The 461,373-nt window shown below is 56.1% G+C and carries 398 protein-coding genes, 4 tRNA genes, 3 pseudogenes and 1 riboswitch (2 of these 406 running past the window's edge); of the genes and pseudogenes, 195 read left to right on the top strand and 210 right to left on the bottom strand.

Features of this window, described 5'->3' with window-relative positions; translation table 11 throughout:
• From Q1A74_RS05165 to Q1A74_RS05125, 9 genes are all read left to right on the top strand, one after another.
• A protein-coding gene (locus tag Q1A74_RS05165) for an NADH:ubiquinone reductase (Na(+)-transporting) subunit B (RefSeq protein ID WP_299593016.1) crosses the window boundary here: on the top strand, positions 1–938 show its 3' portion. It extends 274 nt beyond the left edge of the window; 938 of the gene's 1,212 nt are visible here — the last part of the coding sequence; its start codon lies off the left edge, out of view; the stop codon is at positions 936–938.
• A complete protein-coding gene (locus tag Q1A74_RS05160) occupies positions 931–1,713 on the top strand; it encodes a Na(+)-translocating NADH-quinone reductase subunit C (protein ID WP_299593013.1) in 783 nt (260 codons plus the stop codon). Before Q1A74_RS05165 ends, Q1A74_RS05160 begins: the two co-directional genes overlap by 8 nt.
• 8 nt (positions 1,714–1,721) lie before the next feature.
• Positions 1,722–2,390 (top strand): NADH:ubiquinone reductase (Na(+)-transporting) subunit D, encoded by a 669-nt coding sequence (locus Q1A74_RS05155; protein WP_299593861.1) that lies wholly within the window; start codon positions 1,722–1,724, stop codon positions 2,388–2,390.
• 3 nt (positions 2,391–2,393) lie between these two features.
• On the top strand, positions 2,394–3,002 hold the full coding sequence (gene nqrE / locus Q1A74_RS05150) for an NADH:ubiquinone reductase (Na(+)-transporting) subunit E (protein WP_299593011.1): 609 nt from the start codon (positions 2,394–2,396) through the stop codon (positions 3,000–3,002).
• 18 nt (positions 3,003–3,020) lie between these two features.
• Positions 3,021–4,247, top strand: coding sequence for an NADH:ubiquinone reductase (Na(+)-transporting) subunit F (nqrF, locus tag Q1A74_RS05145; protein ID WP_299593008.1), 1,227 nt, complete (start codon positions 3,021–3,023; stop codon positions 4,245–4,247).
• Positions 4,248–4,316: 69 nt separating this feature from the next.
• A complete protein-coding gene (locus Q1A74_RS05140; RefSeq protein WP_299593005.1) occupies positions 4,317–5,306 on the top strand; it encodes an FAD:protein FMN transferase in 990 nt (329 codons plus the stop codon).
• A gap of 2 nt (positions 5,307–5,308) precedes the next feature.
• Entirely contained in the window at positions 5,309–5,575 is a 267-nt protein-coding gene (gene nqrM / locus Q1A74_RS05135) for a (Na+)-NQR maturation NqrM (protein ID WP_299593002.1), read from the top strand.
• A gap of 45 nt (positions 5,576–5,620) precedes the next feature.
• Positions 5,621–7,018 carry a Si-specific NAD(P)(+) transhydrogenase gene (gene sthA / locus Q1A74_RS05130; RefSeq protein WP_299593000.1) on the top strand — a complete coding sequence of 466 codons (1,398 nt, stop codon included), beginning with the start codon at positions 5,621–5,623 and terminating at the stop codon, positions 7,016–7,018.
• Positions 7,015–7,482, top strand: a complete 468-nt coding sequence (locus Q1A74_RS05125) for a thioesterase family protein (protein ID WP_299592996.1) — start codon at positions 7,015–7,017, stop codon at positions 7,480–7,482. Before sthA ends, Q1A74_RS05125 begins: the two co-directional genes overlap by 4 nt.
• A gap of 33 nt (positions 7,483–7,515) precedes the next feature.
• Here the strand turns inward: Q1A74_RS05125 and Q1A74_RS05120 are convergent, their stop codons facing one another.
• A complete protein-coding gene (locus Q1A74_RS05120; RefSeq protein WP_299592993.1) occupies positions 7,516–8,202 on the bottom strand; it encodes an alternative oxidase in 687 nt (228 codons plus the stop codon).
• 185 nt (positions 8,203–8,387) lie between these two features.
• A complete protein-coding gene (locus Q1A74_RS05115; protein WP_299592990.1) occupies positions 8,388–8,702 on the bottom strand; it encodes a hypothetical protein in 315 nt (104 codons plus the stop codon).
• Positions 8,703–8,967: 265 nt separating this feature from the next.
• Here Q1A74_RS05115 and Q1A74_RS05110 point away from each other — a divergent pair, with 265 nt between their 5' ends.
• The 4 genes from Q1A74_RS05110 to Q1A74_RS05095 all read left to right on the top strand — a co-directional run bounded on the left by Q1A74_RS05110 (position 8,968) and on the right by Q1A74_RS05095 (position 13,969).
• Positions 8,968–10,554: an alpha/beta-hydrolase family protein gene (locus tag Q1A74_RS05110; protein WP_299592987.1), complete on the top strand. Its 1,587-nt coding sequence runs from the start codon at positions 8,968–8,970 to the stop codon at positions 10,552–10,554.
• A gap of 86 nt (positions 10,555–10,640) precedes the next feature.
• Positions 10,641–11,882, top strand: coding sequence for a lipoprotein-releasing ABC transporter permease subunit (locus Q1A74_RS05105; protein ID WP_299592984.1), 1,242 nt, complete (start codon positions 10,641–10,643; stop codon positions 11,880–11,882).
• 60 nt (positions 11,883–11,942) lie between these two features.
• The gene (lolD, locus tag Q1A74_RS05100; RefSeq protein ID WP_299592981.1) at positions 11,943–12,692 is read left to right on the top strand and encodes a lipoprotein-releasing ABC transporter ATP-binding protein LolD; all 750 of its coding nucleotides are present in this window, start codon (positions 11,943–11,945) and stop codon (positions 12,690–12,692) included.
• A gap of 8 nt (positions 12,693–12,700) precedes the next feature.
• Positions 12,701–13,969, top strand: a complete 1,269-nt coding sequence (locus Q1A74_RS05095; protein WP_299592977.1) for a lipoprotein-releasing ABC transporter permease subunit — start codon at positions 12,701–12,703, stop codon at positions 13,967–13,969.
• Positions 13,970–14,055: 86 nt separating this feature from the next.
• On the opposite strand, the gene Q1A74_RS05090 is transcribed toward Q1A74_RS05095, so the two are convergent.
• On the bottom strand, positions 14,056–16,734 hold the full coding sequence (locus tag Q1A74_RS05090) for a polysaccharide lyase family 7 protein (protein ID WP_299592974.1): 2,679 nt from the start codon (positions 16,732–16,734) through the stop codon (positions 14,056–14,058).
• Between the two features lie 420 nt (positions 16,735–17,154).
• A complete protein-coding gene (locus Q1A74_RS05085; protein ID WP_299592971.1) occupies positions 17,155–17,676 on the bottom strand; it encodes a DUF2062 domain-containing protein in 522 nt (173 codons plus the stop codon).
• A 495-nt stretch (positions 17,677–18,171) separates the two neighbouring features.
• On the opposite strand from Q1A74_RS05085, the gene Q1A74_RS05080 reads away from it, so the two are divergent.
• From Q1A74_RS05080 to Q1A74_RS05040, 9 genes are all read left to right on the top strand, one after another.
• Positions 18,172–18,927 carry a GntR family transcriptional regulator gene (locus Q1A74_RS05080; RefSeq protein ID WP_299592968.1) on the top strand — a complete coding sequence of 252 codons (756 nt, stop codon included), beginning with the start codon at positions 18,172–18,174 and terminating at the stop codon, positions 18,925–18,927.
• A 39-nt stretch (positions 18,928–18,966) separates the two neighbouring features.
• Entirely contained in the window at positions 18,967–19,845 is an 879-nt protein-coding gene (prpB, locus tag Q1A74_RS05075; protein ID WP_299592965.1) for a methylisocitrate lyase, read from the top strand.
• 51 nt (positions 19,846–19,896) lie between these two features.
• Positions 19,897–21,021, top strand: a complete 1,125-nt coding sequence (gene prpC / locus Q1A74_RS05070) for a 2-methylcitrate synthase (protein ID WP_299592962.1) — start codon at positions 19,897–19,899, stop codon at positions 21,019–21,021.
• A 176-nt stretch (positions 21,022–21,197) separates the two neighbouring features.
• Positions 21,198–23,798 carry a Fe/S-dependent 2-methylisocitrate dehydratase AcnD gene (acnD, locus tag Q1A74_RS05065; RefSeq protein ID WP_299592959.1) on the top strand — a complete coding sequence of 867 codons (2,601 nt, stop codon included), beginning with the start codon at positions 21,198–21,200 and terminating at the stop codon, positions 23,796–23,798.
• Positions 23,795–24,964 (top strand): 2-methylaconitate cis-trans isomerase PrpF, encoded by a 1,170-nt coding sequence (prpF, locus tag Q1A74_RS05060; RefSeq protein ID WP_299592957.1) that lies wholly within the window; start codon positions 23,795–23,797, stop codon positions 24,962–24,964. Before acnD ends, prpF begins: the two co-directional genes overlap by 4 nt.
• A 422-nt stretch (positions 24,965–25,386) precedes the next feature.
• Positions 25,387–27,282: an NERD domain-containing protein/DEAD/DEAH box helicase gene (locus Q1A74_RS05055; RefSeq protein WP_299592955.1), complete on the top strand. Its 1,896-nt coding sequence runs from the start codon at positions 25,387–25,389 to the stop codon at positions 27,280–27,282.
• 204 nt (positions 27,283–27,486) lie between these two features.
• The gene (locus tag Q1A74_RS05050; RefSeq protein ID WP_299593859.1) at positions 27,487–28,929 is read left to right on the top strand and encodes an SIR2 family protein; all 1,443 of its coding nucleotides are present in this window, start codon (positions 27,487–27,489) and stop codon (positions 28,927–28,929) included.
• Positions 28,930–28,940: 11 nt separating this feature from the next.
• Positions 28,941–29,441, top strand: coding sequence for a TIR domain-containing protein (locus Q1A74_RS05045; protein ID WP_299592953.1), 501 nt, complete (start codon positions 28,941–28,943; stop codon positions 29,439–29,441).
• Positions 29,442–29,768: 327 nt separating this feature from the next.
• Entirely contained in the window at positions 29,769–30,584 is an 816-nt protein-coding gene (locus Q1A74_RS05040) for a hypothetical protein (protein ID WP_299592951.1), read from the top strand.
• Between the two features lie 137 nt (positions 30,585–30,721).
• Here the strand turns inward: Q1A74_RS05040 and Q1A74_RS05035 are convergent.
• Positions 30,722–30,895: pseudogene (locus Q1A74_RS05035) on the bottom strand (IS3 family transposase); the annotation flags it as partial.
• A 307-nt stretch (positions 30,896–31,202) separates the two neighbouring features.
• Between Q1A74_RS05035 and Q1A74_RS05030 the strand changes: the two are divergent.
• Positions 31,203–31,880 (top strand): DUF998 domain-containing protein, encoded by a 678-nt coding sequence (locus tag Q1A74_RS05030; protein ID WP_299592949.1) that lies wholly within the window; start codon positions 31,203–31,205, stop codon positions 31,878–31,880.
• A gap of 124 nt (positions 31,881–32,004) precedes the next feature.
• Positions 32,005–33,009: a hypothetical protein gene (locus Q1A74_RS05025; protein ID WP_299592947.1), complete on the top strand. Its 1,005-nt coding sequence runs from the start codon at positions 32,005–32,007 to the stop codon at positions 33,007–33,009.
• A gap of 61 nt (positions 33,010–33,070) precedes the next feature.
• On the opposite strand, the gene Q1A74_RS05020 is transcribed toward Q1A74_RS05025, so the two are convergent.
• Positions 33,071–33,853 (bottom strand): OmpW family outer membrane protein, encoded by a 783-nt coding sequence (locus tag Q1A74_RS05020; protein WP_299592945.1) that lies wholly within the window; start codon positions 33,851–33,853, stop codon positions 33,071–33,073.
• A gap of 369 nt (positions 33,854–34,222) precedes the next feature.
• Here Q1A74_RS05020 and Q1A74_RS05015 point away from each other — a divergent pair, with 369 nt between their 5' ends.
• On the top strand, positions 34,223–36,604 hold the full coding sequence (locus tag Q1A74_RS05015) for a DNA polymerase II (RefSeq protein ID WP_299592943.1): 2,382 nt from the start codon (positions 34,223–34,225) through the stop codon (positions 36,602–36,604).
• Positions 36,605–36,641: 37 nt separating this feature from the next.
• On the opposite strand, the gene Q1A74_RS05010 is transcribed toward Q1A74_RS05015, so the two are convergent.
• From Q1A74_RS05010 to Q1A74_RS04985, 6 genes are all read right to left on the bottom strand, one after another.
• Complete coding sequence (locus tag Q1A74_RS05010) at positions 36,642–37,019, bottom strand: hypothetical protein (protein ID WP_299592941.1); 378 nt, start codon at positions 37,017–37,019, stop codon at positions 36,642–36,644.
• A gap of 196 nt (positions 37,020–37,215) precedes the next feature.
• Positions 37,216–37,764 (bottom strand): hypothetical protein, encoded by a 549-nt coding sequence (locus Q1A74_RS05005; protein ID WP_299592939.1) that lies wholly within the window; start codon positions 37,762–37,764, stop codon positions 37,216–37,218.
• A gap of 40 nt (positions 37,765–37,804) precedes the next feature.
• Entirely contained in the window at positions 37,805–38,065 is a 261-nt protein-coding gene (locus Q1A74_RS05000; RefSeq protein WP_299592937.1) for a hypothetical protein, read from the bottom strand.
• Between the two features lie 267 nt (positions 38,066–38,332).
• On the bottom strand, positions 38,333–38,797 hold the full coding sequence (locus Q1A74_RS04995; RefSeq protein WP_299592935.1) for a hypothetical protein: 465 nt from the start codon (positions 38,795–38,797) through the stop codon (positions 38,333–38,335).
• Positions 38,784–39,458 (bottom strand): response regulator transcription factor, encoded by a 675-nt coding sequence (locus tag Q1A74_RS04990; protein WP_299592933.1) that lies wholly within the window; start codon positions 39,456–39,458, stop codon positions 38,784–38,786. Before Q1A74_RS04990 ends, Q1A74_RS04995 begins: the two co-directional genes overlap by 14 nt.
• The gene (locus Q1A74_RS04985; RefSeq protein ID WP_299592931.1) at positions 39,455–40,714 is read right to left on the bottom strand and encodes a sensor histidine kinase; all 1,260 of its coding nucleotides are present in this window, start codon (positions 40,712–40,714) and stop codon (positions 39,455–39,457) included. Before Q1A74_RS04985 ends, Q1A74_RS04990 begins: the two co-directional genes overlap by 4 nt.
• 239 nt (positions 40,715–40,953) lie before the next feature.
• Between Q1A74_RS04985 and Q1A74_RS04980 the strand changes: the two genes are divergently transcribed.
• From Q1A74_RS04980 to Q1A74_RS04970, 3 genes are all read left to right on the top strand, one after another.
• Positions 40,954–41,784 carry a DUF2306 domain-containing protein gene (locus Q1A74_RS04980; protein WP_299592929.1) on the top strand — a complete coding sequence of 277 codons (831 nt, stop codon included), beginning with the start codon at positions 40,954–40,956 and terminating at the stop codon, positions 41,782–41,784.
• A gap of 37 nt (positions 41,785–41,821) precedes the next feature.
• A complete protein-coding gene (locus Q1A74_RS04975; protein WP_299592927.1) occupies positions 41,822–42,745 on the top strand; it encodes a M14 family metallocarboxypeptidase in 924 nt (307 codons plus the stop codon).
• Positions 42,746–42,950: 205 nt separating this feature from the next.
• Positions 42,951–43,826, top strand: a complete 876-nt coding sequence (locus Q1A74_RS04970) for a hypothetical protein (RefSeq protein ID WP_299592925.1) — start codon at positions 42,951–42,953, stop codon at positions 43,824–43,826.
• Here the strand turns inward: Q1A74_RS04970 and Q1A74_RS04965 are convergent.
• The 4 genes from Q1A74_RS04965 to Q1A74_RS04950 all read right to left on the bottom strand — a co-directional run bounded on the left by Q1A74_RS04965 (position 43,823) and on the right by Q1A74_RS04950 (position 46,789).
• Positions 43,823–44,182, bottom strand: coding sequence for a hypothetical protein (locus Q1A74_RS04965; protein WP_299592923.1), 360 nt, complete (start codon positions 44,180–44,182; stop codon positions 43,823–43,825). The two genes, Q1A74_RS04970 and Q1A74_RS04965, sit on opposite strands and share 4 nt — an antisense overlap.
• A gap of 2 nt (positions 44,183–44,184) precedes the next feature.
• Complete coding sequence (locus Q1A74_RS04960) at positions 44,185–44,739, bottom strand: hypothetical protein (RefSeq protein WP_299592921.1); 555 nt, start codon at positions 44,737–44,739, stop codon at positions 44,185–44,187.
• A gap of 210 nt (positions 44,740–44,949) precedes the next feature.
• A complete protein-coding gene (locus Q1A74_RS04955) occupies positions 44,950–45,399 on the bottom strand; it encodes a GNAT family N-acetyltransferase (protein WP_299592919.1) in 450 nt (149 codons plus the stop codon).
• 91 nt (positions 45,400–45,490) lie between these two features.
• A complete protein-coding gene (locus Q1A74_RS04950; protein WP_299592917.1) occupies positions 45,491–46,789 on the bottom strand; it encodes an amidohydrolase family protein in 1,299 nt (432 codons plus the stop codon).
• A gap of 336 nt (positions 46,790–47,125) precedes the next feature.
• Between Q1A74_RS04950 and Q1A74_RS04945 the strand changes: the two genes are divergently transcribed.
• The 6 genes from Q1A74_RS04945 to Q1A74_RS04920 all read left to right on the top strand — a co-directional run bounded on the left by Q1A74_RS04945 (position 47,126) and on the right by Q1A74_RS04920 (position 54,330).
• On the top strand, positions 47,126–47,863 hold the full coding sequence (locus tag Q1A74_RS04945; RefSeq protein WP_299592915.1) for a hypothetical protein: 738 nt from the start codon (positions 47,126–47,128) through the stop codon (positions 47,861–47,863).
• Positions 47,864–47,990: 127 nt separating this feature from the next.
• A complete protein-coding gene (locus tag Q1A74_RS04940) occupies positions 47,991–48,584 on the top strand; it encodes a tRNA-uridine aminocarboxypropyltransferase (protein WP_299592913.1) in 594 nt (197 codons plus the stop codon).
• A gap of 57 nt (positions 48,585–48,641) precedes the next feature.
• Entirely contained in the window at positions 48,642–50,045 is a 1,404-nt protein-coding gene (gene dbpA / locus Q1A74_RS04935; protein WP_299592911.1) for an ATP-dependent RNA helicase DbpA, read from the top strand.
• A 114-nt stretch (positions 50,046–50,159) separates the two neighbouring features.
• Positions 50,160–50,846, top strand: coding sequence for an ABC transporter ATP-binding protein (locus Q1A74_RS04930; protein ID WP_299592909.1), 687 nt, complete (start codon positions 50,160–50,162; stop codon positions 50,844–50,846).
• Complete coding sequence (locus Q1A74_RS04925) at positions 50,822–53,245, top strand: FtsX-like permease family protein (protein WP_299592907.1); 2,424 nt, start codon at positions 50,822–50,824, stop codon at positions 53,243–53,245. Before Q1A74_RS04930 ends, Q1A74_RS04925 begins: the two co-directional genes overlap by 25 nt.
• The gene (locus Q1A74_RS04920) at positions 53,242–54,330 is read left to right on the top strand and encodes a lipocalin-like domain-containing protein (protein WP_299592905.1); all 1,089 of its coding nucleotides are present in this window, start codon (positions 53,242–53,244) and stop codon (positions 54,328–54,330) included. Before Q1A74_RS04925 ends, Q1A74_RS04920 begins: the two co-directional genes overlap by 4 nt.
• 83 nt (positions 54,331–54,413) lie before the next feature.
• Here Q1A74_RS04920 and Q1A74_RS04915 read toward each other — a convergent pair whose 3' ends face one another.
• Positions 54,414–54,854 (bottom strand): hypothetical protein, encoded by a 441-nt coding sequence (locus Q1A74_RS04915; protein WP_299592903.1) that lies wholly within the window; start codon positions 54,852–54,854, stop codon positions 54,414–54,416.
• 214 nt (positions 54,855–55,068) lie between these two features.
• Between Q1A74_RS04915 and Q1A74_RS04910 the strand changes: the two genes are divergently transcribed.
• The gene (locus Q1A74_RS04910; protein ID WP_299592902.1) at positions 55,069–57,294 is read left to right on the top strand and encodes an OsmC domain/YcaO domain-containing protein; all 2,226 of its coding nucleotides are present in this window, start codon (positions 55,069–55,071) and stop codon (positions 57,292–57,294) included.
• A 179-nt stretch (positions 57,295–57,473) separates the two neighbouring features.
• Here the strand turns inward: Q1A74_RS04910 and Q1A74_RS04905 are convergent, their stop codons facing one another.
• Positions 57,474–60,425, bottom strand: coding sequence for a pitrilysin family protein (locus tag Q1A74_RS04905; RefSeq protein WP_299592900.1), 2,952 nt, complete (start codon positions 60,423–60,425; stop codon positions 57,474–57,476).
• Positions 60,426–60,619: 194 nt separating this feature from the next.
• Between Q1A74_RS04905 and Q1A74_RS04900 the strand changes: the two genes are divergently transcribed.
• From Q1A74_RS04900 to Q1A74_RS04850, 11 genes are all read left to right on the top strand, one after another.
• Complete coding sequence (locus Q1A74_RS04900; RefSeq protein ID WP_367275357.1) at positions 60,620–63,178, top strand: DNA internalization-related competence protein ComEC/Rec2; 2,559 nt, start codon at positions 60,620–60,622, stop codon at positions 63,176–63,178.
• 71 nt (positions 63,179–63,249) lie between these two features.
• Complete coding sequence (locus tag Q1A74_RS04895) at positions 63,250–63,873, top strand: MotA/TolQ/ExbB proton channel family protein (protein ID WP_299592898.1); 624 nt, start codon at positions 63,250–63,252, stop codon at positions 63,871–63,873.
• Positions 63,874–63,902: 29 nt separating this feature from the next.
• Positions 63,903–64,322 carry a biopolymer transporter ExbD gene (locus Q1A74_RS04890; protein WP_299592896.1) on the top strand — a complete coding sequence of 140 codons (420 nt, stop codon included), beginning with the start codon at positions 63,903–63,905 and terminating at the stop codon, positions 64,320–64,322.
• 114 nt (positions 64,323–64,436) lie between these two features.
• Positions 64,437–66,275 (top strand): lipid A export permease/ATP-binding protein MsbA, encoded by a 1,839-nt coding sequence (msbA, locus tag Q1A74_RS04885; protein WP_299592894.1) that lies wholly within the window; start codon positions 64,437–64,439, stop codon positions 66,273–66,275.
• A 45-nt stretch (positions 66,276–66,320) separates the two neighbouring features.
• Complete coding sequence (gene lpxK / locus Q1A74_RS04880) at positions 66,321–67,352, top strand: tetraacyldisaccharide 4'-kinase (protein WP_299592892.1); 1,032 nt, start codon at positions 66,321–66,323, stop codon at positions 67,350–67,352.
• Positions 67,349–68,122 (top strand): 3-deoxy-manno-octulosonate cytidylyltransferase, encoded by a 774-nt coding sequence (gene kdsB / locus Q1A74_RS04875; RefSeq protein ID WP_299592888.1) that lies wholly within the window; start codon positions 67,349–67,351, stop codon positions 68,120–68,122. Before lpxK ends, kdsB begins: the two co-directional genes overlap by 4 nt.
• Positions 68,123–68,140: 18 nt before the next feature.
• Positions 68,141–69,187 (top strand): UDP-N-acetylmuramate dehydrogenase, encoded by a 1,047-nt coding sequence (gene murB, locus Q1A74_RS04870; protein ID WP_299592885.1) that lies wholly within the window; start codon positions 68,141–68,143, stop codon positions 69,185–69,187.
• Between the two features lie 427 nt (positions 69,188–69,614).
• Positions 69,615–70,259 (top strand): response regulator, encoded by a 645-nt coding sequence (locus tag Q1A74_RS04865; protein ID WP_299592882.1) that lies wholly within the window; start codon positions 69,615–69,617, stop codon positions 70,257–70,259.
• A 107-nt stretch (positions 70,260–70,366) separates the two neighbouring features.
• Positions 70,367–72,181 carry an excinuclease ABC subunit UvrC gene (gene uvrC, locus Q1A74_RS04860; protein WP_299592880.1) on the top strand — a complete coding sequence of 605 codons (1,815 nt, stop codon included), beginning with the start codon at positions 70,367–70,369 and terminating at the stop codon, positions 72,179–72,181.
• A gap of 103 nt (positions 72,182–72,284) precedes the next feature.
• The gene (gene pgsA, locus Q1A74_RS04855) at positions 72,285–72,851 is read left to right on the top strand and encodes a CDP-diacylglycerol--glycerol-3-phosphate 3-phosphatidyltransferase (RefSeq protein ID WP_299592877.1); all 567 of its coding nucleotides are present in this window, start codon (positions 72,285–72,287) and stop codon (positions 72,849–72,851) included.
• Between the two features lie 138 nt (positions 72,852–72,989).
• Positions 72,990–73,577: a DUF1524 domain-containing protein gene (locus Q1A74_RS04850; protein WP_299592874.1), complete on the top strand. Its 588-nt coding sequence runs from the start codon at positions 72,990–72,992 to the stop codon at positions 73,575–73,577.
• A gap of 40 nt (positions 73,578–73,617) precedes the next feature.
• Here Q1A74_RS04850 and Q1A74_RS04845 read toward each other — a convergent pair whose 3' ends face one another.
• The 8 genes from Q1A74_RS04845 to Q1A74_RS04810 form a co-directional block, all read right to left on the bottom strand.
• Positions 73,618–74,964 (bottom strand): serine hydrolase, encoded by a 1,347-nt coding sequence (locus Q1A74_RS04845; RefSeq protein WP_299592872.1) that lies wholly within the window; start codon positions 74,962–74,964, stop codon positions 73,618–73,620.
• A gap of 61 nt (positions 74,965–75,025) precedes the next feature.
• A tRNA-Leu gene (locus tag Q1A74_RS04840) sits at positions 75,026–75,112 on the bottom strand.
• 70 nt (positions 75,113–75,182) lie between these two features.
• Positions 75,183–75,256 (bottom strand) — tRNA-Cys (locus Q1A74_RS04835).
• A gap of 451 nt (positions 75,257–75,707) precedes the next feature.
• Positions 75,708–76,988 (bottom strand): hypothetical protein, encoded by a 1,281-nt coding sequence (locus Q1A74_RS04830; protein ID WP_299592869.1) that lies wholly within the window; start codon positions 76,986–76,988, stop codon positions 75,708–75,710.
• Positions 76,989–77,124: 136 nt separating this feature from the next.
• A complete protein-coding gene (locus Q1A74_RS04825) occupies positions 77,125–78,096 on the bottom strand; it encodes an ornithine cyclodeaminase family protein (protein ID WP_299592866.1) in 972 nt (323 codons plus the stop codon).
• 33 nt (positions 78,097–78,129) lie between these two features.
• On the bottom strand, positions 78,130–79,245 hold the full coding sequence (locus Q1A74_RS04820; RefSeq protein WP_299592863.1) for a proline racemase family protein: 1,116 nt from the start codon (positions 79,243–79,245) through the stop codon (positions 78,130–78,132).
• 216 nt (positions 79,246–79,461) lie between these two features.
• Positions 79,462–79,538: transfer RNA gene (locus tag Q1A74_RS04815), tRNA-Pro, on the bottom strand.
• 142 nt (positions 79,539–79,680) lie between these two features.
• Positions 79,681–80,529: an acyl-CoA thioesterase II gene (locus tag Q1A74_RS04810; RefSeq protein WP_299592860.1), complete on the bottom strand. Its 849-nt coding sequence runs from the start codon at positions 80,527–80,529 to the stop codon at positions 79,681–79,683.
• Between the two features lie 102 nt (positions 80,530–80,631).
• Between Q1A74_RS04810 and Q1A74_RS04805 the strand changes: the two genes are divergently transcribed.
• Positions 80,632–81,504 carry a GntR family transcriptional regulator gene (locus tag Q1A74_RS04805; protein ID WP_299592857.1) on the top strand — a complete coding sequence of 291 codons (873 nt, stop codon included), beginning with the start codon at positions 80,632–80,634 and terminating at the stop codon, positions 81,502–81,504.
• 58 nt (positions 81,505–81,562) lie between these two features.
• On the opposite strand, the gene Q1A74_RS04800 is transcribed toward Q1A74_RS04805, so the two are convergent.
• From Q1A74_RS04800 to Q1A74_RS04790, 3 genes are all read right to left on the bottom strand, one after another.
• Complete coding sequence (locus Q1A74_RS04800) at positions 81,563–82,531, bottom strand: proline racemase family protein (protein ID WP_299592854.1); 969 nt, start codon at positions 82,529–82,531, stop codon at positions 81,563–81,565.
• Positions 82,532–82,595: 64 nt separating this feature from the next.
• The gene (locus Q1A74_RS04795) at positions 82,596–84,173 is read right to left on the bottom strand and encodes an aldehyde dehydrogenase (NADP(+)) (protein WP_299592852.1); all 1,578 of its coding nucleotides are present in this window, start codon (positions 84,171–84,173) and stop codon (positions 82,596–82,598) included.
• A gap of 22 nt (positions 84,174–84,195) precedes the next feature.
• Positions 84,196–85,095 carry a dihydrodipicolinate synthase family protein gene (locus Q1A74_RS04790; protein ID WP_299592850.1) on the bottom strand — a complete coding sequence of 300 codons (900 nt, stop codon included), beginning with the start codon at positions 85,093–85,095 and terminating at the stop codon, positions 84,196–84,198.
• 261 nt (positions 85,096–85,356) lie between these two features.
• Between Q1A74_RS04790 and pepQ the strand changes: the two genes are divergently transcribed.
• Together pepQ and Q1A74_RS04780 are read left to right on the top strand one after the other, a co-directional pair.
• Complete coding sequence (pepQ, locus tag Q1A74_RS04785) at positions 85,357–86,751, top strand: Xaa-Pro dipeptidase (protein WP_299592848.1); 1,395 nt, start codon at positions 85,357–85,359, stop codon at positions 86,749–86,751.
• Positions 86,752–86,779: 28 nt separating this feature from the next.
• Entirely contained in the window at positions 86,780–88,045 is a 1,266-nt protein-coding gene (locus Q1A74_RS04780; protein WP_299592846.1) for an FAD-binding oxidoreductase, read from the top strand.
• Here the strand turns inward: Q1A74_RS04780 and Q1A74_RS04775 are convergent.
• Together Q1A74_RS04775 and Q1A74_RS04770 are read right to left on the bottom strand one after the other, a co-directional pair.
• The gene (locus tag Q1A74_RS04775) at positions 88,029–89,150 is read right to left on the bottom strand and encodes a Xaa-Pro peptidase family protein (RefSeq protein WP_299592844.1); all 1,122 of its coding nucleotides are present in this window, start codon (positions 89,148–89,150) and stop codon (positions 88,029–88,031) included. The two genes, Q1A74_RS04780 and Q1A74_RS04775, sit on opposite strands and share 17 nt — an antisense overlap.
• 31 nt (positions 89,151–89,181) lie before the next feature.
• Complete coding sequence (locus tag Q1A74_RS04770; protein WP_299592842.1) at positions 89,182–90,561, bottom strand: MFS transporter; 1,380 nt, start codon at positions 90,559–90,561, stop codon at positions 89,182–89,184.
• A gap of 180 nt (positions 90,562–90,741) precedes the next feature.
• Here Q1A74_RS04770 and Q1A74_RS04765 point away from each other — a divergent pair, with 180 nt between their 5' ends.
• Positions 90,742–93,696, top strand: coding sequence for a TonB-dependent receptor (locus Q1A74_RS04765; RefSeq protein WP_299592840.1), 2,955 nt, complete (start codon positions 90,742–90,744; stop codon positions 93,694–93,696).
• A gap of 279 nt (positions 93,697–93,975) precedes the next feature.
• On the opposite strand, the gene Q1A74_RS04760 is transcribed toward Q1A74_RS04765, so the two are convergent.
• The 3 genes from Q1A74_RS04760 to Q1A74_RS04750 all read right to left on the bottom strand — a co-directional run bounded on the left by Q1A74_RS04760 (position 93,976) and on the right by Q1A74_RS04750 (position 101,543).
• Positions 93,976–96,807: a TonB-dependent siderophore receptor gene (locus Q1A74_RS04760; RefSeq protein WP_299592838.1), complete on the bottom strand. Its 2,832-nt coding sequence runs from the start codon at positions 96,805–96,807 to the stop codon at positions 93,976–93,978.
• A 198-nt stretch (positions 96,808–97,005) separates the two neighbouring features.
• On the bottom strand, positions 97,006–98,838 hold the full coding sequence (locus tag Q1A74_RS04755) for a collagenase (protein ID WP_299592836.1): 1,833 nt from the start codon (positions 98,836–98,838) through the stop codon (positions 97,006–97,008).
• Positions 98,839–98,972: 134 nt separating this feature from the next.
• Entirely contained in the window at positions 98,973–101,543 is a 2,571-nt protein-coding gene (locus tag Q1A74_RS04750; protein WP_299592834.1) for a M9 family metallopeptidase, read from the bottom strand.
• Between the two features lie 490 nt (positions 101,544–102,033).
• Here Q1A74_RS04750 and Q1A74_RS04745 point away from each other — a divergent pair, with 490 nt between their 5' ends.
• The 4 genes from Q1A74_RS04745 to Q1A74_RS04730 all read left to right on the top strand — a co-directional run bounded on the left by Q1A74_RS04745 (position 102,034) and on the right by Q1A74_RS04730 (position 108,149).
• Complete coding sequence (locus Q1A74_RS04745) at positions 102,034–102,732, top strand: TetR/AcrR family transcriptional regulator (protein WP_299592832.1); 699 nt, start codon at positions 102,034–102,036, stop codon at positions 102,730–102,732.
• A complete protein-coding gene (locus Q1A74_RS04740) occupies positions 102,725–103,279 on the top strand; it encodes a DUF1285 domain-containing protein (protein WP_299592830.1) in 555 nt (184 codons plus the stop codon). The genes Q1A74_RS04745 and Q1A74_RS04740 overlap by 8 nt, the downstream gene beginning before the upstream one ends.
• 295 nt (positions 103,280–103,574) lie before the next feature.
• Complete coding sequence (locus Q1A74_RS04735; protein WP_299592828.1) at positions 103,575–105,257, top strand: serine/threonine protein kinase; 1,683 nt, start codon at positions 103,575–103,577, stop codon at positions 105,255–105,257.
• A 174-nt stretch (positions 105,258–105,431) separates the two neighbouring features.
• On the top strand, positions 105,432–108,149 hold the full coding sequence (locus tag Q1A74_RS04730; protein WP_299592826.1) for a TonB-dependent receptor: 2,718 nt from the start codon (positions 105,432–105,434) through the stop codon (positions 108,147–108,149).
• A 173-nt stretch (positions 108,150–108,322) separates the two neighbouring features.
• On the opposite strand, the gene Q1A74_RS04725 is transcribed toward Q1A74_RS04730, so the two are convergent.
• Positions 108,323–109,960, bottom strand: a complete 1,638-nt coding sequence (locus Q1A74_RS04725; RefSeq protein WP_299592824.1) for an electron transfer flavoprotein-ubiquinone oxidoreductase — start codon at positions 109,958–109,960, stop codon at positions 108,323–108,325.
• A gap of 447 nt (positions 109,961–110,407) precedes the next feature.
• On the opposite strand from Q1A74_RS04725, the gene Q1A74_RS04720 reads away from it, so the two are divergent.
• The 16 genes from Q1A74_RS04720 to Q1A74_RS04645 all read left to right on the top strand — a co-directional run bounded on the left by Q1A74_RS04720 (position 110,408) and on the right by Q1A74_RS04645 (position 126,338).
• Positions 110,408–111,157 (top strand): electron transfer flavoprotein subunit beta/FixA family protein, encoded by a 750-nt coding sequence (locus tag Q1A74_RS04720; protein ID WP_299592822.1) that lies wholly within the window; start codon positions 110,408–110,410, stop codon positions 111,155–111,157.
• Positions 111,157–112,086 carry an FAD-binding protein gene (locus Q1A74_RS04715; protein WP_299592820.1) on the top strand — a complete coding sequence of 310 codons (930 nt, stop codon included), beginning with the start codon at positions 111,157–111,159 and terminating at the stop codon, positions 112,084–112,086. Before Q1A74_RS04720 ends, Q1A74_RS04715 begins: the two co-directional genes overlap by 1 nt.
• 218 nt (positions 112,087–112,304) lie before the next feature.
• Positions 112,305–112,988 (top strand): type II secretion system protein N, encoded by a 684-nt coding sequence (locus tag Q1A74_RS04710; RefSeq protein ID WP_299592818.1) that lies wholly within the window; start codon positions 112,305–112,307, stop codon positions 112,986–112,988.
• Between the two features lie 107 nt (positions 112,989–113,095).
• Entirely contained in the window at positions 113,096–115,051 is a 1,956-nt protein-coding gene (gspD, locus tag Q1A74_RS04705; protein WP_299592816.1) for a type II secretion system secretin GspD, read from the top strand.
• Complete coding sequence (gene gspE, locus Q1A74_RS04700) at positions 115,051–116,529, top strand: type II secretion system ATPase GspE (RefSeq protein ID WP_299593855.1); 1,479 nt, start codon at positions 115,051–115,053, stop codon at positions 116,527–116,529. The genes gspD and gspE overlap by 1 nt, the downstream gene beginning before the upstream one ends.
• 1 nt (position 116,530) lies before the next feature.
• Positions 116,531–117,748, top strand: coding sequence for a type II secretion system inner membrane protein GspF (gspF, locus tag Q1A74_RS04695; RefSeq protein ID WP_299592815.1), 1,218 nt, complete (start codon positions 116,531–116,533; stop codon positions 117,746–117,748).
• A 62-nt stretch (positions 117,749–117,810) separates the two neighbouring features.
• Positions 117,811–118,239, top strand: a complete 429-nt coding sequence (gene gspG / locus Q1A74_RS04690) for a type II secretion system major pseudopilin GspG (protein ID WP_299592813.1) — start codon at positions 117,811–117,813, stop codon at positions 118,237–118,239.
• A 20-nt stretch (positions 118,240–118,259) separates the two neighbouring features.
• Positions 118,260–118,895 carry a prepilin-type N-terminal cleavage/methylation domain-containing protein gene (locus tag Q1A74_RS04685; RefSeq protein ID WP_299592811.1) on the top strand — a complete coding sequence of 212 codons (636 nt, stop codon included), beginning with the start codon at positions 118,260–118,262 and terminating at the stop codon, positions 118,893–118,895.
• On the top strand, positions 118,885–119,316 hold the full coding sequence (gspI, locus tag Q1A74_RS04680; protein WP_299592809.1) for a type II secretion system minor pseudopilin GspI: 432 nt from the start codon (positions 118,885–118,887) through the stop codon (positions 119,314–119,316). The genes Q1A74_RS04685 and gspI overlap by 11 nt, the downstream gene beginning before the upstream one ends.
• On the top strand, positions 119,313–120,119 hold the full coding sequence (gene gspJ, locus Q1A74_RS04675; RefSeq protein WP_299592807.1) for a type II secretion system minor pseudopilin GspJ: 807 nt from the start codon (positions 119,313–119,315) through the stop codon (positions 120,117–120,119). Before gspI ends, gspJ begins: the two co-directional genes overlap by 4 nt.
• Complete coding sequence (gspK, locus tag Q1A74_RS04670) at positions 120,119–121,108, top strand: type II secretion system minor pseudopilin GspK (RefSeq protein ID WP_299592805.1); 990 nt, start codon at positions 120,119–120,121, stop codon at positions 121,106–121,108. The genes gspJ and gspK overlap by 1 nt, the downstream gene beginning before the upstream one ends.
• Before the next feature lie 12 nt (positions 121,109–121,120).
• Entirely contained in the window at positions 121,121–122,479 is a 1,359-nt protein-coding gene (gspL, locus tag Q1A74_RS04665; RefSeq protein ID WP_299592803.1) for a type II secretion system protein GspL, read from the top strand.
• A gap of 53 nt (positions 122,480–122,532) precedes the next feature.
• On the top strand, positions 122,533–123,021 hold the full coding sequence (gene gspM, locus Q1A74_RS04660) for a type II secretion system protein M (RefSeq protein ID WP_299592801.1): 489 nt from the start codon (positions 122,533–122,535) through the stop codon (positions 123,019–123,021).
• Between the two features lie 254 nt (positions 123,022–123,275).
• Positions 123,276–123,545, top strand: a complete 270-nt coding sequence (locus Q1A74_RS04655) for an acetyltransferase (protein WP_299592799.1) — start codon at positions 123,276–123,278, stop codon at positions 123,543–123,545.
• A 325-nt stretch (positions 123,546–123,870) separates the two neighbouring features.
• Positions 123,871–124,077 (top strand): DUF2788 domain-containing protein, encoded by a 207-nt coding sequence (locus tag Q1A74_RS04650; RefSeq protein ID WP_299592797.1) that lies wholly within the window; start codon positions 123,871–123,873, stop codon positions 124,075–124,077.
• Positions 124,078–124,133: 56 nt separating this feature from the next.
• Positions 124,134–126,338 carry a hybrid sensor histidine kinase/response regulator gene (locus Q1A74_RS04645; protein ID WP_299592796.1) on the top strand — a complete coding sequence of 735 codons (2,205 nt, stop codon included), beginning with the start codon at positions 124,134–124,136 and terminating at the stop codon, positions 126,336–126,338.
• An 86-nt stretch (positions 126,339–126,424) separates the two neighbouring features.
• Here the strand turns inward: Q1A74_RS04645 and Q1A74_RS04640 are convergent, their stop codons facing one another.
• Positions 126,425–129,562 carry a TonB-dependent receptor gene (locus Q1A74_RS04640; RefSeq protein WP_299592794.1) on the bottom strand — a complete coding sequence of 1,046 codons (3,138 nt, stop codon included), beginning with the start codon at positions 129,560–129,562 and terminating at the stop codon, positions 126,425–126,427.
• A gap of 275 nt (positions 129,563–129,837) precedes the next feature.
• On the opposite strand from Q1A74_RS04640, the gene Q1A74_RS04635 reads away from it, so the two are divergent.
• A complete protein-coding gene (locus Q1A74_RS04635; protein WP_299592792.1) occupies positions 129,838–130,638 on the top strand; it encodes a S1/P1 nuclease in 801 nt (266 codons plus the stop codon).
• 82 nt (positions 130,639–130,720) lie between these two features.
• Here the strand turns inward: Q1A74_RS04635 and arsH are convergent, their stop codons facing one another.
• The 7 genes from arsH to Q1A74_RS04600 form a co-directional block, all read right to left on the bottom strand.
• Entirely contained in the window at positions 130,721–131,434 is a 714-nt protein-coding gene (gene arsH, locus Q1A74_RS04630) for an arsenical resistance protein ArsH (protein ID WP_299592791.1), read from the bottom strand.
• On the bottom strand, positions 131,431–132,465 hold the full coding sequence (arsB, locus tag Q1A74_RS04625; protein WP_299592789.1) for an ACR3 family arsenite efflux transporter: 1,035 nt from the start codon (positions 132,463–132,465) through the stop codon (positions 131,431–131,433). Before arsB ends, arsH begins: the two co-directional genes overlap by 4 nt.
• Positions 132,466–132,467: 2 nt before the next feature.
• Positions 132,468–132,944: an arsenate reductase ArsC gene (locus Q1A74_RS04620; RefSeq protein WP_299592788.1), complete on the bottom strand. Its 477-nt coding sequence runs from the start codon at positions 132,942–132,944 to the stop codon at positions 132,468–132,470.
• A gap of 37 nt (positions 132,945–132,981) precedes the next feature.
• Positions 132,982–133,326, bottom strand: coding sequence for a metalloregulator ArsR/SmtB family transcription factor (locus Q1A74_RS04615; protein ID WP_299592787.1), 345 nt, complete (start codon positions 133,324–133,326; stop codon positions 132,982–132,984).
• 196 nt (positions 133,327–133,522) lie between these two features.
• Positions 133,523–134,338 (bottom strand): exodeoxyribonuclease III, encoded by an 816-nt coding sequence (gene xthA, locus Q1A74_RS04610; protein WP_299592759.1) that lies wholly within the window; start codon positions 134,336–134,338, stop codon positions 133,523–133,525.
• Between the two features lie 143 nt (positions 134,339–134,481).
• Positions 134,482–136,584, bottom strand: a complete 2,103-nt coding sequence (locus Q1A74_RS04605; RefSeq protein ID WP_299592757.1) for a carboxy terminal-processing peptidase — start codon at positions 136,582–136,584, stop codon at positions 134,482–134,484.
• A 350-nt stretch (positions 136,585–136,934) separates the two neighbouring features.
• On the bottom strand, positions 136,935–137,600 hold the full coding sequence (locus tag Q1A74_RS04600) for a TetR family transcriptional regulator (protein ID WP_299592755.1): 666 nt from the start codon (positions 137,598–137,600) through the stop codon (positions 136,935–136,937).
• 358 nt (positions 137,601–137,958) lie between these two features.
• On the opposite strand from Q1A74_RS04600, the gene Q1A74_RS04595 reads away from it, so the two are divergent.
• Together Q1A74_RS04595 and Q1A74_RS04590 are read left to right on the top strand one after the other, a co-directional pair.
• The gene (locus Q1A74_RS04595; protein ID WP_299592754.1) at positions 137,959–139,179 is read left to right on the top strand and encodes an efflux RND transporter periplasmic adaptor subunit; all 1,221 of its coding nucleotides are present in this window, start codon (positions 137,959–137,961) and stop codon (positions 139,177–139,179) included.
• A gap of 5 nt (positions 139,180–139,184) precedes the next feature.
• On the top strand, positions 139,185–142,367 hold the full coding sequence (locus tag Q1A74_RS04590; protein ID WP_299592752.1) for an efflux RND transporter permease subunit: 3,183 nt from the start codon (positions 139,185–139,187) through the stop codon (positions 142,365–142,367).
• Between the two features lie 91 nt (positions 142,368–142,458).
• On the opposite strand, the gene modC is transcribed toward Q1A74_RS04590, so the two are convergent.
• From modC to Q1A74_RS04570, 4 genes are all read right to left on the bottom strand, one after another.
• Entirely contained in the window at positions 142,459–143,607 is a 1,149-nt protein-coding gene (gene modC / locus Q1A74_RS04585; RefSeq protein WP_299592750.1) for a molybdenum ABC transporter ATP-binding protein, read from the bottom strand.
• Positions 143,597–144,289 (bottom strand): molybdate ABC transporter permease subunit, encoded by a 693-nt coding sequence (gene modB, locus Q1A74_RS04580; RefSeq protein ID WP_299592748.1) that lies wholly within the window; start codon positions 144,287–144,289, stop codon positions 143,597–143,599. Before modB ends, modC begins: the two co-directional genes overlap by 11 nt.
• A complete protein-coding gene (modA, locus tag Q1A74_RS04575) occupies positions 144,279–145,046 on the bottom strand; it encodes a molybdate ABC transporter substrate-binding protein (protein ID WP_299593853.1) in 768 nt (255 codons plus the stop codon). Before modA ends, modB begins: the two co-directional genes overlap by 11 nt.
• A gap of 113 nt (positions 145,047–145,159) precedes the next feature.
• Positions 145,160–146,032 carry a mechanosensitive ion channel family protein gene (locus Q1A74_RS04570; protein WP_299592747.1) on the bottom strand — a complete coding sequence of 291 codons (873 nt, stop codon included), beginning with the start codon at positions 146,030–146,032 and terminating at the stop codon, positions 145,160–145,162.
• A gap of 310 nt (positions 146,033–146,342) precedes the next feature.
• Between Q1A74_RS04570 and Q1A74_RS04565 the strand changes: the two genes are divergently transcribed.
• On the top strand, positions 146,343–146,864 hold the full coding sequence (locus Q1A74_RS04565) for an acyl-CoA thioesterase (RefSeq protein ID WP_299592745.1): 522 nt from the start codon (positions 146,343–146,345) through the stop codon (positions 146,862–146,864).
• Between the two features lie 10 nt (positions 146,865–146,874).
• Here the strand turns inward: Q1A74_RS04565 and Q1A74_RS04560 are convergent, their stop codons facing one another.
• From Q1A74_RS04560 to Q1A74_RS04540, 5 genes are all read right to left on the bottom strand, one after another.
• Positions 146,875–147,213 carry a hypothetical protein gene (locus Q1A74_RS04560; RefSeq protein WP_299592743.1) on the bottom strand — a complete coding sequence of 113 codons (339 nt, stop codon included), beginning with the start codon at positions 147,211–147,213 and terminating at the stop codon, positions 146,875–146,877.
• A gap of 169 nt (positions 147,214–147,382) precedes the next feature.
• The gene (locus tag Q1A74_RS04555) at positions 147,383–148,075 is read right to left on the bottom strand and encodes a haloacid dehalogenase type II (protein ID WP_299592741.1); all 693 of its coding nucleotides are present in this window, start codon (positions 148,073–148,075) and stop codon (positions 147,383–147,385) included.
• Between the two features lie 178 nt (positions 148,076–148,253).
• Entirely contained in the window at positions 148,254–148,967 is a 714-nt protein-coding gene (locus Q1A74_RS04550; RefSeq protein ID WP_299592739.1) for a cytochrome c biogenesis CcdA family protein, read from the bottom strand.
• A complete protein-coding gene (locus Q1A74_RS04545) occupies positions 148,967–149,368 on the bottom strand; it encodes a thioredoxin family protein (RefSeq protein WP_299592737.1) in 402 nt (133 codons plus the stop codon). Before Q1A74_RS04545 ends, Q1A74_RS04550 begins: the two co-directional genes overlap by 1 nt.
• Before the next feature lie 83 nt (positions 149,369–149,451).
• A complete protein-coding gene (locus Q1A74_RS04540) occupies positions 149,452–150,006 on the bottom strand; it encodes a carboxymuconolactone decarboxylase family protein (RefSeq protein ID WP_299592735.1) in 555 nt (184 codons plus the stop codon).
• Positions 150,007–150,207: 201 nt separating this feature from the next.
• Here Q1A74_RS04540 and Q1A74_RS04535 point away from each other — a divergent pair, with 201 nt between their 5' ends.
• On the top strand, positions 150,208–150,807 hold the full coding sequence (locus Q1A74_RS04535; protein ID WP_299592733.1) for a TetR/AcrR family transcriptional regulator: 600 nt from the start codon (positions 150,208–150,210) through the stop codon (positions 150,805–150,807).
• Positions 150,808–150,936: 129 nt separating this feature from the next.
• Here Q1A74_RS04535 and Q1A74_RS04530 read toward each other — a convergent pair whose 3' ends face one another.
• Entirely contained in the window at positions 150,937–151,293 is a 357-nt protein-coding gene (locus Q1A74_RS04530) for a hypothetical protein (RefSeq protein ID WP_299592731.1), read from the bottom strand.
• Between the two features lie 276 nt (positions 151,294–151,569).
• Here Q1A74_RS04530 and Q1A74_RS04525 point away from each other — a divergent pair, with 276 nt between their 5' ends.
• The 17 genes from Q1A74_RS04525 to Q1A74_RS04445 all read left to right on the top strand — a co-directional run bounded on the left by Q1A74_RS04525 (position 151,570) and on the right by Q1A74_RS04445 (position 161,140).
• Complete coding sequence (locus tag Q1A74_RS04525) at positions 151,570–151,950, top strand: hypothetical protein (protein ID WP_299592729.1); 381 nt, start codon at positions 151,570–151,572, stop codon at positions 151,948–151,950.
• On the top strand, positions 151,950–152,204 hold the full coding sequence (locus Q1A74_RS04520) for a hypothetical protein (protein WP_299592727.1): 255 nt from the start codon (positions 151,950–151,952) through the stop codon (positions 152,202–152,204). The genes Q1A74_RS04525 and Q1A74_RS04520 overlap by 1 nt, the downstream gene beginning before the upstream one ends.
• The gene (locus tag Q1A74_RS04515) at positions 152,204–154,021 is read left to right on the top strand and encodes a replication endonuclease (RefSeq protein WP_299592725.1); all 1,818 of its coding nucleotides are present in this window, start codon (positions 152,204–152,206) and stop codon (positions 154,019–154,021) included. Before Q1A74_RS04520 ends, Q1A74_RS04515 begins: the two co-directional genes overlap by 1 nt.
• Before the next feature lie 172 nt (positions 154,022–154,193).
• On the top strand, positions 154,194–154,502 hold the full coding sequence (locus Q1A74_RS04510) for a hypothetical protein (protein ID WP_299592723.1): 309 nt from the start codon (positions 154,194–154,196) through the stop codon (positions 154,500–154,502).
• On the top strand, positions 154,499–154,711 hold the full coding sequence (locus tag Q1A74_RS04505; protein WP_299592721.1) for a hypothetical protein: 213 nt from the start codon (positions 154,499–154,501) through the stop codon (positions 154,709–154,711). Before Q1A74_RS04510 ends, Q1A74_RS04505 begins: the two co-directional genes overlap by 4 nt.
• A gap of 51 nt (positions 154,712–154,762) precedes the next feature.
• Entirely contained in the window at positions 154,763–155,146 is a 384-nt protein-coding gene (locus tag Q1A74_RS04500) for a hypothetical protein (RefSeq protein WP_299592719.1), read from the top strand.
• The gene (locus Q1A74_RS04495; protein ID WP_299592717.1) at positions 155,139–155,603 is read left to right on the top strand and encodes a hypothetical protein; all 465 of its coding nucleotides are present in this window, start codon (positions 155,139–155,141) and stop codon (positions 155,601–155,603) included. Before Q1A74_RS04500 ends, Q1A74_RS04495 begins: the two co-directional genes overlap by 8 nt.
• Positions 155,593–156,261 carry a type IV secretory system conjugative DNA transfer family protein gene (locus tag Q1A74_RS04490; RefSeq protein WP_299592715.1) on the top strand — a complete coding sequence of 223 codons (669 nt, stop codon included), beginning with the start codon at positions 155,593–155,595 and terminating at the stop codon, positions 156,259–156,261. Before Q1A74_RS04495 ends, Q1A74_RS04490 begins: the two co-directional genes overlap by 11 nt.
• A gap of 347 nt (positions 156,262–156,608) precedes the next feature.
• Complete coding sequence (locus tag Q1A74_RS04485) at positions 156,609–157,472, top strand: major capsid protein P2 (RefSeq protein WP_299592713.1); 864 nt, start codon at positions 156,609–156,611, stop codon at positions 157,470–157,472.
• Between the two features lie 36 nt (positions 157,473–157,508).
• On the top strand, positions 157,509–157,811 hold the full coding sequence (locus Q1A74_RS04480; protein WP_299592711.1) for a hypothetical protein: 303 nt from the start codon (positions 157,509–157,511) through the stop codon (positions 157,809–157,811).
• Positions 157,812–157,823: 12 nt separating this feature from the next.
• Entirely contained in the window at positions 157,824–158,051 is a 228-nt protein-coding gene (locus Q1A74_RS04475) for a hypothetical protein (RefSeq protein ID WP_299592709.1), read from the top strand.
• 3 nt (positions 158,052–158,054) lie between these two features.
• The gene (locus tag Q1A74_RS04470; RefSeq protein ID WP_299592707.1) at positions 158,055–158,540 is read left to right on the top strand and encodes a hypothetical protein; all 486 of its coding nucleotides are present in this window, start codon (positions 158,055–158,057) and stop codon (positions 158,538–158,540) included.
• 2 nt (positions 158,541–158,542) lie between these two features.
• Complete coding sequence (locus Q1A74_RS04465; RefSeq protein WP_299592705.1) at positions 158,543–159,901, top strand: hypothetical protein; 1,359 nt, start codon at positions 158,543–158,545, stop codon at positions 159,899–159,901.
• Positions 159,902–160,414, top strand: coding sequence for a hypothetical protein (locus Q1A74_RS04460; RefSeq protein WP_299592703.1), 513 nt, complete (start codon positions 159,902–159,904; stop codon positions 160,412–160,414).
• Entirely contained in the window at positions 160,411–160,680 is a 270-nt protein-coding gene (locus Q1A74_RS04455) for a hypothetical protein (RefSeq protein ID WP_299592701.1), read from the top strand. The genes Q1A74_RS04460 and Q1A74_RS04455 overlap by 4 nt, the downstream gene beginning before the upstream one ends.
• Before the next feature lie 3 nt (positions 160,681–160,683).
• Positions 160,684–161,013, top strand: coding sequence for a hypothetical protein (locus Q1A74_RS04450; RefSeq protein ID WP_299592699.1), 330 nt, complete (start codon positions 160,684–160,686; stop codon positions 161,011–161,013).
• Complete coding sequence (locus tag Q1A74_RS04445; RefSeq protein WP_299592697.1) at positions 161,006–161,140, top strand: hypothetical protein; 135 nt, start codon at positions 161,006–161,008, stop codon at positions 161,138–161,140. The genes Q1A74_RS04450 and Q1A74_RS04445 overlap by 8 nt, the downstream gene beginning before the upstream one ends.
• Here Q1A74_RS04445 and Q1A74_RS04440 read toward each other — a convergent pair.
• Entirely contained in the window at positions 161,137–161,592 is a 456-nt protein-coding gene (locus Q1A74_RS04440; RefSeq protein ID WP_299592695.1) for a hypothetical protein, read from the bottom strand. The genes Q1A74_RS04445 and Q1A74_RS04440 overlap by 4 nt on opposite strands.
• Before the next feature lie 549 nt (positions 161,593–162,141).
• Between Q1A74_RS04440 and Q1A74_RS04435 the strand changes: the two genes are divergently transcribed.
• The 4 genes from Q1A74_RS04435 to Q1A74_RS04420 are packed head-to-tail and all read left to right on the top strand — an operon-like array spanning position 162,142 to position 167,445.
• On the top strand, positions 162,142–163,143 hold the full coding sequence (locus Q1A74_RS04435; protein WP_207002448.1) for a tyrosine-type recombinase/integrase: 1,002 nt from the start codon (positions 162,142–162,144) through the stop codon (positions 163,141–163,143).
• Positions 163,140–164,654, top strand: coding sequence for a site-specific integrase (locus Q1A74_RS04430; RefSeq protein WP_207002446.1), 1,515 nt, complete (start codon positions 163,140–163,142; stop codon positions 164,652–164,654). Before Q1A74_RS04435 ends, Q1A74_RS04430 begins: the two co-directional genes overlap by 4 nt.
• Entirely contained in the window at positions 164,651–166,996 is a 2,346-nt protein-coding gene (locus tag Q1A74_RS04425; protein WP_207002444.1) for a hypothetical protein, read from the top strand. Before Q1A74_RS04430 ends, Q1A74_RS04425 begins: the two co-directional genes overlap by 4 nt.
• Positions 166,993–167,445, top strand: coding sequence for a hypothetical protein (locus Q1A74_RS04420; RefSeq protein ID WP_207002442.1), 453 nt, complete (start codon positions 166,993–166,995; stop codon positions 167,443–167,445). Before Q1A74_RS04425 ends, Q1A74_RS04420 begins: the two co-directional genes overlap by 4 nt.
• 144 nt (positions 167,446–167,589) lie before the next feature.
• Here Q1A74_RS04420 and Q1A74_RS04415 read toward each other — a convergent pair whose 3' ends face one another.
• From Q1A74_RS04415 to cadR, 6 genes are all read right to left on the bottom strand, one after another.
• On the bottom strand, positions 167,590–168,834 hold the full coding sequence (locus Q1A74_RS04415; protein WP_248215547.1) for a tyrosine-type recombinase/integrase: 1,245 nt from the start codon (positions 168,832–168,834) through the stop codon (positions 167,590–167,592).
• Between the two features lie 859 nt (positions 168,835–169,693).
• On the bottom strand, positions 169,694–172,843 hold the full coding sequence (locus tag Q1A74_RS04410; RefSeq protein ID WP_248215548.1) for a CusA/CzcA family heavy metal efflux RND transporter: 3,150 nt from the start codon (positions 172,841–172,843) through the stop codon (positions 169,694–169,696).
• A gap of 12 nt (positions 172,844–172,855) precedes the next feature.
• Positions 172,856–174,121 carry an HlyD family efflux transporter periplasmic adaptor subunit gene (locus Q1A74_RS04405; RefSeq protein WP_248215550.1) on the bottom strand — a complete coding sequence of 422 codons (1,266 nt, stop codon included), beginning with the start codon at positions 174,119–174,121 and terminating at the stop codon, positions 172,856–172,858.
• Between the two features lie 17 nt (positions 174,122–174,138).
• Positions 174,139–175,437 carry a TolC family protein gene (locus Q1A74_RS04400; protein WP_248215551.1) on the bottom strand — a complete coding sequence of 433 codons (1,299 nt, stop codon included), beginning with the start codon at positions 175,435–175,437 and terminating at the stop codon, positions 174,139–174,141.
• A gap of 75 nt (positions 175,438–175,512) precedes the next feature.
• A complete protein-coding gene (locus Q1A74_RS04395) occupies positions 175,513–175,884 on the bottom strand; it encodes a hypothetical protein (RefSeq protein ID WP_207002434.1) in 372 nt (123 codons plus the stop codon).
• Positions 175,885–175,955: 71 nt separating this feature from the next.
• The gene (gene cadR, locus Q1A74_RS04390; protein WP_207002432.1) at positions 175,956–176,378 is read right to left on the bottom strand and encodes a Cd(II)/Pb(II)-responsive transcriptional regulator; all 423 of its coding nucleotides are present in this window, start codon (positions 176,376–176,378) and stop codon (positions 175,956–175,958) included.
• 73 nt (positions 176,379–176,451) lie between these two features.
• On the opposite strand from cadR, the gene Q1A74_RS04385 reads away from it, so the two are divergent.
• On the top strand, positions 176,452–178,635 hold the full coding sequence (locus Q1A74_RS04385; protein WP_207002430.1) for a heavy metal translocating P-type ATPase: 2,184 nt from the start codon (positions 176,452–176,454) through the stop codon (positions 178,633–178,635).
• Positions 178,636–178,728: 93 nt separating this feature from the next.
• Here Q1A74_RS04385 and Q1A74_RS04380 read toward each other — a convergent pair.
• Positions 178,729–179,760 (bottom strand): annotated as a pseudogene (locus Q1A74_RS04380) (IS481 family transposase).
• A gap of 274 nt (positions 179,761–180,034) precedes the next feature.
• Complete coding sequence (locus Q1A74_RS04375) at positions 180,035–180,610, bottom strand: DUF6351 family protein (protein ID WP_242523980.1); 576 nt, start codon at positions 180,608–180,610, stop codon at positions 180,035–180,037.
• A 248-nt stretch (positions 180,611–180,858) separates the two neighbouring features.
• Between Q1A74_RS04375 and Q1A74_RS04370 the strand changes: the two genes are divergently transcribed.
• Positions 180,859–181,194, top strand: coding sequence for a YnfA family protein (locus Q1A74_RS04370; protein WP_348983699.1), 336 nt, complete (start codon positions 180,859–180,861; stop codon positions 181,192–181,194).
• A gap of 179 nt (positions 181,195–181,373) precedes the next feature.
• On the opposite strand, the pseudogene Q1A74_RS04365 reads toward Q1A74_RS04370, so the two are convergent.
• A pseudogene (locus Q1A74_RS04365) lies at positions 181,374–181,802 on the bottom strand (DDE-type integrase/transposase/recombinase); the annotation flags it as partial.
• A 135-nt stretch (positions 181,803–181,937) separates the two neighbouring features.
• Here Q1A74_RS04365 and Q1A74_RS04360 point away from each other — a divergent pair.
• From Q1A74_RS04360 to Q1A74_RS04315, 10 genes are all read left to right on the top strand, one after another.
• Positions 181,938–182,084 carry a hypothetical protein gene (locus tag Q1A74_RS04360; protein ID WP_207002426.1) on the top strand — a complete coding sequence of 49 codons (147 nt, stop codon included), beginning with the start codon at positions 181,938–181,940 and terminating at the stop codon, positions 182,082–182,084.
• A 253-nt stretch (positions 182,085–182,337) separates the two neighbouring features.
• Positions 182,338–182,721 carry a hypothetical protein gene (locus tag Q1A74_RS04355; RefSeq protein ID WP_248215552.1) on the top strand — a complete coding sequence of 128 codons (384 nt, stop codon included), beginning with the start codon at positions 182,338–182,340 and terminating at the stop codon, positions 182,719–182,721.
• 182 nt (positions 182,722–182,903) lie between these two features.
• Positions 182,904–185,627: a TonB-dependent receptor gene (locus tag Q1A74_RS04350; RefSeq protein WP_248215554.1), complete on the top strand. Its 2,724-nt coding sequence runs from the start codon at positions 182,904–182,906 to the stop codon at positions 185,625–185,627.
• Positions 185,628–185,723: 96 nt separating this feature from the next.
• Positions 185,724–186,455: a hypothetical protein gene (locus tag Q1A74_RS04345; RefSeq protein WP_248215556.1), complete on the top strand. Its 732-nt coding sequence runs from the start codon at positions 185,724–185,726 to the stop codon at positions 186,453–186,455.
• Positions 186,452–188,320 (top strand): NADH:ubiquinone reductase (Na(+)-transporting) subunit F, encoded by a 1,869-nt coding sequence (gene nqrF, locus Q1A74_RS04340; RefSeq protein WP_248215562.1) that lies wholly within the window; start codon positions 186,452–186,454, stop codon positions 188,318–188,320. The genes Q1A74_RS04345 and nqrF (Q1A74_RS04340) overlap by 4 nt, the downstream gene beginning before the upstream one ends.
• A gap of 720 nt (positions 188,321–189,040) precedes the next feature.
• Complete coding sequence (locus tag Q1A74_RS04335; protein ID WP_248215564.1) at positions 189,041–189,568, top strand: DUF411 domain-containing protein; 528 nt, start codon at positions 189,041–189,043, stop codon at positions 189,566–189,568.
• 7 nt (positions 189,569–189,575) lie between these two features.
• Positions 189,576–191,567, top strand: coding sequence for a copper resistance system multicopper oxidase (locus tag Q1A74_RS04330; protein ID WP_282450047.1), 1,992 nt, complete (start codon positions 189,576–189,578; stop codon positions 191,565–191,567).
• Between the two features lie 11 nt (positions 191,568–191,578).
• On the top strand, positions 191,579–192,418 hold the full coding sequence (locus Q1A74_RS04325; RefSeq protein WP_248215566.1) for a copper resistance protein B: 840 nt from the start codon (positions 191,579–191,581) through the stop codon (positions 192,416–192,418).
• Between the two features lie 121 nt (positions 192,419–192,539).
• Positions 192,540–192,839, top strand: a complete 300-nt coding sequence (locus Q1A74_RS04320) for a hypothetical protein (protein WP_248215569.1) — start codon at positions 192,540–192,542, stop codon at positions 192,837–192,839.
• Positions 192,840–192,878: 39 nt separating this feature from the next.
• The gene (locus Q1A74_RS04315; protein ID WP_248215571.1) at positions 192,879–193,412 is read left to right on the top strand and encodes a cytochrome c; all 534 of its coding nucleotides are present in this window, start codon (positions 192,879–192,881) and stop codon (positions 193,410–193,412) included.
• Positions 193,413–193,711: 299 nt separating this feature from the next.
• On the opposite strand, the gene Q1A74_RS04310 is transcribed toward Q1A74_RS04315, so the two are convergent.
• From Q1A74_RS04310 to Q1A74_RS04295, 4 genes are all read right to left on the bottom strand, one after another.
• On the bottom strand, positions 193,712–194,071 hold the full coding sequence (locus Q1A74_RS04310) for a cupredoxin domain-containing protein (protein ID WP_248215572.1): 360 nt from the start codon (positions 194,069–194,071) through the stop codon (positions 193,712–193,714).
• Positions 194,068–196,302, bottom strand: coding sequence for a heavy metal translocating P-type ATPase (locus Q1A74_RS04305; RefSeq protein ID WP_248215574.1), 2,235 nt, complete (start codon positions 196,300–196,302; stop codon positions 194,068–194,070). The genes Q1A74_RS04310 and Q1A74_RS04305 overlap by 4 nt, the downstream gene beginning before the upstream one ends.
• A 116-nt stretch (positions 196,303–196,418) precedes the next feature.
• Positions 196,419–196,712: a hypothetical protein gene (locus Q1A74_RS04300; RefSeq protein WP_248215576.1), complete on the bottom strand. Its 294-nt coding sequence runs from the start codon at positions 196,710–196,712 to the stop codon at positions 196,419–196,421.
• A 1-nt stretch (position 196,713) separates the two neighbouring features.
• The gene (locus Q1A74_RS04295; RefSeq protein WP_248215578.1) at positions 196,714–197,709 is read right to left on the bottom strand and encodes a DNA-binding protein; all 996 of its coding nucleotides are present in this window, start codon (positions 197,707–197,709) and stop codon (positions 196,714–196,716) included.
• A 222-nt stretch (positions 197,710–197,931) separates the two neighbouring features.
• Between Q1A74_RS04295 and Q1A74_RS04290 the strand changes: the two genes are divergently transcribed.
• Positions 197,932–198,894, top strand: a complete 963-nt coding sequence (locus Q1A74_RS04290) for a site-specific integrase (RefSeq protein ID WP_207002388.1) — start codon at positions 197,932–197,934, stop codon at positions 198,892–198,894.
• An 85-nt stretch (positions 198,895–198,979) separates the two neighbouring features.
• On the opposite strand, the gene Q1A74_RS04285 is transcribed toward Q1A74_RS04290, so the two are convergent.
• The gene (locus tag Q1A74_RS04285) at positions 198,980–199,300 is read right to left on the bottom strand and encodes a helix-turn-helix transcriptional regulator (RefSeq protein ID WP_207002386.1); all 321 of its coding nucleotides are present in this window, start codon (positions 199,298–199,300) and stop codon (positions 198,980–198,982) included.
• 125 nt (positions 199,301–199,425) lie between these two features.
• On the opposite strand from Q1A74_RS04285, the gene Q1A74_RS04280 reads away from it, so the two are divergent.
• The 3 genes from Q1A74_RS04280 (at position 199,426) to Q1A74_RS04270 (ending at position 202,344) form a co-directional block, all read left to right on the top strand.
• On the top strand, positions 199,426–199,953 hold the full coding sequence (locus Q1A74_RS04280; RefSeq protein WP_207002384.1) for a hypothetical protein: 528 nt from the start codon (positions 199,426–199,428) through the stop codon (positions 199,951–199,953).
• Between the two features lie 3 nt (positions 199,954–199,956).
• Complete coding sequence (locus Q1A74_RS04275) at positions 199,957–201,402, top strand: DEAD/DEAH box helicase family protein (protein ID WP_248215580.1); 1,446 nt, start codon at positions 199,957–199,959, stop codon at positions 201,400–201,402.
• A 117-nt stretch (positions 201,403–201,519) separates the two neighbouring features.
• A complete protein-coding gene (locus tag Q1A74_RS04270) occupies positions 201,520–202,344 on the top strand; it encodes a metallophosphoesterase (RefSeq protein ID WP_207002380.1) in 825 nt (274 codons plus the stop codon).
• Positions 202,345–202,498: 154 nt separating this feature from the next.
• On the opposite strand, the gene Q1A74_RS18425 is transcribed toward Q1A74_RS04270, so the two are convergent.
• The 3 genes from Q1A74_RS18425 to Q1A74_RS04265 all read right to left on the bottom strand — a co-directional run bounded on the left by Q1A74_RS18425 (position 202,499) and on the right by Q1A74_RS04265 (position 205,263).
• The gene (locus tag Q1A74_RS18425; RefSeq protein ID WP_207002378.1) at positions 202,499–202,984 is read right to left on the bottom strand and encodes an MbcA/ParS/Xre antitoxin family protein; all 486 of its coding nucleotides are present in this window, start codon (positions 202,982–202,984) and stop codon (positions 202,499–202,501) included.
• Between the two features lie 210 nt (positions 202,985–203,194).
• Positions 203,195–203,515: a YceK/YidQ family lipoprotein gene (locus tag Q1A74_RS18420; RefSeq protein ID WP_207002376.1), complete on the bottom strand. Its 321-nt coding sequence runs from the start codon at positions 203,513–203,515 to the stop codon at positions 203,195–203,197.
• Between the two features lie 32 nt (positions 203,516–203,547).
• Positions 203,548–205,263: a hypothetical protein gene (locus Q1A74_RS04265; protein ID WP_207002374.1), complete on the bottom strand. Its 1,716-nt coding sequence runs from the start codon at positions 205,261–205,263 to the stop codon at positions 203,548–203,550.
• Between the two features lie 711 nt (positions 205,264–205,974).
• On the opposite strand from Q1A74_RS04265, the gene Q1A74_RS04260 reads away from it, so the two are divergent.
• Positions 205,975–206,256, top strand: coding sequence for an ATP-binding protein (locus Q1A74_RS04260; protein ID WP_277987244.1), 282 nt, complete (start codon positions 205,975–205,977; stop codon positions 206,254–206,256).
• Positions 206,257–207,661: 1,405 nt separating this feature from the next.
• Here Q1A74_RS04260 and Q1A74_RS04255 read toward each other — a convergent pair.
• The 5 genes from Q1A74_RS04255 to Q1A74_RS04235 all read right to left on the bottom strand — a co-directional run bounded on the left by Q1A74_RS04255 (position 207,662) and on the right by Q1A74_RS04235 (position 212,262).
• Positions 207,662–208,246, bottom strand: coding sequence for a toll/interleukin-1 receptor domain-containing protein (locus tag Q1A74_RS04255; protein WP_207002372.1), 585 nt, complete (start codon positions 208,244–208,246; stop codon positions 207,662–207,664).
• An 8-nt stretch (positions 208,247–208,254) separates the two neighbouring features.
• Positions 208,255–209,715, bottom strand: coding sequence for an SIR2 family protein (locus tag Q1A74_RS04250; RefSeq protein ID WP_207002371.1), 1,461 nt, complete (start codon positions 209,713–209,715; stop codon positions 208,255–208,257).
• Positions 209,679–210,281, bottom strand: a complete 603-nt coding sequence (locus Q1A74_RS04245) for a TIR domain-containing protein (protein WP_299592683.1) — start codon at positions 210,279–210,281, stop codon at positions 209,679–209,681. Before Q1A74_RS04245 ends, Q1A74_RS04250 begins: the two co-directional genes overlap by 37 nt.
• 281 nt (positions 210,282–210,562) lie before the next feature.
• The gene (locus Q1A74_RS04240; protein ID WP_207002367.1) at positions 210,563–211,111 is read right to left on the bottom strand and encodes a helix-turn-helix domain-containing protein; all 549 of its coding nucleotides are present in this window, start codon (positions 211,109–211,111) and stop codon (positions 210,563–210,565) included.
• A 44-nt stretch (positions 211,112–211,155) separates the two neighbouring features.
• The gene (locus Q1A74_RS04235; RefSeq protein WP_207002365.1) at positions 211,156–212,262 is read right to left on the bottom strand and encodes an ATP-binding protein; all 1,107 of its coding nucleotides are present in this window, start codon (positions 212,260–212,262) and stop codon (positions 211,156–211,158) included.
• 444 nt (positions 212,263–212,706) lie between these two features.
• Here Q1A74_RS04235 and Q1A74_RS04230 point away from each other — a divergent pair, with 444 nt between their 5' ends.
• Entirely contained in the window at positions 212,707–212,931 is a 225-nt protein-coding gene (locus Q1A74_RS04230) for a hypothetical protein (protein WP_207002363.1), read from the top strand.
• A 441-nt stretch (positions 212,932–213,372) separates the two neighbouring features.
• Here Q1A74_RS04230 and Q1A74_RS04225 read toward each other — a convergent pair whose 3' ends face one another.
• Genes Q1A74_RS04225 through Q1A74_RS04180 form a run of 10 tightly spaced genes read right to left on the bottom strand, consistent with a single transcriptional unit; the run spans position 213,373 to position 223,107 of the window.
• The gene (locus tag Q1A74_RS04225; protein ID WP_299593842.1) at positions 213,373–214,233 is read right to left on the bottom strand and encodes a cobalamin-binding protein; all 861 of its coding nucleotides are present in this window, start codon (positions 214,231–214,233) and stop codon (positions 213,373–213,375) included.
• A gap of 55 nt (positions 214,234–214,288) precedes the next feature.
• Positions 214,289–215,104, bottom strand: coding sequence for an adenosylcobinamide-GDP ribazoletransferase (cobS, locus tag Q1A74_RS04220; RefSeq protein WP_299592679.1), 816 nt, complete (start codon positions 215,102–215,104; stop codon positions 214,289–214,291).
• The gene (locus tag Q1A74_RS04215) at positions 215,088–215,693 is read right to left on the bottom strand and encodes a histidine phosphatase family protein (RefSeq protein WP_299592677.1); all 606 of its coding nucleotides are present in this window, start codon (positions 215,691–215,693) and stop codon (positions 215,088–215,090) included. Before Q1A74_RS04215 ends, cobS begins: the two co-directional genes overlap by 17 nt.
• Positions 215,683–216,723, bottom strand: a complete 1,041-nt coding sequence (gene cobT, locus Q1A74_RS04210) for a nicotinate-nucleotide--dimethylbenzimidazole phosphoribosyltransferase (RefSeq protein WP_299592675.1) — start codon at positions 216,721–216,723, stop codon at positions 215,683–215,685. The genes Q1A74_RS04215 and cobT overlap by 11 nt, the downstream gene beginning before the upstream one ends.
• Before the next feature lie 29 nt (positions 216,724–216,752).
• Positions 216,753–217,301, bottom strand: coding sequence for a bifunctional adenosylcobinamide kinase/adenosylcobinamide-phosphate guanylyltransferase (gene cobU / locus Q1A74_RS04205; protein WP_299592673.1), 549 nt, complete (start codon positions 217,299–217,301; stop codon positions 216,753–216,755).
• Positions 217,294–218,076: a heme ABC transporter ATP-binding protein gene (locus Q1A74_RS04200; RefSeq protein WP_299592671.1), complete on the bottom strand. Its 783-nt coding sequence runs from the start codon at positions 218,074–218,076 to the stop codon at positions 217,294–217,296. The genes cobU and Q1A74_RS04200 overlap by 8 nt, the downstream gene beginning before the upstream one ends.
• Complete coding sequence (locus Q1A74_RS04195) at positions 218,076–219,098, bottom strand: iron ABC transporter permease (protein WP_299592669.1); 1,023 nt, start codon at positions 219,096–219,098, stop codon at positions 218,076–218,078. Before Q1A74_RS04195 ends, Q1A74_RS04200 begins: the two co-directional genes overlap by 1 nt.
• Positions 219,095–220,579 (bottom strand): cobyric acid synthase, encoded by a 1,485-nt coding sequence (locus Q1A74_RS04190; RefSeq protein ID WP_299592666.1) that lies wholly within the window; start codon positions 220,577–220,579, stop codon positions 219,095–219,097. Before Q1A74_RS04190 ends, Q1A74_RS04195 begins: the two co-directional genes overlap by 4 nt.
• A 15-nt stretch (positions 220,580–220,594) precedes the next feature.
• Entirely contained in the window at positions 220,595–221,209 is a 615-nt protein-coding gene (gene cobO, locus Q1A74_RS04185) for a cob(I)yrinic acid a,c-diamide adenosyltransferase (protein WP_299592664.1), read from the bottom strand.
• Between the two features lie 38 nt (positions 221,210–221,247).
• Positions 221,248–223,107 carry a TonB-dependent siderophore receptor gene (locus tag Q1A74_RS04180; protein WP_299592662.1) on the bottom strand — a complete coding sequence of 620 codons (1,860 nt, stop codon included), beginning with the start codon at positions 223,105–223,107 and terminating at the stop codon, positions 221,248–221,250.
• Between the two features lie 103 nt (positions 223,108–223,210).
• Positions 223,211–223,351: riboswitch (cobalamin riboswitch) on the bottom strand.
• Positions 223,352–223,477: 126 nt separating this feature from the next.
• On the opposite strand from Q1A74_RS04180, the gene Q1A74_RS04175 reads away from it, so the two are divergent.
• Positions 223,478–223,963, top strand: coding sequence for a hypothetical protein (locus Q1A74_RS04175; protein WP_299592660.1), 486 nt, complete (start codon positions 223,478–223,480; stop codon positions 223,961–223,963).
• 65 nt (positions 223,964–224,028) lie between these two features.
• Here the strand turns inward: Q1A74_RS04175 and Q1A74_RS04170 are convergent, their stop codons facing one another.
• From Q1A74_RS04170 to Q1A74_RS04145, 6 genes are all read right to left on the bottom strand, one after another.
• Positions 224,029–224,847 (bottom strand): DUF2092 domain-containing protein, encoded by an 819-nt coding sequence (locus Q1A74_RS04170; protein ID WP_299592658.1) that lies wholly within the window; start codon positions 224,845–224,847, stop codon positions 224,029–224,031.
• A 209-nt stretch (positions 224,848–225,056) separates the two neighbouring features.
• The gene (locus Q1A74_RS04165) at positions 225,057–226,085 is read right to left on the bottom strand and encodes a hydrolase (protein WP_299592657.1); all 1,029 of its coding nucleotides are present in this window, start codon (positions 226,083–226,085) and stop codon (positions 225,057–225,059) included.
• A 123-nt stretch (positions 226,086–226,208) separates the two neighbouring features.
• Positions 226,209–226,730 carry a DUF411 domain-containing protein gene (locus tag Q1A74_RS04160; RefSeq protein WP_299592655.1) on the bottom strand — a complete coding sequence of 174 codons (522 nt, stop codon included), beginning with the start codon at positions 226,728–226,730 and terminating at the stop codon, positions 226,209–226,211.
• A complete protein-coding gene (gene egtD, locus Q1A74_RS04155; protein ID WP_299592653.1) occupies positions 226,714–227,667 on the bottom strand; it encodes an L-histidine N(alpha)-methyltransferase in 954 nt (317 codons plus the stop codon). The genes Q1A74_RS04160 and egtD overlap by 17 nt, the downstream gene beginning before the upstream one ends.
• A complete protein-coding gene (egtB, locus tag Q1A74_RS04150) occupies positions 227,664–229,049 on the bottom strand; it encodes an ergothioneine biosynthesis protein EgtB (RefSeq protein ID WP_299592651.1) in 1,386 nt (461 codons plus the stop codon). Before egtB ends, egtD begins: the two co-directional genes overlap by 4 nt.
• A 192-nt stretch (positions 229,050–229,241) precedes the next feature.
• Entirely contained in the window at positions 229,242–231,821 is a 2,580-nt protein-coding gene (locus Q1A74_RS04145; RefSeq protein ID WP_299592649.1) for a TonB-dependent receptor, read from the bottom strand.
• A gap of 333 nt (positions 231,822–232,154) precedes the next feature.
• Here Q1A74_RS04145 and Q1A74_RS04140 point away from each other — a divergent pair, with 333 nt between their 5' ends.
• Positions 232,155–234,512, top strand: coding sequence for a penicillin acylase family protein (locus tag Q1A74_RS04140; RefSeq protein ID WP_299592647.1), 2,358 nt, complete (start codon positions 232,155–232,157; stop codon positions 234,510–234,512).
• A 124-nt stretch (positions 234,513–234,636) separates the two neighbouring features.
• On the top strand, positions 234,637–235,362 hold the full coding sequence (locus tag Q1A74_RS04135) for an NAD(P)H-dependent oxidoreductase (RefSeq protein WP_299592645.1): 726 nt from the start codon (positions 234,637–234,639) through the stop codon (positions 235,360–235,362).
• 97 nt (positions 235,363–235,459) lie between these two features.
• On the opposite strand, the gene Q1A74_RS04130 is transcribed toward Q1A74_RS04135, so the two are convergent.
• The 7 genes from Q1A74_RS04130 to Q1A74_RS04100 all read right to left on the bottom strand — a co-directional run bounded on the left by Q1A74_RS04130 (position 235,460) and on the right by Q1A74_RS04100 (position 243,342).
• Positions 235,460–235,723 carry a hypothetical protein gene (locus tag Q1A74_RS04130; RefSeq protein ID WP_299592643.1) on the bottom strand — a complete coding sequence of 88 codons (264 nt, stop codon included), beginning with the start codon at positions 235,721–235,723 and terminating at the stop codon, positions 235,460–235,462.
• A gap of 98 nt (positions 235,724–235,821) precedes the next feature.
• Entirely contained in the window at positions 235,822–237,201 is a 1,380-nt protein-coding gene (gene cysG / locus Q1A74_RS04125) for a siroheme synthase CysG (protein WP_299592641.1), read from the bottom strand.
• 18 nt (positions 237,202–237,219) lie between these two features.
• Positions 237,220–238,494 carry a serine--tRNA ligase gene (gene serS / locus Q1A74_RS04120; protein WP_299592639.1) on the bottom strand — a complete coding sequence of 425 codons (1,275 nt, stop codon included), beginning with the start codon at positions 238,492–238,494 and terminating at the stop codon, positions 237,220–237,222.
• Positions 238,495–238,512: 18 nt separating this feature from the next.
• Positions 238,513–238,887, bottom strand: coding sequence for a fluoride efflux transporter CrcB (crcB, locus tag Q1A74_RS04115; protein ID WP_299592637.1), 375 nt, complete (start codon positions 238,885–238,887; stop codon positions 238,513–238,515).
• 42 nt (positions 238,888–238,929) lie between these two features.
• Positions 238,930–240,294, bottom strand: a complete 1,365-nt coding sequence (locus tag Q1A74_RS04110) for a replication-associated recombination protein A (RefSeq protein WP_299592635.1) — start codon at positions 240,292–240,294, stop codon at positions 238,930–238,932.
• Positions 240,287–240,904 (bottom strand): outer membrane lipoprotein chaperone LolA, encoded by a 618-nt coding sequence (lolA, locus tag Q1A74_RS04105; protein ID WP_299592632.1) that lies wholly within the window; start codon positions 240,902–240,904, stop codon positions 240,287–240,289. The genes Q1A74_RS04110 and lolA overlap by 8 nt, the downstream gene beginning before the upstream one ends.
• 104 nt (positions 240,905–241,008) lie before the next feature.
• A complete protein-coding gene (locus Q1A74_RS04100; protein WP_299592630.1) occupies positions 241,009–243,342 on the bottom strand; it encodes a DNA translocase FtsK in 2,334 nt (777 codons plus the stop codon).
• A 545-nt stretch (positions 243,343–243,887) separates the two neighbouring features.
• On the opposite strand from Q1A74_RS04100, the gene trxB reads away from it, so the two are divergent.
• The 4 genes from trxB to infA all read left to right on the top strand — a co-directional run bounded on the left by trxB (position 243,888) and on the right by infA (position 246,985).
• Entirely contained in the window at positions 243,888–244,829 is a 942-nt protein-coding gene (trxB, locus tag Q1A74_RS04095) for a thioredoxin-disulfide reductase (RefSeq protein WP_299592628.1), read from the top strand.
• Between the two features lie 115 nt (positions 244,830–244,944).
• Positions 244,945–245,685 (top strand): leucyl/phenylalanyl-tRNA--protein transferase, encoded by a 741-nt coding sequence (aat, locus tag Q1A74_RS04090; protein WP_299592626.1) that lies wholly within the window; start codon positions 244,945–244,947, stop codon positions 245,683–245,685.
• A gap of 174 nt (positions 245,686–245,859) precedes the next feature.
• Entirely contained in the window at positions 245,860–246,579 is a 720-nt protein-coding gene (locus tag Q1A74_RS04085) for an arginyltransferase (RefSeq protein WP_299592623.1), read from the top strand.
• Positions 246,580–246,766: 187 nt separating this feature from the next.
• Complete coding sequence (gene infA / locus Q1A74_RS04080) at positions 246,767–246,985, top strand: translation initiation factor IF-1 (protein ID WP_010130378.1); 219 nt, start codon at positions 246,767–246,769, stop codon at positions 246,983–246,985.
• Between the two features lie 133 nt (positions 246,986–247,118).
• On the opposite strand, the gene clpA is transcribed toward infA, so the two are convergent.
• Entirely contained in the window at positions 247,119–249,401 is a 2,283-nt protein-coding gene (gene clpA, locus Q1A74_RS04075) for an ATP-dependent Clp protease ATP-binding subunit ClpA (protein WP_299592614.1), read from the bottom strand.
• Between the two features lie 131 nt (positions 249,402–249,532).
• A complete protein-coding gene (gene clpS / locus Q1A74_RS04070) occupies positions 249,533–249,928 on the bottom strand; it encodes an ATP-dependent Clp protease adapter ClpS (protein WP_299592612.1) in 396 nt (131 codons plus the stop codon).
• 352 nt (positions 249,929–250,280) lie between these two features.
• Between clpS and cspD the strand changes: the two genes are divergently transcribed.
• Complete coding sequence (gene cspD / locus Q1A74_RS04065) at positions 250,281–250,574, top strand: cold shock domain-containing protein CspD (protein WP_299592610.1); 294 nt, start codon at positions 250,281–250,283, stop codon at positions 250,572–250,574.
• Between the two features lie 266 nt (positions 250,575–250,840).
• On the opposite strand, the gene icd is transcribed toward cspD, so the two are convergent.
• A complete protein-coding gene (gene icd, locus Q1A74_RS04060) occupies positions 250,841–252,091 on the bottom strand; it encodes an NADP-dependent isocitrate dehydrogenase (protein WP_299592609.1) in 1,251 nt (416 codons plus the stop codon).
• 219 nt (positions 252,092–252,310) lie between these two features.
• Between icd and Q1A74_RS04055 the strand changes: the two genes are divergently transcribed.
• From Q1A74_RS04055 to Q1A74_RS04025, 7 genes are all read left to right on the top strand, one after another.
• Complete coding sequence (locus Q1A74_RS04055) at positions 252,311–252,982, top strand: pseudouridine synthase (protein WP_299592607.1); 672 nt, start codon at positions 252,311–252,313, stop codon at positions 252,980–252,982.
• Between the two features lie 270 nt (positions 252,983–253,252).
• Positions 253,253–254,455: a tRNA 2-thiouridine(34) synthase MnmA gene (gene mnmA / locus Q1A74_RS04050; protein ID WP_299592606.1), complete on the top strand. Its 1,203-nt coding sequence runs from the start codon at positions 253,253–253,255 to the stop codon at positions 254,453–254,455.
• Positions 254,452–255,087: a high frequency lysogenization protein HflD gene (gene hflD, locus Q1A74_RS04045; protein WP_299592604.1), complete on the top strand. Its 636-nt coding sequence runs from the start codon at positions 254,452–254,454 to the stop codon at positions 255,085–255,087. The genes mnmA and hflD overlap by 4 nt, the downstream gene beginning before the upstream one ends.
• Positions 255,088–255,154: 67 nt before the next feature.
• Positions 255,155–256,528 carry an adenylosuccinate lyase gene (gene purB / locus Q1A74_RS04040; protein ID WP_299592603.1) on the top strand — a complete coding sequence of 458 codons (1,374 nt, stop codon included), beginning with the start codon at positions 255,155–255,157 and terminating at the stop codon, positions 256,526–256,528.
• Between the two features lie 52 nt (positions 256,529–256,580).
• Positions 256,581–257,816, top strand: coding sequence for a cupin domain-containing protein (locus Q1A74_RS04035; protein WP_299592601.1), 1,236 nt, complete (start codon positions 256,581–256,583; stop codon positions 257,814–257,816).
• Positions 257,817–257,830: 14 nt separating this feature from the next.
• Positions 257,831–258,292: a GNAT family N-acetyltransferase gene (locus Q1A74_RS04030; protein ID WP_299592600.1), complete on the top strand. Its 462-nt coding sequence runs from the start codon at positions 257,831–257,833 to the stop codon at positions 258,290–258,292.
• A 38-nt stretch (positions 258,293–258,330) separates the two neighbouring features.
• Positions 258,331–258,813, top strand: coding sequence for a hypothetical protein (locus Q1A74_RS04025; RefSeq protein WP_299592598.1), 483 nt, complete (start codon positions 258,331–258,333; stop codon positions 258,811–258,813).
• Positions 258,814–258,835: 22 nt separating this feature from the next.
• Here Q1A74_RS04025 and Q1A74_RS04020 read toward each other — a convergent pair whose 3' ends face one another.
• The 5 genes from Q1A74_RS04020 to Q1A74_RS04000 all read right to left on the bottom strand — a co-directional run bounded on the left by Q1A74_RS04020 (position 258,836) and on the right by Q1A74_RS04000 (position 265,897).
• A complete protein-coding gene (locus Q1A74_RS04020; protein ID WP_299592597.1) occupies positions 258,836–261,169 on the bottom strand; it encodes an FdhF/YdeP family oxidoreductase in 2,334 nt (777 codons plus the stop codon).
• A 50-nt stretch (positions 261,170–261,219) separates the two neighbouring features.
• On the bottom strand, positions 261,220–262,122 hold the full coding sequence (gene fdhD / locus Q1A74_RS04015; RefSeq protein ID WP_299592596.1) for a formate dehydrogenase accessory sulfurtransferase FdhD: 903 nt from the start codon (positions 262,120–262,122) through the stop codon (positions 261,220–261,222).
• Positions 262,123–262,443: a heavy metal-binding domain-containing protein gene (locus Q1A74_RS04010; protein ID WP_299592595.1), complete on the bottom strand. Its 321-nt coding sequence runs from the start codon at positions 262,441–262,443 to the stop codon at positions 262,123–262,125.
• Between the two features lie 145 nt (positions 262,444–262,588).
• Complete coding sequence (locus Q1A74_RS04005; protein WP_299592593.1) at positions 262,589–264,763, bottom strand: malate synthase G; 2,175 nt, start codon at positions 264,761–264,763, stop codon at positions 262,589–262,591.
• 198 nt (positions 264,764–264,961) lie between these two features.
• Positions 264,962–265,897: a LysR family transcriptional regulator gene (locus Q1A74_RS04000; RefSeq protein ID WP_299592590.1), complete on the bottom strand. Its 936-nt coding sequence runs from the start codon at positions 265,895–265,897 to the stop codon at positions 264,962–264,964.
• 218 nt (positions 265,898–266,115) lie between these two features.
• On the opposite strand from Q1A74_RS04000, the gene Q1A74_RS03995 reads away from it, so the two are divergent.
• The 3 genes from Q1A74_RS03995 to pta all read left to right on the top strand — a co-directional run bounded on the left by Q1A74_RS03995 (position 266,116) and on the right by pta (position 271,282).
• Positions 266,116–267,714 (top strand): isocitrate lyase, encoded by a 1,599-nt coding sequence (locus Q1A74_RS03995; protein WP_299592589.1) that lies wholly within the window; start codon positions 266,116–266,118, stop codon positions 267,712–267,714.
• Positions 267,715–267,862: 148 nt separating this feature from the next.
• A complete protein-coding gene (locus Q1A74_RS03990) occupies positions 267,863–269,140 on the top strand; it encodes an acetate kinase (protein WP_367275355.1) in 1,278 nt (425 codons plus the stop codon).
• 3 nt (positions 269,141–269,143) lie between these two features.
• Positions 269,144–271,282, top strand: a complete 2,139-nt coding sequence (pta, locus tag Q1A74_RS03985) for a phosphate acetyltransferase (protein WP_299592585.1) — start codon at positions 269,144–269,146, stop codon at positions 271,280–271,282.
• 9 nt (positions 271,283–271,291) lie between these two features.
• Here the strand turns inward: pta and Q1A74_RS03980 are convergent, their stop codons facing one another.
• The 6 genes from Q1A74_RS03980 to ppsA form a co-directional block, all read right to left on the bottom strand.
• Entirely contained in the window at positions 271,292–273,523 is a 2,232-nt protein-coding gene (locus Q1A74_RS03980; protein ID WP_299592583.1) for an acetyl-CoA hydrolase/transferase C-terminal domain-containing protein, read from the bottom strand.
• Between the two features lie 84 nt (positions 273,524–273,607).
• Positions 273,608–275,860 carry an acyl-CoA dehydrogenase gene (locus Q1A74_RS03975; protein WP_299592581.1) on the bottom strand — a complete coding sequence of 751 codons (2,253 nt, stop codon included), beginning with the start codon at positions 275,858–275,860 and terminating at the stop codon, positions 273,608–273,610.
• Between the two features lie 152 nt (positions 275,861–276,012).
• A complete protein-coding gene (locus Q1A74_RS03970) occupies positions 276,013–276,783 on the bottom strand; it encodes a DMT family transporter (protein WP_299592579.1) in 771 nt (256 codons plus the stop codon).
• 73 nt (positions 276,784–276,856) lie between these two features.
• Positions 276,857–277,345, bottom strand: a complete 489-nt coding sequence (rraA, locus tag Q1A74_RS03965) for a ribonuclease E activity regulator RraA (RefSeq protein ID WP_299592577.1) — start codon at positions 277,343–277,345, stop codon at positions 276,857–276,859.
• A 189-nt stretch (positions 277,346–277,534) separates the two neighbouring features.
• Positions 277,535–278,077: a L,D-transpeptidase family protein gene (locus Q1A74_RS03960; protein WP_299592575.1), complete on the bottom strand. Its 543-nt coding sequence runs from the start codon at positions 278,075–278,077 to the stop codon at positions 277,535–277,537.
• Positions 278,078–278,680: 603 nt separating this feature from the next.
• Positions 278,681–281,044: a phosphoenolpyruvate synthase gene (ppsA, locus tag Q1A74_RS03955; RefSeq protein WP_299592574.1), complete on the bottom strand. Its 2,364-nt coding sequence runs from the start codon at positions 281,042–281,044 to the stop codon at positions 278,681–278,683.
• A gap of 227 nt (positions 281,045–281,271) precedes the next feature.
• Between ppsA and Q1A74_RS03950 the strand changes: the two genes are divergently transcribed.
• The 3 genes from Q1A74_RS03950 (at position 281,272) to Q1A74_RS03940 (ending at position 284,090) form a co-directional block, all read left to right on the top strand.
• On the top strand, positions 281,272–282,135 hold the full coding sequence (locus Q1A74_RS03950) for a pyruvate, water dikinase regulatory protein (RefSeq protein WP_299592572.1): 864 nt from the start codon (positions 281,272–281,274) through the stop codon (positions 282,133–282,135).
• A gap of 150 nt (positions 282,136–282,285) precedes the next feature.
• Entirely contained in the window at positions 282,286–283,617 is a 1,332-nt protein-coding gene (gene pabB, locus Q1A74_RS03945; protein ID WP_299592570.1) for an aminodeoxychorismate synthase component I, read from the top strand.
• A gap of 194 nt (positions 283,618–283,811) precedes the next feature.
• Entirely contained in the window at positions 283,812–284,090 is a 279-nt protein-coding gene (locus tag Q1A74_RS03940) for a hypothetical protein (protein ID WP_299592569.1), read from the top strand.
• Between the two features lie 98 nt (positions 284,091–284,188).
• Here Q1A74_RS03940 and cysB read toward each other — a convergent pair whose 3' ends face one another.
• The 5 genes from cysB to Q1A74_RS03915 form a co-directional block, all read right to left on the bottom strand.
• A complete protein-coding gene (cysB, locus tag Q1A74_RS03935) occupies positions 284,189–285,163 on the bottom strand; it encodes an HTH-type transcriptional regulator CysB (RefSeq protein WP_299592567.1) in 975 nt (324 codons plus the stop codon).
• A gap of 277 nt (positions 285,164–285,440) precedes the next feature.
• Entirely contained in the window at positions 285,441–286,388 is a 948-nt protein-coding gene (locus Q1A74_RS03930; protein ID WP_299592565.1) for a 5'-nucleotidase, read from the bottom strand.
• Positions 286,389–286,403: 15 nt separating this feature from the next.
• Positions 286,404–287,084, bottom strand: coding sequence for a TetR/AcrR family transcriptional regulator (locus Q1A74_RS03925; RefSeq protein WP_299592563.1), 681 nt, complete (start codon positions 287,082–287,084; stop codon positions 286,404–286,406).
• 121 nt (positions 287,085–287,205) lie between these two features.
• The gene (locus Q1A74_RS03920) at positions 287,206–289,578 is read right to left on the bottom strand and encodes a TonB-dependent receptor (RefSeq protein WP_299592561.1); all 2,373 of its coding nucleotides are present in this window, start codon (positions 289,576–289,578) and stop codon (positions 287,206–287,208) included.
• Positions 289,579–289,701: 123 nt separating this feature from the next.
• Entirely contained in the window at positions 289,702–291,009 is a 1,308-nt protein-coding gene (locus Q1A74_RS03915; RefSeq protein WP_299592559.1) for an FAD-binding oxidoreductase, read from the bottom strand.
• Positions 291,010–291,288: 279 nt separating this feature from the next.
• Here Q1A74_RS03915 and Q1A74_RS03910 point away from each other — a divergent pair, with 279 nt between their 5' ends.
• Positions 291,289–292,623: a glutamine synthetase family protein gene (locus tag Q1A74_RS03910; RefSeq protein ID WP_299592557.1), complete on the top strand. Its 1,335-nt coding sequence runs from the start codon at positions 291,289–291,291 to the stop codon at positions 292,621–292,623.
• Positions 292,624–292,687: 64 nt separating this feature from the next.
• Here the strand turns inward: Q1A74_RS03910 and Q1A74_RS03905 are convergent, their stop codons facing one another.
• The 6 genes from Q1A74_RS03905 to Q1A74_RS03880 form a co-directional block, all read right to left on the bottom strand.
• Positions 292,688–294,346, bottom strand: coding sequence for a sodium:alanine symporter family protein (locus Q1A74_RS03905; protein ID WP_299592556.1), 1,659 nt, complete (start codon positions 294,344–294,346; stop codon positions 292,688–292,690).
• A 351-nt stretch (positions 294,347–294,697) separates the two neighbouring features.
• On the bottom strand, positions 294,698–295,726 hold the full coding sequence (locus Q1A74_RS03900) for a D-cysteine desulfhydrase family protein (RefSeq protein ID WP_299592554.1): 1,029 nt from the start codon (positions 295,724–295,726) through the stop codon (positions 294,698–294,700).
• A 128-nt stretch (positions 295,727–295,854) separates the two neighbouring features.
• Positions 295,855–296,187, bottom strand: a complete 333-nt coding sequence (yajC, locus tag Q1A74_RS03895) for a preprotein translocase subunit YajC (protein ID WP_299592552.1) — start codon at positions 296,185–296,187, stop codon at positions 295,855–295,857.
• 133 nt (positions 296,188–296,320) lie between these two features.
• A complete protein-coding gene (locus tag Q1A74_RS03890) occupies positions 296,321–296,767 on the bottom strand; it encodes a helix-turn-helix domain-containing protein (RefSeq protein WP_043316188.1) in 447 nt (148 codons plus the stop codon).
• Positions 296,768–297,159: 392 nt separating this feature from the next.
• Positions 297,160–297,636, bottom strand: coding sequence for a thioredoxin-dependent thiol peroxidase (gene bcp / locus Q1A74_RS03885; RefSeq protein ID WP_299592549.1), 477 nt, complete (start codon positions 297,634–297,636; stop codon positions 297,160–297,162).
• A gap of 110 nt (positions 297,637–297,746) precedes the next feature.
• Positions 297,747–298,283 carry a DUF2244 domain-containing protein gene (locus tag Q1A74_RS03880; protein ID WP_299592548.1) on the bottom strand — a complete coding sequence of 179 codons (537 nt, stop codon included), beginning with the start codon at positions 298,281–298,283 and terminating at the stop codon, positions 297,747–297,749.
• 345 nt (positions 298,284–298,628) lie between these two features.
• On the opposite strand from Q1A74_RS03880, the gene asnS reads away from it, so the two are divergent.
• A complete protein-coding gene (gene asnS / locus Q1A74_RS03875; RefSeq protein ID WP_299592546.1) occupies positions 298,629–300,029 on the top strand; it encodes an asparagine--tRNA ligase in 1,401 nt (466 codons plus the stop codon).
• Between the two features lie 78 nt (positions 300,030–300,107).
• Here asnS and Q1A74_RS03870 read toward each other — a convergent pair whose 3' ends face one another.
• The 15 genes from Q1A74_RS03870 to Q1A74_RS03800 form a co-directional block, all read right to left on the bottom strand.
• Positions 300,108–301,088 (bottom strand): malate dehydrogenase, encoded by a 981-nt coding sequence (locus tag Q1A74_RS03870; RefSeq protein ID WP_299592544.1) that lies wholly within the window; start codon positions 301,086–301,088, stop codon positions 300,108–300,110.
• A gap of 100 nt (positions 301,089–301,188) precedes the next feature.
• Positions 301,189–301,833 carry a dUTP diphosphatase gene (locus tag Q1A74_RS03865; RefSeq protein WP_299592542.1) on the bottom strand — a complete coding sequence of 215 codons (645 nt, stop codon included), beginning with the start codon at positions 301,831–301,833 and terminating at the stop codon, positions 301,189–301,191.
• 32 nt (positions 301,834–301,865) lie between these two features.
• Positions 301,866–302,642 (bottom strand): TatD family hydrolase, encoded by a 777-nt coding sequence (locus tag Q1A74_RS03860; protein WP_299592540.1) that lies wholly within the window; start codon positions 302,640–302,642, stop codon positions 301,866–301,868.
• A 168-nt stretch (positions 302,643–302,810) separates the two neighbouring features.
• Positions 302,811–303,164: a PilZ domain-containing protein gene (locus Q1A74_RS03855; protein WP_299592538.1), complete on the bottom strand. Its 354-nt coding sequence runs from the start codon at positions 303,162–303,164 to the stop codon at positions 302,811–302,813.
• Between the two features lie 188 nt (positions 303,165–303,352).
• Positions 303,353–304,396, bottom strand: a complete 1,044-nt coding sequence (locus tag Q1A74_RS03850; protein ID WP_299592536.1) for a DNA polymerase III subunit delta' — start codon at positions 304,394–304,396, stop codon at positions 303,353–303,355.
• A complete protein-coding gene (tmk, locus tag Q1A74_RS03845) occupies positions 304,393–305,031 on the bottom strand; it encodes a dTMP kinase (protein ID WP_299592534.1) in 639 nt (212 codons plus the stop codon). The genes Q1A74_RS03850 and tmk overlap by 4 nt, the downstream gene beginning before the upstream one ends.
• 10 nt (positions 305,032–305,041) lie before the next feature.
• Entirely contained in the window at positions 305,042–306,157 is a 1,116-nt protein-coding gene (mltG, locus tag Q1A74_RS03840) for an endolytic transglycosylase MltG (protein ID WP_299592532.1), read from the bottom strand.
• 106 nt (positions 306,158–306,263) lie between these two features.
• Positions 306,264–307,082 carry an aminotransferase class IV gene (locus tag Q1A74_RS03835; protein WP_299593840.1) on the bottom strand — a complete coding sequence of 273 codons (819 nt, stop codon included), beginning with the start codon at positions 307,080–307,082 and terminating at the stop codon, positions 306,264–306,266.
• Positions 307,083–307,220: 138 nt separating this feature from the next.
• A complete protein-coding gene (fabF, locus tag Q1A74_RS03830; protein WP_299592530.1) occupies positions 307,221–308,462 on the bottom strand; it encodes a beta-ketoacyl-ACP synthase II in 1,242 nt (413 codons plus the stop codon).
• A gap of 170 nt (positions 308,463–308,632) precedes the next feature.
• Positions 308,633–308,869 carry an acyl carrier protein gene (gene acpP / locus Q1A74_RS03825; RefSeq protein ID WP_010130751.1) on the bottom strand — a complete coding sequence of 79 codons (237 nt, stop codon included), beginning with the start codon at positions 308,867–308,869 and terminating at the stop codon, positions 308,633–308,635.
• A gap of 224 nt (positions 308,870–309,093) precedes the next feature.
• Positions 309,094–309,849 carry a 3-oxoacyl-ACP reductase FabG gene (gene fabG / locus Q1A74_RS03820; protein ID WP_299592528.1) on the bottom strand — a complete coding sequence of 252 codons (756 nt, stop codon included), beginning with the start codon at positions 309,847–309,849 and terminating at the stop codon, positions 309,094–309,096.
• Positions 309,850–309,904: 55 nt separating this feature from the next.
• Positions 309,905–310,849, bottom strand: a complete 945-nt coding sequence (gene fabD, locus Q1A74_RS03815) for an ACP S-malonyltransferase (RefSeq protein ID WP_299592525.1) — start codon at positions 310,847–310,849, stop codon at positions 309,905–309,907.
• Between the two features lie 83 nt (positions 310,850–310,932).
• On the bottom strand, positions 310,933–311,967 hold the full coding sequence (gene plsX, locus Q1A74_RS03810) for a phosphate acyltransferase PlsX (RefSeq protein WP_299592523.1): 1,035 nt from the start codon (positions 311,965–311,967) through the stop codon (positions 310,933–310,935).
• Positions 311,968–311,970: 3 nt separating this feature from the next.
• Positions 311,971–312,162: a 50S ribosomal protein L32 gene (gene rpmF, locus Q1A74_RS03805; protein WP_299592521.1), complete on the bottom strand. Its 192-nt coding sequence runs from the start codon at positions 312,160–312,162 to the stop codon at positions 311,971–311,973.
• Positions 312,163–312,241: 79 nt separating this feature from the next.
• Positions 312,242–312,727, bottom strand: coding sequence for a YceD family protein (locus Q1A74_RS03800; RefSeq protein ID WP_299592519.1), 486 nt, complete (start codon positions 312,725–312,727; stop codon positions 312,242–312,244).
• An 88-nt stretch (positions 312,728–312,815) separates the two neighbouring features.
• On the opposite strand from Q1A74_RS03800, the gene Q1A74_RS03795 reads away from it, so the two are divergent.
• Positions 312,816–313,484, top strand: coding sequence for a nucleoside triphosphate pyrophosphatase (locus tag Q1A74_RS03795; RefSeq protein WP_367275354.1), 669 nt, complete (start codon positions 312,816–312,818; stop codon positions 313,482–313,484).
• A 40-nt stretch (positions 313,485–313,524) separates the two neighbouring features.
• Here the strand turns inward: Q1A74_RS03795 and Q1A74_RS03790 are convergent, their stop codons facing one another.
• Positions 313,525–314,169 (bottom strand): HAD-IA family hydrolase, encoded by a 645-nt coding sequence (locus tag Q1A74_RS03790; RefSeq protein ID WP_299592517.1) that lies wholly within the window; start codon positions 314,167–314,169, stop codon positions 313,525–313,527.
• A 53-nt stretch (positions 314,170–314,222) separates the two neighbouring features.
• Positions 314,223–315,245: a 23S rRNA pseudouridine(955/2504/2580) synthase RluC gene (rluC, locus tag Q1A74_RS03785; RefSeq protein WP_299592515.1), complete on the bottom strand. Its 1,023-nt coding sequence runs from the start codon at positions 315,243–315,245 to the stop codon at positions 314,223–314,225.
• A 779-nt stretch (positions 315,246–316,024) separates the two neighbouring features.
• Between rluC and rne the strand changes: the two genes are divergently transcribed.
• From rne to Q1A74_RS03750, 7 genes are all read left to right on the top strand, one after another.
• Complete coding sequence (rne, locus tag Q1A74_RS03780) at positions 316,025–319,156, top strand: ribonuclease E (RefSeq protein WP_299592513.1); 3,132 nt, start codon at positions 316,025–316,027, stop codon at positions 319,154–319,156.
• A 124-nt stretch (positions 319,157–319,280) separates the two neighbouring features.
• Positions 319,281–319,368: transfer RNA gene (locus Q1A74_RS03775), tRNA-Ser, on the top strand.
• 175 nt (positions 319,369–319,543) lie between these two features.
• Positions 319,544–320,827, top strand: coding sequence for an MgtC/SapB family protein (locus tag Q1A74_RS03770; RefSeq protein ID WP_299592511.1), 1,284 nt, complete (start codon positions 319,544–319,546; stop codon positions 320,825–320,827).
• A gap of 173 nt (positions 320,828–321,000) precedes the next feature.
• On the top strand, positions 321,001–321,705 hold the full coding sequence (locus tag Q1A74_RS03765) for a TVP38/TMEM64 family protein (protein WP_299592509.1): 705 nt from the start codon (positions 321,001–321,003) through the stop codon (positions 321,703–321,705).
• Entirely contained in the window at positions 321,705–323,954 is a 2,250-nt protein-coding gene (locus tag Q1A74_RS03760; RefSeq protein ID WP_299592507.1) for a hypothetical protein, read from the top strand. Before Q1A74_RS03765 ends, Q1A74_RS03760 begins: the two co-directional genes overlap by 1 nt.
• The gene (locus Q1A74_RS03755) at positions 323,951–325,237 is read left to right on the top strand and encodes a glycosyltransferase (protein ID WP_299592505.1); all 1,287 of its coding nucleotides are present in this window, start codon (positions 323,951–323,953) and stop codon (positions 325,235–325,237) included. Before Q1A74_RS03760 ends, Q1A74_RS03755 begins: the two co-directional genes overlap by 4 nt.
• 38 nt (positions 325,238–325,275) lie before the next feature.
• On the top strand, positions 325,276–327,855 hold the full coding sequence (locus Q1A74_RS03750) for an endonuclease/exonuclease/phosphatase family protein (protein ID WP_299592503.1): 2,580 nt from the start codon (positions 325,276–325,278) through the stop codon (positions 327,853–327,855).
• A gap of 32 nt (positions 327,856–327,887) precedes the next feature.
• Here Q1A74_RS03750 and Q1A74_RS03745 read toward each other — a convergent pair whose 3' ends face one another.
• Complete coding sequence (locus Q1A74_RS03745) at positions 327,888–328,418, bottom strand: sulfur transferase domain-containing protein (RefSeq protein ID WP_299592501.1); 531 nt, start codon at positions 328,416–328,418, stop codon at positions 327,888–327,890.
• A 132-nt stretch (positions 328,419–328,550) separates the two neighbouring features.
• Between Q1A74_RS03745 and Q1A74_RS03740 the strand changes: the two genes are divergently transcribed.
• From Q1A74_RS03740 to Q1A74_RS03720, 5 genes are all read left to right on the top strand, one after another.
• Entirely contained in the window at positions 328,551–329,228 is a 678-nt protein-coding gene (locus Q1A74_RS03740; RefSeq protein WP_299592499.1) for a Bax inhibitor-1/YccA family protein, read from the top strand.
• A gap of 79 nt (positions 329,229–329,307) precedes the next feature.
• The gene (gene tusD, locus Q1A74_RS03735; RefSeq protein ID WP_299592497.1) at positions 329,308–329,700 is read left to right on the top strand and encodes a sulfurtransferase complex subunit TusD; all 393 of its coding nucleotides are present in this window, start codon (positions 329,308–329,310) and stop codon (positions 329,698–329,700) included.
• A 4-nt stretch (positions 329,701–329,704) separates the two neighbouring features.
• Complete coding sequence (tusC, locus tag Q1A74_RS03730; RefSeq protein WP_299592495.1) at positions 329,705–330,070, top strand: sulfurtransferase complex subunit TusC; 366 nt, start codon at positions 329,705–329,707, stop codon at positions 330,068–330,070.
• A 1-nt stretch (position 330,071) separates the two neighbouring features.
• Positions 330,072–330,347, top strand: coding sequence for a sulfurtransferase complex subunit TusB (gene tusB, locus Q1A74_RS03725; RefSeq protein ID WP_299592493.1), 276 nt, complete (start codon positions 330,072–330,074; stop codon positions 330,345–330,347).
• 11 nt (positions 330,348–330,358) lie between these two features.
• Positions 330,359–330,694: a TusE/DsrC/DsvC family sulfur relay protein gene (locus Q1A74_RS03720; protein ID WP_299592491.1), complete on the top strand. Its 336-nt coding sequence runs from the start codon at positions 330,359–330,361 to the stop codon at positions 330,692–330,694.
• A gap of 37 nt (positions 330,695–330,731) precedes the next feature.
• Here Q1A74_RS03720 and Q1A74_RS03715 read toward each other — a convergent pair whose 3' ends face one another.
• Positions 330,732–331,145, bottom strand: a complete 414-nt coding sequence (locus tag Q1A74_RS03715; RefSeq protein WP_299592489.1) for a secondary thiamine-phosphate synthase enzyme YjbQ — start codon at positions 331,143–331,145, stop codon at positions 330,732–330,734.
• A 69-nt stretch (positions 331,146–331,214) separates the two neighbouring features.
• Between Q1A74_RS03715 and trmA the strand changes: the two genes are divergently transcribed.
• A complete protein-coding gene (gene trmA, locus Q1A74_RS03710) occupies positions 331,215–332,303 on the top strand; it encodes a tRNA (uridine(54)-C5)-methyltransferase TrmA (RefSeq protein ID WP_299592487.1) in 1,089 nt (362 codons plus the stop codon).
• Positions 332,304–332,344: 41 nt separating this feature from the next.
• On the opposite strand, the gene Q1A74_RS03705 is transcribed toward trmA, so the two are convergent.
• The 3 genes from Q1A74_RS03705 to rmuC are packed head-to-tail and all read right to left on the bottom strand — an operon-like array spanning position 332,345 to position 335,154.
• Positions 332,345–332,809 (bottom strand): DUF2489 domain-containing protein, encoded by a 465-nt coding sequence (locus tag Q1A74_RS03705; protein WP_299592484.1) that lies wholly within the window; start codon positions 332,807–332,809, stop codon positions 332,345–332,347.
• On the bottom strand, positions 332,806–333,750 hold the full coding sequence (locus tag Q1A74_RS03700; RefSeq protein WP_299592482.1) for an AEC family transporter: 945 nt from the start codon (positions 333,748–333,750) through the stop codon (positions 332,806–332,808). The genes Q1A74_RS03705 and Q1A74_RS03700 overlap by 4 nt, the downstream gene beginning before the upstream one ends.
• Before the next feature lie 3 nt (positions 333,751–333,753).
• A complete protein-coding gene (gene rmuC / locus Q1A74_RS03695; protein ID WP_299592480.1) occupies positions 333,754–335,154 on the bottom strand; it encodes a DNA recombination protein RmuC in 1,401 nt (466 codons plus the stop codon).
• A gap of 98 nt (positions 335,155–335,252) precedes the next feature.
• On the opposite strand from rmuC, the gene murI reads away from it, so the two are divergent.
• The 6 genes from murI to Q1A74_RS03665 all read left to right on the top strand — a co-directional run bounded on the left by murI (position 335,253) and on the right by Q1A74_RS03665 (position 344,911).
• Positions 335,253–336,080: a glutamate racemase gene (gene murI / locus Q1A74_RS03690; RefSeq protein ID WP_299592479.1), complete on the top strand. Its 828-nt coding sequence runs from the start codon at positions 335,253–335,255 to the stop codon at positions 336,078–336,080.
• Between the two features lie 49 nt (positions 336,081–336,129).
• Positions 336,130–338,865: a PD-(D/E)XK nuclease family protein gene (locus tag Q1A74_RS03685; protein WP_299592477.1), complete on the top strand. Its 2,736-nt coding sequence runs from the start codon at positions 336,130–336,132 to the stop codon at positions 338,863–338,865.
• Positions 338,862–342,365 (top strand): exodeoxyribonuclease V subunit beta, encoded by a 3,504-nt coding sequence (locus Q1A74_RS03680; protein WP_299592476.1) that lies wholly within the window; start codon positions 338,862–338,864, stop codon positions 342,363–342,365. The genes Q1A74_RS03685 and Q1A74_RS03680 overlap by 4 nt, the downstream gene beginning before the upstream one ends.
• A 260-nt stretch (positions 342,366–342,625) precedes the next feature.
• Positions 342,626–343,699, top strand: a complete 1,074-nt coding sequence (locus tag Q1A74_RS03675) for a 3-deoxy-7-phosphoheptulonate synthase (protein WP_299592474.1) — start codon at positions 342,626–342,628, stop codon at positions 343,697–343,699.
• 137 nt (positions 343,700–343,836) lie between these two features.
• Positions 343,837–344,310: a DUF2269 domain-containing protein gene (locus Q1A74_RS03670; RefSeq protein WP_299592472.1), complete on the top strand. Its 474-nt coding sequence runs from the start codon at positions 343,837–343,839 to the stop codon at positions 344,308–344,310.
• A gap of 49 nt (positions 344,311–344,359) precedes the next feature.
• Entirely contained in the window at positions 344,360–344,911 is a 552-nt protein-coding gene (locus Q1A74_RS03665; RefSeq protein ID WP_299592470.1) for a YdeI/OmpD-associated family protein, read from the top strand.
• Positions 344,912–344,938: 27 nt separating this feature from the next.
• On the opposite strand, the gene Q1A74_RS03660 is transcribed toward Q1A74_RS03665, so the two are convergent.
• Positions 344,939–345,442, bottom strand: a complete 504-nt coding sequence (locus tag Q1A74_RS03660; protein WP_299592469.1) for a nuclear transport factor 2 family protein — start codon at positions 345,440–345,442, stop codon at positions 344,939–344,941.
• A 355-nt stretch (positions 345,443–345,797) separates the two neighbouring features.
• Here Q1A74_RS03660 and Q1A74_RS03655 point away from each other — a divergent pair, with 355 nt between their 5' ends.
• Positions 345,798–346,274, top strand: a complete 477-nt coding sequence (locus Q1A74_RS03655; protein WP_299592467.1) for a hypothetical protein — start codon at positions 345,798–345,800, stop codon at positions 346,272–346,274.
• 12 nt (positions 346,275–346,286) lie between these two features.
• Positions 346,287–346,877 (top strand): hypothetical protein, encoded by a 591-nt coding sequence (locus Q1A74_RS03650; RefSeq protein ID WP_299592464.1) that lies wholly within the window; start codon positions 346,287–346,289, stop codon positions 346,875–346,877.
• A 51-nt stretch (positions 346,878–346,928) separates the two neighbouring features.
• On the opposite strand, the gene Q1A74_RS03645 is transcribed toward Q1A74_RS03650, so the two are convergent.
• From Q1A74_RS03645 to Q1A74_RS03635, 3 genes are all read right to left on the bottom strand, one after another.
• A complete protein-coding gene (locus Q1A74_RS03645; RefSeq protein WP_299592463.1) occupies positions 346,929–347,870 on the bottom strand; it encodes a hypothetical protein in 942 nt (313 codons plus the stop codon).
• 97 nt (positions 347,871–347,967) lie between these two features.
• Positions 347,968–348,615, bottom strand: a complete 648-nt coding sequence (gene tmpT, locus Q1A74_RS03640) for a thiopurine S-methyltransferase (RefSeq protein WP_299592461.1) — start codon at positions 348,613–348,615, stop codon at positions 347,968–347,970.
• A gap of 128 nt (positions 348,616–348,743) precedes the next feature.
• Positions 348,744–349,661: a hypothetical protein gene (locus Q1A74_RS03635; RefSeq protein ID WP_299592459.1), complete on the bottom strand. Its 918-nt coding sequence runs from the start codon at positions 349,659–349,661 to the stop codon at positions 348,744–348,746.
• A gap of 130 nt (positions 349,662–349,791) precedes the next feature.
• On the opposite strand from Q1A74_RS03635, the gene hrpB reads away from it, so the two are divergent.
• Both hrpB and Q1A74_RS03625 read left to right on the top strand, forming a co-directional pair.
• On the top strand, positions 349,792–352,329 hold the full coding sequence (gene hrpB, locus Q1A74_RS03630; RefSeq protein ID WP_299592457.1) for an ATP-dependent helicase HrpB: 2,538 nt from the start codon (positions 349,792–349,794) through the stop codon (positions 352,327–352,329).
• A 132-nt stretch (positions 352,330–352,461) separates the two neighbouring features.
• Positions 352,462–353,466, top strand: a complete 1,005-nt coding sequence (locus tag Q1A74_RS03625) for an endo alpha-1,4 polygalactosaminidase (RefSeq protein ID WP_299592456.1) — start codon at positions 352,462–352,464, stop codon at positions 353,464–353,466.
• A gap of 95 nt (positions 353,467–353,561) precedes the next feature.
• Here Q1A74_RS03625 and nfuA read toward each other — a convergent pair whose 3' ends face one another.
• The gene (gene nfuA / locus Q1A74_RS03620; protein WP_299592455.1) at positions 353,562–354,164 is read right to left on the bottom strand and encodes a Fe-S biogenesis protein NfuA; all 603 of its coding nucleotides are present in this window, start codon (positions 354,162–354,164) and stop codon (positions 353,562–353,564) included.
• Positions 354,165–354,275: 111 nt separating this feature from the next.
• Positions 354,276–354,956, bottom strand: a complete 681-nt coding sequence (locus Q1A74_RS03615; RefSeq protein WP_299592453.1) for a type 1 glutamine amidotransferase domain-containing protein — start codon at positions 354,954–354,956, stop codon at positions 354,276–354,278.
• 304 nt (positions 354,957–355,260) lie between these two features.
• Here Q1A74_RS03615 and metH point away from each other — a divergent pair, with 304 nt between their 5' ends.
• The 4 genes from metH to Q1A74_RS03595 all read left to right on the top strand — a co-directional run bounded on the left by metH (position 355,261) and on the right by Q1A74_RS03595 (position 362,122).
• The gene (metH, locus tag Q1A74_RS03610; protein WP_299592452.1) at positions 355,261–358,968 is read left to right on the top strand and encodes a methionine synthase; all 3,708 of its coding nucleotides are present in this window, start codon (positions 355,261–355,263) and stop codon (positions 358,966–358,968) included.
• Positions 358,969–359,080: 112 nt separating this feature from the next.
• Complete coding sequence (locus Q1A74_RS03605; RefSeq protein WP_299592451.1) at positions 359,081–359,296, top strand: DUF2970 domain-containing protein; 216 nt, start codon at positions 359,081–359,083, stop codon at positions 359,294–359,296.
• 608 nt (positions 359,297–359,904) lie between these two features.
• On the top strand, positions 359,905–361,569 hold the full coding sequence (locus tag Q1A74_RS03600) for a nitrite/sulfite reductase (RefSeq protein WP_299592450.1): 1,665 nt from the start codon (positions 359,905–359,907) through the stop codon (positions 361,567–361,569).
• Positions 361,553–362,122 (top strand): DUF934 domain-containing protein, encoded by a 570-nt coding sequence (locus Q1A74_RS03595; RefSeq protein WP_299592448.1) that lies wholly within the window; start codon positions 361,553–361,555, stop codon positions 362,120–362,122. Before Q1A74_RS03600 ends, Q1A74_RS03595 begins: the two co-directional genes overlap by 17 nt.
• Positions 362,123–362,141: 19 nt before the next feature.
• Here Q1A74_RS03595 and Q1A74_RS03590 read toward each other — a convergent pair whose 3' ends face one another.
• The 5 genes from Q1A74_RS03590 to Q1A74_RS03570 all read right to left on the bottom strand — a co-directional run bounded on the left by Q1A74_RS03590 (position 362,142) and on the right by Q1A74_RS03570 (position 367,379).
• Positions 362,142–363,260 carry an ArsA family ATPase gene (locus Q1A74_RS03590; RefSeq protein ID WP_299592447.1) on the bottom strand — a complete coding sequence of 373 codons (1,119 nt, stop codon included), beginning with the start codon at positions 363,258–363,260 and terminating at the stop codon, positions 362,142–362,144.
• Positions 363,260–363,553, bottom strand: a complete 294-nt coding sequence (locus tag Q1A74_RS03585) for a cory-CC-star protein (RefSeq protein WP_299592445.1) — start codon at positions 363,551–363,553, stop codon at positions 363,260–363,262. Before Q1A74_RS03585 ends, Q1A74_RS03590 begins: the two co-directional genes overlap by 1 nt.
• 41 nt (positions 363,554–363,594) lie before the next feature.
• A complete protein-coding gene (locus tag Q1A74_RS03580) occupies positions 363,595–365,271 on the bottom strand; it encodes a carbon starvation protein A (protein ID WP_299592443.1) in 1,677 nt (558 codons plus the stop codon).
• A gap of 148 nt (positions 365,272–365,419) precedes the next feature.
• Positions 365,420–366,133, bottom strand: coding sequence for an MliC family protein (locus Q1A74_RS03575; RefSeq protein WP_299592441.1), 714 nt, complete (start codon positions 366,131–366,133; stop codon positions 365,420–365,422).
• A gap of 22 nt (positions 366,134–366,155) precedes the next feature.
• Positions 366,156–367,379 (bottom strand): CaiB/BaiF CoA-transferase family protein, encoded by a 1,224-nt coding sequence (locus Q1A74_RS03570; RefSeq protein WP_299592440.1) that lies wholly within the window; start codon positions 367,377–367,379, stop codon positions 366,156–366,158.
• Positions 367,380–367,638: 259 nt separating this feature from the next.
• Between Q1A74_RS03570 and Q1A74_RS03565 the strand changes: the two genes are divergently transcribed.
• Positions 367,639–367,992 (top strand): DUF962 domain-containing protein, encoded by a 354-nt coding sequence (locus tag Q1A74_RS03565; RefSeq protein ID WP_299592439.1) that lies wholly within the window; start codon positions 367,639–367,641, stop codon positions 367,990–367,992.
• A 40-nt stretch (positions 367,993–368,032) separates the two neighbouring features.
• Here the strand turns inward: Q1A74_RS03565 and Q1A74_RS03560 are convergent, their stop codons facing one another.
• Entirely contained in the window at positions 368,033–369,469 is a 1,437-nt protein-coding gene (locus Q1A74_RS03560) for a TyrR/PhhR family helix-turn-helix DNA-binding protein (RefSeq protein ID WP_367275351.1), read from the bottom strand.
• Between the two features lie 167 nt (positions 369,470–369,636).
• On the opposite strand from Q1A74_RS03560, the gene phhA reads away from it, so the two are divergent.
• From phhA to Q1A74_RS03540, 4 genes are all read left to right on the top strand, one after another.
• Complete coding sequence (gene phhA / locus Q1A74_RS03555) at positions 369,637–370,437, top strand: phenylalanine 4-monooxygenase (protein WP_299592436.1); 801 nt, start codon at positions 369,637–369,639, stop codon at positions 370,435–370,437.
• Positions 370,438–370,731: 294 nt separating this feature from the next.
• Positions 370,732–371,202, top strand: a complete 471-nt coding sequence (locus Q1A74_RS03550; protein ID WP_299592435.1) for an Lrp/AsnC family transcriptional regulator — start codon at positions 370,732–370,734, stop codon at positions 371,200–371,202.
• A 71-nt stretch (positions 371,203–371,273) separates the two neighbouring features.
• Positions 371,274–372,941 (top strand): aminotransferase class V-fold PLP-dependent enzyme, encoded by a 1,668-nt coding sequence (locus Q1A74_RS03545; protein WP_299592433.1) that lies wholly within the window; start codon positions 371,274–371,276, stop codon positions 372,939–372,941.
• Between the two features lie 117 nt (positions 372,942–373,058).
• On the top strand, positions 373,059–374,228 hold the full coding sequence (locus tag Q1A74_RS03540; protein WP_299592432.1) for a cation:proton antiporter: 1,170 nt from the start codon (positions 373,059–373,061) through the stop codon (positions 374,226–374,228).
• Between the two features lie 373 nt (positions 374,229–374,601).
• Here the strand turns inward: Q1A74_RS03540 and Q1A74_RS03535 are convergent, their stop codons facing one another.
• The 3 genes from Q1A74_RS03535 to Q1A74_RS03525 are packed head-to-tail and all read right to left on the bottom strand — an operon-like array spanning position 374,602 to position 380,524.
• Positions 374,602–377,766, bottom strand: a complete 3,165-nt coding sequence (locus Q1A74_RS03535; protein WP_299592430.1) for an efflux RND transporter permease subunit — start codon at positions 377,764–377,766, stop codon at positions 374,602–374,604.
• Positions 377,763–379,091, bottom strand: coding sequence for an efflux RND transporter periplasmic adaptor subunit (locus Q1A74_RS03530; RefSeq protein WP_299592428.1), 1,329 nt, complete (start codon positions 379,089–379,091; stop codon positions 377,763–377,765). The genes Q1A74_RS03535 and Q1A74_RS03530 overlap by 4 nt, the downstream gene beginning before the upstream one ends.
• Complete coding sequence (locus Q1A74_RS03525; protein ID WP_299592426.1) at positions 379,091–380,524, bottom strand: efflux transporter outer membrane subunit; 1,434 nt, start codon at positions 380,522–380,524, stop codon at positions 379,091–379,093. Before Q1A74_RS03525 ends, Q1A74_RS03530 begins: the two co-directional genes overlap by 1 nt.
• A 252-nt stretch (positions 380,525–380,776) precedes the next feature.
• Here Q1A74_RS03525 and Q1A74_RS03520 point away from each other — a divergent pair, with 252 nt between their 5' ends.
• The 4 genes from Q1A74_RS03520 to Q1A74_RS03505 all read left to right on the top strand — a co-directional run bounded on the left by Q1A74_RS03520 (position 380,777) and on the right by Q1A74_RS03505 (position 385,320).
• A complete protein-coding gene (locus Q1A74_RS03520; protein WP_299592424.1) occupies positions 380,777–381,964 on the top strand; it encodes an acyl-CoA dehydrogenase in 1,188 nt (395 codons plus the stop codon).
• A gap of 76 nt (positions 381,965–382,040) precedes the next feature.
• Entirely contained in the window at positions 382,041–382,661 is a 621-nt protein-coding gene (locus tag Q1A74_RS03515; protein ID WP_299592422.1) for a trimeric intracellular cation channel family protein, read from the top strand.
• A gap of 36 nt (positions 382,662–382,697) precedes the next feature.
• Positions 382,698–384,401: an alpha/beta fold hydrolase gene (locus Q1A74_RS03510; RefSeq protein ID WP_299592421.1), complete on the top strand. Its 1,704-nt coding sequence runs from the start codon at positions 382,698–382,700 to the stop codon at positions 384,399–384,401.
• A gap of 64 nt (positions 384,402–384,465) precedes the next feature.
• Positions 384,466–385,320, top strand: coding sequence for a sulfurtransferase (locus Q1A74_RS03505; RefSeq protein ID WP_299592419.1), 855 nt, complete (start codon positions 384,466–384,468; stop codon positions 385,318–385,320).
• Between the two features lie 34 nt (positions 385,321–385,354).
• Here Q1A74_RS03505 and msrA read toward each other — a convergent pair whose 3' ends face one another.
• Together msrA and Q1A74_RS03495 are read right to left on the bottom strand one after the other, a co-directional pair.
• A complete protein-coding gene (msrA, locus tag Q1A74_RS03500; RefSeq protein WP_299592417.1) occupies positions 385,355–385,984 on the bottom strand; it encodes a peptide-methionine (S)-S-oxide reductase MsrA in 630 nt (209 codons plus the stop codon).
• A 76-nt stretch (positions 385,985–386,060) separates the two neighbouring features.
• Positions 386,061–386,678, bottom strand: a complete 618-nt coding sequence (locus Q1A74_RS03495; protein WP_299592415.1) for a methyltransferase domain-containing protein — start codon at positions 386,676–386,678, stop codon at positions 386,061–386,063.
• A gap of 292 nt (positions 386,679–386,970) precedes the next feature.
• Here Q1A74_RS03495 and Q1A74_RS03490 point away from each other — a divergent pair, with 292 nt between their 5' ends.
• Positions 386,971–388,236, top strand: a complete 1,266-nt coding sequence (locus tag Q1A74_RS03490) for a porin (protein ID WP_299592413.1) — start codon at positions 386,971–386,973, stop codon at positions 388,234–388,236.
• Positions 388,237–388,285: 49 nt separating this feature from the next.
• Positions 388,286–388,816 carry a molecular chaperone DnaJ gene (locus tag Q1A74_RS03485; RefSeq protein WP_299593836.1) on the top strand — a complete coding sequence of 177 codons (531 nt, stop codon included), beginning with the start codon at positions 388,286–388,288 and terminating at the stop codon, positions 388,814–388,816.
• Positions 388,817–388,822: 6 nt separating this feature from the next.
• On the opposite strand, the gene Q1A74_RS03480 is transcribed toward Q1A74_RS03485, so the two are convergent.
• Positions 388,823–389,605, bottom strand: a complete 783-nt coding sequence (locus Q1A74_RS03480; RefSeq protein WP_299592411.1) for a methyltransferase domain-containing protein — start codon at positions 389,603–389,605, stop codon at positions 388,823–388,825.
• Positions 389,606–389,639: 34 nt separating this feature from the next.
• Positions 389,640–390,344, bottom strand: coding sequence for a DUF599 domain-containing protein (locus Q1A74_RS03475; protein ID WP_299593834.1), 705 nt, complete (start codon positions 390,342–390,344; stop codon positions 389,640–389,642).
• A gap of 219 nt (positions 390,345–390,563) precedes the next feature.
• Here Q1A74_RS03475 and Q1A74_RS03470 point away from each other — a divergent pair, with 219 nt between their 5' ends.
• The 4 genes from Q1A74_RS03470 to Q1A74_RS03455 all read left to right on the top strand — a co-directional run bounded on the left by Q1A74_RS03470 (position 390,564) and on the right by Q1A74_RS03455 (position 396,944).
• Entirely contained in the window at positions 390,564–393,476 is a 2,913-nt protein-coding gene (locus tag Q1A74_RS03470) for an insulinase family protein (RefSeq protein ID WP_299592410.1), read from the top strand.
• A gap of 24 nt (positions 393,477–393,500) precedes the next feature.
• Entirely contained in the window at positions 393,501–394,241 is a 741-nt protein-coding gene (cmoA, locus tag Q1A74_RS03465; RefSeq protein ID WP_299592408.1) for a carboxy-S-adenosyl-L-methionine synthase CmoA, read from the top strand.
• A 9-nt stretch (positions 394,242–394,250) separates the two neighbouring features.
• The gene (gene cmoB / locus Q1A74_RS03460; protein ID WP_299592407.1) at positions 394,251–395,228 is read left to right on the top strand and encodes a tRNA 5-methoxyuridine(34)/uridine 5-oxyacetic acid(34) synthase CmoB; all 978 of its coding nucleotides are present in this window, start codon (positions 394,251–394,253) and stop codon (positions 395,226–395,228) included.
• Positions 395,229–395,558: 330 nt separating this feature from the next.
• Positions 395,559–396,944 carry an L-serine ammonia-lyase gene (locus Q1A74_RS03455; protein WP_299592405.1) on the top strand — a complete coding sequence of 462 codons (1,386 nt, stop codon included), beginning with the start codon at positions 395,559–395,561 and terminating at the stop codon, positions 396,942–396,944.
• Between the two features lie 62 nt (positions 396,945–397,006).
• Here the strand turns inward: Q1A74_RS03455 and Q1A74_RS03450 are convergent, their stop codons facing one another.
• The 8 genes from Q1A74_RS03450 to Q1A74_RS03415 all read right to left on the bottom strand — a co-directional run bounded on the left by Q1A74_RS03450 (position 397,007) and on the right by Q1A74_RS03415 (position 403,413).
• A complete protein-coding gene (locus Q1A74_RS03450) occupies positions 397,007–397,816 on the bottom strand; it encodes a class I SAM-dependent methyltransferase (protein ID WP_299592403.1) in 810 nt (269 codons plus the stop codon).
• A gap of 32 nt (positions 397,817–397,848) precedes the next feature.
• The gene (locus tag Q1A74_RS03445; protein ID WP_299592401.1) at positions 397,849–398,217 is read right to left on the bottom strand and encodes an STAS/SEC14 domain-containing protein; all 369 of its coding nucleotides are present in this window, start codon (positions 398,215–398,217) and stop codon (positions 397,849–397,851) included.
• A 105-nt stretch (positions 398,218–398,322) separates the two neighbouring features.
• Complete coding sequence (locus Q1A74_RS03440) at positions 398,323–398,784, bottom strand: hypothetical protein (protein ID WP_299592399.1); 462 nt, start codon at positions 398,782–398,784, stop codon at positions 398,323–398,325.
• A 295-nt stretch (positions 398,785–399,079) separates the two neighbouring features.
• Complete coding sequence (locus Q1A74_RS03435; RefSeq protein ID WP_299592397.1) at positions 399,080–399,643, bottom strand: hypothetical protein; 564 nt, start codon at positions 399,641–399,643, stop codon at positions 399,080–399,082.
• A gap of 87 nt (positions 399,644–399,730) precedes the next feature.
• Positions 399,731–400,381, bottom strand: a complete 651-nt coding sequence (locus tag Q1A74_RS03430; protein WP_299592395.1) for an OmpA family protein — start codon at positions 400,379–400,381, stop codon at positions 399,731–399,733.
• Positions 400,382–401,069: 688 nt separating this feature from the next.
• Entirely contained in the window at positions 401,070–401,300 is a 231-nt protein-coding gene (locus Q1A74_RS03425; protein WP_299592393.1) for a SlyX family protein, read from the bottom strand.
• Positions 401,301–401,316: 16 nt separating this feature from the next.
• On the bottom strand, positions 401,317–402,462 hold the full coding sequence (locus tag Q1A74_RS03420) for a serine hydrolase domain-containing protein (RefSeq protein WP_299592391.1): 1,146 nt from the start codon (positions 402,460–402,462) through the stop codon (positions 401,317–401,319).
• Positions 402,463–402,579: 117 nt separating this feature from the next.
• Positions 402,580–403,413: an ion transporter gene (locus Q1A74_RS03415; RefSeq protein WP_299592389.1), complete on the bottom strand. Its 834-nt coding sequence runs from the start codon at positions 403,411–403,413 to the stop codon at positions 402,580–402,582.
• A 198-nt stretch (positions 403,414–403,611) separates the two neighbouring features.
• On the opposite strand from Q1A74_RS03415, the gene yciH reads away from it, so the two are divergent.
• Entirely contained in the window at positions 403,612–403,935 is a 324-nt protein-coding gene (yciH, locus tag Q1A74_RS03410; protein WP_299592387.1) for a stress response translation initiation inhibitor YciH, read from the top strand.
• A 44-nt stretch (positions 403,936–403,979) separates the two neighbouring features.
• Here yciH and Q1A74_RS03405 read toward each other — a convergent pair whose 3' ends face one another.
• Both Q1A74_RS03405 and Q1A74_RS03400 read right to left on the bottom strand, forming a co-directional pair.
• Entirely contained in the window at positions 403,980–406,619 is a 2,640-nt protein-coding gene (locus tag Q1A74_RS03405; protein ID WP_299592385.1) for a hypothetical protein, read from the bottom strand.
• A 225-nt stretch (positions 406,620–406,844) separates the two neighbouring features.
• Complete coding sequence (locus tag Q1A74_RS03400) at positions 406,845–408,335, bottom strand: sodium:alanine symporter family protein (protein WP_299592383.1); 1,491 nt, start codon at positions 408,333–408,335, stop codon at positions 406,845–406,847.
• 245 nt (positions 408,336–408,580) lie between these two features.
• On the opposite strand from Q1A74_RS03400, the gene Q1A74_RS03395 reads away from it, so the two are divergent.
• On the top strand, positions 408,581–410,572 hold the full coding sequence (locus Q1A74_RS03395) for a S9 family peptidase (protein ID WP_299592382.1): 1,992 nt from the start codon (positions 408,581–408,583) through the stop codon (positions 410,570–410,572).
• Complete coding sequence (gene greB, locus Q1A74_RS03390) at positions 410,572–411,084, top strand: transcription elongation factor GreB (protein WP_299592380.1); 513 nt, start codon at positions 410,572–410,574, stop codon at positions 411,082–411,084. Before Q1A74_RS03395 ends, greB begins: the two co-directional genes overlap by 1 nt.
• A gap of 30 nt (positions 411,085–411,114) precedes the next feature.
• Here greB and Q1A74_RS03385 read toward each other — a convergent pair whose 3' ends face one another.
• From Q1A74_RS03385 to Q1A74_RS03365, 5 genes are all read right to left on the bottom strand, one after another.
• The gene (locus tag Q1A74_RS03385; RefSeq protein ID WP_299592379.1) at positions 411,115–411,462 is read right to left on the bottom strand and encodes an AzlD domain-containing protein; all 348 of its coding nucleotides are present in this window, start codon (positions 411,460–411,462) and stop codon (positions 411,115–411,117) included.
• A complete protein-coding gene (locus Q1A74_RS03380; protein ID WP_299592377.1) occupies positions 411,455–412,216 on the bottom strand; it encodes an AzlC family ABC transporter permease in 762 nt (253 codons plus the stop codon). Before Q1A74_RS03380 ends, Q1A74_RS03385 begins: the two co-directional genes overlap by 8 nt.
• A 122-nt stretch (positions 412,217–412,338) precedes the next feature.
• Positions 412,339–413,496, bottom strand: coding sequence for an acyl-CoA dehydrogenase family protein (locus Q1A74_RS03375; RefSeq protein WP_299592375.1), 1,158 nt, complete (start codon positions 413,494–413,496; stop codon positions 412,339–412,341).
• 79 nt (positions 413,497–413,575) lie between these two features.
• Positions 413,576–414,517, bottom strand: a complete 942-nt coding sequence (locus Q1A74_RS03370) for a DMT family transporter (protein ID WP_299592373.1) — start codon at positions 414,515–414,517, stop codon at positions 413,576–413,578.
• Between the two features lie 60 nt (positions 414,518–414,577).
• Entirely contained in the window at positions 414,578–415,081 is a 504-nt protein-coding gene (locus Q1A74_RS03365; protein WP_299592372.1) for an Lrp/AsnC ligand binding domain-containing protein, read from the bottom strand.
• 140 nt (positions 415,082–415,221) lie between these two features.
• Here Q1A74_RS03365 and putA point away from each other — a divergent pair, with 140 nt between their 5' ends.
• Positions 415,222–418,398 carry a bifunctional proline dehydrogenase/L-glutamate gamma-semialdehyde dehydrogenase PutA gene (gene putA, locus Q1A74_RS03360; RefSeq protein ID WP_299592371.1) on the top strand — a complete coding sequence of 1,059 codons (3,177 nt, stop codon included), beginning with the start codon at positions 415,222–415,224 and terminating at the stop codon, positions 418,396–418,398.
• An 80-nt stretch (positions 418,399–418,478) separates the two neighbouring features.
• On the opposite strand, the gene Q1A74_RS03355 is transcribed toward putA, so the two are convergent.
• From Q1A74_RS03355 to Q1A74_RS03345, 3 genes are all read right to left on the bottom strand, one after another.
• Positions 418,479–420,329 carry a metallophosphoesterase family protein gene (locus Q1A74_RS03355; protein ID WP_299592369.1) on the bottom strand — a complete coding sequence of 617 codons (1,851 nt, stop codon included), beginning with the start codon at positions 420,327–420,329 and terminating at the stop codon, positions 418,479–418,481.
• A 178-nt stretch (positions 420,330–420,507) separates the two neighbouring features.
• Complete coding sequence (locus Q1A74_RS03350; protein ID WP_299592368.1) at positions 420,508–420,903, bottom strand: glycine zipper family protein; 396 nt, start codon at positions 420,901–420,903, stop codon at positions 420,508–420,510.
• Positions 420,904–420,994: 91 nt separating this feature from the next.
• Positions 420,995–424,531, bottom strand: coding sequence for an indolepyruvate ferredoxin oxidoreductase family protein (locus Q1A74_RS03345; protein ID WP_299592366.1), 3,537 nt, complete (start codon positions 424,529–424,531; stop codon positions 420,995–420,997).
• Between the two features lie 427 nt (positions 424,532–424,958).
• Here Q1A74_RS03345 and Q1A74_RS03340 point away from each other — a divergent pair, with 427 nt between their 5' ends.
• Positions 424,959–425,441 carry an Lrp/AsnC family transcriptional regulator gene (locus Q1A74_RS03340; RefSeq protein ID WP_066964901.1) on the top strand — a complete coding sequence of 161 codons (483 nt, stop codon included), beginning with the start codon at positions 424,959–424,961 and terminating at the stop codon, positions 425,439–425,441.
• A 78-nt stretch (positions 425,442–425,519) separates the two neighbouring features.
• On the opposite strand, the gene Q1A74_RS03335 is transcribed toward Q1A74_RS03340, so the two are convergent.
• The 5 genes from Q1A74_RS03335 to Q1A74_RS03315 form a co-directional block, all read right to left on the bottom strand.
• The gene (locus tag Q1A74_RS03335) at positions 425,520–427,736 is read right to left on the bottom strand and encodes a M3 family metallopeptidase (protein ID WP_299592363.1); all 2,217 of its coding nucleotides are present in this window, start codon (positions 427,734–427,736) and stop codon (positions 425,520–425,522) included.
• A gap of 304 nt (positions 427,737–428,040) precedes the next feature.
• Positions 428,041–428,721 (bottom strand): glutathione S-transferase family protein, encoded by a 681-nt coding sequence (locus Q1A74_RS03330; RefSeq protein ID WP_299592361.1) that lies wholly within the window; start codon positions 428,719–428,721, stop codon positions 428,041–428,043.
• A gap of 51 nt (positions 428,722–428,772) precedes the next feature.
• The gene (locus Q1A74_RS03325) at positions 428,773–430,134 is read right to left on the bottom strand and encodes a class II 3-deoxy-7-phosphoheptulonate synthase (RefSeq protein WP_299593832.1); all 1,362 of its coding nucleotides are present in this window, start codon (positions 430,132–430,134) and stop codon (positions 428,773–428,775) included.
• Positions 430,135–430,282: 148 nt separating this feature from the next.
• Positions 430,283–431,479 (bottom strand): amino acid aminotransferase, encoded by a 1,197-nt coding sequence (locus Q1A74_RS03320; RefSeq protein ID WP_299592360.1) that lies wholly within the window; start codon positions 431,477–431,479, stop codon positions 430,283–430,285.
• Positions 431,480–431,593: 114 nt separating this feature from the next.
• Positions 431,594–432,118, bottom strand: coding sequence for a MarR family winged helix-turn-helix transcriptional regulator (locus Q1A74_RS03315; protein ID WP_299592358.1), 525 nt, complete (start codon positions 432,116–432,118; stop codon positions 431,594–431,596).
• A 334-nt stretch (positions 432,119–432,452) separates the two neighbouring features.
• Here Q1A74_RS03315 and maiA point away from each other — a divergent pair, with 334 nt between their 5' ends.
• Positions 432,453–433,088 (top strand): maleylacetoacetate isomerase, encoded by a 636-nt coding sequence (maiA, locus tag Q1A74_RS03310; protein ID WP_299592357.1) that lies wholly within the window; start codon positions 432,453–432,455, stop codon positions 433,086–433,088.
• 20 nt (positions 433,089–433,108) lie between these two features.
• Here the strand turns inward: maiA and Q1A74_RS03305 are convergent, their stop codons facing one another.
• Positions 433,109–434,098, bottom strand: a complete 990-nt coding sequence (locus Q1A74_RS03305; RefSeq protein WP_299592355.1) for a mechanosensitive ion channel family protein — start codon at positions 434,096–434,098, stop codon at positions 433,109–433,111.
• Positions 434,091–435,011, bottom strand: a complete 921-nt coding sequence (locus Q1A74_RS03300) for a 2OG-Fe(II) oxygenase (RefSeq protein WP_299592353.1) — start codon at positions 435,009–435,011, stop codon at positions 434,091–434,093. Before Q1A74_RS03300 ends, Q1A74_RS03305 begins: the two co-directional genes overlap by 8 nt.
• A 366-nt stretch (positions 435,012–435,377) precedes the next feature.
• On the opposite strand from Q1A74_RS03300, the gene Q1A74_RS03295 reads away from it, so the two are divergent.
• A complete protein-coding gene (locus Q1A74_RS03295; protein WP_299592351.1) occupies positions 435,378–435,824 on the top strand; it encodes an LEA type 2 family protein in 447 nt (148 codons plus the stop codon).
• Between the two features lie 115 nt (positions 435,825–435,939).
• Here the strand turns inward: Q1A74_RS03295 and Q1A74_RS03290 are convergent, their stop codons facing one another.
• Genes Q1A74_RS03290 through Q1A74_RS03280 form a run of 3 tightly spaced genes read right to left on the bottom strand, consistent with a single transcriptional unit; the run spans position 435,940 to position 437,791 of the window.
• The gene (locus tag Q1A74_RS03290; RefSeq protein ID WP_299592349.1) at positions 435,940–436,305 is read right to left on the bottom strand and encodes a hypothetical protein; all 366 of its coding nucleotides are present in this window, start codon (positions 436,303–436,305) and stop codon (positions 435,940–435,942) included.
• A 40-nt stretch (positions 436,306–436,345) separates the two neighbouring features.
• Entirely contained in the window at positions 436,346–436,900 is a 555-nt protein-coding gene (locus tag Q1A74_RS03285) for a sigma-70 family RNA polymerase sigma factor (protein ID WP_299592347.1), read from the bottom strand.
• Between the two features lie 12 nt (positions 436,901–436,912).
• Entirely contained in the window at positions 436,913–437,791 is an 879-nt protein-coding gene (locus Q1A74_RS03280) for a DUF6249 domain-containing protein (protein WP_299592345.1), read from the bottom strand.
• Positions 437,792–438,087: 296 nt separating this feature from the next.
• Here Q1A74_RS03280 and Q1A74_RS03275 point away from each other — a divergent pair, with 296 nt between their 5' ends.
• Positions 438,088–438,747 (top strand): DUF924 family protein, encoded by a 660-nt coding sequence (locus Q1A74_RS03275; protein WP_299592344.1) that lies wholly within the window; start codon positions 438,088–438,090, stop codon positions 438,745–438,747.
• A gap of 165 nt (positions 438,748–438,912) precedes the next feature.
• Positions 438,913–439,212, top strand: a complete 300-nt coding sequence (locus tag Q1A74_RS03270) for a YebG family protein (RefSeq protein ID WP_299592343.1) — start codon at positions 438,913–438,915, stop codon at positions 439,210–439,212.
• Positions 439,213–439,334: 122 nt separating this feature from the next.
• On the opposite strand, the gene Q1A74_RS03265 is transcribed toward Q1A74_RS03270, so the two are convergent.
• The 3 genes from Q1A74_RS03265 to Q1A74_RS03255 are packed head-to-tail and all read right to left on the bottom strand — an operon-like array spanning position 439,335 to position 442,524.
• Positions 439,335–439,730, bottom strand: coding sequence for an MAPEG family protein (locus Q1A74_RS03265; protein WP_299592341.1), 396 nt, complete (start codon positions 439,728–439,730; stop codon positions 439,335–439,337).
• A 53-nt stretch (positions 439,731–439,783) separates the two neighbouring features.
• Positions 439,784–441,082, bottom strand: a complete 1,299-nt coding sequence (locus Q1A74_RS03260; RefSeq protein ID WP_299592339.1) for an amidohydrolase family protein — start codon at positions 441,080–441,082, stop codon at positions 439,784–439,786.
• On the bottom strand, positions 441,082–442,524 hold the full coding sequence (locus Q1A74_RS03255) for an amidohydrolase (RefSeq protein WP_299592337.1): 1,443 nt from the start codon (positions 442,522–442,524) through the stop codon (positions 441,082–441,084). The genes Q1A74_RS03260 and Q1A74_RS03255 overlap by 1 nt, the downstream gene beginning before the upstream one ends.
• A gap of 216 nt (positions 442,525–442,740) precedes the next feature.
• Between Q1A74_RS03255 and Q1A74_RS03250 the strand changes: the two genes are divergently transcribed.
• Positions 442,741–444,390, top strand: a complete 1,650-nt coding sequence (locus Q1A74_RS03250; protein WP_299592335.1) for a PAS domain-containing sensor histidine kinase — start codon at positions 442,741–442,743, stop codon at positions 444,388–444,390.
• 6 nt (positions 444,391–444,396) lie between these two features.
• On the opposite strand, the gene Q1A74_RS03245 is transcribed toward Q1A74_RS03250, so the two are convergent.
• Positions 444,397–444,708, bottom strand: a complete 312-nt coding sequence (locus tag Q1A74_RS03245) for a hypothetical protein (protein WP_299592333.1) — start codon at positions 444,706–444,708, stop codon at positions 444,397–444,399.
• Between the two features lie 160 nt (positions 444,709–444,868).
• Here Q1A74_RS03245 and Q1A74_RS03240 point away from each other — a divergent pair, with 160 nt between their 5' ends.
• Positions 444,869–445,246 (top strand): YchJ family metal-binding protein, encoded by a 378-nt coding sequence (locus Q1A74_RS03240; RefSeq protein WP_299592331.1) that lies wholly within the window; start codon positions 444,869–444,871, stop codon positions 445,244–445,246.
• Between the two features lie 211 nt (positions 445,247–445,457).
• Positions 445,458–446,831 carry a nucleotide 5'-monophosphate nucleosidase PpnN gene (gene ppnN / locus Q1A74_RS03235; RefSeq protein ID WP_299592329.1) on the top strand — a complete coding sequence of 458 codons (1,374 nt, stop codon included), beginning with the start codon at positions 445,458–445,460 and terminating at the stop codon, positions 446,829–446,831.
• Positions 446,832–446,834: 3 nt separating this feature from the next.
• Here ppnN and Q1A74_RS03230 read toward each other — a convergent pair whose 3' ends face one another.
• Genes Q1A74_RS03230 through Q1A74_RS03200 form a run of 7 tightly spaced genes read right to left on the bottom strand, consistent with a single transcriptional unit; the run spans position 446,835 to position 451,897 of the window.
• Positions 446,835–448,022, bottom strand: a complete 1,188-nt coding sequence (locus Q1A74_RS03230) for a glutathionylspermidine synthase family protein (protein ID WP_299593830.1) — start codon at positions 448,020–448,022, stop codon at positions 446,835–446,837.
• Between the two features lie 12 nt (positions 448,023–448,034).
• Positions 448,035–448,640: a DUF1190 domain-containing protein gene (locus Q1A74_RS03225; protein WP_299592327.1), complete on the bottom strand. Its 606-nt coding sequence runs from the start codon at positions 448,638–448,640 to the stop codon at positions 448,035–448,037.
• A gap of 13 nt (positions 448,641–448,653) precedes the next feature.
• Complete coding sequence (locus Q1A74_RS03220; RefSeq protein ID WP_299592325.1) at positions 448,654–449,070, bottom strand: DUF350 domain-containing protein; 417 nt, start codon at positions 449,068–449,070, stop codon at positions 448,654–448,656.
• A gap of 15 nt (positions 449,071–449,085) precedes the next feature.
• A complete protein-coding gene (locus tag Q1A74_RS03215) occupies positions 449,086–449,736 on the bottom strand; it encodes a YjfK family protein (RefSeq protein ID WP_299592324.1) in 651 nt (216 codons plus the stop codon).
• Positions 449,721–450,794, bottom strand: a complete 1,074-nt coding sequence (locus Q1A74_RS03210) for an ion channel (RefSeq protein ID WP_299592323.1) — start codon at positions 450,792–450,794, stop codon at positions 449,721–449,723. Before Q1A74_RS03210 ends, Q1A74_RS03215 begins: the two co-directional genes overlap by 16 nt.
• A 3-nt stretch (positions 450,795–450,797) precedes the next feature.
• Complete coding sequence (locus Q1A74_RS03205; RefSeq protein WP_299592321.1) at positions 450,798–451,496, bottom strand: PspA/IM30 family protein; 699 nt, start codon at positions 451,494–451,496, stop codon at positions 450,798–450,800.
• On the bottom strand, positions 451,493–451,897 hold the full coding sequence (locus Q1A74_RS03200; protein WP_299592319.1) for a DUF2170 family protein: 405 nt from the start codon (positions 451,895–451,897) through the stop codon (positions 451,493–451,495). Before Q1A74_RS03200 ends, Q1A74_RS03205 begins: the two co-directional genes overlap by 4 nt.
• A gap of 133 nt (positions 451,898–452,030) precedes the next feature.
• Between Q1A74_RS03200 and Q1A74_RS03195 the strand changes: the two genes are divergently transcribed.
• From Q1A74_RS03195 to Q1A74_RS03185, 3 genes are all read left to right on the top strand, one after another.
• Positions 452,031–452,330, top strand: coding sequence for a DUF6471 domain-containing protein (locus Q1A74_RS03195; protein ID WP_299592317.1), 300 nt, complete (start codon positions 452,031–452,033; stop codon positions 452,328–452,330).
• 712 nt (positions 452,331–453,042) lie between these two features.
• Positions 453,043–453,768, top strand: coding sequence for a pseudouridine synthase (locus tag Q1A74_RS03190; RefSeq protein ID WP_299592315.1), 726 nt, complete (start codon positions 453,043–453,045; stop codon positions 453,766–453,768).
• A gap of 50 nt (positions 453,769–453,818) precedes the next feature.
• Entirely contained in the window at positions 453,819–455,660 is a 1,842-nt protein-coding gene (locus tag Q1A74_RS03185) for a M14 family metallopeptidase (protein ID WP_299592313.1), read from the top strand.
• Here the strand turns inward: Q1A74_RS03185 and Q1A74_RS03180 are convergent.
• The 6 genes in view from Q1A74_RS03180 to Q1A74_RS03155 are tightly spaced (at most 19 nt apart) and all read right to left on the bottom strand, a layout consistent with a single transcriptional unit that may run on beyond the window.
• On the bottom strand, positions 455,646–456,764 hold the full coding sequence (locus Q1A74_RS03180; RefSeq protein WP_299592312.1) for a CaiB/BaiF CoA-transferase family protein: 1,119 nt from the start codon (positions 456,762–456,764) through the stop codon (positions 455,646–455,648). The genes Q1A74_RS03185 and Q1A74_RS03180 overlap by 15 nt on opposite strands.
• 19 nt (positions 456,765–456,783) lie before the next feature.
• Complete coding sequence (locus tag Q1A74_RS03175) at positions 456,784–458,043, bottom strand: CaiB/BaiF CoA-transferase family protein (RefSeq protein ID WP_299592310.1); 1,260 nt, start codon at positions 458,041–458,043, stop codon at positions 456,784–456,786.
• Positions 458,033–459,202 carry an acyl-CoA dehydrogenase family protein gene (locus Q1A74_RS03170; protein ID WP_299592309.1) on the bottom strand — a complete coding sequence of 390 codons (1,170 nt, stop codon included), beginning with the start codon at positions 459,200–459,202 and terminating at the stop codon, positions 458,033–458,035. The genes Q1A74_RS03175 and Q1A74_RS03170 overlap by 11 nt, the downstream gene beginning before the upstream one ends.
• Before the next feature lie 15 nt (positions 459,203–459,217).
• Positions 459,218–459,736 (bottom strand): MaoC family dehydratase, encoded by a 519-nt coding sequence (locus tag Q1A74_RS03165; protein WP_299592307.1) that lies wholly within the window; start codon positions 459,734–459,736, stop codon positions 459,218–459,220.
• A 5-nt stretch (positions 459,737–459,741) separates the two neighbouring features.
• Positions 459,742–460,578 (bottom strand): CoA ester lyase, encoded by an 837-nt coding sequence (locus Q1A74_RS03160; RefSeq protein ID WP_299592306.1) that lies wholly within the window; start codon positions 460,576–460,578, stop codon positions 459,742–459,744.
• Positions 460,578–461,373, bottom strand: the 3' portion of a protein-coding gene (locus Q1A74_RS03155; protein WP_299592305.1) for an SDR family NAD(P)-dependent oxidoreductase. The gene runs 59 nt beyond the window's last position; 796 of the gene's 855 nt are visible here — the last part of the coding sequence; its start codon lies off the right edge, out of view; its stop codon occupies positions 460,578–460,580. Before Q1A74_RS03155 ends, Q1A74_RS03160 begins: the two co-directional genes overlap by 1 nt.

Raw genomic sequence — 461,373 nt, 5'->3', positions numbered from 1 at the left:
GGTGGCGCCATGCCATCATCGGTGCTCTGTCCAGCTACGACGCCAACAGCCTGTGGGATAACTTCATCCACGGTGCCATGTACTTCCTGCCTATCTACGCGGTGACCTTCATCGTCGGTGGTATCTGGGAAGTGCTGTTCGCTGCGGTGCGTGGCCACGAAGTGAATGAAGGCTTCTTCGTCACCTCCATCCTGTTCGCTCTGACCTGTCCGCCGGATCTGCCGCTGTGGATGGTGGCCATGGGCATCAGCTTCGGTGTGGTGATCGGTAAGGAAGTGTTCGGTGGTACCGGCAAAAACTTCCTCAACCCGGCACTTACCGGCCGTGCGTTCCTGTTCTTCGCCTATCCGGCTGCCATGTCCGGCGACCTGGTGTGGACCGCGGTTGACGGTTACACCGGTGCGACCGCGCTGTCCGTCATGGCCAGCGAAGGCATTCAGAATGGCGCGGTAGGCGTGCCCTCTGGCCAGCTGACCTGGATGGATGCATTTGTCGGCAACATGCACGGTTCCATCGGTGAAACCTCCACCCTCGCCATGCTGCTTGCAGGTGTGATCCTGATCGGTATGAAAATCGCCAGCTGGCGCATTGTCGCCGGCACCCTGCTGGGCATGATGGCCACTGCGACCATGTTCAACATGATCGGCTCTGAAACCAATCAGATGTTCGGTGTGCCCTGGTACTGGCACTTGGTCGTGGGCGGTTTCGCCTTTGGCCTGATCTTCATGACTACCGACCCGGTATCCGCCGCAATGACCGACGCCGGTCGCTGGTGGTACGGCATCCTCATCGGCGTGATGTGTGTATTGATCCGCGTGGTGAACCCGGCATTCCCGGAAGGCATGATGCTGGCGATCCTGTTCGCCAACCTGTTCGCCCCGCTGTTTGACCACTTCGTTGTGCAGTCCCATATCAAACGGAGGTTGGCACGTGGCTAATAAAGATTCCGTAAAAGGTACCCTGATCGTTGCGCTGGTACTGTGTATTGTCTGCTCGGTGGTCGTTTCCACCGCTGCAGTAATGCTCAAGCCCAAGCAGGTCGCTAACGCCCAGCTGGACATGAAAAAGAATGTTCTGCTGGCCGGTGGCCTGATCGAGCCGGGTCAGACCAGCGCCAAAGCAATCGAAGAAGCCTTCGGCAATGTCACCATCAAGTATGTTGACCTGAGCACTGGCAAATTCACCGACCAAGCGCCGGCTGGTGGTAGCGGTCGCGCTGCAGCCAAGGATGCCGGTTCCAGCGAGCGTCTGCCCGCGGACCAGGACATCGCCCGAATCATTCGCCGGGAAAACACCAAAGAGGTGTACCTGGTGGAAGACAACGGTGAGCTGCAACGCATCATCCTGCCGGTTCGCGGTTCCGGTCTGTGGGGCCAGATGTACGGCTTCCTGGCACTGGAGAACGACCTGAAGACCGTAGCGGGCCTTGGCTTCTACGAGCACAAGGAAACCCCCGGACTGGGCGGTGAGGTGGACAACCCGCGCTGGAAATCACAGTGGGAAGGCAAGCAGGTCTTCGACAGTGAACGCAATGTAGATATCAGTGTGATCAAGGGCAGTGTCGATCCGAACAACGCCAATGCGGTACATCAGGTGGACGGCCTGTCCGGCGCCACCCTGACCAGCCGTGGCGTCAACAACCTGATCAACTTCTGGCTGGGCAGTGAGGGCTTCGGTCCCTTCCTGAAAAACCTGAAAGCAGGGGAGGCGTGAGCATGAGCATGAAATTGAAAGACACTCTGCTGGAGCCGATTTTCAACAATAACCCCATTGCGTTGCAGATCCTCGGTATCTGTTCCGCACTGGCGGTAACCAGCTCACTTCAGGTGACGCTGGTAATGTGTATCGCGCTGACCACAGTTGTGGCATTTTCCAACACCGCAGTATCTCTGATCCGTAACCAGATCCCGGGTAGCATCCGGATCATCGTACAGATGACCGTGATTGCCTCTCTGGTAATCCTGGTAGATCAGGTGCTGAAAGCGGTGGCCTTTGACATTTCCAAGCAGCTCTCGGTATTCGTTGGTCTGATTATTACCAACTGTATCGTGATGGGCCGCGCGGAAGCCTTCGCCATGAAGCACGGTCCCAAAGACAGCTTCTTCGACGGTGTCGGTAACGGTCTGGGTTACAGCGTGATCCTGATTGGCCTCGCGATCGTTCGCGAACTCTTCGGAGCCGGTAAGTTGATGGGTGTGGAAATTCTGCCATCCATTAACAATGGTGGCTGGTACGTGCCCAACGGCATGCTGCTGCTGCCGCCGAGCGCTTTCTTCCTGATCGGTCTGTTTATCTGGGCTATTCGCGCCTGGAAACCGGAACAGGTTGAAGAGGACGAGTTCAAGATTACGTCCAACTCTAAAGTGCCGTTGGCGCAACAGGAGGCCTGATAGATGGAACATTTTATTTCCCTGATCATTCGCGCCGTTTTCATTGAAAACATGGCGCTGGCCTTCTTCCTCGGGATGTGTACCTTCCTCGCGGTATCCAAGAAGGTCGAAGCGGCGATTGGCCTTGGTGTTGCGGTAATCGTAGTACTGACCATCACCGTTCCGGTTAACAACCTGATTTACACCTACCTGCTGAAAGACGGCGCGCTGGCCTGGGCTGGCTATCCGAACGTGGACCTGAGCTTCCTCGGCCTGCTGTCTTACATTGGCGTAATTGCTGCATTGGTACAGATCCTGGAGATGTTCCTGGATAAGTATGTACCGGCGCTCTACAACGCCCTGGGTGTGTTCCTGCCGCTGATTACCGTGAACTGCGCCATCATGGGTGCGTCGCTGTTCATGGTGGAGCGCGAATACAATTTTGGTGAAAGTGTTGCCTACGGCTTCGGCGCTGGCCTCGGCTGGGCGTTGGCGATTGCCGCCCTGGCGGGGATTCGCGAGCGCATGAAGTACAGCGATGTGCCGAACGGCCTGAAAGGTCTGGGCATCACCTTCATTACCGTTGGTCTCATGTCGCTGGGCTTCATGTCCTTCGGCGGCATCGATATCTAAGCGGGGAGGTCGAATAGAATGGAATTAACGGATATTTATTTTGGCGTAGGCATGTTCACCGTGATCGTGCTGGCGCTGGTAGCAATCATTCTGGTTGCCCGCTCGCGCCTGGTGAACACCGGTGACGTCAACATCGTGGTTAATGGTGAGAAAACCCTCACCGTACCGGCCGGCGGTAAGCTGCTGCAGACTCTGGCGGCGAACAACCTGTTCCTCGCCTCTGCCTGTGGTGGCGGTGGCTCCTGTGCTCAGTGTGTGTGCAACATTAGCGAAGGTGGCGGCGACATGCTCCCCACCGAAGCGCAGCACTTCACACCCCGTGAAGCCAAGGAAGGCAAGCGCCTTTCCTGTCAGGTTGCGGTTAAGCAGGACATGAAAATCGAAGTGCCGGAAGAGGTCTTCGGTGTGAAGCAGTGGGAGTGCGTTGTGGAGTCCAACCCCAACGTTGCCACCTTCATTAAAGAGCTGACCCTGAAGCTGCCAGAAGGCGAAAATGTCGATTTCCGCGCAGGTGGTTACGTTCAGCTGGAAGCGCCACCCCATCACGTGAAATTCTCCGATTTCGATATCGAAGAAGAGTACCGTGGCGACTGGGAAAATTTTGGCTTCTTCAAAATGGAGTCCAAAGTGACCGAGCCGGTGGTTCGCGCCTACTCCATGGCCAACTACCCGGAAGAGAAGGGCGTTGTTAAGTTCAACATCCGTATCGCCACGCCGCCGCCGCGTACCGAAGGTATTCCGCCGGGCCAGATGTCTTCCTACGTCTTTAACCTGAAGCCAGGTGACAAGATGCGCGTTTACGGTCCCTTCGGTGAGTTCTTCGCCAAGGATACCGATAACGAAATGGTCTTCATTGGTGGTGGTGCCGGTATGGCGCCGATGCGCTCGCACATCTTCGACCAGCTCAAGCGTCTGCACTCCACGCGCAAGATCAGCTTCTGGTACGGTGCGCGCTCTCTGCGTGAGATGTTCTACGAGGATGACTACAACGGCCTGCAGGATGAGTTCGACAACTTCAAGTGGCATATTGCCCTGTCGGATCCACAGCCGGAAGACAACTGGGAAGGCTACACCGGTTTCATCCACAATGTAGTTTACGAGAACTATCTGAAGGACCACCCGGCACCGGAAGATTGCGAGTACTACATGTGCGGACCGCCCATGATGAACGCGGCGGTGATCAACATGCTGAAAGACCTCGGCGTAGAGGATGACAACATCCTGCTCGACGACTTCGGTGGCTGATCGCGCATGATTGGACGTGACATTACATCCACAAAAACAGGGCCGCTCTTATCGGCCCTGTTTTTGTTTGTGCTCGTTGTACTGGCTGTACTTGCGGGGTGCGGCCAGGACAAAACCGTCTGGAAATTGACTGGCCCCACCATGGGTACCGCCTACCACATCACCCTGGTGGATGTGCCCGAGGGTGTTGAGCGGGCAGAATTGCAGACCGCTATCGATGCGGAGCTGGATGCGGTCAATCAGGAGATGTCGACCTATATTCCGGATTCCGAGCTGATGCGCTTTAACCGCGCCTCGGTGGGTGAGCCAGTGGACGTCTCGGCCCACCTGGCAGAAGTCATCGAGCGCTCCCTGGAGATCTACCGCAATAGCAGCGGTGCCTTTGATGTGACCGTGGGCCCACTGGTCAATTTGTGGGGGTTCGGCCCAGACTTGGAGCCTGAAGTGATCCCGGACGCGGCACAAATCCGTGCATTGCGCGAGCAGATTGGTTCGGACGCGCTGCGTATCGACGGTCAACAGCTCTCCCGGTCCCGTCCAGTAGAGATTGACCTGTCGGCCATTGCGAAAGGACACGGCGTGGATCGTGTGGCGGATTTACTGGTCCAACGAGGTATTGCGAACTTCCTCGTCGAGATCGGTGGTGAGTTGCGCACTGGCGGCGTAAACCCATCGGGGAAAACCTGGAGAATCGGTATCGAGCGACCTTCTGCGGGGCAGGTGGTACAACAGCCTATTCAGGTCAGCGACCGGGGAGTCGCCACCTCCGGGGACTACCGCAATTATTATGAGCGCGATGGCAAACGCTACGCCCATATCATCGACCCGCGCACTGGCGCCCCGGTGGAGCACCGCCTGGCGTCGGTCACCGTGATTGCTGGTACCTGTGCCGAAGCCGACGGCTACGCCACGGCCCTCAATGTGATGGGGGCGGAGGCAGCGTTACAATTGGCAGAAGAGCTGCAACTGGCGGTGTTTCTACTGGTAAAAACTGATTCCGGCTTTGAAGAGCGCGCCAGTAGCGCTTTCCAGCCATATCTTGAAAGTCAGGGGAGGTAACCGTGACTATTTATATTTTTGCGTTCATTATTATGCTGCTGATCGTGGCCGGCATGGCAATCGGTATGATTGTGCAGAACAAGCCGCTCAAAGGCTCCTGTGGTGGCCTGAACAACATCGGTATGAAACGCGACTGCGATATCTGCGGTGGCGATGACGACGAGTGTGAAAAGGAACAGGAGCGTCAGCGCCAGGTAGCCCTCGCGGAAGCGGCCGCTGAATCTGATCTTGCCTATGACGCAACGAGCAAGCAGAACAAGCGTTCCTGATTTAACCAATCTGATTCACCCATAAAAGCAAAAGACAGTAAATCAATGGCAGATTCCAAGTACGATCTGGTGGTAATTGGTTCTGGCCCGGCGGGGGAAGCCGCGGCCATGAGCGCAGCCAAGAAAGGGCTGCGTGCAGCGGTGATCGAGCGCAGTGCATCGGTTGGCGGCAACTGTACCCACAAAGGGACGATTCCGTCCAAAGCGTTGCGCCACTCGGTGAAACAGTTGATGCGTTACAACACCCAGAGTGTATTCCGTGCACTGGGTGAGCCGCGCCGTTTGACCTTTCCGCAAGTGATGCAGACGGTCAACAAAGTCATTTCCTACCAGGTGGAAATGCACACTAGTTTTTATGCGCGCAACCGCGTGGACCTGATCGTCGGCGATGCCCAGTTCCGCGATGCCAACAGCGTCGAGGTACAGCTGGCGGACGGTGCCAAGGAAATCATCACCGCAGAGAAATTTATCATCGCTACTGGCTCCCGCCCGTATCATCCAGCGGATGTGGATTTTGCGCACCCACGGGTGTACGACAGCGATACCATCCTGGATATGGAACACACGCCCCAGGCCATCATCATTTATGGTGCTGGCGTAATTGGCTGTGAATACGCCTCGATATTTGCCGCGCTGGGCATGAAGGTGGATCTGATCAACAGCCGGAATCACCTGCTGGAATTCCTCGACGACGAAATTTCCGATGCACTGAGCTACCACCTGCGAGATATGGGCGTCACCGTTCGCCACCGCGAGGAGTACGCGAAAGTGATCGGCACCGATCGCGGTGTCACCATGGAAATGCAATCGGGCAAGCGAATCTGGGCCGATGCATTACTTTGGTGTAACGGACGCTCTGGTAATACCGGGTCTCTGGGGCTCGATAAAATCGGTCTCGAGGCGAATCACCGCGGACAACTCGCGGTGGATGATCATTACTGCACGGCAGTGGAGAATGTGTTTGCGGTGGGTGATGTGATTGGTTGGCCGAGCCTTGCCAGTGCATCCTACGACCAGGGTAGGGCGGTTGCCGCTGCAATCGTTGGCCGCGGCCATCGCGTCATCGAAGATGCGCCCACAGGTATTTACACCCTGCCGGAAATTTCTTCGGTCGGCAAAACAGAGACCGAGCTGACGAATGCCAAGGTGCCGTACGAAGTGGGCCGTGCGTTGTTCAAGCACACGGCGCGCGCGCAGATTTCCGGCGAGCGGGTAGGCATGCTGAAAATCCTGTTCCATATCGAAACCCGTGAGATCCTCGGGATTCACTGTTTCGGTGCTGAGGCCGCAGAGATTGTGCACATCGGCCAGGCAATCATGAAACAACCAGCGCCGAACAATTCCATCGATTTCTTTGTGAATACCACATTCAACTACCCGACCATGGCGGAAGCCTATCGCAGTGCGGCACTGGATGGTCTCAACCGGATTACACGGCTGTGAGTGAGCCGTCTCCGGCAGAATTTCGCACTATGGTGGAGGGGATATTTTCGGATATCCCCTTTGTCCGTGAGATCGGTCTCCGGTTGCACGATTTCGACCTCGAACAACAGACCCTCTCTGCAAAGTTCGATTTGAACCCGAAGCTGATCGGCAACCACTTCCAGAATATTCTGCACGGAGGCGTTATCGCTACCGCGCTGGATACGGTCGGTGGGCTGACGGCGATGGTAGCTGCCTACCAGCGCATGGGCGGTGCTATTGGGTGGGATGAAAAAATCCAGCGGCTGATTCGGCTGGGAACTGTGGACATGCGGGTAGATTATCTCAAACCCGGCCGCGGCCAGCACTTTGTGTGTGATGGAAAAATTCTACGGGTGGGCAATAAATTGGTAGTCAGCCGGATGGAACTGCACAATGACCGCGACGAGTTGATTGCCACCGGTACCGCGACTTTTCTCTACTGATTCAACGGTGGGTACACTGAGAAGAGCGCCGCTTCAAAAGTGCTTTCCTTCGGATATGAGGTCAGCAAATTGATGATTGGTGTCGCGGTGCATCACTTCATCGGCACGTATGATTTCCACCACATCGCGCAGTCGCGCATCTTCTGACAATCCCCAGTAATCAATTGCTACCTGCGGGGCTGGCACATTCTCCTCATGGCCACTGTCGATACGCTCCAGATAGAGCGTATAGCTGACCACGGCTTCTTCTTCAAAGTATCCTACCAGGCGGTGCGCTGTCTTATCGGAAATCAGATACAGCAGGAAAAAGGCGTTGTAGAAAACTGCCTGCACTATCACCACAATCAGCCGTTCATACCAGGTGGGATGGATGATTTCCATGAACGTCATCAGGTGCATGCGCTCGTTTTCTGCTTCATCCAGTAGGGTGAATATCCAGCCATCGTCATCACACAAGCGGCGCAAACATTTCAGGTGCTGCAACGTGCCACCTACCATGCCGGGTACCGCGGCGACGGTCTCCAGAACAATGGCGCGGTTGCCGTAACGCTTGGCAAAAAACGTGTCGGCAATAAACCGCAGAAGGTTCACTACACCCAGCGCAATGCGGTCCGACAGATTGCGGGGCGGCAGGCGCTTGTCCAGCTGCAGGCTGCTGCCATCGAGGCATTCGTACGCCGCGCGATTGGGGGTAATTCGAGTACGCTCGGGGTTGCTCATAGTTGCCGCTTGAAAGTGTTAAGAGGTCAAGGTCGGCGGGGAGGCGGAAAGTGAACGAATAGAACGGCCTCAACCCAGCATGAGTTTAGCAGGCGACAGCGTAAGTACTCTGTCGCCCGAGGGCTGGGCCAGGTTCGATTTGGAGTGAAGCCAGGGGGCGGGAAGGGGATGTGGCTTGCTAAGACTTATCCCTGATGCTTTTTAACGGTATGCAGTACCCGGTCATATTCGAAGTAGACGAAAAAACCGGCGTATTCCCAGCGGGTAATTGCGGGTTCGCCAACCGGGCCCTGAATGTTCAGCGGCTCGCCGAGCTCAGTAGTGACCTGCTCCTGCTTTTTGCCGCGCAAATGGTCCGCTTCGGTGACATAGCCCTGGCTTCCGACCGGAACTTCCACGGTATCTGCCAAAGTGGCGCTGCTGGCTAAAAATGCACCGCCCAGCAGGCTTGCGAGTGACAGGGCGCGCAGGGAAGAAATCTTGTGGCGAGTTGAGAACATTGGGCTCTCCAGATTGATTATTCGACTTGTTCGGCATTAAAGCAGATATTGTGCCTAAACACGCGGATTTCTTCACGTTTTTCCTCATTTCAGGAGTCGGGGACCGCGTTCAGTTGTCGCCGAACAATACCCGGCGTCTGTTTTTCTGGGCTGGTCATCGCGCGGCCATAGTCCGACTATGCTAAGTAGAATTTTGGTCCGACGTCTCGAGCATCCAAGGATGGCAATCAGACAATTTTTTACCACTTCTGGCGTCCTGGTCGGGATGATTTTCTTCGCAATCTCGCTCACGCCATCCCTCATTCCTCGCGAAGGGGTAACGCAGGGGATCATCTCCGGTGTGGCACTTTCCGCCGGGTACGCAGTCGGTGTGCTAATCGTCTGGCTGTGGCGCTTCCTGGAGTTGCCAGTGGCGAGCGCGGGAACCAGCCGCGTGCTGGCCCGGATTGGCGGCCTGATCTGCCTGCTGACCGCGCTGGGTTTCCTGTGGCGGGCGACCCACTGGCAGAACTCACTGCGCGCATTGATGGGCATGGAAGATGTGCCCGGTGTCCGGCCCTTTACCATAGCGCTAGTCGCGTTGGCGCTGTTCATCGTATTCCTGTTGCTCGGCAAGCTGTTTCGCGCGCTGTTTTATTTCCTATTTGGCAAGCTCGAAAACCGCGCACCGCGGCGTATATCCGGAATACTCGGGTTGCTGGCGGTATTCTGGCTGTATTGGTCGGTGATCGATGGCGTATTGCTGACCGCCGTACTGAAGCGCATTGATGGCATCTACCAACGGCTGGACGCGAATATCGTGCCCGACTTGAAGCCGCCGCAAGCCGAGGGGAAAGCCGGCAGCCCCCAGTCACTGTTGAACTGGGACGATATGGGCCATCAGGGACGCCGCTACCTGGCGCTCGGGCCTGCGGCCAAGGATATCGCCAAATTAACCGGCAGCGCCAAAGACCCGGTCCGGGTCTACGCGGGCTTGAACGCGGCAGATTCGCCAAAAGAGCGCGCGCGGTTGGCGTTGGAAGAGCTCAAGCGGGTAGGGGGCTTTGAGCGATCCGTGCTGATCCTGATCACCCCCACCGGTACCGGCTGGGTAGATCCCGGTGCAATCAACTCTGTCGAATACCTGTTCGCTGGGGATATCGCCAGTGTTGCGGTGCAGTACTCCTATCTTCCCAGCCCTATCGCACTGATGACGGAGGACGCGTATGGGCGAGAAACCGCCGCGGCGCTGTTTCAGAGTATCTATGGGCACTGGAGTGGGTTACCCAGAGAGACCCGTCCAAAGTTGTACCTGTTCGGCCTGAGTCTCGGTGCGCTCAACTCCGATCGTTCGTTTGATTTTTTCGATATTATCGATGATCCCTTCGACGGGGCCCTGTGGACGGGCCCGCCATTTCGCAGCGATACCTGGCGAGACGTGACCGCGCACCGGGATGCGGGGTCACCGGCCTGGTTGCCGCAGTTCCGCGGCGGCGCCATGGTGCGCTTTGGTAATCACTTTGAGGGGTACGACAAGGGAAAGGTGCCCTGGGGGCACTTTCGCATCGCCTATCTTCAGCATGGCAGTGACCCCATCGTATTTTTTGAGCCCCAGGCCGCCTACCGCAAGCCCACGTGGATGCAAAAACCCAGGGCGCGAGATGTGTCACCTGATCTCCAGTGGTATCCCATCGTTACCATGCTGCAGCTGGCGATGGATATGCACGCCGGTATTGCGCCCATGGGGTACGGGCACAGTTATGCGCCTGCGGACTATGTAAATGCCTGGTATCACCTCACGGAGCCGGAGGGGTGGGACGAGGACAAGCTCAAGAAGTTGAACGAAAATCTGCTGCAGTGGAATCCGCGCTGAACGGTGTTGTCCAAATTGCAGGACGGAACCAGGTGTTATGCGTAAATACTTGGATTTCTTGGCGTTTTTCCGCTTAAATCAACTGCATGATAAAACCAGTTTCCCTCTACATTGGCCTCCGCTACGTCGCCGCCCGCCGCCGGCAGCAGTTTATTTCCTTTATCAACGGGTTCTCGCTGTTGGGTATGGCGCTCGGTGTGCTGGCGCTGATTGTGGTGACCTCGGTGATGAACGGGTTCGACCGCGAGCTGAAGACCCGCATTCTCTCCGTGGTACCCCACGGCTTCGTGGAGCAGAAGAGTGGCCTGGAAGGCTGGCCTGCCATTGCCGATACTCTTCGCCAGCAGCCTCATGTCATCGCCGCCAGTCCCTTCGTGCGTGGGTTCGCATTGCTCGGGGCGAATAATCAATCCCAGGGTGTGGAGTTTCAGGGGGTCGACCCGGTGGCGCTGCGTGAAGTTTCTGCGGTCGGCGAGCATATGCTGATGGGGAGCCTGGATACGCTGGAGCCCCGCAGTTACAACATTGTTCTCGGGCGTATTCTCGCGCGCCAGCTGGGCGTGATTCCTGGTGACAGTGTCATCCTCACCTTGCCGGAAGTGGTTATCACGCCCGCCGGTATTTTCCCCCGCACCAAACGCTTCACCGTTGCCGGCGTATTCTCCGTGGGCGCGCAGGTGGATCAGAACATGGCGCTGATGCATCTCGACGACGCGGCACGCCTGCTGCGCATGCCCGGCAAGGTGCAGGGCCTGCAGCTCAAATTTGACGATATGAACAACGCTCTCGGGCGGGTGGAAGGTTATGCAGAATCCCTTGGTGATGGTTTCACCGGAGAAGACTGGAGCCACTCACAGGGCAGCCTGTTCCAGGCAGTAAAAATGGAAAAGACGGTCGTCACACTGATGTTGATGATCATTGTGGCGGTCGCCGCATTCAATATTGTTTCTGCACTGGTGTTGATGGTTGCAGACAAGCGCTCGGATATTGCGGTACTGCGTACCCTCGGGCTTACCTCTCGCCAGATAATGGCGGTATTCGTAGTGCAGGGTAGCGCCATCGGCATTATCGGCGCGCTGGCTGGCGGGCTTTTGGGGACATTGATCGCGCTGAACCTGACGGACCTGGTTTCCTGGATTGAGCATGTGGTGGGTGCGCGTATCTTCGACCCGCAGGTATTTTTCGTCAGCTTCCTGCCCTCGGAATTTCGCCCCGGCGATGCAATCATGGTCTTGAGTGCTGCCGTCATCATGAGTCTGCTGGCGACCTTGTTCCCGGCCTGGCGTGCCGCACAGATTGAGCCCGCCGAAGCGCTCCGTTACGAATAAACCAAGATAAATTCGGCAGTCGGTTTATATCGCTCTGCCAAAAGGTAAACGAATCATAAGATGAACAGCCAAGTGGAAATTCACCCGGAAGAATCCCGCCCGCAGGCGTCCGCCGACGTGGTGCTGGCCTGCCATCAACTGTCAAAAACTTACCGCCAGGGGGCCAATCAGCTCGACGTACTGCGCGATGTTGAACTCCAGGTACCCAAGGGCGAGCGCCTGGCCATCGTTGGCGCCTCCGGTTCCGGTAAATCGACTTTGCTGAACTTGCTGGGTGGGTTGGATACACCCACTACCGGTGAAGTGTGGGTGGGTGGTAAAAACCTCGCGACACTGAATGCCAACGAGCGCGGCTGGCTGCGCAACAGCAGCCTCGGCTTCGTGTATCAGTTCCACCACCTGCTGAACGAATTTTCCGCGCTGGAAAATGTGGCCATGCCGCTGCTGATTGGCAAACGCTCGGTGTCGGAATCCCGCGCTGCCGCGCAAGAAATGCTTGAGGCTGTCGGCCTCGGCCAGCGCCTCACGCACAAGCCTGCACAGCTCTCGGGTGGCGAACGCCAGCGCGTGGCCATTGCCCGCGCTCTGGTTGCCCGGCCTGCCTGCGTGCTGATGGATGAACCAACAGGCAACCTGGATCGCGCGACCGCAAAAGAAATTCACAAGCTGATGGATCGCCTCAACCGTGAAACCGGCATCAGCTTTGTGATCGTTACCCACGACCCGGATCTGGCCGCGGCCCTCGACCGCTGCCTGCACCTGGTAGATGGTCAGCTGGTCGAAAACTGGAAGCCGGGCGACCATGTTTAAGGTGACGTATGTTTAGACCTCTACCGGCGTTTATCGGCCTGCGTTACGCAGGCGCCCAACGCAGCGACCAGGATTCCGCTGGACTGGTGTCGTTTATCTCCGGGCTATCCATGATCGGCCTGATTCTCGGCGTCGCGTTGATGATCGTGGTGATGTCCGTGATGAACGGCTTTGACCGCGAACTGCGTGAACGCATTCTCGGCATCATGCCGCACGCCACCGTGTACAACGCCAGCCCAGACATCGACTGGACACAAGTGCGCGAGCAGGTGGCTGCGGCACCGGGTGTAACGGCCGCCGCCGAGGTGTGGCAGGTAAACGGCTTGGCCCGCAACGGGTTGGAAGTCACGCCGCTTCTGGTTCAGGGTATCAATCCGGAAACCATCGTCGATGTGTCGAGCATCAATGATTTTTTGCAGCCTGATAGCTTCGCCGCGCTTACCAGCAACCCCGCTGAGCCGGGCATCATTCTCGGTCGCGGCATTGCCGATAAGCTGGAAATTAGCGTCGGTGAGCAGCTCTCTGTGATCGTTCCGCAAAGTGGTAGCTCGGAGGGTGGTGGGCGCACCGCGGCGCAGCTGGCAGGATTCCGCGTGGTGGATATTTTCCACTCAGGCACCGCGTTGGATCACTCTCTGGCGCTAGTAGATTGGACGCAGGCCCAAACCCTCGCCGGTGGCGCTGGCGGCGCCGGGGTACAGATGCGGATGGAGAACATGTTGCGCTCGTTCTCCGTGTTCCAGCAGCTGCTACAACAGCTTCCCACGGAAGGCTACTACGGCAACGACTGGACCGGGACCCACGGTAACCTGTATCAGGCGATCCAGATGTCGCGCAACCTGGTGAGCCTGCTGGTCTTCCTGATTATCGCCATTGCCGCGTTCAACGTGGTTTCCACTCTGGTGATGGTAGTGATCGATAAACACGGCGATATCGCCATCCTGCGCACCATGGGTGCCAGTACCCGCGAAATCCTGCTGACGTTTGTGAGCCAGGGCGCACTGGTCGGGCTGATCGGGGTGCTTGTGGGGGGATTACTTGGCGTGGTCGGGTCGCTGTTGGTTACCGATGCGGTGGCGGGGCTCGAGTCGCTGTTCGGTATTCAGTTTCTCAAATCCGATGTGTATCCGGTGGACTACCTGCCGTCGGAATTGGAATGGGGGGATGTGGCACTGGTAGTAGGGGCGGGGTTCTTACTCAGCCTGATTGCCACTCTGTATCCAGCCTTCCAGGCCAGTCGGGTTCAGCCTGCTGCGGCCTTGCGTCAGGACTTTTAAAATAGTCTGCCGGGCCTTGGCCCGGCATCCTGCGGTTCAACGTTCTGAATCCCGGGCCAGGCCCGGGATAACAAAGCGCAATCCGATTACTGGTGGTCAATCCAGTAGTCGTAAACCACAACTTCACCATAGTTATCTGGGTGATCGGCGTAATCGCCTTCACGGTCAGCATTACTCTGGGTGTAGTTGCCAATCTTGAAGTAGGCTTCACCGTAGTCGCGGTCCATGACGTAGTCATTGGAGCCGTCTCTCACCAGGTACTGGTCTGCGTTGCCGGACAGGAAGGCGTCAGCGAGATTGCCGTCTTCGCTGTAGTAGGCGTAGTGCCGACCATCAACCACTTCGAAGATAATTTCATGGGTGGTGCCGAGCTGGTAGCCATTCTTGATCGTGAGATCATCGCGCAATTGACCACCGTTGAAGCTCAGGAACAGATGATCGCCTTCCAGTCGCAAGACCATGGCGTCATCAATCCCTTCGTCTTTGTTTCCGTGAATCTGAGTAGCAACAAGGTGATCTTTCACCATGGGTAGGTGTGTGATCGCCTGTTTCACGTAAACAATGTGCTGGCCGTCAGTGGTCCAGTAAACATCCAGGCTGCCATCGGGCTCGCGCTCGCGCAATTCAGAGCGAATGTAGCTGGAGTTGGGCGTGGTACCGTTATCGGTCCGGATCGGAGCATAAAACACCATGCCGTCACCCGCTTCATTCACGTAGAAATACTCGTTATTGGCTTCGCCGCACAAGGTTTTATCTTCTTCACCGGTGGGGTAGGTGATCTTCCACTGGTTGCAATTGTCCATCAGGTCAGAAGGTACAGACCCAGAGCCGGAAGAGCTGCCGCCACCAGAAGAGCTGCTGCTGGAGCTTGAGCTAGAGCTGGAACCGCCGCCGGAACTGGAGCTGCTGGAGCCACTGTCACCGTCGTGAGTAACCTCGAAGTTATAGAAAGAAACCTGCGCGTAGTCTCCGCTGTCACCACCGTTGTTCTGGTTGTAAGAGCCGGCTTTAAAGTAAAACCAGTCATCGTTGAACTCTTCCGCCCAGAAAATGGTTTGACGTGCCCAGGTGCCATCAGACTTGGTTACGGTTACGGTCATCTCGCGTCCTTCCACGTTGACTTCGTAACCCCATTTTTCACCCAATTCGATACCGTGTTCAACAGGCTCAACGGTAGAGGTCAAACCGTATTCATCGGTTCCGGAATCGCCAAACAGCGGGATGAAAATTTCGGTGTCCGAATCTTCATAGGCCATGTAGACCCAGCCTTTGGTGTGGCCCGGCAGCTTGCGATAGTAAACCTTGAACGGTTCGTTATCGGAGGCGTGAATCTGGCCAACTACCACGCGGCCAACGCGCCACTCGGAACCGGAATCGTAGGTGTCAGATACATGGTCCACAGAGATCGTGGCTTTCATGTTGCCATCTACGCCTGCAGCCGCACTCTGGTCGGAGCTGGACGCAGTGGAGATCACCCAGTTGTTGCCGAGGCTGGTGGTACCTGCGCTCTCATTCAGCATTTCCCGCAGCTCAGTGCGTGAATAAGAAGAGTTTGCGGTGGAACCGCCGTTATTGGGGCACTGGAATACCATCGCACCTGTTGAGCTATCGGTATAGAACTCGTTGGCGCTGACCTGCGGTGGGTATTCTTCACTGGCATCCGGATAGGTAATTTTCCAGGTGCTCAGATCAAAGTTTTCACCGGGATCATTTGATGGGCTGATGTTCGCCATTGGCAGGGTGCCACCGGAGCCATATTCCAGGCAGCCAACAGTCACATCGCTGGAGGTGCTGGAAGTTTCACAGTTGGAAGAGCCGCCACTGCTGCTGCCACCACTACTACTACTGCTGCTACTGCCGCCACCAATCGGATCGGAGTTGCCATTGTCGGCACTCACGCTCATCTCGGTCAGTGAGTTCCAGGAGCTTTCGCTGTTACCGAAGCCCACGTAACGCACGTAGCGCGCATCGATCTCGAACAGTGAGAAGTTTTCCAGGGAAGTGGAGTTGCCGCTGCTAACACCGCCAGAAAGTACGGTTTCCCAGCTGGAGGCGTCGTCACTGGTTTCGATGTCGAAGGATGAGGTGCGGTCACTGCCGTTGTAGAAGGCGATATTTACGCTGCCAACCTGCTGGGTTTCACCCAGGTCCAGTTGCAGCCACTGGCCACTGCCGTTTGCTGACCAGCGTGTGCCAAAGTCTTCATCCAGCACGTTTTCCGGGCCGTTGCCGTCGTCACTGCTTGCTGTGGCAACCACTTCCGGTACACAGGCGCTACAGCCAGGATCGCCGCCGCCAGAGCCGGCTTCTGAAGTGGTGATGTCCACCTCGGTAATGCTGTTCCAGTCATTGGATGAATTGCCGTAACCCACGATGCGTACGTACTGTGCGTCGCTATCGGTAACGTCAATGGTTTGCTGGCTTGAGGTGCTGGAAGGCTGATCGCCGGAGAACACGGTCTGCCAGTCGTTGCCATCGTCGGAGGTTTGAATATCCACCGTAGCGGTTCGCTGGTCGCCTTTGTAGAAGGCAATGTCCAGTGCTTCTACGGAGTAGCTGGTTCCCAGGTCGTACTCAATCCATTCGCCGTCGCCCTGGGCAGACCAGCGTGTAGAAAGGCTGTTGTCGAGTGTGTTTTCTGGTGAATTGCCATCATCGCTAGAGGCAGTAACACCTACCGGATCAGCGGCAAAACTCACGACTGATTGCGATGCAATCAGTAGAGCTGCCACCAATTTTATCGGTGAGCATTTATGCATATTCATTACATAATTCCTTGCATTTTTATTTTCTCAGGGCAAAACAAACCCGGAAGCTAGCCATGAGTGGCTCGCCCCTGAAATTTGTGCCGCACTAAGATTGCATTTAAGAAACTATTACAAACTGCGGAACCACAAATGTGGTTCATGTAATAAAGATCGAGCCAGTCGTTATTGTGTTGTTCGGCCTGATCAGGAATAACAATGCGTAATAAAAAATAATTGGTCAATTGAATGTAAAAAAAATTTAAAGAATTGGTTGACCAATGCGGATTCTGCGCGAACTGTGTCAAATATTGCGGCGCCTTAGTTCACAAAGCGAAATTTTGAATATTTTTCGGGGGATGACCGGTCTACTGAATTGTTAACCGATTGGGCGACAGGTTTTGGGTGGGGCGCGAAAATTATCGCGTTCAAAGAGATGGGTTACTGGGCTTTACGTTGTTCCAGTCGAGCTTTCCAGCGTTTAACCACGTGCCAGCGCCAGATGGCCTGCATGGAAAAATACGCCACGGCGGCAAAGAAGATGCCGCAGATCAATGAGCCTGAAAAGAGTGGCAACCAGATTCTTCCCACTTCTTCCGTCAACCACTCCCACGACAACTCAATCTTGAACGGCATGTGCGGCGTTCCGAGTAGCCAGGCGCCAAACTTGTAGGTGCTGTAGAAAATGGCAGGCATGGTGACCGGGTTGCTGATCCACACCAGTGCCATCGAGAGAGGCAGGTTGCAGCGGAACCACAGCGCCAATACCGCGGCAATCAGCATCTGGCCGGGCAGGGGAAGGAAGCTGGTGAAGACGCCAACCGCAAAAGCCACTGAGACCGAGTGACGGTTGAGGTGGAACAGGTTTGGATCGTGGAGCAGGGTGCCGAGAATCTTCAGGCCGCTATTCGCGCGCACTTGTTCGGGAGTTGGCAGCCAGCGCCTGATAACACTCTTAGGCATGATTCAATTCTGCTCGATACTCTCGATTAACAACCTGGCGACAAACTGCTGGTGTAAATAGCGGGTGACACGACCCGACTGAAAACCCTGGACCCTAAAAGCCCCGACACTGCGTCCCCATTAAGAATAGAGTGAACGAGCGCGTTTATGCCCCACAGAGGGCATCGCAGTCAGTGCGGGCGCTATTATGCCCATATCACTTTTTCAAGACTACCATTCTTCCCGCTGTGGACGGCCAGTATCGGCCAGTCGCCGCGCGATTGCGCCGGAATGGGCGTGCAAACTCGCTGTCGCCGCAATCTTCCCGTGAATTCTCCGTACTCTTCATGACCGTTAAGTCAGTCACGAAAAGGTAAAGTGTTGACAGAAAATGCAATTGACGGCGTAAAAATGGTTATTTAAGCTCCATAAACTTTAAAAGTGTCGACAATATTGGTTGGTGCACAACAGAATCGCTACGATTCGAACGGGTGACGGTGCGAGAGGGGCGGAAAAGTGGAACAACAGGTCAGTAAATCGTCGACAGACAGCGCTGATGCGGATTCCGGGGCTGAAGCCGCCGTTGGCACCAGTATTGGTGCTGCCAAGAGCACGTCCGGATCTCAGAGTCTCGCAGACCGCCTGTTTCTCACCCTGCGCAGCGAGATTGTGGAAGGCCGTATCGCCGCCGGTAGCAAGATCAGCGAGCCAGAGCTGGCCCGCCGCTTTGATGCCAGCCGCGGCAGCCTGCGGGAAGCCCTGATGCGGTTGGAATCCCTCAGCCTGATTGAGCGCCGGGTCAATGTGGGCGCGCGCGTCGTCGACCTGACCGAGCGTGGCCTGCTGGAGATCTACGACGTGCGCGAAGCTCTGGAAGGCATGGCCTGCCGGCTCGCCGCCGAGAATCGCAGCGAGGAAGACCTGGTGGAACTGCGCCAGATGCTCGAGCGCCACGAGCAGCAGGAAGAGCTGCAGAAGGGTACCGCCTACTACCAGCCAGAAGGGGATTTCGACTTCCACTTCCGCATCGTGCAGGCCTCCGGCAATGACCTGCTCATCGACACCCTGTGCAACAAGCTCTATTTCCGCGTGCGCATGTACCGCTACCAGCTTGGCATGGCCAGCCCCCGCGCGCACCGCGCCTTCCGCGAACACAGCCACATCATTGAAGCCATCGAAGCAGGAGATGGCGAACTGGCCGAAATCCTGATGCGGCGCCATATCCGCGCGTCCCGCAGCAACATCGAAAACAAGCTATCCAAGCAGAATTAATACGAAATTTACGCGAAGTTAATGAAAGAAGAGGCAGTTATGAGCAGACCAGAATCCGCCGGCGCACGCTTTCGTCAGGCCCTGAAACAAAATCAGCCCCTACAGGTGGTCGGCACCATCAACGCCTACACCGCGATCATGGCCGAGCGCATCGGCCACCAGGCGATTTACCTGTCTGGCGGTGGTGTGGCCAATGCCTCCTACGGTCTCCCAGACCTGGGTATGACCAGTATGAATGACGTGCTGGAAGACGTACGCCGCATCACCGCAGCGTCCAAGTTGCCGCTGTTGGTAGACATCGACACCGGTTGGGGTGGCGCCTTCAATATCGGCCGCACGGTGAAAGAAATGATCCGCGCCGGCGCCGCGGCGGTACATATCGAAGATCAGGTCGCCCAGAAGCGCTGCGGCCACCGCCCGAACAAAGAGATCGTCTCCAAAGAGGAAATGGCCGACCGCATCAAGGCCGCCGTAGACGCCCGCGATGACGACGACTTCTTCATCATGGCGCGCACAGACGCCTTCGCCCAGGAAGGGCTGGAAGCCGCTATCGAGCGCGCCCAGGCCTGTATCGAAGCCGGCGCCGACGGCATCTTCGCCGAGGCCGTGACCGAACTCGAACACTATCGCGCCTTTAAAGACGCATTAAACGTCCCGATCCTCGCCAACATCACAGAGTTTGGTAAAACCAAGCTGTACAACAAAGCCGAGCTGGGCGAGTCCGGTGCCGACATGGTCCTCTACCCACTGTCCGCCTTCCGCGCCATGAACAAGGCTGCGGAAAACGTCTACAGCAGCATCCTCGAGCAGGGCGACCAGCAAGCGGTGGTCGACACCATGCAGACCCGCGCAGAACTGTACGACTACCTGAACTACCACGAATTCGAAGACAAGCTCGACGCGCTCTTTAACAACTAAGAGTGGAAAATAAATCGAACTGAACTCAAATCAAAAATAGGGGAATGAACGATGGCAGAGAAAAAACTGAGCGGAGCCGGCCTGCGTGGCCAGGTAGCCGGTAAAACCGCACTGTCCACCGTAGGCGTATCCGGCTCCGGCCTGACCTACTGCGGCTACGACGTAAAAGACCTGGCAGAAAACTGCGAGTTCGAAGAAGTCGCCTACCTGATCTTCAACGGCGAACTGCCCACCACCGCCCAGCTGGCGGACTACAAAGGCGTGCTGAAAACCATGCGCGGCCTGCCCGTGGCACTGCGCGAAGTGCTCGAGCGCATCCCCGCCGACGCACACCCGATGGATGTAATGCGTACCGGCTGCTCCATGCTGGGCAACCTGGAAGGCGAAGAGTCTTTCGACCAGCAACAGGACCGCGCCAACCGCCTGCTGGCTGCGTTCCCATCCATCATTTGTTACTGGTACCGCTTCAGCCACGACGGCGTGCGCATCGAAACCGAAACCGACGACGACTCCATCGGCGGCCACTTCCTGCACATGCTGCGCGATGAAAAACCGAACGACCTGCACGCGCAGGTAATGAACGTATCCCTGATCCTGTACGCAGAGCACGAGTTCAACGCCTCAACGTTCACCGCGCGCGTATGTGCCTCCACCTTGTCTGACCTGTTCAGCTGCATCACCGGCGCCATCGGCTCCCTGCGCGGCCCGCTGCACGGCGGCGCCAACGAAGCAGCCATGGAACTGATCGAGCGTTTCTCCTCTGCCGACGAAGCAGAAAAAGAACTGATGGGCATGCTCGAGCGCAAGGAAAAGATCATGGGCTTCGGCCACGCGGTCTACACCGAATCCGACCCGCGCAACGCCATCATCAAACAGTGGTCCGAAAAACTCGCCGCCGACGTGGGCGACGACGTACTGTACCCGGTATCCGTACGCTGTGAAGAAGTCATGTGGCGCGAGAAGAAGCTGTTCTGTAACGCCGACTTCTTCCACGCCTCCGCGTACCACTTCATGGGTATCCCCACCAAACTGTTTACGCCGATCTTCGTCATGTCCCGCGTAACCGGCTGGGCCGCCCACGTATTCGAACAGCGCGCCGACAACCGCATCATCCGCCCAAGCGCGGAATACACCGGCCCGGATCTGCGCAAGGTAACTCCGATTTCCGAACGTTGAGTTTGATCGGAGCTGCATAGATTGATGCGAAGGCGCTGATGACGGGTAGCCCTTTGCTGGACTGTCTGCGAGAGGGATCTCGCAGCCAAGCCCCCATGGATGGGTATACGGCGTGTCCAGCAACGGGCTACCCGCCAGCAGTGCCGCCACACAACGACCCGACTGGGTGAAAAACGATGAACACCGAATTCCGCAAAAAACTCCCCGGCACAGACCTCGATTATTTCGACACCCGCGAAGCCGTCGAAAAAATCCAGCCGGGCAGCTACGAAAAACTCCCGTACACCTCCCGCATCCTCGCGGAGAACCTCGTACGCCGCTGCGAACCCGAAGACCTCACCGCAGCCCTGAAACAAATCATCGAGCGCAAGCGCGACCTCGACTTCCCCTGGTTCCCTGCGCGCGTCGTCTGCCACGATATTCTCGGCCAGACCGCACTGGTGGACCTCGCCGGCCTGCGCGACGCCATCGCCGAAAAGGGTGGTGACCCCGCCAAAGTAAACCCGGTGGTACCCACCCAGCTGATCGTCGACCACTCCCTGGCCGTCGAACACCCCGGTTTTGAAAAAGATGCCTTCGAAAAGAACCGCGCCGTGGAAGAGCGCCGCAACGAAGACCGCTTCCACTTCATCAACTGGACCAAAACCGCGTTTGAAAACGTCGACGTCATCCCGCCCGGCAACGGCATCATGCACCAGATCAACCTGGAGAAAATGTCTCCGGTGGTGCAGCAAAAAGACGGCGTCGCCTTTCCAGATACCTGCGTCGGCACCGACAGCCACACCCCGATGGTGGATGCGCTCGGCGTAATCTCCGTGGGCGTGGGTGGTCTTGAAGCCGAAAGCGTCATGCTCGGCCGCGCCTCCTACATGCGCCTGCCCGACATCGTCGGCGTCGAATTGACCGGCAAATTGCAGCCCGGCATCACCGGCACCGACATGGTACTGGCCCTGACCGAATTCCTGCGTCGCGAGCGCGTAGTGGGCGCGTATCTCGAATTCTTCGGTGAAGGTGCCTCCAGCCTGAGCCTGGGCGACCGCGCCACCATCGCCAACATGACGCCCGAATACGGTGCCACCGCAGGCATGTTCGCCATCGACGAGCAGACCATCGACTACCTGAAACTCACCGGCCGCGACGACGAGCAGGTAGCTTTGGTTGAAAAGTTCGCGAAAGAAACCGGCCTGTGGGCAGACAGCCTGAAGAATGCCGAGTACGAGCGCGTACTCAAGTTCGACCTCTCTTCTGTAGGCCGCAACCTCGCCGGCCCATCCAACCCGCACGCACTGCTGCCGGTATCCGAATTGGGTAACCGTGGCATCGCCAAAGAGTGGGAAGAAAAAGAAGGCGAGATGCCGGACGGTGCGGTAATCATCGCTGCGATCACCAGCTGCACCAACACCAGCAACCCGCGCAACATGATTGCCGCGGGCCTGATTGCGCGCAACGCCAATAAGCTCGGCCTGACCCGCAAGCCCTGGGTGAAAACCTCCCTGGCACCGGGCTCCAAGACCGTAAAAATGTACCTGGAAGAAGCCAACCTGTTGCCGGAACTGCAGCAACAGGGCTTCGACGTGGTCGCCTTTGCCTGCACCACCTGTAACGGTATGAGCGGCGCACTGGACCCGAAGATCCAGAAAGAAGTGATCGACCGCGACCTGTACGCCACCGCCGTACTATCCGGCAACCGCAACTTCGACGGCCGTATCCACCCGTACGCCAAGCAGGCCTTCCTGGCCTCGCCGCCCTTGGTAGTGGCCTACGCCATCGCCGGCACCATCCGCTTCGATATCGAAAAAGATGTACTGGGCCACGACAAAGACGGCAACCCGGTGACCCTGAAAGATATCTGGCCGAGCGACGAAGAGATCGACGCGATCGTCAAACAGAGCGTGAAGCCCGAGCAGTTCCGCGAGGTCTACATCCCGATGTTTGACCTCAATAAAGCGGAAGCAGAGAAGGGCGAGCCGCTGTACCACTGGCGCCCGCAGAGCACCTACATCCGCCGCCCACCGTACTGGGAAGGCGCACTCGCAGGTGAGCGCGCTCTGAAAGGCATGCGCCCGCTGGCGGTGCTGGGTGACAACATCACCACCGACCACCTGTCGCCGTCCAACGCCATCCTGGCCAGCAGTGCCGCCGGTGAATACCTGGCGAAAATGGGCCTGCCGGAAGAGGACTTCAACTCTTACGCGACGCACCGCGGCGATCACCTCACCGCCCAGCGCGCCACCTTCGCCAACCCGAAACTGTTGAATGAAATGGTGCGTGAGGACAACGGTGCAGTGAAACAGGGCTCTCTTGCCCGCGTGGAGCCGGAAGGCAAGGTCACCCGCATGTGGGAAGCCATCGAAACCTACATGGACCGCAAGCAGCCGCTGATCATTATTGCCGGCGCCGACTACGGCCAGGGCTCCTCCCGCGACTGGGCCGCCAAAGGTGTGCGCCTCGCTGGTGTGGAAGCGATTGTGGCGGAAGGCTTCGAACGCATTCACCGCACCAACCTGATCGGCATGGGCGTGCTGCCGCTGGAATTCCAGCCGGGCACTACCCGCGAGACCCTGGGCATCGGCGGTACCGAAACCTTCGACGTACTCGGCGACCGCACCCCGGGCGCAACCCTGACCCTACTGATTCACCGCAAAGACGGTGAGACAGTAGAAGTACCGGTGAAATGCCGCCTGGATACCGCCGAAGAAGTCTCTATCTACGACGCCGGCGGTGTACTGCAGCGCTTCGCCAATGACTTCCTCGAAGCCGAAGGTGCCGCGCAATGACCGCTTTTGCCCCACAAATCAAAGTGCCCGCCACCTACATGCGTGGCGGCACCAGCAAGGGCGTGTTCTTCCGCCTGCAGGACCTCCCGGAATCCGCACAGGTTCCGGGCGCCGCGCGCGACAACCTGCTGCTGCGGGTGATCGGCAGCCCCGATCCCTACGGCAAGCAGACCGACGGCATGGGCGGAGCCACGTCCAGCACCAGCAAAACCGTCATCCTGTCCAAGAGCGAGCAGCCGGAGCACGACGTGGATTACCTGTTCGGTCAGGTCTCCATCGACAAGCCGTTCGTGGACTGGTCCGGCAACTGCGGCAACCTCACCGCTGCCGTCGGTGCCTTCGCCATCAACAGCGGTTTTGTGGATGCGGCGCGTGGCATCTGCACCGTGCGTATCTGGCAGGCCAACATCAAGAAAACCATCATCGCCCACGTACCCATCACCAATGGGGAAGTGCAGGAAACCGGTGATTTCGAACTGGACGGCGTTACCTTCCCGGCGGCCGAAGTGCAGATCGAATTCATGGACCCGGCGGATGGCGAAGGGGCCATGTTCCCCACCGGCAACCTGGTGGACGACCTGGAAGTGCCGGGCGTCGGTACGCTAAAGGCCACCATGATCAACGCCGGCATCCCGACCATCTTCGTCAACGCTGCGGATATCGGTTACACCGGCACCGAACTGCAGGAAGCCATCAATGGTGACGACAAGGCTCTGGCCATGTTCGAAAACATCCGCGCCCACGGCGCGGTGAAGATGGGCCTGATCGCAACGGTGGAAGAGGCAGCCGCTCGCCAGCATACCCCCAAGGTCGCGTTTGTCGCAGAACCCAAGAGTTATACGGCCTCCAGCGGCAAGCAAGTGGACGCGGGTGATATCGACCTGCTGGTGCGCGCGCTGTCCATGGGCAAACTGCACCACGCCATGATGGGCACCGCTGCGGTGGCCATCGGCACCGCCGCTGCCATCCCCGGCACCCTGGTCAATCTGGCTGCCGGGGGAGGGGAGCGCAGTGTGGTGAACTTTGGCCATCCGTCCGGCACCTTGCGGGTTGGTGCGGAAGCGGAGATTGCCAACGGTGAGTGGACTGCAACCAAGGCCATCATGAGCCGCAGTGCGCGGATTCTGATGGAAGGGTGGGTGCGGGTGCCCGGTGACCGCTTTTAGTTTGGACGCCGATATTAGCGGTCGGAATTGAATTGGCGAATTTTCAAAAGCCCAAAAAGCGAGCCTCGCGAGAAGCTCGCTTTTTTTATATGCGCTAGTCGCTGATTAACATTTAGTCGAATTGCATATTGAATCCACGATAACAGTGTTACTTAAGCGCGAATTCAGTGGACAGTACCTAACTCATTGACTTAAAACAGAATTCAAATACTATCGAACCCAGAAAAATATGACGGACATATCAGAAACATCTGCCTAAAGGTGATAAGTCCGCGGCATATGGGTAGAAGTCTCCGTCCTTTGTGGCAATCAATTGCCGGTGCTGATACGCCGCAGCACACTGTAATCGAGTTGGATATGAAAATATCAATCAAGGAAGATCGCCTGCCTGCAGCGCTAACGCACTATGCGCAGAGGGCGTTATGGCGAAATTAATCCCATCCCTCAGTTCCTGCCTTTCCAAAATGACCTCCGGCGAGAAGCGCTTTGCCCGGCGCTTGGAAGCATTGCTGGAAGTTGATTACCTCTGTTGGTTTGATATTCCCTTGGGTGGAAAGCGTCGCTACCCGGATTTCATAATTCTGCATCCCGCAAGAGGTATTCTTTTTTTAGAGGTTAAAGACTGGAAGGCATCCAGTATCAAACGTGTAAGCCATGCTGAAGTTGATCTTGAAACCTCCAGCGGTCGCAAAACGGTAAGTAACCCGATTGAGCAGGCCAGGCAGTGCAGCTATCAGGTTTTACAGGTGCTTGAGCGCGACCCCCAGTTAAAGCAGCAATTGGGAAAGTACAAGGGCAAATTGTGTTTTCCCTACGGGTATGGTGCGGTATTTTCCAATATCACGCGCAATCAAATTGATAAAGGCATACCAGAAGAATTTCGCCACAAGTTGCTGCCAGGGCATCTGTTGATCTGCCAGGATGAAATGTCCGATAGCGTTACGCCTGAGGAATTTCAGGAACGGCTATGGGGAATGTTCAACTATCAATTTGGCAATAAACTGACGCTGCCTCAGATAGATCGAATTCGCTGGCATTTATTTCCTGAGATCCGTATTGCGACGGCCCAGGATGATTTATTTGGTACAGAGGAATGCGGTGAAGATATGCCTACGGCGTCATTGGCCGAAAGCATGCCAGACATTGTAAAAATCATGGATATCCAGCAAGAGCAACTGGCCCGCAGTTTGGGGGATGGCCATCGCGTTGTTCACGGTGTAGCCGGTTCGGGCAAAACATTGATTTTGGGGTATAGATGTCTCTATCTGGCCGATGCGTTAAATAAGCCTATATTGGTACTTTGTTTCAACATTACCTTGGCTGCTCGCTTGCGTAGTTTTATCACTGAAAAGGGGATAAACGATAAAGTTCAGGTTTATCACTTTCACGATTGGTGTGGCGAGCAGCTGCGAACTTACCACGTTGATCTGATCGATATGGATGTTCCGGTTTGGGAGCGTCAAGTGTTTTCCGTAATTGATGCCGTTGAGAAGGGGCGTATCCCCAAAGGGCAGTACGGAGCCGTGCTGATCGATGAAGGGCATGATTTTGAAGCCGAGTGGTTAACATTGATTTCTCAAATGGTTGACCCCGAGACGGATTCACTTCTTCTGCTGTACGACGATGCACAGTCTATTTACAAACGAAAATCAAGTCTCGGGTTTAGCTTGTCGAGCGTGGGGATCAAGGCCCAGGGGCGGACCACGATACTTCGATTGAATTACCGTAATACACGAGAAATCCTTGCCTTCGCGTATCAATTTTCCAAGGACTACTTTTCTCAAAATCCTGATTCCGAAATCCCTCTCGTTGAGCCAGAGGCTGCGGGTAAGAGCGGTGCTGAACCCTATGTAAAGTGCGTTGAAACCCTAGTTCAGGAAGTTGAGTATGCAGTGCGCTGTCTGAAGGCCTGGAATAGCAAAGGAAAGGCATGGAAAGATATGGCCGTGCTGTACCCGGGAGGAAGTGCTGGGAAGTTTATGGCTGCTGCGTTGAAAAAAGAACGAATTCCCTGCGCGTGGCTCGCTTCCAGTGAGTTTAAAAAACGTTATGACCCAAATTCTGAAAGTGTCAGCATTATGCCGATTCCGAGTAGTAAAGGCTTGGAGTTCGATACGGTGATTATTCTCGATGCCAGTTATCAATCTGGCTACCAGGAAGATGTTGATGTTGATTTGGCTGGTGATGTGCGCCGTATGTATGTTGGTTTGACACGCGCGCAGGAACAATTGTTGGTGAGCCACCACCGAAAAAATCAGCTGAGCGAAATGCTAGTTTCTCTCGGTAACAATACGGCTGGATCAATTGTGAAACGGTAACTTGATTGGCTGCACGAGATGTTAAATGGTGGTATGTCCCAATTTTTTTGAATAAATTAGAATCTATATTGTCGACGCCAGCATAGCTGTTCGTTGTCGCCGAAAGGGAAAGATTAGAGTGTGACGGATAAGAAGAAGATCGAGAACGTGTTTAAGACGGTCTATTTGAACCCCGTTTTTTAGTTTGATGACGGAATTGCATTGATGGAATTTGATAGAGAGATTGAGATATTTATTCGGGACTACGTGAAAGACTTAAATGAAGGTACCGCTGCAATTTTTGCTGGGGCCGGTCTTTCAATTCCAGCTGGTTTTGTAAATTGGCAAGAATTGATGAGCGAAATTGCTTATGACTTAGGATTGGATGTCGAGCAGGAATCTGACTTGGTGTCATTGGCGCAGTTCCATGTAAATGAAAATCGGACACGATCCAAAGTAAGCCGCAAGATTTTAGAGGAGTTTGTTGAGGAAACCGAAGAAACTGAAAATCATCGAATCCTTGCTAGGTTGCCTATTAGCTCTATATGGACTACGAATTATGATGAGCTTATTGAAAAGGCGTTTCTAGCAGAGGGCAAAGTTTCTGATGTAAAGCACAATGTTAAACAACTATTAAATAATAGGCCCAAAAGGGATGTCGTAATTTTTAAAATGCATGGTGATGTCTCGTGCCCCCATGATGCGATAATTACAAAAGAACAGTATGAACAGTATCACCAGACTCATGAACCATTTATTAATGCCCTTACTGGCGAGCTAACCACAAAGACCTTTCTTTTTCTGGGTTTTAGCTTTACAGATCCGAATCTTGATTATGTGTTGAGCCGCCTGAATTTTAGATTTTCTGGTAATAAAAAGCAGCATTATTGTATTTCAAAGCGACCTAAACTTGGAGATGCCGACAACCCCGATCAGGCGACTTATGATTACAGTTGTAGAAAGCAGGTGTTGATAATAAATGACCTCAAAAGATATGGTATAAAAACTCTGCTAATAAATGAGTATGGCGAAATAGCGGAAATTCTATGTGAGATTGAGTCCCGGTTTAAAAAGAGAACGATTTTCATATCGGGGAGTGCAGAAGTCTATGCGCCAATTGAAAGGCTGAATGCAGTCGAGTTTATACACAAGCTATCTAGAGCATTAATTGAAAATAATTATCGAATTGTTAATGGGTTTGGCTGGGGAGTTGGTAGTTCAGTTATTAATGGCGCTCTGGAAGCTATATACGACAAACCGTTAAGGTATTCTGATTCGCAGTTAATTTTAAGGCCATTTCCTCAGTTTAAATCTGGAAATAAAGAGTTATCTGATCTTTGGGATGAATACCGGCATAAGATGATTTCCCTTTCAGGGATTTCGATATTTCTTTTTGGTAACAAAGAGGCGGATGGTGAGGTGGTTACTGCTGGTGGCGTGATTCGAGAGTTTGAAATTTCTCATTCTTTTGGAAACTTGTGTATTCCAGTTGCTTCAACGCACTATGCAGCGAAGGAGATTTTTGAAAGAATAATTCCATCGGTTGATAAGTATTTTCCTGGCCATAGTAGGGCCCGCTCATATTTGGAGAAGTTATCCGATGAAAATACATCGTTAGATTCGAAAATTCAGGATTTAGTTGAATTTATTGGTGAACTCACAAAATAAGGAGAAGGTTTATGGCGAGAAAAGCATTTTATAGTTTCCATTATTCTAATGATAACTGGCGAGCTTCTACTGTCAGAAATATTGGTTCGGTAGAGGGAAATAAGCCTGCTAGCGATAATGACTGGGAAGAAGTCACAAAGGGAGGGGATAAGGCTATCCAAAATTGGATCGATGGCCAGATGTTGGGAAAGTCATGTGTGATCGTTCTTGTTGGTGAAAAAACGGCAGGAAGGAAATGGATTAAATATGAAATTAAAAAGGCCTGGGAATCTGGAAAGGGGGTGCTAGGAATTCAGGTACACAAACTTAAAAATTCATCTGGCGAGCAGGGTAAGGAAGGGCGGAATCCGTTTGAAGATTTCACAATAAATGGAAAGAAAATGTCTTCTATTGTAAAGCTCAAAAATCCGCCGCAAATTACAAGCCAAGGCGTTTATAGTCATATAAGTGAGAATATTGCAGATTGGATTGAAGAAGCGATAGCAGTGCGTAATTCATACCAAGTTGCATAAATAATAAGTTGCTAGGGGCAAGCTTTAGCTTGCCCTGAAGGATTTCTTTAATAAAGGGGGTCAAATTATCAGAGGCACTAATGGAAATAATTATATGGCTTTCGCCAACATTGCCAGTCTGGTTTTTAGGCACGTTCCTTGAGTCAAGGTTGAAAAATGTTTAATAAATTAATCGGCTATACACCTTCGGTGCTGGGCGAACAAAGGTTTGCGTCGATTATGGAGTCGTACTTGCATGTAGACGGTTTTTTAGTTGGAATGCTCGGTTCGGAGTATGTTTGAAGTCCAACTTGATTCATGTGGTTTTGAGTAAATTAGCGGGGTTAAATGAATTTTGTGGCCGGGAAAATTTTTAAAAATTACGTCAAGCGAATATTAATATCTTTGTTTACGGCGATCTCTCTTCCAGTGGTTATTTTGTTGATGTTTAAAGCCGATGGTATAAATTATGATCCCAGGCATCTATTTTTTGTACTGACTTTTTTTGCTGGATTTTTTTTGGGTTTAATATCTTCGATTATTAGTGACCGGAAAGGGCCGATCGACAACTGGAATACGTGGTCATCACTTGCTTTTAATCAAAAGCTATCAATTTTCATACTGATTTTCACCTTGTCACCATTGATCGTGAGAGCGGCAAAGCTAACAGAATTAGAGAGGTACTTAACTCCTATCTTTTACGGGTACTGGTTGTGCGGTCTTTCTCTTTTGGTTTTCGTGATTTTGTTTAAGCTGTTGTCTCCCCAAATATATGCTTATAAGACCTTGCAGGATTTCAAATTAGAAGTTAATAGTCTTATTGGGCTTCGCGACCAAGCTAGAGAGGCGTTGAATAGCATTAATGCGAGGGAGCGTAATAATAAACTCTATGAGTCTGAAAAACCGTTCTTGAGCCAAGATAAAATTTTTTTACAAAAAATTATTGAAAACAAGAAGGTTGATATTGGTGATGCATACGCAGTTTTAAAGAAGAGGCTTGCATATCATAATAGTTTAGGTCGGTTTTTTGTGGTGGTTTTTCTTACGGCACCCTGCTGTGTGTTACCGCTGATTTTTACTTCTAATGTGCTACTAGTATTTGACCAAGGATATAATTTATTTTCAGATGGTTCATCAATATTGAAATCATTAGTAGTGAGGTAACAATGTAATAAGTCGGTGTACGCCGGCAGCTTACTATGTGTACCTTTCATGCGGTCGCTCAGCCCGCTTTTCCGGTAAAAATTTTATGCAACGTAATCTGAACCGCCCCGAGTTTCGCGGAGGCCATTTGGTTTGAGTCAAGCGGCTTGCGGAATAGCGGCCTGACTCTGTTCGTATAGTGCCTCAAACTCCACAGGCGGGATATTACCAATGGGTTCAAGGAGATGCTGCTGGTTGAGCCAGAATACCCAGTTCAGAGTTTCCCATTCCAGTGCTTACAACGTTTTCCAGGGCCCCTGCTTGTGGACCAGTTAGTAAATGGGGTCAGATCAACATTGTGACACCCATTGACACCCGCTGAGCTTTCCATCCATTAATCTAGGGCCATAGCAAACGGTAAGAGAAATCTTGATGGCCAGATTGCCGCGCGTTGGTCCTGCAGGGATTCCGCGGCATGTCATATAGCGAGGCAACAGTCGTCAGGTTTGCTAATGTTCTGAACAGGACAAAATCGCCTAAAACAGTATTCAATGAAATTCGATATTCAGGTACATGCCTAGGTATTGATGACCAACTACGCCCACCTGCTGGGAACTCCGGATAAACGAGGTTGGGTTCATGGATAGGAAACCACTAGACACAGAAATTGATCACCACACGGCAAAATTTATCGTGGGATTTATCGCGTTGTCACTGGCGGCTTTTACAGACTTGCTGACGCCTCGGGTCAGTATTAGCTCGATTAGTCTGTCATATCATTTAACGGATAATGCCCGAAACGTATTCGTTAGCTCTCTCTGCGTAATATCGGCTTTTCTCTGGTCGTATAATGGCTATTCCTTGTTTCAAGCTGTCTTAAGTAAAGTTGCAGCAGTCGCTGTCGCAGCAGTGGCATTTTTTCCATGCGATTGCTTTACCGGTCGGTTTGATGGCGGGGCAGCTAGAGAAGCCACGGTGACCGGGGTTGTCCATACGGCCTCGGCAATTTCAATGTTCATTATCCTCGCAATTTTTTGTTGGCTGTTTTACCTGAGAGCTAGAAATAAAGGTTCCAAAGAAGCGAAGGTTAGGGGGCTAATTTATAGGGTCTGCGCAGTGGCCATGGTTGGCGCTATGTCCGTGCAGTTGCTCGATATTTTGGGGGTAGACTTTAGCGGTATTACCCAGCGGCTGACTTACTATGTCGAAGCGACAGGATTGATGGCATTTGGTGTGGCATGGATGACGGCGAGTCGTATGTTGCCATTTATTACTAATGAAGATGAGCGTGTAAAAATTGAGCTTTCTGGAAGGTAGCTGATTTCATGTGGTTGTGCTCATTTCTCGGTGCTGGTTGTTTTCTGCTCAATTTCGGGTGAATTCAGCAACGATTCAGTTGCGCTGGGTTAAAAAGCAGGTGTGAATCTAAGGAAAACGCACCATGCGCCGGCTCCCATACCGATTACTCGCCGCTCTCACCATCACTTTGACGCTCGGTGGCTGTGTTACCTATCCATCTACACCTGTGGTCGTCGGGAACACCTATGTCCGTGAGGCCCCTCCGGTTTACTCCTATTCAGTGATCACCGATCCCGGCTATCGCTACTACGACGATACGCTAGGTGTTTACGTATTCTACGACCGCAGCGACGTTTTCTATCGACAGGGGCATTACTATCGTTGGCATCATGACCACTGGATCAGCGCCAGTCACTGGGGTGGCCGTTGGCATCCCGCCCCCAACTTTTATATCTCGGCAAATTTCAATGATCGCTGGCATACGCGCTTGCGCCGCCACGGCCATCGTTATGCGGGAGGGCACCACCACAAGCCGCCGCGCCGGCAGGCTTATGACGACGGTTACAAGCGGCGGGATCGGCATGACAGTAACCCATACCGGTATGATCGTCGTGAGAAAGGCAAGGATCGTCGTGAGGAGCGCGAGAATCGTGGCTGGGACGGCGCAAACGGGTTTGTTGGCGTAGCCAAGCCAAAGGGGCGGGCATTCCAGGCAGATAGTCGGAGTGGGGACCGCCGTAACGATCGCCGAAAAGACCGCGGCAGTGAACGCCGCAACCCAGGTCGTAATGTAACCAGGGACGAGAGGGTAGTTAAAGTTGAGGGCAAGCCGACCGGTATTCGGGACCCACGTATTGTTTCTGCAGTAGATCGTCCAGCGAATGATCGCCGCGCGGTGCGCGACACACTCAAACCACAAAGCCAGCGCGCCCAGCCCCAGCGCCAGTCGCAGCGCAAAGCGCCAAATGAACGACGCAATACTGCGGCGAAGCCAGCTCCGCGCCAGGAGCGCAAGCAACCAAAGAACGAGCAGCCAAAGAAAAAGGAAAAGAATTCCAAGAAGAATGCGGATAACCGCAAGCAGGTGCACATTGTCCGTGAGCCGCGTACCCGGCGGTCCAATGAGGCACGCCGTCAGATTGATTGATCCCGTCCACAAAAAAGGGCGCCGAAGCGCCCAATAGAATCTGCCGAATATCGAGCGTCAGTCAGAAAGAGAATTTGTACCCCACTGACAGATTGAACATCCAGGGATCATAGCTGTAGTCCCCGGAATAGGACTCAAAAATAGGGTCTATATCCGAGGGCGGTGGTACGTCGTCAAAAACCCGTACCCGCAGATCTGTCTCGGATCTGGCGTACATTGCGGCGACGTTGACCAGCCAGGAGCTATCGCGCCCGAAATTGAAATCCATACCCATTTGCCAGGTGTAGCCCCAGGCATACCCCATATCGAAGTCACCGCGCAGACCAAAGTCTGCCAGGTCGTCCCGCAGCTCACGTCTAAGACTGCCCTCACCGAAGTCGGTATAGCTAATGCCACCGCCTATATAGGGCTGAACCATGCAGGTCTCATCCAGGGGGTAGTATTTCAGGCTCAGGGTGCTGATGTCGGCATCAAAACTGACCACGTCGCGATAGTCGACATCGCCGAAGCCGAAGGTGAAAAAGCCGTCAGCATGACTGCTGGTATGGTTGTCGCCATCCATATAGCCAAGCTCGATGCCCCAATGCTTGTTCGCTTTCCACTCGAGGTTCCCATACCAGCCCCACTCGGAACCTGGGTCAACGTTTGAGCGGAACGCATCGAAATACTCGAAGGTCTCGTCGACAAAGCTAACCTGGTCGTCATTGGGCTCAATGTAATAGCCGCCGACCCGGACAATCATGTCCTGTGGTCCGGTCAAGCCGAGGGGGTTCGCCGAGGCGGCACTGCTTAGCGCCAAAGCCAATGGCGCCAGGATAGGCGAAAATTTCAAAATCCGTTTCATTCGAGGTAACTCCTTTTATACCCATGAATTAAAAAGTGTAATACAGCCTTTTTCGGTGTACGGAGACGCAACTGGCTTTAGGTGCCAAAAATGTACTCAGACGCGACGAATGTGTGTTGATTGCATGTTGTGGTGCGTGGGTATGCGCTGGATGTTTCGTATGGGGGTAACGCGTTTTGGTCGCCACACTCTGAGCGTCTCAGAAATTTTCTTCTGTCATATTTGATGGCAATGCATCATTGCTCTGGTAAGGGTCGCAGGGGCTTCTGGTACAGGTCTGGATGTTGCTGATATCTGTTCATTTATCCAGTAGAATGGCGTCCATCACCAACACAATTCCCAACCCAGACCTCAACCCGGTACAGCCTCTTGCCCCAAGGATTCCTCCTCACCCGCCACAGCTTTGATCAGCGCGGCAGCACCTGTATCCACTACTGGCTGGCCACGCCCGAGGGCCCGGTCAAGCTGGTTATTGAAGGTGAGCGCCCGGTCTTTATGGTCAAGGTGGCGGATCGGCCCCAGGTAACCGAGGCGCTGGCCGGCGTCCCCCACGACTGGCAGCAGCTGGGCTTCCAGACCTTTGGTCGCGCGGAAGCGGCCATGCTGTATTTCCCCACCATCGATGCTCACCGCCGGGCCCAGGGACTGCTGCAAACTCGTGGTATCGAGGTATTTGAAGCAGATTTTCGTCTCCACGACCGTTACCTGATGGAGCGCTTTGTGCGCGGTGGCCTCTACTTTGAAGGCGTGACCCGGGCCAAAGAGGGCTATACAGAGTATCGGCAGGTCCGCCTCAAGGGCGCCGAGGTGCAGCCGGATTTCAAGGTGGTGTCTCTGGACGTGGAGTGCTCAGGCCAGGGTGAGTTGTATTCCATTGGTCTATACGGCCATGGGGTAGAAGAGGTGCTGATGGTCGGTAATCCGGAGGCCGCCGACACCACTATCCACTGGGTGGATGACGAACGGGCGCTACTTCAGGCTCTGGAAGCCAGAATCCAATCTCTGGACCCGGACATCATCATCGGTTGGGCGGTGGTGGACTTTGATTTTCGGCTGCTGGTGAAACGGGCAGGGCGCCATGGCCTGCGCCTGAAGCTGGGGCGCGGTGGCAAAGACGCCCGCTGGCGAGATGGCCGCGAAGGCAACCAGGGCTTTGTGACGCTGCCGGGGCGGGTGGTGTTGGACGGCATTGACGGACTGAAGAACGCCACCTACAACTTCGAAAGCTTCAGCCTGGAATTTGTGGCCCAGACGTTGCTGGGGCGGGGCAAGGACACCGAAGACGTGGACAACCGCCTGGCGGCGATTGAACACGACTTCCGCCACAACAAACCCAAGCTCGCCGCCTACAACCTGGAAGACTGCCGCCTGGTTTGGGATATTTACCAGCACACTCGCTTGCTGGATTACCTGCGCCTGCGGGCACAGCTCACGGGCCTGGAGCTCGACCGCAGCGGCGGCTCGGTGGCGGCGTTTACCAACCTCTATTTACCCAAGCTACACCGCAGCCGCTATGTAGCGCCCAACCTGCCGGCCGATGGGGGCTTGGCCAGCCCAGGCGGCTATGTGATGGACTCTCGGCCGGGCCTGTACGACAACGTGCTGGTGTTGGATTTCAAGAGCCTGTATCCCAGCATTATCCGCACTTTCAAGATCGACCCTATTGGGTTGATTGAGGGATTGGCTGAGGCCGAGTCTGAGGCTGAGAGCGAGGACTGGGTGGGCGGAAACAGCATCCCCGGTTTTCGCGGCGCGCGCTTTTCCCGCGACAAGCATTTCCTGCCAGACATCATTACCAACCTCTGGGCGGAGCGCGACATTGCCAAGCAGGCGCAGGATGCCGCCCGCTCCCAGGCGATCAAAATTATCATGAATTCATTTTATGGGGTGCTGGGAAGCGGAGGCTGCCGTTTCTACGACACGCGCCTGGCCAGCTCCATCACCCTGCGCGGCCACGAGATCATGCAGCAGACGGCGCGCTGGATTGAGGAACTTGGTCATCAGGTCATCTACGGCGATACCGACTCGACGTTTGTCTGGCTGAGTGGCAAGCCCAGCCCGGAAGAGGCAGATACGATCGGCAATGGCCTGGCGAGTGAGATCAACACGCGCTGGCAGAACAAGCTCAAAGACGAGTTGGCATTGGCGTGCGAACTGGAGCTGGAATTCGAAACCCACTACCAGCGCTTCTTGATGCCCACTATTCGCGGCTCGGAGGCGGGCTCCAAGAAGCGCTATGCGGGCCTGGTGGTGAATGGGGATAAGGAAAAGCTCGTATTCAAGGGCCTGGAAACCGTGCGCAGCGATTGGACGGAATTGGCCAAGCAATTCCAGACAAAGCTCTACGGAATGGTGTTTAAGGGTGACGACCCGTCCGACTATATCCGCGAGACGGTGGAGAAAACCCGGGTAGGGGAGATGGATGAGCAGTTGGTCTATCGCAAGCGGCTGCGGCGCAAGCTTGAGCAGTACGTAAAGAACATACCGCCCCAGGTGCGCGCGGCCAGAATGGCCGATGAACACCGCCGCCAGCAAGGGCTCGAACCTCGCTATCAGAACAAGGGCTGGATCCGCTACGTGATCACCCTCAGTGGCCCGGAGCCGGTGGATTACCGCCAGTCACCAGTCGATTACCAGCACTATATCGACAAGCAGCTGAAGCCCGTGGCCGATGCCATCCTACCCTTCATCGATCTGGATTTTGATTCTTTAGTGGATGGGCAGCTGGGGCTGTTCGAAGTAACCGATTGAGCATTGGTATGACGAAAAAGCGGACTTGGCGGCGTTTTTATTCAGCGTTCAAGCAGATGTCACAGGCGAAGTACTGTACCGTATTGCCGCACTGTAGCTCTGCGGTGTTTCCCGCTCTCATCTCCCAAGAACAGCTTTCATCACCGACATTGGCTGTTCCGTACGAGAAGCAGGGTAGGTAGTCGTAGTTATCATGTAATTGCTTAAGCGATATTGGCTCTGCTTTCTTGAAGAATTTTTGAGTAGATTCTACCGAAACCGTGAAATCCGAACAGAACTGTATTTCGTTGTTGTCTGTTTTCGAACCGTTGACTGCGGTTATCTCAATCTCGCTTGAATCATTAGGCGGCGCGCAGCCTGCAAATAGAGTTATCCAAGTAATAACCAATAAACGATACATAGACTTGCTTACCATGTGGCGCTACTCACTCTTAGGTCATCAAGATCATTACAGTTACAGATCGATTACCGGCACTATATCGTCAAGCAGCTGAAGCCGGTGGCGGATGCCATATTTCCGTTTATCGATCTCGATTTTGATTTGTTAGTGGATGGGCAGCGAGGTCTGTTTGAGGTGAGTGATTGAGCAACGATCCGGAACGTTCCTGACTTTAATCTTTGCAAAGAAGGTTTTGATCAAATTTGCTGATCTCAACCTGATCTTTGTAGGGCTGCCCAAATAAACGCGTCGCCCAGTCTACTGCTCCACCGGGTAACTCTTCCAGAGTTTGCAAAGTGCTGAGTTCGATGTTTCTGAGCATGCCGGGTAGCGTACGCTCGACGTCGCTGAATACTTGACGGATGGTGTTATCGATTTCGTTTCCATACCCGAGTGTGTAAGACGTTGGAAGTTCAACGCCTTGTTCCGCAGCAAACAGCGAGTAATTATTTGAAAGTACGTAGCCAAATTTGCCGGCTGACCACCTTCGCCCAAAAGTGATACAGGCACCGTTGCTGTCGGCGGGCTCAAACCCTGTGTAAATGTAGAGTCCAGAAGGGGAATGGTAGGTGGCCTGAGTTTGCTGGTAGGGGCTGATTATTACTGATGGGTCGTTGATAAGTTTAAAGCCCAGATCCGCAAGAAATGACTGGGCTAATTTATGAAATCGAAACGCCTCAGGTCCCGTATTTGCGTCAGGTCTACCAGGCAATATTGTCATATTTCGCCACTCTAAACGGTCTGGGAAAACTCAGTTTAATCTAGCAGTTGCGTAAATTGATGCCAGTTAGTGCAAAATTTGGCGCGATGAGTATTTCTGCTCGGGTGCTAGAATATTCGCCAGTTTCGCTGAATTCCGCCCCGCACTGGCTGCCCGCGACGAAAATCCGCAGTCCGAATTCCAACAGGCGGTGATCGCGGTGGTAGAAAAAGTTACCCAAATCGGCCCGGCGGATGACAATAACGACATCATCCCTGCAACGGTCGTTTCGAGCGGTGTGATTGAAAACCTGTTGAGACAACTGGGCTTGTGTTCCTGCGTTATCGACGCGCGCTACAAGAATGCAACGGAAGTTTCTCGTTGCCGTCCACATACAACGCCGAACAGCGCAAGCAGTTGCAGTTTGTACGTCCATCAAATACATGGTAAACGTTGAGTAATCGGGAGGAAGGTCGTTTTCGGAATCTAGCGGCCGAAGATACCATCCTGCCCTTCATCGATCTGGATTTTGATTCTTTAGTAGATGGGCAGCTGGGGCTATTTGGCGCGACCGACTGAAAATCGATTCCTAACTACTCTTCCCATCAGTGGCTGGTTTGGTCACTACTGGCCACACCAGCCCCGCCCGTATTCCCGCCAATAAAATGACATACGAAGTTTCCATGGTAAGAAAAACTCCAATCGGATGGTCTGGCACCCCACGCACTAGCAAGTAAGCAAGATAAGCCGCGGTCAGCAGGTTGCCTATTAGCCCGATGTTCAGCGCATACCCCCGAGCCTCCCAGAGCGGTTTGCTGAACAGGATATTTAATGCCGCGGTGGCGGCGAGCATCAGGCCGGGCAGCATGAGCAGTATGCGGCGTTGCAGGGCGGTATCCGATTGCCAAATGTCTGCCCAAACTGCACCAAAATGCCCGTATGCGCCCAGGGTGAGAAAGAAGCCGAGAAGTAAACCGCATACTGCTGCGAGCTTGCACAGCGCGTTGCGTGGCGATTCTGGTGAGGTTGAATGTACTGCGCTAGAAACCGACATCGCGCTCTCCGACATTGGCCAACCCACATTCATACGCGAACACCACGGCCTGGGCGCGATCGCGCAGCCCCAGTTTTGATAGCAGGCTGGAAACGTGGGTTTTTACCGTAGCCGGGCCGATAAACAAGGCTTCGGCGATTTCGGCGTTGCTCTTGCCGGCGGCAATTGCTGTTAGTACTTCGCGCTCCCGGGAGGTGAGTCGTTCCAGTCGCTCGGCCAGGTTACGCCCGGTTCCCAGCTTCTGTGCGAATTCGCTGATCAGGCGCTTGGTGATACCCGGGGCCAGCATGGCGCCGCCATCGCCCACGGTGCGCACGGCTTCTACCAGGGATTCCGGCGGAATGTCCTTCAGTACAAAGCCGCTGGCTCCGGCCTGAAGTGCGCGGAATACGTATTCGTCGGGATCGAAGGTGGTAAGGATGATGACCCGGCTGGTGGCGCCGTTTGTTGTCAGGATTTGTGCTGTGGCTTCCAGGCCATCCATTTCCGGCATGCGAATGTCCATCAGGATTATATCGGGCTGATGTTCACGGGCTGCATTAATTGCCTCGATGCCGGTGCCGGCCTCGGCCACTACTTCAATATCGGGTTCGTTATCCAATACCAGCGCGAAGCCGCGCCGTACTAGCGCCTGGTCATCCACCACCATTACACGAATCATTGTGTTCCCCCATCTTCACTGGGCAATTCTGCATAGACTTCAAAGCCGCCGCGATCCAGTGCGCCTGCGCGTAAATATCCCCCGAGTATATCAGCGCGTTCGCGCATGCCCGTAATACCGTGTCCGCCATCGGTTTGTTCTGTCGTCGATGTTTGCCTTACGCCTTGTCCGTCATCGCGAATGCGTACGGTTACCTGACTTGGTTCTGCGTGGACACTGACATGCACACTAGCGTCGGCACCGACATGTTTGATCACGTTGGTTAATGATTCCTGGACGATGCGGTAGGCGGCGAGGGCGGTTCTGGCGGGTATGCCGCTGAGTTCACCCCGGGTTTCATATTCCACTTTGGCCAGAACTTGTTGCACCTTTTCGATCAGGGCGGGTAGGTCACCCAGATCTGGTTGTGGCGTAAGCGTTGTTTCGTTACTGACGGGGCGCAGGACGCCCAACAGGTGTCGCATTTCTGCCAGAGCCTGACGGCCCGCTGCTTCCACCGCAGCCATGGCTTCGCTGGCGGCTTCCGGGTTGTTGCGACAGATAGTTCTGGCAGCGCCGGCCTGCACGGTCATCAGGCTGACCTGGTGTGCCACCACATCATGCATTTCGCGCGCGATGCGGGTGCGTTCGGCTGCGACAGCGCGCTCGGATTCCGCATGGCGTTCGCGTTCCAGGTACTCGGCGCGCTCTTGCAGTAATCGCAGGTGTTCGCCGCGAAAGCGCAGCCGCCGGCCGGTGTGCCACAACGCCCATGCCAGCACGACGGCAACGATACCTCCGGCCGTCGGTTCAACGGGTATCCGCTCGTCCAGAACAATATACGCAAGTGTCGCCACGACCGCGATCAAGCTGATGCGGGTGTTTGCCTCGTATCTGCCAAGGCTGTAGAGCGAAAACGCCAGAGCAACGATACCTTCCGCGGGCAGGCCCAGCTCCAGTACCAGCGTTGCTCCGAGTGCCACGGCGTGCGCCTGCCACGGGAAGCTGCGACGCCACAGCAGGGCGAAGCAGCCGACGAAGGCGCATTGAAAAGCGGCGACATCCCACAGGCTCTGCAGGGCCAGCACATCGCTTGCGCTTTGGCGCGACCACATCAGCAGCGTCAGTACAAAGGCGAGGATAGCGATGAGTGGATCGGTCAGGTGTGGCCAGCGCTCAAATGGCCCGCGCCAGGGTCGCCAGACCGGGAGCTTGGGCAATTCAGTTTTGGCCTGGTGCACTTTATGCGCGGCTGTATTGGGGAGCGGTGACTTCATTGCTGCATGCTAAACCAGGTGCGTTGGGCTGTCATGAGTCTTGCGAGGGAGGCGGGCGCTGCGCCATCTCCACCTTTTGGGGGAGATCAAAATCCGGCCTACGGGCGATGTTCTGGTCTGCGAAAAGGCTGACCATGGTCGCTGGGCATATAGCGCCCAAGATCACGAGGACTGCGCAGTGAAAGCTATGGAGAGCCTCATTAGTAAAAGCCCCGCAATCAATCGCCTGGAGAAAAACAATGAACGACGCCGTACTCAGTACAACACTGCCCCGCCCATTCGATGCACGGCGGGCCGTCAATCTGGCGGTGACATCCTGGTTTGTTATCGCGGCGCTCGGCCACGCGTTGTTCCTTTTCTATATTCTTGCTGTGTTCTATCCGCCCATTGCGCAGTCTGGGCTGTCCGGCTTGCAGAGCCTGGAGCACCTGCCGGCTGGCTTTCGCGAGGGCGATACCCTCGGCAACCTTGCCGCGGTCGCGCACGTGCTCCTGGCCGCGATTGTGATTGGGGGCGGGCCATTGCAGCTGATTCCCGCCGTGCGCAAACATGCGCCTACTTTCCATCGCTGGCTGGGCCGCAGTTATTTGATGGCAGCCGTGATTGGCAGTGTGGGCGGGCTGTATATGATCTGGACACGTCACAGCCTGGGCAATCTCTGGTCGCAGGTCACCATCTCCATCGATGGTGTCTTGATTCTGGTGTTTGCATTTCAAGCCCTACGCAACGTATTGGCGGGCCGGATTGTCGCGCACCGGCGCTGGGCTATGCGCCTGTTTATGGCTGCCAGCGCGGTATGGTTTTTACGTGTGGCGCTGATGGGTTGGGCGACGTTGACGGGTGGTTGGGGAATTGATTGGGAGACTTTCACTGGCCCCTTTGTGTACGCACTGGGCGTAGGGCAGTACCTGGTGCCTCTGGCCATGCTGGAATGGTACTTCATTTGCAAGAGGCGCGAAGCAGGCCCGCTCGTGCAGGCCGCCTTTGTAAGTACTATGGTGCTCCTGACAGTTTTTATGGCTATTGGTATCTTTGCCGCTACCATGGGGATGTGGTTGCCTCGAATATGAGTTGACCGGCCCCAGAAAACAGCGGAGAACAAACGCCATGAGTCCAACACCTGCAACCTATTCTATCGGTATCCCCGGCAAGCCTTGGGGCGATGCTGAATGCAACCAGTGGTTGTCGCGGCAGTGCCGTCAGCGCAGCTACGAATCTGAGGTGTTGAGTAAAATCGAGCAATTGCATTCGCGCTTCGATGTGGAAGAGTACGGTCGCCTTGAATATGGCGATGAATGCTTTCCGCTGGTGGCGATCCGCAGCCGTGATTGGAATAACGATCTGCCGGTGATGCTGGTGACAGGCGGGGTGCATGGCTACGAAACCAGCGGCGTTCACGGCGCGCTACTGTTTGTAGATCAGCATGCTGAGGATTACGCCGGTCGCGTGAATCTTATGGTGGCCCCCTGCGTCAGCCCCTGGGCTTATGAGCGTATCCACCGCTGGAACCCCAGCGCCATCGACCCGAACCGTTCTTTCTATGACAACAGTCCTGCCGAAGAATCCGCAGCACTGATGCGCCTGGTGGCGCCGCTGGTCAATCGCGTAGTGATGCATATCGACCTGCACGAAACCACCGACACCGACGAAACCGAATTCCGCCCCGCACTGGCCGCCCGTGACGGCAAGTCGTTCACGCCGGGCGGTATTCCTGATGGCTTCTATCTCGTGGACGACAGCGAAAACCCGCAGCCGGAGTTTCAGCAATCGGTGATCGCCGCGGTAGAAAAGGTCGCGCATATAGCCCCGGCCGACGACAACAATGAAATTATCGGTTCACCGGTGGTTGCGCGCGGTGTGATTGAATATCCCCTCAAGCAACTGGGCCTCTGTGCCAGTATCACCAGCGCTCGTTATAAAACCACGACAGAAGTCTACCCGGACAGCCCACGGGCTACGCCCGAGCAGTGTAATACTGCACAGGCGGTAGCGGTGTGTGCGGCGATTGATTACGCACTAACGCATCAGTAAAAAGTCAGATTACCTGGCAGGCCTATCGAAAGGAAGCTCAGTGAGGTGATCTTCCATTTGTGAGGTGACTCTCACATTCGCGTGCCAAGCGTACTTGAAGCGTAACGATAACCTTGGTAGGGGGTGTTATGAATGCCATGTTTCATTCTTTGCATGGTAGAGTAGCCTTTGATCCGATTACTCAGGAATGTATTCGCGCAGTGCCATGGATGCTTTAATACCTCTCCTTCTTATATTTATTGCTCTCAATAGTAAGCAGCTATCAAAAGATAAGCTCTATCGAGCAAATGTATTCGCCATTGTGGGGATTCTATACTTCGTATTTTTGCAATACTTGCATTATTGGAATCGAATTTTTCATGTGGAAGGAGCTGCTCGGTATATTCCAATATTGATTGCTGTATTGATGGCTGTGGGAGCGTGCCTTTCACCTTGGGCTAGGCGTAGCCAGGTCATCAAAACTACAAACCTTTGCATACTTTTTGTGGTGCTTCTAACCTCGACATACATGTTTGATGTTTCTATTAAGGAGTGGCTTGCAGAGAAGGGCGGATTTTATAGTTCTCGACTAACGGTGCCTCTAGCTAGTGGCGCCGATGACCATAATGGATCTATTGAATTTCATTCAGTTGGCTTAGAAATGAAGGCCTTCGATGGATGGGTTAAGGCCGAGCTTCCTTCCGGTCACAAGTACTTGCTGTATGAGAAGGATCCGGGACACCGTATTGAGGTTCGCCCCAACTGTATGGGTGAAATGCAGGTAGATACTCCTACGTATGTTTCGAAGATCCTCCAATCCTATGAATCTGGTAGGCGAAATGTCAGCTCCAGTTACGAGTGTGGCGGTTCCGCCGATCTGAAAATGTGCTTGGTCAAAGCCACCTATCCATCTGAAACTCAAGGTGTTCAGCGCTGGCACTGGTTTGCCGAGCAGGGCAGTAATATGGGATTTACGGTGGATTATATACTGTCCGGGGACGATAAAGCCCTGGAGGATAAGGTTATGGAGCTAATGGTATCCACCCGAATAGTGGAAAAGCGTACAGCTCTGATGTGCCGTACGCCAGCCGCTTGGCTTTAATTCGCCCCGACTTGATCGGCGAATTCCTTGATCGCCGGGCACTCCCATTCAGTATTGCCCACACTTTTCGCTGCATCGCTGTATAGCTCGGCTCGCTGTGAAGGGGTGGCATTCTTGATGGCAGACCATGCCAGATAAGCGTCGCTCGAGGTGTTCACAACTTTGGAGAATGATTGATCAAGTAATTGTGAACGCTCTTCGGGTGTAAGGTCTGAATACCCTTCATCTTGTACTAGGTCTGTAAATTTATCGCAAAAAATTTCAAACTCGTTGGGGTAGGAGCTTGTTTCTTGGGTGTCTTTTTCCGTGCAGGCGCTTAGGAAAATCAAGGTTGCAACTAATGGTACAATTTTCATGCTCATTTTCTCTTTATTGCCTCCCAATTGAATCCACCGTTGACGCCAGTTTGGTATGGCTTTTTTGGCCGGTATACTTTTAGAAAGTCAGTTGGTTGATAGTCTGCAACCAGATTGTTATTGGCGTCGCTAATATAAACCCAGAGACCTATATTGCTTACCCAGGCGGTTCCACCTTTGCTAGCAATCGTCATTGCTGCAATTTCAGGAGCGGAAAAGCTGTACGTGCTGCACGGGACAATATACTGGGAGTACTTAGAGGGTTCTTTAGACCTAACTTTCTGAAGCTTTTGCTGGGTATCGTCATCTACAACAGCTTTAGTAAGCCCTGTAGCAATTGCGGCGGGCGCAGAAAGGAAGCCCGTGGCCCAAATTCCAACATCGACCGCGCCTGGTTTAGAACCCTCTGCTGCGTAATTAACCGCCCAGGTCGCAGGGGTTATTAGCGCTCCTGCTATTTTCTTTCCGGTTTGCTCGAGCCCAATTGATGCAATCGTGCCACTTATGGTTTGGATAGTATTCTTATGATTTTGAATGCTTGATACCTGTTCAGTCATGCCCAACTCCTTTTGGTTCCTGTGCGCGCAATTTTGATTGCTTCTTTGTTTTTTATCAAATACAAAAAATCGTGTCAGAGTGGAATTGATCGATTGGTGCGCTTTTTTGCATTTTCTGATATATCAATATTCCACAATTGGGGCGGCGGGCAATAAGTTGAGCGAATTCTGTGGGAGAATTTACCGATGATCATATATCTCGGGAAATCGCTAGGAGAGGCCTGCATAGTGCATGATCACTATATCCCGCCCCTGTTTCTGATAGGTATGAAAGCGATCGACGATAGCCGAAGGCAAGCCGGCTTCTTCCACGACGATATAGCCGAGTGATTGGTAAAACGGTATCAAGTGCTGATAGGGGAAGGTGAAGGTACTGTGGTCATAGGCTTCATTCATGTGACTCAGCAGCAGCCGAGCCACACCTTTTCCACGATGCTCTTCAGCAACGGCCACACCCGTGAGTAGCTGGCTGTCGGTGAGCTTACGCAGGGAGCCACAGGCTATGATCTGGTTGGACTCATTCCGCACCACCATACAGGGATCATGCCGGCGGGCTTTGCCGCGAAAGTTGTGGTTTCGGTAGAACTTGTTCGCCAACGGCATCTCGACATCGGAGAGCCATTGGGTGGTGAATGAATCAGTTGCGGATTGTGAGGGCATGTAATGTGTGTTTATTCGTATTGAAATGACCGCCAGCACGGTTTTGCGTGAGAGCGTGGCGAAATGGCTGAAGAGCTATTCTGCACCACATTCACTGCTCTATGTTTGATTGGTTTATATCAATGCTGTTTTTCAGGTTGTCTTTGTAGATTCTCCCATCCTTCATAATCAATACAAAGTTCTTTTCGGGGTTACCTACTAATTCGAGATTTTCTAGCGGGTTACCGTTTACCAATATCAGGTCGGCATAGGCACCTTCCTTGATGACACCCAGTGGTCCTTCTTGATAGGGGTGCCTGGGGCCGCTGAGCTCCAGTAAGCGGGCGTTTTCAGAAGTGGCGATCTTCAGCACCTCATAGGGGGAAAACCATTTTCCCAAGCGGACAAGGTACTCGCTTTGCTGGTGTGCTTTTGATGCGTCCAATAACTGATCAGAACCAAAGGCAAGGTTGACGCCCACCTTTTTTGCCAACGGATATAGATCCGCGACCGCAGCTGTGACCTGCTTGAATTTCTCGGCACTGATTGGGTCGTCCCAATTCATATCTGCCTCGAGCATTGGCTGGGGGCTTAGCCATGCTCCTTTTGATTTCATCAATTTCAATGTGTCTTCTGAGGCGAAAAATCCGTGTTCGATACACATCACTCCAGCTTCAATGGCGGTGCGTATGCCCACATCTGTCATTACGTGGGACGCGACATAGGTGTTGTAATTTGTGGCTTCTTCGACAACTGCCTTTATTTCGTCGACTGAATATTCGCTGACATCCAGAGGATCAAATAGCGATGAGACTCCACCACCGGTGGTGATCTTGATTTGGCTGGCACCGGACTTGAGGATGTCGCGCGTTCTCAGTCGTACCTCCGGGACGCCATCGGAGGTCATCGCCATCATATTGCGTTCCCAATAATTGAGGTATGACTTGTCTCGCGGTGTATCGGAAGGTACCCCGTAGTGATCTGCGTGGCCCGCCGTAGGGCTCATGAATGGACCTGAGGGAAGAATGCGGTGGCCGGGATACTCTCCAGCGTCAATGAGCTTTTTAATGGCGAAGGGGTTGCCCCCGGTGTCCCGCACTGTGGTGAAACCACGGAGAAGGGTTTCTTTTGCGCCGGTCATACTGCGAATTGCCACCTCGGCCATGTCCCCGCGATTGAGCAGCAGTATGGAGGCGGGGGTGTATGCGTATGTCACATGCCAGTGGGCGTCGATCAGCCCTGGAATAAGGGTTTTACCGGCAGCGTCGATTACATTTGCGCCTGAGGGAGCCTCGATATTGGTGCCCAGGCGTGAAATCAGGTTGCCTTCGATCAGGATGTCCGTGTTCGGCATGAGTTTTTGATTGACGCCGTCAAACACGTTGGCATTAATGATCAACGTGGTGGTCATGCTGTCCTGAGCCTGCCCGTGGAAAGTCAATGATGTAAGGAAGATTGTGGCGAAAATCAGGCGGGAAAGGCATCGCATTCTGTCGTACTCGTTACGATTTGAGTTGTTCAGGGGCGCAGCTGATGAGTGACCTCAATTGTAGACAACGGTGATGAGACGTCTGGCAACATGGGCCCTCATGCTAACGGCGTACCGCAAAGTACGCGAAAGCACTTGGTGTTCGGCACGCGACCTGACCCGGGCTGAGCAGGCGCAGGAGCAGGGCTGGAGCACGATCTGCTAGTCTTACTGAATATTCCATCGCTCGGTTTCGCGCCCACAGCAGAAGGGACGACTATGAGTATCTATGCTTCCTTCTTCGCGGTGTTAGTTGTCTCCCTGATCTCCGTAACTCTCCCGCACTGGTCCATGTTCCGCAGACAGTCACACCCGCCAATTTTAAGTGTGTCGGCTGGAATAGGCGTGTCTTATGTTTTTCTGGCGCTTCTACCGAAGCTGGCGGAAGTGCAGAAATCACTCCAAGTCGATGAAAGCACATCCTTGCTACCTGTGAACCTCCATGCCTACCTCGGGGCGCTGGCAGGGTTCGTTACTTTTCTGCTAATCGCGAATAGAGATATGGCGGAGGGGGCGAAAACTGCACACGAGCGCTTGACCGTTTCAGAGGTGCTGATTTTGTGCGTTTTCGGTATCTACTACGCGCAGGTAGGGTTTTTGTTGGGGGAGTGGCCGAGTAATTCCTGGTTTGGTTATCTGGCTTTGGTAACGGCGTTCAGTATGCATTTTGTGGGGATTAATTTTCACTTGTGGCGGCGCTACCCGCATCGCTTCCCTCAGCTGTTTCGCTGGGTGCTCAGCCTGTGCTTGTTCGTGGGCTGGTTGGGCTCTGTTGTGGCAGAGGAGCTTGCCGGCGCGGTGAAGTTCTCCACTATGTTTGTGGCAGGCGGAATCATCATCACGGCTATTCGAGAAGAGATCCCGCCGCGCGAAGACGCTTCTGTCCCGGCATTCTTGATTTCAGTCTTCGCTGCTGCCGCGTTCGTTTTATTTGCCGAGGTGGTATTGTTGCGGTGATGTGTTTGATCTGCGGTACTTTGCCGTGGAAATTGGCGGTAGGGTAGAATTGGCGGTCCGGCAAGCTTAGGATCACCAATGTTTGCGGGATCTTGTTAAGTCTCGAGACCTGGAATCCTATTCGCTCATGCCCCGTGAAACTTGCCCTTCATGCCAGCGTCCGCTCAAGGTCTGCTACTGCGGCGCGCTGGTGCATATTCCTAACCGTATTCGGGTCTTGATCCTACAGCACCCGCTGGAACAGAAGCACCCATTCAACACCGGGCGTATGGCGCACCTGTGTCTGGATAATAGTGAACTGATTGTGGCGGAGCAGCTGACGAGCAACGATCTGGTTCGCCTTTTGAAACCCCGTTCGGCGCTGCTTTACCCGTCGCTGCCTTGGCTGCCTGATGTTGAGGCGCTGGAACCCGGGACGGCCTCGGCGGGAGCCCTGGAACAGCTGGTCGTGATCGACGGAACCTGGCGGAAGGCGAAGAAGATGCTGCACCTGCACCCTCTGCTGCAGCGCCTGCCGCGGGTCAGTTTCGAGGGCGTGCTGAACTCCAATTATCAGGTACGCCACTCGTCGCTGGAAAATAGCCTGTCGACCATCGAAAGCATCGCCAGGGCTCTGGGTCAGCTTGATCCTGAGCAGGACTACCAGGCAATGCTCAAGCCGTTTGAGAGGATGGTGGCTCTTCAGTCCGGTCACGGCAGTACGCAGGGCCGGAATTCATAGGAAATCGGCCGCTACTTACCTACAATACGCCGCTATTTCTCTATCTGAGCCTCCGTTGTGACCACTTCTGATACCGACCATTCCCGCGATTTCCAATCTCTACCGCTAGAGCCGGCGCTGCTGAAAAATCTCGAAGACCTTGGCTATGAGCGCCTGACCGAGATCCAGGCGGCCGCATTGCCTGCGATCGTGGACGGCAAAGACGTGATCGGGCAGGCCAAGACGGGCTCGGGCAAGACGGTGGCGTTTGGTCTGGGGTTGCTGCAGAAGCTGAAGGTAGAGCAGTTCCGCGTGCAGTCGCTGGTGTTGTGCCCGACCCGGGAGCTGGCCGACCAGGTAGCGCGGGAGCTGCGCAAGCTGGCGCGCGCCATCCATAACATCAAGATTCTCACCTTGTGCGGCGGTATGCCGTTCGGGCCGCAAATCGGCTCCCTCAAACACGGCGCACATATTGTGGTGGGGACGCCGGGTCGAATCGAAGATCACCTGCGCAAGGGCAACCTCGACCTGAGCCGTGTCGACACGCTAGTGCTGGACGAAGCCGACCGGATGCTGGATATGGGCTTCCAGGCGGTGTTGGATCAGATCCTCGCGGAACTGCCCAAGGATCGTCAGACGCTGTTGTTTTCGGCCACCTATCCAAAAACCATCGATGCCCTTGCTGCGCGCGTGCTGCGGGATCCTGTAAAGGTCGAGGTGGCCGCTGCCCACAATAAGAGTACGATTGAGCAGAACTACTACCGGGTCGAAAACAACGAGGCGCGACCGGCGGCGCTGTATCAACTGCTGGCCAATTACGATGCTTCTTCCGCGTTGGTCTTCTGCAACACCAAGAAAGAAACCGACGAGGCCGCCCAAACACTGAAGAAGGCCGGCTTTGCCGCGCTTGCCCTGCATGGTGATATGGAACAGAAAGACCGTGATCGGACGCTGGCACTGTTTGCCAACGGCAGCGCGTCCATCCTGGTGGCGACAGACGTCGCTGCACGCGGTCTGGATATCGAAGAGTTGCCAGTGGTGGTGAATTATCACCTTTCCCGTGATCCGGAAGTGCACGTGCACCGAGTCGGCCGTACCGGCCGGGCAGGGCAGAAGGGTGTGGCGCTGTCGCTGGTGAGCAAGAAAGAAATCTACAAGCTGGAGCGGCTCGAAGAGCTGATGCAGCAGAAAGTGACCCTTCTTGAGGTGCCCGAGCTACCGCGAGGTTTTGCGCCAACCCGCCCACTGATGTCAACCCTACAGATCGATGGCGGCAAGAAGCAGAAGGTGCGTGCCGGCGATGTGGTTGGTGCCCTGACCGGTGAAGGTGGCATCGACGGCAAGCAAATCGGCAAGATCCAGTTGTTCGACTTTTCTACCTTTGTGGCGGTCGAGCGGTCGGTGGCGAAAAAGGCCCTGGGAAAGCTTTCCAACGGAAAGCTGAAGGGGCGTAAGTTCCGATCGCGTATCGTTGGCGTCTAAACGTCTAAACGTCTAAACGTCTCGACGCGAGTTTCGTTTTCTCCAGGAAATCTCCGGGTGCGATAGACTAGTTGGGAACTAGTGGTCCAGTTGCAACAGCCCACCCGGGAGCTTATGAACGACACACTAATAATGGCGGCAGACCTTGACCGTTGCTATCGCAACGGTCGAGAACGGATCAACGTGTTGAGCCGCCTCTCTCTCGAGCTTCGCCGTGGCGAAGCGGTCGCTGTGATTGGCCCGTCCGGCTCCGGCAAAAGTACCCTGCTCAATATCCTCAATGGCCTGTTATCGCCAGATAGCGGCACCCTCCACGTCCTCGGCACCCACCATTCAGCGCTCTCCGAGCGAGACTGGGCCAGGTTACGTCGCACCCGCATCGCCACGCTGTTTCAGGATGGCAATCTGATTCCTACCTTGACCATCGCGCGCAATATTGCGTTTCGAGCGGGTCTTGCTGGGTTGGAGCAACACGATGGTGGGGCTCTTCTCGAGCGCCTGGGAATATCGGATGTGGCCAACCGCTACCCGGATCAACTCTCCGGTGGCCAGCGCCAACGTGCTGCACTCGCGTGCGCTTTTGCTATGCAGCCGGCGGTGATCCTCGCCGATGAACCCACTGGAAGCCTCGACTATGCAAACGCGCAGCGCGTCGCGCCACTTTTCTTTGATGCCATTCGCGAACGTGGCGTCGGTGCTTTGATCGTCACGCACAACCCAGAGTTGGCTCAGCGCTGTGATCGTATCCTAGAGCTGCGAGAGGGAGCCTTGCGCCCATGGGACTCGGCCGCGTTTTCCTGAGCCATTATCGCCGTCATCCGGCCCAGCTATTCGGCCTGCTGCTGATTTTGATCTGCGCGGCAACGCTGTGGAGCGGCGTCCGCTCGCTTACCGGGTCTGCAGAAACCGCGGTTGCCAAGTCCCAGTCGGCGCTGGTGCCGTTGGTGAGCGTGCTTCGTCAAGATGGCGCTCCGCTTACGGTGGAAGATTTCGCGCAGTTGCGGCGAGCGGGACTCTGCGTCTCACCGCGCCTGGAAGTCCGGTTCCTGGGGCGTGATGTGCCATCGGTGACGGGTGTGGATCCATTTACGGCTGGTTGTTTGCGCCCGGAAGCGAGCTTCTCAGGCGAAGATCAGGACGAAGGATCTGATGCCGAGAGCCGATTGATCGCAATGCTGGACCGCCCATTACTCCTCGGAAGTGCGAGCGACCTCGCGCAGTGGCGACAGGCGTCTATTCCGGGTACGCAAGCGCTCGAGTTTGAGGAAGTGGATGGTATTCCTCGCGGACAATTACTCGCGGATATCTCTGTCGCCACCGAGCTGGGTGCAAGTGGCCGCAGTAGCTTACAGCTCTTGCTGCGTGCAGAGGAGGCGGGCGGGGCTGGACTGCCAGCGCTCCCCAACGGTTATCGGAGTGAACTACAGGACTACGGCGTCCAGCCAGCCCCGTTGGTGGATGGCTTTTTGCTGAGTCTCGATGCGCTGGGGGCGCTTGCGCTGCTAGTTGCTGCGTTACTGGTGCGCAGTGTCTATCGCTTTGCGCTTGAACAGCGTCGCCGGAGCCTGGAAATTCTGGTCCGGATCGGCGTTCCTACAGGCAAGCTTCGCCTGGCGCTGGTGTTGGAGATAATCGCGATCGCGGCAATCGGCGGCGCCTTGGGGGTTTGGCTGGGTGAACAACTGGCACAGTCGATGGCGGCTGGGTTTCAGGGGACGCTCAGTGGCCTCTTCAACATCGATACCTTTGCGAAAAGCGCGCCGACGACACAAACCTGGCTCGGCATGGTTTTGATTCTTGCACTGGTGGTGGGCTGGGCCTGCATGGATTTACTGATGCTCGGACGAGAATCATTGGCGGGGGATCATTCGCTTGCTGATCAGTCCGGCCGCTCACAAGCCGTTCGCTGGCACTGGCTTGGAGCGTTAGGGCTGGTGGCAGTCTCTCTCTCGATTTTGCTCGCGACTGAAAAACTTTGGGTCGTGTTCACGGCCGCAAGTGGTTGTTTGCTTGGTGTTGGATTGCTTCTACCCGAATTGCTGAACCGCCTGTTCGCATGCCTGGAACCTTTCTGTCGCCGTTCGTCGCTCGAATGGTCTGTTTCCGAAATGCGCGCCCTGTGTAACTTATTGAGTTTGCCACTCACGGCGTTGGCGTTTGCCATTGCCACTGCGATCGGTGTTCAGGCGATGGTGTCCGGATTCGAGTCCACGTTTGCGCGCTGGCTTGATCAGCGTTTACAGGGGGATCTCTATCTCGATCCAGGCGAACCGGTGAGCACGGATGACTGGAATACACGGCTGCAGACGTTGCCTGGTGTGAACGCGGTACTGCCAATGGTGCGCGGTCGCGCATTGCTGGAACAGGGGACCGACGAGGCGTTAGCCGTGGATGTACTGGCGATCGACCCCACATCGCCGCTGCTACAGGACTGGCCATTCAAGGCAGCGGTTGAGGACCTGTGGTCGGCGCTTCCAAATAGTGGAGTGCTGATAAACGAGCAATTGGCACGACGGCAGTCGCTGGTGCTCGGCGACCGCATCCGGTTCCAAATCGGCGACGCGGAACACCTGCGCTCCGTGCTGGGAATTTACGCCGATTATGGCAGGCCCGAGGGCGAGTTGATGTTGCCCCTTGCGCTGGTAGGGGATTCAACTCCCGGTCGTTACACCGCATTCGTGCTCGGGGTCAGCGATATCCAGAATGTTCCCTGGGAAGACTGGCCAACGCAGTTTCCCTGGATGGCTGCTAGCCGTCTGCGGGATCAGGTAGGTCTTAAGCAAGCCGCGAACGCGGCCTTCGCTCGTACTTTCCAAATGACGCAGTTGCTCAACGGGTTGACGCTGGCACTGGCAGGCACGGCGTTGGCACTGATGGGAATTGTTATTTTCCGTATGCGTCAGTCCAGTTACACCCTGTTGCATGTTTACGGTGTAGGACAAAAAAACCTGCGGTTACGTTTGCTCGCGCACAGCATGCTGGTAACGGGGTTACTGGGACTGCTGGCGATACCCTTGGGCGTATTCCTCGCCTGGGTATTGGTTGCGCGTGTGAATCCGGCCGCGTTTGGCTGGGCGCTACCGTTGTATTTGTATCCGGGTTTTTGGGTTCAGATTTGGCTGGCGTGTCTGGGTATCGGTGCGCTAATTGGCGTGCTCGTGGGTAACCCGGTGCGTTTGGAGACTTTGAAGAACGAATGAAAATGCACAAAGTCTCCGGTCTGTTCATTGCGCTTCTGTTCGTTGCGGTCCAGGTCATTGTCGCCTGTGGCAAAGCGCCACAAGGCACATCACCGCTCGGTGCTTTAAGTGAGCCTCCGCAAGGGTTTCGCCAGGCCGCGCCGGGGATGAAGGTTCGATTACCCCAGGATATGGGCGCACACCCCGAGTACCGGCTCGAGTGGTGGTACCTCACCGCCAATCTGCAAAGTCCCGACGGGAAACGCTTTGGTGTCCAGTGGACCTTGTTTCGCAACGGCATCCAGCCGGGGCCGTACGCAGACGATCAGCCCGGTTGGCACCGCAATGAAATCTGGCTTGCTCACGCTGCCTTGAGCCGCCCCAATGATCATCGTTTCGCCGATCGCGCTGCCCGTGGTGGCACTGGCCAGGCAGACGTCACCACTCAGCCGTTCAGCGCCTGGATCGATCACTGGAAATTGGAAAGCGTAAGTGACAATACATGGACGTTGCGCGTGGACGGGGCAAACTTCCGCTACCACCTGCAGCTAGCGCCGGTGCTGCCTGTGGTGCTGAATGGTGATCGCGGTTTTAGCGCCAAGTCCGCTGAGGGCGGAGGGTCGATGTATTTCAGTTACCCGCTAAAAATTACCGGCGGCGATATTGAGATCGATGGAGAAAAATTTAGCGTAAGCGGGCAGGGGTGGTTCGACCGGGAGTGGAGCAGCCAGTACTTGAGGTCCGATGAGGAGGGCTGGGACTGGATGGCGTTGCATCTTGAGGATGGTCGGCATTTGATGGTGTTCCGGGTGCGGGGTGAAGAAGATTTTTACTCCGCGACGCTGGTCAGCGAGGAGGGCCGTTCTCAATCCCTGAGCATGGAAGATTTTAGCCTTGAGCCGAAGGAATACCGCAGCACACGGCTCGGTGATGTACCGGTGACCTGGCAGTTGCGGGTACCCGAAGCGGCAATCGAATTACAAATCCAGTCTTGGCCGGGTGACTACTGGAATCCGGGTGCCATGCGTTACTGGGAGGGCCCTGTGACCGTAAGTGGTAGTCACAAGGGTGAGGGGTATCTGGAGATGACCGGCTATGAGCGGTAAACGGCAGGCCGTGAAACTGGGAAAAGCGCAGCGGCAATTGTGCCGCTGCTGAAGAAGTCTGGCTTGTTCAATCGCTTCTGGAATCAGAAGCGCAGGCGGACGCCCAGGGCGCCGTCTACGCCAAACCCTTCTTTATTTTCATTGTCGCTGAATGCGAAGTTGGGCACCGCCTGGATATAGGCTTGCAGGCTGGGCGCGATGCCGAAGCTCAGGCCCACTGGCAGGCGGACGCCGGCTTTGTCGTTGTCGTCGTAGTGCCCACCGTCTTCATAGAAGCCACCCGCGTCGATGTAGGCGTGCATGGTGCCCAGATCATTGCTGAAGTTCTGAATGCGCATATCGACCGCCAGCGCATCGCTGTTTACGAATATGGAGGTGCCGCGGAATTGCGCGGTCACACCGACACCCAGGTCGTAACCCAGGCCGAGTCCGAAGCCGGAGTTGCTGCTGGCCAGTGATGGCGCGCTGAATAGGGCCGCGAGTAAGGGGAGGGCGATACGGGTTCTTTTCAGATTTAGCTTCATGGGTACCTCAACGATGGAATCAGCTATGACTAGAGATGAGGTCGCGAGTATAGGCAGGCGTGCTGCCGGTGCCATGCGGCAGATCACAGTTGTGGCAAGGCTTGGGTTTTGTGCCCAACAGGCGAGACGAAGCCCGCTAAAACCGGGATAATGCCGGCGCTCTAGCAGCCTGCTAGTCCCAATCCGCTCCATTCTTCAAATTCCGGTAGTCTCCATGGAAATCAGCGTCAACTTCCTCGATAACCTGCGCCTAGAAGCCAAGTTTGATGACTTTACGGTCATCACGGATCAGCCTATTCGCTACAAAGGCGATGGCTCGGCGCCGAGTCCGTTTGATTACTTCCTGGCCTCATCGGCACTGTGTGCGGCGTATTTCGTGCGGGTCTACTGCCTGGCGCGGGATATTCCGACGGACAATATCCGGTTGTCTCAGAACAACATCGTCGACCCTGAAAACCGCTACAACCAGATCTTCAAGATCGACGTAGAGTTACCGGAGGATATTTCGGAGAAGGATCGGGCGGGTATTTTGCGCTCCATCGACCGCTGTACCGTGAAGAAGGTCATCCAGACCGGGCCGGACTTCCAGATCGAGACAGTGGAGAACCTGGCGGAAGACGCGCAGGCGCTGCTGATGGTGGAGCCCGATGGGGCGCACAAGACGATGATCGAAGGTAAGGATCTGCCGCTGGAGCAGACCATTGCCAATATGACCAAGATTCTGGCGGACCTTGGGATGAAGATCGAGATCTCATCTTGGCGTAATATCGTGCCGCACGTTTGGTCGCTGCACATCCGCGATGCCGCCTCGCCTATGTGTTTTACCAATGGTAAGGGCGCGACCAAAGAGAGCGCATTGTGCTCGGCACTCGGCGAGTTTATCGAGCGCCTGAACTGCAACTTCTTCTACAACGATCAGTACTTTGGTGAGGAGATCGCGAATGCGGACTTCGTGCACTACCCGAATGAAAAGTGGTTTGAACTTCAGGACGATGACGCGCTGCCCGAAGGCATTCTGGATGCGTATACCCTGGAGATTTTCAACCCGGAAGGTGAGCTTGGCGGCTCCAACCTGATCGACACCAATTCTGGCCGCGCTGATCGCGGTATCTGCTCACTGCCGTTTGTGCGTAAGTCAGATGGTGCGGTGGTGTATTTCCCCTCCAACCTGATTGAGAACCTTTACCTGAGTAACGGTATGAGCGCGGGCAATACTCTGCCGGAAGCGCAGGTACAGTGCCTGTCGGAAATTTTTGAGCGCGCGGTGAAGAAGCAGATTCTGGAGCAGGAGTTGGCACTGCCGGATGTGCCGCGTGCGGTACTGGAAAAGTACCCGGATATTATTGAAGGCATCGAAGAACTGGAAAAACAGGGTTTCCCGATTCTGGTAAAGGACGCTTCGCTTGGCGGCCAGTTCCCGGTGATGTGCGTCACCCTGATGAACCCGCGTACCGGTGGTGTGTTCGCATCTTTTGGTGCGCACCCGAGTTTCCATGTGGCCTTGGAGCGCAGCTTGACTGAGCTGTTACAGGGGCGCAGTTTTGAGGGGCTGAACGACGTTCCTCCACCGACGTTCAATAGTCTGGAAGTTACCGAGCCGCAGAATTTTGTCGAACACTTTATCGATTCCACCGGCGTGGTTTCCTGGCGTTTCTTCAGTGCCAAGTCTGACTATGAATTTGTGGAGTGGGATTTCACCCCGGGTAATGGGGCTAGTGAGGCTGGCACTCACGCCGATACCAATGACACGGAAGCGAGCCGCCTGTTCAACATCCTCGAGGAGATGGGTAAGGAAGTGTATGTCGCCACGTTTGACGAACTCGGCGCACCGGCGTGCCGGATTCTGGTGCCGGGCTACTCCGAGGTTTATCCGGTGGAGGATCTGATCTGGGATAACACCAACAAGTCATTGGACTACAGGGAAGACATTCTGAACCTGCACCGCCTTGATGACGAGCAGTTGGAAGACTTGGTGGAGCGTCTGGAAGAGAGCCAGATCGATAATTACGAAACCATCATCACCCTGATTGGCGTCGAGTTTGATGAAAACACGGTTTGGGGGCAGTTAACCGTTCTCGAACTAAAAATCCTGGCCTACCTGGCACTCCAGCGCCATGAAGAAGCTCTGGAGCTGGTGGAATCTTTCCTGCAATACAACGACAACACGGTGGAGCGCGGCCTCTTTTACCGCGCAGTACAGGCAGTGCTGGAAATTGCACTCGACGACGAATTAGAACTGAAAGACTTTATGTTCAACCTCGGACGTATGTATGGCGAGGATGTCATGCAAGCCGTGGTTGGCTCTGTGGAGGGCACTGTGCGTTTCCATGGGCTGAGCCAAACCAATATGCAGCTGGAAGGGTTGGACAAGCATCTCCGGCTGATCGAGAGTTATAAAAAACTACACGCAGCGCGTGCCGCGCATGCCCGGAGTAGGTAAAGCAATGTCCGGTCAGGGGGGAATATCCTATTAGCGGATTTTCTTTCTGCCCAGAGTTTGCTTTCCGTAGCGGAAAGGCGAGCGTTTACGGAAGGGGCTTCGGATAAAATTCTGCGCAATGAGAAAGGCGGCCGTAGCCGCCTTTCTTGCATCACATATTGTTGTCGATGGGTAGGAATCTAGAGGCTCGCTGCATCTGGTGCGGTTTCCGCCTCCTCTGGATCTATTTCATAGCCATCTTCATTCAGTTCCACAATCGGCATACCCAGTGCTTCGATGTCTTCACGAATGGAATCGGTGTCGCCGACTATCACAATTGCCATATTGTCCGGCTCTAGCAGGCCTGTAATGGCTTTATTGAGGGTCTTGCGATCGGTTTCCTGCAAGATGGTTCCCTGCTGTGAGCGGTAATCCAGTGGGAGGTCGTAACGCAGGATGCGGTTCAACAGCCCCAGCTTTGCCGACGGGGTCTCGTAGCTGCGTGCTTCCTGCTGGCCGATGGCGGAGCGGAGGTAGTTAAACTCGGTCTCCGTCATACCTTCCTTATCAAACGTGGCAAGCTCGGTGAGCACTTCATTGAGCGCATCGGCAGTCGCTTCCTTCTTCACTTCGGAGCTCATCATGTAGCTGCCTTCCTGCGGTTCTCCCATCAGGTAGGTGCGGGCGCCGTAGGTGTAGCCTTTGTCTTCGCGCAGGTTCAGGTTGATGCGGCTGTTGAAGTTGCCGCCCAGTGGGAAATTACCCAGGTAGGACAGGTAGTAGTCACCGAGTGCATCGTAGGGCAGGGCGTGCTGGCTGACGCGCAGGCTGGACTGGGCGGCCCCTTCCTTGTTGACCAGGTATACCGTGCGGCCTTTGATTTCTGGTTTCTGGAAGGCGATGGCCGGGCGCGCTGACTGAGACACTTTTAGTTGTGCCAGTTCATCCAGTGCCTTGACGATTTTGTCGTGGGGCAGGCTGGTGCTGACGGTGACGCCGCCAAAGTTGCCCGGGAAATGGACGCTATAGTATATCTTCACGTCTTCCAGAGTGATCTTGGCAACGGTATCCGGCAGGCCGGCGCTGGGGAAGCTGAGTGGATGCTCGGGCCCGCGCATGACAGCGCCAACGGCGCGGGTAGCGAGGCCTTGTGGGGTCTTGCGCGCTTGCTGCAGGCCTTCGATGGTCTGCTGCTTGATGCGCGCGAAGTCCTCTTCGGTAAAGGCGGGTTTCAGAATCCGCTCCATCATCAACGGAACAGCTTTATCCAGGTGTTTGGCCAGTACGTTGAGTGAAACGGTGGTGTCGTAGTCACCGGCACTGATGCTGACGGATGCGCCCAGGCGCTTGAGTTCTTCCGCGAACTCGGCGGCACTGCGTTCGGTGGTGGCCTCGGTCATCATGGAGGTCATCAGGGAGGTCAGGCCGGCTTTGCCGCGGGGCTCATCCCGTTGACCGACACCGAATACTGCTTGCACGGTAACAGTGGGTGTCTCGTCGTTCTGTACCGCCAGCAGGCGTACGCCATTTTTCAGTTTGCCGTCTTTAATGGCTGGCAGTTCTACCTGCGGGTTTACGCCCGGAGTCGGTTGTACGCTGCGATCGAAGTTGTCTTTGACCGGGCGCAGGGCCAGGGCTTCGTCGTCATCGCCGTAGCTTTCCGGAATGGTTCGTTCCCACTCAAAATTCTGTTCGGCTGCGGCCAGCTCGGATTTGCCATTGGGCACTACGCTCAGCAATACCGATGGCTTGCCCGCAATGTACTGGTCGAACACCCGCGTCACATCTTCGGTTTTGACTGAGAGGTACGCGTTGATTTCGTCGTCGATGCCTTTCGGGCTACCGGTGAAGGTTTCGAAGGCGGCGAGGGTGGAGACTTTGCCGGAGACAGATTGCAAGCCAAATACGCGGCCGGATTCATAGCCGGCTTTGAATTTTATCAGGTCGTCTTCGGTGACACCGCGCTCGGCGAACTCGGTGAGAGTGTCGCGCACTGCCTGCTCCATCTCAGCCAGGGTCTCACCCGAGGCTGGGTTCTGGATCACGATGAACCACATCTCACAGGCCAGTTCTTTGCAGGAGTGGGATACGCTTGCGGAGACGGCCCGGCCGGTTTGCACCAGGCGTTGATACAGCATGGAATCCTGGCCCTGGCCAAGGATGGCGGCGGCGGCATCCAGCGCGGGCTCATCCGGGTGGCTGTAACTCACTGTGGGGATCATCATCGCCAGCGCGGGCAAGTGGATGTTGTCTTCCAGAGTGACGTAGCGATCCGATGCCAGTTTGGCCGGTTGCTTGGGCAGGTTCTCGACTTCCGGGCCTGCAGGGATGGGCCCAAAATATTTGGTAACCCATTCCAGGGTTTTGGCTTTGTCCAGGTCACCGCCGATAGAGATCACCGCGTTGTTGGGGCCATACCAGCGCAGGAAAAAGCGCTTCAGGTCGGTGAGATCGGCGCGATTCAGGTCTTCCATCCAGCCGATTACCGGCCAGGAGTAGGGGTGTCCGTCCGGATAGGTGGCGGCGTACATGGTTTCCAGTGCGCGACCATAGGGGCGGTTGTCGACGCGCTGGCCGCGTTCGTTTTTCACCGTTTCACGCTGGACTTCAAATTTTTCTTCGGTCACCGCATCAAGGAATACACCCATGCGGTCGGCCTCCAGCCACAGCACGGTTTCCAACTGGTTTGCCGGCACGGTCTGGTAGTAATTGGTGCGGTCGGTGTTGGTGGTGCCGTTCATGCTGCCGCCGGCTTCGGTGATGATGCGGAAGTGTTCTTCGTCCCCCACATTCACCGAGCCCTGGAACATCATGTGTTCGAAGAAGTGGGCAAAACCGGAGCGGCCCGGGTCTTCGCGGTTGGAACCGACGTGATAGGTGACGTCCACATGGACCAGTGGATCTGAGTCGTCTTCATGCAGGACGACGGTCAGGCCGTTGTCCAGTTTGTATTTGCTGTATGGGATGGCGATTTCAGCGCCGTCACCATCGAACGTTTCAATAAGGGTAACGCCTGCCGGTAGCGCCGCGTCTTGTGCGGCTTGTTCGTTGGATGGTTCAGCGGGCGATGGTTTGGCCGATTCCTCCGGCCCCTTGCTGCAGGCTGCGAGCAGTGCAGCAGCGCAGATCAGTGCGATTTTTATGCGATGCATGGTGATCGAAACTCTTATTGTGGACGAGCTATTGATGCTAGCACACTCGCAGAGGCTGGTCGGGGAATCCAAATCTTGCTGCCGGTGCGCAGAATCTGTGGCGGTAATGGTGATATTCTCAGCCGGCGCCGGGGCGGTGGTGGAAAGGATTCGCCCGCGGGTAAACGGATAATTGCGGCAAGGAAGCTCTGGCAATGCGTTGGTGGATTGGGTGCTGCGCACAAACTTCGATGGTGTCTGTTCTGCTTTGGGCATTGGCGGTGGGGATCGGCCAGGTGGCGTTTTGGCCGGGGTTACCTGGAAGCGTAGAAGTTGCCGGATGGCTGTTGTTGTCTGCGCTGGCTGCGGGTGTATTGCTACTGGTCGCCAGACCGTCAGAGCGGCGACTCGGCAACCTGCCTGTGCGACTCCTTCTTTTAATCTTTCTGTGTTTTCTATTCGGCACCTGCTGGGCACTACTGTCCAATCACAAGGCTTTGGCGCAGCGCCTGCCCGAATCACTTCATGGCACGGATCACCGGATTACCCTGACTGTCACTTCGCTCCCGCAATTAGCGACGGCGGTTTCTTCATTTTCCTCTTATCCAAGGCAGTTATCGGGGTTTCAGGACGCCCGTTTTGAAGCCGAGATCCGCTCCGGAATTCCGGAAATGATCGGTGCACGACTGCGTTTGAGCTGGTATCGGCTGGATGCGGCAACGGCAAAAAAGTTGCGTGCCGGCAGTCAATGGGAAATGACGGTACGCGTGAAGCAGCCCCGGGGAAGCGTCAATCCACATACCTATGATTTTGAGGGCTGGCTACTGCAGCGGGGGATCTCGGCAACCGGCTATGTCCGGGACAAGGACGTACCACCCAGGTTTATTGCGCCCGGAGAGGGACTGGCGCGAATTCGGGAGCAATTGCGGGAAAAGATCGCCGGTGGCGGTTCACAGGGTGAACCACTCAAACGTGAGGCATTGATTCGTGCGCTGCTGCTGGGCGATCGCGGTGGCGTTGATCGCGATACCCAGGCGCTTTTGCGTCGCACCGGTACAGCACACCTCCTGGCCATTTCCGGATTGCATGTGGGAATGGTTGCTGGCTTTTTTCTGCTTGTCGGCGGGCTGATGGGCCGCGGGGTTGGATTGATGCGCGGTGGTAGCCCTGTGTTGTACGCCGGTGTGGCAGCGTTTTTGGGTGCGCTTGGTTACACCCTTGTCAGTGGTGCTCCACTTTCGGCGCAGCGGGCATTGATCATGACCGGGGTTGGGATTGTGGCTCTACTCAGTCGCCGCCGGATCAATGGCAGTCTCGGGTTTGCCCTGGCGCTCGCGCTGGTTCTGCTGTTGCAACCGTTGGCGGTGTTGAATGCGGGGTTCTGGCTTTCGTTTATAGCGGTCGGCGCTTTGCTACTCCGGTTTCACGGGCGTGTTGCCGCTGAGGATTCCGCTATAACGCAAGAGCCCACCCCGGCACTGGCAGCGAAAATCCGCATAGGTATTCGCACAGCGGTCCAGAGCCAGTGGGCGATTTTGCTCGCACTACTGTTGCCGTCGGTGATGATTTTCGCCGGCGTGAGCGTCAGCGGATTTCTCTTGAATTTGATTGCGATCCCATGGGTGGGGTTGGTGATATTGCCTCTGATACTACTCGGTGCACTTGTACCCGCGCCGGTCAGTAGCCTTCTGCTGGTTGTAGCGGATGCAAATCTTGGCTGGCTGCTGAATCTGTTGGCGGTTGTCGACACCCATCTTCCCGGTTGGCAGGCAGTACCGGCGCCATCCCTGTTGATGATAGGTATCGTCGCGGTTTGCGGCGTTGTGCTGCTCCTGCCCCGCGGCATCCCCGGGCGCGCGCTCGCCTGGTGTCTGGTGCCGGCATTGTTGAGCGCGGCATTGCCCTGGCAGCGCACGCAGGAGCCGGCATTCGCACTCACTGTACTGGATGTAGGGCAGGGGCTTTCTGTGGTCGCGGCTACAGAAACCCATTCGATGGTGTTCGACACCGGTGCGAGCAGTGGCAGCGGCTGGAATGCCGGTGCCAGTATTGTTGCCCCCTATCTGCTTGCCACATCAGGCAGCAAGCTCGACCTTCTGGCAGTAAGTCATGGGGATCTCGATCATTCTGGTGGAACCGAAGGGGTGCTGGCGCAGTTGCACGTTGCTGGCATGGCTGTGCCGGGCCGGTTGGCACAGCGCCTGGCGGGCGAGGAATCTATGTTGCAGTCCACCCGCTGTATCGCCGGAAGTCGTATCGATATGGGCGAGATGGCCATCGAATGGCTGTGGCCGCGGTCGCAGGCGGTCAGCGGCGAGGAGAACGACCACAGTTGCGTCGCGCTCGTTACCTGGCGCGATGTGCGTGTGCTGCTGACCGGTGATATCTCCCGCAACGTGGAGCGTCAGCTTGCAGCAGAAAACGTCGACTTTGAACCTGTTGATTTGTTGGTGGCGCCGCATCACGGCTCGCGCACCTCGTCCTCAGCGGCGTTGATTGGCTGGGCGAGTCCGGCGCGGGTGGTGTTCAGTGCTGGCTATCGCCATCACTTCGGGCACCCGCACCAGCAGGTGGTGGCCCGCTACCAGGCCGCCGGTGCAGTTGCATTCAGCACCGCGGAGAGTGGGGCAATTCGCTTCTTTTGGGATGCTGGCGCGCAGGCATCAGCCCCAGACATCGCCGAAGCGCGTGCTGGTGGGCGCTTTTGGTATGCCAGTCACAGCAATAAAAAAGATAACAATCAGACACTTAGCCAGCCCGGCGAGCTGTGGTAGAGTCTCTGGCTGAGCTTGGATTAGCTTGAATACGTCATAAAAACCCATCCGCAGTCTGGGGCAAATAAAAAGTGTTAGAGATTATCAAGTCCGGCGGCTGGCTGATGCTGCCAATCGTGATCTGTTCCGTAGCTGTCATCGCCATCTTCATTGAGCGTCTGTGGACCCTCAATGAGCGCAAAATCGCGCCGCGCGCCTTGCTCGGTGAGGTCTGGGGCAGCCTCAAGAGCAACCAGCTGACCACCGACAAAATCAAGGAACTGCGCGATTCCAGCCAGCTGGGGCGTATTTTTGCCGCTGGCCTCGCCAACTCCAAGCATGGCCGGGAGGTCATGAAAGACAGCATTGAAGAGGCCGCGAGCCAGGTTGTGCACGAGCTTGAGCGGTTCCTGAATGTGCTGGGTACCATCGCCGCCGTCGCTCCGCTGATCGGCCTGTTGGGCACCGTGGTAGGCATGATCCAGGTATTCACTGCCATCATGCTTGAGGGTACTGGCAACGCTGGTGTACTCGCGGGCGGTATCTCCCAGGCACTGATTACCACGGCCGCTGGCCTGAGTGTGGCGATTCCGGCGCTGATGGCGCATCGTTACTTTCAGCGCCGGGTGGACTCCATCGTGGTGACCATGGAGCAGGAGGCTGTCAAACTGGTGGATGCCCTGCACAGTGATCGCCGTATCGAAGCCGCGGCCTAAGCGCTCAGCCGACTATTCAGGAGCGCTCAATGCAATTTCGCCGCCAGAATACCGAGCAGGATGGGGTCAACCTTACGCCACTGATTGATGTGGTGTTCCTGCTACTGATCTTTTTCATGGTGTCTACCACCTTCACCAAAGAGAGCCATCTCAAGCTGAATCTGCCCGAGGCCGCAGGCCCGCAGGCAGATAGCCCGCCGTCGACGATCGAGGTGCTGATCAATGCGGATGGCTCTTACTCCGTGGATGGCAAGGCGCTGATCAACAAGAAGCTCGTCACCCTCAAATCTGCACTGTCGGAAGTGTCCGGCGGCGAGTACAATCGCCCGCTGATCCTTACCGCAGATGCCACCGCAGAACATCAGGCGGTGGTTCGTGCCATGGATGCCGCGGGGCAGCTGGGGTTTGTTCATCTCAGTATCACCACCCGGCAGCCGGACGAACAGTAATCTATATAGTGTTAAACCGCCGGGCGTGGTCGTTGCCGCGCCTGCGTTGTATTTGGAGTGGTGCTGATGCCGCTTCCCACTGCATTGCGCGGATAGCACGCTGCCAAGATATTTATGGATAAATCCCCCCAGCCGGTGCTGAAGCCCCGGCACGGTGCCAAAACCTACCGTCGCCTTCTTTCTTACGCTGTACCCCAGTGGCCGGTGTTTGTGGTCGCCGTATTCGGTTTCCTGCTGTTTTCCAGCATGGAAGTAGCGCTCATTGCCGTTACTGAACTGCTGCTGGATGCGGTGGGTGCGGGAATAGAGCAGGGCAAGGGTTTTCTGTCTCAATACGTGGCCCGCTTTTTCCCCGATGGCATCATGCCGCAGGCAACCGCGCGCTGGCTGGTACCGGCGGCGATGCTGGTGATCATCATTCTGCGAGCCATCGGCAACTTCGTTGGCAGTTACGGCCTGGCTTATGTGGCCCGTGCGGTGATTCACCGGTTGCGCTCGGAGCTGTTCGAGCATATCGGCCATCTGCCCAGCAGCTACTTTGACCGCTATACCGGCGCCTTCCTGATTTCCAAGGTGGCCTATAACGTAGAGCAGGTGACCAACTCCATCACCAAGGCGCTGCGGACTTTGATCCGTTCATCGTTTACCGCCATCGGTCTGCTTACTTACCTGTTACTGGTGAACTGGAAACTGACCCTCACGTTCTTCATTTTTGTTCCCATCATCGCCGGGATTGTCGGCATCGTCGGCCGCCGTTTCCGCAAGCTCAGCCACCGTATCCAGAACACCATGGGCGATGTGACCCACGTGACCCAGGAGGCAATCAACGGTTACGAAGTGGTGCGAATGTACGGCGGGCGTAAATACGAAAACACGCGTTTCCAGGCCGCGAGCAATGCCAACCGGCAGCAGTTTATGAAGCTGGTGGTGGCGGATAACGCGAGTGTTTCGGTGATTCAGACTCTGGTGGGCCTGGCCACCGCAATACTGGTGTGGCTGGCGCTGGCGCCTGGCATGGTCGAATCCATGACGGCGGGCGTGTTTGCCTCCTACATCGGTGCGGCGGCGTCACTGGCGAAGCCGATCCGCAACCTGTCCGAGGTGTACGCCGAAATCCAGAAAGGGATTGCGGCCGCGGAAAGTATTTTTGAAGTGTTCGATGTACCGAAAGAGCCGGTGGGTGGCAAGCTGGTGTTGCCCAGCCCGGTAACCGGTGCGGTGACGTTTGAGCACCTGGGCTTTCGCTACAACGACGACGGCCCGGACGTATTGAGAGATATCGACTTCAAGGTTGAGGCGGGCCAGACCGTGGCACTGGTGGGTGCCTCTGGTTCCGGTAAAAGTACCCTGGTCAGCCTGCTTTCGCGATTTTACGAGCCCACTGCCGGGCGCATTCTGCTGGACGGGGTGGATATCACCCAGGTGCCGGTTACCGACTTGCGCGAGCAGATCAGCCTGGTCTCTCAGAATATCGTGCTGTTCAACGATACGGTTTACCGCAACATTGCGTATGGTGAGTTAGAAGGTAAGCCCGAAGCCGATGTACAGCGGGCCGTGGATCTGGCCCACGCGCGCCACTTTATTGAAGAGCTGCCGCAGGGGCTGAATACCGTGCTCGGTGACAACGCTCAGATCTTGTCCGGCGGCCAGCGGCAGCGCCTTGCCATCGCCCGGGCATTGCTGAAAGATTCTCCGGTTCTGATTTTGGACGAGGCCACCTCTGCGCTGGACAACGAATCCGAGCGGCACATCCAGGCAGCGCTGACCGAGGTTATGAAGAATCGCACCACCTTTGTGATTGCGCACCGTCTCAGTACTATCGAGAACGCCGACTGTATTCTGGTAATGGATCAGGGGCGTATTGTAGAGAGTGGCTCTCACAGCGAGTTATTGGCCCAGGGCGGTCGCTACGCACTGTTGTTACAGCAGCAGTCCGGTGGAACCTTGAGCTGAAACTAACGAGAATATCTGACAACAGGGATAGGAGCGCATCGCGCAATGTCGCTTGAAGACTGGTTAAACAAACGCTGGTACCCCGCCGCAGACGAAGGCAGCGATACGGGTATACCGCTGCCGCTGCTGGCACCGTTGGAGCTGGCGTTCCGACAGGGTAGCCGCCTGCGTAAACTCCGCAATCAGCCCGAACCACTCTCGGTACCCGTCATTGTGGTGGGCAATATCACCGTGGGCGGCGCCGGCAAGACGCCACTGGTGGCGGAGCTGGGCCGCTGGCTGCAGGAGCGTGGGCACAATCCGGGCATCATCAGCCGCGGCTACGGCGGTCGTGCAAAGCACTATCCCTACAATGTCACCGCGCAATCTCACCCGCTGGAATCCGGCGACGAACCCCTGATGCTGCACCTGATGACGGGCCTACCGGTCATGGTGTCGCCCAAGCGTGCCGAGGCTGCCGAAGCGCTGATTGCCGAACACGGCTGTGACGTCATCATCTCCGATGACGGGCTTCAGCATTACGGCCTCTGGCGGAGCATGGAAATCTGCGTGGTCGATGGCCAGCGCGGGCTGGGCAATGAACATTTACTGCCCCGCGGGCCACTGCGCGAGTCACCGGAGCGGCTGGATAGCGTCGACATGGTTGTGGTGAACGGGCACCCGAGCCCGCTGGTGGAGTCCCAGTGCGGCGAAAAAGCAGATTTTGTTATGGAATTGGTGCCCTCCCTCTGGCACCAGTTCAACCTGGATCAGACCTCCACTTTGAAGCTGGAGTCCGGCCCGGAAATTGGCCCCTGCCACGGGGTTGCAGCCATCGGTAATCCACCGCGTTTTTTCAATGCACTCCGACATCTGGGCTACACCGTGATGGAAATGGCCTTTCCCGACCACCACCAGTTCAGTCAGCAGGAGCTCCAGCTCGACGGCGAGACACCGGTGATCATGACGATGAAGGATGCCGTCAAGTGTCGCGACTTCTGGCAGAGCCACTGGTGGGCCATGGAGGCGCGGGCGCAACTGCCAGACCTGTTCTACCAGCGCATTCACCAACATCTTGAGAGCTTTCAGACGGCATGACCGATATCCCCAGTTCCGAATTCGATGTCATTATTCCGGCCCGCTACGCATCCAGCCGCCTGCCGGGTAAACCCCTGGCGGATATTGCGGGCAAGCCGATGGTGCAGCGGGTATTTGAACGCGCCAGCGAAAGTGCCGCGCAACGAGTGATTGTGGCGACGGATGACATGCGCGTCGCCGAAGTCGTACAGGGCTTTGGCGGTGAAGTGTGCATGACGAGCCCGGACCATGCCTCCGGCACCGATCGCTTGCAGGAAGTGGCTGTGAACCTCGGTGTGGCTGAGGACCGTATTCTGGTCAATGTGCAGGGGGATGAACCGCTGATCCCGCCGGCCGTCATCAACCAGGTGGCGCAGAATCTGGCCGCGAACAGTGCCGCGGGCGTCGCCACGCTGGCGGAGCCTATTGGGTCTGCCGAGGACTTCCTCAACCCGAACATCGTCAAGTTGGTCGCTGAGAGCTCGGGCCTGGCCCGCTACTTTTCCCGCGCCCCCATACCCTGGCCAAGAGATGCCTTCGCGCTGGATCAGCAGTCGCTACCGCAAGGGCTGAATCCGCGGCGCCATATTGGCATCTATGCTTACCGGGCAGGGCTGTTGAATCTGTTTGTCAGCTGGCCCATGGCGCCGATCGAGCAATTCGAGGCTCTTGAGCAGCTTCGTTTCCTATACAACGGGCATTCGATTCATGTAGCCGATGCCTGTGAAGATGTCCCTGGCGGCGTGGATACCCCGCAGGACCTCGAGCGGATGCGTGCATTTTTCGCATAAATTTATTTAGATTCTCACATGATTCAGCCCGATGTAGACCTGCAGCCATACAACACGATGACGATCGCCGCGCGGGCAAAATACTTCTGTACGGCAAGCTCGCTGGACGAAGTGCGTGAGGCACTTCTGTTCGCGCGGGAGCACAAGTTGCCCATCCTTCCGCTGGGCGGTGGTAGCAATATCGTGCTCACCGACGATTTTCCGGGGTTGGCGTTACATCTGGGCATGCGCGGACTGGAGTTTGAAACTCTGGCCGCCGGCGCCGGGAGCGACAAAAGCACCGATAGCGGTGTCAGAATTCGCGCGGCAGCGGGTGAGAACTGGCATCAGTTGGTGATGCGCAGCGTGGAGCTGGGCTACGGTGGATTGGAAAACCTCGCACTGATTCCTGGCAATATTGGTGCTGCGCCGATCCAGAATATCGGTGCTTATGGGGTGGAGCTGAAAGACTCATTCGAGCAGTTGACCGCGCTGGAGATCGAAAGCGGGGAGCTGGTGACCTTTACCGCGGAGCAATGCCAGTTCGGATACCGCGACAGTATTTTCAAGGGGCCGGCCAAGGACCGCTTCTTGATTTGCGAGGTGGTGCTGCGATTGTCGAGCATCTGGCAGCCCCATGTTTCCTACCCTGCGCTCCAACAGCACTTTTCCGAGCACGGGCAGTCTCCGGATGCACTGACACCGGCGATTGTTGCCGACGCGGTGATTGATATCCGCAATAGCAAGCTGCCCAACCCGGTGGAAATTCCCAATACCGGAAGTTTCTTTAAAAATCCCGTAGTGGACGAGCAGTTGTACACATCCCTCAAGGCGGCGCATCCGGAACTGGTTGCCTTTGAGGCGGTGGATGGCTGGAAGCTGGCTGCCGGCTGGTTGATCGATCAGGCCGGTTGGCGGGGTTTTCGCAAAAATGGGGTAGGGGTGCACGACCGCCAGGCTCTGGTGCTGGTCAACCCCGGGCACCGCTGTGGCAGTGAGGTGGTTAACCTGGCGCGAGAAATCGCCAGTGATGTACAGCACAAGTTTGGTGTGACGCTGGAACCCGAGCCCCGCTTTTACCCCTGATTGTGTATTTCTGGGGGCGACTAGGCCTTAGCCCTTTGGGACTAATTTCCTAATCTTGTCATCAAAATACAACGAAACCAATTTTGGGTAACCCGTCTGGAATTCGTAGATTGGCAGCAATGTTTCCCTCCTGTTTGGCGGTTATTGGTTTCTCGCATTTTGGGCTGGAATGAATCACCTGTTAATGATCATTTCCCGCTATTTTGGCCTGTCATAGCGGTAAAGTTACTGTCATTTATCTTTTGCTACTTGGTACAAACTTGCTTTGCACCAAGACGTTTGTCTGGTATGTTCAATTAGGGCTCTGTGGATGGATCTTTGCGGGAATAACCCGTTGAGCGATAACAAAAAACACGGTTTTGCGCAGGGGAGGTTTAATAGGAAATTCTTGCTCAAGACCGATTGAAAATCCGTGGTTGGGGCTAATTTGATAAAAGTCTTAGTGGTAGACGATCACGACCTCGTGCGAATGGGAATTTCGCGCATGTTGGGTGACGTCGACGATATCCAGGTGGTGGGCGAAGCCAAAAGCGGCGAAGACGCCATTGCCTTTGTTCGGGAAACAGCGGTCGATGTCATTCTTATGGACGTCAGAATGCCCGGCATGGGTGGTCTTGAGGCCACCCGCAAGCTCATTCCGCGGTTTCCGCAGGCAAAGGTGATCGCGGTCAGTGCGCTTGACGATGACCTTTTCCCAAGCCGCTTGATCCAGGCCGGTGCATCGGGTTATGTGACCAAAGGTGCAGACCTGGAGGAAATGGTACGGGCGATCCGTTCGGTGGTGGCAGGCGAGACCTACATCAGTAGCTCGATGGCCACCAAGCTGGCACTGCGCAGTGTCAGTGGCGGTTCATCACCGTTTGAAGACCTCTCCGAGCGCGAACTGCAGACAGCGGTTATGATCGTAAACGGAAATAAGGTCTCCGAGATCGCTGAGACGCTCTCGGTCAGTCCGAAAACAGTGAATACCTACCGGTACCGAATTTTTGAAAAGCTGGGCTTGCACTCGGATGTGGAGCTCACACTACTGGCGGTCAAGCACAACGTGCTGGACCCGGAGGAGGCGGTCTGACCCTATTGCGTTAAATGGGAGTGGCCAACACAAGCTTCACCACCAATCTAGATATAGAAACAGGGGCCTTCACGGCCCCTGTTTTGTTGCTGGCATAAGTAAAGGCAATGTTCGACAGCAAACGCTTTCTCACCACGGCCACCCGCAAGCCCGGTGTTTACCAGATGTTCGATGCCCAGGGTAAGGTGTTGTATGTGGGTAAAGCCAAGAACCTGCGCAACCGGCTGGGCAGTTATTTTCGCGCGAGCGGGCTGACCGCCAAGACTATGGCGTTGGTCGAGAAAATCGCCGACATCGAAGTGACTGTCACACGCAGTGAGACGGAAGCCCTGGTGCTTGAGCAGAGCCTGATCAAATCCCAGCGTCCGCCCTACAACGTCATGCTGAAAGACGACAAGGGCTACCCGTACATCTTCCTTTCTAGTAAAGATACCTTCCCGCGTATTGCACTCCACCGGGGTGCCAAGCGAAAGAAAGGGGAGTATTTCGGGCCCTTTCCCAACGCCTCATCGGTAAGAGACAGCCTCAACTTTCTGCAGAAAACCTTCCGGATTCGCTCCTGCGAAGACAGTGTCTTTGCCAACCGCTCGCGCCCGTGCCTGCAATACCAGATTGAGCGCTGTACGGCGCCCTGTGTAGACTTTATCCGGCCCGAGGATTACCAGGCGGATGTCCGCCATGCCCAGATGTTTCTTGCGGGCAAAAGTGACAGCATCCTTCGCGAATTAGCAGAGGAGATGGACAAGGCATCGGTAGCGCTCGAGTTTGAAAGAGCCGCACGGCTGCGGGACCAGATTGTCGCACTGCGCAGGCTCCAGTCGGATCAGGTTGCCGAGAGCGGCGGTGCGGATGTGGACGTGCTCGGCGTCGCGACGTCCGGCGGAATCTGTTGCGTGCATGTTCTGTTTATTCGGCAGGGGCGCATCCTTGGGAGCCGCAGTTATTACCCCAGTGAGAAACTCGGCCTGGATGATGCTGCGCTGTTGTCTGCGTTTATCCCTCAGTTCTATCTCGGTACTAATCGAGAGCTTCCTCGCCAGATACTGGTGTCGGAGCCACTGGAAGATCTGGAAGTATTACAGCAGGCACTGACAGAGCAGGCCGGGAAAGACATTCAGGTGGTGCATCGGTTGCGAGGCAATCGAGCGACCTGGGTCGAAATGGCCCAACAGGCGGCAGCCCAGAACCTGCAAAGCCGTACTGCCTCACAGCAAAAGCTTCAGGACCGTTTTGAAAACCTGCAAACGGTACTGCGCCTCGGTGAATTACCCGAGCGTTTGGAATGTTTTGATATCAGCCATTCCAGCGGTGAGGCAACAGTGGCCTCTTGCGTGGTGTTTGATACCGGTGGACCGGTCAAGTCCGACTACCGCCGTTTCAATATCGAAGGCATCACTGCCGGGGACGACTACGCGGCAATGGGGCAGGCCCTAAAGCGCCGCTATACTCGCCTATCGAATGGCGAGGGGCGTTTTCCGAATATCTTGTTGATCGATGGTGGCAAAGGCCAGGTTACCCAAGCGGTTGATACGCTCAATGAGCTGGGTGTGACCGGGGTGCAGATTATCGGGGTCGCAAAGGGCACCACCCGCAAAGCCGGTTTCGAGACACTGCATATCGTTGCCGAAGGGCGCGAGCTGGTGCTGGAATCGGATTCGCCCGCACTGCACCTGATACAACAGGTGCGGGATGAAGCCCACCGGTTTGCCATCACCGGTCACCGCCAGCGTCGCGACAAGAAGCGGCGGGAATCGCCCCTTGAGGGAATTCCGGGCGTGGGGCCGGCGAGGCGAAGGGCGCTGTTACATCACTTCGGTGGGCTTCAGGAAATTCTGCGGGCGTCGGTGAATGAACTGGCCAGCGTAGAAGGTGTGAGCCGCAAGCTCGCACAAGATATATACTCGACCCTGCATAACGAGTAGGGTGAGCGTGCTTAATTGCCCGACGGGCGTTTATTTTTTCACCCCAGATTGCTAAGTTACGCACTGCCGACGATGTGTGTTCAGCGACAGTAGAAGGACCAGCATGACTCTCGCCAATCAATTGACCCTGCTGCGCGTGGCGCTGATCCCGGTGTTAGTGCTTGTGTTCTTCCTTCCCTATAAGTGGAGTTATATCGCCTCCGCTCTTATCTTCTCCATCGCCGCCGCTACCGACTGGCTCGATGGTTACATTGCCCGCAAGCTGGATCAAAGTACGCCGTTTGGTGCTTTCCTCGATCCTGTCGCCGACAAATTGATGGTGGCGACGGCGCTTGTGCTGCTTGTCGACCTGCACAACCATATGTTTTTCACCATCGCAGCGGCCGTGATCATTGGCCGTGAGATCGCCGTATCGGCGCTGCGGGAGTGGATGGCGGAGCTGGGATTGCGCAGCAGTGTTGCGGTCAGCTATATCGGTAAAATCAAAACGACCGCCCAGATGGCCGCCATTATCGTGCTGCTGGCATTTGATGTGCGCGAGTTTCCAGTCATGGAAACCATCGGCTATATCCTGCTGTATGTGGCGGCCGCACTCACACTCTGGACTATGGTGGTCTACCTCCGTGCCGCCTGGCCCGCGCTGACAGCGGATGAGCCGGGTAAAGAGTGAATTCATAAGGTCATTTCACCGCTTTTCGATCTCTGCTCTAAAGACCGGTTCGCATTTCCTGGCTAGGGTGATTTTCGCGCCGGCGACAATTGTGTACGATCGTTCCATTGAAGTCATAACACGACAATGGAGTGACCTGTGCAGCAGTCTGGTCCCGTTGCGCTTTGCGCGTTTTCTCATCTGCGTTGCAGAGCCCTGTCCGCAATTCTTCTCGCATTTCTCTCTACTGCCTGCTTTGGGCAGGATTACGACCGGCACGAATGGCTACCGCGGTGGTCCGATGCGGATCGTGACTGCCAGAATACCCGCCACGAACTATTGATTCGTTTCTCGCTTGCACCGGTTACGTTTAAAAATAGCAAGAACTGCCAGGTTGCCTTTGGCTTGTGGATGGACCCGTATACCGGGAGCTTCTTTGAGAAAGCGTCGGACCTGGACGTAGAGCATATAGTCCCGCTGAAATGGGCTCACGATCATGGCGCTGCAGGCTGGAGCCGCGAGAAAAAGCGGATGTTTGCTGAAGACCCGGACAACTTGTGGCTCGTCGACGATGGGCGCAACCAGAGCAAAGGTCATCGCGGTCCCGACCAGTGGATGCCACCTTATGGCCCAGTGCGGCAGGTCTATCTGCGCCGCTTTATGGCAATCGCAGAGAAATACGGGCTGCAGGCCAGCGACGTTGAGTTGCAGATTTTTCTCGCCATGAAGGAGACGCATCGCGGCTAGTATCGGGCGGGTCGCGGATTGCTTGTAGGTTGGCGGAAGGTCAGCGCGGCAGGCGATCCAGAATCTCTCTGAAACGGCTTTCAACGGGGTAAGGAGCGGATGACCAGCCCAGCCGCACAATGACGGCATTGTGCGACGGTGCGACCATAAGTTTCTGCTCTCGGTTGCCGAGCATAAAGAAACAATCTGCGGGCAGTGCGGGGTAGGGCGAAGCCAGTTCTCCACCGTAATTCAGCCACAGCTGATAGCCGTAGCGAGGGTCATTGTTGCTATTGTTTGGGCGCACCGCGCGGGCGAGCCAGGCTGTATCGAGAAATGGTGCTGAAGCGCTTCCAGTTGAGGCGCCACTTCCTGTTAAGTACAAAGCCCCCAGGCGCGCCCAATCGATTGCGGTGGCGTATCCGTAAGAGCTCCCTACAAACACCCCATCGCCATCGGTTTCCATCATGACCTCCGGCAATCCCAGTGGCTGCAGAAACTCCTGTCGCCAGAAATTCAGCGCTGCCTCGGTACCGCCAAGTTGCTCGTGCATCCATCGGGCCAGCAGGTTTGTGCTGCCAGATGAATAGGAAAAGTGTGTGCCGGGTTTTTGTTTTAGCGAGCGTTGCAATGCATACCGCGAAGCGGGCAGCATTCCGAACAGCATGCGGGTTGCGTCAGATCCCGGCCGGTAGGTTTCATCAAATTTAAGCCCGTCACACATCTGCAACAGATTTTGCAGGGTGATTTCACTGCGCCCATCGCCTGCCCACTCGGGAAATAGGCTGCATGTCGAAGAGTCCGCTAATCCGAGGGTTTCCATGCGCCCATACAGCATCGCCAGCAGGCTTTTGCTCATCGACCATCCGAGTAATCGGGTACGCTCGGAAATGCCCTCGCCATAGACTGCGCCCAGAAGTGCATCGCCTTGCAGTACTACCAGCGCGCGTGTATCCAGACCCGATTCAAAGTCCTGTTCGATTTGGCTCAGCAATAGCGCCTGTATGCTGGGGAGAAGCGAGTATCGGTTCATCGGGCGCGAGCGCATGTTCGTGCCGTTCAGAGCACTCCGGTGAAGAGTCGTCTTGTGCGTGCTGTGCAGGCTACCGCCGAGCAGAGGGTGGTATTGAGCATGAACCGTCACGAGGTTGACCAGAGTTGCAGAAGTCTGATTTTCGTTCTGATGAATGGTGACTAGTTTGAATAATGGGGAGTAATTGCCGAGGTCTTTTCGAATACGCTGCGCAGAAAAGCCGCAAATGTGATGTGCAGAACAGGCAAGCTTTGCGCTCATCGCGAGCAATACTTGTATGGCCTGTGAACATTTCAAATAGATGACGGGTGCACTGATCAACAGGGCCGCAAGGACAATTAAAAATAGGGGGGTGATTGATGTTTGTTCAGGCATTATTTCGGCGGCGTACGCTGGAAACGAAGAGTGCCTGAGAAGCTTAGATGGGAAAGGAAGGTGGTGCCCAGAGCCGGACTTGAACCGGCACGTCCCAAAGGACGGGAGATTTTAAGTCTCCTGTGTCTACCAATTCCACCATCCGGGCAGATAGGGCGATCGACGGGTGTGGAGGGGCCCGTCGACTGGACCAGTCTGAGGCTCAGACTGGAAGAAAATGGAGGCTAGGGTCGGAATCGAACCGGCGTACACGGAGTTGCAGTCCGCTGCATGACCACTCTGCCACCTAGCCATAGGTGTCGCTGTGAAGCGATGAAAACGCGGCGGATTCTAGCGGAAACAGGCCAAAAATCCTAGCATTTTCTGATACTTACGCGCCACTGGGCGTGTAAGAGGGCGCTATTCTATGGGTTGGCGGAGATTAGTCAAGGGGAAGTGTTGCGGAAGCTGCGACTGGTTAGGATTTGATCGATAAGCCAGTCAAATCGCCCTTAATAACTTAAGGCGATGCAACAGGCTTTTCTATTGCCAATTGTTCTAAAGTTTTTTTTGTTCAAACTGGAAATCCGCCGGGTGTGGCTAATACTGAGAGTAGCTGGCTAGCACACATCTCCCCCACGTCGTGTTTAGTAGTGCCGGCCGGGCACCGTCCTCCATACGGGTGCCCAGTGTGTTGTAAGGATGAAATCCTCCAAGTTTCACTCCTAATGGTCTTGGCCCTGACGCTCTCCCCCCCCCCGTCGTCAGGGCTTTTTTTTGCCTGTAAGAAATGTCCGTTCCAGCTGTGGAACAGGTGCACCGGCTGCGTCTTCCACCAATGTGCGAAACTTCTCCAAAGTCACCTCGCCACGCTCCGCGGCCAGCGCGGTCACAACATTGTCCAGGCTGCGCTCGCCATTACTCGACTGCTGAATGGCAAGATCAACCTCACTCAGTACCACAGTCGCGCGCGCCGTAATCGGGCCGGAGGAACGTTTTACCAGGAGGTTGGGGGATTCTTCGCCCCATTCGGCCAGGTCTTCCAGTGCTTCGTTGTAGCGACGTTCGCTGATACCGCCAGTGCGTCGCAGAGTCTGCAGTGAGTAGTATTCGGCGATCCCCTCCACGATCCAGTCGCTTTCTTTGTCTCCGTGAATACCTGTGCCCACATGAATAAGCTCGTGGAGCATACTGCTGGTGCGGTTGCCCGAAATCAGTGGTCGGTCAGCGTGCATAAACAGCGAGCGTGTGCCGGAGAGCCCGCCGCGCCACATAGGGTCACCGGCCATCACAATCAGCAGTTTCTTGGGAAACTCAGGGAAAACCTTTTTCAGTTCGGGAAGCGTCCAGCCGAGAAACGCGAGGGTGTCCTGACGACGAAGGCCTTTGTCGAGGGGGCCGGCAATCACGGTGTCGGTCCCATCGATCACATCCTGGCGGCTGCCGATACGTCCGGCGATCATCCAGCCTTTGGGGCGGATGAAGCTGCGGCCCGGGTCGATCAGGTGAAAAATTCCCGCTTCGGATTTGTTGTAGGGCGCGAGCACATTCCAGTCGTCCGGGGCGTCAACCTCCAGCGTGGCCCTTGATTGGAGGGACTTGGGTGCGCGGGCGGAAATTGGAGGAATCAGTTTGTCACTTCTGAGAATTGTCCATTTGTCGGTCATCAAGGAGTCGAATCTCCCCGATGTTTTTTTCTCGTCGATTTTGAACTGGTAGGCGACTTCTGCGGAACCCGGTTCCGGTTTCCAGGTGGCCTCCGTACCTTCGACCGTCACATTCTCCCCATTGACCTCGCTATGGCGCTCCGGATTCAGGTGCAGCGTCAGCTGGCTGGGAAGTGCTTCTCCGACGAGGCGTATGCGTACTTGTGCCTGGTCGTCGCCGGGCTTGAGTTGCACCTTGTATTGAACGTCATAGTAGGTGTCTTCGCTCGCGGCCAGGGCAAAGGGGCTCAGGAGATAGATTAAGGCGGTGAGTACACCCGATAGGATCCCTCTTTGGGCGGGCAGGCTGAAGTAGCAAGTTTTCCAAAAATAGTGCATGGATACTTAGTGGCTCTGTCTGGTTGTCTAGGGATGTGGGTTGGACAACGGGATAGTGAAACAGTGCCAGAGAGTATCCGTCAAGGCGCCGCGGGTCGAACCCGCGCGCTACCTTTTACTTACTGCAGGTGTGCCGTCACATCGCGCTCGGTGCCACCGCCGAAGGCTGTACCTCTGCAAGCTGGTTGTAAACAAGGCTGGCGGCGACCAGATCCTCGAGTGCGTGGCCAACCGATTTGAAGCCGGTGATCGGGCTTCGTGTTGCTGGTGCAGAGGACTGGCACAGTGAGGGCAGGTGACCCATGATCGACTGCTCAGTAATGACCCCGGTTTCCAGTGGAATGCTGAGATCTCCCGTTTCGGAGAGCGCATGAGGCATAACGTCGACGTACAGAGCTACTCGCTTGATCAGCACATCATCGGCTTCCCGCATATCCGGCCGGAAAGCTCCCACCAGGTCGATATGCTGGCCCGTTCGCAGCCATTTTCCATACAGTAGAGGCGACTTGCTCAGTGTTGCGCAGCTGACAATATCTGCGTTGGCCATGCCCTGCTGGATGTCGCTGCAAATTGCCGCGTCGCACGGCAGGTCTGCAACGGCATCCAAAACCCGTTGTGCCTTTTCCTGAGAGCGCCCCCAAACGACGACCTTTTTAATTGGCCGAACACTGGTGTGCGCACGTATGAGCTCCGGCGCCAGGGTGCCGGTACCCACCATCAGCAGCACACTGGCATCCGTTGGTGCAAGGTAGTCTGCAGCCAGTGCGGACGCGGCTGCTGTGCGCATCGCGGTGATACTGGCTGCATCCATTACCGCGCGCGGTGTGCCGGTTGCAGCGTCAAAGATGGTGTAGTGCCCCTGGATCGACGGCTGCTCGCGGTTTTCTGGCGCAACCACTACGGTCTTCACGCCCAGGTATCCGTTTGCCTGCCATGCTGGCATCAACAGCAGGGTATTTTCATTGTGATGATCACGGGAGTAGCGAAAGTGATGGTGGTGCCGCTGGGGAACTTCGATCTGTTGGCTGCGGAATGCGTCTCGCAATGCGTTGATTAACTGAGGGTATTGTAGGGTCGCGCGTATGGTTTCGGCGGTGATGAATTCCATGGTCTGATCTTTTGCTTCGGGAATAGGGAATGACTAACCCAGTAAAAATCCATTTTGGAGTGGATCGTTTGGGTCGAGAAAAAATCGATGTTGGCCGGTGATATACGCTGTGCCAGAGATTTCGGGTATGACCGCAGACATCCCTGCATACTCTGTTACTTGGGCCACTCTGCCTTCAAAACGGCTCCCGGTAATACTCTCGGCCACCAGCGTTTGCGCATCGTCAAGTAAACCCTGTTCCCGGTGCAGTGCGATCCGGCCGGATACGCCGGAGCCTGTCGGCGACCGGTCGAGTTCACCGTCGGCAAATATGCAGACATTGCGACTCGTAATTGCAGCGCTTGTTGAGTCTTGTGCGTCGCGCGCGTGATGGAGTGCGCGCATGTCCATAAAAATGGTGCCGTAAAGAAATCCAAGGTCGGGTTCAACAGGGTGCACTATCGATGGGCCATTTTTTTGTACGGCCTGTTTGATGGCTCGGCCCGCGCGAATGAGCGCTTCGTAGTTTTTCGCTTCCAGAGAGAAGGGCAGCTGTGCTGCGTCGACATAGGCGTAAAAGGCTCCGCCGTAGGCAATATCGTAATGAATCCTGCCGAATTCCTCCGTCACTACGGATTGCCCGCGTGTAAATACAAACGAGGGGACGCAATAAAATCGGGTTGAAATTACCTGGCCCTGATTGTCCATTTGCGCAAACGCGTGAATCCGGCCACAGGGTGCGTCGATATTGACCGGAATTTCCGCACCGGCAGCGCCGCCTTTAACCCAGCCCAGCTCAACGGCCAACTTGGCGAGTGCAATCACGGCGTGACCGCACATCGTGCTGAAACCTTCGTTGTGGATGAACAGTGCTCCGAAATCCGCCCCCTCATCGTTCCCGGGAACGATGATGGCGCCGTACATATCGCGATGGCCACGAGGCTCCCACATCAATGCGCGACGCACTTCATCGCAATGCGCCATCGCAAATCGGCGCTTGGCTAAAACACCATTGCCTTTCAGGTGCGGGAATCCGGCCAGAATGACGCGCAACGGTTCCCCACCGGTGTGCATGTCGATCGTGTCAATACATGGCCAGCCGTCGATTCCTTTTGCGTGCAGCTGAGTATTCAGTGTTGTCGGATGTGGCGGGAAGATTTCGGTAGTCATCGGATTATTCGCTGAGCGCTAAATTTTATTTTGCCGACAATAACAATAAATGCTTTTGAGCGCAATAACACCCGGGCGAGTATTGGCCTACTGGGAGGCGAAAGGTGGTTGAGTTCTGGGTAGTAGGGCAGGAGTCCCCACAGCAAACACAATAGGACGCCGTCGAGCGGAAATTTATCCGTAGGTGATCAGGGGGGAATAGGGAGAGAAATGAAATGGTCGGTGAGAGAGGATTCGAACCTCCGACCCCTTCGTCCCGAACGAAGTGCGCTACCAGGCTGCGCTACTCACCGACTTGTACAGCGTTGATTCTCTTGCAGAATCTGCTGTGGCTTCGTTGTGAAGCGGGCGGCATTATAACAGCCGTTCCGCTTCTGTAAACCACTGATTTTGTTAAATTTAGCACTTGGTGCATCCGGCGCCCAAGTGCTTTGGTCAGCTCTTGATCTGGCGGATCAGGCCTTCCTGAGTGGTAGAGGCGACGAGGCGCCCATCTCGGGAAAATATCTGACCGCGGCAGTAGCCACGCGCGCCGCTGGCGGATGGGCTATCGGTCACGTAGAGCAGCCAGTCGTCCGCGCGGAACGGGCGGTGGAACCACATGGCGTGATCCAGGCTGGCGGGCATCAGGTTCGGGTCGAACAGGCTGATGGGGTGAGGTTGCAGTGCGGTGCCGAGCAGGGCCATGTCCGATGCGTAGCACAGCGCGCTGCGGTGTTCGATCGGATTATCCGAGAGTTCACTGTCCACCTTGAACCAGAACATGCAGCGGGGTTCGCGTACGGCGTTGTCGAAATAGCTCATCGGGTCGATTGGTCGAAAATCCACCATGTAGCGACGCTGATTTTGCGCCGCGCCCTGCATACCGGCTTCTTCGGCGAGCTGCTGGGTATTTTTGAGGTCTTCTGGCTGTACGATCCCTTCTGTTGGCATGTCTTCCTGGTGGTCGAACCCGGGCTCTTCAATCTGGAACGAGGCAGACATATTGAAGATGGCTTTGCCGTTCTGGCGGGCGACGATGCGACGGGTAGTGAAGCTGCCGCCGTCACGGATCGGGTCCACGTCATAGATGACCGGCTTTTCACTGCTTCCCGGGCGCAGGAAATAGGCGTGAAGCGAGTGGGGAAGGCGATCTTCGACGGTGCGCGCGGCCGCCATAAGTGCCTGCCCAAGGACCTGTCCGCCAAAGAGTACTTTGCGGTAGTTCTCGACATGCTCCCGGCTACGGAACAAATTCGTGTCCAGTTGCTCTACATCGAGGAGCTTGCTCAACTTTTCCAACATGGGCGATACTGCCTGTCTTGTGTAAAATTTTTACCTGAATTGTGCGTCGCCTGGGCCTATTGGCTGCCGGGCGGACCGAAAATAATAGCAAGCGCTGGCCAAATGACCATTACTGAATTTATCAAATCCGATGTGAAAGCCGTCCTACAGGCCGAGGGACGCTTACCCTATAAGCTGACTTTGGGCGCTATGTCCGCGCATTACAAGGTGAGCCTGACGCCGGTTCGCCATGCAGTGGATGAGCTGGTGGACGAAGGGGTGATTCACCGCAAAGACAATGGGCGCCTGGAGGCCAGGCCCGAGGTTCTGAAAGGGGTGAAGCTTGAAGCCCCGAAAGAGGATGCCACAGAGAAAAAACTGTACAACATCATCCGCCAGGATGTGATAGCGCGCAGTTTGAAGCAGGATACCGAGTATCTGCGCGAACACGCCACTGCAGAGCAGTATGGTGCAGGCCGGACAGTGGTGCGGCAGATCTTTTCTCGCCTGGCGGGTGCGGGCCTGATTGAGCATGTGCCGCGCTGTGGCTGGCGGGTGCACCCGTTCAGCGAGCAGGATATGCACGATTACCTGGATATTCGTGAAATGCTCGAACTCAAGGCGCTGGATCTGGCCCGTGGCCATTTTACTGATCACGAGTTGGAACAGTTACTTAAGGCGAATAAGCCCGCGCGGGGCAGTGCAAAGTCGGAACTGGATTTCGATCTGCACGATTACTGGATTGAGCGTTGCGGCAACCGGTACATCTCGGAATTTTTTACGCGCTACAGCCCATTCTACAACGCGCTGTTCAATTACGCGGTCATCGATGAGAAGGTGAAGCGCGAAATGGCGCGGGAGCATTGTGACATTGTGGAGTGCCTGTTAGCGAAAGACTGGAAGGGCGCGCGTAAAGCGCTGAGCCTGCATATTCGGGATCAGCGTGAAGCCGTTACACGGATGATCGAGTTTATTAACGAGAAGAAATACTCGTAGCACTTTGAGAGAGTGGCCAAACAAAAAAAAGGCTTGCCAGTCGGCAAGCCTTTTTTCGTTAGAACCCGTGGGCGAAGGGGTCTTCCGGGTCGAAAATGATATTGGATTCCGCGCTGATATAGGCGCTTCCGGTGATGGTAGGAATGACCTCTCCCCGCGCCGCCCCCATGCCGGACACAGGCTCGACAGAACCTTCGAAAACACTGCCGATAATACTTTCCTGCCGCCACTTTTGCCCCGGTTTGATCACGCCATCACCGTACAGGCACGCAAGTTTTGCGCTTGTCCCGGTGCCGCACGGCGAACGATCGTAGGCTTTGCCCGGGCAGAGCACAAAGTTCCTGCTGTCCGCCAAGGAAGTGTCCGAAGGTCGGGCGAAGAGCTCTATATGGTCGATCTCTTCGCCATTCTCTCCACAAATTCCTTGTTCGCGGAGCGCCTGGCGAACGCGCCAGCAAAAGTCAGTGAGATGGTCGGTATTGTCTGCACTGACGTGTTGCCCGTGATCGGATATCAGGAAAAACCAGTTCCCGCCCCAGGCAATGTCTCCACTGAAACCGCCAATGCCGTCCACATAGACCGGTACCCCTTTGCGATAGCGGTAGCTGGGCACATTTTCAACGCTCACGCGATGGTTGTTGTGCAGCACAAAAGTGACTTCACCTACCGGTGTTTCCAGGCGGTGGGTACCCGGCGTGATGGCACCGGTTCTGGCAAGGGTTGCTGCAAGGCCAATGGTGCCGTGACCGCACATACCCAGGTAGCCGACGTTATTGAAAAAGATAACCCCGGCGGCATTGTCGGGGTTCTGTGGTGCGCAGAGTAGCGCGCCGACCATCACGTCTGAGCCGCGGGGTTCGCGAATCAGCGCGGTGCGCAGGTGATCGAACTTCTCGCGAAATACCGCCAGCCGCTCGGCCATGCTGCCAGCGCCCAAATCGGGCCCACCATCGACGACCACCCGGGTAGGCTCGCCGCCAGTGTGGGAATCCACCACTTGTATTGTTTGATCCTCAGTGCCGTCCACGAATGCTCTCCAGATTGTTCTTATAGTTTACGGTCAATGACCGGCTGTGCCCGGCGCACTTCCGTCAGTTCACGGGGTTTTTGGTCCAGTTACCGTCTACCAGTCGCCAGGCCTTCAGCGGGTTTTCGTCCTGTAGCAGCGGGGGCAATCGGTGTGCACGGACGTTGTCGTAGCAATCGAGCTTACTAAAGCGAATCAGTGATGCCGGCACGCCCACTGCGGTAAACCCCGGGTGACCGGAAGCGGGAAATGGTCCACCGTGATTCATGGCCGGTGAGACCGCTACGCCGGTTGGCATCTTGTCATTCAGCAGACGACCGACCTTGTCGCGCAAGATGGGGGCCAGACTGTCGTACGCTTCATCATCTACGTCTGTGCTGGAGGAGTAAATACATCCGGTGAGATTACCTTCCAGTTGCCGCAGGAGCTCAGCAGTCTGTTGCGTACTTTCACTGACCACGATCAGTGCGGCGTTGCCGAAGGCCTCGGTCTGGAAGGCGGTTGGGTCTTTTAGAAATCCGCTACCGGACACGCAAAGCAGGGTGTTGGGCAGGCAGAAGCGGCCTTCATCGGGGGCGCGATTGTTGGTGACCAGGGTTGCCCCGGCCTCGCGAAGCTGGGTGATCGCGTTTTGCAGGCCTTGCTCGGTGCCTGCACTTAACAGGGTGCCGGGGTTTGCGCCGTCGAACAGCTCCCCACTGCGGGCGATAAACAGTTCCCCATCGTCGTTGGCGGGCACAATCACCAGCCCGGGGTTAGTGCAGAACTGGCCGCTACCCATCAGACAGCTGCTGGCGAACTCTTCTGCGAGTGCTGCACCGCGCTCGGCCAGGGCGCCGGGCAGCATCACCACCGGGTTAATACTGGAGAGTTCGGCGTAAAACGGTGTGCCTACCTGGTCCGCGGCCTGCTTCAGAGCGAGGCCGGCAGGGCGGGAGCCGGTAAAGGCGCCGGCGCTGAGGCGCGCATCACGCACCAGCTTATAGCCATCTTCACGGCTGATGGCGTAGAGCATCTGCACCGTTGCGCCCGGCAGGCCGGCCTGATCCAGGGATAGCAGCGCGAGGCTCGCCAGTTTCTGGCAGGTGCCGGGGTGGGCGGTATGCGCCTTGGCGATGACCGGATTCCCTGCGGCGATTGCAGCGGCAAAATCCCCGCCGGCAAGGCCGTTAAAAGCCAGGGGGAAATTGTTCGGGCCAAAAATGACCACCGGCCCAATGGGCCCACGCACACTGCGAATATTGGCGGCGGTATCCAGGGTAGCCTGGGCCCAGGAACCTTCGCGAGCTGCCTTGGCAGCGGCGCGCAGCTGGCCTGTGGTGCGCGGGAGCTCAACGTCCAGCAGCCGCGGTGTGAGCGGCAAGCCTGTCTCTTCGTGAGCCAGCGCGCAGAGTTCATCGGCGCTGGCTTCAATGGCGTCGGCATAGTATTCGAGAAAGCGGGCGCGATCTTCTGCGGATGCGGTTCTCAGAGTAGTTGCGGCGTTGGTTGCCGCATCCAGTGCGGCCTCACAGTCGCGCCAGCTGGACTTCGGGTAGGTGCGGTCGATGGCTTCGGTGGTAGACGGGTTTCTTGGCTGAAAGCGGCCGGATTCGGCCGCTTGTCGCCACTCGCCCGCAATCAATACGGGGGCTGTGTTCATGGCGAATTCTCCACTCATGGCGCTACTTGATGACCGGGCGGGTGGCAATGGCGGTGTGAATGATATTCAGCACCGATTCGCGTTCTGCACCGGTCAGTGACAGGCGCGGGTTGCGGCAAAGCTCTGTGCCAAAGCCACATTCCTGCACGGCCAGTTTGATGTATTGCACCAGCTTGGGTTTGGTATCCAGGTGTAGCAGAGGGGTGTACCAGCGGTAGACCTTGCGCGCTTCTTCGTAGTTGCCGCTGGTGGCCAGGTCCCACATCAGGCGGTTTTCCTGTGGGAAAGCGTTGACCAGGCCGGAGATCCAGCCGTGGGCGCCAAGCGCGATACTTTCCAGGGCGAGGTCGTCCACACCACAGAACAGGACAAAATCGTCGCTGACCAGGTTGGCGATATCTGTCAGGCGGCGGGGATCATCGGAGGCTTCTTTTACCGCGACGATATTGCTTACCTGTGCGAGCTCGGCAACCGCTTCTGCGGAAACGTCTACGCCGTAGCAGGCGGGATTGTTGTAGACCATCACCGGCAGGTCGGTCGCTGCTGCGACACCGCGAATATGGGTGACGATCTCATCCGCATCGGCTTTATAGGACATCGGCGGCAGTACCATCAGGCCATCTACACCGGCTTGTTTTGCAGCGCGGGCAAAGTTGCCCGCCTGGGTGGTGGTGTATTCCGATACACCGGTGAGCACTGGTACTCGTCCGTTCACATGTTTGACTGTCGCCGACAGCACTTCAATTTTCTCTTCCTGGCTGAGCGAGCAGTTTTCCCCCACGGTACCAAGCATGACGAGGCCATTGATACCGGCATCAAGCATGGCATCGAGATGCTTGAGCGTGGCCGGGATATTCAGACTTTCATCGGCGTTGAACTGCGTGGTTGCTGCGGGGAATACGCCGCTCCAGTTGATTTGCATGTGACTTCCTCATCATGGTCGTGGTTTGTTGTGAATGGCACAAAGGCCGATCAGGCCTCGATTCAAGCTCTTTCCGGGAAAGTTGTGAAAAAGCCCTTTGCGCTTAGTTGTTATTGTGTACAATAAATAAAGTTTTCAAAGGCTGTCAACCGAAATTTCGTTATTTGCTGGCGCAGAGACGAAATGCCGGGAATGGCTGAAGACACATAACAACCAATTTTCTGAAGCAATTCTTGCGAACCATTCTGGGGGAGAGCACCGATGTCATTAGCCAACCTGTATCAACGACATATTGAGGAAATCGTTCGGCGTCATACGCGGGCGATGGAATTTCATGGCTATAACCGGGTGGTAATCTACTCTGGTGCGCCCAAACTGCCGTTCCTGGACGACAACCACTACACCTTCAAAGTGAACCCCCATTTCAAACACTGGGTTCCACTACTGGAGCATCCGCAGTGCGCCATCGATTTTCGCCTCGGGGAAAAGGCCCGTTTGATCTATTTCCAGCCAGAAGACTACTGGCACAAGCCTCCAGCGGATCCAAAGGGTTATTGGACGGAAACATTTGATATCCAACTGGCCACATCGTTTGACGATGTCATCAGTGCGCTCGCCGGTGACACTGATCGTTGTGCATTGATTGCCGAAGATGCCACTTGTCTCCCGGAGTTACCCAAGTCTCAGGTGAATCCCAGCGTTCTGATTGACGAGCTGCATTACCACCGCGCCTACAAGACCGAGTATGAAGGGGAGTGCCTGCGCCGGGCGAACCGCCGCAGTGCTGCGGGACACCTGGCAGCGGGCGAAGTGTTTATGGTTGGCGGCACCGAGCTGGACATACATCACGCCTATCTAACGGGGGCAGGGGTGTTGGAAGCGGAGCTGCCTTACGGAAATATTGTCGCGGTCAACTCCCATAGCTCTGTACTGCACTATCACGGCGCGGAACGGGAAAAAATGACCCCCTCCGAGATACACTCTCTGGTGATCGATGCGGGCGCGGATTATCTGGGCTATGCCAGTGATATTACGCGCAGCTATGCTTTCCGGTCCGGAGAGTATGCGCAGCTTCTGGAAGCGCTGGACCAGGTGCAACAGACATTGGTGGCCGAGGTGTCTATTGGCCAGAACTTTGCCGACTTACACTGGCGAGCCCATTATTTAATCGCATGTATTCTGAGGGACTTTGATTTTGTGATGATGTCGCCGAAGGATATGGTCAGCGAAGGTATTACCGGTGTCTTTTTCCCCTGTGGCCTCGGGCACTTTATTGGCCTGCAGGTACACGATGTGGGCGGCTACCTGATGGCACCCAGAGAGCGCCCACGCCTTCGCGACCCGCGGGCACCCTATTTGCGAATGGCGAGAAACATTGAAGCGGGGCAGGCATTGACCATTGAACCCGGCATCTACTTTATGGATATGCTACTGGGCGAGTTGTCGAGAAGTAAGCACAGCTACAAGGTCAACTGGGAGAAAATCGACGCCTTTAAAAAGTACGGCGGTGTACGTGTGGAAGACTGCCTGCTGGTGCATGAGGACCGTGTTGAAAACCAATCCAGAGATGCCTTTGCGGCAATTGCCCGGGAAACTGGTGTAAAGGCGCTCAAAGTGGGCGCCTCTCCAGTAAAAACTCTGGATGCCGTCGATTAAGCTCCGTTGAATGGTCAGAATGCATACTATGTCTGAAAAACAATACAACAATGGAATTCGCCCCGTAGTCGTTGTCGGAGCCGGCATTGTCGGTGTTGCGATTGCCGAGCAATTGCAACACCGGGGGCACAAGGTCACATTGATCGACCGGGAACCTCCCGGGCGCGGCTGCTCCTACGGAAATGCCGGGCACTTTGCTACGGATGTGGTACTGCCACTCGCGAATATGAAAACCCTGTTGTCGGTTCCCCGCCTGCTGATGGATCCGCTGGGCCCCCTGTCTATTCAATGGGGGTATTTTCATAAAATTTTGCCGTGGCTGATGCGCTTTGCGATGGCGGCTGCACCGGGGAATGTTGCACGCTCCTGCCAACACCTACGTGCCCTCAACGGCCGCTCCATAGAAAGCTATGACCGGTTGCTGGGGCGCACTGGTTTGACAGATCTGATGACCAAGCGCGGGGCGCTCACGGTATACGAGCGTCCAGACTCTGAACAACGCAATCAGACGACCGTTGAACTACTCCGAAGTTTCGGGGTTGAGATTGAGGCTTTATCCGCGGCTCAAATTCGAGAGATGGAGCCCGCTCTTGGCAGTGGCGTGGCCGGCGGCTTGTTTTTCCCGCGGACTGCACACACCAGCAATCCATTCCGGCTGGTAACGGCGCTGGCCGATGTTTTTGTGCAGAATGGTGGAGAGATTTTACGAGAGGAAGTCGTGGGCTTGCGGCGCACCGCGGATTCCACGGAGATACGCCTGAGCGGTGGCGCTAGCATCGCCGCCGAACAGATTGTCATTGCCACCGGCGCCTGGTCAAAAACTCTTGCAGAACAACTTGGCTATAAGGTCCCGCTGGATACCGAGCGCGGTTATCACCTGATGTTGCCGGAGGCCGGGTGTAACCTGTCCAGGCCCTTGGTTTCCTTCGAGCGCTCGTTTGTGATGACGCCGATGGAGGAGGGATTGCGTTTGGCAGGTACGGTAGAGTTGGGTGGATTGGAGGCGGCTCCCAATTACGCCCGCGCAGATATTCTGTTTGAACACGCGCAGTCATTGTTGCCGGGTATTCATAATAAAGATGCCCAACGCTGGATGGGATTCCGTCCATCCATTCCGGATTCACTGCCAGTACTCGGCACCGCGCCGGATAACCCGCGAGTCAGCTTTGCCTTTGGTCACCAGCACCTGGGGCTGACGCAGGCGGCAATTACCGCTGAGCTGATCGCGGACCAGATGGAAGGAAAGGCCCCGGAAATCGACCTTTCCCCATTTTCCATCAAGCGCTTTCGGTAGCGCTTTGCAGCGGGATTTCAATAAGGTCTCGGGTGAAGTTGGTCAGCAATTCAATTCCCTCGGCTTTCACCAGAATATCGTCTTCGATACGCACGCCTCCCCAGCCCGGAATATAGATTCCGGGTTCTACGGTCATCACAAAACCGGGCTCAATGATCGAGTCGTCGCTGGCGGTGAAGTAGGGCTTTTCGTGGGTCTCAAGCCCGATTGCATGGCCCAGGCCGTCGCCGGCAAAACGCGCATAGGGACTCTGAGCAAGAAAGTCTGCCACCATGTTTGCCGGTTCGCAGCACGGCAGACCCGCAGCTACGCTGTTGAGTCCTAATTGCTGAGCCTCCTGAACCAACGCATATACTTCGCGCTGCTGTTCGCTGGCCTTGCCGAGAACCACTGTACGGGTCATATCTGAGCGGTAGCCTTCTATCACCGCGCCAAAGTCGATGGTGATCATGTCACCTTTGCGCAATACCCGATCCGAGGGCATGCCGTGGGGGCGGGAGCTGCGCGGGCCCGAAGCAAAAATTGTCGGGAAGGCGACACCTTCCGATCCCCGCGCGCTCAGTGCCTGCTCCAGTATCACCGCCGCTTCACGTTCACTCATACCCGGGCGCAAATTGCTCAATAACTGCTCCAGTGATGCGTCGGCTACCTGGCCAGCCTTGCGCATGTGTTGCAGCTCAGTAACGTCTTTTACCCGACGCAGCATTTCCACAACCCCGCTGAGCGGTTTGAAGCACTCCGGATCCAACCGTAAATCCACCGCGATGGACTGCCATTGACTGTAGCTGATGTGGTCCCGCTCAAAGCCCAGGCGGCTGACTTCGGCCCCGCGGGACAAGCGTCGAATGGTTTGCCCCAGGCTTTCCCTGCTGCGGTCGCGCACGATGACCTCTAGCCCGTTGCCGATGCATTGCTCCTCGGCCTGCTCACCAAAACGGTAATCGGTAATCACGTAGGCGTTGTCTCGCGCAACCAGCAGGCTGGCAACCCCTTGCTCGTCGCTGGCAAAGCCGGACAGATAGCGGATGTTGGGCATACTGGTTACCAGCAGGCCGTCGATACCAAGTCCAAAGAAGGTTTTCTGAAGATTTTGTAACCGGGTCATATCCTACCTTTCTAATTTATTACGTATTTATCTAACTCGCGTGCTGTGAACGCTTGTGGCGTGGAATATTCAGCAGTCGCCGGTGGTACCAGAGCAGAGCGCTGGCGCAGCAGATTGAGAGTGCGGCGAAGCCGCCCCACATCCAATCTGGCCGCCCGAGGGTTTTTGCCAGGTATCCATAGCCCCACCCAGAAAGTAGACCAGCGACAAGGAAACCCACAGCCATGGAAAGAAAGTAGTACCCCATAAACAGCGCAGCCTGGGTGGACGGCATGGACTCGGCAACGTACTCCTGGCTTTTCGGGGAGGTGAGCATTTCTCCCACGGAGAATGCGATTACCGCCAACACAATACCGATGCCGCCCACCGCCGGGCCGAAACCCATCCACAGAAAGCTCGCGGCCATGACACAGGTGCCGGCAACCAAAACGTGCAGGGACGCAAAACGTTTGCTCAGTTGGCTGATGCCAATCTGTAAGATCAGAATGCTGCCGAAGTTAAACGCGGTAATGAATTCCGGGCTGATTTGACCTGAGCTACCTTCGCTGATGGTGCTGGCGATAGACGGACTGAATAGTGCGACCTTGGCCAGCAATGGTGCGGTGTCTACGAAGTCCCGAATGTAGAGAGGCAGAGTCAAAAACAGCTGGTTATAGCAGGCCCAGAACCCGGACATGATCAGCAGGTACAGCACAAACTGGCGGTTCTTCAGTACCCGTGCAATGTCTTTCAATACGCTTTGTTGTGTTGCGGTTTCCGTAGCCGATGATCCGTTTACAGTGGGGGAGGGCTCTCGATAAAACAGCAGTAGCAGGAAGTTGACCGCAATCCAGCAGGCGGCGACGGAGAAGACCCAATCCCAGCTGACATCCTTCACAATGCCGGCCACTACCGGGCCCACAAAGCCGCCCACATTGATCATGGTGTAGAAAATGCCGAATCCCAAAGCGCGGTTCTGGTTATTGGTGGACCGGCTGACCGTCGCCAATACCAGGGGTTTGAAGACGGCTGCGCCCACGGCAACAAACAACAGAATCGCGAAAAATGACCAGAAACCGGATACCTGGCCGAGCAGATAGTAGCCGGGCGTCATGATCGCGAAGGCGATGAAAAACATGCGTTTGTAGCCGTAGCGATCCCCCAGAGCACCGGTAAATACCGGCAGCAGGTACAGCAGAAAAGGGATCACGCCCTGAATGGTGCCACGTTGCGTATCGCTAAACCCCAGCCCGCCTTGCATCACACTGTTGGTCATATAAAGGGAGGACAGGGTAAAGAAGCCGTACCAGGCCAGCCGCTCAAAGATTTCCATCACGTTGGCGACATAGAAACTTGATGGGAAATAGCTTCCGCTTTCCGATTGCTTCCCTATGGCTACTGATTCATTTAGCTCCGTTGAAACCTGCGTCATGACTTCCTCTTTATTGTTTTCGGCCAATCTGTGTGCTGTGGCAATTTGTTGTTATTGTACACACAATATGTTTTAGTTGATATTGCGTGCAAAGATATTTGGTGCGCACCTAAAAATAAGTAACGAAGCAATAGATAACGAAACTATTGATATACAAATAGGAAAGAGGGTTAAGAGACCATGGAGATCAAAAAGAAGCTGCTGGCCTTGGCTATCAGCGCTACCCTGGCGAGTACCAGTGTTCTCGCCGCAGACACATCGGGCGGCTCACTCAAAGGTCAGGTCGTCAGTGCCAGCGGGCAGGCGCTTGCCGGGGCTGAGATTACCGTTACCCATATGGGTAAAGGCGTCACACGCACCGTGACCACAAACGCGAAAGGGGAGTACAACCTGCGCAATTTGCCGGTTGGCGAATACACTCTGAGCTTCGAGAAAGACGGCTATGACAGCGTCACTGCGCCGGATGTACTGGTGCAGGTGGGGCAGGCTGTCGTATTCGACGGTACTCTCGCGGCGCCTGGTGATGCGTCTGGAGGGGTACTGGAGATTGTTGAGGTCACGGGCACCATGCGTCGCCCGGTGGATACCGGCTCCTCCACCGCCGGTGTGGTGATTACTCAGGAAAAGCTGCAAATGCTACCGGTAAATACCGGTTTCGAAGCAATGGCGCAGTTGGCGCCCGGCGTAGTACAACCGGGCGGCCCGAGTTTTAACGGTGCATCCAGTTTCGGCGGCGCGTCGGCGGCAGAAAATGGGTACTACCTGAACGGCCTGAATGTATCAAACATCAAGACCGGGCTCGGATCCATCGCGTTGCCATGGGAAGCCATCAGTCAGACACAGGTAAAAACCGGCGCGTTAGATCCCGAATATGGCGGTGCCTTGGGTGGTATCGTCAATGCGGTGTCTCACTCTGGTGACAACGACTTCAACTTTGGTACCCAGGTTCGATTTGATCCAAATTCGACACACGCGCAACATAAATCGGTGCGTCGAGTCAGCGGTGACTACGAAATAAACACTGAGCAAAGTGGCGAGTCGTTCACAGAAACACAATTCTGGGCGAGTGGCCCGATTGTGCCCGACAAGGCATTTTTCTACGCCTTGTACGCGCCACGTACGACCAAAGATCAGTGGGTATTTGATAAAACTTATTACGACCGGGAGCGAGAAGAAGACCGCTGGCTCGTACGCCTTGATTGGTACATTAACGAGAATCACAGTGTCGATCTGACTGCGATCAACAACGAAGAAGACGGTAGACGGAATAATTTCGGCTACGATCCGGAATCGAACAGTATTAACGACTTCAAGGGTGTGACAGCCACACGTGAGGGCGGTAGCGTATACGGCTTTCACTACAACGGTCAGCTAACTGATGCAATGATGGTGGACGTTGTTGCCGGGCGTACCCAGGAGTCAATCTTTAATGCCGCAGTGAGCGACTTGCCGTCGGTACAGGACTGCCGCGCTAGCTGTACAAATATTAGCAGTCACAGTGATTCGACTGTAGGTGAGGAGGATTACACCCGCGATCAATTGCGTCTGGATTTAAGCTATGAGCTTTTGAATCATTCGTTGAAGGCTGGCATCGACTACAACAGTGTTGATGTCTACTTCTTCTCGACACCAAATGGCTATGACGACAACCTGGGTTGGTGGCGTCAGGAAGTTACAGCAGAAAGAGACGGGTCGGACTTGGCGCCGGGAATGGATGTCATTGAGCGCCGTGTGCGCACACGCTTGACGAATTCGGATGTAACTGCAAAGGCGTTCTATCTGCAGGATTCCTGGTCGGTGACAGATAGCCTGACCTTGAATTTGGGCGGCCGCTACGAGCAATTTGAAAATACGGCGAGCGATGGCAACCTGTTTGTCGACGCTGCTGGCTTCTCGCCGCGGCTGCAGGCTATCTACGATGTGAATGGGGACGGTAACACCAAGGTCTTTGCTACTTTCGGCCGTTATTATCAGCCTGTTTCTACGAACATGAATATCACCCAGGGTTCGGCTTCCCGTGAATATTTCGAGTATTACGCGCTGGACGAGGTGGATGGCGACGGTCGCGCAGTGTTACTCGATGATGGTTCCCCCAGTCGTGGTGAACAGTTGAGTGGCTACATTCGTCAAAACGGCATTGTGGACGCCAATCTGGTCGCCAGTGCTAATCTGGAAGGCATGTATGCGGATGAGTTTACCGCTGGGTTCGAGTCTCTGGTATTCGACAGTATGGTCGTTGGCGTACGAGGTGTATACCGCGATCTGAAACGCTCCATTGAAGATACTGACGTCGGGCCCGTTCTCGCGAACCGACTTGCTGAAATGGGCATCGAAAACAAGACGGACCAATCGAGCTTTTACGTGCTGATGAATCCTGGTGAAGACATGGAAATCAGCTATGACTTCAACAAAGATGGTCAAGTAGACAACGTTAAGCTTACCGCCGATGACTTGGCGCTGCCAGATCCGAGCCGGCGTTACGTGGCATTGGAGACCAGCCTGCGAGGTCAGGTTTCTGATCGCATGTTCCTGGATGCTTCCTATACCTGGTCACACAGCTATGGCAATACCGAAGGTCTGGTACGTACCGACAATGATCAGGCCGATCCGGGCTGGACTACGTCCTATGATTACGCGGACTTGATGGATCACGGCTACGGCGACCTGCCCAATGATCACCGCCATGCTCTCAAGCTGAACGGATTTTATGATATCTCGGATAACTTGACTTTGGGTTTGGTCACCTCGGTTGTTTCGGGGCGGCCAAAAAGTTATTTCAGTGTGCATCCTGAGGGCGTAGATAGTTGCGCCGAAGGTAGCCCGTGGAGTGATTGTATTAGCCGTTACTACGGTGAGGCTTCCTTTTATGATGAGAATGGAAACCCAGCCAATCGAGGTAGCAAGGGGAATCTTCCGTGGGTAAAACAACTTGATCTGTCTCTTACCTACACCCAGCCACTCTTCGATGGTGACCTGATGGTAAAAGGTACGGTGTATAACCTCTTGAATGATGACGCGGCACTGGATGTTGAAGAGTCGCGCACATACAACGGTCAGCTGAACCCTGATTACGGTATTGCACAATCGCGAGTTGAGGCGCGCTACTTCAGCCTGGTAGCTCGCTACGACTTCTAACCCTTGTATTATTACCAATAACGCAAGTAACAGAATCCCGGCTACAAGCCGGGATTTTTTTTGTCTGTGATTTGTTAACCGCGATTCACTGACCGTGGTCTTTGCACCAGTACGTATCCACTCTCAAGTTTTAGCCAAAAAAAAGCGCCGCAGAGCGGCGCCGTAAGCAGAGAGGTGCGACAAATTCCTCTTGGTTCCATCAATGCCCCCGGTTAGGGGGATGGTCCTGTGAGTGCAGGATGCACGGTACAACAAATTGTCTCGATGTTTTTTTAAGGATCAGAAGGTCAAGCTGACACCCGCGTAAAGATAGCGGCCCAGCAGTGAGTAGTTCGCTGACCCGTAAGAGGTATAGGGGTGATCGGTCCAGCTTTCATCGGTGAGGTTGTTGACCCCGAAATAGCCCTCGGTCGTATCGTTAAACCGGTATCCCGTCCAGAGGTTGTAGTAGAGAGAATCTGGCGTTTCCGGGCGAGAGAAGCGCTCCGGGTTGCCATCCAGCTCGATGGGCCCGCCGGCGGTGTATCTAGTGGTCAACATTACCGTCAAATCATTCAGGCTATAGGTAGTACCGAGGTTGGCCTTCCAGTCCGGAGCTCCATAATCACCTGCGTAATCTGTGGTTTCTTCTTTCCCGGTAATCAGGTTCAGTGCGGTGTACGAGTGCTCTAACTGATGTGTTCCAACCAGATTCAGCCGAAGCTCCCCCGGAAGGCCCAGCGCACCAAGACCGAACTGGTAATCTGCCTCAATATCCAGGCCACGACGGCGAGCACCATCGGCGTTTACGAAAGTGTCTTGTACAGAAAGCACATCGCCGTTGCCTGCACGTTCAACCAACGTACAGAAATCGTTGTCAATACTTTCCATATCCACGCAGTATCGCAAGTTTGCGTTGGCTCCAAAGCGTACGATCATGTCGCTCATGTCGATATCGAAATAGTCGACGGAGATGTTCAGTCCTTCGATAAAACTCGGAGTAAACACGATGCCAGCGGTAAACGTGGTGGCCTCCTCTTCGGTGAGCTGGTCGTTACCTTCAGCGATGACTTTGCCACGCAATCCTTTCAGATTGGAGTCCCAACCTTCTTCAATACCCAGTGCCTGACAATTCGCTTTACGGCGACCATCATCCGGGCCGCCTTCAATTTCCAGGGAATCACAGGGATCGGTAAGGCTTGCGTAACCGATGCTGGTTCCGAGGAACATTTCACCCAGTTGAGGCGCTCGCACGGCTTTGGAGTAGACCGTACGGAACCGGACGCTGTCATTGATTGCCCAGTTCAGGCCAGTTTTCCAGCTGCTGAAGTTGGCGGTCTCGGTGGAGTATTCGGCACCGCGCAATGCGGCTTCCAGTTCAAGGCTCTGTATCCCGGGAAGGTCTGCCAGCAGGGGGACCAACAGCTCGCCGTAGGCTTCCCGCACGTTGCGACTTTTCTCGTCAATGGGCGTCTGCATGGAGGTGAGCAGACCGGACCGCCACAATCCTGAGGGTTGGTAATCAAGGCTTTCGTAGCGAGCTTCAGCGCCGGCACTGAACATCACGTCGCCGGCGGGCAGGGGGAAGAGGTCACCGCTGAGGTTGGTGGAAAATGCATACTGATTGACGTCGGTGGTGGTGGTGTGTTCCGCCATGATGTAATCGAGTACGTCTTGCGATGCTGGCTCAAAGGGAGAAAACTCTGGGCAGTTTCCAGCGTCAACACAGGGGCCGATCAGACTGAAAGTGGCGCGGTCAATACGGTCTAGCCGCAGTGCGTTGCTACTTACCAGCTCCGCTACGGTGTAACCGCCGGTCAGGTAGCTGTCCCATTTCCAGCCGTTATCCAGATCGCCTTCGAGGGTGAGGCTGGCAGAAAGATATTCCCGCTCGTTGGTGTGGGCGCGGGGGCCGGCTTCGTCAAAGGTATAGGGCACGGCGAGCCAGGCGCTGTCGTGGTCATTCAATACCTGTTGCACGCTGTCCGGTACCGCGATGTCATTCACCTGTCCATCGACCACTTCGTACCAGTTGGAGGAAATGAAGTTCGGGTCGATCTCGTCATAGGCTTCCGTCTTTGAGTACATCACGTCGCCGCTGATGCGGGTGCTGTCGGTGAGGTCGTAATGCGCGCGGGAGTACGCGTTGACGCGTTCATAGGGGCCGCGAGCCATGTTGTACGCGTTGGGATCGAACCCGGATCCATCGATAGTCATCCAGCTGTCGGCAATGGCGGAACTCGGTGTGCGCAGCTCGGCACCGCCACCTTCGAGCTGGTACCAGCTGGTGTCATCGGCGGCGGTCCAGATACCAAAGGTATTACCGACGATATTGAAGTCCGCGTAGGTGACGCCTTCAGCAACGATTCTGTCCGGGATACCGTCATCCGGGCCGGTGTTATCCGGGTTGGTCATAAAGCGCATGCGACCCGCGGAATTTTCCCGGTCGCGAAAGTAGAGCGGCTTTTCGTTGAAGTAGTCGATGGATGCGGCAAAGTTACCGCGGCCATCGGCGAAGTTTTCACCCAGTGTGAGTGTGACCGCTTTGTTGGCGCCCCCGCCGGCTTCGGAATCACCTATCTGGCTACGTATGGAAATGCCTTCGAAGTCATCTTTCAGAATAAAGTTGACCACGCCGGCTACGGCGTCTGCACCGTAAACTGCCGAGGCACCGCCGGTTTGCACTTCCATTCGCTGTACCAGCTCGCTGGGGATCATGCCAATTTCCGACACCATGGTGTTGGCATCGGTGGTGATCTGTACAGGACGTTTGCCATTCACCAGTGCCAGGGTGCGCTCAACACCCAGGCTGCGCAGGTTCAGCACATTAAGACCGGAGTTGCCGAAGGAGTAGCTACCGGAAGTTGCGTCAAAGCCTTCGCCGAATTGCGGCATAGTGGATAACACTTCGTTCAGGTTCAGCTCGCCACTCATTTTGATCGATTCGGAGTCAATCACTGAGGTGGGGGCGGGGGTGTCGAAGGTGGAGCGCTGGATTCTGGAGCCGGTTACAACGACTTCTTCCAAGCTCGCATCACCGACATTGGACTCTTCAGATTGTGCGTAGATCAGGCCGCTGTGACTCGCGCTGGCGGCAATGGCGATTGCCAGAAGCTTTTGGTGTGTTTGCATCATATATTCCCGGTTATTTTTATGGTTACCGCTTATGTTATTTGGTACGCAATGGCAATTTAAGCTTAAGCAATATTTACTTTGTGCGCAATAGTGTTTTTTGGCGAGGTTGAGAGTTGGCGTAAGAACTGAGCTGAGGGGGGAGTACCCCGGCAGCACCATGGCTCCGGGGGGATTTGAGGCAGGCTGCCGTAGACGCTACAGGTGATGGTTGTGTTGTGCCGTCAGCGGCAAGTCGGCTGGCTGCAGGTAGTCGCGGTACAGGTAGCGGTAAAGTGTACGGGGGATCTTTTCATTTTTGGGCGTATCGCTTTCCGCGGGGGCGACGGTGCCAAGCCAGCTGGCAAAGTCGTTTTGCCAGCGGTTGGCAAACTCGTCGAGTTGATCGCGGTATCCCTGGAAGTCGTCTTTGCGCAAATGCGCGGCCAGAGTGGCAAGACTGTCGGAATCCTGTTGATACAGAAAATTAATTGCCAGATAGCTCCAGGAGTACACTCTTTCTGTGCCATCGTCGTAGGTGGTTGCGAAAATCTGATTCAGCGTGGGGTATTCCGAGGGGCGAATTTTCTTCAGGTCCCGTACTGCGCTGTCGTAGTGGTCACCCTGTGCAATGTAATTCGCAAGACCTTCAGACCACCACACCATATGGCTGGGGAAATGGCCAAAGCCACCCTGCTTATTGAAGCGGCCATCCAGGTAGTGTACGTATTCGTGCTCCAGGTTCCAGATGCTGAAATCGGGATTGATCCAGAACGCTTCGAAGGCGATAAAACGGGCCTGGTTGCCGGCTTTTCCGGGGTCCCCCTCAAGAAACATGCCGCCATTGTTGGTATTGATGTCAAACAGCAGGGCCGCATACTCGTTGTACTGGCTGTAATTATCGAACACGACGACTTCCAGCTGGTCGTTGTGATCCTGCTCCACTGGTTTGTTTTGACTTTGCAATTTCTTATGGAAATCATCTTCCTGGGCGAGCAATGTTTCACAGGCGGCAGTCAGCGCCGGTTTACTGATACTGTTGGCCCGGATCAGCAGGGCATCTGAGCAACTGTGTTCGATGGGGAGCGCGGTCTCTTCGGTTGGGTAGTGGCAGCGGCCGGCGAATTCTTCTTTGCAGGCACTTTTGCCGCGAAATGAAGTGACCAGGTAGGGACGCGTATAGAGTTTGCGCTGATCCTCCGCCGCCAGGAAGGGAAGGTCTTTCGACAGTAACCGCCAGACCGTCTCATCCAGCTCTGAGGATTTACCTTCCTCATTGTGGAGTACCCGAAGGTTGCCGATCGCCCATAGTGCGTGTTGTAAGCGCCATAACCCTGGATCTGCATTACTTGGCGCTACCTGGGCAGTGCGAATCAGCACATCAGTGGATGGGGTGTTCGCGAAGAGGGCATCTTTAATGAGCGATTGGCTGCGCGCCTCGTAGGCGAGGAACCCGACGGCCCGGTACGCTTCCCAGAGGGTATAGCGTGCCTGCTCAGTGAGTTCGCTCGTTGCAGTGGCGGGGGCGTACCGATTGAGAATGCCATATGCAGAATCGAGATGCGGTGTGAGCCGGGCTGCGAGTGGTGCCCGGTTGTAGTAGCGGTAGAGGGTGACCGCAAAGTGTTCCTGCAAGCGAGCGCTCTGGTCATTTTGCTGAATGAACAGCGGGTGTTGGCGCAATTGAGTCAGTACTTTATCCAGCGCAAACCACTGCAGATCATCAATGGGTTCCAATGGGCCAAAGTAGCTGTATGCGCGCAGATAGTAGAGAAGGGCGTCGAGATCGTTAAAATCTGCGTTCGCATCGATTGTGAGTCGATCCAGTTCGGTCAGTGCAGAAAAAAACTGTTGGGGATGATGTAGTTGGCCTGTAGACCACAGGTCATTTTCCGCAGCCTTCAGTTGGGTGAGGAGTGTGTCGGCTGGTTTTTTTGTACAGCCGATGGCGAGTGCCAGTATGGTTGCTGCGAATGCGATGAATTGAAGGGGTTGGCGAAGGGGTTGGCGAAGGGGTTGGCGAAGGGGTTGGCGAAGGGGTCGGTTCAGCATGTGCGGCTCTCCTTTTTGTTATTGTGCGCACAATAACAAATGAGGTGGGACGCGGGTAGTGCAAGTTGAACTTTTAACTGAGGAAAACCGGAATGACCCCGGCCGCATTGGCCGGGGTGTTAGTCCTTCAATAATCAGTTGGCAGTAAGTTCAATACCGGCCCCGGTAAAGCCTTCGCTGGTCAATACTGAGATGTAGTACCAACCACTGTTCGGCGCAGTTACGGTGACAGATTCGTTATTACCACCGTTGGTGGAGCGCTGATCGTAGTCACTGCCGGTTGCCCAGGTTGCACCATTGACATAGAGATCGGCGTTTCCTTCGCCACCAAACAGTTTCACAGTCAGGGAGTTGGTGGCCTCGGGTATGTAGGTGTAGTAATAGTTGATGCTATTACCGTCGGTGATACAGGTGCTGGTGTTCAGCTCCAGGCTACCGTAGCCCACTGGCGTTCCGCTGCAACTCGGTGCACTGGCTTGCTCAAAACTTGCCAGCAGGCTGACACCCGAGAATGCCTGGTAGGCCTTGAGGCGAATATGCCAGCGACCTTCCTGGGGCGCTTCGACATCACACACTTCCACGTTCCCGCCGATGTAGGGTCGACAATCGTATTCCGTGTCCGTGGATTCACTACCATGACGCAGGTACAGATCGGCATCGCCGGTACCACCACTGATGGCAATGCTCAGATTCTCAGCATTGGCCGGAACATCAATGTAGTAGAGAACATCTTCACCCTGAGTAGATACGCTGATACCAGATATTTCCTGATTGTTGGAAATTTCAGTGGGCGTATCGCCGCCGTTATCACCACCATCGTCACCGCCGTCATCACCGCCACCGTCTTCGGTAGAGCTTTCAACCTGTTGTAACCAGGTCTGCCATTCGGCGTCGTAGGTGGTACCGATATTGTTGAGATAGCTCAGGTAGCCGTCATAGTTGCCGGCGCGCAGGTAAGTGAGCATCTGAACAACTTCGCTGTGGTGCTTCTCGAACATAAAGCGCACGGCGAGGTAGCCCCAGCGATAAACACGATCCTGTCCACTGTTATAGGTGTTGGCGAAAATTTCACTCAGGTTGAACTCGCCACTACGGCCAATATCCACGGCAGTATCGTTGTAGTTCTTCTTGGAAACGTACTCGGCCAGACCTTCAATCCACCAGACCGTTTTGTGGCTACCAACTCGCGCATCGCCAAAACCACCGTAGAGGTTGTAGCGTCCATCCAGGTAGTGCACATATTCGTGGGTAAGGTTCCATACTTCAAAGTCCGGGCGCAGCCAGTCAGCTTCGTGGGCAATAAAGCGTGCCTGGTTGCCTTCGACGGCGGGGCTGCCTTCCAGGTACATACCACCATTATTGGTATCGATGCCATAAAAGAGTGAGGCGTAGGTGCTGTACTCGCTCCAATCGTCAAACACCACCACTTCCAGTGCGGTATTGAGATCATCCGCTACCGGGTTGTAGTTGGTGTCGAGCAGATCGTGGAAATAGGTTTCCTGGTCTGCCAGCTGATCGCAGGAATCGGCAAACTGCACCGTGTTCATATCTTGGGCCAGGATTTCCAGGCTGCTGCTACAGGTATGGCGGTTGGCCAGAATCTGTTGCTGCAGGTCTTCTTCAAATCCACAGATACCGAAATCCGCGCAATTGCCGTAGTAGTCCGCGTTTCCAGCGGCAGCAATCCACACCGATTGTCCCGTGCCCATCATGCTGTAGTGGTCAAGCACCTGTTGGGTTTCAGCTACGACAGTATTATAGGCGGGGCTGGTAGTGTGCTGTAAGAAACGGGTGAGTTCGCGGGCTGCGTTTTCCTGCATAAACAATGCATCGGAATCCAGCATCCAGTCGGCTCGGGCGAAGCTACCCAGTGATTGCATCAACGCGGTATCACTGCCGGCTGCGTTGATGAAGTCAGTGGAATAGTGGCCGCGGAACAACACGGTAAAAATGCCATTGACGGAGGCGCGCAGGCTAGTGATTGCCGCAGCCTGCGGATTCCAGCGCTGCAGCCATTCTTTGACTACAGGCAGGTAACGCGCGTTTTCTTCGGCACTGTCGATCAGAACGATGGCGTCGATGGTGGCGCTGCCATTGCTGCTGGACAGAGAGTAGAAATCCGGGTTAGCCACGAATGCATCCAGGGCGCCTACTACGGCAGACTGCACATTCGAAGAAAAGCTCACGCTTTCTGGATAGTAGTACTCGATGTAATAACCGGTACGCAGGAAGTAGAACAGCTTGTTGATACTGGCATTGCCATCGGCGGCGTTGTAGTCCGCTGCCATTTGCTGAGCCGCATTGGCCACTGTAATCATCTTCTGGTTGCTAAAACTGGCAAAGCTCGTGGCGTTACCGTCGTACAGATCGTTGATGCAGCTACTTTCTGACTGAAGGATATAGTCCACCAGTGCCTGACCGTTGTTTTGGGCATAGCCGTCTGCGTCGCAGGTATTCAGCGGTTCCACAGCGAGGGTGGAAAACGCCTGAAGTTGCATTGGGACAACTTGCGGGGTTTGCTGAGTCTGCTCATTAGGGTTGTATCGGGGTTCCACCGGCGCATGGATGGTCGCATCCAGGGCGGTGCTGGTGAGTGGCGTCGCTGGGGATGGGGCGGCATGTACCTGCATTGCCGCTCCGAGTAATGTTGCTGCGAGTCCGGTCAATAGACCGTGGACCGTTAGCGAGTTTTGATTATTTTTCATGTTCTCTCTTTCTTATATTGGGTGTTGTTTCAGCACGGCAGCTGTGAAAGTGACCAGCTGCGGTACATGGGTCGTCACTTAGGTAGTGGCATCGCATCTCCTGTATTTATGTTGCATGCAAAAACATACCATTGAGCTCGAAGTATTTTTAGTTTTGGTGCACAGTTTTTGCGACTTATGGCGGAAAAAGCTTCATCGATTGGCTGAAACGGAAAGCGCTGGCGCAGGCTGAACAAAAAAAGAACAGATAGCCTGACGCTTAAGCGCTAAATTTAAGGGGGAGAGAAAGAGGGCTAGGAGGGGTTCTGGTGGGGCGTTTTGTGCCGAAAGGCGGAAAATGTACTACTGGCGCGCTATTTTTCCATCAAATAGGCGCAAACTCCCCTGTTGAATTTGGGAAATCCTTTTCCAATTCGGGGGAATTGCCTATCATTCATGAATGAATAGTCAATTTCAGTCTCCAAATTCACGGACAGCTAAGGTCGGAAGTATGGATAAGGCAAAAGAGAAGGTTCAGAGATTCCGCGCGCGGGAACAGCGTATCCTGGATGCGGCGCTGGAGCTGTTGCTAGAGCACGGTGAAGAGAAGGTCACTGTGGAACAGATCGCCGAGCGAGTGGATATCGGTAAGGGCACCATCTATAAGCACTTCATCTCCAAAACCGAGATCTATATGCGCTTGCTGATGGACTATGAGAAGTCCCTTACAGAGCGCCTTAAGAGTGCGGTTGCTACGGCAGAGCAGGGCGACATTACCGCACCAGCGCGGGCCTACTTCGAGTGCCGTATGGCGGATCCTGCGCGTGATCGGCTGTTCCAGCGTCTTGAGGAAAAGATCATTGCCCTGAACCTGGCGCCAGAAATGATTGCAGAGCTGCACGCGCTGCGGAACTCCAACGCGTCTGCGCTGAACCGCGTATTTGAGCGCCGGATGGAGCAGGGGGTCCTGAAGAAGGTGCCCGCCTACTATTATTACTCCACCTACTGGGCCCTGGTGCAGGGCGCTGTGGAGCTCTACCACTCCAAATCGTTCTCGGATGTCATCGAAGATCGCGAAGGTCTGATGGAGTTCATCATGGATGTGGGTGTACATATCGGTGATATGTCCGGGCGCCGCTCCGCTGGTTCTTCTTCCGTCAGTCAGCAGCCTCAGTCTCCCTCTTCAACACCGGGTAGCAGCTTTGGCTGAGCCACTGTTCAAACAGCTCGAGAAGCTGCAGGACGAATTCCGCGGCCACCCGCCGGTGGCCAAGTGGAATCCGGATCTGTGTGGGGATATGGACCTTGTGATTCAGGCCGACGGTCACTGGATCCACGAGGGCACAGAGATTAAGCGCCAGCCGCTGGTGGACCTGTTTGCCAGTATCCTCAAGCGCGAAGGGCGCCACTATTACCTGGTCACACCAGTAGAGAAGTGGCGTATTCGCGTCGAAGATGTTCCATTTTTGATCACTCAGGCGGCCCGCGAAGGTGAGCAGATCCTGTTCACCACCAATACCGGCGATGTAGTTACCCTCAACAAGGCGCACCCGCTGCACCTCAAACCCTTCGGTGATCCTCCCCAGCCAGTTCCCTACATTGTTGTTCGCGATGGCCTCGAAGGCCGTATGTCCCGCGATGTCTATTATCAGTTGATCGACTGGGCAGAACCTCGTCCCCCGCAAGAACCTCCAGCGCGCCTGTGCCAGATGTGGCTGAAAAGCAATGGGGAAGAATTTTTACTCGGCGAATACTGACCACCCGCTATCCCACATTTCTTCTGTTTTTAGTTTCCGCAGCCGCTACTTCGCTCAAAAATTAGACTTTCGGGATGTTGCTGAAATATATCTGACATATTTCAGACGCATCCATGAAACAAAATCGTCACACTGAAATATTTTTGCACTAATTCTCCGTTTTTTTTCTTCGCGTCTTTCATTCGTAACATTTCCGCAACACTCCGTTCCTACACTCCCCCTCGTCCAAATTGCTTTGGCCCATAAAAATTTTTAATTCACGGATTAATTCACTTCATCCTTGTTAGGGGGATCCATGAAACTTGTAACCAAGAAGCTGCTGCTCGCGGCTGCTATCACTGGTCTGCTGGCTGGCTGTGACAGCGGCGGTATCAACATTGCACCGGTTAATGAAGACAACTCTGTAGATAACTCTACTGGTGGCGGCGACGGCGGTAACAATGACAACAACCCTTGTGCTTCCTATGAGAAAGCCGGTTCTGTCAAGCAAGGTGAATTCGATGGTACCAACTGTACCTACAGCGCCGCATTCGTAGACTCCGGTAACCCGCTTACCGTTGACCTGGTAATCCCGGCACTGGATAGCGATGGCGCTCATATTTTTGAAGGCAGCCTGTTCGTCGGCAATAACTATGACGACGACGCCACCATGGCCGCTGCCAATATCGCTGAAGGCGGTGACGGCGCAAAACTGACTGTTCAAGCGGGTGCAACTGTTGCTTTCCCTAACAGCACCAAATTTATGGTTATCAACCGCGGCTCTCAGCTGAATGCGGTTGGTACAGCTCAGGACCCTATCACTTTCACCTCCCTTTCTGACGTAGAAGGCACTGTCGGCCCTGAAGACGTGCAGCAGTGGGGCGGCATGGTCATTAACGGCTTCGGTATCACCAACAAGTGTGCCTACGACGCAGAACTGGCGACTTCTGAGTGTCACGTGCTGGCCGAAGGTGCTGCCGGTAAAGACCAGTCAAACTACGGTGGTGACAACAACGGCGACAATTCCGGCCACATGGAATACGTTCGTGTTAAGCACACCGGTGCAGAAGTTGCCAACGGTGACGAGCTGAACGGTATTACTTTCAGTAGTGTTGGTTCCGGCACTATCGTTAAAAATTTGCAGGTTTACTCAACTTACGATGACGGCATCGAAATGTTCGGTGGTGCGGTAAGTTTCGAAAATTACCTGGCCATGTACGTTCGCGATGACTCTATTGACATCGACGAAGGCTGGGCTGGCTCCATCACCAACGCCCTGGTTATCCAGAGTGAAACCGATGGTAACCACTGTATCGAGTCTGACGGCATCGGTTCTTACGATGGCGACAACGACTACTCCGCGCTGATCGCTGCGGGCATTAATAGCCGCCCGAAAATCGACGGCCTGACCTGTATCGTTTCTGCGCAGTCTGAAGGTACTCACGATCCGGGTGCTGGCTGGCGCTTCCGTGAAGGCATCTTCCCGATGATTACCAACTCCATCGTAGTCGGCTCGTTCGCTGCTGACGAAAACGGTGTTGAAGGTAGCAACTACTGCCTGCGTGTAGAGAGTGACGAGACCATCGCAGCGCTTGAGAGCGGTGAAGCGAAAATCGACGGCAACATCTTTGCTTGTGCTGACAAGACCAAAGGTGGCCCGATCGGTACAGACGAGCTGGAAGCGTGGGCCGTTGCCAACAACAACGTGTTTGCCACCGTTGCCGGCGATGCCGCTCTAAACCCGACCGCCTCCGCGGACACTGGCCTGCAAATTCTTGAGGGTCCGTTGTCTGTGTTCTCCATCGACACTGCGAGCATGATGGTAAATGACGCAGCTGTTGGTATCAGCCCGGTAGTTGGCGCAACCGACGACTCGGACGATGCTACTGCTCGTGCCTACTTCGGTGCTCTGAGTGCCGGCGGCTCTGACTGGACTGTTGGCTGGACGTACGGCCTGCACGAAGGCAGCCGCGCTCAGGCTCTGTGGTTTGAGCAGTAAGAGCTGGAACTGGTTGGGGTGATAACCCCGACCATGAAGGGCGCCGCCTTCACTGACTGGAGACGGCGCCCTCTTTGATTCTGGGCCGGCTGGACTGAACGATCCAAGCCGGCGACGTCAGGCAGCAAATGTCTGACCCGTAGATAAATACAGGAACGATAAGAGGCCTGGGAAATGGTAAAGAACGAAATTTTTCAACGAGCGCCGCTGGTATTGGCTATCGCCACGGCCTCATTCATTGCTCCTAATGCATTTGCACAAGAAGAAACGGATGCGGTTGTTGTACCGCAACCACAGATTGAAGAAGTCATGGTTCAGGGCCGCCTGAGAGACTCGGCAGAATTGCTGGTCAGTGAGCGCCTGGAAGAAGAAGTGGTAACCGATATCCTCGGTTCCGAAATGATTGGCCGGGTAGGGGACTCAACCGTTGCTGCAGCGCTGCGCAGGGTGTCGGGTCTGACGCTGGTCAACGATAAATTTGTATACGTACGCGGTCTCGGTGAACGTTACTCCAGCACCACTCTGAATGGCGCGACAGTACCTTCACCCGATCTGACCCGTAGCGTGATCCCGCTGGATATTTTTCCCACTTCCGTAGTGGATTCTTTGGCGGTTCAAAAGTCTTACTCCGCGGATCAGGCTGCGACTTTCGGCGGCGGTAACGTCGATATTCGCACCAAGGGTATTCCGGATGGATTAACCTTCTCCCTCGAACTCGGAAGCGGGATGAATTCTGAGACCGATGGTGACGTGCTGACCTACAGCGGTGGTGACGACGACAACTTCGGCACTGACGATGGCACGCGTGCGCTACCGGCAGAATTGCAACAGGCCTTGACGCGCTTCAAAGGTCGTCTTGGTGTTCAGGACATCCGCAACGTGCTGGAGCAGGAAGGCAACGAATATGCCTCTGCTTCCGATGCGATTGCCGCGGCCCAGGATATCAACCGTCAACTTGCAATGAACCTGAATCGCGATATCGCGATCGAGGAAGATTCCAGCAGCCCGGATATGGATGTAAAAGCCAGCGTCGGCAACCGCTTTTACCTCAATGATGATTGGGAAGTGGGTTTCCTTGCCGGTGGTTCTTACAAGAACCAATGGCGCGAAGAGGAAACTCTCAAGCGCAGCTACGGTTTCCCTGATGAGCGTACAGATACCGAGCAGACTTCTACCTATTCAGTAGACATTACCGGTAACCTGAATGTTGGTATCCGGTTCGCAGATGAGCAGGAAGTCACGCTGACTAGCCTGTATTTGCGCAATACCGATGACGATACCTCAGTACGCGATTTCTTTAACGAAAACCGGCAAGTTTCCGACGGCCGTGGTTTCCGTGAGTACACTCTGAAGTACGAAGAGCGCGACATGGTGGTTAACCAGGTTAAGGGGCATCACCTGGTAGGCCCAGCCACCAAGGCCCTGGTGCCGGGTGGCCTGTTGAACTGGGCTCCGGAAGAGCTGGCGGTTGACTGGTTCTATTCTGATTCCACCGCAGAAACGGATATCCCGAACGAAGTTAATATCAATGCGGACACCCAGACTAACTCTGTTGGTGAAGCAGTCTCTTCCTCGGTGAGCACTGGCGTAAACAGTGCTGGGTTCCGCTTTACCGAGCTTGAAGATCAGGTCATCAACTACGGTTGGAGCACCACTCTTCCGCTTGAGTTCTCTACCTCAACGCTGGAACTGAGCGGCGGTTACGCTCGAACGGAAAAAGGTCGGAGCTACAAGCAGACTGAATTCCGCCTCGGCTCTCTCGGTGGCGATTCGAATGCACTTGGTGGCAGCCTGGACGAAGTGTTCGGCGACGAAAACATCAACGACCCCGACAACAACTTTGTTTTCGATCGCGCCGGCACCAACAACCAGAGCTACATTGCTGGCACCTTAACCGATGCCGCGTTTGGTAAAGCGGACTGGACCTGGAATGAAACCTGGCGCTTGTCTGCAGGCGCACGCTGGGAGGAATACAACCAGGTAGCTTTGGACTGGAACCCCTACGGCTATTCCCTGGATGATCCGCAGATCACCAATGACCCGGAAGAGCTGCAGGAAGCGACGTTTGCTGAAGACGCGGTATACCCATCGGTCTCTCTGACTTACATGGGTGCGTTCTGGGCTGATACTTTCCAGTTGCGCTTTGGCGCCAGTCAAACTGCAGTACGTCCCGATCTGCGTGAAATCACCGACGCGATCTACATCGACCCGATTACGGATGAGCAGATTCAGGGCAACCCGAATGCGCGTCCGTCAGAGATTACCAATATCGACCTTCGAGGTGAATGGTACTTCGATAATGGCGACAACCTGACGATTTCCGCGTTCTACAAAGATATCGTGGATCCGATCGAGTTTTTCGAATTCGCCTCCAGTGATACCAACATTGCTCGTGAAATTGTCAATGCAGAATCTGGTGAAATCACCGGTATTGAGATTGAAGGCCTGAAAAGCCTCGGTTTCATGGGTGATTTCATGGACAGTTTCTTCCTGCAGGGCAACCTGACCGTTCAGGAAACTGAGCTGGTTGCCGGTACTGAGGCAGATGCACCGACGAGCCTGGTTCGCGAAATGACAGGGGCGTCTGAATATGTTGTGAACATGCTGCTTGGCTTCGACTCACCAGATGGCGGCCACAGCGCTACCCTTGGTTACAACATGTTTGGCGATCGTCTGTACCTGGCGGGCCGCAACGGTGCCCCTGATGCGTACGAGCAGCCATTTCACTCACTGGACCTGACGTACTCCTGGTACCCCACGGAGGAGATCACGATCAAAGCCAAGATGCAGAATCTGCTGGACGAAGCGATTGAAATCGAACGTGCGGACGTGATCGTTTTCGAGCAAAAGCCCGGCCAGTCCTTTGCTCTGAGCGCGCAATACCAGTTCTAAGGTTCAGTTGTAAAAACAAACCAAAGCAACCTGGAAGTTGTAGCAGTAATAAGCCAAAAGGGATTGCTTGATCGACCGGACACTGGGAACAGTGTCCGGTTTTTTCGTTTCAGGAATTGCAGGCATAAAAAAGGGCACTGCGGAAGTGCCCTTTAAAACGGATCGATGCCCGATTACATATTCGGGTAGTTGGGGCCGCCGCCACCTTCCGGAGTTACCCAGACGATGTTCTGCGTCGGGTCCTTGATATCGCAGGTCTTACAGTGCACGCAGTTCTGTGCGTTGATCTGGAATCGCTTGTTGCCCGCTTCCTCGATTACTTCGTAAACACCGGCGGGGCAGTAGCGCTGTGCGGGCTCGTCGTAGATTGGCAGGTTGTGGTTCAGCGGGATGTCGCTGTCTTTCAGTGTCAGGTGACAGGGCTGATCTTCTTCGTGGTTGGTGTTGGAAATGAACACCGAAGACAGTTTGTCGAAGCTCAGTACGCCGTCCGGTTTCGGGTAAGCGATTTTTTTGCAGTCTGCCGCCGGCTTCATCTGCGCGTGGTCTGCTTTGCTGTCGCTCAGGGTCCAGGGCAATTTGCCCTGGAAGATGTTGATATCGATAAACGCGTAAGCGGAGCCGAGGATATTGCCCCATTTGTGTTGAGCGGGGCCGAAGTTGCGCTGTTTGTGTAGTTCTTTCCAGGCCCAGCTGTTTTTGTAGCGGTCGCTGTAGTCGGTCAGGTCTTCACTGCTGCGCTCGGCTTTGAGGGCTTCAGCCACGGATTCTGCCGCCAGCATGCCGGATTTCATCGCGGTGTGGTTGCCCTTGATCTTGGCAAAGTTCAGGGTGCCGGCATCGTCGCCGATCAGCAGGCCACCCGGGAAGGTCATCTTCGGCTGGGATTGCAGGCCACCTTTTACAATAGCGCGGGCACCGTAGGCCACGCGTTGGCCGCCTTCCAAGTATTGCTTGATCACCGGGTGGTGCTTGTAGCGCTGGAACTCGTCAAAGGGGCTGACGTGCGGGTTGCTATAGGAGAGGTCGGTGATCAAGCCTACTACTACTTGATCGTCTTCCAGATGGTACAGGAAGCCGCCGCCCGCGGAACCGGACTCATCCAGCGGCCAGCCGGCGGTATGTACTACCAGGCCTTGCTTGTGTTTGGCGCTGTCGACTTTCCAGATTTCTTTGATGCCGATGCCGTAGTGCTGCGGATCGCGGTCTGCATCCAGGCTGAATTTGGCAATCAGTTGTTTGCCCAGGTGGCCGCGGCAACCTTCGGCGAACAGGGTGTATTTGGCGTGCAGCTCCATGCCCTGCATGTAGCTGTCTTTGTGGTCTCCATTGAGGCCGACGCCCATATCACCAGTGGCGATGCCCTTGACGGAGCCATCTTCGTTGTACAGGACTTCAGCAGCAGCGAATCCGGGGAAGATCTCTACACCCAGTGCTTCGGCTTGTTCGGCCAGCCAGCGACACAGGTTGCCCAGGCTGATAATGAAGTTGCCTTCGTTATGCATGGTGCTTGGCACTAGCATATTGGGGACTTTGAGAGCATTTTCGGGGCCGCGCAGCACATAGATGTCATCGCCATCCACGGCGGTTTGCAGCGGGGCGCCGCGCTCTTTCCAGTCCGGGAAGAGCTCGTTGAGTGCCGTGGGCTCGAAGACTGCACCGGAGAGAATATGCGCGCCCACTTCGGAGCCTTTCTCTACCACGCACACGGAAATGTCTTCGTTGATCTGGCGCAGCTTGATGGCCGCGGCAAGTCCCGCAGGGCCTGCACCCACGATGACTACGTCGTATTCCATTGACTCGCGTTCCACAGGTCTCTCCTCAGAAGTTCATTATTCAGCCGCCAAATTATGGCAGGCGGTTTATAAGTCGGCCGATTATATAGGGCAACAAACTACCCTACCAATTGCAGGACTTTTCAATTCCGGTGGCAAAAACAGGGGAAAACCCGGAATTCCGGTCTGCCGAATACGGCGTAATTATGGCCTGAAATTGATTTTATGAATGATGGTTCAGCCTAGTATTCAACTATTGATTTTGGCTTGTGAAAGCGCCAACATACACGCCGCTCAAACAACTGTTTGAACTTGTGGCGGGCGTGCAATTGCCTGATTTCACTCGCCCGACTCATCTGAGCCGGGTGTGGCAGCGCCGCCGCAGTACTCGGCCGGGAGCCTGCCCGAGTTACCCATGTTGCACCGGAGCCAGTCTGGCCACGGCGCTGCAACTTCCAAGTAGACTACTGAGACGGGATTTTCATGAAAGTTCTTGTAGCTGTGAAACGCGTTGTCGATTACAACGTGAAGGTTCGCCCAAAGGCGGACGGTTCAGATGTGGACACTGCCAATGTAAAGATGTCCATCAACCCCTTCTGTGAAATCGCCGTAGAAGAAGCGGTACGCCTGAAAGAAAAGGGTGTGGTCAGCGAGATCGTCGTTGTGTCCATGGGCCCTAAACAGTGCCAGGAACAGATTCGCACCGCACTGGCGCTGGGCGCCGACCGCGGTATTCAGGTCGAGACCGATGCCGAGCTTCAGCCGCTGGCAGTGGCCAAGTGCCTGAAAGCCATCGTGGAAAAGGAAGAGCCGCAGTTGGTTATCCTGGGCAAGCAGTCCATCGATGGCGACAACAATCAGACTGGCCAGATGCTGGCCGCACTGACCGGCATGGGGCAGGGCACCTTTGCCTCTGAGGTGAACGTCGAAGAGGGCTCCGTCAAGGTGACCCGTGAAATCGACGGCGGTCTGCAGACCGTTGAGCTCCAGCTGCCAGCAGTGGTTACCACTGACCTCCGCTTGAATGAGCCGCGTTACGCCTCCCTGCCCAATATCATGAAGGCCAAGAAAAAGCCTCTGGATGTGACCAACCCGGAAGAACTGGGTGTGGATATCGCCCCGCGCACCAAAACCCTGAAAGTGGAGCCGCCGGCCGAGCGCCAGGCTGGTATCAAAGTGGCAGATGTTGCGGAACTGGTCGAGAAACTGAAAAACGAGGCGAAAGTAATCTGATGAGCATTCTTGTAATTGCAGAGCACGATAACGCCGAACTGAAAGGCGCAACCCTCAATACCATCGCCGCGGCCAAGGCCATCGGTGGCGATATCGACGTGCTGGTAGCGGGCAGCGGCTGTGACGCCGTTGGTGAAGCAGCCGCGAAAGTGGAAGGTGTCAGCAAAGTGCTGGTCGCCAATAATGCCGCTTACGAGCATCAGTTGGCCGAAAATGTAGCCAAGCTGGTAGGCGATCTGGGCAAGAACTACAGTCATATCCTGGCTCCGGCAACCACCACCGGCAAAAACATGCTGCCGCGCGCCGCGGCGCTGCTTGATGTGCAGCCGATTTCCGACATTCTTGCGGTTGAGAGCCCGGACACCTTTAAGCGTCCGATCTACGCGGGCAACGTGATCGCTACCGTGCAGAGCTCCGACGCAATCAAAGTGGCCTCGGTGCGTACTACCGCATTTGACCCTGTTGCTGCGGAAGGTGGCAGTGCGGCGGTAGAGTCTGTCGATATTGTCGACGACGCCGCCGTTTCCAAGTTTGTGGGCGAGGAGCTGGCAGAGTCTGATCGCCCGGAACTGACCGCAGCTCGCGTGGTTATTTCTGGTGGCCGCGGCATGCAGAACGGCGAAAACTTCGAATTGCTGAATAAAGTAGCCGACAAGCTGGGCGCCGCGGTAGGTGCTTCCCGCGCCGCAGTGGACGCGGGCTTTGTCCCGAACGATATGCAGGTTGGCCAGACGGGTAAAATTGTTGCGCCTGACCTCTACATTGCGGTGGGTATCTCCGGTGCCATCCAGCACTTGGCAGGTATGAAAGACTCCAAGGTGATTGTGGCGATCAATAAGGATGAAGAGGCGCCAATCTTCTCCGTTGCAGATTACGGCCTGGTGGCGGATCTGTTCGATGCAGTACCTGAGTTGGAAACAAAACTGTAACCTTCAGGTAATAGACTGACATCATGAAAGAGGCGGCGCGAGCCGCCTTTTTTATGGGCGGAAGTAATTGGTACGCCTTATGGCGCTTTGCGTTGTGATTGGTTATTTATTAGTCTGTTCCGCTGGCAACATTGCCTTTCTCGGTGCAAGCCCCGAGAATAGGCGCCCCAATATGTAGAACGAAGCTGGCTGTGATACAGCCGAGACGGGATTTCATCATGTCTTTGGTAAAGCGCACGATATCATCTGCTCTGCAGAATTCAGCCACATCCGGCGGTACCGCTGCTCGTCGCAGCCTTGTAGCTACCGCAGCAGTCGTGGGTAGCTGGCTCGCGGTCAATGTCATGGCATACGGCCATCTGGTGGTACCTGAAGAGTCCGATGGCGGATTGCTGGCGGAGCGCAGCACGCGCAGTACCGCGGGTGCCAACCAGGCTGCATCTCTGCCTTCTACCGCCTTTTTCGGTGTGGCACCTCTCAAAACAGAAGCCGAGCCTGAGCTGGATCTCGCGAATATCCCCATCACACAGTTAAATCTGGTACTGTCTGGCGTCCTCAGCAGCAGCATGAGCGACCACGCCAGTGCGCTGGTGGCGGAGCGGGGCAAGCCTGCGGAGCGTATTTTTGTCGGTCAGAAACTACCTGGCGGCGCTGAGGTCTATTCCGTCGAGGTCGATCATATTATCCTTCGTCGAAACGGCCAGATGGAAAAACTGACCTATCCAGACGCAGATGGACGTCCCACTGTTCCCAAACAGTACGCGAACTATGCGCGCCAGGCGGCAAAGGTAATCAGCGCCAACTCGTCGTCTGACCGGGCAGACAAACAAGAGTCGATCCGCGAGCGCCTGGAGCAGCTGCGAGAAATGGCCCGCCAGCGTCAGGGGGGCAACCAACGCTGAGTCGAGCGTTCGATCGCTCTCATGCGGGAGATTGCGCACCTGGGGGTAGGGTGCACTTTTAAGACCAACTGTTTATTGATTACATAAGAATTAGAGCCAATTTCATAATGATGAGCGTGTTTCACCGACGGCTGGTAGCAGCCGCCCTGGGTTTTTTGTTGTCGTTTTCGGTGCTGGCTCAGTCTTCCCCGGAGAGGGTTACACTTTCTCTGGATAATGCCGATATCCGCGATCTGATCAATTGGGCTGCGGACTTCACCGGCAAAAACATCATTGTTCACCCGAACGTCAAAGGTAAGGTCACGGTGGTTGCCGGTGACCCAATGAGTCATCAGCAGGCGTTTGATGTCTTCATGTCGGTACTGCAGGTCAATGGGTTCAGCCTGGTTGAACAGGGCGACGCCTGGAAAGTGGTGCCGGACGCACTGGCCAAGCAGCAGGCCATCCCCGTCATCGACGAGCAGACCCGGGCACCCGGCGAGGCGCTGGTGGTACGCACGGTGAAGGTGGAGAATATTTCCGCCGCGCAACTGATCGCCATGCTGCGCCCCCTGATCCCACAGACCGGCCACCTGGCCGCCTATGCGGACACCAACACTCTGATCGTTGCGGACCGCTCCGCTAACATCGACCAGATAGTGCGGCTGATCAAGCAGCTGGACCGGGCGGGCGCCATCGATATCGAGCTGGTACCCCTCGAATTCGCCTCGGCCAAAGAGGTCAAGCAGGTGATTAACGAGCTGCTGCAGGGCGGTGGCAAGCAGGCGGGCAACGACGTGCAGCCCCTGCGCATCGCAGTGGACGAGCGCTCCAATAGTATTCTCCTCACCGGTGATCCGGTTACCCGCCAACAACTCCGAAAAGTCATCGAACGCCTCGACCAGCCCCTGGACGGTGAGGGCAACACGGCTGTTGTGTACGTGCAGTACGCCAGCGCGGTGGACCTGAAGCCGGTACTCGAGGGGATGAGTGGCAGCATTCAAAAAACCGAAAAAGATCAGCAGGTCGCCGATGTTGAGGTGAGCATCCAGGTCAACGAAGAGTTGAACGCACTGATTCTTACTGCGCCGCCGTCTCTGCTGGAGACAATGAAAGGCGTGATCGCCAAACTGGACGTGCGCCGTGCGCAGGTACTGATTGAGGCGATCATTGTTGAAGTGACCGAGGGCACTGGAAACGAGCTGGGTGTTAAGTGGATCGCGGGCAATGACGACGATGTGTTCGCAGGCTTCCAGAACGATTTCGCGGAAACCCCGATCATTGACGACGACGGCAATGTGCTCTCGGAAGTGAATCCGTTTTCCCTGAATCCGGCCAATCTGGCGCGCGCCGGGCTCAACCTGGGCTTCCTGAGCGGCACCGATGTGCGACTGGCGCTAAACGCCATGTCCAGTGAGAACAATGCCAACATCCTGTCCACGCCCACCATCATGGCACTGGATAACGAAGAAGCCGAGATTCTCGTCGGCCAGAACGTACCGTTTATTACCGGTGAGCAGCTGCTATCCGGCAGCAACAACGATCCCTTCACGACCATCCAGCGACAGGACGTGGGCACCACGCTCAAGGTCACTCCGCGGGTAAACAACAACAATTCCGTCACCCTGGAAATTGAGCAGAAAGTGGAGAATGTGCTGCCGGTCTCAAGCTCGGCAGCATCGGACATCGTTACCAGCAAGCGTGAGATCCGCACCAAAGTGCTGATCGACGATGGTGCCATCCTGGTACTGGGTGGCCTGATTGAAGACAAAGTGACTGAGATCAATAACAAGGTCCCGCTGCTGGGTGATATCCCGGGGCTAGGTCGCCTGTTCCGCAACTCCGAAAAGGCCGTCGACAAAACCAACCTGATGGTTTTCCTGCGGCCCAAAATCCTGAGTTCGCAGATTGCCGGCTACGAAGAGACCCGCCGGCGCTATCGCGATATCCAGGAAAAGCAGCTGCACCTGCGCGATAACACCAGCCGCATCTGGGACTGGCAGCGGGGCGAAACCCTGCCAGACCTGTTGCCGCCACCGGTCGATCCTGAGGCATTGCCGATGGAGCCCGAGGACGTCAAGTGATGACGGATCTCGCGCTAAAACGCTTGCCTTACGCGTTCGCCAAGCGCCATCAGGTGCTGCTGGCGGAAGTGGATGGTACGCCGGTGTGCCAGTATGTGGCGCCCCTCAACCCCAGCGTACTTGCTGAAGTGCAGCGGCTCTGCGAAACCCCCCTCGGTGTTGCCGCGGTGGATGTAGAGGCATTTCAGGAAACTCTGCAGCGTTTGTATGAGAATCGCGAAGGCGGCAACCTCTCGGATGTGGAGGGGTTGGGTGATGACCTGGACCTCGCCGCGGTGGCCGACTCACTGCCGGAAACCGAAGACCTCCTTGAGCAGGAAGACGATGCGCCCATCGTCCGCCTGATCAACGCCATTTTTGCCGAGTCCCTTAAACAGGGTGCCTCGGATATCCATATCGAAACGTTCGAAAAACGCCTCGTGGTGCGCTTCCGCGTAGATGGTGTGCTGCGCGAAGTGCTGCAGCCTCGTCGCGCATTGGCGCCGCTGCTGGTTTCTCGTATAAAGGTAATGGCGAAACTGGACATCGCGGAAAAGCGTGTGCCTCAGGATGGTCGCATCTCTCTCCTGATGGGCGGCCGCGAGGTGGATGTGCGTGTTTCCACCATGCCATCGTCCGCCGGCGAGCGAGTGGTGATGCGTCTGTTGGACAAGCAGGCGGGCAAAATGGATATGCGCCAACTGGGCATGGCAGAGTCGGATCTGAAGGTGATGACCGAACTGTTGGGGCGCCCACACGGTATTCTGCTGGTGACCGGGCCCACCGGCTCCGGTAAAACCACGACGCTGTACGCCGGCCTCGCCAGCATCAATAACCGCGAGAAGAACATTCTTACCGTCGAAGATCCGGTGGAATACAACCTCGAAGGTGTCGGCCAGACCCAGGTCAACACCAAGGCGGATATGACCTTTGCCCGCGGCCTGCGTGCCATCCTGCGTCAAGACCCGGATGTGGTGATGGTGGGGGAGATCCGCGACCTGGAAACCATGCAGATCGCCATTCAGGCGAGTCTGACCGGTCACCTTGTGCTTTCCACCCTTCACACCAATACCGCCCTCGGCGCAGTTACCCGTCTCGTGGACATGGGGATCGAGCCATTCCTGCTGTCCTCAAGTGTGATTGGCGTACTCGCCCAGCGCCTTGTGCGGGTGCTCTGTCCGGAGTGCCGCCAGCCTCATGAAACCGACAGTTTCGAAAGCAGAATGCTGGGGCTGGAAGAGGGGACTACTGCGACGATTTACCGCCCGGGCGGCTGTGAAAAGTGTAACCACAGCGGCTATCTCGGTCGGATCGGTATCTATGAGCTGGTGCCGGTCAATGAAAAACTGCGCCAGCTGATCCACGACCGCGCGTCGGAAAACGCGCTGGTTCAGGAGGCCCGCACACTGGGCCCCAGTATTCGCGACGATGGTGTAGCCAAGGTACTCGCCGGACGAACTTCGCTGGAAGAAGTGCTTCGGGTAACCCAGGAGTCCTGACATGGGTGCATTCGAGTACACAGCGCTCAACAGTGGTGGTCGTAAAAACCGCGGCACGCTCGAGGCCGACAGTGCCAAAGCGGCGCGTCAGCAGCTGCGCGCCAAAGGGTTGATTCCCATCGAAGTCACCGCTGCCTCTGAGTCCAGTAGCGCTGGCAGTGCGAGTATCCTTTCCGGCAGCCCGGGCCTCAGCGTCAAGGCACTGGCGCTGCTAACCCGGCAAATTGCCACGCTCCTGCGCGCCGGTATTCCCCTGGAAGAAACCCTCGGCGCCATCGCCAACCAGTCCCGCAACCAGAAAGTACGCCGTATCGTACTCGCCGTGCGAGCGAAGGTGATGGAGGGGCACAGTTTTGCCCAGGCACTGGCCGGATTCCCAAGAGCCTTCCCCAAGCTTTATCGTGCAACGGTGGAGGCAGGGGAGCACTCCGGCCACCTGGACGATGTACTGGAGCGGCTGGCGGACTACACCGAAAACCAGCAGGTATTCCGGCAGAAGGTGCAGCTGGCACTGATCTATCCGCTGGTGCTGGTAGTCATCTGTGTACTCGTGGTTACCGGCTTGATGGTCTATGTGGTGCCCGATGTGATCGAAGTGTTCACCGGCACCGGCCAGCAACTGCCGTTGGCTACCCGGATCCTCGTGTCCATCAGCGATTTCATTTCCGCCTGGGGCTGGCTGATACCACCGGCAATCATTGCCCTGGTCATCGGCTGGACGCTGCTGCTGCGCCGCCCCGGGTTTCGCTACCGCTTCCATCACCGCCTGCTGGATATGCCAGCGATCGGGTGGCTGGTGCGCGGCGGCCAAAGTGCGCGCTATGTGGGTACTCTGGCAATTCTTACCGGCAGTAGCGTTCCTCTGGTGCAGGCAATGGGCATCGCCAGTGGCGTAATGAGCAACGATTTTCTGAAAGAACGGCTACAGATTGCGCAGAAGTTCGTGCGCGAAGGCGGTAGTCTGCGCCGGGCGCTGGAAGATGTGGAATACTTCCCGCCGATGATGACCTATATGGTTGCCAGTGGTGAGTCCTCCGGTACGCTGGACCAGATGCTGGTGCGTGCGGCGGAAAACCAGGAGCGGGACCTGCAGGGTGCCGTAACGGCGTTTGTGAGCCTGTTTGAGCCGATCATGCTGCTGGTAATGGCGGGCATCGTACTGTTCATCGTGATGGCGATCATGATGCCGATCATGAATATGAATCAGCTGGTTGTGTGATTGCACTGGTTGTTGACCGATCACGGGCCGGCTGCCCGAAATTTTGTTCTGCGAGGTGAGAAATGAAAAATCTGCGCAATAACCGGGGTTTTACCCTGATTGAGATCATGGTGGTTATCGTGATCCTTGGTGTTCTTGGTGCACTGGTTGTACCGAATATCATGGGCCGTACCGGTGAGGCACGTATGAAGGCGGCGACCGTGGACCTGCGGGCGATATCCACCGCGCTGGATATGTACCGGATGGACAACTTCGTCTACCCGAGCTCGGATCAGGGCCTCGAGGCACTGGTAACCAAGCCCTCCGGCTTCCCGGAAGCCAAGAACTGGAATGAGCCCTACCTGAAAAAATCGCCGAAAGATCCCTGGGGCAACGAATACCAGTACATCAGCCCGGGCAGTTCCGGTCCGTACGACCTGTTTAGTCTGGGTGCCGACGGCAAGCCCGGTGGCGAAGGTGAGGCGGCCGACCTGTTCGCTTCCGAGCTCTGAGGCTGACCAGAGCCAATTCCATGCGCGTCGCAGCCTGCCGCCAACGGGGATTTACCCTGATCGAACTGCTGGTGGTGATTGTCATCATCGCCTCGCTGGCAGGTATGGCGACGCTGTCTCTGAATAATACCGACAGCCGCAAATGGACCGGTGAGGTGCAGCGCCTCGCCAACCTCCTGCAGCTGGTGTCGGACCGTGCACTGATCGACAAAGCTCACTACGGGGTCGTATTTGAAGAGCACGCTTATCAAGTGGTGCGCTACGATTCCAGCACCATGAAGTGGCAGGAGATGGACTTTTCAGGAAATCCCGCTGCGTCCAACGCCCGCCGTTTTACCGCCCACGAACTCCCACCCACTATGCGTCTGGAGATTCTCGCCCAGACCGAACTGCCCGGTGCCGATAGCAAGTCGACCAGTTTTGGTGGTACGCGCCGAAGTGATTCCGGTACCGACACCAAAGACAACCGTTCGACTAACGGCAAAAAAGATGAAGAAGAGATTCTTCCGCAGTTTGCGGCGCTTTCCAGTGGCGAGGTATTACCGGTGGAAATCGGTTTCTTTCTGATGAAAAACGGCGACATTGGGCGCGCGGCGATCATCTCTTACAGCAGTCTCTACGGCATGCAACTGGAGTGGCAGAGCGATGAGTATTAAACCTCGCACGCGCCGCTCAACAAGCTACCGCCAGCGCGGTTTTACCCTGGTAGAGGTGCTAGTTGCCCTGGTGATTTTCGGGGTGATCGCTGCCAGTGTACTGAAAACCCTGCAGGACAGCGTGCGGCAACAAGCAGCTCTGGAAGAGCGCCTGACCGCAAATTGGGTTGCCCAACAGGCGCTCGCGGAGATCCGTCTGCGTACCGACTGGCCTCCACTGGGCAAAAAGACCGAAAAAGTACTGCTCGCTGAGCGGGAATGGCAGGTAACTGCCGAAGTGAAGACCACCAATGAGCCAAAGATGCGCCAGATCATCGTGCAGGTGGGGCGGCCTGAGGCAGAATCCCCCATCCTCACCATCGACTCCTGGGTAGCCCAGTCCATCGGTGCCAGTATCAACAGTGACGGAGGGCGCTCATGAAGTGCCGGCCCGTGCTCGCCCGAGGCTTTACCCTGATTGAGATCATGGTGGTATTGGTGATCGTTTCGATCATCGGCATCGGCTCCTACTCTCTCCTGGAAATCTTCTTCTCCACCGACCGGGTGCTCAATGCCCGCGCCGATGAAATGCGCCGTCTTTCCATGGCCATGTACCGCATGGACGATGATCTGCGCCAGCTCACCGTGCGGCCGGTAAAAAATGCGTATAGCGGCTACGAGCCTGCATTTCAGGGCGTGACCAACGAATTCGAGTTTACTCGCCTGGGGGCGGCCAACCTGACCGGCGAGCCTCGTGGCAATGTACAGCGGCTGCACTACGGCATCGGTTACGCCGAAGAGGATTCCGAAAGCCGATTTGAGCGTGAGCTGGACGACGATACCGCACTGCTGATACGCAGCCGGTGGCGCATTCTCGACCGCGGGCCAGACTCCGAGCCTATTGCCGAGCCGATTCTGGATGGCGTAGTAGAGCTGAATATGCGCTACTACGACCGCGACACCAAAGCCTGGCTTGCCCAGTGGCCCCCGGCCTCATCGGCATCTGCTCCCGGTGCAGTTGATCTGCGCTTGCCGCAGGCCATCGAAGTCACCTTGCTCACCCGCGGCGGCGGGGAAATGCGGCGGGTGTTCTCGCTGCCCGACTACACCGTGGTTTCTGCGACCGGCGGCTCAGGGAGCGGTGGCAGCAGCAGTGGTGGTGATGATGACGACGAGCGCGACTCCGGCAGCAGCTCCAGTAGCGGTGGTGATGACCGCGATGATAACCGGGGCGAAGACCAATGATGGCTAGCCACCCGGCTCGCCAGCGGGGCGTTGCGCTGATTACCGTGTTACTGGTGATGGTGATCGCCGTTGCGGCCGTCACTCACGCAGTGACGCGCAATCGCCTCGCGATATCCCGTACCAGCGCGATTCTCGCCAACACGCAGCTGGCGGAGTTTGTGCACGGCGCTGAGGCGTGGGCCATCATCGCGCTGGAAAAGGATTTTGAAGAAGACCGGACGGCGACAGCGGCCAGCGATAACCTGCAGGAGCCCTGGGCGCAAAAACTGGTGGAGTTCAATCCGGACAACGGAAAAATACGCATTCAGATCAAGGACTTACAGTCCTGTTTTAATGTAAATAATTTAACGCAGAGTCGAGCGGGCGGTAGCGGCGACTCGGCCAGTGCCGAGACCTCGGACAGCAAGCTACTGCAGCGCCTGGTACGAAACCTGGGTGGTCGGGCAGAAACCGCCATGGCGATTGAAGACTGGGTGGACCCCGGCGATATACCGCTCACGTCCGGTACCGAAGACAATGGTTACCTCGGGCAAGAAATTGCGTATCGCACGCCGGATACGTTCATTACCGATATATCCGAGTTAAGCGCGGGGCAGGGTATTGAACCGGAAGAGTGGAGCGCCATCGCACCGGAGCTCTGTGCGCTGCCGGAATCAGGAACAAAAATAAACGTAAACACGGCCTCAGAAGCGGTGCTCTCTGCGATGTTTCCGTCTGCCAACGTCCCGGGGCTGATCAGCCAGCGGGAAAGTGGTACGCCTTTTACTCAGATGGCAGACCTGTCCGGGTTTGGCATTACCGGCGGGGCAGAATTGGACTTCAACACCGCGTATTATGTGGCGCATATTGCCGTGCAACTTGGCCTGGAAAATCGCCAGTACTGGGAGTCGATACTCAAGCTCGACACCACTACCGGCGAAGTCAAAGTCATTCAGCGTCAGCGGCGCGAGTTTTCCGGGCAGTTTTTGCAGGAATTACTGGGGGATTAATTGAGTCAGGAAGTGAAATTATTAAGGCTGCGAGAGCCTGTAGCCGGATCGCACAGCGGCGATCAGGTACAGGCAGCGGGCAGTGTGCTATTGCAATGCTGGCGCGAAGGCGCCTGGCAGGCAGTAGCAACGGATACCGCATTCCAGCGCGCCTTTATCGCAAATGCCTCAGAAGCCGGCTATGCCATTCCAGAAGCAGAAAGCGCGAATGGTGAAATCGCCACGGAAGCCGAGGGCGTGATCAGCGCGCTGGCATTCGAACCGGAAGATCGTGCAGTGATTCTGGTGCCCGGCAGCTGGGTGTGGAATGGCCTCGAAAATGTGCCCCGCGCAGCCCGTCGTCAGAGCACCGCCGTGGGCTACATGGTGGAAGAGCAGCTCGCGGAAGATGTGGAAGATCTGCACTTTGTGTGTGAACCGGTTGCCGGTGATCTGTGCAGTGTCATGGCGGTTTCCAGCAATAAGCTCGCCGCTCTCAAGGGGCAGATAGAGCGCCTTGGCTGGCCGGTTATCGGTGCGATTCCCGAGTATCGGGTACTCGCCAATACCGGTGCGAACAGTTCTGCCGTGTGGTTTGACGACGATCGCGCACATTTCTGGATGGCCACAGGCAAGGGCCTTTCTGTGGCGCGCCCCCTTGCCGGTGTAATTGCGGAAAGCCTGATGATACCGGTAGACACAGAGGAGGGGGCTGAGGTGGCCGGCGCACAGGTCGGTGCCGAAGATCCATCCGCGCTGCGCGTTCTCGGTGATGTGACAGAGCTCGAACTCGCCACCTTCGAGCAGCTGGCAACCGTTGAACGTATCAGCGACGCGCCGCCTGAAGCATCGTTCAGTGCCAGTGTGGGCGCCAGCGTCCCCGGCAATCTGCTCACAGGCGATTTCCAGATCACCCTCGCGTCCGATGGTGGCCCATGGTGGAAAAAGCCCGCCATCGCCGTAGCGGCCTGCTTCGCTCTGCAGTTGGCGTTTTTTGTGGGTGCCGGCGTCTACTACAAGATTCAGGCAGACCGGGCGGATGATGCCGCCCGGACACTGTTCAGCGAAATTTTCCCCGGAGACAGCCCCGGCGCGGATCTGCGCCGGCAGATCATGGGTTATCTCAATCAGTCCTCGGGAGGTGGCGGTGAGTTCGCCGGCCAACTGCAACAACTGAGCAAGGTTTGGGCCACTGGCAATTCCGGTGATCTGAAGTTGCAGTCCCTGCGCTTTGACGGCAACCGTGGGGAGCTGGTGTTGCAGCTGCGCGCAGCCAATCTCGGCCAGCTGGACTCGGTGGTCGGAAAGCTCGGTAGTGGCCAGTTCAAGGCCGAGCTGTTGGCGGCCAACGAGTTGGATGACGGCGTTTCCGGCCGTATCCGCCTGCGATGAGTACTGCCAGATACCAGCCCCCAGCGGAAATAATCAGAACAACATCGAATACTATGAAGCAGACGATTGAACAGTGGCGCCAGAAGTGGACAGCTCTTCCCGCCAATGACCAGCGAGCGCTGGGTATGTTGATCCTTTTTCTGGGGGCCCTCTTTATTGTTTTCGGGCTATTCAAACCCGCGCAGTCCTTTTTTGACAGTGCGCGTACTGACGCAGAGAACGCCCGACAATTGGTGGACTGGATTGAGAAGCAGCGCCCGCAACTGGAGCGCATTCAGCGCAACAGTGGTGGCCAGTCTCAGGCCCAGGGAACCCTCCTGCAACGTGTGACAGCGGCAGCCAACAACCACAAAGTCACCATCAAACGATTCGAACCGGAGGGCAGTGGCCGCATCCGGTTGTGGATCGACGAGGCGCGCTATCAGGATCTGCAACCCTGGTTGAATACCCTGTTGCAGCAGCGTTTTATCATTCGTTCAGTCAGCGTCGATGCGCTGGCGGAAGAGGGGATGGTGTCAGCGCGGCTTACGCTGGAGCGGTAACAGTAGCGCCGGGCAGCACGGCAAAACACTTCAGCCAAAACTGGCCGAAAAATGCACTTATGTTCCACTTCCTGAGTGGTTTTGGCCGATTTGGATCCAACACCATCGCTAATTTCGAATGGTTTTAAAGTCGAAGCTCATTTATTCCCGTTGTTTGTGAGAGGACATAGGCGATTTCGACAGCAAATTCAGTCATGTTTGGCGCGAATTTCTCCCTATACTCAAAGGTATTGAGAAGAAACAGGGGCCAGACCATGCTGCTTCGCGATGCCGAAAGTAACCACCTGATTGATGTCGCCGACATCGTCACTCTTGCAAATCCGTACGAATTGACCGTTGTTGGCAGATACCTTTGGGGTGAAGAAATTCAGGATCCCGAGGTGTTCGACAAAGCAGAATTACAGTTTCTGTCCGGCGAGGCTTTGCCGCGATGCTGGCACGATAGCCGGTACCGTGACCGAGAGGTACGGCGTATCAAATGCGGTACGCGCGTCGACGACAGCGACTACTACCAGGGCGCCTGATCAGATATTCACCTCAGGGCGCAGCCTGCTGCGCATGCCGCTGTGCGGTGTGCGCTCTCTATCTGTCCCGTCGCCGGTGTCCTGCTGCTGAGACTTCCTGGGCTGTCATCAGTAGTGCTCTGCGCCGCCCCTAATCCGGCATCAGGGCTCCCGATGGGTCCACGTCGGCCTCTAATTCGTGGTTTCGTACCAATACCTCCTATACAATACGCGCCAATTTTTCACCGGTTCACCCCGGGGCAATGTGTTCAGCGCAAAGCAGGCACACAGCTCCCAATTCGGGTGGCTGGTACGTGGGTAAATGCTGTAGCGGAAGACTTTTGTCATGAGTTTTGAGTTGTTTGAAGAGTATTCCCTGGTTCTTGGTATCGGCGGCCTGATTCTTTTCATGATGTTTATTGTGTGGAACCTGGCCAAAGAATCGAAAGCTGGTCGCTTCGGTACTTTCATCCTGTTTATTGCCCTTGGGCTAGGCTTGCTTGGCTTTGTGTTTAAAACTGTGCTGGTTGAAGTCATGGGATTGGGCCAGTAGCGCCGCAACAGCTCCTCAGCCGTTTCGGACACAGGGAGCGTTCGCCGGAATTATTTATGCCGTTATTTGATCACCCCGAGCTCAAGGTCCAGAAGGATCGCCGGGTCTGCCGCAACACTGATACCCGTATTGCCAAGTATTCACGCCGGGGGATGCTGTTCAGTCTGGTGGCATTTGCCGTCGCGGTGGCGATCGGTGAACTCCGCACTATGTCGCCCAAGCTGGTGCTGGTGCTGGCGATCGTGCTGGTACTGTTGACGCTGATTCGTGGCTACTACGTTTTCCGTTTTGAGAATCTGTATGCCACCGGGCCGAAGCGTTGGCGTCATCGCTATTTCCTCGCGTCCACACTCGGTGCGGTCTGGTGGGGCATCATTCTACTCAGTCATGTGTTCCTGCTTGGCTTTTCCCCGGCGACTCAGTTCCTGTGGATCTATACGGTAGTTTTTTGCGCCAGCGTAGCTTCTGTTTTTTCCCCATACCACCGATTCCTTACCTGGTTTCTCGCCGGCTCGCTGGTACCTGCCGCACTGCAGGGGTTTCTCACGTCGGATATTCTCGGCGCCATTTACGGCGCACTGACCCTCGCGTTCGTCTGGCTGATGGCCCATCAGGCGCGCCGCGAGTCGGAGAACTACTGGGACCGGGTTGCCGCCATGCAGGCACTGCAACAAAAGGCCAGCAACCTGGCCGCAGCGCGCAAGCATTCAGATGCGGCAGTGGAAGTGACGAACGAATTTCTCGCCAATGTGGGGCAGGAGTTCCGCAGCCAACTGACGGATACCCTGGGTGCGCTGGCGCTACTCGAAGGTGACAGGCTTTCCGATCGGCAGCGGGACTGGGTACGGCTGGCCAAGAATGCCAGCAACCAGCAGCTGAAGCTGGTGGACAACGTGGGCATGTTCACCCGCGTAGCGCGCAAGGATATTCACTTGCGGCGCGCGCCGTTCAACCTTGTTCGTACCATGGAGAAGGCGTTCAAATTTGCCGCAAAGGCAGCTCAGCGACAGCGCCTTGAGTTCAATTTCCAGATCAGTGAAGACCTGCCGGTGATGGTCACCGGCGACAACCGCAAAACCGCCCAGTTGATTCGCAACCTGGTGGATGCGGCAACCGTCATTGCACAGAGTGGCGAACTGTGGGGCGAGGCGAGCTTTGAGCAGCTCAGCACCGACGAGGGCCAGTTGACGCTCAAACTGGTGGACAGCGGCGATGGGGAGATTCTTCCCGATGAATCCGAACTGTTTGGTGCCTTCTCCCGTATGGATACCACTCAGGTGACCACCGGGCTGGGCCTGAATATCGCCAAAGGTCTGGCGGAAGCCATGGGCGGCTATCTGCAGCTCCATTCCACCGAAGACGGCAACCGCTACCAGGTAGTGATTAAGTTCGCGATCGAGCCCAATCAACGCATTTACCTGCAACCGGACCGCCGGCTTGAGAATACCGAGGCTTTACTGCTGCATCAGAAAGGACTTTTTGTCAGCGGGATTGCCCAGATACTGCAGTCCTTCGGTATGGAAGTTACCACTAAAAACTGGGACGACGGCAGCACCGAGCCGATGGACCACCTGTTGCAGGCAATGGAGCGCGGCCAGCTGGTTGTGCTGGCACCCGCTATGGGCGATGGCCAGATGTTGAGTGGTGTCACCCAGGTGATCACCTCATCCGGCGATGCTCCGAAAAAATTTCCACTGCTGTGCATGGGCGGATATGGGCACAAGCTCGAATTCGCGCCGCTGGCGGCGGTGGAACCCGAGGCTCAGTACCTGGCCCGCCCGGTGACACGGAAAGAATTTCACGATGCGGTAGTAATCCGCCTGTTTGGTGGTATGAAAAAAAGCAGCCGCCGCGTGGTGTGCACCAACGCTGAGGTCAACCGCAAACGGAAGCTGTTATTGATCGAGGAATCCCGCCAACACCTGGGGGTAACGGAAGAAATGCTGCAGGCTCTGGGGTACCAGGTGGAGGTTGTTGCCGCAGTAGAGGACGCACTGTCGCGTCTGCCGGATAACAATTACGATCTGTTGCTAGTGGATTGCCAGCAGAACACCACCCACAGTGCGGAGATCATTGAGCAATTGCGGCACTGGGAAAGCGAGTATGCACCGGACGACCGGCTGCCGATTGTGGCATTGACCAGTACAACAGAAGAGCAGTTTGAAGGGCGTTGCCTGGCGGCGGGGATGGACGATTACCTCACCAAGCCATTGAGTAAAGACAGCCTCGCGGAAACACTGGAGCGCTGGCTGGGCGAGTAGGGAACGGAAAATACTCGAATAAAACCAGAAAAGGCCTGTCTTACGACAGGCCTTTTGCGTTTCCGGGTTGATCTCAGAACAGTAGATTAGAACTGATATTTGAGGCCCAGCTTAACTCGCCAGGTGGATTCATCAGCCTGGAAGCGATCATAGTTCTTGGTATTCAAACCGGCATAAGGCTCATCGTAGACGTATTGCCCTTCGTCATTCACATCGTACTGAAACAGATACCGTTGCGGGTACTGGCTATCGTACACCTTGCCCCAGTCGTCATTCAGCAGGTTGGCGAAGTTGTCGACGGTGAAGTACACCAGGCCGCGGTGCTCTGGCATAAAGCCCGGCAGCTCCTGAGTGATTGCCAGGTCCATGGTAGTGACCCAGGGCATGTTCGCCGAGTACTTATCGACAAACCCACCTGCGGCGCCGGCAACACCGGCCTGACGGGCAATATCCATGATTTCCGTATAGCTCAGGCCGTTTTCGAAATCCACGTTGGGATCGTCGGCACCGGACGGGATATAGGCAAGATAAACATCGGAGTCGTCGAAGTTGGACTGATCACCCAGACCGGCGTCGCGGAACGATTCGTAAGTCCAGGAGAAAGGACGGCCGGAGCGACGCTCTACAAATAGATTGAAATTGGTCTCATAGCCCTGCACAAATTCTGTGCGGTAACCGAAGTTCAGTACCAGGCGGTGCTCAACCTCGTAGTAGGCAGTGCCTTCGAGAGGCTGGTTGCGGTTTTCCACCACCTCGTACTGGTAGTTGGATTCCGCGGTGGAGCTGGTGCCCGGGTTGACCTCGGTGATGTCCTGATGGGTGTAAGACAGGTTGAGAGAAACTCCGTTATCAAACGCCTTTTCCAGCGCCGTACTCCAGATGATACTGCGGCCACCGTTATCGACATTGGTCAGCTCTAGATCGTAATTGTCTTCAAACTCGGTGCCGGCGTACACATTGTCCCAGATGATGCGGTCGCCGATACGTTCACCGCTGTCTACACGGGACAGGTCGCGCCAGTACACGCTGTTTTCCCGGTCAACATAAGTGAGCTCGGTGCTCAGGAATACGTCATTCGCAAAGCCGGGCACGTCAAACACATAATCTGCACCCACCTGGTAGCGCCAATCTGACGGCAGTTCAAAGTTCGGGTCGATACTGTTGGTACTGCCGGCACCCGGCGCCAGGCTGTCCATGGCCACCTGTGGCACACCGGTGAAGTTGACGTCCGCCGTATCGATGTCCGTCAGGTAAACGGAATCTTTGGTGGAGCCGTCGTTGGTGTAGGCGTTGGATACCCATACCAGCGGCATACCACCGCTGAAACGGCCAACGCCGCCGCGCAACGTGAGATCGTCACGCAGGTTCCAGGTGATGCCAATGCGGGGCAGCAGGATGTCGAGACCATCGAGGTTTTCGGTATTGGAGTAACCGTAGGTCTCCTCGAAGTTGCTGTTGGCATTGGGCGCGCTGTCTACCGCGAGTGACTCGTAGCGCAGGCCTGCGACCAGTTCGAGGCCTGCAACAGGCTCCAGGGTCGCGTCGCCGTAAAAGGCGTAGGTGCGGCCGTTTACGTCGTAGGCGATATCCTGGATATCGTTGGTATAGGCGTTGCTGTACTGCAGGTTGCTGGCAGCGCGATTTTCAAAATCGTCGATACTGTCAAAAGCCCAGGTGCCAGAAGCGTGGCGGCCGTACAGGTTGTAGTTCCAGGTGTCCTCGATTTCGGTGCCAAAGCGGTACTGTACGTCCTGGGCGTTATAGGTTCCGTGGAAGCCGAAATTCCACACTTCATTGGCCAGTACGTTCGCATGGCGGTTCTGGTCTGCGCCAGCAACGATAAAGCCATCTTCGGTTCGGATGTTGACCTCACCCCAGTTGCTGTTGGTCAGCGACGCCTGCTCGTAATCCTTGTACGAAAGGTTTACCTCAGTGCTGAACACGTCGCTCCAGTCGGAGAACACATGGCTGCTGAAGTAGGTGACGTCCTGGGCCATGGTCCAGAGGTTGGATGAGAGGTTAAGTTCCTCACTGCCGTCAGTAAAATTGCGCGCGGAGCGGGTTTCCTGGTTGCTGTAGGAAAAATCGGCGCGGTGATTGTCGCTGATATTCCAGTCCAGCTTGACCAGTATTTTTTCATCGCTGTCGGGTTCTGGCGCCGAGCCAACGGAGTCCTGCAGGCCATAAACGTCCTGAAGAACACTCAATACGCGATCGCGCTCTTGGGTGGTGACGTTGTGGTTGCTCAGGGAGTCCAGATCGTAGTTGAACGCGATTTCTTCTTCCCATTTTTCATAGGAAGAGAAGAAGAACAGCTTGTCCTGAATCAGTGCGCCGCTGAACGTGGCACCGTAGCTTTCTTCCTCGTTCTCAATGTCGAACTCGTCGACGGTGCCGCCTGTGGGAAGGCGATCGTCTTTTGCGGTACCGGCCCAGGGCACGGATTCGCCGAAAACACTGCCGCTGAACTCGTTGGTGCCTGACTTGGTCACCACATTCACATTACCACCGGTGAATTTACCCATACGCGCATCAAAGGGCGCATAACTGATGGAAATCTGCTCTACGGCATCCAGTGAAATTGGTGGCCGGTTTGAGGGGTAGCCATTGCCCTGCAGGCCAAAGGTATCGTTAATGCCAACGCCGTCAATGGTAAGCGAATTGTACTTGGGGTTGGTGCCGGCAATGCTGAGTTCATTGCCATCGGGGCTGACAATCGCCAGCGGGTTCGCGCGCAGAACATCTTTCAGGTCGCGATTGAACGTCGCCACACTGGCGATCTGGTCTTCGCCGAAAACACTGCTGGAGCCGCGATTTTCGTAGGCAATCACTTCACCGGTGACCACCACTTCTTCGACATCATTAACCTGTAGATTGTCGGAATCGAGATCGATGGGAAGATTGGTGGGGTTACCAAGGCTCAGGTAAACACCTTCGATGGTTTCTTCGCCGGCGGCGGATTGTACGCGAATGGTGTAGGGGCCACCGACACGAAGGCCGGAAACATTGAATCGACCACTGCCATTGCTCTGAATAACACTGCGGCTGTTAGAAGGCTGATGCACGATGGTAACGGTGGCATCCTGCACCGGCGCGCCCGCATCACTGGTAACGATACCGCGAATGGAAGAGGTGGTCTGCTGGGCGAGTGCAGCAGGCGCTACACCCAGCGCAGAGATGACCGCGGCAGACAGTAGTGCCCGCGGGAATTGGAAGCCTTTCATGAAACTCTCCTTATCGGGCCCGGTTGCGCTGTTTGCCAGCATCTATCCCTGGGCCGTCAATAGTTATGTATCTCTTAAATACGGTCCATCGCCGGATTTCCGGCGCGCCCATTGTTGTCGAGAGATCTTGCAGTGGAGTTAAGGAGATATTTCCGATTTGTCGCAAACAGGTGACAGGCAGGCTGCCAAATACCGACGTCGTAAAATTGTCACAGTCCGCACGTATTGTCGTGCCGCTGAACCTTGCGCTAGATGACCAAATTTTGGGGTGGGCTGTGAACCGAGCAATTTATCGAATTACCTTTATCTTCAGTTGTATTGTTTCCTCAGCATTCTCTGGACAGGTAGTTGCCTGGGGCGCAGACGCACACCGGGCAAGCGGTGAGATCGCCTGGCAATTGCTGGAAGTACCGGTGCAAACTGAAGTGAAAAGGCTGTTGAAGCTGAAAGGCGAAACGACACTGGCTGAAGCGGGGACCTGGGCCGACCGGATGCGCAGCAATGATGCCTATGATTGGGTCGGACCACTGCACTACATCAATTTACCAGTAGCCTGGGATAGTTATGACAAATCCCGGGATTGCCCGGAGCACGGTTGTATCCTCGATGCGATCAAGGTCAATCGCGCGAAACTCACCGACAAGTCGTTAAGCGATATAGAGCGTGCCGAGGCGTTATTGTTTCTGGTGCATTTTGTGGAAGATATTCATCAGCCCATGCACACCGGGTTGCGCGAAGACCGGGGTGGAAACGATGTAATGGTTGAATTTTTTGGTGAGGCCACCAATCTTCACGCGCTATGGGATACGCATTTGCCACGGCGCTTTATCAACGATTGGAAAGCGTTTGCCACAGAGGAAGTCGATCGACTGGATCGCCGTGAAGTGTTGCGAACTGCTGCGGGCGAGCCGGAACTCTGGCTGCAGGAATCTCACCGTCTCGCACATATGAACGCCTATACGGATACCAGTGTGCTGGGCGAGGCCTACTATGACAAGAACCGGGAAGTGATAGCGTTACGTCTTCGTCAGGGGGGTATCCGCCTGGCCGCGGTCTTGAACGAAGCGCTGAGGTAGGTGAGAAGATCAGGGGAGAAAAGTAGGGCGAGGTGATCAAGAGTAGCAGCAAAACGCTGCCACTCTTGCGGTCCAGACGGATCTACATTGAACGCTGATCAATGCGTTTGCGAAATTCTTCGCTTGTTTCCTTCCGCTCGGAATAACGGTCGGTAAAGTAATCCCGCTTGTCTTTCAGCAGAAAAGTAAACTTCATCAACTCTTCCATTACGTCCACAATCCGATTGTAGTACGACGAAGGTTTCATGCGATCATCGTCACCGAATTCCAGCCAGGCCTTGGCCACAGACGATTGATTGGGAATGGTGACCATGCGCATCCAGCGTCCGAGAATACGCATCTGATTTACTGCGTTGAAGGACTGAGAGCCACCGCACACCTGCATCACTGCCAGCGTCTTGCCCTGGGTGGGCCTTACGCCTTCCAGCGCCAGCGGGATCCAGTCGATCTGCGCTTTCATGATGCCGGTCATGGCGCCATGGCGCTCCGGTGATGACCACACCATGCCATCGCTCCAGGTGGCCAGGTCCCGCAGTTCCTTCACTTTCGGGTGATCCGCATCCACATCATCAGGTAGTGGTAGCCCGGACGGATTGAAAATCTTCGTTTCCGCACCGAGCGCCTGCAGAATCCGCTGCGCTTCTTCAGCCGCCAGGCGGCTGAAGGAGCGCTCGCGCAGCGACCCGTACAGCAACAGGATTTTCGGCGGTGTGTCGCTGATGGGTGCCACTAGTTGATCGTGATCGGTGCTGTGAAAACACTCGGCATCGAGGTTGGGCATATCGTCGATATTCATGAATTTACCTCTTCTTCTCCAAACCAGTGACGTGTGCGATTGGCAATGGCCACCAGCGACAACATGACCGGCACTTCCACCAGCACACCGACGACCGTTGCGAGCGCTGCACCGGAGTGCAAACCGAACAACGAAATGGCAACGGCGACCGCCAGTTCAAAGAAATTTGAGGTTGCGATCATGCACGCAGGTGCAGCGATATTATGCGGAAGCTTCATGCCGCGGGCGGCGGCGTAACTGATGGCGAAAATACCGTAAGTCTGGATCAGTAGCGGTATCGCAATCAGTACGATAGCCAGTGGGTTTTCGACGATTGTCTGCGCTTGAAAACCAAACAGTAGCACCACCGTCGCCAACAGGCCGGCGATGGAAAGTGGCTTGATCTTGGCCAGGAAATTGTTCAGCCGGGTATGGTCATTGGCCGAATCCAGTGCACGCCGGGTGAGAACTCCCGCGATCAGTGGCAACAGTACGTACAGGACGACTGAATAAAGCAGCGTATCCCACGGCACGGTGATATCACTGACACCCAGCAACAGGGCAGCAATGGGGGCAAACGCGAAGATCATGATCACGTCGTTTACCGAGACCTGCACCAGCGTATAGTTTGCATCCCCGCGGGTAAGTTGGCTCCAGACGAATACCATTGCGGTACACGGGGCCACACCCAACAGGATCATGCCAGCGATATATTCCTGCGCCGTCTGCGGGTCCACCAGATCGGCAAAAATCACCCGGAAGAACAGCCAGCCCAGAGCGGCCATGGTAAACGGTTTGATCAGCCAGTTGATCACCAGCGTCAGTATCAACCCCTTGGGTTTGTCACCCACATGACGGATCGAGGAAAAGTCTACCTGCACCATCATCGGGTAGATCATCAACCAGATGAAAATTGCTACCGGCAGGTTTACATGGGCGACTTCCATGGCGGCGATCGACTGAAAAAATTCCGGTGCCAGATTGCCAAGAAAAAGCCCTGCCAAGATACACAAGCCGACCCAGAGCGAGAGATAGCGCTCAAAATTCCCCATGATCAGCCTTCCTCTGTCGCGAGTTGGGTCAGTGCCTCCAGTAGCGCATTGCCGTATTTGCGATCGACATCAGCTGCCAGCATACGCTCTACCCGCGTCTTAATCGCGCCGATGGTCTGGCGGAAAGCCTCAGCTTTTTGCTCGTCGCTACCATCCAGCTTGGATGGATCAGAAAGCCCCCAATGCACTTTGAGCGTATCACCGAGCCATATCGGGCAGGCTTCGCCGGCGGCACTGTCGCACACGGTTACCACCACATCCGGCACCCAACCATCGAGATTGTCCCAGGATTTACTGGAAAGCCCTTCGGTGGATATACCTTGCTCCTCCAGGTACTTGAGGGAAAGCGGGTGCACTTCGCCCACCGGCTGACTGCCGGCACTGCGCGCCTCAAGACGGCCCTGACCAAACTGATTGGTAATCGCCTCGCTCAGAATGCTACGACAGCGGTTGTGGGTGCAGATATACAAAAGCTTCATGGTTTTCTTTTCCTGGCTCGGATGTAAAACAAATTGTTTAGCAACACTGCCTATCGCGCACGGGGCGCGATTGCATACGGGCAAGTGCTTCGGTGTTTTCGGTGATGAATGCGGGGTTTTGAGTAAGGGTCATTCCCAGAACCTGACTGGCCCAATCGGGCAGGCTGGGGTTCAGGCTGTAAAACACCCATTGGCCCTGGCGGCGGTCACTCAACAGCTCACACTGACGCAACTGGGCAAGGTGTCGTGAAATCTTTGGCTGGCTCTGCTTGAGCGCTTCCATCAGCTCACATACGCAGAGCTCGCCCTCGCGTGCAATCAGCAAGAGGCTGCGCAGGCGGGTGTCATCAGCAAGACATTTGTAGAAAGCGACAGGGTTCACGGTGGATCTCCGATTGATCTGCGGCAAAGTATATTCAACATTCCGTATATATGGAATATCGAATATATGGTTTTTCAGATATGCAGCCGGGACTTTACAGGATAGCGTGTGGTGCGGGGGCTGGAAGCAGCGGCAGAAGAAGCCCAAGAAGCGCGCTGGCGCTCCGCTTCTTGGGATATAAGTTGGGACTGCGGGGTCAGATGTCGAACTCAGCCCAGACGGGTGCGTGATCCGAGGGGCGCTCCATAGCGCGGATATCGTAATCAATACCGGTGGCTACGCACTTGTCCGCAAGGCACCCGGAGGCGAGGATCAGGTCAATACGCAGCCCGCGGCGGGGCTCGCGATCGAAGCCCCGGCTGCGGTAGTCAAACCAGCTGAACAGATCGTTGGTCTCAGGATTCTGAGCGCGAAAGGTATCGGTCAGTCCCCAATTATAAATTTTCTCCAGCCACTCACGCTCCTCCGGCAGGAAGCTGCATTTACCGTCCCGCAACCAGCGCTTGCGGTTTGACTCACCAATGCCAATATCCAGGTCTGAGGCGGAAATATTCATGTCGCCAATCACCAGCACTGGCGCTTTGTTGTCGCACTCCTTGTTCAGGTAGGCATCCAGATCGGCATAATATTTTTGCTTGGCGGGAAACTTGACCGGGTGTTCGCGGTTTTCCCCCTGGGGGAAATAGCCATTCAGGACGGTGAGTGGCTGGTCAGCGCCAATATCAAACTGACCCGCGACCAGGCGGCGCTGCGCGTCTTCGGCGTCAGTAGGGAAGCCGTACTGCTTTTTGATGAACGGATAGCGGGAGAGTAGGGCGACGCCGTAGTGTGTCTTCTGACCGAAGTAAATGACCTCATAGCCGAGATCGCGAATCACATCGATCGGGAAGTCTTCGTCGGTAACTTTGGTTTCCTGCAGACCGATAATATCGGGCGAATGACTCTCTACCAGCGCCTCCATCTGATGCAGGCGCGCGCGGATGCTGTTTACGTTAAAGGATACGACTTTCATTTTCTCTCCCCGGAAATCGTAAAAAACCGAAGCCCGCTATTCGTGAGAATACCGGGCCTCGGGTTTAAGTGTTTATGCAAATTGTTTCGGGCCAATCATGTCGCTGGCCTCTTTAGTTCGCCGCAGGTGCTCAGCGCAGGGGCTCAATCGAAATTGGCAACCTGCGGTGAGCTAGCGTGCTTTTTTAGGCCGATAAAGTCCGCCATGATGTAGCCCGCTTCGTTCAATACAGGGTCGTCTTCGAGCGTGATTTCTACCGGGCCACCGACAGGTTCCACATCTTCCGACTCGCTCTTCTCATAGGCTTCAAAGCTCTCATACGGCTCAAGGCCTTTTGCTTCGCGACGCTGATTTTCCAGTGCGAGCATTTCCTGATTCATCTGCTCGCGTTCCTGAATACGGGTTTCCTCATTCAGGGAGACCGACTTGCGGTTAGCCCGTTCGGTCTGATGATCGAACTGCGCGCGCAGGTAAATGAAGTCCGGGTCGACTTCGGTGCGCTTGTTATGTTTGCGCACCAGGTCCGGCACCATTTCTTTCAGGTTGAAATATTTTGCGTGACGCACTGCGTGGATGCGATCCCAGGGCAGGGCGGTGTCGTAAGCGCTTTCACCCACACTTTCGCTATCGATCAGCTGCGGCATGTCGATATCTGGAGAGACACCAGCGTGCTGAGTGCTGTCACCGGATACGCGGTAGAACTTGGACTGGGTGATTTTCAGCTGGCCTTCTTTCAGCGGTGCCATGGTTTGCACGGTGCCTTTACCGAAAGACTGATTGCCAACCACCAGGCCGCGGTTGTAGTCCTGAATCGCGCCGGCAAAAATCTCCGAGGCGGAAGCAGACAGGCGATTGATCAACACCACCAGCGGACCGCGGTACATGGCGCGAGAGCGCGAACGGTTGTGGCGAGAGATCTGCTCATTGGCGTGGCGGATCTGCACCACCGGGCCCTGGTCGATAAACAGGTCGGTGAGCATGGTGGCTTCCTGCAGGGAACCACCGCCGTTGTTGCGCAGGTCCAGAACGATACCGTCTACGCCTTCTTTCTGCAGTTCATCCAGCAGACGAGCTACGTCGCGGGTAGTACTTTTGTAATTGGGGTCGCGGCGACGGTACGCCTCAAAGTCGATATAGAAGGTGGGCAGGTTGATGACGCCCACTTTGTAATTCTGGTCGCCGTCGGAAAACTCGAAGATGGCTTTCTTGGCTGCCTGGTCTTCCAGCTTCACCTTGCTGCGCTTGATGGTGATGGTACGGTGCGAGCCGTCGCCACCGGTAGGGATGGTTTCCAGGCGCACGAAAGTGCCGGCGGAGCCGCGGATCAGATCGACCACGTCGTCCAGGCGCCAGCCGACCACGTCTACCAGCTCACCCTCTTTATCCTGACCCACAGCCACGATCTTGTCGTTGGGCTTGATCTTGCCGGTGCGGTCCGCTGGGCCACCGGCCACCAGGCGGGCAACCTTGGTGTACTCGTCTTCCATCTGCAACACGGCGCCAATGCCCTCCAGGGAGAGGGACATGCTCATGTTGAAGTTCTCCAGCGAACGTGGAGACAGGTAATTACTGTGGGGGTCATACAGGCGGGTGAGCGAGTTCATGTAGAGCTCGAACACATCGTCCGAATTCTGCTGGCCGAGACGTTTGAGTTGGCCCTTGTAGCGGCGCTTCAGCAGGTCGGCGATTTCCTCGTCGCTTTTCTCGGTCAGGCGCAGGTTCAGTACGCTGGACTTCAGGCGCTTGCGCCAGAGGTCATCTGCAGCACTGATGGATTGCGGCCATTCGCTCTTTTCGCGATCCAGCTCCAGAGACTCGTCTTTGGCGAAGTCGAACTTCGGCAGACCGTTTTCGAGCTGGGACAGGATGTTGTTCAACCGGTCCGACACCCGCAGGCGGTAGCGGTTGTAGATCTCAAACCCGCGGTCCACGTTGCCAGCCTTGAGGTCGTCGTCCAGCTTGCTGCGCCACTGGCGGAACTCGCTGATGTCGGACGAGAGGAAGTAACTCTTGGTGGGGTCGAGGCTGTCGATGTATTCATCCCACAACCCGGTGGACATTTCGTCGCCCACCTTCATTTTGTTGTAGTGCAGCATCTCGAGCTTGCTGACGATCTCGCGGGCAGTGCCACCGTGGTCTTCTTGTGGTTCTAGCTCTTCATTGTCTGCCAGGGAAACTGGCGCAACAAGAATCAGGAAGGAAAAGGAAAGGCCGGAAATCAGAGCGGCTATTCGATTGCTAAGCATAAGGAGTCTCTTTATACGTCCTACATCAAGGCGTCCCACTGGCTTGGTGATCCGGACGTGGTACTCCGGAGCAGTGGCGACTTATAGCTTAGGACAAGTATAAAGGCTGAAAGCTCCGAAAGGCATGAATTGCTTCTTGTACAAGGCGAAAGGTGTCAGGTTTGCAGGAAATTAAAGAATGATTTTTCTGCCAGAAGGCAAATACCGCTGAGATCTTGCTCAAAAATCAATCGCGCAGGAATGCGAATTTTCCAACGACGCTAGATTCCCGGCTGATTTTCGACCAATTGAGTGCCAATTGCGTTTAATTGAGGCCAAACAATATCTGGCCCGCGGCAGAATTGAACGGCTCACACAGAGAGCGAGGTGGGCTCGGTAGTGGCGGGCGTTTTGCGTAGAAAACGCGAGGTCTGCAGCATCTCCAGGTTCGCAGCAACGTGGCGGGCGCCTACGTCGGCAATATCAAACGCTTCCGGGTTCATTACCCACTGTTGCAGCAGGCCAATAATCCCCGCATGCACCACTGGCACTGCAACCTCTACGTCCAGATCTGAAGGCAGTTGACCCACGGCCACCGCATTTTCAAGCAGGCTGCGCAGGCGCAGGTTTGCCTCGGCATGCCCCTGGGCACAGCGTTCGTTGATCTCACCATTTTCCGGTACCCACTCACAGCGCCGCAAAATGATGGTGAAAATCCTGCGCCACTGCTCATTGGCCATGACTTCCCGATACATGAACAGCCAGCGGGACGAAAGTTCACCCAGTGGGTCTTCACAGGCCTCAAGCGGGGCCTGGCAAAGGGATTCATCGGGTAGCTGAATGCGGTCGGCCAGGGCGCCAAACAGGTCCGCTTTATTCTGGAAGTGGCCGTACACCGCGCCCCGGGTTACACCGGCCAGTTCGGCGATTTCAGTTAGGGAAGGGCGGGAGACACCGCGACGGTCAAACACGTCGATGGCGGCATCGAGTATGCGTTCGCGTGTTTCCAGTGCGTCTTCTTTTCTGCGTTTGGCCATGAAAGTGGGTCTCGGAATCTCTAACGTTCGCGCTTGACTGGCCCCTGAATCTGTGGACCAACAAACCTGTGATGCCGGTCAGTTTAGTTCATATACATTCATGAATAAATAGTTGATATTCATTCATGCATGTATTTAAATTGCGCTCATTAGGCCAGATTAGTCATGTAAGTCTGGCGCGATCGTCTTTTTTTGACCGGGTTTTCAGTCAGTCGGTCACTTTTCAACCGGCCTGTTTGCCGGTCATTCTGTCAGGCATCGGCACACCGGTTTTCGGGTGCGATGCCTTTCGTTTATGGATTCAACTATCAATGGTGCCGCTTGCAGGCACCGGTATGGACGCAATACCGAGGTTTTCATGTTGCACAAGAAGAAGTCGTTGATCTCCGGCAGCCTGCTGTTGGCCATTGCACTATTGTCAGCCTGTGGCGAGAAGCAGCAGGCCATGCAGGGGCCCACGCCTCAGGTCACCGTCGTCACCCTCTCCAGCGAGGCAGTCACGCTAACCCGCCAGCTGCCCGGCCGTACCAGCCCCTACAAAGTGGCCGAGGTGCGCCCGCAGGTAGACGGCCTGGTAAAGGAGCAGCTGTTCAGGGAAGGGGGCATGGTGGAGGCCGGTGCGGCGCTGTATCAGCTGGACGATGCCCGCTACCAGGCAGACTTCGACAGTGCAAAAGCCTCACTGGAACGCGCTCAGGCCACTCTGAATGTGTCGAAACTGAACGCCGACCGCACGAAAGATCTGGTAAAGACCGGAGCAGTGAGCAAGCAGGACAACGACACCGCAATTGCTTCACTGCGACAAGCAAAGGCGGATGTGGCCGCGGCCAAGGCTGCCGTAGCCCGCAGCAAGGTGATGCTGGAGTTTGCCCGGATCAGCGCGCCGATCAGCGGTCGTATCGGCATTTCCGCCGTAACCCAGGGAGCCCTGGTGACCGCGAATCAGTCCACAGCGCTTGCGACCGTGCAGCAGCTGGATCCGATTTATGTGGATCTGACCCAGTCGGTCAGCGAACTGCTGAATCTTCGCCAGTCCATGGCAGCGGGCAACCTGCAGAGCACAGACAACCTGCCGGTGACCATCCTTCTGGAAGATGGCACGCGCTACCCCCACGCTGGAAAACTCGAATTCTCTGAGGTAAGTGTGGATCCCACGACGGGCAGCGTGAGACTGCGCGTGGTGGTACCCAACCCCGACCATCTGCTGTTGCCGGGTATGTATGTGCGGGCGTCTGTCGGCAGCGGTCAGCGTGAAAACGCGGTGCTGGTACCGCAACAGGGCATCTCTCGCGACCCGAAAGGCAACACCACCGCGATGGTACTTGGGGAGGGCAATACCGTCGAAGCGCGCCCGGTCAAAGTCTCCCAGACCGTGGGAAGCGCCTGGCTTGTGGAAAGTGGCCTCAAGGCCGGCGATCGCGTGATCGTCGAAGGGCTACAGAAGATTCGCCCGGGTGCGGTGGTGAATCCTGGCGAGGCGGCTCCACCCGCACCGGTGGACCTGCCAGCGCCATCCAGCGCGACTGAATCCGCAGACAACACACAGAAGCAAGCGCAGAACGACGCCAGCAAGGGGTAACAGCAATGGCAGGTTTCTTTATCGATCGCCCGATCTTTGCCTGGGTGATGGCCATCGTCGTGATGCTGTTTGGCGGCCTCGCGATTACCAAATTGCCGGTAGAGCGCTACCCGGATATTGCACCGCCGGTGGTTTCCATCTCAGCGAGCTACCCCGGCGCGTCGGCCAAAGTCATCGAAGACACGGTCACCCAGGTGATCGAGCAGAACATGAAAGGGCTCGACGGCCTGATTTATATGTCGGCCACCAGTGAATCCATCGGTACCGTAGGGATTACCCTGACGTTCGAAAACGGCACCGACCCGGATATTGCCCAGGTGCAGGTGCAGAACAAGCTGCAGCTGGCCATGCCGCTGTTGCCGGAAGAAGTACAGCGCCAGGGCATTACCGTGGGTAAGGGGCGCTCGGGCTTCCTGCTGGTCGCGGGCTTTGTGTCTACTGACGGGAGCATGGAGAAGGCAGATATTGCCGACTTCGTTGTGTCCAATGTGGTCGACCCACTCAGCCGGGTACCCGGTGTGGGCAGCATTCAGGTGTTCGGATCCAAATATGCCATGCGTATCTGGCTGGACCCCAATAAGCTCGATGCCTACAAACTGACGCCCACGGACATCATGACCGCGGTGCGCAACCAGAATCAGCAGGTCGCCATCGGCAGCCTCGGCGGCACACCTGCCATTGCAGGGCAGCAGCTGACCGCCAGTATCACTGCGCAAAGCCGTATGCAGACGCCGGAAGAGTTTCGCAATGTTGTGGTACGGGCCAATACCGACGGCTCCATCCTCACTCTTGGCGATGTCGCCCGCGTGGAACTGGGGGCGGAGAGCTACGGCAACATCACCCGCTACAATCGGGCGCCGGCCACCGGTGTCGCGGTTTCTCTCGCCACCGGTGCCAACGCGCTGGATACCGCAGATGCGGTAAAAGCAAAACTCGACGAGCTGAGCCCGTATTTCCCTGCGGGCCTCAAAACCGTGATTCCATTCGATACCACACCCTTCGTGAAGGTATCGATCGAAGGTGTGATACACACCCTGGTCGAAGCGGTGGTACTGGTGTTCCTGGTAATGCTTCTGTTCCTGCAGAACATCCGCGCCACTATCATTCCCACGATTGCGGTACCGGTCGTATTGCTGGGCACCTTCGGTGTACTCGCTTTGCTCGGTTTCTCTGTCAACATGCTCACCATGTTTGCCATGGTGCTCGCCATCGGTCTGCTGGTGGACGATGCCATCGTGGTGGTCGAGAACGTCGAGCGTGTGATGCACGAGGAAAACCTTTCGCCCGTCGAAGCCACCAAAAAGTCCATGAAACAGATCACCGGCGCACTGGTCGGTATCGGGGTCGTGCTGTCGGCGGTGTTTGTCCCGATGGCATTTATGGAGGGCTCCACCGGCGTTATCTACCGGCAGTTCTCCGCCACGATCGTTGCGGCCATGACCTTCTCGGTACTGGTGGCAATTGTGCTGACACCGGCGCTCTGCGCCACCATGCTGAAACCGGGATCACACGGCTCCCAGAAAGGATTCTTCGGCTGGTTTAACCGCAAGTTTGATCGCGGTGCCGCCTCCTATCAGCGTGGCGTGCGTGGCATTCTCGCCCGCAGTGGCCGCTTTATGCTGATCTTTGCCCTATTAAGTGCCGTCATGGTGTTCCTGTTTGTGCGCTCTCCGAGCTCCTTCCTGCCCGAAGAAGACCAGGGCGTACTCTTCTCGCTGGTGCAGACCCCGGTTGGCGCTACCCAGGAGCGCACCATGGAATCGGTGCACAAGCTGGAAGATCACTTCCTCAACAATGAAGAGGAACTGGTGGAGTCTGTGTTCTCGGTGCAGGGCTTCAGCTTTGCCGGCAGTGGCCAGAACAATGCCATGGCGTTTATCAAGCTGAAGGACTGGGACGAACGCGAAGAGGATTCTGAGCAGGCACAGTCTGTGGCCATGCGCGGCATGGGCGCCCTGAGCCAGATCAAGGATGCCATTGCTTACGCATTTTCCCCGCCGGCACTACCGGAACTCGGCACCTCGGCCGGTTTCGCCATGTACCTGAAGGACAATGCCAACCAGGGGCATGAGGCATTGATCACCGCCCGCAACCAGTTATTGGGAATGGCTGCACAGAGTTCTCTGCTGACCGGTGTGCGCCCCAATGGCCAGGAAGATACGCCGCAGTTCAAGTTGAATGTGAACAATGCCAAGGCATCTGCGTTGGGTGTTTCCATCGGCGAGATAAACAGTACCCTCGGGGTTGCCTGGGGTGGTCAGTATATCGACGACTTTATCGACCGCGGCCGCATCAAGCGTGTGTATATGCAGGCGGATGCGCCTTATCGGATGAACCCGGAAGACTTCCGCCTGTGGTCCGTGCGCAACAATAATGGCGAGATGGTGCCGGTATCGTCCTTCGCCACCTTTGACTGGGAATACGGGTCACCGCGCCTCGAACGCTATAACGGTGTCCCCGCGTTGCAGATTCAGGGGCAGGGTGCGCCCGGCGTCAGCTCCGGTGAAGCCATGGCGGAAATGGAGCGTCTGGTCAGCCAGTTGCCCGAAGGTTTTGGCCTGGAGTGGACCGCACTTTCCTATCAGGAGCAGCAGGCCGGTTCGCAGACGACATTGCTGTACGCGCTGTCGGTCCTGATTGTGTTCCTGTGCCTGGCGGCTCTGTATGAAAGCTGGACGGTGCCTACTGCGGTACTGATGGTGGCACCGCTGGGTATTCTCGGCGCCGTGATCGCGAGTAACCTGCGCGGCTTCGACCGGGATATCTATTTCCAGGTGGCCATGCTCACCACGGTGGGACTGACCAGTAAGAATGCGATTCTGATTGTGGAGTTCGCCAAGCAGAACCTGGAAGCGGGAATGGAGCTGATAGAAGCCACCATGCACGCGGTCCGCGACCGCCTGCGCCCAATCATCATGACCTCGCTGGCGTTTGGCCTCGGCGTGTTGCCGCTGGCGCTAGCGACCGGCGCCGGTTCTGGTGCGCAGCAGGCCATCGGTACCGGGGTTCTTGGCGGGATGATCGTTGGGACACTGCTGGGTATTTTCTTTATTCCACTGTTCTTTGTGGTGGTACAGAAACTGTTCGGCCGTCAAAAGGCCGCCGCTGCGGACCGTCAATTTACCGATTCACTGGCGCTAGAAAAGAGCGCGGTAACGGAGCGCGAGCGATCAACGGATCCCGCGTAATCCGCTAACCATCTGTAAACCTTGGCCGGGCCTCGCGAAAGCAGCCCGGCCTTTTTTTGCCCAGCGGTTTTACCGGGCAAAGAAATGTTGATTATCGAACAATGGCGACAGATTTTATCTGGGCCCAGAGTTCGCTGCCGGCCACCAGCGACAGCTGGTGCAAAGAGCGGCGGGTGATACGTGCAATCAGGCGGGTGGAACCCGATGTATTTTCATTGCCCTCGTCAGAAAGCGGCTTAAGCCGCACCAGCACCATGGCGGGGTCCCGATCCGGGCTGATTTCCTGCACTCGTACCGGCAACCGGTTGAGGATACTCGATGCGGTATCTTCACTGCGGGTCAGGCTGATATCCCGGGCGAGCACCCGCAAGCGGATTGACTCGCCAATAGGCTCACCACCGTCCCGCAACCACAGAGCACCACCCTCAAACCCGGCGCGCAGCAGCTTCCACTGATCATCTCGCTCTGCGATTTTCGCTTCCAGCAATACCCCTAGATCGTCCCCCAGCTGTGCGGGAAAGTCTTCCCTGGAGAGAAGGGCCGCGGCTTTACCTTCGCCAATGACTTTTCCTTCCTCCATCAACAACAGGTAATCCGCCAACCGCGCAATCTCATCAACGGAGTGGCTGACGTACAAAATTGGGATATCGAATGCCCGGTGCATTTTTTCCAGGTAGGGGAGAATCTCCCGTTTGCGCATCTGGTCGAGCGAGGCGAGTGGTTCATCCATCAACAGGAGTCTGGGTTTAATCAGCAGGGCCCGTGCGATCGCGACGCGCTGCTGCTCACCACCGGACAGCGACTCGGGCCCCCGACTGAGAAGATCGCCGATTCCCATCAGCTCAATGATTTTTTGAAAATCGGAATCGGAGACGGCTTCGCCCGCGCGTTTGCGTGCAAATTCCAGGTTTTTTCCTGCGCTGAGATGCGCAAACAGGCTCGGCTGCTGAAATACAAACCCCAGTGGACGCCGGTGTACCGGGATAAACACGCGTTTACTGCTGCACTGCCAGGTTTCGCCATTCACCGACAGGCTCGCATTTTTACAAGACTGCAGTCCGGCGATACAGCGAAGCAAGGTGGTTTTTCCTGAGCCCGATGGCCCGAAAATACCGGTAACACCCGTCCCGGGCAGGTCCAGTTTTGCATCGAGGGTGAAGGCCCCCTGCTGGTCGCCATTGCTGCGGGGGAGATGAAAATGCCCCTGGATACCGGGAGTGGGATCGCGGTTATGATCCATAGCGTAACCCCACGGCCGATTTGCGCTGCTGCAACAGATACAGCAGCAGTAACACCGCAAACGAAAATACGATCATCGCCGCCGACAGCCAGTGCGCCTGGGTATATTCCAGCGCTTCCACATGGTCGTAGATCTGCACGGAAACCACCCGGGTTTCTCCGGGAATGTTGCCGCCAATCATCAGTACCACTCCAAATTCGCCTACCGTATGGGCAAAGCCGAGTACCGCCGCCGTCAACAGGCCAGGCTTTGCCAGTGGCAGGGTAACGTGCCAGAAGGAATCCCATGGGCCCGAGCGCAGAGTCGCCGCGACTTCACCGGGGCGCGGCCCCTGAGCCTCAATAGCATTCTGAATCGGTTGAACCACAAACGGGAGCGAGTAGAGCAGGGAGGCGACGACCAGACCCCAGAAGGTAAATGGCAGGGTGCCCAGCCCAAGTGCCTCGGTAAATTTTCCCATTGGGCCACTGGGCCCCATGAAAATCAGCAGATAAAAGCCCAGCACTGTTGGCGGAAGCACCAGTGGCAGCGCCACCAGCGCACTGACTGGCCCCTTGAAGATAGAGCGGGTTCTGGCCAGCCACAGGGCCAGTGGCGTGCCCAGAACTAACAGAAGAAGGGTCACGGTTGTGGCGAGGCGCAACGTCAGCCAGATGGCGCCAAGGTCCGTATCACTCAGCATCGGTGTCTCCGCCCTCGGTCGCTTTCAAGGGCCCGCTCGATGCGCCCGTGTTATACCCGTACCGGCGGATGGTGGCTTGGGCTGCGGGACTCTTGACGAATAACCAGAACGCCAACAGCGCCGGATTCTCACGTCCGCGCTTCAAAATCACCGCATCCTGGCGTATCGGACCGTAAAAACTATCCGGCACCAACCACGCGGAGCCCTCTGTGATTTTTCCATCCCGCATCACTTGCGACAGCGCAATCAACCCAAGGTCGGCATTGCCACTGGCGACAAACTGATACGTCTGGGAAATATTCTCACCCTGCACCCACTGCGAACGGGTACTCTGCGCAAGCTTCAGGTGTTGCAGCACCTCTATCGCTGCGGCGCCATAGGGGGCGAGCTTCGGGTTGGCCAGGGCAAGTTTGTGAAACTGGCCGGATTTCAGCACCAAGCCCTGATCATCAACAAAGCCATCGCGGCGGGACCAGAGCACCAGTTTTCCTTCCGCATAAGTACGCAAGCTGGTCTTCTCTGCCAATCCCTGAGCAATCAAGCGGGCCGGTTTTTCGGCATCGGCTGAGAAAAACGCATCAAAGGGCGCGCCGTGGTTAATCTGTGCGAAGAACTTTCCCGACGAGCCAAAAGCCACCTTCACACGGTGCGCACTCTGCGCCTCGAATTGGTTGACCATGGCCTGCATGGGCGCAGTGAAATTCGAAGCCACTGCGATAGTGGTCTCATCGCCCCGGGCAGAGAGCGTAGTCAGCATGGCGAAGGTACCCAGCAGCAACGCCAAAGGCGTCAAACTTAATAGTTCAGTTTGACGCCGAATAAAGCCGTGGCAACAACGAAATCCTATACGCATCGGTAACTCAATTTCCCCTAGATCGCCACAGGCGCATGCTCCGTGGGCTGGTCGTCGGCCTTACCGTACCAGAATCGGTAAAAATCCTCGGTCACCTTCTGCTCGATATCCGTTGCTTCCTCACGCGGGCAGAACAAGGTAATCGTCAATACATTGTGCCCAAGTTCGCTGGTGCTGAACTTGATTTTGGGCTCTGTGCCGGCGAGATCTACCCCCATACGGCTCTCAATCAACTTGCAGTAGCGCTCAGCCACTTCCTTGAAGGACTCGCAGTGCTCCAGCACCCGCTCGGTGATATAGGGCTTGATGGCAAACGGATTCTCTCCCTTATTCTCGCGCACGATGGTAAAAGAGTGTTCGATATACCGGCGCATGAAGTTGAAGTTCTTTACCGGCTGGGTAAAAAACGCGTTGTTGGGAACATACAGGGTGGTGCCGGTATAGCCATTGCCGAGACCATGGGGGTCAATCTCAAGCAGGGTAGTACTGAGCCAGTTGTTGTCGATCACCTCACCAAACTGGTCGCCAATCTTCACCCAGTCACCGATAGTGAAGGAGCGCATGCTGGCCTGATAGAGCCCGCCCACCAGGCAGGCAACCACATCCCGCAGAGCAATTACGATGGCGACGGAGAACGCGGCGATAGACAGGGCAAAATTCCGCAGTTCAGACACCCAGATGGCAAACAGCCCGATGACCATCAGCAGATTGGTAAAGTTGTGCACCGTGTGAACCCGGCGGCGGATATCCTGCCTGGGCCAACTGGACCGCCGAAAAAGCAATACCAGCACTGAACGGGCCAGTAGCGCCACGGTCACCAGCACCAGGCTCCAGGCCAGCTTGTGTTGAAGGAATTGGCTGAGTGCCTGGCTGAAGAATTCGCTGTTCATCGGAAGCTCGGTAATGCTGTTCAGGAAGAGGCGACAGGGAGGAGGCTGCGTACTCGCGTACAAACGCGCCGATAAACCCTGATTGATTATGGCGCGTGGTATCCAATCCAGGCCGAATATCGCGGCAGTCTATCCGACAGGTCGAAATGGCCGCAACCCGCGATTGGCGGCGAGCGCCGTCTTTCAAGCGCCAAGGGCGAGGCTGGGAAAAGTGTGGCAAACTGCGTCACACGAGCGCCTGGGACTAAGATCATCAGGAATCAGGAGCGGCTGTAGGCAAGAGAGCCTGAAACATAGAAGGAAGGTAGTAATGGAAGAACTCCGCGAACACCAGCTCAGCATGAGCGTGCTGATGACCCCCGATATGGCCAATTTCACGGGTAAGGTACACGGCGGAGAGCTGCTGTCCTACCTGGACAAGGTCGCCTATGCCTGCGCCAGCCGCTACGCGGGCCGTTATGTGGTTACGCTATCCGTCGACCGGGTGATGTTCCGGCAGGCGATCAATGTGGGGGAGCTTGTCACCTTTCTTGCCTCGATCAACTATACCGGCAACACGTCGCTCGAAGTGGGGATCAAAGTCATCACCGAGGATTTCCATAAGCGGGTAGTGCGTCATACCAACAGCTGCTACTTCACCATGGTGGCACTGGACGACGACGGGAAGCCTGCAAAAGTACCGCCCTTCAAGCCGAACACTCTGGTGGAAAAGCAGCGCTTCGAAGCGGCTATGCTGCGACGCAAACTGCTCCATGACCAGGAAGCTGCCCATGAGGCCATCAAGGAAAAAGTGCGCGGGTTTCAGTTTGAGAGCTCTGCCGAAGGGGAGTAACTAGTCTCGGTCAGTTCACCGCAAATCGCGCCTCAGACCCGGTCTCCACTGCCATCAGCTCAAGAAAGTACGCCATGTACTGGTGCATGGCGCCTGCTGCCGCCGGATCCTTCTCCAGAAGGGAGGATAATGGCGGGTGGAAGGTGAGCAGATGCGCCATGGCCAGATGGGAATCTGCAGAGGGTGCGCTAAGCGCATCGGCCAGAACGGAAGCAATCTGTTTCGCTGCCAACGGCGGAGAGCCATTTCCCGTGAGTATTCGCGCCAGCTGGGCACAGAAGCGCTCGCGGTGCGGCACTCCTGGCGCAAAAAGTTCGATGGCGAAATATATTTGCTGCCCTATGGACATGATGTTCCCCCCAATTGAAACGAGCGGCGCATCCTAGCGGTACCGGTAGCAGGAACCCATAGGTACACACGCCACAGCCATGATTCTGATGACAATATTTGTAACCGGGCGGTCATAAGAGTTTAACCGCGCCGGCGCTGTACGAATCAGGGGGGGATTAAAGGCGCGCTTACTGGCTCCGAAGAATATCGGCCAACTGCCCAATATCATCGACGATATAGTCCGGGCGCTGTGCCAAGGGATAGAGCGCCTTACCCGGGCGCGCTACAAACGCCGCCTGTAGTCCGGCCTCTTTCGCACCGGCGATATCCCAACCGTGTGCCGCTACCATGAGTGCTTCTTCGGGCTTGATATTCAGCTGTTTCAGCACCCATTCATAAGCACGCAAATCCGGCTTGTAGATTTTGATGTCTTCAATGCTGTAGCGCGATTCAAAAAAGTCTGTCAGCCCGGCATTCTCAAACTGGGTTTTGACACCGTGATTGGAGGAGTTGGTCAAGCTGACGATTTTGAAGCCCTGCTTTTTGAGATCCTGCATGGCTGGAACTACATCCGGGTGCGGTGGCAGACTCAAAAGCGGCGTAACGATGGCCTCCTTGGCCTCTTCGCCGGTCAGTTCAATTCCATTATTTTTGGCCACCATCATTAGGGAGGCCACACCGATTTTTCCAAAGTCCTGATACTCGCCGGTGACAGTCGTTACCAGGGAATTGTGGAGCATGGTGGTAAACCACAGCGGTAGCAGCTCGTTTCTATCATTCAGCGCTTTGCCCACGGAAGCCCTCATGGACTCCAGGTCCAGGAGTGTTTCGTTTACATCAAAGATGAGCACCTTGGGCTTAGGCAGCATATTCTTTTTCATTCCTGTCGATGATTCCTCCTGCGCCACACTGGCATTTGCCACAAAGAACATAGCGAAAAACAAGAAAGCTTTTGCTTTATTAGCAAGCTTCAACAACATCATGGTAAGAAATCCGATTGTTGAGATAGTGATTGATGAGATAAAAATCGCGAGACTCCGCGAGGACTCACAACAGGAGTCACAATGTAAGTACCCAGTCTGGCAGTATTCCGACCGCAAACGCCTCGAGCACCTTATCCAACCCGGTGAGTACCATCACGCCCAATACAAGCAGTAACCCGCCGAGAATCTGTTTCCCGCGGTTCCCGCTGGACATGATGCCGCCACGCCAGCGATCCAGTAACCGGCCAGAAAAATAGGCGGCTACCAGCAACGCGCCCGCAGTGCCGACTCCGAAGGTGAACATGACCGCAAAGGCCATTGGCACTTGCTGTCCTACCGATGCCAGTGCGATCGCGGCTCCCAGCGTAGGGCCTACGCTGGGTAGCCAGACCAGGCCAAGCAAAGCGCCGACAATAAACTGTCCCGGCGCGCTGGCTCCAAATGTCGTACCACCACCGTCCACATTTCCGGAGACTCGGGACAACTGCGCACTAACCCAGCTACCGAACGACGGAATCAATAACATCAGCGCAACCAGAATAAGCAAGATTGCGGCGACAGTACGAAACGCCACTGGGTCCAGTCCAAGGCTGATGAGCGCCATAGTGAGCACAGTGCCCGCGAGCGCGAAGGCGCAGGCCAGCCCCAGTGCCATAAACAGTGGCCCGGAGCGCCCGCCAGTATTGGCGGACGTCATAACTACCGGCACCAGTGGCCATACGCAGGGAGATAAGATCCCTACAATCCCTGCGAGAAACGCCAGCGGAATGGCGGCGAGTTCTAGCCCCATCAGGACTCACTCTCGGCTTTGGCAAAGGCCATATCCAGCTGCTTACCGATTACGTCCAGTCGCGTCTCCGCAACACTGAACCAGACCTGCTCTTCACCCGCAAAGAGCACTAGCGTGGACTGCCGCGGTGCCTTGAAGTGGCGCACCCACTCTTTGTCTTTGTCGAAATCAACAATCAGGACATGGAAGTCTTTGTCAGGGTTTTCTGCACGATACTTCTTGATCACTTCCTGTTGCTTCGCACAGGTAGGGCACCATTCAGCAAACACATCCACCAGCACGACAGCACCGGACTCTTTGAGTGCGTTAAATCGCTGTTCACTGAAAGGTTCTTTGTTTTCCGCGACGGCGCCAGCTACCAAGCCGAGTGAGAGCAATAGCGCAGTTATTAGATTTTTCATGAAATTCCCCAAATTACAGTGAATACAAAAGTAGGGGGCTCTACGGGAGCCCCTCAATCATTGCCTGAGAATGAAGTGATTTTCTATTTGGATTTTTTCCAGTCAAAAGCCTGGAACGGCTTGTCAACTGGCGTTTCCGCGAGGTGGTTGGTGTAATTGCTCATTACTTTCTGCGCAACACCGAGAACCACTTCCAGTACGTTTCTCTGGGTGTAGCCAGCATCGATGAATTTCTGTACGTCGGCGTCGCTGATATCACCGCGGGAACGTACAACCTTCAGGGTGAAATCCCGCAGCGCTTCAAGCTTTTCCGAGGGTAGGGGAGTCTCGTTGCGCAACGCCTCACTGATCTCATCACTGACTTCCATCTGCTTGGCAATCGCAGTATGCGCCGGAACGCAGTAGTGGCAACCGTGCTCGACGTTGATTGCTTGCCACACTACGGTCTTTTCGTCCGCATCGAAACTGGAGTCAAGGAACAGCTGGTGAAGCCGCTGGTAGCCTTCGAGTAGTCCCGGGGCTTCTGCCATTACCGCATGCAGGTTCGGGATCATGCCGAATGCCTGGATTGAGTTTTCCAGCAACTCAGCACTCTTTTCCGGGGCGGATTTCTTGTCATGTAGCGTAAAGTCGGTCATCTGTAGGTACCTCCTGATTGAAATATCCAGTATGGGGGACATTAGTCACTAATATTGAGTAATTGTTCAAATTGGGGCGCACCGTTCCGCGCGACCTGAAAAATCCACACTAGCTGTATTTGAACGATCACTCAAGTTAAAATTGAGTTGTCACTCAAAAATTTATGACTGAGTGTTCGTAGAACAGCAATTGAGGCAACCATGGCACGCACTCCCATACATAACCGTCAGGACGCATTGGAAAACGCCATGGCGTTGTTCTGGCGCAAAGGCTTTCACGCCACATCCCTGAAGGACCTTGAGCACGCACTGGATATGCGCCCGGGCAGTATCTACGCGACGTTCGGCAGTAAGGATGCGTTGTTCCAGGAGGCGTTGGAACGCTATGCGGAGCGTGGCCAGGCTGAAGTGAGCCGCATATTTGCCGCCCACGCATCGCCAATGGCCGGGTTGACCGCATATATTCGTGGGCTCGGTGAAATCCGGGACAAGGGACTGCCTTGCCCATCGTGCATGCTGGTCAAGAGCCTGATGGAACTGGGCGACCGGGAGCAGAATGCTCGCCAGCGTGTGGAGGCACTGCTGGCGGGAATGGAGGGGCTGTTCGTCGAACAGCTCCGCGCCGCTCAAGCCGCTGGCGAACTGGCAAAGACAGAAGACGTTACGTTGCTGGGCAGGCGGCTGCAGTCGGAGGTTATGGGGCTACGGACGTTTGCGCAGCGAAATGTGTCCAGCGAACAAATCAGCCATATGGCACATGCAATGGCAGAAACCTGGCAGTCGTTGCAGCGTAGTCATTGAGCCGAAACTATGAGCGATCCTGAGCGCGGAGTCAGAGCTGTTGTGCTGCGACACATGTACATCATAGTTCGCATAATATAGAATTGTTAAAACGAAAAGCGCCGCAACAATCCCTGCAAAATCAAGGGCTTACGGCATTATCTGAAACGGCATTCTGTCACTTTCAGCGACCGCTGCCCGGTTTCTGCCGGCCTCGGGCTTTTCTGCCCTCTCTTCTTCCTTGATGGCGTCCTCCGCCGCTTCCGCTAAATACCGGCCTGATGGCTCCGCCAGGGCGCGTTCTGCGGCCAGTGAGAGCAATACCAATTTCTCAGGAATCCCCAGTAATTCAGCGGCAATTTGTCCGGCGCGGTCGTTCATAACCGAGCCTCTTTTCTTCCACAGTCGAACAGCGGTGGGGCTGACTTCTAGCTGTTGCGCCAGCTTGTAATCAGACCATCCGGTGATCTTTACCAGCTGCTCATAGAGCATGATTGTTTTGTACACGGGAGAAATTCCATTTATATCGTTTTGTTCTAAATTTGAGCACGATTTAGCCAATTATCCCAAAATCTAGCCAAATATGCTGTTTTCTATAGGGGACAGCCACTTCCATACGAACAGCCTGTTCGCTATCTTCGTCCCCAGCTCAACGGCTGCCGCCTCGCTACTTCCCTGTTGCTTGACGAGGAATCCCCGGCAGTCGTTGAGCGCCTGAACATAAACGGCTGTACCTGAACTGCAGCCGAACAAGCGCATACAGACCATTACACCGGGGGCACCATGCCGCAGCTGCAGGAAGCGAAGTCACATAAGACCGCTGGGGAAATCATAGACGAGTCTGTGAATCTCCATCTTGAACTGCTGACCGAGCGCGGTATTCGTAACGTCGATGTGGTGGAGCGGAAACAGGCCATCAAAGGCAAAGACCAGATCCGCAAAAAGCATCCCTGTCCCGGCTGTTCTGGCGAGGGGCTTCTAGAAACACTCACCTTTTACGCACCGCTGGGCGCAACGCCCGGGTCTTTCAAGCGCTCAGATGGCAGCGAAGTCGCGAGCCAGTGTGTGTTGCCGTGCTTTGTGTGCGAGGGCACCGGAATTGATTTTCAGGCTTTCGGTATCGCCAGCAAAGAGCGTGCCGCCGTTTTGAAGATGGTGAAGTGATGGGACTTGTGACTGCTGCTGAGGAGGTAACCCGGACGTATCAGCCGGAAAATTCCTGCAATGTAGAGATTAACGGCTTTGCCGGTTGCCATTGGGAAGGTGATCAGGTGGACGCGGTTAAGTGCTTTCTGAATATGTTGTCCGGCGGTGATGTGCGCCGCCTGACCGCTGGCGAGGAACAGGCCAGGGCCTGTTTTATGGCGTTGTCCGACTTGCTGGCCGCGATCAAAGAAGGCGAGCACGGGGCCACCTGATGACCGCTGCAGCTGTCCAGTTAATCGAGCAGCAGTACCGCCAGGAATGTTTCGACCGGTGGAAGCTGCGCAAGGAGGCCGAGCGCCAGCAGCGGGTGGAAGATATTCGCCAGGCTGCCGGACCGGCGCCTATCAAAAACCGGATTCTTGCCCGGTATCACTACGTTGTTCTCTGTAAGGCACTTGAGCGCGAATACGCCGAACGCGAAAAGCGGGACGGTGAGTGGCAGGCGCTCTACTGGCTGGAAGCCTTCGAGGAAAACTACCTCCGTCTCAATATTCCAATGATCAATGTTGGCAGCCATGACAAGGCGCTCAAGGACGCTGCCGGATCCATGGCGCGCAAGTGTGAGCGCGCATTGCTGGCTGACATTGCCAGGCATCGCGAAGGCCGCACCGGGGCGGACGCTTGCCGCTACGCACTCGAGCAGGTGGAAATCATCTGCAGGGGTGCGGGTGTGAATATGCCGAACATTGCCGACTGCAACCGCGATGACAAGCACAAGGTCGCGGCGGTCGTTATGCGCCTTTGCGATGCTAAGTGGTGGCGCGGGCAGATCCGCAAGGCGCAGGCGCGCCAGCTGGAAACCGCAGCGCGTCGGCTGGGCCTGACCTGCAAACGCACCGGGGGCTATGCCTCCGGGCTTACCGTTATGCGTCGACGCCAGCAAAAGCGGCGGAACCGCACCCTGCTGGAAAACCTGATTGCCGAGAACGGCGAGGGCCAGACTTACACGCTGGCGGAATTGTCGGATCTGGGTATTTCAAACCCGGTAAATCGCCGTAATGAGCTGATGGCCAGAATGCGCGGCTGTATGGAGTGGGCGCAGGACTACGGCGACAACCTGCAGGCGGTATTTCTTACCGGTACCTGTCCCTCACGTTTCCATGCGTACAACCGAGGCGGGAAGCGCTACAAGAACTGGGACGGCTCTACACCTATAGATGCGCAAAAGTGGCTCAACAAGCGTTGGCAGCTGCTGCGCGCCTATTACGAAAAGCGCGGTATTCGGTTTTATGGTCTGCGCATTGTCGAGCCCCATCACGACGGCTGCCCGCACTGGCACATGGTGCTGTGGTTTGATCGTCGGCAGCTGAAATTGGCCATGGTGCTGTTTCAGGAAGTGTGGCGGGGCATCGTGCGTCCGCGTTGGGTGGCAGGCAAAGACGGTAAGCGCCGGATCAAGGCGAAAACCGGCCTTTGTAATCTCAACTGCGCTGGCGGTGAACCGGGCGCGGATAAGCGCCGCACCAAAATCGTGTACATGAAAAAGGATGACGGGGGCGCTGTTGGCTATGTGGCCAAATACGTATCAAAGAATATCGACGGTATGGCGACGGTTACCAAGAGCGGCGAGGAAATACAGCAGGAGTGGAGTCTGGGTTCTGTACGCACAGCTGAGCGCATCGAGGCGTGGGCGTCCACTTGGGGGATACGGCAGTTTCAAGCAGTCGGACAGCCTTCCGTTACTGTTTGGCGGGAACTGCGCCGGGTGGATGCGAAACACACGACCTTTCAGGGTGAAAAATTCGAGGAAGCCAGGGCGGCTGCCGATGCCGGGAGCTGGTGCGAATTCATGCGGGCGATGGGTGGGCCGATGCGCCCCCGCGCTGAAGCGGAGCTTTCCCCTGTCTACCGCGAAGCGGAAAAGCCGAACGGCTACGGCGAGATCGTAAAGGTATTGGAGGGTATCGGTGGTGGTGTGCAGGGTGTCGAGCCTACGCGGTTGCGTGAGTGGAACATCTATGCGCTACCGAAGGTAAGCGCAGCAGCAAGGCCGCAGGCCGCGCAGGGGCCACCGCAGGTGGCCGCCTAAAGCTTGGACTTGTGTCAATAACTGTAACGGGGGGTATTTTTGAAAAAGGTTTATCGAAGTGCGGCGCAGGCGAAGAAGCGCCGCCGCAACAAGCGAAAGCACGAGGCGAGTATTACTCGCGGAATGTTGAAGCTGGAAAACTGGTTTGGTTTCCAAATTGTGGGGTGACTCTATGGATTGGGTTTTGTGGGGTGTTTTGTTTCTGTTCTGGGTGCTGGGCGTTGCCGTATCGGTGAGCGTGTCAAAAAGCTGGAAGAAACGCTTTAGGGCCGTGCAGCGGCAGTTGGGAAAGGCAGCGGATCAGAAGATCGAGATGGGCTGGAAGGTATCCGATCTTGAAATTGAGAATCACGAGTTGCGTGAAAAAATCGACAGGATCATAGCCAGGCGGGTGCGTGTTTTCGATCCGCAGGGCCGTGAGGTTAATTGCAAAGTTCCGGCAGTGAATCAGCCGGATAAAGATATCGAGGTGAGACTTTGAGTAATCAGGATCAAAAACCGGGTGATCAGCTTCGCCAGTTGGCGGCGGGGCTGGATCGAATCGAAATCCCCGCGGCGGTGAGAATGCTGCTGCCGGGTGGGCTGGACCTGCAGGGCGCCCGCGTAGTTCTTGAGCAGGCGGCTCAGCAGCTGGACCGCCTGGACGAGATAGAGGGCCGTGTGGCGGCGCTCGAGAAAAACCGGGCCTAAAGCGCCCGCAAATATTCCATAAGTTAGGCTCGCCGGGAGGCGCCCGTTTCTATGGCTAAATCAGCACATATCGGCATGATCACCTGTCCACTTTGCGGCAGTGACCAGGCCACCGTTCACCAACAGCGCTCTGGTTCAAAAAAGGGGGCGCTCTACTACCGGTGTTATTCAGAAATCGGCGGCCTGTCGATGCGCTGCGGCACCATTCAATGTCTCGGGCCAACCGGGCAAGAATTCGTAAAGGCCAGCATGCGGCCTATAGGTCAACCGGAACCCGATCCGGCACCTATAGGCCAGCCGGACCCCGCGCCAGCGGCACCGGACGCGCCTATAGATCCGCCTGAATCCGATCCCGCACCTAAAGCACCACCGACGCCAGCGAGAGCGGGTGGCGGGCTTCTGGGCTTTCTGATGGGGGACGATGACGATGAGTGATCAGCAGCAACCCCAGATGGACGCCGAGCAAGCCCGGCAGTTTTCCCATATCCCGGCAGCCGGTGGGGTGCCTGGTGCAACCGGTGGCACCTATACGCCGGAAGGGGAGCCGGTGCCGGAACCGGCGATCACCGGGCAGCAGCTGGTGGGTGCGCTATTGGCGCTGGTGTTCGGCATGCTGGCGGATCGTCGCGGGGAACACTGGCGGCTGACCGAAACCGAAACTGAGCAGCTGGCAAAAACCGGGGGCGCGCTGGCGGATCACTACATGCCGCAGGGCAACGGGCCGGGCGCGGCGTTTGCGCTGTGTATGGGCGTGGCACTGCTGCCGCGCATGATGGTGGAGCGGGCCGCGATTGCCGAGCGCAAAGAGAAAGAGCGGCAGCAGGCGGCAGCCGAGCAAGCTGCCCACGAAACTGCACCGGGCGAAGGGGAGGGTGCGCACCATGGCGATTAACCAGAACCCGGCCTATCAGGCGCGCCATATGTTTCTCTGCGGTACCACCGGCAGCGGCAAGTCCAGCTTTCTACGCCGGCTGGATCTGCTGGAGCAATTCAAGCGGGTGTTGATCTGGGACCCGGACCGCGACCATCAGGCGGTGCACTGCACCAGCCAGGCACAATTCAAGTCCACGGTAATGCGCAGCATTGCCAGCGGAAAACCGTTCCGCGTCGCCTATGAGGCCACCAACGCAACCCCGGAAGAATTTGAATTCTTCTGCGGGATCGTCTGGGCCGCGCTCGATGGCAAAGAGCCGACCGCAATCATCATTGAAGAACTGGCGGACGTGACCGACAGCGGTAAGGGCAGGGGGTACTGGGGGCAGCTCACGCGCAAGTCCCGTAAGTACGGCGGGGTGATCTTTGCGATCAGCCAGCGCCCGCAGGAAATCGACAAGTCGATCCTGAATATGGCGGCCTACAGGTGGTGCGGAGTGGTCGAGACCGAAGCGGACCGCAAATATATGTCCGGGGTGCTGTCGGTGAAGCCGGAAGACTTGGCAGCCATGCCCGCCAATAGCTCAACCCTTTGTCACTACTACCTGAAAAAGCCGGGGCCGATGGCCGCGCAGTTCGGAAAATTCAATCCCCAAAGGGGGAGAATCAGTCTTTAACGGGAGCTTGGGCCAGCTATTTTTGGCCTATAGGTCGGCGGCGTGAAAACCGCGTCCGCCGGTCTAGTTTTTTTTCAAGCTCCGTGATTTGTTGGGGGTATGGATAAGTTACTTCAACAGGTGATCGTTGCTGTTGTGGCCTCTCTGGTGGCCAGCTGGATCACTAACAACCTGCAACAAAGGGGAACAGAAAATGTTCACTAAAAGCCGTCTGATCACCGTGGGCCTGACTCTGCTGGCCATCGTAGCGATCAACAAATTTGTACCGGCTACCAAAAACCCGCTGAAATAATTCCGCGGCTTTTTCGTAATCTGTAAACACTGGACAAGTCGGGAGACTCTCCGAAATGAATCAAAGAGCACTACACCGCCGTTGGCTGCCAATGCCCGGCAACGAGGGCGGATCACCGGGCACTACCGCGCTGTGGAAACTGCCGGTCGGCAACCGTTTTCACAGTCTGAGCCTCGCCTATACCGGCGTCACTCTCGCTGAGATGACCGAGATCCGTATCAAGCTGAACGGCCTGGTAATTCAGCGTTTCAGCGGCACCGAGCGCGATCTGTTGAATCAATTCCTCGGCCTGAAAGCGGCTGGCGGCATCCTGCGTATTCCGTTCGACCGTATCGGCCTCAAAAACCGGGATCAGGAAGAACTGACCGCGATCAACACCAATGTTGCCGACGCTCAGGGCAACAAGATTTCCGCCTTCACTGTAGAGGTGGACGTGGATGCCGGTGCAACCGCGCCTGCCTTCGAGCTGGATGCCGAGCAGTCAGACTCAATTGAGTTAAACCTGGATGGCAGCAAAGCGGGTCCCGGTCTGATTCCGTATCTGATCAAGGGCAACCGCTCCCCGTCCGGTTCCGGTGAATTCGAGATTGGCGACTTCAACTACGGTCGTTCCGACTCTCTGAGCCTGAACCGCATCACCTTCCTGCCGTCCGCCAACAACATCGAGCAAGTCGAAGTAATGGCGAATAACGAGCGCATATTCAAGCGAAAAGCCGCGATCAATACCCGGATTCAGGAAGACGGCGATGCGGGCCGCGTACCGCAGTCCGGCGCCTGGGTGATCGATACCACCGAGAACGGCTACGGTGCGGCAACTATCCCGCTGGTCGGTCTGTCGGATTTCCGCTACCGCCTGTGGGTCGATGGTGCAATGACCATCACTGCGCTGCAGGAATACAACGGCGTACTGCCGCGCTAATCAGCGCGGCCTCGCCAAACCGCACGAGGGGGCCTTATGTCCTTCTGGGATAATCTCGGAAACGTCGTCTCAAAAGGAATTGACGTTTACGAGCAAAAAGAACTGGCAAAGCTGGGTGTGGCACCTGCAGTCCAGCAGCCAAACAACGGTATGACCGGCGGTGTCGGTGGTGTGCCGGATCAATCGGCGGTGGGTAATGCGCAAAGCATTGGACCGACCACCAATGGCCAGGACACCGGGCGCGTGACTATCTTCGGCGTCACGATGGATACCGGCGTTCTGCAGGTAACCGCGCTGATACTGGGGTTGCTGTGGTTTACCGGCAAGCTCAAGCCATAAGGGGGCCGTTAGATGAATCCGGCCTCTCTGCTTTCTACGGGTGGCGGCGGCTTTTCAGGCTCCTCTGGGGTTACTGATCAGTCGTCGACCACCAGCAACAGTGCCACCGGTACCAAAAACATTGGGGTTTCTGCGAACCCTAATGCCACCGGGCGCGCTGTCGAGAAAATCTTTACCAATCCGCTGTTTATTCTGGGCGCCGTCGCACTGGTGTTCCTGTTTTTGAAAAAAAGGCGGTGATCTATGGGCTTTTTTGACAGTAAGAAAACCACCAAAAATCTGACTACGGTCAACGACTACACCACCACCAATACCGACAACCGCTATGCGGAACTGGATCTGGCGGAGGGGGCGGTAGGGGTTACCGGTGATGTGGCCGGCAACCTGTCGATTACCGCAACCGATATGGGAGCCATTGCCGCAGGGCAAGAATTATCTATGGCGGCGCTCGACTACGGGGCCGACTCGTTAGAGTTGGGCTATGGACTCGCCGGGCAGACCATTGATTTTTCACAGGATGCGCTCGCCGCAACGGTAGGGCAGCTGAGTGAAAACCAGCAGGATTTCTACCAGATGACGACGCAAGCGCTGGATTCCAGCCTGGGCGCGTTCAATGCCGCCAATACCAGCGAGGCGGGGCAGACCAGTCAACAGATGATGAAATACTTTGCAATCGTGGCGGCACTCTGGCTGCTGTCACCAGTGCTGCAGAAAATGATTAAGGGCTAAAAATGTCGCAATCTTCCCACGGTGAAGCGCCCGTATACCTCGGGCCCAAAGCAGGTAAACCGGTGCAAAAGCCGGGGGATTTTATTTTTCTGCGCGAGGCCGCGTTCCCGGTTCGGGTCATCGTAAACGGTGATCCGGTCACCATGGAAGCCGGCGAAAAGCGCCGATTTGACCGCAGTCTGGGCAACCCGAATATACCCGCCTTCGATACCTTCGAGATCGAAAACACTGCTAATTTTGCGCAGCGCGTCGTGTTCGTGGTCGGCACCGGTGACTATGAAAAAATCATTGTTTCCGGGGAAATGAGTGTTTCTGCGTTTGTGAAAACGGCGACCATGGGCGAGGCGTTATCGTTACCCATGAAGCTGGAAAGGGAAGTGGGTATAGAGTCGCTAGCGGAACAGACTTTTACCACCGGAACCGTAGTTTGGGATGGCGGCGACAACGATATCCCCGGTGAGGGTGCGTGTGTGTGGTGGGATGGTAAATTCCATACCTTTGATGAGGATGGGATGCGGAGAGCCTTTAGCCCGACTTCCGCGGCGGGCGTGTACGACTCAGAAACTACGTGGTTTGAGCCGTCTGGCGATTTGCTGGGCGGTACCATTACCCCGGATGGTTGGGTATATATGCGGGGGCTGAACAATCTATACCGGATGCATATTTCGGAATCACAGCCGACGGAAATTGCGGTGCCCGGTGACAACTTTCTGGGTTGGCAGGGCGGTATTAGTGGTGGTATGCACTACTATCAGGGTCGCATTTATACGCTGAACCGTTTTGAAGATATTACAAGTTGCGACCTTGAGGGCGGGGACTGGAGAGTTGAGACGAACGCGTCGGTTAGTGGTGAGCTGACCGGTTTTGGTGATTTGCTTTGGAACGGCGCTAATCAGGTATTTAAAATTTCCCCGAGCGGTGTGGTTGAGCGTCGCGCCGACCTTGACCGGATTGTTGTGACACAGGGCGTATTTTCCGGGGATGGCCTTTATCAGGCAAAAATACAGAGTGGGTATGGATACCGGGTGTGCGAGGCGTCAACTGTTACCACTTATGGGCAATTGTATGTGCAGCCGGTGGGCGAGGCGGCGCGGCGTAAAGTGATCACGCTGTTTGAAAAGCCCTTGACCTATCCCTACGCCGGAGAAACGGCGGTGGTGCGTGATTGGATCGAGGATATTTTGGGCGGTGCTGGGTATCTCGATTTTTTAACGAAATACCGATACGACGCCGGGCCGTATGAAAAAGAAATCGGCGCGGGCACGGAAAGTTTTGCGTTGCGGGGATTGTCTGTCGATCCTTTCCCGGTGCTGGATGGCGCAACGGTTTCGATTGAATTGCTGCCGGAGTTCTTTGGTTAAGTGAAAACGCTCGCCTACACCGTCGCCGCGCTGGCCGGTCTGGCTGTATTGGGAATAGGGGGCCGCACCGTGACGCGACCAACACTGCAGTATTTCAAGCCGTCAGAGTTCGGCATCTGGTATCCGCTCATGGCGGCGGATCTGCTGACCAGACTGGATCTGTTCCGCGAGCGCTGGGGCGCACCGGTAATTATTTCCCCGGCGCAGGGCGGTATTGGCCGGCACGGCGGGGAAGGGGATACCAGTCAACACAACATCGACCGATGGGGCGAAGTCCGTGCGATCGACATTTTCCCCACGGTCGGCGGCAACTACATCACCACCACTGATCAACTAAAGCGCGCAGCGCACATTGCCCGTGAAGTCGGATTTACCGGCGTAGGTGTCTATACCGATACCAAGCCCGGCCACATGGTGCACGTTGACGTGCGCCCGGACCGAAACAGCGGTGATCCCGCGACCTGGTCTCGTGTGGCCGGCAACTACTACGCGCTGGGGGCCGCCTTCGTATGAAGTTCAAAATGGATGGCCTCATGATGTTGGTACTGCTGGTGCTGGCCGGTGCTTTCATCCTCTGGCGCAACCGCAATGCCTTCAACCCGCTCAGTGAAGACAATCTTGCGCACCAGGGCGCTGAGGCGCTGGTGGGTGAGGACCGGCTCGATAATTTCTTCAATCACTGGTTTGCCGGGTCGGAACTCGCCATCGAGTGGTTTACACCGTTTGGCGACGGCGACACGACCTACGCGGAATCCGTGTGGTTCGGGACGGGGGAGTAGGCTATGGGTATGCTCACCGCCATCGTTCCTGCATTGGTCAACCTGATCAGCGGTTTTATGGAAAACCGTCAGAAGATCGGCGAGGCAAAGACCGCGGCGAAAATCGAATTGCAGAAGGCCGGCGCTACCGGCTGGACCGGGCGCCTGATCGTGATTTTCTGGTTTTATCCGGCTGTCGCCTGTTACGTGCCGTGGCTGCGTGAAGATGCCGCCATGGGCTTTAAATTGTTTGCGGCCGCACCGGAATGGTATCTGGCCATTGTCGGCGCCATCACCGTGACGCTACTGGGTATTGATAAGGTTCAAGGAATAAGGAGTCTGAGCCGTGGGTGAACTGTTACAAATTCTGCAAGCGGGCGGCGATATCGGAACCCTGATGCTCGTTGCCTTCATGGTCGATTTTCGCCGCCGCGTGATCAGTCTGGAAGAATGGCGCAAAGCCACCGCGGCAGCGGTTTAGCAGCCGTATTCCCGGTGTCGGGTTGGCGCCGGGCGCACCAGATCCGGTAACCCGTTTTCCATCTGCTGTTCTACCGCCTGCAGTTTTTCCAGTGCTTCCCGGTCGCGCTTGCGCAATTGCTGGCGCGGGCTTTCTTCGATTTCCTTCACCCGCTGGCCGAGCCGCGCCAGATCCCGTAGCAGCAGCTGCAGGCAGTCGATGTGCCAGGCGTACTGCTGAACCTGCCCATACGCCAGCGTATATTCCGTATCGGTCACCAGGCGCTCACCGTGAAAACGGATACCGGGCCAGCTCTCCGGCACAATGCGGCCATTGCAGTGCAGATCCCAAAGCATGCGCTCCGGGTCCGGCATACAGGCGGGGTTCTGCAGGTACCGGCGCGCAGTGCGCTCACTGACGCCCATAAAGTTCGCCATTTCCATCACATCGCGAATTGTTGGTTTCTTATACATTTTTCGAGTCCTTAATCTGATATTGGAATCAGTACGGCGCCGGACTGAACCCCCAAAGTGCCCGAAAATGTGACGGGCGTCACAGTTTGTAAGTGTCTGTAATCAAAAAAAGTCACTTTTTTTTAGATTGTTTAGGCATATAGGACGCCGGGGCTACACACCGGGCCTTGACAGTTAAATCATCCCGCCTTGACTTCGCATAATATAGATTATGTTAAGTGAATGCCGTTTTAGAAGTGTTGCATTCTAATTGTTCAGCACCTGAATATCTCCTAGTAGATATATAATCTAACACTTGCCAACGCCTGGTCTTGGTCTCTAGCATCACCGCCTATGGCATGCATTAAACTTCGAACGTCCTATATTCCTAAGTCGACCAAAGGTTGGCTACTGGTCGATGAGCTAGGCCTACCTAGATTCTGGGCAACTGTGTGGGCTGATGTCTTGAAAGCTCAAATAGGTTCCACAACGCGAGGCCATTATCTTTATGCCGTGGAAAAGTTCTATCAGGTAACTGATCGACTCTACGGATCAGGAGCTCTGGATCGAATGCTCTCTGAACTAGATATGCCCGCGCTCGAATCGGCGCTGAGTAGTTTTCTAGCTAGCCTCAGAAATGACGGACACCTACGTGAGATCAATAACAACCGTACATGGGATTCAGCGAAATCATTCGTACGCGATATTATGCGCCACCTCAGTGCTTCATCTGCGAACGATTATGAAAAAATCCATAGCCGGTTAATAAGACTTGATCGCTTGTATTCCTTGGTGACACCTACGCGACCAAAACCCCCAGCTCCTATTCGAGCATTACCTGTAGCGGTAGTAGAGGAAGTCTATGAAATTTTCTCCCCGACATCCTCACGGAACCCATTTCGAAATGAAGCGCTGAAGTGGCGGAATTTCCTGATTTTTCTCCTGATGCTGCACCTTGGCCTGCGACGTGGTGAGATTGCTATTCTGCCAGCGGACGCTATCAAGTCTGATTTTGATGTCGACACTGGAGGCGAAAAATACTGGTTGAACATTGCCGAAAACCCCTATGATGATGAGGATAGTCGCTTCAATGCCCCTAGCCTGAAGACCGCCCACTCCCGGCGCCAGTTACCACTTAGTGAGGAAATCGTTTTAGTTTCGGACATTTTTCTGGCCAACTACCGCCGTGGTACAACACATGGTTATTTGTTTGGCTCACAACAAGATAAACCACTCTCCCTTCGATCAATTCACCGTGTATTTGAAGTGGTTACTAAAAACTTGTCACCTTCAGCGAAGAATGCATTGGCAGCACGAAGTTTGTCAGGCGTTTGCGCACACGACCTTCGACATACGTGCGCAGTAAACCGATTAGGTCGATATATTTTACTTGGCGACGATCTTGATGTCGCAATCGAAAAGCTTCGGGTGTTTTTTGGATGGTCACCCGCTTCATCAATGCCACGACATTACGCTCGAGCATATTTTGAGTCGAATTCTGCAGATATGTGGGACGAAAACTACGACCGTCTGCTTGCGACTCTCAGATCGATTTCAGGGAAAGAGCTGTGATCCATTCGACATCAGAATTTACTGATAAAATTGCAGTCATTGCGACTGAATTGGGACGGTTGCCCAGTTCATTTCGATATTACGATGATTTTTATGAACAATTCCATTCGATCCAAGGCCCCGAGTATTCTGATCGCTGGGAAATTCAGTTTGATGGCGAGAAAGTTCGCCTTGAATTCAAAGATCTTACTTATGATCTGAAGTCCATATTTAAGCACGTTGCAGTAGATGTTTTTTCGAGATTAGACCCTTCTGGGGCAACATCCGTATGCAATGGGGTTTTGAAAAATTCCGAACATTTCCTTAAGGCGTTAATATTACGTCCGGAAGAATTTCGTGATCTTTGGATTAATGAGGTGCAACCATCTCAGACGTGGGGTTACGCGCTCAGCCTTCGAACAATGATTCATTCGCTTTGCAATTTGTCCGCCGGATTCTGGCGGCCAGAAATGCGGCCTTATGTCACACAATTAAAATCACCCGCCCGCGACATCTATAAAAACGTGCGATCGGGCGAGTGTTTTCTGCCCCTGGATCATCAGTCATTGCTGATAGATTATTTAGATGAGCTTACTGACTCCGTCGGAACGGCGCCAGCGAGTCAAAAAACTAGGCAGCTTCGAGACGCTTGTATATTGATCATTGCTCATCAATATGGGTGTAGGCCGGGGCAAATCGCGCGCATTAAGACAACTGATGTCCGCTTATATGAAAATGGCACGGTACATTTGTCAATACCTCTACTCAAACAAAGGGGCAGTGAGGCACAACGTAGGGTAACCCGGCGAGTGAAATACGAATGGTGCCCAATTTTTATCGAGTACACTGCTCGGCGCCTTCAAAACAAAGCTGGGAGCACTAAGTCGACAGACAAATATTTCGATCTCCCTCCGAAGAGACTGTCGGTAACACTAAGAGATCTTGCTGAAAAAATTACCGGTACACGCTGGAGTCCTACTGATTTACGGCACACTTCAGCACAGCGCTTGGCGGACGCCGGAATATCTCACATTGCGCTATCTGAGTTCATGGGGCACGCTACCACACTGTCAGCCAACGTCTACTTTGATACCTCGCCAACACAAGCAGAGCGAGTTAATCAGGCTCTTGCTATATCTAGTGTCTATTCCGCTGTTGCAGAAGTAGCTAGAACTCGAACTATTGATAAAAATAGCCTCCTGCGCCGCCCTCCAGACGAGCAAATAGGTGGGATCCCTCATGGTGTCCCTATTTCTGGTATCGGGAGTTGCTCTATTGGACAGTCAATGTGCTCGAAAAACCCTGTTATGAGTTGTTATACATGCAGGAAATTCCTGCCATTATCGGACGCGACCGTGCATGAGTCGGTAGTAGATAGTTTGCGGCCGGTTGTCAAAGAGTTCGCTAACTCGTCTCGCTTCAATGAAGAAAGCCCTGCCTATACCCAATTAAGACGGATGTTTGAGGCGGCATTGCAAATTGCGCAAGAGATAAGATCAAGTAACATTACGATTCTTGGTAACCTGGAATGAACAATTTCTATCGAAAATTCGTTAATAAAGGAAAGTCTCTAGCAAAATCTAAAGATCTTCGCTGGGATTTATCATTCGATCTTGAGGGGAGAGTACCGAAATCCGAGCGATGGGATTTGGCCGATATTTGCGGGTTAGCAACGCCACCTTACTTCTGGCTTTCGACATTAGGGAATGATGCAAAGGCTTTAAAAATCTTTAATTTCCTTTGCGGGGTGGGGGGTGAATCATCAATTTCACCAGGACCGATGTCAGACCATTGGCGCGATTTTTACCAAGCTGCCTTGCTTAACGAGCTCCTCATCAAGCGGAACAAACCAAACCATGCACTAGTAAATATCGGAAGATCGTTAAGAATAATAGCTACCTGCGCTGGGAGCGAAGCACCCTGGGAACTTACTCCTAAAACGGTACAAAGTGCATATAACGTCGCGCTTTTACTTGGGTCGTCGGGTAAAGTCGCCGCTAATATCATCATGGTTATTCGAACGTTGATTGATAGTTTACACATTTCTAACCGATCGCCTTTAGAGAAGTTTTGTACTGCATACGAAGGCCAAGAAGACTCCGCTATTAATGTTTCAGAACTAAAGCAAGGTAACAATAATTACAGAAACACCAGCAAGGTTAGATTCGAACTTTCTGAACGAAAAGGCTCAGCTAAACTTCCAGAAGAGAAAGCATTTTGGGAGTTGGTTCGTATTGTTTTTACTGAAAAACCCAATACGTTTGTGGATTCGATTCGGTTTTTGCAAATAAAACTTGCCATCATCAGTGGATTTCGGGTTGGCGAGAATGTATTGCTTCCTGTTGACTGGTGTCGTTGGGTCGAACATTTAACGGGGGATCGTGAAGTCCTGGCCGAAAAAGGAGGTATTGCTCGCTCTCTATACATTAGGCATTTTGCGGAGAAACAAGCTGTCGATGTAAATGTGATGGGAGTAACTCTTTTCGAAAGTATTCAAAATGTGCCTCTTATATTCGAAGACGTAGTACTAGAAACTTTGAGTGAAGCGGAAAGACTCACTAAACCCCTACGAGAAAAATTGCGATTGCAGGTTGCAACTGGACGGCTACTGCCAGAGCTCCTACCTGACGCACTGGCTCCCGCATGGGATATATATAGCCGATTATCCGGTGCCCTCTCGATATCCAACTCATCACTACCCCAGAACTTAGTCAGCAAATACAAAGAAACATTTGACCCGTCTTACCTAGATAAAATACGCGAGTATCAGATCCGTGAAATTTCTATAAGCGGTGTATCTAAAAATTGCGCGAAATACTTTAATCGCCTCCCAGTTACGATCCGGAGGGAAAGCGGTGAGCCGTTCACTGGGAATATCGACTGGAAGAACGCGTTTATTCATGTGAGTGATGCCGAATCTCTAATAAGATCCAGTATGCCTACGAAACTACCTGAAACGAAAAGTTTTTTAATAAATGAAGGTGGCCGGCTGAGCCCTGAAGCACTAATGTTTTTGATGCCTATTCGTGCCATTGTCGAAGAGCGATCTGGAGGGATACTGGACGTGAATAGGTATTTTTCTGTCGGGCGCGCCTCTACCGCAGACCTGCATTTGCAACTAGGAGCACAAGCGAACAACATTTTTTCCCGCTATGGCCATTCCGACGAAGATCGATCTCTCAGGCTGAACACGCATTCACTCCGTCACCTCCAAAATGCGGAGCTCTTCCGACTCGGCGTGGCTGACACAATTATTACCAAGCGATTTAATCGGCGAAGCGTCGCCCAAAGCTACATATATGATCATCGTAGCTTGGCGGAAGATCTTGCGCACATCGACCTACCTAAAGGCGCCGACTCTATGGCTCCTAGAGCTCAAGAAACCCTACAGATGATTATGGCAAAAAGAATTCGCGGCCCGATCGTAGATGAGTTTCTCAAGATTCAGGAAGAAATGGGAGATGACGAGGCTTTTAAGTATCTCTCTGCCGAGGCCGACGGCCTACATGCAACCCCTTTTGGATTTTGTGTAAATAGCTTTACCATTGACCCTTGCCCCAAGCATCTTGAATGCTACGATTGCCGCCATCTGACCCGTTCGGGCATACCAGAAGAACAACAGCGGCTAGAAAAATTGAAGCAGCGTATGGTTGACGTAGTAAATGTCATTGAGGCCAAACCAATAGCCCACAGAAATATTGGGTGGCAAAACCAGTTAAAGCACGCCCAGTCCCGACTGGAAAGCCTTGAGAAAATTATTGAAACAGCTCCGCTGGAGCATCCTTTCCCAGACGGCAAAGACCTATACAGCGCCGTAGAGAATAAGTACGGTACCAGCGTAATTGATGCTCCCAAGACCAGGAGGCCTGAGTGAAGATTCAGAAGATTCAAGCGCTTGAAGCGATCCTCCAACGCATGCTTAACGACAACATTCGAATTACCGCCCGCTCGGTAGCTCGAGATAAAGACAGTCCTTTCAAACACGCTAGCGATATTACCCGTCAGCCCGATCGTAAGGCAGTATTCGATCGATACTGCGCACGCCAAGCTGAACTTAAGGCACTTATTGAAAAAACCGACAAGCAGTCTCGTTCTAACCTACAGGCGCGAGTGGCTCATTTAACACAAGAAATTGAGGCACTAAAATCAGAGCGTGACTTACTCATTGCATCCCATAAAGCCATGCTTCTTGCAGTTGGTGAAATAGGAGGTTTGGCAGCATGGCGTAAGTTCTTCCCAGCATGGGAAAATACCAGGCTTCAACTAGCAGAAATGCAAGCACTGCCGGGGGTGGAGAATGGCAACCACGATTCCCTGGAATAAATCACAATAAGCCAATTTGTTGCTGTTTTTGTATGCTGGAGATCCAGCGGAATACGCTTATCTTTTTCCGCTGATCTATCAAACAAATTGAAATATAAAGAAATTAAATTTCAGTTCTTGAAGTGGCAAGTACAGGGATCAGCATCACTTCACGCCGCGTTGCTTCCCGCTTTTAGCCCGAACTTTGCTTTCTGTGTGGACATAAACAGTATCGGTTGTGGCCATACTGGAGTGCCCTAAATCCTCAGATAAGTCCTTTAAGGCGCGGCCGCGCTCAATTTCCATACTCGCTCCTGTATGTCTCAGCCAGTGTGTAGATGCTTCTTTTAACTTATGCGCGCTATCGTCACCCTCAGCCTGACGCATTTCGTTATAGGCACGGTCGAAAACTTGTTGAACGACCCGAGTAAGCTGACGGGATGTCATGCCGCCTTGCCCTCGAATTTTCTCTACGAGAGGGTGATTCTCTCTTGAAGCCGGCAACGGACTTAGACCTCTATAAGCGCGGTAGCGTTTAAGGAATGGAATAAAGCTGTCGGGGACCGTTGTGTCTCGCAATTTTCGGCCTTTACCGAAGATTTTTAGCCACCAGTTTCCATCCGAATCTTGCCAAAAGTGGCTCATGATAGGTGTCCACTGAGGACGTTCAGAAAGTTCTGAAATTCGCAGAAACAAGGTCTTCAGCGCACAAATAATAAACAGACTTCGTTCATAGATAGGGTCTTCGTCGGCCATGGCCAGTGCTACATCAAACACATATTGCCACTGGACTTCGGTAAGCCTGCGAGCTTCTTTTACTTGGGCATCTTTAATGAAATGGCGACAATCTGGCTTAGCAATTTGTGCAGGATTGCCATATAGATGTTCCTCGTTCATTAAATACTTATAGAAAGCAATAATCCCAGTGAAGATGGAAGCTAAGGTCTCCTGCGAGGGTTTGTATTTCTTCTTATCTGGTTTGGAATCTGAGGACTCGCTGTTTTTGGGCAGCTTGAGCTTGAATGGAGCCCAGGACGGATTCTGTACGTACCGGCCATTGTTAAACAGAAACTTTTCGTGGTTTGCCAGGCAGATCCAAGATACTGGTGGCTGCCAGCAAAAATCCGCGTACTCGAGGATATCGGCCTTGCGTAATCGTTCCATGGGTGTGCCTTTGAATAGGAATACCCATAACAGAAAGCGCTCGGTTTCATTGCGAAAGCGTGTAAAGGTGTGCTCGGACTTATTTCGGCCCGTATAACTCAGGAACTCTTGACCCCAGCGCCAATGAGACATCCACCAGGATTCGCCGGATTCGAGGAATTCGTTGAGATCTGGATAGTCGCGAAAGTCGAAGTTCTTGAGGTCGCTATAGGCTGAGTACAAAGCGACGGGTTTTGGAGTTGCCATGAGTAAAGCCTGAAGACGAAGTCCGGGTTTTTAGTTGGTTACCCATTCTACTGGCCTTAGCATGCTATGTCGAATACGAAAGCGTATATGAAATTTGCAGGGGTAGCGGGTATTCCCTCGTTACACGAACGCCCTGAGACAAATTTCGGGCAGGAACTTCAGGATGTCGTTGTCCGATAGAGAGTTATTAGAAAGGTTGTTGGTTGTATCCTGACCACCGCCGGCACCCATCAGGTATGTAAACGATGCTGCTCCTAAGAAGGAAGAATTAGCGGCATCTATCACGGGACTTTGCAGGAGACTTGGGGGCGTAACACAGTTGAGCGATGTCGCGAGCACGATGCCACTCATTTTCGATTCAATTAGGTATCAAAGCTGACTTCCTACCGCGCGAATTTGCAGGACGGGTTTCGAGGTGGATGGTAGCGCTTGCCGATATGGTCCAGCTCTTTCCAGATTGTTGGCTCACTCTCAGCACAATCATTCACCTCTGTTTTCTTCGCTCTATGAATTTAAGGCCATATTGCATTGCAAGTGAACCGCACAATCAACGACATAAGCAGTATCCGATAAATCCCGCGCAAGTGTTCTTGAGCCGCAAACTTCTGACTCAGGAAATTGGCAGGTACAATTTCGAGCTCAATTACGAGATTGGTCGATGCGAGTAGGAATGCCAGTGGATGATACCAAACCAGCCCGTTAGTCAATGAGATCCCGAGTGTAGCGAGCGATGTAAATGAACGGGAGTTTGAGATTGAAATAAAACTAAAAAGAAAGAAGGCCAGCCCAGTATTATTTGCGCTAGACCCTCATATATTTTAAAGCATGCGCAGTAAAAAGCTTCCTCCGCTACACAATGTCAAACAATATCGGGGTTTATTTCTTCGGTACGCGCTGTTAGAGGTCGGTCCTCGCCATGCACTATTCGATAGAGCAAAGGCAACACGAGTAACGTTAGAAGCGTAGAAGAGATAATTCCACCAATTACTACGGTCGCCAACGGGCGTTGAACTTCCGCACCAGTACCTGTATTCAGCGCCATTGGTACAAACCCCAAACTGGCGACCAATGCAGTCATGAGCACGGGTCGTAACCGTATCATGGCACCGTCAATGATCGATGACACAAGGTCACCCCGCTCCCGCCATAGCTCACGAATAAACGACAGCATCACTAAGCCATTAAGCACGGCCACACCGGAAAGAGCGATGAAACCTACCCCGGCCGAAATCGAAAGTGGCATATCTCGTAACCAAAGCGCCAGTACACCACCGGTCAATGCCAACGGCACGCCCGTGAAGATAATGAGCGCATCCCGCAAAGAGCCGAAGGCTGTCACCAGCAATCCTAGAATAATTAGCAGGGTCACCGGAACTACGATCGATAGGCGGCGGCTGGCGGATTCCAGTTGCTCAAAAGTTCCACCGTATTTCAGCCAGTATCCAGCGGGCAACTGGACTTCATTGCTCACCCGTTGCTTTACCTCTGTGACAAAAGATCCTAAGTCGCGATCTCGCACATTCGCAGTCACCACCACCCGGCGCTTGCCGTTCTCACGGCTAATCTGATTGGGAGCTGGCGCCATTGCCAGATCGGCGACCTCCATGAGCGGCACAAAGCCGCCCGCTGGAAGTGGCACTGGCAGCTCACCGAGGCGATCCAGATCGCGTCGTATATGTTCTGGCAAGCGCACCACCAACTGAAAGCGTCGGTCGCCCTCGTAAATTAAACCCGCGTTTTCGCCACCGACCGCAGTAGCGACCAGATCCTGCAATGTCTGCAGATCGAGTCCGTAACGAGCAAGCTGGATTCGCTTGGGCATGACCGACATTACTGGCAGCCCCTCAACTTGTTCTACCCGAGCGTCGGCAGCGCCTTCTATGCCCTGCAATACGTTCAGTATTTCATTCGCGGATACCACCAGCTGATCCAGGTCGTCGCCAAACACTTTAATACCCAGATCTGCACGCACTCCGGAAATCAGCTCGTTGAAGCGCATCTCAATAGGTTGCGTAAACTCGTAGTTATTGCCTGGAAGCTCGCTCAATGCAGCTTCGATTTCCTCGATAAGTTCATCGCGGGGCTTGTCGGGATTGGGCCACTCATCACGCGGTTTCAGAATCACAAAATTGTCAGCTACATTGGGCGGCATAGGATCGGTAGCCACCTCTGGGGTACCGGTTTTGGCAAACACTTTGTCTACCTGCGGAAAGGCTTTAATGCGCTGCTCCAGGGATTCCTGCATTTCCAATGACTGCTCAAGGCTGGTGCCAGGAATTCGCATTGCATGAAGGGCAATATCACCTTCGTTAAGCTGTGGAATAAATTCTGACCCCAGCGTGGTGGCCAGCCAGGCACAGACGATAACCAGCCCCGCGGCTGCGGACAGTACCAGCCAACGCACACGCATTGCGGTCAGCAGTAGTGGTCGATATAGAGATTTAGCCGCTACAATCAGTGGATTTTCTTTTTCACTGATCTTGCCACTCAGGAAGACTGCTACCGCTGCCGGAACCACGGTCAGTGCCAACACAAGTGCCGCCAGCAATGCCATTACCACCGTGGCCGCCATCGGGTGGAACATTTTTCCTTCCACACCGGTAAGTGAAAATAGCGGGATATAGACCACAGTAATGATCAGCACGCCAAACAGGCTGGGGCGTATGACCTCGTTAGTCGCATGGAATACAAGCTCCAAGCGCTCCTGGAGGGGCAGGATGGCGCCATTGCGACGCTGTGCCTCCGATAGTCGGCGAATAGCGTTTTCAACAATAATTACTGCGCCGTCGACAATCAGGCCAAAGTCCAACGCTCCCAGGCTCATTAAATTCGCGGATACGCCCGTTTTCACCATACCAGCAATTGTGGCTAGCATAGAGAGTGGAATCACCGCGGCTGTAATGAATGCGGCGCGTAGGTTTCCCAGCAAAAGGAACAATACAGCGATGACCAGTAAAGCGCCTTCTACCAGGTTCTTTTGCACTGTGCGTATGGCTTTGTCCACCAGGGTCGTGCGATCGTAAACGGCCTCCAGGCGTACACCTTCGGGAAGTGAGGGTTTGATTCTCTCTATGGCTGCTGCCACGTCCTGAGCAACAGCTCGAGAATTCTCACCAACGAGCATCATTGCCGTACCAAGTACGGTTTCCTTGCCATCTCGTGTAGCGGCGCCTGTCCGAAGTTCCTTCCCAATGGCGACTTCGGCAATATCGGAAATTTTGACCGGTACCCCATCTCGGTTAGCCACCACAACATTCTCGATATCAGCGATATCCTGAAGCTGGCCCGGAGAGCGCACCAGCAGGCGACGGCCATTCGTCTCGACGAATCCTGCACCACGGTTATCGTTGTTGCGCCTCAACGCCTCGATGACATCATCCATGGTCAAACCAAAGGCGAGTATCTTGCGAGGGTTTGGCATCACGTGGTACTGCTTGTCGTAGCCACCGATCGTGTTAATCTCAATGACACCCGGTACAAGCGCGAGCTGTGGCTTAATGATCCAGTCTTGTATTTCTCTCAAGGCTGTTGCATCCAGGGGGCTCCCATCCTCCTGTGTTGCACCAGGTAATGCCTCTACCGTGTACATAAAAATTTCGCCGAGCCCGGTGGCAATGGGTCCCATTTCCGGTTCCATTCCGGGCGGAAGCGCTCCCTTGATCGAGCCGAGTCGTGCATCAATCAAATTGCGGGCAAAATAGATGTCTGTGCCCTCTTCGAAAACCACCGTCACCTGCGACAGTCCGTAGCGGGAAAGTGAGCGCGTATAAGACAAATTAGGTAGGCCTGCTAAAGCGGTCTCAACCGGATATGTAATACGTTGTTCCGCCTCAAGTGGCGAGTAACCGGGTGCCTCCGTATTGATTTGCACCTGGACATTGGTGATATCTGGCACTGCATCAATCGGTAATGTTTGGTAACTCCAGACTCCGGCGCCAATAAGTAGCAGCACCAGGGAGAGCATTAGATAACGTCGCTCAATTGAGAAACGCAGTATTGCTTCAATCATGAATGATTTCCTTCAGTGAGCGTGGGCCGCGCCAGATTTTTCGATGTCGGCTTTGATCAGGTAGCTATTGGCAGTGACGTAGCGCTGCCCTACCTCCAATCCACTCAACACCTCAGTTACACGCCCATCTGAGCGCCCCAGCTCTACCGGTCGGGCTTCGTAGCTATCGCCAACCTTCACAAAGACAACCATGCCATCCCCCAGAGGCTGCAGAGCGCGACTCTCCACAAGCAGCGGCACCCTTACATGATCAACAAGCACCTGACCTTCTAGCATCAAATCAGGTGGCCAGCTGATTTTTCGGTTGTCGATAGGCGTCCTAACCAGAACGAACGGCTGACCCGGAGTGCCCGGGACCAGATTCGCTACCTGCGTGTCCACGACTTGACCGTCGGCTTGCAAGGTGACCTTTTGGCCGCGGGCAACCTGACCACGCTGCGAAGGAAACAGCCGTAGCTCCGCCCACAACTGATCATAATTGGCAATTGTGAACAGCTCTCGCTCCCCACTGTATTCACCACTGCTAGCCTGCTTGTCGATGACCAACCCATCGATGGGTGACGTTATCGGGTAGACTTGAAGACTATCATTGGACTCTACTTCAGCCAGCTTCTGCCCCTTGCGTACCCGATCGCCGATCTCCGCCGAAACTGTTTTGATTGGCCCCGGAAACCGTGCGCGGACGTGACTCAAGCTGCCGTGCGCCAGTGCAGTTTTTCCGTACAGGGTGAGCGATTGGCTAATTTCCCCTGGACCGGTAGCTGCCGTTTTTATGCCTACTTTGGCGGCCATCTCGGAGGCAATCTCCACCCGCCCCTCGTACGATTCATAGTGCCACTCAGCACGTTCAGCATTCCGCGCCAGCAAAACCTTTACATCGAACGAGTGCGGTTCCTCCACTGCGCCTTTGCCAAGCCAGAAGCCATCTGCTGGTGCAAAATTGAAACGATCTACCTTGCCACCCAGCCGCGTTAACTCGACAGCCAGTCGCGCATCGCCTGCTTTCGTGAGTGCCTTTCCACGTTCACTAATCCAGGCTCGGAGTTCTGCTGTCCCGCCGCGCTCAGATATCAGTAACTCCACTTCGAGGTCGCCCTCCTCTAGCAGGCGCCCCCCGTTTGGCCCCCTTTCTTCCTCATGCTCGCCGTGCTCTTCTCCGTGTTCTTCTTCAGCGGAGGCGACGACCAAAGTGGGCACCACGAGAGCGGCCGTACACGCCAGTAGCGCAGCCAATGGCACTGCTGCGAATATGCTTCGCAATTTATTTCTGTATTTCATGGGTGTTCAAATCTTTTTCATTTGGTTGGCTCAGCGCCCGCAGACAATAGCGGTGCGGCGGTCATTTGTTCTATTTCAGCGCCAAAGCGCAGCGCAGCGCTAGCTGCTTCAATTTCAGCCTGACGGGCTCCTATCAACTCCTCACGCGCGGACGCCCACTCCAAGTAGGAGTAACGGCCACGACGGTAAGCACGCTCCACTTCTGCCAGGGCATCGCGCAAAGTTGGGATAACCTCACCCCTCAGCGTCTCTACTGTCGTCAATGCCTGTTCACGCCCGCTGACCGCACGAAACAGCCGGCTCTTCAGCCGCAGTAGCGCAGCTTCTCGCTCTACCGCAACGCGCTCTCGTTCTGCGATAGCCGTCGTGATAGCGCCGGCGTTCCGGCGCGCAGGAAATAGAGGTAACTCAAACCCGGCGACCAATGTGGTCTCACCGATTTCACGGGAGTGCCGAATGCCAGCAGACCAACCAACATCCAGGCTTGATTGCGCCTCGGCTAAACGCAGCTCTGCATCTTGCAGCCGCTCCTCGGAAGCGAAACGGGCGATGGCTGGATTTTGTTGGGCGCGGCTGAAGAGCACCGCAAAGCTATCAGATGCCGGAAAACGGTAGAGCTCATTGGAGTCCAGGCGGAAGGAAGTAGCATCGCCACCCCACAAAGAGGCCAGCGCCAATTTATGGTATTTAACCAGCCGTTCTTCCGAATCAATCGCTAGGCGAGCACGGGAAACCGCGGCCCGGGCTCTTAGACTCTCGGCTTTTGGCGATGCTGCAGCTTTTACACGACGATCGACGGTTTCAAGGGTGTCGTCAGCAAGTGCTGCCGACTCCCGAGCCAATGCCAGCCGCTGTTGTGCTGCCAATACCTCGACATAGCGACGGATTACGCTCCCCAACAGATCGAGCGCTGTAGCCTGCTCCTCGGCCAGTAACAGATCCTGCTGGGCATACACCGCACCGACTCGCGCTGAACTCTTGCCGCCCAATTCGATGACAGATGAAAGTGATACCGTGAGCTCCGCGTTATCAGCACCGCCTTCGCCAGCAAAGTTTTCAAGTTCAGCCCCAAGGCCTACAGGTGGCCGTAGAGCTGCAGTTGCTACCTTACCGGCAAGTGCTTGTTCACGAAGGCGGTAAATCGCCAACTCTGGGTTTTGAGAAAGCGTGCGGTCAATCGCTTCCGCCAAGGTGATCTGGGGTAATTGCTCAGCCCCCTGGGCCTGCGCAAGTGGCGTCCACAAAAACGGCAGCAATGATAAAATCACAGCAAGCCGAAAGTACGCACGAACGACATGCGTAAAAATAAACAACATAGGGTATTCCCAAGTTATGTCATGAAAAGTACGCGCCCGCCAAACTACAAGGCGTGCGCGGATTCAGGGCGTAACTCAGGCTTTGGGAGGGCGAAAAAGTGAGGAAAAATAACCAGAGGGGAAAGAAGGGTTAATTGTTTCACGCAAAGCGATGCTGCGAACAACGACAAAGCGCGATACTTGACCAAGAAGACCTAACACACCAACACCATGGCAATGACAGCAGTGGTGACAAAAGTCCGGTCCACCTGGATGTGAACCAGATCCCAACTCAACGTCTACGTTTTGTCGTTTGGGAGTAAACGTCACTTCCTCTTGAGCGTCCAGGTGATGAGGCGGTACGTGCGTAGCAATATCCTGCAACGCTTCATGGCTATCATAGAACGCTACTGCGGTCTGGAAGACCAGCAGTGCGATCAGTAGAAAGCAGACACGAGCGTAGTTCATTGCAGAAAATCTGTGGTTATCTTGTGGTTAGCGACAATTTAACAACATGTAAGGATAAATTCCAATTTCGATTATCCCGCCTCCGTTGAATGACAGGGACACCCGGTCAATCCATGCAGAATTTTACAGGACTCTATGGACCGCTCTCCTGAGCATCGGTTCCGCAGGTTCCGAAGCTGTTGCCGCAGTTGCTGTAGCGCATCCATTCGAGATTCCACACAGTCGATGTGCTCGTCAATCAACTGGTTAATCCCGGCACAGCTTTTGCTGGGCATCTCGCGAAACTGAAGTAACTCGCGAATATTTTCCAGCGACATATCGAGGGACCGGCAATGACGGATGAAGCTCAGCTGCTCCACTTGGGAATCACTATATAGCCGAAAATTCCCCTCAGAGCGTGCTGGCGCGGGTAACAACCCCATCTGCTCGTAGTAACGCACAGTCTCTACCTTACACCCCGCCAGCCTCGCCGCCTCTCCGATCTTATAACTCATGACTACCCTCTTGACTCTATAGTGGCTATAGGGATTCTAATCCCAGTAGTACCCATTGGCTATCGAGACGCACATGAATAGGCCCGAATCAGACAATTGTTGTAGCGGCACAAAATCAACCGAAGAGCTGACTCAGAAGTCCTACTCTAGGCCGGACAAAGACGTTGAGACGACAAACCTGTCGATTACCAAAATGGACTGCCCGACCGAGGAGGCTCTGATCCGTAGCAAGCTGTCTGGCATGGAGGGAATCTACCACCTCGACTTCAATCTGGTTCAGCGTACGCTACAAGTGCACCATGCCAAGGGAATGCAAGGTGAGCTACTTGCGGTGCTGGGGACATTGGACCTGGATGCACGGTTAGCGAATGCCGTCGACAGGGATACCGCGCCACCACCTGCAACCGCCAACTGGTGGGTGCTCGGGGTTGCTGCTGCTGCCGCTCTGGCCTCAGAAGTGGTTTATTGGCAGCAAGGAGGCAACAACTGGCTCGTGATGCTGCTAGCCCTCACGGCCATTGCAGGTGGAGGCCTGAAAACCTACAAGAAAGGTTGGATAGCGCTCAAGAATCGCAACCTGAACATGAATGCACTGATGTCCATTGCAGTGACCGGTGCCCTCTTGATTGGCCATTGGCCAGAGGCCGCGATGGTGATGGTGCTCTTCACCCTAGCGGAACTGATCGAAGCCAAATCCCTGGATCGGGCGCGCAACGCGATCCGTGAACTATTGGCCCTGGCTCCGGAAACAGCAACCGTGCAAATGGACGACGGACGCTGGGAGGAAATAAGCGCAAAACAGGTTGATATCGGCAGCCGCGTGCGTGTGCGACCAGGCGAGCGAATCGCCCTCGACGGCGAAGTCATTGAAGGCCTATCCGCTGTAAATCAGGCCCCAATCACCGGCGAAAGCTTACCAGTGGACAAGGCCCCAGGTGATTCGTTGTTTGCCGGCAGTATCAATGAGTCCAGTGGGCTTGAATATCGGGTCACGGCTGCGGCCGATAACTCTACACTTGCGCGGATAATTCACGCAGTAGAAGCCGCTCAAGGTAGCCGAGCGCCGACCCAGCGTTTCGTAGACTCATTTGCGCGCTGGTATACACCATTAGTTTTCGTGGTCGCTCTGGCAACAGCAGTGCTGCCACCCCTGCTATTCGGTGGCGCCTGGCTAGAGTGGGTCTACCGAGCCTTGGTATTACTGGTTATCGCCTGCCCATGCGCACTGGTGATTGCCACGCCGGTTACCATCGTCAGCGGACTCGCGGCTGCGGCCCGGCACGGCATCCTGATCAAGGGTGGCGTTTACCTCGAGGATGGTCGACGCCTGCGCTGGTTGGCACTGGATAAAACAGGCACCATCACTCGCGGCAAGCCCGCACAAACCGACTTCGAACCTTGGGCCAACAATGACGTCAATACAGTACGCTCACTCGCGGCTAGCCTGGCCGCGCGCTCCGATCACCCAGTATCCATGGCGGTAGCCCAAGCGGCACAAGACGACAGCATCGCACTGCGTCAAGTAAAAGCGTTTTCAGCATTAGCGGGTCGCGGCGTCAAGGGCGAAATCGATGGCGAGGATTTACACCTCGGGAACCATCGACTTGTAGAAGAGCTAGGGGTGTGCTCGAGGGAATTGGAGCAACGCCTAAACAACCTGGAGTCCCAAGGTAAAACGGTCATCATGCTGGTGGGTAAAGCCGGTGTCCTGGCACTATTCGCCGTGGCTGACACAGTTAAAGACACCAGTCGCGAAGCGATAGCAGAGCTGCATGATTTGGGCGTAAAAACCCTGATGTTGACTGGTGACAACCCACATACGGCGAGGGCCATTGCCAAACAGGTGGGCATTGACCGTGCTGAGGGCAATTTGTTGCCAGAGGACAAGCTCCGAGAAATTGAAGTTCTGACCGAGCAAAACCATACCGGCATGGTCGGCGATGGAATTAACGATGCACCGGCACTCGCTCGTGCCGACATCGGCTTTGCGATGGGTGTTGCGGGCACAGATACCGCAATAGAAACAGCCGACGTCGCACTAATGGATGACAACCTAAGCAAGATCGCCACCTTTATTCGGTTGTCTCGTAGTACTTCGCGTATTCTACGACAGAACATCGTAATGGCATTGGGGATCAAAGCCGTATTCTTGGCGCTCGCATTTGCCGGACTGGCGTCCATGTGGATGGCCGTTTTTGCCGACATGGGGACCAGCCTGTTGGTAGTATTTAACGGGTTGAGGTTAATGCACCGATAAAGGGTGCAGTACTGATATATGCGTTTATCTGTAGTAGTTCAGACTTGATCTCACACTTATCGGTTTTCCAGAAGGTGCTCTGTCAGGTCAAGTTCAGTTTACGAACTTTTCCATCCAGATCTTTTTGCCATCCTCGAGCGTTTGCATCGGTGTTTGGCCGCAGCTCATCTTGCCTTGGTGCGTGCGCTCATTATTATAATACGCCAACCATTCGTCCAGATCTTCCTGTAGTACCTCGACTGACCCGTATATCCTGTGCCGCAACGATGGCTAGTAGAATTCTTGCAGAATCGTTTTGTGGAAACGCTCGCAAGTGCCGTTGGCCTGTGGATGGCGGCTTCGTTTTCGTATGCTCGATTTCATTCACGCTCAAGTACAATTAGTAATCGTGCTGCTCCAGCTTACCGCAGTGCTCGGTACCACGATCGGTCAGGGTGCGTAGTACAGGCAGCTTTTGAGCTGCATTGAACGGCAGCACCCGATCATTCAACAGGTCCGTAGCCGTGATTGGCGTCTTGGTCGTGTACAGCTTGCAGTGCGCCACCTTTGCGTAGGTGTCCACGTAGGTCTGCTGATATACACGGCCAACACCCTTGAATGTCCCGACGTAGAAGGTGTCTTGCGATCCCAGGTAGCCCGGATGCTGGGTTTCGATCTCTCCGCAGGATTTGTCATCAGTACGTTAGCGTTCTAGCGCCTGCATCAGGGACTCCGTTAGGATCAGACCCTCCTCGCCAACTTTGGCTTCCAGCGCTTTCAAGCGAAGTTTGAAGTTGGCCAAGTCGCGTCTTAGCCAGATACTGCGAACCCCGCTCGGTGAGAAAATACACCGCGTTTGCGCAGCTCATTGGACGCCCGCACCAGGCCATGAGCGGGTTCCGCAACGGCATATGCCAGCACCGCTTTCTCGATAGCGGAATCAACACGATTCTTGTGATTTGGTACCCATCAGTTATTCTCCAGCAGTGCATCAACTCCACCAATGGAAACTGCCTCTTTGTACCGGTAGAAAGTGTCTCGAGACACACCGAGCATCTTACAGACTTTGGAGATGTTACCAAGCTCTGCCGCCAGATTAAGCAGCCCGGTCTTGTGTTTAATGATGCGATCGTTAGTATGGATCATGGGGTTTATCCTTGGTTTTGACTTCGGGTTTACGCACCTTCATCAAAACCGGTAAACCCCTTCTTTTCAAGGAGGTGTGTCAGATTTGGTCTGAACGAAACCAAATCAGAGACTTCGCACAGTAACAGTCAGTCTGTGAAAAAATGTAAATGAGATTTCTACACTATTACGCCTTTAGTGTTCCCGTAACAGCGTCTATTGAGCAAGCAGCGATGTGCCAATCGATAGCCAGCAGCCCAGCTTTGATCCCCTAAAAGCGTATAAATATATAACGCTATGGTTCTTCGTTACTCTCATTTTCAGCGGCAATTTCACGGGAATCGCGGTAATCAGGCTCTATTAGTCTCCCCGCGATAGTGACAGGGACATGCTTGTCGACCAAAATCTCCTTTGGGCGCCCTACATCGGGTGCCGTATAGTCACAAATACCGCTTGGGAACACTCTCTTCATCACCCTCAGGCGTTCAAGTACATCTGTAGTTAACTGGCCATATAGCCCTTCATTTAACGCAGTATCGATCGACTGCAGCGTGCATTTAAAAATACTGTCTGACAGCGGTGCGCCTGCGACTTGTCGTGAATTGCTATAAACAGGATATTTCTTTCTACACTCGCCAGTGGGTTGACTACCGGAAGCACGGTTCCATACGTCCATACCTGATGCGATGACAACTCCGTCTTTGTCAAAACACATATCACTAGCGTCACTAGGACGATTCTTCACAACTCCATTTTCCGGGCGTTTTTTTATACTCAGGATCCAGCGATCAATCACATCTAGCGCTTCAGCAATGGGGGAGTAGTTCCTAAACAACCCCGCGACTGACAGGCTGCACTCTGAACGAACCATTAGACACGGGTTTACAAGGGACACTGCATTAAACCGCTGAAAAAGTGGAGCAAGCAAACTCGAGGAGTGATGGAAGTTCAGGATCATCATAAAGGTGCTAGCAAAAAGTTCTCCGACACCCCATTTCCCACCGTTGGGATGGGAGCACATTAATTAGACCTAAGACGACATATGTCATCATAATAGATACTCCCGGCAGACGACGCGGCCAACCTTTTTTTTGAGGTCAATCAACAGTGGAGCTATCGATCTTGATTCTGAAAACAACGGGAATTTACGTAGTAACAGCCCTCGCAGAGATCGTCGGCTGCTTTCTGCCCTACCTTTGGCTGCGGAAAGGCGGGTCAGTGTGGCTGCTGATTCCGGCAGCGATGAGTCTGGCAATCTTCGTTTGGTTGCTCACATTACACCCGGTCGCGAGTGGTCGCGTCTACGCAGCCTATGGTGGCATCTATGTGGCTACTGCGCTGGTCTGGCTTCGAGTCGTAGATGGAGTAAAGCTGTCCGCCTTCGACTGGATAGGCGCCGGCGTTGCATTGCTCGGCATGTCAATCATAGTTTTGGGTTGGCAAAGCAAAGGATAGTGGACCACTGCCAGCCTCCTCAACTGAGTGCGACATCGCCCACCTATAGACCTTCCTGGACTTATCACCCGATTGACGCCCCGCAGGGAAGTCACGTTGTGCTTCTGCAGCTGCTTCGAAATGGACCAGACTAGTTCGGGCTTCGGCGATGGACTGCCTGCCTGTAGTGGTCAACTCTTTTACGCCACTGAACTCTGAGCATTCCAATATTTTTCTTCCACCATATTCGGCGGCATACCATCGTTTTTCTGGTGGGGTCGTATCTGGCTGTAATGGCCAATGATGTTACTTGTGATTCTCTGTTTAGCCGCAGGGAAGGACTTGTAGCCGGTTTCCGGCACCCACTCTGTATTGAGACTCAGGAAGAAGCGCTCAGTCGGTGCGTTGTCCTAGCAGTTTCCGCGGCGGCTCAGACTATGTGTCATTCTGTTGCGCCACAGCAGCTGTCGGAATGCGAGGCTTGTGTACTGGCATCCCTGGTCCGAGGGAAACACGATACCTTCAGGTTGTCCTCGTGATTCATAGGCCATCGTTAGCGCCCAACCAACTGGCTTACGTGCAAAGAGATCTATTACTACCGCCAGATACGCCCATCGAGCGCCGATCCAGCTCGCTGGCATTGGTGGGAATGCGGGCAGCTCGCCGAGATCGAGCTCAGACAGCTTCTGCACCTTGCCCTGCCCCGCGGCACTGGTATCTCCTAAGGGCAGGGCCGGATCAACCTGGAGGGCTACCACCTGTAAATGGGTGTCTCTTTCGACGAAACCCTGGCCGACGGGGACGCCCCCGGGCTTCTCTACTACGCCATGCACCCGCTACCGGATACCACGCAACTGCATGTGGCGCTTATCGAAAAGGGTAATGCGGACATCCACCGCGGCATTGATTGAGATCAGTGCTGCGAGCAGGTGGCCCGTTCAGAGGCTCCAAATAGCCAAGCCCAACCAAAAATTAACTATTCCTTAGGAAGAACGTCCTCGAAAGCCGGGTAATTTGGGCGAGCCATATTAGATGTGTCGTCATTTTCATTTAACCACTCCCCCTCCCGGCCCCTCACTTCGGTGCGGACAACTTGTACATACAAGTGATTCCACTTAATCTCGAAGGCAATCAGATGAAATAACACATAAGTCTCTGACGCCCATGTCCTTTGACCTGACCCGCATACTGCTGCTGTTATTGACGCTGACCTTGAACGGTCAGGCGTTTGCGGCGCCCTGCGGATCCCGGGAGGCGGGAAGCGGAGAGCACAATCTGACCACTGCATCGGCCCGGATTGAACAGTGCGCCGAGGGCGCTCACCAACATCACTGTCACCAGGGAGGTGACACAGAGGCCGCGGAGTCTTCACCGGCAAATAACTGTGAGCAGGCCTGCAGCTGTTGCCCCGGCCACTGCGCCAGTGCCATTCCCGCGGCGGAATACACAGAGCCTGCCCGCCCCGTCATCACCAGCATCACGCTTTACAACATTTCCCACAGCACCCCGCTGCCCGAAACCACACTGCGCCCACCGATTCTTCTCTGACACGGGATCAGTGCGCCCGGAATAAATGCCCGGGTCATACGCATGAGCGCCCAACTGTCGCGCCTCGAATACTCCCGTTTGTCGACACGATCTACATCAGCCTCCGCGACGCTTTACGCCAAATAGCGCATCGCTACAGCGGACGCGACGATAACGAAAGTCTCCCAGAGAAGGACAACAACATGAATTCAACAAGCTTCAGACTGACCAGAACCCCGCTGTTCATCGCCCTTGCCACTGTGGCCGCGGGTTATACCCACATGGCGTCGGCCCAACAGGCCGGGGAAACAACACAGACGCAAATTGAAGAAGTGAATGTCACCGGTACCCGGATAAAGCGCAAAGATATCGAGGGCGTAGGACCAGTAACGGTACTCAACGAAGCGAGTATCGAAGCCACCGGCATTAGCTCGCTGGAAAACCTGCTGCAGTCCCTGCCTGCGGCAGCCGGCTTCGGCGGCAACCAGACCAGCGCCTACTGGACATCCAACGGCTGGGGCACGCCGCAGATCAACCTGCGTGGCCTGGGCATCAATCGCACCCTGGTCATGGTCAACGGCCGCCGGGTGGTCAACGGCGGTACCGGCGCCAACAGCAGCGTCGACCTGTCCATGATCCCGATGTCCCTCATCTCCAGCGTCGAAGTCCTGAAAGACGGTGCTTCCGCTACCTACGGCGCCGACGCCGTTGCCGGTGTCATCAATCTGATCACCAAAAAGGAGTTCGACGGCCTAGAAATCGAGGGCAAGTACGGCCAGACCGCCCTCGGTGATGGCGAGGAAACCGTGCTCGACCTGACCTGGGGCGTGTCCGGCGATCGCGGCAACCTGATGGTCAATATGAGTTACCAGAACAATGAGGCCTCCCCGCTGGTCGACCGCGTGCCCTGCCCGCTGGACAGTAACAGCGAGTGCAGCGGCAGTTCCTCCACCATCGGCGGCCGCACTACCCTGCCCGCGGGCGCGGTACTGGCCGATGGCACCGTGCTGACCGAGCCTACCCGGGTCAACTTCAATCAGGACCCCAATGGCGACGGCGATTTTTACGAGCCCTACGACGGGCAGAAGCACGGCTTCAACTACAACCCTTACTTCAATGCGGTGCAGCCGATCGAGCGCTTCAGCTTTACCACTCTGGGCAACTTTGAAATCTCGGAGTCCGCGACCCTGTTTACCGAGTTGATGTACACCAATCGGCAGTCCATGCAGCCAGCCTCTCCGGCAAGCCTGAGCAGCCTTGCCTACAGCGCCGACCACCCCACCAACCCCACCGGTAGTGACTTTGTACTCGAGAGCCGTCGCCTGCTAGAAAACGGCCCGCGCAACTTTTACCAGGAGGTGGATACTTGGCGCATGGTCACCGGTATCGAGGGCGACCTCAACGACAACTGGGGCTATGACGTAGCCTTGAATTGGGGTCGCAATACCGCCACAGATGCCATCGGCAACAACATCAACATGCAGCGTGTGGGCGAGACCCTCGATCCCAGTATGTGCGGCATGAACGGAATTCCCTGCGGCGACTACCTGGGCTACGGTAATGTGACCAGTGACGTACTCGACTACATCGTGTTCAACCAGGAGGGCACCGGCGGCAACGAGCAGAAAAGCGTGAGCGCCAACATCAACGGCTCCCTATTCGAACTCCCCGCGGGCAGGGTAGGTATGGCCGCCGGTGTCGAGTGGCGTGAAGACCGCGGTTGGCGCCAGCCAGACTCCCTGGTGCAGGCGGGCTATGCGCTGGGCAACCAGGAGGATCCGATTTCCGGCTCCACCGAAGCACGGGAGATTTACGCCGAAGTACTGGTACCGGTTTTGGCTAATCTGCCACTGGTGCAGTCCCTGGAACTCGACCTGGCCCTGCGCTACTCGGACTACGACCTGTTCGAGGGGGAGGACACCTACAAGGCGGGCCTCAACTGGCAGGTCAACGACATGCTGAAAGTGCGCGGCACCATGACCACCGCCTTCCGTGTGCCCAATGTACCGGAGCTTTTCGGCGGCGTATCCGAGGGCAACCTCACCACCACTGACCCCTGTTCCGGCTACGCCTCCCTGGATCCGTCCAGCAACCGCTACCAAAACTGTCAGGCAGCCGGGGTACCGCTGAACTACACGCAGCTCGGCACTACCATTCTCACCGACCGCGGTGGCAACCCGGACCTGACACCCGAGAGTGCCGAGTCGTTTACCCTCGGTGTAGTCCTGCAGCCACTGGACGGCCTGTCACTGACCGTCGATTACTTCGATATCGAAATCGACGACGCCATCCGCGAGGTATCCGGTTCCACCAAGCTGGCCATGTGTTACGACTCCGCCAACCTGAACCATGCCTTCTGTGCACCGGACCAGCACACCCGCAACCCGGTCAACGGTGATGTGAACTACCTGTCCACTCAGAAGTTCAACACCGGCAACGAAGTGATGCAGGGTATCGACTTCGGCGCCCTGTACGACTTCGACATGTTTGGCCTGTCGCACACGGCTGACTTCAAGGCGTCCTATCTGAAGGAGTACGAAACCACCGCGTTCGATGGCGACGAACCCTTCGTACTCGACGGCTTTATCGGCAGCGGCAACGGCGGCTATCCGCACTGGCGTGCCAATGCGTCACTGACCACCCGCGGTAATCAGTGGAGCAGCACCTACTCGGTACGCATGATCGGTGAGGGGGATGACTTCAACGCGGACAGCGGTATCGGCTCCAGCATGCCCAACATCTTCTACCACAACGTGCAGTTCAGCTACGACATGAACGACGCGCTGCGAATGAGCATGGGTATCGACAATCTGTTCGACCAGGAAGCACCGCGGGTAGCCAGCTGGACCGACGGCAACACCGACACCATGACCTACGATCTGGCCGGCATGCGCAGCTACCTGCGTATGACCTACCGGTTCGACTGAGTCACCTGAGACATTCACAGCGGCGGGAGGTACACTCCCGCCAGCTGTGCATTTTCTCACCAGCTGTATCTGAGAAAACACCCGAGAATAAAAGCAATGCAAACGGCATCCCTTTCCAGAAAAGTCCACAAGTGGCTGTTTCTGTTTGTCGGCGTCCAGGCCCTGTTGTGGACCCTGAGCGGCGTCTACATGGTGGTGATGGACCTGGACTTTATCCACGGCGATCACTTGGTCAAGAACCTGCGCGAGCCGCTGCCAACGGAACAGGGCACACTGGCGCCCACCCAGGCGTTACTAGCGCGCTATAGCTGGGTGAAATCCATCCAGCTCAAGGCGTTGCAGGGTAACCCTTACTATGTGGTAAATACCGGCGAGGGCGCACACCTGATCGACGCCCGCAGCGGCCGCCAAGTGTCCCCCATCGACGGCGACCGCGCGCGCACGTTAGCGGAGCACTATTACGCCGGCAGCCTGCCTGCGGTCTCCGTCGAACTGATCACCGAAAACCCGCCCACCGAGCTGCAATCCCGCGCTCTGCCCCTGTGGCGGGTCAACTTTGACGACCGCTATGGCACCAGTTTCTATGTTGACCCGGATACTGGAGCGCTGGTCACCCGCCGCCACAATTACTGGCGCGCGTTCGATTTCTTCTGGATGCTGCACATCATGGATTACGAGGAGCGGGCCGATATCCACAACCCGCTGCTGCTGATCGTCACCCTCGTGAGCCTGACCGGTGTACTGGCCGGCCTGATCCTGCTGTTCTACAGCTTTGCGCGCAGGGAAAAAAGGTCCGACAACGCGGCCGCAGCGGGAGGTGCACAATGAATTTCATCAAGATCGCACACAAATGGCTGAGCCTGGTCATTGGCGTTCAGCTGGCACTGTGGCTGGCCAGCGGCCTCGCCTTCGCACTGCTCGACTCCAGTGTGGTCAGCGGCCGCCATCTGGCCGAGCGCCACGAGGCAGCGCCCCTTTCCCAGAGAGAGCCTCTGCGCGCCCACGCAGAAATCGCCGGCCTGTATCACGACGCCGGTAGTGCCGTAGTCGATATTCGCCTGCAGCCGGGCTTTGACCGTCCGGTATACCGGGTACAGACCACTGCAGGCATTGAATTGCGCGATGCCCGCAGCGGCAACCCGCTAGTGATTGACGCGGCGATGGCGGCCACCATTGCAGCGCACGACTACGCCGGTGACGACAACCTGATCGGTGCCCCGCAGCGTCTGTCGCAGCCGAACATGGAGTCCCGCCGTCACGATGGGCCCGTATGGCGTGTCGATATCGCGGACGAAGGCAATACCAGCCTGTATATCTCGGCGGCGGACGGCCGCGTACTCGAGCGCCGCAACGACACCTGGCGGCTGTTCGATATTTTCTGGATGCTGCACATCATGGATTACACCGAACGCCAGGATTTCAACAATCCGTTCGTTGTGATCTTCGGTATCGGCGCCCTGCTGCTGTCCATTTCCGGCTGTGTGATGTTGTTCTCCAGCTTCTCCCGCCACGACTTCAACCTGCTGGCGAAACTGCGCGGCAGCAAAGTGGCAGTAACCCTGCTCGATCAGGCGGCCACCCCTGTGCAGGAGCTGGCATTGCCGAGCGGCGTCAACCTGTTCGACGGTCTCGCCGCCAGTGGCGTGCAGCTGCCTTCCAACTGTGGCGGCGGTGGCAGCTGCGGCCTGTGCCAGGTGCAGCTCGACGCCGACGCGCCGATCACCAGCGGGGAGAAAGCCCTGCTGTCCGCGGCGCAATTGGCCGCTGGCCAGCGCCTCGCCTGCCAACAAAGGGCCGTCGCTGCCACGCGCCTGATACTGGATGACGCTGTGTTGCAGGCCGGAGCCTTCACCGCCGAGGTCCAGGAGACCCGCTTCCTGACGCCTTTCATCAAGGAGATCCGCCTGACGCTGCAAGATCAACGCCCCTTCGGTTTCCGCGCCGGAGGCTTTGTGCAGGTGGAGATTCCGCCGCACCAGTTGCGCCTCGCCGACATGCCACTCGACACACAGTACAGCGACGACTGGCAGCCCTGGCTCGGCGCCGCCGGCAGCAGTCACGCATCACCTCTGCGCCGTTCCTATTCCATGGCCAATGCACCGCAGGAAAGCACCGATGCGAGTGGCAATGATTCCGTTCTGCTCAATGTGCGGATACAGCCCCCGCCCGCGGGACTGGAAACCCTGCCCGCAGGTGCCGGCTCCAGCTACATGTTCAATCTCCAGCCGGGCGATCAGGTGCAGTTGAGTGGCCCATTTGGCAGCTTCCATGTACAGGACAGCGAGCGCGAAATCATCCTGATCGGCGGCGGTGCGGGTATGGCGCCGCTGCGCTCGATGATTGTCGACCAGTTACGCAATCACGGCACCCAGCGGCCAATGCGATTCTGGTATGGGGCGCGCAATCTGCGCGAGGTGTTTTACGCAGAACTGTTCGATGAACTGGCACAGCAGCACGACAACTTCCAGTGGCAGCTGGGCCTGTCGGACCCGCGTCCGCAAGATACGTGGGATGGTGCGACAGGCTTTATCAGCGATATCGCCGCGGACAGTTACCTGCGCCAGTATGCGGACGTCGGCAATTGCGAATTTTATCTGTGCGGGCCACCCGCCATGCTGCGCGCAAGCATCGCCATGCTGAAGCAACTCGGCGTGCGTGAAGAGCAGATCGCGTTTGATGATTTCGGCAATTAACAGGATAAACGGCGCGCACCGGAAACCTTTCGGTGCGCGCCGTTGTCGACTTGCCATAGAGCCAAACACCGTCTAACCTTCTGGCTCCAACAAACACACGGCTGACATGCAAAGACTTATCGCACGGATCATGGCAACGCTCATGTTGCTGTCTGTCTTCGGACAGGCGGCCGCACAGTCGTGCGCGGAAATGTCTGCACCATCAATGGCCAAAGCCGCGTTCATAAATACCGGTGTCGATGGCGAAGCGGCTCACCATGTACCAGTGGATAATCCGCAAGTATCCGCTCATTGCGGAGACATGCACACTGCTCCGTCAGTCAGTAGCGCCGATCACTGTGCAGAATCCTCCAAAGCTGGTGTGAACACCACTGGCGAACCTTGCAATACCAGCTGTACTTGTTGTCCCAGCCACTGCACCACTGTGTTGCCGCCAGTGGAAACGGTTAGTATCTCCATTCCTCGAACCGCTCTGCATGTGACTTACCGGGATCTCGCCTCATCTGCCGAACCCGAGTCGCTTATCAAACCGCCCCAGCCTGCCTGACCCGCGGATCCCCGCACGCCGTTTGGCGCACTTCTCTTCATTACACACTGTCGTAATAACAGGGCTCCACGCTTTGTTATCTCATGTGTTTTGCTGTTGTACCCAATCTCATAGCCGAAACTGGAGTACAACATCGCCGCGTAAACGCGACGAAAAAAAGGTGGACATAATTCATGAAACAGAACTTCTTTCTTCGAAGCCTCGCAATTTCTGCGCTGCTTATACTGACCGCTTGTGCCAAAGCCGATCACGATTTAGGCAAAAACAGTGCCGATGCAGCCTCCACGGCCATCGCCCCTATCGCGTCAACATTAGTTACCTATAAAAGCGCCACTTGCGGTTGCTGCAAATTGTGGGTGGAACATGCCGCCGCCAACGCCTTCGAAGTCGACGCGCAGAATGTTTCGGACCTGAATGCCGTCAAGGACAAGTACCAAATTGCCGCGGAGTTCCAATCCTGCCACACCAGTGTGTCGTCGAGCGGCTATGTTTTCGAAGGGCATATCCCGGCAAAGCTGATTAGGCAGTTCCTGCAAAACCCGCCCGCTGGTTCCCGTGGCTTGGCGGTACCCGCCATGCCACTCGGCAGCCCCGGAATGGAAGTGGGCGACCGCTTCACTCCCTACCAGGTGCTCCAACTCAATAAAGATGGCAGCACCGCGGTATACGCGAATATCGATCATTTTGAACAAAAACACTGAGGTACTCATGAACAGAAACCGAGAACCCCAGATTACGCTGCCGGCCCTGTCCCGGCGTCGCTTTGTCACTGGCGTTGCCGCCGGCGCGGCGCTGATGGGCATGCCCGCGGGCGCCAACAGTGCTGCAACCCGAGCCAATCCGGTGCCACAAACGTTGCGCGGCAACCAGTTTAATCTGCACGTAAATTATCAGCCGGTGAATTTCACTGGCCGCGAACGCACCGCGGTCGCAATCAATGGCTCGGTGCCCGGCCCCATATTGCGCTGGAAAGAGGGAGAAACCGTCACCCTCAATGTAACGAACCATCTAGCCCACGACACCTCGATCCACTGGCATGGCATCATCCTGCCCACAGGTATGGATGGTGTGCCCGGGCTCAGCTTCAACGGCATCCGCCCGGGTGAAACCTTTACCTATCAGTTTGACGTTAATCAGAGCGGCACCTACTGGTACCACAGCCACTCGGACTTCCAGGAACAGCAGGGGCATTACGCATCCATAGTCATCGACCCGGCAGAGCCCGACCCGGTCGCCTGCGATCGCGATTACGTGGTGATGCTCTCCGACTGGAGCGACGAGTCGCCACACGACATTTACGCCAAGCTCAAAAAAGAGGGGCACTACTACAATCGCCGACGCCGTACCGCCGGCGATCTGTGGGATGAAATCCGTCAGAAAGGGGTCGCCCAGACCTGGCAAGACCGCAAGATGTGGAACGAGATGCGTATGTCCGATCGCGACATCTCCGACGTCACCGGTTACACCTACACCTACCTGATGAACGGCCAGACCCCGGATGGAAACTGGATGGCGCAGTTCAAACGCGGGGAGAAGGTGCGCCTGCGCTTTATCAATGGTTCCGCCATGTCGATTTTCGATATCCGGATTCCGGGTCTGAAAATGACGGTGGTGGCGAGCGACGGCCAGAACATCGAGCCGGTTACCGTGGATGAGTTCCGTATCGGCGTAGCGGAAACCTACGATGTCGTGGTTGAGCCGGTAGACGACCGCGCCTATACCCTCTTCGCCCAGACTATTGACCGCAGTGGTTTTGCCCGCGGCACCCTGACTCCGCACCCGGAGCTTCGCGCCGAAGTTCCTGCGATGGATTACGCCCCGGTTCTCACCCACCGCGATATGGGCATGGATCATTCCGGCCACAATATGAGCGGCATGGGCGGCATGGACCACAGCGGTCACGACATGGGTAACATGAGCGGCACGGACCACAGCAGCCACGACATGGGCAGCATGGATGGCATGGACCACAGAGACCACGACATGGGTGGCATGGACCACAGTGGCCACGATATGGGCAGCATGAGCGGCATGGATCACTCCCAGCACGCCGGCATGCAATCCGGTAACGCCGGGCAGTACAGCCTGAACGGTGGACGCCCCGAGCTCGGCGGCATGCAGGGCGTCTGGTTTACCGATGGCCTGGGCCGCGCCGGACACGGTAGCAACAGCCCCATCGTGCACCTGCCCAGCGAATACCGCTACGGCGTGGATATGCGCTCAGAGATGCCCGGCAACGGACTGAATGATCCAGGTATCGGACTGCGCGATCACGACACCCGTTACGGTCGCCGAGTACTTACCTATGCGGATATCCGCAACCTTACCCCCACTATCGACAGGCGCGAGCCCACCCGTGAACTTCAACTGCATCTCACCGGCAATATGCACCGCTACATGTGGTCGATGGACGGAATCAAGTTCAACGATGCCGAGCCCCTGATGCTGAAATACGGCGAGCGTATTCGCATCACCCTGGTGAACGACACCATGATGACGCACCCCATTCACCTGCACGGCATGTGGAGTGAACTGGAAACCGGCGACAGCGAGTACATCCCGCGCAAGCACACAATCATTGTGCAACCGGGCTCCAAAATCAGTTATCTGGTGACTGCCGATGCCTACGGCCGCTGGGCCTACCACTGCCACCTGCTGTACCACATGCCCGGCATGTTCCGCGAAGTAAGAGTGGTATGAGGACAATGCAAATGAACAGAAAAACCCTACTGGCATTAACCCTGGCGGCGCCACTGGCGCACGCCGCGGAAGAATCGCACACACAGCACACCCATTCGATGCAGGACGATGAACACGCGGCCCATCAGCACATGGGGCACGGCTATCCGGCACCGCAAGAGGCCAGCGCAGCCGCTGCACCAAACCTCCGTCACGCCCCCAACGAACCCGATCACGTGATGGACCACGAGGTGCTACTGACCAAGGTCACCATCGACCAGCTGGAGGCACGCGAGGACGATGGCAGCGCGCTGGAAGGCAGCGTGTGGTTCGGCGGCGACAAGCACAAGGCATGGTTCAAGACGGAAGTCGAACGGGCGGAAGGCGAAACGGAAAAAGCCGAATTGCAGGCACTGTACAGCCGCGCCATTGCCCCCTACTGGGATATCCAGATGGGCGTGCGCCACGACTTCGAACTGGAAAGCGACAGTCGCAACTGGGGCGTCCTTGCCCTGAACGGGCTCGCGCCCTACTTCTTCGAGGTCGACACATCGCTGTTTGTCGGCGAAGACGGGGAGACCGCCCTACGTGTGGAGGCCGAGTACGAGCTCCTATTCACTCAGCAGTGGATTTTAAGTCCGGAAATTGAAGTGAATTTCTTCGGCCAGAACACACCTGAAACCCATACTGGGTCCGGACTTTCCGACGTTGAAGCCGGCCTACGCTTACGCTACGAATTCACTCCACAGTTTGCGCCTTATATTGGTGTCAATTACGAGAAGAAATTCGGTAACACCGCGGACTTCGCCCGCGATGACGGCGAAGCCACTAGTGAAACAACCTGGGTAATCGGGTTGCACGCATGGTTCTAGTCGGGTAATCGGGACTTGCAATTTATCGCACTATAAAGAGCCGCGGACCGCCCGCTTATAATTGCCAAACTCAAGTTTGGATAATGGAACGCGGCCCATTTAGAAAACCTTGGAGATATTCATGAAAACTTTCAACAAACTACTATGCGCGCTCTCCCTAATCGCCGCGAGCACCGCTCAGGCCCACGACCCTAGTATGCACAAGGAAAATGTAGAAAAAGCCAACTGTGCGTCGATGAAAGACATGGACCACTCGACAATGGATGCCAATGATCCTGTTGTCATGCAGGCGATGATGAAAAGGTGCGCGGGGCAGATGAAGCAAAAGGAGCACACTGACCATAAAGAGAGTCACGGGGAGCATGCCGAACACAACGAAGGCCACACTCGCGGTACCGCCCAGGAACAGCAGGAGAAATAGGGAATGGGGGCTGCAGCCCCTGTTTTCTGGAGAAATATTTTGAAAGCAATAAAATCACTGTTGTTCATTGCCTTGATTGCCACTGGTGGACTAATCGCGTTCGTCTACTCAGGAACCTACCCCATGGGAGCCGACGAACCACACACTAGAGTGACCCACTGGCTGCTGGAGACTCTGCGCGAGAAGTCCATCGCCCGCGCGTCACGGAACGTGCAGCTCCCGGAGCTCAAGGACCCGGAACTGCTGCTTTCAGGCGGCGCCGACTACAACGACATGTGTGCGGGCTGCCACCTGAAGCCGGGAGTAACAGAAAGCGATTTCAGTCTCGGCCTCTACCCGGCACCGCCTGACCTTACCAAGCCGGGAAGCGGCGATCCACAACAACACGTGCGCCAACAATTCTGGATCATCAAGCACGGCATCAAGGCCTCCGGTATGCCCGCCTGGGGCCCCACGCACGACGACGGGCGCATCTGGGCTATGGTGGCATTTTTGCAGAAGCTGCCTGACTTGACGCCACAGCAATACCAGATCATTACTGCACGCGATGAAGAAGATTCAGGTCATCACTGACAGGAAAAATTGAACTGCAAGAACAGTTCAAATCCATTCACACATCAGGATTCTGTATCCTGCTCAGCGCTGTGCGCCCGCCATGGCACACAGCGCTGAGCCGCTCGCGGATTTAGATCCGACACTGTTTTCCTGACTGGAAACCATGGGACTCACTCGCATGGGCGACGACGGGAAGATCGTGCATGTGCACTGGTCCAGTAAATAAGAAGAAGGTTTTTTTCGCGGTCGTGGACCGCTGCTGCAAAAGCTGTAGGAGCAGCCCATGACCTAGACCTTCGCCTACACCAGAATACCCTCTATGCCACCACCAAAGTCCCGCGGTACATCTGCATCTGACAGGTAAAGGGGTATTCCCCCGCTTCCATCGCCGGCAGTTTTACCTCGGTCTCCTCGCCAACCGCTAGCTGCGCGTTTACATCCAGATCTGCGAACACCACATATTCGGCACAGGGGCTAGGATCCTCTCGAAGGAAGTGCAACGTAGTTTCCTCATGGACGGGTACTTGAATTCGCTCCGGCTCATAGACCCCATCCTTGACCATAATCACGGATGCGGCGGGAGCCACGGCCGCCGGCGCCGCCCTTTTACTCAACCAGAACCACCAGACGATGCCAACGATCAGTGCCAAACCCAGCAGATTGATCAACAAATTCATGCGTTTACCTCCGAAGGTTTGAATAGGCGCAGCCGGTTAGCATTGCTGACCACGGTCACTGACGAGAGCGCCATGGCCGCACCAGCGATTACCGGGCTCAGCAGGCTTCCAGTGATCGGATACAAAAGTCCAGCGGCGATAGGAATACCTAGGATGTTATAGATAAAGGCACCAAACAGGTTCTGTTTAATGTTGCGTAACGTCGCTCGCGAAAGCTCGATCGCGTCAGCCACGCCGTGCAGCGATGAACGCATCAGTGTAACGTCGGCGGTCTCGATGGCTACGTCGGTGCCCGCACCAATCGCAAAGCCGACTTCCGCACGCGCCAGCGCCGGAGCATCGTTGATGCCATCACCGGCCATACCTACGTGCCCGCCCTTCGCCTGCAGATCGGCGACAATGTTCTCTTTGTCCTCTGGCAGCAGTTCCGCATGCACGCAGTCTATGCCCAACTGCGTCGCCACCGCATCTGCTGTGGCTCCGTTATCACCGGTGAGCATCTGGATTTCAAGGCCGAGGTTTTTCAAGCGCTGAATGGCGGATCTTGCGTCTGAGCGTAGCGGATCCGCCACCGCGATCAGGCCGGCAGCCCTGCCGTCGATCGCCGCATACATGGCGGTGCGTCCCTTGCCAGCCAGTGCTTCGACGGCCGCCTGCCAATGGTCGACATCAACATTTTCGCGCAGCATCAGTTTGCGGTTACCGAGCAGCAGCTTGTGACCATCCACCTCTCCGCGCACGCCGTGCGCAATAATGGCCTCAAAGTGCTGCACCGTGCTCAGGCGTATACCCCGCTCTTGCGCCGCATCCACTATGGCCTCCGCTAGCGGGTGTTCCGAGGCCTGCTCCAAACTAGCCACGAGGCGCAGCAACTCGTCTTTGTCGCCTTCAGTTTCGAGGTCGGTAACTTTGGGGGCGCCCTCGGTCAGTGTGCCGGTCTTGTCTACCACCAGCGTGGTCAGTTTACTCGCCTGCTGCAGAGCCTTCCCGTTACGTACCAGCACGCCGTGTTCTGCACCCTTACCAACGCCGACCATTACCGACATGGGTGTGGCCAACCCCAGTGCGCAAGGGCAAGCGATAATCAACACTGAGGTGGCCACCACAAGCATATGCGCGACCTTGGGCTCCGGCCCCCAGTTAAACCAGACCAGTGCCGCCAGCACGGCGATCACCATCACTACCGGCACGAAGACCGCGGAAATCCTGTCCGCCAGCCGGGCTATCGGGACGCGTGAGTTCTGCGCGTTCTTCACCATCTCAATGATCTGTGCCAGTCGGGTCTCGGAGCCGACTTTTTCCGCAGTGAACAGCAGGCTGCCATTCTTGTTTAGGGTGCCGGCGGAGAGGAAATCGCCCTGTGCCTTCTTCACCGGTACCGGTTCACCAGTGAGCATGGACTCGTCCACCAGGCTGCTGCCCTCAAGCACTGTGCCGTCCACCGGAATCTTCTCCCCAGGGCGCACCCGCAACCGGTCGCCCAGCTGTACCTCATCCACCGGCACATCCACCTCTTCATCGTTGCGCAGCACTCGCGCACTGACTTCTTGAAGTTGCAGTAGTTTTTCAACTGCCGCGCTGGTGCGGCCTCGGGCTCGCACCTCCAGTGCCTGACCCAGGTTGATCAGTCCGATGATCATGGCACTGGCTTCGAAATACACGTGGCGTGCCATCTCCGGCAGCAGCTGCGGCGCCACTACCACTAGCATGGAAAACAGCCAGGCTGTGCCGGTGCCCAGTGCGATCAACGTGTCCATACTTGCATTGTGGTGGCGAAAAGCCTTCCAAGCACCGGTGAAGAAGTGACCGCCGCAATATATGAGCACCGCAAGAGTGGCAAACCCCACAAGTCCCCAGGCAATCTGTTGCGCCGGCGCATGCACTGACATCTCGCCGGTGATCAGCCCCCAGGCCATTAGCGGCAGTCCTAGGGCCAGAGCCAGCCCTGCGCGCCACAGTAAGTCTCGGTAATGTTTTTGGTCCGCCTCGCGTTGCTGCTCGCGCAGCTCACGATCACTGACAGTCGCCAGCTCAGCGCCGTAGCCGGCTTGCTCGATCGCCAACACACAGGCATCCTCATCAACGTGGCCCCATACTGAGGTAGTTTTCTCGGCCAGGTTGACCCTCGCCTGTATCACACCTGGCACTTGGTTCAACGCCGTTTCAATCTTGTTCACGCAGCTGGCACAGGAGGCGCCGTGCAGGGAAAACACCTTTTTGCTCTCAACCATCTTCCTATCCTAAGTCGTGGTCAGTGAAGGGCACTCCAGGAGCTTGCCGTAAGGAGAAGGCAAGCCCAAACACTAATTACTTGGCATACTATAATCCAGCGCACGAATTGACTTCGCTAGTCTCGTATATTAAGTGTCAATCGGATTCTGAAAATTTTCTGCTTCCTGGCGTGGTGTTGCTGCACTGGGATGATGTGCCGGCTGAAATCGGTTTCCCGGTCCATCTCCATCAAGAGTTGCTCGATGTGGATGATGAGCATGCTCGCATCAATGACCTTTTGAAGGTTGATCACGGCTTCTGGAAATTTTCCTTTGTCCCGCTTCAGTTTCAGCTTGTGCCCGGAAAGCAAGGAAACAAGACACTTTTCGACCTCCAGAGGACTTCGCGTCGCGTCCGCCAGCTTCTCCACATCAGCTGTGAGCGTCGGCTTTAGCCTCTGCGATCGCTTTGAAGTGGCCCAAACTGATCCGGGCCTCGGCAAGAGAAATATCCAATGCTGTTTGTTTTTGCATATTTTCTTTCAGCTCCAACTGTGTTCGATTCAGCTGTTTCTTAAGCACATCGCACTCATGTGTTTTGAGTGTCAGCTGAGCGTTGACTTGGTTCAGCTGTTCTTGCATTGAAGTAAACCGCTGTTCTGACAGCCGCAGAGAATCCTCCTGGCCACCTGCCTGTTTGCGCGCTGCGGCCAGCTCAGTGGCCAGGCGAGCATTGTCCTTGTTAAGCTGTGTCAATTCTCCCTGTTTCACGATGATCGTTTGATTGAGCTGACGCTGCTCCGCCTGAAGTTGCTGTACCTGCTGTTCGTGGTGGCGGATATCTTGATCTCGCTGTTCTTTGCTGGCCTGGCGGTAGTGTTCGAGAGCATCTCGCGCGTGCTGATGGTTGTCCTCCAGTGACTTCAGATGGGCGCCCTTATCTGCGAGGCGCACCTTAAGATCCTCAACCTGCTGTTGCAGTCGTTCCGACCTAAGACACTCAGATTGGAGTTCAGACGTCTTTTCGTCAAACGATACACGTGTGTCTGCAAGTCGTTGCTCAAGCACTTCGGCCTTTTCATTGCTGGTTTTCAGCGCGGCCTGCAGGCTTTCATTCTCACGCCTCCAGTGTATCTCCCGGTCTTGGTGCCGCTTTTCGGCATCAGAAACCAACTCCCTGGCTTCCTCTCGCAATTGATGGGCTAGGCGAGCCACCATTTCCTGAAGTGTTTTGCTGAGCAGGTGCCCATCATCTAACCGGGCTCCTTCAGCCTCTTCAATCTCCTTGAGGTAGCGGTGGATGGTGGTCTTGGACCCGGTATTACCGAGTTCTATACGTATCGCATCCAGCGAAGGATTCTCACCCCGAGCCAGCACGGTATCGCGAGCCTGCTGAACAAGGACCTTATTGATTCCTGCGCGAGCCATTTGCCTACTCCTATTATTTCGTACTGTGGTATGTACTATGTATATACATACTAAAATGATGATTAATGGCTGGCAATTATTTATCACATCTAAAAATAGATAATAATGAATTATCCATTGTTAGCTGCCATATTTGTCATAAACTAACCTCAGCCGGTACGAAACCCTCTTTCACTCCAACATCCACCTGGCAACTCAACCCAGGGCGCGGACAAGAATCGCATGAGCAACATCGACCAATATATTCACGCGGCTACCCGTGAAAACACGCGACGCAGCTACCAGGCAGCAGTTCAACACTTTGAAGTCAGCTGGGGCGGATTCCTGCCAGCAACAGCAGATAGTGTCGCTCGGTATCTGGCAGATCACGCTGAAACACTGGCCATCAATACGCTGAAGTTACGCCTTTCAGGCCTGGCCCAATGGCATCGAGATCAAGGCTTTCCAGATCCAACCAAGGCACCGATAGTAAAAAAAGTACTCAAGGGTATTAGGGAGCTACACCCGACCAGAGAAAAGCGTGCACGCCCGATACAGTTAGAGGAGCTGACTACTATTGCCGGCCAGCTAGAGTTGGCGCTATCCATTGCAGTGGAAAAAGGTGACAGAAAGGCCTCCATCGTGCACGCTCGCAACCGCGCCCTGCTTCTGCTGGGGTTCTGGCGTGGATTCCGCAGCGATGAGATTTGTCGGCTACGGGTGGAGTTGGTGACAGTTAGACCAGGAGAAGGAATGACGATCTATCTCCCGAGAAGCAAAGGTGACAGACAAAGCCTCGGTCGTGAACTCAAGGTGCCGGCGTTGAGCCACCTATGCCCGGTGTCGGCTTACGAAGAATGGATAAAGAATGCAGATATCGCCGAGGGGCCCGTATTTCGAGCCATTAACCGCTGGGGACACCTTTCTGAAACTGAACTTGCCTCAAACAGCATATCCCCCCTACTTCGACACATGATTGAGCAAGCGGGATTGCACCACAAGAATGTCAGCAGCCACTCGTTGCGCCGTGGATTTGCAAATTGGGCAAATGCTAATGGCTGGGATACGAAAACGTTGATGGAATATGTGGGGTGGAAGGATGTTCAATCGGCAATGCGGTATGTCGATGCTGCGGATCCGTTCTCACAACAGCGCATCGAACAAAACATCTCGACGAGAAAGCCTATTCACAATCTGCCAGAATAAATGAAGCAACCCGGTTCCGATCAAATAGCTACATTTTGAACAATTAAGGCTAGCTGGATCCCCTTCCCTCGCCGGGCCGAAGAGATCACTCTACGTGGCTTGGTGATGCATTTAACTGCCTAAGAAGCTCTAGTTGCCGCTTTTTAGAAAGCTTATCGATTTTACAAATCAGCTCCGCCAAGACATCCGACTCACAGAAAAAGTACGCTACGGGCACACCCAGCTCTTTGCCGATTCTTTTGAGCATTTGGTAATCAGGGCTATGACGCCCCTTTTCATAATGCGTCATGCGACTACTGGCCGAGCCAGGCTCAATACCCAAGCGGATGCCCAGCTCCTTCTGGCTGATGCCTTTCGCGGTGCGCGCTTGGAGCAGACGCAACGGGATGGGAGAAGAGTTGGGCAAAATATAAGCATCTTCGAGTTCTCAGGGACTTAGATTGTCTAAGTATATGGGCATCCGGTATACTTAGGAATCCTAAGCGCCACCTCCAAGCTGTATATTTATGTTCTACTCGATTGCGCTCCCCCATGACTCCATCGAAAATTAAGCCGGAACTACTCGACTTGCTGGTTTCGGGAAAGTTTGACAGTTTCACTTGTCCTGCGCTTACTCAGGCCTACTTTGCGTCTCCTCGCTGCACCAGCCCCACCAAGCGCGCGGCAAGCCAGATTGTTGCCCGGGCGGTCAAAGCCCTGGAAGGCGATCAGTTAATTGTGGGCACCTCCTCAACATCCGGCAGAGCTAAGCAGTATCAACTTACTGAAGATTTCTATCGAATCTTCTCTGTGGCGCGCGTTGCTCCTTTATCGACACAAGAGCCCAACGCCCCAAATGAAAGCTTTCTCGCGATACTTGAGGGAAAGTTACATGAATACAAAATCGAGCTTTTGGAGGCGATCGGGGAAGTCGAAGAGTATGAAGAGCTAAGTAAAACAGCGCCGGAGAAAAGGAGCCAAATCCAAGTGCTCTACGATCGTGCGCGTGATCAATTTTCTAGAACGCAGGGACGAGTCAAGGCTATCGAGGCCGTACTCGCTGAAGTAAAGCGATCTTAATCAATGCAATTACGAAAATGGCAGTCCGAGTGCATATCACAAGCGCTTGAGTATTACAGTACGGGAAAAACACATTTCATGTGTCTAGCAACTCCTGGTGCAGGGAAAACAGTAATGGCATCCACCCTAGCCAATCAATTATTTGACTCAAATCTAATAGACTTAGTAATTTGCTTTTCTCCTTCTGTTGTAGTGGCTGAGGATTTTAGATATGAGTTGGAGCAAATTACCGGCAATCGCATTGACGGATTGCTTGGGTCTTCCGGATCTTCGCTGACATACCAGTCATTGCGTAATCTCGGAGAGCGATTTTGGGCCCTTTTTGAGCAATACAGAGTCTTCGTAATCTTTGATGAGATCCATCATTGCGCGGGCAACAGTATTGAGTACTCAAACGCCTGGGGTGAAAAAATTATCACCCATATACAAGGACGCGCATCTTATACATTGGCACTCACCGGAACGCCCTGGCGATCAGACCTACTACCCGTAGTCCTGGCAAACTATTGCGATGAAAATCATATGGTTCACTGTGATTACCAATACGGCCTCAATGAAGCGATATTAGATAGTGTGTGCCGAACGCCAGTTATGATTGCTATTGACAACAATCAAGTTCAGTTTCAGCGCGACGATGATAGTAAACTGTATCGATCTTTCAGAAGTTTGCTTACCGAATCTGACTGCACCTATCAGGAGCTATTGGAAAGCCGAGACCTAATTCTCTACTGCTTGAATCAAGCCAATCAGAAATTGGATTCATTACGGACGAAAAAGCCTAATTCTGGTGGATTAATAGTCGCCACATCAATTGCCCATGCCGAGAAGATACATGCAATTCTTGCTGGTGAATTAGGTGAACATGCCGATATCGTAACGCACAAAAATGAAAATTCCATATCTACGATCCACAACTTCAAGAAATCAGATAGGAAATGGATCATATCGGTTGGCATGATCAGTGAAGGAACGAATATCCCCCGCCTTCAGGTATGCTGTCATTTAACCCGAGTAAAAACCGAACTGTACTTCCGCCAAATCCTTGGCAGAATTCTGCGTTCCGGTGGCGGCCCTAATGAAATTGGGTATATGTATTTTCCCGCAGAACCAACGCTAATGGATTACGCAGAAAGAATTGAAAGTGACATCCCAAATACCGCCACTATAAAATCATTTCTTTCAAAAAATCATGACCAAGTAAGTTCAGTCGAGATTCTGCCCAGATCAAATGTAAATAGTCAGAAATCGGGAACTATCAGCTTTTCCCCTCAAGAGCCGGAGGTTGTCTACTCGACGGTAAGAGTTAACGACAAAAGGCAAGATTTGGAACTGCCGATTGACGCCACATACCAAGATTCAGACTTATCAAGAAACTACTTGAGATCAATAAACATATCTGGAAATTTCATTCGCAAACGGTTATCGCCACAGTTGGCCAAAAGCTATTGATAACCTCAACTACGACATATCAATGCGGTAAACTGTCATTATTCGTCTCAGTGTCGCTCGTTTGAGAGGTATCGAAAGCGGAAACTCTCAGCCTTCAATCAACCGCGCGAATTTCTCATGAGTCTATTTCTCAAAATTGACAGGAATCTTACGGGTCGGGACTTTGTCGTCGGCGATGTGCACGGCCACTTGCAGCAACTGCTTACGCAATTGCAGGAGGTCACCTTCGACACATCTCTTGACCGCCTGTTCTTTCTTGGGGATCTGGTCGACCGAGGTCCGGATAGCGAAGCCCTCCTCGCAATGATTGATCAACAAACCTTTTTCAGTGTTGCTGGCAATCATGAAGCGATGATGATCGCCGGGTTCGAGAACCCCGAGACCGCTGCCAGGCATCGCGCTAACGGCGGTGAATGGTTCTACATGCTGCCGCGGGCTCAGAGGCAGCACTTAGTGAGCCAGGTCAGACGCTGGCCTTGGGCCATTGAGCTGGATACCGGCCGCCAGTGTATCGGGCTAGTCCACGCCAATGTTATCGGCGGTAGCTGGCCACGGACTCAGCTCGCCTTAACCGCTATCGAAGAGGCCTGGTCAGCAGACATATCACTCGAAAACGACGAGCGAATGGCTAGCGCTGCGGAGCAGTTCTTGTGGGATCGTTCCCTAGCGAGCCAGCTGTATAGGCATCTGCTCGGCCTGGGCAATGCAAAGCGTACTTTGGCCGAATACAAACGATTATTCCTGGAGCACCTGGACACAATTGACCATGCCCAACCGGAAGCGCTTGCCCCATTTCAGATCAGCGGCATCGATGCACTCTACCTTGGCCACAATTTCGTACCCAGGCCAGTCTCCGTGGGCAACTGCTACTTTTTGGACACCTATCGTGGCGAGGGAGGCGAGCAGTTGGCTTTGATATGCGTTAGTGAGTTTTCAAGGTAGCCATCCGGTACACCTGCGGTCCCAACCTAATTCCGCCGTGTAATTTAGGTATCCACCTATCAACAAGTGGACAACAAATATGAGCGGAATTATTACCGGTAAGACACCGGTGCACCCCGCTATACCCACAATGAGCCCGAAAGTTGGCTTGCCATTAAGACGTATTTTCAATTTGGGGCACATAACAGCTACGCGAAATAGGAGTATCTGATGTGCAATCAGGTGCTTCTGTTGGTAGCCCACTACAATGCCCTACCTGCCTGTGTCGATAGGGTCGGACTTGGTGGAGACCTAGCATGCCGCGCTGTTCAACAACCTCCACCGGAGAATGGTTACGGAAGGCCCTGTTCGGTGTGGACATCCAACAGTACGCTAGATCCTGATTTCTTGGAAAAAGTATCCGTAGGCTTTTGTGTGTTCGGAGAAGAATCCGCACCCGGTCTAGCGTATCGGTGTCATCCGCCAAGGGCTCTCCCTGACGGAGCCCTTCCGGGATCACAGGCCTATCCAGGAGAAGGCCAAGCAGGGTGTATTGCTGAGACTTAGGCAACTCCCAGTGGGTGAAAAGAGCGATGATTTGAGTGCTGAGTTGAGATCGCAGTTCGGCATCCAGCCGGCGGCACACCCCATCCTGACTCATGATTTTCCCGTATACCCGAGCTGGTGATCAAGCCAGTATACAAGCCGAACCACAGAATGAAGCAATCCACACTTTGTCCAAGATTCGTTCAAACCCCTTCTTCTCAAGGAGATGTGTCAGATCTGGTCTGAACTAATCCAATTCACGGTTTTATTCAGAATTTCCCTAACTACTAACCCGATAACCTCACGGGTTATCGGGCTGCAAAATCTACTTACCTTTCATTGCGCACTCACTATCTGTTCTGTGGTCTAAATATGCAGAATATGGAAGTATAACAGTATCTGCTATGGCGCTGAGTGGTAAATCAACCAGAGCAAACGGTATAATTATTTTACGAAAATTTGAGTGTGAAGCAGCGGCTGTACATATATGCATGCTATCCAGTTTTACACCTCCGAAAACATAGCTTAATTCTTTTTTACAAGGATTCGGGGTGTTATCAAATCCAGTCCTAACTATTGTTCCACAACCAACTACGTTGAACCCAATAAATGCGACCAGAAAAGTCTTCAATAAATAAGATTTCACTTATACAGCCCCTTAACACTAAAAACCTAATGTCATGGGCACTGAATATTGGGATCTGAACTACACCCACCACCGCCACCACAACACTGAGGGACCAAAACAAGACTTTCATCAGACTTGATGTAACCCCGATCGGCAGCCTCAGCTCTTCCGAAAACAACCATGCGATGAGGCATAGCAGATGATATCGAACTACCTACTCCGTTAGAAATAGCCTCTTTTAATTTCCTAGAATCGCTAAATTTCTCATTCAAAATTTGCACGCTCTCAACAGCTCCGTTTTCATCTATTTCAGAGCGAAACCAAATGGACTCACTTTTCTTAAGCAAACCAGGTGGAAATTTCTCCTCAAATCTAATTGTCGGAAGCCGCCCCATCATTGAAGGGTCGTGTGCTCCATCAGCAGCCTCTATTATTAGCACCTCTCTCTCAGCGCCCGTCATTTCGAACTCAAGAGAGCCATATATTGAGTCGAGCTTATCTGAAAACTGTTCAGTAGATGCTCCCTTTAAAGCTAACTTACCCATCCCGGTTTTTTCCAAGATGCCCCACTCTTCAACAAATGTCGGTTTGCCAGGATTGATTTTTGATCTATAAAGATCAAAATTGAGTTCGCTAATTTGAATACCATTCGTTCCATCCCCCAACAATAGCGTTGTAGTGGAAGCAAGAGATCCTCCACAAACTGGAGGCTCGGGATTCAAACAGTCATGACAGTTGGAAAACGACAAAAAATCGTCTGCGGCTTCTCGCCACTCATCGCTGCAAAGATTTCCCACTGCGCTTAAACAATGCCCGTGCACATCACAGCACATATCGTGATCAGCGCAATCTTGGGAGTAAACCCCAGTACCATCAGTCCCGCCACATCCCGGACCACACCGACCAACACAGTCATTTTGTGTCGTACATCCAATTAGGTGCGTATAACTTCTCAAGCCATGCGAAGGACATGCGTCATGTGAAGTAGTTCTATAAGCCCATCCACATGTAAAATATGTCACATTGTCATTATCTGAGAGGTTGTAGCATGGAGGGGGAGGCGGTGGACAGCTAGCACTCGGCGCTAAAGCTGAATCTGGATTTTCACAAGGCGCACTCGGATATATTATTTCATCAATTACTTCACTTTTAGCATAATCATTACTAGCATCATCTTTAGCTTCTCCGTTACCCGTTGATGCGCTCGCATCAATTTGAATCTTTCCTGATATTTCGCTGATCGGTTCCCCTACGGGTGTACCTGACAGCCATCCTGTAGCTTTATATATCAACTGCTTTTGCAAGTTTCGGCTTTTCGCCCAACCTTCAGAGTCTAACTTATAGGACAGGGACTGAAATGCCACCTTTTCTACGGATGTCAGTGATGTACCATAACCATTTATGGAGAAGTCGTTCGTACTAACCCCGTAACTAAAGTCAACAACCAGAGATCCAACTTTGAAACTTAGATCAATAATATCGCCATCTTTCGATTCGCTGACTATTTGTATGTTAATTCCATCTAGATGATAGATTGAACGTAGTCTCTTTTTAGATTTTGTTACTGTTAGCTTTCCTCGTTCACTTAGCTGAGTTAGGTCTTCTCTAGTAATTTTCTTCTTTGACTTACCGATAGCTTCTTTCGTAATTGAATGAACTGATTTCGAATCTGAATCAGGAATACTTTCTTGTGAAATAGCGAAAAATGAAAATGAACTTAAAAGAATAACATATGCTATTAGACGTAAACTACGCAGTATAACCATATTGACATCCCTGTTTTATGACGTTCAGCGGTACTATATATAAAAGAAGCCAGCATCAGTGCAGTTATGCGCGCCAATTTATGGCAATTTAGACATTATGTGACGCAGAAGTGAGTTTGATAAAGCAACTTTTCTTCTGTAAATACCCGGTCAGCTGATCGCCGGTTTTCACATCGTTAAATACTTCTTAGTTAAAGCGAAGGTGAGTATTGATGGGCAAATATTGACTGTTCTCGATCAAACCTGAAGACTTTCTGGTTCCACTAGACGTCGACAGAGGGCATTGCGCAGTCCTACCATATAAACACAATATAGTCATCTCATATTTTTGATGATATCAACTCCACGACCTGGAAACCGGGGAATAGATCGCCCACCATACCCTCTGCCGGGAAAAGGGCCGCATCATCAAGAACAACAATCACTACCGCGACCTAGCCCAGCGCATCGCCGACCAGAAAGCCGCCATCGGCGGATTGCTACCAACAGGCTAGGCCTCGGACCCCTGCGAGCCGCTCAAAGCGCCTCGCCGCGGATCTACAAAGACCAATTGACAGGCGCCCATGACCCGCTGAAGGCCCACGCACCGGACGCCCGGGATCGCCGTAGGTGTTGTTGTAACACCCGCAGCTCACCGCGAGACAGCCAGCTGACACCAGTGGCTGAGTACCTAGGTCCAATTTAACCGACCCAGCGGCCAGGAGGTGACCCATGAGCCAGCTTGATCTCACCACCGCGCAGTACCGGTCCCTGCAGAATCTGCTCGCCGAAGCGGAAAGCCAGGAGCTGTCCTACCTAGTCTTTGCTCAGCGTCTGGCCGAGAAACCACTGGAAAGCTTCGACTACCGTCGCCAAACCAGCATGACCAAGCGCCAGGCGAATGCACTGCTGGACTTCGGCTTTATTGACCAGCGGGAGAATCTCGTGTTCATTGGATCGCCCGGCGCGGGCAAGACCCACTTGGCCATTGGCAGCGGCCAGAAAGCGGTCTAGGCCGACTACAAAGTCCTGTTCCGCACCGCGCTAGCGTTGATCGAAGACCTGGAACTGGCGGAGATGAAGGGCGAGCTCAAAAAGCGGCTTACCCAACTGGGTAAATAAGACGTACTCATCATTGATGAACAGCGATGACACGCCAGGCCCGCTGCAACCTGCTCCAGTTGATCAACAAGCTGTACGAGTACCGCTCAATCATCCTGAGACCACCAACAAAGACTTCACTGCCTGGGGAGGATTCTTACACGACTACAACGTGGCGGTGCCCATCAGCAACCCGGTCATCCACCACTAACATATCTTCATGCTGGGAGGAGAGAGCTGTCGACTGAAGCAGAAAACTACCGGTTCTACCGCACTGGGTGCGGTCAATGTCATTGGCCGAAGGTGGTTCAAAATGAGTAGCCATTGACACTGGTATACCATGAAGGCCAATGTGGTCAGGTAAAGGCTTGCGGCGGGACACTTAAGGAGCCGGTGAGCGATATCGGCAAGCGCTCGTTACATGTTATGAAGCGCTTTCCAGGATCAAACGCCCTCAACTACCCCATCCCCCAGCTCTCAACCTCAAATCGTACCATCGCCAATTCTAACGAAACCTGCACCCGGAAAGATGGAGCGCCATGAGCACCTAGGTCGGCTCCACTTATCTCTAGCAGTTTCTGTGGGAAGTGACCAGAAATATTGGTACAGGCTACATAGGATTGCGCCAGCGCCGATTGCGTGTCGTCCAGCTCTCGGACGATACTTTTTCCAGCAGGCTTATTACTGGTAAAGATCGCAGTATTTGTATTTGACTAGTCACACTCTCGCTCCCGTGGACCATCCAAATGCCCAATTCTGGTCAAACCCCATAGAAGAATAGCTAATAAAATCCATGGATTAGGGATCAAGAGACGAGCGATTTACCCGAAATCAGTCCATCACCCATTTAAGTGTCATGCGTCAACCATGCACCTAGACTAGTCCATATAAATCAACGAAGTATTGAGCTTTACGCGATTTTTCTTTCGATATCGTTAAAGAACTATCAATTGAAGTACCAACTCACTGCTGGCGCAATCCGCTCACTAGCCACAACGACCGAATAGTGATTTGGGCGCAGTGGGCAAGTGTACTTCGAAATTTTTTGTCCGATAGGGGGCAGTATTCAGTCCTTGCTGACAGCTCGAGCACGCTATAGATAGCCTTGAAAAAGTGAAAAATGAGTCGATTTCGACCAGTCAACCGAAGAATTAAGTGTAATAGTATTTTTGTGAATCCGATGCCACGTCGAATTCCGAAGTATTGCGTCAAGGATTACCTAAAGGCCGAGATTTAAAAGCTTGTAAACTGAACCTGAACTGACAGAAAGCTTTCTGAAACACCGCCACCCGGTAGAGAAAGTCTGAAATACAACAAATTATCTATAGCTGTTCCAAGAAGTATTTCCTTTTCGAAACGAATCGAGAGTTAACCATGCACCCGGCTTTCTAACAAAGGTTTCAGGTTGGCCATTGGAATATTGGCCTTTATCAACAGTTGGGTATAGCCCTAGGTACTCTTGCCCTCTAAAAGATGAAGAGGCATAGTCTAAAACAGGTAATACTGCAACTGAGCCGCCACTAAACCCATCAAAGTAGCCCAGCTCCCAAGGCATCCATTTTGATCCTGAAGCGTTGTCCGTAGCGAGAAAAATCAAAGACTTCGACTGCTTCATTCTAGCGCGCAAAAGTTCAGCGGTCTCAGCAGATACGCTCTCCCGATTGGCCTGAGGATCGTCTTGCCAGTCAACGTATACTTTGATTCCTTTACGCGTGAGAATTTCCTTTACGCCCAAAACTAATTCAGCATCTTTTGAGGAGTGAGATAGAAAGACATCAAAGCTATCGTAGGAAGTCGCAGATCTTATCTCTGACTCCAAAATAGCTTTGGCATTGATTTTGTAACTATTATTTACCTTCGCGCGGGCAGCTTGCCGTACTTCGTCTTTTGTGAAGAATGCCATTAAAGGACCTATAAATTATTCAATATACTCTCAAGAGTTTTCAAATGATCTTTATCTAACCTTGTCTTGTCCCCTAAGGACAACAGGTAAGGTTTAATATTTTTAAGGTTTTTCGGAAAAATATTTTCGAAATTAGACACAACTTCACGCCACAACTCCTCGGAAATGCTTCCCGTGAAACCTAGCGGAAGGGGCAAAACACCTTTCGCCAAAGAGATGTCAAACTCTTCCCTCATGCCAGCTGAACTAGCCAAACCATTTTCAATGGCTTTGTTCCCAAAGATAAATATCGCCACTCCAGAGTAATCCAACATATCTTCTCTGTATCGCCGCCATATTTTTTTAGCGTCGTCTGACTGTGGGAAAGGACGAATTTGCAGTTGATCAGTCAACTTTCCTCTTTGGTTTCTGTATATTTCTCGTAATGCACCTTCTACAATCGCGCTACCGACGCCCAGGCCGAGACCGTTAACTATACGAAAACCTTTTTGCACTACCAATGCTGAAATATCCGCACATAAATTCATCGCATCAGCGTCGCTCCATGGTGAATAGTCGTCTGCTGCACCACTAATGAAAATAGTTTTTCGCTTATGAACACATTCAATTTTCTTGAGTATTTCTGTAACTTGATCATATGAGTCTATCAAAACAGTCTGGATGTTATATCGGTGCTTAAGATCATTAACAAAATGGTTCTGTTTTATCTGTCGATACTCGAAATCACCGGGGCTATCTGACTCTTGTTGCTGCTCTTTTCTAAGTATGCAGTAATGAGTTCTCTGACATATACCTACCTCTGACCGTATCCGACCTAAGACATGATCTAAATTTGGATCACTAAAACTGAAGCCTAGAAATAAGAATGTTTTAGAAACCAACTCACCAGCTAAAGCAGTGACAAACGGCCCCCTCTTTTGCATGTAAGTTTGATAGTCATCTTTAGCTATAACTGCATCGTTAGGGTACTGGGCATCGCCATGCATTTTATATACGACCGCATCACGATTACGAATTGTTCGTGGAAGATCAGCCTTCGCGTGCTTAACATCTGGGATCTTTCCGGCCTCGCTCAAAGCCCTTTCGATTAGACAGTCATAATTTGTTGTCCAGTATGTCGCTATTGGTAATCTAGCTAAAATACGGTGGTTCTCTGTTACAGAATTTTCATTCAAAAAATGATCGATTATCGCCCGATTCAACCCATCTCGATTCGCGCCTCTATCATTTAGATGGTATTGGGCTAGCGATACTAAATCAGTCTCTTTATCGACATCCAAATTCAATTCTTCAGCTATTTCTCGCAGTAAATCAGACCAGTTTACGAACCCAGCACCAACTGACAGCCCTGCTCCCGCAAAAATAGCTGCATTATTTTCGTCAATCTCACGAGAAAATTTCTTAATGAAGTTCTCAATAGAAACCAATGACATCACCCCAATAAATTTTTTAGATTTTCCCAATTCCAACGATACAACCTTCCGGCATTGGGAACTGGCGTGTACGCCCCATTTTTATAGCCAATAACCTGAACTATAGGGATACGCTCCTCCCTGGCCATCGATACCTCAGCCAAGACACCTGGGGCTCTATAAGTTTTTGGGCCGACCATAACAAGTACGATATCGGATCGTTTGATTGCTGACCGTGCCTTATCTTTCCAGGACCGCTCAGGAGCAGCTTCTTTCAAACTATGATCAATTACATTAAATGGTGAATCAGGGTTTCTCGCTTGCTGGATGATGAAATCTTTCAAGGCTCGGTCTTCATCAAAGTCGAAACTCACAAATACTCTTCTTTTCGTAAACATTACTGTTTCTCCGATGATATTTTTTCCCAACAAGTAGGATGCACCACCAACGAGCGCCGCCCCCAATCCTGGAGCAATTAGTTGGCCCAATAGAGCGCCGGTGCCGAAGCTGGCTGCTTTCTCCCATGTTCCTTGTGACAGATGATGCTTGCAGTATTTGTGGCCACCGGAACATAGGATTGAACAGCGTGCCCCATCTCGTCTCACTCCAGCACACATCGCCATTGTTACTTCTCTTTCCGGACACCCTTAAACGGTGCCTTGTCAGAGGTCTTAACATCCATAAAACGCCCGGTACTAGCGTCCCGTTTTACCCAGTGACCACTAGTAGTCCGAGTTTGAGAGCGATCGCGTACGGCACCATTGCGACGACCATCACCTTTGGGGGGATTTGTAGCCATTTTGAATCTCCTTAAATAAAGCAGTTTAACCTGAGAGCATTAAAAATGGGTATCCCGTACCCATGCGATAGACTCTATACCCAACATCCCCTTAAATCAACCTGTTTAACCAGAAAATTGAGGTCCAGCATAAAGAAACTCAATCCCACCGGTTGGTGAAGAGACCTCACGCCTCATGATAAGCCCTTGATTTGTAAGGTTTTTTAGCCTGGTACTTGCATTCTGCACTGAGATTCCTAGAGCTTTAGCAACATTCGCGGTACTTGCTCCTTCTTGGCTCAATACAAAGTTCAACAGCTCTCTAGTGGATGTTTTTGCATCTGGCCCTATGACCCGAGTTTCTTTATCCGATATCAGTACCAAAGACTGTTGCTTGGCAATAGCCGCATAGTCCCAGTTATCAATGAGATCCAAGGAGCTGACGTGAGTAATGTAAAACCACTTTTCGCCACGAAGCTGCTTTGATAATGCGATAACGCTCTCTCGCGGAAAGGAAGAGTCCGTTGCCACAATACCCTCCAGAGATATTTCAAACGACTTGCTTAGAGGATTCATATCTACAACACATTGCAGCCGCTTAAACACTTCTCGGCCTAATATATTGCCGAATGGATGGTCATTATTATCTGTAAGTTCGAGCAGTTTAACTAACATACGGTTCTGCTTAACAGGATTAATTTAAGGAGAACATACTAATCTTAGTCTAGGTAAAAATCAAAGCAAACTTGAGTTCCATCGATCCGACATAGTCCTTTTTTCTGAGAAATGTCGACTAGCTCCCCATCTCTATATTTAATTTTCAACTCGAACTCTGGCTGTCGCACAACTACGATCGCATTGTACTTGGCGGCATGGCTTTGCGTCCGCTTAAGACCCAATCCTCTGGCCGCTTCATCAGGATGGGAGCCGAACTGACTTAGGCCCCCTTGTGTCAATGCCCGTGAAACCAAGTAAATATCCGCGTCAACGCTTGACAGTTCAAGCTCCTTGAAAAGGTTTGGATAGTGCATTTGCAAATTGCGCTTTAGCGTCAAGGCTATGCTAAGTCCGCTATCAGAAATCACTGTTTGGATATGACGTCGCTTACCCTTATATAGCTGCAGTGCGACAAAGCCAGGCGTGGGAGTCTCACTATGCTCCTGTACATTGCCAATCAACTCCGAAAAGATAGTAAAGGCAGATTGGTAATAGTTTTCACCTGCGTGAAAGGCAAAGCGTTTGGTGAGATTTTTAGGTAAGGAATAGTCAAATTTTTCCAAATTGATTGAAGCAATTTCAACCAAACTTTCACTGTTACCTCGATACTGTTTCGCTTTAGAACCGGCAGGTCTCGCTGGCAATACTGCAACATCGGAATTCAAGTGATCGAAGAATCCCAGTCGATCAAGGTAGTTCTTTGTACTTTGACAATTTGTAAAGTCCAGTTCGATAGACTTACCTAGATAGGCGGCTTGGTTTGCCAGAGCAATTACTCTGGCCCCAGCAATTAAAAGTATTTTACAATTTTTAGGGAATCGTATTACACACCTATCCTCTTCCGAGGATAGCAAACATCCAGCTATCTTCAGGCTATTCTCAAAGTCATGCTCACTAACCCAATTCGACTTTCCAGTCAAGTCAAAAATATGGCATTCATCAGGTACATACCATTTCCACCCCTTCTGTATTAGCCCGTCAGAATTTGCGTAGAGAATTTTATTTAATGCAGACTTATCTTCGACTCCAAGAATCTTCGAAATTTGTCTTCCAGTAAGCCCCGGAGACTTACGAAGGATGTTTTTTATTTTTTCCTTATCAAGCATCACTCAATAAAATCCTTAGATTCGTGGTGTAGTAAATTAGAATCAAAATCGGCATTAAATTATGACTGCTATTTATCCAAAGAACATATGAGTTCGAATCAAATTGCAATCTTTTCAGGAGGGGCATATCGAAAGAAATCAGAGGAACATTTTCTCTTCCGCAAAGCGAACTATCCAGAAAAAATAACATGCCCCCGGCTAACATTTACCCCAATCGAGCCTGTTCAAATATCACTATTTCGCTATTCTTCAGGAGGCAGTTGCGCCAACAAATTAATAGCATGCAAATACTTCCATAAAACCACACAATGCTTTAATAACTGTGCGCTCAGAACGTATTGGGTAGTGCACCATCCATTCTGTAAATTCGCCTGCACAATGATTTAGGAGCAGGCCACCGTTAGACTGATTGTCGACAAACAAAGTAAAACCCTAAAGGAAATAACCGTGACTTGCGACAATGAGAATACCGCAATTACCGCTATGGCTGAAATCCTGTCCGAGCAGGGATTTGATGACCTAGGGTCAGCGTTCGAAGTGCTGCATAGCGAGCTGATGCTGATAGAGTACCTGGGTGCCGCCGCCTACAAGCGCTCAGGGGGGCATAGAGGCCACGCCAACGGATTCAAGCCCAGGTGCATGCCTACCCGAGTGGGAGATCTGGAGTTGTAAGTGCCGTAGACTCGTGATAGCCAGTTCTACCCTTCTGTCTTAGCGACGGTGATGCGCTGTGAGCGGGCGTTGCGATTGGCATTGGCTGAAGCCTACAGCCATGCTTAAACATCCGAGCCGAACTTGTTCATAGAAATCAATAAGTTAGCGAGTTGTTACGCAACATTTCTCTCAACTTCGTCAAATAGCCAAATTTGCAACAGACATTGGAATTCTTAGTGCAACATACGAGCAGTTAATAAAGACTGTTTCTAAGCGGGATAAGCACAGGATATTTGAGCTTTAGCTGCGAAGTTAGAATGCAACACTTTTCGAAACGGCATACATTGTTAAATTGAATATGGTGTTAATCAAGTAACGACCGGATAACGCCCTGCACCCCGAAGCGCCAGTAGAGAAACGAAAGTTTGATAAGTACCCCTAATCCCCACACTGCCCCCATCATGGATTCCTTACCGTCTGAAGTTGGCGGCAAATCAGTTCCATTCCCTGAATGATACGGAAGGTGTGACGCTGGATAATGTCCGGTGGCACATGGTAGAGGTTTCCGTTTTTTACCGCATTCAGGCCTGGGTAAACTTTCCAGTCGTTCAGCCACTCCGGGCGGGTTTCACCCATGCCGCTGGCGATGATTGCGTCGGGGTTTCTCTCGAGCACCGATTCAATGCTGATTTTTGGTGCCAGCACTACCGCATCAGCGAACGCATTGTGGCCACCACAGGTTTCGATGACGTCGCTGATCAGGTGCTCGCCATTCAGAGTTTGTAGCGGATCATTCCAGACTTGGTAGAAAACACTGACCGGTGCCAGGTGTTGATGATTCTTTTTCAGCGCTGCGAGCCGGTCGAGCCAGGCGCTAGCGGTGCGATCGGCAGCCTCGGCGGTACCAGTGAGGACACCAAACATCCGGACGTTCCGAGCGATATCTTCCAGCGACCGTGACTCGGTAACGAACACGGTAAACCCGAGACTTTCGAGCTTGTGGATCATTTCGTCGCCGTTACCAGAGCCCCAGGCGACGACAAGATCCGGTGCGAGTGCCAACAGAGATTCGTAGCTGACGGATTTGTAGTTGCCTATCTCCGGCAGTGCCTTGGCCTGCTCAGGGTAATCGCTGTAGCTCACAGCGCCGACAAGCGTGCCCCCTGCCCCCGCGCTATAAAAATTTTCCACAATATGGGGCGCGAGAGCGACGACCCGCGATGCGGGGACAGCAAGCTCGATCCAATTACCACGGGCATCCTGTATTTTTATGGGCGAATCAGCAAAGCAAAGCCCCGCCCACAGGATGCCGCAGACCATGCTCAGTATTGTGGTAGCAATTCTATACAGCATCTCACTTACTCAATGTTGTCTGTCAGTTCGCGGCAAGCGCCACCCATACGATGAGTACAGCCAGCTCCGTAATTTCCACCAGTGCACCCAGGCAGTCCCCGGTGTAACCACCGATATTTTTCTGCCACAAGTGGCGCCAGAAAAAAATTAACGCCGGTAAAGCAATGGCGAGCCCAATGGCCACGTCGATTGGGACAAGCGCAACACAGCAGGCCGCAACGAGAACAACCACCGGCAACAAGCCATCGTTGCGATTGGAATTTGACGGCGGAACCATACCTTCCATACGTGCATAATTGGTAATGCTCATCAGAAACAGCGCAGCGGTCCGCGCCAGTACTGGTGCGAGAACGAGGGGCAGAAACACCCAGGTCGCAGACGTCTGTGCCAGTGTTGAGGCGATAACGGCGGCAATGGCAGAGAATTTGATTAGCAGGAATACACTGAGTGCGACGGCCGCTACAGACCCGCAATGGGGATCGTGCATCACGGTAAGAATGCGGTTGCGGCGTTCTTCCGGATTTTCGCATTTGTGTCCGGCGAAGTAGGCATCGGTGCAATCGGCGAGGCCGTCCAGGTGTAGAGCACCGGTCATCAGAATCCAGAAACCCAGTAAGATTGCGGATTGCAGTTGCCCACCCAAGGGGGCGAGCAGAAAGGCCGCGACCGATAACAGTATCCCGATGACGGCCCCGACCAGGGGGTAAAAATAGACCGATTTCTTTGCGGTTTCCTTGTCCACTTTATGTAGCAGGCTCGCAACGGGTAAGCGGGTCAGGAATACCAGCGCGTAGAGGAATGGTTGAGAAAATCCGGATAAATTACGCACGGTAAACATAGGCGCTCTGTTCAGGGTGTGAAACTGTCATTGTTCGTGACCGGTGGTCGTAGGTCATTGAGGCGGTAAAGCCGTAGCCAACCTGCAGGGAAATCATATCTCCCGGATGCCAATTGTTCGCAATGGTCAGGAGTAATTTAATGACGCCCCCGTGGGTGACCAGTAATAGCGTTTCACCCACGTAGGTAGTTGCCAGTGCATCAAGTGCCCTCAGCACTCTGGACCGAAACTCTGTGTAAGGCTCCCCACCAGGTGGAGAATACGCTTCCGGGTTTTGACTCCACGCCTCACACAAGGCGCGCTGTTCCGTCCAGGCTGTGTTTACAGGCAGCCCTTCCCAATCACCAAAGCCGATTTCACGGATGCCCGCTACACTCGTCACCGGCAACCCTGTCTGCGCACCCAGTGACCGGGCGAACCGATCGCAGCGTTGCAGCGGTGAGGTGATAATTCGGTCCCAGCATCCATTCAGTGCATTCAGCCCATCGGACATCTGCTGCCAGCCCAACTCGGTCAGCGGCACATCGATGTGACCGCGGAAAATGCTGCCACCCTCACAGGCGCCGTGACGAAGTAAATCAATCCTCAACCGGTATCCCCGCTTCGCTGAAGGTGAACATCTGGTTGTGTACGTTGAGCGCCTGTTTGACGATATCTACCGCGAGCACCGCACCGGTGCCCTCCCCCAGGCGCATGTTCAGATTGAGCAGGGGCGTTTCACCCAGGCAGTCGAGGGCCAGTTTGTGTCCGGATTCATCGGACAGGTGGGCGTACAGCAACCAGGGCTTAATCGATGGATTGATGGCACCGCCGATGGCGGCTGCGGCAGTCGCCATAAAGCCATCCACCAGTACTGGAACACCCCGCTGTGCACTTGCAATAAAGGCGCCGGTCAATGCCGCAATTTCAAAGCCGCCAAGAATACGCAGTATTGCCAGCGGCGAATCCAGCGCGCTTTGGTGCAGTGCCAGGGCGGATTCAATCAATTCAATCTTATGCGTGAGCGCCGCATCGTCAATGCCAGTGCCCCGGCCGGTAATATCGGCAACTTTCAGGTCGAACAGCGCGGCGAACATGGCTGCCGCGGAAGCTGTGTTGCCAATACCCATATCGCCGCCGATAAAACAGTCGCAATCGACGGATTGGCGCTGACCGGCAGTCAATGCACGGGCCAACTGCTCGCGCGTCATGGCGCTTTCCTGCGAAAAATCGGCCGTCGACGGCGCAATGACTTCGTCGATCAGGTCCGGATGCTCGGCAGGTACAACGCAGCCGAGATTGATCGCGGCAAAATCTGCATTGTGTGTGCGGCTAAGTGCGTTGATGGCCGCCCCACCCTCGCAAAACATTCTCAGCATCACAGAGGTCACCGCCTGAGGAAAACGCGAGGTGCCGCGAGTGGCAATACCGTGATCGGCACCGAATACGCACACAGACAGCCGTTCAAGCTTGGGCTTGGGATTGCCCTGGAAACCGGCGAAATCCACAGCAATCGTCTCCAGCCGACCGAGTGCGCCTTCCGGCTTGATCAGCTGTTTCTGGCGTGCAGCGGCTGCGGCCCTGGCCGCTTCATCCGGTGCTGGCGCAGCCTCATAAAGCCAGGTTAATTCTTCAGTCATAACCGTTGCGTCCAAGTCTCACACTCAAATTATTTTACGGAGAGCGGCAGGCCGGCGATGGCCAGGGTCACGCTATCAGCGCGCTCCGCGAGTGCCTGATGGAGCCACCCTGCCGCATCAACAAACTCCCGCGACAACTGCCCCAGCGGTACGATGCCAGAACCCACTTCATTGCTGACAAAAATCCAGGGCGCGCCACCGACTTGGTGATCAATACGGTGGAGCAACGCGGAACGTTCCCGCTCCCATACGCCCTGCTGCAGGCAGTTGCTTAGCCACAGGGTCAGGCAGTCCACCAGTACACAGTGCGATGCTGGTACAGTGCCAAGGGCGTCTGCCAGTACGATCGGCTCTTCGAGGGTCTGCCAGCGCTCGTCCCGGTCGGCCCGATGGTGGCTGATACGGGATGCCATTTCTTCATCTTCTGCAGTGGCCGTAGCCAGGTAAATCAGACCGCTATCCATGCTGGATGTTTTCGCGGTTTGCAGCCACTGCTCGGCTCGCTGCTGTGCCAACCGGCTCTTTCCGCTGCGCGCACCACCGAGAATCAGGTGCAGCGCTCGCTTGCAATTACTCATCGGCGAGCACCAGAGGCTTACCCGTTACCGGATGCGGGACTACGGTGACGCCGTAGCCGTAGAGTTCCTGCATATTCTCCGCCGTCAACACTGTTTCTGCGTCCCCGTACGCCATACTGCGCCCCCGCTTCAACGCAAGAATGCGATCACTGTAACCACTGGCCAGTGCCAGGTCGTGCACGGTCATTATCACTGCGACACCACCTTTGGCGAAGGCGCGCACAGCTTTCATCATTTCATACTGGTGGGCAATGTCGAGGCTGGTGGCTGGTTCATCCAGTAGCAGCAGGCGATCCCCAACCTCTTCAGCAGACCATATCTGGGCCATCACCCGCGCCAGTTGCAGTCGCTGCTGCTCACCGCCAGACAGTGTCGGATAGAGGCGCTCCGCGAGATGGGTTACATCCAGTGCAGACATGGCTTCCAGGCAGATCTCCCTGTCCCGGACAATACCGGTAGCGTGTGGGTTACGACTCAAAGCCACCAGTTCCAGCCCGGTAAACGCAAACGTAAGCGGATTGTGTTGCGGTAGGACCGCCAGCTGGCTGGCGCGATCGCGGGAAGACAGGCTTTCGATGTGAGCATTTTTGAACAGCACTTCCCCTTCTGCCAAGCGAGATTCCCCGCACAGTGCCCGCAGTAGAGTGGATTTGCCCGCTCCATTTGGGCCGATCACACACACCAGTTCACCGGCATTGATATCCAGAGAAATATTCTGCACCAGCGTACGCTGATCCGTGCGTACGGTAACCTGTTGAGCATGCAGCAAGGTCATCAGAGAGCCCCTCTGCTGTTGCGCAGCAACGACACGAAAAATGGCACACCGATCAGTGCCGTGATCAAGCCCACCGGGATTTCCACAGGTGCGATAACCGTGCGTGCCAGCGTATCGGAAATAAGCAACAGAGTGGCACCGGCAATGGCCGACAGGGGTAGCAGCTGGCGATGGTCCGGCCCCACCCATAACCGCACCATGTGAGGCACCACCAAACCCACGAACGCGATGCTGCCCGCAACAGCTACTGAGGTACCGACTCCGGCTGCGGCAAGGACGATCAACAGAGTTTTCACCCGCTCTACATCCACCCCGAGGTGTCGCGCCTGGGATTCTCCTAACAACAGAACATTGAGAGCCGAGCCAAAGCGCGACATGCTGGCGAGCAGCCCGCACAGCACCGCAAGCATCAAAAATGCGCGCGGGTAACTTGCGGCATCCAGCCCACCCATACGCCAAAGGCTGATGCGGCGCAGCATTTCATTATCCGCAAAATACTCCATCAATCCCGTCAGGCTGGCGGAAAACGCCGTTACCGCAATACCCATTAGCAGCATGGTGGCCACAGAGGTTCCGTTAATACCTTTTGCGACTTGATAAACCAGTGCCACAGCAATCAGACCACCGCCAAATGCAGCGATGGATACGACCGGCAGACTACCAAACGCAGCGGCCACCTGAGCACCGAGCAATATCGCCAGAGAGGCCCCAAAAGAAGCGCCCGCGGTAACACCGATCAGCGACGGGTCAGCCAGTGGATTGCGGAACAGCCCTTGCAGCATGGCGCCACAGATTGCGAGTACCGCGCCGACTGAGGCTGCGAGTAAGGCACGCGGCAAACGAATGGCTTGCACTATGTCTGCAGCAAGCCCCGCCTTCCCAAACCCCGTCAGTGCGCTCAATACCTGAGCAGGCGACAGTGATACCGCACCGATGGCAATGGCGGCAACAAAGCTTGTCGCCAGCAACGCGGGAAGTGTCCACCAGGCGAAGCTGAGTGCCCGGCTGCGCGCAAGGGTCATGGCTTGCCCTCAAACTGTTCAAGCCACGCGCGGGACATATGGTCTTCAACGGTCTGGGCCAGCCGATCCAATTGTTGCTGGCGGTGTACATTCAAATCGAGTGCGGTACTGTCGGATAGACCACCCCATGCGAGAAGTGCTTTTTGCGCTGCCTGCCCGTCGAAAAGGCCGTGCACATAGGTCGCGAAAATCTGTCCATCGGCACTGACTGCGCCATCGGGTCGCAGATTTCCGGACTTGTCCCGCAGGTAGACGGCGGGCCGATTCATCGCTGGTCCCTCACTGATACCGCAGTGGATTTCATAGCCTTTTAGCGGCGTATCCAGTTCGAGCGGTTTGAGGTTTTCTCCGCAGAGTAATCCTGTGACATTCTTCAGGGATTTTTCGGGCTGAAGCGTGGTCGTGTAATCCAGGAAACCAAGGCCCTGTTCACTCCCCGGTTCACCTTCGATTCCCTCGGGATCGTGCACTGCCTTCCCCAGCATCTGCAGACCGCCACAAATTCCCGTGAGTTTTCCGCCATAACGTAGGTGTCGCTCCAGCTGAGTCGGCCAATGATTTTCTTTCAGGTAGGCCAGGTCGGCGCGGACATTTTTACTGCCGGGAAGAATAATCCAGTCACAGGCGGGAACAGGCTCGCGGACGCTGACAAACTGCAGATCCACCTCTGGATGCAACCGCAAAGCGTCGAAATCCGTGTGATTACTGATCCGGGGCAACACGGGCACAACAATGATGAGCTTGCTGCCGCTGCCCACTTGCTGGGTACTGATCGCGTCTTCCGCATCGAGGTACAGATCGTGCAGATACGGCAAGACGCCAAGCACCGGCTTGCCCGTGTACTCTTCTAACCAGTCGAGACCTGATTGCAGCAGCGCCAGATCGCCGCGAAAACGGTTGATTACAAACCCGACGACACGCGCACGCTCGGACTCGGAAAGTAATTCCAGCGTACCCACAAGATGTGCGAATACACCGCCACGGTCGATATCGGCAATGAGGATCACCGGGCAATCCACCGCTTCGGCGAAGCCCATATTGGCAATATCGTTTTCGCGTAAATTGATTTCAGCCGGGCTGCCGGCACCTTCCACCAATACCAGGTCGTATTGTTTGTGTAACCGCTCGAAGGAATCCAGTACCGCGGCTTGTGCCGTGGCCTTGTAGCGGTGGTAGTCCAGGGCCTGCATGTCGCCCAGCACTTTGCCCTGGATAATGACCTGGGCACCGGTGTCTGAAGCGGGTTTCAGGAGTACCGGGTTCATATCGGTATGGGGTATAACACAGCAGGCCTGTGCCTGCAGTGCCTGCGCCCGCCCTATTTCACCGCCATCTTCGGTAACGGCACTGTTGAGTGCCATGTTTTGTGGTTTGAACGGTGCCACCGAGACGCCACGACGGGCGAAGTAACGACCGAGTGCGGCGACTAATGTACTTTTTCCAGCATCCGAGGTGGTGCCCTGGACCATCAATACAGACATGATCGTTGCAACCCGCTAGTAATCCACGCCTTGTCGCGCCTTGATGCCGGCTTTGAATGCGTGCTTGACGTCTTTTACTTCAGACACGGTATCCATCAACTCCTGTAGTGCGCTGCCGCCCCCGCGGCCGGTGACCACAACACTCTGCTCCGACGGGCGCTGGGCCAGTGCGTCCAGCACGGTTTGCTCGTCGAGATACTTGTAAGCGAGCATGTAGGTCAGCTCGTCGAGCACCACCAGATCGTAGCTGGGGTCGCCGAGCATTTTTACTGCCTCCGCCCAGGTTTTTTCCGCTTCCGCTATATCGCCGGTGCGATCCTGGGTGTTCCAGGTGAAGCCAGTACCCATCTGGTACAGGGTGACTTGTGGGCACTGGTTTTTGATGTAGAGCTCTTCTCCGGAGAGTTGTGCGCCCTTGATAAACTGCACCACGCCCACTTTCTGATCGTATCCCAGTGCACGTATGACCATGCCGAAAGCCGAACTGGACTTTCCCTTGCCATTGCCAGTCAGCAGAACCGCGACACCGCGCTCGGTGTCGGCCGCGGCGATGTGGGCATCGACCTTGGCCTTTTGTTTTTGCATGGCTTGTTTGTGCCGTGCATTTTTTTTCTGCTGATCTTCCGACATGGTCACCTCGTGAAATTTCGCTGGGGGTTAACCCGGGTTTAGAAGCTGAATTCTACACCGGCGTAGCCGGCGGCACCCGCGGTGTTAAAGCCGGCAACTTCCACATAGTCTTCGTCGGTGAGATTTTCACCGCGGAAGTAGATAGTGGTCGCGTTGTTCAGTTGATAGCGCAAGCTGGCGTCCAGCACCTGGTAATCGTCCATGCTGGAGCCATCAATATCGACGCCATCGGCACTGGAACGCAGATTCATGGCCACACTCAGCAGGCTCGTGGGCTGATAGGTAATGCCGATATTGGCCAGCTGCTTGGGGCGGCGCGGGCGCGGGGTGTCATCGGCGGTTTCCGTATCGGTGTAGGTATAGTTGGCCGCGAGTAGCAGAGATTCGGTGATCTGCGCATCGGCGATCAGCTCAACACCGCGGGACTGGCTTTCGCCACCGCTCTGCCGGTAGGTGTAGTCTGTGAGGTTAAAGCCGATTTCGTTTTCGATGATTTGATCGAAGAGCACGAATTCCAGATGCAGTGTATTTTCCCCGAAGTATTCGACACCCAGGTCCAGCCCGCGGCTGGTTTCCGGCGTGAGCGCAGCCAGATCGGGGTTGTTTTGCGCGCGGTTGTAGTCAATCTCAAACAGGCTCGGCGCGCGGAAGCCGGTGCCGTAGCTGGCTTTCAGTTTTAACGCACCGCTGGCTACCTGATCGATCACGTAGGCGCTACTGGCGCGGGCGCTGTTGTTGCTACCGAATTCGGAGTTGTCGTCGTGGCGCAGGCCAAGGGTGAAGTAAAACTGCTCGGCCACACTTCCCTGATACTCGGAATAGGCGGCCCACTGGTCGCGGCTCAAATCCAGCACCGCATCTTCGCGGCGTTCCAGACCATAAATAACCGCTTGGTTGCCGGTCAGATCCACGGAGCCATTCAGATTTATTTTCTGGATATCGCCTTCAGTGTGGTACGAGAGGGCACCGGCGGCATGGTTGGTGCGGCTCAGGTCTGCACGGGAATACGACAGTTCCTGCTGCCCGTTTTCACCGTTGTGCGCGAGGCTGACCCGGGTGTTTTGTTGGCTGAAGTCGTTGCTGCACACGTCCTGAGTGACCGGCCAGCCGCAGCGATCAAACTCTCCGGTTGCATCCACATCCCGCACCACCGCTTCCAGGCGCCACTGTTCAGACAGGTTCCAGCCCGCACGGCCGTGCAGGGTCTGGTTGTTGTATCCGTCGTCGTCCTGCAGCTCCTCGTCGTTCACGCTGGTATTGAAGCCCGCAGTGTGGGCCTTGGCCGCAGATACAAAGTAATCCAGTGTGTTGTTACTACCGCCGGCACTGGCGCTATAGCGTCGGGAATCGAAGCTGCCCGCTTCGGTGGCCAGTTCAAACTGGTGACCGGTGCCTTCCCGGCGTGTGGAAATATCCAGAACACCGCCCGCGTCGGCTCCGTAAAGCATGCCCTGAGGGCCGCGCAGCAGTTCTACCCGGGCCAGGTCGGTACTCAGAATATGCTGAATATGGGCGCCGCCCTGGGTGCTTGTTGGGTCGGAAATGTCGACGCCGTCAATGCGCACCAGGGTGCGGAAGCCGTCTTCACCACGTACGCGCAAGGTGGTGGTTTTGCCCATACCGCCGGAGTTGGTCACGGACACGGACGGGACACTGCGCAGGACATCCGCGAGTGAGGCGAGCCCGCGGGCCTTGATGTCTGTTTCGTCGAGCACGGTCACGGAGGTGGCGACACGGCGCAGCGGCTCACTCTGCCGGGCGCTGACGACGATAATGGTTTCCAGCGCCGGAATGGCACTGTCGGTCACAATTTGGGAACTGGTGATATCGGTAGAATCGGCAAACGCCGGCGCGCTGATCGCCGATGCAACGGCCCAGCTCAATATGGTCTTGTTCAAGTTTCAACCCCTAAGGACAAAAGCACATGGGATCGAGGGAGGAATAGCAATGCGGTGCGCACGCGCGCGGGAGGTCGTATTGCAGGATGGTAGCCCTCCGCTCCATCATGATTCGATCAGAGGCCGGTATCGGGCTTACCGCTCACTTGATTGAAAGTGGAGCAGATCACCGTTGCGGGGGCAGCGCCGGACTTCCGGACTTCCCGTTTAACCTTCTCAGAGCAGCTCCAACAGGAGTTGAGCAGAAGGCACCTCGTATCGCGGGGGCGAAATTAGGGGAATGGTACTGGAAAGTCAATCTTTGCCTGGAACCGGCGTCCCAGGCAAAGATTGCGGTAGGTCATAGCAATAGGTATTAGTAGGACGGTGTTTGCACTTAGCGGGGTGGCGCTACGACCTCGTACACCACCTGAGAGCCCGAATAGCTCGGTCGATACCAGGTGCTTCCGCACTGTTCGTAGGTAATGCCGTTGACGGAAATGGCGGTGCAGGAGGCGGGCAAGGTATACACCCAGGCGCCAACGGCCGCGGCGGTTGCCGCACCAGCCCAATACCCGGGCCAATAGGCGTCGTGATGGTGGTGGTGATCATCGTGATGATGGTGGCTGCCACCTCCGTCATGACCTCCTCCGCCGTGGTGACCACCACCACCGTGATGTCCGCCACCTCCGTGATGGCCTCCGCCGCCGTGATGGCCACCGCCGCCGTGGTTCGGGTGTGGCCTTGGGCCTGGACGCGGTCCTGGTCCTGGGCGGAATCCGCCGTGGAAGTGCGGGCCGACATTCATATGGCCACCGCCAAAATGCCCTCCACCACCGTGAAATCCTGGCCGCGCGTCTGCGTCGGGCGCAAGTAAAAATACACCCAGCAGTATCGCGCTACACGCCAGCCCGGTATATGCCATCTGCTTGAATTTTGGCTTCATTGGGTGGCCTCCGGTGTAGGTTGAACCTTATTGAAGGAAATCGGCTTGAGATCACTGGAGAGTCTTGGGGCAAACATGGCGCTGTTGACCGCATCGGCCTTGTGCCACTGAATATTCGCCACGAATTTGGGCTTTTCAGGCAGGTGGTAATTGGTGGTCGTGAGCTTTAGCGGCAAGCGCTGTTCACCCTTGGTGATCCAGATTTCCCACTCCAGCTCTTTACCCCGCAGCGCCCAGTGTTCAACCGGCTGGCCATCGAGGGTGGTTTCCTCTACCAGGCGAGCACTTTCGAGTTCAACTTTCGGTGCCTTGGAGGTACCCCATTCCAACAGGTCGACCAGGGGAACTTCCAGACCGTATTTTTGTGCTGCGGTGATCAGGGTTTTGCGGGTGGGGTCAGTGGCGGGCAGCTGGCCGTAGTAGCCCTCCTTCTTCGCGATCACCGTGAACTGGTTGCCATCGTGAAAGAACTGGCGCTCCATGGTGTCGGTTTTCAGGTCGACATACAGGTGGTTGGGGCGCTCAAAGCGCACTTGTGCGGTCCCTTTAACCGGCACGTTCTTGCCTTTCTCGGCAACCACATCTGTGACCATAGTGACGTCGTAGGCGAGTTTGTTCTGGCTCGCCAGGGTCTTGCCCATGGCATCCAGTGCGTTGTATGCCGCCTGGATGACCGCCTTCTGAGTCTGTGGCGAGGCTTCGCTTTGCTGTGTGTTTCGATCGATGGCGGCCTGTACGGAAACCGCCGCTGTGGCCCCTAAACCCATTGCAACCGCCGCACTCAGTGCCAATGCGGCAAAGCGGGATCGGCGCATTGACGAACTCGCGCCCCGGTTAGCAACATGGTGTTTCATAGGCGACTCCTATCCCGGATGGCTCCGGTTTGGCGAGATTCAAAAACAACTCACCATGTAGAATAGCGCGCCCTGAAGATTTCGCTGTCTGTCGCACGGATTTTTTCGGCGCCAAACTAACGTCACGCTCAAAAAATTTACTCTATTGCGATTTGGAATATCGGCTGGGATTAAGCTTCGGAAAATTGTGCTTTCAGGAATGCGGGTATGGCCTCTTCCAGCCAGTAGCGCGGCTTCCACAGGCTACCGCGAACAAAACCCACATGCCCTCCCCGCTTGCTGATGCCCAGGGTAACCGCAGAACTCACGTCGGACGCGGCTGGAATCGCCTTGGGCGAGACGAAGGGATCATCGGCAGCGTGAATCAGGTAGGTTGGACACGCAATATTGATCAAGTGTGGGCGACTCGATGCGCGGGTGTAGTAGTCGTCGACACCGCGAAACCCGTGCAGTGGCGCAGTAAAGTGGTCATCAAAGTGCCGAAAATTACTGAATGCCCGCGGGCTGTTCAACGGCGGCATCTGTTGAGCGAGCGCTGGATCTTTCGCTTTACGATTGAGGGTTTCCTTGAGGCTATCCAGCAAGTGTTTCTGGTAAATCTTGGAAAAGCCGCTGTTCATCTGCTGGCTCGACAGGTGCAGATCCAGTGGTGCGGATACGGAAACGGCGGCGCTCAGAGGGCTGCTCTCTCCATCTTCACCCAACCACTTCAACAACACGTTGCCGCCGAGGGAGTAGCCCACCGCCATCAGCGGTGTGTTCGGGTAATGATCTTTCAATTGACTCGCGACCCAGCGCGGATCGTCGCTATCACCGCTGTGGTAGGCCCGCGGCAATAGATTCGGGATACCACCGCAACCGCGGAAGTGCATCACCGCCACCTGGAAACCTGCGCTCAGTAGTGCCGGCATCAGCCCCTGTATATAGGGGGATTCTACTGAGCCCTCCAGGCCGTGCAGCACCAGCACGATGGGCCGCTTTGGATCATCTTCCAGCCGTACGGGCGTATGTAACGCAATGCGGTCCCCATCCGGCGTATCCAGCCACTGAACCTGGGTGCGCACCCAGGGTTTGGGGCGATGAAACACCGGGAATATAGTTTGCAGATGGCAGTTCGCCAGCCCTATGCCGGGCTTGAATGCTTGCGTCGGGGTTGGGGATTGGGCCGGGTTGAGAGCTGTGGGTGAGGAAGTATTCAAAATGCGAGGCGCCCTGCCATTCAATATCGAAAGGGCTGCAAGGGTATCCCCTGCCGGGCAGTGAATCCAGCCCGGCGGCGACTCGCATTTCTCATTGCTGGCTGACTTAGTTGGCTGGCTTCGTTAGCTGGCTTCGGGCGCGGTGACTTTTTCGTAAAAGCGGTATTCGCCGTTGGATTGAATGGCATACACCACATAGGGCTCAAAATTCTTACCGCGATACATGCCCGGGCTACCCTGGGGCATTCCCGGTACCGCCAGGCCGACACTGCCTTTGGGCGGGTTGGCCAGAAACTGGCGGATCAGGCGCGCGGGCACGTGGCCTTCAAAGACATACTGATTATTCCACACTCCCGTATGGCAGCCCTGCATACTCGGCGGTACCTTCCACTGCTGTTTGACACTCGCGGTATCCAATGCGTTCTCACTGGCCACTGAAAACGCATTGCTTTCCAGATGCTTGATCCAGTCATTGCAGCACAGGCAGAACGGCGACTTGTACACCGTAATCTGGGCTGCGGAATCGGCTTCGGAAGTGCCCTGCTCCGAGCTGCCCGTGGTGCTACAGCCGGCAAGAACCGATAGAAAAAATACAGGAACAAGAAGTGTTTTCAGAGAGGCAAAAAAATCAAACGGCTTCGGCATAGTAAATCGCATAGTGTTGTTGATGATCGGTCCAGAATTGGCGGGGCTCAAATCCGGTTACCCGCAATAACTCTTCGAGTGAGCCCGGTGTGTATTTATGGCTGTTTTCGGTGTGAATGGTTTCGCCTTCCTCAAACTCGAATTTCCGGCCGCACACTTCCACCGTCTGCGGCTCCAGGCTCACCAAGTGCATTTCAACGCGCTGGCGCAACTGGTGATAGAACGCCCGGTGCGCAAATGCGTCGAGGTTGAAAGACCCACCCAGTTCGCGATTGATCCGGTGTAACAGGTTTTTGTTGAACGCCTCGGTGACATGATTGCTATCGTGGTAGGCGCGCTCGAGAATGACCGAGTCCTTCACCAGGTCTGCGCCCAGCAACAAGCCATCGCCGGGGCCCAGTTGCTGTGAGAATAATTCCAGAAGCGCGCGCGCCTGTTCCGGGTTGAAATTGCCGATCGTAGATCCGGGGAAAAATACCACCTTGCGGCCGGTGACTGCGGGAAGATCCTGCCACACCGCGGCACGGGTGAAATCGCCGATCGCCGGTATCACGTGCAGATTCGGCTGACACGCCTGAATGCGCTGGCGGGCCTTAAGCAATATCTCCGGGGAAATATCCAGCGGGAAATACCCCGCAGGTGCCAGCATACACTGCAAAAGTGGTTCCGCTTTTTCACAATTTCCTGCGCCCGGTTCAATCAGCGTCACACCCTCGCCGAGTGTTTTTGCGATATTGTCCAGCTGCTGGGTGAAAATTTCCGCTTCAGTACGGGTCAGATAATAGTCATCCAGTCCGCAGATATCTTCGAACAACCGAGAACCGGTCTCGTCATATAAGTACTTGCAGGGTAGTGTTTTCTGCTCCGCCGACAGCCCGGCCAGAACATCTCGCTCAAATGCCTGAGCCACGACAATCTCCTTTGCCGCCATATTCATAGGTCGTCTCCTGCGAGGCGAATTCCGGTAAATTGCCACGCCTGGTGCGGGTAGAAAAAATTTCGATAACTGATGCGAATATGATTGCGTGGTGTGACGCAGGAACCGCCGCGCAACACCATCTGGTTGCACATAAACTTGCCGTTGTACTCGCCGACCGCGTCTGGGCTTGCGCGGAAACCCGGGTACGGCTGATAGGCGCTGGCCGTCCATTGCCAGAGATTTCCGAGAAATTGCGCATCGGAGGTAGCGGCATCTGGGAAAAGCGCGTCAATCTCGGCAACCGCTCGGAATTGGCCGGACTCCAGCATGTTGGCGGTCTGCTGTGCGTTTTTGCGGCAGTGCAGCCAAGCCGCGATTTCCCACTCAAATTCCGTAGGCAGCCGGTATCCGGCCCAACTGGCAAAGGCGTCGGCCTCGTAAAAACTGATGTGGGATACCGGCGCATCCAGATCGAGTGGCTGCATACCCGCAAGGGTGAACTCCTGCCACTGGCCGCCCTCCTCCCGCCAGTACTGCGGTGCAGCATGCCCACAGCGGGTGATATGTGCCCAGCCATCGGACAGCCACAGGCGCGGCTGTCGATAGCCACCGTCCTGCAAGAATTCCAGGTACTCTCTGTTGGTAACCAGCCGCGAGGCGATTTTGAATGGGGTTTGGTAGCGCTGATGCGCGGGCCCTTCGTTATCGAAGGCAAATACCTGACCATCGCTGCCGACGGTGTAGTTGTCTTCGGGTATTTTCAGCCAGCGCAACTCGGCAGCCCCCTCGTCTTCCGGCGCTGATGGTTCCTGCTCTTTATAGGCGGGGTACAGAGGGTTGATCGACAGTGCGTGCTTGATGTCGGTGAGCAGCAATTCCTGATGTTGCTGTTCGTGGTTGATGCCCAGCACCAACAGGTTGGCAAGATCGCTAGTAACCTCGTCTTCCGTCAGCCAGCGCTCGATTTCGCCATTGATGTGATGGCGATAGGCGAGCACCTGATCTAGCCGTGGCCGCGACAGCAGTCCGCGCTGGAGCCGTGAAAACGGTGTGCCCAGAGCATTGTAATAGGAATTGAACAGGTGTTGATAGGTGGGCTCGAAAAGGTCGTAGCCGGGACTGTGCGGCTCGAGAATAAAGGTTTCAAAGAACCAACTGGTATGGGCCAGGTGCCATTTGCCGGGGCTGGCGTCTGGCATGGATTGGACCTGCAGGTCCTCTGGCGAGAGTGGCTCGATGAGTGTTTCGGTCTGCCCGCGCACCTGCTGGAACTCTGTTAACAGCGCAACGCGCTCATCCAGGCTTAACTCGCGGCTTTCTTCATCACTCCAGTAGAGCGTTGAGGGGCTTTTGGTCTCCGTTGTGAATACAGCGGAATCCAACTCTGAGGTCAGGTTCATTCCTCGTCCCGAGAACTGCATTAGGTGCCTTTGATCATACAACCATTCGGAGGGAATCCTATGTCAGGGGATGTTTTGGCGCAGTAATCGGCGCCAGATATTCTTATGCTCCCCTGGCCCATAAAAAAAGGGCCGGCAATGCCGACCCTCTTCCGTTGGCGCGAAGCGCCTGTGTGAGACTTATCTGTTGGCTTAGAAGCGCACAGTGAAGTCAGCACCGTACATGCGTGGCATAAAGCGCCATGCGGGGCTCGCACCGATCGCAGCACCAGTACCGCCGTAACCGCCAGCAATTTCTTCGTCGGTTACGTTCTGCACCCACAGGGCGGCAGAGTAACGGTCAGAAGCGCTGTTCCAGCCGGCACGCAGGTTCATCAGCTGGTAGTCCGGGATCACACGAGCCGGGTCACTGATGGAGCCAACGCGCTCGTCGGTCCAGTTGTAGTCACCGCGCAGAGCAACGTCGCCACCATTGGCCAGATCCCACGTGTACTCGGCCATGATGTTGAACTTGCCTTCCGGGGTGCCAACGCGCGGTTGGCCAACACGGGAGTGCTCTTCTTCCGTTTCACCGATGGCTTCGATGATCTGGTAGCGAGTGTACTCGGTGTCCAGGAAGGAGTAGTTACCGGCAATAAACAGGCTGTCAGTTGCGGCCCACTGTACTTCCACTTCCGCACCGCGACCTTCTGCATCTGCGTTACGCAGGTAGTAGTTCGGAATCGGCGCACCGACCAGATCCAGCTGCTGCAGGTTGTCGTAGTTATAGGCAAATACAGAGGCGTTCAGACGCACCGCATTGTCGAACAGGCTGCTCTTCATACCAATTTCAAGGTTGGTAACGCTTTCCTGATCGAAAGACGGGTCAATACCCGGTGCGGCACTGAAGCTGTTGAAGCCGCCGGCCTTGAAGCCATCAGCCAGTGACACGAACGTCATCACGTCATCATTCCAGCGGTAATCCAGAACAATACGGCCTGACAGGTCGCTCCAGGAATCACTGAGCTTCTGATTCAGGTTCTGGACGCCGTTGTTATTAAACGCCATGCCGAACGGAATCTCGGCGATCTGACCAGAAGGCAGAGTGATGGATGCGCCAAGCGGCGTACCGTCTGGAGCCATCAACGCTACGTCACCACCAATAAACGCGATTGGCAGAGTATTCTGATAGTCGCTGACGATGGAGAAATCTTTTTCATCGGCCGTGTATCGTGCACCGACGGTCAGATCCATTTTGTCGGTCAGGCTCCAGGTCACGTCACCGTAGATCGCAGCAGAACGATAATCACCAGTATTCAGTACGGATTCGTTCCATGCGGTGTCAGCCATTACCCAGGGAGCGATACCGGCCATCAACTGACCAATCATCTGATCACGATTTAACATGCTCGCATTGACAGTACCTGGGGCGCCCAGCGCTTGAAGCAAAGCATCCGCCTGACCGGATTGAACCATCAGGTCGTAAATGAAGGTGGAAACAGCGGCGCCTTCAAGGCCCCCTGCAATCATAGCCTGACGCTGTTGATAGGCCATGTCTTCAATTTCAGTGGTAGTCAGGTCAAGACCCAATGCGTCTACCTGCGCTTTCACACCTTCGTACACGGCGAAAGATTCCAGCGAGCCCGCAGTGAAGTAAGCATCGGTGGTGTGCTCCAGCTCTTCGCGAGAATAGGAGGCACCAAGTGTCCACTTCAGGGTGTCGGTCATACCGTTCAGGCGGAATTCCTGCGAGAACTGGGTCTGATCGTCGAAGTTGGCAGAGCCGAACATGTAGTCCGGGTTGGCGGTGCCGTCTTCATCCTGCTGCAGGTGCGCTTCAAAACCGCGGTACGCGGTGATGGAGGTAAAGCTGAACTTGTCGAAATCGTGCACGATGGATACCGAAGTACCCCAGGAATCGCGATCTTCAATCGTCGGGGTATCCAGTGCGTAGTCACCAAATACATCGGTACCACCGGCTTCGGCCTGCAGTGAAGGGACAATGGAAGTACGCAGTGCACTGCCCTGATCCATGATGCCGTATTCAGCACGCCACAGAACTTCGGTGTCGGGAGATGGTTCCCACAGCAGGGACGCACGGTAAGTCTGAGTATCGACGTTACCTACCTCGAAGCCATTTGCCAGATTGTCGGCAAAGGAGTCACGACGGTTGGTCGATGCAGTAAAGCGACCGTACAGGGTATCGCTCAGCTGGCGGTTCAACAGCAAGTCGGTGGACTGACGACCGTAATTACCTGCAGTCAGGTTCAGCTCGGTGGTGTCATCTGCCTGCGGCTTCTTGGAGATGATATGAATGGCGCCGCCGGTGGCGTTACGACCAAACAGTGTGCCCTGCGGGCCTTTCAGCACCTCGACACGTTCAATGTCCGCCAGCGGAATCTCGGCGCCCGCGCCGCGGCCGGTGTATACGCCATCGACGTACACGGCTACTGCCGGGTCGGAACCAACGGTGAAATCACCGGTTTCAATACCACGCACGCTGTAAGTCGGCTGCAGCGGGGTATCGTTGTTCATTTCGACGCCCGGGGTAAATTTACCCAGGTCGGTCAGATTCTTTACACCCATCGCTTTCATACTGTCACCAGTGAAAGCGGAAATGGCAATTGGAACGTCCTGCAGGTTTTCCGCACGTTTCTGTGCGGTAACCACGACTTCCTCAATTTCGGCAGCTTGGGCAGCACCACTTAGAGCGGTGGTTACCGCGATGGCTGCGGACAGAGTGGACAGTGTGAAGGGCCGGTTTTTACCGGTCTGATCGGCGTTGTACATCATCGCGTCCTCGCGTTTTAGTTATATGAAAAGCGTGATGGAAAATAGTCGTTATTGATAGTCAACTTGGGCCATATTACGGGTAGCGCTGTCCCAATAAAAGCTTGTTGTGACCTTTTTCTTGTGACCAGTCAGTTCTCATGCTTTGTGATACGTACTTATGCGCCAATATGGCATTATATTCAACCTTAAACCTACATTTGTGACCAGACAAAGTCCTCGGGTAACCACTTTATGTGATCACACGGCTGATAGACTGGGAATGTGTATTTCCTGTCCAACATGGTCAGCAGGTCCCAAAATAACAATTCTGTTTCTTTATCAGAGAGCACCCCGATGATGATCAGCACTCCCTGGGCAAAGCGCACACTGCGCGGATTGATTGCCCTCCTTGTCCTTTTATTACTGGTAGCGCTTACCGTGTGGATCTGGCTGCGCCAGAGCCTGCCACTGCTCGACGGTGAACTGGTATCCGGGCAGCTGGAAAAACCCGTAACCATTGAGCGGGATGCACAGGGCGTCGCATTCATTACCGCCGAAACGCGCACGGATTCCGCTTTTGCACTGGGCTTCCTACACGCTCAGGAGCGCTTCTTCCAGATGGATTTGCTACGGCGCAACTCAGCGGGAGAGCTGGCGGAACTGGTTGGTGGCGCGGCACTGGAGCACGACCAGGGGGTCCGTCTACACCAATTCCGCGCCCGTGCAGAGCGAAATATCGCCGCTATGCCAGAGAACCATAAACAGGTGATGCAACGCTACGCCGACGGTGTGAACTATGGGCTGTCACAGCTCGGGGCCAACCCGTGGGAATACGCCCTGCTCCGCCAAGAGCCCCGCGCCTGGGTACCCGCGGATAGCCTGCTGGCAATTTTCAGCATGTACCTGACCCTGCAGAGCCGCACCGGTGATTTCGAGTTGCGTGACAACGCTCTGGCGGAACTGCTGCCAGGTGACCTCTACCAGTTCTTCGTACCGAAAGGCGGCGTCTGGGACGCCCCACTGATTGGCGACGCACGTGATCCCATCGGCCTGCCGCAAACCCACATTGCCGCGCTGGTGGATGACAGCGAGCCCATGGCCTACGGGAAAATGGAAAGCGAAGACATGATCTTCGGCAGCAACAATTGGGTGGTAGGCGGTGCGCTTACCGAGCACGGTGCGGCGATCGTGGCGGACGACATGCACCTGGCGATCACGGTCCCCAATATCTGGTTCCGTGCCGGTTGGAATGTGCCGGGCACCGATTTTCAAATGCGCGGAGCGACGCTGCCGGGCGGGCCGATTATCGTCGCCGGAAGCAACAGCAAAGTGGCCTGGGGTTTCACCAACACCACCGCCGACTGGGGCGACCTGATCCTGCTGGAAGTGTCGGAGAATGGCGAGCAGTACCGCACTCCGGAAGGCTGGAAAGACTTCGAAATCGCGCGTGAAGAGATCGCGATCAGCGGCAAACCCACCGCTGAACTTGAAGTGCGCAAAACCATATGGGGTCCTGTGGTCGGCGAAGATCACAACGGCGCGCCCCTCGCCTACCGCTGGGTCGCCCACGATCTGCGCGGTGCCAACCTGAACATCATCCAACTGGAAACCGCAGAAAGCACCCGCGCAGCCATGGACCTGGCCCCGCAGTTCGGGATGCCACACCAGAACTTTGTGCTCGGCGACAGCGAAGGCAATATCGGCTGGACAGTAGCGGGCCCTATTCCCCGCCGTGTCGGTCTCAACGGCAATCGCTCAGTTAGCTGGGCAGACGGCACCGCATACTGGGATGGTTACCTGCCACTGGGCGAACACCCCAGTGTTTACAACCCGCCGTCTCACCGGATCTGGACGGCGAACTCCCGCACAATGGATGGAGAGTTCCTGCGTGTGATGGGCGACGGCGGCTATGCACTCGGCGCGCGCCAGCAGCAGATCCGGGACGACCTGTTCGCACGGGAACACTTTACCGAACAGGACCTACTGGACATCCAGCTGGACGATCGCGCCGTATTCCTGGAGCGCTGGCAGGCGCACCTCGCGCAATTACTGAAAGGCGTCGATGGCTATGACGCCGTACTGGAGCAGGTTAAAAACTGGGGTGGGCGCGCCAGTGCCGATTCCGTGGGTTACCGCATCGTGCGCAATTTCCGCCTGCGTTTTATCGACCTGTCTACGGCGCCGGTTCTGACCTACATGCAGCGGCATGCCCCCAACTTCGAGTTCGGGCGCGTCAATCGCCAGGTGGAATACCCGGCGTGGGAAATGCTCTCAAACGAGCCTGGCCACCTATTGAACCCGGACTTTGCGTCCTGGAACGCACTGAAACTCGCCGCGTTGGATGAAGTGCTGAAGGAAATGGCAGAAGACGGCTTGCCGCTCGAGAAGCAGACCTGGGGTGTGCAGAATGCGGCAAAAATCCAGCACCCACTGGGGCGTGCCGTATCTGCAGTCAACTGGTTCACCGCCATGCCGGCAGACCCGCTCCCTGGCGACTCCCACATGCCCCGCTTCCAGTCCGCGACCAACGGTGCATCAGAGCGACTGGTTATCGCACCAGGACACGAAGAGCTTGGCATCTTTCATATGGCCACCGGCCAGAGCGCGCACCCGCTGTCACCCTTCTTTGGCAATGGCCACCGGGACTGGGTCGAAGGCAGCCCGTCACCACTCATGAAGCAGGCGACGCGCTACACGCTGGTATTGCAGTAAACACTGATTAAGCCAGATATGAAAAAAGACGCTCTTAGGAGCGTCTTTTTGTATGTGCGAAAGATGATTCAAGTGGTTTGCCGCACTGCGACAACCCGCCTTCCCGCCTGCTCTCGGGTAACCTGTGCCCACCATCTATCTAATTCTTCGACAGGTTTATGTATTTTTTTATAATTTTTTTCCTAATTCATCGGTGCTCCAATACCGCCATCGGGCAACTAACCCTCTATTTGGAGATACCAAGATGACCACAGGGAATAAAAACCTTCTCAAGATTCAGACCAGCCTCTTCCAGAATGACGGGCAATCCTCTCAGCTAATCAACCAATTTGCAGAGACCTGGCTTGCCGCCAATTCTGACGGGGAAGTCGTGTCGCGCGATTTGGCGACCAGTCCTATTCCCCACCTGGATTTGACCCGCTTCCAGGCATTGAATAGCGACCCAGCGCAACGCACCGAGCAGCAGCAAGCCATCGTGGACTTTTCCGATGTCCTGATCGACGAAATCCGTGACGCGGACACGCTCGTTTTTGGTATTCCGATGTATAACTTCAGCGTGCCCTCAAACTTGCACGCCTACTTTGATCATATCGCCCGCGCAGGTGTTACGTTCCAATACACAGAAAATGGCCCCCAGGGCCTGCTCACTGGTAAGCGCGCCTTTGTGGTGATTACCCGTGGAGGCTTCTACGGCGAGGATCACGCCCAGACCAATTTCATCCGCCAGTTCCTGGGTTTCATTGGCATTCAGGATGTGGAATTCGTACATGCAGAAGGCTTGGCGGTGAGTGGCGAGACCAGAAACAACGCGCTGAGTGCGGCGCAACAACGTCTTGCGCAGCTCGCTTGATGCAGACACGCACCTGGCCGCAAAGCTTAGGGTAACGAGAAGTCGCCCTTTTTATTTTGGGTTGAGCGAGCCGCCAACACGAAAAGGAAGCATAAGCTCAGGCGGTTTCATCGAGAATGGCAAAAGAAAGAAAGGAGGTAAGCAACCCTAACCCCAGGATAAAAGGCAGCAGCGGAAAGCAGATCATCAGCAGCGAAGAGCCGATCCAGAGGTTTCTTACCCAGTTGCGTTTGACGCGGTACTTGTTGGTATAGCGCCGCAGATGGCTGTCGTTTTCATCGGGCAATACAATTTCGCTTTCCCGGGGCAGAAAACTGCGCACCAGGAGAGTGCAATAAAACCGAAGCAACATCCACAACATAAAACCACCACTGGCAAACATCCCTTTCAGTATAGATAGGGGTTTGCCAATGCATGGTGGAGTGGATGCCTAAGCGCCGGGACTGGTTTGAACGGCGCTTATTGGTACCAGCCGAGACTTTCGCGCAGCGTCACGACACCACCGATAATCGTCAGCGCCGGTGCCTCGACTTTGTGCGTTTCTGCCAGTTCCGGCAATGTGCCGATGGTGCCAACAATCACCCGCTGATCCCGGGTAGTGCCCTTCTCGACCAGCGCCGCCGGCGTGTCTGCATCCATTCCGTTCGCAATCAGCTTCTCAGAAATGGTGGGAAGGCCTGTCAGGCCCATGTAGAACACCAGTGTCTGATTCTTGGTGATCAGCTCATCCCAGGGCAACACCAGATCGCCCTGCTTCAGGTGACCGGTAATAAAGCGGACAGACTGGGCGTGATCCCGGTGGGTCAGCGGAATGCCGGAATAGGCTGAACAACCGATGGCCGCGGTAATGCCCGGTACCACCTGAAAGGGCACGCCCGCCTCTGCCAGCTTGTCGATCTCCTCTCCGCCACGGCCGAATACGAACGGATCGCCGCCCTTCAGGCGCAGTACCTTCTTGCCCTCTTTCGCCAGATCCACCAGCAGCTGGTTGATATCGTCCTGAGGTACCGAGTGGAACTGCTTCATTTTGCCCACGTAGATGCGCTCGGCATCCCGGCGCACCAGCTCCAGCACTTCGGTGGATACCAGGCGATCGTAAAGTACCACGTCTGCCTGTTGCATCAGGCGCAGGGCACGGAACGTCAGCAGGTCCGGATCACCGGGACCGCCACCGACCAAATAGACTTCACCGCTCGGCGCCGGTTTTTCTTCCCAGCGCTGCAGCTCTTCGAGAATCGCCTGCTCAGCTTCGGCCTTGTGGCCGCGCTCAATCTGGCCCACTACCGGGCCATTGAATACCCAGTGCCAGAAATCCTTGCGCTGGGCTTCTGGTAACGCGGCTTTCACCTTGTCGCGCATACGCCCGGCCAGCTCGGCAATAAGTCCGAGACCCGGAGAAAGCAGGGTTTCGATCTGCGCGCGCAACATACGCGTGAGAACGGGGGCAGAACCGCCACTGGAAATGCCGATGGCTACGGGGCCGCGTTCGACAATGGAGGGAAAGGTAAAGGTGCAGTGCTCCGGCGAGTCGACCACATTCACCGGCAGACGGCGCGCGCGAGCATCGGCGGATACCTGCGCATTCACATCGCCATCGGCGGTGGCCGCAACCACCATTTCGGCGTTGTCGAGCAACTCCTTGCGGTAAGTGCCGACAATGTATTCACCACCGCTGGCCATGACCAGCTGGCGCAACTCATCGGTAATATCCGGAGCCACCACCAGCAGGCGGGCCTCCGCTTTGTTGAGTAGCCGCGCTTTGCGCGTGGCGATGGAGCCGCCCCCTACGATGAGACAGGGGCGGTGTTTCAAATCAAACGCGAGAGGCAGGTAACGCAAGGTCTTATTCCATACTGCTTAGCCGATCTTGGTTGCGCCCCGCATATAAGAGCGCAGTACTTCCGGCACCTCAATACTACCATCGGCCTGTTGGTAGTTTTCCAGTACCGCGATCAGCGTCCGGCCCACTGCCAGCCCGGATCCATTCAGGGTGTGCAGCAGTTCTGGTTTGCCCGTTTCCGGGTTGCGCCAGCGGGCTTTCATACGCCGGGCCTGGAAGTCGCCCATCAGGGAGCAGGAGGAAATCTCCCGGTACTTGTCCTGAGACGGAATCCAAACTTCCAGGTCATAGGTTTTGGTTGCACCAAACCCCATATCGCCACCACACAGCACTACTTTGCGGTATGGCAGATTCAGTTTTTGCAGAACATTTTCTGCATGACTGGTGAGCTGTTCGAGTGCGTCCATGGACTGATCAGGGCGAGAGAAGCAAACCAGTTCCACTTTTTCGAACTGGTGCTGCCTGATCATGCCGCGGGTGTCGCGCCCGTGGGAGCCGGCTTCGGAGCGAAAGCAGTTGGTGTGACTGACATACTTGCGTGGCAACTGATCGGCATCAACGATCTCATCGCGGTACAGGTTGGTCAGCGGTACTTCTGCGGTGGGGATGAGGTAGAAACTACGCTCGTCCTCCAGTTTGAACAGATCTTCCGCAAACTTGGGTAGTTGGGAGGTTCCGTACAGGGAATCGCTATTTACTATCACCGGCACATTGGCTTCTGTATAGCCGTGCTCTTCTACATGAAGATCTAGCATGAACTGTGCCAAAGCGCGGTGCAATTTCGCTACTTCACCGGTCATGACCGCGAAGCGGGAACCGGTGATCTTGCTGGCCACCTCAAAATCGAGGCCGCCAAGTGAGCCACCCAGGTCCACATGGTCGCGCACTTCGAAGTCGAATGTGCGCGGCTCACCCCATTTGGCAACCTCCACGTTATCGTCTTCGTCTTTACCTTCCGGTACCGAGGCGTCCGGCAGGTTGGGGATCGCCAGCAGGATATCGTCCAGCTGTTGCTGCAGCTCGCCGAGCGCGTGTTTGGCTTCGGCCAGCTGCCCACCCAGGGACTCCACTTCCTGCAACAGCGGCGCAATATCTTCACCGGCGGCTTTGGCGCGGCCGATGTTCTTGGATTTTGTATTGCGCTCGTTCTGCAGGGTCTCGGTGCGCACCTGCAGTTCTTTGCGCTGTTCTTCCAGTTGTTCCAGCTTGGCCGTGTCCAGCTGCACGCCGCGCTTGGTGAGCGCCGCTGCAACGTCGTCGAGTTGGTTACGAATCAGTCTTGGATCGAGCATGGTGTATTGATTACCGCGTTACAGATATTTCATTCCCAGGGAAATGGCCGCTGCGGTTGCGGCCACGCACACCAGGATGCTGGCCACCACATAGGCCAGCGCCGTTAAAGGCTGGCCATTGTGCCACAACAGCACGGTTTCCAGCGAGAAGGTAGAGAAGGTGGTGAGGGCCCCAAACAACCCGGTCATGATCATCAGTCGCCATTCGTGGCCAAGCAACCCGCGCTCCACGATAACCACATAAGCGAAGCCAATCAGCAGGGAACCGACCACGTTGACAATGAAAGTGCCGAGAGGAATCCGGCCTTCAAACACCGGGTACGCCCAGACACCGACAAGATGCCTGAGAATGGCGCCGATGGCGCCGCCAACTGCGATTGCTATCCATTGCATGGGAACTCCCGGAAGTGATCTGAATATCAGCTGCGGGGGATTCTAGCGTTTTTCAGGCGCTACGTGTGATTCAGCCCCGTAGCGCTGTTGATCACTGGCCTCGTTGAGTGCCCGCAAGCGCTGCAGTTTTTCGTCGATCTTCAGTTCCAGCCCGCGGCTTACCGGGTGGTAATAGCGGCGGCTGGCAATGGCTTCGGGGAAGTAGTTCTCACCAGCGGCAAAGCCATCCCGCTCATCGTGGGCGTAGCGGTAATCGGCACCGTGCGCCATTTCTTTCGCCAGTTTGGTGGGGGCATTGCGTAAATGCACCGGCACCTCGTAACTTGGTTCGCGGCGGATATCCGCCAGCACCCGCTTGTAGGCACTGTAAACCGCATTACTCTTCGCCGCGACGGCGAGATACGCCACCGCCTGGGCTATGGCCAGCTCTCCTTCCGGGCTCCCCAGGCGCTCCTGTACGTCCCAGGCGTTCAGCGCAATTTCCAGCGCGCGGGGGTCCGCATTTCCGATGTCTTCACTGGCCATGCGCACCACACGGCGAGCGACATACAGCGGATCGCAACCGCCGTCGATCATCCGCGCAAACCAGTAGAGTGCCGCGTCCGGGTCTGAGCCGCGCACGGATTTGTGCAGTGCAGAAATCTGATCGTAAAAGTAGTCGCCACCCTTGTCGAAACGCCGCACATCGGCGGTCAGCACTTCGGCGAGCACGGCTTCGTCGATGAGCTGCCTGCCGCCCTCTTCCCGCGACAGATCACAGGCAATTTCCAGCAGATTGAGCGCGCTGCGGGCATCGCCGTCGGCGCTCAGGGTGATCTTGGCGAGGACTGCGTCGGTCATCTCAATGTTGCGTGCCCTGAGCTCTTCATCCTCCGCAAGTGCGCGCCGCAACAGGCCGCTCAACTCTTCCTGGCTGAGATTCCGCAGCAGGTAAACACGGCAGCGAGATAACAGAGCATTATTCAGCTCGAAGGACGGATTTTCGGTCGTGGCCCCCACAAACGTGACAGTGCCCTCCTCCACGTACGGCAGAAAGGCGTCTTGCTGGGCTTTGTTGAAGCGGTGCACCTCGTCCACAAACAGGATGGTGCCGCGACCAAACTGGGCCGCGTGCTGCTCTGCCTCGGCCACGGCCTGGCGGATCTCCTTGACCCCGGCAAGCACAGCGGAAAGTGTCGAAAAGCGCACATCACACTCTTCTGCCAGCAGCCGGGCGAACGTGGTTTTACCCACGCCAGGCGGCCCCCAGAGCACCATGGAGTGCAATTGCCCGCGCTCCACCGCCTCGCGCAGGGGTTTACCCGGGCCCAATAAATGCGTCTGGCCCACATAGTGGGCCAGAGTTTGCGGCCGCATACGGGCGGCCAGAGGTTGATGCCTGGGGGGCGACTGAAACAGATCACTCATCGCGAATAACGTCGGTACCCTTGGGTGGCTTGAAGTTGAACATATGGGAAGACAATTTGGGGTTGGCTTGTAGACCATTGAACTGGATGTCGGTGGTCTGGCCCATGCCATCACGCACCGTCATGGCTGCGGGCAGACCGCTCTTGTCAAAGCGGATCACCATGGATTTGAACGGCGCCGAGGCGCGTTTGGAGGTCAGGTAGTAAGCCCCTTTTTTGCTTTCAACGCTGAAAGACCCGCGGATATCTTCCACCTTGCCGCCAAGCAGCAACGCCGGGGTCTCTTTCATTCGGTTGTCCACCGGGCGGATGGTGACCTGCTCCAGATCGGGGTCGTATAACCACAGCTTTTTGTTATTGGTTACCAGCAGCTGCGGAAAGGGTTCGCCGGTTTTCCAGCGCAATTTTCCAGGGCGCTGCACGGAAAAGTTGCCGCTGCTCTTCTGCAGGGTTTTACCTTTCTGGTCCTTGAGGGTCTGGCGGAAGTTGCCGGAGATGGAGCCCAGCGGCTGCAACAGCCGGCTTAACTCTTCACTGGCGTCTGCCTGAACGCTGGCCGCACCGGTGCTGAATCCCAGTGCGAGAAGAAGAATACTCAGTGTGCGCTTCATATGTGCCTTCCAGTTTGCGATTCCGGGGTATGTCCTTAAAGCCTAGTCGGCGCCAAGTGAACCCGGCCTGAACCGGGGGCAATTTCCCCTGTGAGCCTGATCGGTCAAGCGGGGGGAGGTGCAAGCACTTCCCGGTTGCCGTTGGGCTGCTGGGGTGACACCACGCCGGCGGCCTCCATAGCCTCGATCATGCGGGCCGCGCGATTGTAGCCGATGCGCAGCTGTCGCTGCACAGATGAAATGGATGCCTTGCGGGACTTGGTCACAAATGCCACTGCCTCGTCATAGAGGGCATCCGTTTCCGGATCGTCCTCGCCGCCTTCCGTGGTCATTCCCGGTACTGGAATACTGTTGTTGGAATCGTCAACGATGCCGTCGATGAAATCCGGCTCACCCCGCCGTGCCCAGTCTGCCACAACCTGGTGCACCTCATGGTCATCCACAAAGGCCCCGTGCACCCTTATGGGCACCGCCGTACCCGGCGGCAGGTATAGCATATCGCCGTGTCCGAGGAGTTGCTCCGCACCCCCCTGATCCAAAATGGTGCGCGAATCAACTTTCGATGAAACCTGGAAGGCCATTCGCGTAGGCACGTTGGCCTTGATCAGCCCGGTAATCACATCCACCGACGGACGCTGGGTCGCCAGCAACAGGTGAATACCCGCAGCCCGTGCTTTCTGTGCGATGCGCGCAATCAGCTGCTCCACCTTCTTGCCGACAATCATCATCATGTCGGCAAATTCATCAATCACCACCACAATAGCGGGCAATGGCTTCAGATGCGGCCGGGTCTGCTCCGCCTCGGGCACGCTGGACATGGGGTCCGGCTGCCAGGTCGGGTCTTCCAGCGGTTCGCCGGCGGCAATGGCCTCTTTCACCTTGCGATTGAAGCCCGCCAGGTTGCGCACACCCATGGCCGCCATCAGCTTGTAGCGGCGCTCCATCTCACCCACACACCAACGCAAGCCATTGGCCGCGTCATTCATATCGGTAATCACCGGCGTGAGCAGGTGTGGAATACCCTCGTAGACCGAGAGCTCGAGCATTTTCGGGTCCACCAGAATCAGGCGGACCTCATCCGGCGTAGATTTATACAGCAGGCTCAACAGCATCACATTGATGCCCACAGACTTACCAGAGCCGGTTGTACCCGCCACCAGCAAGTGCGGCATCTTGGCCAGGTCTGCCACGACCGGCTGTCCCGCAATGTCGTGCCCCAATGCCAGGGTCAGCGCGGAACTGGACTTGTCATACACCTCGGCACCGAGCACCTCAGTGAGCCGCACCATCTGGCGGTTTTCGTTGGGAATCTCGATCCCCACCACGGATTTACCCGGGATCACTTCCACCACCCGCACACTGATTACCGCAAGGGAACGGGCCAGGTCTTTCGCCAGGTTGGTGATGCGACTTACTTTTACGCCGGGGGCCGGCTGGATTTCAAAGCGGGTAACCACCGGGCCGGGCAATACCGAAACCACTTCCGCCACCACGCCAAAATCTTTTAGCTTCAGCTCCAGCAGGCGAGACAGCGCTTCCAGTGCCTCACGGCTGAAACCGGCTTTTTTGTTGGTATCTGCCGCATCCAATAAGGACAGCGGCGGCAAAGTGCCGGTAACCGGGCCTTTGAACAGCTCGCCCTGCTTTTCCTTGACCGCGCGCGGGCTCGGCTTGGGCGGCGGCGCTGTCGGCGCTATCTGCGGCGGCTGGCGCTTGGCGGTGCGCTGTTTTTCCTCCTCAACGGCCGCTTTGCGTACCACGACAGCCTCACGGGCAAAACGCTGCTCTTCGCGATTCTTTCGCGCCCGCGCCATGCGGCTGCCAATCCAGCTGAATATGAAGAGCACACTGCGGCCGATATCTTCAAACAGCTTCAGCCAAGACATGCCCGTAAACACAGTCACTCCCATCGCGAATAGGGCCAACAGCAGAATCGTGGCGCCAACATAACCGAGCCCTTTTTCAATAAATAAGGATGCCGAGTAACCGATAATTCCGCCGTTCGCCCCTTCCGTGACCTCAGGTAAAGTGCCGGCTCGGTCGAAACAAAGGGTAGCTATAGCGGCACCGGAGACCAGCAACAGCAACAGGCCGCCAACCCGCAGCGCAAACAGCGGCCCGTGAAAGCGCGCATTCCGGTCGCGCAGAATGCGGAAGGCACGCCAGCCGATCAGAACGGGAAACAGGTATGCCATCCAGCCAAGCAGGGACAGTGATACGTCGGCGAGCCAGGCGCCGGTTGGCCCGATTGCGTTCTCAACCGCTCCGCCACTACCGGTATGGGACCAACCGGGATCGGCCGGGCTGTAACTCAGCAGACTGATACCCACCAGCAAGGCACCGGCCAGCAGTGTGATCAAGGCGCCCTCGCGGACAATCCTCGCGATCAGAGAATCTGGAATGGCTGCCGGAGATTCGGTTTCACTTTCAGCCTTCAATGGCTTACCTCAGTAACGGAGTTCTTGTTAGAGATGCCTTATTTAGAAGTTACGGCATTGTCAGGGCTTCTGTGTACTACAGCCGACGGCTAAATGCTACCTGAGGCACACCCTAGAAATCACTTTAACAATTAACTTTACGTTTAATATCAGCATGTTACAGGAACTACCTCACATCCATTGTAGATATGTGGCGGCAAACCGCCTGTCGAATCGAGGCCACCTGGGCGCGCCGACTTGAAACGCCGCCCGGGGTACCCCCTACCATTTGAGCAACCTATAAAACCCCACAATGAGATAAATAAATCCAAACTATTTGGTCGACTCTCCCCCTTCTCCTATCATTGCCGCAATTTTGACGCTGGGTATCGCCCATAGAGATCGCGCCGCACCCCAACACCCCGCCCTTGAACAATGGCGGAGGGAAGGCGATGATCCGCGCAGACAGAGCCGGCTGCGCCCAGCATCCGATGTCGCAAATAAGCGACAGAAGCACACGATTCCAACATCATCAATTTCAACATCGAAGTACTGTGAGTCCTGCCATGAGTAACCATCACCGCCTGATCATTCTCGGCTCCGGCCCCGCCGGCTATACCGCAGCCATCTACGCCGCGCGCGCCAACCTCAATCCTGTTGTCATTACCGGCATGCAACAGGGTGGCCAGCTGACCACCACCACTGAAGTGGAAAACTGGCCGGGCGGCGTACACGACCTGCAGGGCCCCGATCTGATGGTACAGATGCAACAACACGCAGAGCGCTTTGATACCAACATCATCTTCGACCACATCCACGAAGTTGACGTGAAGCAGCGTCCGTTCACCCTGAAAGGAAACGAGACCTACACCTGCGACGCACTGATCATCGCCACCGGCGCCTCTGCTCAGTACCTGGGCCTACCCTCTGAAGAGGCGTTCCAGGGCCGTGGCGTCAGCGCTTGCGCAACCTGCGACGGATTCTTCTATCGCGACCAGAAGGTCGTGGTGGTGGGCGGCGGCAACACCGCGGTCGAGGAAGCACTGTATCTCTCCAATATCGCCAGCGAAGTCACCCTGGTGCACCGTCGCGACGAACTGCGCTCTGAAAAAATTCTGCAGGACCGCCTGCTGGAGAAAGCAGAAAATGGCAACATCAACCTGTGCTGGCACCACACCCTCGACGAGGTGCTGGGTGACGACAACGGCGTAACCGGTGTTCGCCTGAAAAACGTCCAGGATGGCTCCACCAAGGAAGTGGACGTGTCCGGCGTGTTTATCGCCATTGGTCACAAGCCGAACACCGACATTTTTGAAGGACAGCTGGAAATGAACGGTGGCTATATCATCGTGGAAAGCGGCCTGCACGGAAATGCGACCCAGACTTCCGTCCCCGGCGTTTTCGCCGCAGGCGACGTGTCCGATCACATCTACCGTCAGGCAGTGACCTCCGCAGGTACCGGCTGCATGGCCGCCCTGGACGCCGAGCGCTACCTCGACGCCCAGTGAGGACAGCAAGGATTCATACAATCCTGTGAAAAACTGAGAAAGGCGGCTGAACAGCCGCCTTTCTTGGATCAGAATTGGCCAATATCGAACTGAGCAGCGTGGAGAAGCGACGAGATTGAGCAGCAGCACCAACGAAATCCTGTCGCTACTGGACCCCGACATCATCGCCTTTCCGGATACCAGCTGCGCGCTGGAGGACCCCGATGGCTTGCTGGCGGTGGGGGGCGATCTCACGCCGGAGTGGCTGCTGGCCGCCTACTCCCGCGGTATCTTCCCCTGGTTTTCGGACGACCAGCCAATCCTGTGGTGGTCCCCCTCCCCGCGCTGCATCGTCCGCCCCGCATCCACCCGTTTCAGCCGCAGCCTGAAAAAAGTTATCCGCCGGGGCCACTATCAGGTTACCTTCAACCAGGCCTTCGAGCAGGTTCTGGATGGCTGCGCCGCACCCCGCGCACAGGAATCAGGCACCTGGATTACTGAGGATATGCGCGAAGCCTACCTCGCCATGCACCAGTTGGGACACGCACATTCCGTAGAAGCCTGGCTCGACGGGGAGCTGGTAGGTGGCCTATACGGGCTGGCCATCGGACAGGTGTTCTTTGGCGAGTCCATGTTCCACCGCGCTACCGATGCCTCCAAAGTGGCGTTTGCCCACCTGGTACGCCAGTTGGCGGAATGGGGTTGCGAGCTGATCGACTGCCAGGTAAGCAACCCACACCTCGCCAGCCTCGGCGCTGTCGAAGTCCCAAGGGAAGAGTTCGAGCGATTACTGGCTGACGGCATCTCGGAAAACCGGGCAATAAACAGCTTCCCCTCCCCCTGGCCATCCGCACCCACGGGTTTGTGTTTTCCGTGACCGCAACTTACCCTCCGTTATTGGCGGATGGTTGTTTCGATACTCTGAGAGTTTCACGCGGGGAGTTTCACGCGGAGAGTTTCACGCGGAGAGTTTCACGCGCCTTAAGCCGCCAGTAGTCACCATCTACCGGACAAAAATGACCAGCGCGACAAGCCGGAGCACGCGAGCGGTATGAGCCAGTATTCCCAGTTGAACGCCGTACGCCTGTTGGCGACGCTACCTCACCCCTGTGGTTATCTGGAGGATCAGGAGGCCACCACCGTCTTTGTCGACCCGCAGACAGAAGTGGATCAACGGCTGTACAGTCGACTGTCTGAGCTCGGCTTCCGCCGCAGTGGTAATTACCTGTACCGCCCCCAGTGCACGCACTGCCAGGCCTGTATTCCGGCGCGTATTCCTGTGGAGCTATTCGTTCCGAACCGCAACCAGCGCCGCTGCTGGCGCCGCAACCGGGATCTGGATGTATTCCACGAGCGCAACATCGACACCGATGAGCATTACGCACTGTACGCACGCTATATCGAGCAGCGGCATCGCGACGGGGAAATGTACCCACCCAGCCGGGAGCAATTCCGGAACTTCCTGAACAACGCCTGGGGCAGCACGCGCTATCTCGAGTTCCGCGCCCGCGGGCGCCTGGTAGGCACGGCGGTAACCGATGTGTTGACGGGTGGTGTATCTGCGATCTATACGTTTTTCGACCCCGATGAGGAAAAGCGCAGTCTCGGCAGTTACTCCATCCTGTATCAGATTGAATGGGCGCGCCGCCTGGGACTACCCAGTCTGTACCTCGGATACTGGATCGCGCAGTGTCAGAAAATGGCTTATAAAAACCAGTTCCAGCCACTGGAAATCCTCCAGGACGGCCGTTGGATTCTAAAATCCGAATAGCGCCGCGCGAGGCCCGCAACCAGCAATTTCTGAAAACCCTCCCCGAAGCCCGCTTTCACTTGGCCTCCCGGCACTTTTCGTGCAAAATGCACGCCCGTCGTACCGCCGGGCCCCCGATTCTGACAAATGAAGGGCCACATAACCGTGGCGGAAAAGCTAGTACACATTAATCAAAGGTTGCTGCCGCATGGCAAAAGACGATTACATTGAAATGGAAGGTGAGGTGATCGACACCCTGCCCAACACCACATTCCGCGTGAAATTGGAAAATGGACATGTGGTAATCGCACACATTTCCGGCAAAATGCGCAAAAACTATATCCGCATTCTCACCGGTGACAAGGTCAAGGTCGAACTGACCCCATACGACCTGTCCAAGGGCCGCATTACTTACCGCGCCCGCTAAGTGCACCCGCCGACGGTCAGTCGGCACCGGCGTCTGGGCTGAGTTTCACTCCGTGTCCTCCCACCCAATAAAGACGCATGAAAAAAGCCACCTCCAGGGTGGCTTTTTCATTTTGTGAGCGGAAGCTTTTCGTTCAGTGAACGGGCAAGGCAGTGCGAATCTTGAGCTGATCGTCCTCCACCGTGACCTCAACCTTGCCCCCCTCTTCCGACAACTCACCGAACAGCACGGCTTCGGCCAGAGGCTTGCGCAGTTTTTCACGGATCAGGCGCGCCATCGGACGTGCGCCCATCTTCTCATCGTAACCTTTCACCGCCAGCCACTCACGAGCCTCGTCATCGACCTCCAGAGTCACACGGGATTCATCCAGCTGCGCCTGCAGCTCCACAACAAACTTGTCCACCACGGTTTTGACTACTTCCATATCGAGTGCACCAAACTGAATGATGCTGTCGAGGCGGTTGCGGAATTCGGGAGTAAACATCTTTTTGATCTCCTCCATTCCATCGGTACTGTGGTCCTGATTTGCAAAGCCGATAGATCGGCGACTCATCAATTCTGCACCAGCATTGGTGGTCATGATCAGGATTACATTGCGGAAGTCAGCCTTGCGCCCGTTGTTATCAGTCAGGGTGCCGTGATCCATCACCTGCAGCAGCAAATTGAAGACTTCCGGGTGCGCCTTCTCGATCTCATCCAGCAATACCACGCTGTGGGGGTGCTTGGTAACCGAGTCGGTCAACAGACCGCCCTGATCGAAGCCTACATAGCCCGGAGGTGCACCGATCAGGCGGGACACCGTGTGACGCTCCATGTACTCGGACATATCAAAGCGAATCAGCTCGATGCCCATGACCTGCGCCAGCTGGCGACAGAGTTCGGTTTTACCTACCCCGGTGGGGCCGGCAAACAGGAAGGAACCAATGGGCTTTTCTTCCGCGCCGAGACCCGCGCGGGCCAGCTTGATCGAGGTGCTCAGCGCACCGATCGCGTCGTCCTGCCCGAACACCACCATTTTGAGGTTGTCATCGAGCTTGGCCAGCGCCTGCTTGTCGGAAGCGGAAACACTTTTTGCAGGAATGCGGGCCATTTTGGCCACGACATTTTCAATCTCGGTCACCGAAATGGTGTCGGTACGCTGGTCCGCAGGGAGCAGCGCCTGGTATGCCCCGGCCTCATCGATCACGTCGATGGCCTTGTCCGGCAGGAAGCGTTCAGTGATATGGCGGTTGGCTAGATTTGCGGCAGCTTCCAGCGCGGCATCGGTAAAGCGCACCTTGTGGTGGTCTTCAAAGCAGGTTTTGAGGCCCTGAAGAATCTGCACCGTTTCTTCCACCGAAGGCTCGTGCACATCAATCTTCTGGAAGCGGCGAGACAGAGCGCGGTCTTTTTCGAAGATGCCACGGTATTCGTTGAAGGTGGTGGAGCCAATGCAGCGCAATTGGCCACTGGACAGCAACGGCTTCAGCAGGTTGGAAGCGTCCATCACGCCACCGGATGCCGCACCGGCACCAATGATGGTGTGAATTTCATCGATAAACAGCACCGCGTGCTCGCGCTTTTTCAGTTCCGCCAATAGCGCTTTGAAGCGTTTCTCAAAGTCGCCGCGGTACTTGGTGCCCGCCAGCAATGAGCCCAGATCCAGGGAGTAGATGGTGCTGTCTTTCAGCGGCTCCGGCACTTCGCTGTCCACGATGCGTCGGGCGAGACCTTCGGCGATTGCGGTTTTACCCACACCGGACTCCCCCACCAGCAGGGGATTATTCTTGCGGCGGCGGGCCAACACCTGGGTTACCCGCTCCACTTCAGGCGCACGGCCTACCAGCGGATCAATCCGTCCAAGAATGGCTTCCTGGTTCAGGTTGGTGGCATAACTTTCCAGCGGATCGGAACCACCTGGCTCGGTGGTGGCACCCAGATCCTCATCCACCTGCTCCGGGGAGGGATCTGGATTACTGTGCGTGTTATTGCCACCGGAGCTCACCCGGGAGATGCCGTGCGTGATGTAATTCACCACATCGATCCGCGCAACACTCTGCTGCTTCAGGTAGTAAACGGCCTGACTTTCCTGCTCACAGAAAATAGCCACCAGCACATTGGCGCCAGTCACCTCTTTCTTGCCGGACGACTGTACATGAAAAACCGCGCGCTGCAGTACGCGCTGGAACCCGAGGGTCGGCTGGGTTTCCCGCTCACTGTCGTTTTCCGGAATCAGGGGGGTAGTGGAATCTACGAATTCGAGCAGCTCCCGGCGCAGCGCACTGAGGTCGGCACCGCAGGCATGCAGAACATCTGCCGCGGATTCATTGTCCAGCAGTGCCAGCAACAGGTGTTCCACGGTCATGAATTCGTGACGTTTCGCCCGTGCACCTTTAAACGCTAGATTGAGCGTTACCTCTAAATCCTTGCTGAGCATTTGAACCTCAAACCTTACTGGCCAATGTCATCCGGGTTGTAGTGAAAAACACCCGGTATTCCTGATTTTTTGCCGGATAACCGGCCGGAAAAGTCACACCTGAACCTTTACAGGCGCCGGAATTGCTAACCTCAACCCTCCTCGCCGTTTTCGTCATCTTCATCCGCTTCAATTTCGCAAAGCAGCGGGTGCTCGTTGTCCCGCGCAAACTGATTTACCTGCGCAGCCTTTGTTTCCGCTATATCTCGAGTATAGACACCACAGATGGCTTTTCCCTTGGTGTGTACCTGCAGCATCAATTGAGTGGCGCGCTCTCGATTGACGTAAAAGAAAAGCTCCAGTGCCTCGACAACGAACTCCATCGGCGTGTAGTCGTCGTTGAGCATCAACACCTTGTACATCGGGGGCCGCTTCAGTCGTGGTTTTGCCTCCGCAAGAGCGGTATCCCCTTCAGCGCCGTGAAACTGCAAGTCATCGTCGTCATTGCCTTCGTTGGAGTGTAGTTTAATGATTTGTGATTTTCCCATAGCGCTAATCAATCAGAGTTCAGGAATCAGTTCACAGTGCTGACGTTCTCGCGGTCATTCACCGGCGTTAGACGAGTACGAATCGCCGCTGTCAGTCACTGCTGCCAGTTGAGTAAGAGGCCATTGTAACCCCAAATAGCGGCCAGCACAGTCAACGGGAGCGCACTCCCTTGACAAGGGGCAGCGTCTTGGCTACAAGAGGTATTAACCGCGCCAAGCGGTGATGAGGCAATCGCCAATGATCGTACAAATGATGTTGTGCGAACTAAGGAAGCGCATGAAGCGCGATAACAATAATTACTACATTTTTAGGCGGCCAGCAGTCGCCCCGGCAATTTAGAGGGATTTCGCCATGCCTACCGGTACCGTTAAGTGGTTCAATAACGCCAAGGGATATGGGTTCATTCTTGCTGATGAGGGTGGAGAAGACCTGTTTGCACATTACTCGGCTATTCAAATGGAAGGGTATCGCACCCTGAAAGCCGGTCAGCAGGTCAATTTCGACATCATTCAAGGCGACAAGGGCTACCACGCAGCGAATATCAGCGCCGCTACCGCAGACAGCACCAGCGTGCCGGCTCCTGCTGCCCAGGCAAGCCAGGCAGCCCCCGTGCGGGAAAAAGAGACCGAAGAAGCGCTCGACTGAGCCTGGCTCCAGGCCACCCTGCCAGGGGTGGCCTTTCGGCTTCGACTAAACGCTAGACCGCACTTTGTAGCGGCCGCGACAAAACTCCGGCTTACGGCCGGTAAGCTCTGCACGCCCCTCCACTGGCACAAGCGTGCCACCCCAGCACCCTCCTCCACCCATTCGTCCCGCGCCCCGCGAGCGGTTTCCCGGTATCTCAGACAAAAAAAAGCCCCGCATCACAGAGATGCGGGGCTTTTTATTTCGCTAAGGATCAAGCCAGCGGATTACGCCATGTGCTTGATGATTTCCTCACCGAACTCGGAGCAGGACTTCAGCGCAGCATCGTCCATCAGACGTTCGAAGTCGTAGGTTACGGTCTTCGCTTCGATCGCGCCTTCCATACCCTTAACAACCAGGTCAGCCGCTTCGTTCCAGCCCAGGTGACGCAGCATCATTTCAGCAGACAGGATCAGAGAACCTGGGTTCACTTTGTCCTGGCCTGCGTACTTCGGTGCGGTACCGTGGGTTGCTTCGAACAGGGCCACTTCGTCAGACAGGTTCGCACCAGGGGCGATACCGATACCACCAACCTGTGCCGCCAGGGCGTCAGAGAGATAGTCACCGTTCAGGTTCAGAGTGGCGATCACGTCGTACTCGGCCGGACGCAGCAGGATCTGCTGCAGCATTGCATCGGCGATTACGTCTTTAACCACGATTTCCTTGCCGGTGTTCGGGTTCTTGAAGCTGCACCAGGGGCCACCGTCAATCGGCTGAGCACCAAACTCTTCGCGGGCCAGCTCGTAGCCCCAGTCTGCGAAGGCGCCTTCGGTGAACTTCATGATGTTGCCTTTGTGCACCAGGGTCAGGGAGTCGCGGTCCTGATCGATGGTGTACTGCAGGGCTTTGCGCACCAGACGCTTGGTGCCCTCTTCGGAAACCGGCTTAACACCGATACCCACTTCTTGCGGGAAGCGGATTTTCTTAACACCCATCTCTTCCTGCAGGAACTTAACCACTTTTTTGGCTTCGTCGGTGCCGGCTTTCCACTCAATACCTGCGTAGATATCTTCAGAGTTTTCACGGAAGATCACCATGTCTACCTTGTTCGGCTCTTTTACCGGAGAAGGTACACCGCTGAACCAACGCACCGGGCGCTGACATACATACAGATCCAGCTCCTGACGCAGGGCAACGTTCAGGGAGCGGAAACCGCCGCCTACCGGTGTGGTCAGCGGGCCTTTGATGCTGACAACGTATTCTTTGATGGCTTCCAGGGTTTCAGCCGGGAACCAGTCGCCGCTGTAGGTCTCAGCCGCTTTTTCGCCACAGAAAATTTCCATCCAGGCGATAGACTTCTCATCGCTGTACGCCTTGCTGACTGCGGCGTCGATCACTTTACGCATTACCGGGGTGATATCCACGCCGATGCCGTCACCTTCGATGAACGGAATGATCGGGGTGCTCGGTACGTTCAGAGAACCATCTGCATTGACTGTGACTTTTTCGCCGTTGCCCGGCACTTGGATATGACCCATTAAGTTGACTCCCGTAACTCTTTGACTAAACGTCCGGCTTTATCGGGGAAAAATCGGCATAATGCGCCGAAAGTTCCGATACCGGTCAAGGTTGCCGCCCGTTGTCTGCGCCGTTGCATACGCGGAGCTGGCTAAAAATCGGCGGGATTATATCAGCATCCGGCCAATTTTGTAGTTTCATTACAACCAAACCACGAGCACTTTGCCCCAGCGCATGTCATGAGCCAACTGATTCTGTTCAACAAACCTTACGGTGTCCTCTGTCAATTTACCGACAACGAGGGCCGCCCCACACTGGCCGACTACATCAAGAAACCCGGTGTCTACGCGGCCGGCCGCCTCGACTTCGACTCCGAGGGGCTGCTGCTGCTTACCGATGACGGCCAGCTACAACACCAGATTGCGCACCCCACCCACAAGCTACCCAAGGTGTACTGGGCGCAGGTGGAGGGCGATGTAAGCGAAGACGCGCTGGTGCAGCTACGCCGGGGCGTGCAACTGAAAGACGGGCGCACAGCCCCGGCCCGGGCACGCCTGCTCGAGGAGCCAGCGCTGTGGCCCCGGGTGCCCCCCATTCGCGAGCGCAAGTCCATTCCCACCAGCTGGATCGAACTCACCATCACTGAGGGCCGCAATCGACAGGTCAGGAGAATGACCGCAGCGGTTGGCCACCCTACCTTGAGACTCGTAAGACACGCCATTGGCAACTGGACACTCGACGGCATTGCCTCCGGGGAGCATTGCAGCGAGGATGTATACCTTCCAAAACCTGCCGCCACGAAACGGACATCCGACACCAATCGAAACAACAGCAACAAGCGCACTGGTCGAAAGCCACCCCCCGGCACCCCCCGAAACCGAAAACCCGGGGCCGGAACCCGAAAGCGCTGACCCGCAGGTCCCATTCCTGGATGGTACTCTCAACACCTGCCAGTGCGCCTTCACCACGGCAACTAACCTTAAATAGGTACCTGGCACCTCTGTGGCCGGCACTTCGGCCAGCTCAGCCTCCGGCCGGAAATAGAGCCAAAAGTGCCTGAATTGGTCAGCAACCCCAATCGCGGGTAAAATGCGCCACCATTTTCCCGCCTCCGGGCGGTTCTGCGGCCTGTTTGGGGTTGAAAACCCGCTCACGCCCCTCACTGTAACAACCGGTATTTCATGTCAGCTTCGGAATTGCCCGTGTCCTCCGCATCCAACGATCCGAGCCGCAATGCGGCCGCCCCAAAGCGCGTCGTCGTCGGCATGTCCGGCGGCGTGGACTCGTCTGTGGCCGCCCATCTGCTGATCCAGCAGGGGTATCAGGTCGAAGGCCTGTTTATGAAGAACTGGGACGAAGACGACGGCACCGAGTACTGTACGGCCAAGCAGGATCTCGCCGATGCGGAGTCCGTGTGTAAGCGCCTCGGGATCAAGTTGCATACGGCGAATTTCGCGGCGGAATACTGGGACAATGTGTTCGAGTACTTTCTCGCCGAGTACAAGGCGGGCCGCACACCCAACCCGGATATTTTGTGCAACCGCGAAATCAAATTTAAAGTCTTCCTTGAATACGCGGCAATGCTCGGTGCGGACACCATCGCCACCGGCCACTACGCGCGTCGCTGGGACGAAGACGGCCGCACCTATTTGATGAAAGGGCTCGACGGGAACAAGGACCAGAGCTATTTCCTGCATGCGGTTGGCGAAGCCGAATTTTCACGCTCGCTCTTCCCTCTGGGTGAGCTGGAAAAACCGGAAGTGCGCCGTATCGCCGAGGAAAACGGCTTTATCACCCACAGCAAGAAAGACAGCACCGGTATCTGCTTTATCGGCGAGCGCCGTTTTAAAGATTTCCTCGAGCAGTATCTGCCAGCCCAACCCGGCGAGATGCAAACGCCAGATGGCGAGGTGATGGGCCAGCATGCTGGACTGATGTATCACACCATCGGCCAGCGCCAGGGCCTGGGTATTGGCGGGGTAAAAGGCGCCGGTGACCAACCCTGGTATGTGGTAGGCAAAGACCTGGAACACAATGTGCTGCTGGTGGCGCAGGGCAAACACCACCCGCTTCTGTATTCTACTGGTCTAACCGCAACCCAGGCGCACTGGATCAACGGTAAGCCGCCAGCGCAGACATTCCGCGCAGCAGCGAAAACCCGCTACCGCCAGGCAGACCAGAATTGTGAAATTGTGGTCGAAGACAACGGTCAACTGACCATTGCTTTTGACCAGCCGCAGCGCGCGGTCACTCCGGGGCAATCCGTGGTGATTTATCAGGGCGATATCTGCCTGGGTGGCGCAATCATTGATGTGGCCACCGGTGTTGGTGAAGTAGATCCGGATACTCTTGAAAAGAAACAGGCTGCAGGGAGCAACTCTTGAGCAATTGGCGAGATCAGGCACTGGCACTAGCCGGGGTTTTCCAGGCTGCCATTCTGGTAGAGCGGCTGGCCAAAACCGGTACCGCCCCTAGCGAGCAGATGGAAACTGCGGTTTACAGCCTGTTTCAGCAGAACCCGGAAACTACGGAAGACGTATACGGCGGCGTAGAAAAACTGCTGCCTGGTCTGCGCGGTGCGCGGCAGCTGCTCGCCACTCGCAGCCACCCGGAATACACCGACTGCCTGCGTTATGTGCTGTCCATTCTTTATTTGCAACGGCAACTGGCAAAGAAGCCCGACCTGCTTTCTATCATCGGCAGTCGCCTGGAAAAGGCCCAGTTGCAATCAGAACACTTTGGTGTCGGCCATGAGAATGTTTACGCCAATCTGGCAAGTATTTACAGCGACACCCTGAGCACCTTCCGCTTCCGGATCCAGGTGCTGGGCGATTTCAATTTCCTGCAACAACAGCGCATCGCCAACCAGATCCGTACCATGCTGTTTGCCGGCGTACGCTCGGCCATGCTGTGGCGCCAACTGGGTGGGCGCCGCCTGCACTTGCTATTTCAACGCAAGAAACTGATTGCCGCGATGGACGCGCTGATCGCCAAATACGAATCACTGGAACACTGATTGATTTCTTTTTTCTGCCGCACACCAAGCTGGAACAGCGGCCGAATCTCAAACTCGGAGAGACACCATGACCGTCGAGCTATCCGCACTGACTGCGGTTTCCCCTATTGATGGACGCTACGAAAGCAAAACCGCAGGCCTGCGCGACATTTTCAGCGAATACGGCCTGATCCGCGCCCGCGTAGAAGTGGAAGTCCGCTGGCTACAACAGCTCGCCCGCCACGAAAAAATTGGCGAAGTGCAGCCGTTCACCGGCAACAGCAATCAGGTGCTCGACGACATCGTGGCGCAATTTTCAGTAGAAGATGCGGAGCGCATCAAAGAGATCGAGCGCACGACCAACCACGACGTAAAAGCCGTGGAGTACTTCCTGAAGGAAAAAGTGAAAGGTGACGAGCAGCTGGAAGCAGTAAGCGAATTCATTCACTTTGCCTGCACCTCCGAGGACATCAACAACCTGTCTCACGCACTGATGTTGCGCGCGGGCCGCGATCAGGTGCTGCTGCCGGCGATGAACCAGATCGTGAATGAGATCGCCACCCAGGCCAAGGCCTTCGCCGACGTGCCGATGCTGTCGCGCACCCATGGCCAGACCGCCAGCCCTACCACCGTAGGTAAAGAGCTGGCCAACGTGGTCGCGCGCCTGCGCCGCCAGGTAAAGCAGATTCACGAAGTAGAGCTGCTGGGTAAAATTAATGGCGCTGTGGGCAACTACAACGCGCACCTGTCTGCTTACCCGGATGTGGACTGGGAGAAGAACGCCGAGGAGTTTGTCACCTCCCTGGGCCTGTCCTGGAACCCCTACACCACCCAGATCGAACCACACGACTATATTGCTGAGCTGTTCGATGCCATCGCGCGCTTCAACACCATCCTGATCGACTTCGATCGCGATATCTGGGGTTACATCTCCCTCGGCTACTTCAAGCAGAAAGTGGTCGCTGGCGAAGTGGGCTCCTCCACCATGCCGCACAAAGTGAACCCGATCGACTTCGAAAACTCCGAGGGTAACCTGGGTATCGCCAACGCGGTATTCCAGCACCTGGCGGCCAAACTGCCGGTCTCCCGCTGGCAGCGCGACCTCACAGACTCCACTGTACTGCGCAACATGGGCGTGGGCGCGGGCTACTCGGTGATTGCCTACGCGGCCACCCAGAAAGGTCTGGGCAAACTCGAAATCAACCGCGCGCGCCTGGAAGAAGACCTGAACAATGCCTGGGAAGTACTCGCAGAGCCGATTCAAACGGTCATGCGCCGTTACAACATCGAAGAGCCGTACGAAAAGCTGAAGGCCCTCACCCGTGGCCAGGGCATCACCAAGGAGACGCTGTCCGTATTTATTGACGGCCTGGAAATGCCGGAAGACGCCAAGAAATCCCTGCGTGAAATGACCCCGGCCAGCTACATCGGTAACGCCGTGGCCCAGGCCAACAAAATCTGAGCCGGCGCAGTTACGCCCTGAAGTCAGACACTACAAACCGGGAGTTTTCGCCATGAGCGAGTCGGGCCAGCACCATCCAGTTGAACCACTGACCCACCTTGGCGATATCCCGGTGGAAACCTTTCTGCGGGAGTACTGGCAAAAAAAGCCGCTGCTGATCCGCAATGTGTTTCCCGGCTTTGAAACGCCCATCACCGGTGAAGAACTTGCCGGGATGGCGCTGGAAGAGCAGATAGAGTCCCGCCTGATCGAAGAACACGGTATCGACGGGCCATGGCAACTTCGCTCCGGCCCGTTCACTGAGCAAGACTTTTTCTCCCTTCCGAAAACCCACTGGACACTGCTGGTACAGGCAGTGGATCAGTGGATCCCAGAAGTGACCGCACTCAAGAATCACTTTCGCTTTCTTCCTGACTGGCGCCTCGATGACATCATGATCAGCTACGCCGCCGATCAGGGCAGCGTTGGGCCCCATTACGATTTTTACGATGTCTTCCTGCTGCAGGCGGAAGGTAAACGGCGCTGGCACCTGGGCCCCAAGGCCGATGCCAGCAGCCCGCGGGTTGAGGGTACTCCGCTCAACATCCTCAGCCAGTTTGAAGCGGAAACCAGCTGGCTGCTGGAGCCGGGAGACATGCTTTATCTGCCCCCGCAATACAGCCACTGGGGGATTGCCGAAGGCGGCTGCACCACCATTTCCGTGGGATTCCGGGCACCGTCTGCCAGCACCATGCTGGAAGACCTGGCCGCAGAACTCGGCGCCGGCCTACCGGATCACTATCGCTATTCCGACCCCGACCTCACCCTCCCCGACAATCCATCGGAAATCGATGCGCAGACCGTCGCTCGCGTTCAGCGCCACCTGGCGGAATGGCTCCAGCAACCACAGAACATCGCTCAGTGGTTTGGCGCCATCATGACCGAGACCAAATATCCGGAAACCGTGGCGCTGGACGCCGGTGCCGCCGAGGACTGGCGTGAGCAGCTGGCCGCGGATGGCTGCCTGATCCTGAACCCCGGCTCCCGCAGTGCCTTTGCGCGAGAACCTGCCAGCCTCTTTGTGGATGGAGAATCCTTTCCGGCGCCACTGCTGTTTGCCGAAGGCTTCTGCAACAGCCGAACATTGACGCAGACCGACGTGGACGCCTACCCTGAACTTGCCGCCAGCAACGGGTTAATCGATGTACTGGTTTCACAGGGCAGTCTCATTTACCCTGAGACGCTGGAAGATTACCAAGAAGACGATAACGAAGAAGAATACGATCAGGGCGACGATCCCGAAGATTAGTAGGAGAAGAGTTGATGAGTCTGTTTGTACGCCTTGCCGACTGGCAGACCGATCGAGATGCCATCCGCAAAGTTCGGCAGAAAGTCTTTGTAGATGAGCAACAGGTTCCACCGGAACTGGAGTGGGATGAACTTGAAGAAAGTGCGCAACACTTTCTGATCTACCACCACAATAAGCCCATTGGCACTGGCCGTTTGACGGGCGGCGGCAAAATCGGGCGCATGGCAATTCTGAAAGACGCCCGCGGCCTGGGCGCCGGCCTGGAGCTACTGAAACGAATCTGCAAATTCGCGCGGGTTTCCGGCCAAAAAAACGTCTACCTCAACGCCCAGGTACAAGCAGTCCCCTTTTATGAGAAAGCGGGTTTTACCGTGTCCGGTGAAGAGTTTATGGAAGCCGGGATACCCCACCGGCGAATGGACCTGACCCTGAGCGACAAAGAACCCTGCGAAAATACTGACGACTGGAATCGCTAGTTCCGGTCCTGTGTTTTAAAGTCATGAGTTTCCCGTCGATGGATTCTGAGCCCACATCCCTCTCTGATATCGAAAGCTTCCGCGATGCCCTGCACACGCTGGCTGGTACCAGTCGCAGGCATTTGCGCATCTACTCTCAGGGTCTGGCGCGCCCACTCTACAGCGATCCCGAAACGGTTCAGCACCTGTCGGATTTCGCCCGCAGTAGCCGCTACGCTCTGATACAGATTCTGATCACCGACAATGAACACTTGTTGCGTCGGCCACACCAGCTGCTACCGCTCATCCAGCGACTGGGCAGCCGAATCGAATTGCGTAAGGTACAAGCCTCCACCGAGCCCACGGACTGGGAATTTGCCCTGGGCGACGCCACACAGGTGATCTTGCGTACCGACAAGGAGAAGTGGCAGGGACACTACCATCCCGATAACCCTGTACGCGTCAGGCAATTACAGGACGTCTTCGAGCAAGCCTGGCTGCACGCCCGCCCCGATCCCGAGTTAAAGCGATTCGTGCTTTAGCCTGGAGCCTCCCCTTTTCCTGCTAAATAATGCGCTCGGGTGCTGAGCTCGGCTCCAGGCGAATGGCGATATATTTTGACGTTGGTGTAAAACTGCCGACGCCATAACTTTCCAGCGGCACCAGTGGATTGGCTTCGGGATAGTAGGCCGCCGCCTGGCCTTTCGGGACATCAAAAGCGATCAAGGTAAAACCGGAAACGCGTCGCTCAACGCTGTCACTCCACAGGGCGACGATATCCACCTTCTGTCGATCGGCAAACCCGAGGCGACGAATATCGTCACTGTGTGCAAACAGCACATGACGCTCGCCCTTCACTCCGCGATAGCGGTCGTTTAACCCGTAAATGGTTGTGTTGTACTGATCGTGAGAACGCAAAGTCTGCAACACCATGTCCGCACCGCGCGCGCCCTTTTTACCGATTTTCTTCAGCACTTCAGCAGGCAATGGTGCCGGTAAGGTGTGGCTGATGAAATTGGCCTTGCCGTTGGCAGTATTCCACCGGCGCAGGCCTGCGGGGTTCTGCAGATAAAACCCACCTGGCGCTTTGAGCTTTTCTTCAAAATTTTCGAACCCGGGGAGCACGTCCGAAATCAGGGCACGGATCCGGCGGTAGTCTTCGATAAGATCAGCCCAGGAAACTGGCGTACTACCCAGTGTCGCCTGGGCAATACCGGCAACGATGGCGGGTTCCGAGCGCATTTCTTTTGAAAGTGGCTGCAGCTGGCCGAATGATGCGTGCACCATGCTGAAGGAATCTTCCACGGTGACCGCTTGCGGACCGGCGTGCTGGCAATCAATATCCGAACGGCCCAGGCACGGAAGAATCAGCGCTCGCTTGCCCGTCACCAGATGACTGCGGTTGAGCTTGGTGCTGATCTGTACAGTAAGATCGCAGTTGCGCAGCGCTTCATGTGTGCGTCGGCTATCCGGTGTTGCCTGAGCAAAGTTGCCGCCCAGGCCGATAAACACTTTAATTTTGCCTTCGCGCATGGCCTCGATGGCTTTCACCACGTTGTAACCAGGCTCCCGAGGCACAGAAAATTCAAAACGGGCTTCGAGTGCGTCAAGCAACTGCGCCGGCGGATTATCATCAATCCCCATGGTGCGATCGCCCTGTACATTGCTGTGCCCACGCACCGGGCACAAACCCGCTCCAGGGCGCCCTATCTGACCGCGCAGCAACTGCAAATTGGCAATTTCCTGAATCGTCGCTACCGAATGGCGATGCTGGGTAATGCCCATGGCCCAGCAGATGATGGTAGCTTCACTGCGGCAGTAAATATGCGCAGCGCGCTCTATTTCGTCCTTTTCCAGGCCGCTGAATACCTGGATCTCGTCCCAGCTGGTGTCGTCCACTTGAGTGCGATAGCCATCAAAGCCGGCACAATGTTCACGGATAAACGCCAGGTCCAGTGGGCCATCGTCACCGGCATGCTCTGCTTCCCGCTGCCACTGAAACAGGAATTTGGCGATGCCACGAATGGCCGCCATATCGCCACCCAGTGCGGGGCGCAGATAGGCGGTGCTCAACGGCGTATCCCCACCAGTGAGCATCTGCACTGGATCCTGCGGGGCCTGGAATCGTTCCAGGCCGCGTTCTCGTAACGGGTTCAACACCACCACCTGCGCGCCGCGCGCTACCGCGTCACTCAGCGGTTCCAGCATGCGCGGATGGTTGGTGCCCGGGTTCTGCCCGATGACGAAAATGGCTTCCGCCTTGTCAAAATCCTCGTAGGTCACCGTGCCCTTGCCGGTACCGATACTCTGTTTCAGGGCGACGCCACTGGCCTCGTGGCACATGTTGGAGCAGTCCGGGAGATTGTTCGTGCCGAAGGCGCGGGCAAACAGCTGGTACAGGAACGCCGCCTCATTGCTTGCACGGCCGGAAGTGTAGAAGGCCGCCTGATCGGGAGTGTCGAGCGCTTTCAGCTCGCTCGCGACCAAGGCAAACGCCTCATCCCAGGAAATCGGCTGGTAGTGTTTCTGCTTGCCATCGTAAAACATCGGCTCGGTCAGCCGGCCCTGATATTCCAGCCAGTAATCGTCCTGCGCCATCAGATCTTCAATACTGTGACGGACAAAAAAATCGCGATCCACACCTCGCCCGGACGCTTCCCAGTTCACTGCTTTGGCGCCATTTTCGCAGAAGCGGATACGCCCTTCTTTTGGCGCCTCGCCCCAGGCACACCCGGGACAATCAAAGCCGCCGTTCTGGTTGGTTTGCAACATGGCGCGCAGGTTTTTAAATGGCTGACGGCTCTCCAACCACGCATGTGCAACACTGCGCAAGGCACCCCACCCTGCCGCGGGGCGCTGATAAGGGCGAAAGCGGAAACGATCGACCGGCGTTTTCATGGAATGTCCCGTTTTTAAGCTGATCAACTTCTGTTTATAAAGGGGGCTATTTAACAAAGTTTCTTTTTGATCACAGCCCCGCTGTACAAGCGAGGCCCGCCCTGTGCGGGTTGGTGCAGCAGGTTGAGGCTATATTGCCGCGCCCAGCGTACGGCGATATCGGAGGGGGACGCGAGGCTGACTAGAGTGCCAATGCCCGCCCGCAGGCACTTCTGGATCAATTCGAGGCTACAACGGCTAGTGATCGCGACAAATCCACCGCCCATATCCAACCCTTCACGCAAGCTGGCACCAATCAGTTTATCCAGCGCATTGTGGCGACCAATATCCTCTCGGCAGATGCGGGTTCGCCCTGCCTCATCAACGTAGATGGCACCATGCATTGCACCACTGGACTGGCGGTGCTGCTGAGCGCCCTGAAAACGTTGCCGCAGTTGGGAGAGATGGGCGGCAGGCGGTAAAGCACAGAAGTCAGTGCACCCTGATGATGGTTGGGTGGGAACCGCGAGCGCCTGAGCCAATGCCTCAACACCGCACAATCCACAACCACTGGTACCGGCCGAGGCCCTTCGGGATACCCGCAGTGTCGTCAGCGCCCGCTGATTAAGGGTGATATGCAAAAGCACACGGTCTTGCGCCGGCTCCACTTCCAGATCCACAATCTGCGAGCGCTGGCGAATTACTCCGGAAGATAAACTGAACCCGTACGCAAAGTCTTCCAGTGCCTCCGGGCTCGCCATCATTACCCCGTGATTGATGCCGTTGTAACAAAAGGCAACCGCCACCTCCTGAGCCAGCGTCTGATGAGCGAGGGAGTCGCGCGCTGAGCTATCGCGCCCGGATGCTTCCGGATCGCTAAATTCACCGAGCTCAAAATATCTGCTTTCACCGGCTTCGGTACTGCCTGCGACGCTGCCCTCGAGGCTATCGGGCAATTCAGTTGTCACGATCATTTAGCGGATTCTAACTGCGGTGCCGCTGACACTGACCATCATCATGGCGCCCTTGTCACCGACCACTTCGTAGTCGATATCGATGCCGACAATCGCATTGCCACCGAGCGCACGCGTCTGCGCTTCGATCTCGCCAAAGGCGATTTTGCGCGCCTTACCCATCTCCCGCTCATAGGATCCGGAGCGGCCGCCGATGACATCGGTGATGGAGCCAAACAGATCTTTGAAAATATTCGCGCCGAGGATCGCTTCGCCAACGACGACACCGAGGTATTCCTGAATCGGCCGGCCTTCTACGGACGGCGTTGTTGTTTTTAGCATTGACACCCTGCACACCTCATATTGGTAAAAAACACTTTGTGTAGAAAATACTGCCAGAGACTGCCTGATACCTTTCAGCTTACACAAATAAAAAGCCCCGCGCGCGGCGGGGCTTTTTATTTTCGAACAACAAGTTCAGATGGCTTCAACCTTGGCTGGCCTTGAACTCGCGGCGGCGGCGGTGCAGTACCGGCTCGGTATAACCATTGGGCTGAGCGCAGCCTTCAAACACCAACTCGCAGGCGGCCTGAAAAGCGATGCTTTGATCGAAATTCGGGGCCATGTCGCGGTAAGACGGATCGCCGGCATTCTGGCGGTCAACCACGGCGGCCATACGCTGCATGGTTTCTTCCACCTGAGCACGGGTACAGACGCCCTGCTTCAACCAGTTGGCGATATGCTGAGAGGAAATTCGCAGCGTTGCGCGATCTTCCATCAGGCCCACGTCGTTGATATCCGGAACCTTGGAGCAACCAACCCCCTGATCAACCCAGCGCACCACGTACCCGAGGATACCCTGGGCATTGTTGTCCAGCTCACGCTGGATTTCATCGGCGGTCCAATTGGGATTTTCCGCGACCGGTACCGTTAGGATGTCGTCGAGACTGGCAGGTTTGCGACTGGCAAGCTCGTCCTGGATCGCCGGCACATCCACCTTGTGGTAGTGCAGCGCATGCAGGGTTGCCGCGGTTGGGGACGGAACCCAGGCGGTGTTGGCGCCGGCCATGGGGTGGCCAATTTTTGCCTCCATCATGGCTGCCATCTGATCGGGGATCGGCCACATGCCTTTGCCGATCTGGGCGCGGCCTTTCAAGCCGGTGGCCAGCCCGGTATCCACGTTCCAGTCTTCATAGGCGGCAATCCACTTCGACTGTTTCATTTCGCCCTTGCGGATCATCGGCCCGGCAAGCATGGAGGTGTGAATCTCATCACCGGTGCGATCGAGGAAGCCGGTATTGATAAACACCACGCGCTCTTTTGCCGCTGCAATGCACGCCTTGAGATTCACTGTGGTGCGGCGCTCCTCATCCATAATGCCCATTTTCACGGTGTTGCGGGCAAGTCCCAGCGCGTCTTCGATACGGTCAAACAGTGTATTGGCGAAGGCCACCTCTTCCGGACCGTGCATTTTCGGTTTCACGATGTACACGCTACCGCTGCGGGAGTTGCGCAGCGGACCGTTGCCGCGCAGATCGTGGATCGCAATCAGGCTGGTGATCATGCCGTCTAGAATACCTTCGGGCACTTCATTACCGTCTTTATCCAGTACCGCATCGTTCGTCATCAGGTGACCCACGTTGCGCACGAACATCAGGCTGCGGCCGGGCAAAGCTACCTTGCCACCTTCCGCGCCGCTGTATTCGCGATCGGAATTGAGTGTTCGCAGGATTTCCTGGCCGCCCTTGCTGACTTTCTCCTGCAGGTCGCCTTTCATCAAGCCGAGCCAGTTGCGGTAAACCACCACTTTGTCTTCTGCATCCACAGCGGCAACCGAGTCTTCACAATCCATGATTGTGGTCAATGCAGACTCCACCAGAATATCTTTCACACCGGCCTTGTCGGTTTTACCGATAGGGCTTTCGCGATCAATCTGAATTTCAAAATGCAGGCCGTTGTGCGCGAGCAGTATCGCCTCCGGTGCATCCTGTGCACCGCGATACCCGATAAACTGACGACTGTTCTTGAGCACGGCGACTTTACCGCCTTTCAACTCGGCTTCCAGCAGAGAACCATTGATGCGGTACTCCCGCACGTCCGTATGGCTGGCTGAATTGAGTGGCGCCGCCTGATCAAGGAAGTCGCGACCGTAGGCAATCACCTTTTCGCCGCGCACTGGGTTGTACTGCCCGGTTTTCTCCGCACCGCCGTCTTCTCCGATCACGTCGGTACCGTAGAGGGCGTCGTACAGGCTACCCCAGCGGGCATTGGCGGCATTCAGTGCATAGCGGGCATTCATCACCGGCACCACCAACTGAGGGCCAGCCATGGTGGCGATCTCTGCATCCACATTCTCGGTTTTTGCGGTGCAGTCTGCCGGCTCATCCACCAGGTAGCCGATTTCATGCAAAAAGGATTTGTAAGCCTCCAGGTCTTTAAAGCCGTCGGGATTTTCCTGATACCACTGATCCATACGGGCCTGGATAGTGTCGCGCTTTTTCAACAAGGTGCGATTTACCGGGGCCAGGTCATTGACGATTTTTTCAAACTCCGCCCAGAAAACGTCGGCATCAACGCCGGTGCCGGGGATCACTTCTTGCGCAATCAATGCATGGAGCTCTTTGGCAATCTGCAGACCGCCAATACGGACTCTTTCCGTCATGTCTGACCTCTTGGAACTGGTAGTTGGTTCTAATGAGTAATACGGGTGCCTACTATCGATACATAGTTGGGCAACAGGTATTCGTGGTGACTAATCAGTTGTAAGTGTGCGGCATTCTAAACAGCCGAACGCCCATATCGCTAATTTATAGCCACTATCTTCACTATTCTCGAAATGAATTTCATCGATTGGGTGAGGCTATAACTGACGCCCCACATCCAGAATCAGTCGACGCATCCACCGGTGCGGCGCACTCTGCTGCAACAGGGGACTCCAGGCCATCTTCAGCTCCAGCGGCGGAATTCGCAGCGGCGGCTCCCGCAGAGCCACACGGGGATTGCTGGTGGCAAGCTGAGCCAGGCGCGTAGGTACAGTGACGATCAGGTCACTCTGCTCGGCCAGTAGCATCGCCACCTGGTAGTGGCGGGTAAACACGGAAATATCCCGTTTCTGCCCGACACGGCCGATCGCCTCGTCTACCCAGCCCAGACGCTGAACGTCCTCCGGGTTCACCCCAACCCCAACGCCCATGCCGGTTTTGCTTACCCAGATATGCTGTGCGCTGAGATAACTGTCCAGATTGTAGTCCTGCAGGATGGGATTATCCGTGCGCATAACGCAGGAAAAGGTGTCACTCCATATGGTGGCCTGATGAAAGCTCTGGGGCATGGAATCAAAACGATTGATCACCATGTCTACCTTCCCCTGCTCCACGTCCACAAAGCTCACGTCGCTGGGTGTCATGATGTCTAGACTGATACCAGGAGCACTGACGCGCAGTTGCTTCAGCAGTGGCGGAATCAGCGTGGATTCCGCGTAGTCACTGGCCATGATACGGAAGGTACGGCGCGCGTCGGACGGGGCAAAATCCCTGTTCGGCTGGATCACCTGATCAATGGCCGCCAGCGCCTCGCGCACCATCGGTTGCAACTCCATGGCGCGCTCGGTGGGCATCATGCCTTCCCGGGTACGCACGAGCAGCGGGTCGCCAAACAACTCGCGCAGTCGCTTCAGGCCATTACTCATGGCCGGCTGGGACAGTCCCAGCTGGTTGGCGGCACGGGTCACATTGCGCTCGCGCAGCAGCACGTCGAGGTAGACCAGCAGGTTCAGATCGGCTCTTTCCAGATTCATGGGGGGCTCTCGGCCGGCAGAGTTCAGCCGGTTCTGGTTAGTGACTCAAGTGAATGACAGTGCAGGATTTCCTGGCGGTCATGGCTAACATTCATTATTTGGATAGCGGGAATCATGACAATAAATTAGCCAAATTATGCCAGCACTCCTAGGATACGCACAACCTAACCGCAGTCACCTTTTCGAAGAAATTCGAGGAAATTTGAGGAAACACCGCCATGTCCACATACTCTCAAGAGATCGAAACTGCAGCGAAGCTCCGCGATAGCAACGGCAGCGCCTGGGATGCCATCAACCCGGAATCTGTGGCTCGCATGCGCCTGCAGAACAAGTTCAAACACGGCCTGGACATCGCCAAGTACACCGCAGACATCATGCGCAAGGACATGGCGGCCTACGATAACGACACATCCAAATACACCCAGTCCCTGGGCTGCTGGCACGGGTTTATTGGCCAGCAGAAGATGATTTCCATCAAGAAGCACTTCGAAGGCAAGACCGACCGCCGCTACCTGTACCTGTCTGGCTGGATGGTTGCCGCTCTGCGCAGCGAGTTCGGCCCCCTGCCCGACCAATCCATGCACGAGAAAACCTCTGTTGCGGCGTTGATTGAAGAGCTGTACACCTTCCTGCGTCAGGCGGATGCCCGCGAGCTGGGCGGTCTGTTCCGTGAGCTGGATGCGGCCCGCGAAGCCGGTGATGAAGTGGCGGCGAAGGCGATCCAGAACAAGATCGACAACCATGTCACGCACGTTGTACCGATCATTGCCGATATCGATGCGGGCTTCGGTAACGCGGAAGCCACTTACCTGCTGGCGAAGAAAATGATCGAAGCAGGCGCCTGCTGTATCCAGATTGAAAACCAGGTGTCCGACGAGAAACAGTGCGGCCACCAGGACGGCAAAGTGACCGTTCCCCACGAAGACTTCCTCGCGAAGATCCGCGCTGTGCGTTACGCCTTCCTTGAACTGGGCGTCGACAATGGTGTGATCGTTGCGCGTACCGACTCCCTGGGTGCCGGCCTGACGAAGCAGATCGCGGTAACCAAAGAGCCGGGTGACCTGGGTGACCAGTACAACGCTTTCCTGGACTGCGAAGAAGTGGCGCCGGGCGATCTGAAGAACGGCGATGTAATCATCAACCGCGAAGGGAAACTGCTGCGTCCCAAGCGCCTGGCTTCCAACCTGTTCCAGTTCAAGAAAGGCACCGGTGAAGCGCGCTGTATTCTGGATAGCGTAACTTCACTGCAAAACGGCGCGGACCTGATCTGGATTGAAACCGAGAAACCACACGTACGTCAGATCGGCGCGATGATGGATGAAATCCGCAAGCAGGTGCCGGATGCGAAACTGGTATACAACAACAGTCCGTCCTTCAACTGGACCCTGAACTTCCGCCAGCAAGTGTTCGACGCCTGGAAGGAAGAAGGCAAAGACGTGTCCGCTTACGAGCGCGACAACCTGATGAGTGCCGAGTACGACGATACTGAGCTGTCCAAACTGGCCGATGACAAGATCCGTACCTTCCAGGCCGACGCCGCCCGGGAAGCTGGAATCTTCCACCACCTCATCACTCTGCCCACCTACCACACTGCGGCCCTGTCTACGGACAACCTGGCCAAAGAGTACTTCGGTGAGAAAGGCATGCTGGGTTACGTTGAGGGTGTCCAGCGCAAGGAAATCCGTCAGGGTATCGCCTGTGTGAAACACCAGAACATGGCCGGTTCCGACATGGGCGACGACCACAAGGAATACTTCGCCGGTGAAGCTGCGCTGAAAGCCGCTGGTAAAGACAACACCATGAACCAGTTTGGCTGATATGACTTACGAGTGTCCCTGAGAAATCGCTTCACTCACTTTTGGGCCGCATTTTGCGGCCCTTTTTTATGCTCGCCTTTCCTGAACCTCCCCCGATTTTCCCAGCTGACCAGCGATCCGCAGCATGGCGTATTTTTGAACTAGGCTTATGGCAAGCCCGCAACAAATCAGCGTGTCCATGTCCTATTCCCGGTCTTCCTCCAACCAAGTCCTCGTCCTCAACTGCGGGAGCTCATCGCTCAAATTTGCGGTAATGAATCCCCGAGATGGCTCGGTTTCCGTGAGCGGTATTGGCGAGGCGCTCGGCCAGGGTGAACCGGTAGTCAGCTGGAAAATCGATGGCGACCGGCAGTCAACGTCGCTACCGAAAGACACGCGACATACCGAGGTCATCCGGTTTCTCGTAGACGAAATTCTCGCCGGACATCCGGACCTCGGTGACCAATTGATCGCCATTGGGCACCGGGTAGTACACGGCGGTGAAAAGTTTTCCCACTCGGTGCTGATCGACGACGCGGTAATCAAAGCGATTCAGGAGTGTGTCGCGCTTGCGCCATTGCACAACCCGGCACACCTTGCCGGTATCGAGGCAGCGAAAGATGCATTTCCCAAACTTCCCCAGGTGGCGGTCTTCGACACCGCGTTTCATCAGTCTATGCCCCGCCACGCATTCATCTACGCACTGCCGTATGCACTCTACCGTGACAACGGCATCCGGCGTTACGGCATGCACGGCACCAGCCACCGATTTGTCACCGAGCGCGCGGCGGAGTTACTGAACCTGTCGGTGAACGAGGTGAGCATCATCTCCGCGCATCTGGGCAACGGCGCTTCGATAACCGCGGTGCGCAACGGCCGCAGTGTGGATACCAGTATGGGTTTGACCCCACTGGAGGGCCTGGTGATGGGCACGCGCAGCGGCGATGTAGACCCGGGGCTGCTCATGCACCTGGGGTCCCGCATGGACTACTGCCTGAAAGAGATCAACGATCTGCTAAACAAGAAAAGTGGTCTGCTGGGCATTTCCGAGCTGAGTAACGATTGCCGCACGCTGGAGAAGGCCGCCGAAGATGGCCATGACGGGGCCCAGCTTGCACTGGAGATATTCTGCTACCGGCTGGCCAAGTACATCGGCTCCTATCACGCGGTATTGCCACAAGTCGATGCTCTGGTATTTACCGGCGGCATAGGTGAAAACTCATCACTGATCCGTGAAAAAGTGATGAATCAGTTGCGCGGTATCGGCTACGCCGTAGATGGCGAGAAAAATGCACGCGCACGATTTGGCGAAGAAGGGCCTATCTCTGCAGACCACTCGGCAGTGACTCTGGTGATCCCCACCAATGAAGAGTGGGTCATCGCCCGCGATGCCGCGGAACTTGTTTCTCCACACATCCCAGATTCCGGCCCGAGTTCGAGGGAGTAATCCATGTCTCGCACCATCATGCTCGTGCCGATCAGTGCAGGGGTCGGCATCACTTCAGTCAGCCTCGGCACATTGCGCGCACTGGAGCGCAACGGAGTGAGTGTCAGTTTTTACAAGCCCATTGCGGAAGCCGTTAAACACGAGAAAAATCGTGATCGCAGCAACGAGATATTGCGTCGCGCCTCCAGCATGAAAGTGCCTGAATCCCTCTCCATGCACCACGCGGAGTCCCTGATCGGACGCGGCGACCTGTCCGAGTTACTCGAAGAGATTCTCGCGCGGTTTCAGGAAGTGGCCAACAAATCTGATGTTGCGATTATCGAAGGCCTGGTTCCCAATGCAGAAAACCAATTCGCCAGCCAGCTCAACCTGCAGATGGCAAAAACACTGGATGCGGAAATCGTGCTGGTGGTCTGCCCAGACCTGGACTCCACGCAGCAACTGAAAGACCGCCTCGAAGTGGCCATGTCGACCTTCGGCGGCGCACAATCCGGGCGCGTGGTGGGCTGCATCGTCAACAAGGTAGGGGCACCATCACAAGTGCCAGACGCGCCAGGTGCCGATATTACCGGTGTATTCGAAGGCCCGGATATACGGCGCGGCAACCTGGAAATTCTCTCCCTATTTGGAAAAAGTCCCCTGCCGATCATCGGCTGTATTCCCTGGAACGCGGAGTTGGTGGCACCGCGGGCGAAAGATTTGGCAGATCACTTTCAGGCGGAAATCATCAACTATGGCGAGCTGGACTCCCGTCGCCTGCAAAGCGTCACCTTCTGCTCCCGTTCATTGGGCAATATGATCTATCGATTCGTGCCAGGCGCCATGCTGGTGACTTCCGGGGATCGACCGGACGTGATTGTAGCCGCCTGCCTCGCGGCCATGAACGGGGTGAAAATTGGCTGTCTGGTGCTCACCGGTGGCTACAACATCCAGCCCCTGGTGCGGGAACTCTGTGCGCCGGCCATGGAAACCGGATTACCCGTGGTACTGGTCAATACCAACACCTGGCAGACCGCATTGCAGTTGCAGACGTTCAATACGGAAACGCCTACTGACGACGTGGAGCGGATCGAGAAAGTTCAGGATTTTATCGCCGGTCATCTGGACAACCAATGGGTGGAATCTCTCGGCAGTGAGTCCGACCGGCCGAAACGCCTTTCCCCACCAGCCTTCCGCTTTCACCTTACTGAGCTTGCGCGCCGCGCCAACAAACGAATCGTGCTGCCGGAAGGTGATGAACCCCGCACGGTAAAAGCCGCCCTCTCCTGCGCAGAGCGCGGCATTGCAAGGCCGGTACTGCTCGGCGACCCGAAAGAAATCCACCGGGTGGCGGAGCAGCAAGGGCTCTCGCTCAGCGATAAGGTGGAAATCATCGACCCGAAATCCGCACGCAACAAGTATGTGGAGCCGATGGTCAAACTGCGCAAGAACAAGGGGCTCACGGAAATTGTGGCCAAAGAGCAACTGCAAGACAACGTGGTACTGGGAACCATGATGCTCGCAGAAGACGAAGTGGATGGGCTGGTTTCCGGCGCCGTGCACACCACCGCCAATACCATCCGCCCTGCCCTGCAACTGATCAAGACCGCCCCCAATGCCAGTCTCGTTTCATCGGTATTCTTTATGCTGTTGCCAGACCAGGTGCTCGTTTACGGGGATTGTGCCATCAACCCCGACCCCAATGCAGAAGAGCTGGCCGATATTGCGATCCAGTCCGCCGACTCGGCAGAGGCCTTCGGCATCGAGCCCCGCGTTGCCATGATCAGCTACTCCACGGGCAGCTCTGGCACCGGTTCGGATGTGGACAAGGTGCGCGAAGCGACAAAAATTGCGCAGGAGAAAAGACCGGACTTGGTCATCGATGGCCCGCTACAGTACGACGCCGCCATTATGGAAAACGTGGCCAAGAAAAAAGCGCCGAACAGTCCAGTTGCCGGCCGTGCCACGGTGTTTATTTTTCCGGATCTGAATACCGGCAACACCACCTATAAAGCGGTGCAGCGCAGTGCCGACTTGATCAGCATCGGGCCGATGTTGCAGGGGATGCGCAAGCCGGTAAACGATCTTTCCCGCGGCGCGCTCGTGGATGACATCATCTATACGATTGCGCTAACGGCGATCCAGTCGAGCCAGTTAAAATAGCGTATCGCATTAATCGGCTGGAAAGTTTGAGCGCAGCCCCAGAGCGTCAGAAACTTCGCCGAGCGGCCTGCGTTTATCCAGAAACCGGACCAGCGCACCGGCCACCACGTAGGCTTCCAGACGGTGTTCGAACGTATCGCTATAACCAAACGCCATGCGGTCGAGACAGGCGTGGACCTCTTTGTACTCCGCATCGCTGCTTTTACAGGCCACCAGCCCTTTGCGCAGAATGGGCCACATGTCCCAAATCTTGCGCCCCTCCTCCTTCACCGCCTTCAATCCGATGGCCAGTTGCGCTTCTTCATACGTCAGGTCCGTACCCAGCGGGTAATAAGGCAGCAGCTGCAAGCGATGCCCCTGACAAAAGACGGCCTCAATACGCTCCGGTGTATTGTTGCTGAAGGCCTCGGGAATCTCGTAGTCGGCTTCGACCTTCCCTGCCGACTTGGCCTGTTCCAGCAACTCCTTCTGAAAGCGGGAATCGGCGATACACAAGGTGGCGACAATCACGTCGCGATCGGTTTTTCCCCGTAAATCTGCGATCCCGTACTCAGTGACCACCATATCCCGCAGATGGCGGGGAATGGTGCAGTGAGGGTATTCCCACACAATATTGCTGCGAATACGCCCACCGGAAAGCCGCGTACTGGGCAGCGCAATCACCGAGCGCCCACCGGGAAGCTCGTGCGCCTGAGCAACAAAATTGTACTGACCGCCCACACCGCTGACCACGCGCCCATCCTCCAGGCCGTCAGAAATTACCGCGCCATTCAGAGTGACCATCATCGCCGAATTTACAAACCGCGCATGCTGACGCTGTTCGATCTTCAGCGCGCGGCCCTTCTGTAATTCGTTGATATAATCGATCGCGGTCATATTGATCCCGGCCATCTCAGACTCGGGCATTTCCCGCAATGCTTTGTACATGGCTGTGGAGCCCAGGTAAAAACCGCCGTGTAGCCAGGTGCCTCCGGGGAGCTTTTTCCCCTCGCAGCTGCCGAGCAACTTCTTGCGGCCAGCACTGCTGTGCAGGTCGCACTCTTCCATTTCACCGTGTTCATCCAGGAAACGGTGGCCACGCCAGCTGTAACTGGGGTCGACGATGCCAGCGCGCTGAAGAAAATCGGTGTCCGCTTCGGTCAACGGGCATTGGATACGCCCCGCTTCGCGCAGTGCCACAAGCAGTTCTTGCGTCGCGATGTTGGCGACCTGCTCCTCGTTGATTAAGTGCTGCAACGTAGCATCGTCGTACACTTCGCGGGTCATCACCCCCGAGCGCCGCAGGTGCAGGAAACCTTCTGGCACCATTTCACTGGCACCGTAAATTCCTCTTTCGAAAACACCTAACTCCAATGGCTGACGGCACAGCGCCTGTTCCCCGTCTTCATTCAATGACTGGAGAATATCCCGGTAATCCGCGTTGTTTCCCTGGCGCAGATTCAGCACATGACAGATGGCATCCCCCAGGGCACCGATGCCAATCTGCAAGGTACCGCCATCTTTGATGATCCCGGCAATATGAAAGGCGAGCGCGTAATCAGTGAGCCTTACCGGCGGATTGGGCGCGGGGAAGATTTCCCGTGCAAACGGCTCTCCCTCCAGCAGAAAATCAAACAGATCCATGGGGACACGCGCATCGCCACCCATAAACGGCAGCAGTGGATTCACCTCACCGACCATCACGATATGCCGGTAGTCCCGCTCTTGCGCTAGCCGAAGCAGCGGCAGAGTAAGATCCGGATTGGAACTGAGGCTGAAATCCCCACTCCCGTCGGTAGCCGGCGATACCATCTGTGCCACTACATTGACGCCTCTGTCCAGCAGGTCTCGCGGTACATGGGTGTAATTTGCACTGACATAGCTTTGCTGCGCCGAAGGCGTCGACAGAAAACTGCCGGGCTGCATAAAGAACTCGCAGATCTCGACATTTTTGGGCAGCAGGCCTTTGCGGCGCGCCTGGTTGTACGCCAGATCCTGATAATCGCTGTACAGACGGTCGAGCAGTGGCTGCACAAAGCGACGCTGCAACTCGCTACCGCCGGATGGGCGCTCCAGCGTCAGCGCGGTGTAAATGGTGAGGGAAATTTCCGGATCCTGCTCCGCACGCGCATAGATGGCATTGGCAAACTGGTTCGCCTTACCAATACCCAACGGCAAGCCGAGAACAATGCGCTTGCCAACTTTGTCGAGCACAGCTTCCACACACTGCTCTACTGCGCCGAATGTTCCCGGTTGTGCCATTTGCGCCCTACTCCGCCTGCTCAACTGTTACGCGGCTTTCCGCTAGTGCTCTGCAAAGGTACCACTAAATTCGCCGTTTTCCGGTTACTGAAGCGTATCTTCAGACCCCCGCTCTGGCGACGCATTGGACAGGGAGTCATAGTGATCCACCTGTATCGCCTTGTTGACGGCTTCCGACGTCTTCCGCACCTGCCCGGCCTCGTCCTCCGAAATCAGGCCTTTCTCCAGCGCCGCGTCGATGGCCTTGTCGTTGAGTTCCCGCACGCCACCTTTTTTCATTTTGTCACGGATGGCTCCAGTCTCGTGGGCACTCAGGAAGGCCTGCTCGACGATATCAATACCGTCGCCGCTGTTCCCCAGAAATACCCCATGCGTCAGTCGATCCCGAGTTTCAGACGGCAACATGATCAGGTCGGCGCAGGCGCGAGCCTGGCGGTCTGAAGCCGCGCGAATACTGTGGCCCCAAGGCATGGTCAGGAAATGCATCAACTGGCCGACGATCCGCATTGGGAAATTGTGGAACACTTCAATCAGGCTTACTTCGACATTATGAAAGCCCGAGCGCATGGCGAACTCCAGCAGGGGGCGGTCGGATTCCGGGCTGCCGTCGTCCTTGAAACGTTTGAGCGTTGCACTCATCAGAAAGAGCTCACTCAATACATCGCCAAGGCGTGCAGAGATCATTTCTTTGCGCTTCAACTCTCCCCCCAGAGACATCAGGGAAATTTCCGTTACCAGAGTCAGCACCGCCGAGTATCGGTTCATCTGACGGTAGTATTTCGCCGCGTCGCCCACACCGCGCGGGCTACTGGCAAAGAGGCCTCCGGTCCAGCCGTGGAATACTGCACGGCAGAATGTCTTGATCTGGAACAGGAAGTGCTTCGGCAACAGCGCGTCGAGTTCTTCAACCCCTGCCTTCTCATCAGGATTGGTGGCCGCCTCCATTTCCTGCAGCAGGTATGGATGACAGCGGATGGCGCCCTGCCCAAAGATCATCAGGCTGCGGGTCAGGATGTTCGCGCCTTCCACGGTGATCGCCACCGGCACAGCGCGATACACATTGCCCAGATAGTTGAGCGGGCCATCCATAATCGCCTTGCCCGCATGAATATCCATGGCATCGTTGATCGACTGGCGCAGGCCGTTGGTGGCGTGCGCTTTCATGATCGCGGAGACCACCGCCGGTTTGCGCCCCTGGTCCAGGGCGCGGGTGGTGGCCTTGTGCGCGCTGTCCAGCACATAGGCAATGGCGGCAATTTCAGCCAGCCGGCGCTGTACGCCTTCGAACTTGCCAATGGGGATGCCGAACTGTTCGCGGATATGCGCATAGGCACCGGTGGTACGCGCGGCCAGTTTTGCGCCGCCGGTAGACAACGACGGTAGAGAAATACCGCGACCGGCCGCAAGGGCACTCATCAACATGTGCCAACCGTGGCCAATATTTTCCTGGCCACCGATGATCCAGTCCATGGGGATGAATACGTCCTCCCCCCAATTGGGACCATTCATAAAGGCCTGCATGGCCGGCAGGTGGCGTTGGCCGATGGTGACCCCGGGCGTGTCCGTCGGCACCAGCGCCACGGTGATACCCAGCTCTTCCTCTTCGCCGAGGATATGCTCCGGGTCGTACAGTTTGAACGCGAGACCGAGCACCGTAGCCACCGGTCCCAGAGTGATATAGCGCTTGTGCCAGTTGACCCGCATGCCAAGCGTCTTCTCGCCCTTGTAGTCCTGGTAACAGACAATGCCGTTATCCACCATTGCCGCGGCATCAGAGCCAGCCTCGGGGCTGGTGAGACCAAAACAAGGTATGTCGCGCCCGTCGGCCAGCCTTGGCAGGTAGTGGTTTTTCTGATCATCCGTACCGTGGGCCATCAACAACTCACCCGGGCCGAGGGAGTTCGGCACCATCACGGTAACGCCGACACTGGTACTGCGGGTGGAAATCTTGGTGACGATCTGCGCGTGGGCCGTGGGAGAAAAGCCGAGGCCGCCAAACTCTTCCGGAATAATGATGCCGAAGAAGCGGTTTTTCTTGAGAAACTCCCAGATCTCCGGCGATACATCGTGATCTTCGTAGGAGATCTTCCAGTCATCGACCATCTGACAAAGTTCTTCAACAGGGCCGTCAATAAATGCCTGCTCGGCCTCAGTGAGCTCTGGCGCACCCATACTCAGCAACTGATCCCAATCCGGCTTACCGGAGAGTAGTTGCGCGTCCCACCAGACCTCGCCGGCCTCCATGGCGGCCCGTTCAGTATCCGAAATCGGTGGGAGGACCTTCTTGATCCATTTCAACAGCGGCGCGGTGATCCACTTCTGGCGCAAGCTACTCATTACTTATCCTTGTTTGATATCCGGGTTGTTCGATATTGGCTGCAATTCGCGCCGACGCTCAAAAAAAGTGCGGCACAGAAACTGACAACTAAAAAGAGAAGTTTGCCAGCAACTATAGGCAATCTATGGACAATGGAAACGGGCTTTTGTACTCAAGCGAATGCCAGAGTGCCAACGCCGCAGAAAATTATCAATGCGGCAATGACCCGCCGGGACGAAAAACGCTCGTTGAGTAGAACAACGGAAATGACTGAGGCAAACAGGATACTCACCTCTCGCGTCGCGGCAACCGCTGCTACCGGCATCATGGACGTGGCCCACAGGGCAATGCCGAAGCCACCCGTAGCCAGCACTCCGGAAAGTGAACTGCGGAAGAAATTTGCGCGCGCAAACGCGATACCTTTTAGCGGCCGGGTCAGGAGTACCGCGAGTATAACCCCGCCACCAGACAGAATTTCAAGCCATGCCACATAGCTAAGCGGGTTGGCCACGCTGCGCACGCCGGCGGCGCCGATGATTGTGTACCCGGTAATCGCAATTCCTGTGCCCAGGGAGTAGAGAATCCCCCACCCGCTCACACGCAGCTCCTTCATGATCAGTGCAAAAATCCCGCAGGTAACCAGCAGTATCCCCGTGATCTGCAGCGGTGCGAGGGTTTCATCCAGAAACAGAAGTGCTGCGGTCGCTACCATCAGTGGCGTAACCCCACGGGCAAGGGGATAGGCCGTGCCATAGTCCAGCGCTTTGTATGAGCGTGAGAGCAGGAAGAAGTAGAGGTATTGGAAGAAAGCGCCACCGGCCAGGTAAGGCAGCGCCCCATGGCCGGGCAGCGGAATCTGTGTGGCAAGTGCCGCACCCACCAGCAGGCCAACGCTGCGGATCATCGCCAGCTGCAGGAAACCTTCATTACTGTGTTTGACCACCGCATTCCATACGGCGTGCGCAAGCGCAGATAGCAGGACCAGCGCGAAGAGAACAGATTCCGTTATTTCCAATTTACATAAGCGATCGGGGAGAAACTATCACACCGTTATTATCGGCGTACAAATACTCTCCAGGTTTAAAGGTGACGCCGCCGAAAGTCACCGCAATATTGCGTTCCCCAATGCCCTTTTTGTCGGTTTTCATGGGATGGCTTCCCAGCGCCTGTACTCCTAACTCTAGTCCAGAAATCACATCCACATCGCGAATGCACCCGTACATGAGGATCCCCTGCCACCCGTTCTCCACCGCTTTTTCCGCCAACATATCCCCCAGGCAGGCTCTGCGCATGGAACCACCGGCATCCACCACCAGTACCTTCCCGGCGCCAGGTTCCGCCACAAGTTCACGCACCAGTGAATTGTCTTCAAAACATTTGATGGTGACAATTTCTCCACCGAACTGCTCGCGTCCACCGTAGTTCACGAACATGGGCTCAACAACCTGCACCAGCTCGGGGTAATCGTCACATAAATCGGGGGTACAAACGTTTTTCACGTTCATGGCTTCTCCTGCTTCGGCTGAAAGTAAATATTCTGAAAGAACTAATATTCTGGCAGGAAAGAATCTTAGCTGGCTAATTTTCTGACTACAGCCGCCCCATAAAAATACCGGGTATTACCCATATGGATAGTACCCGGTAAATGGCTTGCCCCTATGCAAACTGCGGACAAGCGGGCTTGCCAAACTCAATCAATGGGTAACTGTCACCGGCATTCCTACACGAGAATACTGGAAAAACTTACGGGCCATATGCGGCGGCATACGCACACAACCGTGAGACGCCGGGTAGCGTGGAACATGACCGGACGCATGCAGGCCAACACCACCGTTAAAACGGATATAGTGATTCATTTTTGCGCCGCGATAATAGGTACCTGCCGGGCGACGGTGTTTACGCGTATCGACATCGGCCTTCACCACGCGGCCTGTATTCCGGTCTACAAAGCTGCCGTAAATACTGGAGCGGTGATTTGGACGTTTTGCCAGCACGCGGAATTTGCCCGGGCTGGTGCGAAATCCCTGTTTACCCGAGGAAACCAGAGACACGCCTACAAGGCGCCCACCCTTGTAAAAATAGGCTTTCTGCTCTGACAGGTCGATGCGAATAGAGGGCGAACCGGAGGAACTCATCGCGGCCTGGTCATCAAACCAGTTACCACCGGAATGCGCATCGGCAAGGGATGGCCACAGGCTGCCGACCAGGGTGCCCACCAGCAGCATCCATACCGCCATCAGGTTTCTGGTCCAATGGCGAGGGTTTTCCGTTGCAGCATATACATTGGCTTCGCAAGCGTGCGATGTTGTGATCAACGTACAAGCTGCCCGCCATCGCTGGCTGTTGTCACAGAAAGAATGGGCAGTAGGAAGTTCGTGCGTAGATGGCAGACGTCTTTGCATGGCGGCACCTCAATCAGGCTTCAATCGAAGATCCGTTTTGTTGAAACCGCATTTTCAGAAACTCATAGGGAAGCTTTTGAGAACACGGCTTTCCGAAACGTTTTCGGAAGCGTCCCCGCAACCGATCCAAATACGGGGAGCTTGTTCGATTCTATTGCCGGGGCACCGGGCGCTTAGATTGATTTAGCTGCCGAAACCCCACCGTTATGGAAATTGGCAATCGCCTTAACGTGGGGCCAAAGTGGTCACAAGAGTGTGGCCACCAAGCCGCCAGTAACAGCATCGCGTTGTTTGCGCGGTTGATAGAATGTTGTTTCTGCTACAGACACAAAAAAAGCGACCAAAATGGTCGCTTTTTTCGGAGTCAAGCCGCAGCAGGACAAAAATAGTCTGGGACTCGTGAACCGGCGTCACCCGGCAGGCTTCAGGTGCGGCTTGTCACACCTTCTGGTTAGCCAGATACAACCAGGTATCCACTGCGGTGTCGGGGTTCAGGGAAACACTGTCGATCCCCTCTTCCATCAGCCACTGGGCAAAGTCCTTATGATCGGACGGTCCTTGGCCACAGATACCCACGTATTTGCCGGCTTTTTTACAGGCCTGGATGGCGCGGGACAGCAGCATTTTCACCGCCGGATCTCGCTCATCAAACAGCTCTGCCACCAGGCCGGAATCCCGATCCAGCCCCAGGGTTAGCTGGGTCAGATCGTTGGAGCCGATCGAGAAGCCATCGAAATACTGCAGGAAATCCTCCGCCAGCAGTGCGTTAGACGGCAGCTCACACATCATGATGATCTTGAGACCATTCTCCCCGCGTTTGAGGCCGTTTTGCTCAAGCAACTCGACCACCTGACGCGCCTCATCCGGTGTGCGCACAAACGGCACCATGATCTCTACGTTGGTCAGCCCCATTTCATCGCGGACTTTTTTCAACGCTTTGCATTCCAGCGCGAAACACTGGCGGAAGTCCTTGGAGCGATAGCGCGCGGCGCCTCGGAAGCCGAGCATCGGGTTTTCTTCACTGGGCTCGTACATCTGGCCACCCACCAAATGCGCGTACTCATTGGATTTGAAATCTGACAGGCGCACGATAGTGCGGTTGGGCGCGAATGCGGCGGCCAGCGTAGCAATCCCCTCCACCAGTTTCTCTACAATGAATTCTTCCGGTGAAGCGTAACCGCCGATGCGATTGCGAATATTCTTCTGCAAGTCCATCGGCAGGCTGTCGAGCTCCAACAGCGCCTTCGGGTGAATACCAATCATTCGATTGAGAATAAATTCCAGCCGCGCCAGGCCAACGCCCTGGTTCGGCAGATTACTGAAGGCGAAGGCACGGTCCGGATTGCCGACATTGAGCATGATCTTGAAGGGCAACTCCGGCATATCCTGCACTTCCGTCAGCGAGCGCTCGAAGTCCAATTCACCCGACATCACGAAGCCCATATCACCTTCCGCACAGGTCACCGTAACCGGAGTACCGGTAGTGAGCTTTTCAGTGGCGTCGCCACAGCCGACTACCGCCGGAATACCCAGCTCACGCGCGATGATCGCCGCGTGACAAGTGCGGCCGCCGCGGTTAGTCACAATGGCGCTGGCCTTCTTCAATACCGGTTCCCAGTCCGGGTCGGTCATATCGGTGACCAGAACTTCGCCGTCCTGCATCTTGGCCATATCTTCCACGCTATCGAGCACCCGTACCTTGCCGGCACCGATGCGCTGACCGATGGCACGGCCCTCACACAGAACATCACTGCGCTCCTGCAGCTTGTAGCGCTCGATACTGGCTCCGCTGTCGCGCGAGCGGACGGTTTCCGGGCGAGCCTGGACGATAAACAATTTGCCAGTGTCGCCGTCTTTGGCCCATTCAATATCCATCGGACGCTGGTAGTGCGCCTCGATCTTGCGCGCCTGATTGGCAAGCTCGGTCAGCTCTTCGTCGCTCAGGGCAAAACGCAGGCGGTCCTGTTCGGGTACCTGGATCGTTTTGACGGAGCGGCCGCATTCGCCCCCCTGGTCGTACACCATTTTGATGGCTTTGCTGCCGCGGTTGCGGCGTAAAATTGCCGGGCGGCCGGCTTCCAGTGCGGGCTTGTAGAGATAAAATTCATCCGGATTTACGGCACCCTGCACCACGGTTTCACCAAGCCCATAGGCCGCGGTAACAAAAACCACGTCGCGGAAGCCGCTCTCGGTGTCCAGGGTGAACATGACCCCGGAGGCGCCGGTTTCACTGCGTACCATGTGCTGGATACCGGCAGAGAGGGCCACACCCACATCGGCATATCCGGTGTGGACCCGGTAGGCAATGGCGCGGTCGTTGTAGAGGGAAGCAAACACCTCTTTCACCGCCTGCAGCACCGTGTCGATTCCGCGGATATTCAGGAACGTTTCCTGTTGACCGGCGAAAGACGCATCCGGCAGGTCCTCGGCGGTGGCCGATGAACGCACTGCCACGGCAGTCTCACCACCACCCAGCGCTTCGTAGCCCTTGCGGATCTCCGCTTCAAGGCCGGACGGGAATGGTGTGTCCAGCAGCCACTGGCGAATCTCTTCTCCGGCCGCGGCCAGCGCCGTCACGTCCTCGACGTCGAGCCCTTGCAGCCGCTCAGCGATGCGGGTATCCAGTTGCGTACCGGCAAGGAATTCGCGAAATGCTTCCGCGGTGGTGGCAAAACCACCTGGGACACTGACACCAGCGCCAGACAGGGAAGAAATCATCTCCCCCAGTGACGCATTTTTGCCGCCGACTTTGTCGACGTCGGCCATACCCAGCTTCGCGAACTCGAGAGTGTAAGTGGTCAATGGATTGCCCTCTGCAACTGCCTATCTGGCGGCAGATTATAAGGAAGGGTTTTGTAAATAATACCCCGCAAAATTCGGGAAAAATGGCCTATTTATGTTGTAATTTTTCTACAAAACTACAAATTGCGAATAAGGGCCATTGCTGCCACTAACCTGTTGTATGAGACCACCGTTCCGGAAACAAGGCGGTTTGCGATACCATGCAGTCGCAAACAAGAGTAAAGCCAATGAATGACCAGCAACACAGCAATGCGCCCGGCCCATCCAGCGTCAAAAAACGCACGGCGTTTTTTATTTCCGATGGCACGGGCCTCACTGTAGAGGGGATTGGCCACAGTCTGTTGGCGCAGTTTCGCGATCAGCCGGTGGAACAGGTCACCGTGCCCTACGTGGACTCGGATGCACGGGTGAATCAGGTACTGCAGCGCATTGAGCGCGCCGCCGAAGAATCTGGCCTGCAGCCAATCATCATCACCAGTATCGTATCCGATCAGATCCGCAAGCAGTTGCACCAGAGCTCCGCACTGATGCTGGATGTGTTTGAAAGTTATCTGGCACCACTGGCGACCCTGTTTGGTACCGACCCGGTGCGAACTGTGGGCATCTCTCACGGTATCGCCGACAATCGGCGATACACCGCGCGCATTGACGCCGTACATTTTGCCATGGACAACGACGACGGACGGCGCACACGCGAATTCGAAAGCGCCGACATCATTCTGGTTGGCGTGTCCCGCTCAGGCAAAACCCCCACCTGCCTGTATCTGGCGCTGCAGTTCGGGTTGCGCGCGGCTAACTACCCCATTACCGAAGAGGATATGGATTCCACCGCGCTGCCCAAGATACTGCGGCCTTTCCAACACAAGCTGTTCGGCCTCACCATCGACCCACGCCGCCTGGTGAGCATCCGTCAGGAGCGGCGTGCCAACAGCCGCTACGCTTCTCCGGAGCAATGTGAATTTGAAGTGCGCCAGGTAGAACAGATGCTGCGCCGCGCGCAGATCCCCTTTCTCGACGCTACTGAACTTTCCGTTGAGGAACTCGCCACCCGTTTGATGTCCCAGGCCGGAATCGAGCGCAGAATCAGCTAGATTTTCTATAGCAACCGGTTTTGGAGTAAAGTAGCGCCGCCTAAGAGATGGCGGTGCCAGGAAACCTCTCGGGTCCGTCGATTGCGAGCAGCCCAAGTGGGCTGAAGTGGAGCCAGTGCGGAGATCCCGCACGGAAGTTTGGTTGATGTTTTGCAAATAGTTTCTCTGCCTTATTCCCGCAATGCCGGTGCCGCCTTTGCTGCACTGGCCGACCTGCCCTGCCCGGTCTGGCTGGATTCCGGCCAGCCTGTCGCCCGCGGCGGGCGCTTTGACATCCTGAGCGCAGACCCGGTTTGTAACCTCGCGCTCACAGCTGCGGAACAGGCACCCTTCGAAGCCCTGGACGACCTACTGTGTGAACTGGCCCCCCAGGAAGTAGACCAGCAGCTGCCATTTTGTGGCGGCGCGATTGGTTATGCCGGGTACGAACTCGGCGCAACCGCCAACTTCCTCCCCGCCGATACCCGGGACACACCACTGCCCGCCGGACACTTTGGTCTCTATACCTGGGCATTGATCATTGATCACCAGTTGCAGGCCGCGCACCTTGTTTTCCATCCGGCCTGCACCGAAGTGCAGAAACGCGATCTGACCGCACGCTTCCGCGCACTGAAATGGGAAAGTGCGCCGCAAACGGAAGCCTTTAAACTGTCAGGCGGGTTCCGCCACGAATTTGGTGCCGACGAGTACCAGGTTCAGATCCAGCGAATTCTCGACTACATTCGCGCCGGCGACATTTATCAGGCAAATTTCACCCAGCGGTTTCAGGCACAGTACAGCGGTACACCGCTCACTGCCTACCTGGCCCTGCGTGAAGTGGCCGCAGGTCCTTTCTCTGCCTTTTTGTCCATGCCCCAGGGAGACATTCTCAGCCTGTCCCCAGAGCGGTTTATTCTCGCCGATGGCAACTTCCTGCAGACAGAACCGATCAAGGGCACCGCACCGCGCAGCGAGGATGCGACGCGGGACAGCGAGCTGGCGAACGCACTGGCCGCGAGCCGTAAGGACCGCGCCGAAAACCTGATGATCGTGGATCTGTTGCGCAACGACTTTGGCAAAATCTGCGAGCGCGGCAGTGTGCGTGTGCCCAACCTGTTTGAACTACAGAGCTTTGCCAATGTGCATCATCTGGTGAGCACCATCACCGGCCAGATACCGGATGACCTGGAGTTCGCGCAGGTGCTGGAAGCCACATTCCCCGGCGGCTCTATTACCGGTGCCCCCAAACGCCGGGCCATGCAGATTATCCGCGAGCTGGAGCGCAGCCCGCGCGGTGTCTATTGCGGAAGCATTGGGTATATCAGCAGTTGCGGGCGCGCCGATTCCAACATCGCGATCCGCACACTCACCGCGAGCAATGGAAACATCCACTGCGCCGCGGGCGGCGGCATAGTCGCGGACTCAGACCCTGCCGCAGAGCACCGGGAATGCCTCGACAAGGTGCGGGTATTGATGGAAACCCTGGAAGCGCGCTTTTCCTGACCTGTATTTTCTAGCCCGTACGGCCCGACAGCTTCCGCAGATCCATGCTCTTCCTGCATCCGGAAATCGGGTTATAAATCTATTGCGCAACGGTATTTCCCCCGCCTCCCGCACTCTGCTAGATTTCGCGCCACTCAGAATTTCAGCACCCTGCCGCCAATTGCAGCAGGCGCGGATAACAAGGCAGTCTTCTTATGCGAATTACCCTGGTCAAGAAAGTCCTTGCCGATGGCTCCCTGTGTGCCAAGTGCAACGATGTAGAACAGAAACTGAAGGAAAATGATCAGGAAAAATTTCTCGACGAAACTCTGATCGCCGACGAACGGGACCCGGAAAGCGCCGGCATGCAATTGGCGCAGCAGCTGAATGTCCAGCGCGCACCGTTTTTTGTGGTTGAGGAAGAAGGGAAAGCCCCGGAGGTTTATACGGTGTACTTCAAGTTTGTGAAAGAAGTGCTGAACAAAGCGGGCTGAGCAGCCCGGAGTTTTAGCGCCAAATCCCACACTTTAGATACAAGAAACCCGGCTTCAGGCCGGGTTTCTTCGTTGATAGGCGGGAATATTCAACAGTGTCAGTACACCGGCAGCTCGATGTGGGAAAAGAGCTCGTCCACCTCTGCGCGCGAAGACGCTTGAGCGGCCTGCTCGACCAGTTCACGGGTCAGGTGTGGCGCAAACTGCTGAATAAATTCGTACATAAAACCGCGCAGGAATATTCCTTTGCGGAAGCCAATTTTCGTCACGCTGCTTTCAAACAACTCGCTGGCATCGAGCGCCACGAGATCACTGTCTTCGTCTTCCACCGCCGCCATATCCGCAACGATACCGATGCCCAACCCAAGGCGGACATAGGTCTTGATCACGTCTGCATCCGCCGCGGTAAACACCACTTTCGGCGAAAGCCCTTTTTCGAGGAACGCCTCGTCGAGTTTGGAGCGGCCGGTAAAGCCAAACACGTAAGTAACGATGGGGAACTTCGCCACATCTTCGAGGGTAAGCTTGGAGAGTTGCGCCAGCTCATGCCCCTTGGGCACCAGGATACAGCGGTTCCAGCGGTATACCGGCATCATCACCAGATCGCTGAACAACTCCAGCGCCTCGGTGGCGATAGCAAAATCGGCCGTGCCGTCCGCAGCCATCTCTGAGATCTGCATCGGCGTCCCCTGGTGCATATGCAGGGACACTTCCGGATAGCGGGCAATAAAGCCCTTGATAACGGTGGGCAGCGCGTAGCGAGCCTGTGTATGAGTGGTGGCAATGGCGAGGCTGCCGCGCTTGTCGTTGCTAAACTCCTGCGCGACCTGCTTGATGTTTTCCACCTTGCGCATGATTTCGCCGGCGGTCTTGAGGATCGCCTCCCCGGCGGGTGTCACCCGGGTGAGGTGTTTGCCACTGCGGGCAAAAATCTCGACACCCAGCTCATCTTCCAGCAATCGTATCTGTTTGCTGATTCCGGGCTGCGAAGTAAACAGACTCTGTGCCGTGGCAGAAACATTGAGGTCGTGATGAGCAACCTCCCAGATATATCGCAACTGCTGCAGCTTCATAGCCTCTCCCTGTCGATAGCTGGCACTGATAGCAATGATCGCCCTGATGGACTGCGGGCCCCAACAGTAAAACGCTCATTTTTACGCCAGCGATTGGTTATAAAAACTTAGCGACTTTATGCGGGAAAAGCATAGCAGCGAAAACACTGGCGAGCCAACTTCTGGCTATAACCGTGCCTTAAAAACGATAAATGGGTTACTAAAAGTGACTTTATGGAGAGGTTGATACGCCAGTGACCACACTTTGGCGGAATTTTATTTCTTAGAAAATGCGGCGCTATTCTTCGAGGTTGGCGATACCGTGAGGCACATGCCCCGTCGCCACGTGCTCCCCTGCTGAGGCGCAGTGATTGGGTTGGTCGTCAAAGAATACGTCCGCCCCAAACGCACGTAAAAACTCACCTTTAGGCAGGCCGCCGAGGAAGATGGACTCATCAATACGGATATTCCAGGCGCGCAGGGTACGAATCACCCGCTCGTGGGCAGGTGCCGAGCGGGCGGTGACCAGCGCCGTACGGATGGGGCAGTCATCCGCATGAAACTCTGCCTGCAAATGCTGCAGCGCTTCGAGAAACCCCTTGAAAGGCCCCCCTTGCAGCGGCTGCCTGGCAGACGCCCGCTCCGCAGTGGTGAATGCGGCCAAGCCTTCCCGCTTGAATATCTGCTCGGCCTCATCGGAGAAAATCACCGCATCACCGTCAAACGCGAAGCGCAGTACTTCGTCACCCCGCTGGCGTGCGCCACCGGGTATCAGGGTTGCCGCAGCAATGCCCTGCTCCAGCGCTCTTCGCACATCGCCGCCGTCAGTGGACAGGAACAGATGGCAACCAAAGGGGGCGATATAACGGTAAGGACTGCCGCCGTTGCAGAAGGCCGCGCGGCTGATACTGAGGCCGTAGTGTTCGATAGAGTTGAACACCCGCAATCCGGTATCTGCGCTGTTGCGCGATAGCAAAATCACCTCCACCCGCGGTGCACCGCCCAGCCGCTCATTGATCTGCAGGAATTTTTCTACCAGGGAAAACGCCTCACCTTTGGGCAGCACATCGTTCTCGCGCGCCACCTGATATGCCGAAAATGCTTCCACGCCCTGCTCTTCATAAACCTGATGGCTCTCGCGGAGATCAAACAGGGCACGCGACGAAATCGCGATGATGAGCTTATTCACCGCGGGTGATTGGGGGCTATCGGCTTGGGGACTGCCGGTTTGGCGAGTATTCGTCATGACGCGTGTTCCTCCTCAGGGTGCCTCTACATCATCCAGGCCAGAGGGCTTTTCGTCATTGCGGTGAGGTTCCAGCAATACCAACAGCATATTGAGCAGGTCTTCGCGGGTGCGCTCGGCACGTATCCCCTGCTGATTCACAACCACCAGCAACATGGCGTGGCAGGTTTCCAGGGTCGCCCGTGCGAGACGATTGGTTTCGTTGGGTGGGCAGGTAAATCCGAGCCTGTGGAACATATCGATCAGATGACTGATCACCAGCTCATCGTGGCGCTCATCGAGCTCATGTAATTCGGGGATCCCCCACATTGCCTGCACCAGGGGCAACAAGCCCCGCTGCTCGCGATAGACCGAGACCCAGCGCTGCAGCAGGTCGTCGAGGAAGTCTTTGAGGCTGAGCTTTTCGAGATCACTCGCCGCCAGCTCATCCAGGCGCTCGGTGAGACTAGCCAGCCACTGCTCACCCATGGCGTAGAGGATCGCGTGCTTGTTGGGGAAATAGTGATAAACAGAGCCAACAGAAACACCGAGTTCCTTGGCAATCAGAATGGTTGTGAGGTCATTCAGACCCACCTGTTCCAGCAGGCGGCCGGTAGTATCCAGTATCTGGCGTGCCCGCTCCCGGGCCCGGGCCTGAACGGGCTCCCGGCGTGGCGACAACTGGTTTTTACGGCGATTCTGTTCTGCAGTCGACACTTCTCAATCCTTTTTACATAAGTGTCTTTTGTAACATAAATGGCCAGCACGCTCACCAACAAAAAGGCCGGCTTTAAAAGCCGGCCCATTTGCTCATCCTGTGAGATGAAAGGGGAACGGATCAGAACCGATAATCCAGATTCACACCAGCAACACGGCCCCGCGACGGGTCAGTCTGGGTTGCCGGGAGATTGTAATCCGCTGCGGCATAGCCCCAGTGGTAGTACTCCTCCCCGGTGAGGTTCTCCACGTAGACACCGGCGGTCCAGTTTTCTGCGGGCGAGGTGATCGAAGCCCGCAGATTGACGACGCCACGGCTATCAAGCTTCACTTCCTCAGTGTTGTCGAGATCCGCGAACTGCTCACCGGTGAAAGTGTATTCACCGGACAGCGCCAGCGAGCCAAAGCCGATATCCGTGTTGTATGTCAGTACCGTCGCGGATGAAAACTCCGGAGAAAACGCCATCTGGTTGCCATCACAAGCCTCGCAGAGCTCTTCCGGCGCGCCAGTAAATGCGGTATCCAGCCAGGCGAGGCCCATATACACATCGAGATTGTCGGTGATCAGCCAGCGCGCATCCACTTCGAGGCCCTGGCCTTCACTTTCACCGACATTGCGGGTCACTGCGGCGGCGCCGATAAAGAAGGCCTGCTGGAGATCTTCGTAGGTGTACTGGAATGCCGCCGCGTTTACATGCAGGCGGTTGTCCAGCAAGCGCGCCTTCAGGCCCAGCTCATAGGACAGCACCTGCTCTTCATCAAACTGATTGGGCTCGCCGGTCGTGCTGTCGACGGTCCACTCGTAGTCTTCGAGCCAGGTATCTTCATCTTCCGCAAAAGCCGGATCAGTCACCCGGTAGGTGAGATAGTCAAACCCGCCGGACTTGTAGCCGGTCGCCACACTGGCGTACGCGGTAATGGACTCAGAGAAATCGTGATTGAGCGTGGCGCGGCCAGAAACGTTGCTCCAGGTCTGATCACCAGTGATCGGGCCATCAGTAAACATCGCCTGGTAGTTCCAGCCACCGGTCCAGGTGTCTGGCCAAGGGGAATCAACAGTGTACTGCTTGCGGTCTTCGGTATAGCGCACACCGAAGCCCAAGCTCGTGGCCTCGGTCAGGTCAAAAGTGGTGTTGGCGAATACGCCCCAGCCGGTGTAATCGCCACTGGTGAACGATTCTTCCACGGAAAAGCCATCGCCGATCTTCACGCCACCGGGAATTGCCATGCCCGCCGTAGGTGCATACTCCCACGGGTCCCCACCGGTCCAGAAGGCATCATCCATTTCTTCCGGATAGGCCAGCGCAAGCTCAGCGCAGGTCATGGAAGAGTCCACATCCAGCTCATAATCAACTTCCATGGCACCGGCACAGATGTAATCTTCTGCATCGACACCGGCGAAATAAGCATCCAGCTCTTCCTGGTAATAGCTGGCGCCGAGCACCCAGTTAAACGGACCGGCGTTATCCGAGGTCAGGCGGAATTCCTGACTGAGAAAATTACCGGTCTGATCGCGGACGAAGGTATCGATCGGCATGGCCGTGCCATCGAAGTCTTCTACGTAGGTGTAGTCGTGGGTTTTGTAGCCGGTGATGGAACTGAATGTAACGCTGGAGAACTGACGCTCTACGGTGAGAACCGCATCGCCAATCTGAGATTGATCGGTGCCCTGATGGTCGTTGTACACCTCGTCATAGCCCGCATCGGTGTCCAATGCACGGTAGATGGTCCCATCATTGACGCGGTCTTCGTACTGCGCCAGGAGGGTCACTGTGGTGTCCTCGAAGCCATCGTATACCGCAGTAATGCGCATGGCATCGGTTTCGCTGGCACCCAGGTTGCGGCCGCCGGCAAGGTTCTTCACGTGCCCGTCTTCTTCCTGGTGAATACCGGCTATGCGTACAGCGAAATCTTCGCTCACCGGCATATCGACCGCACCTTCGAAGTCGAGACGGCCGTACTGGCCTGCATTTACCGAGATGTCGCCAGCAAAGACTTCACCAGGTTTACGGGTCGTCATGGAGATGGCGCCGGAGGCCGTATTGCGGCCAAATAGCGTACCCTGAGGCCCCTTTACAATTTCCACACGGTCCAGGTCAAACATGCTCGGTGTGGCACCGGTGCGACTCTGGTATACACCGTCGAGAAAAATCCCCAGGGCCGGGTCACTACCCGAACCAAAGCTGTTGTTGTTTACACCGCGGACTGACACTGAGTCAAAGTAGGAATCCGTGGTCTCGCCGGAGATTCCCGGTGTCAGCGCAAACAGATCTTTGAAGTCGGACAGGTTGGAATTCTTGATGGTGTCGCCACTGAAGGCACTCACGGACATGGGCACGTCTTTCAGAGATTCCGCACGCATCTGCGCGGTGACGGTCACCTCCTCAATTTCCGGTGCGGCAATCGAACCACCGCTGACAGTCAATACAGCGGCGCCAATAGTTAAGGCCAGCAGGTTCTTTCTGGCCATCAACGGCTGGTTGGATAGCGTCATCTTTACTCCCAGTAGGTTATTTTTATCGGGAATCTGCCCATTCATTACCACTCAGGACGGACCCAGTAACTGAAGCGACCGATTTGTTATCCCACAAACCGAATCATTATTCAACTTTCATTTTTACCGGCCCAGCTTATCCATCAAGCTGTAATAAAGCATTCCTGCTACCAATCCGGGCCAACGCAACAATGTTCCCCCCGGGAAATTGCGTGTTGGAATGCGCGACAATATATCAAACCGTTCCTCAGTGCCGGCAACTACTTCCGATAGAATTTTTCCGGCGAATGTGGCAGTGGGAACACCGTGCCCGGAATATCCCTGGCTGTAGTACACATTGGGCTCGAGGCGGCCGATACTCGGCATTCTGTTCAGGGTGATCGCCAGGGTTCCACCCCACCCGTAATCGATGCGGGTATCGGCCAGCTGCGGATAGACTTGCAGCATGTATTTGCGCACAAAAGCGCGAATATCCTGAGGGAAGCGTGAGGTGTAATTCTCACCACCACCAAAAACCAGCCGGTTGTCGCCGGAGAGTTTCCAATAGTTGATCACAAACAGCGTGTCTTGAAGCGCGTAATCGTTCGCTATCAATTCCCGTGCCAGCTCTTCCGGAAGCGGCTCTGTGGCCAGCACGAAATTATTGATGGGCATGATCCGACCGGCCATGCGCGGCTCGAGATTACCCAGATAACCGTTACACGCGAGCACCACATTGCGCGCACGCACTTGCCCTTTTGCCGTGTTTACTACACAGGGGCTACCGCCGCGATAACTGGTTACCCGACTGTATTCATAAAATTCGACCCCAGCTCTAGCCGCTGCAGCGGCGAGGCCCAGCGCATAGTTGAGTGGGTGCAGATGTAGGGAGCCGTCATCGATCTGCCCCCCGTGGAATCGATCCGAGCCAACCAGCGAACGCACTTCGGTTTTATCCGCGTAACGCATCTGGTCATAGCCGTAGCGCTCGTTAAGCACCTCTACCTCTTCCCTGAGCCACGCATCGTGACTGGGCTTGGCAGCCAGATGCATGACGCCCCGCTTCAGATCACATTCGATATTGTGCTTACGGATGAGCTCCTCTACGAGATGAACGGCTTCTAGCCCCATACCCCACAGGGTTTTTGCGGTGTCCAGGCCGAGCATCTTCTCCAGATCCTCCTGCCCTTTGCGCTGGCCCACACCCACATGGCCACCATTGCGGCCGGACGCACCCCAGCCAATACGCTCGGCTTCCAGTACCACCACCTTGAAACCGCGCTCCGCCAGATGCAGCGCCGATGACAAACCGGTGTAGCCCGCCCCAATAATGCACACATCCGCTTCAACCTCACCCTCAAGCGCACCATAAAATGGCGCCTCATTCGCGCTCGCAGCGTAATAAGAATCGGTATGGCCAAGCAGCTTGGTGACTGTTCCGCTGACAGGCATGGACATTCTCCAGAAAAAACAGGTAATTAGCGGTATAGACCCAGTAGGATCAACACTCCGGGAGCGATACGCAATAGGCCGCACCCACAAAAACCGAAGCATTATTCAATATTTCTTGAATGATAATTCGGTTTTTTGCCATAATCAAAGCCCGCGGGACGAAAAACGCTAAATACACGCCGCCCCGCGCGCCCCTGCCCCACTATTTGGGTTGCATGGGCGGGATATATACTAATGAACCCCAATCGGGGAAAAGGCCTTTCATCAACAAGGTGTACCATGGATAAGATTACCCAGTGGCTCGCAGAACACTCTATTTCCGAGGTCGAGTGCCTGGTACCGGACATGTCCGGAAATGCGCGGGGCAAATTTACCCCGACCGATAAATTCCTGACCGAAGACAGCCGCCTGCCGGAAAGTATTCTGGTGCAGACCGTCACCGGCGATTATGTGGACGAGCACAACGAACTGGTAGACCCCGCCGATACCGACATGCTGTTGGTACCGGACCCGGATTCCATCCGCCTCAACCCCTGGGCCAACGAGCCCACTGCGCAGATCATCCACGACTGCTACACCCGGGACGGCAAACCCCACCCCATCAGTACCCGTAATATTCTCAAGTTTGTACTCGACAAATATGCGGAACAGGGGTGGCAGCCAGTGGTAGCACCGGAGGTCGAGTTTTACCTGGTGAAACGCAACCTGGACCCGGACGAAAAACTCTCGGCACCAGTTGGGCGCTCCGGCCGTACGGAAAAAACCCGACAGTCCTACAGTATTGACGCGGCCAATGAGTACGAGCCGATCATTGAAGACATGTACGACTTCTGTGAAGCCCAGGGGCTGGATGTCGATACTCTGATCCACGAATCCGGCACCGCGCAAATGGAGATCAACTTTCTCCACGGCGACCCTCTGAAACTCGCCGACCAGGTTTTCACCTTCAAGCGCACCGTGCGGGAAACGGCCCTGCGTCACGGCATCTACGCCACGTTTATGGCCAAGCCCATGGAAGACGAACCGGGTAGTGCCTTACACCTGCACCAGAGCATCATTGATGCAAAGACAGGAAAAAACATCTTCGTCGACGACGACGGCACCGAAAACGAACTGTTCATGCACTTTATCGGCGGCATGCAGAAGTTCACCCCGGGCTTTATCACTTTCTTTGCCCCCAACGTGAACTCGTACCGACGCTTCACCCCGGAAATGGCAGCGCCCACCAGCCTGCACTGGGGTTACGACAACCGCACCACCGGACTGCGAGTGCCCGATAGTTCACCGCAGGCCAAGCGACTGGAAAACCGCTTCCCTGGTGCGGACTGCAACCCCTACCTGGCCATTGCCACCTCTCTGGCCTGTGGCTATCTCGGTATGATGAACAAGGTCAAACCAAGCAAGCCGTACACCGGCGACTGCTCTTCTGAACCAATCACCCTGCCTCGCACACAAGAGCACGCCCTGAGCCTGCTCAGCGAGTGTCCGGAAGCAGTGGAAATGTTTGGCGATACATTTGTACGCGCCTGGGCGGCCATCAAACGGGATGAGTATGAGGAGTTCAACCGGGTAATCAGTTCCTGGGAGCGGGAATACCTGCTGCTAAACGTTTAGCTAGCGCTTTTCAGCCAATAAAAAACCCGGCAATTTTGCCGGGTTTTTTATTTCTACGTTACCGCTATTTGTGCTCGGGGTCTTTCCAGTAATCCTTCACCGTATCTTTCATTTCCCGTGCAAGTATGGAAATGCCGAACAGGTTTGGCAGGGTCATCAAGACAATCGCTACCGCAGACAGGTTCCAGATGATGGTGGTGTCTTCGATGGCGGCCCAGAAAAATGCCACCACGTACACAAGCCGATAGGGCATAACCGCCTTGGGCCCGAACAGGTAGATCATCGATCTGTCCCCGTAGTAGGACCACGCGATTGCTGTCGAGAAGGCAAACAACAGGATCCCCAGCGTTACGATATAACTGCCGTACTCACCAAAGAAGCCCTTCTGGAATGCGCGATTGGTCAGCGCCACAGAGTGCAATAACGAATTGCCCCACACATCCACGTTCGGATTGACCAGACGCCCATCGTTTACATTCAGTACGCCGGAGAAGTTGTCATCCGCAACCCGGAACTCCACTCCCTCCGCCACAGAGCGAGAGTTGATCACGGTGAACTCGCCCTTGTTCAGCGGCTGACCATCGGCAACAACAATAGTACCGGTATAGGTCCGTACATCGCTGTCGAGACCACTGAGAAACCCGAACAGTTGCTTGACGTGGGCCTCGTCTTTATCGGTATAGGCACCTGCCAGCACACGCATGTCGGCGCGTTCAAACCGGTTCATATGTTTTTCCGTCCACACGCCGGACGACAAAATGACAAGTCCGGTGAGCGTACAGATGATCAGGGTATCGATAAACGGTTCCAGCAGGGAAACCATGCCCTCAGAGACAGGCTCGTCGGCACGGGCCGCGGCGTGAGCAATCGGCGCAGAGCCCTGCCCCGCTTCGTTGGAAAACAGCCCCCGGTTCACACCGCGGTTAAACGCATACGCGAAGCTGGCACCAAGGAAGCCACCCATGGCGGCACTGCCATTGAACGCACCGGTAAAGACAGCGGCAAACGAAGGGATGATGTTCTGGTAGTTGTAGATGATGACCGCCAGTGCACCGATGATGTAGAGCACAGCCATCACCGGAACAATCGTGGAAGTCACCTTGGCGATGCGGGTAATACCGCCGATGATCACAAGGCCCAGCAGAATTGCCAGCACACCGCCGGTCAACATTTTATCCAGGCCAAAGGTATCGTGCATCGCCTGGGCAATATTGTTGACCTGGGGAAGACTGCCAGTACCGAAAGAGCTGATCACGGTAGCGATGGCAAAGACGACCGCCAGCCACTTCATGTTCAGGCGGCGCTCCATGTAGAACATGGGACCACCGGCATAAAAGCCGTCAGCGGCTTTGATGCGGTATTTATGGGAGAGGGTTACTTCGACAAACTTGGTTGTCATACCGAGGAAAGCCGTGACCCACATCCAGAACAGTGCGGCCGGGCCACCGAGGAAAATAGCGAGGCCTACCCCGCCGATATTACCGGTGCCAACGGTACCGGAAAGTGCCGTGGCCAGCGCCTGGAAGTGGGAGGTATCACCGGGATCACTGGGCTTGTCGTATTTACCGCGGACGATTTTGATCGCGTGACCAAAATAGCGTATTTGCGGGAACCCGAGGTAGATGGTGAAGAAAAAGCCAACCCCCAGTAGAACCCAGGGAAACCAACCCGCTGAACCAAGCATCCCGTCCAGGGACAACAACAACTGATTGAATGATTCCAAACCAACCCCCACTGCCTATTATTTTTGATTAATTTACCAACAGAATGGCGAAGCCTCAGCAACACACCAAGAGCATGAACCCAACCCTGTAGTTTCGAGCGATCACAACGCGTGAAATACCCCGAACAACATACAATAAAGCAAGTGGGCGCCACCGGATGCGGGGCAGATTAGCAGCTTCATTCCAGTGAGAACAGTAATCCGCCAATTATCAGCAGCATAGTCCTTATTTCTGCCACGCTTTAAACAATTCACTAATTATTTTGCCAAAACAGGCAATTCTGTCGCAAAACGTAACTTCTTTTGGCCACTTGCCGGCGCGGCAGGAAACTATTTGCCAGCGCGCCCGAATCAACCAGTCGACCAGCTACTCTCAAAGCCGGTGCGCTGCGGAAATATCCCGAACTGCCCGCCTGTATGAATAAACACCAGATTTTCACAGCCGGTGTATTGCCCTCGCTGGATATCCTGCAACATTCCGTGGAAGGCTTTACCTGTATACACCGGGTCTAGCAATATTCCTTCCAGCTGCGCTGCCAGCGCGATGGTCTGGTAGATTTCCTCCGTGGCAATGCCATAACCCGGCCCGATATAGTCGTCGATTACATGGATTCTGCGTTTGTCCAATTCAAATGCCTGACGGTAACGGCGTGCCCAATCGTTCACATCTGCGCTTACCTTGCCCACGAAATAGTCGGCACTATCGCAAACCGCATAGCCTGTCACCTGGGTGTCAGCTTCCAACAACTGGCAACCGAGCGTCAGCCCTGCCTGGGTACCACCACTACCACTGGCGCAAACAAGTTGGTCAGGTTGAAAACCTGCGTTCGCACAATCTTGCAGAAGCTCTTCGGTTCCGAGTATATAGCCCCAGATCCCCAGGCTATCACTGCCACCGGTGGGGATGCACAGCGCGCGATCGCCCTGCTGCATATAAAACTCAGACCACTGCTCAAACAATTGGGGCAACGTATCCAGATACTCGCGAAGCGGATAGAGAGAGACCTTTGCACCGGCCAGATAATCCACCAACAGGTTCCCATCGGGCACATCAGTACTATTTCCACGCCCGCGTCGCAGGATCAGGTGTGACTGGAGACCTGCTTTGGCGGCGGCCAATGCCGTCGCCCGGCAGTGGTTGGATTGCTCTCCGCCACAAGTAATCAGGGTATTACAACCCCGGGCACGCGCTTCCGCGATGATGAACTCCAGCTTACGCAGCTTGTTGCCAGACATGGCACTCTCAGTCAGGTCATCCCGCTTGATCCAGATTTTCGGCCCACCGTAGGGTAATGAAAACTGCTCGCTGATTTTTGGCAACGGCTCCAATGGCGTAGGAAGGTTGGCAAGCCGTTCGCGCGCTGGATATTGAATCTTCACACTTTTTCCCTATTCACCCATTCGGTGATCAAACGAATTTTGACCACAAAAAAACCCGGCAATTGCCGGGTTTCTTTTCTGGTTGCACTGGCCGATTTGAAGAAACTGGCACAAGCGCGCAACCCGGATCAGATGTTCTTGATGGTGCCCTTGGGCAGTACCGCGTGAACGGCAACCTTCTGGAACTTCAGCTTCATATTGTCAGCCACTTCCAAGATCAGGTAGTCGTCGTCTACTTTTTCTACACGGCCCAGCATACCGCTGGTCATTACCACCTCATCACCCTTCTTCAAACCGCCAACCAATGACTGGTGCTCTTTCTGGCGCTTGCGTTGCGGACGAATAATAAACAGCCACATAAACACAAAAAGGCCACCGAACATCAACAGGGTGATCAGCGGGTTACCCTGAGGAGCCGGAGCCGCCTCTTGCGCCATTGCAGCAGGAATAAAGAAATCCATGGTCTAAACCTCGATAAAGTCAGTCAAAATTCTGGGGCCAACTCTAACGGCTTTGACAAAATGAGGCAATCCAGAGCACCGGTGTTTACCGGAACTCTGGATTACGTGATGCGAGGGGTTTTGTAGCGACTTCTTAGAAACGTTGCCGAACTTGACGGCGATACCCCGTTGGGGACATGCCGGTCCAGCGCTTGAACGCACTGGTAAAGCTGGTTCTGTCAGAGAAGTCGAGAATACGGGAAATGCCATCCACGCTCAGCGCAGTATCCTTCAGGAAGTGTACTGCGTGACGGAAACGTACATGGTCACGAAGAGAGGCGAAACTCAGGTTATGTTCCTGCAGACGGCGCTGCAGGGTCCTGGTAGACATACTGAGGTCAGATGCTACCGGGCGAATGGCCAGAGATGCCTTTCCAATCCGTTGTTCAAGCACGTCGATGACTCGAGCGGCGATACCGAAGCTGGTTGCCTCCGGTGGCGCCAGCAACTGATCAAGAATGTTCGGATCACCGGACAGTCTTGCCTGTTGCAGGGGTTTGTCTTCTGAGAGCGAAGCTTGGTCTGGCTGAATATGGTTCATTGAGCTGCTCCTTGATGGGTTCCTTGAGCCGCGGTTATTGTTCTACGCCCGCTTCCTGCGAGTCCCTTAATACCACTGCCAACAATTATTGCGCATGTCTGCTATTGCTGGCTACTACCTGGGTGCGGGGGCGCACCTGAAAACAGGCATCGAAGCCTACCCAGAGTGATTGATTTTTGTACTACTTCCTCGCACCACACCCAATCGCTCTGGGCCAGACGGTTGAGCGGCGCTCCTTTACACAAGCCAGTATAGACCATATGGGGATAATGCAAGGGACGACAGTCATTTTTTTTTAATCAACGCACAAAAAGAACCGACCGCCAGAGATCAGGTCACGTCCGAAGGGACTTTCCTGTCACGTTGTACGTCTACCCTCTTCCACAGCTGTTTCAGTCTAGATTCTCATCCAGCCATTTCAGCAGATCATCGTGATGGGTTTTGGTTTTGAACTTGTCCATGATGTGCAGCAGCCGCCCCTCTTTATCGATGATGAAGGTGGTGCGGATCAGCCCCATAAATTCACGCCCCATAAACTTCTTCATCCCCCAACAGCCATATTTGTCTGCAATCTTGTGATCTTCATCGGCCAGCAGATCGAAGTTGAGTTCATGCTTGTCCATAAACTTGTGCAGCTTGGCTTCCGGGTCCGGGCTCAGACCGAATACCACCGTGTCGCGTTTTTCCAGCTCTTTGGCGCTATCTCGAATGCCACAGGCCTGTGTGGTGCAGCCAGGCGTGAGGGCTTTAGGGTAGAAATACAACACCACATTTTTTTTGCCCCGAAAATCCTTGAGGGCCACCTTTTCGCCATTCTGGTTTTTCAGTGTGAATACCGGTGCGAGGTTGCCGATCTTTGGGTGTGCCATGGTCTTCTCTCCCCTGCTGAATAAAACAAATAGCTGTAAAAAAGCCCGCTTCTGAGGAAGCGGGCCGGAGGGATTATATCCAATAGATCCTCACCTGCGGTAAGGGCGCATCAAAAGTCCTGCAGCTGGTAACTCTGCTCCTTGCGCGCGCACAGGCCGCAGCTGCCAAGTTTTTCCACCAGCGCGGCCTTTTCCGCATCGGTGAGGAACTCCCCTATTTCCAGGCAGCCCTCGGGACCGGCGAACGTTACCGAGGACGGCTCAGTGGGTGTTGGGCCCATCCGCACCAGTACCGCGAGGCTATTTCGATCAAATTCTGTGTGGTACACCGGGCGTTTAAGGCTGCCTCGGCTGGTATCGAGCACTACGCGCTCATCGCTGATCTGGATCACTTCCCGGCGAGTGCCTTCCATATAGACATAGCCGAACAGCACACCCAGCAGCAGCACTTCGAGCCCGGCAAACGGAATCACCATCCAGGCACCCGCTAACGCGAACGCCACGCTGATACCGAGGGATACCGCGACCAGGGAAATGAACACCCAGAGATTGCCCGCCATGGACATGGACTGATTGGGCGCGAGGAGGATACAGGCCCGGCGCCCACGCGCGCCGCCAACTTCTTTGACCATGAGTACATCATCCATCACTGTGATAATTTCAGTGTAGGACAGCGATTTTTGGAACCAAGGGTCACGATTCTCCGCCCTATCCCCTGAGCGCCGCACCCTCGCTGACGCGGAATAATCTACACTCAACAACGAATGGCGTACCGGCCAGTCACTGCGGCCACTCACCGGCGCGCCACCTGGCCGCAACCCAGGGGCTGGATTTTCCCGCTATCAGGGGGCAAGATGCCGGCGCTAATTGCCGTGCGCGACCACAAGCCGCGTTTACGACCTGCATATAGATAGATAGCCGCGTAAGTACCCGGGCACGAATTGCCCCCGGGGAAGGCCACACCAGCACACGCGAACAACAAGAGCACCATCATGCACGCTGAATCCATTGATACTCTTTTAAAATCCAGCCAGCGCGAAGGCGAAACCGTCCGCGTTCAGGGCTGGATCCGCACCCGCCGGGACTCCAAAGCGGGCCTGTCGTTCCTCGCTGTACACGACGGCAGCTGCTTCGACCCGATCCAGGTTGTAGTGGAATCCTCCATCAACAATTACCAGTCTGAAGTCCTGCGACTGACCACTGGCTGCGCGGTGGATATCGAGGGCTCCATCAAGCCTTCCGAGGGTAAAGGGCAATCCATTGAGCTCCTCGCTACCAGCGTCACCGTGGTGGGCTGGGTGGAAGACCCGGACACCTACCCCATGTCGCCCAAGCGACACAGCATGGAACACCTGCGTGAACACGCGCATCTGCGACCGCGCACCAATGTAAACGGCGCCGTTGCACGGGTACGCAACTGTATCGCCCAGGCCGTGCACCGCTTCTTCCACGAGCGCGGCTTCAACTACATTCATACGCCGATCATCACCGCGTCCGACTGCGAGGGTGCCGGTGAAATGTTCCGTGTCAGCACCCTGGATCAGACCAACCTGCCCCTGACCGACAAGGGCGACGTGGACTACGCCGAGGATTTTTTCGGTGAAGAGACCTTCCTCACCGTCTCTGGCCAGCTGAATGTCGAGAGCTACTGCCTGGCATTGTCCAAGGTGTACACCTTCGGCCCTACTTTCCGGGCGGAAAACTCCAATACCACTCGCCACCTGGCGGAATTCTGGATGGTCGAGCCGGAGATCGCTTTTGCCGACCTGGCCGACTGTGCCAACCTCGCGGAAGAAATGCTGAAATACGTGTTCCGTGCAGTACTGGAAGAGCGCCCGGACGATATGGCGTTCTTTGCCCAGCGCATCGACAAGGACGCCATCAGCCGACTGGAAAACATCATCGATAATGACTTCGCACGCATCAATTACTGCGAGGCCATCGAGATTCTGGAGAAGTGCAAAGAGAAGTTCGAATTCCCGGTCTCCTGGGGCATCGACCTGGCGTCAGAACACGAACGCTACCTGGCCGAGAAGCACTTCAAGAAGCCGGTGATCGTGCTCAACTATCCGAAGGACATCAAAGCCTTCTATATGCGCATGAACGACGACGGCAAGACGGTAGCGGCGATGGATGTACTCGCCCCGGGTATCGGAGAGATTATCGGTGGTTCCCAGCGCGAGGAGCGCCTCGACAAGCTGGACGCGCGTATGGATGAGATGGATGTTCCTAAAGAGCACCTGGACTGGTACCGGGATCTGCGCCGCTACGGCACCGTACCTCATGGCGGTTTCGGGCTCGGCTTCGATCGTATTGTGTCCTACGTGACCGGCATGGGTAACATCCGCGATGTCATTCCCTTCCCGCGCACACCGCGCAATGTGAAATTCTGAGTTTTCTCAGCACAAACAAAAAAACCCGCACAATGTGCGGGTTTTTTTGTAGCTGTTTACCTTAAGAAAAGTAAAAGCTTACGGCAGCAGGTGCGCAACGGCGTCGCGCTCTTCCGCCAGTTCGGTCTCGGTCGCAGTCATCTTCTCGCGGGAGAAATCATTGATGTCTACGCCCTGTACGATTTCCCAGTCGCCATTCTTACAAACAACCGGGAACGAGTAGATCAGGCCTTCCTGGATGCCGTAGGAACCATCGCTGTACACGCCCATGCTGGTCCAGTCGCCTTCGGCAGAACCCAGCGCCCAGTCGTGCATGTGGTCGATAGCGGCATTGGCTGCAGAGGCAGCGGAGGAAGCGCCACGGGCTTTGATGATCGCTGCACCACGCTGCTGAACAGTCGGGATGAAGTCGCTCTCGTACCACTCCTGATCCACTTTACCCATGGCATCTTCACCCTTCACCTTGGCCTGGTACAGGTCAGGGTACTGAGTAGCAGAGTGGTTGCCCCAGATGGTCATGTGGGTGATGTCGTTGACGGTGGAGTCGGTCTTGTTCGCCAGCTGGGTCAACGCACGGTTGTGGTCCAGACGGGTCATGGCGGTGAAGTTGCGCGGATCCAGGTCCGGCGCATTGCGCTGGGCAATCAGTGCATTGGTGTTGGCCGGGTTGCCCACAACCAGTACTTTCACATTGCGCGCGGCAACGTCGTTCAGGGCCTTACCCTGCGCAGAGAAGATCGCGGCGTTGGCTTCCAGCAGATCTTTACGCTCCATACCCGGGCCACGCGGGCGCGCGCCGACCAGCAGTGCATATTCCGCGTCTTTGAAGGCAACGGTCGCGTCGTCGGACTGTACGATGCCAGCCAGCAGCGGGAAGGCACAGTCTTCCAGCTCCATAGCGACGCCTTTCAGCGCTTCCAGTGCAGGAGTGATTTCCAGCAGCTGAAGAATAACTGGTTGATCCTTACCAAGCATTTCGCCAGAAGCGATGCGAAACAGCAGCGAGTAGCTGATCTGGCCGGCGGCGCCGGTAACTGCAACACGAACAGGTGCTTTCACGATGTATCTCCGTTGTTTTCAGGCGCCCGCATTATAGGGCCTTGCCAATTAATTTCATTATCCTTTGGTCTGTAACTTGAGAGAAAACAGACCAAATCTGTCAGGCCAAATCCTTCTGAGAGCCCGGATAACGATTTTTTAGTGCTTCGTAGAGCAGGTTGCTGAAATTTTCTGCTGCAGCATCTAAAGATTGAACAATCTCCGCCAGGTGCTCATTATCTTCCCGCCCCTGCCAGGTTTTCTGGTAGCTGCCATCTTTGTAACCGTGATCCTGACGGAACCGGTTGAGAACGTTTTTGCCCACGTAGCGGCGGTAAAGCTCGTCAAAGCCCATTTCGCAATCGGCCAACAGTTGAGCAAAGCCCGGCAGGTCAAACTGTTTAGTGGCGAGGGTATTCAGGGTAAAAGCTTCCAGATTCTCGCGAAAATCGCCCATGTCCGGCCGAGCGCCCTCCAGCTGCGCCTGCATTTTGCTGGCAACCGCTTCCGGTGATCCTTGCTGCAGCTCCAGGCTCAAACCAAAATGCCAGATATCCACCAGCTCGAGCTTTACCTGCTCCATTTCCGGCTGCTGCTTTTTCCACCACTTCCAACCGTAATGGTCCAGTAATTCGGCACTTTCTACCCAGATTGCCCGGTACCAGGCGAAATTCTGCTCGCGCCAATTGTCATTGACGACGGTATTGATGGCGTCTTGCAGGGCCAACATGGTCTGCAATTGTTGTTGAGACGCTGCTTGTGACATAGGTGCTTCCTAATCAGTCCTTCAGGCCGCGATCAAGCAGCGCGAGGGAATAGTCGATAAAAATTCTCGGTGGTGATCGCAGCAAGTTCCTCATAGGAAATTCCGCGCAACTCGGCAATAAACTCAGCCACCTCACGCACGTAGGCAGGAATATTGGGCTTGCCGCGATACGGAACCGGTGCGAGATATGGGGAATCGGTTTCCACCAGCAACCGGTCCAGGGGAACCTGCCGGGCAACATCGCGCAGTTCTTCGGCGTTTTTAAACGTCACAATGCCAGACAGGGAAATGTAGTAATTCAGGTCCAGCGCCGCTTTGGCCATATCCCAGGATTCGGTAAAACAGTGCAGAACCCCGGCGTGCTCGCGGCTACCGTGCTCACGAATCAGATTGATCGTATCTTCGCGGGCGTCGCGGGTGTGTACGATTACCGGCAATTCCACCTGGGCGGCCGCCTGTAAGTGGGCGATAAAGCTCTGCTGCTGCACCTCTTTGGTTTCGGTACTGTAGTAGTAATCCAGCCCGGTCTCGCCCAGGGCAACGACATTGGGGCGGGTGGAAAGTGCTTTCAGCTTTTCAACCTCCGCCAACCCGGACTCCACATCCAGCGGGTGCACGCCCACAGAGCACACCACATCGTCGTAACGCCCGGCAATGCTGACCACAGCATCCACGTTCTCCAGGCTGATCCCGACGCACAGGAACTTGCCGACACCGCGGCTGCGTGCCAGCTCGAGCACCGCGTTCAGGTCTCCGTCGAATTTATCCAGTTTGAGTCTGTCGAGATGACAATGGGAATCTACCAGCATGATGCTCTTCTGTTGATGGACGGTCTTTTGATCATGGCCCCAGGGGTATTGCCACTGGAGCCAGGGAAATGACGCGGGAATTATACAGATTGAAGGCCCGATACGCGCGGTTTGGCATCGGGCCTGACGAGGCGAGTTCGCCCTGAATCGAATACTGAAGGAGGAAGGCTACAAAGTGTGGGTCGGACGGCTGGATTCTAGAGAGCCCGCCAGCAGGGTTTCAATTTTGCCCTGCGCCATATTCTCTTTGTCACTGAACTGGATACCAATACCCGGCGTGCGGTTGCCCTGGGCTCCGCTGGGGGTAATCCATACTACCTTACCGGCCACCGGCAGCTTTTCCGGTTCGTCCATCAGGCTCAAAAGCAGGAAAACTTCATCACCCAGGCTGTAGGTTTTATCCGTATTGATGAACAGGCCACCATTTTTGACGAATGGCATATAGGCCGCATAGAGCACGGACTTGTCCTGAATTTTCAGCGACAGGATACCGTTGCGGGCACCGCCCCCCATTCCTTTCATACTTAACCCCGTTTAGGAAACAACCGGTTTTTTTCTGGTTCAGTGTTGTCGTTTTTTTGTGCACTACGGACGAAGGCTCGTAGGTACCCCTGCCTTTGTGCCAGCTTGGTAACTTACCCGCCAACGGGCACCCTGTCCACTGCGGCACACCGAATCCACCGGAGCGCCGGCTGGCGAGCCGGGGGATTCTAACGGAACAGTGCTGACCAGCGGATCAACAGTTCTTCCATCAACAAGCGCTTGTTCGGGTTGCTGTTGCCCGAGAGCAGACCACGGGCCTTCAAGAGCTGGTCATAGAACGCGAACAACGGGCGCTGACTCTCAGGGCCGGATCCGGGCAGCCGCTGCAACAGCGCCATCACCGGAGCGTCAACCGCCTGATCGGTGGTGCGCGCCTTCAGCATCTGCCCCAACCAGCTCTGCCAGAACTGCAGTAGCAGATTGAGGTCAGCGCCCTCTCCCGGCGATTCCCAACGCCCGGCCAGGGTTACCGGGTTTTCATCTCCTCGCGTAAGCGCGGTGATATCGGCCAGAAACTGATCGCGGATTTCCCGGGCTTCCGGCTCCATCAGCGTCACAGCCAACAGCGGCGCACCACCCGCAAGTGTCAGGGCGCCACTGGCCAGCTCACCCTCCACGCCGCTATCGCTCAGCCAGCGCAGCGCAGACTGATGCGGCGGCACCGGAAAAGCAATGGTCTGGCAGCGGCTGCGAATAGTGGGTAGCAAGCCGGAAGGGTTGTCTGTAATCAGGAGAAAGATCACCGAGCCGGATGGCTCTTCAAGATTTTTCAGCAACGCGTTCGCCGCGTTGATATTCATCGACTCCGCTGGCGCCAGCCACACGACACGAGCCCCTTCGCGCGCGCTGGTGCGGCCGACAAATTCACCCAGCTCACGAATCTGCTCTACTTTCAGCGGGCCCTGCACTTTCTCGGGCACCACCCGGACATAGTCCGGATGAGAGCCGGCAATACGCAATTGGCAACCGCGACACTCTCCGCAAGCAAGCCCGTGCCGAGGTTGGTCACACAGTAATAATGCGGCAAATGCATCGGCAAAACGCCGCTTTCCCAGCCCGGGCTGGCCGCTGACCAGCAGCGCGTGCGGGCAGCGCCCTGCCGTCCACTGAGCACCCAGACGCTGCCACTGGGCCGCCTGCCAGGGCAGTGGCGACGGAATGGCCGGCTGCACCACAGGTGGCGCTTCCGATTTGCCTGCAGCCTTGCTCATTGGCCACCTGCGATGGTTTCAAGCTCACGCGCCAGCTGCGCCTGTACGTCTACCAATGGGTGGGATGCATCAATCACCGCATAGCGGTCCGGTGCCGCTTCCGCCCGCTCCCGGTACGCTGCGCGCACCTTGCTGAAAAACGCCAACTGCTCACTTTCGAAGCGGTCGGCCTCACCTGTGGATGCAGCCCGCTGCAGGCCGACGGCCGGGTCAAGGTCAAGCAACAAAACTCGATCGGGTCGCAACGCGCCCTGCACCGTCTGCTCCAGCTCGGCGATCAATGCGCGGTCGAGCTCACGACCACCACCCTGGTAGGCATAGGTCGCGTCAGTAAAGCGGTCGCAGACCACCCATTTTCCGGCGGCCAGTGCAGGCTTGATGACCTGGCTCAGGTGCTGTGCCCGAGCGGCAAATACCATCAGCAGTTCCGCAGTGGGGTCTACCGGTTCGTCGCGTTTTTCCAGCAACAGCGTGCGCAACTGTTCCGCCAACGGCGTGCCACCGGGCTCCCGAGTCTGGATAAATTCGATACCACGGCGTTCAAGCCACTGCGTGATAAAACGAAGGTTGGTCGATTTCCCGACACCCTCTCCCCCCTCGAGGGTAATGAACTTGCCTGAAGATTGATGTGACATGAATTCGTGGCTAATCGCTTTGTGTGTTATTTGCCGGACTGGACCGGTAATCGGATCGACGCTTCAACTGATATTCGCGCACAGCGCGGTTGTGCTCATTGAGCGTCGATGAAAAATGGTGGGAGCCGTCGCCCTTGGCGACAAAATACAAGCTGTTCCCATCTTTCGGGTGCAGCGCCGCATGAATGGCTTCGCGCCCCGGCAGGGCAATCGGCGTAGGTGGCATACCGCCAATCACGTAGGTGTTGTATGGCGTGGCATTGCGCAGATCCGCGCGGCGCAGATTGCCGTCGTAGTTGTCGCCTAGCCCGTAAATTACCGTGGGGTCTGTCTGCAGGCGCATGCCACGGCCAAGACGTCGCACAAATACTCCGGCAATTTCATCGCGCTCCCAGGGCACACCGGTTTCCTTCTCGACGATGGACGCCATGATCAGCGCTTCATAAGCGTCTTTATACGGCAGGTTTTCGTCGCGTTTTTCCCACTCCTGGGCGAGTATGCGGTCCATACGATCGTGTGCCTGGCGCAACAGATCCAGATCTGACGCGCCGGAGCGATATACATAGGTATCTGGGAAAATCCGCCCCTCGGGATTGCCCTCAATACCCAATGCTTTCGCAGCAGTTTCAATCGAGTCCCCTGCCGGAGTTTGACGGATTTTTTTCGAGTTTCGAATCTGGGACAGTGCCTGCTTGAAAGTCCAGCCCTCCACCAGAGTTACCCGATAACGGGTGACATCGCCGCGATTGAGTCGCCCCACCAGGTCCATCGCATTACTACCCGCGGGAATCATGTACTCCCCGGGATGAATACTGCTCTGATCTTTGAACCGCGCGTACAGTCGCACCCAACGCGGCGAACGCACTACGCCTTCGGACTCGAGGCGGGCAAGAATTCGAGAAAGGTTACTACCGGTTTCAACATCCATACGCAGCCCGTCAACAGGCAACGCTAGTGGCTGAACCAGTGCATTTTGCGCAGACCAGAATGCAAAACCACCGACAATCAAACCCACAACAAACAACAACAGAATACTACGCACCCATTTGCCCATTCGGCTGGTGCCACTGGCTGCCTTACGCTTTGTCGTTGTTTTATCGCCGGAATTGCCGTTGTTTTTCGCCACGTTTCGTACAACCAGTTATTACTACTATAGGGGTTAAAAAGTTGGGGCTAGAATTGGAGGTTAAATACAGAAGACAATGAAAATGGTCCGAAGCAAACGGCCGCGGTTACCACAATGCCTCGGCGACCAATGCCTGAAGGTGGTTTGTGGCCGCGCCGCAGCTCAGTTCACGTGCACTCCCCCCCCCTGACTCTCCCTGGAAATCGTCGAGCGCCAGCTGCACAACCGGCACGACACCGCGCACCGCATTACAGACCACCACTTCTTCCGCCTGTTCAATATCGCGGATCGAAAGCGCATCTTCGCTGATTTCCACCTGACTCGCCAGCCAGTTCAGCATCACGCCGCGCACCCCGCATTCCCGCAAGCTGGGGGTCCGCCAATGACCACAGTTCCAGACCAGCAGATTACTGCGCAGCCCTTCCACGACCAACCCATTCTCGTCCAGAATCAGCCCTTCGTGAAACAGTTCGGGGCGGAGCAGCTCGGAATAGCGCTCCAGCTCCGCTTCTGCACGGCGATAAACCCCGCGATGCAACAACTTACACCCCGGCGTAGACTGATACGCCAAACCATGTCTCGATTCCGAAGATTGCCCGGCTATCCGGGGAGGAAATGGGGAAGATGAGGCTGCCGGAGTAATCGGCGTCCTACACCGAGCAAGGGCAACGCCCTGCTCCCAGGCCGAGCCAGCCTCTAGTGGCACGGCCGCAAAATCCCACACTAACGCGCCATTCCGGGCTCCGTAACGAAGTCGGACTCTTGCGCCTTGAGGCCAGGTAGCGGTGTGGCGGGCAATATCTGAAGCAGCCTCCGCAATCCGTGCGAGGGTTGCCGAGTCGGGATGGGCAGAACGGGTAAGACGGGCCAGGTGTCCGGAAAGCAGCGAAATCCTGCCACCCTGGGCACGCATAGTTTCCAGCACACCAAACGAATATTCGTCGTCAGCCGGCAAAGCTGTTTGCCGGCCCGTGGCAGACAGAAACGTAGACTTGGGAAGTGTCACAGGAAGACGCCGGTGCTGGCCGAAATAAAACCCTTCCCAGCCAGCACCCTCACAGAATTAAACCCGCTGGAAAATCAACGAGCCGTTGGTTCCACCAAACCCGAACGAGTTGGACAGCACCGCATCGATCTTTATTTCCTGGGCCGTATGCGGCACCAGGTTTACGCCGGAACAATTCTCATCCACGTTGTCGAGGTTCACCGTCGGTGGAGCCACTTGGTCACGGATGGCCAACACGGAGAATATGGCCTCGATAGCACCGGCAGCCCCCAGGAGGTGTCCGGTCATGGATTTGGTGGAGCTCACGGCGACCTGATCCAGGTTGGAACCAAAAATGGAACGCACTGCCGCGATTTCCGCCTTGTCACCCAGTGGTGTGGAAGTGCCGTGTGCATTGATGTACTGCACCGCAGAAGCTTCAAGGCCAGCGTCTTTCAGCGCATTCTCCATAGACAGTGCCGCACCGGCGCCGTCTTCGGGAGGCGAAGTCATGTGATGAGCGTCGCCACTCATGCCGAAGCCACTCAGCTCCGCGTAGATTTTCGCACCGCGAGCCTTGGCGTGCTCGTATTCTTCAAGCACCAGGACACCAGCACCCTCACCCAGTACAAAGCCATCGCGATCTTTATCCCACGGGCGGCTGGCCGCCTGCGGGTCGTCGTTGCGAGTAGACAGGGCGCGGGCCGCGCAGAAGCCGCCCAGACCTACCGGTGTGGTCACCATCTCGGCACCACCACACACCATCACATCGGCATCACCGTACTGAATCGTGCGCAGTCCCAGACCGATGGCATGAGTGCCCGTAGTACAGGCAGTGGTAGTGGAAAGGTTGGGACCTTTCATGCCGTATTTAATGGACAGGTTGCCGGAAACCATATTGATGATGGCGCCCGGAACGAAAAATGGCGAAACCCGACGCGGGCCTTTTTCCGCGATCAGCATCGCGTTATTTTCAATGGCAGCAATACCGCCCATGCCGGAGCCAATGCAGGCACCAATACGCGGAGCGTTTACGTCGGTCACTTCCAGGCCGCTGTCTTCTACAGCCTGAATGCCGGCGCTGAGGCCGTACTGTAAAAACATGTCCATCTTGCGCGCTTCTTTTTGCGCAACATGAGGCTCGGGGTCAAAGTCTTTTACCGTCGCGGCAAAGCGTGTGCTAAACGCCGATACATCAAATGACTCGATAGGAACGACACCGCTTTTTCCTGCCAACAAGGCAGGCCAGGTATCTTCCAGGGTATTTCCCAGCGGGCTGACAGTGCCCATTCCGGTAATTACAACTCTTCTACGCGTCACTTGCGCCTCCCCCGAAATCAATCAAACACGCCGGTAACTCTTTAACGTCTGCCGGTCGTTTTTTCACAAGGTTCAAATAGACGGAGAGCCGCGCTATGCAACATAGAACGGCTCTCGCAGTACAACAGTACCGGGTAACATTACCCGTTACTTAAGCTATCCAGCAGGACTCAACCGAGGTTCTGGTTGATGTAATCGATGGCCAGCTGAACAGTAGTGATCTTTTCTGCTTCTTCGTCAGGGATCTCGGTTTCGAATTCCTCTTCCAAAGCCATTACCAGCTCAACTGTGTCGAGGGAGTCAGCGCCCAGATCTTCAACAAAGGATGCTTCAGGCTTTACATCTTCTTCCTTCACGCCCAGTTGTTCAGCAACGATCTTTTTTACGCGCTCTTCAATGCTGCTCATGATTCAATTTAACTCCTAGTGGATAAAAATCTGTTTTGGTCACTGTTTAAAGTTTACCCACAACATGTGGTGATTCAGTAACCGGCTAACACAGCTTACGGTTATTGCGAGGCGGCATTGTACCCTGATTTTTTCGGGTTGTAATGCACCGCCTCCCCGCAACCAATGAATGATAAAAATTAACTTACCAATCAATCACTTACGGCGATTTTCTCGAAGGAAAATCAGCCCATATACATGCCGCCATTCACGTGAATGGTCTCTCCGGTCACATAACCGCCGGCATCGCTGGCCAAAAATGCGACGACGGATGCAATCTCTTCCGGAGCACCCAGACGGCCGAGAGGAATCTTGCCCAGCAGCGCTTCACGTTGCGCGTCTGGCAGCACCTTGGTCATATCGGTATCAATAAAACCTGGGGCCACAGTGTTCACGGTAATAGCGCGAGAACCAACTTCAGCCGCCAGCGCACGGGCAAAACCGCCAACACCGGCCTTGGTGGCCGCGTAATTGCTTTGACCCGCATTACCCATGCTACCCACGACAGAGCTGATATTGATGATGCGGCCCCAGCGGGCTTTGGTCATATCGCGCAAGCAGCTTTTGCTAACGCGATAAACAGCCGTGAGGTTGGTGTTCAACACATCTTCCCACTCGTCATCCTTCATGCGCATAAGAAGGTTGTCTTTGGTAATGCCCGCGTTATTCACCAAAATGGTGGGAGCGCCAAATTCAGCCTTAACAGACTCCAGTACCGCTGCGATGCTTTCCAGGTTTGTCACGTCCAGTTCTTTGCCGGAGCCTTTGACGCCCTTTTCCGCGAAGCGTGCAGAAATTTTTTCCGCACCGCCGGCGCTGGTGGCAGTACCAATGACGATAGCACCCTGAGCGCCCAGCAGGTCGGCAATAGCCGCACCAATGCCACGACTCGCGCCAGTGACCAGTGCCACCTTGCCTTCAAGTGAAGTTGAAACTGTCATAATTTCTCCCGATTCCCAAACCTTGCGCGCAGCGCAATGTAGAGGGCTTCGTCTGTTATTGTGCGGTGGATTGTACGGCTTCTGACATCTGCGCCGTTGTTTCAATATTGCGAGCAGTGAGACTGCGATCGATGCGCTTGGCGAGCCCCGCAAGCACTTTGCCCGGACCACACTCAACCAACTGTTCAGTGCCCGCCGCTGCCATCGCCTGAACGCATGCCGTCCAGCGCACCGGGCTGTAAATCTGCTCTACCATCAGAGACTTGATCGCTGCAGGATCGGATTCCGGCTTGGCATGCACATTATGGATAACAGGGGTTTCCGGCGCGTGAAACTCTGTCGCCTCAATGTGCGGCGCTAGTTTTTCTGCCGCGGGGCGCATCAGCTCAGTATGGAAGGGTGCACTGACCGGCAGTGGCAGTGCACGCTTGGCACCTGCCGCCTTACAGGCCTCCATAGCCCGCTCAACGGCAGCGGCACTGCCTGCAATCACCACCTGGCCCGGCGAGTTGTAATTGACTGCGGTAACCACTCCGCCCTGGGCCGCGTCGGCACACGCTGCTTCTACCGCGTCATCATCGAGACCAATTATTGCGGCCATGGCGCCCTCGCCCGCCGGAACGGCTTCCTGCATCAGGCGACCGCGCTCACGCACCAGGCGCACAGCGTCTTCAAACTGGAGTACGCCCGCGCAGACCAGTGCGGACCATTCACCCAGACTATGACCAGCCATACGTGCTGGTGTTACACCGCCCTGGGCCTGCCAGGCGCGATACAGCGCGACACTGGCGGTCAGCAGTAGAGGCTGGGTTCTTTCGGTGAGGTTGATATCTTCCTGTGCGCCGTTCTGGCAGAGATCCCACAGATCGTAGCCAAGAACAGAGGAAGCCTGTGAAAAGGTTGCGCTGATTTCCGGGAAGGCCTCGGCAGCTTCCGCCAGCATACCAATCTGCTGGGAGCCCTGGCCGGGAAATACAAACGCCAAAACTGGGTTGGTCATGGAACATCCTTTAACCAAGTGGGTGAAGCCTTAAATGGTAGGGCTGGCTGGACGTTTTAGACCGCTAAATACTCAGGGCCGCACTAGTCGGACCCTGTCTGCTGCTGCGCCTGCAGTGCCATCGCCCTGCCAAGCTGGTGTGCCAGATCGGACTCAGCACACTCCTTTGCGGTCAGCATCGCGCGGTAAAACGCTTCGCTACTGGCACCGCCATGACTCTTAATGACGTTACCTTCCAGCCCCAAAAAGCTGGCGCCATTATAGCGACCGGGTTCTAGCTGTGCGCGCCATTTTCGCAACAGATTTATGGCTAATTGGCCAAAAAAACGCTTAATCGGCGCTTTTTTATCGATCGTAAACGTCTTTTGACCTATTAGTCGAATCACACCCTCAGCGGATTTCATCGCCACATTGCCCATCAGACCATTACAGACCACAACATCAACGATACCGGTAAAAATATCGTGCCCTTCCACAAACCCCACGTAATGAATCGAGGGGTCCGCCTGCAGCAATTTGCCGGCACGACGAATCTCTTCGGTACCCTTGTGCTCCTCGGCACCAATATTCAACAGCGCTACCGCGAGATCTTCCTTACCCGAAAATACGCGCTGCGCCTCCCGCCCCAGGTGGGCAAACAACACCAGATCTTCTGCGCTGCAGTCAACGTTCGCCCCCAGGTCCAGCAGAAAGCAGGAGCCGTCCGCGGTCGGTAGTGATTTCCCCAGCGCGGGTCGGCGCACTCCCTCCACAGTTCCCAGGATGCTGCGCCCCAGGGCCAGTAATGCACCGGTATTGCCAGAGGTCACCATGGCTGCGCAATCACCACTTTCCACCGCTTGCAGCGCACGTGCCATGGAGGATTCGCGTTTGTGCCGCAGCGCCTGCACAGGATTGCAGCCCTGGGTAATCACCTGGACACAGTCAACCACTTCAAGGCGCTCACGCACCGAAGGCGGCTGCTTGATCAGAAGGGATTGCAGTTGGGAGCGAGGGCCGAACAATTTCAGTTCTGCCTGGGGATAGCGGATAAGGAATCTTGCGCAGGCCGGAACGACAGAGCGGGGACCTAAGTCCCCGCCCATCGCATCCACGGCCAATCGTAATTGGCTGGACAAAGCTTACTCTTCTTCGGAAGAGCTGCCGATGTCGATCACTTTGCGACCGCGATAGAAACCGTCTTTGGTCACGTGGTGACGGTGGTGCTTCTCACCGGTGGTCGGATCAACGGACAGAGTCGGTCCGCTCAGAGCGTCGTGAGAGCGACGCATGCCGCGACGGGAACGGGTTTTTTTGCTCTTCTGAACAGCCATTTGGTGCTCCTATACATAACTAACAGTTAACACCGGAACCGGGGCGCCTACCGGCGAGCCCTAACCCTTCAAACAACTCTCAAGACTTGCTTGACGAACCCTTCAACTGTTCCAGTACTTTAAAGGGGTTTTCCTGTTGCTCTTCCGCTTCCGGCTGTTCACTACCACTTTGGAATGCCTCCCTGGGGACACACTCCTGATCGTGGAAAGCCACCATCGGCAGGTTGAGCAAAATTTCATCTTCCAATGCCTGATACAGATCCAGCTCATCGCCATCCTGTATCACCGGGTCGAGAGATCTGGGCAATGACTTGCCCTGCTCTTCCGACCACACAAAGCCCCACGCAAGCTCCGCTTCAATCTGCTCGCTCACCGGCTGCAGGCAGCGCTGACATAACAGCTCGACCTCCAGCTGAAGATGCCCGGTAGCCACTTGGTGACGCTGCAGATCTCTGGCAAAAGCCAATGTTACTGCAATGTCACCTACAACTGACTCGGTAGACGCTACCAACCGGGGAAGCTCTTCCCGCGGAACGGTACCATCCAACTGCTGTTCACGCTGCACTAATTTTCGTGCATCAATGCGTCGCGGAAGCGCAGATTTCTGGGGGGGTATCGACATAAGCGCGCAATTCTATGGACTCGTCAGAGCCTTGTCAAAACAATTCAACCGCCGCATGATCAGCAAGCCAAACCCAGCCGGAACAACCTCTCAAACCAGCAAGCCAATGCCCATGCGTCGACTGATTCTAGCCTCGAGCTCACCCTACCGCCGCTCCCTTCTCGAGAAATTGCGATTACCCTTCGAGTCCGCAAGCCCCCATATAAATGAAGAAGCATTACCGGGCGAATCCGCGCCTGCACTGGCCACCAGGCTCGCCACAGAAAAAGCCCGCGCCCTGAGCGGCCAATTTCCCGACGCCATCATTATCGGATCCGATCAGGTGGCCGAATGCCGAGGGAAAAAACTCGGGAAGCCAGGCACCAGAGAAAATGCAGTAGAGCAGCTTTTGTTTTGCGCCGGACAGACAGTCACGTTCCATACCGGCCTGTGCGTGATGGACAGCAACACTGACACACACACCACCATTTGCGACCCATTCCAGGTCCATTTCAGAAAATTGACGCAGGCAGAGGCCGAGCAGTACGTAGAACTGGACAACCCCCTGGATTGTGCCGGCTCCTTTAAAGCCGAAGGATTGGGAATCGCTTTATTCGAAAAAATGGAAGGGAATGACCCAAATACTCTGGTCGGACTCCCACTGATTCGACTGATTGACACCCTCAAGCCTTATGGCGTCGACGCACTGGCTAGGGGATAAGCCGAACAAAGCATACAAATTCGGCGCAAAAGGCGCCGAATCACGCCACCAGCGGCGGCCACTCCAGCAGCTCAGTGAAGTGATCAATGATCCGATGGGGGCGACAACCGTCCAGTCGCTCACGGCTATGCACGCCGTAACTCACACCAACCGACGCCATATTGATTGCGGACGCCATTTTGAGGTCATACTCGGTATCCCCCACCATAACCGCATCCGCCACATCCACATCGGTTTCCGCCAAAATCTCGCGCAGCATTTTCGGGTCCGGCTTGGAGGCAGTTTCGTCTGCGCAGCGGCTGACCGGGAAAAGGTGGCCGATGCCGTGATCCTCAAACTCGCGATTAAGCCCGCGACGACTCTTGCCGGTCGCCACCGCCAACTGATGACCGGCCCCGAGCAGCTGATCCAGCGTAACCAGCACACCGTCAAATAGCGGCAGCGGCTCAGCACGTGCGGCGACCCACTCTTCTGAGTAGAAGCCTCTCAATCGGGCCCGCTGCTCACTGTGGGATTCCGGGAAAAGCGCGGCAATCGCCTCGGGCAGGCCAAGGCCGATGATGTTGCCGATGGCCGCAGGCTCAAGCACAGGTAACCCGACCCGATCAGACGCACGCTGCATACAGGAAACGATGCGCGCCTCAGAATTACACACGGTGCCGTCCCAATCGAGTATCACCAGCATCGCCAACCTTCCCCTACCGTCAAACCCAATGGATCACCAGACACACAGGCAGCTCACCCCTTTCGCAGCGCACCCAAAACCAATTCAAGCTCTGATGGCAATGGTGCCTTCACGTCGACGCGAGCCCCATCTGGCAACGTGCAACGCACGCCTGCAGAATGAAGAAACAGGCGCTTGAGGCCCAGCGCGCGAAACGCGCCGTTAATTTCATCCGTCGCATACTTGACGTCACCCGCCAGCGGACAGCCAACGAATTGCGCATGCACTCGAATCTGATGGGTGCGACCGGTCACCGGCTCTGCCGCCAACAACGTTGCACCCTTGAAGCGCTCCTCCACCTGAAAGCGCGTGGTGGATGGCTTACCCTCCCCATCCACAGTCACCATCCGCTCACCGCTTTTCAGTGTATTTTTGCGCAACGGCGCCTCCACAAGTTTCTGACCTCGCGGCCACTTTCCTGCCGCCAGCGCAAGGTAGGACTTGCCAAGCTTACCTGCGCGCAACTCGGACTGAACGTGCAGAAGCACCGAGCGCTTGCGCGCCACCAGGATAGCGCCACTGGTGTCGCGGTCCAGCCGGTGTACCAGCTCCATAAATGGGCTATGCGGGTACATCTGGCGCAACGCCTCAATCAAACCAAGGCGAACCCCACTGCCGCCATGCACAGCCAGGCCCGCAGGCTTGTTCACCACCAGAAGGCCACCCTTGTCATACAGTATGGCCGCCTCGAGTGTTCGGCGCAGGGACTCCCCGGCCACTGCCGGCGCGGACACTTCGGCCACCCGGATCGGCGGCACCCGCACCTGATCACCCCCTTTTAAGCGGTACTCGGCCTTCACCCGTCCTTTATTTACCCGCACTTCGCCCTTGCGCAAGATCCGGTAAATTCTGGAGCGCGGCACCCCTTTGAGTCGAGCCTGTAGAAAGTTGTCGATCCGCTGACCGGCCAACTCCTCAGGCACCGTAAGAAATTGCACGCCATCCCCCAGTTTGCCCGGCGCATCAGTGGCGCCTTCGCTGCGGGAATCGACGGATTTGGGGGTATTTTTGGGGGGGTTACTTCGCATGGGGCGCATGATAGCCCCAAGCTCCCGCCATTTGAAGCACCGCGATTGCCGCTCCTGATACACCGTGGTATATTCGGCCGGCCTGAATTGGGGCTGGTTTTCGGCGGTGCACGGTTTTTCTGCTATACAAAAACTCAGGTGCCGCTCTTGAGAAAATACCGCTAATCGGGCCGGTGCGCGGAAAACCGCGTTATCAACAAAACTCCGTCGGCGAGACTCTTCAAGAGCGCGTCGCAAGATGGTGCCCAGGGATCCTGGCCTTAGAAGCCCCTCCCGAAGCTCTCGCCGACACGACCCCGTAACCGCGGGAATTTTTGCGAAGGTAAGACGGGCTGACGCCCGCAGCGCTTGGAACAGACTCTATTCGTCACATCTCGCTCCGCGAATTTGCGCCAGCGACCGAACTGGCCCCCGGCCCCTGCAAGTGATGCAAAATGGCACGCTCGCACCGCCGGCAACAACTAGACAGTCCAAAGGGCCCAGCCACGAGCCGGCCCCGGAGCCTAGAAAAGATGTGACCCATGCCGCCCCACACCGGGCAGCAGTCAGGACCCGCCCGGGATCTATACGGAGCCGGCCTGACAGGAAGCGGATACCCAATTGAGAACCGGTATCCAGAGTTAACAATGTATGCATACCGCAGGTGCTCCACTAGCGCCCCTGCAGAGAGTGCATACAACACGGCGATAGTTGCCAGGGCATGCCCTCCTCTACCCCGTGGCCACACCAAAGCCTGCGAGCTTCAGCGGTGTTTTTACCTTCGCACAACGCAAGGAAAAAATAGACGCATGAAGAGAATGCTGATCAACGCAACCCAGCCAGAAGAGCTGCGAGTTGCACTGGTCGACGGCCAATGGCTGTACGACCTGGATATTGAAAATCGCACCCGCGAACAGAAAAAAGCCAATATCTACAAAGGTAAAATCACCCGCGTAGAACCCTCCCTGGAAGCCGCCTTTGTCGATTACGGTGCTGAGCGCCACGGCTTTCTGCCGCTGAAAGAAATCTCCCGAGAATACTTCCTCAAACAGCCGAAAGACATCGACGGCCGCATCAAGATCAAGGATGTGGTTAAAGAAGGCATGGAAGTGATCGTCCAGGTCGATAAAGAAGAGCGCGGCAACAAGGGCGCTGCACTCACCACCTTTATCAGCCTCGCTGGCCGCTACCTGGTGCTGATGCCAAACAACCCACGTGCCGGCGGTATCTCCCGCCGCATTGAGGGCGACGAGCGCAGCGACCTGCGCGACGCCCTGTCCAGCGTGGAAGTTCCCTCCGGTATGGGCATCATTGTGCGCACTGCCGGTGTGGGCCGCAGCGGCGAAGAGCTGCAATGGGACCTCACCTATCTGCTGCAACTGTGGGATGCCATCAAGCAGGAAGCCGACGACTCCAAAGCACCTCACTTCCTGTTTCAGGAAAGTAACGTCATCATCCGCGCAATTCGTGACTACATGCGCGACGATATCGGCGAAGTCATCGTCGACGAGAACGGTGCCTACCAGCTGGCCGCCGAGTTCGCCCGCCAGGTAATGCCGAACTATGCCAACAAAGTAAAGTTCTACGACGACAATATTCCGCTGTTCAATCGCTACCAGATTGAGAGCCAGATCGAGACCGCATTCGAGCGTGAAGTGAAGCTGCCCTCCGGCGGCTCCATCGTAATCGACGTTACCGAGGCTCTGGTCTCCATCGACATCAACTCCTCTCGCGCCACCAAAGGCGGCGACATCGAGGAAACCGCCCGCACTATCAACCTGGAAGCCGCCGACGAAATTGCTCGCCAGCTGCGCCTGCGCGACATGGGTGGACTGGTAGTCATCGACTTCATCGACATGCAGAGCAAGTCCAGCCAGCGCGAAGTTGAAAAGCGTATGGAAAAGGCCCTCGGCATGGACCGCGCCCGGGTACAGGTCGGGCGCATCTCCCGCTTCGGCCTGCTGGAAATGTCTCGCCAGCGCCTGCGTCCGTCCCTCGGCGAAACCACCTTCCGTGTCTGCCCCCGCTGTAGCGGCCAAGGCACCATTCGCGGTACCAAGTCCCTCGCCCTCTCCATCCTGCGACTGGTAGAAGAAGAAGCGAAGAAAGAGCGCAGCGCAGAAATCCGCGCGATCACCCCGGTGAACGTGGCAACTTATCTGCTGAACGAAAAGCGCAAAGCCATTTCCAATATCGAATCCCGCAACAACACTCGTGTTGTCGTGGTGCCGAATGAGGACCTCGAAACCCCGCACTTCGAAGTACTGCGCCTGCGCGACGACGAGACCACCGTCGAAACCTCCTACAAGATTTCCGGCACTATCGAAGAAGCGGCGGAAAAGGACAAAGACGAAGAGCCGCTGCGCGCGCCGGCCCAGCCTGCGGTGCAGCAGATCGCACACACCGCACCGGCTCCCACGCCAGTCGCCAAGCCCAAAGCCAAAGCCAAGGCAAAAGAGGAGTCCAAGCCTGGGCTGCTCAGCCGCCTTGTCGGCGCAATCTCCGCACTGTTCAGCAGTGAGGAAGAAGAAAAGTCCGATAAGAAACACAAAAAGTCGGACGGCCGTGGCAAAAACTACCAGCAACGCAACCGTAATCAGCGCGGTGGCCGCGGACGCGGTCGAGGAAATCGCGGCGGACGTCGCGACGACCAGCGCAGTGATGACCGCAGGGACGACACCCGCTCCAAACGCGGCGACAAGCGCCGTGACGACAGCGATAACAACGATCGCCGCAGTGACAACCGCGACAATCGCGACTCCAATCGTGAGAGCGCGCGTGACAGCAATCGTGACAACAGTCGCGACGGACAGCGCGAAGGCCAACGCCGCAGCCGCAGACGCCGTGGCGGAGATCGCAACGACCGTCGTAACGAGCCGCAAACCACCAACGCCGAGGTCGAAAACACCAACGTGGAGAGTGCAGCGGAAGCGAGCGGCTCCAGCGATGACCAGCAACGTCCGGCGCGCCGCCCAAGTAACGTGCGCGGTCGCCCACAGCCCCGTCGCCGCGGTCGCCGTGGTGGAGACAGACGGGACGAAAATGCGGCAGAAAATGCGCAGCAGGAGTCCACTCAATCTCCCGCTAGCAGTGACAGCGACGTTACCGCCAAGTCTGAGCAATCCTCCGAGCCCCAGCAGCGCAAGCCGCGGGCGAAGCGCGAGCGCGACGACAAGCCGGCTGGCAAGCCCGAAGCTCAAACCCAAGAGCAAGCAGCGGTAAAGCAGACTGACAAGCCGGAAAGCGAGCCCCAAGCAAAACAGCCCTGGGCGGACGCACAGGTACGCCCAGAAACGCAGACGGAAGATGCTCCTGCCAAGGCGGAACAGAAAGCCGAACCCAGCGTCGAGCCTGCGAAAGCCAGCAAGCCCAAAGCCGCTGAGCAGACTGCAGAGCAAGCCGCAAAAGACGCACCGCGGGAAGAGCCCAAGCCCGAGGCCGCTGCCAATGTGGTTGAAGCACCTACAGCGGACGTGAAAACTGAGGAATCGGCAGAAACCCAGAAGACCCACGCGGAAGGTGACTTCCTCGCGGAGAATCAGGAAGAAGCCGCAGCCAATCTGGCCGCTGACGCTGAGCCATCAACTGATGCCGCAGCCGAAACAAGCACCAGCACTGCAGTCCCCCAGCAAGCCGCAAGCGAACAAGCGTCTGAAGCACAAGCCGAGACCAGCCAACCTGTATCGGCAGCGCCAGAGCAGGCAGCTAAAACCGGCTCCCCCGGCCGCGCCAGCAACGACCCACGTATCAACCCGAAACCTCTGGTTGATTTCCAGGTCGTCACTGCCCGCCCGGAAGTTGGCGAACTGCGACCGCTCGACACCGCCCAACCGGCCAACATTGAGCACAGCCCGCGCGCACTCCAGCGCCCGGCCAACGACCCGCGCACAAAACGCAGTGCCAGCACGGAAAACAGCTCCGGCTCCGCCGAAGCAGGCTGACAACGCGTATCAGAACCCAGTGGGTTAGCTGTTTAAAATTGCAGCTAACCCATTGAAGTTCCTAAAAAAATATCCCGAGTACTTGTACCCGCAAAACACCTCGGTATAATGCGCTGCACAATTTGGTGGGATGGCTGAGTGGTCGAAAGCGGCGGTCTTGAAAACCGTTGACTGTAACAGGTCCTAGGGTTCGAATCCCTATCCCACCGCCATATCATGAGTAGAATCTGAGGCTTTAAAAGTCTTTCACTTCTACCCAACAAAAAAGCCCAACAACCGCTGAGGTAGTTGGGCTTTTTTGTATCTGGCACTTCAGTGACACAGGAAGGCCATAGAGCTCATTCCCCTCCTCTAAACTGATGTGATGCTTCAAAACTCACATCAGCCATGAATTCCCCCAGAGAGTCCACCACTACCACCGCACCACTACTCGACGCAGAAAGCATTGCCGCCTTCGCCATTGCCCTCGGCCTGGGTTTGCTGATCGGCCTCCAGCGCGAGCGCACAACCGATCGCCTTGGTGGTATTCGCACATTTCCACTGATTGCGCTATTTGGCGCTCTGACGGCGCAGCTGAGTCTCAGCCCGGGCATGGAATGGCTGATGTTGACCGGCCTGCTGGCGATGATTGCTTTGATACTGCTCGGCAATCTGGACCGACTGCGGGGTGACGAAGATACAGCAGGCATTACCACGGAAGTCAGTGCTCTACTGGTTTACCTGCTTGGAGCCTTTCTTGTATTGGGCGATAAAACGGTGGCAGTTACGGTCGGCGGCACTATCGCCGTTTTGCTGCATTTCAAACCAGGTATGCACGCGTTCGTAGAAAAACTCTCCGAGAAAGATCTCCGGTCGATCATGCAGTTTGCGGTGCTCTCCCTGATTATCTTGCCTGTACTACCCAATCGCACCTTCGGCCCCTACGACGTACTGAACCCGTTTTCCATCTGGCTGCTTGTCGTATTGATTGTGGGAATCGGGCTCGGTGGATATGCCGCGTACAAGATAGCCGGTGCGAAAGCCGGAACTCTTTTGAGCGGGCTGATTGGCGGGCTTATTTCGTCAACGGCCACCACCGTAACCTATGCACGTATGGCGCGTACGCAACAAAAAGCCGCCGGTCTTGCGGCGCTGGTGATATTGATCGCCTCCACCAGCATGTTTATCCGAATGTTCGTGGAAATTACGGTAGTGGCACCGCGCAAGCTGAGCGCGTTTCTACCGCCACTGGTACTGTTGTTTGCGGTGAACCTGGTGGTGTGTGGCCTTGCCTACCTGCGTGTTCAGCAGCGGGAAGATGCCATGCCGGAGCCCGGAAACCCGGCAGAATTGAAGCCGGCGCTAATTTTTGGCGCACTTTACGCGCTGGTTGTACTGGCCATCGCGGCTGCCAAGGAATACCTCGGCGATCAGGGGATTTACGTGGTGGCATTGATTTCAGGCTTTACCGATGTGGACGCCATTACGTTATCCACCGCCAACCTCGCTGCGTCTGGCTCGATGGAGGTGCATACCGCCTGGCGCGCCATGGTGATCGCAAGTCTCGCAAACCTGGCCTTCAAGGCGGGAGCGGCGGGTTTTCTCGGCGGTCTACCGCTATTCCGGTGGGTGTTGGCACTGTTTGCCATCCCGTTTACCGCCGGGTTGGCGGTGCTCTGGTTTTGGCCTTAGGAATTTTTTCAATATGTGCGGATCCTCCCTATTTCGGCAGGAAATAATCCACAAATGATGTAGACACGCCCGTCACCGGGTTGGCTAGTCTATAAAGAGTACAAATTTATCGACTCCAGTCGGCATTGTGTAATCCGGCCACCAAGAGCTCGGGCCCAGCGGAATAATATGGCGTGAAGTTTTCACCTATCTGGTTGATTGTCATCAGTACGGCCACCGTGGGCATCGTGCTGGCAATCCTGCATTACTTTGATCTGGATGATCGGCTCATCGAGCTCATGCAGTGGATGGACACACTGGGTTGGCAGGCGGGCGTATGGTTTGCCCTGGTCATCGCTCTGGCGATCATTTTCCTGTTTCCCGGTGTGGTATTCACCATGGGCGCGGGGTTCGTATTCGGTGTAGTAAAAGGCACGGTGTATGTGGTACTGGGTACCGTGCTCGGGGCAGCAGTTGCCTTCCTGATTTCACGCTACCTGCTCGGCAAGCGCGCTTCTGACTGGCTGCTGTCAAAAATCAAACCGGCGAACCTAGGGGAGATTTTGCGCGATGAGGGTTGGCGCATGGTGATGCTGACGCGCATGGTCCCGCTGTTCCCATTCAAACTTTCGAATTATTTCTTCGGGCTGACGCCGCTGCGCTTCCGGGACTTCTGTATCGGGAACTTCTTGGGCGTCATCCCCATCACAGTCAACAACGTGTATGTGGGCTCCATTGCAGCGGATCTGGCCAGTATCGGTACCGAACGCAGTGCCCGCACACCCACGGAGTGGACCCTGTACGGTCTGGGCTTTTGTCTCGCGATCATCGCGATCGTCTGCCTGACCCGTATGGCGCGCCGTGCACTCAATCAGAAAATCGACCAAGGAGAGCGCTGATGCCCTGGATGAAATGGCTTCCCTGGCGGTTCTTCGTACGCAAGTTCGCCACCTCCCACGGATTTCTCGATCCGCTCACGTTGATGGCGCGAATGCAGCGTTTTGCGGAACCTTCCGAAGTCAGTGAGCCCATCGAATTGTTACGTGCAGGCGCAATTTTTCACGCACGGGCACTGATCAACAGCAAGGTGATCCAGCACAACCTGGACTGGGTGTGGCCCTATTGGATTGAACGACAATTCGACCCGGCAGATGTCTCTTTCATTCCGCGGGCATTTTCCATCACCCACTGTAACCTGAGCCATCGCAACTGGACCGCAGTCGGTGTCCCGGATAGCGAAGAGATGCCGATTGTCGACCCCCGCGGCCTGTTGATCCCACACTACGATGGCTGGTCCATCGACAGCTGGATCATCGGAGACGACGGCAGCGCACTCTACCCATCCCAGCGGGACGATGTCGACCAGCAGCTCGCAATGGACAACACCACCGGTGTCGCCATCGACACCACGTCCTCCACGGAATCCATGCAACTGAATTGCCGGGTCTGGGCGGAGTTAAGTGAGCGCAACAATAATTGCCATATGCGGGTGCGCGCACAACATCACAGTGGCGGCTGGCTCGTGGTTTCCCTGCGCCCTTACAATCCGGAAGGCGTTGCCTTTGTCCACAAGGTAGTTCTCGGTGAGGATCGCAACCAGTGGCTGGTCGATGGGCGCGACAAGGTATTGTTTGATCGCCCCGTCGATCGTCACCACGCCTCCGATTACAAGCGCGGCGATATTTCCCTGTACCTGCGCGATGAATCAAACGAGGTCCATTCCGAGTGCGAGGTGGGCATGGCCACGGCCGCCGCGCTGTTCCGCATCGAACCTGGTGAAACCCTCGATACACAGATCACAATCCCTCAGCACTGTAAACTCAACACACGAAATGCGCGCACCAGCTGGAAAGAAAATCTGCAGCAACACTGCGCCATGAGCGTACCCGACACGGAAATGCAGTTCCTTTACGATGCCGCTGTGCGCTCGCTGATACTGCATTCCCCCCACGACGTCTACCCGGGCCCCTATACCTACAAACGATTCTGGTTCCGCGACGCCGCCTTTATGATCCAGTCGCTATTGCACGCCGGGTTACTGGACCGTGCAGAACGCGCCCTCGAGCGCTTCCCGTCACGCCAGAAACGCAACGGTTATTTCCACTCCCAGGACGGCGAGTGGGACTCCAATGGTGAAGCACTGTGGATCATTGATCAGTACTGCCGGATCACCGGCAACAAACTCAAACCCGAATGGCTGGACCCCGTATTGCGCGGCGCCCAGTGGATACACAACAAGCGCCAACCGAAAGACGGCAGCCTCACAGGCGGACTGTTGCCCGCGGGATTCAGTGCAGAACACCTGGGACCAAACGATTGTTACTTCTGGGATGATTTCTGGGGTATTTCCGGGCAGCTATCGTCCGTTGCCATCTGTCGTCGTGAGGGGCAAACCCAGGATGCGGATACCTTTCAGCGACAGGCGGATGATTTCATGCTCACGGTGGATCAGGCGCTGGAAAAGTGCGCCGAACGCCTCAAGCGTCCGGCCATGCCGGCCTCCCCCAAACGCAGGCTGGATGCCGGTGCCATCGGCTCGATAGCCGCGGGCTACCCGCTGAAGCTATACCCAGAAGATGATCCGCGACTGCTCGATCTGGTGGAATTTCTGATGGAGAACTGCTTCGTTTCCGGTGGCTTTTTCCAGGACATGATCCACTCGGGTATCAACGCCTATCTCACCATTCATGTCGCTCAGGTGTTACTGCGTGCGGGCGATCCCCGCTGCATCGACCTGATGCGCAATGTCGCCAAACTCGCCTCCCCCACCGGTCAGTGGCCGGAAGCCATTCACCCGCACTCCTTCGGCGGCTGCATGGGCGATGGCCAGCACGCGTGGGCAGCGGCAGAGTGGGTCACCATGCAGCGCAATTGCTTTGTGAGGGAAGAGGACGACACCCTGATCCTTGCCTCGGGGTTGCCACCGGAGTGGTTGAGCGACAGCACGGCTCAAGAGCCAATTCGCTTTGGCCCGGCCCCCACGCATTTTGGAACTATTTCTCTGGAAATCACCCCTGGAGACAAGCCACGTGTTTCCTGGTCAGGGAAGTGGCACGATAAGGCGCCGCACATCGAGGTTCGGGCGTTTGGCTATCAGCCCGCCGTCCCAGACCGCTGGGTTAAAACGTTGGAGTTACAGCGTAAGTGAATATCGTCATGCTGACCAACACCTACCTGCCCCATGTGGGCGGTGTAGCGCGCTCGGTAGATGCATTCTGTCGGGAGTACCGCAAGCGCGGACACCAGGTGCTTGTGGTCGCGCCGGAATTCTCAGAAAAAATCGAAAATGAAAAAGATGTGGTGCGTATTCACGCAATACAGAATTTTAACGGCAGCGACTTTTCCGTAGCCCTGCCTCTGTCTGGCGAACTCACCGAGCAGCTGGATTTTTTCGAGCCTGACCTGGTGCACTCACACCACCCATTTTTGCTGGGTATGACAGCCCTGCGAATTGCGCGCAGCCGCGAACTGCCGCTGGTGTTTACCCACCACACCCTGTATGAGCGCTACACCCATTACGTTCCGGCCGACTCGGAAGCACTAAAACGGTTCGTGATTGAGCTCGCCACGCGCTACAGCAACCTGGCAAGCATGGTATTTGCCCCCAGCGAAAGCGTCGCCGACCTGCTGCGCGAGCGCGGAGTGAAATCCCCCATTGAGGCAGTACCCACCGGTGTAAAACTCGAGGACTATCAAAACGGTAATGGGCACGCCGCACGGGCACAGTTCGGCATTCCGGAAAAGGCCTTTGTCGTCGGCCATCTCGGGCGACTGGCCGAAGAAAAAAACCTCGGCTTCCTGTCTGAGGCCGTACTCGAACTGATGAAACGCAACAGCGATGTGCACTTCATGGTCGTAGGCGCCGGCCCCATGCAAAGTGAGATCCAGAACCTTTTCAGCACACATGGCATGAGCGATCGCCTCCACTTGACCGGCACCCTGCAGGGAGAAGCGCAGCGTGATGCGTACACCGCCATGAATGTATTCGGCTTCTCCTCTACCAGCGAAACCCAGGGCATGGTGCTCACGGAAGCCATGGCCGCCGGTGTTCCTGTAGTCGCATTGGATGCAAGCGGCTGCAGGGAAGTAGTAGATGACCGGATCAATGGCCGTCTGCTCCTGAAACATTGCCCACGGGAGCTGGTCGCGGCCTTGCAATGGGTGTACGACCTCCCCGAGACCGAGTACGTAAAACTCTCCGACGCAGCCCTGTCCACGGCCGAGAGATTTTCCATGGAGAACTGCGCCTCAGTCGCAATCCGCCACTACGAATCCCTGGTACACCAGCACTGGCCCCTAGATGACTCCCTTTACGCCCAATGGATGCGCCTGCGCAATATGATCGGTGCCCAGTGGGAAATCCTCGAAGGAGTCACCGGTGCCGCCACCGCCGCTCTGGACCCGGACCACTCCGGTAAAAGCGACACCTGAACACGATCTAGCACTGAAACAGAAATGGATTCTGCCTCATGATGACCCGTATCGAGAGCACGCTGCGCCGCTGGCGCCGCCGCATCAGCCGCAGTGAATGGCTGGCGCGGATGCTCAAGTTACAGATCAACGAGCGGGAACCGGATGCACCGGCGCTGGTGCTGATCCAGATCGATGGCCTCGCCCGCCCGCAGCTCGACAAAGCCCTGGCGGAAGGCAAGATGCCCTTCCTGAAAAAACTGATCGAACGCGAACACTACCACCTCGACCATATGTATTCCGGCGTCCCTGCAACCACGCCAGCGGTGCAGGCAGAAATTTTTTACGGGGTAAAAGCCGCGGTTCCCGCGTTCGGATTTATGTCGACGGACTCCCAGGAAATGCTGCGGATGTATGAATCCAATGCGGCGAATAAAGTCGAGAAAAGGCTGACCGATGCTGGACACGAGCCGCTACTGAAACAGGGTAGCTGCTACGTCAGCGTATTCCGCGCCGGTGCGGAAAATGACGAAGCGCACTTCTGCCCCGCATCTCAGGGGTGGGGTCCGTCTCTCAAGGAAGCGGGACCGCTAGCACTGCTTTTGATGCTGCTGGCCAACCTGTGGAGCCTGATTCGCACCTTGGGCCTATTGCTATTGGAATTGATCCTGTCTGTGGCGGACTTCTTTCGCGGACTGATCAGCGGCCAGGATTTCGTTCGCGAATTGATGTTCATTCCAACCCGCATCGCCATCACCATTTTGATGCGTGAACTCTCCACCGTCGGGGTGAAAATCGATATTGCCCGCGGCCTCCCGGTTATCTACATCAACCTGCTGGGTTATGACGAACAATCTCACCGGCGGGGGCCCAGCTCCAAATTCGCCCACTGGACACTCAAGGGAATCGACGACGCCGTTGCGAGAATTTGGCGCGCCGCGCACCGTTCATCCCGACGGCATTACGATGTGTGGATCTACTCAGACCACGGTCAGGAAGACAGCACACCCTACGAAACTCTACACGGGCGCAGCTTCGCCGCCGCTGTCAGTAGCGCCCTCTCCGAGCTGCCACAAAATCCACAGGGCTACCGCTCCAGTGGCGATCACGGGGTGCAATTACAGCGGATACGATTGTTCGGTGGCCAGTGGGTGCAAAAACTCTTCCCCATCAAAGACCCGGAAGATCGGCTGGAAGGCGAGGCGCCCATGGCGCTGTCTGCCATGGGACCCCTTGCACTGCTCTACAACATTCATTGCAAGAACTCTCCCCCGGAAGAAATCGCCCGCCTGATCGTCGAAAAAACCCAGGCACCCATGGTGCTCTATGAAGATAACAGCGTGACCGAGCCTGGGCCCGATGGCGAGCCGCTCACAAAAGTCCGTGGCTGGTGGTGTCACGGCTCGTTCTCTCTGCCGGAGGACGGCCATAAAATCATGGGGGATGATCACCCCTTCGTGGATGAAGCGGTCGAAGACCTGGCTAACCTGTGCCGGCACCCGGATGCGGGGGATTTTGTGGTAAGCGGTTGGTGCGCAGGGCACGAAAGTATTACTTTCGCCATTGAATGCGGCAGCCATGGCGGTGCAGGTCCAAACGAGACTCACGCCTTCGCACTCATGCCAGGGGATATCCATTTTCCAGAGAATGGCAGAAAGCACTGGCGGCCACGGGATATTCGCAATGCGGCCCTGGCCTTCCTCAAAGCGCAACCGGCACAACAATTGAAGTCCCCACCGGCGGTGACGGTTGCGCCTGAGCGCCAAGCTCCCTCCCAGAAGGCCCAGACCAGTGGAACCGCCAGCACAACCGTACCTGCCGAGCCAAAGCAAGCCCCACAATTTAACGGCCGATCGAACGGCAAACATCACGGCGCCAGAAACCTGCGGGTGATGACCTACAACGTGCATATCTGTAAAGGCATGGATGGAAAGATTTCACCGGAGCGGATTGCCCGCGTCATCGCGCGCTATTCGCCCGATGTGGTGGCACTACAAGAAGTGGATGTACGGCGCAAACGTACCGGCGGAATTGACCAGGCACACGAAATTTCGCGATTGCTGTCCATGGACTGCCATTTCCAACCCGCCATGCACCTGGAAGACGAGCGTTATGGAGATGCCATTATGTCGCCCCATCCGCTACGGCTAATTCGCAAAGATATTTTGCCCGGCCCATCAGAACGTTCATTTCACCACGGTCGCGCAGAGCCGCGTGGCGCCCTGTGGATGGAGGTGGACTTTCACGGTACGCGAGTACAGATATTCAATACCCATCTGGGGCTCACCAAAGGAGAGCGCCAGAGGCAGGTGGATGCGCTGATGGGAGATGGATGGATGGGCAATGCGGACTGCCCGCGGCCGCGCATTCTGGTAGGGGACTTCAACGCCCTGCCCGGCTCCACGGAAATCAAACGCCTGACGACGGTACTGGACGACACCCAGCTGAAGCTACCTGGACGCAAACCCAAGGGGACTTTTTTCAGCCGACTGCCCAAGGCGCGGATCGACTACGTGTTTGTCGACCGGGAACTCGCAGTGAATGATGTCCATGTGCCCCGTAGCGAACTGACGCGCCTGGCATCGGATCATCTGCCGTTGATCGTTGACATCGAGATTCCGCTGGCGGACAAACACTGAGTGGTCACGCCTGAGCACTCAACACCATGCAGTCATTGAAAGAGCGCGCGCACCTGCTCTTCCCGGGACGGGCGCATACCCGCGGTACGCCCTTCCTCAATGGCAATCTCCAGCGGGATGCCGTTGCGTACCCGGTATATGGCCCAGCCAGCGCCTACTCGGTTGCCACTGGCACAATGCAGCAGTACCGGGGCCGCACTATCGTCCTCAAGCAGTTCCGCCAGGCGGGTAATCTGCGCCTCAGTCGGCGCCCCCTTGGCGATCGGCAGGTTCACATAAGCCATCCCCGCCGCCTCTACCGCCGCGCGCTCCTCAGCCGTACCCTCGGCTGGCGTGCGCAGGTCAATAATGGTTCTAAACCCCTTCTGCTTGAGGGAGTCCACCGCACCAAGATCTATACTGCCTCCAGTGGCAAGATTCGGGCGCAAGCGATTGTAATTCACCACTTCTGCCCCCATCTTGTCTCCAAAGGGCACCTGTGCCGGCGTTTCCGCGTGGACAAGCGGAACGGCTGTGGCAAAGGCCAATAGATACAGTGCGAGCAGGGTTTTCGGCAATTTCATTTTCTGTACTCCCGTTTGCGCGCTATTTTGCCCCAATTATCATAAGATCGTCGAACCCCGTGCCTACTTGAAGGTCCAAAGCGGTGGTTATATGATCCCGAGAGATTTCATATTCACTTCCAGGAGACGCTGATGCGCCAAGAAGTCTATACACAGTCCGGAGCGCTGGATCGCTCAGAATCCACCAAGGTACTGCGCAATACCTATGCGCTGCTGGCAATGACTGTTCTGTTCAGTGCAGTCACCGCCGGTGTGGCCATGGCCATCGGCATGGGCCGCGGCATGGGCATCATCTGCTCCATCGCCGCCATCGTCCTTGTATGGTTCGTACTGCCGCGTACCGCCAATTCCGCCGCCGGTATCGGTGTGGTTTTCGCATTCACCGGCCTGCTGGGCGCCTCTCTGGGCCCGATGCTGAGCTACTATGTGGCCGCCGGTAGCGGTCAGATTGTGATGCAGGCGCTGGGTACCACGGCTCTGATCTTCTTTGCACTGTCCGCCTACGTGCTGACGACCCGCAAAGATTTCAGCTTTATGGGTGGTTTCCTGTTCGTCGGCCTGATCGCGGTACTGGTATGTGCACTGGGCCTCATGATCGCCAGCTTCTTCGGCGTACACCTGCCCCTGGCCAGCGTGGCACTGAGCGGCGTGATTGCCCTGCTGTTCTCGGGCTTCATCCTTTACGATACCAGCCGCATCGTGAACGGTGGTGAGACCAACTACATCATGGCAACCACCTCTCTGTACCTGAACATCCTGAACCTGTTCACCAGCCTGCTGCACATCTTCGGCTTCGCATCCGACGACTGATCAGTACGCTGAGCAAGTTCACACAGTGCCCCGCTCCGCGGGGCATTTTTTTGGCTGCCGAATAAGTACCGGACCACCCATGCAATTCACCCTCGTCGTCTACGGCGCGCCCCACTCCTCCGAGGGTGCAGCAACAGCGCTGCGATTTGCCCGCGCACTGCTGCAATCCGGACACGCGATTTACCGGGTGTTTTTTTATAGTGATGGCGTCCACAACGGCAGTGCGCTGGCGGCCCCTCCACAAGATGAGCAGGACCTGCTATCCCAGTGGCAGGCGCTTGAGCGCAACCACAAACTGGACCTCACCATCTGCATTGCCGCCGCCCAGCGCCGGGGCGTCCTGAGCCCCAGTGAAGCATCGCGGCTGGAGAAGACCTCTGGCAACCTCGCCGACGGGTTTGAGCTGGCCGGGCTGGGGCAGCTTGCCGAAGCCTCTGCGGTCAGTGACCGCGTTGTGACCTTTGGAGGTTGAGCCGATGCCACAAAGCAAATCCATCCTCGCCCTCTGCCGCCACGCGCCCTACGGCAATACACTCGCTCGCGAGGGGCTGGAAGCGGTGCTCGCCTGTGCGGCCATGGATCAGACACCAGAAGTGCTGCTTATCAATGACGGCGTATTCCAGCTTCTGCAGCAGAATCCCGAGCAGATCGGCGAAAAAAACCTTCACAGAAACCTGCAGGCGCTGCCCATGTTCGGCGTTGAGATACTCTATGTGTGTCGGAAAAGCGTTGAACAGCGCGGGCTATGCCCTGATGACCTGTGTGTTCCCGGCGCGGAGATCACGCTGCTGGATGACACTGGCACTTTTATCGGCAAGTTCGACCAGGTACTGAGCTTTTAACATGACCCTCCATATCGTCAATCAGTCCCCCTATTCCGGCTGCGCGCTCAGCGACTGCCTGGATGCAATCGCCGAGGGTGACGCCCTGATATTGATCGAAGACGGCGTCTATGCCGCTGCTGGTCAGCACGGGCTTCCCGAAAAGCAGACCTTTTGCCTTACAGCCGATGCCAATGCGCGCGGCGTTTCCATCGCGAACTCGGTTGAGGGTATCGATGAAGCGCGCTGGGTAGCCCTGTGTACCCAGCACAACCCGATCGTCAGCTGGTTCAAGTAGCGGGTAGATGGATGAGTAATCTGGTAATTGACGGGCAGGAAATCCTGCTGGATAAGGAAGGCTTCCTGCGCAATCTGGACGACTGGAGCCCTAAAATCGCGGAAGCGCTGGCGGCCCAGGAAGATATCACGCTGACTGACGACCACTGGGATGTGATCCGCTTGCTACAAAGGTTTTACCGGGAGTTCGAACTCTCCCCCGCGATGCGACCACTGGTGAAGTATGTAGGGCAACACCTGGGACCGGAAAAAGGCCGCAGCATCTTTCTGATGCAATTGTTTCCACCGAGCCCGGCCAAGATCGGCAGCAAGATCGCCGGGCTACCCAAACCAACCAACTGCCTCTAATCCTGCTCCTGCTCGAACCTCCTGCAGGAAAAGCGCACTAATTCCCCAAATGCGCAATCACCCGGCGCTTGCCCGCGTGATACCGGTGCTCCCACAGGTACACGCCCTGCCAGGTCCCGAGCGCCAACCGCCCCCCGATCACCGGAATACTCAGGCTGCTTGCGGTCAACGCAGCCTTGATATGTGCGGGCATATCATCTGGCCCTTCCAGCGTATGTGTATAAAGCGGGTCGTTTTCCGGCACCAGCCGGTTCAACCAGTTTTCCAGATCCACCCGCGCAGAGGGATCCGCATTCTCCTGAATCAGCAGGCTCGCGGAGGTGTGCTGGATAAACAGCGTGCAAAGCCCGTCCCCGCCGTAACTCTGACCGGCCAGCCAGTGCGCCACCTCGTCGGTAAACTCGTGCAACCCTTGCCCACGCACTACAATTTCCAGCTGTCCTACGGCCATTGTCCTACTCCTGTATCACTTCGCGTATAATCCGCGCCCGATTCAATTCACCAGATACGGCTCTCATTCATGGCTCTTCACCGCGTAAACACCGACGATTACCAGCAGCAACTGGACCAGAAGGTAAACCGTCTGTGCGAGGCATTCGCCCCGTTCACCAACCTTGCGCCCGAAGTATTCCCCTCACCGCCCAGCCACTACCGCCTACGGGCGGAGTTCAAGATGTGGCAGGACGGCGGCCGCGTGGACTACGCCATGTACAAACAGGGCGAGTATAAAAAGCCATTTGTGATTGACGAGTTTACTGTGGGATCCCGCCGGATCAACGACTTGATGCCCCCGCTGCTGGACGCCATCAACCAGAACGAAACCCTGCGCAAGCGCCTGTTCAGTACCGAGTTTCTCACCACACTGAGTGACGACGCCCTGATCACGCTGATCTATCACAAGCCCCTGGGTGATGAGTGGGAAGCAGAAGCGCGGGCGCTGCAAGAGCAGCTGGGTGTTCCGATTCTCGGCCGGTCTCGCAAGCAGAAATTGGTATTGGAGCGGGATTATGTGATTGAACAGATGGATATCGACGGCCGCACTTACCAATACAAACAGGTCGAGGGTAGCTTTACCCAGCCCAACGGTGAGATTTGTCGCTCGATGATCCACTGGGCCCGCGGTTGCTGTGAGGAAGCCCCAGGTGACCTGCTAGAGCTTTACTGCGGCAACGGAAATTTCACCATTCCACTGGCGGAGAAGTTCCGCAAGGTGCTGGCTACGGAAATCTCCAAAGTCTCGGTAAATTCGGCCCAGGAAAATATCGCGGCGAATGGCGTGGAGAACCTGGATATCGTGCGCCTTTCCAGTGAGGAATTCACCCAGGCCATCGACAAGATCCGCCCCTTCCGCAGGCTGAAGGATTTTGATCTGGACAGTTATGATTTTTCAACGGTATTGGTAGACCCGCCACGTGCCGGACTGGATGCAGATACCTGCGCGATGATCGCGCGCTTTCCACGGATTTTGTACATTTCCTGCAACCCGCAGACACAGTTAGAAAATCTGCACGAACTAACCAAAACCCACAAGGTTGAGCGGTTTGCAATCTTTGACCAGTTCCCCTACACGGATCACACCGAATCCGGTGTTCTGCTCGTGAAAAAATAAATGGTGACCATTGCACGACGGGGACGCGGCCACAAAACCAATTAAAAATTCCGCCCCAAAATTCGCTTGGCCGCGTCCAGCACAAAGTCCCGATATTCCGACTCCACTCGCACCATCTCCTGCTCAAATGCAAAACGCTCTTTAGGCGAGAGCTTCTTCCAGTCTTTCAGAATCGGGATATGACCGGTCTTCTCAGCCACCTGGTAAAAGGCCACAAACTCCTCTTTTACCGGCGCACCCACTTGCAATGCGTCCAGCAGTACACGAATACGAATCGACGCTTCCGTCAAGCCAACGCCATCGTCCAGCAGGGTTTTGGCCAGAATCTGGATACTATTGTTCACCCGTCCCCGCTGTGCTTCCGCCGCGGCCTCCAGCTCCAAGAGCTGCTGTACCTGACGCTTACGCGCAGCGCGCAACTCCAGGCAGTAATACGTGGCAATGGCAGAAAGGACTAAAATGATCAGCCCTGCGATTACCAGGATCCACATGGGAACTTCAGTCATGGGAAATACACCTTCAACAGCGCGAGCCCGAGGCTCGCAGTAACAATGGAAAACAGCGTACTGAGTGCAACGATATTGGCCGCGAGCTGACTGTTGCCGCCGAGCGCACGCGCCATGATAAACGACGCCGAAGCCGTGGGCGTCGCCGCCAGCAGAAACAGAATCGCCAGCGCCTGATCATTCAACCCAAACAGCAGCCCTATTCCTACCAGTACCATCGGTACAATGAGTAACTTGAACCCACTGGCCGCAAAAGCACCGAAAGAACTGCGACGCAGCATACTGAGATCCAGGCTTGCGCCAATGCACAGTAGCGCCAGCGGCAATGTAACTGAAGCCAAGTAGTCGCCGGTCTGCACAATCATCTGCGGCAGTTTCAGCCCCACGGCTTTCGCAACCAATGCCAACACAATGGCGACAATCAACGGGTTGCGCAGAATATCCTTACCAAGCTTGCGCCAGCTGAATGTTGCCTTCTGGCTATACACCGCAAACAGTGCCACCGCCGCAATATTATAAAAAATGGTAATCACCGCCATCAGCAATGCCGCCTGCGCCAACCCGGAAGGACCGTAAGCATTGGCTGCCCAGGCGAGGCCGATAATCCCCAGGTTACCGCGGAAGGCACCCTGTATAAACGCGCTGCGATCGCCATATTCCAGTGGCCGCGCCACCAGCCAGGCCAACGGAACCGTCAGTACCGTGCCAATCAATCCCGTCGACAAGAGCGGCCATTCATCCCCGAGGCTCGCATCAGAACTGAAAATATTAAAAAACAGCAACGCCGGCAGCGTAACCAGAAACACCAGCTTTGATGCGTCGTCGACAAAAGATTCACTGAGGAGATTTACCCGCGCCAACCCGTAGCCCACCAGTAAGGTGAGAAAAATCGGTGCGGTAACTGACAGCGCAAAAGCAACGGTCTCGTAGATGGCGTCCAAGCGTTATTCCACTTCGTTCTCGGTGGCGACTTCTTGACTACTGTCTTGCGGCGCCGGCAATTTGTGGCTGTCTTCCGCTTTCTCACGCAAGTCTGCCGCAATCTGTTTACGGGTCTTGGCGCCGAGCTTGCGCAGGCTATCGATACGCTTCACGGCATTGCCGCGGCCCGTAGCGAGGCGTTTGTAGGTTTCCTGGAAGGCTTCGTCGGCCTGGCGAATACGACTGCCCAGGTTATCCAGGGATTCCAGTACCAGGGCAAACTGGTCATGCAATTTGCCGGCTTCGTCGGCAATCTTTTCCGCATTCTTATTCTGCTTCTCATAGCGCCATATATTCTCAACCGTGCGCAGCGTTGCCATCAGGCTGGTGGGACTCACCAGTACAATCTGACGTTCGTAGGCAAAACGGAACATTTCCGGGTCTGCCTGCATGGCGAGCATATACGCTGCTTCGATCGGTACAAAGATGAAGACGAAATCCAGGGTGCGTACCCCTTCCAACTGCTCGTAGGCCTTCTTGTTCAGGCCAGTAATATGCGCGCGCAGGGAGTTGACATGCTGTTTAAGGGCCTGGGTACGCTCCTCCTCGGTTTCCGCAGACGCGTAGCGCTCGTAGTCCACCAGAGAAACCTTGGAATCAATAATCAGGTCTTTGTCTTCCGGCAGGCGCACGATTACATCAGGCTGGCGCCGGCGGCCCTCGGCAGAGCTGTCTTTGAGGGAGACCTGGGTCTCGTACTCGCGCCCCTTCTGCAGGCCGGACTCCTCCAACAAGCGCTCCAGAACCACCTCGCCCCAATTGCCCTGAATCTTGCGGTCGCCCTTGAGAGCGGAGGTGAGGTTCAGGGCTTCGTCACTGATCCGTTGGGTCTGCTCTCGCAGCGCCTTGATCTGGCCCAGCAGGCTATTGCGTTCGGCGTTCTCACGGTCGTAGACATGCTCTACCCGCTTGCGGAAATCCCCCAGCTGGCGCTCCAGCGGATCCAGGCTCTTGCGCAGGCTGTCTTCGCTGCGACGCTGGAAGGCTTGTTGCTTCTCTTCGAAGATGCGATTGGCGAGGTTTTCAAACTGCTCCGCCATACTCGCGCGTGTCTGCTCCAGCTGCTGCTTCTGCTCGGCGAGGGCGGCCTCACTCTTCTCCACCAGCACCTGATAGCGTGCCAGCTGCTGGGATTTGTTCCCCAGTTCGTCACGCAGTTGCTGCACATCCAGATCCAGCCTGGTCTCGCGCTCCAGGGCGCTGGCCAGCTGCGCGGCCCCCACCTGTTCCCGCCCCTGCAGTTCACGCAGCTGACTGACCAGCCGCGCCCGCCCCACCCAGACAGCCATTGCCAGGAGGGCTAACGTGACCACACCGGCAACAATGGTTTGCTCCAGGGATATTTGCAGGGGGAACCAGGTCATAAAAATCACTTAAACTTATTTGAAGCCGCCGGCTCGGGTATCCTTACCGGCGCCAATCAGATGCGAGAGACAGGCAGTTGCGGGAGACAGGATTTTAGATGCCAGACACAAGCGGCCATTTTAACAGGGCCCCCAGTGCATTGATATTCGATTCCGGGGTCGGGGCGATCAGCATTGCGCGGGAAGTCCGCCGCCAGATCCCCGGGTTGACCCTGCACTTTGGTGTGGATAACGGCTTCTATCCCTACGGGACCAAGGCGGAAGAAGATCTGCGACCGCGTATCGTTCAGATCGCCCAAACCATGATGGCGCGTAGCCAGGCCGACATCCTGGTGGTCGGTTGTAACACCGCCAGCACGCTGGCGCTGCCAGAGCTTCGAGACACCCTGGAGTGCCCGGTTGTGGGCGTGGTCCCAGCCATCAAGCCTGCCGCCGAGGAAACCCGCAGCGGTATCATCGCCCTGATCGCCACCGAGGGCACGGTCAACCGCCGGTATACCCGCGACCTGATTGCACAATTCGCCAATGGTCACCGGGTAATCAATGTGCCGGCACCGGAATTGGTGCGGCTGGCAGAAGCCAAACTGCGTGGAGAAACGATCAACGCTGATGACCTGGCGCCGGTGCTACACCGGATATTTAATACCGCCGGGGGCGACAAAGTAGATATCGCGGTACTCGCCTGCACCCACTTCCCGCTGCTGCGCGACGAGTTGGATAGATTTGCCCCCAGGCGTATTCGCTGGCTGGATTCAGGCCCGGCCATTGCCCGGCGGGTACGCTGGTGGCTCGACGAGCTACAACTGGTGCTGCCCACATCACCGGCGGCCAGCAAGTTGCTTATCAGCGCTGAAGACCCGGACAGCCACATAACCCGTGCCTTCGGCGAATTTTCACCGGTCAACATCCAGGCAGAACACAACTAAAACACCACAACACTGCACGACAATAAATTCAATCAGGCCCGCCATACTTATGCTGCAACCGGCATTTCCCGTACTGGAAATTTTTTCGCACCTGCCCGACAACGGGCTGCTGCTGACTCCCAACAATCGACTGCGCAACCGCTGCCAGCAGGTATATGCCGGCAACCAGCCCAGCAACACCTGCTGGGCTCCCCCGCCGGTGGAATCCCTGCAGAGCTGGCTCGACAAGCAGTGGTTCCAATTGCAGCAGCAGGGTTGGCAACCGGCATTCAAGCAGGTGCTCAACCGCGAACAGCGCCAACTGCTGTGGCAGAAAGCACTGGACGAATCCCTCGAGCGCGCGCTGCTGAACACCACCCAGCTGTGCCGCGATGCGGACAGTGCCCTGTCGCAGTTGTTGCAGTGGCAGCTAGTGGAGGATCTCGACCAGCTCGACGCCGCCATAGAACCACTGCTGGAGCAGTTCGCCCTGTCCCTGAGCCTCGATGCATTCCCGCTGTTCGCCATGATCCGCGCGTTCGCCGCACAGCTGCAGCCACACAACGCCATTACTCAGGACCAGCGCGACCAATTAATACTGCGCGCCTTTACCGACGGTGTAATTCCCAGGCTCCCACAGATCGACACCGCTGGTTTCGCGCAGATCTCGCCCCTACATCAGTCGATCATCGACCGAGCGGCGGCGCAGATCGTCAACCATGCGGGCACAGTGTGTTCCGCGCGTATCGCTGCCGCGCCCTGTCAGAACCTGGAGCAGGAGCTGGTGCAAGCGGCGCGCTGGGCGGCGGGTAAACTGCAGCAAAATCCACGCAGCAGTGTCGGCATCGTGGTCAACAACCTGGGCCAGTGCCGCGCCCTGGTCGAATCCGTGTTTGCGCGTATTCTGGAACCGCAGTTTCTCGATCCGCACCAGGCCCGCTACACACTGCCGTTCAACTTCTCCGCCGGTACCCCACTGGCACAAACACCGATCGGCAGTACCGCGCTGCAACTGCTGGACCTGCTCACGGACGACTGGGACTACTCTCAGCTGCGCAACCTGCTGTTCACCCCACTGTGGGGTACAGATGGTGAATTGCGGTTGCGCACCGCCTTGTTCCGGCGCCTGCAAAAAATGGAATTGCGTCGGGTAGACGGTGCTACCCTGCGCTACTGGGCCGAGCGCACCGCCGAAGAATTACAAATCGCCGACCCGGACCTTTCAAACCCGCAACTACCCGGGCAACTGGAAAAACTGGGCGATTGGCAACGGCGCTGGCAAAAAGCACCGGCAGAAATCTGGGCCGCACGCTTTTCGCAAGTATTGGATACATTGAGCTGGCCAGGCAGCCGCAACCCGGATAGCCAGGAATACCAGCAGCTGATGCACTGGGAGAGCGCCCTGGAAGATTTCGCCAGCCTCTCCGGTTTTTCTGGCACGCTCACACTGACACAGGCACTCCAGCAGCTGCGTCAGATCGCCAGCCGCACCCCCTTCCAGGCGGAAACCCGCGATGGCCCACTGCAAATCCTCGGCGTGCTGGAGGCTGGCGGCCTCGCCTTTGATCACCTGCGCCTGGTGGGCTTTGGTCAGCAGCAGTGGCCCACGGCCCCCTCCCCCAACCCACTGCTGCCCATTCAATGGCAAAAGCACTGGAAAATGCCTCGCGCCAGCGCGGAACGGGAGCTGGAACTGGCCCGCGAACTCACCAGAGACCTGCTCAATGCCAGCACAGACATCGCCATCAGCTACGCCTCGGAAGAAGACGGTGTACACCAGGGCCTGAGCACCTTGTTTGGCGAACTGGAAAGCACCGCACCGCTGGACACCGATGCACTGACAACACACTTCCAGGAGCTCGCGGTCGTCACCGCACTGGAAAAAACACCGGACGGCAAACTGCCAGCACTATTGCCCGCCGAGTGCGAACGCGTGCGCGGCGGTGCCTCGGTGCTCAAAGCCCAAGCACTGTGCCCACTGAATGCCCAGTTGCGCTATCGCCTCGGCGCACAGAGGTTTATGGAACCCTCTATTGGCCTCAGCCCGGCCGAGCGCGGCAATGTTGTGCATCAGGTATTGGCGGAATTCTGGCAGGCCTGCGGTAATAGTGAAAAACTGAAAGCGCTTGAAGAACAGGAGCGCACACACCAGGTCCAGTCTGCCATCGAAAGCGCACTGCGCGGCGCGCGCAAAAAGCACGGTCATCTACCCACTGGTTTCTGGGACATGGAGCACCAGCGGCTGCAGCGGCTGATAGAGCAGTGGCTGGACCTGGAATCGAATCGTCCAGCGTTCAACGTGGAAAAAATCGAATGGGAGCAGCAGGTTTCCATTGGCGATCTGCAATTCAATCTACGTCTCGACCGCCTCGATACGCTGAACATGATCGACGGCACGGCGCAGCAGACCATGGTGATCGACTACAAAACTGGCCAACCCAGTATCAACGACTGGCTGCAAGACCGGATACGTGAACCACAGCTCCCCCTCTACGCCCTATTCCAGCAAAGCGCCCACGCCATTGCCTTTGGTCAGGTGCGCACCAGCGACTGTAAATGGAAAGGTTGCGGCGATCTGGAGCAACCCATCAATGGCATCAAAGCGGTAGCCGACACCCAGAAGGACTCCCCTTTCGGCACCTGGGAAGATCTGGTTCAACACTGGCAACAGGGCCTCGAGTTGCTCACCGGCGAGTACCGGAACGGCATCGCCACCCTGCGATTCGACCGCAAGCAAGACAACACCAATCAAAATGAACTCTGGCCCCTCAACCGCTGGCCAGAACGGGAGCAGGCCGCCCAATGAGCCACGACGCAATTGCAGATTCAACGATGCCGCCTGGCAACCAGCCCATCGACGCAAAGGCCCGCGGCCGCGCACTGGATATTACCCAGAGTTTTGCCGTATCCGCGCCCGCAGGCTCCGGAAAAACCGGCCTGTTAACCCAGCGGGTACTGAAACTACTCGCCGCCTGTCAGCAGCCGGAAGAAGTACTGGCGATCACCTTTACCCGCAAGGCCGCAGGCGAGATGCGCGAGCGTCTTATTGAGGCGCTGCAACATGCCCGCAACAGTGAGCGCCCGGATAACCCCCACGAAGCGATCACCTGGGAGCTCGCTCGCGCCCTGCTCGCGCGCGATGAGGAACTGAACTGGCAACTGCTGCAGATGCCCCAGCGCCTCAGAATTCAGACCATTGACGGCCTCTGCCGCAGCCTCGCCAGCCAGCTGCCTATTGAAAGCGGCCTGGGCGCTCCCGGGGAGCCTCTCGAGCAAACCCAAATCGCATTTGAAGCTGCCGTGGTCAATCTGCTCAAACGCCTCGACGGCGAAACTCCGGACACCGCACTGCAACAGCTCCTGCTGCACCTGGACAACGATCTGGGCCAACTCAATAAACTGCTGCAAATACTGCTGGAAAAACGCGACCAGTGGCTGGGGCCACTACTGAATGTGGGTCACCAGGACACGCAGGACTATTTCCATTTCGCCATTGACGAAATGGTAAGCGAACGGCTGGAACAACTGGCCAGGCGTTTGAGCCTGTACCAGGGTGAACTACTGGAGCTCGCAGATTTTGCGGGTAATTATTTACGCGATAACAACAGCGGGCACCCGCTAGCGGCCTGCGCAGGTATCGAAGAATTGCCCGGCGCAGACGCCAATGCCCTGCCAGAATGGCTGGCCCTGATCAACCTTGTGGTCACCGACAAAAACGGACTGCGCAAGCGGGTGGACAAACGCCACGGATTTCCGACTGAAAAAGAAGCCCCTGGAGCCGACAGCTACAAAAGCAGGCTCTATGCACTGTCGGCAGAAATCAGTGACAACGCGGAACTCGTTGAATCCTTTGACGAGGCGCGCGCCCTGCCCACCGGTCTGCAGCAGGGGCAATGGGAACTGCTGCAATCCCTGGCACAGGTATTGCCGAGGCTGGTTGCGGAGCTGAAGCTCGTATTCCAGCAGCTGGGCGCAACCGACTACACCGAGGTTGCCCAGGCCGCGCTAATTGCACTCGGTACCAGCGATGCCCCCACTGATCTCGCCCTGAAACTCGATCTCCAGACTCGCCACATTCTGGTCGACGAATTTCAGGACACCTCGCAGATGCAACTGCAGCTACTGGAAAAACTCACTGCCGGCTGGGAGCACGGCGACGGCCGCACTCTGTTTATCGTGGGTGACGGCATGCAATCCTGCTATGGATTCCGCAACGCGAACGTGGGCATTTTCCTCGCCGCCCGCGACCGGGGAATTGGAGAGGTGACGCTGGAGCCGCTGGATCTGCAGGTAAACTTCCGCTCGGAAGGCGCGGTGGTGGACTGGGTGAACGAAACCTTTGCGAGCGCTTTTCCCGCTCAGGACAACATCAGTCGCGGCGCGGTGAAATATTTGCCATCCCACGGTTTCAAGGGCAACAAATGGCCTGCACCAGCGGTCAGCTTTTACGGCTGTGTCAACGACGACAGCCGCGATCTGGAAGCTGAACAAGCGGTAGCACTGGTAGAAAAACTGCGTACCCAGGACCCGGATGGCAGGGTCGCAATTCTCGTGCGCAAGAAAAAACATCTCGGTCGAATTCTGCCGGCACTCAGCGCCGCCGGGATTCCGTTTCAGGCACCGGACCTGGCACCGCTCGCCAGTAAAATGGTGGTGCTCGATCTGCTCAGCCTCACCCGTGCCTTACTCGACCCCAGCGATCGCATCGCCTGGCTTTCGATTCTACGCGCACCTTGGTGCGGACTGCAGCTGCCGGACCTGTACACTCTGGCCAATTGGGGCAATGGCACCCCGGGCGATCCCGCATACAAGGGACCTATGGATACCAGCGCGCGTCCGCTTCTGCAGGCCCTACAGGATAGTGTCGGCGGCTCCGGAGAAATCCCACTACTCAGCGAAGACGCCAAGCAGCGCCTGCAACGATTCGCAACCCCACTCCTTCGCGCCTGGCAAGAACGGGGGCGTAAACCGCTACGGTTATGGATTGAGGGGCTGTGGCTGGCCCTTGGTGGCCCCGCCACTGTGGCCCACAAAAATGATCTGGAAAATGTGCAGGACTTTTTCCAATTACTGGAAAAGTTCGATACCGGCAGCGCCATCACCGATTGGACCCAGTTCCACAATGCACTGGAAAAACTCTTCGCCCGCCCCGGCGATGATGCCAGTGTACAGGTAATGACCATCCACAAATCCAAAGGGCTGGAGTTCGAGCACGTTCTGATCCCGGGGCTGGATCAGGGTGGCAAGCCTGGCAGCGATCAGCTGTTGCGCTGGGCGGAATGGCTGAACAGCACTGGTGATAGCCGCTTCATGCTCGCTCCGAAAAGCGCCCGCGGGGACCGTGATCCGCTGTTCGACTATTTGCGACACGACAACAACGAGCGCGAGCGCCTTGAAGGTACACGGCTGCTGTACGTAGGCTGTACCCGCGCCATTCGCTCTCTGCACCTTCTCGCCTGCGTACAGCGGGATGAAAAGAATGGCACTCTGAAAGCACCCGGTTCCGCCGCCCTGCTCGCCGGTATCTGGAAGACCATCACGACTAACGAAGACTCTGGCTGGTGCTTGTGGCCGGAAGCGCCAGAGCACGAAACAACGGCAGACAGGTTCGCTGATGATTACGATTACCTGCTGCGGCTACCGAGTAACTGGCAGCCCCCCAAACTGCCCGAAGAACAGTATCTGGCCGAGTACCGCACACCGGATTATCGCGCCATCGAAATGGATGAAGCCAAAGAGCCCAACCTGCCGGAAATGGGCCAGGTGGCCCAGCGTTGGTTCCGGCACGCCGGCACTGTCGCCCATGAAACGCTGGCAACGCTCAGCGAAAACAGTCGTTGGGTCGAGCAAAGCCCGGAGACCCTTGCCGAAACCTTGCGACCGCTCTGGCGGCTACGATTGAACCAGCTGGGGATTCACGGCAGCAAACTGCCGGAGGCCGTGGAAAAAGTCGAACAGGCAATCCTGCGCACCCTCAACTGTGAGCACGGACGCTGGATCCTCAACGGCGACCACCAGGAAGCCGCGTCAGAGCTGGAACTGCACAGTGGCGGCCGTCAATTGCGCCGGTCCATCATCGACCGGACGCTCGTGGACCGGGAGGGTCAGCGCTGGATCATCGATTACAAAACCGCCGAGCCCGGCGCAGACGAGGACAGAGAACTGTTTTTCGCCGATCAGATTGAGCGCTACCGAAAACAGCTGGATGGCTACCGCAAGCTGTTTTACCAGAAAGGTGAATCCAAGATTCGCTGCGCCCTGTACTTCCCGCTGCTGCAAGCACTTGTGGAGCTTCCGCCGGAGTAATTCATAGCAGAACACTCTGGCGAAACGCGGGGTCATCCTAATTTTTGCCCCGCGCGCCCCAGGCGAGAACAATTTCATCCCAACTAAGGCATCATATTCCGGACAGGTCTTCTGAAAAGCTCCCATATCCGTGACGCGTAAAACTGTTTCAAATGAAACCCTAGCCCTCTCTTGCGCCACTGGTTAGCATAACTGCCCCGCAGAGTACTGATTGTGGGCACGGACGCGATTAAATTATTGAATTAAGTAGTGACTTAACCATGACCACGCAGCAGTTCGACGACCTGAATGTCGTCTCTCAGGACATCCTGATTACCCCGGAAGCGCTGAAAACGGAACTGCCCGTCAGCGAGGCTGCCGAAGCTTCAGTAGCCGCCGGCCGCACCGCAGTGCGCAATATTCTGGACCGCAAAGACCACCGCCTGATGGTTGTGATCGGCCCCTGTTCCGTCCACGACGTGGACGCGGCCATCGACTATGCCAAGCGCCTCAAAACGCTCGCGGACCAGGTTTCTGACAGCCTGCTGATCGTCATGCGCGTGTATTTTGAAAAGCCACGTACCACCGTGGGCTGGAAAGGTCTGATCAACGATCCGCACCTGGACGACTCCTTCAAGATTGAAGACGGCCTGCATATCGGTCGTAAGCTCCTGCTGGATATCGCCGAGCTGGGCCTGCCCACCTCGACCGAAGCCCTGGATCCGATCTCGCCCCAGTACCTGCAGGACCTGATTTCCTGGTCCGCCATTGGTGCACGCACCACCGAATCCCAGACTCACCGGGAAATGGCCAGCGGCCTCTCTTCCGCCGTGGGCTTCAAGAACGGCACCGACGGCAGCCTGGAAGTGGCCATCAACGCCCTCCAGTCCACCGCCAATCCACACCGCTTCCTGGGTATCAACAAGGAAGGCCAGGTAGCGATCATCCACACCGCGGGTAACAAATACGGCCATGTGGTACTGCGCGGTGGCAACGATAAGCCCAACTACGATTCCGTCAGCGTTGCCGTGTGTGAGAAAGAACTGGAAGACGCCGGCCTGGTGCCCAACATCATGGTCGACTGCAGCCACGCCAATTCCAACAAGAACCACGAGCTGCAGCCTCTGGTAGTGGACAACGTCACCCACCAGATTCTGGATGGCAACAAGTCTATTATCGGCATTATGGTCGAAAGCAACCTGAAAGCTGGCAACCAGAAGATCAACAAAGATCGCAGCCAGATGGAATACGGGGTTTCGGTGACGGATAAATGTATCGACTGGGATACTACCGAGAAACTGCTACTGGGAATGGCAGAACAGTTGCGTGGACCACTGAAGGCACGCAAAGGGTAAACTTCTACCCAATTTGCACCCAACCTGAAAGGACCGGCACAGCCGGTCCTTTTTTGTATCTACGCTGACAAACTGTTTAACTTGGTTTTCAAGGAACAACTGCAGTCAACGTGAACCAGAAAGCACGCGAGTGACAATTGGAAGACTATTTTCTATTAAAAATGGTGCATATTCTGTCCGCCGTTATAGTAACGGGAACCGGTGCAGGTATTGCCTTCTTCATGTTTATGGCGAGCCGCTCATCCAATATCGCCGCTCTCGCCGTAACAACTCGGCATGTGGTACTGGCCGACTGGTTATTTACTGCACCCGCCGTAGTTGTCCAATTCGTATCCGGCGTACTCCTGATGGACAGGCTCGGTTACTCCTTCTCATCCACCTGGTTTCACTTCGTAATCACGCTCTTTCTTTTCATAGGGGTATGCTGGATACCAGTTGTTGCTATTCAATACAAACTCAAAGCGCTCGCTGACGCATCCCTGGACTCCGGTGAACTGAACCCGGGTTTCACGAAATGGATGCGATATTGGACCGGACTGGGTATTCTAGCTTTTGGAGCAATATTAACCATTTTCTGGTTAATGGTATTCAAACCGTTTCCTGTAATTTAGATGTTTTGTATTTTCCCTAAAATCAATTTATCGCTAGACCGCAGATAAGATGTCTACCGCAAACACAGATTCACAGTTCAACGCACGAATTCTGCGCCCCAAGCAACCGGGCAATGGCACACACTGGGCTTTCGTCGTCTTGCCAAAAGAAGCCAGCGCCAAATTACCAAGGCGCGGTCGCACGACCGTAGATGGGACAATAAACGGCAAACCTTTTACGATTCAGCTTGAGCCCGACGGGCAGAAAAGTCATTGGCTGAAAATTGATGAGGTGTTGCTCAGGGCTTCCGGGGCCAGCTACGGCGACCTTGTGAACTTCCACATCAGGGCCGCCGCCGAAGAGCCCGATCCTGAGGTCCCGGCAGATCTGGCAGAGGCATTAGTGGCTTCGCCAGAGGCTATGGCCACCTGGGATACGACCACTAATCTATCCCGCGTAGACTGGATTCACTGGATAACATCTGCCAAGCAGCAAAAAACGCGAGGCAAACGCATCAACGATGCCTGTGACATGCTCGCAGCGGGCAAAAAGAAAGTGTGCTGTTTCGACACCTCCGGGTTTTACAGCAAAGCGTTCAAGGCGCCCGAGGCGTTTGACTAGCTCACGCCTCCCTCCCCCTGATTCGGATTACTGATGTTCCTTAATCAATTTAGTGACCTGCTTTGCCAGGTCATTGGGGACAGGAAAATGCAGGTTATACTGAGCGATTCGCCATTTCCCGCCCTCTTTAACGAGCACACCGCTGCCACGGCACTCTCCATACGCCTCATTATCCAGAAGCTCATCAAACCAGGCCACATCATTGTGTACCACAATTGAGCGGTCTCTCGGCACATAGGTCCAGCCCCTACCCTCGCTGAAATACGGTTTCACATACTCCTTAAAAGTATCCACGCTCCAACGCTCGTCTGCGTCGGTTCCCAAAAAAACACCGTCTCTACTGAATAGACTAAAGTAGGCATCAAAGTCCGCATTCGCAGCAGCTTGGTGAAACTTATCCAGCTGCTTAGAAATAGCCGCGTCTTCCGTTGCTGTATTGGCGCCCATATCAGCTAGCGCTGAACCAGCCGGCAGAATAAGCGCCACAACCAGTATCCACGATTTAACCCACAGCGCACCTCGATAAGCCATACCATTACTCCATTTTTTCTATTGTCGGGCTGTCGCCCGATTGAGTGGTCAAAATTGCGGAACGTGCTATACCCATTAGATTCGTCAAAAGCCAGCTATGCAAGAAAAGCAGAAACTTAGGTACATCCAGGTCGCCCTTCTCACGCCTGGCGCCACATTCATCTGTACGACCTGCGCGATGATAATGCGAATATCGTATTGGTGCAGTGATATTTGATGGCGCGCAAAGAAAATTGATTACTATAAACATCAACTGACATTTATTATGCGCAATCATATTCGACCAAGAGCCTACCGATCTTTAGGCACATTCCTATTGGTATATATACTGCCTGTCTGCAGCAGCAGTAGTGAAGTGCCATTCTTTATCGACACCGCGGATTTGATACAAAAATCAGCGAAAGAAATATATAGAAAAAATGTAGATCTTGAACCCGGAGATCTCGTCAGCACACTGGACCCGGTTTGGATCAGTTGTAAAGCCGGCAGGCAAAGGACGTTTACGGTTCCCAGCGAGACCCAATGTCCGGCCCAACAAAAAATTCAGACGCCTTGTATCGCGAAAGTTAACTTCCCTATTCGCACAACCATTTCAACCGACGTAACCGTTCTCAGCGACGGACAGTGCGAAATTAATTTTAGCTACGACTTTACTAGTTCCGAACAATGGGAAAATGGATATATTCAGGCGAGCCTCAACAAAGGATCGGGAAGCGGCAGTGTTCGGGGCGACTGTGCGAAAATAAAAGCCTACGTAGAAATCGAGGAAGCCGTACAAATACACGAATCCGCGCTAAACCGGCAAATATCAACTCCTAATATATATGAATGAGTGGTACACAGAATGATGATCAAGATGAAGACTTGTAGCGTCGCTGTCGCTCTCGTTTTGTGTCAATTCGTCTCAACACAAAGTGTTGCAACCCCTGATAACCAACATTCGGCCCCGAGTTTTATTATCGATATGGCAGCGCTGATAGAAAAAGGGGCAGCCAAAGCCATTCGAGACCATAGTGGACTGGGCATGGACGACCTTCTGCTAGAGCACGGCACAGTACGGTTCTGGTGCTCCGCAAAAGCGAACTGGAGGTTTGTCGATGTATATTCTCTGGAAGTTCCAGACCAGTCCGGGCCGTCGGCGTTATGCGAGGCGAAAATTCAACTGATCATCAAAGACACCCTTAATCACGAAGTAAAACCCGCTGCGGGCGCTCCAGGCTATTGTTATGACACAATAGATTTCGAATCTATCGATGTGACGATATATGGCAACGGCTTTATGGAGTCATCAAGAGGAAAGGCGCACAGCGGGGGCACAAATTCATGTAATGACCAGCGTGAAATTTCAGGAATTCCGGAGGCGATCGCGAAGTACACAAGTAAGCCGGCAGCGGAAAATGAAGCGGATACCGGACTTGATGGGCTAGCCCCTTAAACTCCCAAGTGACTGCACCGCCCGGCAATGGGGAAACCATTGCCCAATGGATCAATCCGTGTCTATACGCAGCCCCAAACGTTTCCAGTTCCTTTCCTCGATAGCGCGGTCCAATTCCTTCGCGCGCCGACGCATATCGTCAACCTGATACTCATAGAATTGATCGAAAACCTGACGTTCGAAAACTTCAAGGTCGCAGTGCACGGAGTTCCTGCAATGTAAATATTCCCACGCGAGGCTGTCATCGGCTCTCAGGTAATACCCAGCGTCATCGACAGAAGCATCATATTGTGTCGATTCCACAAACCTGCGAAAAAAAGAAAAAGCGACTTGGCGGATAACACGCTCCTGAATCCAGTCCCCGCTCGCGGCTGAAATGCCGGCCTGAAGCTGACGGTAAAGTGCATCGCTATATTCAGCTTCCAGACTCACCAAGGAAGTCGCGATCTCCGCTACCGGGAGGTTATCGGCAGCCTCCTCCAGCCAGAATGCCCATAGCGAATCCAGGTCGAACCCCTCTAACAGGTCGTATAGCCCACCACACTGTTCAAGATTTCCTCTGTAATCAGCCAGCAATTCATCGGACATATCTCCCCGAGCCTCCAGCCTTGCGAGAGACTCTTTCGACTGGATAGAGGAATGACGACAACGCTCTAGAATCTCCGTGAGTATTAGCTGGGCTCTGGAATCTCCAGCTTCCGCACGACCGAGGAACTTTCGGTAAGCAATATGTGGCGGCTCAGTGAGGACAATCACGGCTTCGCTATTGTTTTGGCCATCACCACTACGAGCTTGATGTAGATCGGGCCGAGGCTCTTTTCCCTGAATGCGCGGAGCCTGTGAATGGATCGGCTGCTCTTTCTGATCGGTCGTCGCGAGCGGCGCCGGGTTGGCGTTTCCCTTCTTGAAGACAAAGTACAGCCCAAAACAAAGTGGAACTGCAGCGAGCAGCAATAAAGCAACGCCTCTGGCTGAAACCCATTTCCGCTTCATGGAACCCCTAAACTTTAATAGCGTGCGTTAATACCACTACCTCTGCCATCAACCCCTTCCATCGATGCAAATTACGCAGTGAAGCTCAAAGCGCCGCTCAAGCGCTCTTCGCTGGCTGTAACAGCCATACCTGCTCTTCTGCCGGACATTTCCCTTTCAATCCACCCTCGACGGCGACAGAATCCAGCAGGTTTAACACATATTGCGTGCCGTATAGCGTTGCCACTTCGTCGGGGCCTACCCGAAATGGCGGCCCGGGCAGCAAGTTCTGGTCGTAGTCAAAACTAATAAGTAATTGCGGAGCGGTCTTGGCAATAGTGGTCAAGTGGCCCGCATATCGAGCGCGCATATTTTCGGGCAGTGCCACCAGTGCGGCGCGGTCGTATATTGCGTCGATGGCACCTAACATCTCAGCGGTGAGGTGAAAAACATCACCGACAAAAATATCGAGTCCGTCGCTGCTATAGCGCCGCAGTGTATTCAACTGTTCAATCTCTGGCTCAAGTTCCAGCTGCGCAAACAACTGAATCACTGCCTCCTCGCTCAGTTCGGCCCCGCAAACACGGAAGCCCTGAGTCAGCAGCCAGCCGATATCCAACGTCTTTCCGCACAGTGGCAGAAATACGCGACTACCCGGTGCCAGCCCCAACTTCTGAAAATGCGTGACCAGCAGCGGGTGGGCATCGCTATTGTGAAACCCGATTTCATTTTTTTGCCACTTTTCAAGCCAGAATTCTTTGTCCATTGCGCTGTCAGCTCCGATTACAACACTGCAAAAACTTCTTCATCTTCCCGTTTGGCCACCTTTTGCTGGCCTTCATTCAGGCCGAGCTTCCAGTAGCTGGCAATATACCGGGACTTTGCGTCCACTTATCAACCTCCACCGGAAACAATCGAGTGGTTAGCTAGCACGCCTTCAGCAAGTGCCACAGACCAGATCCGCGGGGGTAGCCTTCGATCGACCGAGGTGGGCCGACTGGGATCGGTTGTTACCACAAGAGCCTCTTCGCGCCACTCCACCCCTACGATGGTGCCGGCCCTCAGTGAAAAGCGTACCAGATCGACACCATCCGGAAAGCTCGTGGTATAAGCCCGCAGTATGGAATATCGCGGCGCGCTGCTGAAGCCGCCGGAACCATAGCTGACGTCGTCGGCATAAATGGCCACCAGAACACCATCAAAGCCTTCGGGTGCAAACGTCTTTGGGGGCCTGTGGTGGGTGAAATACAGGTTTTTCACGAGCAGTATGTGTCGACTGTCCTTGTGGGAAACTTGCCAAAGCTGGTTTTTTCCATATGGCCGCTCAATGGGATTGGCCGCAATCAGGAACCAATCTTCGTTGACACCGCCGATATAGTTGAACCCGGAAAATGGACCATCGGAAAAGTCGGCCACTAGGGGCCCAAGCTCATCGTCATTGCGGGCAAAGATTTTACGATCGAAAAAAACCTTGCTGTCGACCCCAGGGGATTGCGCAAGGGCCTGGACTCCGCGGCCAGCGTCGCTGTCAAATATCCCGCCGGCTTTTTCCAGTTTCCCTTCCGACGTTAGCAACTCAATTTCTGCCGCGGGAACATCGCCAGCAGTATGGCTATGCTGCCATTCCAGTGGTGGCAGCTGATGGGGAACTTCAGATACATGCACACCAGGGCGCAGTATAAGAAGTGTCTTATCGGTAAGGACTGTCAACTCGGCAAACTGCGGAGCGAAGATCATCCGGATAAACACAAACGCAAAAAATACGAAAACGACCGCACAACTTATGCCGAATCCGATTCCGATCCACTTCACAACCTCCATAGACTTCCCTCTCTATTGGCCACACATCCCAATTGAATGTGGAATATACCAATCCAAATACCGCTGAAACAAAGCCAAAGCCACCCTTCCCAGGCCACAGGTTACCGCTATAATCGGCGCCATGTCTGATTTACCTATTCAGGAAGTACTACCAACACTGCTGGACACATTGGCCGCCCACAGCAATGTGGTTCTGCAGGCCCCTCCAGGTGCCGGTAAAACGACCGCGGTGCCGCTTGCCCTGCTGGATAGCCTGTGGCTCCAGCACCGTAAAATCATCATGTTGGAACCACGCCGCCTGGCTGCCCGTTCCGCGGCAGCGCGCATGGCAGAGTTACTCGGCGAACCCGTCGGCAAGACCGTGGGTTACCAGATCCGGGCGGAGCGGAAGTCCAGCCGGGACACCCGAATTCTTGTCGTCACCGAAGGTATTCTGACCCGCCTGTTGCAGTCTGACCCGGAACTCGCCGATACAGCTCTAGTGATCTTCGACGAATTCCACGAGCGCAATCTTCAAGCGGACCTGGCACTGGCTCTATGCCTGCAATCCCAGGAAGTACTGCGGGACGACCTGAAACTGCTGGTAATGTCCGCCACACTGGACGCCGATGCCGTAGCCGGGTTGCTCGGCAACGCACCCGTCATCACCAGCGAGGGCCGGGCCTATCCGGTCGAGATTGAATACCTCCCCCACCGTGAAGTCCCTGAGGATGCACGCCAGCTGCCGGTGCTGATGAGTCGCAAGATTCAAGAACTGGTTTCACGAGAAGAAGGCAGCCTGCTCGCCTTTCTACCCGGGGTGCGGGAAATCCTCACGGTGGAAAGCAACCTGCGCGACGCATTTTCCGGTCGCTCGGATATAGTCGTTACACCACTCTACGGCAATCTGAACAAACAGCAGCAGGATGCCGCTATCGCCCCCTGCCCCGACGGCAGACGCAAGATCGTGCTTGCCACCAATGTGGCCGAGACATCCATCACTATTGAAGGTATTCGGCTGGTAGTCGACTCGGGCCTGATGCGCGAATCCCGCTTCGACCCCAATACCGGTATGAACCGGCTGGTAACCACGCAGATCTCGCAAGCATCCGCAACCCAACGAACCGGCCGCGCTGGGCGCCTCAGCGCGGGTTACAGCTTGCGCTTGTGGAGTGAATCCACCCAGCGGGGAATGACAAAGAAAAACGCACCGGAGATCCTGCTGAGTGACCTCGCTCCCGTCATGCTGGACCTCGCACAATGGGGTATTACCGACGTTGCGGAGCTGCACTGGCTCGACCTACCCCCTCCCGGCCCTGTCGCCCAGGCGCGAACACTGCTGCAGGAACTGGGCGCGCTGGATGACGATCTGCGCATCACCACGCACGGTGAAGTGATGCTCAGCCTGGGAGCCCACCCTCGACTTACACACATGATGCTGTGCGGCAATAGATTGGGTCTGGCGGAGCAAGCCTGCCTGCTCGCAGCACTACTTTCCGAACGGGATATTTTCCGCGGTGAGCAGCGCTGGGACCGGGATATTCATAAGCGTATGGAGGTGTTGGACAGGACGCGTAAAAACAATAGCGCCGATCAGGGTCCTGTACATCGTATTCGGCAGCAAGCGAAGACCTGGCAAGCACAGCTTCCCCGGAACGCACGCTCACACCACCAAGTGCCGGACCGGCTCGACACCACCGGAATTCTGCTCGCCTACGCCTACCCGGACCGCATCGCAAAAAATCGCCACGACCGCGAGCGACGCTTTCTGCTATCCAACGGCCGCGGTGCGCAGTTTTCCCACGACGACGCACTGGCCCAGGAAGACTACCTGGTGGTCGCCGACCTCGATGGTCACGGACGCGACGCCCGCATTCAACTGGCCGCGCGCATTTCCAGTAACGCCCTGCACGAATATTTCGACGATCGGATCGTCCGCGAGACCGCTGTGCGCTGGGACGACAATGCAGGGCGTGCTGTGGCCAGTGAGCAAATCCGCCTGGAAAAACTTGTTCTCAATGAAAAACCAGCGAAGAAAATTTCTCCGGAACTACTAAGCCGAGCGCTACTGGATGCCATCCAACAGAAAGGATTGCACATTCTCCCCTGGAGCAGCGAATCAGAAAGCCTGGTTGACCGGGTACGCTTCTTGTACGAACAGATAGACGCGAATCCCGATCTAGCGGGACAGCTATCGCTGCCAGACTGGAGCCAACGGTCCTTGCTGGACACTATGGAGAGTTGGCTGCTACCGCACCTGCATGGACTAAACAAGCTCGACCAGCTCAAGCAGCTGGACCTCAAAAGCATACTGTTGGCGGAACTGGAATGGCGAACACAGCAACAACTGGATACGCTGGCCCCGTCACATATACAGGTGCCAAGCGGCTCCCGTATTGCCATTAATTACAGCGAGTCTCCCCCTGTACTTCCGGTCCGCCTGCAGGAAATGTTCGGACTCGAGCAAACTCCCGCAATACTGAATGGTCGCTACCCGCTCATGATTCACCTGCTCTCACCGGCCAGACGCCCAGTGCAAGTCACCCGAGACCTGGCAAGCTTCTGGGAAAACACCTACCACGAAGTGAAAAAGGAACTGCGCATCAAGTACCAAAAGCATTTCTGGCCAGACGACCCGGCAACAGCCCAGGCAACCAGCAAGACCAAGAAACGGATGTAGCGCAAAAATTTAGAGCAAGCTCGAAAGGTGCACTTTCCGCTGACTCCCCGTACAATCGCTTGACAGGAAAACAAACGGGGCAGCCCGTCATTGTTACAATGTTCAGCCACGCCTTTAGCCGAGTCTCTTCCCGTGAAATGGACCTTCTGCGCCAAATTTCTGCTTCCCACCCTGATTGCAGCAACCCTCACCGCCTGCAATCTTGAAGACGTGCCCAACCTGTACCCTGAGCAGGGCCACACCGACCACCCTCAGGAAATGAGGGATTTTGTCGGCAGTATCCAAGGCTATGCGCGCGGGCTGAAAACCGGTTTTATAGTGATTGGGCATGGCGCCCTGCCACTGTTGAGTACAAACGAGCTCACCAGTGGCGACCCAGACAGCGTATATATCCGCAGCCTGGACGGCGTTGCACAAGATGCCGTTTTTTACGGCCACGCGGGAATAGACCAACCGACATCGGATAGCCGCCGCAATAGCCTGCAGAGCTTTCTGGATATGGCGCGGAACACGAGCGGCACCACAATAATGGTGACGGACTTCGCGATATCCGAGCAAAAAATTGATAACGCATACCAGCTGAGTAACGATGCCGGCTATTTGGGATTTGTCGCCGACCATACGGAGCTCGACAACATTCCGATCTACCCCACCCAACCCTACAACATCAATCGCCGCGACATTTTTGACTTGGACGATGCCAGCAACTTTCTGGTATTGACGGATACCCGACTGCATTCAACGCGCCAGCAACTGGTCGATGAGCTCGTCAATACCGACTACGACGTGATTGTGTTGGATTTCTTTTTCAATGGTGAAGAGTTCACCGCGAATCAGATTCGTCAACTGCAACGAAAAAGTAACGGAAGAGCGCGAAAAGTACTCGCCACTGTCAATATTGGCCACGCTGAAAATAACCGCTACTACTGGGAAAACCACTGGGTCTCCAACCCGCCAGACTGGCTGAATGAACAGATCCCCGGCAACAATGGCCTGTACTACGTCAATTACTGGAATCCCGCCTGGCAAGATATTATTTCAGGGGACGAAGACTCCTATATCTACAAAATCGCCAATGCAGGCTTTGACGGCGCCTATCTGCAAGGGCTCGATGCGTACGAGCATTTTCAGGACTGAGCAGCGCTCGCCCCACCCCCTTACCGATACAAATTTTATCGAGCGCATAAAAAACGCGGCAATTGCCGCGTTTTTTGTTTCGGAAAGGATTCGGCTCAGTAGTAAGCCTGAGACTTGTCGGTATGGTCGGTAATGTCTTTCACACCGGCCAGTTCTGGAACCTTTTCTTTCAGGGTTTTCTCAACACCTTCTTTCAGGGTCATGTCTACCATGCCGCAACCCTGGCAGCCGCCGCCGAACTTCAGAATCGCATAGTGGTCCTCGGTGACTTCCACCAGGCTGACCTGACCACCGTGGGAGGCGAGCCCCGGGTTTACATCGCTGTACAGAACGTAATTGATACGGTCTTCAATGGGGCTGTCATCGGTGACCTTGGGCATACGCGAGTTAGGCGCACGGATGGTCAGCTGGCCGCCCATCTTGTCTGATGAGTAATCCACCCGGGCTTCATCCAGATACGGAATACTGCGGCCCTCAAAGTAAGCCTTGAACCCGTTCAGCTGCATTTCCAGGTCACCCTCGTTCTCTTCGCCGGGGCGGCTGTAGGCAATACAGGTCTCGGCGCTGGGCGTACCCGGATTGGATACGAACATGCGGATAGCGATGCCCTCGCAGTCCTGCTTTTCCAGCAGGTCGCGGAGATACTCCTGAGCGGAGTCGGTGATGGTTACGTTCAATTCTGACGGTTGTTCTGACATATACCTTCTCAATAAACCGGGTTTGAGCAACCGGGCTACAAATAACCGAACCCGAATACCCGAGCGCTAGTGTCGGGTATTTTACGCGCAACCGCGACCAAGTAAAACCGGTTATGAGGCAAGCGCACCCAGCAATGCCCTGGCAGTCGCCTCTGAGGAGCCGGGATTCTGGCCGGTAATCAGCAGCCCGTCAGTACAAATGTGGCTCTGCCAGTCACTCCCTTTGGAGTACTCACCACCACGTTCCTTGAGCATATCCTCCACCAGAAACGGCACCACGTCGGTCAGGCCTACGCCCTCTTCCTCACTGTTGCTGAACCCTGTGACCTTGCGTCCCTTCACCAGCGGCTCACCGCTTTCATCCACAGTGTGACGGAACACCGCGGGCGCGTGGCAGACCGCACCCACTGGTTTGTTGGCCCGATAGAACCCGTGAATGATGGCAATGGAGCGCTGATCCTCCGCCAGATCCCAAAGCGGGCCATGACCGCCCGGGTAGAAGAGTGCATCGAACCACTCGGTATCCACGTCATCCAGGGTTTTGGTGTTGGCGAGCGCCTCCTGAGCCAGCGGATCGCTGCGGAAGCGTCGGGTAGCCGCTGTCTGTGCGTCGTCTGAATCGCTCTTGGGATCCAATGGCGGCTGACCGCCCTTCGGTGACGCGAGGGTCACTTCTGCCCCGGCATCCACAAAGACATAGTAAGGCGCGGCAAACTCCTCCAGCCAGAAGCCGGTTTTATTGCCTGTATCACCCAGCTCATCGTGGGATGTCAGTACCATCAGAATCTTCATCGAACCTCCCGCGCACTCTGTTTCACAACGCCTGTTTCACAACGCCATAACTCTAGAGTCCTTGATGGCGATCGGTTAGCCGGATTTCCACCTCATGCTACTGCCAGCGCTAGAACCATTGGTTACAAGCATATGCGCACACGATCTTCCGGGCGGCCTTCTCCACTACGCGGGAGGCCTGTCGTGGCGCCGGTTTGTGCTAAGATTGCCGCCCTTTTTTGAACACCCGGTGCATTTAGTACTCGCTAGTAGTACTCGCTAGTGCCCAGCCAACCGGGAACCAATCGGCAACAAGGAAATGACCATGTCGGAGAATCGGTCTCAGCAGTCCCGTGACCAACGCCTACAGCAGCTTCAGAGCGCCCTCGAAGCACGCATCGTGATCCTGGATGGCGGCATGGGCACCATGATTCAGCAGGAAAAGCTGGGTGAAGCGGATTACCGCGGTACGCGCTTTGCGGACTATCCCTCCGACCTCAAGGGCAACAACGACCTGCTGGTTCTGACCCAGCCGGACCTGATCGAGCGCCTGCACCGGGAGTACCTGGAAGCCGGTGCCGATATCATCGAAACCAATACGTTCAACGCCACCCGCCTGTCCCAGTCTGACTACGACATGGAAGATTTGGTGCCAGAGCTGAACCTGGTGGCCGCACAGGTGGCCCGCCGTGCCGCCGACGCCCTCTCCACCCCGGAGAAGCCCCGCTTTGTGGCCGGGGTGCTGGGCCCGACCTCCCGTACCGCCAGCATCTCTCCGGACGTGAACGACCCAGGCGCGCGCAATGTGACCTTTGACGCGCTGGTGGAAAACTACATCGAATCCACCAATGCGTTGATCGACGGCGGCTCGGACCTGATCCTGATTGAGACCATTTTCGACACCCTGAACGCCAAGGCCGCCATTTATGCGCTGAAGAAGGTGTTCCAGCAGCGCGGCTTCGAGCTGCCAATCATGATTTCCGGCACCATCACTGATGCGTCCGGCCGCACCCTTTCCGGCCAGACCACCGAGGCCTTCTACTACTCGATCGCCCACGCCAATCCGCTGTCTGTGGGTCTCAACTGCGCCCTGGGTGCCACCGAACTGCGCCCGTACGTCGAGGCCCTGTCCGGTGTCTGTGCTTCCAACGTCTCCGCCCACCCCAATGCGGGCCTGCCGAACGAGTTCGGCGAATACGATGAGACCCCGGAACAGACCGCGGCGATTGTGGCGGAATTTGCCCAGAGCGGCTTCCTGAATATCCTCGGCGGCTGCTGTGGCACCACACCGGAACACATTCGTGCCATTGCCGACGCGGTTGCCGATATAGCCCCGCGCAAGCCACTTAAATTGAAACCGGCCCTGCGCCTGTCCGGCCTGGAACCGTACGTTGTCGATGAGAACGCGCTCTTCGTGAATGTGGGTGAGCGCTGTAACGTCACCGGATCGGCGCGCTTCAAGCGTCTGATTATGGAAGAGGATTACGATACCGCTCTGCAGGTCGCCGCCGCCCAGGTCGAAGACGGTGCCCAGGTGATCGACTTCAACATGGACGAGGCGATGCTGGATTCCGTCGCCGCCATGCGCCGCTTCCTCAACTTGTGCGCCACCGAGCCGGACATTTCCAAAGTGCCGTTTATGGTGGACTCCTCCAAGTGGGAAGTGATCGAGGCCGGGCTGCAGTGCATCCAGGGCAAACCCATTGTTAACTCCATCAGCCTCAAGGAAGGCGAAGAAGACTTTATTGACAAGGCGCGCTCCTGCCTGATGTACGGCGCTGCCGTTGTTGTGATGGCCTTCGACGAACAGGGCCAGGCGGACACCTTCGAGCGCAAGACCGAGATCTGTAAGCGCAGCTACGACATCCTGGTCGACAAGGTGGGCTTCAATCCTTCCGATATCATTTTCGACCCAAATATCTTTGCCGTAGCCACCGGAATTGAAGAGCACAACAACTACGCGGTGGACTTTATCCAGGCCACCCAGTGGATCCGCGAGAACCTCCCGGGCGCGAGCGTCTCCGGTGGTGTGTCCAACGTTTCCTTCTCCTTCCGCGGCAACAACCCGGTGCGCGAGGCGATCCACTCCGTATTCCTGTACTACGCCATCAAGGCGGGACTGAACATGGGGATCGTCAATGCTGGCCAGCTGGCGGTCTACGACGATTTGCCGGAAGAACTGCGACAAAAGGTTGAGGACGTGATCCTCAACCGCAACGACGATGCCACCGAGGCGCTGCTGGATATCGCGGAGAAATACCGCGGCGACGGCTCCACCGCCGAACGCAAGGAAGATCTGGCCTGGCGCGAGCTCCCGGTTAAGGAGCGCCTGGCGCACTCGCTGGTGAAGGGCATCAACAACTTCATCGTTGAAGACACGGAAGAGTGTCGCCAGCAGGCCACCCGCCCCCTGGACGTGATCGAAGGCCCGCTGATGGACGGTATGAATATCGTCGGCGACCTGTTTGGCGAAGGTAAAATGTTCCTGCCGCAGGTGGTGAAGTCTGCGCGGGTAATGAAGCAGGCAGTAGCCTACCTGCAGCCATATATCGAGGCGGAAAAAACCGTCGACAGCAAACCCAATGGCCGCATTCTGATGGCGACGGTAAAAGGCGATGTACACGATATCGGCAAAAATATTGTCGGCGTAGTACTGGCCTGTAACAACTTCGAGGTGATCGACCTGGGTGTGATGGTGGCTGCAGAAACCATCCTGCAAACCGCCAAAGAAAAGAACTGTGACATCATCGGCCTCTCGGGCCTGATCACCCCGTCACTGGATGAAATGGTGCACGTTGCCGCAGAAATGGAACGCCAGGGTTTCGATATCCCACTACTGATCGGCGGCGCCACCACCTCCAAGGCGCACACCGCAGTAAAAATCGACCCACAGTTCAACCGCAACCAGACCGTGTATGTTGCAGATGCCTCCCGCGCAGTGGGTGTGGCAAGCAAACTACTCTCTGACGAATTGCGCCCAGCGTTTGTAAAAGATATTCAGGAAGAATACGAGAAGGTGCGGCACCGCACCGCCAACCGCAAACGCAACGACCCGCGCCTCAGTTACGAAAAAGCATTGAAAGCAGGCCCGCAGTTTGACTGGGCAAACTTCGAGCCGAAAGCGCCGAACAACCCCGGGCTGACGGTGCTGGACGACTTCCCCCTGGAAAAACTCGTCGACACCATCGACTGGACACCCTTCTTCATTTCCTGGGATCTCGCCGGTAAATACCCAGCGATCCTGAACGACAATGTAGTGGGCGAAGCCGCAACGGACTTGTTCAAAAACGCCCAGACCATGCTCGCGGATATCATCGACAACAAACGCCTTACCGCCCGCGCGGTATTCGGCCTGTGGCCGGCGAATTCAGATGGCGATGACATCATCGTGTACACCGATGAGAGCCGTACCGAAGAGCTGGCACGACTGCATCAAATGCGTCAGCAGGTACAGAAGCGCGGCGGCGACGGCTTGTGCCGTTCGCTGGCAGACTTTATCGCCCCGGTCGATTCCGGTGTCGCCGATCATATCGGCGGCTTTGCGGTAACCACCGGCATCGGTGCCGACGAGCTGGCAGCCGAGTACGAAGCCAAGCACGACGACTACAGCGCGATCATGGTCAAGGCACTGGCGGATCGCCTTGCCGAATCCTTCGCCGAGCACCTGCACCGGGAAGTACGTAAAAATTACTGGGGCTATCAAGCTGACGAAACCCTCAGCAATGAAGAACTAATCAAGGAAGGCTACACCGGCATCCGCCCTGCCCCGGGCTACCCGGCCTGCCCGGACCACACCGAGAAAGCCACCCTGTTCAAATTACTCGATGCAGAAAAGAGTGCGGGTATCGAACTTACCTCTAGCTTCGCCATGATGCCCGCCGCGGCGGTCAGCGGCTGGTACTTCGCCCATCCGGAATCCAAGTATTTCAATGTGGGCAAAATCAGCCGGGATCAGTTGGTAAGCCTGGCGGCGCGTAAAGGAATGACGGAGCAGGAAATGGAGCGCTGGTTGCGGCCGAATCTCGAAGATTGATTGAGGCCCACGTTTTACCGGTAGGGGCCAGCCTTGCAGACGAAAGGAGAATCGGGTTCACTGAACCTTATTGTTCGCCCGCAGGGCAGGCTCCTACAAGGGGAATCCAGCAATGAAAGAGAACGACAAGCAACAGCAGCCCTCTTTCGGCCAGGTGGTACTCAGTACCCTGGCCGCCGCTATCGGCGTTCAGTCCAACAAAAACCGGGAACGGGATTTCAAAGGCGGCAGCATCAAAGCCTATGTGGCCGCAGGACTGATCTTCACTGCCCTATTTGTGATCACACTGGTTCTGATAGTGAAGACCGTTTTGAGCAATATGGACTAGCCCCTGGAACCGACATCAATTCGGCGTACCCAGGTCACCACTGGAAAGCATAGCGAGCGAGTACCCTGGGGTGGCCGTCGGGGCGCAGCAGCGGGAGCGTACATCAGTACGTGAGGATTTGACCGGGCTCGCGCCCCAATACCACCGGACGCCGCCAGGCGCCCGCGCAGTAGTTTTTCTAGCCTTGGGATGCTACCCAGAATATACAGGTAGCAACAAAGATGGCTACCAGAGCCACCGCCGCGATGGCATCTACTACGTTATCGCTATCGTCGGATACAACTACTACTTCTCTTACCGCTTGATCGTTCATCGGAATACTCCGTCACTCAAGAAATCATTATTGTTTTTAAAGGTAGCAGCACCGCGCAAAAACGCGGTTTCTCAAGTAGATCAAATCCCCGCAGGGGGCGCAACCGTGCGGTGACTGGCGGTTTCCAAACAGGCGCCCCGCTTATAACCGCCGGTTACTAAGGTAGCGAAAAAAATTGTTATTTTTTGTATAAGGCGGCTGGTATGTTATGCGCCACTCAGGGTCACAGGTAGGGTCCAGAATACCCTTCGGGCACTGGGTGAAGGCGTAAAAAAAGCAATGGAATCAAGCTCTTATGTATCGATACGACGAACAGGACCACAAACTGGTTCGGGAACGGGTGGCCCAGTTTCGGGGTCAGACCGAACGCTATCTCGCCGGTGAGCTGAAAGAAGAAGAATTTTTGCCCCTGCGCCTACAGAACGGCCTGTACGTGCAGCGGCTGGCCCCGATGCTGCGCATCGCGGTGCCCTATGGCCTGATGAACAGCGCACAGTTGCGCCGCCTGGCCCACATCACCCGCAAATACGACAAGGGTTATGCCCACTTCACCACACGTCAGAACGTCCAGCTGAACTGGCCGAACCTGGAAGATGTGCCCGACATTCTCGCCGAACTGGCCGAAGTAGAGATGCACGCTGTCCAGACGAGCGGCAACTGTATTCGCAACACCACGACCGACCAGTTCGCCGGCGTTGCTCGGGATGAGCTGATTGACCCGCGCCCCTACTGCGAACTGATCCGCCAGTGGTCCACCTTCCATCCGGAATTCGCCTTCCTGCCACGCAAGTTCAAGATTGCCGTCTGTGGTGCGGATGAAGACCGCGCAGCCATTCGCGCCCACGATATCGGTGTGCAGATCGTCAAAAATGATCAGGGAGAAACTGGCTTCCAGGTACTGGTCGGTGGCGGTCTCGGCCGCACCCCGATTCTCGGTGTCGCCATCCGCGATTTCCTTCCGGAAACCCACCTGCTCTCCTATCTGGAAGCGATTGTTCGCGTGTACAACCAGCTGGGCCGCCGTGACAACAAGTTCAAGGCGCGCATCAAGATCCTGGTAAAAGCGATGGGCCCGGAAGCGTTTGCCGAGCGTGTGGAAGCGGAATGGGAAAAGATCAAAGACGGTGCTGATCAATTAACACCGGAGGCTATCGAGTGGGCCAAGCGCTTTTTCCCGGAGCCGGAATACAAATCCATCAGCAATGGCCACGGTGAAGCAGTACTGCGCGACCAGGCCGGCGCCGACAAAGCGTTTACCCGCTGGCTGGAACGCAACACCTTCCCGCACCGGGTGAACGGCTATCAGGCGGTCACCCTGAGCACCAAGCCCACCGGCATTCCACCCGGCGACGTCACCGACCGCCAACTGGAAGCGATTGCCGATCTCGCCGACAAATACAGTTTCGGCGAAGTGCGCGTTACCCATGAGCAGAACGTAGTTCTCGCGGACGTCGAACAGGAAAAGCTGTTTGAGCTTTGGCAGGAGGCACGCAAAAACGGTTTTGCGACGCCAAACATTGGCACCCTGACGGACATGATCTGCTGCCCGGGTGGCGACTACTGCTCACTGGCCAACGCCAAATCCATTCCGGTAGCGGAGGCCATCCAGCGCAAGTTCGACGACCTGGATTTCCTCTACGACCTGGGCGACCTGGACCTGAACATCTCCGGCTGCATGAACGCTTGTGGCCACCACCATATTGGCCACATCGGTATTCTCGGCGTGGACAAAAAAGGCGAAGAGTTTTACCAGGTTCAACTCGGTGGCAGCTCCAACGAGAAAGCGAGCCTGGGTAAAGTACTCGGCCCGAGCTTCTCCCGCGACGAAATGCCAGCAACCATCGGCAAGATTCTCGACGTATTTGTAGAGAACCGTCAGCCGGAAGAGTTCTTTATCGACACCTACAACCGTATCGGGCTGCAGCCATTCAAGGAGCGTGTATATGCCAAAGCCAGCTAAGCCCTCTGTGAAAAAGCCAGTAGGTGAACAACCGGAAAACCCGGCAAAACTGATTCTGAACGGTGCAGTTGCCGACAACGAGTGGAACCTGCTGCCCCTGGGTGGTGAAGAGGAGATCAGCTCAGAGAACCTCTCACCGGGTAAGGTCATTCTGCCACTCAGCCTGTGGCTGGAACTGCGCGAGCAACTGCAGGATCGAAAGGACGAAATTGGGGTCTGGCTGGACAGTGATGAAACCGCAGATCTGGTCGGTGACTACGCGGCCGAGCTGCCTCTGATTGCTGCCCACTTCCCGCTGTTTACCGATGGCCGTGCATTTACCGTAGGCCGTCTGCTGCGTGAACGTTACGGTTATACCGGCGAAGTACGCGCAGTTGGCAATTTTATCCGCGACCAGCTGACCTACCTGACGCGCTGCGGATTCAATGCCTTTGCCTACCAGGGCGACCAGCCGCTGGAAGGCCTGCTGGAATCCACCGGTGACTTCACTGACAGCTACCAGGCTGCGGTGGATCAGCCACTGCCAATTTTCCGTCGTCGCGCGCTGGCCTGATAACGCCGGAAAAATACACTTACTGCCCGGTAGCTTCGCTGTCGGGCAGTTTTTGTTTCTGGCGCTCCGAGCGGGCCGCCTCTTCCAGCACACCGGCCAACCACAACAGCCCGTCCCTGCCCTGTAGCTTGTTCCCCGTCATCGGCAATCTTACTTGCGGTAGCATCTGCAGATGCTCCGACACCTGCGAGAGTACGGATTCCTGCTGCTCGTACGCGCCGCGCAAGAAATCAATCTGCGCCGCTTCTGCGGGCAGCAATCGATTCAGCAGCAACCCAAGCACCGACATACCGCTTTCTTCAAGCGCTGCTATGGCACGCCGGGTTTCCTGCAGCGGCAGGTTTTCCGGCGTCATCACAAATACAAAACCAGACATCGCTGGATTCTTCAGCACCGCTGCCGCTTCACTGAAACGCTTCTGCCGCTCCAGCAATGGCGCCAGAGCTGGAGGCGTTTGCTGCGCTTCATCAGCACTGGCAAGTGGGTTATTGATATCCGCCCCACTCTTCAAATGTGACAGCACGTCGCGAAAGCGACCGCTGCGTTTTTTCTGAGAAATCAGGCCGCTGGCCCAGGTAGACATCAAACCGGGGAGAGACAACAAACGAAGGGTATGCCCGGTCGGTGCCGTGTCGAAAATGATCAGATCATAGTTGTCGCGCTGCTGGATCAGCCGGGTCATTACATCCAACAATGCCGCCTCTTCTGCACCCGGTGAGTGACGGGTCAGGTGCAGCTGCTTTTCCAGTGCGCCACGCATGCCAAGCGCCACCTGCGGCAGCATCTGCTTACGCACTGATTCCAGGTAGTCATCCAGCGCGGCTTGTGGGTTCAGCTCCTGGATCTGCAGCGGTGCTTTCCATCGTGTTCTCCATTGCGGTCTCCATTGCGCTTTCCCTGACGGCTTCCCCCAGTCAACGGACGCCTGACCTGCGGGCCTACCTTGTGAAAAACGGCATTCAAACAGATCGGAAAGGTTGTGCGCAGGATCGGTGGAGACCAGCAGGGTTTTCAGCCCGCGATCTGCTGCCAGTACTGCGAGGCTGGCGGCGAGGGTGCTTTTACCGACGCCGCCCTTGCCGCCGACCATCAGCAGCCGACGCTTGAACAGCTTGTCGATGTCGAGAGCAAGCGCCATCAGCAGCACCGCATCTCATCGAGAGGAGAGCGCTCCATCCCCATTCGCTGGTGCCATTGATGAAAACGCTCCAGCATCAACGGCTGTAACTCCAGAGTGTAGACACTGACCGGGTTGGGAATACCGAGGGACTCGGCGTATACCAGCAGCATAAACAGATCTTCCTCGTCCCGCTCAGCTCTCGCAAGGGCACTGCGATAGGGGCCGTTGTAATAAGCCTCGAGCTGCTCACCGATTCGCCGAAAAACCAGCTTCAGGTTTTTTGGTACTCGGGGTTTTTCAGGTGGTTCCATCCTCTCATCCTCACCACGCTGTGGATTGAATATCAGAGAAGCTACCGCTCTTCCCCAGCCGGTTGCGCTTCGGTCTTGCGGAATGCACCCACACATTCCAGCGTAACCAGGATAGCGGCAACCAGCACTACAAGATCCAGGCTCAACAGGAACCAATCTTTTTTCTGGTAAAACTCGTTCAGCTGAATCAGTAATGCCGCCAGTGTCATTAACAACAGAAACACCAGCGGGATCAATGTAATCCATACTGGCCGCTTGAGCCGCACCAGTATTACCGTTATCACCAGCAGGGTAAGCCCGGCGAGCAATTGATTGGTCGTGCCGAACAGTGGCCAGATCAACAGGCCACCACTCCCATCAATACCGCCCGCGCCAAACGCGAGCAACACGCAACAGCCCACCGCCATCAGCGTCGCTGGCAGGGGTTTACCGAGCCAGCGTATACCATAAATCTCACCAAACTCCTGGAATATGTAGCGCTGCAAACGCAAGCCGGTGTCCATCGTGGTACCCGCAAACAAGGCCGCCATCACCGTCAAAATAGTGCCGGCTATGGCGGTATCAATACCCACGCCCGCATTCAGGATGGCGGCACCACCATCAACAAATGCCTGCACGCCGCCCTGCCCGAACGCACTGTAAACTGCCTGCCAGTCTCCCAGTGACGCAAACCCCGCGCAGGCCGCAATTATTGCAGCCAGTGCCAGAGCACCCTCTCCCACTGCGCCGAAATATCCCACAAATCGGGCATCGGTTTCTCGGTTCAATTGTTTGGAGGTGGTGCCCGATGCGACCAATCCGTGGAACCCCGAAATTGCCCCACAGGCAATGGTTACGAACAACAGTGGAATCAGCGGTGGTGTGCCGGCCGGCACCTGGTGGTTGATCATCGGCGCCACCACCTCGGGGTTGCCAATCAACACTGCCGAATAGAGCAGGATCAACCCTACAAACAGCTGCAGCCCGTTAATGTAATCCCGCGGCTGCAACAGTACCCACACCGGCAACAGGGAAGCAACCGCGGCATAGGCGAACAGGATCAGAATCCAAGCGGCATTGGCCGGCAGCCCGGCGACAGACTCAGGCAGGGAAACAGGTACGGAGGGACCGATATAGATCAGCGCATAGAGTGCAACGACACCGAACAGTGAGACCAACCCCAGATTGAACTTGAAGCGATAAATCAACTGACCGATCACCAGTGCCACCGCAATGGCGCCCCAGATGGGCACAACCGATCCCGGGTTTTTAATCAGCAGACCGGCAATCACCACACCGAAAACGGCGTTGACCATCAACAGCACGAGGAAAATTACGATCATGAAAATGCTGCGGGCGCGCTTGCCCACAACATGTCCGGTCAGGGAACCAACGGAAAGCGCGCGATTGCGCACGCTGGCCCAGATAGCACCGCTGTCGTGAACACCGGCAAAAAAAATCGTCCCGAATACCACCCATAAAAAAGCAGGTAGCCAGCCCCAGATGACTGCGATGGCCGGGCCGACAATAGGTGCGGCACCGGCAACAGACGTAAAGTGGTGCCCCCAGAGTACAAACTTATTGGTGGGCACATAGTCCACACCATCTTCAAACTCATGGGCAGGAGTGACGAAATCCGGATCAAAGCGATAGATACGCTCAGCGATATACCGCGAGTAGAAAAAATACCCGGCGGCCATGCCTCCGAGCCCCAGCAACATCAGCAGTATCGCACTCATGCAGCCCTTCCCTGTTGTGCATTGTGTTGCGTATTTTTATCAGACGCGTGCGCGCCGTCCCACAGATACTAGCGCAGTCGCCTTATCCGTCACCGCATATTGCGCGTAATTCCTTTTAATTGGCGCAGGGTTTGCCTGCGGGGCCTTTTTAACTACGCACTTTGCACTGCATTTCCGGGCGGCCCTGGCCCCAGGTGATTTTGGCTTCGCCTTGATGCTCCCAGATAACTACGCCAGGTCCACTGTAACGTGCACCACTGCCACTGGGCTCAATGTACAGAAGTTCTTCTTCGTCTTTATGACGGGCCACAGCGGTTGCGGGGTCTGTTTCGTAATAAGTGGCTGTCACTTCGCTGCCATCGCACAAATAGGTGACGGGCCCCTTTCCCGAGACCAGCCCATACCGAGCCTGCAGTGCCGCAATGCCGAGCTTGTAACTGTCTGCCGTGCAGCCGCGTTTGTCCGCCGCTTTCCAGCAGTCGTTACGCCCTTTTATCCAGCCGCGCTGCCGCGCTTTGAAATATTTATCCTGCTGCGCTTTTTCGGTCTGGCTCGCGGCCTTGAATACCTCGGCCATTTTCCGGTCCAGGACTGCAAGATCACCATCGGTGCAGATCAATTCCTCAATGGAACTGTTCAGTTTCTGGCTGCAATCGTAGGAGGGTGTGGTATCGGTGTTGGTATCGGTGTTGGTACCGGTGTTGGAAGTGGTAGTGGTATCAAGACTGGTCTCGGAAGGCATCGACGCTTCGTCCGCAGTATCAGGGCTGGATAGTTCTTCGGTTCTGTCGTCGCTTTCGGAACATCCCGCCACAGTAAACAACAGCATAAACAGAATTACTTTTACGCTCGAAACGGTCATCGCTTATCTCCCGGTTTTCTATTTACACCACGCCATCGCGCTTCAGTGCCGCAATCTCGTCGCCGTCTAGGGACAGAAGCGTTTCCAGCACTTCCTCTGTGTGCTCCCCCAGAGTGGGTGGTGCCTGGCCATAGTCCAGTGCAGACGCGGAAAACCCCACGGGATTGCGTACGGTTTTCACTTTGCCCGCCACCGGGTGGGTCTGCTCCAGCACCATTCCGCGCGCCTGCACCTGCGGATCGGCGAACACCTGCTCGAGATTGTTGATCGGACCGCAGGGCACATGCGCTGCACTCAACTTCTCCAGCCACCAGCCGGCGGGCTGCATCTGTGTAGCCCGCTCGATAACTGGCACCAGTTCCTCGCGCGCCTGTACCCGGGCGCTATTGGTCGAGTAAGCCGGGTTGGCGGCGATTTGTTGCAGGCCGGCAATCTCGCAAAATTTTATAAATTGCGCATCGTTGCCCACCGCCAACATAAAGTAGCCGTCGCTGGCGGGAACTGCCTGGTAAGGCACGATATTCGGGTGCGCAGTGCCCTGGCGTTCCGGACTTTTTCCGGAAGTGAGATAGTTCTGCGCCTGATTGGCTAACCAGGCTACCTGGGTGTCCAGCAGTGCCAGGTCGATCTGCTGCCCTTCCCCTGTCCTGTCCCGGTGAATCACCGCTGCCAAAACACCGGACACGGCATACATGCCGGTCATCAGGTCCGCTACCGCAACACCTACTTTCTGGGGCCCGGCACCCGGCTGACCTTCAGGTACACCGGTAAGACTCATCAGGCCACCCATTCCCTGGATCATGGCGTCGTAGCCCGCACGCTTTGCGTAAGGGCCTGTCTGCCCAAAGCCGGTAATCGAGCAGTAAATGATCTTGGGGTTCAGCGCCCTGATGGAACGATAATCGAGCCCGTACTTTTCCAGGCCACCCACCTTGTAGTTCTCCAGCAGGATGTCGCACTGCGTGGCCAGTTGCTGTATCAGCGCCTGGCCGCGTGGCTGGGTGATATCCACCGTGATCGATTTTTTGCCCCGGTTGGCGCTCAGGTAATAGGCCGCATCAGCGGTGTCCTGGCCATCCGCATCTCGCAGGTAGGGAGGGCCCCACTGGCGGGTGTCATCACCCTTGCCCGGCCGCTCCACCTTGATCACCTCGGCACCAAAATCCGCCAGTACCTGGCTGGCCCAGGGACCCGCGAGGATACGGCTGAGGTCGAGAACTTTGAGATGCGCGAGCGGGCCGGCCATGATTTAACTCCGTGTGCTTTTACCCCGCGTAACGAGTACGCAGCAATATGAAACGTGATCACAATTTTCAGTGTGCGCACATTACCAGATTTAGAACTGATTGGTCTAAATCCAGACCGGACGTACACTTCGGAAGTGATGGCTGTCCTGAGTAAACCGTCCTGAGTAAACCAGTGTAGGCCCGCGAGACCCCATAGAATGGGGTGGGATTCCAAAGCACGATCACTGCGATACCAATAACACGAGAGAGATCAGCGAAATGACGGAAACAACCATCGACAAGAAGGCCGAGTCTGGCGCCCCAGAGGCAACCCCGCGATTCAGCTCATTTAAAGAGTTCTACCCGTTTTACCTCAACGAGCACAGCAACCTGACCTGCCGCCGACTGCACTTTGTGGGCACCGCCCTGGTGATCGGCCTGCTTATCGGCGCACTGGTTTCGCAAAACTGGACACTGCTCGCGGCAGTGCCGGTTGCCGGCTACGGGTTTGCCTGGGTCGGACATTTCTTTTTCGAACACAACCGGCCCGCCACCTTCAAGAACCCCTTTTATTCCCTGTGGGGAGACTTTGTGATGTTCAAAGACATTCTGCTGGGCAAGATCGAACGCTAGTGGTCCATGCGGAAAGTTGTGTAACTGTTCGCATGGACCACTAGGTCTCCGCGCCGGGCTTCGACAAACCGTATTTGCGCAACTTATTGGCGACGGCGGTATGAGAAATACCCAACCGCCGCGCCAGATCTCGCGTGGAGTGCCCGCTGTACTCTTCGGCATCGAGAGTTTCCGCGAGGATTGCCCGCTCCACCTTTTCCATCTGCTCTCTCAACGTCAATCCGCGACCCCAGTCGTGCCAGGGCAATGTGTCGTCCGCTGCGATCAATGGCAAATCCTCAGCCTCTACCGACCGCCCTCCACGGGTCTGGGCACAACTTACTGCCGCCAGTAAACAGTCCGTCAACCCAGACAGGTTGGTCGGCCAATCGCGCTGGGCCAGAGCCTGAACAGCGCCCGCACCAAATTTGAGGTTGCTTGCCTCAAGGATCTTTTCCGCGAACCCCGCGAGTGACGGACGCATGGTTCGCAGTGGGGGCAGCTGAATACGCTGGGTTTCCAGCAATTGGCGCAGGGGTGGAATCAGGGCAGTGAGGGTGTGCGAAGCAAGAATCAGGCGCGCGGGCAGGCGCCCCTCCTGGGCCAGCGACACCATCGCCTGCTGAACCGATTCTGTCACGCCATTGGCGTCGTCCAGCAGCACAACGGTATCACTGGATAGCTGCGCGATTTCCGCCAGGAGTTGGTGGGAAAGCTCTTCCCCCCGGTATTCCCGAACCCGCCCCTGCTCCGCCAGCGGGCTCAGATAATAGGCCGCACGTAGAAACGTAGTCTTCCCCGTACCGCGTTCACCACAGATCAACAACGGCTCGTGCAGCGGCGCCATCTGCTGCAAGCGCAGGCAGGCCTCCCGGCGCCTGTCCAGGTCCCACAAGACTTTTGGCGCAGGCGCCTCGAACCGCTCTGCACTCTCCCGCCGCTCTAGAGTGAGTACTGCACCCGCGAGTGAGGCCACCGCACCGGGCCCTTCCGCGAGCGCGATTGGGGACCAGTCCACGGTAAATTCCTGCCCGCGCACAGTAACCGGGAACCCATAGCGCGGCGCCGTGATGCCGCGCAGCAACTCGGCCAGCTGCAACCGCGGCAAAAATCGCTGCAGAGACATACCGGCGACCTGGCTATGACTGATACCGAATGCCTTCGCCGCCGCCTGGTTCGCGGCCACGATACGTCCCTCCCGATCCACCGACAGCACCGGGTAATTCACATGCCGCAGCAGCGTATCCAGCTCAAAGTGACGGCGCTCAGAAGGGATCAGCTCGATGCGACGCACATGGCGTACACCGCGCACCCTGTGCAATGACCTCTCAATGGACTGGTACTGGGCAACGAGCAAATCTGGCGCCGACAGATAGACCTTGTCTCCACTGTCACCACCGATCTCACCCGAGCGCACATTGACACGATAATCAGCGAATATTGACATTATTTCGTGCAATATCCCCACACGATCGGTACAGGTAATTTCGATTCTCATAGCCAGACTGTAAACTTTTCTTTACAAAAAGTGTAGCCAGACCACCCCACCCCCTCCTTTTTTCGCGCCCTCGCCCCTGCCATAGAGCCCGCAAGCTGTCTAAGAATGGAGAGCAAATAACAACAGACGTGGCGGCGAAAGACCGCTCGCACATTCAGGAGATCACCATGAGCAGTGGTAAGAAACCCAGTAAGTACGTTGCCCGGGAGCCGGATGCCAACGGGTTCATTGAGTACACGGCACAGGAGCACGATACCTGGCGGCAGCTGATCGAGCGCCAGCTGGAAGTCGTCCCCGGCCGCGCCTGCAACGAATACCTGCACGGCCTGGAACTGCTCGACCTACCCCGCGACCGTATCCCGCAACTGGCAGAAGTCAGTGAGGTACTGCACCGGGAAACAGGCTGGGAATGCGCCCGCGTGCCCGCCCTGATCGGTTTCGAGACTTTTTTCCGCCTGCTCTCCGAGCGCAAATTCCCCGTCGCCACCTTTATCCGTACCCAGGAAGAGTTCGATTACCTGCAAGAGCCGGACATCTTCCACGAGATCTTCGGCCACTGCGCCATGCTCACCAACCCGGCATTTGCGAACTTCACGCAAAAATACGGCGAACTAGGCCTCAACGCCTCACCCAAAGAACGCGCATACCTCGCCCGCCTGTACTGGTTCACCGTGGAATTCGGCCTGATGCACACCAAAGACGGCCTGCGCATTTATGGCGGCGGCATTCTGTCATCGCCCAAAGAGACCCTCTACGCACTCAGCGATGCGCCCATGCGCGCGCCCTTTGAGGCGGTAGACGCGCTGCGCACCCCGTACCGCATCGATATCGTCCAGCCGATTTACTACGTACTCGACGATCTGGAAACCCTCCAGCAGCTCACCGAAATCGACCTGATGGCCCGTGTGCGCGAGGCCATGGCCGCGGGGCTGTACGAGCCCCTGTTTCCACCCAAGGAAGCCGCATAGGCTTCAGCACATTTTTCCAACATCCCCCTGTTGTTTGGCCGGGCATTGCCCGGCTTTTTTGTTTCCGCCCGCCAGCCAAATCGCCCGCAGAGAAAAATACCACTACTGATCCCCCGGAACTGAGATTATCGTTATCGGCAAGACAAGGGGCACGGTAAAGGATTCTTCTGCAGGCAACTGACGTCGGATCTCGCTGAGCCCACCAAAATTACTGGGGTATTTTGTTGCTACGGACAGCTACCTGAGCATCACAAATGGAACCGATCCCCGCGTTTTCGGGAGATATGAAGCACTATGTCCTCACTCGACGCGATTGATCGACAACTTCTTGCCATCCTTCAATCTGATGTTAGTCTCTCCATCGAAGAGCTGGCCGAGCGCGTGGGTCTTACCAAGACCCCCTGCTGGCGCCGGATTCAGAAACTGGAGAAAAGCGGCATCATCCGCCGCAAGGTGGCCCTGCTGGACGCAGAAGTACTCGGCCTGCCGGTATCGGTTTTTGCCCAGGTAAAAACCGACCAGCACAGCGCGGAATGGGCAGACTCCTTTTCCGTGGCGATGGCAGACTTACCAGAAGTGGTGGACTGCTACCGTATGGCCGGCGACTACGATTACATATTGAGGATCGTGGTCAGCGATGTGGCTTCCTATGATCGCTTTTATAAAAAGCTGATCGCACACGCAGGGATTTCCGACGTGGCCTCCAATTTCGCCATGGAGCAGATTAAAAGCACCACGCAACTGCCCATACCGCCGGGAGAGTAACCCCCAGCTCAATTACTGTTATTACCAACGCCCGCGGGTGATCCTCGCGGGCGCAGTACATTGAGGTCGCCATGCAAAGCCGTGCACAACCCACATCAGTCCCACCCGTCACTGATACAAACACCGAATTGCTGCTGCAGCGTATCCGCGACAGTGTCATCGGCGAACGCATGCCAATGGAGACCCCATTCGGACAGCGCCCACTGATTTACGCCGACTACACCGCATCCGGGCGCGCGCTCACGTTTATCGAAGACACCATACGCAATCGCGTATTGCCCTGGTATGCCAACACCCATACGGAAACTTCCGCTACCGGGCGGCAGACCACCGCCTTCCGCGAGCAGGCCCGTACCGCCGTGCGCAAGTCCGTAAACGCCGGCGATGACCACGCCATCATTTTCTGCGGTGCCGGTGCCACCGCCGCCGTTAACCGCCTGGTCGACTGCCTTGGGCTGAGAGCCGACTGCTACGCACGGCTCGGCGGCACCCCCGGAGACATCCCGGAAGAAAAACGCCCGGTGGTGTTTATCGGCCCTTACGAGCATCACTCCAACGATCTGCCCTGGCGAGAATCCATCGCCGAAGTAGTCACCATTCCACAAAACGATACCGGGGGCGTAGACCTTCAGGCCCTGCAGGCGGCGCTCGACAAGTACGCCGCACGCCCCTTGAAAATTGGCAGTTTTTCCGCGGCCTCCAACGTCACCGGCATCCGCACCGACGTGGAAGCGGTGACCCGACTACTGCATCAAAACAATGCCCTGTCCTTCTGGGACTATGCTGCAGCGGCGCCTTATGTCGCTATCGACGTACAGGGCACAGACAGCCTTTCCGGAAAAGACGCTCTGTTTATTTCCCCACACAAATTCGTCGGCGGCCCCGGCACCCCAGGCATCCTGATCGTACGTCGCGATCTGCTACCGGAAGGTCAGCCAGCAGTTACCGGAGGCGGCACAGTTTCCTGGGTAGGCCCCGGGCGCCACACCTATCTGCCCGCAGGGGAGCGCCGCGAAGAAGCCGGCACACCCGCTATCGTTGAATCCGTGCGCGCCGGCATGGCATTTGCTTTAAAAGACCAGGTGGGTGCCGACACCATCGAAGCCCGAGAAGCTGCGTGGATCGCCCGCGCCTTCGCCCGCTGGGCCGGCAACGACAATATCGAGATTCTCGGCGGCACCGAAGCAGAGCGAGTCAGTATCGTGTCCCTCCACCTGCTGCAGGATGGCAAGCCACTGCATCACGGTTTTGTGGTGGCCCTACTGAATGATCTGTTCGGTATCCAGGTCCGCGGCGGCTGCTCCTGCGCCGGCCCCTACGGCCACCATCTGCTGCACCTCACCGATGAGCAAAGCACCGCCATTGAAAAACTCGTCAGCGAAGGGGAAAGCATTCTCAAACCTGGCTGGGTACGCCTGAATTTCAATTACTTCCTCGACGAGGAAACCGTCGACTACCTGATCGGCGCTATCCAACTGATTGCCGAGTACGGCCACCGGATGCTGCCGTATTACCAGTACGATGCGGGCCATGGTGTATGGCGCTATCAGGGCGAAGAAGCAGAGGCACCACTGACACTGGGACTCGAACCGCCTGACGACACGCCGGCTACACTGGGAATACCGCTGCAGACGTATATCGACAAGGCAAAACCGATTCTGCAAAACCCACCGGGGAAAGTGTGCGAGCAGCCGGTCCTTTCGAAAGAGGGAGAGGATTTGCGCTGGTTCCAACTTTAGTCGGGTAAGGAGGTGGCGGATACGCAGTCTATCCGCCACCGCAGGCATTGAAAAAAACCGCACTCCACCCCGATAATGACAACAATCCAACCGCCCAGTCTGCTACAAGGATGCGCAGTGCCTGAGACCTCCCTGTTCCAGTCGTTTTTCCTGATCTTCACTGGCGCCGCTATTGTCGCGTCGCTCGCACTGTGGGGCCGGCAACCGCTGCTGGTTGCGTACATTGCCCTGGGCTGCCTGCTCGGCCCATCGGGCCTCGCCGTCATCGACAACGTCAATCTGATGGCGGAGATGTCCAACATTGGCATCATCTTCCTGCTGTTCCTGCTGGGCCTGGACATGCAACCCAAGGCACTCATCGCGGTACTGCGCAAAGCCACCTTCGTCGGCCTGATCAGCTGTGGCATATTCCTGGGGCTTGGCTACGGCATCGGCCACCTGTTCGGCTTTACCGACACCGAAAGCTGGGTCATCGGTATGGCCATGATGTTTTCCAGTACCATCATCGGTATCAAACTCTTGCCCACCACTGTGCTGCACCACAAACACCTGGGCGAAATGATGGTGGGCCTACTCCTGTTTCAGGATTTCGTCGCCATCACCTGCCTGATGATCCTCTTGAGTGGCAGTACCGGCTCCGTCGATTTTGCCCAGCTCGGCCTCTCCTTCGCCGCCCTGCCCCTGCTGATCGCCTTTGCGTGGGCGGCAGTACGTTACGTTCTGCAGCCACTGCTCAGTAGATTCGACCGCTTCCACGAATATGTATTTCTACTGGCGCTCGGCTGGTGTATGGGGCTCGCAGAGCTCGCCGAAGTGGTCGGCCTGTCGCGGGAAATCGGTGCCTTCATTGCCGGTATCACTCTCGCTACCAGCCCGATAGCCCAATACATCGCCATCAGCCTGAAACCACTGCGGGACTTTTTCCTGATCCTGTTCTTCTTCAGCCTGGGAGCCCAGTTCCACCTGGATATGGTGCCAGAAATTGCCCTCCCGGCACTGATCGCCGCCGCCGCCGTACTGATTATCAAGCCGGTAGTATTCCGCTACCTGCTGGGGCAACAGAGCGAACGAAAAATACTCGCGTGGGATCTCGGCTTTCGACTGGGGCAGATCAGCGAATTCTCATTATTGATTGCCTTCCTTGCTGCCGCCCAAGGGCTAATCGGCAGCAAAGCATCGCACCTGATTCAGGCAACAGCGATTCTGACCTTCCTGGTTTCTTCGTATATCGTGGTATTGAACTTCCCCAATCCGATTGCGATCAAGGATCATTTGCGGCGGGATTAGCGTAGAGAAATGCGGAATTCAGGCGCCTAACGCCTGTCCGATGGGCAACATTGTGGCGAAGCCGCCCTCAATGCCGCCCAGCTGTAGGCGATCACTGCGCACATATTCCACATGCACCGAATAGTTTCACGGCAGTACTGCCAGCACTCTCAGCACAAGATGCTCTTTACGATTCATGGCAAAAGAAAATTGGCCTGATGGAATTATTATTCTCCAATATGCGCCCCTCCGCACTTCACACTGAAGTACATTAAAATACTTCCTCCAATTGGCCATGTGACGGCAGGCCATTAGCAAGCAAAAAACCAAACAATCGCCCGACCGAAATTCCAGAGCAATTTCGGTCGGGCTTTAGCAAAAGTTGTGCCTGCAGCTAGGCACTCACCCTCCCGAGTGCCCGGCTTTTCACCATCCCAAACAACGCTGGGATATCCCGCGAAAACATCAGGTAAAGGCAAGGCACTAGCAGCAGTGAAATGGTGGTGGCGGCAAGAATCCCATAACCCAGTGAAATGGCCATGGGAATCATAAATTTCGCCTGCACGGAGGTCTCAAAGATCATCGGCATCAGGCCACAGAATGTCGTTACAGTGGTCAGGATGATGGGCCTGAAGCGTCGCGCGGCAGCGGCTTTGATGGCGTCGGTAATGTGCATACCCTTTGCGCGCAAGCGGTTGCCGTATTCGATCATTACCAGGGTATCGTTGATCACTACCCCCGCCAGCGCGACCATGCCCAGCAAACTGACCATACTGAGCCCATAGCCCATGATTAGGTGCCCGAGGATCGCGCCGATCACGCCGAACGGAATCGCCACCATGACGGTGAGTGGCTGGATATAACTTTTCAGGGGAATGGCCAGTAAAAAGTACAGCACAGCCAGAGTGAGACTGAAGGTCAGGCTCAGAGATGAAAGCCCCTCTCGCTCATCGGCCTGTCGCCCTTCGTAGGAAAGTGTCAGCCCCGGATATTGGGCGCGCAGTTGTGGCATTACGGTCTGGTTAAGTTCGTTGATCACCAGTGCTGCCTGATCTGCCGGTTCCACTTGCGCGGTTACGGTCATTACCCTTCTGCCTTCGCGCCGGTTGATGGTGGAGTAAGCGCGGCCCTGATCAATCTCCACCAGATCGGGAAGCGGCAGCCAGAGGCCATTGCCGGCGCGGATCATGATGTTGTTTACATCATCCAGTGTCACGCGCTGGTCTTCAGGTAAACGCACCATGACCTTGATCTGATCCCTGCCCCGCTGCTGGCGGAATGCTTCCGCGCCGTACAGGGAGGCGCGCAGTTGGCGGCCGATATCTTCCGCACTCAATCCCAGACTTTTTGCGGTGTCCGTCAGTGTCAGGTCGAGCTGGCGTTTTCCCTGGGAAACACCGGTATCAATATCGCCTACCGCGGGAAATCCTCGCAGTGCATCAGAGAGTTGTACCGCCGCCTGTTCAAGCAGATCCGTGTCAGCATGTCGTAGCTCGACCGTGAGCGCCGGCCCGGAACCTGGCCCACCGCGATCGCTGGCGAAACTGGAACTGAGCGCACCCGGTACCGGGCCCACTTCGCGACGCCAGCGGCGCACAAAGTCGCCGGTGGACATCTCGCGTTGATCGCCCGGGGTCAGGTACACATCGACCTGCACAGAATCGTCGCGAATTAGTCCACGCATGCCGATAAAGAACCCTTCGCGACCGGTTTCTTCGAGAATGCTATCCGCTGCACCCATGATCTGTTTGCGCGCTCGGTCCAGCTGGGCTTCGGCGGTACCCGGTGGGAAGGTGACCTGTACCCGGCCGGAATCCCGCTCTACCTTGGGCATCAGGGTAAAGCCCATACGACCACTGGCCGCATAGCCACTCATCACAATGAGGATCGCCACAGAAATGGAGATGGTGATATAGCGGTGGCGGACGCACAGGTCCAACAGCGGTTTGAAGCGGTGCTCGACAAAGCGATCGAGGCTGCGCGCGAGCATTTTCTGGCGAGCAGCAAAGCGGCGTGCGGTACGGCTTTTATAACCGCGTTTGGAATGGGCCAGGTGCGCGGGAAGAATAAATAGGGCTTCCACCCAGGAGATAATGAAGACTGCCCCCACTACAAACGGAATCAACCCGAAGATCTTACCCATAAATCCAGGCAGCTCGGTCAGTGGCAGGAAGGCGACGATATTGGTGAGGATGGCAAAGGTGAGCGGCACTGCAACCTGCTTGGCACCGGCTACCGCCGCGTCGAAGTTACTGTAGCCCTGCTGCCGCCATTCATGAATGTTTTCGCCGGCAATAATTGCATCGTCCACCACAATCCCGAGGGCGATGATGAACGCGAACATACTCACCATATTGATGGAAATATCCATCGCCGGCAGGAACAGGAGTGCACCGAGGAAGCTGATGGGAATGCCGAGGGTCACCCAGAAAGCCAAGCGCAATTCGAGAAATGCGCCCAGTACAATAAATACCAGCAATAGGCCGATAAAACCATTTTTTAACAGCAGTGACAGGCGCTCTTTAAAAATTTCCGAATCGTCGTCGCGCACGCTGACGTGGATACCCGGTGGTAATACTGGCCGCAAATCGGCAAGCACCTCGTGGGTAGCATCACTGACACTCATCGGCGTCTGGTCGCCGATACGGAAGACATCGATACCCGCGGCTGGCTCGCCGTTGAACAACATATTCCGCGGTTCATCCACCAGCGCGTCACGGATACTGGCAATGTCCCGCAGGCGTACAGTACCGCCACCCTCCGTGCGGGCAATGGCGATTTCGCCAAACTGCCGCGCCCAGTCCTTGCGCTCGGTAACCCGAACCAGGATTTCCCCGGCTTCGGATTTGACGCCACCGGCGGGGACGTCGACCGCATCATTGCGCACCAGCTGGGCGATATCGGGCAACGACAGGTTGTAGCGGCGCAGATCATCGCGATCTACCTCGATGGCCACCTCGTAATCCTTTACGCCGTAAGCCTCCACCTGGGTAATATCCGGGTGCGCTTCGAGCTTGTCGTACACCTGCATGACAAACTCGCGCAGGGTGCGCTCATCCACATTACCGTGCACGACCAGATCGAGCACATCGCGCTTGCGCTCCGCCAGGCTGACCTGGGGGCGTTCAATATCCGATGGGAAGGTGCTAACGCGATCGATCGCCGCCTGTACATCCTGAAACACTTTGTTGGCGTTGGCATCTTCATCGAGTTCCAGTGTCAGGCTGGCACTGCCCTCGCCCGCGCGGCCGCGCAACTCTTTGACACCTTCCAGGCCCGTGACCGCCTGCTCAGCAGGCACTAGCACACCCCGTTCCACCTCTTCCGGGCTCGCCCCCGGGTAGGAGATGCTCACGGTGACCATATCCAGACTGAATTCCGGAAACACTTCTTTCTTGATGGTGAGAGAGAACACTAACCCACCAATCAGAAAAACCAACATCAGCAAATTGGCGGTGACATGGTTGTGAGTCATCCACGCGATGGCGCCGCGGCTGGTATCTACGGGCGGGCGTTTTTGAGGTGTGCCCGGAGTTTGATCGGAGTTTTGTTCACTCATCCGCGTTCACCATCAGTGCCCTGTTCACGGGATTTTTTAGATGGGCCGGGTAATTCAGGCGGCTCGGACTTCCGTCCTGCGCGCTCCGGCTTCGAACCTTTTTCGCTGCTCGCGCCGGGCTGCCGACGCTTCAGTTCCGGGTTCAGCCCGCGGCGCGCTTTTGCTTCGCCCGCTGAGCCTGCGGTTCGCACCGGCATATTTTCAGTCACGCTGGTCAACCGGGTGATCACCAGAGTTTCTCCACCGCGCAGCCCGCCGTCCAGCACCGCAAATTCATCGTCCAGGTGAGAAACCGTCACCGGTTGGATATGGAGCTTTCCGTCACGCACTATCCAAACCTGGTTGCCATCCTGTAACGCCGTTAACGGAATACGGACCTGCTGGCCATCGGCGCGACCGGTGATTTCCACCCGTGCGAGATCGTTCAGTAGTAGTTGAGGCCGCGATGGATTTTCAATGCCCAGTGGATCGTCCAGCTCCACCAGCACACGGGCCAGCCTGCCCTGCTCTTCTAATACGGGTATCACGCGCACGAAGGTGCCTTCTCGGTATTTGCCCTGCGGCCACTGACTACCGCGAATACGCACTTTGGCGTTGGGCGTATTGAGCCGGGGAAGCTGGCTTGCGGGGACTTCCACTTCAATCTGGAAGCGGTCGGCGCCGGCCAGGGTGTACATCACCGTACCGGGGGCAACCCGATCACCGATATCTACGGTGCGGGAGACCAGCAACGCATTAAACGGGGCGGAAAGCGCCGTGAGGCGAAGGTCGCGCTGGGCCAGTTTTACCTGGGCTTCCGCCGCGTCCATACGCGCTCGGGCGGCGGCCAATTGCGGCTCACGCAGTACCAGCGACTGATCGGCGTCGGGTAGTGAATCACTGAGCAAATCATATTCTTCCTGGGCGATCAGGCGCTGCCCCTGCTCCTGCTGCAGTTCAGCGCGGCGCTCGGCAAGGGTGCTGCGGGCCGTCTGCAGCGCCAGCTCAAACGGTTCGCGCTCGATGCGCAATAGCGCCTCGCCTTTTTGCAGGGTGGAGCCCGGGCCAAGGTCGTAATTCAACCATTCTACCCGCCCATCCACCTGCGGCTGCAATTCCACCAGTTCCCGGGCGGTGACTTTGCCGAGCGCTTTGATGGTCAGCGGAAATTGCCCGTACTCTGCCGTGGCCACTTCCACCGTCAGTGGCGGTGTGGCGCGTTCGGTCCGCTGCATGGTGGGTTTTTCCCGCAGCAGCCATTGAGAGATCAGCACCGCGAATACGATCAACAGAATCGGGATCGCGATACCCCAATTGATTTTCCCCAGTATCGGATGTTTGGACATTATTGATTCTCCACCCGGTAAACTTCCAACTCCAGCGCCGGCGGTTGCGGCAAGTCCTGCTCAGGCAGGCCTCCCGATAAAGCGCGGTAGAGCGTTACCCGGTTTTCCAGTAGTTCGCGGTGTGCCGTCAGCAGTTGCCGCTCGAGGGATTGTTGGTTATCAGTTGCGGAAAGCACATTCAGAAAGTCTACGGACCCCTGCCCGTAAGCACGGCGCTGACGCAGTGTGATCTGGTCTGCCAGTTGCGCACGGGTTTCCAGAAACGAAAGGCGCTCGCGAATGGCCTGTTCATTGATCAGCGCCTGCTCCACCTCAGATAACGCCTGCATCACGGCATTGCGAAACGCCGCCCAGCGCTCCTGCTCGACCGCCTCCTGCTGACGCTCGGCGGCCGCAAGGTTGCCGCCATCAAATATGACGCCGTCCAGCGCCGCGCTAAAATTCAGTAACCAGTCTTCGGCGATGTCGGACAAGGCGCGCCCGCCGCCACTGAAGAGCAAACCGAGTGTAAGAGCCGGAAGACGATCCGCCCATGCCTGATCCGCCAGATAGTGCCCCTGCAACAACGCCCGCTGGGCCTGGCGCACATCGGGCCGACGGAGCAGCAGCTCGGAGGGAACACCGGTAGCGGGCAACGCGGGTAGCGGCGGCAAGCCATCCAGCGCGTCTACAAACGCGGGCAGCTGGTCTCGATTCACACCCAGCAGCGCCGCAAGCTGCACCTGCAAAACCTGAATGTCTGCGCGGCTCTGCGCCAGCTCCTGTTGCGACTGCTCCACCAGCTGGCGCTGCTGAAAGACATCCGCCGCAGCACTGACGCCGCCACCGAAACGCAGCTCCAGCACCTTCAGGGTTTTCTGGTTAATTTCCAGCTGCTCATCCAGCAACTGCTGCTGACCCCAGGCTTCCTGGAGTTGCAACCAGACATTGGTCACCTCAGCAGCCAGCGTCAGTGCCGTCACCTGAAAACTGTCTTCCTGTGCCAGGCGCCCCGCTTCGGCCGCCCGCGCGCCGCTGCGCACACGCCCCCACAGGTCTACCTCATAACCAGCGGCGAGCCTGCCACTCCAGCTGTTCCCTTCGTTCTCCGCGCCGGAAAAATCGAAATCGTTGCTGGCGCCCCGCCGCTGCTCAGTGTTTTCGAGCCCCCCGGTGAGGCGGGGCCAGAAACCGCTGCGCGCCTGGGCTGCAGCAGCATCCGCCTGCTGCAAGCGCCAGTAAGTGGCCTGCAGGTCGGGGTTTGACGCCAGGGCGAGCTGCACCAGCTGATCGAGTTCGGAATCACCAAAGCTCTGCCACCAGCGTGTGGCCGGGGTATCGGTGCCTGATGCATTGAATTGCGCAGGCAGCCCGAGGGCCTGCTGGGGAATTTCCGTGGGGAGCGGCTGGGTGCTACATGCGGATAGGAGCAGCGAGCACCCAATACCGATCACAACGGAACTTCGTGCGGTTCTTCGAGTGGTACTTATTGTCAGGGGAAAGCCCATAAAACAAATCTGATCGAATGTAATTTATTTTCATTATCGAAATTTCTATCACAGCGGCCAAGGTGATTTACTTATGTTTACCTGCCCCGAGCGAACTCCACAGACATCGCCATCAAAAAATGTGATCACATTAGTGAACTCGCCGGCCTTGTCCGCTATCATGACCACAAGATCCACCTAATTCGCACGGACCAAACCATGAGCAAAAACCAGCCTTTGGCGCACTGGGACGACATCCTCCTGCTGGACCGCCAGCTAAGCGACGAAGAGCGGATGATCCGCGACACCGCCCGGGAATACTGCCAGTCCAAACTGATGCCGCGGGTACTTGAAGCCAACCGCCATGAGATATTCCACCGGGAAATCATGGAGGAAATGGGCCAACTGGGCCTGCTGGGCTCCACCATCGAAGGCTATGACTGCGCGGGCCTCAACTACGTCTCCTACGGCCTGGTGGCCCGCGAGGTGGAGCGCGTGGACTCGGGCTACCGCTCCGCCATGAGCGTGCAATCCAGCCTGGTAATGCACCCCATCTATGCCTACGGCAGCGAAGCGCAGAAGCAGAAATACCTGCCCAAGCTCGCCAGCGGCGAATGGGTCGGCTGCTTCGGCCTGACCGAGCCAGATGCCGGCTCCGACCCCGGCGGTATGAAAACCCGGGCCAAGAAAGTCGACGGTGGCTACCGCCTCAGCGGTGCAAAAATGTGGATTACCAACAGCCCCATCGCCGATGTGTTCGTGGTGTGGGGTAAAGATGACGAAGGCGACATCCGCGGCTTCGTACTGGAAAAGGGTATGGAAGGCCTCAGCGCCCCCAAAATCGAAGGCAAGTTCTCCCTGCGTGCGTCCATTACTGGCGAAATCGTAATGGACAACGTGTTTGTCCCGGAAGAAAACCGCTTCCCGGACATCAAAGGACTGCGCGGCCCCTTCGGTTGCCTGAACCGCGCCCGCTACGGCATTTCCTGGGGTGCGATGGGTGCCGCAGAGTACTGCTGGCACGCCGCCCGCCAATACGGCCTGGACCGTAAACAGTTCAACAAGCCCCTGGCGCAAACCCAACTGTTCCAGAAAAAGCTCGCCGACATGCAGACCGAAATCACCCTCGGCCTGCAGGGTTCACTGCGTGTTGGTCGTCTGATGGACGAACAGAAAAGCCACTTCGACCCCACCATGATCTCGCTGGTCAAGCGCAACAACTGCGGCAAGGCCCTGGATATCGCACGGGTTGCGCGGGATATGCATGGCGGCAACGGCATTGCCGACGAATTCCACGTAATCCGCCATGTGATGAACCTGGAAGCGGTCAACACCTACGAAGGCACCCACGACGTTCACGCGCTGATCATGGGGCGGGCGCAGACCGGGTTGCAGGCCTTTTTCTAAGCCTTCAGTTGTGCCGGAGCCCCACGGGGCTCCATAATTCCCGGCTCTGCGCAATCACGGTGGCAAACGGGAATCCATGGAACAACTTCTGCACTGGTGCGACCTGATCGGCATCGTGGTTTTTGCCTTTACCGGCGTGCTCGCTGCTGGCCACAAACAGATGGATCTGTTTGGTGCCGTAGTACTGGCCTGCGTCACCGCCACCGGCGGCGGCACCCTGCGGGATATGATCCTCAATGTCCCCGTCTTCTGGATATCCGAAAGCTACTACCTCTGGATTGCCGTCCTCACCGGCGTCATCAGTTTCTATCTTATTCGCTACCTGCAGGTACCCATGCGCCTGCTGATGATCGCCGACGCCGCTGGTCTGGCCGTGTTTGTCGTCATTGGTACCCAGAAAGTCCTCGACCTCGGGCACACACCCGCCATCGCCATCGTCATGGGTGTCATGACCGGCACCTTTGGCGGTCTGATACGTGACATCCTGTGCGGTGACATTCCCCTACTCCTGCGCCGCGAGATTTATGCCACGGCGGCCTTGAGCGGCGGCGCCACACTGGTGATACTGGACGACATTCAAGCGCTACCCGGTGAAGCCGTGGTAGCCGTCGCGGTACTGGTGACCCTCGGGATACGGCTTGCAGCCCTGCGCTGGAACCTCTCTGCGCCCATTGCGCGCATCCGCCCCGAACAGTAACACCAGCGGCCAGGATTCAACTGCAGACACACAACTATGCCACCACGTATTTTTGATCTTCACACCGGCGTCTGGCGCCTGTTCCTGATAATTGTGATCGCACTGATCGCCGCTGGATGCACCCGGGAAGATACGCCGCAAGCGCCCTCTCCCCATCGCCTGATCGCCAAACCCTGCTGGTTTGATTCCGAGCCCGACTGGCCCACCACCCAGTGCTATATGATGGAAGTGCCGGAAAACCACGACAAACCGGCGGGGCGGAAAATCCAGTTCCCGGTGGTACGCTTTTTTGCCGAGATCAACGACCCGGACAAAGAACCCCTCCTCCACCTGGGTGCGGGTGGCCCCGGGGCCAGCATGGGGCTTGAACCGGAAAATGCCAGCGAATGGCTATGGGCCAATTACGCCGGCATGACCGTGGAAGACGGCCGCGACCTGATCATTATCGACCCCCGCGGCACCGGCATGGCCAGCCCCAAACTCGCCTGCGACGAATTCATCAAAGACGCGAACCTCGCATTTACCCGCAACCTCAGTACCGATGAAGAGTCCCGTGTATTCACCTACAGCATCGAGCGCTGCTATAGCCGTCTGAGCGAAACGGCCGATTTGGCCTACTACAACAGCGCCACCGTGGCCCGGGATGTGGAAGCGCTACGCCAGGCGTTAGGTGTTCCCCAGCTCAACCTGTACGGGGTGTCCTACGCCAGCCGTTACGCACTGACCATCGCACGGGACTTCCCACAGTCCGTGCGCGCAATGGTGCTGAACAGCGCCGTATTCCCGGACATCATCTACACCCAGCAGCTGCCGGAAGACGTCATCGACGCTTATCAGCGGGGGCTGGATTACTGCAGTGACGACAAGACCTGCAACAAGCAGTACCCGGACCTGAAGCGACGCCTGGAAAGCCTGGTGGATCAACTCGACGAGAGCCCACTCACCGTCGAGACCAGTAATGTCCACCCGGGCAAGCAGTACCCTTTTGTGCTCACCGGCCAGCGCCTGCTGCGGGTACTGTTTCAGGCCCTGTACAACGAGCACTTCTACAATGAATTCCCCGCGATTATCGAAGAGCTGGAATCACAGCAGGCGGGACTGCTGAAACCCTCCATCGCCAGCTTTATGGGGCTGGTACTGGACCCGAACTTTGGCGACGCCGCGGGCATCAGCCATTTCTGCTATGAAGAAGCCCCTTTTGTCGATTTTGACCAGGCACGGCACTCCGCGGCCAACAGCGGCATCCTCGGGGGCTCCGTGCGCTCGGATATCGACATGATGCAGGTGCAGTGCCGTATCTGGGCCATCCCCTCCGCCTCGCTGTTGGAATCCCGCGCGATCAAAACACAGGTTCCCACCCTCGTCATGCACGGTGCGCTGGACCCGGTACTCTCCGCCAAAGACGCCGACAAGGCGCGCAAGAAACTCCCGAACCACCAATGGGTACTCTTCCCGAAACTGGCCCACGACGTCATCTCTGCCAGCGATTGCGCCGAGCAGGCCGCCGCAAGTTTCCTCGACGCCCCGGAACAACCAGTCACTGACATGGCCGCCAGCTGCCGCAAAGAGGAACTGGCGCGCATGGCAGAGCTCGAGAAAAAGATCGCAGAACTGGAGGCACAGCGGGAAAACGAGACTCCCGCCGACGCGCCAGATGAAGCGGTGCGGGGAGCAGCGGAAGATGAGTCGCAGCGCAACCGCAAAGTCCCGGCGGGCAACCGCTATTCAGAATCGCACTGACGCTGGACAAATTCGTTCACGGGGCTTAATTTGGAGCCCATAACGACTATAAAACGCAGTAGCTATGACTTATCAGGGTGTGATTGAAGTTACCGAGCTGGCCGAGCTTCTTGATCGACAAAATCAGGGAAGTGGTCAACTGGTCATTCTCGACTGCCGCTACGACCTGGCCGATACCACGGCCGGCGAGCAGGCATACCTCAAAGCGCATATTCCCGGCGCCCGCTACGCCAGCCTGCACCGGGATCTCTCGGCGCCATGCGACCGCTACGGTGGCCGCCATCCTTTCCCTTCCGCCAAGCAGTTTTCAGAGTGCGCTCGTACCGCCGGGATCTCCGCGGATACCCAGGTCGTGGTTTACGATGACCAGCGTTTTGCCTTTGCGGCCCGCGCCTGGTGGCTGCTGCGGCATTTCGGGCACACCGACGTCGCCATTCTGAACGGCGGGTTCAAGGCCTGGAAAAACGCCGGACTCAAGCTATCTGAGGGTGAGGAACAGGCGGTAGCGACCGGAAGCTTCACGGCCTCTGGCATCGCGGATGAACTCTTACACTACGACGATCTGTACCCGCGCCTGGACAACCCGCCCTGGCAGCTGGTGGACGCCCGGGAAACCAAACGTTTTCTGGGAAATGAAGAGCCCATCGACCCTATTGCGGGACATATCCCCGGGGCCGTCAACAAGCCCTGGCAGGCCATCACGGATGATGAGGGGTATCTCCAGCCGGTGGCGGCCCTGCGTGAAAATTGGCAGAGCATCCCGGCGGACGACGACATTGTGTGTTACTGCGGGTCCGGCGTTACCGCCTGTGTGAATCTATTCTCCCTGCACCTGATCGGCCGCGAGGCACGGCTATACCCGGGCAGCTGGAGTGACTGGTGCGCGCATATACTCCATCCGCGCACCGAATCGGCCTGAACCCGCTACCCGCCCCCAGTAGGGGGGCATCGGATCAGCGCAACAGACAGGCGCCGGTTCCCGCCAGGCCACAGTAACCACCCGGGTTCTTGGCCAGATACTGCTGATGATCTTCTTCGGCGTAGAAAAAGGTCGGCGCCGGTTCAATTTCCGTGGTGATGGCCCCAAACCCTTTCTCTTCCAGCGCTTTCTGAAAGTCACCCTCAGATGCCTGGGCTTGTGCGAGCTGCTTCTCGCCAAACGTGTAGATACAGGAGCGATACTGGGTACCCAGGTCGTTGCCCTGGCGCATCCCCTGAGTCGGGTCGTGCTCTTCCCAAAAGCGGCGCAACAACTCTTCGTAGCGGACTTTTTCCGGATCAAACACCACCAGCACAACTTCCGCGTGCCCGGTTCCACCACTGCACACTTCCCGATAGTTGGGGTTGAGGGTATGCCCGCCGGCATAGCCTACCGCCGTCACGTACACACCTTCGATCTCCCAAAAGAGCTGCTCGGCACCCCAGAAGCAGCCCATGCCGAATATCACCTGCTCCATCCCCTCGGGAAATGGCGCGACCATGGAATGGCCAGACACAAAGTGTTTGCCGCTGATCGGCATCGCATCCGGGCGACCGGGCAGCGCCTCTTCAGCGCTCGGTATCTGGGTCTTTTCAAAGTGCATCAGGTTTACCTCTGGATTTGGCTGGGGATTTAGCTCGGGGATTTGGCGGTAAGAAACAAGCGCCACAGCGGACGGACTACTCGCCCGCAAGCATAATACAACCGCGGGCCGCCATCGGGCGCTGAGTCTGCCACTCGAAATACTGCGCGTCGAGCTTTTCCTCGGCGCGCTCCGCCAGCTCCCGAAATGGCGGCCGACCGGGGTCTACAAGCATTATTCGCCCCACACCGGCGCGCATCGCGCGGCGGGTCAGGTTATACAGCGGCCCTTGCAGCTTGTCCCAGAAACAGATATCGGTGCCAATCACCGCATCGAACTCCGTCAGTGCAACCTCTGTCACCTTTTCGTAACGGCACTTCCAGGTGGTGATGCTTACATTGTTCAGTTCTGCATGGTATTCCGCAAAAGGAAAAACACTGGGGTCTGCATCCAGTGAGGTCACTTTCGCGCCGAATTCCTTCGCACAGAAGATCCCCCCCAGCCCCCAGCCGCAACCGAGATCCAGGACCCGCGCGCCTTTTTTCAGCGGGTGTTTTTTCAGGTAATCCATGGTCAGGCAGGAGCTCTTCCAGAATTTGTTGCCGTGCAGGCTTGCATCACCGGCTTCGCGCCGCAGCCGGCGCATATCCGGGTGCGCATTTTTGCGCACGGTCAATCCAAACATCTGACGGCTGAGAGAATGACTTTCTACCAAAGTGTTCCCCTAATGGTTTCTGAGAATTGGTATTCACAACGCTGTAACGAACTGGGAAAAGCATGGCGCCCCGTACGTAAATTTCAACCCGCCTTTAAATCCAATTGGAAAAAGCAGGTTGCGGCAGCTTCCACAAAATTAATGCAGTGGCTGCCATTTCTGCGAAGTGTACCCATTCTGCCGAACCTCTTCAGGCATCTGGTCTACTTTTGCAAAAGAGCCGCTGCCGGCTTCGGCAACCGCTTGCGACATTTCCGCCCAGTTGAACCGATCTTGTAGGCGAGAGTACAGCATGAAAAAAAATATCCGCACGGCACTCTTGGCAGCCTCCACTATCACTGCGATATCCACTGCGAACGCGGTACCCATATACCAGTCCAACCAGGTCACCCTGTATATGGAGGGCTACTTCACCGCGCACATGGTGAATACTTTTGGCGACACCACGATGCAGGACGGTGCATCCCGTATCCGCTTTGGGCTCAATGTGCCTGCCTATGACGAGTGGGACACCGGGTTCAATCTCGAATGGGGTGTACGAGCTATCAACGCCGCGCAGGATCTGGTGATCCAGGGCGACCAGCAGGCGTCTCCCGGCGAAGAGCGGCAGTCGCTTTTCCTCCGCCAAGGCCACGCCTTCGCAAAACACCCCAAATGGGGAGAGTTCTCTGCCGGCAAGCAATGGGGCGTGTATTACGAAGTCACCTATATAACCGACTGGTACAACGTATCCGGCGGCCTCGCCAGTGGCACATACGGACTGAACAGCGATGGAGGTGCTGCAGGCACCGGCCGTGCTGACAGCGCCCTCGCATGGCGCAAAGCCTGGAAGTTCAACGCCGGCGAATTCAAGATCGGGTTGCAGTACGCGGCCCACGTCGCCGACCTTGAAATCAGTATCGACGATTTCGCTGGCCCCAATACGATAATGGAGTGCCCACCAGGTGACTGTGAGTACGGTATCAGCGAGGGCATTGCCGCTGTCTACCGGGCAGACATCGGGGATGGTCTGTTTCTCGGTGCAGCGTATAACCGGGTGAAGCTGGACATCGCCACCCAGAATGGTCTGGTCTTCGACACCAGCAATGGCGAGCGCCGGCTGATTCGCGACGACATCGCATTCAATTCCAGCAGCAACGACTGGGCCACGGCGGTGGGCATCTATTACGGACAGGAGGCGTTTGCCAAGGGTTTTTACGGGGCCGCCGTATTCCAGCGCTCTCAGAACAACCAGCTGGCACCAGCCGGCTCTGTCGTGGGCATCACCAACTTTTTCGACGCCAAAGGCTCCGAGTCTTTTCTCAGCTACACCTGGGGACGCGACAACTGCTATTCGTTTTACGGCGGACACAACCTGCTGGTATCTGACGACCCCGAGTTTGATGCGGCACTGGTCGAAGCCGACAAGTACCGGCTCGAACAGTACTACCTGGGATTCCAGTACCGGTGGAACGAACGTGTGCGTATTTACTTTGAAAATGCCTTCGACGGCAGCAATGTCGTAGCAGCGCCCGAGTTCGACAGTTTCAACGCCATCGGCATTCGGATCGACATCTGATACGCTTGCGGCTCAATATTTCACCCGGGAGCAGCACACCTTGGGCCGCATGATTTTACTGATTGCCGTAGGCATTTTTGTCTGGCTGGCGATTCAACAATTCAAATACACCCCGCCAGAACGTCGGCGCAAGCTTATCCTCCAGTACGTGCTGATTGCCCTTGCACTGGCCGCCGTACTTTTAGCCATTACCGGACGTCTGCACTGGGTGGGCGCGGCAGTGGCTGTGGTACTCCCCGTCCTCAATCGCCTGTGGAGAACCTTTGGCCGACACCTGCCGTGGATCACGCCACTGATCGCCAAACATGCGCGAGCGAAAGCCGAAAAAGAGCAGGCCAAACAGTCTGGAAAAACGAGCCAGGGCGAGGAACGTACAGCCCAGCGCCCCAGTGAACCACAACTCACCGTGGCCGAGGCACGCAAGATATTGAGTGTTTCCGCCAGCGCCACCAAAGGTGAGATCATCGGCGCCCATCGCAAACTGATCCAGAAATTCCACCCGGACCGCGGTGGCAACGATTATCTCGCCTCTCGTATCAATGCCGCCAAGGCGCTGCTGCTGAAGCAGCTGGAGCAGTAAATCCCTTCAGGCTCGCCGGCACAACAGATGGACATAGCGAGCCAGCTGGCGGTAGGGATCGATCCGTGAGTACGCCAGCTCCTTTTCCACTATCGCCTCCGGCGGCAACTTGTCGCGCATTTCCGGCGTCATGAAATCGTGGAAACAACGAATGCCACTGTGCGCCACCAGCGACAGACCCGCTTGCTCTACCCACCCCATTACATCTTCTGGCAGCAGAGGGTTTTGCGGCGTCAGGCTACCGGGATGTCCACCCCAGTTCCCACTCTCGTGGTTGCGATCCAGCTGGCGCAGGCTGCCGCGCTGCAGCAGACGGAACTCCAGCGCGCGGCGATTGTAGAAGGTAAGGGAAAGATAACCGCCGGGCACAAGGCACTCGGCCAGGTGTACCAGCGCCTGCTGGGGGTGTTCCAACCACTCCAGTACAGCGTGGCATAGCAGCAGATCTGCGGCGGAAGTGCGGGCGTCAGCACTCAGTGCCTGGAGTGGTAATTGAAGGGTTTGCACCCTGCTTTCAAGTCCGCGCGCTACCGCCTGCTCCTGAGCAAGCTGCAACATCCCGGCGGAAATATCCGTAATCCATAACTCGTGCCCGGCAGCCGCCAGGTTCAGAGCAAACTGCCCCTGCCCGCCGCCGGCATCCACCACGGTAAGACTCGACGACTGTGCCGCCCCAAGAACCGGGGCAAGGTCCCGGTTCAATATCGCCAGGCGGATATCGCCCTTCAGCCCGCCATAAATCCTTTTCCGGAAGCGCTCGGCAAGATCGTCGAAATTGCGGTCAGCCACGCTGCGCACACCAGGCAGATGAAATTTTGTGCACTTACTTGTCTCGCACCTGATCCAGAGAGCGCCCCTCGGCGGCCAGGATGACTTGTAGGGTGCGCGAGCGGAACTCGCGCATATACAGCACCCAGATCACGGCCAGATAGCCAAATACGAAGAGTACCGGGTGCACAAACCACCCCATCACTGCCATAGAGAAGTAGAAAGACCGCAAGCCATAGTTGTAACTGTGGCCAGCCTGATCGATTACCTTGGCGGCACTGATGGCGTAACGCCGACGCTCTTCCGGGGTCACCTCTTCTTCATCCACCGCCGGCGCTGCACCCAGCAGCACGTTGGCAAAGGAGTACTGGCGCAGGGACCAGGTGAAATTAAAGAAGGCGAAGATATAGATCACAATCAGCACCATGACCTTGATCTCAAACTGCTCGACGGTGGTGGTCTCGGCGAACGGCAGGCTGCTCAACACCTCTACTGCGGCACTGTTGGCAGAAAGTGCTGTCACCAGACCTGCCAGGATCAGAATACTGGTGGAGGCGAAGAAGCCGATCACACGCTCGAGATTGCTGAGAATGGCGGCATCGGGCATACGCATATCCCGCTCCAGCATGCGCAGCATCCACTCCACCCGGTACCACTGCATGGACGACGCCAGGCACCAGGCTGTTTTTGCCTTCTTGCGAGCGAATACTGTATAGCCAGCCCATGTCAGGCAGAACCCGGCCAGGCTCACGAAATCCATCCAGTTCAACGCGCGTCCCCCTATCAACTACATTTATGGCGTCAAAGAATAAGGCCAGAGTTTCGCACCGGTGTCGCAGGTGTCAACAACGGTGTGGCGGAACCAACTGTCAACCCTGTCATTTACACCGCCCGGAGCGCTAAAATGGCCGCCGATTTTGCCGGGGCCGAACCCTACACAAGCCCCCGGCAACAGAAACCTACCCATTGGAGCTGTCTTTTGAGCAACGTACACCCCGCATTCGAACCTGTTACCAGTGCCGAAATCGAATCCCTCGGCGTTCGCGTGGAAGAGTACCGCCACCGCGCCACCGGCGCCCAGCACCTGCACATTGCCGCAGACAACCCGGAAAACGTATTTCTGGTGGCCCTGCGCACCGTGCCCGAAGACTCCACCGGCGTCGCCCATATCCTGGAGCACACTGCCCTCTGCGGCAGTGACAAATACCCGGTGCGCGACCCCTTCTTCATGATGATACGGCGTTCGCTGAATACCTTCATGAACGCCTTCACCAGCTCCGACTGGACGGCTTACCCCTTCGCCAGCCAGAACCGCAAAGACTTCGACAACCTGCTGGATGTGTATCTGGACGCGGTATTCTTTGCCAAGCTGGACCCGCTGGACTTCGCTCAGGAAGGCCACCGCCTGGAATTCGCCGAAACCGAAAACCCGGACAGCGAGCTGGTTTACAAGGGCGTTGTGTTCAATGAAATGAAAGGCGCCATGAGCTCGGTGACCTCCCAATTGTGGCAGAAATTGAGTAAATATCTGTTCCCGACCACTACCTACCATTTCAATTCCGGCGGTGAGCCGGCAGATATTCCGGATCTCACCTACGAACAGCTGGTGAACTTCTACCGCAGCCACTACCACCCGAGCAACGCCATTTTCATGACCTTTGGCGACATCGAGGCGGCGGAGCATCAGGCGGTATTTGAAGAGAAAGCCCTGCACAAATTCGACCAGCAGCACAAAACCATCGAAGTCGGCCGCGAAAAACTCTATGTCGCCCCGGTCCGGGTCGAAGAACAATACCCACTGCCGGGCGAAGAAAACCTGGACGAAAAAACCCATATCGTTCTCGGCTGGCTTCTCGGGGATGTCACCGACCTGGAACAGGCGCTCACCGCCCACCTGCTGGCCGGTGTATTGCTGGATAACAGCGCGTCCCCCCTGATGCATCTACTGGAAACCACCGAGTTGGGGCAATCCCCCTCGCCGCTGTGTGGCCTCGACGATTCCCAGCGCGAGCTGGTTTTCGTGTGCGGCATTGAAGGCAGCGAACGGGCCCGCGCCGACGAACTGGAACAACAGGTTCTGAAAGTCATTCAGGATGTAGCGGAAAATGGCGTTCCCCACGAACAGGTTGCTGCAGCACTGCACCAGCTGGAACTACAGCAGCGCGAAATTGGTGGCGATGGCTTCCCCTATGGCCTGCAACTGATCCTCACCGCCCTGACCGGCGCCACCCACCGCGGCGACGCCATCGGCCTGCTCAATATTGATGCGGCCCTGGAAAAGCTGCGCGCGCAGATCGAAGATCCCAAATTTATTGCCAACGCCGCGCGCCAACTGTTGCTGGAAAACCAACACCGGGTGCGTCTGGTACTGTCGCCAGATAACGACCTGGCAAACCGCGAGGAACAGGCAGAAAAGTCGCGCCTGGCAGAAATCAAAGCCGCGCTCACCGAGGGCGAGAAAGAACAGATCATCCAGACTGCGCAGGCATTGGCCGAGCGCCAGGTACGCAAGGATGACGAATCCATACTGCCCAAAGTCGGCGTGGAGGATATCCCCCCCGAGCTGCCCAAGGTGGATGGCGAAGAAGTAGAACTCAACGGTGCCAAGGTAACCCGCTATGGCGCCGGCACCAATGGCCTGGTTTACCAGCAACTGGTCACCACCCTGCCCGACTTCACCGAGGAAGAGCGCATCCTGGTGCCCTATTACTGCCAGTCGCTCAGCGAGCTGGGTCTCGGCGACAAGAATTATCTGGAAGTGCAACAGTGGCAGGCTGCCGTCGCCGGTTCCCTGCACGGCTTTACCAGCCACCGTACCAAACTGGACGACCTGGACAGCCAGACCGGCCACTTCATTCTTTCCGGTAAGGCGCTGGCTGCAAACCAGGCCGCGCTGACCGAATTGATGCAGGCCACCATGGAAAATGTGCGCTTTGATGAGCTGCCCCGTCTCAAGGAGCTCCTGCTGCAGACCCTGGCGCGCCGCGAGCAGTCAGTGGTGGGTAGCGGTCACGCGCTGGCGATGGCTGCGGCCAGTTCCGGCTTTAATCGCGCCGCCGCGGAAGGCCATGAGTCCGGCGGTCTGCTCGGACTGCGCCAGCTCAAGGCGCTGGTAAAAACCCTCGACAGCGAAGCAGGCCTGGAAGCGCTGGCCGGTCAATTCAGCGCCATTCACCAGAAAATTCTCAACGCAAAACGCCAGTTCCTGGTGGTTGGGGAAGAAGAGCGCTTGTCCGATTTCACTGCCGCGTTGAGTCCGCTGGCCAAAGACGCACCGCAATTTGCGGAAAAACCGGAAACGCCTTTTAGCCCGCGTAAAATCCAGGAAGTGTGGATCGCAAACAGCCAGGTGAATTTCTGCTCCAAAGCCTACCCCACGGTGTCCATGTCACATCCGGATGCGCCGGCACTCGCGGTACTGGGGGGCTTCCTGCGCAACGGCTACCTGCACCGCACTATTCGCGAACAGGGCGGTGCATACGGCGGTGGCGCCAGCCACGACGTCAATATCGGCGCCTTCCGCTTTTATTCCTACCGCGACCCGCGCATGGCGGAAACCCTCAAAGACTTCGATGCATCCATTGACTGGCTGCTGAACGAATCCCACGAGGACGCCCAAGTAGAAGAAGCAGTACTTGGCGTTGTGGGCGGTATGGACAAACCGGGCTCCCCCGCTGGTGAAGCGAAAAAGGCGTTCCATTCCAACCTGTACGGACGCACCCACGCGATACGACAGGAATTCCGCCGCAAGGTCACCGACGTCACCTTGGAAGATTTGCAGAGAGTTGGCATGACGTACCTGAAGCCAGAGAACGCCAGTACGGCAGTGGTTACCGGCAGCCAGGGACGCGACGCCGGCCTGGCGCTGGATCTGCACGAAGAAAAATTGTAACCCCACGATGGTGAGTAAAACCCAGTGAACAAGAAAGACGATATTTTTTCCAGCCCTCTGGGTGAAGTGGCCGGCTTCAGCTTTGACCAGTCGGTTGTGGAAGTCTTTCCAGATATGATCCAGCGCTCGGTGCCGGGCTACACCACTATTGTGGCCATGATCGGCACCCTGGCGGAGCGCTACGCCCAGGCCGGCAGTCGCTGTTACGATCTGGGCAGTTCCCTGTGTGCCGCCACGCTGGCGATGCGTCACCGGATACCGGCAGCAGATTGCGAAATCATCGCCGTAGACAACTCCCAGGCAATGATTGAGCGCGCGCGTACTGTTCTGGCGGCCGACAGCGGCCAGATCCCGGTGCAGCTGGTGTGTGATGACCTGGAAAACGTCGCTATCGAAAACGCCTCCGTGGTGGTGTTGAATTTCACCCTGCAGTTTATTCCCACCGAAAAACGGGAAGCGATACTGCAGAAAATCTACGATGGCCTGCGGCCTGGCGGTGTGCTCATTCTTTCGGAAAAGGTCGCCTTCTCCGATCACGATCACCAGGAACTGATGATCGATCTGCACCACTCATTCAAGGCTGCGAATGGCTACAGTGCTCTGGAAATTGCCCAGAAGCGCAGCGCACTGGAAAACGTGCTGGTACCAGAAACGCTGTTCGACCACCGCACACGCCTGAAAAACGTCGGCTTTCACAGTGTCGATGTCTGGTTCCAGTGCTTCAACTTCGCCTCACTGATTGCCATTAAACAGCGAGACGAGTGACCGGAACCGATGATCGACTACACCCCGCTCTATGCTGGCCTGCAGCATATTCCCGAATTGCGCACCTGGCTTGCCACCCTGCCACAACAGATTGCCGACGGGCTCAGCCCGGCACGCTGGGGCGACCTGCCCGATTGGGAGTCAGTGCTGAAGTCTCTGCCAGATATCACCCCATCCTCCATCGAGATAGGAAGTGAAGTGCGCATCGGCAGTGCCGATGACATCACCCCGGATCAGACCGCACAACTGGAAAGCCAGTTGCAGAATCTCCACCCCTGGCGCAAAGGCCCGTGGACGGTATTTGATACGTTTATCGACACGGAATGGCGCTCCGACTGGAAGTGGGACCGTGTTGCGCCACACCTGGACGACCTCAGCAACCGGCTGGTACTGGATGTGGGCTGCGGTAGCGGCTACCACTGCTGGCGGCAGTACGGCGCCGGCGCACGCCGGGTAATTGGCATCGACCCATCGGCAAAATTTGTTGCCCAGTTTTACGCTCTGAAAAAATACCTCGGCCTCGACAAGCCGGTAGACGTTCTCCCGCTAGGTATCGAAGCGCTGCCGGAAAGCCTGCGCGCCTTCGATACCACCCTCTCCATGGGTGTGCTGTACCACCGCCGCTCGCCGCTGGACCACCTGCGCGAGCTCCGGGAAACGCTGCGCCCAGGCGGCCAGCTGTTACTGGAAACCCTGGTGATCGATGGCAAGCTGGGAGAATGCCTGGTGCCGGAAGGCCGTTATGCAAAGATGCGCAACGTGTGGTTTTTCCCCAGCACCGCAACACTGGAGAGCTGGTTGCGCAAAGTCGGTTTTACCGATGTAAAAACCGTCGATCTGGATCGCACCACCCTGGAAGAGCAACGCAGCACCGACTGGATGCGTTTCGAGTCCCTGGCAGACTTTCTCGACCCCGCAGACCACAGCAAAACCATCGAGGGCCACCCCGCCCCTTTGCGCGCCACCCTCACCGCAACAGCGCCCTGAACCGGGGGGCACTCGGTACCCTTTAGTTAGTAGTACCCCCTCAGCCCCCCGAATCACCTCCGCGACCAACTTTTCGATCTGGTTCGCAAAATTCCCTGCGCCAACAGGCTTCAAGCTAGTCGTTTGTTGCACAGCGAAAGGGAATCACCAAATAAAATCTCGATTTCCACCCCCTATATTGCGCTCAAAATCGCCTTCGGCGAACGTGTACGCCGCCGCTTGCCCACCGCCTTTTCCGGTGGGCGCTCCAGCGGGATAACTACACTTATAACGATGACCGGTGGCGCTTTATCTGCCACCGGCGCAATGGCGAGAAACCCCAGGAAACCCATGAGCATCAGTGTTTTCGAACTGTTCAAAATCGGCGTCGGCCCGTCCAGCTCCCATACCGTGGGGCCCATGGTGGCAGCGCGCCAGTTTGTCTGCGACCTGGAACAACAGGGAGCGCTGAACAAGACCGAGCGAGTTGAAGTACATCTATACGGCTCACTGGCACTGACCGGAATCGGCCACGGTACCGACATGGCCGTACTGATGGGGCTTGAGGGTGAAGCGCCCGATACCATCGATGTAGACGCCATCGAAGGCCGGCTTGCCGGCATCGAGAAGCACCAGCAGCTGATTCTCAATGGCGTGCGCGCCATTCATTTCGAGCGCGAGCGCGACCTGCTGTTCCACAAGGAAGAATTCCTCCCCCAGCACTCCAACGGCATGACCTGCAAAGCGTTTGCCGAAGGAGAGTGCGTATTTGAACGCAGCTATTTCTCCATTGGCGGCGGCTTTGTACTGTCGGAAGAAGACTTCCAAAACCGCGAACAGATCGCCACCCTGCTCCCGTACGATTTCAGCTCCGCGGAAGAATTGATGTCACTGTGCGACAAGCATGGCTGGACCATTGCCGAGCTGGCGATGGAAAATGAAAAGGCCTTCCGCAGCGAACAGGAAGTCCGTGACCAGCTGTGGAAGATCTGGGAAGTGATGGACGCGTCCATTCAGCGCGGCTGCCATCAAAGTGGCGTATTACCGGGCGGCCTCGGTGTACGACGCCGGGCCGAAGAGCACTACCGGGAATTGTCCAAACAAACCGATGAAGAGCGCTGCAAAGGCCTGTCGATTCTCGACTGGGTCAGCCTGTTTGCGCTGGCGGTCAACGAAGAAAATGCTGCGCGCGGACGGATTGTCACGGCGCCCACCAATGGCGCCGCCGGGGTAATCCCGGCCACCATCGCCTATTACGTGGAGTTTGTGCACGACCCCGAAGAGCACGGCGACCTCAAGAATCAGGTGGTGGAATTCATGCTCACCGCTGGCGCCATCGGTATGCTGTTCAAAAAGAATGCCTCGATTTCTGCTGCGGAAGTGGGCTGCCAGGGCGAGATTGGCGTTGCCTGCTCGATGGCCTCTGCGGGGCTCGCAGCCGTACAGGGCGGCACCAATCAGCAGATCGAAAATGCCGCAGAGATCGGCATGGAACACAATCTTGGCCTTACCTGCGACCCTATTGGCGGCCTGGTACAGGTGCCCTGTATCGAGCGCAATACCATGGGCGCGGTGAAAGCCATCAATGCCGCGCGCCTCGCCCTGCGCGGCACCGGCGCGCATATCGTCCCCCTGGACAGCGTGATCGAAACCATGCGCCAGACGGGGATTGACATGCAGAGTAAATACAAGGAAACGTCACTGGGTGGATTGGCAGTGAATGCTGTGAATTGCTGATCAGCGCGAGCCCGGTGCTTTTAACCTGACACCCTCAGCCCGGTACTCTCGGCCCGGTACTCTCAACCCGGTACACCGTGCCGGGTATACACATCAAAGCGACCGGATTTTCCCTCAAAGCGCAGGCTTGGCTTCTCCTCGTCCAAGTCGGGCGCCAGCCGTGGGCGCTTGACCACGGTGCGGTAGTAACAGGCCGCCAGCGCAGGTGCCAGCAAGCTGTCGGCGTCTTCATCGCTACCGACAACCTGATGAAACGCCACCATCTCTTTTTTCACCTTGGCGCTCTTGTCCCGGCTCGGGAACATCGGATCCAGATAGATCACCGGGATCGACTCCGCACTCTGCTCCGCCAGCCAACCGGCCGCACTCGTCACCCTCGGTTCCAGCTGCAGGCGTGCGGCGATAGAAGCCAGCTCAGGATCAGCGTGCGCGGCCTCGTACAGTCGCCTGACACCGTCTTCCAGTAACGCGTAAACTACCGGGTTCCTTTCCAGCATACGCACCTCACAGCCGAGCGACGCCAGCACGAAGGCGTCTCGCCCCAGCCCCGCTGTTGCATCAAGCACCAGCGGGTAAAAACCGCTGCGCACACCAACCGCCTTGGCAATCTGCTGCCCCTTACCACCGCCGAACTTGCGCCGGTGCGCCACAGCGCCCGCCACAAAATCCACTTCCACCGGCCCCGGTGCCTTGCGCCCAGTGGCACAGAGCTGAAGACGCGCGCCGTACTTGAGAACGAAAGGCAGGTCGTCGATCCACTTTTCGTCAGACACACCCAAACAGGGCAAGCCCAGCTGCTGTGCCAGAGCGTCGGCCGGAGGCAGAAATTCAGGTGCTGCAGCAGTAACTGCCAGCTGCATGGTGGAAGGCATGGAGAGAAAATCCGTCGCTGAAAGCGGGGAATTTAACCGGGATGGCTCAACCATTCCAGTGCCAACGCTTCGTCACTGGAGGCAAAGGGGCGGACTTCCGCGGCGACGAAGTGATTCAGCAGCTGCGGCATAAACCCCAATAGGGTGTTATCCGACAAAACCGCGATGCGATGCAGGTGCCGGTGCTGATTGCGGGTAAACACACAATTGGGGACCTGTGCGGCAAAATTCTGCCAACCCAGGTAGTGGCGAGCGTCGATCAACAAGCCCTGCAGGTAACCGTGCTGGCAGATTACCGGGTCCACCTGCGCGGCTAACGCGCGAAACTCCGCGGGCCTGAGGTCCGCCACCGGGCGGATCTCAAGAATATCGTGGTCGTGATGCCAACAGTGCTCGATCATGGCCTGACACAAATTCGTAACTACATATAAAGAGCGTAGAAAAGAAAAAGGCCGCGAACCAGTCGCAGCCTTTTTCCGGGCGATTGTCAGTTGATCAATCAACCATTACTGAGGCTCGTCTTTCGACTTGTCTTTGTCGCCACGCAGTTTGTCCATGGCATCGTCCGCGGCGTCTTTGGTGGCATCGCCGGCATCTTTCAGGGCGTCACCAGCATCGTCTGCCGCGTCTTTGAGCACGTCACCGGTGTCCTCAGCGGCATCTTTCACCGCGTCGCCAGCGTCACGGGCAGCCTCTTTAGTATCGTCCAGCAGGCCGCTATCGGAAGACTGCGGGTCTTCCGTGGTGGGAGCGACGTCATCGCTCTCCTGGGGCATGGTGGGGTCTGAGTCCATATCCGGTGGCGTGGATGAATCCGGCATGGTGGAATCACCACCCGGTGTGGTGCTTTCGGAGGCGGGTTTTTCCATATTGTCGTAGGCATCTCCGACATGGTCGTCGGATTTCTGCGCCATGAAATAACCGATGATCAACAGCAGAATAATCAGTGGCAGTAGTAGTTTCTTCATATACCCAATGACCCCTGGTCAGCGTTAGAGAAGTTCAGAACGATGAGAACAACCGATTCGATTGCGCCGGGATAGCCTGATAATCCGCTATCCGGTTCAACCGGCAATGTGCCCTGTCGTTACCGGTTGGCGCCACAGCCCACTTCACAAAAAATCACTTCAGAGAAGAAGTCGACGCCAATACTGATAAGAATAATCTTCAATCGGCACACTTCAAGGAACAATGTTCCAGTATTCAAGTCTTTATGATTATAAAAAAATCGGGACATATTCAGCGGGCATCTAAGCGAACGCATTACCCGTGATAGTAGCGCTCCAGTTGCGCCAGTAGCCCGGTGGCGTCGGCCTCTTCAACCGCCGCTTCACAGCCCGAGAGCTGTAGCCGCCCCTGGGGATCGGTCTGTGCGAAAATCACGTACTGCCCGCCACGCTGCAGCTTTCGGTCACAGTCGCCCAATGCTAGGTGGAAGGCGACCAGCTTGCTGGGCACCCCCTTCCACACCTCCTGTGTCACCCCGGAATAGACATAACCGAGGATGGCCACCATTCCAGGTTCGGAAAGTGCGCGATCAACCATACGGTGTACACCGGTAATCTTTACCCGGGCTACCAGCTCCGCATTGTGGATACGCTCGTATACCGCCGCGTCCACCTTGTCGTTGGGAGTCGGCTCAGACGGAGAATTGATACGTGTGGAGGGAGCAATTTGCTCGCGCGCCATCGCGGCGGCAGGTTCTGTAGTGGCTTGCGCTGCGAACGAAAGCGCGCCGGGAAACAGGTGAAGAGCCAGCAGCAGGAAACTGTGCAACGCGAACCTGGCAGGATCCAGGCCCGGACCATGAAAAGACATCCCTGCCATAACCATCCTCGCCTCACTCGCGTTGAGATTTTGCGGCCACTAACTCTACGGCCACTAAAAAGGGCGCCGAAGCGCCCTCTTATCTTGCTACTGGAGCGGAAGTAATTCCAGCTCTACGCGACGGTTGGCCTGGCGACCGGCGTCGGAGTCATTGCCGGCAATCGGGTAACGCTCACCGTAACCCACTGCCTGTACACGACCGGCGGCAACACCGCGGGTAGTGAAGAAGCCAGCGACAGACTCGGCACGACGCTCACTCAGGTTCTGGTTAGTGACGTCGGAACCAGTGCTATCGGTGTGGCCGCTCACGCGAATCGCGGTTTTGTCGAACTCGTTCAACACCAGAACAACAGAGTCCAGGGTGTCGTAAAAGTCGTTGCGAATTTCATAGCGATTGGTGGCGAAGGTGATGTTGCCCGGCATGATCAGGCGAATATTGTCGCCCTCACGCTGAACCCGTACACCACTGCCTTCAAGGCGCTGGCGCAAGGCCATTTCCTGACGATCCATGTAGTAGCCCACGCCGCCACCGATGGCTGCGCCACCCAGTGCGCCGGTGATGGCACCCTTCTTGCGATCGCTCTTGCTGGCGGTGGCCGCACCAATAATGGCACCGGCAACAGCGCCAGCACCGGCACCTTTAGCCGCATTACTGGTTTTACTTTCCTGGGTGTAAGGATCCAGAGTGGTACAACCAACCAGTGAGCCAAGGGCAAGAATTGCTACCCATTTTTTCATTGAAGCTTCTCCTAATGCTTTTACGAATGCTTGTGCTAACAAGGGAAAATCGGCGATTGCGTGCAGTATCGCTTTCAGTAGCTGACTGGAAGCTGAACCGTACGCGCCATGGCGAGGAAGACTATGCGTAAAGTCCCTACAGGTCTACCGCCGATTTCCCAAATTTGACGCCGTTTACATTCTCCGCCTGTTTTCTATTCAGTGAATCCGACTTCTGCAAAAAATCGCCAGCCACTGCTGGCATTTGCCCGTTCTAACCCATTTTTGCGAGAGGGCTTTCGGAAACGATTCGAAAATCCTTTGCCGGGATAATCCTGAAGCCAAACCGAAATCCTCTCGCCAATGACGGTGTGCCTGGGTGTAATTCACTCTTCCACAATATCTGTGGATAACTTTGTGCATGAATCCCTATAAGTACACGCCAAGCCGCGCAAACCCTTGCCCCCAGCGATTTGCGCACTTTTTGGCCCGCTATTTTTTTGCCTTTAAAATCAAAAACTTACAAAACATTTTGACTTTTACGTACCAGTTAGTAACCCACAGCACGATATACACACCGACCGCCCCGGCATGTGGAAAAAAACTTGTCAAGAGTTGAGGGGCAGTGAAAAAACGAAAATCTGGAAATTTCCAGTAACTGGAGTAGAAATACGCGCAGGGCTGACAGTGTATGCGGTGGATATGACAATCAATAGTGCGGGGGCTTCTCGTCACCGGGCTTATCGCCCTTTTGTACTTCAAACGACAGGTCCTGGTATTTTTCTGTCATTTCTTTGACCCGCCCTACCAAGGCGCGAATCTGTGCATCCTGGGCCGTAATCACATCGTTCAATTGTCCCAGGGTGTCTTCCTGAAAAGACAACCGGGTTTCCAGTTCGTCCACCCGCGCTGCCAATTGCTGTTGATCTTCATTACTCATCGATTTTCTCCACCGCTCACAACAGGCTGTACAGGCAATTTTTCAGACCAACCGCGCGCTGATCCATAAACAGGCTCTGCCCCATACGGGACGTTACATAACCGAACCCTACTTCGGCCTCCGGGTCGGCAAAGCCAACGCTACCGCCGGCGCCCGGGTGGCCAAACCCGGCTTTACTGCCAAAGTGCAGATCTTCCGCCGGCGACGATTTCAGAAAACCGCAAGCAAAAGCCACCTCAGCCTGCAAAATCACATCCTGCCCACGGCTCTGCTCAGTAGTGGCTTCACGCAATAACGCCTCCGGCAACAGCTGTGGGTCATCGCTGGCCAGGTCACCGTATACTGCGGCGAGATCACGTGCACTGAAGTGACCGTTGGCGGCAGGAATCAGCGCGTTGCGCCACTGGTCACCATTGGTTCCCATCATCAGAGAAACCGGGTTAGTAAAGGCGGTGGCAACCGGCCCCTGCCGGTCTTCCTTGATGGAGCGGCCGATGGCGTTATCGCGCAATTCTGGCAGCGGTTTTTTCAGAGGACCGACATCGGCGATTTCTGTGGAGCGGTGCCCCACTGCGCCGAAGCCGCCGTCCAACCCGAGCGGATCCGCAATGCCATTGCGATACAGGGACATCAGCGGTTGGCCGCTGGCCTTTTCGATCAGCCCACCCAGGGTCCAGCCGTGGAGGAAAGGCGCGTAGCCCTGCTGCGAACCCGGCTCCCACCAAGGCTCGGTACCGGCAACCTGCTCCAATGCGCGCGCCCAATCATAAATCAGATCGTCTGCCACCCGCTCGCGGAAGGCGATAACGCCGGCACGGTGGCATAACAGCTGGCGACCCGTGATGGCCGCCTTGCCTGCCTCGGCAAATTCAGGCCAGTAATGGGCCACCGGCAGATCCAGATCCAGCTTGCCCGCTGCCACCTGCTGAAGCGCGATCAGCGCAAGAACACCCTTGGAAGAAGAGAACACATTGGCGAGGGTGTCTTCCTCGAATGCGCGCTCCCCGTGGCGATCGGCGTTGCCCGCCCACAGGGAGGCGACTTCCTCACCCTGGTGGATCGCACAGAAAGACGCCCCCACATCGCCGTGATCGCGAAAATTGGTGGCAAATGCATCGTAGAGGGCTTCAAAGCCCGGGGCGCAATATCCCTGAATATCCATTGGGGTCAGCTACCGGTCAGTGTGAACGTTGTGCGAGACAGTCTCCGCCGCTGGCGGAGGGTCGAATGGGGCGCAAGGATAGCCGATAAGCCGCGGGGATGTTAAGACGAAGGCCGATCAATCTTCGGTAACCGGCTCAAAATCTTCCAGCTTGTAGCCGCAGTGTTTGCAGAACTCAGAATCCGCATCGTGCCCTGCCCGCCCACAATTATGGCAACGGGCCAGCTGCTTTTCACGGCCCAGCTCATGGGCCAGCTCGGCGGTGACGATCCCGGTGGGCACAGCGATAATGGAATAGCCGATCAGCATGGTCATGGAAGCAATCGCCTGCCCAAGGGGGGTGTGCGGCGTGATATCGCCGTACCCCACGGTGGTGATGGTGACAATGGTCCAGTAGATGCTTTTGGGGATGCTGGTGAACCCGTGTTTGGGCCCCTCAACGATAAACATGATGCTGCCAAAGATGATGCAGATCACCAGCACGCTGGCGTAGAACACCAGAATACGCCGACGCGCTTGCCACAGAGAGCGGACCAGCAGATTGGCGTCACTGAGGTAGCGCACCAGCTTGAGGATGCGGAAGATCCGCAATACCCGCAGCAGGCGAATGACCATCAGGTAGGTGGCCCCGGTAAAGATGAGCGCCAGGTAACTGGGCAGTATCGCCAGCAGATCCACTACCCCATAAAAACTGAAGATGTAGGAGCGGCGATCTTTCGCACAGTACACGCGAGTCAGATATTCCACAGTGAACAAAGCGGTAAAAAACCATTCCAACGTGTAGAAGATATCCCCGTAGCGCACCCACCAGTTCTCTACCGATGCCAGCAAAACCAGCGCGACACTGAGCAGAATGGTCCAGATAAGGACTACATCGAAATATTTGCCCGCTGGCGTATCCGTGCCAAAAATTACTTCATTCAGCCACTTGCGGGCACCTGTCAGGGCCATTCAGTCCATTCCTTGCTGTAATAGAGCTATCGAAGCTCGTCGGGAGAAAACACCGTTATTCTAGCCGACAACCGGGAGTTTCCTTCAACCCCGGCGCTACTTCCGGCAACCCCGTCAGTCGCGGCCTTTATCATGGCCGTCGCCATCGGCTATCCTTGCGCCGCAAGTTCAACCCGGTAATCAACACAAAGTATCAGCATGAGCGACAAAAACAGACTCGTCTATTCCACCGACCGCGGCCGCGTAAAAGACACCCCCGCCGCAGAGACGCGCCATCAGGGCGACGGTATTGTCCGCATTCAGCGGGAAACCAAAGGGCGCAAAGGCAAAGGCGTGACTTGCGTGAGGGGTGTGGATGGTACCGATGGGGAGCTGAAGTTGCTGTTGGCAGAACTTAAAAAGCGCTGCGGCTGTGGCGGCGCCCTGAAGGATGGCGTTATCGAAATCCAGGGCGACAAACGAGAAGAAATCAAAGCGGTGCTCGAAGCGAAAAGCTACAAGGTAAAACTGGCCGGAGGCTGACCCCCGGCCGTGGATGCCGAGGGGTATAGAGCCCCAAAGTGGATTTATACCGTTCCGACAAGGCGCAACGGCTTCACCTTCCGCCGCGCCTCTTCCGCCAGGCACAGCCCCAGCAAACGGGCCAGATGGTTCTGGTAACCCTCAAATACAACCGCACTGGCATTTTTACACCGCAACTCCAGCCCCTGCAGCGCGCCCACTAGATCGCCACTTCGACTCGAAGGCGGGATTTCCCCAGCGCCTGCGCCACAGGCTTCCAGCTTTTCGAGAAGCGCCTGTGGCAATAGGCCGGGCTGCTTTACTGCCAACTGGTATACCTGACGAATCTGCTGAACCGCCAGCTGCGCATACTTTTGCACCAGAGCCACAGGCACATCGGCAGACGGGATTCGCTCAATCATCTCACTCACCAGATCCCCGCAGCCATTCAGGCTGCCCACGGATTCGCGCAAGCCCTCAAATCCCTTTAACTGTTCCAGTGTGCCACTGGCAGCACCGCGATCAGCGCTAGGCATGGTCGCCATGGCACCTTTCACTCGCTGGAAAAACATCTTGTGTAACTGCTGGCGCTGCTGCATACACTCCTGGACGCGCGCACGATTATCCTTGCGCGATGCTTCCGCCGCGGATGGCGTGGTGCCACTAAGGTCGTAACTGCGTGGATCGACCCGGACATTGGCACGGACCAAAGCGGCTCCCAACTGGATGCGTGCACCGCGCAGCTGCAACTGTGCCAGGCGCTGCTCCTGCTCCTGCAGCTCGATCAGCCGGGTGCGCAGCCAGTCGATGGTTTCCTGCAAACCCAGCCCCGCCAGTTCTGCATTCTCCGGCCCGCGCAGGGACAGGAAGTCCCGCGGAATGGCCCGATTGAAATACTCAGACAGTACACGCTGTGCCGCCTCCACTTCCTTGCTTGCGGTCAGAAGTTGTTGGTTTTCCACTGCGCGACAGGTTTCGTCGGCGCCCTGCCGGCTGACGCTGACACACAGCTCGTCAAAATCGGCGAACAGTTTCTGAACCGAGAAGTCCTGTCTCTGCAATAGCGCAGGAATTTGCCTATCTTCGACTTCGGCAATCCGTTCGTGGCCAGCGGGTTCAGTCTGGCTCCAACAATCGGTATCTTCCCCCATCGACAGTTCGATACTGTTGCGGGTGACTTCGTCCAGATTCTGGTAAAGCCAGAGCACCGCCCGCGGGAAATCCCTCAGGCAGCGGCCAGTCAGCTGCGCTTCGCGATTGATCTCGCCGCACACCAGACCCGCATGCACCAGGTGATTCCAGCGTTCAGAAAAGGAAGCGAATACGTCGCTACCGATCATTTGCGCTGCCACGGCATCGGCCCGCTTTTCCAGCCGCCGAGCCAGCGCGCCACTGGTGGCGCGATGCAGACCTTGCAGCCGCTCGATCACAGGAACCAATACCAGGCCACATGCCGCGAGTACTTTATGAAACGGTTTCAGCAGTGCCGCAGGCTCCCCGGCAGTATTCAACAGGGTTTTCTCACTCTCCAAGGCATCCTGCATGGCCTGCAGTTTCTGCGCAGTCACCAGCGAGCAGTACATGGCGATGCGCACCAATGGGCCCTGATGGTAGGACATGGCACGAGCCGCCAGGGCCAATACCTCTCCGCCGTTCAGCCCGGCAATGGCACCCAACCCCAGGGAAAGCGTGAGCTGCCCTGCTGCCGATTTCTCGACGACAACTTCGGCTCCCGATGTCACCTCAACCAGAGTACCGCGGGCCTGCTTGGCCGCGGTCAGGTTTTTCGGACCTGCAAGTTTGCCGGCGATGCTCAACCCGGTTTTGGCTTCGAGCACTTCCAGCAGCAGAAACAAACCCGGCGCATCCTGCTTACGCAAACGGATACGGCCCGCATCATCGAAAGACGACAGGTTTCCGGCAGATATATACGGGAAAAAAAACACACAGCCGATCAGTGCGATCAACAGCAACTTTGCGGCTGCGCCAGCCACAACCCCGGCACCAAACGTCCCCGCCAAAATCGCGGCAGGCACCGACCAGAGTGCGCCACCGAGCGCAATCAGAATGAGAACCAAGGCACCGGCAAAGAGTACAGGCACAAGCGCCGCACTAGCCAGCGCCGGAAGTAGCCCCAGGGGTTGCGCATCCGACTCGAGCCGGTGCGTTTCACCCTGACAAAACAGCGCCTCCAGTTGCTTACGGGCCGACGATTCGGCTTGGTCACGAGCGGAGGGTTCCTTCGGTGGGATCTTCTCTGGCGGGCGCTTCTTAAGGGCTGCTACACCATTACCATTTGCCTGTGGGTTCGGTGCCAGGTTCGATGCTAGGTTCACCTCTACGTTGGCCTGGCGATCAACAGGTGTTCGAACTTTCTCTTCCCGCACATTGGCCGGTTGAGCGGAAGGCGCGCGGACTTTGCGCTTTTGGGCAAATTGCATGCGCGCCAGAATTGCGCGGTTATCGAATTTGCCCGCGGGATGCACTTCGATTTTCAGGCCGATCTGATGTAATTGCGTGCGGTATTGAACGACCTGCCCTGACGACAGCTCATCTTTGATCACCCAGCCTTTCACGAACAGTTTGCGCGCCTGCTGTGTTGGAATGGAAAAGGCGCTGGACATTTGCGCCAGAACCTCTGCCGGGTTCTTGGACCGTAATACTTTACCCGCAGAAACAATCTGAAACTTTTGCTGCACTGACATGTTTGGCCCCCAAAGCTCCCTTTTAACCTCCCCTACTCTGACGGCCATTCATTGCCGTGCGACGAGAGAGTAAAAGATTCCGGAGCACCTGATTGCGCACTGGTTCTCAGGGAATCTGCTAGCTGCGAGGGCTTTTCGGGTTTACCACGGGCTTCACAGTGGCTGAGGGAACGGTGTCTCACTCCCTCTGCTCAATTTGTCCTATTCCACGACTATCGGTCATTTTTACTCGCCGGGTGTTTGCGGGCCACCACCCCATACATCTGTTTCTATACCCCGAATATCGTGGTTGCGAGCATCAAACACCGGCTCGTCGACTCCTCGAGCCCGCTGGGCCTCGTAGTCTGCGAACACTTTAAACGCTACCCCCGAGAGCAAGACAATCGCCAGCAGGTTTGCCGAGGCCATAAAGCCCATAGACATATCCGCCATATTCCACAGCAGCCTGAAATTATCCGAACTACCACTGGCCGCGACCCAAGCACCAAACAGAATGAATACGATGTAGAGAATGCGATAGCAGCTAATCGACAACCGCGTATGCCAGAGATAAAAAATATTGGTTTCCGCGTAATAGTAATTGGCGATGATGGAAGTGAACGCAAAGAAGATCAGTGCCACCGCGATAAAACTGCTGCCCCAGCTACCCAGCTCGCTCGCCAGAGCCGACTGGGTAAGCGTGACCCCTTCCACTGCCCCCCCCAGATCCACTCCACTCAACAATATGATGGCTGCAGTTGCGCTACAGATCATCATGGTATCCAGGAACACCGATGCCATCTGTACATAACCTTGGACTACCGGGTGTTTCACGTCCGCTGCTGCGCCCACGTTCGGAGAGGAGCCCATACCCGCTTCGTTGGAAAACAGTCCACGTTTGATCCCGTTCGCCACTACCGCCCCAAACGCCCCGGCGCCCGCTTCCTGCATACCGAAAGCGCTGCCGAAAATCAGTCCGAATACTTCCGGAATACGCCCCAGATTGACGAGGATGACCACAAACGCGATGGCGAGATAACACAGCGCCATAATCGGCACCACGATGCCGGCAAATTTACCGATGGACTTTATCCCACCGAAAACAATGCTCCCCGCGAGCACCGCAATCAGCACTCCCACCAGCAGCGGATTGATGCCCCAGGCCGCATGAATGGCTTCGGACATCGCATTCGCCTGCACCGCATTGAAGAAAAAGCCGAAACAGATGATGAGAAAAATAGAGAACAGTATCGACAGCCATTTCCAGCGCCGCCCCAACCCCTTATCAATGTAGTACGCGGGACCGCCGCGGAAGGTTCCGGCCGTCTCACCCTGCTCTTTAAAAACCTGTGCCAGAGTGTTCTCGATCAGGCTGGTGGCCATCCCCACCATCGCCACCACCCACATCCAGAATATTGCGCCCGGGCCACCGGCCGTGATGGCAACCGCCACGCCGGCGATATTACCGGTACCCACACGGGCCGCCGCACTGGTGGCAAATGCCTGAAACGAGGATACGGAATCATCGTGCTCTTTGCGGAAACTGCGCGCCAACACCCGCAGCATATGGCCGAAGGCGCGGAACTGGACAAAACGGGTACGCACGGTGAAGTAGAGCCCGGCGGGCAAAAGTGCGGCAATCAGAATCCCCAGCCACCAGATACCACCGAGGCCACCCCAGGTAAGGCTGTTGCCCCATCCCACCAGGGAACCCAAGCCTTCCAACAACCCTTCCATATTGTCTCTCCACCGCAACTCGCAACCGCGACTCTCAAGCGTATTGATCCGCCGCGATCAGCCGGTTCCGGAGCACCTTGCCACTGACCAAACCCGCTGGCGCCAAATGGCGCAGCTACCATAAAGACTAGCAGCCGATGAGAACCCCGTTACGCTCTACCAAAGAACCTGAGGAAATTTGCCGCACTGGATTGCCGGCGTACAATACCTCGCCAGAGAGTTATCCCGCGATAGGAGAAATCAGCTTGTCCGCCACCAACCCATTTCGCAACGCCGCAGCGCAACAGGCCCCCTACGGAAGCTGGCCATCGGCCATCAGTGCCGACCTACTCACCGCGGGCAACGTACGCCTGAGCGAGGCGCGCCAGTTTGATGGCAAGGCCTACTGGCTCGAGTCCCGCCCCGCAGAGAAAGGCCGCTCGGTACTTGTGGAGTGCGACCTGAAGGATGCAGAGTCGATGAAACGCGACGTACTCCCGGCACCTCTCAGTGTGCGCTCCAAAGCCCATGAGTACGGCGGCGGTGTGTACGCGATCGACAACGGCGCAGTCTATTTTGTCCTCGCTGCCGACCAGCGACTTTATCGCATGCCACTGGGCGGCGATATTCCCGAGCCCATTACACCAGAGGGCCCCTACCACTACGCAGATTTGCAGATCGACCCGCTGCGTAACCGTTTGATCTGTGTTCAGGAAGATGAGAGCGACGCAACCCGCGAAGCCACTGCCCGCCTGATTGCCATCGACCTGACCAGCACCGAGAGTGAATACCGGATCACCGTGTTGGCAGAAGGCGCCGATTTCTATTCCAATCCAACACTCAGCCCCGACGGACTGCAGCTCTGCTATCTGCAATGGCACCACCCGGATATGCCTTGGGACGCGACCGAACTGATGCTCGCAGAACTGGATGAAAACGGCCGTATCGCCAAAGCCCGTCAGATTGCCGGCGGGGGTAATGAATCCATTTTCCAACCACAGTGGTCGCCATCCGGACAGTTGTTTTATGTTTCCGACCGCACCAATTGGTGGAACATCTACCGCGCCGGTAGCGACACGCCGCTGTGGCAAGAAGCGGCCGAGTTTGCCACGCCGCAGTGGGTTTTCGGCATGTCCACTTACGGCTTTATCAACGATGACACAATCTTCTGTACCTTTACTCAGGGCGGGGCCTGGCAGCTGGCGCTGCTCGACCTGGGCACTGGGAAACCCAAAATACTCGAGCGCACAGGCTGTGATTTCGAGAGTATCAGCTGCACTGAGGACCGCGCTCTGTTTCTCGCCAGTGGACCGGCAGAATTCCCGAGTGTTTCCATGTATGACGCCAAACAGGATACGTTTTCCACCGTTGCCAGCAGTAGTGCCGCTCCGGTGGATACTCATTGGTTTTCCCACGCTAAACCCATCTCGTTTAAAAAGGATGGGCGCGAAGTGCACGGCTTTTACTATCCACCGCACAACCCTGATTTTCAGGGAGCGCCTGACGAAAAGCCGCCACTGATTGTTTTCGGGCACGGCGGTCCCACCGGTGCTACCTCCGCCGGCCTGAACCTCAAAGTGCAATACTGGACCAGCCGTGGCTTCGCCATTCTTGATGTCAATTATTCCGGCAGCACCGGATACGGACGGGAATACCGGGACCGACTGAAAGACAGCTGGGGAGTGCTCGACGTGGAAGATGTATGCGCGGGAGCCGAACATCTGGTGGCACAAGGCCTCGCCGATCCGGATCGACTGCTGATCAAAGGTGGAAGTGCCGGCGGCTACACCGTGCTTGCCGCGCTCACCTTTCACGACACATTCTCCGCAGGTGCCAGCCACTACGGTATTGGCGACCTCACCACCCTCGTCCAGGACACCCATAAATTCGAGTCTCGATATCTCGACAAGCTGGTCGGCCCCTGGCCGCAAGCGGAGTCAATTTATAAAGAGCGATCCCCCATCAATCACATCGAACAGCTCAATTGCCCGGTGATTTTTTTCCAGGGCATGGAAGACAAGGTAGTTCCACCCAATCAGGCGGAAACCATGGTGAAGGCGCTGCAACAACGCGGCGTGCCGGTGTCATACATTACCTTTGAAGACGAAGGCCACGGCTTCCGCGCTGCCAGCAGCATAAAAATGGCACTGGATGGCGAACTGGAATTTTACAGCCGTATATTTGGTTTTTCCCTTTCCGAGCCGGGCCCCGGTATCTCCATCGCCAACCTGAGCGACAACATGGAAAGTAACCGCTGATGGGCCGCTGGCGACCACCGCGTCCACGAGGTTCACGCTATATCACCCCTGAGGGCGCCGCGCGTATGCGCGCTGAAGTGAAGCACCTGTGGGAAGTGGAGCGCCCGCGAGTCACACAAGCAGTCAGTGACGCGGCAAAACTTGGCGACCGCAGTGAGAACGCAGATTACATTTACGGCAAAAAGCGGTTGCGGGAAATCGACAGTCGTGTGCGCTTTCTGACCAAACGCCTGGAAGAAATCACCGTGGTAGACCGCACCCCCGATGACCGCGAGAAAGTATTTTTCGGCGCCTGGGTGACACTGGAAGATGAGAACGGTAAAGAAGTGAAATACCGTATCGTCGGTCCGGATGAATTCAACGTAAAGGAAGGGTTGATTTCGATGGACTCGCCGGTGGCACGCGCACTGATCGGCAAACGGCTGGACGATGAAATTGAAATCCAGCAGATGGAAGAGTGGGTAACCTACTACATCGTCCAGATCAACTACCCCACTCCCAGCACGGATTAAGCGGAAAACGGTGGCATAGCCACCGTATTCTCAGAGCACGGTATTCGCCAACAGTATGACGCCGCCGTACACAGCCACGCCGGCGAACACCGGCCAACCCAATGAATTTGTGCGCTTCCACACCAGATAAGTACTCAGCACACCAATCCCTGTCGCCCACCAGGCAGCAGTACTCACAGCCGACGGCACCAGCGACACACCAAACATGGCCGCAATCATCAAAGGCCCGAGCACGGTCAGCCAGGTTGGCATGGCGTCCAACGAATTGCTGCCCTGCTTGCGGACCAGGTGGCGCTGCATCCATAGCAGCGGCAGTGCGCGTATCAACAAGGTTCCGATAGTCGTTGCCAACAGGGCAATCCACAGCTTGCTATCCATTCTGCGACTCCCCTTCCCGTTTCATGTTTTCACGAGACACCTTTCTACCAGACAGGATACCCAATCCGTAATACACCAATGCACCACAGGCCGCCGCAATCGGGATGGCCGCGTTCTTCATTCCAGACACCGCAAGCAGCAACGCCACAACGATCGTAGCGCCGAGGGTAATCGCCCACAGCCGGTTCGCAAAACGCGGTGCCAACAACACCAGAAACAGCGCAGGCAACGCAAATGGCATCACCTCCCCGAGCAGAGGCCAGCGTTGCGTCAGCTCCTTGCCGGCAATAGCCCCAACCGCAGTGCCACCAATCCAGCTAAACCAGGCCACTACAGAAGCACCGATATACCAACCCATACGGTCTTCCGCCCTGAGTTGTGGCAGACGTACATGGGACAGCGCAAAAATCTGATCGGTGAGCCCGTGCATCAGCCACGGCCACCAACGGCTCTGGGATAACCAGGGGGCAATATTGGGTCCGTACACTACATGGCGTGCATTGATCAGCAGTGTCATCAGTACCACGAACCACAAGGGTGCGCCGGCCGCAACCATAGCCACAAACAGAAACTGGGATGCACCGGCGTACACCAGGGTTGATATCAACACTGCCTCCCAGCCGCTGAAGCCAGATTGCACGGCGATAAGACCAAAAGAGATCGCCACCGGGACATAACCTCCCAACAACGGGATCGCCTCGCGCATACCCAGCAGCCAGGGACGGTTCGCAGTTGGGGCAGTATCTAAACTCAAAAATCAGATCCTTTTACTTCAGTAGGACAACACAAACGGCGACGGGCAAAAACACAAAGCCCCAGAAACCGAGACCGGCTTCTGAGGCTTTTTCGACGGTGACGCCTGGTGGGCAATACGTATTAACGCACGCCCTCCAGAAGATGCCGGGCAATGATCAAGCGCTGAATTTCACTGGTGCCCTCATAAATAGTGGTAATCCGCACATCGCGCGCCATGCGTTCCAGCGGAAACTCTCGTGTATACCCCACACCACCGTGCATCTGCAGCGCTACAAAGCAGGCTTCATTGGCTTTTTCCGATGCGTAGAGTTTTGCCATGGAAGCGGCGGGGCCAAATGGCAGCCCGGCATCTTTCTGCCAGGCTGCCTGCAGTAGCAACAGACGCGCCGCTTCCATCTCCGTGTATTTATCCGCAAGTTGCCACTGCAACCCCTGGAACTGGGCCAGCGGCTTGCCAAACTGTTCGCGCTCCTGCAGATAGCTGCGCGCGCAGTCCAAAGCCTCAAAACCAATGCCTAATGCCAGCGAACCAATGCCGATACGCCCGCCCGCCAGTTCGCCGGCGGCAATACGGAATCCGCGGTTTTCTTCACCCAGCATATTGCTGGCAGGCACACGACAATCCACAAAAGAAACTTCGTTAGTCACCGAGGCCTTCTGGCCCATTTTCTCTTCCGCCTTGCCGATCACCAATCCCGGAGTGCCTGCTTCCACCAGAAAGCAGGTAATCCCTTTGCCTTTCGGTGCAGAGGAATCCGTCACTGCCCACACCACGAATACACCGGCAAACTCGGCACTACTGATAAACAGCTTGCTGCCGTTCAAGACGTAGTCGTCCCCATCTTTAAGCGCACGAGTGCGCATGGCTGCAGCGTCGGACCCCGAGCTTGGTTCCGTCAGGCAGAAGGAGCCCGCCGCGTATTCGCCGCTGCAAATTTTGGGCAGAAAGTAGCTCTTTTGCGCATCTGTCCCCATGGCCTGGATCACTTCCGCCACCATATTGGTAACCGACGTTGTGGTGGCAGTGGATGCACAACCGCGCGCGATTTCCGCGATGGCGAGACTGAATGCAATGGTGCCGGCGCCGGTGCCACCAAAATCGGGGTCAATGTTGATCCCCATAAAGCCAAGCTCCGCGAGCTCCTTGAGCTTTTGCAAAAAAAGCGGGCGGTTGCCCGTCTTGTCCAGCTCAGCGGCGATGGGCTTCAGTTCGCTCTCGGCAAACTGGCGCGCGGCCTCCTGGATCATCTGTTGCTCGTCACTCAGCTCAAAATTCATGGTGCTCTCACCTCGCTCAACGTATCCGCGCAGACCTTTTGGGTCTTTTGCGCGCTATTGGTTATTGGTTTTATACAGGTTATCGGGATCTCCGAAACAGAAGCCGCTTCAGCGCCCCCTGCTGTATCGCCACGCCCAGCAGGATCAGCGCGAGACCGGCAATGGTGGCGATTTCTATCTTCTCGCCCACCAACAATGCAATCAGTAGCAGGGAAAGCGGCGGCGACAAATAAATGAAATTACTGATCCGAGCCGTATTATCACAGCTCATCATCGCTGCCTGCCAAAGGAGAAAAGCAATCCCCATCTCGAACAGGCCAACATAGAGGGCCCCCAGCCAGCCCGCGAGTGGCGGCCACTGCCATGGCTCGCCCCAGCCCTGCCAGAGTATGGCGCCCGCAAGCCAGGGCAGCCCGCAACAGAACGTCAAAAACAGATTGACCGCCGCGTTACCACCTATGCGGGTATTCAGCAGCCAGTAACAGGACCAGATAACGGTACTGAGTAGTGCCAGCACCACGCCCCAGGGCGCATCAAATTGCAGGCTAAAGGGATTCCCACCGGTGGCAATCACCAGCACCCCGCTGTAACAGACCACCCCTGCAAGAAGGTCCTGACGGCGCAACTTTTGCTTGAGTAGAGGCACTGACAACAGCGCCAACAAAACACCCCAGGTGTAATTCAACGGTTGCGCCTGCTGTGCGGGCAGCAGTTCGTAAGCGTGAAACAACGTAAGGTAATAAAGAAAAGGATTGCAGAAACCGAGCGCGATATACCAGCGAAAATTTCGCTTCCAGCTCGCGCCGATCTCCGCGGTACGCCCCTGCCAACAGATGGCACCGAACATAAACAGTGCAGACACCACCGAGGCGATACTCACCAGCTGAAGTGGCGTCAGGTACTGCAGAGACAGCTTGAACGCACTGGCTACCGTCGACCAGCACAGCACCGCCGCCAGCGCCAAAATGGTCGCACGGCGATTTGCGGCGCTAACGGCAGCGTGGGAGTCCGTCCGATCCACTAGACTCGACCCTCAGCGATCATTTGGCACAGCATTCAGATACCACAGTCGATTGCGCGATTAACGCTTGCTGGATTTCGGTTCCGGGTCCGGTACGGCAACAGAAGTATCGGTCTTCACTTCCTGCATCACCACATAGGTATGGGTTTCACGCACACCCGGAACGGATGCCAGCTTCTCGCCAAGGAATCGACGGTAACCGAGCATATCCTTAATACGGATTTTCACCAGGTAATCGAAACCACCGGCCACCATATGACACTCCTGAACCTCTTCGAGCCCGGAAACATGGCTGTTGAACGCTTCCAGTGTCTCTGTGGCGGTGTCCGACAGGGATACCTGGATGTACACCACAAGGCCCGCGTCTACTTTAAGCGGATCCAGCAGTGCCACATATTCCTGAATAAACCCTTCTCGCTCGAGACGCTTCACACGCTCGAGACAGGGGGTGGGGCTCAGGTTGACCCGGCGGGCCAGCTCAACGTTAGGCAGACGGCCAGCGCGCTGCAGAATGCGCAGAATCTGGCGATCAATGCGGTCCAGATCTTCCAACTTCCGAGACATAACAAAACACCCTACTGGTTAATTACCAAATACGCCCTATATTTAACCACACTCCTTTCCAATATGGCGATTAATTCTGGGACATTTACCACATAATCCGGTTTTTTATCCTGCACACTTATTTTAGTCTGGGAGTACACATGTCTACACAGTTCGCCGGCCAATCGAATAGAGAGTTACAAAACGCCCGCCAGAAGGCCCGAGAATACCTGCACGCCGACGAAAATCAGTGCGTGAGCGAGCTGCTCGCCGCCCCCCGCCCGGGCGAAGCCCTGCGGGAGAAGATCCTTGCGACTGCCAGCCAGCTGGTAGTCAAATCCCGGGAACAGCGCAGCCATCGCGGCACATTAGACGCCTTTTTGCAGCAATTCGGCCTTTCCAATAAGGAAGGCGTGGCCCTGATGTGCCTGGCAGAGTCCCTACTGCGGGTGCCCGATGCCGATACCGCAGACAAACTGATCGCGGAAAAGGTCCATTCCGGCAACTGGTCCAGCCACCGCGGCCAGTCTGACTCCCTGTTCGTGAATGCCTCCACCTGGGGCCTGATGCTCACCGGCAATATTGTCGAGCTGGATCCGGACATCACCGAAAAGCCCTCCAACTGGATGAAACGACTGGTCAGCCGCATGGGCGAGCCCATGGTCCGCACCTCCATGATGCAGGCGATGAAAATCATGGGCGGCCAGTACGTACTCGGCCGCAATATCAAAGAAGCGCTGAAACGCGGCCCCGCAGAAAACAAGCCGGGCACCCGCTTCTCCTTCGATATGCTCGGCGAAGGCGCGCGCACCATGGCCGACGCCCAGCGCTACTACGATGCCTACATGATGGCCATCGAAGCGATCGGTGCCGACAACACCAAGAGAGACGTGGTGGAAGCCAATGGTATTTCCATCAAGCTCTCCGCCCTGCACCCGCGCTACAGCGAATTGCAGCGCGACCGCGTGATGAATGAACTCCTGCCCAAGGTGCAGGAACTCTGCCTGGCCGCAGCAAAATACGATATGGGGCTCAATATCGACGCTGAGGAAGCCGAGCGCCTGGATATATCGCTGGACGTGTTCGAAGCACTCGCCCGCGACCCCCAGCTAAAAGACTGGCAGGGGCTCGGTTTTGTTTTGCAGGCCTACCAGAAACGCTCCCCACACGTGGCTGACTGGCTGATCGCCCTGGGCCGCGACACCGGGCGCAAATTGATGGTGCGCCTGGTAAAAGGCGCTTACTGGGATACCGAAATCAAGCACGCCCAACAAATGGGCCTCACTGACTATCCGGTGTACACCCGCAAGTGCCACACGGACCTCTCCTACCAGGTGTGCGCGAAGAAACTGCTGGACGGCCGCGATGCCATCTACCCGCAATTCGCCACCCACAACGCCTACACCGTAGGCCTGGTGTTGGAACTCGCCGGCGACGGTAACGACGCTGATGGACGCAGTAACTATGAATTCCAACGGCTCCACGGCATGGGCCACCTGCTTTACGATCAGATTGAAGCCGTACACGGCAAGCGCGTGCCGGTTCGGGTTTACGCCCCTGTCGGCGCGCACAAAGACCTCCTCCCCTACCTGGTTCGCCGCCTGCTGGAGAACGGGGCCAACAGCTCCTTCGTCAACCGGTTTATGGATGAGAAAACCCCGGTAAATGAACTGGTTCAGGACACACTGAAGCAGAGCGAGTCCTGCAACCCCTACCGCCACCCGGAAATTCCGGTGCCGGCCGATATCTACATTGGCCACGAAGCTCTACCGCGCAAAAATTCCCACGGCATCGAGCTGACCGACACCATCGCCGTCGAACCGATGAAAAAAGCCGTGAGCGCCAGTGCAGACGCATCCTGGGCAGGCGGACCGATTGTTGCGGGCGTCGCCAGCAAGGGCGAGCAGACGGTGGTGAACCCGGCCAACGGTGAGCCAATCGGGCACACCGCCGATACCGACCCGGCTGAAATAGACAAAGCATTTTCTACCGCTGCAGAACACCAGCGCGCCTGGAACCGGATCGGCGGTGATGCCCGCGCGAAAATTCTCGACAAGGTGGCGGATCTCTACGAAGAACATATCAACGAACTGGTTGCCATCATTTGCCGAGAAGCCGGCCGCACGCTAAATGACGGCATTTCAGAAGTCCGCGAAGCCGTAGACTTCTGCCGCTACTACGCCAACGGCGCGCGCAAACATTTTAGTGAGCCGACCATACTCCCCGGCCCCACCGGCGAAACCAATGAGCTGAGTTTGTGCGGCCGCGGCGTATTTGTCTGCATCAGTCCGTGGAACTTCCCCTTGGCCATATTTACCGGGCAGGTGGTTGCCGCGCTGGCAGCGGGTAACGGTGTTCTGGCAAAACCCGCGGAGCAGACCCCGTGCATTGCCCACCGCGCTGTACAGCTGATGCATGAAGCGGGGATACCGCAACAGATTCTGCACCTGATAACCGGCACCGGCGCGGCCGTAGGTAAACCACTACTGGACGATCCGCGGGTGGCCGGCGTGGCCTTCACCGGCTCTACCGAGACCGCCAAACACATCAACATGCAGCTGGCGGCAAAAGACGGCCCCATCGTGCCGCTAATCGCGGAAACTGGTGGCCAAAACGTGATGATCGTGGACTCTACCGCACTACCCGAGCAAGTGGTGGACGACGTAATCCAATCCGCCTTCCTCAGCGCGGGCCAGCGCTGCTCGGCACTGCGCATTCTATGCGTACAGGATGTGATTGCTGATAACCTGCTCAACATGCTGAAAGGCGCCTGCGATGAGCTGACCCTCGGCGACCCGTCAAAACTGGAAACCGACATCGGCCCGGTGATCGACGAAAAAGCGCTCGGCCTACTGCAGAAGCACCAGGAGCGCATGCAGAAAGAAGCCAAACCGCTGTTCGCTTTCGACGAAAGCAAACAGCCAATAACCGGCACCTTCTTCGGCCCGCAGGTTGTAGAAATCGAAGATTTCAATCTGCTGAAGCGCGAAGTGTTCGGTCCGTTCCTGCACGTGGTTCGTTTCAAGGCCGACGAGCTGGAGGATGTGATCCGCCGCATCAATGCCACCGGCTACGGTCTCACCTTCGGCCTGCACTCCCGTATCGAAGGCCGCGCCAGTGCCATCTTCAAGCGCGTGGATGTGGGCAACTGCTATGTAAACCGCGACATGGTCGGTGCGGTGGTCGGGGTTAACCCGTTCGGTGGCATGGGGCTTTCCGGTACCGGCCCCAAGGCCGGCGGCCCCCATTACCTGTTCCGTTTTGCCAACGAAAAGACCAAGACGGTCAATATCGTAGCCACTGGCGGGAATACCCAGCTATTCACATTAGCTCAATAACCCCCATTCGCCAGACACAAAAAAGCCCGGAAATTCCGGGCTTTTTTGTGTCAACCGAAACAGTTTACAGCACTCGAAACTCAGCGTTGTGCCTGCACACCAAGCGCCGGTTTCTGCAATGAAAACTGATCCACGGTATTTCCCCGATCATCGATTGCGCGATACTTGAGGGAGCCCGCCATCGGGTCCACATCGATTACCTGGTAAGTGCGCGTATTCACCGCACCAAAGGCGGCAAACTCCGGCAATTCCTGCTCATACATCTTGGTACCGGAGACCGCCACCAGATAAATAGTACCCTGCTCTCCGCCCACTACCGGCTCGTTGGCACGCATCGGCACCGTGCGCATATAGGCGTGATCGTGCCCCTGGAAGGCAATATCGACATTGTGCTTGTCGAAAACTGGACCCCAGGCATCACGGATCAATTTGTTGTTTCGCCCTTCACGCGACGCGTAGAACGGGTGGTGATAGATCACCACTTTCCAGCGTGCATCACTTTCACCCAGAACCCGGTCCAACCAGTCCACCTGTAGTTCTGGCTCCACCAGGTGGTAGTTGGAGTCCATCACTACCACCAGTAAATCCTGATAGGTAACGTGATAGGTGCGCCCGAGATCCAGTTTTTTACTGCCATTGTCGGGCAACGCAAACTGCTTCAGGTACAGCGTCGGGTGCCCACCGTGGCTGTCGTGATTGCCCAGCGCCGGCACCAGCATAGAGCGGTCAAATACAGAGCTGCCCTCGTGAAAAAACTGATCCCAATTATCCTGTTCCTGACCGTGATCAATCAGGTCGCCAGCAATCATGTAAAAACGCGCGTGGGGAAAATCGAAATCAGCTTGTCGAATCAGCTGGCCCCAGCGATCCAGGCCGTTCTGCGGGTCTCCAAGATAGACGAACGAAAAGGGTTCAGTCGGTGATTCCGCGGCGGTGCGGAACCCTCGTGGATCCGTCCAGGTTTTGCCGTTATCGACACTCACTGCATACAGATAATCCGTGGAAGGTTTCAGCTTCTGCAGTGCTACCCGGTGCAAATGTACAACCGGATCATTCACCACCTGGCGGCTGCGCAATACGCTGAACTGCGCTGTCTTGTGTTCAACGCCCTTGCTTCCACGCGTAAAAAACTGCGCTTTCGGGGCAACCCACAGCAGACTCTCGTCCACACTGCCATCCGTGCGCCACTGCACCGTCGCCGTAGTGGCAGGGCTCCCCTGCCAGGTCAGCTGCAAGTGATCCGGGCGCGAGGAAGACGGATAGCGGGTTTCACGAAAATATCCCACAAAGCGGGACACCAGTTCCCAGCTCTCGAAGCTGCGCAATACCGGCAGCCCCACCAGTGCTTTCGGCAGAGTGTTGAAATAGTCGTTATCGTCAATAAACGGCATACCGCCAACCTTGGCAAGCTGCACATCCGCCCCCGGGATCAGCGGCGTTATCTCGACCGATTGCTTGCCCTGTGCTGGAGCCGCAAACACCAGGTAAGGCTTGAGTTCGCCCGACAAACTAGGGACACCCAGTTGCACTTCACCAGCCGGAACCTGCTTGGACCAGACGTGGTATGGGTCTTCTTCATCGACAATAAAATCGAGATTTTCACGGCGCATGAAATCCTGATCTTCAAGCCAGAAGGGAGTCTCACCATAGGAGGAGTCAAAAGCCACATAAATGACCGCAGCGCGATCCAACTTGAAACGTGAAAATGCAGATCCGAGGTAGGTTCGCTCATCCGCGGTGAAAAATGCCGCAGCTGACTTTGGGGTCAATCCTATACGTTCCGCCGGCGTAAGCTCTGCAGACATCCGATCAATAATGTCGGACACCCTGTTTTCAAGTTCGGAGTGGACCCCCTCACGTGGATCGGCCAGTGCCCCTGCACTGCTACAGATCACCAGAAAAGTAAGAATCAGGTTGGTAAATAGACGCATGGAACCCCCGTTAATTTTGCGGAGATTCTAACGGGATATTTCTTCGGGGGGCGTCAGGGAGATGAAATTTTTATGACCATTTGATGACAGGCGATAGCGCGGCGCCAGCAAAAAAGCCGGGCTAAAAGCCCGGCGAACATCCTGTGGTTTGCCGAATACTTTGCTAATGCAACACGCGCTAGTTCAAGACTCGATAGCCGCGTCCGCGCAGGCAATTGCGCGCGATATAGTTTTCTTCTGCATGGGCACTGCCCACACCGGTCACACCGCCAATAACGGCACCGGCCGCAGCGGCACCGGCTGCGGCACTACTGGTATCGCCGATGATCGCACCCAGGGCACCGCCAAGCAGGGCACCGCCGGCAGCCCGGGTTACGCCTCGCCGCCCGGCATCATTGCGTGCCGCCATGGACATACTTTTACAATCCGCCAGGTCGAGCTGATATTGCCGCATGTTGACACCCTGGGTATCGATCACAATATTTCCTGCGCCATATACCTGCTCTTGCTGGTAGGCACACCCAACCAGGGTTGCTGCGCTCAGGCCCACAGCGGCCAGTATCCTGTATCTCATTGGCGCTCCTCACCACATTTGTCGCCTATGTCTACTTAGGTTTAGACGATGGTGGAGATTCACGCCATGGCGGTTTGTTATAAGTAACGAGCTACTTAGAGGCAATTACGCCATCCGCCGCCCCGTCACGCCCGCTCTCTCCATCATTCTTTCTGTGTTGGAAGCGCGCACGCAACGTGTTCCAGCGTGCAACAATTGCATCGAATTTTGCCGCGCGAACATGGCCATAACCGCGGACTTGCTGAGGTAAAGCCAGCATTTCCGTGGCCAGATCGATATTGCCAGCGCCAAGCGCCGCGGCCACATCAAGCACGGCTTCACGCACCTCGCGCGCCCAACTGCGCTCCTGGCGCCGCTCTGCGGTGTATCCAAACACATCCAGCGGCGTGCCCCGGAGCATCTTGCCTTTTGCCAGAATCGGTAGCGCCTTTGCGAGCCAGGGGCCCAACGCGATCTTGCGAATCCGCCCACTGGAATCCGGGCGCGCCAGCAACGGCGGTGCCATCAGGAATTTCAGTTTGTAGTCCCCGCTGAATGTTTCACGCAGCTGACGCTGGAAGGCCTCACCGCTGTACAAACGGGCCACTTCATATTCATCCTTGTAAGCCATCGCTTTAAACAAGCTTGTCGCCGCAGCGCGAGCAAGAGCGTCACCCGCGGCAAACTTGCGTTCTGCTACCTTCAGCTTTTCAATCGCCGCGGTAAAACGGCGAGCATAGGCTGGGCTCTGGTATTCAGTGAGTTCTTTCGCCAAACGCGCAACCAGTTGCTCGGTGGTGTCCTGAGGCTCGACCAACTTGACCACTTGCGCAGGACTCAACAGCTGGTCAATTGCCTGCGGGTTTTCCACCAGCAAGCGACCAGCGCGGAACGCACGCAAGTTGTTCTCTACAGCCACGCCATTCAGCTCCACCGCCCGCTCGATCGCGCTCTGGGAGACGGGCAACAAGCCCTGCTGACAGGCGTAACCCATCATCATCAGATTGGCGGCCACGGTGTCCCCAAACAGCGCCTCCGCATAGCGGCTTGCGTCGAACGCAAAATATTCTCCGGCGACAGACTCGATACTCTTTGTGGTCTCATCGGCGGGAAATGCCAGCTCGTTATCGCGCACGAATGCCGCCACCGGCACTTCCGCGGTATTCACTAAGGCTTTCATTTCGCCGGCAGCGAACTTGGTGCGCTGTGCCGCAGCGGTGACCATATCGCAACCCAGCAGCAGATCGGCCGCACCATCGCGAATGCGTGCGGTAGTAATGTCTTCCGGTGTATTACCCACCTTGACGTGGGCCACCACCGCACCGTTCTTCTGCGACAAGCCCGTAAAATACAAAGTGGTACTGCCCTTCTCTTCCAGGTGCGCGGCCATTCCCAGCAAGGCTGCAACAGTCAGTACACCGCTGCCGCCGATACCCGCTACCAAAATACTCAGTGGCTGATCCAATTTTGGCTTGGGTGCATCGGTCAAGCTGCGGCTTGCTTCGTCAATGGATTCCGCAAGAGATTTGAGTGCCGGCTTTTTCAGTTCGCCGCCTTCGACGCTGACAAAGCTCGGGCAGAAACCGTCGGCACAACGCATGTCTTTGTTACAGCTTGACTGGTTTACCTGCCGCTTGCGGCCAAATTCAGTTTCCAGAGGTTCTACGGCAATACAACTGGATTGCACACTGCAATCACCACAGCCTTCACAAACGCGGTGGTTGATCAGCAGACGACGGGCAGGGTCTTCCATCTGCCCTTTCTTCCGGCGGCGGCGTTTTTCCGCAGCGCACACCTGCTCATAAATAATTGCCGTTACACCCGCAGTATCACGCAGCTTGCGCTGCACTGTATCCAGGTCGTCGCGATGGAAAATCCGAACCTCTGTGGGCAACAGATTACGCTTGGGTTGCCAGAAATCCGGGCTGTCACTAACCAGGCACACCTGCCCCACCCCTTCCGCCAGCAATTGCCGGGACAGAGTGGGAACGGTGACCTCGCCATCGGCTGGCTGGCCACCAGTCATGGCGACCGCGTCGTTCAGCAGGATCTTGTAGGTGATATTGATCTTGCTTGCTACGGCCTGACGGATAGCCAGCAAGCCAGAGTGGTTGTAAGTACCATCGCCCATATTCTGGAAGATATGCTTGTCGCTGGAGAAGCGATGCAGGCCAACCCAGTGCGCCCCCTCACCGCCCATATGGGAATAGGTATCGGTGCGCAGCCCTTTGCCAAGCGCCATGATATGACAACCGATGCCGGCGCTACCGGTACTGCCTTCCGGTAATTTGGTGGAACTGTTGTGAGGGCAGCCGGCACAAAAAATTGGCTCCCGCGCGAGCAGGCCGCGGGCCTTTTGCAGAACGCCGCTCCCCAGTTTCTCGGCTAAAGGGACCAGGCGTGCAGCCAGCTCGGTATCGGCGAGCCAGCGCGCGATGGACTTGGCCACCTGGTCCGGCCCAAATCCCCAGATCGCCGGCAACAGATCGTTGCCGTCCAAATCTTTTTTGCCCACCACTTTCGGACGCTCACTGTCAGCCCAGCTGTAGAAGAGATTTTTCATCTGGTCTTCCACCAGCGGCCGCTTCTCTTCCACCACCAGAATACGTTCCATACCGCGGGCAAATTCACTCATGCCACGCGGTTCCAGCGGCCAGGTCATCGCTACCTTTTGAATCGAGATGCCCGCCTCCAGTAAATCCCGCTCGGTGAGTTCCAGAAGTTTCAGAGCTTCCAGCAGATCACCGTGCGCTTTGCCAACGGTGACGATACCGAAACGCTTCTGAGGCGCTGCGACAATGGTCTTGTCCAGTTTGTTCGCGTAAGCAAACGCCTTGGCCGCCGGCAGCCGCTCTTCCAGCATGCGGCGCTCGTATTCCATACGCTCGGCCGGCCAGTTGAGATGCGGGTCGTAGTTCAGACCGTGGGCCGGGATCGGGAAGGCCTCCGGCACCACGAAATTCGGCAGCGGGGGCACTACAATGGAGGCTCCGGATTCCACAGTTTCGGTGATGGTCTTGAAGCCCACCCACAAACCGGAAAATCGCGACAGGGCAATACCGGCGAGGCCCAGGGTCAGGTACTCATCGATGGTCGCAGGAAACAGCAGCGGCATCATCACCGACTCGAAGATCTGATCGGTGTTATGGGAGAACATAGAAGATTCGGCAGTGTGGTCATCACCGCACAGGGCGAGTACCCCGCCGAGCCTGGAGGTACCCTGGATGTTTGCCTGGCGGAATACATCCGCACTGCGATCTACACCGTGGCCTTTGCCATACCAGATGGAGAAAACCCCATCGCGGGTAGCCTGCTGGCGGTAATGATCGAGCAGTTGAGTGCCCCAGATATTGGTTGCTCCGAGGTCTTCATTGATTCCCGGCTCGAAGTGGATATCCCGCTCGGCCAGCAACTTCTTGTGCCGCCAAAGGGCCTGGTCGTAGCCACCGAGAGGCGAGCCGCGATAACCGGAGATAAAGCCGGCCGTGTTCAGACCGGCCTGCATATCCAGCTGCTTTTGCATCAGAGGCAACCGCACCAGCGCATCAATGCCGGTTAGGAAGACACGCCCGGCATCTCGGGTAAAGGCGGCCTTGAGGGAATACTCCCGGTCAAAGCCCAATTCCTGATCAGTTTCGACCATCGCCATAAATCGGGACCTTCTCGCTTTGTCTGATGGGCACCTGACCCCGGCGGACGATGCCCAGCCAGTCGGTTCCACTGTTATTCTGTTGTTGCCGGTAAACTATCACCGCCAAGTCGAGCAGGTCATACCAAATTCACCACGGAAAGCCTATTGGGCAGAAAGAATCCACCACTTCCACACCAATTTCTGCAATAATTAAGAACTGAAAGCCACTTGTTGAGAATATTTATCAAGTATCATCCGGGTGGCTGAACGGCGGAGTCGCCCACGCAAGTGTTTGTGAACCAGTGCCATCAACTGGTCACATCGAGTATTCTTGGCCGTGGGCTACATTGGCTATTTAGGAAAGGCGGATTGCGAGTTTCGCCCGCTGAAATTGCCAGCGTATTTGCCAGACTGAACCACAGAATCAGGAACACCGGGTAACCCTATGGCCTATCTGCTCGACGCCATCGACAAGCATATTCTGGAGATCCTTCAGGAAGACGCGACCATCCCCAACATCGAGCTGGCGGAAAAAGTCCACCTGTCGCCCTCCCCCTGCTCCCGCCGAGTCAAGAACCTGCACGAGCAGGGGTTTATCAAACGCGCAGTGACGCTGCTGGAGCCAGACAAGGTCGGCCTACCGGTGAGCGTGTTTATTCAAGTGACGCTCAACCATCAGGTCAAAAAAGAGTTGCAGCACTTCGAATCCACAATCGGTCAGTGGCCGGAAGTGATGGAATGCTATCTGATGACGGGAGATTTCGATTATCTGCTGCGGGTAGTGGTCCCGAACCTGCACGCATACCAGGAATTTCTGGACAAGAAATTGACTGAGCTACCGGGCATCGACCACATCAAGAGCAGCTTCTCATTGAAGCAGGTGCGTTACCGCACGGAACTGCCGCTGGATCAGTTGCTCGAAAAATAGTTTTGTAAAAACTGAACACAAAAAAAGGCCGCAATGCTCTCACATCGCGGCCTTTTTTCTTAACGGCATCTAGCGGAATTATTCGCCCGCGGACGCGGTCTCTTCCTCACCGGGGAGAGGGAAACCACGATCGCGCATCAGCGGCTCGATACCCGCATCGCGGCCACGGAACAGACGGTAGGCTTCCGCCGGATCCATCGCATTGCGCGGTGCAAACAGGTATTTCACCAGCTTGCCGGCAACTTCCTTATCGTAGAAACCGCCTTCCGCTTCGGCGAACGCCTCAGATGCGTCCGAAGTCAGCACGTCGGCCCACATGTAACCGTAGTAACCGGCAGAGTAACCTTCCCCAGAGAAGATATGGCCGAAGTGCGGGGTGCGGTGACGCATTACCAGCTCAGACGGCATACCCAGCTCATTCAACGTCTCGCGTTCAAATTTGTCCGGATCGATACCTTTCGGGTCGGTGGTATGCAGCTTCATATCCACCAGTGCAGACGCCAGATACTCGGTGGTGGCAAAGCCCTGATTGAAGTTGGAAGCCTTTTTGATCTTGGCCACCAGATCAGCCGGAATCGGCTCACCAGTTTTGTGGTGCACCAGGTAATTGTCGATGATCGGATCAGTGCTCAACCAGCGCTCCAGCAGCTGCGACTGGAACTCGGTGTAGTCACGCACACCACCGTTCAAGGTCGGGTAGCTTACGTTCGACGCCAGGAAGTGCAGCGCGTGACCAAACTCGTGGAAGAAGGTTTCCGCATCGTCCCAGCCAACCAGTACCGGCTCGCCGGGCGCACCCTTGATAAAATTGGAGTTGTTGGAAGCCAGTACGGTTTCCTTGCCATCAAAGGTGGTGTGGTCGCGGTACATGCTGGCCCAGGCACCGGAGCGCTTACCGGTACGGGCGAACGGATCCAGATACCACAGACCGATGTGCTCGCCAGTGGTTTTATCGGTTACTTCCCAGACTTTTACGTCTTCGTGGAATACCGGCACACTGCCCTCTTCTACCGGGCTGAAGCTGAAATTGAACAGCTCGCCGGCAACGTAGAACATACCCTCGCGCAGCTTGTCCAGCTGCAGGTACTGTTTCACTTCATCGGAGTTCAGGTCGTACTTGGCCGCACGCACTTTTTCCGCGTAGAAGCGGTAATCCCACGGCTCGATCTTGATACCGGCTTTCTCCGCATCCGCAACCGCCTGCATATCCGCGACTTCTTCGTGCACACGGGCAACCGCTGCCGGCCACACCGCTTCCATCAGCTCGATGGCGTTCTGCGGATTTTTCGCCATGCGGTTCTGCAGGCGCCACTCGGCGTAGTTGTCGAATCCAAGCAGGGCTACACGCTCGTCGCGCAACTGCAGGATCTCCGCAATAATCGCGTTGTTGTCGTGCTCACCGCCGTTGTCACCGCGGCTGTAGTAGTTGGTCCACACCCTTTCACGCAGAGCGCGGTCTGCTGAATAGGTCAGGAACGGATCCATGGAAGAACGGGTGTTCTTGATCGCGTACTTGCCCTTCTGGCCCTTTTCCTCAGCCATTGAAGCCGCGGCTTTCACAAAGGATTCCGGCAACCCGGCCAGCTGATCTTTGGTCAGGAAAATATCGTAACCTTCCTCATCCGCCAGCACGTTGTTGGCGAACTTGGTGTGCAGCTCCGCCAGACGGGTATTGATTTCCGCATAGCGTTTCTTGTCTTCACCAGACAGAGTGGCACCATTGGTGGCGAACTCGTCGTACACCAGCTCAACCACACGCTTTTGTTCCGCTGTAAGGTCAGAATCGTTACGAGACTCGTACACCGCCTTTACGCGCTGAAACAGCTTGTCATTCTGGATGATTTTGGAACTGAACGCAGAAAGCTTCGGCGCCATCTCCCCCTGCACCGCGCGGAACTCCGGAGAAGACATATTGCCGCTCCAGATGCCCCAGTAGGTGAATACCTGGCTCAACGCCTTGCCGCTACGCTCCATCTCTTCAATGGTGTTAGCAAAGGTCGGCGCTTCCGGGTTGTTGGCGATCTTGTCGATTTCCGCCAGGTTCTGAGCCATGCCGTATTCAAGGGCCGGCTTCAGGTCTTCGACCTTCATTTTGTCGAATGCAGGCACGCCGCCATAGGAGCCCTTCCACTTTGCCAGCAGCGGGTTGCTTTTTGCCACATCGGAGACAACGTCTGCAGCGGCAATAGTCTGCTCCGCAGGTTTGCCCACCTGGGCCTGCTCAGTTTCTTTGCTACAACCGGCTACTGTGGCCAGCGCGGCAGCGATGGACATCGCGATCAGTGTTTGACGCATCGGCTTGATCCTCTCTTAGACATGGATTTTTAAAATTGTTAGCTTCCTCGAGTGTACCCCAGCGCTGGTAGATATCGCTACGAGGTGACCGCAAGGCCAAACATTTCCACGGAAAATCACCATTATGGCAGGATATTCCCCCGCCGCTGATCAACCTTTCGGAGTATTTGGGTGTTTGGCGGTTTCACTATCAATCAGATAACGACTTATTAAGTGTATAGTTTTTATCTTGGTATTTTATACGGCCGGATTTACAACTCATCCAAGGCGAGCCACCTCAGATAGCGACGTGATGGAACGGGCTTTACCCTCGACGGTCTTCAACGATGGTCCCCACCGCAAGCAGTTCCTCATCGTGGCCGACTTCGCGCCAGGGCTCATTGATCCCGTCCTCCACCCAGCGCTGCATACCGGGCAGTGCCAGAATGCGCTCACAATATTCCATTGCTTCGGCACTGAGGGAAAGCTGATAGCCCTTCAGGCGCAGTACCACCGGGGCAAAGAATGCATCTAATGCGGTGAATGCGTTCCCGGCCAGGTATGGGCCACCGAAACGAGACAGCCCCTGCATCCAGAGTTCATCGATGCGATCGAGGTCTTTCTGCAGGGCTTCGTCAATGCGGTGGAGGGATACAGTTACGCCGCAGTTCATACTGCACTGGTTGCGCAGTGCGAAAAAGCCGGCGTGCATTTCCGAGGCGGCGCAGCGGGCCCAGGCTCTGGCCTGTTTGTCTTGTGGCCAGATGCGGGAGTGGGATTCATAGAGGTATTCGGTAATAGCGAGGGATTCCCATACGGTGGTGTCGCCGTCGACCAGGCACGGCACCAATCCGGTTGGGGAGAATTTACGGAATTTGTTCCAGCTGCCACCTTCATCAAAGGGCACCAGCTGCTCCTCAAAGGGAATATCCAGTTCGGTTGCCAGCAGCCAGGGGCGCAGAGACCAGGATGAATAGTTTTTGTTGCCAATAAACAGTTGATACATCCCAATCTCCCTATCCGTTAGGTTTTATGAGCTTTAAGTTATTCGAAGCTGTTAGCTGCTGCCATTACGGCCGTCGCGCAGCATTTCAGAAATGCAGAATGCGAGCTCCAGCACCTGGTCCGCATTCAGTCGCGGATCGCACTGGGTGCGGTAGCAGCTGGCGAGATCCGCATCGGAAATCTTCCAGGCACCGCCGGTGCACTCGGTGACGTGCTGCCCGGTCATTTCCAGGTGGATACCGCCCGGGTGTGTGCCCTCGGCGCGGTGTACCGCAAAGAAATCGCGAATTTCCCGCAGAATATTGTCGAAGTTGCGGGTTTTGAAACCACTGGACGCTTTCTCGGTATTGCCGTGCATAGGGTCGGTACTCCACACCACGGAGCGCCCTTCCCTTTCCACGGCGCGTACCAGTGCTGGCAGTTTGTCGCCCAGGACGTCCGCCCCCATACGGGTGATCAGTGTGAGGCGGCCCGGCTCATTGTTCGGGTTCAGACTGTCGATCAGGCGAATGAGTTCGTCAGTGGCCATGCCGGGCCCGACTTTGACACCGATGGGATTCCACACACCGGACAGGAATTCGATATGCGCCGCGTCCAGCTGGCGTGTGCGCTCGCCGATCCAAAGCATGTGTGCGGAGCAGTCGTACCATTTTCCAGTAAGGCTGTCGGTACGGGTCAGCGCCTGCTCGTAATTCAGCAGCAGCGCCTCGTGGGAGGTGTAGAGTGTTGTTTCGCGAATGGCCGGTGTGTTCGAAGAGTTCACGCCGCACACCGCCATAAATTCCAGCGCATCCTGCAAACGTTCCGCCAGTTGCGCGTAGCGATCGCGCTGGGGATTGTTTTCCAGGAAACTGAGGTTCCAGGCGTGCACCTGGTGCAAGTCGGCGAGCCCGCCCTGAGCGAAAGCGCGCAGCAGATTCAGCGTGGCGGCGGACTGGTTATAGGCAGTGAGCATACGCTTGGGATCGGGCGCGCGCGCGTCGGCAGTGAAGTCGATCCCATTGATGATGTCGCCGCGATAACTTGGCAGCTCGATACCACCCACTGTTTCCATATCCGCAGAGCGCGGCTTGGCATATTGACCGGCCATACGCGCCACTTTGACAACCGGCAGGTTGCCGGCAAAGGTAAGCACCACAGCCATCTGCAGCAACACTTTGAACGTGTCGCGAATACGGTTTGCATTGAAGTCGGTAAACGACTCCGCACAATCGCCACCCTGCAGTAAAAACGCCTTGCCCTGCGCCACCTCCGCCAACTGGCGACGTAGCTCGCGGGCCTCTTCTGCAAAAACCAGCGGCGGATAACCGGCGAGCTGTTGCTCGACAGATTCCACTTCCGCTGAAGGCGGGTACTTGGGTTGTTGGTGCGCCTGCAGTTTGCGCCAGCTGGCGGGATCCCAGGGTTTTGACAAAGATTCAGACACGGGGGCTTCTACCTCAACTTCCATATTCAGCTCGACATCAATTTTCATCGGCATACGCCGCCCATCCGGCGGCGCATGCTCTGGGGAGAGTTATTTATGGCGGCCCCAGAGCCGCCCCGCAAAAAAACGACGCTGATCAGGCGTCCAGCACTTCCGCAACCGATTTGCAGAAGTACGCCATATTACTCTGGCTCAGGCCGGCAATACTGATACGGCTGGAATCTACCATATAAATGGAATAATCCTGTTGCAGTTTCTGAACCTGCTCCGGCGTAATCCCCAGAAATGAGAACATGCCCTTCTGCTTTTCGATAAACCCGAAATCACCGGCAGCACCGGCGTCCCGCAGGCTTTCCACCACACCGCTGCGCAGGCTGTTGATACGCTCGCGCATTTCGGTGAGCTCCGCTTCCCAGTTTGCGCGCAGGCCCGCGTCGCTAAGGATCGACTCGACAATAGCACCGCCGTGATTCGGCGGCATGGAGTAGTTGCCACGCACCACATTCAGCAGCTGGCTCTGGCCGCGATCGGCAGCTGTTACATCGCTGTAGATGACCATGGCAAGGCCAACACGCTCGCGATACAGGCCGAAATTTTTCGAACAGGACGCGGCTACCAGCATCTCGGGAACGGATTCCGCCATCAGGCGCAGGCCGTAGGCGTCTGCGTCCAGGCTGTCGCCAAAGCCCTGGTAGGCCATATCGATAAACGGGGTAAAGCCCTGCTTCTGCGCCATTTCTGCCAGCACTTTCCACTGCTCACGGGTGAGGTCTGCACCGCAGGGGTTATGACAGCAGGCGTGGAGCAGGACCAGGTCGCCCTCGCCTACGTTCTTCAGGGTGTCCACCATGGCCTCGAACTGCAGGCTGCTGGTGGCGCGGTCGTAATACGGGTAGCTCTTGATCTCAAGGCCGGCATTACCCAGCAGGGGTACATGGTTAGCCCAGGTGGGGTCGCTCACCCAGATGGTAGCGCCGGTTTTCGCACGGTCAGAGAATTCCGCCAGCACACGCAGAGCGCCGCAGCCGCCCGGGGTCTGCGCAGAGCGCACTCGGTTGCCCACCAGTGCCGGGTGGTCAGCGCCCAGTACCAGCTCCTGCATGGCGCTGTTGAACCCGGGCGTGCCCGCTGGGCCGATGTAGGCTTTGGTTTCTTCACTGCGCAGCAGGCGGGTTTCCGCTTCTTTTACCGCCTGTAGAACCGGGGTGTGCCCCGCTTCGTCTTTATACACCCCCACCCCCAGGTCGATTTTGTTGGGGTTATCGTCGGCGCGATAGGTCGCGAGAAGGCCCAGAATGGGGTCTGCGGGCAGGCTCTTCAGGTGGTCAAACATGGTAACTCCTGGTAATTCGCGCCGGTGCATCCGCAAGGAAACACCGGCCTTTGAACGGTCAAAGTACGGTCGATTCAGAAAAGATGGGAATAAGAATGGCAGATGATCGGGAGATCAGTCGATCAAGCCGCGATTGGCCCAGTCCTGCGCGCGCGCCATCAGCTTTTCGATAATGCTATCCAGCTGGTTGCGCTCATCGGCAGACAGAGAGCCCATCAGGTCGTTCTCATACTGCTGCGCCAGCGGCACGATGCGCTCGTACACATCGCGGCCGAGATCGGACAGATTGAGCACCTGGCGACGACGGTCGGCGAGGTCTTCGCTGCGGGTGATGTAGTCGTTTTTGATCAGAATGGACACGGCGCGACTGATGGCAACCTTATCCATGGCCGTCTGTTCGACCAGGTCCGCGGCGGAAAGATTGGGGAAGCGCCCGAGGATCGCCATCACGCGCCAGGCGGGAATAGTGAGGTCAAAGCGCGCGCTGTAGGCGTCGGCAATGGCGTTGCTGACCCGGTTAGACAGCACCGACAGGCGATACGGCAGGAATTTCTCCAGGCGCAGATCGTCCGGACGCACCGCATCAATCGGGTCGGAAAAATCAGTGGTGTCGATCTTGGTGTTATCGGTTGTGGTCATTGCGGTTCGCTCACCTGCTCTTCACTCCCCTACCCCGTATTCAGGCGGTAGGGTACGGGTTGTACCAGTTTCCAAATGTAACTAAAATTGGTTTCAAATGTAACCACTGCCGCAGGAATTTTTTGGCTGCTTGATGGTTCCTAAGCCGCCATCGGTGAAAGTGCTTTGGAGCGTACTCGAAAGTACCTGGGAACTCGCTGGAAAGCACCCCAAACGTCCCTTGAACGCACCGCCCACCGGGCTCGCCTGCCAAAGAAGCCTTATCTTGGAGGCAGACGAATTTGGCCGCGCATTATACGGCGTTTCCCCCCATTTTTGACAGGATTCAGAGAATATGGAACTCAACGGCTATTTCCGATCGTCCGCCAGCTACCGAGTGCGGATCGCCCTTAACCTGAAGGGTTTGGCGTACGACTATCACCCCGTGAACCTACTCCAAGGGGAGCAGAAAGAACCCAAGTACCGCAACCTCAACCCGCAGGGCCTGGTGCCGGCCCTGATCGACGCCGGCCATGTATTCACCCAGTCCCTGGCGATTCTGGAATGGCTGGACGAACAGCACCCCCAGCCCGCCCTTCTACCCAAAGACAGCCTGGCCCGCGCCAAGGTGCGCGCGCTCGCCTACAACGTAGCCTGTGATATCCAACCGGTGCAGAACCTTCGCGTACTCAAATACATCCAGTCTGAGCTGGGCGCCAGCGATGAGCAGAAGGTGGAATGGATTCGCCACTGGATTGACGGCGGCTTCACAGCGCTGGAGACCCAGCTGGATGGACAGGGCGGGACCTTTGCGGGGGGCGATACCCCGGGCCTGTTCGAATGCTGCCTGATTCCGCAGATCTACAGCGCGGAGCGTTTCGGCATGAATCTGAACAAGTACCCCCGTATTGCCAGGATTGCAGAAGCCTGTGCGGCCCTACCCGCGTTTGAAAAGGCACGACCGGAAAACCAGTCGGACAGCACCCTCTGACGCACCCTGAGTCACCTCCTCTACGGCTCGCCCTGCGGTGCCTCGGCTCCCCTGCCGGCAAGTGATAGAGGCTCTTTGAACGTGAGCGTGCGATAGGGGAAAGGAATTTCGATGCCGGCCTCGTCCAGCGCCCGCTTCACCGCGGTCACCACCTCGCCGCGGGACCGACGCTCCTCCAGCGGCGTAGAACCGGACCACCAGGTAACCTCGATGTCGATACTGCTGTCGCCAAATGCCTGCGGGAATATCTGTATCGGTTCATCGTCCCGCACGGTTTCGCACTCGCCGACGGCCGCGGTGATCACGTCCACCGCGGTCGCGACATCCTCACCGTAAGCGACGCCGGCGATAATGGTGATCCGCCGCTTGTTGCGATCGGTGAGAATTTCACAGGGGTTCTTGAACAGAAACAGGTTGGGCACAATTACCAGTTCCCCCGTGGTGCGCCGAATGGCGGTGTTGCGCACCTCTACCGCCTCGACTCTACCCTCTACATTTTCACACTTGATGACATCGCCGGCTTCAAACGGAAACCGCCAAAGGATGAGGATACCGGCAAAGAAGTTCTCAAAGATATCCTTGAACGCCAGCCCCACGGCCACGGACAACAGGCCAAGCCCGCCCAGCGCCTTGGCCGGTGTAAGGCCGGGAAACAGCACCATGGCGGTGAACAACATTCCAATCACCCAGATAAAAATGCGCGTCAGGCGAACCATCAGGTCCTGAAGTGACGGCCGGTGGGTGGTTTTCCTGGCGAAACGGCGGGTAAATTTTCCCGCAATGGTGGCAATCACCCAGGTGAGCACCAGCATTAAAACACTGGCGATAAAAAACGGGATATGCCCGAGAAACCCCTCCCAGATACTCGCAAGGGAGGCCATGACGGTTTCGAGCACACTGGAGAAGGATGAGGGCGTGACTTTCGCGAGCTCCAGGGCATCCGCCAGCTCTTTCGCCTTATCCGCGCCCTCCTGACCGGCCGGATTGGTTTGCAATAGCCAACTAGGCATGGCCGGTATCGCGCTCGTACAGTCTCAGCCACTTGGTGGCGATCCATTTCTCCCCGGAGATCACAGGGCTACCACCATGCAGGGTCAAGCGGTCTAGCTCCCCGTCCGCGTTGGCGTACGAAAAAAACAGGCCACACCCTTTTTTCGGAAGCACATCCAGGGACACTTTCGGAAACACCGTGGAGCCACCAGCCTCGACGTCATTCAGATACATGATCAGAGTGCCTACCCGCTGCCCCCCGCGCGCCAGAATCTCTTTGCTACCGGGCTTTTCCGGATTAAAAAAATCAAAGTGCGGGCGATATTCGGCACCGCTCTGGTAGTGCAGTATCTGCATCGGTTCTCCGCGGCTCTCAGGCGCCCCGAGCAAACGCGCAATGCGGGCTTCGATACCGGCGATCAGCGGGTTGGCACCCCGATCGAAATAGGTGCCGAAACTGGTCCGCTCTTCGCCGATATCAAAAGAGCCGCTCGCTGAATTCACCAGACGTGAAGGCTGGAGGTGGGGGCGAGACATCTCAATCAACCCATCGCATTCATTCTCCGACAGGAGATTGCCGAACAAAACAATGTTGGGCTGCTTCATCGCCAGCAGGATTTCCACCTGCCGATCCCCGAGGTCATACACGTTCTTTTCCGGCTCAAACAGACGAAAGCGGCTGCTGGCATCTGTTGTTTCTGAGGGCTTGGCAGCAGGACGTGGTTCTGGCGTTGCATTCAATTCAGGCTTGAGCGCCGCTGCGCCATTGGGGTTAACCGTGTGGGTGGCGATACACTGCTCCACGGCACGAGCGATGGATGGCTGATACCCGGCTTTCAAAAGCGCATCCATCACCTTCGACTGGCACTGGCCGCGCGTAACCGCGTCCTGTATCCACTGTTTCAAGTCCGGCTGAAGCTCTGCAAACTCCACAAGACCTCCTCTGTCCTCACTCTGACACTTCTTGCCACGGCCCGACGCCATCTCACAACTGAGAGGCTAGTTAGCGCACTGAGTATAGTTGTCCTCCGGTGGCGTCATGGCCGGGTGCACATTCGCGACAAGGGGTCGCAGATCCGGGGGTTGAACCCGCTGCCGCCACCGCGGTCTACCGATTTACCGGACTCGGGAATGCGATATCGCGACCAATCGATAGCGCCAGAAAACGATTCCATTAAACTTAGCCGGGTCCGATTGGCTCCAAACTTCAAACCACACGTAAACAGCCCAATCCGCATACCGTTTTACAGGGGAACCCGCTTGATTCACTCACTTCGTCATTACCTACTCTGCGCCTTCATGATTCCACTGTTGGCCCTCGGCGGATGCGCCACCTTATCGCCGGGTTTCGAAAAGCCAGAGGTCCAGGTGACGGCCCTGGAGCCGCTACCCAATAATCACAGCGGTGATCTGCGCTTTCGCATTCACCTGCGCGTATTCAACCCCAACAGCAATGAACTGGCCCTCTCCGGCCTCTACTACACACTCAAGCTGGCCGGGCACAAGGTGGTAACAGGAACATCCAATACCCTGCCGGTAATACCCGCATACGGGCAGGAGGCCATCACGGTGGACGCTTCAGCAAACCTGATGGGATCGTTTATGGCCGCCGCTCAGCTGATCCAGTTACAGGGCGATACGGTGCCCTACGAACTGGAGGCAAAGCTGGGGCTGAGGACGTCTCTCCTGCCGGCGATTCGGGTGACCCGGCGCGGGGAGATCAAACTGGGGCAATACCAGCGCTGATTTCAGGCCACGGGTCTGCCAGAGAAATGAACGAACGATTGGGAGGGGGAGAAACAGGAGGGCCGGCAGCAACGCCGGCCCGGATAGGTTGGAACAGAAAAAGAGCCGCTGAGAACTACCGGCGTGCCGCCAGGATTCCCCCGGTCATGGCCACCATCGAGCTCAGAACACCCAGGCCAACCAGGCTGTACAGGCTGATGCTCTGTTCCGCCATTGAGGTCAGCACCTCTGCCAGCGGGAACTGCCAGCAGACGATCGCCGAGGCAGCAACTACCGCCGCGTACTGATAGCGCGTCGCCCGGCGCTCGGAGCGTTTGGCCGGCGCCGGCGGCAGATCTGCCATCACCCGTTCGCAGAAGCCATCGTTGTCCAGGTGGGGCTCGCTGAACTGCAGCTGCTGCGACAACCATGTGTCGAAATCTGGTGCGTCACCGCCGGCCATACCTGGCTCACCGTGCACAACACCGTCTTTGATAACCATACCTGAGATACCTGTTGTATCACCTGTGGAATTTCGAGAATCAGCCACTGGCTACCTCCTCTCGCCAGGGCTGCAGTAGCGACTGCAATTTGGCCCTTGCGCGATTTACGTGGGATTTTACCGTGCCCAGCGGCAACTTCATAATCGTAGCCGCTTCCTCGTGAGAAAAGCCGCGCTGCATACACAGATGCACCGCTTGCCTCTGGGCGTCACTCAATTCCCCCATTGCCGAATTCAGGTCTCTCGCCATACCCAGTTGCTGTGCTTCTTCGACACTCTCCTGAGCTTGCGCGCGGTCGACGGCCTCCTGATCCACGTCAGGTGCATTCTTGCGCTTGTGACTCATGACCAGGTTGTAGGCGATGCGGTACAGCCAGGTGCTGAAACGCGCATCCCCACGAAACGCCGGCAGCGCCTTGTAGGCCTTGATAAAGGCCTCCTGCGCCATGTCGTCCGCAAGACCCTGATCGCCATTGCACAGCTGACGGAGCGAAAAACGCAGCTGTGACTGATAGCGACGAACCAGCTGGGCGTATGCCCGCTGGTCCCCGTCTTCGACGACGCGCCTGATCAGATCCTCATCATTGAGGTCCATGGGTGGGTGTCCTTAACCGGCTTGCTGGTGATCGAGTTTCCAGTTCACGTATCGGGCCACGCCGATAAACAATGGGATCAAGCCGAGGCTACCCACCCCGATACCGGCCGAGGCCGTCAGCCAGATAAAGATGGCCGCGCCAACCGCCATGAGCGTGAAACCGCGGTCTTTGGTATTGCCAGCGCTCTCGCCTTCCAGCGCATCGAGCAGCTCCGGCGGGATATCCCGGCCTTCAGAGACCATGCGGTTAATGTTCTCCATCACCAACTGCTTCTTGCGGTAGCTATTGCGGGTTACCAGCCACACAATCAGGATTGGTGTGCCGAATACCGAAATGATCGCGATGATGCCAATCAACCACTCCATATTCCGGGGGCGGTACTGCTCAATATGGTGATCCCGGTGCCCATTGTGCTCGGCTCGGGCCTGGGCCCGATCAACTTCCGCTCGGATGCGCTCGGCGCGCTCCATATCCGCCTTGATACCGATATTGATATTGCGTGGCACCGACTCCAGAGCCTCGTCGACCACCAGGCCTTTCTCGTCCAGCACACCCTTCTCGACCAGCTTTTCGTAGATGCGCCGGGTCATGGCGCCGCCGAACTCTTCGCCCAGGTCGATCTCCACATTGGCGCTTTCGCCATGTTCATCACGGGTGTGGATCCGCAGGCTGCCGTCTTCCTGTCGCAGGATTCGCACCTGCTTGGTGACCTCTTTCGCCTTTGGCGCCGCCGGGGCGACCACCGGCGCCGGGGGCTCAGGCGGTTGCGGCGCGACCGCATCCCCGTCCTGGGCCAGCAACGTACCGCATACGCCCATTGCCATAGTGGCTGCGATCGCCAGAGCCCAGCCGGGCAGTCGCTGACGCATGGTTGATTGATTCGCTCTCATTGGTGTTATCTCGCTCTTACTAATCTGACCGGCTAATAGGCCCGTTTATGAGCCCGAGGCTACGAAGCCTCAAATTGTACCTTTTTTGACCACCCTGTATCAGGGGGCCAATCCGGGTTACCGTCTCTGAATCCGCCAGGAAACAGTGCTACTGTGCTGTTGTTGTCACACGGCCGGGGTTTACCCTTCCCCTGATGGACGCAGCTGCCGCCCATTTTGGATGCAAATGAGTCAAAAATAATCAGCAGAGCACTGTCCAAGTACCCGCCGCCATTTATCAACCAACCGGGATATCCATGACCGCAGACACACCTCCCGTCACACCTACCCCCGGGGCAACCCCCAGCCCTGCAGACGTCCTCCATTTCTGGTTCGGCAGTGACGCATTGACTGCCGAGCCTGCTGCCCATCAGCGCGCGCGCTGGTTCTTACGCAGTGACGAATTCGACGCAGAGATCCGCAACCGGTTCGGGAGCGCCATCAACTCAGCCCAGACAAGAGAGCTGGCACACTGGGAAGAAACCATTGAAGGCCGGCTGGCGCTGATATTGCTTTGTGACCAGTTCACTCGCAACATTTTTCGCGGCACCGCCAGAGCCTTTGACGGCGACCCCCTGGCGCTGGAGATCAGCCAGGCCATGGTGCGCAACAACCAACAGTGCCAGCTGGGCCTTCACCAGCGCGCCTTTGTCGGTATGCCACTGGAACATTCTGAGCTGGTAGAGGTTCAGGCCCAGTCAGTGGCGTATTTTGACCACTTGCGCAACAGCTACCCCGCGGACAGCCCGGATATGAGTGCAGACAGCGCCAAGGCCGCAGCGGACTACTACCGCTTTGCGGTGGCCCACCAGAAGGTCATCGAGGAATTTGGACGCTACCCACACCGAAATACAGCACTAGAAAGAAAAAATACGCCACAAGAGCAGGAATGGCTGGATAATGGCGGTGGGTTCTAGGGAATACCCTGTTCAGCGCGGTTGACACTGGACACCCATACAGATACTGTACATCCATACACATCAACAACACACGCTTATTGCCCGGCGTCAGCCCGGAACCACTGTCCAAGACAACCGGAACCACTGTCCGAGACAAATAGTGTAAAAAAACAGGAGGCCCTTATGGCGGTAGTAGCAGTTTGGAAATGCGATAGAGACGGAGCCATGTTCGACAACAAGAAAGATGCCGAAGAACACGACAAAATGCTGGAACTCGCAGCCAACATTACCGCGCTGATCGAGCGCAATGTTGAAGGCGTTTCCGAAGAAGCCTGTGAAGAAATCGGCCTGATGCTCGCCAAGCGTCGGGACGTGCTGGCCAAAGCCTGTAAAGGTAAGCCGGAAGCACTGCTTGAGGCAGAGCAGTCCGACAGCGAGCAGGCAGACGACGAAAACGTCACCCCGCTGGCGGCCAATCAATAAGCAGTGAAGTACTGGCCTTTCCGCGCTACCGGACTCCCCCACCCGGCAGTATGGAAGGCCAGCCCCCCAGTTTCCATCCCTGTACTATGCCCGGTTTACCGGGCTTTTTTTGTTCCCTGAGCTCAACTGGTCAGTGCGGCAGCGATATCGATCACGGCAAGAATGAGGATCACCAGCCAGGTCAGAGAGGTGCCGATAAAGCGACCGGGATGATACCCCCCTTTTCCGGCAACCAAACCGATAGCGTGCAGGAGTCGCCCTAGTAGCAGCACACCACCCAGGCAGTGCAGCCACAGGTGGGATAAACCGTTGATTTCTGCAATCAGCATCAGGATCAATGCCAGCGGAATATATTCAACCGCATTCGCGTGGGCGCGAACCGCAACGGCACCCTCTTTATCTCCACCAGTGCCGATCCCTACCTTCTTGCCGCGACGAAATGCGACCACCTTGAATGCCAAGGCGATCACCAGCAGTGCACACAGACCTGCATAAAGCGCGGTTATCTCAATACTCACCATCTCAGTTCAAACTCCTTTATTTAGTTTTTCAGGCAGTTCAGCTTTTACGATCATTTTTTATTGCCAGTTTTATAGCCATGTCCGGTACCGGCCTCGGGATGCAGGTAGCGGTCACGCAGGCGTGTTGAACGATTTTCCAGAGACTGCGGCTTCCCGTCTATTAACACTAGCTCGGCAAAGCTGGTGACTTCGAACGGGTCGCCACTCCACAGCACCAGGTCCGCCACGCTGCCGGGTGCCAGCGCGCCCCCTTCAAGCCCAAACACCTGGGCGACGTTGGCGGTTATCGCCCGTACGCCCTCCTCAAACGGCAGGCCGTAAGCCACTGCGTTCCCCGCGCCCTGGCGCGACAAATAGCTATTGTGGGAGCCCGCGTAGCCGGGGCCACCGATAACGACCGTGACTCCGGCTTTTTGCAGCAAGGCGGCGTTGTCCAGCCGCGCGCCCAGTTTTTCAAATGCGCTCGGAGAGTTACCCATCGCGTCAATGACAACCGGCACCCGTGCCGCAGCCAGCTGCTCCGCAACCATCCAGCCTTCAGCGGCGCCCTCTACAATCAGATTCAGGTCAAACTGGTTCGCCAACGCCAGCAGCTGGAGCATGTCACTGGCCCTGTTTGCACTGACCAGCAGCGGTTGCTCACCGGTCAATAGCGGCTGCAGAGCCTCCAGATCGGCGACGGAGAAATCGAGGTCGCGCCACTCGCCTCGGCGGATTGCATCCCGGTTATCGGCATACTCTTTCGCCTGACTTAGGGCGCTTTCGATTTGCTCGTAAGCGCGCGCGCGGCTGCCACCGGCCAATTCGGCTCCGTATTCACCGAAATAGATTTTCTGCACCAGCGCCCGGTCAGTAACACTGTCGAAATCCCCGGTCAGTTTTACCGCAAAGCCCTGCCCCGCAAATATTTTTTGCTGGCTACTCGGAACCACCACGGCACGGGTAATACCACCGGCGCGATTGAACGGGATCAGCGTGGAATGCGGGTTAAACGCCACTACCGGATTGAAACCGGCCCCAATAGAGGTGTCTTCAATAGCACTGTCGTTGGTCGCGGCAGCGGCGCCAATTTCTGTCAACCCCAGCTCGCTATCCGGGGCAATGATACCGGGTGTAACCACCTTGCCGCGGCCATCAATGACCAGGTCGGCCGTCAAGCTGCCAAGGTCCTCAGCGATCTGAGCCACCTGTCCATCTTTCACCAGGATATCGGCCATCTCCAAAGTGCCCTGGTCACTAAGAGTGACAATCCTGGCGTCTTTGATGAGAAGTGTTTCTGCCAGCGCCAGCGGGGCGGCGACCATCAGAGAAACCAGCGCGCCCATTTTTACCAGTTGATTCGCTTTCATTAACGCTCTCCTCCTTCTGGCAACCGCACGCCTTCCGCACCCAGTATCCCCAGCTCAAAATCACTGTGCGGCTGTCGTTCAGGGTTGTGACGGTCGTACATCAGGTTACCGTCGATAAATACTTTCTCCGCTTTCGAGTACACGCTGAACGGATCACCGGACCACACCACCACATCAGCCATCTTGCCCTTTTCCAGGCTGCCGGTAACATCGGCAATACCCAGCGCTTTGGCCGGGTTCATCGTCATCCACACCGCTGCGTGGCGTGGCTCGATATGAAAACCGGCGCGCTGCCCGGCGGCCATAGCCTTGGCGGTTTCCTCATTGAGGTGCTGGATACCGATGGCAGAATCCGAGTGAATCATCGCGCAGGCCTTGGCCTGGTCGACGATGGCGATATTGGCTTCGGTCATGTCAAACGCTTCGTGTTTGAAGCCCCACCAGTCCGCCCACATAGCCGCACAGACGTTGTTCTCCGCCAACAGATCTGCCACTTTGTAGGCCTCTACCGCGTGGTGGAAGGTGGAAACCTGAAAACCGAATTCTTTAGCCACATCCATCATGATGGCCATCTCCTCACCGCGGTAGCAGTGATTGTGCACCAGGATATCGCCGTTCAGAACACCGGCCAGGGTCTCCATTTTCAGGTCCCGGTCGGGTTCCTCCCCACCATTCTCGTGGTACTTATCCCACTTGTCGCGATAGGAAGAAGCGTCGATCCAGGCCTGACGATAGCCGGCCACATTTCCCATACGTGTGGACGGCAGACTGCCCTTGCCGCCGTAAACACGCTTCGGGTTTTCACCACAGGCCATTTTCAGGCCGTAAGGTGCGCCGGGGAATTTCATGTCCTGCACACTGCGGCCCGGCACATTTTTCAGGGTGACACCGCGCCCACCAAACAGATTGGCGGAGCCCGGAAGGATCTGCAGGGTGGTCACTCCACCGGCCAGTGCCAGCGAAAACTGCGGATCCTGGGTCCACACAGAGTGCTCCGCCCACACCTGTGCGGTATTGGGAGCGGTCATCTCGTTGCCATCCTGGGAAGACTCTATCGAGGGCGCAGGGTAATTCCCCAGGTGGGAGTGCACATCGATGATCCCGGGAGTGACCCACTTACCGGCCCCCTCGACCACCATTCCCTTCTTCGGTGCCTTCAGGCCCTCGCCAATCGCCGCTATCTTGCCCCCCTCCAACAATACATCGGTATTGTTCAGCTGTTCGCCAGTGCCTGTGAGTAGCGTGGCTCCGCGAATCAGCACCGGGCTGGCCTCATCCGCCTTATAGGTTGACGGGAATGCATCCAGGCGCGCGAAATCTGCCCCGTCTGTTTTCTTCTGTTTGTCACCACCACATGCGCTGAGTATGGTCACCACAGCCACAACACAGGCCCCCAGTAACCAGCGCTGCCCTACCTTTGTTGATCCTAGAGTTGGCCGCATTACCCCTCCTACCTGAATTGCTGTTATTAGAAAACTTTGCCCATGCTAGCAGCAATTCAGGAATCCGCCAGCACTCCGCCCACCAAGCCCGCAATAGGGTTTCCCCGAAACAAACAGAGCGAAGCCCCGGATAATTGACCACGCCAACCAACTGGCTAGACAATTGAGATGGGCCGTGTTGCAATCGGGTTTACCCCTGATTTCCAGGATGGACGGATGGATAAACTAAAAAAGGCGGGCGTATCGGAGCCTGAGACAGCTTCGCCCACCGGACAAGCCGAATCGCAAGATTCACGAACGGTTTACGAGGCCCTCCGCAAAAGTGAAGAGCGTTACCGGGAGCTTGTAGAGCATGCCAACTCCATAATCCTGCGCTGGGACAAGCGAGGGTTCGTTACCTTTTTTAACGAATATGCGCAGAACTTCTTTGGCTACTCAGAACAGGAAATTATCGGCAAGCATGTGGTGGGGACCATCGTCCCGGAAAATGAAAGCACCGGCCGCGACCTCCGTCCACTGATGGACCACATCTGCAACCATCCCGAAGAACACCGCTACAACGTCAACGAAAACGTCACCAAAGATGGCACCCGTGTGTGGGTCGCCTGGACCAACAAGATACTGACCGATGACGATGGTGAAGCCATCGGTGTGCTCAGTATCGGCAGCGACATTACCAAGCAGCGCCTTCTGGAAGAAGAGCTTCGCCAGGCACAAAAAATGCAGGCTATCGGCGAACTTGCCGGGGGGATTGCACACGACTTTAATAATATGGTGCACGGTATTGCCGGCTTTGCCGAGGTTATTCATCAGATGACCTGTGACGCCCGGATTTCTCTATACGCCAGCCAGATACTCACCACCGCACACCACGCCGCGGAGCTCACCAAACAATTACTGACGTTTGCCCGCAAGGGCTCCTACCAGCTACACGACTGCAATACGCACGATATCGTGCGGGACGTATGCGCCATGCTCGAGCGCACCATCGACCGCCGGATCGTCATCCACCAGCAGCTGGATGCTGAGCGCCCCCATATCAAAGGTGACTCGGCCCAGCTGAAAAGCGCTTTGCTCAACCTGGGGATCAATGCCAAAGACGCTATGCCTGCCGGTGGCACGCTGATGTTCACTACATGCAATATCACCATCGAAGAGTCGCTCGCCATCTCGGATTTCCAACTCGAGCCAGGGCAGTATCTGCGTATCAATGTCAGTGACAATGGTATGGGCATGAGTGACGAAGTACGCCAGCGTATTTTCGAGCCTTTTTTTACCACCAAAGCCAGTGGCCGTGGTGCCGGTCTCGGATTGGCGGCAGTGTATGGCACCACCCATATGCACAAAGGTGCCATTCAGTGTCGGTCGGAATCCGGTAAAGGCAGTTGTTTTGACCTGTATCTACCCATCATCAACGACTGCAGTAAACACCTGAAAGACCGGGGGCCAACCGCTGTTATAGAGCGATCCATTCGCATGATGGTGGTAGACGATGAAGCGATCGTCCGCAGTTATTCTAAAACCCTGTTCGAAATGCATGGCCACCAGGTGGATACGTTTGCCACCGCGGCGGACGCCATCGCGTTTTATCGGCAACATTGCGCGGATATCGATCTGGTACTGCTGGATATGATCATGCCGCAGATGGATGGGCAGCAGTTGTTCGCGGAACTGAAGCGTATCAACCCCAGTATCAAAGCCATGCTCGCCACTGGCTACAGTGTCGAAAGCAAGGTACAGGAAATTGTGGCCGACGGTATTCTCGCCTGCCTGAAGAAACCTTTTACGTACGATCAGTTACAGAAAAAAATCGCCGACATGGAAATGGAAGGCCATTTACAACCTCTGGAACCAGTAATCCAGTAGCCGTATTCAGTAATGTAGAATTTTGATGATGCGCTCCCCGTTATCGCACTCACCGACCACTTCCGGCTCGGATATTTTTGAGCCCAGCTGAATGATTTTGTTGTTGGGGTAAGACACGAAACAGGCAAAGTTGAAGTTCACCGCCCAATTGCAGCGAATCAGCCCGTCGTCCTCTTCGTAAAAACGCTCCTGACAGAAAGCCAGATTCGGGCTCTGCCCGCCACCCAATTGCGGTTGGCCTGGATCCTCCGTCTGTGCAACGGCGACCGCCGTCATCACACAAAGCACGCTCCCCAGATACAAACTACAGCGATTCATTACCACACCTGAAAAGTGCCACTACTCCATTGAGACTAGCAGCCCCGGCGCGCCTTTCCTCATTAATTTCCAGCAGGATTTTGACCAGCCAGTTCCCCTGCGCACTGGTATCATACGGATTCGCCCCCAACGCCCCGAAGTATGGAGCCCGTCACTCGCTATGTCCGCCCCCTGCTACTGCTGTTCCAACAAACCATTTTCGCAATGTTGCGAGATTTTTCTGACCGGAAAGGCCTACCCGAACACCGCCGAAGCACTGATGCGCAGCCGCTACAGCGCGTTTGTAACCGGCAATCTTACTTATCTTCGCAAGACCTGGCACCCGGACACCTGCCCGAAACTCAACGGCGATGACCTGCAGACCCGCTGGTCCAGGCTGGACGTGATACAAAGCAAGCGGGGGCTGAAGAAGTCCATCGTCGAGTTCAAAGCGTGGTTTGACGACGACGGCGAGGAGCGCGCACTGCACGAGATCTCCCTGTTCAAATTACATAAAAAACGCTGGGTTTATGTAGAGCCGTTACCAGCATGGCCTTGAGGCTGCCTGGTGAATGAGCCTGTAAATACACGCCCCTCCCTGAGCTACCCCGGCAAAGGTCGAATTTTGGCGCCAGCTTCATCTGCTTTGCGCGCATATTCCCGCCAATGGCGTAATGTAAAAGGAGAGCAATCAATAATTCTGGATTACCTATAAAAGCTGTTCGGCGCGGATTGCACACTTGACGCCGGCAGCGTTGCTTGAGGATTGCATGTCTACAAATCTCGTCGACGCACAAGTTTCCCCAACTGGGCAGTTTGATATCCTGTCCAAATACGAAATCCATAAACTCACCCGCCACAGCCATGGTCCCCATTACCAGATTTTCCGCAACTGCTCCCTGGCAGTGCTCAACTGCGGAAATTACATGGACGACGGAAAGGAACTACTGGAAAAGTATTCTGATTTCGACATCTCCGTGGTTCCCACGGAGCGCAGTGTCAAACTGGAAGTAAAAAATGCCCCGGCTTCGGCATTTGTTGACGGCAAGATGATCCAGGGGATTGCCGAGCACCTGTTTGCGGTGCTGCGCGACATCATTTACGTCAACAGCGAAATTACTGGTGACCCGCGCTACGACCTGGTGTCCGCACAGGGAGTCACCGATGCGGTATTTCACATCCTGCGCAACGCCGGCACCTTCGACCGCGACCGCACGCCCAGACTGGTGGTGTGCTGGGGCGGCCATTCGATTTCACAGGAAGAGTACGATTACACCAAGCGCGTAGGCTACGAGGTTGCGCTGCGGCATCTGGATATCTGTACCGGCTGTGGTCCCGGTGCCATGAAAGGCCCGATGAAAGGTGCCACCATCGGCCATGCCAAACAACGGGACAAGTTTGGGCAGTATCTCGGGATAACCGAGCCGGGGATCATCGCCGCCGAAGCACCCAACCCCATCGTCAATGAACTGGTCATCATGCCGGATATCGAAAAGCGCCTGGAGGCGTTTGTCCGCACTGGCCACGGCATCATCGTATTCCCCGGCGGTGCGGGCACAGCCGAAGAAATACTCTATCTGCTCGGTATACTCCTGCACGACGACAACCGGGATCAACCTTTCCCTGTCATTTTTACCGGCCCTTCCAGCGCTGCCGATTACTTTATCCGAATCGACCAATTCATCACGTCCACACTGGGAGAGGCCGCCCGATCCCGCTACCAGATTATTGTGGATGACCCGCAGGAAGTGGCTCGGCAGATGGCGGTAGGTATCCAGAAAGTTCGGCAACACCGCAAGGAAACCGGCGATGCCTATTACTACAACTGGCAACTGAAAGTATCTACCGAATTCCAGAGACCTTTTGTGCCCACCCACGAAAACATGCGCAACCTAGCCCTGCATAACAATCAAAAGCCCTACCTGCTCGCCGCGAACCTGCGCCGTGCATTTTCCGGAATTGTATCGGGCAACGTAAAAGATGAGGGAATTCGCAACGTAGAAAAGAACGGTCCCTACGAAATCAATGGGGACCCGGAGCTGATGCGCAGTATGGATACCCTGCTGGAATCCTTTGCTAAACAGCAGAGAATGAAACTCCCGGGGAAGGAGTATGTTCCCTGCTATCGAATCGTCAAGGAATAGCCATCAGATAATCACATGGGGCAGATAGCGGCTGGAATCCAGGGTGATCAAACCGCTGTCTTCCCGAAGAGAGATACCCGCAGCCTCGTCATCGATCAGCCAGCTGCCGATCAGTGTGTAGTTTTCGCCAAACTTGGGCAGCGGGTACATGGCCTGGTAGATATACCCTTCCTCCCCGTAAGGGCCATCGGAAAGCAGCTGAGCTTCCGGCTGCGACATACCCTCGCTTTTGACAGACGAGCCCTGCACCAGTGAAATATTGGCGCCCTCGCGCGAAAAAATCGGCTTTTTAACCAGAGTTTCGTGCGCAGCGGCTTTATCCAGTTCATCCTCAAAAAACGCCGGCAGCAAATTGGGGTGATCGGGGAACAATCGCCACAGCATGGGCAACAGCGCTTTGTTAGACAAAATGGATTTCCACGGCGGCTCCAGCCAGCGGATATTATTGCCCCCGAGAAACGCCCCAAACTCCTCCCGGAACATGAACTCCCACGGATACAATTTAAACATCCAGGTGATTACCTGATCCTGCAGATCAGTAAATTGCCCGGCGGCATCGCGGCCGATATCTTCGATGAACACAAAGTGTTGGTCGAGCCCCGCTTCCCGGGCACAGTCCTGCAGATACTGCACTGTACCGCGATCCTCGTCGGTTCCCTTACAGCAGGCAAAGTGCAGTGCACGGCCGGGGGTAAGAAACTGAAGGTCTCGGAACCGATTGACGAGCTTTTCCTGCAGGCTATTGAACTGATCTGCCTGACGCGGCAGCGCGCCGCTATCGACGTTGTCCTGCAGCCACAGCCACTGCCAGAACCCGGTTTCAAACAGGCTGGTGGGCGTATCGGCATTGTTTTCGTAGAGTTTCGCCGGCCCCTGGCCGGTATAGGCAAAATCCAGGCGGGAATACAGGCTGGGGTCGCCATTTTCCCAGGAGTTGCGCACAAAGTCCCAGTGGCGCTCGGGGATGCAGAAGCGGCGCATCAACGCGTCGTCTGCCAGTACCCGGCGCACCACTTCCAGGCACATCTGGTGAATTTCTTCGGTGGGGTCTTCCAGGTCCTGCTCTACCTGTTTCAGAGAGAACTGGTAGTAGGCGCTCTCATCCCAGTAGGGTTCCCCGTACATGGTGTGAAAGCCGAATCCGAACTCCCGCGCCCGCTCTTTCCAGTGCGAGCGCGGTTTGATGGGCATACGCAGCAAGAATCAGCCCCCCCAGCCCCCGGAACGCCCGCCACCCCAGCTGGATTTGGCGGAAGCAACCGAGCCAAATCCACCGCGGGAAACGGTCTTGGTGACGGTGGGTTTCGGCTTGGTGGCTGAGCTGGGTACAGTGTAATTCACCTTTCCAGAGCGCCCGATCACGCTGCCGTCAGAAGTCATCAGGCGATCGTAGTGGCCTGAATAGGGATTGGTGTAGCGATACACCGGATTGTAGTAATAGCGGCGGTCCCGGCCACCATCCAACATCTGTCCAACCATAAAGCCGGTCATCAATGGCAACCAGAAGCTGCCAGATTGCCGGCAGTTGCCAAACTCTGTTTCGCACAGATGGCGTGAGTCGTACTTGGGCCCGGTGCGATCGGCTTCTTTCAATGCCTGTTGGTAAGCAGCCTCGCACTGCTCCTGATCCAACTCGGTCTGGTCGACACAGTCCTGCACCGACGCAACTACCTTCACTTCTTCTTTGGAGCTACAGCCCATCAGGGCAGCAACAATACCCAGCGCCAACGGGCGCAACACAAAATTCCGCCCGGTCTGCTTGCGCAGATTATCCAGGTTGATTGCCTTCGAACGCTTGATCGTTTTCATGACCGAACCCCGCTTAATAGGACATACAGGCGGCGTTCAGAACACCAACAGAAATGGTGGTGGCGGCCAGCATGACACCTGCGCTGATCTCACCGTCTTCAATACGGGAAACAATGCGCGGCATAAACAGGAAGCGGATAATAGCAAATGCCAGCAGCTGTGCGATCAACGCAATCACCGCCCAGGTACCGAAGTCTACCAACGATACAGAGTTGCTCGCCGCGCCACCCAGTGCGATGGCAAAACCCAAAATTGCACCACCAAAACCAATAGCCGCCGCGGTGTTTTTGTCTTCACGGATCAGTTTCCATTCGTCCTGCGGGGTCACCAGTGCATACAGGTATTTGAATGCAATCAGCAACACCAGCGAAATGCCAAAATAGGCCGAAAAACGCAGGATACCCGTCAGTAAATCATAAGACTGGTCCATCGAACCTTCTCCTTGTTATCCGTGAATTGTAATTTGTGATGGGGTGAGAGAGATGCCGGTACTTAATACCAGGCAGCGGCTGAGGTAACCCCCAGCCTCAAGTTTCTCTTCCGCGGATAGGAAGAGCGACTCTGTGCGCTCGTCAGTCAGCGGACGTTCGAACAGCATGGTGAATTGATCTGTGCCGGAATGCTCACCATCTTCGTCATAGGTTGTCTCTGTCATATGCACGGGATTGTGATAATCGCCAGTGGCGGTCCATACGCGCTGATAGGTGCGGCCATCCAGCGCATAGGTGCCGGCACCAATTTCCCGACCCAGCAGGCTTTCCCAGGCGGCGTCGGTGGAGACATCTCGGGTGTCGTAGAAGTGAAACAGCTTCACATCCACCACATGCTCGTCGCGTTGGCCACCCTCGGCCACCACCTGTAACCAGGCATCGTCGTCGGTATAGAAGCGATACACCCAGGTGCCGTCCAGATCGACCACCCCGGCGGCCTTGATGATCTGTGTGGGCTCAAAAGATTCGATCGTCAGCTCATCCAGAATAAAACGGATTGCCAGCGGGTCTATCTCAAAGCTCGCGCCCAGGCGCAGGCCCATGATCTCAGGCGTCTGCGGCTTGGCTTCGGGCTTTTTAAACTTATCGATCAATTTGCCAAACATTCGTCTCGGTCTTCCCTGTCGGACACTTTTACTGCAAAACACTGGCTTTCCGGCAAGCGCTTTTCGGCGATGTAATAAACAGTATCGCCAGCGGTGACATGCTCGTTCAAAGCGGGGTTAATAGCAATCTTCTGCTCGCCGGTACGGCGCACGCCGAGCAGTGTGGCAGACAGCCCATGTTTGAAATGATCAAACAAGGCACCTACCGGAATCGCCTTGTCACCACGGTACACCACACTGTACTGGGTCATACCGTAGGTGCTGTCCAGCAACTGACGGTGCAAGCGCGCGGAGCCAGGATCCAGAGAGGACTTTGCCAGCAGCTCTACCGCAACCGACGGGATGCATTCAATATTCGGGCAGTGTGCGCGCAGTAACTCACCCACATTTTCATCCTGAAAATACGCGGTCTTGTGGCTGCTAGGGCTGATCTTGTCGCAAAACAGCGCGGTGGTAAGCGTCACATCATCCAGCGGATTATCAATGATGATTCGGGCCGCCTTATCCAGGCTCGTGCGCAACATACTTTCCCGGTGGGAAAAGGAATCCACTTTGACGAAATCGATACGCTGGGGCAGCGGATTCTCGATATCTGCCTCAACACACAACACCACCTGTGCGGCGTCGCCGTTGGTTTTTGACAACAGCAGCTCGATCAGACGCAGTGTACGCGTACCGTTCCAACCGATAATTACCGTATGGTTTTCATGGTTCATAGTGCGCAACCCCTTCTTGCCCCGCTGTATAAATTCACTAATGCCAAAGCCCACCCGGGTAATGATCATGGCGAACAGGCTAAGCCCCAGCGGAATCACCCAAAGACTTACCACCCATTTACCCAGCGGTGTGGTGGGAGAAAAATCACCATAACCGACGGTAGAACCAGTAACCACAAGCCAGTAGAAAAAGTTCTCTGACGAAACCAGATCAGACTCACCGGCTATCGACAGCAGCAAATAACTACCGAAGACATAGACCACCGTAGTCACAAGAATCGTGGTTATGCTTGCCCCAATAAAAAGCGACGCCAGAAGGCGTCGCACTTTATAAATCAACATGGATCAAGCCTGGGTACGCTTCTTGGCCAGAAGTTGTGCCAGTTTATCGCTACCGCTGACTTCGCCACCGGGCGCAATACCCGCTGATTTCAGCTTGGCATCCAGGCTGGAGCCGCTTTCTTCGGTAGCCAGCTCTTCCGCCGCTTCCAGTTCCGCCGCACGCTGCTGCTGTTTCGCCTTGATGCGCTCCATACTGTCCAGCGCGGTTTTCACTTTGCTGTTGGCACCCATGTGACGACTGGACACAGCGACCTGTGCTTTCTGCACCGATTCGGTTGCCTTGATCTGATCGATCTGCTGCTCCATGCGGCGAACATTGGCCTTCGCCTTGGAGATATTGCTCTTCAGGGTAACTTCAGAACTTTTGAAGCCTTGCAGAATACTCTGCTCAGTTTCCAGCTGGGATTCCAGTTCCGCTACACGCTCGGCACACTCAATGGCCAACGCGTCGTCACCCTTCTCGCTCGCGGCAATGGCGTGATTGGAGTAGTTATCTACATCCGCCTGCAGTGCCTTGGCCTTGTTCTCGGCCAGCTTGCGCTTGGCCATGATTTTGGTCAGGTTTTCGTCACACGCCTTCAATTCGTTTTTTGCGTCCCGCAGCTCCTGATCGAGGATACGCAGCGACTGGCTATCGGCAACGGCTTCGGTACCTTCATTCACGGCGCCGCGCAGTGCGGTCCAGATTTTTCTCAGGCTCATGCTACACCCTCCAGTTCAAAATGCGCTGAATACAGATCCAGAAAATCACCCACATTGCCAAACAGAGTTTCAACCTCCTCGATCACCACCTCGTCTTTGCTCGACACAGACAGCGCACCGAACGCAACGTAGTAATCATTGCCAGCAATATTTTTGATGGCGATGGTGGTCAGCGGTACCAGCTGGTGTGATTGCAGAATCAACCGGTTCAGTGCCGCCTCGTCGTCTACCTGGCTGACGGGAAACAGGATGCTCTCCACCACAATCTGCCGCTCGCCTACATAAATAAAGGCATCAACCCCTTCATCGTTGGAGACGCTCAGACAATCGCCCTCCGCCTCGACCACCCAGTCGGGATGATTTTCGGCCAGTTGGCGCAGATTTTCGTTGTTCCAGGTCATTTCAACTCCCTTGCACATGTGGAATATGAGTCACAAATATAACAGTAAATTTTTTGGGGTCAACGGGGTTTAGGCACTTTTGTTGCAAATAACCCACATACGGATATTATGCGTAACAAATAGAGGGAGCCCCATGGACCAAAAGCAGAGCCTCGAAAACCACCGCGCCTTAAACCCCTACAAGCAGGCCATCGCCCGCTATGTACGTGCCGCCATGGCCCTGAAGGGCGTGCGCTACAACGATCTTGCCAGCGCCCTGGCCGATAAAGGCATCGCAGTCACCCCAGAGAACCTGCGCAGCAAGGTCAGCAAATGCATGTTCTCCGCCGATCTGCTGGTGGCCATCCTCGACGTCCTCGACGCCGACGAAAAGGCGTTGCCGGATATTCTCAGGCAAACACGGGAATTGCAAAGCGAAGATGCGGGTAATTGAAGAGGTTTCCGGTTAGTTGGAACAAACGCGCAAACTGGGGCGGTCAAAAATTGAGCAAAGCCTCGAAACCGGGCCTGATGAATTCGAAAATAGTTCGCCGAGCGATATCAACAGCCGCGAGAGCCGCCCCACTCCCGCGCTGCCTTTCTGGTTTGTTGTTTGCTGTCAAAGCGATCCGCGGACTTCGCCCGCACATGAGCGCCCCCTTTGCGTAACAGCGGGTTTTGCGCAACCGGATTGCCCGGAGTGCGCCTTTCCTTTGCAGAAATCTGAATGACGATTTTCCGCTGCGATTTTTTCTTCAATAACGTCTCCTCGTAAATAGATCGGCTCGAGTGCCTTGGTCAGGTGAACCTGGCCACAGAACCTCGTCAGGCCGATCAATCTCAAAAAAAAGCCCCGGCAAATGCCAGGGCTTTAGATAGATCTGGCTTGAAAGGCAATATCACCTTTCAAGCGCGAGCACATGAAAGGCCGTTCAAACAGAACGTAGAGGGTTAATCCGCAATTTCATTTCATGGCTCCTGTGTCGTCTGCGATGGGGTATCGCCAGTTGACGCGCAGCATATTACTTAAAACTCCGGTGTCAATATGCTTCTAAAAAAATAACCGCAGCCTGCCACACTGTGTGGGGAGGACGCCCAACAGTGCGTTTCCCAACCGCCGCAGACGCACTTTATACTGCTCATTGAATTGAACCCGGCAGCCCCAGATGAACCCCGAACTGCTCTTTGAAGACGACCACCTGATTGCCGCCTACAAGCCAGAAGGCTGGCTGGTGCACCGCTCGGACATCGACAAGCACGAGGGTCGTATCCTACTGCAATATCTCAGGGACCTGGTTGGCACACACCTGTTTCCAGTTCACCGGCTCGACAAGCCGACATCCGGTGTCATCGTATTCGGCAAAAGCGGCGATGCAGCGGCAAAGCTGCAGGTTCGGCTTGAGAGCGATACGTCGATCAAACAGTATTTGGCGATATGCCGGGGCTACTGCCCGCAGCATGGGGTGATCGACCATCCCCTGCCCCCGGTTGCCGATTTCAAACACCAGCGTAAGCGACCAAAAAGTGACCTGCCTCGTCAGGACGCCATCACGCACTTTCGGCGGCTCGGCACCATCGAACTCCCCTATTCCGTAGACCGCTACCCCAGTAGCCGCTACTCGCTCGTAGAGGTAGAGCTGAAAACCGGCCGTCGTCATCAGATTCGGCGCCACTTCAAGCATCTGTCGCACCCACTGATCGGCTGCCCAAAATACGGCAAGTCCACCCACAACCGTTTCTTCGCAGAACAGCTGCAATGTGCAAGACTCTTGCTACATGCCTATCGCCTCTCTTTACCACACCCGGAAACCGGCGAGCACCTCGAGATTGTCGCGCCGCCGAGAGGCTGCTTTATGTCATTGATCGAACAGTTTGGCTGGCAACTGCCCTAGCTATCCCGCCCAGCCTCACACTCTAATTACGCCTTACTGGAGTCCACTTAATGCCCCTCAAACGCACTCACTCTTTTTACGGCACAAACCGCTGGTTGCGCAGCCTGACGGCGGGACTACTTCTTGCAGCTGGCGCCAGTCAGGCGTACACCCGCGATCTCCCTGCACCGCTCCCCAAGTTACTGCCCTGGCAAGGCGCTTCGGAAAGCCTCATCCAGCAAAAAGGCGATTGGGTAACCCCGGCAGAAGCCAGCAACTTCAAAACCACTCCAGACTACGAAGCCACCAGAGCCTTTGCGAACAAACTCGCCACTGCCAGTGATGACATTCAAGTGGACGATATCGGCACGGCCACCAGTGGCCGCAAGATTCAGTTGATTACTCTGAGTGAAGGGGGCAGCGATCCGCGTACCAACAAGAAACCCACCCTGCTCGCCCAGGCCGGTATCCACTCCGGTGAAATCGACGGCAAAGACGCCAGTTTTATGTTGTTGCGGGACTATATCGGCGGCGACAAGGAACTGAAGGACCTCGTCAGCAAGGTGAATTTGCTGATCATCCCCATTCTGAATGTCGATGGCCACGAACGTGCCGGCCCCTATACCCGCATGAACCAGCGCGGCCCGCAAAACGCGGGTTGGCGCACTAACGGCAATAACCTCAACTTGAACCGCGACTACGCCAAACTGGATACACCAGAACTGCGTGCGGTGATGGACGTGATCAACGACTACCAGCCAGAACTCTACCTGGACATCCACGTTACCGATGGCGAGGACTACCAATACGACATCACTTACGGCTACAACGGCTCCTTCGCCAGTGATTCACCGGAGATTGCCCGCTGGCTGGAACAGACCTTCCAACAGGGCGTTGACGGCGCTCTGGCAAAAGCCGGACACATCCCCGGCCCACTGGTTTTCGGGGTCAATAGCGGCGAATTCTCCGATGGCATCAGCCACTGGACCGCCAGCCCGCGCTATTCCAACGGGCTCGGTGACCTGCGCCACACACCCACCGTGCTGGTGGAAAACCACTCCCTGAAACCCTACCGCCAGCGGGTGCTGGGTACTTATGTGCTGATCAAAGCCAGCCTCGCCACGCTGGCAGAACATGCCGAACCGCTGCGAACCGCTATCGCCGAAGATCGGCAGCAGCGCCCCGAAACCCAGGTTCTGGCCTGGAAAGCCAACACAGCGCCCGATCTCAACGTCTACGGGGAAAAGCCATTCAAAGGCATGGCGTATGAAAAGAATGAAAACCCGATCAGCGGAAATGAACAGGTGGTGTGGCTGGGTAAAGCAAAAGACTACCTGGGACTGCCAGTATTCAAGGACGATGTGAAAGCCGTGGAAGTGCGTGTACCCAAAGCCTTCTACCTCCCCGGCCACGAACAACTGGTGATCGACCGTCTGAAGGCCCACGGGGTCGCGATTTCCGAACCGGAAAGTGACGCACTGCCACTAACGCAATTCACCATTGAAGCGCACGAATTCGGTAAGGTGCCCTTTGAAGGTCACTTCCGTGTGGACGCTAAATTCTCTGAACAAAACATCAATATCCCGCTCAGCGGATATGTAAAAGTTTCAACCGATCAACCGCTCGGCAAACTCGCCACCGCCCTGCTCGACCCGCGCGGGCCGGACTCCTTTTTCCAGTGGGGGTTCTTCAATCAGAGTTTTCAGCGCACCGAATACGCAGAACCCTACGCATTAGTACCCCTCGCGGAGCAGATGCTGGCGCAGGACCCGAAACTTAAAAAAGAATTTGAAAAACGTCTGCAAGATGAGAAATTTGCGTCAGACCCGGCAGCGCGCTTGCGCTTCTTTTACCAGCGCAGCGATTACTATGACCAGGCGTACTTAAAGTACCCGGTACTACTCCACTATTAACGGGGAATCAGCATATTCCTGATTATGCTCGCCGGGCCTGGGCAACTTAGTGTTCAGAACGGCGGGCTCGTTGTGAAACTGAATAGGGTTGCCCAGGTGCCGATTGCCCACGGCATCCTCGAACACCATACCCCGCTGTTGGAGATGCTCTTCCTCCAGCGCCTGATCCAGTTTGCGCACCGGTGACCAGCACACATCAATACCATCTAAAATGCTCTGCCACTCACTCAGATCCTTTTGCAGAAACCGCGAGCGCAGGAACTCGATTGCGTCCTGCTGGGAGCCCGGCGGCTGTTTGCATACGGCCAGCCATTCCGGTTCACCCAGGAGGTTGAACAGGTTCTCGGCAAACTTGATTTCGCTGCCGCCCAATGTCAGGAATTGCTGGTCCCGGGTCTCGTAGATCTGATACATGGCGTTGCCGCCCCAGGAGCGCTCCTGCTTGACGTCCGGCGAGCGACCCTCGGCAAACACCGGCCCCAGCGCGTTGGGTAACCAGGCCACCAGGCTGTCCTGCATGGAGATATCCAGGTAGTCACCCTGACCGGTTTTTTCCCGGCGCAACAGTGCCATCAACACACCGGACAGGCCCATCAGTGACGCCGCCATATCCGCAACCGGCATCGCCGGCATTGCGGGTTTGCCATCCGCGCCTTCATTCAGAAATACCGTCCCCGAGTCGGCCTGAATACTCAGATCGTGGGCGGGCTTCAGCCTTTTGGGGCCGGTCTGGCCGTAGGCGGAGATGGAGCAGTACACCAGCCGTGGATTGCGCTGTGCGAGAGTGGCGTAATCCAGCCCCAGACGCGCCATAGCACCGGGGCGAAAACCTTCAACGAACACATCGGCGTCGTCCACCAGACGCAGCAGCAGTTCCTTGTCCGCAGGCTCCTTGAGATTGAGACAGAGACTTTTTTTACCGCGGTGGGTATTGCGGAACCACACGGAAAAGCCGTTTTTCTTGAGGCCAATTTCCCGCGTCGGCTCACCGGCCGGCGGCTCCACCTTAATGACTTCGGCACCGTGGTCGGCCATCAACTGGGTGAGGTGTGGGCCGGGAAGAAACAGTGACAGGTCGAGGACACGAATACCGTCGAGTTTCACGAGTACTCCTTAAAAAGTTCTAAACCACCTGGGTCTCTTTCAGCCGCGCGCGCGCTTGCGCGTCATAGCCGAGCGTCGACAGCAGCATATCGGTGTCGGCGCCAAGCGCTGCACACCCGCGCCCCTGCGGACGCTCACCAGAAAGCTTCACAGGGCTTGCGACCACGCGAAAATCCGCCTTGGCCGCGTGGGGCAGTGATTGAATCATCCCGATCTGCGCCAGCCAGGGACTGTCCATCGCCTGCGCAAAATTATTGACCGGTGCAATGGGTAGCTTGCCTTTAAACAGGGTCAGCCAATGTTCCGTCGGCGCCTGACTCAGAGCGTCGTCCAGCAGCGCGCTCAACGCGGGCCGGTTTGCCAGCCGCTCGGCGGGGCCGGTAAAGCGCGTATCATCCAGCCATTCGGGATGCCCCACACCCTCTGCGAGGGCACACCAGAATTTTTCCGTCATCGCCATCACAAACACCCAGCCATCCCCGGTGCGGAACATCTGGCAGGGAGTGGCGGATGGGTGCCCGGATCTCGCGACACGGGAAACTTCGTGATTGCTGTTCAGGTACCAGGTGGCAGGATAGGTCAACTGGGTCATGGCCACATCGAACAGGGAAACATCTACATCCCGGCCGATACCGCCACGCAACACGCCTACTAGCGCGCCGAGCGCACCCATTGCGAGGGTTACCCCGCTCATAAAATCCACCATCGACAGACCAAACCGCGTGGGTGGATTGTCCGGCTCACCGGTAAGTGCCATATACCCGGCTTCCGCCTGCATCAGATAATCGTAGCCGGGCCAGTCGGCGCGGTCGTTATCCCGGCCGTAGGCAGACAGATGGCCACAAACGATCTTCGGATTGATCCGCCCCAGCGCGTCGTAATCCAGACCCAGTTTTGCTGGCTGGTCCCCGCGCAGGTTGTTCACCACGATATCCGCGGTCGCCACCAGCTTTTCAAAAACCTCACGGCCCTCTGGCTTTTTAAGATCCAGGGTGAGGCTTTTCTTGTTGCGGTTAAACGTCTGGAAAAATTCGCTGTCGTTGTCGCCCAGAAAAAATGGACCACTCTTGCGCGCAATGTCGCCGCCGGTGTGGGGATTTTCGATCTTGATGACCTCCGCCCCCATATCGGCCAACTGCATGGAGCCGAATGGGCCGGCGCCATACTGCTCCACCGCGATCACACGCAGTCCTGCCAGTGGCAATGGATTGCTCTCCATACCCTGCTCCTCTTTTTCCGCCTGCTCCACCGGCTCCACCTGCTCCACCCTAGCCTGCATCGCGCTCGGCCAGTTGCTTGGCGATAATAATGCGCTGCAGTTCGTTGGTGCCCTCACCCACGCACATCAGCATGGCGTCGCGGTAGTAGCGCTCGATTTCATATTCGGTAGAAAAGCCATAACCGCCGAAAATACGCATGGCTTCCTGGGCACAGAACACACCGGTTTCGCTGGCAAAGTATTTGGCCATGCCCGCTTCCAGATCGCAGCGCTGGCCGGTGTCGTACATGCGTGCGGCCTGATCCACCAGCAGCTTGGCCGCCTCCACTTTCGCCGCCATCTCACCCAGCTTCAGCTGAATCGCCTGGTGCTTGATGATCGGCTTGCCGAAGGTCTCACGCTCCTGGGCGTAGCGCAGTGCGAGCTTGAGTGCACCCTGCGCAATGCCGGCGCCGCGGGCGGCGACATTGATGCGGCCGAGCTCCAGGCCACCCACCGCCATCTGGAATCCACGACCTTCCTCACCACCGATCAGGTCATTGGCGGAGACGCGGAAATCCGTGAACACCACTTCACAGGTATCGATCGCCCGGTAACAGGTTTTCTTGATCTTGTTGATCTCAACCCCGGGCAACAAATTGCCCTCATCATCCTTGGTGCGTATGGCAAACATCGACATGCCGCGATGGCGGGGTTCGGCGTGGGGATCGGTCTTCACCAGCAGCGCCAGGCAATTGCCATTCAGTGCATTGGTGATCCACATCTTGCTGCCGTTGATTACGTAATCGTCCCCATCGCGACGGGCCACACATCCGATTGACTGCAGGTCGGTGCCCGCATTGGGCTCGGTGAGCGCAATACCGCCACGCAGTTCACCCATCGCCATGGACGGGAGAAAACGCTGCTTTTGCTCTTCTGTGCCAAAACGCTCTATCGCCGCCGCCATGATCAGATGCGAATTGAAAATACCGCCGGGCGCCATCCAGGCCGCGGAAATTTTCTGCACGATGCGCGCGTAAACAGAGGCGGAAAGCCCCAGGCCATCGTAGTCGGTGCCGATGGTGGCACCGAACAGGCCCAGCTCTTTCATGGTCTCCACGAGTTCGTGGGGATATTCATCCGCGAGATCTTTTTCCCGCGCGATGGGGGCAACTTCGTTTGCCACGAAGCGATCAATTGTATCGAGGATCGCGACCTCGTCTTCTGCCGTCCAGCTCATCGCTACCTCCGCAAATCAGTAATTAACCTTGTCTTCCATTTCGGAACCACGCTTCCACACCAGTACTTTGCGCATGAAGGAGCACACTTCGATCCCATCCTGATTGAAGCCGCGCGTGCGCACGGTAACGATGCCCTGATTCGGGCGGGACTTGGATTCGCGCGATGCCAGCACTTCGGATTCCGCATACAGGGTGTCGCCCACAAACAGCGGTGCGGTCATCTTGATGTCATCCCAACCCAGATTGGCAATGGCCTTCTGGCTGATGTCGGTAACGCTCATGCCGACCATCAGGGCGACGGTAAAGGGACTGCACACAATCGGTTTTCCGAACTCGGTACCCTTGGCGTACTCCTTGTCGAAGTGCGCTGGGTGGGTGTTCATGGTCAGCAGGGTGAACCAGGTGTTATCAGTCTCGGTGATGGTGCGACCGGGGCGGTGCTCGTAGATATCGCCTACGGTGAAGTCTTCGAAAAAACGCCCGAAGGTTTCGCGATAACGGTTTTCACCGACTTTTTTTACTTCTCCAGCCATGCTCTTTATTCCACTGTTTCAGGTTGTGCAAGCGCCAGCAAACGGCAGGCGCTGTCTACGATGGGTTGATCGACCATGCGACCATCTACGGTTACCGCGCCACCAGAGGCCTTATTGAAGGCATCTACGATACGTCGCGCTTTCTCGATTTCTTCTTCCGATGGCGACAACCCTGCGTGTATCGCCGCCACCTGGTTTGGGTGAATGGCCGCTTTGGCCACATAGCCAAGCGCACGCACTCGGCGGGTTTCCGCTACCAGCCCCTCGCTATTGCGGATATCCAGATACGGGACATCGATACAGGGCAAGCGGTGCGCAGCGGCCACCAGCGCCAGCTGTGAGCGCGCAAACAGTAGCGGCTCCCAGGCAAACTCGGCACCGATCTCCGCGGCGTAGTCGCCACCGCCAAACATCACCGCCGCAAGCGTGGGCGACGCACAAATGGCATCTGCACTCAGCAGACCGCGCGCGCTTTCAATCAGCGCGATCCAGCGCGCACCGCCAGAGCCCAGTGTCGAAGAGACGTAGGTTAACTGCTGTGCAGACTCGGTTTTCGCCAGCATAAAAAACGCCGGTCTGGGGGCGTCGTGTAGCGCCTGCAAATCGAGCTTGCAGTGCTCGCTATTTGCCGCGGAGATCCGCACGACCAATCGCGCCCTATCCTCCTCGGCACAGGCGGAAAGAAATTTGTGAACGGCCTGTCTGGCAGTCGCCTTGTCCGCCAGCGGCACGGCGTCTTCCAGGTCGATACACACCAGGTCCGCGGTACTGGCCAGCGCCTTGCTGAACCGCTCCGGGCGGTGGCCCGGCACAAACAACAGGCTCCGCGCGCACCACACCATTAGTGGTACTCCTCACCACCGGAGACATTCATGGATTCGCCGGTGATATAGCTGGCTTCATCAGAGCACAGGAAGGCGCAGGCCTTGGCAACATCTTCCTGCAGGCCCGGGCGACCAAGCGGAATACGCGCGCGCATATCTTCCATATATTTGTCGTGGCCCTTGCCAGTCACTTCGGAGAAGTGCGCGTTCTGCCAGGCACCGAGACCGGTGGTGATATGGTTCGGACAAATGGTGTTCACGGTGATCTTTTCCGGCCCGAGCTCCATAGCGGCAGAACGGGTCAGGCCCACCAGACCGTGCTTCGATGCGGTGTATGCAGACGCGTGCGGGAAACCGGACTTGGAGGCCTGGCTGCCGATATTGATAATGCGGCCGCCGCGACCCTGGGCAATCATCGCGCGTGCGGCGTATTTGATCCCCAGGAAGGCTCCGCGGAGGTTGACGCCCAGCACGGTGTCCCATTTGTCGTCATCCATTTCAACGATCGGCTGCATCAGGTAGCCGACGCCGGCATTGTTGACCCAGATATCCAGCGCCCCGTATTGACCTCGTGCAAACTCTGCAGCGGCTTCCACTTCTGCCGGCTCCAGTACATTGCAAGCAAAGGTGGCGACATCGCCACCGGCCGCGCGGATATCCGCGGCGATCTGCTCAAGCTCTTCACTGGTACCAATGGCATCTGCGGGCAGGTTACTGCCGGCGGCGGCGCCGATATCGGTCAGCACCACTTTCACACCTTCGGCCGCCAGGCGACGGGCCATCATTTCCCCGAGGCCCTGCTTGCGCCCGGCA

This window comes from uncultured Microbulbifer sp., from assembly GCF_947504145.1.
Lineage (GTDB): Bacteria > Pseudomonadota > Gammaproteobacteria > Pseudomonadales > Cellvibrionaceae > Microbulbifer.
The sequence above is the reverse complement of the archived record's forward strand: the minus strand, read 5'-3'. Positions and strand labels throughout refer to the sequence as shown.

What these genes read in the sequence shown, in the direction of transcription:
- bcp (WP_299592549.1), bottom strand. Translation starts at nt 297,636, where the DNA reads ATGGCACACCCAAAGATCGGCAACCTCGCACCGGTATTCACACTGAAA.
- Q1A74_RS03260 (WP_299592339.1), bottom strand. Translation starts at nt 441,082, where the DNA reads ATGAAAGCGAATCAACTGGTAAAAATGGGCGCGCTGGTTTCTCTGATG.
- Q1A74_RS04515 (WP_299592725.1), top strand. Translation starts at nt 152,204, where the DNA reads ATGACCGCTGCAGCTGTCCAGTTAATCGAGCAGCAGTACCGCCAGGAA.
- pepQ (WP_299592848.1), top strand. Translation starts at nt 85,357, where the DNA reads ATGTCATTAGCCAACCTGTATCAACGACATATTGAGGAAATCGTTCGG.
- Q1A74_RS04915 (WP_299592903.1), bottom strand. Translation starts at nt 54,854, where the DNA reads ATGAAGCTAAATCTGAAAAGAACCCGTATCGCCCTCCCCTTACTCGCG.
- Q1A74_RS04005 (WP_299592593.1), bottom strand. Translation starts at nt 264,763, where the DNA reads ATGACGGAAAGAGTCCGTATTGGCGGTCTGCAGATTGCCAAAGAGCTC.
- xthA (WP_299592759.1), bottom strand. Translation starts at nt 134,338, where the DNA reads ATGAAAGTCGTATCCTTTAACGTAAACAGCATCCGCGCGCGCCTGCAT.
- Q1A74_RS04920 (WP_299592905.1), top strand. Translation starts at nt 53,242, where the DNA reads ATGAAAATGCACAAAGTCTCCGGTCTGTTCATTGCGCTTCTGTTCGTT.
- Q1A74_RS03290 (WP_299592349.1), bottom strand. Translation starts at nt 436,305, where the DNA reads ATGGTTATCAAAGACGGTGTTGTGCACGGTGAGCCAGGTATGGCCGGC.
- rraA (WP_299592577.1), bottom strand. Translation starts at nt 277,345, where the DNA reads ATGAACGTGAAAAACGTTTGTACCCCCGATTTATGTGACGATTACCCC.
- asnS (WP_299592546.1), top strand. Translation starts at nt 298,629, where the DNA reads ATGCACGCTGAATCCATTGATACTCTTTTAAAATCCAGCCAGCGCGAA.
- crcB (WP_299592637.1), bottom strand. Translation starts at nt 238,887, where the DNA reads ATGCAATGGATAGCAATCGCAGTTGGCGGCGCCATCGGCGCCATTCTC.
- cobT (WP_299592675.1), bottom strand. Translation starts at nt 216,723, where the DNA reads ATGACTGAAGAATTAACCTGGCTTTATGAGGCTGCGCCAGCACCGGAT.
- Q1A74_RS04605 (WP_299592757.1), bottom strand. Translation starts at nt 136,584, where the DNA reads ATGCTTAGCAATCGAATAGCCGCTCTGATTTCCGGCCTTTCCTTTTCC.
- Q1A74_RS03995 (WP_299592589.1), top strand. Translation starts at nt 266,116, where the DNA reads ATGTCCACATACTCTCAAGAGATCGAAACTGCAGCGAAGCTCCGCGAT.
- Q1A74_RS03435 (WP_299592397.1), bottom strand. Translation starts at nt 399,643, where the DNA reads ATGGCAGGGATGTCTTTTCATGGTCCGGGCCTGGATCCTGCCAGGTTC.
- Q1A74_RS04280 (WP_207002384.1), top strand. Translation starts at nt 199,426, where the DNA reads ATGACTCCATCGAAAATTAAGCCGGAACTACTCGACTTGCTGGTTTCG.
- Q1A74_RS04320 (WP_248215569.1), top strand. Translation starts at nt 192,540, where the DNA reads ATGAAAACTTTCAACAAACTACTATGCGCGCTCTCCCTAATCGCCGCG.
- Q1A74_RS03960 (WP_299592575.1), bottom strand. Translation starts at nt 278,077, where the DNA reads ATGGCGGTATGGATGCTGCTGGTGGGCACCCTGGTCGGCAGCCTGTGG.
- Q1A74_RS04435 (WP_207002448.1), top strand. Translation starts at nt 162,142, where the DNA reads ATGCTCTCTGAACTAGATATGCCCGCGCTCGAATCGGCGCTGAGTAGT.
- Q1A74_RS03850 (WP_299592536.1), bottom strand. Translation starts at nt 304,396, where the DNA reads ATGAGCAAGGCTGCAGGCAAATCGGAAGCGCCACCTGTGGTGCAGCCG.
- Q1A74_RS03940 (WP_299592569.1), top strand. Translation starts at nt 283,812, where the DNA reads ATGCGAATTACCCTGGTCAAGAAAGTCCTTGCCGATGGCTCCCTGTGT.
- Q1A74_RS04245 (WP_299592683.1), bottom strand. Translation starts at nt 210,281, where the DNA reads ATGGCGATGTGTGCTGGAGTGAGACGAGATGGGGCACGCTGTTCAATC.
- Q1A74_RS03175 (WP_299592310.1), bottom strand. Translation starts at nt 458,043, where the DNA reads ATGCAGGCTAGGGTGGAGCAGGTGGAGCCGGTGGAGCAGGCGGAAAAA.
- Q1A74_RS05010 (WP_299592941.1), bottom strand. Translation starts at nt 37,019, where the DNA reads ATGGTAAGCAAGTCTATGTATCGTTTATTGGTTATTACTTGGATAACT.
- Q1A74_RS03250 (WP_299592335.1), top strand. Translation starts at nt 442,741, where the DNA reads ATGGATAAACTAAAAAAGGCGGGCGTATCGGAGCCTGAGACAGCTTCG.
- Q1A74_RS04960 (WP_299592921.1), bottom strand. Translation starts at nt 44,739, where the DNA reads ATGACTGAACAGGTATCAAGCATTCAAAATCATAAGAATACTATCCAA.
- Q1A74_RS03595 (WP_299592448.1), top strand. Translation starts at nt 361,553, where the DNA reads ATGCCAAAGCCAGCTAAGCCCTCTGTGAAAAAGCCAGTAGGTGAACAA.
- uvrC (WP_299592880.1), top strand. Translation starts at nt 70,367, where the DNA reads ATGTTCGACAGCAAACGCTTTCTCACCACGGCCACCCGCAAGCCCGGT.
- Q1A74_RS04255 (WP_207002372.1), bottom strand. Translation starts at nt 208,246, where the DNA reads ATGGCATTCTTCACAAAAGACGAAGTACGGCAAGCTGCCCGCGCGAAG.
- Q1A74_RS03550 (WP_299592435.1), top strand. Translation starts at nt 370,732, where the DNA reads ATGTCCTCACTCGACGCGATTGATCGACAACTTCTTGCCATCCTTCAA.
- Q1A74_RS04260 (WP_277987244.1), top strand. Translation starts at nt 205,975, where the DNA reads ATGAGCCAGCTTGATCTCACCACCGCGCAGTACCGGTCCCTGCAGAAT.
- Q1A74_RS04735 (WP_299592828.1), top strand. Translation starts at nt 103,575, where the DNA reads ATGAAACTTGTAACCAAGAAGCTGCTGCTCGCGGCTGCTATCACTGGT.
- Q1A74_RS04975 (WP_299592927.1), top strand. Translation starts at nt 41,822, where the DNA reads ATGAGTCCAACACCTGCAACCTATTCTATCGGTATCCCCGGCAAGCCT.
- Q1A74_RS03190 (WP_299592315.1), top strand. Translation starts at nt 453,043, where the DNA reads ATGAACCCCGAACTGCTCTTTGAAGACGACCACCTGATTGCCGCCTAC.
- nqrE (WP_299593011.1), top strand. Translation starts at nt 2,394, where the DNA reads ATGGAACATTTTATTTCCCTGATCATTCGCGCCGTTTTCATTGAAAAC.
- Q1A74_RS03590 (WP_299592447.1), bottom strand. Translation starts at nt 363,260, where the DNA reads ATGGCGCTTGCTCTCGACATCGACAAGCTGTTCAAGCGTCGGCTGCTG.
- Q1A74_RS03445 (WP_299592401.1), bottom strand. Translation starts at nt 398,217, where the DNA reads ATGATCGAGCACTGTTGGCATCACGACCACGATATTCTTGAGATCCGC.
- Q1A74_RS03160 (WP_299592306.1), bottom strand. Translation starts at nt 460,578, where the DNA reads ATGGTGTGGTGCGCGCGGAGCCTGTTGTTTGTGCCGGGCCACCGCCCG.
- Q1A74_RS03565 (WP_299592439.1), top strand. Translation starts at nt 367,639, where the DNA reads ATGACGGAAACAACCATCGACAAGAAGGCCGAGTCTGGCGCCCCAGAG.
- Q1A74_RS05030 (WP_299592949.1), top strand. Translation starts at nt 31,203, where the DNA reads ATGGATAGGAAACCACTAGACACAGAAATTGATCACCACACGGCAAAA.
- Q1A74_RS04510 (WP_299592723.1), top strand. Translation starts at nt 154,194, where the DNA reads ATGGATTGGGTTTTGTGGGGTGTTTTGTTTCTGTTCTGGGTGCTGGGC.
- Q1A74_RS04305 (WP_248215574.1), bottom strand. Translation starts at nt 196,302, where the DNA reads ATGGTTGAGAGCAAAAAGGTGTTTTCCCTGCACGGCGCCTCCTGTGCC.
- Q1A74_RS03530 (WP_299592428.1), bottom strand. Translation starts at nt 379,091, where the DNA reads ATGTCCAAACATCCGATACTGGGGAAAATCAATTGGGGTATCGCGATC.
- Q1A74_RS03295 (WP_299592351.1), top strand. Translation starts at nt 435,378, where the DNA reads ATGATTCCACTGTTGGCCCTCGGCGGATGCGCCACCTTATCGCCGGGT.
- Q1A74_RS04475 (WP_299592709.1), top strand. Translation starts at nt 157,824, where the DNA reads ATGAATCCGGCCTCTCTGCTTTCTACGGGTGGCGGCGGCTTTTCAGGC.
- Q1A74_RS04930 (WP_299592909.1), top strand. Translation starts at nt 50,160, where the DNA reads ATGAACGACACACTAATAATGGCGGCAGACCTTGACCGTTGCTATCGC.
- Q1A74_RS04925 (WP_299592907.1), top strand. Translation starts at nt 50,822, where the DNA reads ATGGGACTCGGCCGCGTTTTCCTGAGCCATTATCGCCGTCATCCGGCC.
- Q1A74_RS04085 (WP_299592623.1), top strand. Translation starts at nt 245,860, where the DNA reads ATGAGCCAGTATTCCCAGTTGAACGCCGTACGCCTGTTGGCGACGCTA.
- tmpT (WP_299592461.1), bottom strand. Translation starts at nt 348,615, where the DNA reads ATGGACAAAGAATTCTGGCTTGAAAAGTGGCAAAAAAATGAAATCGGG.
- Q1A74_RS03240 (WP_299592331.1), top strand. Translation starts at nt 444,869, where the DNA reads ATGTCCGCCCCCTGCTACTGCTGTTCCAACAAACCATTTTCGCAATGT.
- Q1A74_RS04110 (WP_299592635.1), bottom strand. Translation starts at nt 240,294, where the DNA reads ATGAGTGATCTGTTTCAGTCGCCCCCCAGGCATCAACCTCTGGCCGCC.
- cspD (WP_299592610.1), top strand. Translation starts at nt 250,281, where the DNA reads ATGCCTACCGGTACCGTTAAGTGGTTCAATAACGCCAAGGGATATGGG.
- Q1A74_RS03305 (WP_299592355.1), bottom strand. Translation starts at nt 434,098, where the DNA reads ATGCCTAGTTGGCTATTGCAAACCAATCCGGCCGGTCAGGAGGGCGCG.
- purB (WP_299592603.1), top strand. Translation starts at nt 255,155, where the DNA reads ATGACCGTCGAGCTATCCGCACTGACTGCGGTTTCCCCTATTGATGGA.
- arsB (WP_299592789.1), bottom strand. Translation starts at nt 132,465, where the DNA reads ATGGGGAATTTTGAGCGCTATCTCTCGCTCTGGGTCGGCTTGTGTATC.
- Q1A74_RS04525 (WP_299592729.1), top strand. Translation starts at nt 151,570, where the DNA reads ATGCCGCAGCTGCAGGAAGCGAAGTCACATAAGACCGCTGGGGAAATC.
- Q1A74_RS04225 (WP_299593842.1), bottom strand. Translation starts at nt 214,233, where the DNA reads ATGGTCTGCGGCATCCTGTGGGCGGGGCTTTGCTTTGCTGATTCGCCC.
- serS (WP_299592639.1), bottom strand. Translation starts at nt 238,494, where the DNA reads ATGCTCGATCCAAGACTGATTCGTAACCAACTCGACGACGTTGCAGCG.
- cobU (WP_299592673.1), bottom strand. Translation starts at nt 217,301, where the DNA reads ATGAGTAATTGCAAGCGAGCGCTGCACCTGATTCTCGGTGGTGCGCGC.
- gspJ (WP_299592807.1), top strand. Translation starts at nt 119,313, where the DNA reads ATGAAGTGCCGGCCCGTGCTCGCCCGAGGCTTTACCCTGATTGAGATC.
- Q1A74_RS03910 (WP_299592557.1), top strand. Translation starts at nt 291,289, where the DNA reads ATGGATAAGATTACCCAGTGGCTCGCAGAACACTCTATTTCCGAGGTC.
- Q1A74_RS03515 (WP_299592422.1), top strand. Translation starts at nt 382,041, where the DNA reads ATGGAACAACTTCTGCACTGGTGCGACCTGATCGGCATCGTGGTTTTT.
- Q1A74_RS04465 (WP_299592705.1), top strand. Translation starts at nt 158,543, where the DNA reads ATGTCGCAATCTTCCCACGGTGAAGCGCCCGTATACCTCGGGCCCAAA.
- Q1A74_RS04450 (WP_299592699.1), top strand. Translation starts at nt 160,684, where the DNA reads ATGGGTATGCTCACCGCCATCGTTCCTGCATTGGTCAACCTGATCAGC.
- Q1A74_RS03245 (WP_299592333.1), bottom strand. Translation starts at nt 444,708, where the DNA reads ATGAATCGCTGTAGTTTGTATCTGGGGAGCGTGCTTTGTGTGATGACG.
- Q1A74_RS03580 (WP_299592443.1), bottom strand. Translation starts at nt 365,271, where the DNA reads ATGAGTGCGATACTGCTGATGTTGCTGGGGCTCGGAGGCATGGCCGCC.
- Q1A74_RS04540 (WP_299592735.1), bottom strand. Translation starts at nt 150,006, where the DNA reads ATGACCGACTTTACGCTACATGACAAGAAATCCGCCCCGGAAAAGAGT.
- Q1A74_RS03400 (WP_299592383.1), bottom strand. Translation starts at nt 408,335, where the DNA reads ATGGAAGGGTTGTTGGAAGGCTTGGGTTCCCTGGTGGGATGGGGCAAC.
- Q1A74_RS03230 (WP_299593830.1), bottom strand. Translation starts at nt 448,022, where the DNA reads ATGCCCATCAAACCGCGCTCGCACTGGAAAGAGCGGGCGCGGGAGTTC.
- Q1A74_RS04520 (WP_299592727.1), top strand. Translation starts at nt 151,950, where the DNA reads ATGGGACTTGTGACTGCTGCTGAGGAGGTAACCCGGACGTATCAGCCG.
- Q1A74_RS04910 (WP_299592902.1), top strand. Translation starts at nt 55,069, where the DNA reads ATGGAAATCAGCGTCAACTTCCTCGATAACCTGCGCCTAGAAGCCAAG.
- Q1A74_RS03920 (WP_299592561.1), bottom strand. Translation starts at nt 289,578, where the DNA reads ATGACGCTATCCAACCAGCCGTTGATGGCCAGAAAGAACCTGCTGGCC.
- Q1A74_RS04500 (WP_299592719.1), top strand. Translation starts at nt 154,763, where the DNA reads ATGGCTAAATCAGCACATATCGGCATGATCACCTGTCCACTTTGCGGC.
- gspD (WP_299592816.1), top strand. Translation starts at nt 113,096, where the DNA reads ATGATGAGCGTGTTTCACCGACGGCTGGTAGCAGCCGCCCTGGGTTTT.
- Q1A74_RS03745 (WP_299592501.1), bottom strand. Translation starts at nt 328,418, where the DNA reads ATGAAATTGCCGAAAACCCTGCTCGCACTGTATCTATTGGCCTTTGCC.
- Q1A74_RS04825 (WP_299592866.1), bottom strand. Translation starts at nt 78,096, where the DNA reads ATGGAATTCATCACCGCCGAAACCATACGCGCGACCCTACAATACCCT.
- nfuA (WP_299592455.1), bottom strand. Translation starts at nt 354,164, where the DNA reads ATGTCAGAACAACCGTCAGAATTGAACGTAACCATCACCGACTCCGCT.
- Q1A74_RS05110 (WP_299592987.1), top strand. Translation starts at nt 8,968, where the DNA reads ATGATTTTCTTCGCAATCTCGCTCACGCCATCCCTCATTCCTCGCGAA.
- Q1A74_RS03650 (WP_299592464.1), top strand. Translation starts at nt 346,287, where the DNA reads ATGATGATCAAGATGAAGACTTGTAGCGTCGCTGTCGCTCTCGTTTTG.
- Q1A74_RS04490 (WP_299592715.1), top strand. Translation starts at nt 155,593, where the DNA reads ATGGCGATTAACCAGAACCCGGCCTATCAGGCGCGCCATATGTTTCTC.
- Q1A74_RS03350 (WP_299592368.1), bottom strand. Translation starts at nt 420,903, where the DNA reads ATGAGATACAGGATACTGGCCGCTGTGGGCCTGAGCGCAGCAACCCTG.
- nqrF (WP_248215562.1), top strand. Translation starts at nt 186,452, where the DNA reads ATGAATTTCATCAAGATCGCACACAAATGGCTGAGCCTGGTCATTGGC.
- rmuC (WP_299592480.1), bottom strand. Translation starts at nt 335,154, where the DNA reads ATGACCTGGTTCCCCCTGCAAATATCCCTGGAGCAAACCATTGTTGCC.
- Q1A74_RS04405 (WP_248215550.1), bottom strand. Translation starts at nt 174,121, where the DNA reads ATGAAATACAGAAATAAATTGCGAAGCATATTCGCAGCAGTGCCATTG.
- Q1A74_RS04645 (WP_299592796.1), top strand. Translation starts at nt 124,134, where the DNA reads ATGCCGTTATTTGATCACCCCGAGCTCAAGGTCCAGAAGGATCGCCGG.
- Q1A74_RS03980 (WP_299592583.1), bottom strand. Translation starts at nt 273,523, where the DNA reads ATGGCACAACCGGGAACATTCGGCGCAGTAGAGCAGTGTGTGGAAGCT.
- Q1A74_RS04310 (WP_248215572.1), bottom strand. Translation starts at nt 194,071, where the DNA reads ATGAATTTGTTGATCAATCTGCTGGGTTTGGCACTGATCGTTGGCATC.
- Q1A74_RS04270 (WP_207002380.1), top strand. Translation starts at nt 201,520, where the DNA reads ATGAGTCTATTTCTCAAAATTGACAGGAATCTTACGGGTCGGGACTTT.
- lolA (WP_299592632.1), bottom strand. Translation starts at nt 240,904, where the DNA reads ATGAAGCGCACACTGAGTATTCTTCTTCTCGCACTGGGATTCAGCACC.
- Q1A74_RS03520 (WP_299592424.1), top strand. Translation starts at nt 380,777, where the DNA reads ATGAGCAAAAACCAGCCTTTGGCGCACTGGGACGACATCCTCCTGCTG.
- egtB (WP_299592651.1), bottom strand. Translation starts at nt 229,049, where the DNA reads ATGAACCTGACCTCAGAGTTGGATTCCGCTGTATTCACAACGGAGACC.
- putA (WP_299592371.1), top strand. Translation starts at nt 415,222, where the DNA reads ATGTCTACACAGTTCGCCGGCCAATCGAATAGAGAGTTACAAAACGCC.
- Q1A74_RS03750 (WP_299592503.1), top strand. Translation starts at nt 325,276, where the DNA reads ATGATGACCCGTATCGAGAGCACGCTGCGCCGCTGGCGCCGCCGCATC.
- Q1A74_RS03420 (WP_299592391.1), bottom strand. Translation starts at nt 402,462, where the DNA reads ATGGATATTCAGGGATATTGCGCCCCGGGCTTTGAAGCCCTCTACGAT.
- modC (WP_299592750.1), bottom strand. Translation starts at nt 143,607, where the DNA reads ATGGATCATAACCGCGATCCCACTCCCGGTATCCAGGGGCATTTTCAT.
- gspM (WP_299592801.1), top strand. Translation starts at nt 122,533, where the DNA reads ATGAAGCAGACGATTGAACAGTGGCGCCAGAAGTGGACAGCTCTTCCC.
- mnmA (WP_299592606.1), top strand. Translation starts at nt 253,253, where the DNA reads ATGTCAGCTTCGGAATTGCCCGTGTCCTCCGCATCCAACGATCCGAGC.
- Q1A74_RS03760 (WP_299592507.1), top strand. Translation starts at nt 321,705, where the DNA reads ATGCCCTGGATGAAATGGCTTCCCTGGCGGTTCTTCGTACGCAAGTTC.
- Q1A74_RS04290 (WP_207002388.1), top strand. Translation starts at nt 197,932, where the DNA reads ATGAGCAACATCGACCAATATATTCACGCGGCTACCCGTGAAAACACG.
- Q1A74_RS04295 (WP_248215578.1), bottom strand. Translation starts at nt 197,709, where the DNA reads ATGGCTCGCGCAGGAATCAATAAGGTCCTTGTTCAGCAGGCTCGCGAT.
- Q1A74_RS04400 (WP_248215551.1), bottom strand. Translation starts at nt 175,437, where the DNA reads ATGTTGTTTATTTTTACGCATGTCGTTCGTGCGTACTTTCGGCTTGCT.
- Q1A74_RS04810 (WP_299592860.1), bottom strand. Translation starts at nt 80,529, where the DNA reads ATGTTGGAAAAGTTGAGCAAGCTCCTCGATGTAGAGCAACTGGACACG.
- Q1A74_RS03930 (WP_299592565.1), bottom strand. Translation starts at nt 286,388, where the DNA reads ATGACGAATACTCGCCAAACCGGCAGTCCCCAAGCCGATAGCCCCCAA.
- Q1A74_RS04410 (WP_248215548.1), bottom strand. Translation starts at nt 172,843, where the DNA reads ATGATTGAAGCAATACTGCGTTTCTCAATTGAGCGACGTTATCTAATG.
- Q1A74_RS04620 (WP_299592788.1), bottom strand. Translation starts at nt 132,944, where the DNA reads ATGAAGCTTTTGTATATCTGCACCCACAACCGCTGTCGTAGCATTCTG.
- Q1A74_RS04565 (WP_299592745.1), top strand. Translation starts at nt 146,343, where the DNA reads ATGGAAGAACTCCGCGAACACCAGCTCAGCATGAGCGTGCTGATGACC.
- metH (WP_299592452.1), top strand. Translation starts at nt 355,261, where the DNA reads ATGTCGGAGAATCGGTCTCAGCAGTCCCGTGACCAACGCCTACAGCAG.
- Q1A74_RS03215 (WP_299592324.1), bottom strand. Translation starts at nt 449,736, where the DNA reads ATGTTTGGCAAATTGATCGATAAGTTTAAAAAGCCCGAAGCCAAGCCG.
- Q1A74_RS03430 (WP_299592395.1), bottom strand. Translation starts at nt 400,381, where the DNA reads ATGAAAAAATGGGTAGCAATTCTTGCCCTTGGCTCACTGGTTGGTTGT.
- pta (WP_299592585.1), top strand. Translation starts at nt 269,144, where the DNA reads ATGTCTCGCACCATCATGCTCGTGCCGATCAGTGCAGGGGTCGGCATC.
- ppnN (WP_299592329.1), top strand. Translation starts at nt 445,458, where the DNA reads ATGTCTACAAATCTCGTCGACGCACAAGTTTCCCCAACTGGGCAGTTT.
- Q1A74_RS04025 (WP_299592598.1), top strand. Translation starts at nt 258,331, where the DNA reads ATGGATTCTGAGCCCACATCCCTCTCTGATATCGAAAGCTTCCGCGAT.
- Q1A74_RS03375 (WP_299592375.1), bottom strand. Translation starts at nt 413,496, where the DNA reads ATGAATTTTGAGCTGAGTGACGAGCAACAGATGATCCAGGAGGCCGCG.
- Q1A74_RS05155 (WP_299593861.1), top strand. Translation starts at nt 1,722, where the DNA reads ATGAAATTGAAAGACACTCTGCTGGAGCCGATTTTCAACAATAACCCC.
- yciH (WP_299592387.1), top strand. Translation starts at nt 403,612, where the DNA reads ATGAGCGACAAAAACAGACTCGTCTATTCCACCGACCGCGGCCGCGTA.
- Q1A74_RS03660 (WP_299592469.1), bottom strand. Translation starts at nt 345,442, where the DNA reads ATGGCTTATCGAGGTGCGCTGTGGGTTAAATCGTGGATACTGGTTGTG.
- Q1A74_RS03225 (WP_299592327.1), bottom strand. Translation starts at nt 448,640, where the DNA reads ATGAAAACGATCAAGCGTTCGAAGGCAATCAACCTGGATAATCTGCGC.
- yajC (WP_299592552.1), bottom strand. Translation starts at nt 296,187, where the DNA reads ATGGATTTCTTTATTCCTGCTGCAATGGCGCAAGAGGCGGCTCCGGCT.
- fabG (WP_299592528.1), bottom strand. Translation starts at nt 309,849, where the DNA reads ATGACAGTTTCAACTTCACTTGAAGGCAAGGTGGCACTGGTCACTGGC.
- Q1A74_RS03510 (WP_299592421.1), top strand. Translation starts at nt 382,698, where the DNA reads ATGCCACCACGTATTTTTGATCTTCACACCGGCGTCTGGCGCCTGTTC.
- Q1A74_RS04010 (WP_299592595.1), bottom strand. Translation starts at nt 262,443, where the DNA reads ATGCTAAAAACAACAACGCCGTCCGTAGAAGGCCGGCCGATTCAGGAA.
- Q1A74_RS03475 (WP_299593834.1), bottom strand. Translation starts at nt 390,344, where the DNA reads ATGGATTTCGTGAGCCTGGCCGGGTTCTGCCTGACATGGGCTGGCTAT.
- Q1A74_RS04795 (WP_299592852.1), bottom strand. Translation starts at nt 84,173, where the DNA reads ATGAACACAGCCCCCGTATTGATTGCGGGCGAGTGGCGACAAGCGGCC.
- Q1A74_RS03220 (WP_299592325.1), bottom strand. Translation starts at nt 449,070, where the DNA reads ATGGACCAGTCTTATGATTTACTGACGGGTATCCTGCGTTTTTCGGCC.
- Q1A74_RS04545 (WP_299592737.1), bottom strand. Translation starts at nt 149,368, where the DNA reads ATGAAAAATCTAATAACTGCGCTATTGCTCTCACTCGGCTTGGTAGCT.
- Q1A74_RS03605 (WP_299592451.1), top strand. Translation starts at nt 359,081, where the DNA reads ATGAAAGAGAACGACAAGCAACAGCAGCCCTCTTTCGGCCAGGTGGTA.
- tusD (WP_299592497.1), top strand. Translation starts at nt 329,308, where the DNA reads ATGCAATTCACCCTCGTCGTCTACGGCGCGCCCCACTCCTCCGAGGGT.
- cobS (WP_299592679.1), bottom strand. Translation starts at nt 215,104, where the DNA reads ATGTTTACCGTGCGTAATTTATCCGGATTTTCTCAACCATTCCTCTAC.
- Q1A74_RS04980 (WP_299592929.1), top strand. Translation starts at nt 40,954, where the DNA reads ATGAACGACGCCGTACTCAGTACAACACTGCCCCGCCCATTCGATGCA.
- Q1A74_RS04325 (WP_248215566.1), top strand. Translation starts at nt 191,579, where the DNA reads ATGAACAGAAAAACCCTACTGGCATTAACCCTGGCGGCGCCACTGGCG.
- Q1A74_RS03645 (WP_299592463.1), bottom strand. Translation starts at nt 347,870, where the DNA reads ATGAAGCGGAAATGGGTTTCAGCCAGAGGCGTTGCTTTATTGCTGCTC.
- Q1A74_RS04685 (WP_299592811.1), top strand. Translation starts at nt 118,260, where the DNA reads ATGCGCGTCGCAGCCTGCCGCCAACGGGGATTTACCCTGATCGAACTG.
- murB (WP_299592885.1), top strand. Translation starts at nt 68,141, where the DNA reads ATGATTCAGCCCGATGTAGACCTGCAGCCATACAACACGATGACGATC.
- Q1A74_RS04145 (WP_299592649.1), bottom strand. Translation starts at nt 231,821, where the DNA reads ATGATGTACAACGCCGATCAGACCGGTAAAAACCGGCCCTTCACACTG.
- Q1A74_RS03680 (WP_299592476.1), top strand. Translation starts at nt 338,862, where the DNA reads ATGAGCCACGACGCAATTGCAGATTCAACGATGCCGCCTGGCAACCAG.
- Q1A74_RS03705 (WP_299592484.1), bottom strand. Translation starts at nt 332,809, where the DNA reads ATGACTGAAGTTCCCATGTGGATCCTGGTAATCGCAGGGCTGATCATT.
- Q1A74_RS03585 (WP_299592445.1), bottom strand. Translation starts at nt 363,553, where the DNA reads ATGGAACCACCTGAAAAACCCCGAGTACCAAAAAACCTGAAGCTGGTT.
- Q1A74_RS04650 (WP_299592797.1), top strand. Translation starts at nt 123,871, where the DNA reads ATGAGTTTTGAGTTGTTTGAAGAGTATTCCCTGGTTCTTGGTATCGGC.
- acnD (WP_299592959.1), top strand. Translation starts at nt 21,198, where the DNA reads ATGAACACCGAATTCCGCAAAAAACTCCCCGGCACAGACCTCGATTAT.
- Q1A74_RS03355 (WP_299592369.1), bottom strand. Translation starts at nt 420,329, where the DNA reads ATGCGTCTATTTACCAACCTGATTCTTACTTTTCTGGTGATCTGTAGC.
- Q1A74_RS03165 (WP_299592307.1), bottom strand. Translation starts at nt 459,736, where the DNA reads ATGGCTGGAGAAGTAAAAAAAGTCGGTGAAAACCGTTATCGCGAAACC.
- Q1A74_RS04535 (WP_299592733.1), top strand. Translation starts at nt 150,208, where the DNA reads ATGGCACGCACTCCCATACATAACCGTCAGGACGCATTGGAAAACGCC.
- tusB (WP_299592493.1), top strand. Translation starts at nt 330,072, where the DNA reads ATGACCCTCCATATCGTCAATCAGTCCCCCTATTCCGGCTGCGCGCTC.
- Q1A74_RS04755 (WP_299592836.1), bottom strand. Translation starts at nt 98,838, where the DNA reads ATGCTGAACCGACCCCTTCGCCAACCCCTTCGCCAACCCCTTCGCCAA.
- rpmF (WP_299592521.1), bottom strand. Translation starts at nt 312,162, where the DNA reads ATGGCTGTTCAGAAGAGCAAAAAAACCCGTTCCCGTCGCGGCATGCGT.
- gspK (WP_299592805.1), top strand. Translation starts at nt 120,119, where the DNA reads ATGGCTAGCCACCCGGCTCGCCAGCGGGGCGTTGCGCTGATTACCGTG.
- Q1A74_RS04355 (WP_248215552.1), top strand. Translation starts at nt 182,338, where the DNA reads ATGTCCTTTGACCTGACCCGCATACTGCTGCTGTTATTGACGCTGACC.
- Q1A74_RS04375 (WP_242523980.1), bottom strand. Translation starts at nt 180,610, where the DNA reads ATGGTTCGTTCAGAGTGCAGCCTGTCAGTCGCGGGGTTGTTTAGGAAC.
- Q1A74_RS03855 (WP_299592538.1), bottom strand. Translation starts at nt 303,164, where the DNA reads ATGAAAGGAATGGGGGGCGGTGCCCGCAACGGTATCCTGTCGCTGAAA.
- Q1A74_RS04160 (WP_299592655.1), bottom strand. Translation starts at nt 226,730, where the DNA reads ATGCCGAAGCCGTTTGATTTTTTTGCCTCTCTGAAAACACTTCTTGTT.
- Q1A74_RS03880 (WP_299592548.1), bottom strand. Translation starts at nt 298,283, where the DNA reads ATGGATGATGTACTCATGGTCAAAGAAGTTGGCGGCGCGCGTGGGCGC.
- Q1A74_RS04570 (WP_299592747.1), bottom strand. Translation starts at nt 146,032, where the DNA reads ATGAACAGCGAATTCTTCAGCCAGGCACTCAGCCAATTCCTTCAACAC.
- Q1A74_RS03535 (WP_299592430.1), bottom strand. Translation starts at nt 377,766, where the DNA reads ATGAGTGAACAAAACTCCGATCAAACTCCGGGCACACCTCAAAAACGC.
- acpP (WP_010130751.1), bottom strand. Translation starts at nt 308,869, where the DNA reads ATGAGCAGCATTGAAGAGCGCGTAAAAAAGATCGTTGCTGAACAACTG.
- Q1A74_RS04720 (WP_299592822.1), top strand. Translation starts at nt 110,408, where the DNA reads ATGAAAGTTCTTGTAGCTGTGAAACGCGTTGTCGATTACAACGTGAAG.
- Q1A74_RS03665 (WP_299592470.1), top strand. Translation starts at nt 344,360, where the DNA reads ATGTCTACCGCAAACACAGATTCACAGTTCAACGCACGAATTCTGCGC.
- Q1A74_RS04715 (WP_299592820.1), top strand. Translation starts at nt 111,157, where the DNA reads ATGAGCATTCTTGTAATTGCAGAGCACGATAACGCCGAACTGAAAGGC.
- Q1A74_RS03615 (WP_299592453.1), bottom strand. Translation starts at nt 354,956, where the DNA reads ATGAAGATTCTGATGGTACTGACATCCCACGATGAGCTGGGTGATACA.
- Q1A74_RS04995 (WP_299592935.1), bottom strand. Translation starts at nt 38,797, where the DNA reads ATGTCGGTTTCTAGCGCAGTACATTCAACCTCACCAGAATCGCCACGC.
- Q1A74_RS04485 (WP_299592713.1), top strand. Translation starts at nt 156,609, where the DNA reads ATGAATCAAAGAGCACTACACCGCCGTTGGCTGCCAATGCCCGGCAAC.
- Q1A74_RS04830 (WP_299592869.1), bottom strand. Translation starts at nt 76,988, where the DNA reads ATGCACTATTTTTGGAAAACTTGCTACTTCAGCCTGCCCGCCCAAAGA.
- Q1A74_RS04425 (WP_207002444.1), top strand. Translation starts at nt 164,651, where the DNA reads ATGAACAATTTCTATCGAAAATTCGTTAATAAAGGAAAGTCTCTAGCA.
- Q1A74_RS05025 (WP_299592947.1), top strand. Translation starts at nt 32,005, where the DNA reads ATGCGCCGGCTCCCATACCGATTACTCGCCGCTCTCACCATCACTTTG.
- Q1A74_RS04945 (WP_299592915.1), top strand. Translation starts at nt 47,126, where the DNA reads ATGAGTATCTATGCTTCCTTCTTCGCGGTGTTAGTTGTCTCCCTGATC.
- Q1A74_RS03185 (WP_299592313.1), top strand. Translation starts at nt 453,819, where the DNA reads ATGCCCCTCAAACGCACTCACTCTTTTTACGGCACAAACCGCTGGTTG.
- msrA (WP_299592417.1), bottom strand. Translation starts at nt 385,984, where the DNA reads ATGCACTTTGAAAAGACCCAGATACCGAGCGCTGAAGAGGCGCTGCCC.
- Q1A74_RS04640 (WP_299592794.1), bottom strand. Translation starts at nt 129,562, where the DNA reads ATGAAAGGCTTCCAATTCCCGCGGGCACTACTGTCTGCCGCGGTCATC.
- prpB (WP_299592965.1), top strand. Translation starts at nt 18,967, where the DNA reads ATGAGCAGACCAGAATCCGCCGGCGCACGCTTTCGTCAGGCCCTGAAA.
- Q1A74_RS03505 (WP_299592419.1), top strand. Translation starts at nt 384,466, where the DNA reads ATGACTTATCAGGGTGTGATTGAAGTTACCGAGCTGGCCGAGCTTCTT.
- pgsA (WP_299592877.1), top strand. Translation starts at nt 72,285, where the DNA reads ATGACTCTCGCCAATCAATTGACCCTGCTGCGCGTGGCGCTGATCCCG.
- Q1A74_RS05120 (WP_299592993.1), bottom strand. Translation starts at nt 8,202, where the DNA reads ATGAGCAACCCCGAGCGTACTCGAATTACCCCCAATCGCGCGGCGTAC.
- cobO (WP_299592664.1), bottom strand. Translation starts at nt 221,209, where the DNA reads ATGTCGGAAGATCAGCAGAAAAAAAATGCACGGCACAAACAAGCCATG.
- Q1A74_RS04890 (WP_299592896.1), top strand. Translation starts at nt 63,903, where the DNA reads ATGCAATTTCGCCGCCAGAATACCGAGCAGGATGGGGTCAACCTTACG.
- Q1A74_RS05095 (WP_299592977.1), top strand. Translation starts at nt 12,701, where the DNA reads ATGTTTAGACCTCTACCGGCGTTTATCGGCCTGCGTTACGCAGGCGCC.
- Q1A74_RS05055 (WP_299592955.1), top strand. Translation starts at nt 25,387, where the DNA reads ATGGCGAAATTAATCCCATCCCTCAGTTCCTGCCTTTCCAAAATGACC.
- Q1A74_RS04655 (WP_299592799.1), top strand. Translation starts at nt 123,276, where the DNA reads ATGCTGCTTCGCGATGCCGAAAGTAACCACCTGATTGATGTCGCCGAC.
- hrpB (WP_299592457.1), top strand. Translation starts at nt 349,792, where the DNA reads ATGTCTGATTTACCTATTCAGGAAGTACTACCAACACTGCTGGACACA.
- Q1A74_RS04055 (WP_299592607.1), top strand. Translation starts at nt 252,311, where the DNA reads ATGAGCCAACTGATTCTGTTCAACAAACCTTACGGTGTCCTCTGTCAA.
- Q1A74_RS04190 (WP_299592666.1), bottom strand. Translation starts at nt 220,579, where the DNA reads ATGTCTGTATTGATGGTCCAGGGCACCACCTCGGATGCTGGAAAAAGT.
- cadR (WP_207002432.1), bottom strand. Translation starts at nt 176,378, where the DNA reads ATGAGTTATAAGATCGGAGAGGCGGCGAGGCTGGCGGGGTGTAAGGTA.
- Q1A74_RS04200 (WP_299592671.1), bottom strand. Translation starts at nt 218,076, where the DNA reads ATGACCTTGCTGCATGCTCAACAGGTTACCGTACGCACGGATCAGCGT.
- Q1A74_RS03455 (WP_299592405.1), top strand. Translation starts at nt 395,559, where the DNA reads ATGAGCATCAGTGTTTTCGAACTGTTCAAAATCGGCGTCGGCCCGTCC.
- Q1A74_RS03170 (WP_299592309.1), bottom strand. Translation starts at nt 459,202, where the DNA reads ATGAGCTGGACGGCAGAAGACGAGGTCGCGATCCTCGATACAATTGAT.
- modA (WP_299593853.1), bottom strand. Translation starts at nt 145,046, where the DNA reads ATGCTGACTACGCTCTCTGCCCGGGGCGATGAGACCACTATCGCAGTG.
- greB (WP_299592380.1), top strand. Translation starts at nt 410,572, where the DNA reads ATGGGCCGCTGGCGACCACCGCGTCCACGAGGTTCACGCTATATCACC.
- Q1A74_RS04550 (WP_299592739.1), bottom strand. Translation starts at nt 148,967, where the DNA reads ATGGGGCTAGAACTCGCCGCCATTCCGCTGGCGTTTCTCGCAGGGATT.
- cmoB (WP_299592407.1), top strand. Translation starts at nt 394,251, where the DNA reads ATGATCGACTACACCCCGCTCTATGCTGGCCTGCAGCATATTCCCGAA.
- Q1A74_RS04130 (WP_299592643.1), bottom strand. Translation starts at nt 235,723, where the DNA reads ATGTTGTGGATGTTGCTTCGGTTTTATTGCACTCTCCTGGTGCGCAGT.
- Q1A74_RS03570 (WP_299592440.1), bottom strand. Translation starts at nt 367,379, where the DNA reads ATGGCCGGCCCGCTCGCGCATCTCAAAGTTCTCGACCTCAGCCGTATC.
- infA (WP_010130378.1), top strand. Translation starts at nt 246,767, where the DNA reads ATGGCAAAAGACGATTACATTGAAATGGAAGGTGAGGTGATCGACACC.
- Q1A74_RS04480 (WP_299592711.1), top strand. Translation starts at nt 157,509, where the DNA reads ATGTCCTTCTGGGATAATCTCGGAAACGTCGTCTCAAAAGGAATTGAC.
- trxB (WP_299592628.1), top strand. Translation starts at nt 243,888, where the DNA reads ATGAGTAACCATCACCGCCTGATCATTCTCGGCTCCGGCCCCGCCGGC.
- prpC (WP_299592962.1), top strand. Translation starts at nt 19,897, where the DNA reads ATGGCAGAGAAAAAACTGAGCGGAGCCGGCCTGCGTGGCCAGGTAGCC.
- Q1A74_RS04495 (WP_299592717.1), top strand. Translation starts at nt 155,139, where the DNA reads ATGAGTGATCAGCAGCAACCCCAGATGGACGCCGAGCAAGCCCGGCAG.
- Q1A74_RS03280 (WP_299592345.1), bottom strand. Translation starts at nt 437,791, where the DNA reads ATGAGAGCGAATCAATCAACCATGCGTCAGCGACTGCCCGGCTGGGCT.
- Q1A74_RS03720 (WP_299592491.1), top strand. Translation starts at nt 330,359, where the DNA reads ATGAGTAATCTGGTAATTGACGGGCAGGAAATCCTGCTGGATAAGGAA.
- Q1A74_RS04600 (WP_299592755.1), bottom strand. Translation starts at nt 137,600, where the DNA reads ATGGCCAAACGCAGAAAAGAAGACGCACTGGAAACACGCGAACGCATA.
- Q1A74_RS03340 (WP_066964901.1), top strand. Translation starts at nt 424,959, where the DNA reads ATGGCCTATCTGCTCGACGCCATCGACAAGCATATTCTGGAGATCCTT.
- rluC (WP_299592515.1), bottom strand. Translation starts at nt 315,245, where the DNA reads ATGCGCCCCATGCGAAGTAACCCCCCCAAAAATACCCCCAAATCCGTC.
- Q1A74_RS04710 (WP_299592818.1), top strand. Translation starts at nt 112,305, where the DNA reads ATGTCTTTGGTAAAGCGCACGATATCATCTGCTCTGCAGAATTCAGCC.
- maiA (WP_299592357.1), top strand. Translation starts at nt 432,453, where the DNA reads ATGGAACTCAACGGCTATTTCCGATCGTCCGCCAGCTACCGAGTGCGG.
- prpF (WP_299592957.1), top strand. Translation starts at nt 23,795, where the DNA reads ATGACCGCTTTTGCCCCACAAATCAAAGTGCCCGCCACCTACATGCGT.
- Q1A74_RS04900 (WP_367275357.1), top strand. Translation starts at nt 60,620, where the DNA reads ATGCGTTGGTGGATTGGGTGCTGCGCACAAACTTCGATGGTGTCTGTT.
- Q1A74_RS05050 (WP_299593859.1), top strand. Translation starts at nt 27,487, where the DNA reads ATGGAATTTGATAGAGAGATTGAGATATTTATTCGGGACTACGTGAAA.
- Q1A74_RS03715 (WP_299592489.1), bottom strand. Translation starts at nt 331,145, where the DNA reads ATGGCCGTAGGACAGCTGGAAATTGTAGTGCGTGGGCAAGGGTTGCAC.
- Q1A74_RS03205 (WP_299592321.1), bottom strand. Translation starts at nt 451,496, where the DNA reads ATGAGCCTGAGAAAAATCTGGACCGCACTGCGCGGCGCCGTGAATGAA.
- Q1A74_RS03860 (WP_299592540.1), bottom strand. Translation starts at nt 302,642, where the DNA reads ATGCTGGTAGATTCCCATTGTCATCTCGACAGACTCAAACTGGATAAA.
- gspE (WP_299593855.1), top strand. Translation starts at nt 115,051, where the DNA reads ATGACGGATCTCGCGCTAAAACGCTTGCCTTACGCGTTCGCCAAGCGC.
- Q1A74_RS04845 (WP_299592872.1), bottom strand. Translation starts at nt 74,964, where the DNA reads ATGCCTGAACAAACATCAATCACCCCCCTATTTTTAATTGTCCTTGCG.
- Q1A74_RS03915 (WP_299592559.1), bottom strand. Translation starts at nt 291,009, where the DNA reads ATGCCTGTCAGCGGAACAGTCACCAAGCTGCTTGGCCATACCGATTCT.
- gspF (WP_299592815.1), top strand. Translation starts at nt 116,531, where the DNA reads ATGGGTGCATTCGAGTACACAGCGCTCAACAGTGGTGGTCGTAAAAAC.
- Q1A74_RS05005 (WP_299592939.1), bottom strand. Translation starts at nt 37,764, where the DNA reads ATGACAATATTGCCTGGTAGACCTGACGCAAATACGGGACCTGAGGCG.
- Q1A74_RS03195 (WP_299592317.1), top strand. Translation starts at nt 452,031, where the DNA reads ATGGACCAAAAGCAGAGCCTCGAAAACCACCGCGCCTTAAACCCCTAC.
- Q1A74_RS03890 (WP_043316188.1), bottom strand. Translation starts at nt 296,767, where the DNA reads ATGAACCATATTCAGCCAGACCAAGCTTCGCTCTCAGAAGACAAACCC.
- Q1A74_RS04990 (WP_299592933.1), bottom strand. Translation starts at nt 39,458, where the DNA reads ATGATTCGTGTAATGGTGGTGGATGACCAGGCGCTAGTACGGCGCGGC.
- Q1A74_RS05115 (WP_299592990.1), bottom strand. Translation starts at nt 8,702, where the DNA reads ATGTTCTCAACTCGCCACAAGATTTCTTCCCTGCGCGCCCTGTCACTC.
- Q1A74_RS04335 (WP_248215564.1), top strand. Translation starts at nt 189,041, where the DNA reads ATGAAACAGAACTTCTTTCTTCGAAGCCTCGCAATTTCTGCGCTGCTT.
- Q1A74_RS03865 (WP_299592542.1), bottom strand. Translation starts at nt 301,833, where the DNA reads ATGTCACAAGCAGCGTCTCAACAACAATTGCAGACCATGTTGGCCCTG.
- Q1A74_RS03675 (WP_299592474.1), top strand. Translation starts at nt 342,626, where the DNA reads ATGACCACGCAGCAGTTCGACGACCTGAATGTCGTCTCTCAGGACATC.
- Q1A74_RS04970 (WP_299592925.1), top strand. Translation starts at nt 42,951, where the DNA reads ATGGATGCTTTAATACCTCTCCTTCTTATATTTATTGCTCTCAATAGT.
- kdsB (WP_299592888.1), top strand. Translation starts at nt 67,349, where the DNA reads ATGACCGATATCCCCAGTTCCGAATTCGATGTCATTATTCCGGCCCGC.
- Q1A74_RS04440 (WP_299592695.1), bottom strand. Translation starts at nt 161,592, where the DNA reads ATGTATAAGAAACCAACAATTCGCGATGTGATGGAAATGGCGAACTTT.
- Q1A74_RS03200 (WP_299592319.1), bottom strand. Translation starts at nt 451,897, where the DNA reads ATGACCTGGAACAACGAAAATCTGCGCCAACTGGCCGAAAATCATCCC.
- Q1A74_RS03560 (WP_367275351.1), bottom strand. Translation starts at nt 369,469, where the DNA reads ATGAGAATCGAAATTACCTGTACCGATCGTGTGGGGATATTGCACGAA.
- Q1A74_RS04905 (WP_299592900.1), bottom strand. Translation starts at nt 60,425, where the DNA reads ATGCATCGCATAAAAATCGCACTGATCTGCGCTGCTGCACTGCTCGCA.
- Q1A74_RS04760 (WP_299592838.1), bottom strand. Translation starts at nt 96,807, where the DNA reads ATGCAAACACACCAAAAGCTTCTGGCAATCGCCATTGCCGCCAGCGCG.
- Q1A74_RS03990 (WP_367275355.1), top strand. Translation starts at nt 267,863, where the DNA reads ATGGCAAGCCCGCAACAAATCAGCGTGTCCATGTCCTATTCCCGGTCT.
- modB (WP_299592748.1), bottom strand. Translation starts at nt 144,289, where the DNA reads ATGCTGAGTGATACGGACCTTGGCGCCATCTGGCTGACGTTGCGCCTC.
- Q1A74_RS18425 (WP_207002378.1), bottom strand. Translation starts at nt 202,984, where the DNA reads ATGAGTCAGGATGGGGTGTGCCGCCGGCTGGATGCCGAACTGCGATCT.
- tusC (WP_299592495.1), top strand. Translation starts at nt 329,705, where the DNA reads ATGCCACAAAGCAAATCCATCCTCGCCCTCTGCCGCCACGCGCCCTAC.
- Q1A74_RS03210 (WP_299592323.1), bottom strand. Translation starts at nt 450,794, where the DNA reads ATGTTGATTTATAAAGTGCGACGCCTTCTGGCGTCGCTTTTTATTGGG.
- Q1A74_RS04965 (WP_299592923.1), bottom strand. Translation starts at nt 44,182, where the DNA reads ATGAAAATTGTACCATTAGTTGCAACCTTGATTTTCCTAAGCGCCTGC.
- Q1A74_RS03275 (WP_299592344.1), top strand. Translation starts at nt 438,088, where the DNA reads ATGACCGCAGACACACCTCCCGTCACACCTACCCCCGGGGCAACCCCC.
- Q1A74_RS03335 (WP_299592363.1), bottom strand. Translation starts at nt 427,736, where the DNA reads ATGCGTCAAACACTGATCGCGATGTCCATCGCTGCCGCGCTGGCCACA.
- lolD (WP_299592981.1), top strand. Translation starts at nt 11,943, where the DNA reads ATGAACAGCCAAGTGGAAATTCACCCGGAAGAATCCCGCCCGCAGGCG.
- Q1A74_RS04955 (WP_299592919.1), bottom strand. Translation starts at nt 45,399, where the DNA reads ATGCCCTCACAATCCGCAACTGATTCATTCACCACCCAATGGCTCTCC.
- Q1A74_RS04360 (WP_207002426.1), top strand. Translation starts at nt 181,938, where the DNA reads ATGGGTGTCTCTTTCGACGAAACCCTGGCCGACGGGGACGCCCCCGGG.
- Q1A74_RS03385 (WP_299592379.1), bottom strand. Translation starts at nt 411,462, where the DNA reads ATGGATAGCAAGCTGTGGATTGCCCTGTTGGCAACGACTATCGGAACC.
- Q1A74_RS03320 (WP_299592360.1), bottom strand. Translation starts at nt 431,479, where the DNA reads ATGTTTGACCACCTGAAGAGCCTGCCCGCAGACCCCATTCTGGGCCTT.
- Q1A74_RS04265 (WP_207002374.1), bottom strand. Translation starts at nt 205,263, where the DNA reads ATGGTTATACTGCGTAGTTTACGTCTAATAGCATATGTTATTCTTTTA.
- rne (WP_299592513.1), top strand. Translation starts at nt 316,025, where the DNA reads ATGAAGAGAATGCTGATCAACGCAACCCAGCCAGAAGAGCTGCGAGTT.
- Q1A74_RS04590 (WP_299592752.1), top strand. Translation starts at nt 139,185, where the DNA reads ATGGCAGGTTTCTTTATCGATCGCCCGATCTTTGCCTGGGTGATGGCC.
- Q1A74_RS03575 (WP_299592441.1), bottom strand. Translation starts at nt 366,133, where the DNA reads ATGACCGTTTCGAGCGTAAAAGTAATTCTGTTTATGCTGTTGTTTACT.
- Q1A74_RS03270 (WP_299592343.1), top strand. Translation starts at nt 438,913, where the DNA reads ATGGCGGTAGTAGCAGTTTGGAAATGCGATAGAGACGGAGCCATGTTC.
- clpA (WP_299592614.1), bottom strand. Translation starts at nt 249,401, where the DNA reads ATGCTCAGCAAGGATTTAGAGGTAACGCTCAATCTAGCGTTTAAAGGT.
- Q1A74_RS03600 (WP_299592450.1), top strand. Translation starts at nt 359,905, where the DNA reads ATGTATCGATACGACGAACAGGACCACAAACTGGTTCGGGAACGGGTG.
- Q1A74_RS05105 (WP_299592984.1), top strand. Translation starts at nt 10,641, where the DNA reads ATGATAAAACCAGTTTCCCTCTACATTGGCCTCCGCTACGTCGCCGCC.
- Q1A74_RS04820 (WP_299592863.1), bottom strand. Translation starts at nt 79,245, where the DNA reads ATGACTACCGAAATCTTCCCGCCACATCCGACAACACTGAATACTCAG.
- lpxK (WP_299592892.1), top strand. Translation starts at nt 66,321, where the DNA reads ATGTCGCTTGAAGACTGGTTAAACAAACGCTGGTACCCCGCCGCAGAC.
- Q1A74_RS04770 (WP_299592842.1), bottom strand. Translation starts at nt 90,561, where the DNA reads ATGACGCAGGTTTCAACGGAGCTAAATGAATCAGTAGCCATAGGGAAG.
- Q1A74_RS05045 (WP_299592953.1), top strand. Translation starts at nt 28,941, where the DNA reads ATGGCGAGAAAAGCATTTTATAGTTTCCATTATTCTAATGATAACTGG.
- Q1A74_RS03415 (WP_299592389.1), bottom strand. Translation starts at nt 403,413, where the DNA reads ATGGCCCTGACAGGTGCCCGCAAGTGGCTGAATGAAGTAATTTTTGGC.
- Q1A74_RS03345 (WP_299592366.1), bottom strand. Translation starts at nt 424,531, where the DNA reads ATGGCGATGGTCGAAACTGATCAGGAATTGGGCTTTGACCGGGAGTAT.
- trmA (WP_299592487.1), top strand. Translation starts at nt 331,215, where the DNA reads ATGGCTCTTCACCGCGTAAACACCGACGATTACCAGCAGCAACTGGAC.
- Q1A74_RS03975 (WP_299592581.1), bottom strand. Translation starts at nt 275,860, where the DNA reads ATGAGTAGCTTGCGCCAGAAGTGGATCACCGCGCCGCTGTTGAAATGG.
- Q1A74_RS03285 (WP_299592347.1), bottom strand. Translation starts at nt 436,900, where the DNA reads ATGGACCTCAATGATGAGGATCTGATCAGGCGCGTCGTCGAAGACGGG.
- Q1A74_RS03330 (WP_299592361.1), bottom strand. Translation starts at nt 428,721, where the DNA reads ATGTATCAACTGTTTATTGGCAACAAAAACTATTCATCCTGGTCTCTG.
- fdhD (WP_299592596.1), bottom strand. Translation starts at nt 262,122, where the DNA reads ATGATCGTGACAACTGAATTGCCCGATAGCCTCGAGGGCAGCGTCGCA.
- cysB (WP_299592567.1), bottom strand. Translation starts at nt 285,163, where the DNA reads ATGAAGCTGCAGCAGTTGCGATATATCTGGGAGGTTGCTCATCACGAC.
- phhA (WP_299592436.1), top strand. Translation starts at nt 369,637, where the DNA reads ATGAGCAGTGGTAAGAAACCCAGTAAGTACGTTGCCCGGGAGCCGGAT.
- Q1A74_RS04745 (WP_299592832.1), top strand. Translation starts at nt 102,034, where the DNA reads ATGGATAAGGCAAAAGAGAAGGTTCAGAGATTCCGCGCGCGGGAACAG.
- arsH (WP_299592791.1), bottom strand. Translation starts at nt 131,434, where the DNA reads ATGAATATCGACGATATGCCCAACCTCGATGCCGAGTGTTTTCACAGC.
- Q1A74_RS04195 (WP_299592669.1), bottom strand. Translation starts at nt 219,098, where the DNA reads ATGACCCTTGCGCGCAGCCGGGCACTCAGCTTCGCCTGGTGGACACTT.
- Q1A74_RS03315 (WP_299592358.1), bottom strand. Translation starts at nt 432,118, where the DNA reads ATGACCACAACCGATAACACCAAGATCGACACCACTGATTTTTCCGAC.
- Q1A74_RS04240 (WP_207002367.1), bottom strand. Translation starts at nt 211,111, where the DNA reads ATGTTAGTTAAACTGCTCGAACTTACAGATAATAATGACCATCCATTC.
- Q1A74_RS04395 (WP_207002434.1), bottom strand. Translation starts at nt 175,884, where the DNA reads ATGAACTACGCTCGTGTCTGCTTTCTACTGATCGCACTGCTGGTCTTC.
- Q1A74_RS04030 (WP_299592600.1), top strand. Translation starts at nt 257,831, where the DNA reads ATGAGTCTGTTTGTACGCCTTGCCGACTGGCAGACCGATCGAGATGCC.
- Q1A74_RS04555 (WP_299592741.1), bottom strand. Translation starts at nt 148,075, where the DNA reads ATGAAAAAGAATATGCTGCCTAAGCCCAAGGTGCTCATCTTTGATGTA.
- Q1A74_RS05040 (WP_299592951.1), top strand. Translation starts at nt 29,769, where the DNA reads ATGAATTTTGTGGCCGGGAAAATTTTTAAAAATTACGTCAAGCGAATA.
- icd (WP_299592609.1), bottom strand. Translation starts at nt 252,091, where the DNA reads ATGGGTCATATCCAAGTGCCGGGCAACGGCGAAAAAGTCACAGTCAAT.
- nqrF (WP_299593008.1), top strand. Translation starts at nt 3,021, where the DNA reads ATGGAATTAACGGATATTTATTTTGGCGTAGGCATGTTCACCGTGATC.
- Q1A74_RS04385 (WP_207002430.1), top strand. Translation starts at nt 176,452, where the DNA reads ATGAATAGGCCCGAATCAGACAATTGTTGTAGCGGCACAAAATCAACC.
- gspI (WP_299592809.1), top strand. Translation starts at nt 118,885, where the DNA reads ATGAGTATTAAACCTCGCACGCGCCGCTCAACAAGCTACCGCCAGCGC.
- Q1A74_RS05085 (WP_299592971.1), bottom strand. Translation starts at nt 17,676, where the DNA reads ATGCCTAAGAGTGTTATCAGGCGCTGGCTGCCAACTCCCGAACAAGTG.
- Q1A74_RS03425 (WP_299592393.1), bottom strand. Translation starts at nt 401,300, where the DNA reads ATGAGTAATGAAGATCAACAGCAATTGGCAGCGCGGGTGGACGAACTG.
- Q1A74_RS03490 (WP_299592413.1), top strand. Translation starts at nt 386,971, where the DNA reads ATGAAAAAAAATATCCGCACGGCACTCTTGGCAGCCTCCACTATCACT.
- Q1A74_RS04950 (WP_299592917.1), bottom strand. Translation starts at nt 46,789, where the DNA reads ATGACCACCACGTTGATCATTAATGCCAACGTGTTTGACGGCGTCAAT.
- Q1A74_RS04350 (WP_248215554.1), top strand. Translation starts at nt 182,904, where the DNA reads ATGAATTCAACAAGCTTCAGACTGACCAGAACCCCGCTGTTCATCGCC.
- Q1A74_RS04765 (WP_299592840.1), top strand. Translation starts at nt 90,742, where the DNA reads ATGGAGATCAAAAAGAAGCTGCTGGCCTTGGCTATCAGCGCTACCCTG.
- Q1A74_RS04415 (WP_248215547.1), bottom strand. Translation starts at nt 168,834, where the DNA reads ATGGCAACTCCAAAACCCGTCGCTTTGTACTCAGCCTATAGCGACCTC.
- Q1A74_RS03950 (WP_299592572.1), top strand. Translation starts at nt 281,272, where the DNA reads ATGAATGACCAGCAACACAGCAATGCGCCCGGCCCATCCAGCGTCAAA.
- Q1A74_RS04330 (WP_282450047.1), top strand. Translation starts at nt 189,576, where the DNA reads ATGAACAGAAACCGAGAACCCCAGATTACGCTGCCGGCCCTGTCCCGG.
- Q1A74_RS04170 (WP_299592658.1), bottom strand. Translation starts at nt 224,847, where the DNA reads ATGCGCCGATCCCGCTTTGCCGCATTGGCACTGAGTGCGGCGGTTGCA.
- Q1A74_RS04275 (WP_248215580.1), top strand. Translation starts at nt 199,957, where the DNA reads ATGCAATTACGAAAATGGCAGTCCGAGTGCATATCACAAGCGCTTGAG.
- Q1A74_RS04455 (WP_299592701.1), top strand. Translation starts at nt 160,411, where the DNA reads ATGAAGTTCAAAATGGATGGCCTCATGATGTTGGTACTGCTGGTGCTG.
- Q1A74_RS04470 (WP_299592707.1), top strand. Translation starts at nt 158,055, where the DNA reads ATGGGCTTTTTTGACAGTAAGAAAACCACCAAAAATCTGACTACGGTC.
- Q1A74_RS04940 (WP_299592913.1), top strand. Translation starts at nt 47,991, where the DNA reads ATGCCCCGTGAAACTTGCCCTTCATGCCAGCGTCCGCTCAAGGTCTGC.
- Q1A74_RS04020 (WP_299592597.1), bottom strand. Translation starts at nt 261,169, where the DNA reads ATGAAAACGCCGGTCGATCGTTTCCGCTTTCGCCCTTATCAGCGCCCC.
- msbA (WP_299592894.1), top strand. Translation starts at nt 64,437, where the DNA reads ATGGATAAATCCCCCCAGCCGGTGCTGAAGCCCCGGCACGGTGCCAAA.
- Q1A74_RS04780 (WP_299592846.1), top strand. Translation starts at nt 86,780, where the DNA reads ATGTCTGAAAAACAATACAACAATGGAATTCGCCCCGTAGTCGTTGTC.
- Q1A74_RS03545 (WP_299592433.1), top strand. Translation starts at nt 371,274, where the DNA reads ATGCAAAGCCGTGCACAACCCACATCAGTCCCACCCGTCACTGATACA.
- Q1A74_RS03405 (WP_299592385.1), bottom strand. Translation starts at nt 406,619, where the DNA reads ATGTCAGTGCAGCAAAAGTTTCAGATTGTTTCTGCGGGTAAAGTATTA.
- Q1A74_RS04985 (WP_299592931.1), bottom strand. Translation starts at nt 40,714, where the DNA reads ATGAAGTCACCGCTCCCCAATACAGCCGCGCATAAAGTGCACCAGGCC.
- Q1A74_RS03770 (WP_299592511.1), top strand. Translation starts at nt 319,544, where the DNA reads ATGAATTCCCCCAGAGAGTCCACCACTACCACCGCACCACTACTCGAC.
- Q1A74_RS04140 (WP_299592647.1), top strand. Translation starts at nt 232,155, where the DNA reads ATGATGATCAGCACTCCCTGGGCAAAGCGCACACTGCGCGGATTGATT.
- Q1A74_RS03255 (WP_299592337.1), bottom strand. Translation starts at nt 442,524, where the DNA reads ATGCGGCCAACTCTAGGATCAACAAAGGTAGGGCAGCGCTGGTTACTG.
- Q1A74_RS03365 (WP_299592372.1), bottom strand. Translation starts at nt 415,081, where the DNA reads ATGTCTCGGAAGTTGGAAGATCTGGACCGCATTGATCGCCAGATTCTG.
- murI (WP_299592479.1), top strand. Translation starts at nt 335,253, where the DNA reads ATGCCAGACACAAGCGGCCATTTTAACAGGGCCCCCAGTGCATTGATA.
- Q1A74_RS03790 (WP_299592517.1), bottom strand. Translation starts at nt 314,169, where the DNA reads ATGCTGGTGATACTCGATTGGGACGGCACCGTGTGTAATTCTGAGGCG.
- sthA (WP_299593000.1), top strand. Translation starts at nt 5,621, where the DNA reads ATGGCAGATTCCAAGTACGATCTGGTGGTAATTGGTTCTGGCCCGGCG.
- Q1A74_RS04805 (WP_299592857.1), top strand. Translation starts at nt 80,632, where the DNA reads ATGACCATTACTGAATTTATCAAATCCGATGTGAAAGCCGTCCTACAG.
- Q1A74_RS04595 (WP_299592754.1), top strand. Translation starts at nt 137,959, where the DNA reads ATGTTGCACAAGAAGAAGTCGTTGATCTCCGGCAGCCTGCTGTTGGCC.
- Q1A74_RS03440 (WP_299592399.1), bottom strand. Translation starts at nt 398,784, where the DNA reads ATGAAGAAACTACTACTGCCACTGATTATTCTGCTGTTGATCATCGGT.
- Q1A74_RS05020 (WP_299592945.1), bottom strand. Translation starts at nt 33,853, where the DNA reads ATGAAACGGATTTTGAAATTTTCGCCTATCCTGGCGCCATTGGCTTTG.
- clpS (WP_299592612.1), bottom strand. Translation starts at nt 249,928, where the DNA reads ATGGGAAAATCACAAATCATTAAACTACACTCCAACGAAGGCAATGAC.
- tmk (WP_299592534.1), bottom strand. Translation starts at nt 305,031, where the DNA reads ATGTCACATCAATCTTCAGGCAAGTTCATTACCCTCGAGGGGGGAGAG.
- Q1A74_RS05090 (WP_299592974.1), bottom strand. Translation starts at nt 16,734, where the DNA reads ATGAATATGCATAAATGCTCACCGATAAAATTGGTGGCAGCTCTACTG.
- egtD (WP_299592653.1), bottom strand. Translation starts at nt 227,667, where the DNA reads ATGAATATGGCGGCAAAGGAGATTGTCGTGGCTCAGGCATTTGAGCGA.
- fabD (WP_299592525.1), bottom strand. Translation starts at nt 310,849, where the DNA reads ATGACCAACCCAGTTTTGGCGTTTGTATTTCCCGGCCAGGGCTCCCAG.
- Q1A74_RS03485 (WP_299593836.1), top strand. Translation starts at nt 388,286, where the DNA reads ATGATTTTACTGATTGCCGTAGGCATTTTTGTCTGGCTGGCGATTCAA.
- Q1A74_RS03685 (WP_299592477.1), top strand. Translation starts at nt 336,130, where the DNA reads ATGCTGCAACCGGCATTTCCCGTACTGGAAATTTTTTCGCACCTGCCC.
- gspG (WP_299592813.1), top strand. Translation starts at nt 117,811, where the DNA reads ATGAAAAATCTGCGCAATAACCGGGGTTTTACCCTGATTGAGATCATG.
- Q1A74_RS04730 (WP_299592826.1), top strand. Translation starts at nt 105,432, where the DNA reads ATGGTAAAGAACGAAATTTTTCAACGAGCGCCGCTGGTATTGGCTATC.
- Q1A74_RS04750 (WP_299592834.1), bottom strand. Translation starts at nt 101,543, where the DNA reads ATGAAAAATAATCAAAACTCGCTAACGGTCCACGGTCTATTGACCGGA.
- Q1A74_RS04560 (WP_299592743.1), bottom strand. Translation starts at nt 147,213, where the DNA reads ATGTCCATAGGGCAGCAAATATATTTCGCCATCGAACTTTTTGCGCCA.
- Q1A74_RS04035 (WP_299592601.1), top strand. Translation starts at nt 256,581, where the DNA reads ATGAGCGAGTCGGGCCAGCACCATCCAGTTGAACCACTGACCCACCTT.
- Q1A74_RS04790 (WP_299592850.1), bottom strand. Translation starts at nt 85,095, where the DNA reads ATGCAAATCAACTGGAGCGGCGTATTCCCCGCAGCAACCACGCAGTTC.
- Q1A74_RS03450 (WP_299592403.1), bottom strand. Translation starts at nt 397,816, where the DNA reads ATGCCTTCCACCATGCAGCTGGCAGTTACTGCTGCAGCACCTGAATTT.
- Q1A74_RS04000 (WP_299592590.1), bottom strand. Translation starts at nt 265,897, where the DNA reads ATGAATCTGGAAAGAGCCGATCTGAACCTGCTGGTCTACCTCGACGTG.
- Q1A74_RS04775 (WP_299592844.1), bottom strand. Translation starts at nt 89,150, where the DNA reads ATGACCCGGTTACAAAATCTTCAGAAAACCTTCTTTGGACTTGGTATC.
- Q1A74_RS03740 (WP_299592499.1), top strand. Translation starts at nt 328,551, where the DNA reads ATGCGCCAAGAAGTCTATACACAGTCCGGAGCGCTGGATCGCTCAGAA.
- Q1A74_RS04345 (WP_248215556.1), top strand. Translation starts at nt 185,724, where the DNA reads ATGCAAACGGCATCCCTTTCCAGAAAAGTCCACAAGTGGCTGTTTCTG.